This window comes from Wolbachia endosymbiont (group A) of Philonthus cognatus (assembly GCF_947251755.1).
Taxonomy (GTDB): Bacteria; Pseudomonadota; Alphaproteobacteria; order Rickettsiales; family Anaplasmataceae; genus Wolbachia; species Wolbachia pipientis.
Window position 1 is genome coordinate 922743 of the sequence record NZ_OX366388.1, and the last position, 461373, is coordinate 1384115.

Sequence of the window (461373 nt, forward strand, 5' to 3'; positions counted from 1 at the left end):
TGAACAAGGATTACAGATTTATCATAATCAACCTATTGACAAGAATGATGTTGGGTTGGTTGATTTTAGAGATAAGTCTATATTGGGTTTTGATATGGAGATTGTTGATGATAGTTTAGTGCTATCATATGGAAATAGTACCATTGCAAAAGTGGAGAATTGGAGTAATTATCAGCCTGCAAGAGAAATGATGTTCGCTTTTAATGATACAATGGTTTCTAATGCGGAATGCATATTCTCTGCTTGTAATTCAGAAGATATTATAGAGGACTTTAATAAGGAGAAAGTGACTTTATTAAAGGAGCAAATGTTTGATGCTATAGTGCGAGATAATATTAATGAAGCTAAAGATTTAATTAGAAAAATTGAAAGTATTAATATTGAAAGTAGGCATGAATTAACACCTTTGTACGTTGCTATTCAAGCAGGTAGGCTGGACATAGTAGAAATTCTTTTTGATAGGAAGCATTTTAGTGTTAAAGATAAAGACATCCATCCCCTGCACTGGGCCGCTCAGCAAGGCAATTTGAATATAGCTAAGTTTCTTGTGGATCAAGGTGCTGATATTGGAGCTAAAGATAATAATGGTAGAACTCCTCTGCGTGTAGCCGCTTATAGTGGTGACCTAGATATGGTCAAATTTTTTCTTGATAGGAACATGAATATTGAGGTTAAAAATAATGATCCATATAAGGTGATGGGAGTAGTTGAGGGCGTAAAGAACGAAATTATTAACCAAGCAGATACTGCACCTAATGTAAAAAGATGGGCAGAGTTTTTTGTAGAGAAGTTAAGATATTCAATAAAAAGTGTAGCAAAAGAGAAGCTAAAGGATGGCATGTTGCATAATAGGTATAGTTCAGTTAATGAACTTGCTAATGAAATTTATAAATCAGATGGAAAGCTGTTTGATGATATAATTAAAGAAGTTGTAGATGATGCATATGGAAGAGTAGATACGAAAAAAATATTAAGCTGTGTACATAATCATGGTGATATTGGTCAGTTGATTTCAGGTTACATAGCTGTATTTGATGCAATGCAAAAGAGTGGTGATCTAAATGATAATGCAATATTTAAGTTAGCTTCTTACATTAAAGAAGCAATGGAGATGAAGGATTATCCTAATGTTCCTTTAGAAAAAAGATCTAGCCTTGAAAAGCTAGAAAATAGATTACCAAAATCAGTAAGGAATGCAATATTTGCTTCAAAAGTATGTATTAAGAATGTTTATCAGGGTGAATATTTATATGCTGCTAACAAATGTTTCAATTATGATAATGACAGACGAATGGCATTTACTTGGACTCCAAAGAATGAAAAAAGTGATAAGTTTAGGTGGAAGATTAAACTTGATGGTGACAATTTTTATATAGTGAATGTTGCATTTAATGAAACCTTGTATGCTGCTAGTAACTATTTTAATTATGATAATGATAGACGAATGGTATTTACTTGGATTTCAGGAGGAAGAGTTGCACGAGATGTGTGGAAGCTTGGACCTGATGGTGATAACTGTTCTATAATGAATGTTAAGCTTAATGAATATTTATATGCTGCTAATTATGCTAAATATGACAATGATAGGCGTAGAGTATTTACTTGGATTCCAGGAGGTCAGGTTCCGCAAGGGATGTGGGTGATTGAAGATTGTGGGTCTAATGTAAGAAAAGTGAGAAATGCAGATGCTGGTTCTAGTTTAGATATAGTAAAGGTTTCAAGGCAAGCACAATTAGATCATGCATTGTTGAATGTAACAAAAGTTGGCAATATTAGTGAAGTAACAGGCCTTGTTAATCAAGGAGCTAATGTTAATACTGAAGACAGAGATGGTAATACCCCTGCACGCAATGCTGTATTAAAAGGTCACTTTGGTATATTTAAATACCTTGTTGAAAATGGTGTTAGTTTAGAGGGTAAAGATCATCGTTGTGGTCCCTCTATATGTGATGCTTCTTATAGTGGTAATTTGGATATACTAAAGTACCTTATTAGCAAATGTGTTGATATTAATGATACTGATAAAAATGGTTGGACACCGCTACATTTTGCTGCATGGAGAGGCTACTTAGAAGTTGCTAACTTTTTAATAGAAAAGGGTGCTGATATTAACGCTGAGAACATTTTTGGCAGGAAACCTATACATGTTGCTGCTGAAAATAATAATACAAACATTATAGAATTTTTTCTCAGCAAGGGAATGAGCATCGATGATTTTGATAGATATGGTCGAACACCACTATACTGTGCTTCTTGGAATGGTCACTTGGGTGTAGTAAAGTACCTTGTAGAAAAGGGAGCTGACGTTTATACTCAAGACAAAGGTGGTAAAACATTGCTGGATATTGCTACTGATCAAAAACACAATAATATTGTAGAGTATTTAAAACAAGTGCAATTAGATAAAGAATTATTGATTGCAGCACAATATGGAAATCTTAGCAAAGTTGAAGATCTTGTAAGTCAAGGAGCTAGCTTAAGTGCTAAGTATAGCGATGGCCGAACTCTTATGCATTGTGCTGCTTATGGGGGCGAGCTAAATGTAGTAAAATATCTTGTGGTAGGTGAAAAGAGTAGTTTAAAAATTAAAGATAATAGTGGTAGAATTCCCCTTCACTATGCTGCTTACAATGGTAAACTAGATATAGTAAAATATTTTATAGACGAAGAAAAAATTGATGTTAATATTAAAGATCATGGTGGCTGGGCGCCTCTATATTATGCTTCTTGTAGTGGTTATTCTAATGTAGTAAACTACCTTGATAAAATACATAATTTAGATTTGATAAGTAACTTACAAGAAAATTCTGCGTCTTTAGAAATCCCAAATAGTAATAACATTGAGGTTCAAGACAAACTTGGTAGAACGCCCTTACATCTTGCTGCCAAAGCAGGTGATCTGAGCAAAACAAACCTTCTTTGTGATTATGGTGCTAATATTGAAGCTCAAGACAATTTTGGTTGTACACCAATTTTTTTCGCTATTCGATCAGGAAAATTGAATGTAGTGAGTCTTGTTCTTTATTATGGTGCTAATATTAATGCTCAAGATATGTATGGTTCTACGCCTTTACACTATGCTGCTCAAGAAGGTAACTTAGGTATGATTCAGCTTCTTCTTAGTAGATGTGCTAGGATTGAGCTTCTAGATAGGAATGGTTGGACACCTATACTTTTTGCTGCTCGAGAAAGTAAATGGAATGCAGTAGAACTTCTCGTTAGTAAGGGTGCTAAATTTAATAATGAAATAACGTATCAGGGAACACCTTTACATTTTGCTGTTCGAGAGGGTAATTTGGATACGGTTAAATTTCTTATTGATAAAGGTGCTAATATTGAGTCTCAAGACGACTATAATAACAAACCTTTACATCTGGCTGTTAGGGTGAACAGATTGGATATAGTAAAATTTCTTCTTGATAAGCACGCTAACATTGAGGCTAAAGACATGGATGGTGATATACCTTTAGAATTGGCTATTCAAAGTGGTTACAAAGATATAGAGGAAGTTTTAAGGCAAGCACAATTAGATCTAGATAAAGAATTATTGAATGCTGCAAAAAGCGGAGACCTTGATAAAGTTAAAGAATGTATAAAACGGGGTGCTTATATTAATACTAAGAGTAGTAATGGAAGGACTTCTCTACACTGGGCTGCATTTGAAGGTTGCTTACCAGGAGTAGAGTATCTTATAAAGGAAGTTGCTGACATTAATGCTAAGGATAACACTAGTAGGACTCCTCTACACTATGCTGCTAGAAATGGTCATTTAGATGTAGTAAAATACTTTATAGAAGAAGGTGCTAACTTTGATGTTAAAGATAAAGATGATAAAACACCGTTGGATCTTGCCTCTTGGCAAAAACATAATGATGTTGTAAAATATTTAGAGGAAATCAAAGAAGAAAAAGACAAAACTGTTCAACGCAAACGCTGTCATCACCATGGAGATCATAGTCGTCATCATAATCACTTATCGCGTAAACCTCTTGCTATAGATTTAGGTGATCAACCTGAGATAGCAACAAGTAGTGGAGCAAGACCACCTTCATGGATAAATGATTTGTTTGGGTGGATAAAAGGTTCTGTAGGTGGTTTATTTTATTCTAGAGCTGCTTTATCTGAGGAAGCATCAAATACTGCAAGTTCAATACCACAAGTTGATGAGCAATTTGCCAAAGCTTCGGTAAGTAGTAGTAGTTCAACAAGTACCACACTACCATCTGATGGTACAGATAAAAAACAAGAAAATGGAGGTTTCTTTCGAGACAACATTGATTATGTAAATGCAAATATAAAACAAATGCGTGAAAGGCAAACACCTGTTAAATTTAAACCTAGTGGCGGAAATACAATACTAGAAATGGGAGATCACTATCTATCACAGGTTGATTTTAATGGTACAATAATGTTACTTGATTTATTAATTAGAAAAGTTACAGGTCAGAAGTATATTTCTACAGTAGATCAGTCTATATCCCCACTAGAAGCACAGGGCTATGCACTCAATATTACAAAGGGATTTGAAAGAGTAGTAGAACAAGCTGGATTAAAAAGTGATGTATCAATGCATCGATTAAATATTGATTATGTGAGAATGCAGGAAGAGATTGCTGAAAAAGTTATGAGTGGTAAATTTAATGAGATTTCAGGGATTTTAAATTCATATGTAGAGAAGGCGTGTCCTGGTAGAGAGGCGGGATGTCCTGGCAAGTTAAGTCCGAAGAAGTTTGACAAGTTTATGATTCAATTTAATAGCAGGCTAAATATTGTATTAAATCAATCAATAGAGCAGATATTACACAACAGAGATGGTAGATTAGAAGTTGATGATGCAAAAAAACAGCAGATGAGTTTAGAGCCTCAAAGTTATTTAAGTAATGCTTCAGTTCACAGCCATTCAAAAGTATCAACTTGTCTTTCTGAGATAGGAGTAACCAAGCTTAGAGGTAATCTCAATAGGTGAGTTATAATATAAGGGGTGGAGCTATAATATGCCAAGTAGTGGAAAATTTAAAGTGAGGGTGGCTTTGATATAGAAATTTGGGTAATGTTATGATAGTAATTTATATAATTCTATGTACAATCTTCATAGCTGTTTTAGACAGTTCACTAGATTCTTAATGAGGGGATATGTCTAACTTAGAGAAGGTTTTCATAAATGTTGAAGTGAATAAGTAGGGATATTATGTTTTTTCTTTGAGTTGTGAAATTTCAGAATGAGAGAGACCGGTAATTTCAGCGATAACATCAATAGATACACCGGCCTTGAGTGAGTTTTTGGCAACTTCAATTTTACCTTCAATTTTACCTTTTTCATGGCCGATTTGGATGCCTTCTTGTCTACCTTTTTGAGTGGCATCATCGAGTTTTTGTTCCAAGATAGCAGCTTCTTTCTGTAAATCCATTACTCTTTCTTCATAAGCTACAAGATCTTTCTCATTCCAATGAAATTTATCTAACTCGTCATACGCTAACTTTATTATCGGTGACTTTTCTGCTATTTTTCTTAAATCTTCATCCGTAGTTTCTTCTGCATATTGTTGTCTAAGTGAAGAAGGTCGCCCTTCCTCACTCGACTGCAAAACCGTACGTGAGACTTTGCGCCTCATACGGCTTCTCTCTAATTTGGTGCTTTTCATGCACACCTCCTGTGTAATTCATCGTGACAATGTCCATGTAACAAAGATAAGTTTGTGATCATATTGTTTCGTCTATTCCGGTCTTTGTGATGTATTTCTATTGTATCATCACTTTTAAACCATAGTCTACAATTATCGCATTTACTTTGTTGCAACCTCAATAATTTTATTACTCCTAGTGGCTTATCTGGTATTTTTCTCAGACGTTTACCCCAATATACCCAATCACCATCATATGGGGATCTGGTTTTTTGCACTTTGATATGTCGTTTAATAACATGATCGCTGTGTATAGTAAGACGTACCTTGTTACTTGTCATAAAGCGCCAGTTTTCGTTATTATACTTCTTAAAGTACTTTCTTTTTATCCAGCATCTCCCTTTGTTTGGGTGCCTAAAAACTGCCCACTTCCAGAGTTTTCTATGCATAATATTATCCAATGAGCTAAAGATTTTACATGAAACTACCGAGGAGTAATATTGACTCCATCCTCTGTTTATTGGATTGAGATCCTTTATCACCCGTTCTTGTGGTGCTCCACGCATTTCTCTGAGTTTATGTTTAATAGCTAGTGTATGCTGTTTTATAGAATTACGACTTGGTTTGATTAATAACTTGTAACCTTTCTTACTTTCTTTTATTGGATATTGTCTTATTGAAAATCCAAGAAAATCAAATCCTGGTTTTGTTTCGTCAATGGTTCTTAATGTATGAGAAACTCTTGTTTTAGAGGGCTTTAATTTTAGTCCAATGGTTTCTAACCATTCTTCAACTAAAATTTTTGCTTTAAGAATAATCTCTTCGTTTTCATGTATGATGACAAAATCATCACAGTAGAAAATTACACTAATAGACTTTTGCGCGTTTCTATGCGATATCCTACCATATTTTCTTTTCATGCATTGAAAGAGTTCGTTTGTTAATGCTTTTTTGACATGTTGCTCTAATCCGTGTAATGCAACACAAGCTAGCAACGGTGAGATCGTCCCTCCTTGAATTGTACCACGTTTTGTGGATTGAAGCTTTCCATCTTCCATAACACCAGCTCCTAACCATCCTTTTATGATTTTCTTTAATGTTGGTGTGGTATTGAGCTTTTCAAGCAATTTATTATGGTTAATATTGTCAAAGCATCCAGAAATATCAGCATCTAATACATATGCTGTTTTCTGTTTTAGCACATCAAATATGGCTTCAATTGCATCATGACATGATCTACCAGGTCTAAAACCATAAGTGTTTGGCTCAAGTTTTGCCTCCCATTCTGGTTCTAAAGCCATTTTTACAAGTGTTTGTTTTGCTCGACACGATATAGTGGGCACAATGACTTCATAATACACCTCCTTCAATTTGTTTTTGTGATTTTAATCTTGCAATTGCTATTTTAGAAGAGTTCTCAACACGCTTTTTTAACTCTAGTTCTTGTTCTGGACTGATAGATATCCAGAATTGTGGACCAATACGCCGTACATTAATAAACTTATGTTCAATCCAATAACGTACTACGTAATGACTAACATTGAATTTTTCTGCAACTTGCTTCACTGATAACTCTTCTTCAGATTTTTGATTACATAGTGCTGGAATCTTATGTTTAAATCGAATCCATTTTATACTTTTTACAGTAAATGGATTGCCTTTATTTGTTGTAAGTCCCTCTTGGTTTAATAGATTAATAATTTGCACATCAGTCATTGTTGTTGATAGCTGTCTTATCCGATTAACTATATCCTCTGAATGCCGCCATCTGTCATAAGGTTTCTTTGGTAATTGTACTTCTAAGTCCTCTGTAGCATTTGTTTGCCAACGTATATGTAGCACTGCTTTTTGTTCATTACGTAGTTTTTCAACAGTGATATCTTTGATTAGAAGTCGTAAAATACGCTTTCGATCTCTTGCACTCGTTGACTCTGCATTCCATAAGCGTGGTAAGTCTTGAGCTAGTGCCAACACTTGCTCTTTTTGTTGTTTTGTAGCTACAAGTACGTCCTTTTTCTTATATTCATCATATTGATTCTGTGCTTCTTCTAATGCTATTAGAGCTTCGTTCCAACGCCTCTCCAAAGTTGCAGCTACTAGGCGATTCGATGGATCTACTTCTTCATAACGTCTCTGTGCCAATTGTACTTCATAATCTGCTCTTTTTATTTGCATTTGCCATTGCTTGTCAAGCATGTTACCTCGTTGTTCCAGTTCTTCAAATGCTTTTACGGCAATCTCAATTTGCGCAGGTTCCATGACTTCTAATACTCTTTTTGCAATAGCTTTATCCAAAGGATTTCCATGAACAGAAAAACAGCTTTTACTATCTGCTCCCCACTTCTTTTTCCAATTACATTCATAGACAGTAAGAATACCATTTTTTCCTTTATACCTTATACTAAGGCGGCGGCCACAACAACCACAAATCAATAACCCCTGCAATAATCCCAATCCTTCTCGTACTGCTGTAGGTAGCATGTTCTCTTCTCTACTGGTTTGATTATTTGCTAAAATCTTTTTGTTTGCTATATATTCTTCCCATGTTATGTAACCTTCGTGATGGTCTTTTATCATTGTATGCCAGGCTTCCATTGGTAGGCGAACTACTGTTGTTTGGACCTGTCCAGTACTCGATAATTTTTTCTGATATCTATAACGGCCATAAACATAAACTCCAGCATAACAAGGGTTTTTTAATACTGCACATACTCTAGAATGTGTTAATGCTCCCCATATCAGCTTCCCTTTCCAAATACCACCATATGCTCGTTTTGGAAATTGTATTTTGTTTTGGCCAAAATGGTGAACCACTCCATAAGCACTGCCCTTTTCTCTAAATACCCTAAATAATAATTGAACTACACTCCTTACTTGCTCGTTATCGTCAAATCTAGTATTGCCTTCATCATCATAACAAAATCCTACTGGTAGAGGAAACCGAAGCTCTCCTTTCCTAGCCTTATTTATCTTACCTCCCAAAAGTCTAGCACGGATAAAGTGCAACTCTGCTTGTGACATCGTTCCTTTTAACCCTAGCAGCAATTGGTCGTTGAAATCATTAGGACTATAACAACCATCTTCATCGATAATTAGTGTATCGGTTAAAGCGCATAATTCCAGCAATCTGTGCCAATCGCTACAAGATCTAGATAATCGTGATGCTTCTAGTACAAATACTCCCCCTACTTTTCCCATTGACACATCTGCAACTAGCATTTTAAAGTCTTCTCTGTTATTAGCTTGGGTCCCCGACATTCCTAAATCACCGTCTAAAATTTTGATTGCTTCCTGTGACCACCCCAATTGTTGAGCTTTGTCTTGCAGTTTATATTGCCTCTCGGTACTCTCCTGATTTAATCTTACCTGTCCCATTGTCGATTGTCTCAGATAAACATAGGCTGGTTTTGATACATGATGATTCTGAATCTTGTGTGCTGTCATTACTGATATCCTCCGTTTTTATCGATTGTTGTTCTGCTATTAAATACTCGTACAACATAAAAGAGGTTAGCAATGATGAAGTATTGTCTTCATGGGTAAATAGGGTATGTGGAGGTAGTAAAGAAACCTTTCGGGAACTTTAATGCGTCTACAGGCAACTTTAAGGTTCCAGAGGTTTTTTTTACCATTATATCTGGAGCCTTAACAAAATTGAGCTATAGTAGAAAATATTATATGTATGGTTCTTTTCGTGGAAAGAAGTCTAGAGTATGAAGTAGGGCAAAAAGTAAAAAATTGGAGGTTAGAGCGAGGTTATACTCAGAAGGATTTAGCGGAGAAAGTTGGTGTAAAGCATTGGGTGATACTGCAATATGAGAAAGGGAACCGTAGAATTCCAATTGAAAGGCTGTATGCTATAGCTGAGGCACTATCAATCAGTATTACGGATCTTATTCCTGTATCAAAAAGCTGTCTTGAAGATGAGGGAGAAGAAATATTAAATTTAGTAAGAAAATATAAAACAATTAATGATCAGGAGTTACGTAGGGTGTTTTGTTTATTAACCAAATTTGTTCAAGTTAGTGAGAAAAGTAGTAGAAAATCGGAAAAAATAAAAATCGCAAAGGGTTTGGTTAAAGCAGGAATTTCTATTGATATTGTTTCACAAGCAATTGGCCTCTCTGCTGATGAATGTGTTGAAGAAAAAGTTGGTTCTATATACTGCCAAATAGGAAAAAAGATAAAAGAATGGAGACTAGTGCGGGAATATACTCAAAAGGATTTAGCAGAGAAAATGAGTACAACCCGTCACGAAATAAGCAACTATGAACAAGGAAGGACTGCTGTTCCACTTGATAAATTATATGAAATGGCAGAAGCATTATCGATTAATATTACGGATCTACTAATAGAGGAAGGGAGTAAAGTGAAAAATGAGCTACCTGATTTGATTAAAGAATACAAAGAAATTGAGAGCCAAGAACTACGTAATGCATTAAGAGAGTCTCTGTTTGAAGGTATAAGGATTTGTGAAGAAAAAGTGAGAAAAGCGGAAAGGATCAAAGTTGCAAAGGATCTAGTAAAGGGGGGAATTTCTATTGATATTATTTTGCAAGCAGTAGGTTTATCTATTGATATGGTTTTAGATGGATAGCTCGTGAAAAAATTATAGTAATAGAGTTTTTTTCTTAAATGGAGGTATATGTGTTTGTTTCTGCAAGCAATGTTAGTTATGGAATAGGACAAAAAATAGAAAATTGTAGGTTAATGCGAGGTCATACTCAAATAGGATTAGCAGGTCAAATAGGTTTAACATACCAAGAAGTGAACAGCTATGAGAATGGCTATAGCGCTATTCCAATTGAAGTACTATATGTAATAGCAAAAGCATTATCAGCTACTGTTACAGATCTGCTACCTGAATCAGTAGTAGTAAGAGAGTATAAAGATGAAGACGAAGAAATACTCTATCTAACAAAAATATACGAGAATCAAAAGTTAGGCAAAATAGTACCTTCATTAGTCAGGTTTGTTCATATTAGCGAGAAAGTCAATCAAGAGGAGGCAAGATTAGAGGTAGCAAAAAATCTAGTTAAAGAAGGAGTTTCTACTGATATTATTTCCCAAGCAACCGGCTTATCTATTTACGAATATAATAATACAAGAAAAGAAGTCTGCACTGATTCTATATACTACAGAGTAGGGCAAAGAATAAGAGAATGGAGGTTGATAAGGAGATATACTCAAAAAGATTTGGCGAATAAAGTTGATTTAACGCTCAAGGAAATACACGAATATGAAAAAGGATGTACTGCCATCTCATTTGATAAATTATATGAAATAGCAAGAGCATTATCAGTGAATATTAAAGTTTTGCTACCTGAAACGAGAGAAAGTAAAGAAGAAAATAGGCTATTGAGTTTAATAGACGAGTACAGAGAACAAGAATCATTAGATGCGTTAGTCAAATCTCTATCTGAAGATATGAAAAGCGGCAAGGAAAAAGTTAAAAAAGCAGAGAAAATCAGGGTTGCGAAAAATCTAGCAAAGGCAGGTGTTGCAATTGATATTATTGTGCGAGCAAGTGACCTAACTGCTGATGAGTTGGGTGATTGTGAAAATTGAATTGTGTTAAAGACGGTACTGAGAAACAGTATATTAAGATATAAGTAAAGATGGTTACGTATTTAATACATCTATTCTGAAAATTTGTTTAGCTGACTCAACTGAAGCATTTTCGTAAAGTTTTGCTGCTAATTTGTGTTGTTTGATAAACTTCAAATTTAATGCTTTTAAAATTGATGCTGAAAACACATATTGCTAATGCTAGCAGAGAAGCTAGTTGGTAAAATTGCCACAGTCGTCAGTACTCCCGATTACTTTTCCTGTCTTCTTGCTGCAAGTACTTTTAGTTATGGTATTATCCATATAATGTTATGGTATTCGCAAATATTATCATATATTACAAAAAAATCAGTTAGCATTTCTGTTTATTAAAATTATGCAATAAAGCTGCATTTTATATAACACTTCTCAAATTATTTCTACTAAATATTTATGAATATGGTTAAACAGTAGATAGAAGAAACCTTTTCTATTATTGATCTTTTGTACAGTAAAGTTATCTCATAAAATATTAAATTTGGAGTTTTATGGATCACAGACTAAGAGCTTATTTGCTTGGAGTTACCTGGTTTATACTCAGTTTACTTAGTAGTGTAGTTAATGATACTATATCAAAGTGTCTCGGTTTACACCTTCAAAGTTTTGAGATAATCTTTTTCCGTTTTTTATTTAGCACTATTACTCTTATACCTTTTATATTTTACTATGGAATAGGAGTTTGTAAAACAAGTCGAATATCTATTCAAATAACTAGAGGTGCATTGTTGTTTTGTGGAATGACCTTATGGACCTATGGGTTGACTATTTGCCCAATAGTAACTGCAACAATTATAGGTTTCTCAATACCATTATTTGTTATGCTTCTTGCAATTCCTTTTCTGGAAGAAAATATAATTTGGCAAAGATGGGTAGTAGCTGTCATTGGTTTTATTGGTATTGCTATTACTACTAAAGCTTATAGTGAGGATTTTAATCCTAAAATTCTTATTTTTATTGTATCCGCATTAATCTTCGCTATACTAGATGTACTTAATAAGAAGCTTGTAATGAAGGAGACAATAATAAGTATATTATTTTACTCAGCTCTAACAACAACAATTTTTTCCACTCCATCTTTGTTATTTTATTGGCATATGCCTTCCTTGTTGGAGTTAGTATTACTGCTGATTTTAGGAATAAGTTCAAACCTAATTCTGTTCTTCATGTTAAAAGCTTTTGCTCTTACTGATGCCACTGCACTTGCACCGTATAGATACATAGAGCTAATAATTTCTGCAATAGTAGCATACGTTATATTTAATGAATTACCTGATAAAAGTGCTTTATATGGTACTTTGATATTAATACCATCAACCTTGTTCATAGCTTATTCGGAAGGTAAGGCAATTAAGAAAAATAATGTAACAACAAAAGTTTATAATTGTTAATGGTATTTATTTTAGATGCTAAGCTATATTTTTAAGGTAATGCACATAACTATTATAGGAGTAGGGTATGTAGGCTTAGTATCTGGTACAATGTTATCGGAGCAGGGCCATAAAGTTGATTGCATTGACATAAATACTGAGAAGATTGAACTTTTGAAATCAGGGAAAATTCCCTTATATGAACCTGAATTAGCAGATTATTTAGAGAATAATATAAAGTCACAAAGGATAAGATTTTTTGATTCGTATTCTCAAATAAATCCCAATACAGAAGTAGTATTTGTAACTGTAGATACTCCATCAGACTCCCTAGGAAATGCAAATTTAAAGAATGTATATAATGCAGTAAGTGAAGTTTCTGAGAGAGTTAATCAAGATTGCTTAATAGTGATAAAGTCAACTGTTCCTCCTGGTACTGCAGAAAATATACATAATTATTTATCTAATAAGGGCTATAACTTTGATTTAGGAGTTAATCCAGAGTTTCTCAAGCAAGGCTCTGCAGTATCAGATTTTTTATACCCAGATAGGATAATAATAGGAGTAAAAACTAAGCTAGCTAGGGCAAAACTAGAAGTTATATATAGATCATTTATAGATAAGAATATTCCGTTAATAGTCACTGATACAGTTACTGCTGAAATGATTAAATATGCTTCTAATGCCTTTCTAGCAACAAAGGTTGCTTTTATCAATGAGATGGCAGGTTTATGTGAGCTATTAGGAGCAGACATTGACCTTTTAGCTAACAGTATGGGAATGGACCATAGAATAGGTAAGGAATTTCTCAAAGCTGGTCCAGGATTTGGAGGATCATGTTTTCCTAAAGATTTGTCAGCTTTAATAAGGCTTGCTGAAGACCACAATGTTAAGCTACAAATTTTAAATTCAGTTAAGGAATCTAACTATAATCATATAACAAACATTGCTAAAAAGGTAGAATATGTATTAAATGGAGTCCAAAATAAAAAAATAGCAATATGGGGGCTAACTTTTAAGTCTGGTACTGATGATGTAAGAAATAGCCCAGCTATAGATATTGCACAATTGTTAGTGAATAACAAGGCTAAAATTACTGCATATGACCCAATGGGGATGGATAATGCTAGGCAAGTTCTAAAGGATATAGAATACGCGGACAATGCTATAGGGGCTGCAAGGGACGCGGAAGCCTTATTATTATTAACGGAGTGGAAAGAATTTAAAAATCAAGATTTTGCAAGTTTAAAGAGTATTATGGCTGCACCTAATGTTTTTGATTTCCGTAATTTATTAGATAGCGAGCTATTACTAAGATATGGTTACCATGTTTATTCCTTGGGTAAAAAATCTATCTACAAAGTTTAACTGTTGAGAAATTTTTTTTACACCGCTTTACTTAGTTTTTTTAGATCTTTGCTTGATAGTATGGAAAAGCAAACGAGTGCAACAACAGAGCAAATGGAAAAAAATGAAAACATAATACTGTTACCACAGTGCTTAACAAGTACTCCTAAGAGCACGCATGAAAATATTGAACTTGCAATATACCCAAATAATCCTGTTAAGCTTACAATTGCACATACATTATTTTGTGGAGCAATTTCTACAGCTATAACACCTGTCAGTACTTGCACTCCAAATATAAAGAATCCTGATAAGATTGCACCAAGGTTCATAAGAATTATGTTTTGACCAAAGTTCATTGCAATAAAAGTGAGTGCTATACCCAACATATAAAGTGATGCCAGCAAGCTTCTATTTTGAAAGAAGTACATATCACTAATTCTTCCTGTGATTAAAGTTCCAAGGATTCCACCTAAATCATATACGCCTGTTATTAGTGAGGATTGTACAAGAGAAATTTGTAATTTATTCTTTAAAATTATAGGAAACCAAAAGAAGATTCCCATTTTTATAATATAAGCACAAAAAGTAGCACAACATAGAAACCATATGGAACTTGTTACCTTGATACCTATTTGAGATTTCTGCACCTTATAATAGGTAGTAAAGTTGGCACTTTCTTTGTAATATGCCTTTAATATTATATAAATTCCAAAAAGTAAGCATAAGAAACCAGAGTACAAAAATGCACTTTTTGCATCATATATTTTAATTATACTTGGTAATACAATTAAAGTAATACAAGAACCAAGTTGCTGAGATGCGCTCATAACTCCCCATGATGATGCAATTGAAGAGATGCTAGAGTTTGTAACCATAAACTTGGTAATAGCTGGCCAACCTAACCCTTGTGTCCAAGCTAATAATATTAATGTTAACAGTAATAAAGTTAGATTATTATATGATAAAGTTATACCAATGGTTAATAATCCAGTTGCAATATTGCATAGCCCAAACATAAATAATGGATTATTTTTGGAGTCCATTATTATTCCATTAACAAATTTTGATACTCCATAAAAAAAAGAAAAGCAGGCAAAAAAATAGCTTAATTTTACATGGTCAGTATCTATTAACAGTGGTAGAGCAATTGGTATACTTTGTCTTGATAAATAAAGCAGCATATATCCACAGAAGAATAGTAAATATTGAAAGAAGACAAAGTTCACACCTATTCCCAAATAGCTCTATGCAGATGCTAGCATAATACTATATTGGTATAATATTGTTTGACAAGAAGTTTGCAAACAATTAGTGCAGAAAATTACTTACTTAGTATCTTTCTTATAGCAGATACAGTAGTATTAATATCTTCATAGCTTATATCTCTATGTGTTATAGCTCTGATTTTACCTTTGATGTTAGCCATTCTAATTCCATAATTTGTCATTAGTACGTTTATTAATTCTTGAGTAGATATACAATTAGTACGTAATGAAAAATACGCTATATTAGTTTTATACAGGTCGATATCAACTATAACTTGATCTATGGAGTCTAGGCCTTCTATAAGGTGCTGCATTTTTTTATGATCTTCTTCTAAAGAATTTACATTATTACGTAGAGCATATAAACATGCAGCTGAAATAATGCCAGCTTGGTGCATACCTCCGCCAATTTGAAACTTATAGTACCAAGCTTTTTCAATAAAATCTTCACTTCCAAGCAATATTGCGCCCATTGGAGCACCTAATCCTTTACTAAAATCAATGAATACCGAATCAAAATAACTTGCATACTCCTTTGGAGATATTTTAGTATAAGCACAAGCGTTGAACAGTCTTGCTCCATCTAAATGAGTGAATACGTCATTCTCTTTGCAGAGACTTGAGATCTCTTGAATATATTCTAAAGGCCACACAGCTCCACCACCAAAATTTGTCGTTTGTTCGATAGAAACAAGCCCAACTCTCGGAATATTTCTTAAACTAGGACGAGTAATAAACTCAACAATTTGTTCTCCAGTAAATATTCCTCTCGTACCTTTGATGGGCAAAGGAGTGGCATGTGCCTGGGCTGCGATCAAGCCAGATTGTACTATGAGCGGATGTGAAGTTTCATCAAGCAGCAAGTAATCACCAGGTCTTTGAATGTGTACTTTATAAGCAATTACATTGGACATTGTTCCTGAAATCAAAAAGATTCCTGCAGGTTTACCTAATATTTTACATGCGGTTGCCACTAATTCGTTCACAGTTGGATCTTCACATGCAGCTTCGTTTCCAACTTTTGCTTTAGCCATCGCTTCCCTCATTTTAGCTGAAGGGTCAGTGTTTGAATCGCTAAAGAAATCTATTTTTATTCTCATATTAAATTTAACACAACCTCCTTTATAATTTCAGCAGCTTTCATGATGTCTGTTTCCTTTGTGCCAAGATGGGTAACTGCTCTTATATGAGACTCGAGCCAAGGAAAAAGCAATAAACCATAAGCTTGGCACTTACTCAAGAAAACCTCATTAGTTACATTTAGTGCTTTTATACTAAAGCTTACTATATTAGTTTCTGGATAAGGTAGTACCAGTTTTATGTGTGGAATTTCTTTAATCTTATCTGCAAGTAATTTAGCGAGCTTATTATCTTCTTTAAGCCTAGAGATATTATTCTGTAGTACGTATTTTGCTGCATTAGCACAATACCCTATCTGATGATAACCACTACCTAGCCAAACCTGTAGCTTTTTAGCCCTTTCAATTATCTCTCTTTTACCCATAAGCATTGAACCAAAAGGAGCGCCAAGTCCTTTAGTAAAAGAAAAGCTCATTGTATCCACATATTTAGCATAATCTGCTAAAGCAATATTTGTTTCGATATGAGCATTAAATATTCTTGCACCGTCTAAATGAAGATTTACATTGTGAGCTTTTAAAAAGTGATATAACTCGACTTGTTTTTCAAAAGGATAAATTTTACCATTAAACCCATTTATACTATTTTCTATAGAAACAAGACTCACCTGAGCAAAAATTTTATACCTCGGCTTAGAATTAATAGCATATTCTACTTCATCAACATCTAAGATTCCGCTATTATTTCTAATACAATTAAATACGATATTATTTACTTTTGCATTGCCTGCGCTATCGAAAAAATTAACGTGATAATTATAATGAGTTATTAGTTCATCACCAGGACTTGTTTGACTGGCAATGGCTAATCTATTTGCAAGCATACCGCTGGTTACAAATAATGCTTCTTCTACTTTGAATAATTGTTTGCAATATTCTGATAAGTCATTACAACTTTTGTCTTCACCATAAGCAAAATCTCCAACAGTTGCATTACTTATTGCATGTATAACCTTGGAGCTCTGCAGAGTTGTAGTGTCGCTTCTCAGATCAATAATTTTTTCCATCTTCTTTTTTGCCATTCAAACAACCAATTTGAGCATTCCAAAGTTCTTTATAAAGACCGTGTTTAGAAACTAGTTCAGCGTGTTTACCATCTTGGACAATTTTTCCTTTGTTAAATACTATAATTCGGTCCATGTGTAAAAGTGTAGAAATACGGTGTGCTATAGTAATCGTAGTTTTATTTTTCATCAATTTGAATAAACTCATTTGAATTGTTTTTTCTGTTATAGAATCTAACTGACTAGTTGGTTCATCGAGAAATAATATTGGAGCGTTTTTTAAAAATGCCCTTGCTATTATTATTCTTTGTCTTTCTCCTCCAGATAGCTTGATGCCTTTTTCTCCGACTGTAGTTCCATATTGATCTGGCAGAGTCATAATGAAATTGTGAATACCAGCCAGCTTTGCAGCTCTCATTATTTCTTCGATAGTAGATTGAAGTTTACCATATATGATGTTTGCTAAAATAGTATCATGAAATAACAATGGGTCTTGAGGTATTACAGATATTTGTTGCCTCAAAGAACTCTGTGTAACTTCTGATACTATTTGATTATCAATCTGTATATTACCTTTTTTAACATCAAATAGCCTTAGAATTAAGTTTATAAAAGTAGATTTACCACCTCCAGAATAACCAACTAGACCTACCTTTTCGCAAGGATTAATGGTAACTGAGAAATCTTGAAATAATGGCTCCTGACCTTCATAAGAAAAAGAAACATTGTTAAACGTTATTCTTCCACTTAATAAATTTAATTCTTTAGCATTTTCCTTATCTTGAATTTCTGGTACGGTAGTCAAGATTGGCAATGCATCTGAAACTTTGCCGAAATGAGTAGAAAATTGGGTAAGATTCCTAGTTAGATGGTTAAGAAACTCTATAATCGATATATTAATTCCAAGTACAAGAGCAATATCTCCTATTGCAATTTTGTTCAATTGATAGTCATAAATTAAAAAGTACAAGTTTACTGCTTGGAGTATATCAAATGAATAGCCATATATAAACCAAAGACAAAAGTATGCCCATTGTAATTTTCTCTCTGCAATAGTTCTTTTCTTGCATATTTGAAAAAATTTGTGTCTCTCATGTGCTTGCTGAGAAAATAGCCTTACTGATATAACATTTAAAATACTATCTGCTATACTAGCTATTACTTGTGAATTTTGTTTAGAGTAATTATCAGCTAGTTCAGTAAGTACACAAAAGCTGAAAATCGATACTAAAATAAAAATGCTTACCCAAGTGAATGTGGCGATTGCAAATTTTATGTTTACTAATGATAAGGTATAAATAGCTAAGACTAATGCTATGCTGTAACCGAAAAAACAATCTATAAGCAATCTTATTAACTCTATCACACTATCCATTAAGTTACTGGCCTTATGTACTAAACTTCCGGATAAATTGTTCTGATAATAGGAATGGTCTTGTTGGAGTAGCCTACAAAAAGACATATCAGCTATCTTTTGACGCATTAAGGTAAACATTTGAATGTCAACAAAATAGCCATAGAATCTAAAAGCAGTAGTGATAAGTAATGCCATACCAAGATAAGCGCTTACAGGTAATAAAAGATTTTCAATTACATTACCTTCCTGATATTTTACAGCTGTATCTAGAATATTTTTTACTAAATACTTTCTAAAAGACAAATCAACAGCTACCACCAGAGCAACTAAAGACATTATAAGTACATTAAGCTTGAATTTAGATACTATATTCAAGATGAACATCAATACACATTTGAAGCTATCAACTCTACTTCTGTTCATTTACAATGCTAGCTCCACTACGTTGACTTTTTTATTGAGAAATACAAGTAGTGAAAACCATAAATTTTTGTATATTTTTCCTGAGATGTCTCCAGCATCATGTAGTGCTGATGCTCGATTCAGAATAAGTAGCTTATATAAATCTCGCTTAGCCTCAGTAGTGTCGATCTCAGAAATATTTGTAGTTGTGTCTGTAATAAAGGCTAACCAGCTCTTGATAAGTTCTTCCATGTTTTTTACTTTTATACTTTCCTGGTAGCAAAATAATGACAAGCATTCTCTCAGTATAGATTCTGTTAACTCACCACAATTGAGTATACCAAAAACTGAAGGCTGAGGTTTTGGCACATAGGGAAGGTCTTGATCTTTTACAATCCACCTTGTTACATAAGCAAATCTATCTTTAGCATCTGTATTCTTATCACTACCATGCCATAACCGTGAATCAAAAACTATCGCATCTCCTGCTGAAATAGGTAGTGACTTAATTTTGTAATTTTCCCGATTACTTGAGTACTGATCAAAAAAATATGGGTACCAAAAATCAACTAAAGGCTGTATTTCCCATTTATGACTGTTTTCTATAATTTGCAGTGCACCTGAAGTTTCACTTACATTATTCAAAGCTAACCAAACAGAAAAGTGGTAAGGATCATTGAAACTATAGGAGATGTCTTGATGGAAGGGAACTGCATCTATTAAATCAGCAGTTTTACATATAACATTTGATTTTTTCTGCAGTATCTGACACTGAAGTGACTTTTCAAGGTAATTTTTAATAATTTTATCTAATGCTTGAGAGATAATTCTAGTTACTCGAGATGACGTGCCCCATCTGCCGGTACAGTTTAAGTAGTCAGAAGTTGAAACACTTAGTTCTTGGGATAGCTTTGATATCTTATTTGTTATATCACTTAAAGACTGAGTTATTAGCTCTAAAGGAACCAGATTTTTGATAATAAAAAAACCATTTTTTTGTAATGTTTCCATGTGATTAACACCTGACATCAATAACTGATAAGTAATCTGTTAAAGGTAAAACAGCAAAAATTTTGAATCCTTTTACTTGTTTGAGTATTTTTTCCCAATCGTTTAATGTTCTTAGTTTACCTCCTGTTTCAACCATGACATTAATATCTACAGAGCCTCCAGTTGGAGAGCGATAATCTAAAATAGTTTCTATCAATAAAATACGAGATATTCCTTTGACCAATTTTAAATAAGACAATACTTTATCATCATCATAGTGCTGTAGAAAGCGGCAAAAGACACCTAATTCATAATTTGTAACTGATAGTTCTTCCTGAGTTATAAGTTTGACTTTTAAATTTTCTACTAACTGTCTTGGTACTTTATGTTCGTTATATAGGCCTATAGAACCTTTATTGTGTATATCAGAATAAGCAAGAAATAAAGAGTGTACACCAAATAGCAATATATTCTTAGCACCATCTATATTAATCCTAGAATTAAACTCTTTAGTATCAAATCTAGAATATCCTAGCAATGCTTGGTAAAACGCTATTTTCTTATCTTCTGATGCTTCTCTTTCCTTAAAAGATTCAAATGAAGAGATTGACTCCTGTTTTAGTATATCAGCAATCTTTAACCAATTCTTTTCAGCGGCAACTCTTGCCCACATTGTTGCTGCTTTTGGCAAAAATGGTATTTCCTTAAAACACTTACCTTTTGATGATAGTTTCCATAAGTCCTCGTCCTTATCGTAATCAATAAACCCTATTTCCCACAACGCCCTTAACAGCCTTTCTAGATTTGGTACGATAATGTTTAACTTTTTAGATAAAACTGGCATAGTTGCAGGTAAAATATTTAACAAATCAAGTTCAATAGCAACGCTTGTTAGGTACGTTTTCCAAAAGGCTGAAAGTTCTGCAGAAATCCTATGCACTTGAGATTCTTTACCTAAATCAAAAATACTAAACTTTACATTTCCGGTAATATCGATTTGTTCTAACACACCTTCAAAAGTTTCAACTTTTGCCATCCCATTATAAAATGCTTCTACCATTTTAAATCTCTGCTGGTAAATAGGATCACCATTAATATCTATATGAAACCAACCATGTTGATCTTCTGCAATAGAATACCCTTTATGAAAAACATTAAGTTTTTTATACCATTTATTATGTACTAACTTTCCATGATGATTAATATGTGTAGCTTTACTATCCTTGTAGACTACAGCGATACCATCCTTAAAATCTCCAACATAATCATATTCCTCCTGATAAATTCTGTTGCCATTTAAATTAATATGAAAACATTTATCATGTCTTCTAACTACACAAGCATCTTCCTGATAATTTCCAATCCATTGATAAGACTGTTTGTATACTCTACATCCAGATGGATCAATATGGTAACACCCTGTATCATCTTCTACGGCCGCTCTATTAAAGTAGAATCCAAAAGTTTTTAGAAATCTATGATGATAAACTGCTTCTCCTCTTACATTGATATGATAAGCACCTGTCTGATCATAAACTGGTGCAAGACCGGGCTCATGAAATTTACCAGCCTTTATAAACCTATTTTCATACAAAGGATTTCCTAGTAATTCGTGAAAGCTCTCACACGGTGAAATTTTAATAGATTTAAGATTATCTTTGATTAATTGATCAAAGGTTTTCTCATGTTGCATGTTTTGCATAATTTGTAATTTAAATAATTCTTTTGTAAGCTTAGGTACTCACTACTCTGCCATATTTCCTCGAGTTTAACCTCATTAACATTACCAAAATTTCCTAATGTCTTACGGAGTTCATCTGGAGCACAGCAAGGACTAAACTTTCCTTCATTGTTTATCCATGCTTCTTTACCTAAAAATGGGCATTGACCACCTGGAGCCAAATCCTTAATACCTTCTTGAGAAAGAATTGTAAAATTTTCTAATTTTATCTTTTTACCATTTGGTAATAGCATATTATCTCTAAGCTCATATAACCTTCTCACCTCTGTATTCCATCTACTAATTGCTAACTCATCTCTTCTCATAGATAGATCCTTAATTTCCTCAAAATGTGCCCAAAGATGATGTCCTTTAACTCTATCTATGCCGTTTTTTATGGCCATCTTAACTATGTCATAGAGTTCATGTAAATTACTTTCCAAAAATGTTAATTGTAAAGTAACGGTACACCTTTCACCTGTATCGCTAAAGTATTTATCTCTAACTTCAAGGAAAGTTTTTAAATTTTCTGTCACTACTTCCCATTTTGAACCTTTCATGATTCTTTCATGAGTTTCTTTAGTTGCCCCATTCCAGGAAATCTTAACATCAGATAAAATTGGTACCAATAGTTCAGCCCATTTTCTAGCTCCTTTAATAGGAAAAGAACCATTGGTTGTGAGGTTAAGCTTAAGGCCGAACTCATGGCACAAATTGATTATTTCATCAAAGCTTTTATACATTAAAGGCTCACCCATAGTAGAAGGAATGATTTCCCTTAAAGGTGTGCCAGCTGCTTCCTTAATTACTTTTCTGATAGTTTCTATCGACAGTATCTTAGGTTTTATTCCTTTAGCTTTCTTTTCTTCTTTAACTTTGCTGTATGGTGAAAAACATTCGCACATTATACAAGCAAAATTGCAGTAATCTGGATTAGTATCAAAAGTAATTCTCCAAGGACCGGGTTTAACAGCTACTGATTTGCCTTTCTTTTCAATAGCATTACGGTAAATCTTGTTAAGTTTCTCAGTATGCTCACCTATAGAAGGTATATTTCCATTTTCAGTATAAGGATAGCCTTTTTGGGTAAGTTTATTATATAACTCCTGATCTGTAGATAGGACTTGCATTTTTTCTGACAAACTACTTGCATCTCTGTGCTTAAATAATAGTCCATCTCTTACATATTCTGCCATGCCACCATAATCGGCTGTTATAACTGGTATTCTAAGTTGCTGTGCTTCATGTATTACTAACGGTGAATTTTCACCCCAAATTGAAGGAATGACTATTGCATCGACTTTATTAAATACGTCAGTAACTATATTCTTATTATCATAACTTCCCATCCATTCTATTCTTTCTTTAACAACAGGTGAAAACTGATCGGCAATCGCTTTTAAAGCTTTAGTTTCTTCTCTTGCTGCTCCCCAAATTCTAAGTTTTGCTTTAGATGATAAGTGAGAAAAAGCTTTCAATAATAGATTAACACCTTTTTCGGGAGTATGAGTACCAATATAACCGAAAATAAACTCTTTTTCTTGTGCTCTATTTCTATTCTTAAGACGATTGAGATCAAAACCATAATCAAGATAAGAAATTTTGTTTATCGGAACATTAAAATCCTGAGTAAATTTATCCATCAAGAATTTTGATGGGGAAATAAAGTAATCTATATAGTCTATTATTTTCCTTGTGTGCTTCATTCTAGTTGCAACCCATTGTTCCCAATAATTTATGTCTAAATTCAGGAATTCTTTATCTCCTGTAAAATATCCCTTGTAACATTGGGTTGCACATTTTTGATCCTTTTGTCCATCACAAAGACGTAACAAATCTTCAGAATTGCGTTGAATAAACCTTCCTCTTGGACACATTAACCAAAAGTCATGTAGCGTAAAAATTGTAGGTATATTTTCTTTAAAAGCAATTTCTGGTAAAGTAATTGATAGATGATTAAGATGACCAAAATGTATAAGATCTGGCTGAAAGTTATCTATTACTCTTTTAAATTTTATATCTACTTCTTCATTGATAAATTTATAACGATATTTAGCTATGGGTATATTAATTAAATGCAGTAAGATTCGAGAATCACTACGATCTAGGACTGTAGTGTAATAAAAATCAGGTAAAAAGCTATTTTCATACCTAGTAAATACTTGTACCTCATTGTTATTTGCTAGTTCATGAGCAAGAGTTTGGCTGTAAACCTCTGAACCAGCGCTATAATAAGGAGGGTAACCATGAATAACTTTTAATATTTTCATATATTACCATATCTATATTGTTAGGATACTCTTGTATATTGTTTTGTAGACTTTTTATAAAATTGCTTAATCCTACTTCTAATGAATGCTTTGGAGACCAACCAAGTAGCTCTTTAGCTCTAGTAAAATCACCATGGAACTTAGTTACGTCAAAATTTCTTGGAGGATAAAAATCAATTCTAGAATCACTTTTCGTGACTTTTAATATTGTTTTTGCTAAGTTTTCTAAAGTACATGGGCTATTAGTAGTAAGATGAATAGCAGGAAGAGAAGATTTTTCACTTTGTAAATATTTAACAGTTAAGCATATACCCTCTATAACATCATCCAAGTAGGTAAAATCAAAAACACATTCTTTACCTTCTATTTTAATTGGATCACCTCTTAATGCATTAATACAGAGTGCGGGAATTACTCTACTGTTATGATCTAGTAAACCACCGTATACATTTGAAAAGCGTAATATTGCTACATTAAAATCTTTTAAACTTGTTATTTGCTTCTCAATAAATGCTTTACCTTTGGCATAATTATTTATTGGATCGATACTAGCAGATTCTGTAACCGGCAGTTCCTTCTGCTCTCCATAGACTTCCCTACTACTTGCATATATAAACCATGGTTTATTTGGAAGTGACTTACATAACCCTAAAAACTGCATTGTACCATCAACATTAATTTTTTGACACAGTGTAGGATAAAGTTCACCATGTATAACTCGAGAAATTGCAGCCAGATGAATAATTCCTGTACACTTAGCAAGTAGTGGTACTATATCTTCTGAAAAAAAACTGAGTGGATTGTTGCGAAACCTAATATCACAGCTTATTACTTCATGGCCCTGGTTTTCTAACTTTTTCACCAAGGTCGACCCTATCAAACCTGCAGCACCTGTTATTAATATCCCCATGTATACCCTCTCACTACAACTAGGAAAATTTGTCGTACCAATTATCTTACAAGTAAGAATCAAAAGGTATTATAAAACCAGTATAAAACAAATGTCAACTTAAATTAATGAATAAAAAAATGTAGTTATGAAAGAAAAGTTGGCTGCCTTCTTTCTTGAAAATAGTGTTCGGCTTTAATCAAATCCTCCTTATTATTTACTCCCATTGCTTCTCTTTCATCAGAAACTACATAACCTACACTCAAGTTATTGTTTGCTGCAATGGGCACTATATCATTAAGACAATATTCATTGGTCGAATTATTAAATTTTATTTCTTTTACTAAGGTAAAAAGATCTTTAGCATATGAAACTATTATTCCAGAGTTTGCAAGAAGCATTTTATCTCCATTTTTTAGGATTTTTTGAACATTTCCGTAATTATCAATTACTAATCTTCCATATTGTTCATCTTGACTATTGAATCCAAGAAGAACTAAATTATTATACTTTAAACAATCAGTCATTTTCATAACTGTATCACTAGATATAAAGGGAGTGTCTCCATACTGTATTAAAACTATGTCTTGGTCAGATAACCCCTCCAGGTTTTCTAGGGCAATTTTAACTGCAGTGCCAGTACCTGTAATATTTTCTTGAATTATCAATTTTATATTATATTTATCAATTATATCTTTTAAGGTACTAAATCTTTCTAACTCCTTTAGAAAAGCCTTGTTAATGACAATTGATAGACTTTTTAAACTCAGCGGTTTTGCATTGTGAATTATATGCTCTAAAAGAGTAAAATTTCCCACTTGGTGCAACGCTTTTGGATATTCAGAATTCATTCTACTGCTCTTTCCTGCTGCTAATATTATCAAAATGTTACTCATACATAACTCAGGAATTGATTAGGTAGTAAGTTAATTTATAATTAGTAAGATGTAAAGTCCACTTTGATTTTCTAGAGGAAAATAACTACCATCGAACAGACAAAATTCGTTAAATTAGCATCTGTAGTAATTCTTAGCAATTATTAAGTAAAATTTTAGAAAGAGACGCCCCATAGTTATAATTGAGCATACGCGTCAAGTTAAAGCAAATTTAGAGAAGTTAAGGTGGATAGCCTAGTTTTTCTGTACTTGTCTTTTAATGAAAATTGCGACCAAGTTATGGTAAGCTTTTTGAGAAAAATATTTAAGCCTTTAATTTTATTATTTAGTGCTAAAAATAACTCTCTAACCCGTCTTTTTAGCTCAATAAATGCCTTTGTTAAGCTAAGCTCCGTATTTTTTTTCAATTCTGTGCAACCCACTATTCCATGAAATATAAGAATTGCACACAATTTGGCATATAGCTCACATAATACTCTGTATGGCTTTCCTCTCAGCTTATCAAGCCTTATATTACTCTTATATAATTTGAACAATAATTCAATTTGCCATCTTACTCGGTAAACTACTAGTATTTGCTCAGCATTAATCTTACTTTTTGGAACGTTAGTTATGAATATCGACCAATCCAGCAATTTTTGATTCTTTTGAGAAGATGTATATCCATGTGATTTTGCTAACTTGTTAGCCCTTCTTCTTCTAATTATAGACTGTTCTTCAGTTAATTTTTGACATATAATTCTCACTTTAATTTTTGTTTCTTTTCCTAACAGCACCTCCTGTTCTAGAAAAGATCGATCTTCCAAATGTTCTAGTAAATCTATTTTTTGACCCGTCTCTATATCATATGTATTCGTATCAACGACTGATAAAGTAAGCTCCTGCTTGACTGATCTGCTCAAAAGAACTTGGCACAAAATAACCCAAATCAGATATTAGTAAATCGTTGCTCGATATATTGCTTAAATGGCTTCTATAACCCTCTTATTCCTTCAGTTATATTAAGCTGGTCTAATGTCTGGTTTAGGTAGTCAAAAACTAATTGTAACTTTATTCCAGACTTAGTATTACTTTCATAACCACTGTCCATAACCTTTATACATGTCTTCCATACTGTTAGGTAAGCTAATATAGCTGCTGTCTAATAACTTAACACCTCCAAAGTGCTTCAAGATTCTGCAATCAACTTGTAAGGTATTTTTAAGTAACGTTAAAGATTCATTATACATTCTTTTCATGAATTCCACTGCTTCCTTGGTAAATCTAAAGTCCAGACCTTGTTTTGTTATATTTATCGAGTCTTCATTCAATAATTGACACACTGTCTCTATACTACAATTATCAACCCCTATATTACCCAAGACTATGGCTTCTACGAACGACGAGCCTTTTAGCTTCCTCTTTCTTTTTATAAATCCTGTTGTAGCTGAGATTTTATCTGCTTTTTCATTAAAAAATTCTTTGAGCTTTTTTGAGATGCAAACTATTCTTTTCATTGTATAAGTTCTCCGTTTTGTTTGTTAATTTTAAGAGAACTTATATCTTCTTTTTCTTTTCTTTACACCAACTTTACCTCACTTCTTCTTAACTTGACGCGTATGGTTATAATTGAGTGTGTGCTACTTTCAAGTATGGTTTTTATTGATGAAACCTCTTAGACCACTCTGTTTGAAATAAGGTAACTACTGCTTAATTCACCAAAAAGCCTGTAATTAAGTTCTAAAGCGAGTGTGTCCAACCCAATCGATTGTATCTCTTTAGCGTCTGTAATGCCCTTTAAAATTTGAATAAAATGTACTTATACTAATTCTATTAGTATAAAATAAACTTGCACATGATTTTATCGTCATTTTTATTCATTGTAAAGAAAATTTTGTATGAAGGTTTTTTAGAAAACTCACTTGCCCCTCTTAAATGCTCTCAACATCCTGAAAATTTGAATAAAAGTAATTGCTATTTTCAGAAACTTTTTGAAAAATTACCACAAAATATCTAAATCTTTAATAGGCAAGACCGCACCATTTGCTTGTAGATAGTAATGTGTTGGCTTTATTAACTTGTGCTCTACTTTATCTCCTACTGAAACTTTAAATTCCATATCCTGCACACAAAGAAATCCATATTTAGAATTGGTCCCATATCCTGCAGCATTACGAAAGAATTTAATCTGTCCAAGAGTTGCAAGATTATTTATTCTTTCTCTAATATTGCGCTCACTGCCAAGACCCTCTTCTCCTTCAAAACGCTTTGCAAATTGTCCAGCAGTATAAATATTACCTTGATATGCGCTACTGCGAATTAAACTCAAGATAACCTCATGTTTTCTCATCCGTTCTAAATCCAACTTTTTACTATATTGATCTCTGATTATTGGTTCTGAATTTAAAACTGAATTGTCATGTACAAATGCCCCATTTTTCCAGTAAAGTGTCATTTGCCCGTTATTGCACTGCGAATAGTTAGATTTTTTGCGCGATAAAATTCTCTCATCAGGAGAAGCATTAGCTTTATCTGGTCTAGTCAAATACCAACGAGACCTTACTGTATTATTCCATGCTGTTGAACCGCCTGTGCCAGTTTTACGTATTATTCCCGCATCAGAAGGGTGGGCAAGTAATAAAACAGCTCCTTTTATTGCTTGAGCTATTCGACCACAACAACCTTGAATAAATTGTCTCACATGAGAACGGTCGTTTTCATTTCCTCCAAATAGGTCTGCTGCTGTATCTAATATCACAAGCTTCGGCTGAAACGATTCAATATCCTCAAGTAACTCTTGAAAGTACGTAGTTAATTGACCAGTATCTTTGTTATTAAAAACCATAAGTTGATTATTGTGCCCTGCTCGTGACCATAAGCCAACATTATCCTGAAAATCAGAAGATTCCATACCTGATTGATAAAATTCATTTATTGCGCATTGCCGACGCCAAAGTTCTTCTTCATCATCTTCACAGAACACACCATATGTCTTTATTTTTTCCAGATCTATTCCAAGCCAAGGTTTACCAAAAGCAGCGGCTGTCATTAATTGTTGAGCAAGGAGAGATTTTCCAACACCACCATCACCATAAAGAGCTGTAACACTTCCTACAGGGAGCCAATCCTTAATAACCCACTTTCTTTCTGGAGGGATATTGGTCCAAACTGTAGTATCAATTCTTTTTGACTTTCTTGAAGAATAAGGGCTTTTGTTGTTAAGGATAAATTCTTCAACGTTCATTCCTTCTAGCACACTATCTGCAGCATCCCAAGATTTTGGCTTATCTTGAGGAATCTTGAGAATAGAAAGTGATGCAACTCCAAAACCAGAAAGCTTTTTTGCGGCTTCTTGAGCATAATCTTTTCCAGGATCATCGTTATCTGGCCATATAATAATGTGTTTACCTTTAAGTGGAGTCCAATCAGTTTTCTCAATAGGTGCTTTTGCTCCAAACATTGCTGTTGTTGCAGTGATCCCTTGTTCTATGAGTAGCTCAGCACATTTTTCCCCTTCTACCAATATCACTCTATCAGATTTAGTGATGCCTGGAATGTTATACAGAGGCCTGATCTCAGGTGCAGTAAAGGTAGATTTTTTAGCATCAAATGGTTGATAACTTTTTCCTGAAGCAGTATCATAACGATATTTGCTGGCAATCAACTGATTATCCTGATCGAGATAGTCCCATTGAGTTATTCTCTTTTGCTCTTTAGTAGGTCGCTTGTTACATCCTATCCATTCACTTATCGAAGAAATTACTTCAACAAATTCTATTTTAGCGTTTTTCCCATGTGCAGCTGCCCAAAGATCAATAATGTCACCACCGTCCCCAGTTGCAAAATCAATCCATAATCCGACCTTGCCATACGCTAATTCAACTTTGAGGCTTTTGCCTTTATTACCTTGTACATCACCTATCTGAAATTTGTCACCATGAAAAGTTCCTCTTGGAAATAAATAAGAAAGGCATGATCTGATGTTTAATAATAGTTGTCTTTTTATTTCTTCTACATCAAATTGTTCTAATGGTTCTAAATGTGAGACAGCGTCGTTAAAATCATAATTTAAAGTATTTTTTTCTTTGACATCAGTTAAAAAATCTTGTACCATAAGTTGAAGCTCCTTTTAAAGTTAAGTGTTTGAAAGGTTTTTGAGCAAGGCTGTATTGGTTGCGGTCTTGTTCTCTTAATCATGAAGTAAAAAATGTAGTAGGTGGTTCTCTTGGCAAAGCTTGAAAATATATTAATAAGTGAAGGAAGTCAGTTCAGGTTTATAGTAAAGGTAAGATTGAAGGCTCTTAGAGTTTTCTTTCTTTTAAGACAAAATACTCTAATGTAATTCTACAATATTTTCCTCACTATGTCAACTTCCTATTAAATAATCATAATGCTTCTATTTTGTCACATTGATATATTACATATTTATAGTATGTAATATATATTATATATAAGGAAATTTGCCATTTAACATTTTGGTTAAACCTCCACATATACGCAGCTTTGGAGCCGATTGGCAATTTTGCCAAATGAAATTTTATTTGCCATTTGAAATTCTCTTAAGGTATTGATTTTCTTGTATTTCTCTTTGTAAGTTCATCTGGTTATTTGGTAGGTTTGCCAAATGATTTGCATTTTGAAGCTTACTTTAATAAGTAAATATACCTATATGGTAGAAAATTTATGACAGTTGCTTACTGCATAAACTAAGTTCACTTATTAACATAACTCAAGAGATGCTTATATTTCTGTACCATTTACTATAGTATACCGGATCCCTTATCGATCTTTCCGGAAGTGAGGGAAATTTTTCCAAAACACTTTTACTCCTTATTATAAAAACATCTAACTTTAAACTTACACTGTTCCCTTACTATATATGTTCACCAAAATTATAAAAACTGTTCACTTTTTTAAAAAATTTTGCACAACTCCGCTTTCTATTAGCTTTCATACTCCACTAAATGACTTCTTTTCTAAACGATATATACTAGAAATGCAGTCCGAAATATGAATTGCTCTAAAATTTTTTTCATTACGATTTTTCTATTAAACTTTAATAGAGCTTAACACATTTACAATATACTCAGGGGAGAGATTTTTCATCTATAGGAAGTAGCCACAAAAATGTTGTATTAGTAAAGTTATTCATAATAATTATTTGTGAATTAAGTGCTTTAGATTCGAGATTACATAGATTTTTGGCAGTTTAAGCTATTTTAGATTGGAAAATGAAATCTCCTAAAAGGAAAAAACCCAGCTATATTAAAGGGTTAAGGATAATTTAAGTTTGAAATTCAAAAAAACTTCTTAATTGCTTTGAAAGCTAGGATTATAGAGGGTTTTTGAGTGTAGCCCAGTTTCGGGTAAAACCTTATATATTATATATATAATAAATAATAATATATAATAATAGAACATATAGGATATGTACCTTTCATAATACCTACCTAAATATTATTAACGCGCTTAAATGTTTAATTTATTACTTTTTTAATTTTTAAATAACAAGTTAAGCAAAAAGACATGAACTGTAATAAGTTTTAACCGGGTACTCAACTGAAATGGTTTTCAAAAAGGCTAATATACCGTCCATTTTAATTTTTAACCGAAATATAAAAGTTATTTAAAAAATAAACTCAAGTGGCAACTAACCGGTTTTTTAAAGCCGCCTATAACCTACTCTAACTACTCAGGTGGACCAGGGGATATCTGCATTTCATGATATTAGTAGACATAAACCTAGTCATTGTAAGATAATTAAAGGTATCACTCAAAGGAAGATAAATGTGTGGCCTATTCTTCAAAGTAAGGTTTTAAGGAATAAAAAGCTGTTCTGAGTCTTGTGATTTCCAGTAAAATTGAAAAATTAGGAACAAAAACATACTATACTTAACTCACTGAATTTCTATGCTTTTAGCCACTTAGTGTATTACTTTTCTATTTCCAAAAGACTTAATGAATCAGATCGCCCTAAACAAAAATACAACACAGGGACAAAAATATGAAAAACCTACTATTGCATTTTGGATAACCTAAAAAAAGATGAAAGATAAATGTTTACAAAAGACAAGATGGCTAATAGTAGCGTTTTAAAAAGATTCTACAACTTTAGGGTACAATCGTACAACTAGGACCTAAGTTACTCATGTAAGGTAGCTCAAAACTTGATTAAGAGTAATTTTTAAATTATTTTTTACCTTAAACTTTTACTTGCTATAAAAAAACCTTACCTTAGTCTATCACGTTTTTTATTTGTTGTAAAATATTTTTTCAAAAAAGTGAACGGTCTTTTAAATCGGTGCAATAAAAGCTGGTTATTTTGGAGGTCTTATTGAAATATAACGACTTTTATCTAAAACTCTTAAGAAAATATTTCAGATAATCTCTATAAACAAATTGTAGGTGAAGATAAAGAAAAAAGTTTGAAATTGCTGCAAACATAAGCTACAAAACCGCTTAAAACAGAGACAAAGATCAAAATTTATTTATTTACGTCTCCAATTTTATCGCGTATAATAGAGACAAAATTTCCACTATATTATTGGTAGATAGAGATATAGAGCTTTCTAAAGGGTGGGTCACCCCCCTTGAAATTAAAACAAAAGCAAGATGTCAAACACAGATAACTCAACTATAAGCTGGTCTTTGTTGTAGTTATTTTCTCACCTGCTTTAATTAATTCGTCAAAATCAGATTCATACTCTGTACAGCCTTTCTTATAATAGTCCGAATGCGATAAGATATGTGTTAGCAGGCCAAATGTTGTTTTTTTACATTTTTAAGATAAGAAGTGGATAGCTGAACTTGTTTTTTATACAGCATTTCTTATATTGATCAAATCTTTCAATTGATTATTGCTAAATTCTGTAATCCAACTCTCGCCGCTACTTATAGTTAAGTTTGCTAACTCTTCCTTACTTTGAATCATCTCATCAATACGCTCTTCAAAAGTACCTGTTGAAAGTAGCCTGTACACCATAACATTACGTTCTTGCCCAATACGGTACGCTCTATCTGTTGCTTGTGCTTCCACTGCTGGATTCCACCATAAATCGTAATGTATTACATGGTTTGCTGCTGTTAAATTAAGCCCTGTTCCACCAGCTTTTAAAGATACTATGAGAATATTTGATCGAAATGAGTTTTCAAAATCATTAACCATTTTGTCTCGTGCTTTACGGGATAAACTTCCATGCAAAAATGGCACTTTTGATTCAAACTTTTCTTCAAGTAGCCTAGCTATAATCTCACCCATTTCAGTGTATTGAGTAAATATCAATGATTTTTCTGCAAGCTCACTAATTCCTATCAATATCTCTTCTAGCATCTGCATCTTTCCTGACTGTTCAATACTTGCACGCTTTTTCTTGCCAAAATGCGATGGATGGTTACAAACTTGCTTTAAAGCATTGATAAGCTTAAGAATTAGACCCTTACGCTCAATTCCTTCACTCTTTTCTATCTTTTTCATAGTTGTGTTAACTACTTCTTGATAAAGTGCTGTTTGCTCTGGAGTTAGAGAACAATAACGATTATTTTCAATTTTATCTGGTAGATCCTCTATAATGCTTTTATCACTTTTTACCCTACGTAGCATAAAGGGATGAGTAACTTTCATGAACTTCTCTAGACAAACTTTGTCTCTCGCTTTTTCAATTGGTGTTGCAAAATGAGTTTTAAATTCCTTAGAGCCTGTTCATAATCTTTTCAGAAGTAAGGCAGTGAAAGCCAGAACGACCATTTGTAGGCTAGTATTGAGTTTTCGCTCACAATTTTTCCACAATCTTCTACATTTTTCTAACCAAGCAAAAGATCGCTCCACAACCCATCTTTTGGGCAATACAACAAAGGAATGTAATTCATTTCTTTTTATCACTTCAACGGTTGCACCAATAATCGTTTTTATTTGAGTTGCAAAATTCTCTCCAGTATAGCCTGCATCAACCAGTACATTTTTAACTCCCGAGAGGTTTTCTTTTGCATTTTCGACCATTCTCACAGCACTGCTACGGTCAGTTATCTCTGCTGTTGTTATATAAATTGCATGGGGCAAACCTTGCGTATCTACTGCAATATGGCGTTTTATTCCTGAAATCTTTTTGCCTGCATCATAGCCTTTTTCTTCAGCAGTATCTGCATTTTTTACACTCTGTGCATCAATTATGCAGAAGCTGGTTTTTTCTTTCCGACCATTGTTTTGTCGGACCACGCCAACTATTTTTTTTTAACACCAGCTCCAGAACACTTTCTTTATCTGCATCTGGTTTTTCACTCCACTTCTTAAAATAGTCGTAACAATTGCGCCATTTTGGAAACTCTTTTGGTAGCATTCTCCACTGACAACCGCTTTTCAGAACGTATAACACTCCACAAAATACATCATACAAATCAAGTTTTCTTGGTTTTGTTTTTTTTCTACAGGACTCTAGATCTGGTAACATAATCTCAAATCTTTCCCGACTTATATCACTTGGGTATAAACTCCTCATATATCCTAACTTATATATATTATCTCTTAGTTTATTCCTTTCTTGAGATCATGTACAGGTTCTAAGGATATTACAGTGTATGAAAAGATTTTACCAACCGATTACAAATCGCCAGAATATGGAAGTATTGTGCCAGTTGAAGATTCAAACATTTGGCTTTACTATAATTAGATCTCAGCTACAATACCAGACTCCAGAACTCTTCAGTCTTGGCAGAATCTGGTGCAGTTTATGAGATCTGGTACTTTCTGCTAGCAAAAAAATGATGTATTTTCAATAGTTTAAGGGTTGACAGATTTCTGAGCTGCAATCTGGTTTAGGTGGCAAAAAACTTAGGAATATTGAGGGGTTTTGACCAGTTTTCAGTCTCTAAAGTTTTCTATTATTATATAATAATAAGTAGTATGAATTAACATATACTACTTTCATCTTACTACTCAGAAAACTTAACTTCTGCAAAAAGGTAAAAGCCACTACAATTAAGTTTCAAAGCGATTATACAACCCACCAACAAGATAGCTTAAAACTCAATTAAAAGGCATTTCTAAATTGTTTTTTACTTTTATGAAATTTAGCTCTAAGTTTTTACACTTTTTTGATCAAGACTTTTCTTTTCTTCCACCAATTTATCAAAGTCTGACTTATATGACTTATCCTGTGTTTTTCTAAATACCTCATATTCTTTTGTAGCTAGGGCAATTGCTACTTCATGAGAGGTTTTGCCATAATTCTGTAATATATCTTGCTCATTAAATCTTAAAAATGCATCGAGTTTCTCTTTCCAATCCTTCATATACATTACTTTACCCCTGGCAGCTTGAAACTCTGCGTAATCTATATACATATTTACTATTCTGTTTAGCTGAGCAATTTCATTTTTATCTAAATAGTTTTTTGCTACTTGCGTGTCAGAAAGAAAGATTTTTCCCTTAGGCCCCTTACGCCAATTTGTTAATCCCATATTAGGTTTACTTCTATCCACTCTGTTAGCAATAATTTCTGCTGCTGTATTTCCAGTAATAGCAAAATGCAATTTATTCTGCACTATAGCAAAGAAATTTTTTGTTTCAGTTGAACAGCTTGCATAGTCTACTGAAGTTGCATAAATGTCTGTGATTTTCTGATAAGCCATACGCTCACTTGCACGAATTTCTCTAATTTCTTCAAGCAACTCATCAAAAAACCGAGTGTCAAATCTAGAGCCATTTTTAAATCTATTGCTATCAATCACGAAACCTTTGAAAATATACTTCTTTAGCTTATCAGTTGCCCATGTGCGAAAAGCAGCACCACGCTCTGAATTGACACGATAACCAACTGATATCACAGCCTCTAAATTGTAGAAAACCACATCACGTTTTACTTCTCTTTCTCCCTCTTTTTGAACTATCGAGGATTCCTCGGTAGTTGAGTTTTTATCTAGTTCTTTACATAGATAAATGTTTTTTAGGTGCAATGAAATATTATCAGTTGAACAGCCAAATAACTCAGCCATATGTTTCTGAGTAAGCCATAGATTTTCATTTTCAAATCTAACTTCAATACATACCTTTCCATCATCTGTTTCATAGAATAAAATTTCATTATGATTCCTGTTCATACACTTCCTTTAACACCCTTTGAAAAGCAAATAAAAAGTACTACTAATGATTAGATTGATATAAATAAACTTACAAGTAAGTTTAACACCGTTTTTATTCATTGTAAAGAAAAAATTTGTATGAAGGAGAAAACTCACTTTGCAACAGCTTTCATAAGTTCCTTGTATCTCTCATCTTTTTTTATTGAGTGTTCCCAGAAAACCTTTAAATTAGCTGATAGCAAGAGAAACAAAGTGTTTGCTAAGTTGCGTAATTGAGAAGAAATAACTTAACTCAAACAAAAAAAATTTAGTGCAAATCAAATTTCCAACCTCATTTCTAGTATATATCTGTTAAGAGGTAGTTGAAAGAGCTACTATAACGTAGACAACCTTAATCCATATACTTCTTATACCAATATTCGTTATTGGGAAGACAAATGGAACACGTTATAAATTTGCTTAATTCCCCAGTTATAGGCAAAAAGAGCTCTTTTTCATTTGTTTTATTACTAACGGGACTTGGTATTAGGAGTAGCACATGATTCTCGAATTTCCGTTGTTGGCCAACAAAAAAACTATAAACCGCTTTTTGATAGTACGTTCGAGGAACCAGACGATATTTTGGAATCAGTGCTACTTATAGTTTTAAATAATGTCAATCCTAACACTGGACCTCGGTAAACAGACAGGCTGGGCAATTCTAACAGATGGAGTAATTGAAAGTGGGAGCAAAAGTTTTCATGGTAGCCGTTTTAGCGGAGGTGGCATGTGCTTCTTGAATTTTCGTAATTGGCTCAATTCTTTGAAAGACATTTCTGCAGTGTATTTTGAGGAAGTGAGAAGACATCTAGGAACTGATGCAGCGCATTGCTATGGCGGTTTTCTCGCAGTTCTGTCTGCTTGGTGTGAAGAGAACAATATTCCCTACCAAGGTGTTAATGTTAAAACTATCAAACGCTTTATAGCAGGCAAAGGCAATGCAAGTAAGAGTGAAGTTATTGAAGCGATACGTGAAAAAAGTTTTTTACCTAGAGATGATAATGAGGCCGATGCTTTGGCATTAATGTTCTATATTAGTAAAGATATTAATAAGATGAAAAATCCATAAAAAGTGGGTCCTTTCGGCCATAATGGCGGGTTTGGTGGGTCAGACCCCAGGCCTTCTTTAGCGTCAGAGATATTTTGAATATTAACTTTTTAATTATTAAGATATGAATTTAGCAATCCACTACTATCCTGTTGAAAACCTCGTCGAATATAAGCGTAATCCTCGTAAAAATGATGACGTAGTAAATAGAATGTGTGCTTCAATCAGGGAATTCGGCTTTCGTATACCAATAGTTGCAAAAAGCGATGGAACTGTGGTTGATGGTCATTTAAGACTTAAAGCAGCAAGAAAACTTGGTATGGAGAGTATTCCAGTGGTCTTAAGTGATAATTTAAATGAACCACAAACTAAAGCTTTTCGGTTACTGGCAAATCAATCAGCTAATTGGGCAAAGTGGGATGATGAGCTTTTGAAAGTAGAAATTCAAGAGTTAGAAGATTTACAGTTTGATCTTAAAATGACTGGATTTGAATTAGAAAAAGTTCAACATTTCCTTGATGATTTAGATAGTGAAAAAGAAGATCTTTCTGACTTAGCTGTTGATGACAAAAAGGTAACAAAACCAGGTGATCTTTGGATTTTAGGTGATCATAGAATCTATTGTGGTGATAGCTCTGTAGTTGAATCATTTAAAGCAGTACTGGGCGATAAAATGGCAGACATTACTATTTGTGATCCTCCATATAACGTTGATTATGGTAGCAGTCAAGAAAGAGAGGATAAAAAGATACTAAATGATAATCAAGGTGAAAAGTATGAGCTTTTTCTCTATGATATTTGTACTCATATTTTAGCATATACGAAAGGAGCAATTTACATCTGCATATCATCATCAGAGTTTTCAACGTTGCAAAAAGCATTTGAGGAGGCAGGAGGAAAATGGTCAACATTTATCATTTGGGCAAAGAATCATTTTACACTAGGCAGGTCTGATTATCAAAGACAATACGAAGCAATGCTCTATGGGTGGAAAAGGGGCAATAAACGTGAGTGGAATGGAGGTAGAAATCAAAGTGATCTATGGTTTTATGATAAGCCAACACATAACTCACTGCACCCAACAATGAAGCCAGTAGAGCTAATGGAGAAAGCAATAGTTAATAGCAGCAGACCTGGGGATACTGTACTTGATCCATTTAGCGGTTCTGGCAGCACACTGATTGCATGTGAGAGAACAGGAAGAATTTGTAGGACAATAGAGCTAGATTCAAAATTTGTAGATGTAACCATAAAACGTTGGCAAATATATACCGGAAGAGATGCCCTTTTAGCCAGTACTGGTAAAACTTTTGCAGAAATTCAAGAAGAAAATTCGTAAAAAGGAGCAAAAAGAGAGGAGGAAAAGAGTGGAAAAAATCACGCAGACGGAATGGGCAAGAGAGATAGGAGTATCAAAGCAATATGTCTGTTATTTAGTAAAAAAAGGAATAGTTGAGTTGGAGGATGGTTTGATCAATAGAGAACAAGCAAATGAAGCAGTAGCGGCAATAAGAGATCCAAGTCAGCCACTGAGGAGGAAAAATCCAGAAAACGAAAATACAAATAACCTTTCTACAATGTTGCTAAAAACTAGAATAAAAAATGAAATGGAACGAGGTAAACTTCTTGAGGCAAAGGCAAAAGCTGAGATTGGTGAACTTGTAGCGGTAGAGGAAGTAAAGCGCGAAGCATTTAATATAGCAAGAGTTGTCCGTAATAATTTACTTAATATTCCAAATAGAGTTTCAGCACTACTTGCATCACTGAGTGACACTGAAAAGATTCATATGGCGCTAACTGAAGAGATTACAAACTCACTTGAAGAATTATCTAACGCTAAATTTTAATAATGTCTGCTAACTTAAGTTTAGAATTAATAAAGTGTCTCATTAATCAACCAGGAGTGGATGTAAATGTTAGAGGATTAAATGGAAAGACACCGCTACATTATGCAGTAGAAATTAACGAGCTTAGTATGGTTGCGCTCTTACTAAATAGGAAAAATATTAATCCACTGATCACTGATGATGATGGTAAAAGTGCGCTCTCTTGTGCAAGAGAAGAGATATTACAAGCACTAATCAATCACAAATATGGATTGGAGAAAGATAGCTTACTTCATTTAGCTGCGATGTTGAATGAAGCAAATGCTGTAAGGTTTTTACTCGACAAAGGGGTTAATGTTAATGAGCAGAATGCTCTACTACATACAGCATTACACTTAGCAGCAGGAGCTGGAAATGAAGGGATAGTAGAAATTTTAATTAGAGAAGGAAATGCGGATAAGGACATTCTTGATGCGAGAAATCACGCAGCAATTCATTATGCAGTAAACAACAAGAAAATAGGAGTAGTAAAAAAACTAGTAGACCTCGATGCAAATGTAAATAGGACCGGTAGTGGAGAAAATGCAACAAAGTTATCACCTCTTCACAATGCTGTAAGCGTTAGCAATTATGATGAACGAGATTTGTGTTTGGATATTGTAAGGTGTTTAACAAATGCTCCAAACTCCAAGGTCAATTTACAAGACTATGAAAATAAAACACCATTACATTATGCTGAAAGACTTAAAACAATAGAGGTTTTACTAACGCGAGAAGATATAGATCCTTTGATTAGAGATGATAAAGGCAAAACACCATTTTGTTATGCAAGAGAAAGGAATAAACAAGATATAGTGGAAATTTTAATGAGTAGTAAATATGGAGAAGATAAAAACAGTTTACTTCATTTAGCTGCAAAAAAAGGATATGAGGAGTTCCTAGAAGAGATTTTAGAAGAGGGAGTTGAAGTAGATATTTTAAACAATAAAGGAGAATCAGCGATATATCTTGCAGCAATAAATAGACATTTTAATATAGTAAAATTACTGCTAAAGAAAAGAGCAGATGCTACAGATGTTTTTCAGTACGCAATAACAACAAATAACGTAAAACTGATAAAGTTATTAAGCAAAGAAAAAGATATAGTTTTATTTGGAAAAAATGACAACTTTCCAACATTTCATTTATTGAGCAATAAATATTTTGAAGAAAGGAAAATAGCAGACAAAAAAATAAAGAAATATATCAATATCGTCTGTGTTTCTATAACAGTATGTGCAATAGCGATAGTGGGAATTTACCCTAACATTATAGCTGCAGTAATGGTGGGAATAGTTGCACTCATAGCTGCAATAGTAATGAGTAATTTAATTCAGAAGTATATAGAAGAAGCGCTTGAAAAGAAAATGTTTATTGAACTCGAAAGTGAGAAAACAAGTAGTCCTAATTTAAGTGATGTTGAAGTATCATCTAATGATGGTGAAGAGCTAGCAATATGATATACGCCACATCATTTTCTGAAGGTTTAAGACCAGATCCAGAGCTTAAAGTATCAGAGTGGGCGAATGAGTATCGAGTTCTAGCACCAACTGCAGCATCAGAGCCAGGAAAGTGGAGAACGGAAAGAACTCCTTATTTAAAAGAAATCATGGATTCACTTTCTCCTTCTTCACCGGCTGAAAAAATAGTATTCATGAAAGGAGCGCAGATTGGGGGAACAGAAGCAGGAAATAATTGGATAGGCTATATTATCGATCAAACACCAGGTCCAATGCTGGTAGTACAGCCAACAGTTGAAATGGGAAAGCGTTGGTCAAAAGGAAGATTTGCGCCACTGATTGAAAGTACACCATGTTTAAAAAGTAAAGTAAAAGACCCAAGGTCAAGAGATTCAGGGAATACTGTACAAAGTAAGGAATTTCCAGGTGGAATAGTAGTAATAACCGGAGCAAACAGCAGTGTAGGACTTCGTTCTATGCCAGTAAAATATCTCTTTCTTGATGAAATAGACGCCTATCCAGGAGATTCGGGAGGAGAAGGAGATCCAGTACTGCTTAGTATTGCTCGAACTAATACATTTGCACGGCGAAAGATTTTTTTAGTGTCAACGCCAACGATTCATGGAATAAGTAGAATTGAAAAGGAATTTGAAGCAACGGATAAGAGATATTTTTTTGTACCATGTCCGCATTGTAATGACTATCAAGTATTAAAATGGTCACAAATAAAATGGGAAAACAATGACTCAAAAACAGCACACTATATATGTATAGAATGTGGTGAAAAGATAGAAAATCATCAAAAGACAGAGATGCTTGAGCGTGGAGAATGGAGGCCTACTAATAGAGTAAAAGGTGAGAAAAAAGGATTTCATCTTTCAAGTCTTTATAGTCCAGTTGGCTGGTATAGTTGGCAACAAGCAGTAGAAGATTTTCTCCATGCAAAGGAAAGTGAACAATTACTGAAAGTTTGGATAAATACCACACTTGGAGAAACCTGGGTAGATAAAGGAGAAGTACCAGAATGGAAGCAATTATTTAACAGAAGAGAATCTTTTCAGATTGGTACAGTACCAAAAGGCGAAGTGGTACTCACAGCAGGAGTAGATGTACAAAAAGATCGGTTAGAAGTAGAAGTTGTAGCCTGGGGAAAAAGCCGTGAAAGTTGGTCAATAGACTACCAAGTATTTGAAGGTGATACTGGAGGAGGAGAAGTATGGGGAAAACTCTCTGAGCTGTTAAATCATCATTTTATCGGTGAAAATGGTCTTGAATACATGATAAGCATGATGGCGGTTGATGCTGGGTATGCGACACAAGAAGTATACAATTGGGTAAGAGGTCATCAAGGCTCTGGAAGAGTAATGGCAGTGAAAGGTGTAAATAAAGCCCTAGTACCACTTAGCAGCCCAAGTAGAGTAGATATAACAGTTGGTGGTCAAAAGCTAAAGAGAGGAATAAAGCTCTGGCCAGTAGGAGTATCGATATTAAAGTCAGAGCTTTTTCAATTACTTAATATTTTGAAAGAAGAAGAGGGAAAAGCTCTACCTGGATATTGTCATTTTCCCGAGTATGCACCTGAATATTTTAAACAGCTAACGGCAGAGCAATTAGTCAGCAAGGTAGTAAAAGGATACACCAAACAAGAGTGGCAAAAGGTAAGAGAAAGAAATGAAGTACTTGATTGTCGAATTTACGCAAGAGCTGCATCTATTGCGCTTGGAATCGATCGTTGGCCAGAGAGTAAATGGAATAGTTTAAGTGGAAAAATGGAAAGTAAAAAGCCTAAAAAAGTAAGACAGAGTAAATGGCTGGAAAATGTATAACGAAGAGTATTTAGTTCAAGTCGAAGAAGCGATAAAGAAGCTGCAAAACGGAGAGCGAGTAGTATCAATTGCATATGGTGACCATGTAGTGAGATATGCTGAAGTTCAGATAAATGATTTACTAAACTTAAGACAACGTATTAAAGCTGAGCTAAAAGTTGCAGGTGTGAAGCCAAAGAGGAAAATTGTTTTTTCAACAAGTAATGGGATCATATAATATCGTTGAAAGGACCCATATGACAAAAATTATAGCAAAAGAATATACAGAATTTTTAGAGCATCTGAAAGAGCAGATTGCTACTAGTCGTTATAAAGCAGCACTAGCAGTAAATAGCAAGCTTATTGTGCTTTATCACCATATTGGTACAGAGATCTTGAAGCGCCAAAAAGAACATGGTTGGGGTGCTAAAATCATAGATCAGCTAAGTAAGGATTTGAGAAGCGCATTTCCAGAAATGAAGGGATTTAGTGCTAGGAATCTTACTTATATGCGTCAATTTGCTGCAGAATATCAAGATACTGAATTTACGCAGCAGGTTGCTGCACAATTGCCTTGGTTTCATATTGTAGTTATTTTAGATAAAGTAAAAGATCCAAAAGAAAGACTATTTTATTTTCAAAAAGCTATAGAGCACGGCTGGTCACGTAGTATAATGGTGATGCAAATCGAACGTGAATTGCACAAACGTCAAGGAAAAGCTGTTACTAACTTCAAAGATAAGTTACCTTCTTCCCAGTCAGATTTAGCACATTATACATTAAAAGATCCATATATTTTTGATTTTTTGAGTATAGGAGATGACGCTCATGAAAGAGAAGTAGAAAAAGGTCTTGTAGGCCATGTAGAGAAGTTTTTGCTTGAGCTAGGGGAAGGATTTGCATTTGTTGGTAGGCAATTTCACTTAGATGTTGGAAATAAAGACTTCTATATTGACTTATTGTTTTATCATTTAAAGCTACGTTGCTTTGTAGTAATTGAGCTAAAAGACAAAGATTTCAAGCCAGAGTATGCAGGTAAAATGAATTTTTATCTTTCAGCCGTTGATGATTTACTAAAGCACGAGACAGATCAACCATCTATAGGATTAATTTTATGCAAGTCAAAGGATAACGTACTAGCTAAGTATACATTGAAAGACATAAATAAACCGATAGGGTTGGCAGAATATAAAATTACTGAAAATCTACCAGAGAATGTAAAGACAGCCTTGCCAACAATAGAAGAGCTGGAAGCTGAGTTATCAAAAATTTCAGATAAAGAAAAGTAATGCTATTAAAATCGTTCAAACAACTATTTAACAAGCCAAAAATCAAAAGTTCAGCGTGGGATGCAGCAGGTTCAGGAAGAAGATTTTTTCACTTTCAACCAGAGTTAGGAAGCATAAATAATTTACTTTCTCAGAGCCTTGGGCACTTACGTAGCCGCTCTCGGGATATGGTAAGAAAAAATCCATATGCAGCAAATATCATTGATACAATAGTAAGTAACTCGATTGGAACAGGAATAAAACCACAATCAAAAGCAAGGGATGGAGAATTTCGAAAGAAGGTGCAAGAATTATGGCTAAGATGGACAGATGAAGCAGACAGTAACGGAGTAAGTGATTTTTATGGATTACAAGCTATAGTGTGCAGAAGTATGATAGAGGGAGGAGAATGTTTTGTACGTTTAAGAACGAGAAAACTGGAAGATAGATTTTCTGTACCATTACAACTGCAAGTACTTGAGTCTGAACATTTAGATAATAAAACAAATCAAACTTTAGGAAATGGTAATGTAATAAGAAACGGGATTGAGTTTAACAGGCTTGGGCAAAGAGAAGCATACTACCTATTTAAAGAACACCCTGGTGAAAGTATGTTTGGAGAATCAGTTAGAGTACCAGCAAATGATGTTTTACATATCTATAAACCTTTAAGACCTGGACAAATCAGAGGGGAGCCTTGGCTTTCTAATATACTGCTGAAGCTTTATGAGCTTGATCAATATGATGATGCAGAGCTGGTGAGAAAGAAAACTGCAGCAATGTTTGCTGGATTTATTACGAGACTCGATCCAGAAGCAAATATCATGGGAGAAGGTGAAGCAAGTGAGCAAGGAGTAGCACTATCTGGCCTGGAACCTGGAACAATGCAGCTTTTAGACCCAGGAGAGGACATAAAATTTTCAGAACCATCAGACGTAGGAGGAAGTTATGAAGCATTCATGAGACAGCAACTGAGGGCAATAGCAATAGGTACAGGGATAACATATGAGCAGCTAACAGGAGATTTAACAGGCGTTAATTATTCATCAATCAGAGCTGGATTAATAGAGTTTCGTCGTAGATGTGCTATGCTGCAACACAACATTATGGTATTTCAATTTTGCAGACCAGTATGGAATAGATGGCTAGAGTTAGCAGTACTTTGTGGAGAACTCTGTATAGATGAAAAAGTAGTAAAAGCAGCGAAAGAAGAAGTAAAATGGATACCACAGGGATTTGATTGGGTGGATCCACTGAAAGACCAGCAAGCACAGCAAATGGCAGTAAGGAATGGATTTAAGAGTCGATCGGAAGTAGTATCAGAAATGGGTTACGATGTAGAAGAAATTGACCAAGAAATAGCAGAAGATCAAAAGCGAGCTAATTCTTTTGGACTTTGTTTCGATTCTGATGTTAACCATAAAAGGGAAGGAAGGTGATGTGGATAAATAAGCCAATAATGGTAGAGAGAAGAAGCTTTGAACTACTATCATTATATAACAGCAAACAACCTATCTTTAAGAACTTAAAGCATTTTCATATAAACCCAAAAGGAATAGCAATAATACGTATTTATGGAGTTTTGACAAAAAAAACAGAAGCTTTTGATCATATTTTAGACATGACTTCGTATGAAAATATTCATGAAGAGATAGAGAGTGCTTTAGAAGATAAAAGCATAGAGACGATTCTACTTGACATAGACAGTCCAGGAGGAGAAGTAAACGGTGTCTTTGACCTAGCTGATTTTATTTATGAATCAAGAGCAAAAAAGAGAATTATTGCAATAGCAAATGATGATGCATATTCTGCTGCGTACGCTATAGCCTCTAGCGCTGAAAAGATTTTTCTCACCCGCACTTCAGGAGTTGGGAGTATAGGAGTAATAGCAAGTCATATAGATCAAAGTGGTTTTGATGAAAAACAGGGAATAAAATACACCACAATCTTTGCTGGCAGTCGAAAGAATGATTTAAATCCGCATGAGCCAATGACGTCTGAAAGTTTAGAAAGCTTACAAAAAGAAGTAGGCCGACTATATGGAATGTTTGTGCAGCTAATAGCAAGGAACAGAGGTCTTTCAATTGAAAAGATTCGATCAACAGAAGCAGGTCTATATTTTGGGGAGAAAGCAGTAGAAATAGGTCTTGCAGATGGAGTTACAACATTTTTTGAATTTATCAACAATCATAAAAGTAGGAGTGTTAGTATGACAACTATTGAGGAGAACTGTCGTAGAGAAATTTTAGAGATAATAAGATTATGTAATATATCAAAGATGCCAGAAAAGATAGGAGAATTTATAGAGCAAGGCTCAAGTGTTGAGCAAGCCAGGGAAGTTTTAATGGAGTTACTTGCAGAGCGAACGAAAAAAACAGAGATACTGAGTGCAATACCACAGAATGCAGGAGAAGAATTGATGATGCAGGTAGCGAAAAGTCGGTGCATTTGATGGTCTTAACCGTGGTATATAATCGCCGCGGTAAATAAGTGTTCAAAACGCGCCACAATTATAACCGCTGCATATAACAACTACAAATATGGCGGTAAAAAAATAAAAAAAGGAGAAAAGGAAATATGACATGTATAACCGAACAAAATAATCTAGGTGACTTATTAAAGTATGAGGCATCAAGTCTATATTCAAGAGATCAGATAACAGTAGCCAAGGGGCAAAATCTGAAGCTAGGAACAGTAGTTGGTTATGATACTAAAGATAATTTAATTAAAGCTTTAAATCCAACTGCCACAGATGGGACACAAACGGCGATAGGAGTGATAACAAGCGATGTAAACGCAAAGGAAAATAGTAAAGGAGTAATTATTGCTCGCGGTGCAATGCTAGCAGATTATGCAGTTGTGTGGCCAGTAAATATCACTGAAGAGCAAAAAACAGCAGCAATAAAACAACTAGAAACACGTGGAATTATCATTCGCAAAACAGTCTAATTTAAGGAGAAATTCAATGCAAAATCCATTTACAAATACAGCATTTAGCATGACGGCACTAACAAATGCGATGAATATATTGCCGGTAAATTATGGACGAGTTGAAAATTTAAATTTATTTCCAAGTAGGTCAGTAAGATTTAGACATATTACAATAGAAGAGCAAAACGGAGTATTAAGTTTACTACCAACGCAAGTTCCAGGGGCACCAGCAACAGTAGGAAAAAGAGGAAAAAGAAAGGTAAGAACATTTACAATTCCACATATTCCTCACGATGATGTAGTGTTACCAGAGGAAGTACAAGGAATAAGGGCATTTGGATCAGAAAGTGAACTGAAAGCGCTGGCAGATGTAATAACTGATCATTTGCAGCTAATGAGAAACAAACATGCAATAACATTAGAGCATTTGCGAATGGGAGCGCTGAAAGGAATAATTCTGGACGCAGATGGAAGTGAATTGTTAAATCTGTATAACGAATTTGAAATAACACCAAAAGTAGTAAATTTTGCACTGGGAACAGCAACAACTGATGTAAAGCGTAAGTGTATGGAAGTACTCCGGCATATAGAAGATAATCTAAGTGGTGAATATATGACAGGAATTCATGCTTTAGTAAGCCCTGAGTTTTTTGATGCACTTACTTCTCATACTAAAGTAAAAGAAGCATACGAGAGATGGCAAGAAGGAGCAGCATTAAGGAACGATATGAGATCAGGATTTACGTTCTGTGGAATAACGTTTGAGGAATATAGAGGGCAAGCAACTGATCCTGAAGGAACTGTAAGAAGATTTATAGAAAGAGATACAGGGCACTGTTTTCCACTAGGAACAGCAAGTACATTTACGACATATTTTGCACCAGCAGACTTTAATGAGACAGTAAATACTCTTGGACAGCCACTATATGCAAAACAAGAGCCAAGGAGGTTTGATAGAGGGACTGATTTGCATACACAGTCGAACCCTCTGCCAATGTGCCACCGCCCGGCCGTTTTGGTCAAGGTCGTTGCAACATAAAAATACTGATAGAGCAACAAAAAGGCAGTTAGTATTCTATCAGCATATAGCGTACTGATGAAAACTTAATGAATAAAATAGAAGAATGCAAGAGAGTATTAAGCGATTATTTAAAGATTGTCTTATCCATTTAGGGGAGTTAGCTTTATATGAGTCAAAGAATAAGTCATATATGGTACAGGTATTAAAGCAACAGCCAGATAAATTATACGAGATTGGTGAAGGACAATTTGTGGGAGAGATGCTTTTTCTTGAGGTAAGCATTTTTGATATACTGAGGCCAATTGTAGGAGATATTTTTGTTATAGGTGATTGCAAATACAAAATACACACACCACCACTTAGAGATAAATCTGGAATGGTCTGGCGAATCGAAGCGTATGGGGTGTAAAATGTCTGTGCATATAGAAGTTAATAGTAATGAGGTAATAGAAAGTGTAAATGCTAAAAGAAAAAAAATAGAATTAGCAATAGTGAGAGCGTTAAACAGAACAGCACTATGGCTAAAATTGAAGACAGCAAAAGAAATTAGTGAGGAAAAGAAGATAAAATTAAGTTTGATAAGAAAGAGATTAAGAATTTTTAAAGCAAAAACAAGCAGATTAGAAGTGTTAATTAGAGCAAATCTCTACGACATTAGAGCATCGACAATTGGTAAAATACAAAAAACAAGAAGAGGATCGAAAGTAGGAAAGCATGAGTTTATAGGAGGATTTGCAGCAGTTATGCCAAAAGGAAATAGCGGTATTTTTAAACGTGAAGGAAGGGCAGCATTACCAATAAAGGAAGTTAAGTTGCCACTCGAACCTGAGGCTTCAAGGATAATAGGGAATCTTATTAATTATGAGGTTGAAAAGGTATTTGAAAAATTCTTCCACCGCGAATTAAGTGACATTACACCTATATGAATTGGCAAGATTTACATCAAGTAATTTGTACTACGTTAAAGGAAGAAATACCGGCTATACAGATATGTGAAATTTATCCAGCAATAAGAAAAGAATTATTAGCGCCAGCGGTATTTGTAGAGCTTGTGAGTTTAGAATCGGGAAAAGATCCTGGAACAGGTGAACTAGCTCTGAGGGTAAGATTTGAGGCAAGAATAGTAGTTGATAGTACTATAGAAAATGCACCTATTATTGTCAGATCTTTAGCTGCTGAGGTTGCAAGAGTAGTGAACAAGAATACCTGGGAAAAGAATGTATCTCCGGCTGAATTTCTTTCTGCAGAGCCTGATGGATTTAGACCCGAATTAGATGCATATTTGGTGTGGATGGTTGATTGGAGTCATCAGCTTCATTTAGGTAAATCAGTATGGGAAGAGGGGAAAATTAAACCACATACAATAAACGTAGGAAATATAAATGTTGGATCATAGTTTTGCGATTTCAGAGCTGAATAGGAAGCTAGCAAACGTTATTCGTATAGGAATTGTAAAAGAAATAGATTATGAAAAAGCAAAAGTAAGAGTGAAAATAGGCGAATTTTTAACAGATTATTTACCGTGGATAACAAGTAAAGCAGGAAAAGATAGAGATTGGTCTCCACCAGATATCGGTGAACAGGTTATGATATTTTCTCCTCTTGGCGAATTATCGTTAGGAGTGGTGTTAGGAGGGATATACCAGGAAAAATACCCTGCATCAGAGAATAAAAAAGAGGTGAGTAGCTTAACATTTCAAGATGGAACAAAGTTGTCATACGATAAAGATAAACATCATTTAGAGATTGAAGTAGTAGATAAAATAACACTGAAAGCTGGAGAATCGAGTATAGAAATGACAAAAGAAAGAATAAAACTTAAGGGAAGGAGAATAGATCTAAACTAGCATATGGGTAAAGCAATCGTTTGTGTAGGGGATAATTGTACAGGAATACCGGTTCATGTTTGTATGAGTGGAAGTGAAGACGTATTTGTAAATAGTAGATCTGTGTGTCGTAGGGGTGATATCTTGACTATAGGGGAGACACTAACGCAAGGGTCAAACAGCGTATTTGTGAACGGTATGGGAGTAACAAGAACAGGAGACTTGGTATCGTGTAGTTTTAAAGTGATAGGTGTTAGCAAAAATGTATTTGCAGAATGAGAGGCATGAATGCTAGCACGGGAAAGGAATTGGAAGGAATAGAACATTTAAAACAATCAATTACTGATATTTTAACCACTCCTATTGGATCACGTATTATGAGAAGAGATTATGGTTCTCGATTATTTGAATTAGTAGATAAGCCAATAAATAGAGATTTAACTTTGGAAATCTATGCAGCAACAGCAGAAGCACTGGGGAAATTTGAGAAGAGATTTAAGTTAGAAAAAGTAAAGATTGCTGAAGCTAAAGAAGGAAAAATGACTCTTGTACTTGAAGGTATGTATCTTTCAGAAGGCAAATTCATAGGTATTAGTGGAATAGTTGTTTAGAAATGCAGACATCTAATATTATTGAAAAACTAAGCTATGAGGAAATCTTTTCCAGAATGAAGGAGGAGTTAGTGTGTAGAGATGAAACCTTTTCAGCGTTAGTAGAATCCGATCCAGCGATAAAGATTCTGGAGGTAGCAGCCTGGCGAGAACTTTTGCTCAGACAAAGGATGAACGAAGCAGTAAAGAGTAATTTACTGAAATTTGCAAGGGGAGAAGATCTTGATAATTTGGCTGAATTTTATGGAGTAGAGAGAGAAAAAGAAGAAGAGGATGAAAGATTTAGAAAGAGGGTAAAAGCAAAAATAGCAGGTTGGTCAACAGGAGGAAGTAAGGAATATTATAAATATCATGCACTGTCAGCAGATAGTAGAGTAAAAGATGCACTAGTAGAATCACCTATACCAGGAAAAGTACAAATTTCAATCTTATCAACACAAACTGGCATAGTGTCAGAAGAGCTACTAGAAATTGTAAAAAAGCAGGTTACTAGAGATGATATAAGGGTTTTAACCGATACAGTAACAGTGATAGGTTGCAATATTACGGAAATAGATATTCACAGCAGAATGAGCATAAGTCCTATAATATCAGAGGAAGAAATCAAGAAGCAATTTATTAAGAAGTTTGAAGAAAGTAGAAGGCTGGGATGGAGTGTAACAAGATCGTGGATAATAGCGAATTTATTTGTAGAGGGTGTAGAAAACGTAGAATTAATCGAGCCAAAAGAGGATGTTGTGGTGCTAGGTAACGAGTGTGCAAATTTACGAAATTTAAAGATTGAGTAATGCTATTACCCCCAAACGCAACAAAGCAAGAGCAAGCACTGGTTGATGCAACAGATTATAAGGTTGATCCGAGCTGTATCAGAGGATTTAAGTTTAGTCTTAAAGAAGAAACATTGCCTTGGATAATAGAAGAATATGGTTTAGAAGAAATACTGCGCTGGGTAAAAGATAGAAGAAAAGCCATAGTAGAAGGAGTAAAATTTCAAAGACTGAGAGGAACACCTGCATCACTTAAAATAGCGCTCAAATGGGCAAATATAGAAGATATTACAATTATTGAGGAGCCACCTGGTAAACATTTTTTCGAGTTGCAAATAGGAATAAGAGATGTTCCAAATAACTTTTTTGTAGATGCAGTAGTAGAACTTGCAAAACTATCACTACCAGCAAGATCAAGGCTAATGAGGATTTTCAATGATCACCATAACGTTGATAGGTTTATTTTAGATGAAAGTTTATTCGGCAGCTTATTGTCAGACTATTCAGGTAGAAAAGTTGAAAAAGATGGACCAGTATTATCGTTTGGAAGAGTAAATTTTTTCAGGTCTAGTGGTCCAGTTATTAGGATTATAGAAAACTATCTACGCGATCATTATGAACGAGCTTTAAGCAATGATATATATCGCCTAGATGTAGCAATCCTTGGAGAAACCGAGCCTCACACAAAGAATTATAACGGTATTTATGAAAGAAATCATGTGTGGTATAACTTCAAAGCGCTATATCCGCTACCACAGAGCTTATTACCTGAGATTAAGTTTGCGAAAGCGCAGATAGTATTATCAGATAGCTGGAACTTGGGGGAAATAAACGCATGTTTTCCAGTTGGTAGTGTGGAAGAAAAAGGAAGTAAATTTTTACTAGGAAGTAGCAAACTATCTGAACAACTGTGGAATTTAAAATACAAGCCAATTTTAGAAAGGTTTAGCGTTACTCACCACTACAAAGTAGAAGATTTTACCAACCAGAAAGTTATAAGATTTGGTGTGGCAGAACACTATGTTCATTTTGAAAACAATTTAGATTTAAAGCAAAAGGACGCAATACACGAGTTAGAAAGTTACATTTTGGTATTTTACCCAGGCGTACTAACGTGGCACGAACATCGACATTTGAACAGAAGTTGGAAAAATAGTCAAGTAATATCTATAATAAGTTAAGTACTTATATTTATATCCTCATATATTATGTTAATAATAGGTAAAAGTGTATGAAATAAAAAGAAAAAGACTTGCTTTCTCATGCTAAAACGGACATGACTTGAATAGCAGCAGGTAAACATAAGAAATTTGTCTGGCGCTAGAAAAGCTAATTTTGTGAGGTATGCAATGGGGTTCAACGAAGAAAAGAGAGAATCTTTTAGTAAGTTTTTTAAAGAAGTATCAAGTAACGGATTTAAAAATATTAATAAAAGAAATGAAGAAGGAGAGACGATATTACACCAAGCAGTAGAAATCTCTGATTACAAAACAGTAAGGTTATTAATAAATAAAGGAGCAAATGTTAATGCAAGAGATAAAAAGGGTTATACACCACTACACTGTGCAGTATTTGCGAAAAGCTTAGAAAATGTAAAAGTACTGCTAAGGGAAGGAGCAGAAGTAAATGCCACTCAATATGTCAGTGGATGTACGCCATTGCACTCTGCATGCAAAATAGGAGGAGCAGGAATTGAAATAATAAAAGAGCTAGTAAAGGCCGGAGCTGAAGTTAATCAACTGAATAAGTACGGTGCAACACCAATGTATTACATATGGGAAAGTGAAAAGTATCGTCTATGTGATAGCAAAGAGAGTGAAAAGGCAAGTAAATTCTTAAGAGAACAAGGAGGAATAACAAAAAGTAGAGAACTGACGTGCTATGGAATAGAGATGCTAGTGAGAGAAATAGCAGACATGTTGAATAGGAGCTATTTACCTGAGTTAAAAATAATAGAGATAGGAGAAATAAGGAAGAAAGATAAGTCACTAATAAAGGAAGAATGTAAAAATTTAGCAAGCAAGATAATGAGCCAAGTGAACGAAATGATAGATGAAGTGTTGAAGGCAGACTTAAGCAAGATGTGGTGAGGAGGGAGCTCAAAAAAAAGAGTTTGGTTGCGAAAATTTCAAAGGGAAAGTGAGGTATGTTATGTCAAGGAAAGAAGCAAGGAATGTTTTTGATAGGTTATTGAAAGCATTATCAGAAAACAGGTTTCAACAAATAAATGAAAAAGACGCAGCAGGTTGCACAATATTGCACCGAGCAGCACAGGTGTCAGAGCCAGAAGTAATAAAGTTATTAATAGAAAAAGGAGCAGGTACAAACGATAGAAACAATAGAGGCGAGACACCGTTGCACCTAGCAGCGTTTTTAGGAAGAAGAAAAAATGTGAAAGTGCTGATAGAAGGAGGAGCTACAGTAAATGCAAAATCAAACAATAAAGCAGTACCACTACACTTAGCCTGTTTAGCAAGAAGAATAGGAACAATAGAAGAGCTGATAAATGCAGGAGGAGATCTTGATACAGTAGATAAATTTGGATGTAGCCCACTAAACTATGCAAAAATTTACCCGAAAGTGACAAGTTATCTAGAAAAGAAGGGAGTGAATATGAGAGATGTAGAAGTGATGTATGGAGAAGCAAACAAGGCAATAGAGGAGGTAATGGAGAAACGAAACGTAAATGAATTACAACTAGAGGAGGTAGATTTAACAGATTAAGCATATAGATTTATATCTTAATATAATATGTGGAAAAAATGTGTAAATTTAGCAAAAAAAACTTGCTTTTTATGCTAAAACAGCCCTAAGTGAAAAAGTAGCTGGTAAATAAACAAGATTTGCTAAGCGCTAAAGTGAGCCAAATTGGAGCCACTTTATATTGCATTAATAGCTGAGGAAAGTTATGGTAAAATTTAGTCAGAAAGAAAGAGAAGAGTTTAATAAGGCGTGGAAAGAAGTATTAGATAACTCAATAGAAGATATTAATAAAAAAGACACAAAAGGAAGGACGATACTACATTACGCGGTGGGAATGCCAGATCCAAAAAAAGTGAAATTATTAATCAAAAAGGGAGCAGATGTAGATGCAGCAGATGCCGGGAAATATAGACCACTACACCTAGCAGTGATGGGGCAACGTCTAGAAAATATAAAAGAGCTGATAAAGGCAGGAGTCGATGTAAACGCAGTGGAACGAAGTAGCAAATTTGCTCCGTTGCATCTTGCCTGCATGGTGGCAGAGATAAAAATAGTAGAAGAGCTAGTAAAAGCGGGAGGGAATGTAGAGCAAAAGGATAAATCTGGCAAAACGCCAATGGATTATGCGAGAAATAGTAAAGAGATAAAAGAAGTGTTAGAGAACGTAAAAATGGCAAATAAGCAGAGAGAGTTTATAGAAAGAGTAAGGGTTGTATCGGAAAGCACGGCAGCAGGTGTGATAGTTGCAAAGGAGGAGCTAGAAACTGTGGATGAAAAAGTGCTATAGCGTTTTTAAAAATTCAGAAGTGCTGTGTTTGAAAAGGTGATTATATGGAAAAAAAAGTAGAAAAAGAGGTAAAATGTTTAGAGAAAAAAGCGTTGGAAGAGCTGAGGAAAATATGGAAGAAGGTATTTGAGGAAGAGGCACCTAGATACTCAAAGAAATATCTGATACCAAGATTGGCGTATAGGATACAGGAGAAAGCGTATGGAGAAATGTCAAGAAAAGGTGCCAAAAGACTGGAATACCTAGCAGATCGGCTAGAGAAGGGAAAAAGAATAAGTAGCGATAAACTGCCAGCAGTGGGAACAGAGCTGATATTAGAAAGGGGTGAAGAAACGCATGCAATAATGGTAGTGGATACAGGATTGATCTACAGAGAAGAATTTTACACGTCATTATCAGCAGTGGCAGGAAAAATAATGGGAATGAGCTACAACGGACCTTTATTATTCGGGATGCGTGATAAAAGTGGAAATTGAGGAGAGAGAATGCTAAAAGAGGTAAGGTGTGCGATATATACAAGAAAATCAAATGAGGATGGGCTAGAACAAAAGTTTAATAGTCTTGATGCGCAGCGAGTAGCATGTGAAAAGTACATAAAGAGCAGAGAAGGGTGGGTAGTATTGCCCAAAAGGTACGATGATGGCGGATTTTCAGGAAAAAATTTAGAAAGACCAGCAATAAGGGAGTTGTTTGAAGATGTAAAGGCAGGAGAAGTGGACTGTGTGGTAGTATATACGCTAGACAGGTTATCAAGGGAAACAAAGGACAGCATCGAAGTAACGTCATTTTTTAGAAGGCACCGAGTAAATTTTGTAGCAGTAACGCAGATATTTGACAATAATACGCCAATGGGAAAGTTTGTACAAACAGTGTTATCAGGAGCAGCACAACTAGAAAGAGAGATGATTGTAGAGAGAGTAAAAAATAAAATAGCAACATCAAAAGAGCAAGGATTATGGATGGGAGGAACTTTGCCATTTGGGTATGATGTAAAAGATAAAGAGTTAATAATAAATGAGAAAGAAGCAAAAACAGTAAAGCATATATTTGAAAGATATTTGGAGCTGAAGTCAATGGCAGAGTTGGCAAGAGAGTTAAACAGAGAAGGATACCGAACAAAATCAGATATCTTTAAAAAGGCAACGGTGAGGAGAATAATAACAAATCCAATATATGTGGGAAAGATAAGACATTATGAGAAAGAGTATGAAGGAAAGCATGAAGCAATAATAGAGGAAGAAAAATGGCAAAAAGCACAAGAATTAATAAGGAATCAGCCATATAGAAAAGCAAAATATGAGGAAGCGCTGCTTAGAGGAATAATTAAGTGCAAGAACTGCGGTGTAAATATGACGCTGACATACTCAAAAAAGGAGAATAAAAGGTACCGATATTATGTGTGCAATAACCATTTAAGGGGGAAGGATTGTGGATCAGTGAACCGAACAATAGTAGCAGGAGAAGTAGAAAAAGAAGTAATGAAGAGAGCGGAGCAGCTATATGAAAATTGGAAAGAAAAGACCGAAGAAAAATGGAAAAATTTAAGTTTTAGAAGACAGAAAGAAGTAGTGAAAAAGTTAATAAAGGGAGTGATGGTAAAAGAAGATGAAATAGAAGTGTGTTTAGAGGATAAGGTGGAATTTATACCAATGTGGTTAAAAAAGAAAGGAAAGAAATGCACAGTAATAGAACCAGAAGGCAAAACAAACAATGCGCTACTGAAAGGAGTGGTAAGAGCCCACCTATGGAAACGGCAACTAGAAGAAGGGAAATATGCAAGTGTAGGAGAACTGAGTGCCAAAATTAATATAGGTACAAGACGTATACAGCAAATTTTAAGGTTAAATTATTTAGCACCAAAGATTAAGGAAGACATAGTGAATGGGAGACAGCCAAGAGATTTGAAGTTGGTTGACTTGAGAGAAATACCAATGCTATGGAGTGAGCAGATGGATAAGTTTTACAAATTGGTGCCTTAATTAAGCAATTAATAAGTTATTAATGTAACTAATTTATAAAATTAAATGTTGTAGAGAAAGAAATATGATGCCAAAGTTCAAAAAGACCAAGAACGAAAAAAATATAACCTATAAGCTGGCAGGTGATCAGGATAATTTTACAAATGAAGATAAAAAAAAGCTTTTCAAGCTATTAAAGAAGATAGAAAACGGTGAAAATATTAGTGAGAAATTTAATAAATCTAATTACAACACACAGAAACTTCTTACAAAAAAAATAATTTACAAGGATGAGGAAAAGGAAGGGACTCTGACGCTACTGTGCCAATCTATGTTCTATAAAAATAATCAAGCTTTTGAGGAGCTTTTACAAGAAGCAATAAATCAAGGAATTTTACAGGATGTTCTTAGTGAGAAATTGACCCAAAAATTGCCAAATGGTCTAACAATAACTTACACGGCACTGGTATCCTGCATGGAAAATAGTAAAGCTATTAGAACAGTTCTAGAAGCTTCTAAAAAGAATGGTATTTTAGAAGAAATTCTCAACCAGAAAGTGAAAGTGGAGAAAGCAGAAAACCAAGAAATAAGCTATACACTACTTGACTATGCTAATAAACACAATTGCAAAGAAAGTGCAAAGATCCTCAAGGAATTTGAAGAAATTCTAAATATAGAAGTTAAAAATGATATGCCTGTAAGTGATAATGCTGAAACTAGATGTGAAGATGTCAATAAAGACTATGAAATACATGAATCTAGGATTGTAAGCAGTGAAGAAGCTCGAAATATTTTAATAGAAAGTGAAAATCCTCTCATGTGTGAAAGCAACAAAGAAGCTGAGAACTCTTTCGATGAGCAAGAGCTAAACGCTTCTGACAACCTATTTCCCAAACTATGTTGTGACATCGATGCTGCAGGCAAAGAGAAAGAACCATTAACGATTGCAAAACAGCAAAAAGAGGCAATTACAATTGATTTAGAATCAAAAGAGAAACTTATGCGTGACTTAGTATATGAGGAAGAATGTAAAGATAATCTGAATACATCGACTATAGAGCATAAAAGTGCTGTTGACTTTGTACCTTTAATAGGAGATTATGAAGATGACAATCAATTAATATACGAAAAAAGTACCACTGCTTCAACAGAAACTGTTGCACAAGGTCTAAATGCCTCTGATAGCCTTTCTTCTTCCAAACCATATTTTTATAGTGAATTTGGCAAAGGAAATACTGCAGATGAAAAAGAAAAACTGCTAATACAACAAAGACAGGCAATCGTGGTCGGTAGTGCTGGTGTAGTGTTACTGGTAAGCAGCATTGCATTGTATATCATGAAAATGCCTGTAGTAGTAGCAGTTGTGGGAATAGCTGGATTGGCGTGTATAGGTTTTGCGCTGTATAATGCCATAAAGCCCGGCACAAAGCTAGAAAAAGTGGAAGATATAGAACAACCAATTGTTAAGTTTTCTTTAAACCAGATATAAATTCAAAAGAGTGGTAGAATATTCATGATCACCAAGCAAAAACTTTAAAAAACGAAATAAGATAATCTATTTAGAAGAATCTCTGAATTATTATGGAATCACTGAATATTTAAGTAACATCTCTCGCTATTTTTTCTTGAACATTGCTATTTTCAAGGGAACTTGAAGGCCTGCTATGGCAATATACAATTGCAGCGGCAACCAGACAACAAGCTCCAACTGCTATTCCCACTGCTAACATTTCTAAATAAACTGCAATAGCTATTCCTGTAGCAACTCCGGTTATTGCTAACATAGAAGCAGCTATCACAGGCAACTTACTTTTTGCATCTTGTGGAGCAGGGTTGTTTTTGTTTGGATAACTAGGTTGTTTGCTGTTGCCTTGAGCATTTTTTGACACAGGTTCAGTAGGCTGAACAAGAGCTTGTTTTTTCTCATCACCCTCAACACCTGTATTGCTAGGCTTGCTGTCAACAACTAAAGTTTTTGGTTGCGTGTTTTGCATAGCAGCATCATCTTGGTGCTCTTCAGGCATGACTTTATCATGTTCACCATCATTTTGGCTGCCTTGTGTAATTACTACAGACTCTTTTCCATCACTTCTAGATGTCGAAACATCCTCACTTACAGAACTTGATACTGTAGGTACTGTTAAATTTTGCTGATCATCTTGCTCGTCATTTAGGTTATCAGGCTCGGATTTAGATTCTTCAGTGGCCATTGAAGGCATTTTTGACGCTATTGCAGTAGCTACAGACCCTATTGTTTCAATTACAGATATTCCTACTTCATTAATTTCTTCAAATGGATAATTAATACTAGAACCTGAAGAATCCCCAGCAGACTTATCACTTTCAAGCTTAGAATAACCATCATCCTCAGAATTCGGTGAATCTGATTCACTTTCTTTAAGCTCTACCACAGGGACTTCTTGGCTACCTGCAGCAGCACCAATACTTTTACTTTCTACTGTAAGAAATTCTCTGATTTCTTTAATCTTATTTTTAGACTCTTGATCTTTCTTCCCAACTTGTGTCTCATCAGCTTTCTCCAAAGCCCAATTAATGATTCGTTCTGCATTATTGCCCTCTTGCTTTATCCGTTCTACTAAACATTTTACTGCTTGAGAATCAAGACTGAAGATAGCATCAGACAACTCTTTTCTTGTATTTTGGTCACTACTATGCATTCTATCCTCCTTAAAATTATCACTTATAAGCCCCATTATTGAAACCACCATGCCATCTAGTATATCACTTTCTCCCTTTTGTGTAAGAACATCTTTTGTTATAACTGGAATTTCTAATTCATCTGCAACGTTATTACTTCTTTTTCGTATTATAAAAGTTCCAGGAGTTTGGTACATTTCATCCCACAAATCTTGACGTTCATGACAGGAACATTCTTGCACATCAATGGAAAATTGTAGAATATTTCTAATTTGCATTAAACTGAATATTAGATTAATATTCTTTTGACGTTTATTGTTTTTTGGATCTTTAGTGTATTCATCATATGCTATGTAAGCAGTCTGAGCTAATCCATTTACAATACCTGGCAAATAGCTGTAATTATATTCACGTAAAGCTTCAGATTGTAATAATTTTTTTTCCTTTTCCAGGTCTTCTATGCGCTTTTCTATGCTAGATTTAAAAATCCCACACTCCTCTTGAAAAATTACGTTAATTGCACCCTCTTCTGTGTATAAGTAACATGCTTTCTTGATTAAGGAGTAATCTTCTTGGCCTGTTGAGTAGTGTGTTGCACTTCTCAGTATATTCCGTATGGCTTGCCTGACTACTTGCTTATGTGATACGTTTTGATAGATTTTTTTAGTGTAAGAAAGTGCATTGACTATAACGTTTATGTTTTCAATATTAGACAATGCAACTAGAACCGATTCATATGTTTCATCAAATTCGTTATTTTTAAGTTTATGATCAAGATAATTAATAACATCATTGACGCTTTCAGCACATTCTTTGCATATGTACTCAATAAATGTAACATTGCCAGCATCCAATGCGGTTTTCAGAATTAAATCATAAATTTCTTTTCTGCCACGAGTTCCTATGTTTTTCAGGATCTGTTGCCTTAGTATTGTAATAACTTTATCATCTGTAAATGCTTGTTTATATACATTATAAATGGCACGATCTGCACTATTAGTGTATCGTTTACACAAGTATTCAACGACAGATATGTGTTCTTGGCTTATCGCAGTTTCTAACAAAGTAACAAAACTGTTTTTTAACAGATCTTTTTTATCCGGATTATTAATATATCCTTCAAACGCACCTAGCACTATCACGATAAATTCTTCATTTTCGATCAGAGATGCTGTTTCAAGCACACCATACAAAGGATCAGGATTACTTGTTTTTAATACTTGTTCAAGATCTTTTAAGATGAATTCAACAAAAACTGTGTCTAATAAATTTCGTTCTTTTCTTAATGCTATAGCTGAGAAGAAGCCAATCTTATTAGGTTCAATAAATTGTATGGCTTGATCTTTTAATCCTCTATAAATCCAATCGGTACCATGGAATTTTCCTATAAAAGCTTCAATATATTTTTGACCACCAACAAGTAAAGGTAAAAGACTCAAATTTCCTTCAGCAAAAAGTATGCCCTGATATTGTTCTATCAGCTTATTATTAGCTGCAATTGCCATTAATACCAATTCTTTTACTAAATAATCACACTTGAAATTCTCCTGATCAAAATTATACTGTGATAGTATATTTGAGTATATATGCTGGTGATCGCTTCTACCTCGTAAATCTAAGTTAAGTTGTTGCTCACAAAAACTCTTTAAATTTACATTATCCAGAATAATAGACCTGCCTTCATAATTTTCAATATTTTGTACAACCCTGTCTAATTCTTCACAATCATCTTCCCTTATAGCTTGATTTAAGATATTTATTATTTTAGTTAAAGTTAAATTTTTAGGAATAATGTCATATGAATCTTCATCTTTCGACTCTACAGTAAATGATCTATCACAACCATCAGGAAAGTTTGTAAGTATTGCATTCTCTAGACTCAGATCTTCAGGGAGTGTATCACATAGATTAGCTTGTATCTCTTGATTTTCGCCATCTAAAACTTCAAACTCTTCCTTTTCTTCGATGCCTGAATCTCCAGAATAGCGACGATCTTTGGTTATTTCTTGATTTTCTTCTGTGCCCAAATTAACACAACTTAAATCTAGAGAGTCAGTTTGATTAACCATATCTTATCTCCTACTAATAACCAATTAAGTATAGCGCCAAACAATAATCTTGCCAAGCAAATCATTAATTCCTTGACAAATAGGCTATCATTATCATCCATCTCTCCGCCTTCCACGATACAAGCAATATTTTTTGAATGAGCATTTTTTAGGTAAAATATTGCAATAACTAGTAGCAACAACAATTTAATTATTTACTTGTCCAAAAATCTAAAAAAGTACGTATATTTGTGAGAATAAGTTGCACAAAAACAGGGTTATGAAAATAAGAGCCTGGAATTTTTGCAACAAAGTTAGGCAAGCCAGTTCGTACGCAGATTTAGAGAAAGTGAGCCAATATAGCTAATTTTAGCGTATAATAAAATCACCATATAAAAAAGTTCGCACGAATCAAGCGGTAGACCATAAGATTCCAAAAAGAACACTTCTCACCGACCTTGGTTTTGAGCGCTGGAAATGGTTGTTTTACTGGAGATCTTAATAATATATTTTGCTAAATTAATATTAATTTATTTGTGGAAGAATAATTAAGATAAGCTCATGATGAAACAAAATTCAAAATAAATAAAATGTCATGTATTGAGCCTATTAAGAGGCTTTTGCCTAAAACTACTTTGGGTTAGAAAATTTTTCTTAAATAGTGATTGACAGGTTACAAAGGTGTAGTATGATGTTGAAATTGGTATGGGGTTTATAAATTATTGTAGCTCTGTATGCTTTTTTTATGGAGGTAAGAATTATGGATTGTGATGAACTAAGGAAAGCTGTTTTCTCTATTATTAAAGATGATGATCCTTATAAAGAATCTAAACAACTTCAATTGAAAAATTGGTGCGGTGCATTTTTGGAAATATTTGACAGTTGGGGTGAAAAAAAACTTCCGTTCTTTTTGGATATATTATCAAATGAAGAATGTTGGGAAAAAACTGACACAATACATGGTATCAGACTTAATAGAAGAATAGCGGCTAAAAAGATGATTGAACCCCAGAGTTGGAAGGGTACAAATAATCCGCTAGAGGACTTTTATCTTTACCAAATCGCATGTTGGTGTTGCTTAGAGGAGGATATAATTTCTCTATTTGAACATTTTAAACAGAAGCATAAAGCAAAAGATGGTGATTCAGATGCATTAAAGAAATTAGCTAAAAGAATGAGTGGAAGTTGGTGTACAGATGCAATGATGCAATTTTGGTCACATTTCATTAGTGGATACATTTCAGAGTTAGATCTAAAAGGTCAGCATCCCTATGTCTTTGGTCTACACCGTGCAGCAATAAGTTCAAATAGAAGACGTGTAGAAGCAGTAGAGTTCTTTTGGGATAAGGTTCAGTCATTACCTGAAAGTGAGTTAAGTGCTCGGGAGAAAGATGAAGTTTTTATGAAAATTGCAGTGCATGCAGCACACGATAATGGATATCCTGATGTGTTTGAGTTTTGTTTCAGTCAAATAAGTCCTGATAGATATCCAGAACTTTTGAAAAGAGATTTAGGAAAGAATGGTTATTATGGATCTTTAAATAGAATAAAGGACGTGCTTAGTTTTGATAAATTTCAGGAATTGTTTGATTGTTTAAAGCCAAGTGATATTACAGAAGATGATTACCGTCTCTGGTTAAAATTCATGATAAAGGACTGTCCAGAGCATTATTTAGGTGAGGGTGTGGAAGTTTTTATGCATATGTGGAGAAAAGAAGGATTTGATAATCATCGTACTTTCATATTGGACGAGGAAATGATGGAAGATTCTTCTTTTCAAGGAAAATTTTCAGTGCATTTGGTTGAAAAAGGTTTTATGAAGCCAGTGTGGGCAATGTTAGATAATGCTAATTTTAGACAAATCAAAGAGTTTATGTCTTCTGAAAAAGCAAATTATATACGTTCTATATTAGAGCAAGGAGACAATGAATCATTAAGTAAGTTTTTAGCCTATGGTAAATCTGCTGATAAAAGACTTGATCAAAAGAACAAACCTGTTCCGAGTGGTGATTTAGCTGAGGTAGAGCTCAGTAAAGTGCATGGTCAATCTTATGTGGGGTTAGGTGATCATTAAAGAGTATTATATATCTAAAAGGAGGGTTATATGCCTAAACGAAAACAAGGAGAAGTTGATAATGAAGGAGTGCAGGATTTTGAATTAATAGAGTTATTAATTAGAGAAACAGGAGCTGCTTCAAGCACTTCGACTCAACAAGGAGGTGATTTTGAATCTTTTAAGGCAAGGTTTCAATCATACATTGACCAGGTTCCATCGTATTTGCATTCAGTAGCTAAGGAAGGATTTTTCCCTCATTTCTTTTTAGGAAGCTTTTCTACTTTGGTAGACACGGAAATTGCAACAAAGCTGAGTATTGAGAAAATATATTTTAGTTTTGACAGCTCAAAGACTCTAAAAGTAGCTGTTATTAAAAAAGGAGAAATCAAAAGCCCAGAAGATGCTGCTGATAAAGTAAGGCTCTTTGTTATTGCAGAATCTGGTAGCACAAAGAAAAAGTTTAGCTACGGTGAGCTAGATAAAATATTAGGCAATACTAAAGTTGCCAGGAATGATGTTGTGAGGCTAGCTAGAGATCAAGGTAAGCTAGGTGTGAGATTGGTAGAAATTACTAAAGAAAAAGATGCCAAAGGGAAAATGGCAGGAATATCTGTTAATGTAGAAAGTAATAAATTGGACAATGATGCTTCTACAACACATGAGTTTAAGGAAATAAAAAAGGGGGTATGGAATAATCCAGAAAGTGATATAGCGAAGCTGACTAATCCTGATGTGGAAAAAGTGAAAGAGCCTATTGAAAATATTCTAAAAAAAGTTAGTAAAGTTCACTCTGAATATAAGAATTCACTTACCTATGCTCAAGGAACAAGAGAAGCGGCACATCATGGATTTGTAGCAGGAGCTTTAGTAAATTTCCGCTATAGACATAATCTCAGGGTTTACTTAGAGCAATTTGCAGGAAGAGGTTACGCTGATATTGTTCTAGTGCCTCGTGGTAGGGGTAGATCATTAAATGCTGTTCCCATTATTATTGAATTGAAAGCCGGAACGGCTGCTGGTACAACACCGGGTAGTGCATTAGAGCAAGCAAAAGATTATGCAAAAGGCTTTCAGCCAAATACAATGCGTGTTTTGACTATTTCAGATAATGTACTGTGTGTAGGGTTAAATTTGGATTCTACTGAAGGTGAAAAGTTTTCAATGTATATATCTCCACCTGCTGACAGGAAGCCTGCTCGACCTACGATACAGAAACTTCTAGAAGTAACTTCAAGTTGGAATGGTGAAGAAAGTACAATAGCTGATCTTAAAAAGGAAATAAAACAGCCACTAGAACGTATTTATCATACATTTCCTGGTACGCCGGAGAAAGGAGGTAATTACTTCAGTAGATTCATGTTAGGGCAACTTCTTCTCGCTGATAAATTTGTAGATATTGATTTAGAGAAATCCGTATTTTTATATAATGAGTACCCACTTGCTTCTTCTACAAGATCGGGTGCACAATCAACTGAAAGGCCTGTGACAACATTTATGCTGACTAAAGGAAATCAAGGACAGGATAAAGAGGTGTTTATCTTTCATATTAGAGAAGGAGGGAAAGGAGAGTTTAGTGAGAAAAAGATACCTATTAATCTACCAAAAGTTGGTAAAATAACAGAAGTATGTATAAGTTTACAAGAGGAAAGAAAACCAGATTTTTTTGATATAAAAAAGATTGATAGATATAATTCTTTGAATGAGTATAAAGGGGGAAAAGAATCTTTTAATGGAGAATGGAAAAACATTCCTTATCCTGCCGAGTTAAAGGAAAAATTTGATGCAGTACTAGAGTCTCAGCTTGCTTCTTCACAAGATCGATCTCAATCAATAGGCAAGTACAAGGAGTTATTTGGAAAATTAGGTGAAGCAGTACTACCTTTTAAAGTTCTAATAGAAAGGGAAGCACATACTCAAGCTGTATTTCACGGAGCATTTAGCCACTATAGTGATATAAAGCTAGGAGAATCACAAGAAAACAGAGCATTAGTATTAACAGAGTTTCAAACTGGAAGGGGAAAACGTATTGATATGGTCGTGCATGGTATTAAGTTTGCAGATCAAGCTAGCAGTGCTAAAGAATACGATCCAGTAGGGTTAGAGCTTAAAGGACCAAGGGAAGGTAAAACAACTGGTAAATTAGTAGAAGAGGCAAATGATCAGATAAATAAAGAATATGTAAAAGGTGTTACTTATAAAACACTTACAGATGGTGATAAAGTGGCTTGTATAGGTGTGGTTTTTGACAAAGGAGCGAGTAATGCAGATTCTCTTATTCTACCAAGCAAAAATGAGTTTACTCCTGTTAAGGTAGTTCATAGTTCTATTTTTAGTTTTAGCCAATGTGCAACAAGGAAAAAGCGTGATATAGGTATATCATGCATAGATTCACGTAATGAAGAAAAAATTACAGAGAAAGAAAAAGAACAGCGTATCAAAGAGTTATTCAATGCTGACAAGGTAGTGGAAAAAGTAAAGAATATTGAGTTTTATGATCAGCTTTTCAAGGTTTCTCAGCAGATATCTAAAGGTGAAGTTGTAAGTCAAAATATTGAAGAAGCATTTATTGCAAAGATAAAAGATATAGATCTAAATTCAATAGACCCAGAGATTAGGGATATTATAAAGGTGATGAAAGAAAATATAGAGGATAAAGAAAAGATAAAAAGCATTATTGAAAAGCCTAGTGTCGCAGAGAAGGTAGAAAATGTCGTCAGTAGGGTGGGTAAGTTTCAAAATCTAGTTAATAGGCTTAGCAATAATAAGAAAATTGTGAGTCACTTGAATAGGGCAGGAAAAATTTCTGATATAGTTACTCAAGGAGTAATCATCAAAGATACATTAGCTGATTTTATCCGAGGTGACTACAAAGATGTAGCAGTTAATTTAGGATTTATCTCAGGTGGTCATGTGTCAGGAAAATTATCAGGGGCAACATTAGTAAAAGGGGAAGAGTTAATCTTAAGTGGAAAAACAATTTTAGGTAATTCACTGAAGATGGCTTCTCCATTTCTTGCACGTGGAACTTCGGCTTTTATAGCTTATGACCTTGTACAACAAATAAAGGAGCTTAAGGCTGGTAACCCAGATGCCCTGGTAGGGGTAGTAGGTGACAGCTCTTTCATAGTAATAGATTTAGCAGAAAGTGGTGTAGAGCTTGCTGAATTGTCAGAGCTAATAGAAGGAGTTTCATCGTTTACTGGCCCTATTGGGGAAGCTGCAGGAGGAATTATAATACTAGGAACTCAAATTTATCATGCAGTTAGGCAAGTTGAAAAAATTGATGAACATATTCATTTAACAGGATGGGAAAAATTCAAAGAGGGGTCCCGTGCATTTTTGGATATGGAACCTGAAAGATATATAAAGAAGTTGCTTGAACTTAAGCAGCTCTACAATCAGTTAGTTGAACAGAATTTCCAATTTCTACGAAACAACTCACAAATTAGCAGGTACGTATTTCCTACTATGCAGTTTGATAAAGATCATAAAGTTCAAGTAGATGCAGATAGTAAGGTATTTCTTGATAAAAGAAGGAATGATATCAAATGGAGTAGAGCAAGACCAGACTCTCCTAGCAAAGGGAGTCTGTTTTGTATTCCAAGGGGAGAGTATGAACAGGTTCCAAGTAGAGGAGCCTATGCTTGTGAAAATGCAATTGGTATAGAAGATTCTGTTAATAAGCCAAGCAATCATACTCTTATTGCGTTAGGCAAAGGTGATGATGTTGCACAAGGGTTTATGGATAGTCCTAATGTATTCTTGGTGGAAGATGGAGATAAGAACTTTACTGGAGGAATTAAGGATGACACTTTTATCTTACAAGGAAGTAACATTAGTGGGTATATCAATGGGGGAGATGGTAGAGACACAATAGATCTAGATAAATTTATGTCAGAGGTACACATAAAAGTTAATTTGGGTAGAAATGGATATATAAGTCATGTAAGCAATGTTGATAAGACTTTAATAGATATGGACAATATAAATAAAGTTTTTGCTAGAGAAGGGGAAAGGGAAGTGATAAATTGTACTTGTGGTACAAAATATGTAGATGGTCGAGGTGGACGGAATAGTAATGATGTAGATATTATAAAAATATTTATGGAAAAAGATTGCTCTGATGGAATGCAAGTAGTAGTAAGGCCAAGCACTACTATAGATAATGAAGCATTGATGGGAAATTTTAGTTATGTTGTACCAACTAGTCATGGAGAAGCTTACGTTAACCTACTGAAAAACAACTCACCTGCTGTACACGCTTTTTTATTCAATTATACTATTTATGATCTTAAGAGTATTGAGATTCAAAATGTCATTAAGGAAAGGTATATAACTTTTGACACACCTATTAATTTTAGTATTTCAAGCAATGATACATCTGAAGTATTTAATACTTCTATTTCAGATATCCGTGAAAAAACCCTTTATCGGTTAAGCGATGGTTCTGAAGTTAAAGCAAGCACTGTTTGGAGAATGGGTACAACTTCACGTAATCGCGGTACTTTTGATTTAGTGGGTAGTGATATTATTCTTGATGAGAAATTTGTCAATATAACAAATGAGGAAACTTTCTATCAATTAAGAAATGGTAATAAGGTAAAAAGAGATCCTCTTAATAGTGAACATATTGCTCACCCTATTACTTTTAGTCTTTTAAACAATAATGTGCATGATAAATTTAATGTTACCATTTCAGGTGTCCACAATCAAACTTCTTATCAATTAAGTGATGGTACTGAAATTAAAATAGGTAAGAGTGACAATTTATATGCTATCCAAAGTAGTAATGCATCATTAGATACTATAATCAATAACTACCCTGAAATGGCTAATCGTTTAGGAGTGTCTTTTTTTATACACTTACCAGCAAGCAATGAGATTGTTACTATAGGACACGGAAAGCAAGAAGCTCTACATAACGATCCTCTTTACAAAACTCACTTAGTTGGAAATGGTGGTCATAATGTATATGTAATTGCTCCAAATATTGATGTTAAGTCGTGTATTCCTGAGGTTACTCTTCACCACTTTAATACAGAGGGTTTTTTAGATACTCTGGATTTGCGTCAGGTTATGAAACAGATAAAGAATGACTTTTCAGAAGAGGGAAGTCTAAAAATTAGTGAGTCCGGCAATGATCTGTTACTTACAGTTCAATCATCTATTGGTAATTTTTCGACAGTGAGGTTAAGAAATGCACTAGAAAACCTTTGGTATAGAATGTTTCATGTAGTTCTGAATAATGCACAACTGCAAATCATGCTTAGTGATGATAATACATGGATTCTAAAACCATTACCTTTAGTTTTCGATGAAAATAAAAAGATTATTGTTATTACGCCTAAGGATATAGAAAAAGAAGGCGAGTTGATTGTGCATAAAAAGGTTGGACAGTACATTTTTGCTTATCTTGAAAATATTCTTGCTATGACTAATGTTTTTGATCGTAATTCAGAAGAAAAAGATAATTATGTTATATTGTTTGATGGTTTTCATCGGGAACCTAAAATGCAAACATTGTCTATAAAATTTGATGATAAAGAAATATTATTATGGAATGAGGTGGATAAAATTAATAACGCAGATGCTCTCAAAGAGGGATTTGTAAAGATGATAGAAGAGGGTAGTGATTTTAACCTTTCCAAGTATTATTTACCAAGCCAAGAAGGTTTACAAATTTATCATAACCAGCCTAATAATGAAGGTAAGATTGGTTTAATGGATTTAAGAGACAAATCCATACTAGATTGTAATATCAAAATTGATAATGATGCTTTAATATTAGAATATAAAAATAATACTTTTGTAGAAATAGAAAATTGGAATACTTATCAGCAGGCAAGAGAGGTGATGTTCGCTTTTAACGACACAACAGTTTTTAATTTGAAATGCATAGTTTTTACTTGCAATTCAGAAGATGTCATAGCGGAATTTAATAAGGAGAAAGTAACTTTATTAAAAGAGCAAGCGTTCAATGCTATAATACAAGACAATATCAATGGAGCTAAAGACTTAACCAGAAAAATTGAAAGTATTGATACTGAAAGTAAGCATGAATTAACACTTCTATATATGGCTATTCAAGAAGGTAGACTAGACATAGTAAAACTTCTTTTTGATAGAAAATATTTTAGCGTTCAAGATCAAGACACTCATGGTTGTAGTCCTCTGCACTGGGCTGCCCAGGAAGGTGAATTAAGTATAGCTGGTTTTTTTCTTGACAAAGATGCTAACACTGAAGCTCAAGATAATAATGGTTGGACACCAATACTCTTTGCTGCTCGATCAGGTAAATGGAGTGTAGTTAAACTTCTTCTTGATTATTATGCTGAAATTAACAATGAAACAACGTACGTAGGAACGCCTTTGCATTTTGCAATTCAAGAAGGCAGTTTAGATATGGTTCAATTTCTTCTTGATAAAGGTGCTAGCACCGAGTCTCAAGATTATTATAATAGAAGACCCTTGCATGTTGCCGTTGAAGCAGGCAAATTGAATGTAATTAGGCTGCTCCTTGATAAGGGCGCTAGCACCGAGTCTAGAGATAATGATGGTGAAACATCTTTACATTTAGCTATTAAAAAAGGCAAATTGAGTGTGGTTACACTTCTTCTTGATAGGGGTGCTAACATTGAGGCTCGAGGTGATGATGATAAAACACCCTTACATTTTGCTGCTCAAGGAGGCAATGTTGATATAGTTAAACTTCTTCTTGATAGAGGTATTCAAGTTAATATTGAAGATGTGTTTTCTAGAACACCTTTACACTTTGCTGCTCAAGGAAGCAATGTTGATATAGTTAAACTTCTTCTTGATAGGGGTGCTAACATTGAGCATAAAACAAAATTTACAGGAACACCTTTACATTTTGCTGCTCGAGAAGGTAATTTAGATATAGTTCAACTTCTTCTTGATGAAGGTGCTAATATTGAGGCTCGAAGTAATTTTCTTAATAAAACATCTTTACATATAGCAGCTGAAAACAATAAATCTGAGGTAGTTAAACTTCTTCTCGATGGGGATGCTAATATTGAGGCTAAAGACGAAAACGATAATACTGCATTACTTCTTGCTGTTAACGCAGATGGATTGGATGTAATAAAACTTCTTCTTGATAAAAATGCTAACATTGAAGTTAAAGACGAATTTGGTAGAACACCCATAATTCTTGCTGCTCAGGGAAGTAGATGGAATGTAGTTAAGCTTCTTGCTAATAAGGGTGCTAATATTAATGGTGAAACAACCGAATATAAAGGAACACCTTTACATTTTGCTGCTGGAGAAGGTAATGTGGATATAGCCAAATTTCTGCTTGAGAGAGGTGCTTATATCTACTCTCAAGACAACCGTAATAGGCAACCTTTACACTATGCTGTTAAAACAGGCAAGTTGGATATAGTGAAGCTTCTTCTTGATGGAGGTGCCAATCCAAATGTTAAGGATATGGATGATCAAACACCCTTAAATCTTGCTACTCAAAAAGGTTACTTAGATATAGTAGAGATTTTAAAGCCAGCGCAACAAGGCTTAGATAAAGAATTGTTGACTGCAGTGCGAGGTAGTAATCTTAATAGAGTTAAAGATCTTATTAGCAGAGGTGCTAGTTTAGAAGCTAAAGATAAGAAAGGTAGTACGCCTCTGCATTTGGCTTCTTGGAATGGTAACTTTGAAGTAGTAAAGTACCTTATTAAAGAGGGTGCAAATTTAGAGGTTAAAAATTATTCTTTAAGGACTCCTTTATATGATGCTTCCGGGAGTGGTAATTTAGATGTAGTAAAATATCTTGTCGAACAAGGTGCTGATATTAATGCTAAGGATATTTTTGGTAAAAAATCTATACATTTTGCTGCTGAGAAGAATCATAAAAACATTATAGAATTTTTTCTAAGCAAGGGAGTAAGTGTTAACGATGCTGATATAAGTGGTTGGACACCTGTATTCTTAGCTTCTCGTGATGGTCATTTAGATGTAGTAAAGTATCTTGTAGGCAAAGGTGCTAACATTAATACTCAAGACAATCGTGGGAGAACACCATTAGATATTGCTATTGATCTAAAGCGTGCTGAAATTGTGAAATATTTAAAAGAAGAGCTCAATCAAAAAAGAGGAAGCCCTGCACAACGCAAACGCCGTCATCTTGCTATAGATTTAAGTAATCAACCTGAGGTAGTAGCAAGTAGTGGCACAAGACCATCTTCATGGATAAAAGGGTTACTTGACTGGATAAAAGAAAAAGGTGGTGGACTAATATCAAGTGTAGCAGACAAATTTGCTGCTGAAGAATCGGAAAACTCTAAATTAGGAGATACCGGTCCATGCTCTGCAGGGTTAGAAAAGATGTATAGTGCTACCATACCACAATCTAGAAAGTCACTAAGCACACCCAAAGGAAATATTCCAAATAGGAGCTGCTCTTCTAATCGGGAAAAAGTAAGATCAAATGTTACAGTTGTACCAGAAATAAACACCGCTGTGGTAGATAATGCACTAATATTAGGTGACTTAGCTGTTCGTCTTGTTAATGGGAGGAGACATAAACAACCGATTCATGAAAATCTTTTATCACCAAGAGAACGATCAATGAGGTTTATAGATGAGGATATGATTATAAGAGCTATACAGCAAGGTAAGGAAAAGTTTGGAGTTCCTGGCACTAACATGGATGAAGTAGAAATTATAGGCAATAAGAATGAAATCGGAAAATAAATGGAAGGCTGAATAGGAGGGTTAGTCATGGTAGTAATCTATGTTATTTTATGTATAATATTTATAGTTGTTTTAGACAGTTCATTAGACTCTTAATTATGGGGTATGTTTAACTTAAGAAAGGTTTTCATAAATGTTGAAGTGAATAAGTAGGAATATTATGTTTTTTCTTTGAGTTGTGAAATTTCAGAATGAGAGAGACCAGTAATTTGAGCTATAACATCTATAGAAACACCGGCCTTGAGTGAGTTTTTTGCAACTTCAATTTTACCTTCAATTTTACCTTCAATTTTACCTTCAATTTTACCTTTTTGATGGCCGATTAGAATGCCTTTTTCTTCTCCAACCCTAACACCTTCATCAAATTTTTGAGCAAAAGCAGCCACTTCATCCATTAGACGTTTTTTCCTTTGCTCGTATGCTAGTAACTCTTCTTCTGACCAATTAAACTTATTCATCTCTTCATAAGCTCGTTTTATTATTACGTCACTACCAACTATCTTATCTAGATCCTCTTCCCTTGTTTCTCCTGCATAGCGAAAAAAGTAACACCATTTTTCTACTATATTTTCTAGTTGGTCTTCTTTTGTCTTTGTAAATTTTGGTAGTTCTATGAATACGAAGTAAAAATCCTTTAAGTCATGTTCAAAGCTATTTTGATCTAAAATGACATGATTAGATTTGTACTCAGCCTTATCTGGAAAAATAATACAATCAGCAACAGCTATGAAGATAATTTCCTTGAGATTATGATAATTATCACCTTGATCAGCTTGACTTGAGTACGCTTTAGCAGCATAATATTGAGCACGCTTTTCGAAGCCTTTGGTCTTAGTGAACTGCATTTCTATAATATATCTGGAACCTTGAGAGTCTTTACAAAGAACATCGACAATACTCTGCTTTTTAGCGGCAATTTCAGGGTCCAAAATGGTAGCCAAGAATTCAACATCGTGAATAGCAGCTAAGCCAGTGAAGCCTAAAATATCGTTCAAGAAATGAATAAGGATATCTTTATTCTTTTCAGTGCCAAATATTCTTTTAAAGGCATAATCATTGCGTGCATCAAGAAACTTCGAAAGAGCCATAAGAAAGTAAGATAAAAAGCATTAATAATTATACACAATTGTGAAGAAATATTCAACCCTTTTGTTTTTCTAAGCTTTGAATGTGTTGATGAAAAAAAACATCTGTCAAAGATCACCTGAGAATTACAGTTTAGGCTTTAGATGTAGTGTTAGTCATCGTTTTATAACTGCCTTAAAACCCTAGCAAATGAACTGATAAGCTATAAAAAGTTTCAAAAACACTTTGGTGTAGGCTCCAAAAAAAATGCGAGTACAAAGACTCAAATACGATTACCTAACATCGAGAGGACGGGCTCCCTACACCTTGTATATGATAAAGATCTTGAAACTTCATGTCAACATTTTCAGTAGCAAATTTACGTTGAATCTATATCCTGTAAGTATGGGCGAAAAAAAGAAGGTTATAATATATACAGATGGAGCATGTTCTGGAAATCCGGGGCCTGGTGGATGGGCAGCCGTGGTGATGTATGAAAATAAAAGTATCTTTATCAAAAAACGCATCTCTGGAGGTGAAGAAAACACAACGAATAACAAAATGGAGTTAAAGGCTGTGATTAACGGGCTAAAGATGTTGAAAGTTTCTTGCAAAGTTGTTTTACACACTGATAGTCAGTATATTAAACAAGGTATAACAGAGTGGATCAATAAGTGGAGAACAAATGGTTGGAAGACAGCCAATAAAAAATCAGTAAAAAACATTGAGTTATGGAAGGAATTGGATGAAATTGTCTTGCAGCATGATATTAACTGGAAGTGGGTTAAGGCTCACAGTGGTAATACCTATAATGAAGAGGCAGATAGACTTGCTAGAAAGGAATCTAAAAAGCTAAAATATAGAGATTGTGAGATCAAGAAATCACAAAAAAATAGAGGGAGCTCTAAGTTTCATAGATTGGAGGGAGTGTTATGGCAATAATTCTTTTAGACACAAAAACTATAAACCGTATAGCAGCAGGAGAGGTAATAGAAAGGCCAGCGAGTGTAGTAAAGGAATTAGTAGAAAATGCAATAGATGCTGGAAGTTCAGAGATAGAGATCAAAATAGAAAGTGGTGGACGTAACCTTATAACTGTGACAGATGATGGAAATGGAATAGAAAAGAACGATCTGGAACTAGCACTTATGAGGCATGCCACTTCAAAATTAAGTGATAGTGAGTTAATAGAGATCAGACATCTTGGCTTTAGAGGAGAGGCTCTGCCTTCAATTGCAGCAGTAAGCAGAATGAAATTATCATCTAAGGCAAGTGGAGCAAAGGAAGCATGGTCTATAAGATATGAGGGAGGAGAAAAAATAAGAGAGATTATCCCTTGTTCTTTGTTGCAAGGTACATATATTGAAATTCGTGACTTATTTTTTGCCACACCAAATAGATTAAAATTTCTAAAAACCGAGAGGGCAGAAACACAAAGCATTGTTGACATTGTAAATAACTTAGCAATGATTAACTATAGTATTGGGTTTACTCTCACTTCCGGTAATAAAAAGCTCTTAAAATATGTTAAGCAAACTTCATTATTTAACAGATTATGTGAAACAGAAGAAGAATTTCAGAGCAATTCGCTGGAAGTTAAAGAGGAAGAAGACGGCATCAAACTTACGGGACACATCTGTAAACCAACTATTAGTCGTGGTAATTCAACTCAGATCTATACGTTTGTTAATGGCAGGCCAATAAAAGACAATCTACTTATTGGTGCAATTCGATATGCGTATCAGGACTTTATTCCAAGTGGGAGGTATCCTTTTGCAGTGCTGCACTTAGAGATACCATACGATCAAGTAGATGTAAATGTGCATCCAAATAAATCAGAGGTAAGGTTTCAGAACAAGAGGCTAGTATATGAAATAGTGAGAAGAGGGCTAATAAAAGCGTTGTCAATGAGAATAGGTACCTCTTCAGTGAGTGATATTGATGGATCTAGGTGTCAAGGTATTGGAGAAGAACTGGGTGGTTCGTCTTTTGATGTTAGTGAAAGTCAAAGGAATAATGAGCGTGTTAATAATGGAAAAAGCAGAGAAGTAAAGGGTCGAAAAGAATTTTACGAAAGAAGGCCAAGTCCTTTTGAGAATCAGTTAATGAAAGAATTCAACTTGCCAAATGCAGGAGAGAAAGGCTTATCAGAACGGTCAGAATCATTTGACTATACTGGTATACAGAGATTACCACTACAAGCGGAGACTATGGTTCTAGAAAGGGAGCAAATTGATTTAATAGAGGATTATCCTCTGGGATATGCACGCTGTCAGGTCTACAATACTTACATTATTGCTGAGGCTGGAGATAGGCTGATTATAGTAGATCAACATGCAGCCTATGAGAGATTGATATACGAGTGCTTAACAAGCATAAAAAGACAAAAACTTCTCAGAACCTGTACATGATCTCAAGAAAGGAATAAACTAAGAGATAATATATATAAGTTAGGATATATGAGGAGTTTATACCCAAGTGATATAAGTCGGGAAAGATTTGAGATTATGTTACCAGATCTAGAGTCCTGTAGAAAAAAAACAAAACCAAGAAAACTTGATTTGTATGATGTATTTTGTGGAGTGTTATACGTTCTGAAAAGCGGTTGTCAGTGGAGAATGCTACCAAAAGAGTTTCCAAAATGGCGCAATTGTTACGACTATTTTAAGAAGTGGAGTGAAAAACCAGATGCAGATAAAGAAAGTGTTCTGGAGCTGGTGTTAAAAAAAAATAGTTGCGACAAAACAATGGTCGGAAAGAAAAAACCAGCTTCTGCATAATTGATGCACAGAGTGTAAAAAATGCAGATACTGCTGAAGAAAAAGGCTATGATGCAGGCAAAAAGATTTCAGGAATAAAACGCCATATTGCAGTAGATACGCAAGCATGCAATTTATATAACAACAGCAGAGATAACTGACCGTAGCAGTGCTGTGAGAATGGTCGAAAATGCAAAAGAAAACCTCTCGGGAGTTAAAAATGTACTGGTTGATGCAGGCTATACTGGAGAGAATTTTGCAACTCAAATAAAAACGATTATTGGTGCAACCGTTGAAGTGATAAAAAGAAATGAATTACATTCCTTTGTTGTATTGCCCAAAAGATGGGTTGTGGAGCGATCTTTTGCTTGGTTAGAAAAATGTAGAAGATTGTGGAAAAATTGTGAGCGAAAACTCAATACTAGCCTACAAATGGTCGTTCTGGCTTTCACTGCCTTACTTCTGAAAAGATTATGAACAGGCTCTCATTCCTGAAATAGTTGAAATTAAAAACCAAGCTGGAATGGAGATGGTTAAAACTTATAAAGATAAGCTTTTTGAAATGGGTTTTGGTATTGAAATAGAATCAGAAGATAAAGTAAGGGTAAAAGAAATACCTGCAATCTTGGGAACAATAGATATAAAAGAGATGCTAGTTGATATAGTAGATAAGTTAATGGAAATAGAAGATACGCTACCAATAGAGGATAAGGTGAACAAAATATCATCCATAATCGCTTGCCACGGGGCAGGAAGAAAAATGAAATTGGAAGAGATGAATGAGATACTAAGACAAATTGAGAAAACTCCATATTCTGATCACGGAAGACCAACGTATATAGAAATGAAACTAAGTGATATAGAAAAATTGTTTGAAAGGAGATGAGTTCAGTTTGTCAAAAAGGTTGCCAATTAAGTATACGTAACAGCTCTTCTGGTTATGGAGTATAAAATGTGAAAAAAGAGAATAAATGCTCTAATTTTTTAGATTACAAAGTAATAGGACAGGAAGTAAGAAATCGTAGATTAGCAAAGGGATATAGTCAAAAAGATTTAGCAAAAAAAATCGGTGTAACGTATCAAATAGTACTACAATATGAAAAAGGAACACGTAAAATTTCGATTGAAAAGTTGTATGCTATAGCAGAGATATTGTCGATTGGTATTGTAGACCTAATTCCTGTATCAAATGAAAAAATCTGTTTTGAAGATGAGGGAGAGGAAATATTAAATCTAGTAAGAAAATATAAAACGATTAATGATCAGGAATTACGTAGAATGTTTTGTTTACTAACCAAATTTGTTCAAGTTAGTGAGAAAAATAGTAAAAAAACGGAGAGAATAAAAATTGCAAAAGGTCTGGTTAAAGCAGGAGTTTCTGTTGATACTGTTTCAAAAACAATTGGTCTATCTGCTGATGAATGTGTTGAAGAAAAAACGGGTTCTATCTACTACCAAATAGGAAAAAAGATAAAAGAATGGAGACTAGTGCGGGAATATACTCAGAAGGATTTAGCAGAAAAAATGAGTACAACACGTGATGAAATAAGCAACTATGAGCAAGGACGTGTGGCCATTCCACTGGAAAAATTATATGCAATAGCAGAAACATTATCAATTAGCATTACAGATCTGCTCATAGAAGAAGATGAGATAGTAGAAAATGAACTACCTGATTTAATAAAAGAATACAAAAAGATTGAAAGTCAAGAACTACGTAATGCATTAATAAGATCTCTATTTGAAGGCATACGGATTTGCGAAGAAAAAGTGAAAAGAGCAGAAAAGATCAAAATTGCAAAAGACTTAGTAAAAAAAGGAATTTCTATCAATATTATTTTAAAAACAGTAGGCATCTCTTTAGACAAAATTCAACAAGTTTAAAATAAAAAAATCACCATATATTAATATCTTCACCTATTCATGAAAAAATAAGTAAAAAAGATTGAAAAATTGATTTGACTTCACTCGAAAGCTATGGCTCTATGCCAATGCTGATAAAAAAACAGCAGTAAATATTTAAAAAAAGTTTGTTGTTAGTGAAAGGTAAATTATATGAATAAAAGTAAAGAAGAAATCGAATTCAGAATATTAGAAAGCAAAGGCAAAGCACTACTTGATCGTGAAATAATGGAAACATTTCTAAGTGCAGTACATGAAAGGCCGCAAGCTCAAGAAATTGCTAAAAATCTGGTGAACACTTATACGGGAGTAGGAAGGATTTTAGGTAGAGAAATGGATGACCTGAAAGTTATAGAAGGAGTGACTGATTCTGCAGTAGCAATGATTATGTGTGTTAAGGAAACACTAGAAAGGGTACTGAAAGAAAAGCTTAAGAGTGAGCCAATAATGGACTTACAAGGGCTAGTAGAGTACTTAAACGTAAGTATAGGCCACTCAGAAAGGGAATGTGTAAAAATACTGTACTTGAATAAAAGGCACCAATTAATCGGAGAAGAATCCTATATTGGTGAAATGGAAAAAGCACCAGTATACATAAAGGAGATTATAAAAAAAGCATTAATAAAGAATGCAACATTAGTAATAATGTCACATAACCATCCTGGAGGAAGCTTAGAGCCTTCAGAAGAAGATCAAGCAGTAACAAAGAGCTTAGCAGCAGCGTGTAGTACTGTAAGCGTTAGATTATTTGATCACATTATCATCACAAGTGGTGGCTATTTTAGCTTTAGAGAAAACGGATTGTTATAGCAGAAAGTATTTGCAAATCTACTCACTATAATTTATAATGAGTAATAGAGTGTATAACAACTATACACTTAGAAAAATAGCGGAGGCTAATATGAATAATAAAATAATTGTACCTTTTAGTGATAAAGGGGGAGGTGTTTACGAGTTAAACGTTGATCTTGATAAATTGTCAAAAGGTGAGATGTTAAATGCTATTGTAGGAATTGGTCATGCTAACCAGCAGTCCACTTTTGTAAGCAAAATTGATAAGGCTAAAAAACCTGGAGAAGTGCCCTTCCCTAATAGAGACGTTCAAATCAACTACGGAAAGGGACTTGATTATATATATGGTACAAAACCTGTAAGTGATCAAGAAGATAAAAATCCATTTGCCTCAGCTTTGCAAAAAATAAAGCCAAATACAGAGAAGCTGAGCTGGTTTAAGAGTTCTATAGTAGAGGCAAAAAACGTAAATGAATTGCACAAAGTTATAGACAAAGTACTAGCTTCTGGAGCAAGGATAAATGCATGTAATGATGGAGAATGGAGCTTCGCGGAATATGTGATACTGGGCACACATTTTCATAAATTTGATAAGGCTGATCGTAAAAAGCTAATACGTAAATTAATGCTAAGTGGTGCAGAGTTTCATGATACTCTACTGCAGAATAAACTGATAGGTGAAATCTATAATGAGCTACAGCCAGAAGTTCAGCCACAGATAGATAAGCAACTAGAAGAGCTAGAGGAAGCTGGCGAAAATGCTGTGCAAGAAGGAGAATTAATAGATGTTGAGATAGATAATACAACATCGTATATAGAATTTTCTGGGAATAGTAAGGTAGAGGTAGCCAAAATACTGGAAGCAAACAGAAAGTTAGGAAGTAATATCTTAAAAATTGGTAATGATGCAGTTGAAGTTAAAAGTGAGAAGGGAGGTATAAGAAACTATACCGATATTTCAGATGGCAGCTCTATCATGTTAGAATTTCCTACAAGCATTGGTAAGCTAAATATTATATTGTACCACGATGTAAAAAAATATGATCAAGTACAAGTCAGAGTAGAAAACAAGGAAATGTGGGCTGAACTACAACAAAGAGGGGAAGAATTTGGAAAAAATTGCCTTTTTGCTGGAGTAAAACTTAAAGAAGCAGTAGAAAAGGGAAGTTTTATGAGATGTGGCATATGGAATAGCAAGCAGCTTATGAAGGAGGTTGATAGCCCAGGTGAAAAGCTGTCTTCATGGGTAGATAAAGTACGTGAAAAAAGTAAAGAAACTTGTAGGAAGCTTTAATTATGGCTAACTTTGAGGTTCCAGAGTTTACTGGAGCCTTAACAAAATTGAGCTATAGTAGAAAATATTATATGTAAGGTTCTTTGCGTGGAAAAAAGTCTAGACTATGAAGTAGGGAAAAAAGTAAAAAATTGGAGGTTAGAGCGAGGGTATACTCAGAAGGATTTAGCGAGGAAAATTGGTGTAAAGTACTGGGTGATACTGCAATATGAGAAAGGGAATCGTAGAGTTCCAATTGAAAGGTTATATGCTATAGCTGAGGCACTATCAATCAGTATTACCGATCTTATTCCTATATCAAAAAGCTGTCTTGAAGATGAGGGAGAGGAAATATTAGATCTAGTAAGAGAATATAAAAAGATTAATGATCAGGAGTTGCGTAGGATGTTTTGTTTGCTAACCAAATTTGTCCAAGTTAGTGAGAAAAGTAGTAGAAAATCGGAAAAAATAAAAATTGCAAAGGATCTGGTTAAAGCAGGAATTTCTATTGATATTGTTTCACAAGCAATTGGCCTCTCTGCTGATGAATGTGTTGAAGAAAAAGTTGGTTCTATATACTACCAAATAGGAAAAAAGATAAAAGAATGGAGACTAGTGCGGGAATATACTCAAAAAGATTTAGCAGAGAAAATGAATACAACCCGTCACGAAATAAGCAACTATGAGCAAGGAAGGACTTCTGTTCCACTTGATAAATTATATGGAATAGCAAAGGTGTTATCAATTAACATCATGGACCTACTTGAACTAACAGGAGATGAGATAGAAAATGAGCTACCTGATTTGATTAAAGAATACAAAGAAATTGAGAGCCAAGAACTACGTCATGCATTAAGAGAGTCTCTGTTTGAAGGTATAAGGATTTGTGAAGAAAAAGTGAGAAAAGCGGAAAGGATCAAAGTTGCAAAGGATCTAGTAAAAGGGGGAATTTCTATTGATATTATTTTGCAAGCGGTAGGTTTATCTATTGATATGGTTTTAGATGGATAGCTCGTGAAAAAATTATAGCAATAAAGTTTTTTTCTTAAATGGAGGTATATGTGTTTGTTTCTGCAAGCAATGTTAGTTATGGAATAGGACACAAAATAGAAAATTGTAGGTTAATGCGAGGTCATACTCAAATAGGATTAGCAAGTCAAATAGGTTTAACATACCAAGAAGTAAACAGCTATGAGAATGGCTATAGCGCTATTCCAATTGAAGTACTATATGTAATAGCAAGAGTGCTGTCAGTTAATGTTGTAGATCTATTACCTAAATCAATAACAGTAAGAGAGTATGAAGATGAAGACGAGGAAATACTCTATCTAGCAAAAATATATGAGAATCAAAAGTCAGGTAAAATAGTACCTTCATTAGTCAGGTTTGTCCATATTAGTGAAAAAATTAATCAAGAAGAAGCAAGGTTGGAAATAGCAAAAAATCTAGTGAAAGAAGGAGTTTCTACTGATATTATTTCCCAGGCAACGGGCTTATCTATTTACGAGTATGATAATACAGAGAAAGAAATCTGCACTGATTCTATATATTACAGAATAGGGCAAAGAATAAGAGAATGGAGATTGATAAAAAGGTATACTCAAAAAGATTTAGCAAACAAAGTTGGTTTAACACTCAAGGAAATACACGAATATGAAAAAGGGTATACTGCCATATCATTAGATAAATTATATGAAATAGCAGGAGAATTATCAGTGAATATTAAAGTTCTGCTACCTAAAACAAGAGAAAGCAAAAAGCTATTGAGTTTAATGGATGAGTACAGAGAAGATGAGACTCAAGAATCACTAGTCAAATCTCTATCTGAAAGTATGAAAAATGGAAAGGAAAAAGTTAAAAAAGCAGAGAAAATCAGGGTTGCGAAAAATCTAGCAAAGGCAGGTGTTGCAATTGATATTATTGTGCGAGCAAGTGACCTAACTGCTGATGAGTGTGAAAATTGAATTGTGTTAAAGACGGTACTGAGAAACAGTATATTAAGATATAAGTAAAGATGGTTACGTATTTAATACATCTATTCTGAAAATTTGTTTAGCTGACTCAACTGAAGCATTTTCATAAAGTTTTGCTGCTAATTTGCTTGTTTGATAACTTTCTTTAACGTCTTCACAGCTAACACTGAAAACACATATTGCTAATGCTAGCAGAGGAGCAGTTGGTAAAATCGCCACAGCCGTCAGTACTCCCGATTACTTTTCCTGATAATGTGATAGTATCCGCAAGTATTATCATATATTACAAAAAAATCAGTTAGCATTTCTGTTTATTAAAATTATACAATAAAGCTGCATTTTATATAATACTTCTCAAATTATTTCTACTAAATATTTATGAATATGGTTAAACAGTAGATAGAGGAAACCTTTTCTATTATTGATCTTTTGTACAGTAAAGTTATCTCATAAAATATTAAATTTGGAGTTTTATGGATCACAGACTAAGAGCTTATTTGCTTGGAGTTACCTGGTTTATACTCAGTTTACTTAGTAGTGTAGTTAATGATACTATATCAAAGTGTCTCGGTTTACACCTTCAAAGTTTTGAGATAATCTTTTTCCGTTTTTTATTTAGCACTATTACTCTTATACCTTTTATATTTTACTATGGAATAGGAGTTTGTAAAACAAGTCGAATATCTATTCAAATAACTAGAGGTGCATTGTTGTTTTGTGGAATGACCTTATGGACCTATGGGTTGACTATTTGCCCAATAGTAACTGCAACAATTATAGGTTTCTCAATACCATTATTTGTTATGCTTCTTGCAATTCCTTTTCTGGAAGAAAATATAATTTGGCAAAGATGGGTAGTAGCTGTCATTGGTTTTATTGGTATTGCTATTACTACTAAAGCTTATAGTGAGGATTTTAATCCTAAAATTCTTATTTTTATTGTATCTGCATTAATCTTCGCTATACTAGATGTACTTAATAAGAAGCTTGTAATGAAGGAGACAATAATAAGTATATTATTTTACTCAGCTCTAACAACAACAATTTTTTCCACTCCATCTTTGTTATTTTATTGGCATATGCCTTCCTTGTTGGAGTTAGTATTACTGCTGATTTTAGAAATAAGTTCAAACCTAATTCTGTTCTTCATGTTAAAAGCTTTTGCTCTTACTGATGCCACTGCACTTGCACCGTATAGATACATAGAGCTAATAATTTCTGCAATAGTAGCATACGTTATATTTAATGAATTACCTGATAAAAGTGCTTTATATGGTACTTTGATATTAATACCATCAACCTTATTTATAGCTTATTCGGAAGGTAAGGCAATTAAGAAAAATAATGTAACAACAAAAGTTTATAATTGTTAATGGTATTTATTTTAGATGCTAAGCTATATTTTTAAGGTAATGCACATAACTATTATAGGAGTAGGGTATGTAGGCTTAGTATCTGGTACAATGTTATCGGAGCAGGGCCATAAAGTTGATTGCATTGACATAAATACTGAGAAGATTGAACTTTTGAAATCAGGGAAAATTCCCTTATATGAACCTGAATTAGCAGATTATTTAGAGAATAATATAAAGTCACAAAGGATAAGATTTTTTGATTCGTATTCTCAAATAAATCCCAATACAGAAGTAGTATTTGTAACTGTAGATACTCCATCAGACTCCCTAGGAAATGCAAATTTAAAGAATGTATATAATGCAGTAAGTGAAGTTTCTGAGAGAGTTAATCAAGATTGCTTAATAGTGATAAAGTCAACTGTTCCTCCTGGTACTGCAGAAAATATACATAATTATTTATCTAATAAGGGCTATAACTTTGATTTAGGAGTTAATCCAGAGTTTCTCAAGCAAGGCTCTGCAGTATCAGATTTTTTATACCCAAATAGGATAATAATAGGAGTAAAAACTAAGCTAGCTAGGGCAAAACTAGAAGTTATATATAGATCATTTATAGATAAGAATATTCCGTTAATAGTCACTGATACAGTTACTGCTGAAATGATTAAATATGCTTCTAATACTTTTCTAGCAACAAAGGTTGCTTTTATCAATGAGATGGCAGGTTTATGTGAGCTATTAGGAGCAGACATTGACCTTTTAGCTAACAGTATGGGAATGGACCATAGAATAGGTAAGGAATTTCTCAAAGCTGGTCCAGGATTTGGAGGATCATGTTTTCCTAAAGATTTGTCAGCTTTAATAAGGCTTGCTGAAGACCATAATGTTAAGCTACAAATTTTAAATTCAGTTAAGGAATCTAACTATAATCATATAACAAACATTGCTAAAAAGGTAGAATATGTATTAAATGGAGTCCAAAATAAAAAAATAGCAATATGGGGGCTAACTTTTAAGTCTGGTACTGATGATGTAAGAAATAGCCCAGCTATAGATATTGTACAATTGTTAGTGAATAACAATGCTAAAATTACTGCATATGACCCAATGGGGATGGATAATGCTAGGCAAGTTCTAAAGGATATAGAGTACGCGGACAATGCTATAGGGGCTACAAGGGACGCGGAAGCCTTGTTATTGTTAACGGAGTGGAAAGAATTTAAAAATCAAGATTTTTTAATCTTAAAGGATGCTATGGCTACACCTAATATCTTTGACTTTCGTAACTTGTTAGATAATGAATTGCTACTAGGATATGGCTATAACGTTTATTCCCTGGGTAAAAAATTATCTACAAAGTTTAACTGTTGAGAAATGTTTTCTACACCGCTTTACTTAGTTTTTTAAGGTCTTTGCTTGATAGTATGGAAAAGAAAACGAGTGCAACAACAGAGCAAATGGAAAAAAATGAAAACATAATACTGTTACCAAAGTGCTTAACAAGTACTCCTAAGAGCACGCATGAAAATATTGAACTTGCAATATACCCAAATAATCCTGTTAAGCTTACAATTGCACATACATTATTTTGTGGAGCAATTTCTACAGCTATAACACCTGTCAGTACTTGAACTCCAAATATAAAGAATCCTGATAAGATTGCACCAAGGTTCATAAGAATTATGTTTTGGCCAAAGTTCATTGCAATAAAAGTGAGTGCTATACCCAACATGTAAAGTAATGCCAGCAAGCTTCTATTTTGAAAAAAGTACATATCACTAATTCTTCCTGTGATTAAAGTTCCAAGGATTCCACCTAAATCATATACACCTGTTATTAGTGAGGATTGTACAAGAGAAATTTGTAATTTATCCTTTAAAATTATAGGAAACCAAAAGAAGATTCCCATTTTTATAATATAAGCACAAAAAGTAGCACAACATAGAAACCATATGGAACTTTTCACTTTGACACCTATCTGAGATTTCTGCACCTTATAATAGGTAGTAAAGTTGGCACTTTCTTTATAATATGCTTTTAATATTATATAAATTCCAAAAAGTAAGCATAAGAGACCAGAGTACAAAAATGCACTTTTTGCATCATATATTTTGATTATACTTGGTAATACAATTAAAGTAATACAAGAACCAAGTTGCTGAGATGCACTCATAACTCCCCATGATGATGCAATTGAAGAGATGCTAGAGTTTGTAACCATAAACTTGGTAATAGCTGGCCAACCTAACCCTTGTGTCCAAGCTAATAATATTAATGTTAACAGTAATAAAGTTAGATTATTATATGATAAAGTTATACCAATGGTTAATAATCCAGTTGCAATATTGCATAGCCCAAACATAAATAATGGATTATTTTTGGAATCCATGATTATTCCATTAACGAATTTTGATACTCCATAAAAAAAAGAAAAGCAGGCAAAAAAATAGCTTAATTTTACATGGTCAGTATCTATTAACAGTGGTAGAGCAATTGGTATACTTTGTCTTGATAAATAAAGCAGCATATATCCACAGAAGAATAGTAAATATTGAAAGAAGACAAAGTTCACACCTATTCCCAAATAGCTCTATGCAGATGCTAGCATAATACTATATTGGTATAATATTATTTGACAAGAAGTTTGCAAACAATTAGTGCAGAAAATTACTTACTTAGTATCTTTCTTATAGCAGATACAGTAGTATTAATATCTTCATAGCTTATATCTCTATGTGTTATAGCTCTGATTTTACCTCTTATGTTAGCCATTCTAATTCCATAATTTGTAACTAGTACGTTTATTAATTCTTGAGTAGATATACAATTAGTACGTAATGAAAAATACGCTATATTAGTTTTGTATAGGTCGATATCAATTATAACTTGATCTATGGAGTCTAGGCCTTCTATAAGGTGCTGCATCTTTTTATGATCTTCCTCTAAACAATTTATATTATTATGTAAAGCATATAAACATGCAGCTGAAATAATGCCAGCTTGGTGCATACCTCCGCCAATTTGAAACTTATAGTACCAAGCTTTTTCAATAAACTCTTCACTTCCAAGCAATATTGCGCCCATTGGAGCACCTAATCCTTTACTAAAATCAATGAATACCGAATCAAAATAACTTGCATACTCCTTTGGAGATATTTTAGTATGAGCACAAGCGTTGAACAGTCTTGCTCCATCTAAATGAGTGAATACGTCATTCTCTTTGCAGAGACTTGAGATCTCTTGAATATATTCTAAAGGCCACACAGCTCCACCACCAAAATTTGTCGTTTGTTCGATAGAAACAAGCCCAACTCTCGGAATATTTCTTAAGCTAGGACGAGTAATAAACTCAACAATTTGTTCTTCAGTAAATATTCCTCTCGTACCTTTGATGGGCAAAGGAGTGGCATGTGCCTGGGCTGCGATCAAGCCAGATTGTACTATGAGCGGATGTGAAGTTTCATCAAGCAGCAAGTAATCACCAGGTCTTTGAATGTGTACTTTATAAGCAATTACATTGGACATCGTTCCTGAAATCAAAAAGATTCCTGCAGGTTTACCTAATATTTTACATGCGGTTGCCACTAATTCGTTCACAGTTGGATCTTCACATGCGGCTTCGTTTCCAACTTTTGCTTTAGCCATCGCTTCCCTCATTTTAGCTGAAGGGTCAGTGTTTGAATCGCTAAAGAAATCTATTTTTATTCTCATATTAAATTTAACACAACCTCCTTTATAATTTCAGCAGCTTTCATGATGTCTGTTTCCTTTGTGCCAAGATGGGTAACTGCTCTTATATGAGACTCGAGCCAAGGAAAAAGCAATAAACCATAAGCTTGGCACTTACTCAAGAAAACCTCATTAGTTACATTTAGTGCTTTTATACTAAAGCTTACTATATTAGTTTCTGGATAAGGTAGTACCAGTTTTATGTGTGGAATTTCCTTAATCTTGTCTGCAAACAGTTTGGCGAGTTTATTGTCTTCTTTAAGCCTAGAAATATTGTTCTGTAGTACATACTTTGCTGCATTAGCACAATACCCTATCTGATGATAACCACTACCTAGCCAAACCTGTAGCTTTTTAGCCCTTTCAATTATCTCTCTTTTACCCATAAGCATTGAACCAAAAGGAGCGCCAAGTCCTTTAGTAAAAGAAAAGCTCATTGTATCCACATATTTAGCATAATCTGCTAAAGCAATATTTGTTTCGATATGAGCATTAAATATTCTTGCACCGTCTAAATGAAGATTTACATTGTGAGCTTTTAAAAAGTGATATAACTCGACTTGTTTTTCAAAAGGATAAATTTTACCATTAAACCCATTTATACTATTTTCTATAGAAATAAGACTGACCTGAGCAAAAATTTTATACCTCGGCTTAGAATTAATAGCATATTCTACTTCAGCAACATCTAAGATTCCGCTATTATTTCTAATACAATTAAATACGATATTATTTACTTTTGCATTGCCTGCACTATCGAAAAAATTAACGTGATAATTATAATGAGTTATTAGTTCATCACCAGGACTTGTTTGACTGGCAATGGCTAATCTATTTGCAAGCATACCGCTGGTTACAAATAATGCTTCTTCTACTTTGAATAATTGTTTGCAATATTCTGATAAGTCATTACAGCTTTTGTCTTCACCATAAGCAAAATCTCCAACAGTTGCATTACTTATTGCATGTATAACGTTGGAGCTCTGCAGAGTTGTAGTGTCACTTCTCAGATCAATAATTTTTTCCATCTTATTTTTTGCCATTCAAACAACCAATTTGAGCATTCCAAAGTTCCTTGTAAAGACCTTGCTTAGAAACTAATTCAGCATGTTTACCATCTTGGACAATTTTTCCTTTGTTAAATACTAGAATTCGGTCCATGTGTAAAAGTGTAGAAATACGGTGTGCTATAGTAATCGTAGTTTTATTTTGCATCAGTTTAAATAAACTCATTTGAATTGTTTTTTCTGTTATAGAATCTAACTGACTAGTTGGTTCATCAAGAAATAATATTGGAGCGTTTTTTAAAAATGCCCTTGCTATTATTATTCTTTGTCTTTCTCCTCCAGATAGCTTGATGCCTTTTTCTCCAACTGTAGTTCCATATTGATCTGGTAGAGTCATAATAAAATCGTGAATACCAGCTAGCTTTGCAGCTCTCATTATTTCTTCTATAGTAGATTGAAGTTTACCATATATGATGTTTGCTAAAATAGTATCATGAAATAACAATGGGTCTTGAGGTATTACAGATATTTGTTGCCTCAAAGAACTCTGTGTAACTTCTGATACTATTTGATTATCAATCTGTATATTACCTTTTTTAACATCAAATAGCCTTAGAATTAAGTTTATAAAAGTAGATTTACCACCTCCAGAATAACCAACTAGACCTACCTTTTCGCAAGGATTAATGGTAACTGAGAAATCTTGAAATAATGGCTCCTGACCTTCATAAGAAAAAGAAACATTATTAAACGTTATTCTTCCACTTAATAAATTTAATTCTTTAGCATTTTTCTTATCTTGAATTTCTGGTACAGTAGTCAAGATTGGCAATGCATCTGAAACTTTGCCGAAATGAGTAGAAAATTGCGTAAGATTCCTAGTTAGATGGTTAAGAAACTCTATAATCGATATATTAATTCCAAGTACAAGAGCAATATCTCCTATTGCAACTTTGTTCAATTGATAGTCATAAATTAAAAAGTATAAGTTTACTGCTTGGAGTATATCAAATGAATAGCCATATATAAACCAAAGACAAAAGTATGCCCATTGTAATTTTCTCTCTGCAATAGTTCTTTTCTTGCATATTTGAAAAAATTTGTGTCTCTCATGTGCTTGCTGAGAAAATAGCCTTACTGATATAACATTTAAAATACTATCTGCTATACTAGCTATTACTTGTGAATTTTGTTTAGAGTAATTATCAGCTAGTTCAGTAAGTACACGAAAGCTGAAAATCGATACTAAAATAAAAATGCTTACCCAAGTGAATGTAGCGATTGCAAATTTTATGTTTACTAATGATAAGGTATAAATAGCTAAGACTAATGCTATGCTGTAACCGAAAAAACAATCTATAAGCAATCTTATTAACTCTATCACACTATCCATTAAGTTACTGGCCTTATGTACTAAACTTCCGGATAAATTGTTCTGATAATAGGAATGGTCTTGTTGGAGTAGCCTACAAAAAGACATATCAGCTATTTTTTGACGCATTAAGGTAAACATTCGAATGTCAACAAAATAGCCATAGAATCTAAAAGCAGTAGTGATAAGTAATGCCATACCAAGATAAGCGCTTACAGGTAATAAAAGATTTTCAATTACATTACCTTCCTGATATTTTACAGCTGTATCTAGAATATTTTTTACTAAATACTTTCTAAAAGACAAATCAACAGCTACCACCAGAGCAACTAAAGACATTATAAGTACATTAAGCTTGAATTTAGATACTATATTCAAGATGAACATCAATACACATTTGAAGCTATCAACTCTACTTCTGTTCATTTACAATGCTAGCTCCACTACGTTGACTTTTTTATTGAGAAATACAAGTAGTGAAAACCATAAATTTTTGTATATTTTTCCTGAGATGTCTCCAGCATCATGTAGTGCTGATGCTCGATTCAGAATAAGTAGCTTATATAAATCTCGCTTAGCCTCAGTAGTGTCGATCTCAGAAATATTTGTAGTTGTATCTGTAATAAAGGCTAACCAGCTCTTGATAAGTTCTTCCATGTTTTTTGCTTTTATACTTTCCTGGTAGCCAAACAATGACAAGCATTCTCTCAGTATAGATTCTGTTAACTCACCACAATTGAGTATACCAAAAACTGAAGGCTGAGGTTTTGGCACATAGGGAAGGTCTTGATCTTTTATAATCCACCTTGTTACATAAGCAAATCTATCTTTAGCATCTGTATTCTTATCACTACCATGCCATAACCGTGAATCAAAAATTATCGCATCTCCTGCTGAAATAGGTAGTGACTTAATTTTGTAATTTTCTCGGTTGTTTGAGTACTGATCAAAAAAATATGGGTACCAAAAATCAACTAAAGGCTGTATTTCCCATTTATGACTGTTTTCTATAATTTGTAGTGCACCTGAAGTTTCACTTACATTATTCAAAGCTAACCAAACGGAAAAGTGGTAAGGATCATTGAAACTATAGGAGATGTCTTGGTGGAAGGGAACTGCATCTATTAAATCAGCAGTTTTACATATAACATTTGATTTTTTCTGCAGTATCTGACACTGAAGTGACTTTTCAAGGTAATTTTTAATAATTTTATCTAATGCTTGAGATATAATTCTAGTTACTTGAGATAACATGCCCCATCTGCCGGTACAGTTTAAGTAGTCAGAAGTTGAAACACTTATTTCTTGGGATAGCTCTGATATCTTATTTGTTATATCACTTAAAGACTGAGTTATTAGCTTTAAAGGAACCAGATTTTTGATAATAAAAAAACCATTTTTTTGTAGTATTTCCATATGATTAACACCTGACATCAATGACTGATAAGTAATCTGTTAAAGGTACAACAGAAGAAATTTTGAATCCTTTTACTTGTTTGAGTATTTTTTCCCAATCGCTTAATGTTCTTAGTTTACCTCCTGTTTCAACCATTACATTAATATCTACAGAGCCTCCAGCTGGAGAGCGGTAATCTAAAATAGTTTCTATCAATAAAATACGAGATATTCCTTTGACCAATTTTAAATAAGACAATACTTTATCATCATCATAATGCTGTAGAAAGCGGCAAAAGACACCTAATTCATAATTTGTAGCTGATAGTTCTTCCTGAGTTATAAGTTTGACTTTTAAATTTTCTACTAACTGTCTTGGCACTTTATGTTCGTTATATAGGTCTATAGAACCTTTATTGTGTATATCAGAATAAGCAAGAAATAAAGAGTGTACACCAAATAGCAATATATTCTTAGCACCATCTATATTAATCCTAGAATTAAACTCTTTAGTATCAAACCTAGAATATCCTAGCAATGCTTGGTAAAACGCTATTTTCTTATCTTCTGATGCTTCTCTTTCCTTAAAAGATTCAAATGAAGAGATTGACTCCTGTTTTAGTATATCAGCAATCTTTAACCAATTCTTTTCAGCGGCAACTCTCGCCCACATTGTTGCTGCTTTTGGCAAAAATGGTATTTCCTTAAAACACTTACCTTTTAATGATAGTTGCCACAAGTCGTTATTCTTATCATAATCAATAAACCCTATTTCCCACAACGCCCTTAACAGCCTTTCTAGGTTTGGTACGATAATGTTTAACTTTTTAGATAAAACCGGCATAGTTGCAGGTAAAATATTTAACAAATCAAGTTCAATAGCAACGCTTGTTAGGTAAGTTTTCCAAAAGGCTGAAAGTTCTGCAGAAATCCTATGCACTTGAGATTCTTTACCTAAATCAAAAATACTAAACTTTACATTTCCGGTAATATCGATTTGTCTTAACACACCTTCAAAAGTTTCAACTTTTGCCATCCCATTATAGAATGCTTCTACCATTTTAAATCTCTGCTGGTAAACAGGATCACCATTAATATCTATATGAAACCAACCATGTTGATCTTCTGCAATAGAATACCCTTTATGAAAAACATTAAGATTCTTATACCATTTATTATGTACTAACTTTCCATGATGATTAATATGTGTAGCTTTACCATCCTTATAGACTACAGCGATACCATCCTTAAAATCTCCAACATAATCATATTCCTCCTGATAAATCCTGTTGCCATTTAAATTAATATGAAAACATTTATCATGTCTTCTAACTACACAAGCATCTTCCTGATAATTTCCAATCCATTGATAAGACTGTTTGTATACTCTACATCCAGATGGATCAATATGGTAACACCCTGTATCATCTTCTACGGCTGCTCTATTGAAGTAGAATCCAAAAGTTTTTAGAAATCTATTATGATAAACTGCTTCTCCTCTTACATTGATATGATAAGCACCTGTCTGATCATAAACCGGTGCAAGACCGGGCTCATGAAATTTACCAACCTTTATAAACCTATTTTCATACAAAGGATTTCCTAGCAACTCGTGAAAACTCTCACACGGTGAAATTTTAATAGATTTAAGATTATCTTTGATTAATTGATCAAAGGTTTTCTCATGTTGCATGTTTTGCATAATTTGTAATTTAAATAATTCTTTTGTAAGCTTAGGTACTCACTACTCTGCCATATTTCCTCGAGTTTAACCTCATTAACATTACCAAAATTTCCTAATGTCTTACGGAGTTCATCTGGAGCACAGCAAGGACTAAACTTTCCTTCATTGTTTATCCATGCTTCTTTACCTAAAAATGGGCATTGACCACCTGGAGCCAAATCCTTAATACCTTCTTGAGAAAGGATTGTGAAATTTTCTAATTTTATCTTTTTACCATTTGGCAATAGCATATTATCTCTAAGTTCGTATAACCTTCTCACCTCCGTGTTCCATCTACTAATTGCTAACTCATCTCTTCTCATAGATAGATCCTTAATTTCCTCAAAATGTGCCCAAAGATGATGTCCTTTAACTCTATCTATGCCGTTTTTTATGGCCATCTTAACTATGTCATAGAGTTCATGTAAATTACTTTCCAAAAATGTTAATTGTAAAGTAACGGTACACCTTTCACCTGTATCGCTAAAGTATTTATCTCTAACTTCAAGGAAAGTTTTTAAGTTTTCTGTCACTACTTCCCATTTTGAACCTTTCATGATTCTTTCATGAGTTTCTTTAGTTGCCCCATTCCAGGAAATCTTAACATCAGATAAAATTGGTACCAATAGTTCAGCCCATTTTCTAGCTCCTTTAATAGGAAAAGAACCATTGGTTGTGAGGTTAAGCTTAAGGCTGAACTCATGGCACAAATTGATTATTTCATCAAAGCTTTTATACATTAAAGGCTCACCCATAGTAGAAGGAATGATTTCCCTTAAAGGTGTGCCAGCTGCTTCCTTAATTACTTTTCTGATAGTTTCTATCGACAGTATCTTAGGTTTTATTCCTTTAGCTTTCTTTTCTTCTTTAACTTTGCTGTATGGTGAAAAACATTCGCACATTATACAAGCAAAATTGCAGTAATCTGGATTAGTATCAAAAGTAATTCTCCAAGGACCAGGTTTAACAGCTACTGATTTGCCTTTCTTTTCAATAGCATTACGGTAAATCTTGTTAAGTTTCTCAGTATGCTCACCTATAGAAGGTATATTTCCATTTTCAGTATAAGGATAGCCTTTTTGGGTAAGTTTACTATATAACCCCTGATCTGTAGATAGGATTTGCATTTTTTCTGATAAACTACTTGCATCTCTGTGCTTAAATAATAGTCCATCTCTTACATATTCTGCCATACCACCATAATCGGCTGTTATAACTGGTATTCTAAGTTGCTGTGCTTCATGTATTACTAACGGTGAATTTTCACCCCAAATTGAAGGAACGACTATTGCATCAACTTTATTAAATACGTCAGTAACTATATTCTTGTTATCGTAACTTCCCATCCACTCTATTCTTTCTTTAACAACAGGTGAAAACTGATCGGAAATCGCCTTTAAAGCTTTAGTTTCTTCTCTTGCTACTCCCCAAATTCTAAGTTTTGCTTTAGATGATAAGTGAGAAAAAGCTTTCAATAATAGATCAACACCTTTCTCGGGAGTATGAGTACCAATATAACCGAAAATAAACTCTTTTTCTTGTATTCTATTTCTATTCTTAAGACGATTGAGATCAAAACCATAATCAAGATAAGAAATTTTGTTTATCGGAACATTAAAATCCTGAGTAAATTTATCCATCAAGAATTTCGATGGGGAAATAAAGTAATCTATATAGTCTATTATTTTCCTTGTGTGCTTCATTCTAGTTGCAACCCATTGTTCCCAATAATTTAGGTCTGAATTCAGGAATTCTTCATCTCCTGTAAAATATCCTTTGTAACATTGGGTTGCACATTTTTGATCCTTTTGTCCATCACAAAGCCGTAACAAATCTTCAGAATTGCGTTGAATAAACCTTCCTCTTGGACACATTAACCAAAAGTCATGTAGCGTAAAAATTGTAGGTATATTTTCTTTAAAAGCAATTTCTGGTAAAGTAATTGATAGATGATTAAGATGACCAAAATGTATAAGATCTGGCTGAAAGTTATCTATTACTCTTTTAAATTGTATATCTACTTCTTCATTAATAAATTTGTAACGGTATTTAGCTATGGGTATATTAATTAAATGCAGTAGGATTCTGGAATCACTACGATCTAGTACTGTAGTGTAATAAAAATCAGGTAAAAAGCTATTTTCATACCTAGTAAATACTTGTACCTCATTGTTATTTGCTAGTTCATGAGCAAGAGTTTGGCTATAAACCTCTGAACCAGCACTATAATAAGGAGGGTAACCATGAATAACTTTTAATATTTTCATATATTACCATATCTATATTGTTAGGATATTCTTGTGTATTGTTTTGTAGACTTTTTATAAATTTACTTAATCCTACTTCTAATGAATGTTTTGGAGACCAACCAAGTAGCTCTTTAGCTCTAGTAAAATCACCATGGAACTTAGTTACATCAAAATTTCTTGGAGGATAAAAATCAATTCTAGAATCACTTTTCGTGACTTTTAATATTGTTTTTGCTAAGTTTTCTAAAGTACATGGGCTATTAGTAGTAAGATGAATAGCAGGAAGAGAAGATTTTTCGCTTTGTAAATATTTAACAGTTAAGCATATACCCTCTATAACATCATCCAAATAGGTAAAATCAAAAACACATTCTTTACCTTCTATTTTAATTGGATCACCTCTTAATGCATTAATACAGAGTGCAGGAATTACTCTACTGTTATGATCTAGTAAACCACCGTATACATTTGAAAAGCGTAATATTGCTACATTAAAATCTTTTGAACTTGTTATTTGTTCCTCAATAAATGCTTTACCTTTTGCATAATTATTTATTGGATCGATACTAGCAGATTCTGTAACTGGCAGTTCCTTCTGCTCTCCATAGACTTCCCTACTACTTGCATATATAAACCATGGTTTATTTGGAAGTGACTTACATAACCCTAAAAACCGCATTGTACCATCAACATTAATTTTTTGACACAGTGTAGGATAAAGTTCACCATGTATAACTCGAGAAATTGCAGCCAGATGAATGATTCCTGTACACTGAGCAAGTAGTGGTACTATATCTTCTGAAAAAAAACTGAGTGGATTATCGCGAAACCTAATATCGCAGCTTATTACTTCATGGCCTTGGTTTTCTAACTTTTTCACCAAGGTTGACCCTATCAAACCTGCAGCACCTGTTATTAATATCCCCATGTATACCCTCTACTACAACTAGGAAAATTTGTCGTACCAATTATCTTACAAGTAAGAATTAAAAGGTATTATAAAACCAGTATAAAACAAATGTCAACTTAAATTAATGAATAAAAAAATGTAGTTATGAAATAAAAGTTGGCTGCCTTCTTTCTTGAAAATAGTGTTCGGCTTTAATCAAATCCTCCTTATTATTTACTCCCATTGCTTCTCTTTCATCAGAAACTACATAACCTACACTCAAGTTATTGTTTGCTGCAATGGGCACTATATCATTAAGACAATATTCATTGGTCGAATTATTAAATTTTATTTCTTTTACTAAGGTAAAGAGATCTTTAGCATATGAAGCCATTATTCCAGAGTTTGCAAGAAGCATTTTATCTCCATTTTTTAGGATTTTTTGAACATTTCCGTAATTATCAATTACTAATCTTCCATATTGTTCATCTTGACTATTGAATCCAAGAAGAACTAAATTATTATACTTTAAACAATCAGTCATTTTCATAACTGTATCGCTAGATATAAAAGGAGTGTCTCCATACTGTACTAAAACTATGTCTTGATCAGATAACTCCTCCAGATTTTCTAGAGCAATTTTAACTGCAGTGCCAGTACCTGTAATATCTTCTTGAATTATTAGTTTTATATTGTATTGATCGATTATACTTTTTAGGGTATCAAACCTTTCTAAATCTTTTAGAAGGGAGTTGTTAACAACAATTGATAAGCTTTTTAGACTCAGCGATTTTGCATTAGAAATTATATGTTCTAAAAGAGTAAGATTTCCCACTTGGTGCAACGCTTTTGAATATTCAGAATTCATTCTACTGCTCTTTCCTGCTGCTAATATTATCAAAATGTTACTCATACATGACTTAGGGATTGATTAGATAGTAAGTTAATTTATAATTAATAAGATGTAAAGCCCACTATAATTTTCTAAATGATCTAGATCTTGGCACCCTCATTAGAGTTTCATTTAAGAGAGCTATAACTTCAAACTCTTTACTCTATTTTCTACGCTGACATCTTGTAAACTCTGATTTGGACTTTTTAATATTTCTAATAATCTACTTGCAAGGTTTGAGTGTTTATTGATTACTGCAACCTGGACTAATGACTTGTCTTGATCATTACGAGCATTTGTTACAGCTACGCGCTCATCAGGTTTTATTGCTTTCAGCTTACTGATAATTTCAACATTACCATTTTTTGCATTCTCAAACAGCTCTTCTACTAATTTCAATAGGTTAGTAATATTTTGGTCTCGAGAAAGATCAAGTGGTGCTTTACCTTCTTTATTCTTGATGTTATAAATTGCACCATGTTTTAATAAAGATTTTACAACTTCCAAGGAGCCACCTTTAGCTGCAACATGAAGTGATGTAGTACCACTAGAAGTAGTTTTAGCATTAACAAAGTCATTTAATTTATCACGACTGATATGTTGTAACAGAACCTCAACAATTTCTTTGTAACATTTGGAAGTAGCAGTGTGTAATGGTGTATTACCTTTATTAGTAACTTGACTAACATTAGCTCCATTTGTTAGTAAGATGTTTACAATATCTATGTGTCCATTGCTAACAGCGTAATGCAACGGTGTTCTTCCATCAATATCTTTATCGTTGGCATCAGCTCCATCTTTTAACAGACGCTGAACAGTTCGTATATCACCTTTACTAGCAGCAATGTTGATATCTTTCTGCAGATGCTGGAGAACCTCTGATGCTTCGCTACCCTCAAGCTTAAATCTAAAATTAATCATCTCTATCTTTTTTAAAATATCTAAAACACTCGGATGACTTGGTCCAAAAACAGCTTTTCTTTGATCAAAACTTTCTCTGTAGACTTTAAGTGCGCTGATCCATTTCCCTTGAGCAAAAAGTACATTTGCTATGTTGTATTGAGTATTCAAGGTTTCTGGGTGATTTTGTTGTAAAGCTTTTTTCTGGATATTTAAAACCTCTTGAAAAGCTTTCAAGGCTTCATGATATTTATTTTGATTGAAGAGTACCCCAGCAATGTTATGTAACGTTCTCAAGGTATCAGCATGATTAATACCTAAAATTATTTTCTTCTTTTCAAAAACCTCTTTATAGATTTTTAAGGACTCTTCGTATTTACCTTGGTTAGCTAGTACCATTGCTATATTATTTTTGGCACTCACAGTGGCTAGATCATGTGTACCTAGTGTTTCTTTCCTCTTTTCAAAAACTGCCCTATTGATATTTAACGCTTCTTCATATTTTCCCTGTTTATCTAATACTAATGCCATGTGAAACTGAGTATTTAAGGTATCTGAATGATTTGACCCTAGTATTTCCTTTTGTCTCTGATAGACTTCTTGATAAATATTAAAAGCTTCTTCATCTTTCCCCTGTCTATGCAGCACTAAAGCGATTGTACTTCTTGTACTTAAAGTATCCTTATCGTTTAAATCCAGCATTTCTTTTTGTTTCTGAAAAATCTCTTTAAGCATATTTAAAGCTTCTTGGTAAATTCCTTGCTTATATAGCACTTTGGCTATATATGTCTGAATATCTAAAGTACCAGGATTGTCTGGTCCTAGTATTTCTTTTCTTCTTTCAAATGCGCTTCTGAAAATACTTAAGGCTTTTTGGTAATTGCCTTGATTCAAGAGCACTAAAGCTGTATCAATCTGAGCGGATACGTCACTTTGCGATATCTGCTTCAACTGCTCGACTTTTGAAAAGTTACTATGTACTGCAGCAACTACTAACGTTTTGTTCTCTCTATTACGAGCACTCATCACTGCTTTTACTTTATCAATATCCTTTATCTTATTTAGGTCATTAATAACTTGAGCATTACCATCTTTAACCTTTTTAAATGATTCACTGACTAGTTTAAATAAGCTAGTTATACTTTTATCCACAGTAAAATCTGATGGTGTTTTCCCACTGTCAGAGACAGCATTGTATACTGCACCATTAGACAATAGGGCCTTTACAACTTTTAAGTGAGAGAACTTAGCAGCATAATGCAGAGGAGTAAACCCCTTGTTACCAACCACATTAGGATTAGCTTTATTTTGTAATAGAATATTGACAACTCCATCATAGCCCTTCCATGCAGCATAATATAATGGTGTTACACTATCAGCATTTTTGGCATTAACAAACGCTCCTGCTTTAATGTAATTCTCAACCTCTGAAGAGCTATTACGTTTTACAGCCTCAAATAATTTCTCAGTTGATGCTAATAGATTGATAACGTCTTTATCGTTAGTCATTTCTAATGGTCTTCTACAAAGCTTGTCAACAGCGTTATAAACTGCACCATTTTTTAATAAAACTTCAATAACGTCTTTATAACCAAAATTAGCAGCAATATGCATAGGGGTTAAGCCATTAGTATCTTTAGCATTAACGTCAGCACCTTGTGCTATCAAATACTTTACAACTTCTAACCGACCTTTCATTGCAGCATAGTGTAGTAATGTCTGGTTAGCTGTACCAAGCTCATTAATACTCAACCCCTTGCTAAGGAAAAACTCTACGGTATCTTTATAACCTTCTCTAGCTGCAATGTGTATAGGCTTTGATCCAGAGGCATTTTTAGCATTAATATTAGACCCTTCATCTACTAGACATTTTACCATTTCCAAGTTACTTTCCTGTGAAGCAATGTGCAGTATAGTCCAATCATCATTGCCTTTAGCATTCATATCTACTTTTTTATACTGCAGTAACATTTTAACCACTTGCAAATGACCATGTGCAACTGCTAATTCTAAAGGTGTTCTGCTCTTATTGTCCTTAACATTAACTTTTGCTCCATTACTTAATAGGACTTCAATAACATTAACATGGCCGTGTCCTGCAGCTATATGTAGTGGAGCACCTTCAACATTTACAAAGTTAACGTTAGCCTTGTTTGCTATCAAAATTTCAGCAACTTCTTCATGGCCTTCTTGTGCCGCAAGATATAATGGTGTTGTACTATTAATAGTCATAGCATCAACATTGGCTCCCCTTGCTATCAGAGCATTTACTATTTCCTTGTGGCCTCTTTTAGCAGCCAAATGTAATAGTGTAGCATCTTCAGGACCTTTCATATTAGTACGGGCCTTGTTTTTTAGCAAAATCTCTACAATATCCCTATAACCAGCGAGCACTGCTAATGATAAAGGTTCACCACCTTCTGCATTAACACTAGCTCCATTTTCTACAAGAACTTCAACGATTTCCTTATGATTATGCTTAATAGCAGAAAGCAATGGTGTTAGGTTGTTACTCTTAACATTAACATTGGCTCTATTTGCTACCAAAATTCCAACGATTTCTTTATAACCTTCCTCCACAGCTACATGTAATGGTGTACTACCTGCAATACCTTCCATATTAACTTTGGCTTCATTTTTTATTAAAAGGTTCACAATATCTTTGTGACCCCCTACAATAGCTGCATGTAAAGGTGTAAGACCATAATTAGCACTAGTATTGACTTCAGCTTTACTTTTGATTAGAAAAGCAATAGCGTCTTTATGTCCACTTAGAGCAGCTACATGCAATGGCGTCATGCCATCATTAGTTCTAGCATCAACTTCAGCTTTATTTTTTATTAGAAGATCAATAATATCTTTGCTACCATTCATCGCAGCTGCATGTAATGGTGTACTACCCTTAATGTCTTGAGCTCTAACTTCAGCTTTATTTCTTATTAGGAGTTCAATAATATCTTTGTGACCTTTCAGAGCAGCTACATGTAATGGTGTTAGATTATTATTGGCTTTATCATTGATTTCTACTCCATTTTTTATTAAAAGCTCAGCAACTGCCTTATGACCACTCTCTGCTGCATAGTGTAATGGCGTAGCATTATTTTTATCTTTAGCGCGAATGTTAACCCCATGCTCGAGAAGAGCAACAACTATCTTCAAGTGGCCACTCTGCACTGCAAAATGTAGTGGGGTTATACCTTCCACAGTGGCAATACTAGCATTTGCCTTATTTGTCAGTAAAGCCTTAACAATTTTCTCATGTCCATCTTTTGCTGCGTAGTGCAAAGGTGTGTTATTATAGGTTTTGTCAACAACATTAACATTAGCTCCATGCTTCAATAAAATATTAGCTATCTTTTCATGACCGTTTTCTATTGCATAGTGTAATGGTGTACAACCATCTATAACTCTGGAGTTAACATCGGCTCCTTTGAGAATTAAAGCATTCACTACTTCTAGGTGGCCATTTAGTGCTGCTGTATGTAATGGTATTCCCTCCTTATCGTTTCTTGCATTAACATTTGCCTCATTTTTCAGTAAAAAATTAACTAGCCCTAGATAACCACTTTCTGCAGCTATATGTAGTGAAGTAAAGCCACCCATAGTTTCGTTGATGTCAACATTCGCTTCTTTTTCCAGCATAATCTTAGCAACATCAATATGATTGTTTTTTATTGCATAGTGTAAAGGTGAAAAACCAGCTATATCTTTGGTATTAGTATTAGCATTATTTTTTAGTAGAATTTCAACAGCATCTTTGTGACCATTTTTAGCTGCAATATGTAGTGATGTTTTGCCACTATTATCTAGATCATCAACATATACACCTGTTTTTCCTATAAAAAATTCCACAATATTTTTCCTTCCATATGCAGCAGCAATATGTAGTGGGCTTTGACCATTAATATCTTTAACATTAACGTCTAAATTTTGATTAAGAACAAATTTTATAATTTCAAGACTAGGTCCCTTAGCAGCAAAATGTAATGTAGTCCATGAGTTAATACTTCTAGCATTGATGTCTGCTCCTTTTTTGAGATAACTCTTTAAGTCTTCAAGATTTCCTTCTTCCAACGCAGCAAACATTTTTTCCTGATTAGTAATAGTGATAAGGTTTTGATCGTATTTATCTTTCAGCTTGGAAGGATCATCTCTTACCGACTTGCCAATTTTCTTCTTACTTTTTATTACATTTTCTGAAATAAGTTTTTTAGCGTTCAAGATAACTGCTATTGAGGGATCAGATAACAATACATCAACTAAGGTATTATCGTGTGCTAAATGATTACGCAAACATTTTCCAGTTAATAAAGGAGTGTTATCATCTAAAAAAAGTAGATTGTTTTCTAGATGCTTCTCTGATCTACCTAAAATTGACATTATATCCAGAACAAGCATTTCTACTACTGCTTGCAACTTTTTATTCCTCTTGTAGGAAGGAAGCTTTTCAGTTAACTTGCCACTTAATGCGTTATTCCTCAAAATACTTTTCAGTTCAGATAACTTCAGTTCAAGCTGGTTATTGTATTTTTCTTCTGTTATGTTGTAAGCCTTCCTTTGTTTATGTATAGGAGTGAACGAACCTTTCTCATTCAACTTGTTTCTTAATTCCTCAATCCATTTAAGGTCACCTGTTCCAAGTTCAGCAATGTAAAAAATCTCACAAGTTAATCTATTTACTTTATCAAGGTTGTCATCCTGTATTCTTGACCTAACACTATGAGAAATTTTCATTGATAGTTCGGCTATTTCTTTAAGATTGTGAGACTCTATTTGGGAAGGAATATTCTCTAGTGTTTTATTAGCAAAGAATTTTATTCCTCTAATAACATTATGGTCAATCTTATTGTCATTCAAATCAACATCTAAGCTCTTTAATGATATAAACGCCGTAACATAATCAGTTCTGATATTTTTTGATTTAGTTTTTGCAAAATTGATTATGTTATCAATTTTATTAAACAGCTCCTTTTCATAATTCGTCTTTTCAGTTATATTATTGCTTAATTCTTTTATGAGTTTTTCAAGCTTATCATGTTCCATCACTTTAAAACTCTCTGTAATCATTTCATCTAATTCAACGTTACTAAATATTCCAGCAACTTCTTTTATCTCGTCTAAGTTTTCACTACTGGTAATTTTCTTTAGCAACATTATGACTATTTTAATCTTGTTATTGTAAAGAATATCAGTAATTACATTATCGATTCTTTTAGTATCATTTTGAACACCAATAAAAAAGTTAACATCTGTATTTTCCTCAATCTCTGTTCTTTTAGAGAGCGAGTAAGCATGTGATAGTGAATTACGTAAATCTATAATGACTTCTCTTGTGTTCTTTGGTAATGATAGTAGAAGAAGCTCGCTTGTAGTGCTAGATAACTTGGGAGATTCTAGAGTGTTTTTTAAATATTCACCAATAACCTGTAAAACCCTTGTAATAATTAACTGTCCTTCCCTTTCTTTAGGATTAGCTGATAATGCCAACTTTATATAATCACTTATTTTCTCTAAAGAATGAATATCCCTAATTTGTTGATAATCGCTATACAACTCTCCAAATTGAGGATAATTGCTAACGATCTCTGCAACAACCCTCTCACGTTTTAACTTCGGGAGATCAGCAAATTTACCAATGTCCACACCTTCTATAATATCTTTTTCTTCTTTAAGTTTCTTTGCAAAATTTTCCAAGTGGTCTAGTATTTTACTTTTATTCAATGTGGCATTATAGAATAGATTCATTTCCTGTCGTTTTATGTGAGAAGAAACAAAACTGATCAAACAAAATTCCATTTCTTCCCAAGGTAGTCTATCGTAGGTTGATTTCAACTGCCGCTTTAATATATGAATATTTTGTGCAATAAATTTTGCTATGAATAAAAACTTTTCATCTACTTTTTCTGTGTTTGAATACTCTGCCTTTAACAGGCTAATATTTTGAAGTACTAACTCAATCCGCTCTCTTATGTTATTAAGATAACTCTTCACATTCTGATCTTGTCCAGAAGCACTAGAGAAAAAACGGAGGTTTATCAACTTATTTTCAACAAAAATTTCTATCTCTTCTGACAAGAATACGTTCTTTAGTTTTAATTCCCCATAAGCTCGTGAAAGAATTTCATCTAATTCCCTGAAATGAACAGCAAAATAATTACCTGGCCATTTATTAATGAGTGTATCAAGAAGTTCAACATTACCTGAACGTATAGCATAATAAAACGCATTATGGCATGTTTCATCCTCATCATCTGGTAATATAGTAGTTTCTCTGATGCCAACAGATAAATTACTGAGAATTTTACTATTATTGCCAAGTAGGTATTCTAAAATCTTTACCTTATTGTGTTTACAAGCTAAGATAACTAAGTTAGTACTCTTAACAGGGTTGTTAGCATTATCATAATAGTCTCTCAAAGTTACTTGATCTTCTGCATCACTTATGTAATCAATAAAATTGCTTAATTTTTTTAAGCTGTCGACATTACCATCTGATATTGCCTCTTCGAGTTCAGTTAAAACCAGGAGATAAAGTTCTTCAGCTTTTGCTTTTCTGCGGTAGAGCTTTTTATATTCTCTAATAAACTCCTCTTTTGATGTGTAAGAACGTGATAAAAACTGTTTATCTTCTTGATAAAAACTGGTTTGTTGTTTAGGTACATGCATAAACCCTCTCTGAGATATATTTACACCAGTATTAGAATAGCAAAGTTTACTTAATATGGCAAAATTTAAAATAGCATCTTTTGTTAATAAAATATTTTTGAGAGAATATCTACTAATCCTGCAATTTCAGGACGAAAAGCCTTCACAACATTTGATTTTGGGTGTGGGAAATGTGTTGGTTGTTTAAATTTTTAGTAACACCTACTAATAATAACCCGTTTGAAAACAACAAAGAGAAATGATGATCAACTTACATAAAAAAGCACTAAGTTTAGTGTTTTGGCATTATAGCAATCTCTTATGTATCACCTCTCTGGAACCATACGACTAATTGTTGTTCATAAAAAACTCTAGTACTGACAAAAAATGTATTTATTCTAATCTTGCACGTTTGGTATCATTACTTATAGAAGTTTCATAAAGTCTTGTACCAGGCTCGACGAGATTATTTAAGGAACTTAAAGATTGAAAAGTACGTTTATTGGAATCATCAAACGCTACTATAAAGTTTAACAAGTTATCATTAGATAGATATTCAGTTATATTATATGTAGAATCATGATCCAGAATAATTTTCTTTTCTTTGGCATCTTGATCTGCCACATCTAATTTAGTATAAAATTGTATCTTACTTAACTTATTTAACAAATCTGCTCTTTCTAAAAAAGGTTTTACCTTATCTAATATGATATCATTATATATAGGATAGCGTATGGAATAATCAATTTTTGCTAGTCTTACAGATAATTGATTATTATATAGTACATGTATGTTGAAGTTATTTGTAACAAATTCATATAGTGGAAGGCTATCTTTTATTTCATCTGTTTTCATTTGAAGAATTTCACAAACACAGTCATCTAGATAACTTGATAATTTACTGTAATTACTGCATCCTTTATAAGGAGATAAGTCAATAATTTTTCCGTAATCCTTATTGAAGTTCCTTACTAAAGTAAATTTAATCAACAATTTAGCGCATGCTAGATCACTTACAGCGTTATCTAAAGATGTGGAACAATTATCATAAAGCCGTCGTTCACGATTTCTTATATTAATATCAGCTCCATATTCTAATAGTTCTTTAACTACTTCCAGATTTTTACCACTTTTTTTTACAGCATGGTTCAGTGCAGTATTGCCTTTACGGTTTGTTGCATTTACATCAGCACCATGTTTCAGAAGTTCTCTAACTAATTCTAATTCCTTCCCCAGTGTTATAGCAGAATGTAGTGGAGTTTCACTATACATGTTTCTTGAATTGACTTCGGTACCACCTAACAAAAGCTCTTTAGTAATTTCTACACTACTAGTAGTATGAAGTAACGTATCTCTATTCCTTTCTACTCTAAGGTTAGCATTAGCACCTGCAGACAAAAGAGCTTTAACTTTTTCTAAGTTTCGTTCATAGACTGCTTTTTCTAATTCTTTGTTAATATTATTATTTAGCATATTTTTAAAATCCTCCTAAATTTCACTATTTTGTAACAAAATTTTTGTATATTTTCTAGATCTTGGCACCCTCATTAGAGTTTCATTTAAGAGAGCTATAACTTTAAACTCTTTACTCGATTTTCTACGCTGACATCTTGTAAACTCTGATCTGGACTTTTTAATATTTCTAATAATCTACTTGCAAGGTTTGAGTGTTTATTGATTACTGCAACCTGGACTAATGACTTGCCTTGATCATCACGAGCATTTGTTACAGCTACGCGCTCATCGGGTTTTATTGCTCTCAGCTTACTGATAATTTCAACATTACCATTTTTTGCATTCTCAAACAGCTCTTCTAGTAATTTCAATAGGTTAGTAATATTTTGGTCTCGAGAAAGATCAAGTGGTGCTTTACCTTCTTTATTCTTGATGTTATAAATTGCACCATGTTTTAATAAAGATTTTACAGCTTCGAAAAAGCTATTTTCAGTAGCAACATGCAACGATGTAGTGCCTTTAACTATTGTTTTAGCATTAATAAAATCACTCAATTTATTGTGGCTTACACGTTGTAACAAAGCTTCAATAATTTCTTTATGACCTTTGGAAGCAGCAGTGTGTAATGGTGTATTACCCTTGTTAGTAACTTTAGTAGCATCAGCTCCATTTGCTAGCAAGATATTTACAACTTTTATGTGCCCATTATTAACAGCATAATGTAATGGCGTTCTTCCATCCACGTTCTTCGAATCAATGATTGCTCCATCTCTAATGGAACTCTCAATTCCTAAATAATTATTATCTTCTATAGCCTTAAATAACTTCTCAGTCAATTTTAGTAATTTTATAACTTCTGGGTTTCCTTTTCTTTCTGCAAAGTGTAATGGTAAAACATATCTACCTCCTTCAGCTCTAGCATTAAAGTATGCTCCGCTCATAAGTAGAGACCTAACTATATCTAAATTACCAATTTGTGCCCCTAAGTGTAAAGGCGTAGCATTTTTATCCATTTTTGCATTAACATCCGCTCCATTTATAATAAGAGTTTTAACTACCTTAGGATGACCATATTGAGCTGCAAGATGTAGGGCTGTGCCTTTATTTTGATTTTCTTTTACATTTACATCAGCACCATGTTTCAATAGAACGGTTGCTATCTGATCATAACCTTTTTCTGCTGCAAAATGTAAAGGAGTCCAATTTGTGTGATCTAAAGCATTAATATCTGCTTCCTTTTCTAAGAGCAATTCAACCACCTCTAAATGATCATGGTCTACTGCAAAGTGTAGAGGTGTAGTACTTTTAACTGTTTTAGCATTAATGTCTGCTCCTTTATCAAGCAAAGATTTAGCAACTTCTAAATTACCATCATATGCTGCACAATGTAGAGGAGTCCAACTTCTGTTATCTAGAGCATTAATATCTGCTCCATTTTCAATCAAGAAATTCATTATTTCCAAGCGATTATGTTCTGCTGCCAAATGTAGAGCTCTTCTACCATCATCCATCTTTGCATTTATATTTGCTCCTTTTGCAATTAAGCTCTCTACTATTTTTAAAGAAAAACCATTATATGCTGCATTATGTAAAGGAGTCCAATTCTGATCATCCACGGTGTTAATGTTTGCTCCATTTTTAATTAAAAAATCACTCACCTCGAAATGACTTTGCTGAATTGCTAGATGCAAAGGTGTAAAACCTTCGTTTTTTTTAGCATTAACATTGGCTTTTTTCTCTATTAGTAGCTTCACTACTTCTAAGTGACCATTCTGAGATCCTATATGTAAAGCTGTGGAATTATCGTGGTCCTTAGCATTAACATCAATTCCCCTTACGAGAAGAAGAGACTTAACTACTCCAAAGTGATTACGTTCTGCTGCTAAATGTAGAGGTGTAATCTTATCATCTGTTTTTGCATTAACGTTTGCTCCCGCTTCAAGCAGAACTTTAACTATATCTAACCTACCAGTTTGTGTTCCCAGATGTAAGGGTGTAATGTTTGCATCAACTTTATGATTACCTATGCCTGAAGATCCAGCGTTAATATTAGACCCTTGTGAAATAAGAGCTTTAACTACTTCGAGGTTACCATTTTGTACTGCAGAATGCAAAGGTCTTGCTCGATCATTATTTACAGCATTAACATCTAATCCCTTTTCAATAAAAACATTTACTATATCTAGATGACCATTCTCTGCTGCTAGGTGTAAAGGTGTATTAAGTTTATCTGTTTTAGTACTAAGATCTGCTCCATTTGCAATCAAGGTGTTGACTATATCTAAATATCCTTGCTGGGATGCAAAACTTAAAGGTGTAAAGCCTAGAATGGTCTTATGGTTTACATCTGCTCCATGAGCAATAAGAAAGTTAACCATCTCTAAGCGATTTTTTGCAATTGAAAAATACAGTGGCGTAAAGGCATCGTACTTAATCTCTGAATTAATATCTAAACCTTCTCCTAATAAAGTGTTGACTAAATCCAACTGACCATTTCCTGCTGCTAAATGTAGTGGTGTAAGACTAAGATGTTTCTGAGTTTCATAATTTTCATTTAAAAACTCTACAAAAAATTGTAGCTGATCCAGATTATTAGATATTCTATTAGTAAACATAAAGGCCTCGCATGAAGAATTTATGTAAAATATAGTATCTACAAGTTTTTAAGCAAGATAAATCTTCTTCTTAAAAAAGATACTGTAATCCAATCTGTATGCTTATAACTTTTTCATTTGATCATGAGTAGATCAGTTGTCTCAGCTGCAATAGAGACACCTGCCTTAAGTAGCTACGTCAATTTTCTCTGTTTTTGCCCCTTTTTTTTCTGATGAAGATGTCTTCATTCTTCTCAGTAGCCAATATTCTTTTTAAAGAATAATCGTTACGTGCACCAAGGAACTTAGAAAGAACAATAGGAAATCCACTTAAAAATCATTAATAATTATACATAATTCTAATGATCTTCATGAAAGGGCTTAGAATAGAATTTAATAGACAATCTGATTTTAATTGATATTAAACTGATCAGACTGAGAGTTGAAAATATGGCAATAATTCTTTTAGACACAAAAACTATAAATCGTATAGCAGCGGGAGAGGTAATAGAAAGGCCAGCGAGTGTAGTAAAGGAATTAGTAGAAAATGCAATAGATGCTGGAAGTTCAGAGATAGAGATCAAAATAGAAAGTGGTGGACGTAACCTTATAACTGTGACAGATGATGGAAATGGAATAGAAAAGGACGACTTAGAACTAGCATTTATGAGGCATGCCACTTCAAAATTAAGCGATAGTGAGTTAATAGAAATCAAGCACCTTGGGTTTAGGGGAGAAGCTTTACCTTCAATTGCAGCAGTAAGCAGAATGAAATTATCGTCTAAGGCAAGTGGAGCAAAGGAAGCATGGTCTATAAGGTATGAGGGAGGAGAAAAAATAAGAGAGATTACCCCTTGTTCTTTGTTGCAAGGTACATATATTGAAGTTCGTGACTTATTTTTTGCTACACCAAATAGACTAAAGTTTCTAAAAACCGAAAGGGCAGAAACACAAAGTATTGTTGATATTGTGAATAACTTAGCGATGATTAATTATAGTATTGGGTTTACTCTCACTTCTGGTAATAAAAAGCTCTTAAAATATGTTAAGCAAACTTCGCTGTTCAACAGATTATGTGAAATAGAAGAAGAATTTCAAAGCAATTCACTGGAAGTTAAAGAGGAAGAAGAAGGCATCAAACTTAAGGGACACATCTGTAAACCTAATGTCAATCGTGGCAACTCAACTCAGATTTATACGTTTGTTAATGGAAGGCCAATAAAAGACAATCTACTTGTTGGTGCAATTAGATATGCGTATCACGATTTTATTCCAAACAATAGGTATCCTTTTGCAGTGTTGCATTTAGAAGTACCATATGACCAAGTAGATGTAAATGTGCATCCAAATAAATCGGAAGTAAGATTTCAGAATAAAAGGCTAATATATGAAATAGTGAGAAGAGGGATAATAAAAACACTATCAACGAGATTTGCAGCGGGTGATCAAGGTATTGAAGAGGAGCTAATTTTTAATGATAGTAAAAGCCAAGAGCAGATTGATAGTCAAGAGAAAAAAGATCAAAAAGAGTTTTATGAAAAGAGACCAAGTCTTTTAGAAAATCGTCTAATGAAAGAGTTCAATGCACCAGATGAAAGAAGGCAAAGCTTACCAGAAACTTTTAAGTATGGAGAATCCTCACCCCAAAAGGGAACGATGGTTTTAGAAAGGAAGCAAATTGATTTGGTAGAGGATCATCCCCTAGGATATGCACGTTGTCAGGTCCACAATACTTACATTATTGCTGAGGCTGGAGATAGGCTGATTATAGTAGATCAACATGCAGCCTATGAGAGGTTGATATACGAGTGCTTAAAGCAAAAATCAAGCATAAAAAGACAAAAACTTCTTCCTGAAACAGTTGAAATTAAAAACCAAGCTGGAATGGGGATGGTTAAAACTTATAAAGATGAGCTTTTTGAAATGGGTTTTGATATTGAAATACAATCAGAAGATAAAGTAACGATAAAAGAAATACCTGCAATCTTGGGAACAATAGATATAAAAGAGATGCTAGTTGATATAGTAGATAAGTTAATGGAAATGGAAGATACGTTGCCAATAGAGGATAAGGTGAATAAAATATCAGCCACAATCGCTTGCCATGGAGCAGGAAGAAAAATGAAATTGGAAGAGATGAATGAGATACTAAGACAAATTGAGAAAACTCCATATTCTGGTCATGAAAGACCAACTTATATAGAAATGAAACTAAGTGATATAGAAAAATTGTTTGAAAGGAGATGAGTTCAGTTTGTCAAAAAGGTTCCCAATTAAGTATACGTAACAGCTCTTCTGGTTATGGAGTATAAAATGTGAAAAAAGAGAATAAATGCTCTAATTTTTTAGATTACAAAGTAATAGGACAGGAAGTAAGAAATCGTAGGTTAGCAAAGGGATATACTCAAAAAGATTTAGCAAAAAAAATCGATACAACATATCAGGTAATACTGCAATATGAAAAAGGAACACGCAGAATTTCAATTAAGAAGTTATATGAATTAGCAGAAGCATTATCAACAACTGCTAGAGATCTAGCTTGCGGACAAGAAGTATCAAATGAGGAAAGGTATGAGGAAGAAGAGATATTAAATCTAGTAAGAAGACATAAAGAGATTAAGGACCAAGAATTACGTGAAACGTTTTATTTATTAACTAAATTCATCCGTATTAGTGAGGAAGAAAGTGGAAAGGCAGTAAAAGTAGAGGTGGCAAAGGGTTTAGTTAAGGAAGGAGTTTCTGCTCATATTATCTCTCAAACGACCAGTTTATCTATTGATGAATATGATAATGATGAGAAAAAAATTTCTATTCCGTATAAAGTAGGTCAAAGAATAAAAGAATGGAGGTTGAGAAGAGGATACACTCAAGAAGATTTAGCAAGTAAAGTAGGCATAATAAATCAAAGAATATATGAATATGAACAAGGACGAGCTGCTGTTTCACTTGAAATGTTAGATGAAATAGCAAAGGTACTATTAATTAATATTACAGGTCTGCTTCCAGAAACAAGAGAAAATGAGAATAGTGAAGTGGAACTATCAAGGTTAATAGAAGAATACAAAAAGATTAAAAGCCAAGAATTACGTCATGTACTAATAAAATCTCTGTTTGAAAGCATACAAGTTTGCAAAGAGAAAGTGAAGAGAGTAGAAAAGATGAAAATTGCAAAGAATTTAGTTAAGGAAGGAATTTCTATCAATATTATTTTAAAAACAGTGGGCATCTCTTTAGACGAAATTCAACAAATTTAAAATAAAAAAATCAGTATCTATTAACATTTTTACTTTTTGATGAAAAAATAAGTAAAAAAGATTTAAAAATTGATTTGACTTCACTCAAAAGCTATGGCTTTATGCCAATGCTGACAAAAAACAGCAGTAAATATATAAAAACATTTTGTTATTAGTGAAGGGTAATTTTTATGAATAATAAGAAAGATCGTAGAGAAGAAATAGAATTCAGAGCATTAGAAAGCAACGGTAAAGCTCTACTTGATCGTGAAGTAATAGAAACGTTTCTAAGTGCAGTGCATGACAGGGAAGAAGCTCGAATTATTGCTAGAAAGCTAATAGATAATTTTGGAATAGGAGGAGTTTTAGGCCAGGAAATAGATGACTTGAAAACTATAGAAGGGATAACCGACTCTACAGTAGCAGTAATTTTATGCCTAAAGGAAGCTGCAAAGAGAGTACCAAGAGAAGAGTTAAAGAAAGGACCTGTAATGGATAACTTGGAAACCATCGTAAAATATTTAAGGGTGAGTATTGGTTATTCAGAGGAGGAAAAGATGAAAATAATATATTTTGATCAAAAGTGCCGTTTAAAGGGGGAAGAAGTGTTCACTGGTACAGTGGATAAGGTACCTTTTTACATAAGAGAAGTAACAAGAAAGGCATTAATAAGAAAAGCGACGTCAATAATAATATCGCATAACCACCCAGAAGGAAGGTTAAAGCCATTGTATGACAAAGAGAGCAAGAATCTTGAAATTTCTGTAGTGGATAAATTAAATTTCAAAGTAGGAAAATCAGAGATAGAAATGACAAAAAGTGGAATAAAACTGAAAGCAGAAAGGATCGACTTAAATTGAACAAAGGAATAGTGAGGTTAGGAGACTACTGTGGAGAAGCTATACCACATTTCTGCATTAGCGGCAGTAATAATGTTTTTGTAAACGGTAAGTCAATATGTAGACAAGGAGACAGTTTTAGTGAAGGAAAAGTAATGATTCAAGGATCAAAGACAGTGTTTGCAAATGGTCTTAGTGTAGGAAGAGTAGGAGATATAGTTTCATGTGGTTTTAAAGTAATAAAAGGTAGTGGAAGCGTCTTTGCAAAATAGAAATGAAAGGAATGGATGCTAAAACAGGAAAAACGTTAGAAGGAATAGAGCACTTAAAGCAGTCGATAATTGATATACTGACCACTCCTATTAACAGTAGAATAATGAGGAGAGATTATGGGTCAAGACTATTTGAATTAGTAGATAAGCCAATAAATAGAGATTTAACTTTGGAAATCTATTCAGCAGTAGCAGAAGCTCTACAAAGGTGGGAGGAAAGATTTAAGCTAGAAAAAGTAAAAATGACAGAGGTGAAAGAAGGAAAAGTAACGCTTGACCTAGAAGGATTATACTTACCAAGCGGGAAAAACATTCATTTTGATGAAATTGTAGTTTAAAGATGCAGCAGCTAAATATTGTAGAAAAGCCAAATTTCGAGGAAATATTTTCAAGAATGAAGGAAGAGTTAGTCCGTAGAGATGAAACCTTTTCAGCATTAGTTGAAAGTGATCCAGCGATAAAGATTCTTGAGGTAGCAGCATGGCAAGAACTTTTGCTTAGAGAAAGAATAAACGAAGCAATAAAAAGTAATTTACTTAAATTTGCGACAGGAGAAGATCTTGATAATTTGGCTGAGTTTTATGGAGTAGAGAGGCAGAAAGAAGAAGAGGATGAACGATTTAGAAAAAGAATTAAAGCAAAGATAGTAGGCTCAAGCACGTGTGGAAGTAAGGAATATTATAAATATCATGCACTGTCAGCAGATAGTAGAGTAAAAGATGCACTAGTGGAATCAACTATACCAGGGAAAGTACAAATTTCAATCTTATCAACACAATTATCCACAACTGGCATAGCATTAGAAGAGCTACTAGAAATTGTAAAAAAGCAGGTTACTAGAGATGATATAAGGGTTTTAACCGATACAGTAACAGTAATTGGTTGCAATATTACGGAAATAGATATTCACAGCAGAATCAGCACGAATTATATAACATCAGAGGAAGAAATCAAGAAGCAGTTTATTAAGAAGTTTGAAGCAAGTAGAAGGCTGGGATGGAGTGTTACAAGATCGTGGATAATAGCAAATCTATTTGTAGAGGGTGTAGAAAATGTGGAATTAATAGAGCCAAAAGAGGATGTTGTAGTACTGGGGAATGAGTGTGCAGTGCTTGGCTACGTCAAGTTAGATAGGATTTAAAACGTATTTTTTTGTTTTGTGGAATCGTACCAGTGAGGGGATTGCGTGCAATAAGTGGTTTACTGGATAAAAATGACCAATGTTAGGGAGACGAAAGTATTGATTTTCTTCCAGAAGTTGTAATTTGTTTTTTAAAGTATGGATAATATGGTCAAATATTAAGGAAAGTGTTTTCGATATTAAGAACATCTTTATTTTTGATCAGTTCTGCAATGATCTCTTGCTTACTCATAAGCTACCTAAATAAAGGAAATTAAAGCAACTTGAAAGAAAAGATAAATGAAAAGTTTATTACCGCCAAACGCAACAAAGCAAGAGCAAGCACTGGTTGATGCAATAGATTATAAGGTTGATCCAAGCTGTATCAGAGGGTTTAAATTTAGATTAGAAGAGGAAACATTGCCGTGGTTGATTGAGGAATATGAATTGGGGGAAATACTACGTTGGATAAAGGATAAAAGAAAAGCCGTAGTAGAAGGAGTAAAATTTCAAAGACTGAGAGGAACTCCAGCATCACTCAAAATAGCACTAAAGTGGGCAAATATAGAAGATATTACAATCATAGAAGAACCACCTGGTAAACATTTTTTCGAGTTGCAAATAGGAATAAAAGATGTTCCAAATGACTTTTTTGTGGATGCAGTAGTAGGACTTGCAAAACTATCGTTACCAGCAAGATCGCGGCTAATGAGGATTTTCAATGATCACTATAACGTTGATAGGTTTATTTTAGATGGAAGTTTATTTGGAAGTTTGTTATCAGACTACTCTGGTATAAAAGTTGAAAAAAATGGGCCAGTGTTATCGTTTGGAAGAATAAATTTTTTCAGTTCTAGAGGTCCGTTAGTAGAGATTGTAGACAACTATTTAAGAGAGCATTATGAACAAGCATTTAGTAATGACATATATCGGTTGAATGTAGCAATCCTTGGAGAAACCGAGCCTCACACAAAGAATTATAACGGTATTTATGAAAGAAATCATTTGTGGTACAACTTAAAAGCACTATATCCATTACCACAGAGTTTATTACCATCGAATAAATTTGCAAAAGCGCAGATAGTATTATCGGATAGTTGGAATTTAGGAGAAATAAACGCATGCTTTCCAGTTAGTAGTGTAGAGGAAAGAGGGAATAAATTTGTATTGGGAAGCGATAAACTTTCAGGGCAACATTGGAATTTAAAACACAAGCTAATTTTAGAAAGATTCAGCATTATCCATCGTTACAAAGTAGAAAATTATACAGATCAGAAGGTCAGAAAATATGTTTTAGCAGAACACAACGTTTACTATAAAAATGACTCAGATTCAGAGCAAAAAGACTCAATACACGAATTAGAAAAGCACATTTTAGTATTTTATCCAGGAGTACTGAAGTGGCATGAACATCGACATTTGCACAGAAGTTGGAAAGATAGTCGAATAATATCTCTAATAAGTTAAGTACTTATATTTAGATACTCATATATTATATTAATAATAGGTAAAAGTGTATGAAATAAAAAGAAAAAGACTTGCTTTCTCATGCTAAAAAGGACATGACTTGAATAGCAGCAGGTAAATATAAGAAATTTGTCTGGCGCTAGAAAAGCTAATTTTGTGAGGTAAGTATGAAGTTTAGCAAAGAATCTTTTAGTAAGTTTTTTAAAGAAGTATCAAGTAACGATATTAATAAAAGAAATGAAGAAGGAGAGACGATATTACACCAAGCAGTAGAAATCTCCAATTACAAAACAGTGAGTTTCTTAATAAAGAAAGGAGCAGAGGTTAATGCAAGAGATAAAAATGGTTATACACCTCTGCACTGTGCAGTATTCGCAAAAAGTTTAGAAAATGTAAAAGTGCTGCTAAGAGAAGGAGCGGAAGTAAATGCTACTCAATATGTCAGCGGATGTACACCACTCCACTCTGCGTGCAAAATAGGAGGAGCAGGAGTTGAAATAATAAAAGAGCTAGTAAAAGCAGGAGCTGAGGTTAATCAACTGAATAAATATGGTGCAACACCAATGTATTACATATGGGAAAGTGAAAAGTACCGTCTATGTGATAGCAAAGAGAGTGAAAAGGCGAGTAAATTTTTGAGAGAAAAGGGTGGAATAACAAAAAGTAGAGAACTGACGTGCTATGGAATAGAGGGGCTAGTGGGAGAAATAGCAGACATGTTGAATGGGAGTTATTTACCGGAGCTAAAAATAATAGAGATAGGAGAAATAAGGAAGAAAGATAAGTCACTAATAAAGGAAGAATGTAAAAATTTAGCAAGCAAGATAATGGGCCAAGTGAACGAAATGATAGATGAGGTGGTGAGAAAGAAGGCTTAAAATTTAAAGAAAAGGTGAGGTGGATTATGTTAAAGCTTGGCAAATTTAATAAGTCAGCAAAAGAATTATTAGAGAACTCATATAAAAATATTTATGCAAGAGACGAGAAGGAAAGAACAGCTCTGCATTATGCAATAGACGCAAAAACAGTGAGGTTATTAATCGAAAAAGGAGTAGATGTGAATGCAGCAGATGTAAGAGGACATACAGCACTGCATCTAGCGATAACGGAGAAACGTCTAGAAACAGTTAGAGAATTGATAAAATCAGGAGCGAATGTAAATGCGGAAGAATATGAAAATAAATGCACTCCATTGCACCTTGCATGTATGGTGGGGAAAGTGGAAATAGTGGAGGAGCTAGTAAAAGCAGGGGCTGAAATAGAACAAGCAGATAAATTTGGAATGACAGCGATGGATTATGCGAAAAATAGTAAAGAGGTAGCTGAAGTATTGAAGAAAGAAACAGACAGAATTGAAAAGTTATTTATGAAAGGCTAAAAATATGGAGGAAGAAACAGAAAAGAAAGTAATGAATTTAGAGAAAAAAGCATTAGTAGAGTTAAGGAGAATGTGGAAGAAGGTGTTTGGGGAAGAGGCACCTAAACATTCAAAGAAATATCTGATACCAAGATTAGCTTATAGAATACAGGAGGAAGCATATGGAGAAATGTCAAGAAAAGGAGCAAAAAGACTAGAATATCTGGCAGATCGGCTAGAGAAGGGAAAAAGAATAAGTAGCGATAAATTACCAGTAGAAGGGACAGAATTAATACTAGAGAGAGGAGAAGAGACGCATGCAGTAATGGTAACAGATAAGGGTTTAATCTACAGAGAAGAATTTTATACGTCATTATCAGCAGTAGCAGGAAAAATAATGGGAATGAGCTACAACGGACCTTTATTATTCGGGATGCGTGATAAAAGTGGAAATTGAGAATGCTAAAAGAGGTAAGGTGTGCGATATATACGAGAAAATCAAATGAGGATGGACTAGAGCAGAAGTTTAACAGTCTTGATGCGCAGCGAGTAGCATGTGAAAAATATATAAAGATCAAAGAAGGCTGGGTAGCATTGGCAAAAAGGTACGATGATGGAGGCTATTCAGGGAAAAATTTAGAAAGGCCAGCAATAAAGGAGTTGTTTGAAGATGTAAAAAAAGGAGAAGTAGATTGTGTAGTGGTATATACTCTGGATAGGCTGTCAAGGGAAACAAAAGATAGCATAGAAGTGACGTCGTTTTTTAGAAGACATAGAGTAAATTTTGTAGCAGTAACGCAGATATTTGATAATAATACGCCAATGGGAAAGTTCGTACAAACAGTGTTATCAGGAGCAGCACAACTAGAAAGAGAAATGATAGTAGAGAGAGTAAAAAATAAAATAGCAACATCAAAGGAGCAAGGATTATGGATGGGTGGAACTTTACCGCTAGGGTATGATGTAAAAGATAAAGAATTAATAATAAATGAGAAAGAAGCAAAAGTGGTAAGGTATATATTTGAAAGATATGTGGAGCTGAAGTCAATGGCAGAGTTGGCAAGGGAGTTAAATAGCCAAGGTTACAGAACAAAATCAGATATCTTTAAAAAGGCAACGGTGAGAAGAATAATAACAAATCCAATATATATGGGAAAAATTAGGCATTATGAGAAAGAGTATGAAGGAAAGCATGAGGCGATAATAGAGGAAGAAAAATGGCAAAAAGCACAAGAATTGATAAGGAATCAACCATATAGAAAAGCAAAATATGAGGAAGCGCTGCTTAGGGGAATAATTAAGTGCAAGAGCTGTGGTGTAAATATGACGCTGACATACTCAAAAAAAGAAAATAAAAGGTATCGATATTATATATGCAATAATCATTTAAGAGGAAAAGGTTGCGAGTCGATGAACCGAACAGTAGTAGCGGGAGAAGTAGAAAAAGAAGTGATGAAGAGAGCTGAACGCCTATATGAAAATTTGGAAGAAAAAGCGGAAGAGTGGAAAAATTTAAGTTTTGGAAAACAGAAAGAAGCGGTGAAGAAATTAATAAAGACAGTATGGATGAGAGAGGATGGAATAGATGTCTGTTCTGAGTCAGAGGAAAAATTTATACCAATGAGTTTAAAAAAGAAAGGAAATAAATGCACGGTAATAGAACCAGAGGGGAAAACAAATAATGCGCTACTGAAGGCAGTGGTAAGGGCTCATCTGTGGAAACGTCAACTGGAGGAAGGAAAATATAGAAGTGTGAAAGAGCTGAGCATAAAAATTAAGATAAGCATGAGAAGAATACAGCAAATTTTAAGGTTAAATTATTTAGCTCCGAAGATCAAAGAAGACATAATCAATGGGAGACAACCGAGAAGCTTGAAGTTAGTGGATTTAAGGGAAATACCGATGCTGTGGAGTGAGCAGTTGAAGAAATTTTACAAATTGGCGCCGGGAACGTTCAAAAAAGTGTGTCAAACCGAGAAGTAAAGTAATAAATTGATATAAAAAATGGAGGTTTGATATGAGTCAAGCAAATAGAACTACTGGTTTGGTAGATTATAAAGAATTAGAAACAAATATCCTGTCATCTATACGAGAAGGAAGACCATTGACAGGAAGAGATGGAGCATTAACACCGTTTATAAAAAGGTTGCTAGAGGCAAGTCTGGAAGGTGAAATAGAAAGCCACATGTCAGCTAAAAGTGAAGAAAATAACCGAAGAAATGGAAGGAATGCAAAAACTTTACGTACAAGTTCAGGCTCATTTGAACTATTAACACCAAGAGACAGAGAAGGAAGCTTTGAACCGCAAATAGTCAAAAAAAGGCAAACAAGCCTACATCCAGAACTTGAAGCAAAGGTCTTAAGTACATACGCCAGTGGCATGGGATACAGAGACATAGCTTCACACGTTGAGGAAATATATGACCATAAAATATCAGCAGCAGAGATATCCAGTATTACTGATAAACTGCTACCAATAATCAATGAATGGCGCAGCCGTCCACTGCAATCAGTGTATCCAATAGTGTTCATGGATGGCATGTTTTTTAAGGTCAAGGAGGACGGACATTGCGTAAGTAAATGCATGTATAATATATTGGGTATAAATCAAAATGGCAGAAAAGAAGTATTAGGTTTTTATCTGGCTGAAAGTGAGGGAGCTAACTTCTGGTTGGGAGTTTTAAATGACCTCAAAGAAAGAGGAGTAGAAGATATTCTGATTGCATGTATAGATGGGCTAAAAAGCTTTCCTGCAGCCATCAACAGTGTATTTCCCAGTGCAGAAGTGCAGCTATGTATAGTACACCAAATAAGAAATTCTCTGAAATATGTATCCAGTAAAGATGTAAAAGTTTTCATGAATGATCTGAAAAAAATATATCGTGCTTCAAGTAAAGAAATTGCTGAGAATTATCTGCTTGAGCTGGAAGAAAAATGGGGAGAAAAGTATCCTTTAGTTATAAAATCCTGGCAGAACAATTGGGAAAACTTATCCAGTTATTTTAAGTATTCTGGGCCAGTTAGGAAGCTGATTTACACCACTAATCCAATTGAGGGGTTGCATAGACAAATCAGGAAATTTACTAAAACTAAGGGTTCATTTACTAGTACAAATGCCTTGTACAAACAGGTATATTGTGCTATAAAAAAGGTAGAGCAAAAGTGGATTATGGCTCTCCCTAATTGGGCTTTAACTATGTCTCAACTTGATATTTTCTTTCCAGATAGATTGAAAATTGAGTTGAACTAAAAATGCGGCTTGACACACTTTTTTGAACATTCCCTTGGCGCCTTAATTAAGCGATTAATAAGTTATTAATGTAACTAATTTATAAAACTAAATATCGTAGAGAAAGGAATATAATGTCAAAGTTTAAAAAGATTAAGAACGAAAAAAATATAACCTATGAGCTGGCAGGTGATCAGGATAATTTTACAAATGAAGATAAAAAAAAGCTTTTCAAGCTGTTAAAGAAGATAGAAAACGGTGAAAATATTAGTGAAAAATTTAATAAATCTAATTACAACACACAGAAACTTCTTACAAAAAAAATAATTTACAAGGATGAGAAAAAGGAGGGGACTCTGACGCTACTGTGCCAATCTATGTTCTATAAAAATAATCAAGCTTTTGAGGAGCTTTTACAAGAAGCAATGAATCAAGGAATCTTACAGGATGTTCTTAGTGAGGAATTGATCCAAAAATTGCCAAATGGCCTAACAATAACTTACACGGCACTGGTATCCTGCATATTAGAGGAAAATAGTAAAGCTATTAGAACAGTTCTAGAAGCTTCTAAAAAGAATGGTATTTTAAAAGAAATTCTCAACCAGAAAGTGAAAGTAGAGAAAGCAGAAAGCCAAGAAATAAGCTATACACTACTTGACTATGCTAATAAACACAATTGCAAAGAAAGTGCAAAGATTCTCAAGGAATTTGAAGAAATTCTAAATATAGAAGTTAAAAATGATATGCCTGTAAGTGATAATGCTGAGGATGTATCTATTAGATGTGAAGATGTCAATAAAGACTATGAAAGACATGAATCTAGGATTGTAAGCAGTGAAAAAGCTCAAAATATTTTAATAGAAAGTGAAAATCCTAAACTCATATGTGAAAGCAACAAAGAAGCTAAGAACTCTTTAGGTGAGCAAGAGATAAACGCTTCTGACAACCTATTTTCCAAACTATGTTGTGATATCGATGCTGCAGGCAAAGAGGAAGAACCATTAACAATGGTAAAACAGCAAAAAGAGGCAATTATAATTAATTTAGAATCGAAAGAGAAACTTATGCGTGACTTAGTATATGAAGAAGAATGTAAAGATAATCTGAATACATCGACTATAGAGCATAAAAGTGCTGTTGACTTTGTACCTTTAATAGGAGATTTCGAAGATGACAACCATCTGATATACGAAAAAAGTGCCACTGCTTCAATAGGAATTGCAATACAAAAACTAAGTGCTTCCAATAGTACAGATAAAAAAGACAATACTGCATTTTTTGCTAGAAATGGCAATACGAAACCTTGTTTTGATAGTAAATCTGGCAAAGAAAATATTGTTGACAAAAAAGAAAGATCAGTAATGCAACAAAGACAGGCAGTCGTGGCCGGTAGTGCTGGTGTAGTGTTACTGGTAAGCAGCATTGCATTGTATATCATGAAAATGCCTGTAGTAGTAGCAGTTGTGGGAATAGCTGGATTAGCGTGTATAGGTTTTGCGCTGTATAATGCTCTAAAGCCCGGCACAAAGCTAGAACAAGTGGAAGATATAGAACAACCTAATGTTCAGTCTTTTCTAAACCCAAGATAAACCCAAAAAGAGTGATGGAATGTTCATAAGCGTCAAGTAAACAATGAATTTCTCTAGAAAGATCTATGTAACCGTTCACGGAATATTCCCAATTAGGCAGGAATAGCGACTAAATTCTGTAGTTTCTGGACAGGATTCTGATCATTCAAACGTGCAGTCAAAAATATCGAAAGCATTCTTTCAATGAACTTTTCTCCACGTTCTGACCAAGTGAAAAAACTATTTTTACGATAAATGACGTACCGTCTAGCCTGACGTTCTGCAAGGTTATTGGTTGTCTCGATCAGATCAGGATTGCGCACGAATCTCCACATCATATCTTCAGAACGTAGTATATTGGCAGCCATTCTCGAGGCCTGAGTTCCTTTTGCAACCCTTGTTATCTCTCGCAAAAAATGTTTCACCCTTTTTCGAATCTTCCTCATTAACCGGAAAAATCTTAAATTGTCTATCAGGTTTTGTTTACGTGCTCTATCTACCACAAATACCCTGTTGCTCAGCGATTTTAATGCTGCGCCAATTCTGCTCACTTCAACATTTTTACTGTAAAAAAACCTTTCAAAGTCCCTTGCTAAATGGGCCCAGCATATCTGTCTGTTTTCACGATTAAAGTAATTATACGCAGCATACCTATCGCTTATAACTATTCCATCATACTCTGGCAATAGCCCTTTTAATATCTTCTTTCCGCGAGATCCAACTAACTTCATAAGTGTTGCTGTTTTATTCGTTACTACCCAACTCCAACCTTTCTTTCCCTGGTTCCTATGGCTTGTTTCATCTATATGTAAATACTTGCTTTTCCGTAGCTCTTCTCTTATTTTTTCGTATTCAGATATACATTTTTCTGATACTCTACCCTCGGTCTTTGATACCAAACCTAGGCTTATATTCAGATTAAATATGCTGCTCAAAATTTGCTGTACTTCCCTTTTTGAATTGATAAAAAATCCACTAAAACTGCTAATTACTGCTTTTGCATTAGCTCCTAAAAGATCCCTTGTCACACCTTCAGGCAGACTAGCTGAGATCCTTTTCTTACACGCCTTACAGTAGCCTTTTTGTAGCCTATATTCAGTCACTATCGGTTTAATTTTTGGCAATTCAACCTTTTGATGCACAGTTTCTTCTTCTAAAATAACTTGGCTTCCACACATGCAAATTGTATCAATTGAACATTTTACCACCTCATCTGCTACCATCAATTCCCGCTTGTGCGCTTCATGTCCTGGCTGCCCGCCTGGTTTTTTATCGCTCTTCTTTTTTGTCTTTTTGCGATATACATCTTGCGATGGTGGCAGCGATGAATTTTTTGAATTTAAACCCAGCTTATCCTCTAGCTCAATTATTTTTGTCCTTAACTTATCATTCTCTGCTTTCAGAGTACCAACTTCTGACTCCAATACCACAATCTTTTCTTGTAGCACCTCTATCATCAACCCCTCATCTATCTAGTTTATTGTTTTTTATACTAATTATGCAATTTTTGTAAACTACTTTCTTATACCGTGAATGGACAAAGTTGATAAGCCTAAACGCCATCATGTCTTTAGGAGAGTCTGCTAATGAAGGCTCTTAAGTTGACGCCATTGCGTGAACGGTTACAGATCTATAAATTATCAACTGAATACTTAAACCCCCTGCTATTTCTCCTTACCTTGAGCGTATGACTTTTAAACATTCCAGTCAAAAATAATTCTCCTTTAACTCAACGCATGGTTATCCCTCCTGCCCTATTTTCTCTTGAATGTTGTACTTTACCTGTCCAACTACTCTGCGAATTTTCTTCAACAATTTTTTTAGGCAAGCTAATTCTTTCAGAAGATTGACAAAGTTCTCCATATTTGGTAAAAAACCCCTGTTCTATAGCTTTATTAACTGGTAACCCTCCTAGTGAGCAATTCTTACCTATTTCTTCCTTACAATTTTTTAATTTCTTCCACTTCTCTTGATCCTGTACTTCTACTTTTATTTGATCTTTATTTTGCCTGTCAGGATATAATCTAACTTCTAGTTCTCCCCGACTAGTATAGAAAATTAATACTATATCACTACCATCTGCAAGGTCAGTGTAATTCCTTGTACCATTTGTCGTTATAATTTCTACTTCACTTTCACCAATCCTTACTACACTCCTTTCACATTTTTTGCTTCCATGAGTTAACCCTAGATTTCTTGCTCCATCTGTAACCTTCGCAACATCTATTTTGCTATCTTCCTGATATTCTAAGTAAAAAGTAGTGTTATCCATTTTTGCATTTTTTACTCTACCATTAGTTGCACTTTTAGCAATTTCCATAAATTTTAGAGTACGATTGGTACAATCTTCATAGGCTTTTACCATATTGGTTTTGTGGCCTTTAAATTCTAATTCCAGAATATCAAACACATCCTCACCATCCACGCTATACAACATTGCTCCTCTTGATAACAATTTACATACCATATCACTAGCAACCTCAATGTTACCGTCTAATTCGCTAATTTTTTCCACTACAAGATCCATAAAACTATACACTTCTTCTCCAAATTCATTATGAAATGACCTAGGAAAATTAAGCCTTACCCCAGACTGTATAGCTTGACCTACAACTTTTGCTAGTTGGTCCATATTTTGAGCTTCAGATGCTTTTTTGAACAATCCATCTAGCTCCATCTCTTGATTTGGCGTTAAATTATACCATAAACCAGATTCGGGCACATATTCTTCCATTCCATAGCCTGTTGTATAAGTTACTCCTGCTTCTGAAAAAAGCAACCTTCTTACTTCAAGAACAGTTTCAAAACCGAAAAAAGCTTCGATATCTTGAAGTGCTTTTTTCACCTCTTTACAAATATTTAAAACCACTTTTAGATCTTGATCATTTTTGTGTTTATGCAAAAACTGCTTGAGACCTTTAGTGAGGCCAAAAATGTAACCTGAATCACCTCGAGAGCGAAACTCATTAAGTAATTCTTCTTTCAATCTTTTTTGATTGTCAGTGAAAAAGCACTCTATATATTTGTTATCATTATCAATTGCAGTTTGTAGTGGTGTTTTTCCCTGTTTATCAAGTATATTGAGCTCAGCTCCGCTCTTTAGGAGAAAATTTATACTTTCTTTATCTAACTCAACTTTAGCAGCATAATGCAAAGGTGTTTTCCCTTCACAATCCTGCTGATTAGGATTAGCTCCTGCTTTTAGGAGAGAAGCTATACTGCCAGATCTAGTAGCACAATGTAAGGGTGTCTTCCCTCTATCGTTCTGTATATCAGGATCAGCTCCTGCTCTTAAGATCAAACCCACAGCATTATCGTATGCTTCATCTTTCTCAGCCATACTCGATAATGCATGCAGTACTGTAAGTCCAGACTCTCCCCTTCTAAGGTTAAGAACAGTTTTTAAATCTTGATTGCCTTTGTTATCCAATAAAAACCTCTTAAGTTTCTTAATATAATCATCTTCTTTGTAAAAAAATTCCGTTGTAGAGCTTAAAATACTTAACAATTCTTTATTCAACTTCTTCTCACTTTCACTTTTTATTGAATTAGATGTGTGAACAAACCATATATACATTAAATTATCAAACGAATCTTCAGCAATATCCATTAAAGAGCAATCACGAAGGGTGAAACTGCAACGCTCAAACGATGAGCATAAATGTTCTTTAATCAACTGATACTTGTTATTCACTTGCTCTTCCTCTAGATTTTTTAGTGACTCTTTACTTTTTTGTTTTAAAGACCTATTATCCATTTTCTTGTTATCTTTAGGTTTTATTTCTAGGACTGGTGTTTCACTTGATCGCCTTATATCCTGACCATCATTAATTCTATCTTTGTATTGATCCCAATAAGTAGAAAATGTACTAGTCAAGTAATCTGGTTTTTGTGCGCTAGAATTTTGTATTAATGTTTTCTGGATCAGAATTTCAACTACGTTTTTATGGCCCTTCTCAACAGCCCAACGTAAAGGGATCTTTCTACTGCTGTCTACTGCATTAATATTTGCTCCTCTTTCTATTAGGGCGTTTACTACATCTATCTTATCATGTATAGCAGCCAAATGTAAAGCAGTCTGGCCATCATTATTTTTTTGATTAAAATCAACCTTTTTTTTGTCTACAAGGTATTTAACTATCTCTAATTGGCCATTTTTAGCAGCCAAATGTAAAGGAGTATTGCCATAATTATTTGCTTGATTAACATCAGAGTTTTCTTCGTCTATAAAGTATTTAACTATATCTAATTGGCCATTAAAAACAGCCAAATGTAAAGTGGTGTTGCCATCTTCATATGTGTCTTGCTTTTCTTTTTCTAACTCCTCTAGCTCCTCTTTTATTTTTTTAATTACGTTACTCTCGCTTACCTGCTCTTTCTTTAGCTTTTTTGGCAACCCTTCTAATGTTTCATTTATTTCTGGATTTGTTTTCGCACTAGAAACCTGCTCAGGCTTTGAAATATCTCGAGTCATCATATTTTCCTCCAGTATACAAGGATATTATGTATAATACGTAGCACGAATAAAAACTAATGCAAGTATAATCTTTATAACTTTAGTATTTTTTGGAAATGTTCAAAAAAGCATATGCGTCAAGTTTAAGAGGAAGTGACAGAAAATTAGCGTAATATGGAGGGAAAGAAGATATATGTTCTCTTAAATTTAATAAAAGAAATGGAGAACTTATACCTTGTTATTTCTCTTTTTTCTATCAACTTTGCTTCCAACTTTTCTTAACTTGACACGTATGGCTTATTTAACACTCCCCATCGTCATAGTCAGGATATTGTGGAGGAGCTCCTCCTTGCTTTTTAGTAACTTTTGGATATCTTTTTCCAACTTCTGCTTCAATGATACCACAACATTCTACTAAGAATTCCCAATTATCACCATAATCAAAAAGAAAAATCATTTTTTTATCTGGCTCAAAAACCTTATAGATATAAGAATTTCTGACGCTTTTTTCATTAGGTATAACAGTCAGACTAGAATCAGTATCATAAAATAAAGTGTATACTTCATTACTTTTATAAATATCATTTATGTTGCTATAAAAACCAAATGAATGATCCAATTCAAAATCAAAAGCACCTATGATAGCCTCTGCAAACTTATAAAGGCTTGATGTACCTTTCAATGCTATTTCACGATAGATTTTTTTGCTCAGAGAGACTTTAAATAGGTATACTTTTTCTTTGTTATCCATCTAATTTACCTTTAACTTATATAAATTAACCGATAGCGAAAAAATAACACAAGTCAAGCTTAATGCATAAACCTCAAATAACTAGCGGCAATAACGTTATCTAAGTGGAGAAAGTTGCCTCTCTTCACTCAACTTCAGGATCTTAAAAAGCTATTTAAAAAACCATAAGTTTAGAAAAACCTCTAAAACTTAACCTCCATCCCTTCTCAACTTGGGCTATTTCAAACTTCCACAACTGCAGGATTAACACCATTTTTAACTTCAACATTACTAAGCGCTGTATTTGCCTTATACAAACAGTAACATCCTACTGCAAGAAAAGTTAACGCAGCTACAGCGAGTGAAATACATATTGCTAAATGAAACATTGTTAAACTTGCACCAACAGCAAATGCCCCAGATAACACAAAAGAAACAGAGGCGTAATTATATTGCCTTTTGCTATGAATGCTTGCTCTCAAGAATTTTTTGTTTTTACCATGTTGATTTTTTATGCCTTCAAGTTTTTCTATAGTATTTTTAAGTTGATCTTCTATGCTTTTGAGTCGATTTACTTCTTGATTTGCACTATCTAGCGCTTCCTTCTGCTTTGTAAGCTGGGTATTTAGTGTCCCTATAGTAGCGTTAAGTTGGTTTGTTTCACTAGTAGATTGAGTTACTTCAACATCTTTGTCAACCAAGCTCTTCTGTACGGTATCCAGCATTTTCTCTTTCTCTGTAAGTTGAGTTTCAAGTTCACTTTTTTTGCTATTAGGTTGACTTACTATACTAGTTAGATCATTAAGCTTTGTTCGTTGACTCTGTTCCGTTTGTGTTGCTTGCTTCGAATCCTTTTCAAGTTGAGCTTTTATTTCATCAAATTTCTCTCTAAGTTGACTGCTTTCTTCAGTAAGTTGAGTGACTTGACCATTTAAGTTGCTAATTTCTTCCACCTTCTTTGCAAGCTGAACTTTTGTTCCTTTAAGTTCTTCAGTAAGTCTAGTTAGTTCGCTAGTATTTTTACCAAAGTCTTGTGTTGCATTACTCAGCTCTTCATTCTTTATAGGTACTGTAGTTTCGAAATTACATTCATACTTAATTTCGATTTGAGTTGATTTGTCAAGAGTCCCTATTTGTTGCTGATCAGCCTCTTTTATTTCATCAAAAAGTTTTTTTTCTGTAAAATTAGGTTGTGAAGCTTTCAACCTTAATTTTTCTTCTAGTTGTTTTACCATTTCTTTTGAAATACTATTACTTAATGTTAATCGTTTATTATCTTCATTTGCTATTTTTAGCTTTTCTTCCAGCTCTACCCTATAGCCGTCACTTAACTCGGCTCTTTCTTGTAATGTATCTATGTCCTCTGTTTGTATACCCAGATCTTTTGTCTCTTCTGATCTTGAAATGTGTTTGTATTCGTTATTGAGCTCATTTCTTTCTTGTTTCAATAGCCTATTCTCTTTAACCACTTTACTTAGATCTGCCTCCGTCTTTTTCACTAAAGGTTCATATATCTCAAGTATTTCTTCTAGTTCTTTTTTTTCTGTGTTTGCTGTAACTAGCTGTGCCTTTAGTTTATCATTTCTGGTTAAAAGCTCTCTGTTCTTTTCTTCTAATTGATCTTTGTGTTCTGACAACACTTGATTTTCTCTACTTAAAGAAACATTTACCTTTTTTTTTGACTCTAATTCTCGTTTAATTTTGTCAATATCTTGATATAGGCCTTCAAGCTTATTGTTATGGCAAGTTTGGCTATCATCATTCTTAATTAGTTCTTCTGCCTTACATATAAGATCTTTAATACCTGTTTCCAATGTGCTTAAGTGTGTCACCAATAATGAGTTGTTTTCCACTTTCCTTAGCTCGTTCAATATAGTTACTATTGTTTCTATCGGACGAGCCAGTCTACTTATGCCAGCTACACCAACTCTATCACTCAGTTCAGCCTTATCAATCGAATCGCACGAGTTACTTGTGAAACTTGGGATGTGCAGACTACCCTGGTGAATCGGGGTACTCGAGAAAATCTGGTCGAACGGGTCAAATACGCCTATGTTACTTAGGCTGGTTGATTTACTTGGGGTACTCAGAGAAACAGATTCATCCAAACCAGATATGCTCTTGTCATCCATGAAAATCAGACCATCCTGCTCAGGTAGCTCATTATGATTGGAACCCTCAACGGAGCGTTATACAATTCTGAGGATAGCATATCATGCCTTAATTTTTCTATAACTCTATCATAATTTAAATAGAAAGAAAAAGGTTTTTTTGAATAAAATATTTTTGAGAGAGATATCTAATTTTAGTGTTGCAGAAAATTTGTTTATTTACTCCTTTCAAAACCACAAAAAAGTACGTACCTTTGTGAGAATAAGTTAAACAAAAATAGGGTTGTGAAAATAAAAACGCAAAATTGTTGCAACAAAGCCAAACAAATTAATTCATATCTAAATATGGCGAAAGTAAGCTAATATAGCTGATTTTGCAATGTAGTGAGATTATTATATAGAAAAGTTCGAACGGTACACGTGGTAGTCCAATCCATCCCAAAACGAACACTTCTCACCGCCCTTGGTTTTGGTTGCTGGAAATGGTTGTATTATTTGTGTTTTTAATAATATATAATACTAAATTAATACTAATTCATTTGAGAATGGCAAAGAAAAATTAAGGCAATTTTACAGTAGGAAACGAATTTAAAAGAAAGTGAATTAAGCCAATAGATGATCCTTAATCACATTGACTTGTGATCTAATCGAAAATATTAAGATATACAAGAAAAACTTGCTGCACTGATTTTTTTAACTATTATGTAATAAGTTTAATGTGAGTTCAGTATGATAAACAATAAAGGTTTTCTATGTTGAAAATGCAGTATTCAAAAGCTATCTCAGGAGCGCTTTAAATATTCAGTGTGATAACAACCTACAAGCTATTGGGATTTATCTCTCTGCTAGGGATAAGTTAAGAAGTAAGGAAAAAAGACCTTAACTGTAGCAATATTTTAGTTGCTCAGCGTAATACAGCTATAGCATTTTGCAAGAAAAATGGATATGATGAAGCTGGACACACAAAAAGTTTTATATTTATTAGAGAGGTTAAATAATGGTTCAGGCAGAAGTAAGGAACACAGATGCTTTTCTTCAGAGTAATTCAGGTGTTTTAGAAGATACGAATTCTCCACTACCTAGCGATTGTAGTCCATTAGACAAAAGTTTTAATCAACAAACTTTTAAAAGTGACGTATCAAATTTTCCATTAGGTGGTTTGGATCCAGAAAAGGACCTGGGCTATAGTTCAAGTAATAGTTCCAACTATAGCGATTTAGGATCAGAAGAGGATTCGAGCTGCAGTTCAGGTGGTTGTCTTTTCCTAAAGAGCTCATTTTTAAAAGAGCTAAGAATATCATCAACTGAAGAAAGAAGTCTGATTGATGAATTTGACAACGAGGTTAATAAGAATATGGACACAGGAGATACAATGGGAAGTGCCTTAATGCTTATTAAAAATACAGTAGATAAATACATGGAAAAAGGAATAAGGCTAAATTTGCGTTATGGCGATCATGATACAACTGTGGCAGAGTCAATATTTGACTGGTTAGTATATGTGACTGCTGATAAAGAGCTAGGTCCTGGCGGTAGAGTTTTTGCACTTAGTAGAGGTCATAATGTTTTCCAAAATGACGAAAACTGTAATGAAAACAGTAAAAAAGAAGTGTTAGAAGAGGAAAATATAATCATTATAGAATATATCATTCATAGTGTATTTTTAGCAGGTGGAAAAATACAAGTACACCAGTTAAATTCTGGTGAGATAACACATGTAACTTATCGAGAAGACTATGATGCTGAAGGTAGCATCAATGAGGAATGCAAGGAAATTGAAAGTCAGCTAAAAGGTTTAGCATATCAAAGCGTTGTAAATGAAAGTAAGCAAATTTTACAGAATGGATTAGAAGTAGAGCTGGATAATAAATGTCTTTATATAAAATACATGCAAGATAGTATTATTAAAGTTGCAAAAGTCATAAATAATCAAGAAATACAAGATCTAGGATTAAGAGTTTGTATATTGCATATTGGAGAAAGTATAGTAAGAGTTGAAAGATTAGGAGAAAAAAGAAATTATACAGATATCTCAGGTAGTATCGAGATGTCTTTTACCACTGAAGTAGGAACAATTAATATTTATCTATGTTCTGGCAAGGGAAATAATAGTAATAAAATAGAAGTAGAGTTTGCTGATGAGGAGAGCAAAGCAAAGTTTAATGAATTAGAAGATAAGTCAAATTTAGGAGCAGGCTGTCTTTTAGGGGGAAAAAATGTTGCGGAAGTCATAGGTAAGAGTTTTGAGAGAAGCAGTGTTATGTCTACAGAATCAACTGAGGATATTAAGCAATCGAATGATGCAGTAAATACTCCATCTACTTTTATAAAACAAGTTAACAGTTTAGATCAGCTGCAGAAGGAAAAAGAAAGGGTTTTTAGAAGCTAAAAGTCGATGTACATGTAGTAATTTAGACTTGATCCTACTTCCAAAAAACTTTTACACAAAATTACTCTATACCTCAAAAAAATTTTCTAAAATGTTGATTGATATGTCTTACACTGGTCTAAATCATATAATTTAAGTGCGTACCTAGCTGAGAATAATGTACCGGAAATTGTTACTGTCAAGTATATGAAAAAACTAATAGATTATTTGCATAGAACCTGACTTCTTCTTCAATTATCGTTTCATCACAAAAATTATCCTAAATAAAATTTGTTGCATTTTAAATCAGATAGCAGTATAGATCTCTTATGTATTTTGTTTTCAATAGGTTAGGAGGAATAGTGGAACAGGAAAGCTTAATTAAATCAGACGATTCGCATTACTGTAAAGAAATTTTAAGGAGAGTGATAAAACATGATGATCCTTTCAAAGAATCTAAAGCAAAGCAATTAAGAAGGTACATTGGTAGTAATAACAGGATAATCTATTATGTAAACTATGATATAGTTTCAGATATTTTCTCTAAAGATGATTGTTGGGTTGATGATAATGTTTATGGAAAAAGGTTGGATAGGCGTTTTTTCGTTCAAGAGTTAATAGATGTTTCCTCAAAAAATAACTATGATAGTCACCCATATGTTGGTGAATGTTATACATTAGCTTGTTTGAACTGTTTAGATGAACAATTAGTTCGTAATTTATTCACACTATACAAAAAGCAAGCAGAAGAAGTACATAATTTATCTGAAGATGATGTATTAGAAGAAAGATCTAGAGAATTGGAGAAATTTTGGGGTCATTTTATTACTAATAAACTAGAACGGATAAAAGAGGAATATGCTGAATATTATGATACTAACCTTGATATTTATGGGTTTAAAATAGCTTATCATGATTGTGAGCGTGAAGCTGTTGCTTTTTTCTACAAACGATTAGAAGAGCAAAATACATCAGAAGAGGTTAAGCTAAATTTATTGATAGAAGCTGCTTTGTATTCTATGAGTGGAACTAACGATGTAGACACAACGATTTTTTGCCTGCAGAAGGTAATGGATAATAAGCACTACTTGGAAAAGTTTCTTAAGCAATGCGATGTTCTCTATATATTAATGAGAGAAGGTTACTTTGATATAGCTTGTCATTTATTTCCGATACAAGCTCAGTTTTATTCTATAGGGGATTATAGTACCCTATTGTCAATTATTAGTCAGAAGTTTAGTGAGTCACGTACAAAATTTCTACATAATATTATCGAATTAGGAAAAGAAAGATTTTGGAAAGAATTGCCTTCGCTTGATTGTGGCAGTCGTAGTTATTTATTACGGGAATTTGCAGAAAATGGTTATGAAGAAGGGTTTAAAGAATTGTGGCAATCTCATAACAGTGAGCAACGTCAGCATGTTTTTTTATCTGGGAAAGGCAAGGTTATTTGCAATTTGCTTTACGCTAATGGTAATCGAAAGTTATTAAAAGAGTTTTTACTTCACTACGTTAACAACAATGAAGTAGTGTTAAAAGATATTGATAGCTTTATTGATAACTTAGATAGCGCACTTAACAGCTACGTATCTACTGGTGATGCTAGTTTAGATAAAATTAATCGCGAATGGGTAGTGCATGATGAAATTAAAAAAACTTTACCAAAATTAATAGAATTACTTGATTGCAATGTTCAAAATGTACAAGTCCAAAACACGAGTATAGAAGTAGATAGCATATCTCCAGGACAAAGTAGCAAAGAACATATACATTAAGTGAGCACTTTATTGTTAAATAGTTAAAAGAAGGTATTAGTAGGTAATCAATATGGATAACTATGAATTAATTAGAATGTTGATAGAAGGTGATACTCTAACTTTTAGGGATAGATTACAATCATTTATTGAGCAGCTCCCTGATAATAAGCGTTCTGTAAATAAAGAAGGTTTTTTTCCTTTATTTGTATTAGGTGGGTTTTTAGCTTTGCCAGATACTGAATTGGGGGAAAGTTTAGGAGTTAAGCAAGTATTTTTTCGTGTTGAAAAGTATAAAAAAAATAATAAATCTTATGTTAATGGGGTTAAATTTGCCATTTTAATAAAGGAACAAAATAAGAAAGATAAGTTACTATTTATTGTAGTTTATGAAAAGAATCCTATAGTATTTGATCGAAAGGAAGTAGAGTATATTAAATCTAAGTTAAATAGCCATGATAATGAGGAAACATGGCACTCTATTCAAATAAAGCATGAGGATAAAGTTGGTATAGTAGTATATGATAAATGTGATGATGACTTATTCCCCGACAAATCTGCTTCTCATAAAGGTGAATTATTTGTTTTAAAGAAAAGAACAGAGGAAAAAAATTTAGAAGAGTTAATTTCCAAATGTTTTCTTCTTGATGTAGATAAAGTTTCGAGTGGTATTAAAGGAGTATTTGATTATTTTGATTCACTAGTTCAAGATTACATAATTGAGGAGAGTGGAAATTTTGACCACGAGTCCGATTATCACGGGTTGTTGTCTGGTTTCTTTATAATGTTATTTAAGTATCGATATAACCTTAAGCTTTACCCTGAATTATCTTTAGGTGAAGGCTATAGTGATATTGTTGTATTAGTTCGATCACAAGAGCGGTTAAATAATGTTATTCCTATAATAGTAGAACTTAAAGCTGGTAAAGATTTAGCTATTCAAGGTGATCCTTTTGAGCAAGCAAAAAAATACGCCGAGGCATTTAAGTATGGTCCACGGAGGATGATCACAAATAATAACAATGTCATCTATGCAGTACTTAATTTTGATTTACCTCGCGATAGAATTAAAATAGGTACAACAGCTAGAGATAGTCAACATCTCAGCCCTTTTTTACAGTTACTATTAGAATCTGATGATAAAGATATCATATATGAACAATTAAAGTATCTTTACTACACCATACCAAATTTATCTGACAATTACTATATGTATACTAGTAAGATGCTATTAGGGGAATTAATGCCAGCTAAAGCAGGAAATGGAATATGGAATAAGTGTATTTTCCAACACGAGAAGGATATTTCTAACCATATTACGTCATTTGGGTTTTTAAATTCAGGCAAAAATCAGTTGGTATTACTTAATGTAATTAGAAGTGATTCAAGAAGTAAGAAAATTAATATAGATAAAATAATTGAAGAGGATGAAGAAGTTAATGTAAAGCTTAATATGGATGAGTTGATTCAGAATAGTAGAAATTTAAAAATAAAAGAGGTTAATTTATTACTAGAAACAAAAAAGGCAAATATAGGTAAATTTGAGAATTGGTGCAGAAAAGTTCAAGTGAATTCTTACAGCAATTTAGATGACTATAACGAAAAAAAGACTCAGATCTTTGATAGAAAATGTGTCAAATTGGATGTTGATGTAAATAAGTTGAATGGCCTCCTAAATAAGGTAGTAGGTAAGAAAGTGGATGGTGCACAATCTCATAATGCAGAACACCATATAGAGTTACTAAAAAAAATTAGTGAAATTTTATTTCCTTTCAAGGAGTTAATTGATAGTGAAGTAGATTTTCAAGCCATGCTACATGGTTTACTTATGTATCATCAAGAGTCCACTAGTAGTAAAAAGCTCGTAGGTGTTGTTTCAGAGGTTCAAACTGGTGGTGGGAAGCGTATTGATATCGGGGTGGTTGGAGGAGAGATATTTACTGGTATAGAATTGAAATTTGATGAAACTAAAGGCATAGTATCTGAAGGAGAAGAATTAACAACCAAAGCTAAGGAAGCTGAAAGTCAGTGAGAGCGTTATAAAAAACAACCAAATAATATAAAATCCTTAATAGATAGCGAGGAGGCAAGACTGTTTTGGGCAGTGTTTCACAAAGGTGCTAATGAGCCTAAATTATTAATTGAAGCACGCAGTGAGTTTTATGCTTTTCAGTTGGAGCATAGCTCAATATGTCTTCCGTCTGTGTCTCGAAGAAGCTTTGCTATACAAAAACAAAAAGAAGATTATTTCTTACTTGTTAAGGAAAATTGTCTACATGATATAGAAAATTTATTAAGTAAAAATATTAGTGTTGAAATTAAGGACAAGTATGGAAGAACTCCTTCTCATTATGCTGCTAAATGTGCTAGGTTAGATATAGTTAACCTTTTCCATCAAAAAGGTGCTAACTTTAAAGATAAAGATAAAAATGGTGAAACACCTTTAGATTTCGTTAGCCTTTTTCTTAAGGGCAGTGGTAAAGATATTAGCGGTAGTAATAAAAATTGGTTAAAATCTTGGAAACCTCTACATTATGCTGCCTACAATAATAATGTAGGTATAGTAGAGAAGATATTTGAATTGCTTTTAAAGGAAAGTAATAATGATATTAATGTTAGGGACGGAGAGTATGGATATGCTCCTTTAAACGTTGCCGTCTATTACGATAGGACAGAAATGGTTAAATTTCTTTTAGATAAAAATGCTGATATTGAAGCCAAGGATAAATATGGCTACACTCCTCTGCATCATGCTGTTAGGTATAGTACATTGAATATGACAAGGCTTCTTTGCGAAAAAGATGCTAATATTAAAGCTAAAAATAAGGAAGGTGAAATACCTCTATGCATAGCTGATCAATATGGTAAGGTAGATATAATTGGCTTTCTGTTAAGTAGAGGTGCTACTATTGAAGTAAGTGACTTTAATGATAATACAGTACTTAAGCTAGCCTATTGTATAAAGGGACTGATGGAGAAAACAAATAATAATCTACTACCTAGCTTTAAAGGATTAGAAAGTAAATTACCGAAATCAGTGAAGAATTTGGTATTTGCGTCAAAAGTATGTATTACGAATGTTTATTTTAATGAATACTTGTACTCTGGTTCTGATAGTGCTTCTCTTAGTTATTCAAACCAGAGGAGGGCAGCATATACCTGGGTTCCATCGAAAAAAAATAATCCTCCCGGTTCATGTGGTGGTGATGAGCAAGGTATGTGGAAGATTCAATTCTATGGCGATTATGCTTGCATCACGAATGTTTATTTTAATGAATACTTGTACCCTGGTTCTGATAGTGCTTCTCTTAGTCATTCAAACCAGAGGAGGGCAGCATATACCTGGGTTCCATCGAAAAAAAATAATCCTCCTGGTTCATGTGGTGGTGATGAGCAAGGTATGTGGAAGATTCAACCCCATGGCGATTATGTTTGCATCACAAATGTTTATTTTAATGAATACTTGTACGCTGCTGCTGGTAGTTCTGCTTTGAGTTATGTAAACCAGAGAAGGGTAGCACCTACCTGGGTTCCATCGAAAAAAAATAATCCTCCTGGTTCATGCGGTGGCGATAAGCAAGGCATGTGGAAAATTGAGGATTGTGGGTCTACTCGCAATAGGCGTGATACACGAGAATTAGGAAATGAAGCAAATTTGGATTCTAACTTTTTGGAAGTTGGAAAAGGTGAAAGTTTTAACAGAGTGAAAAATCTTGCAGTTAATCAAGGAGAACACCACTATTATCATGACCATTCATCACATCAATCTCCTATTGTAGATTCAAGTAATCAGCCTAGAATAGCAGCAAGTAGTGGTACAAGACCATCTTCATGGATAAATGATTTGTGTAGTTGGGCAAAAGAAAAAGGTGGAAAATTAGCATCAGGTTTAGTAAATGGGTTATATGGAGATACAACTAAAGAGTTAAAAGATTCTAAACCTGCAGGTATTCAAATAGACTCAAGTGATCAATTAAAATCAAAACATCCTAGCTATGATCAAGCACAAGAAGTGGAATTTCAATATATGTCAAAGTATAATGCTCGTAAAAGTAATGATAAGAATGTCGGTGCCTACAGCAAAAAATGTGGCAATGATAGGCAAGCAAAACAACAATATGGAAGCAAAATGGGCAATGAGCAGAGTGTTAATCAATCAAGAGTTGTAGGTAACGAAAGACAGCAGAAGTTAGGAGTTTTACATAATGGACCAAAACCTACTTTATCTCACCATAGCAATAAAAATCATAGTTACTTTGATGGTCAACCTAAAAAAATTAATGAAAGAAAGGAGCACATAGTAAATTATAAACAGTGTGATAACAGCTCCTATAAACATAGTAACCAACACAAACCAATGATTAGTGCAAACAATAAATGGTCTGAAAGGATTAGTAATGAGAGAATAGATAGTAGAAAAATGATAGGTGGCGCAAATCAAAAACAACAAGGTTTTCATCAAAACCAGCAAAGTTCTCATAATTCTAAACATGCGCATTTAACAAGAGCTACGGCGCAAGTTGATGTACCAAGTACATTGTTTGCATTGAACATGTTGGCCATGAAAGCGACAAATCAGAAATCTAACAATACGCCATTACCTAAGAAAATCCAAAAGGGAATGCTGCATGCTGAAAAAGTTAGAGCTGAGACTTTAGGAAGAAAAGTTGGAGGAAGAATTGAAGGTACTTTATGGTTTACCAAATAAGTAAAAAAGGATGTCATTCTGTTTAACTCTTCAATTTTATCAGAAGGGAGATCAGTAGCAAGTTTGAGGGTTATAGATAGATAAAGTAGAAATTAGAGGTACAAGATTGGGATTAGGAAATAAGTGGTAATGTACTCTCCATATTAAACTTACAGTATGTATTTTTGATATGGAAGGCTGAATAGGAGGGTTTTGTTATGATAGTAATCTATGTAATTCTATGTGTAATCTTTATAGCTATTTTAGATAGTTCACTAGACTCTTGATTAGGGGTATGTCTAACTTAGGAAAGATTTTCATAAATGTTGAAAAGTAAAGTGAATAAGTTTTAGTATTTATGTTTTTTCCCTGAGTTGTAAAATTTCAGAATGAGAAAGACCGGTAATTTGAGCTATAACATCAATAGAGACACCGGCCTTAAGTGAATTTTTTGCAACTTCAATTTTACCTTCAACTTTACCTTTTTGATGGCCGATTTGGATGCCTTCTTGTCTACCTTTTTCTTGACCTAATCTAAGACCCTCATCAAATTTTTCAGCAAAAGCAGCAATCTCATCCATTATACGTTTTTTCCTTTGCTCATATGCTAGTAACTCTTCTTCTGACCAGTTAAACTTATTCATCTCTTCATAAGCTCGTTTTATTATTACGTCACTACCAACTATCTTATCTAGATCATCTTCGTTTGTTTCTGCTGCATATCGAAAAAAGTAACACCATTTTTCTACTATATTTTCTAGTTGGTCTTCTTTTGTCTTTGTAAATTTTGGTAGTTCTATGAATACGAAGTAAAAATCCTTTAAGTCATGTTCAAAGCTATTTTGATCTAAAATGACATGATTAGATTTGTACTCAGCCTTATCTGGAAAAATAATACAATCAGCAACAGCTATGAAGATAATTTCCTTGAGATTATGATAATTATCACCTTGATCAGCTTGACTTGAGTAGGCTTTAGCAGCATAATATTGAGCACGCTTTTCGAAGCCTTTGGTCTTAGTGAACTGCATTTCTATAATATATCTGGAACCTTGAGAGTCTTTACAAAGAACATCGACAATACTCTGCTTTTTAGCGGCAATTTCAGGGTCTAAAATAGTAGCTAAAAATTCAACATCGTGAATAGCAGCTAAACCAGTAAAGCCTAAAATATCGTTCAAGAAATGAATGAGGATATCTTTATTCTTCTCAGTGCCAAATATTCTTTTAAAGGCATAATCATTGCGAGCATCAAGAAACTTAGAAAGAGCCATAGCAAGAGTACGTGAAAAGCATTAATAATTATACACAATTCTGAAGAAATATTCAACTAAAATTGAAACGTAGAAGTTTTTGTATATCTTTATTTGATAGTATTAACCTGTATAATATTTATGGCAAATATCTCGATAAGGTACCAGATAGCACAAAAAGTAAAAAGCTGGAGGTTAAAGCGAGGTTACACTCAAAAAGATTTAGCGGAGAAAATCGGTGTAACATATCAAGTAGTACTACAATATGAAAAAGGAACACGTAAAATTTCGATTGAGAAGTTGTACGCTATAGCAGAGGTATTATCAATTAATATTACGGATCTTATTCCTGTATCAAGTGAGAAAATCTGCCTTAAAAATAAGGAAGAAGAGATACTAAATTTAATAAGAGAATACAAAAAGATTAGCGGTCAGGAGTTACGTAAAATGTTTTGTTTACTAACCAAATTTATTCAAGTTAGTGAAAAAAGTAGTAAAAAAACAGAGAGAATAAAAATTGCAAAAGGTCTGGTTAAAGCAGGAGTTTCTGTTGATACTGTTTCAAAAACAATTGGTCTATCTGCTGATGAATGTGTTGAAGAAAAAACGGGTTCTATCTACTACCAAATAGGAAAAAAGATAAAAGAATGGACGGGAATATACTCAGAAGGATTTAGCAGAAAAAATGAGTACAACACGTGATGAAATAAGCAACTATGAGCAAGGACGTGTGGCCATTCCACTGGAAAAATTATATGCAATAGCAGAAACATTATCAATTAGCATTATAGATCTGCTCATAGAAGAAGATGAGATAGTAGAAAATGAACTACCTGATTTAATAAAAGAATACAAAAAGATTGAAAGTCAAGAACTACGTAATGCATTAATAAGATCTCTATTTGAAGGCATACGGATTTGCGAAGAAAAAGTGAAAAGAGCAGAAAAGATCAAAATTGCAAAAGACTTAGTAAAAAAAGGAATTTCTATCAATATTATTTTAAAAACAATAGGCATCTCTTGAGACGAAATTCAACAAATTTAAGTAAAAAAATCAGTATCTATTAACATCTTTACTTTTTGATGAAAAAATAAGTAAAAAAGATTGAAAAATTGATTTGACTTCACTCGAAAGCTATGGCTCTATGCCAATGCTGATAAAAAACAGCAGTAAATATCTAAAAAAAGTTTGTTGTTAGTGAAAGGTAAATTATATGAATAAAAGTAAAGAAGAAATCGAATTCAGAATATTAGAAAGCAAAGGCAAAGCACTACTTGATCGTGAAATAATGGAAACGTTTCTAAGTGCAGTACATGAAAGACCACAGGCTCAAGAAATTGCTAAAAATCTGGTGAATACTTATACGGGAGTAGGAAGGATTTTAGGTAGAGAAATGGATGACCTGAAAGTTATAGAAGGAGTGACTGATTCTGCAGTAGCAATGATTATGTGTGTTAAGGAAACACTAGAAAGGGTGCTCAGAGAAAAGCTTAAGAGTGAGCCAATAATGGACTTACAAGGGCTAGTAGAGTATTTGAACGTAAGTATAGGACACTCAGAGAGGGAATGTGTAAAAATATTGTATTTGAATAAAAGGCGCCAATTAATCGGAGAAGAATCCTATATTGGTGAAATGGAAAAAGCGCCAGTATACATAAAGGAAATTACAAGAAAGGCATTAATAAAAAATGCAACATTAGTAATAATGTCACATAACCATCCTGGAGGAAGCTTAGAACCTTCAGAAGAAGATCAAGCAGTAACAAAGAGCTTGGCAGCAGCGTGTAGTACTGTAAGCGTTAGATTGTTTGATCACATTATTATCACAAGTGCAGGCTATTTTAGCTTTCGAGAAAACGGATTGTTATAGCAGAAAGTATTTGCAAATCTGCTCACTATAATTTATAATGAGTAATAAGGTGTATAATAACTGTACACTTAGAAAAATAGCGGAGGCTAATATGAATAATAAAATAATTGTACCTTTTAGTGATAAAGGGGGAGGTGTTTACGAGTTAAACGTTGATCTTGATAAATTGTCAAAAGGTGAGATGTTAAATGCTATTGTAGGAATTGGTCATGCTAACCAGCAGTCCACTTTTGTAAGCAAAATTGATAAGGCTAAAAAACCTGGAGAAGTGCCCTTCCCTAATAGAGACGTTCAAATCAACTACGGAAAGGGACTTGATTACATATATGGCACAAAACCTATAAGTGATCAAGAAGATAAAAATCCATTTACTTCCGCCTTGCAAAAAATAAAGCCAAGTATAAGCGAAAGCGAAAAGTTGAGCTGGTTTAAGAGTGCTGTGGTAGAGGCAAAAAACGTAAATGAATTGCACAAAACTATAGACCAAGTACTAGCCTCAGGAGCAAGAATAAATGCATGTGATGACGGGGAATGGAGTTTTGCAGAGTATGTAGTATTAGGTACACATTTTCATAAATTTGATAAGGCTGATCGTAAAAAGCTAATACGTAAATTAATGCTAAGCGGCGCAGAGTTTCATGATACTCTACTACAGAATAAACTGATAGGTGAAATCTATAATGAGCTACAACGAGAAGTTCAGCTTCATATAGACAAGAAGCTTGAGAATTTGAGAAAAATTGGTGAAAGTGCTATTCAAGAAGGAGCATTAATAGATGTAGAGATAGACAATACAATATCGTATATAGAATTTTCCGAGGATAGTAAGATAGAAGTAGCCAAAATACTGGAAGCAAACAGAGGTTTAATTTTAAGAATGGGCAATAATGCAGTAGAGGTTAAGAGCGAGAAGGGAGGTACAAGAAATTACGTTGATGTATCAGATGGAGGCTCTATTGTATTAGAATTTCCTATGAGCATTGGTAAGCTAAATATTGTATTGTACCAGGACGTAAAAAACTGCAGTCAAGTACAAGTAAAAGTAGCGGATAAGGAAATGTGGGCTGAATTACAACAAAGAGGGGAAGAAATTGGAAAAAATTGCCTTTTTGCTGGAGTAAAACTTAAAGAAGCAGTAGAGAAAGGTAATTTCACTAGATGTGGCTTATGGAGTGAAAAGCAGAAGGAAGTAAGTGAAAAATTGTTTTCATGGGCAGACAAAGTACGTGAAAATAGTAAAGAAACTTGTAGGGCACTTTAATTTAAAGGTTCCAGAGTCTGGCTATTATATCTGAGCTATAGTATAAAATATTATATGTATGGTTCTTTTTGTGGAAAAAAGTCTAGATTATAAAGTGGGAGAAAAATTAAAAAGTTGGAGGTTAGAGCGAGGGTATACTCAGAAAGATTTAGCTGAGAAAATTGGTGTAAAGTATTGGGTGATACTGCAATATGAGAAAGGGAATCGTAGAGTTCCAATTGAAAGGTTATATGCTATAGCTGAGGCACTATCAATCAGTATTACGGATCTTATTCCTGTATCAAAAAGCTGTCTTGAAAATGAGGGAGAAGAAATATTAGATCTAGTAAGAGAATATAAAAAGATTAATGATCAGGAGCTACGTAAAATATTTTGTTTACTAACCAAATTTGTCCAAGTCAGTGAAAAAAGTAGTAGAAAATCGGAAAAAATAAAAATTGCAAAGGGTTTGGTTGAAGCAGGAGTTTCTGTTGATGTTGTTGCAAAAACAATCGGTCTGTCTTCTGATGAATGTATTGAAGAAAAAGTTGGTTCTATATACTATCAAATAGGAAAAAAGATAAAAGAATGGAGGCTAGTGAGGGAGTATACTCAAAAAGATTTAGCAGAGAAAATGAGTACAACCCGTAACGAAATAAGCAACTATGAACAAGGGCGTGTAGCTATTCCACTGGAAAAATTATATGCAATAGCAGAAACATTATCGATTAGTATTACAGATCTCCTAATAGAGGAAGATGAAGGTAGTAAAGTAGAAAATGAATTACCGAATTTAATTGAAGAATACAAAGAAATTGAGAGCCAAGAACTACGTAATGCATTAAGAGAGTCTCTGTTTGAAGGTATAAGGATTTGTGAAGAAAAAGTGAGAAAAGCGGAAAGGATCAAAGCTGCAAAGGATTTAGTAAAAGGGGGAATTCCTGTTGATATTATTTTGCAAGCGGTAGGTTTACCTGTTGATATAGTTTTAGATGGGTAGCTCGTGGAAAAATTATAGTAATAGAGTTTTTTTCTTAAATGGAGGTATATGTGTTTGTTTCTGCAAGCAATGTTAGTTATGGAATAGGGCAAAAAATAGAAAATTGTAGGTTAATGCGAGGTCATACTCAAATAGGATTAGCAGGTCAAATAGGTTTAACATACCAAGAAGTGAACAGCTATGAAAATTGTAAGTTAAAAATGTGATATAAAAGAGATAAGAGGGAAAGATAACCCTACTCACTATAGGAATAGGGCTATCACGGGCGTGTGCGACCGAATGAAAATTGGTATTACAACCGTAGCCATCAAGGTACACTAGCCCTATCCCTCGATACGTTTGAATAGTTGTGTGGGACATATATGTGCACCCGTTTACAATCTTAAATTAATTAAACTATCGAGGTTATTATGATTGCATCTTATCAAAATTTTATTGGCATTGATATTGGAAAATTCAAAAATGTTGCTGCAGTGTACAACCAAAAAAACACTATCAAGTTCAATAATAATGATGCTGGTTGGCAACAATTGTTTCAAGAATTTTCAAATATTCTACCTAATTCTTTTGTAACTTTAGAAAATACAGGAAAATATGAGCTTGGTTTAGCACGTTCTCTTGTTGATATGAATGTTGCTGTGCATCGAGCTAATACTCGTAAAGTAAAAAGTTTTATCATATCACATGGAACTTTAGCAAAAACTGATCAATCAGATGCAAAAGCCCTTGCTCAATATGGTTTTGAACGCTATAGTGCTCTATCTCTATTTGTGCCTATGTCAAAAGAACAAACTGCCTTAGTTGCACTCTGTCAACGTCGTGATGACATTACGCAAATGAGAACTCAAGAGAAATGTAGGCTTGCAGCACCTGAAAACGACTATATAAAGGAAAGTTGCCAAAAAACAATAGACTTTTTTACCAATCAGATAAATGAGTTCAACGATGCCATACAAAGAATTATTGATAAAAATCCAGAGTTACAAAAGCGTCAAAAGATCCTGAGAACAGTGCCAGGAATAGGTCTCAAGCTATCTCAAGTTTTTGTGTGTCTAATGCCAGAACTTGGCTACCTAAACAAAAAAGAAGTTGCAAGTCTTGCTGGGGTTGCTCCACATCCAAAAGAAAGCGGTAAAACTATTGGTTACCGAAGGATAACAGGTGGTAGAAGCAATGTTCGTGCAAAGCTTTTTACAGCTGCTATGGCCGCTGCAAGATCTAAATCTGCACTTGGTGCTTTTTACTCTAATCTTATTGGTAGAGGTAAAAAGAAGATGGTAGCTATAACAGCTCTAATGCGAAAAATCATAGTAATTGCCAATGCAAGACTTAAAGAAGCAATTAATATGAAATAAAAAAATCTGCATAGAAAATAGGTTAACGGATATGTGCGTCTACACACATTTAAAGCACATATTCGTTAACCATAAAATCTAAGCAGTGGTTGCTGTTTGATATAAATTTCTTTCTGTATAAACTGGGATCTTTGTTGCCAAAATACATTTTTCAATTGAATAAAAATGCAAAATTATGAACAAATGAGACTAAACTCAAAAAATTTTAAAAAACATAGTTGATGGCTATAGCGCTATTCCTGTTGAAGTATTATATATAATAGCAAAAGCATTATCAGCTACTGTTACAGATCTGCTACCTGAATCAGTAGTAGTAAGAGAGTATAAAGATGAAGACGAAGAAATACTCTATCTAACAAAAATATATGAGAATCAAAAGTTAGGCAAAATAGTACCTTCATTAGTCAGGTTTGTTCATATTAGCGAGAAAATCAATCAAGAGGAGGCAAGATTAGAAGTAGCAAAAAATCTAGTTAAAGAAGGAGTTTCAGTTGACATAATTTCCCAAGCAACCGGCTTATCTATTTACGAGTATGATAATACAGAGAAAGAAGTCTGCACTGATTCTATATACTACAGAGTAGGGCAAAGAATAAGAGAATGGAGATTGATAAGGAGATATACTCAAAAAGATTTGGCGGATAAAGTTGGTTTAACACTTAAGGAAATACACGAATATGAAAGAGGGTACACTGCTATAACATTTGATAAATTATATGAAATGGCAGGAGCATTATCAGTGAATATTAAAGTTTTGCTACCTGAAACAAATGAAGATAGTGAACTACTCAATTTACTCAGAAAAACTGAAGAGCAAGAATTAGTGAAGAAATTTTTATCTAGGGATATGAAGAATAGTAAGGAAAAAGTTAAAAAAATAGAAAAAATCAAAGTTGCGAAAAATCTAGCAGAGGCAGGTGTTGCTAGTGATGTTATTGTGCGAGCAAGTGGCCTAACTGCTGATGAGTGTGAAAATTGAATTGTGTTAAATAATATATTAAGATATAAGTAAAAATAGTTATATATTTAATATATCTAAATCCTTGTTTAGCTCTGCAGAATTTGACGTATCAAGATAAAACATCACAGAATTTCTCTATCACTTTCTGATTTTCCTCTATCATTGCATTTGCCTCCTGTTGAAGAAATTTGATATTTTTTAATGTAATGTTATCCATGTCAGCCGACGCTAGCTTCAATTGCAATTGTATACGTATATATTTATCAGCTATAACTTGATCAAGTTGGTAGTTGACTGCATCTAAACTTGAAGCAAACATCACATTCAGTAGTGGCTTGATCCAGCCTATTTTTCCAAATCTCTTTGAATTGGCATACTCTATGCTTCTGTCTGTTCTTCCAGTACCTATCGATAACAGTAGAATATTATCATTTGGAAATAACCTCTTGCCACTTGCATATGCACAAGCAGCTGGATTATTGGCAAATACCCCTCCATCCACTAATACCATTTCCTTTTGGTTGATTTTTAAATATTTAGGTGCAAAGTAAGTAGGTGCTGCAGTTGCTGCTCTTAATACATCCCTTAATTTAATAAAATTCCTATCCTCTTTCCAGCTTTTGAAGAAAAATGGGCAATTATTCTGAATGTCGTAACTGGTAAGCAGTACATTATTTAAAGTGTTTTGTAGAGTATCATCACCAAAATATTTTTCTAATATCGATTCGATGTTTTTATGTGGATATTGTGCACAGTTAAACCAAGATAATATTGATCGCCTAAAAAATGAAGATTTAAAAATATATGACCCGTACTTTTGGTAAAGTTCAACCAAATCATTGGCAGAGTATTGAGGATTTCCTTGTTGATCTTTTTTGCATAACCCTGCTACAACAATTCCACCAGTTGAAGTACCAGCCATAAGATCAAAAATCTGGGAAATAGGTTTTCTTGCTCTCTTTTCTATTTCTGCTAATATTATGGCTGGTATTATGCCCCTTATGCCTCCACCGTCAACTGAAAGGATATATTTAGTCATGTTTAGATATTTAATGATTTTATTAACTTGTTCTCTTTTATCAGGTTGTGTTTCTTGTCCAAGTACTACTGTATGTTTCACTCCTAGAGAAAATTGTACCAGTCTAATAATTGATTCTATGGATCATGCTAAAAAATCCGTGTTGGTTCAGGCATATCAATTTACTTCAAAGCCTATTGCACAATCTTTAATTAGAGCAAAAAAACGTGGTATTGATATTAGGGTTATCCTAGATGAATCACAGGTCAGCTCAAAATACAGCGTCATCAATGAATTATTTAGGCAAAAAATACCGATATACATAGACTATAAACCTGCAATTGCTCATAATAAAATAATTATTATTGATGATAGCAAAGTAATAACTGGATCTTTTAATTTTACATATGCAGCTGAATCAAGGAATACTGAAAACCTACTGATTATAATGGGAGATCCTCTGTTAGTTGAGCAATACGTGGAAAATTGGAAAAATCGTCAATCGCAATCCAAGCCTTATGAACCAGAATAACTACTTTGAGCTGGCTTTGAATTCGTCAAGTTCCTCAGAAAGATTTTTTACCCGCTCTTCCAGACGATATACCATAACGGTCAATCCGTTGTTCTGCTCTATAAATTTATCATGCATGTGAACCCGTAAATCAAGCTTAGCGAGCCACCAAATTGTTGCTATGGTTTGTATTACCATCGTTACTATTACTGTGATTGGGATTTTTTTGTTTAGCATATTTTTTACTGGTTATAAAATAATTGCAAATTACTGATAAAAGAAGAAATATGTTCAGTTTCTATATTTTGCTGTGGTAGTCACTATTTGAATTCGTATTGCTCTTCTGCAGATCCTTATGACTCCAATATATCTTTGATATTACTTGCTATTTTTGAGCGAGCCTTCTGCATTGGAAAGTAGTTTTATTACTTCTCTGTATTGCTTGTTTTTATCTTTATTACGTTCTTCTGATATTACAGCCATGCTTCTAGGTGTTCTTCCATCTTTAGCTACAGCACTAGGATCTGCTCCTTTGTCTAATAAAAATTTAACAATTTCCAAACGTCCTTGATCTGCAGCATAATGCAGCGGTGTCCATCGCTCGTATCCGTCAGCAGCACTTACATCAGCTCCTTTTTGTACTAGAAACTTCACAACTTCTAAACAATCTATCTCTGAAGCATAATGTAATGCTGTTAATTTAGGAACCTGCACATTAACATCTAATAGATTTTCTACCAAAAATTTTACAACCTCTAAGTTACAATTTTCAGAAGCAATTTGTAGTACTGTTTTATAATTACTCACAGCTTTACTCTTTGTATAGCAACATGTAACAACAACACATATAATTGTTATCATAAGCCATAGAAAATTTATCTTATTCTTTATGTTCTTACTTATTTTATTCATGTCTAACATTTTTTTAGAATTAAATAATCATTTGCTTAAGTTTCATTTAAATAGCTTTGCTCACTGCTGCCTCTACTATAGTTTGATATCCTCTATTATTCAGAATATGTTCTGCCTTGCTAATTACCCATTCACCTTCAATTTCCTGACAAAATCCTGAAAGGCTGATCTTAGCTTCTGCAAATAATTCTGGATTACCAGGAACAGTTACATTTAAATTTGATGTACTACGTTTTAGTTGTTTTAACTTGGCTGCTGCTGCACTAATTGCTGATTCTGCGGTAGAGTAAAGCGTTTGCAGGGTATAACTTGGACCCTCATTTCCCACTTTCTCTTCTATAGTTTCTCCCTTCTCATAACTGTGCCATTTTGCAATAACAGATCCATATTTGTTACGTACATTAAAATTTACCTCCCAATTTATAATATCTTTAGGTGTTAATACTGTTGTACCTAACATCTTTCCAGTCGCTGATCTTGCTTCTCCCTTCGGAATAAAAATTATATATCCTCCTGCTGGTTTTACTAGTGCATCATATTTTTTGCCTAATCCTTCCAAAAAACTCATGTCGCTTTCTTCTGCTTGGATGATATGTGGTATAAATATATTTTCAAATCTTTCAGCGACTTTACCTTCATACCCATGTTCTTGTGCTATTTCTTTAATCAAATCTCCCAAGGTAATGTCTTTCCATTCCTTTGATTTTCTTTCCTTTAATGATCCTCTTAAACTTGCAGCGTCACATTTTATTCTTAAAGTTTGTGGTGGACTTTGTATTGTAATTTGATTTGCCTTATATACCCCCATAGGTAATAAACCTGTTTCTTTATATCCTAGAAAAACCTGTAAATTACCCTTAAGTTCTAAAGCGCTAGAGCTATAATTAATACATATCTCAGCTTCGTCACTTGTAGTACCTGATCCATCAGTGACACGTAGTAATATTAAACTCTTTTTTAAAACCTCTGTTACTGGGTTATTTTTTGCTACTATATCAAAATCTGGTGTCATTCATCTAAAATATTTATAACAGATTCTTTCAGTATTTTTTGAATTTTAGGAAGCTTAATTCTTAATCCAGCGGGCAAAAAACTTCCATGTTCTGCAAGGCCTGGGTTTTCAAGCAATACTTCCTCCACTGCTCCACTACTGTATCCATAATGTTTCCAGCAAATTTGATCTAACATTTCGTTTTCTTTAGTGTAATAATAAATCACTTGCTATAACTTTTTAACTTCAAAATAAACTCAACTTTTCTCGGTTTTCCATCAGGAAAAAATAATATCTGTTTTTCTTCTACATTAGTAATAACAAAATTCCCAAGTATATTTCCTGAATTATCAACCAGAACGTGCGATTCTTGAGTATCACGTATATTTTTTAGCTGTTCTAAGCCATTACTCTGATAACGTGGATAAATCACTCCTGTCAGATCAATACATTCAATTCCTGAGCCAATGTTTTGTAGCGACGTTTTTTCAATACATTCAATTGTATACCATCTTTCTTCTTTACTGTATCTCAGGCTTGTTGGTTCAAGCTTACATTTTCCAAGCAACATTAATGCAACTCTTCAACTATATCAAAAAGTGCTCCACGTGCTTGTTCTCTAAATCTTTCTATTACTGCATCAGCAACGCTGCGGACATCTTCAGACTTAATGTTGATATTAAACGTTTGATAGAATGCTTGATTATATACTTTTGATTCCCTATTTTCATATCTACTTTTCTTAGGTGCTCTCTCAACTTCTTCTTGTTCCATATCTCTTTTTTCTTCTATAACACTTTTAACTTTAAAACTCTCAAAATTGCTTTTACTATTTTCTGAAAATTGTTTAACAGCACTATTATTTATCAATGGGTTTCCATTACTGAAAATGCTATTTTTAGAAAGCCTATTAACAACGTTTCCATTATTTTCAAATTTTCTAATCGGGCTATTCTCAGCAAATATGCTACTAAGAGGTTGTCCGGAAACTAGTAAACTTAGGCATATTCCCTCCGTAACATAACCCTACTCATAGCCAGATATATGAAACTTTCAGTAGATGTTGTAAGTAAATCGTACTCTTTTGATAGTCTTCTATTCCTATTGATCCAAGCAAAAGTCCTTTCTACCACCCACCTTCTCGGCTGTACTAAAAATCCAGGATCCCGTTGTGGCAATAGTTCTAGTGGTGTATCTTTATGCACCCAAAACCTACATGGAGGCCTTTTCACAATTTCAATATCTATGCCATATTCTTCCTCTATATGGGTTTTTAAATCTTTTCCTTGGTACCCCATATCAGCCCACATTTTTTTTACTTTAGTATATTTTGTTCTCATATTGTTTAATGCTATTTTAATACCATCTCTATCATTTTCATTAGCAGCTCCTACGTAACAACTTAGTATAAAACCCTGAGTATCTGTAATTATATGTCTTTTTCTCCCCTTTACCTTTTTCGCACCATCATAACCTTTGACCCCCCTTTTTCCGTGGTTTTTACCGACTGACTGTCCACTATGCATGCGCTCGGCTCTTCATTTCTTCCCATTTTTGACCTACTATATTTAGTGATATCATAGTTCATTTTCTCAAAAATCCTCTGTTTCTTCCATTGCCTAAACTGCTCATATACAGTCTTCCATAGCGGAAAATCATTTGGTAAATACCGCCATTGGCACCCTGTACGCAATACATAGAAAATTCCCTCTAACATTTTTCTTTTACTATATTTTGGCGGTCTTCCTCCTTTTTTGTATGATACTCTGAAGTACTTCTCTATTTGTGCCCATTCCCTTTCACTTAGATCTGTTGGATACTTTTTTCTCATCTTTACCCCATACTAAAATTTCAAATATCATAGCCTTTTACCTGTTTCCGGACAACCTCTAACTTTATTTCCCATCCATGAAAAAGCTTTTCCTATAGGTTCAATGAGTGATTTCCAAAAGCTAGAGAAAAAGTCTTTCACTTTTTGCCAGTTAGTTAGAACATAAGCTGCACCAGCAACAAGACTCGCTATTAAAAGTCCAATTGGGTTAGTCATTACAGCGAGTATTATTGCTCTTAGCCCTGTTATTACTGCAGGAAAAACTATAGCTGATAAAAATGAAAATGTTGCCAATATCGTTGCTTTAAGACCAAAAATTGTACTTCCTAATAAAGTAATTCCGTAGCCTACTCCCACTACTAAGACTTTCAAACTTATCAAAGCTGCTAAAGTACTCATGATTGCCGTAGTTAAAGTTGGATATTTTTCTGCAAAAGAAGCTATACGCTCTGTTATTGCTTTCAAACTTCCAGCTACATAATTTAAAGTAGGCAACATTACTGACCCTAGATTCATGCCAGCTTCAAATACTGCATTTTTAAGTAATTGTAATTTATTAGCTGTAGTATTTGCCCGATTGTTAAATTCGTCCTGCATTGAAGCGTTATATTTTTCTTTATCAGCTAAATGTTCAATAGCTTTCTTGTAAATGTCTAAGCTTCCTACTAAAAGAGCAATGTCATCTTGAAACCCAGCGCCAAATAGATTCATAAGAATACCGGCACGCTCTTGGTCATCTATTTTTTTTAAAGTTTCAAGAAATTGCAATATTGCCTCTTGAGGATTTTTTTTAATAGTTTGTTCGAGCTCTTCTATACTTGTTCCCATCTCATCTAATGCATCGTGAAATTCAGGACTTTGCTCTCTTGCGGTCTGTAATTTACTAAGAAAGTTATTTATAGCAGTTGCTGCTTTTTCGGGTTGTTTACCTAAACTTATGAACGCACTTGCTAAGCTACTTGCTTGATCAACTTCTAAACCAAACTGTTTAGCATTACCGCCAATTCTATTCAGTGTAAGAACCATTTCCTTTGCTTTAGCAGCAGTATTATCTGAAAGATGGTTTATTATGTTACCTACATTTTCCATGCCATCAACTTTAATTCCATAGACATTGGATATTTTTGCAATAGCATTACCAGCTTCTTCTGCCGACATATCAAACGCTGTGGTCATTTTGGCAACTACTGTTGTAAACTTAATAAGATCATTTTTGTCAATACCAAGTTGACCACCACTTGCAGCTATTTGTGCTAATTCTGCAGCTGACAAGGGTATTTCACGAGACAACTTTTTGAGCTCTTGAGCAAATTTATTAGCTTCATCTTTTTTACTATCAAACCTTACTACTTTCTTTACATCAGCCATAGCCGATTCAAAATCAACAGCAACTTTAATTGGCGCTGCAAGCGTTAGCCCTAGCCCAATAGTCTCTATAATTTGTGACTTAAAATGTGATTTGCTTGCTAAAAAACTTTGGTGATTACGTATTGCAGACCCAAGCTTACCATACTTACCTTTTAGTATTTCAATAGAAGAACCAAGTTTATATTGATCACTTACTAATGACTTAATATTTCTTCCACTTTTCCTTACTTCTTCATTAAATGAATGTAAAGCATCTCTCTTTTTTAAGTATGCTTCTTTTGCTTTTGTTGCGGAGGTTTTGGCCTTGTCAAATTCTGCTTTTAAAGTTTTGCTTGGTTTCTCTATCGCTTTCATTTGTTTAGCTAAAGATTTTACTTGATCTTCAAAGCCTTTCCACGACCTCTTGCTAGTCAAAACATCATGACCTAACTGTTTAAACTTTGATACTGACTTTAAAGATGAATCAAGCTTCCTTATATTTTCACCAAGACGAGTAAGTTGACTACTACTGCCCTTTATTACAGTATTAAAACTGCCATCTAGGACTGCTCCAATTTTTATAGATAACGTTGACATTGTACCTTCCTCGCTGCTTCATGCCATAGGATAAATTCATTCATTTCCATTTCAAGTATTTGTTCAACCCCGCCTCCTACAACAGAACTGAACATTAATACTTCTAACCTCAAGTTTTTTGGATAATCGGTGAAAAAAAATCCTTTAATACCTCTTGTACTTTTACATAATCAGCAATATCTAACTCTTCAATTGCTTCTTTTGCAACTGATGTTAGATTGGCAGTCAAAGTTACTTCCTTACTCAGATCACTACCATTAATTCTCTCAATAGCTAGATAATCTCTAACTTTTGGACGTCTAATGGTAAGCTCTGATACAGAAATACCATCAACTGGTATTGGATTATCAAGTTTTACTGTTGTCATACTTTCTCCTAAAAAATAAAATTCTAAAATCTTTTTAAAACTAAACCTAAATACCTAAGACCGCTTGTAACAAAGCCATTGTAAGTTAAAAATGTGATATAAAAGAGATAAGAGGGAAAGATAACCCTACTCACTATAGGAATAGGGCTATCACGGGCATGTGCGACCGAAGAGCCATTGGTATTACAACCGTTCAGATCAAGGTACACTAGCCCCATCTCTCGATACGTTTGAATAGTTGCATGGGACATATGTATGCACCCGTTTACAATCTTAAATTAATTAAACTATCGAGGTTATTTATTATGATTACATCTTATCAAAATTTCATTGGAATTGATATCGGAAAATTTAAAAATGTTGCCGCAACTCACAACCAAAAGAGCACTATCAAGTTTGACAATGATGCTACTGGTTGGCAACAGTTGTTTCAAAAATTTTCAGATATCCTACCTAATTCTCTAGTAACTTTGGAAAACACTGGAAAATATGAGCTTGGCTTAGCACATTTTCTTGTTGATAAGAATGTTGCTGTACATCGAGCTAATACTCGCAAAGTAAAAAGCTTTGTCATATCTCATGGAACTTTAGCAAAGTCTGATCAATCAGATGCAAGAGCTCTTGCTCAATATGGATGTGAACGCTATAGTACTCTATCTCTATTTGTGCCTATGTCAAAAGAACAAACAGCCTTAGTTGCACTTTGTCAACGACGTGATGACATTACACAAATGAGAGTTCAAGAGAAATGTAGACTGAAAGCACCTGAAAACGAGCATATAAAAGAAAGTTGCCAAAAAACCATTGACTTTTTTAACGGTCAGATAAATGAGATCAATAATGCAATACAAAAAATCATTGATGAAAATCTAGAGTTACAAAAGCGCCAAAAAATACTTAGAACAGTACCGGGAATAGGTATCAAGTTATCTCAAGATTTTGTATGCCTGATGCCAGAACTTGGCTACTTAAACAAAAAAGAAGTTGCAAGTCTTGCTGGAGTTGCCCCGCATCCAAAAGAAAGCGGTAAAACTATTGGTTACCGAAGGATAACAGGTGGTAGAAGCAATGTTCGTGCAAAGCTTTTTACTGCTGCTATGGCTGCTGCAAAGTCTAAATCTGTACTTGGTGCTTTTTATTCTGATCTCATTGGTAGAGGTAAAAAAAAGATGGTAGCTATAACAGCTCTAATGCGTAAAATTATAGTGATTGCTAATGCAAGACTTAAAGAAGCAGTCAACGTAAATTTTTAAAATCTGCATAGAAAATAGGTTGATGAATATGTGCGCCCACACAAATTTAAAGCACATATTCATCAACCATACGGTCTAAGCAGTGGTAGTTGTTTGATATAAATTTCTTTCTGTAGTAAACTAGGGTTTTTGTTACCAAAAATACATTTTTTAATTGAATAAAAATACAAAGTTATAAACAAGAGTTGTAATAAAACTAAATTCAAAAAATTTAAAAAAACATAGTTGATCTGATCAATACCATTTATCTTTCTCATCATATTTTCAGCATCGATCTCTATCAATTCATTACCACCTATCGTAAGTTTATAATAATGGGCAGCTACAGTACACTTCAGCGTTGCTTTTTCAGCAGGTTTCCAGCTACCAAAATCAAATTCTTTGAATATGCCTCTAAGGTTGATGATTACTGCTTCAATATCATTACTTCCACTTCCTTGCATTCCACCACGAAGCGTCAAAGCTACTGAATTTCCATTTATCAACCCAAATAGCCGAAAGAGCTCTGTATCGTATTCAGAAAAAGTGAAATCTGCTTCAAGCTTTTCCATGCCCATATCAATGCTAATGGGTATGTCCATGCCGCCTGCACGGTATTCTTCGGTTTTTATGGTAAGTTTTGGCAAGGTTACTTCATCTATTTTTCCTGCGTAACCTCTACCATCAACAAATACGTTAAAATTTCTCAGTATTTTTGGTAACACTTCGCTTTCTCCTAACTTATTACACTATTATTTACAAGATGAGATCTGAATATTATTTGCTCAGCCGGATATGGTGGCGTGAACTCAAAATCAAAAGACACTTTCCCGCTTGCAATATTCGCCGGTGTATTGAGTTCGGGAGTTGCATAGCATTTTCCACTGATAATCGCTCCTTGTGCTTTTAAATTTGCAAGATAAGAATTCACCCCCTCAATCACATCATCTATGTAAGTTTTGGTAATATTTCGATCAACTGCCCATAGATGAGCCCGAAGTAGACTATCATTGATTAGATCTGCAGTACGCCTTACTGATAGAAAAGCCCATTTTGAGTCATTTGAACATGTCCTATTTCCCCAAAGCCTGTAGCCATTTTGATGAATTATCGTTGTTACTTCATTTTCATTTAAATGGTTTGCTCTACAATTTGTATTACCGAGCGTAAAATCAATAGGCCTGCTTGTGCCAACAATACCGTTTATTTCTTTATTTGAAGGTGAATGCCAAAATCCTTGTTCGCTATCTACTTTTGCTATTAAACCAGCTACAAATGGGCTTGCTGGCAAGGTTCCTTCTTTTCCTTCAATAAATACCTTAACCCAAGGGTCAACTACGTAAACTCTTGAGCTGCCTACACTTTTTCTCCATTTTATTGCTTCTTCATCATTAGTATTTGGTCCATCTGCAACAATAATTGCTCTTAATTTTTCTGCTATGGAAATTAAAGCACTCACTACTGGATTTACACCATCTATTTTAGGTAACTGATGAGTAAACTGAGGTGCAATTAATATTCTTGGAGCAATATGAACTATGCTTTCACTACTGAGGAATGCCTCTATCCCTTGATACTCTCCAGTCTCTTTATCAACACCGCCAATTATATTTTGGATAGTTTCACTTTCTTTGAGCTTTGAATCGCTGTTTTCACTTTCTTTAACTCGAATAACTACTACTGTTGCACCAATCTGGGAAAATATTCCGTTTGTTGCAGAAGGTAAACTGCCACTCTTTCCAAGTCTTGCTGCTTCTTTTAAGCTTCCTGCAATTAACACTGGTTTATTTAGCGGAAACTTTTGCTCATCAGCTTCAGGTGCAGTACCAATTACACCTATCACTGATGATTTAGCTGTACGTACTGTCTTTGCTCCTGAGGTTACCTCAATAACATTTACTCCGTGTAAAAATTCTTCAGCCATTTCTTTGTATCTTTTGTTTAAAATCGTTTAGTAAGTTCTCTAGCTCATTTTTACTTTTGGCTTCTGCAATTTTCTTCTTGGTAATGTCTTCCAACTCTTCACATTTAATTATTTCTTTTACTGCTTTTTTTGCTTTTTCTTCAATTATTCTTGCCATTTCAATAACTGTAATACCACGGACTTTTGCTAATGGTTCTATAATTTCTGTATCCTTTTTACTTATAGACTCTGGTGCTGCTAGAATGCTTTTTGCGGCTTCTGCTTGAATCTCATAAGATTTAGCTTTTTGGTGAGAATTCCCTGCATATTGGTTAATATAGCTATCATAATAAAAACGCATACTATCAAATGCACAAAGCTTCGCATTATCCAGTAACTCCTTTGTATATCTTCTTTAGTACGCTGAGCAATTTCTCCTCCCTCTGTTAAACAATAACTTTTTTGCCAATCAAAATCTTCTGGTGCTTCATACCAATCATTTCCAGTTGGCTTGCTTTCAAGTGTTGTTGTTTCTACTTGTTTGTGGTTTTCAAAACGTATGTAAATGCTCACAGTTTTTTTCTCTCCCTAATTTAATTTACTGCCAAATCTCACATGTGCTAGATAACCCTGGACATTGCCAAGCTTTTAGCGTTCTCTCCACATCTACTTCAAGTCCTGTAGTTAGAACATTGCTACGTATGTTATAAATCCCCCACTGAATAAATTGACCATAGTTGTGTACATAATTTGATGCAAGCATACCTTGACTAACTTGTGTTCTGGAATACAGGTAAGATGATGTGTAAAGTAATATTGCAACTGTTTTTCTTGCTGGAATTTCTACATTCCCAGATCCGGCTAACTTGCTATCAGAACTCGTGTATTGGTAAACATTTTTCCATACTATTTTTGAAATACTTGATTTATTAGAATTAGTGTTATCAGGAGTTCCCACAAATAATCCTGCTCCCCCATACTCCGTACTCGAATACGATGATCCAACAAATTCTATTGTTTTATTTATGTTCACATTGGTTGTATTTTTTACAAATACTACTCCAAGTGCAGCATACGGGTAATAGTATATCTCATCATAACTACCCGAAAAACTTTTTGTGCATAACTCTCCGTAAATAAATGTTCCTTTACTTCCCTCTATAAAACTTAGTTGTCTTGGCCGATAAAAACTAACGTAATCTGTATTGTACGTATGGCTACCTGCTAGTAGTTGTAACATATAGTCAGTTTTTGTTATATCACTACTCCACTTTCCAAGCTCTGTCGTAAAAGTTCCGTGGCCAAAATAATTATTTTTTCTGCCAAGTACACCAAATAAGAAAGGTAATGACCCTGGTTCAACCATGTTGCGCTTTCTTATTTCATTTATAAGAGACGCTTTTAACTGTTCATCCCGAGTTTTTACCTCATTAGAGATGTTTTCAATTCGAGTTTCTATTTCTCCTATAATTGATGAGCCAGTGGTAACAGCACGAAAATCTTCTACTAAACCTTTAAGACCATCTTTATGACTATTACTAATGCTATTTATTGCTGCAATATTGGCATTCTTTCTCGTATCAAGTAGCGATAAATTTGTTGTTCCTTTTTCATCAATTCTCTTTAATAACTGCTTCTCTGATTCAGAGATCACTGCTAAAGAACTAGCTTTTTTATTATCCAGATCAGTTAAGTGTTTTTTTGCACTATCAAGAAGTTCTTTTAGCTTACCATCAGTCATCTGTACAATTTCAGAAACTGCACTTTTGTCGACTATTGATTCCAATGCTTTAGCAAGATATGCTAATTGATCTGGTGTACTGTTTTCTGCTAAATCCTTAAGCCTCTTTTGTAGTGCATCAATTATCTCTTTTACCTCAGTCATCTGCACAATGTCAGCAATAGCTTTTTTATCTGCTATCAACTCCAGCGATTTTGCGAGATATGCGAGTTGATCAGGGGTAGCATTTACAGATAGATCTTTCAGTCTCTGATGTAATGCATAAACTACTTCTTTGGCGATAGTCATCTGTTATTACTCCAAAAATTCAAAAAATTCTCAAAATTCAGTCGTTCAAATGCTTTTTGAAGATCGTTGTATTTACTTTCCCTCTCACTCATATCTTCATCTATTTTTTCTACCGCTTTGCGAATACGTACCACATCTTGCACAGCAATATTCTCTGGATGTGGTAAAGGATATCCGCGCCTCGTTTCATTATTTGGCATTTTTTTACGTTATAACAATCCGCAAATTTTTTACCTTTGGCCGATAGACAACCGTTCCACTTAAAACCAATTTTATCCTTGTCTCATTAGCATTAAAGTTTGTCAGTACATGAGTTCTCTCCACCCAGTTTTCTCCAATTGGTTTTCCTGATGTTAAATTTACTAATTGCCAATCTACATTTTTTTGCACATATGCTTTTACATCTGCAGTGCCAGGTATTAGCGCATCATATGTTATGGTAATCTTAGTGTTAGCCCCTGCTGTAATGCTTCTCGTTACATAATCTCCGGACTCTGAAAGATTACCTAGAACTAGCTGTAACCCTGGATATAGCACTGGACTTTTTTCTTTTGACCCTTTTAAATTTGCCTTTACTGTTAACTCTCCAGATAGTCTTTCACGCAGTGCAAGCGGCAAATTATCAGACAAAAAGTTTTCTTTTCCCTCTTCATCTGTTAAGATAAATTCCACATTGGTATCAAATGCTACTTTTTCGACGTTCGTCAAAACAATTAAATCTGATACATTATTTACAGTAACTTTGCCCAGATCAACAACATGAGAAACTTCACTAAATTTTGCAGCTAGTAGTCGAAACGTTAAATCTAAATTTTGATGTGGAGTCCAAGTACTTGCGTTGCTAGATGAGAGTAATACTCCTACTTGATATGGCTGACTTGTTACCCAGCGGCTATTTACTGCATCATATTTGCCAAGTTCTGCTATTTTTACTGCAGTATCTGCATCATCGGTAAGTAAAACTATCGCATATTCCTGCCCAGCATGACAAAACACTGGTGACCAAGTTATACGTGTTGCTGTGCCATCTATCTTTATATCTTTTGGCTCAATATAACTTTCAGCAATGACAGTCTGCGAGGGCATTCCCACTGCTGTTTCTCTAATTTGCACAACAACACGTTTTTTGCCGCTATTTGTGAACCATAAATCTAGACCCCCTATGTATCTGCTCTCACTTAAAGTAAATGTTTGGGCTAAAGGATCAACTCTTCTTGCTGCGATAACTCTTCTTCTTTCCTCTATGGTAATTGTTTTTTTACCAGTATAAGTTGCTTCTCCATAACTTCCTTTATCCCCGTAAAATTGCACTAATTTAGTACCGGCTGGAATATTTGCTGGGATTTTTATCTTTCCCTTTAATTTTCCCTGGTTGTTAGCTGTTAACATTTGGTTTTCCAGTTTTAAGTTATAGGTTGAATGTTTATTCCGTCAAATTTTATCTCTTTAAGCTTCTCACTTGGCTCAAAACCTTCAATTTCAAAATTCTGTACTGCTTCTCTCATAAATTCAGCTTCATATGAAGTACTTGACATCAGCTCTGTTGTTTCTTTAACATTAAATGCTCTGGTTATTGGACTTTTCCAATTCGTGGTAACCTCCGTCCAGTGGTCTATATTTTTATTTAGAGTAATTTGTGCCGGAACTGGATCAAAAGCTTGATATGGATTGATCTTTTCTCCTTTAGTCTGTAAAAGCTGCTCCAGTACCGGTTCAAGTTCATATGGCAAAAGATATCTTTCCCCACCTTTTTCAATATCTGCAACTTCTACATCTATTGGCAGAACTAGCTCTCTATTTACTATTGCTGCAAACTGCGAAATTCCTTGATCACGCATATCATCATCAAAGAATGGGTCAACAAATACTCCTTTTTTGGTAGTAGGTTCTCTTGAATTTGCATCACTGCGTAAACGTTCCTGTGCAACAAGCGCATAAAGATCATTTATTCCTTTTTTCATTGCTTCAAGCTCATTCATCGGTACAGCATGAATAGCATTATTCACTATTTTTACCCCTTCTTTTTCTCCGTTTTTCCACGTCTGATGAATGTAGCAGAGCAAAAGTTGTCCGCTAGGCGCTTTTGGCATCGATGGTCGCCAAGAATGGGAAATTCCTTTTATTCTCCTTACCACCCCTTTGCTATCGATAGTAATTAAATCAAAGCGGGGCATTTTCCAGGTATAATCTATCAAAACCAAGCTGTTATCAACTGCTCCTTTTACTTTACATCCCTCTTCACTTATATCTTCAGGGCTTACATGAGTGCGACAGCGATAGGTTATTAGGTAACTACTTCCAGGAGCTGGTTCTTTACCTGGTAATGACCAATCAACATTTCCTGCATTTAACTTATAGTCTATACTATTTTCATAAATAACATTGCCTTGTTTAACTTGAATAATCTCAAGTACTGCAGAGTCAAGTATCGGATCAATAGCCCCAGAGTATGAACCATGAGTAACAGTAATGGTTTTCTGAACAGTTATATCTACTTTTTTAATTTCACTTATTGGAAAATCATTAACTTTTAGTTCCATTACTCTTTGGCTATTTGGCTGAAAAGTATGTGGTTCTGATTCAACTGATTTTATATCCGGATCTTCATCAAAAGAAACACGAATACTGTGAGGAAGTTCAATCTCATAACCATCAACATGAGCTTTGCCCTCATTAATCACAAATATTTTTTTTCCTCCTTCTCCCTCTTCCTTTTGCAGGAACATTACTTCAAGACCATTTACGACGTAGGAACCATTTGCTTCTTTGTCATAACGAGCAAGAGCAGTAGTTACTATATTTGCTTGTGGAGGTGGTGAATGTTCTATTAATACTCCATTTTCAATGTTATAAATTGGATAAAATTCTCCATTTACAGAAAAATGGGAAGAAACACCTTCAGATTGATAACCCCAAATGGTAGAAACTTTAAGTCTTGCTGCTCCTACTTCCTGATAGTTTCTTGTACCAACAGCAGGATCACGAAGGTTTTCATCCTCAAGTTCTGTAATGGTAGATTCTAGATAATAAACACCGATACGAACCATAGTATTAAGAGGAATAACAAACTCTTCTTTTTCGACTTTTCTAACTGCACCACGCAGATAGATTTTTCCTGATTCAAGCGTAACTTTACCAGTTTCTCTATCTATAATACAATTGCTTCCTGTTATAACATCACCATCACGAAATATTGCATCGCCTATGCCTTTAAGCTTTGAAAGAGCATACTCCTGAGTCTCGTTTAATTCTGCTGACTGTAGACCTCTTCCTGCTAGAAACAAGCTTTTTTCGTATTTTTTGTCAGGATTAAAGTGGTTATAATAGCTATTTAAGGTCATCTTTTTTTCTCTTTTTCTAAAATGTCACTACAAACGAAAAAGTTTCCCGAGTTGCAGATGTTCTAATAAGTGGTACGGTATGTTCTAAAACTAATAAGATCCCTGGGTCTTCTATATCTTGTGGTTCAAAATACCTTTGTCCAGGAGGCAATTTTTCTTTTACCCTTGTACCAACCATAACTCCTAGTTCCCTGATAACTTGATTTGCAGCGTCGTTAAAATCGAAAGTAAATTTAAGGTACAAGTTATTGGTTGGTACATCAGAAGGCCTAAACCTTCCAGAAGGAGTCAAAAGCTCTCCATTCTCATCACCTATGCAGAATAGCACCTCGTCTGCAGTACGTCTGCCAAGTTCATTCAAGAGCTTTATAGAATTTATAGATTCAGGTGGTGTGCTTTCAGTATACTCTATGGTAACTGTACTACCTGCCGCAATGGAGCTATTTTCCGTAAGTTTTATTACACCAGTACTGCTATCAACTGTATAGTCAACACTTGACTGATACACTGTTTGTCCTGTAAAAACCCTTACATCTTTAATAGTATGGTGATCTAGAGCTATTTCACCCTCAACAAAAACTTTTTCGACCTGATGGCTACTTCCAGAGCTTGAATCACCACTTCCCCAAGTAAGATGTAGAGACTGCTCTTTTATACTTGCTGCTATTGCTGCTCTTCCTGACTGTGTAAGAATTGACACCTGTGATGAGTTTGAAAGGCTTATATAATATATATTCAGGATTTGGAAAATTTTTGTCCAAAAAAAATGAATTTTTGCCTAATTTTTTGTTGCAGTATTATTTAAATTTGGATGTGTATTATTCTTGAAGAAAAGTAATTGAATATCAGTAGTTTAAAAATTGCATCTGTATTATTTATTTTTGCTCCTGTCCTACAAAGTGCACCTATAGGTTCTCATCCTTAAAGCATTAATTGTTTTAGGGAAAAGTTATGAAACTAAAAACTGCCATAGTTGTTCAAAATATACGGTATCAAGCTAAGAGATTAAAACTTTTTGAATGCTTTGCTCATGAAACTCATGAAGATCTTGAGCAAGAACTTTTCTGTGAAATTTGGACTTATCTTGATAGATATGATGAAAGTAAAGGTAGCTTTAACACTTTTGTAGCAAGATTAACTGAACGTCGTGCCAACAACTTATTAGAGAAACAACTATGTATGAAGCGCAATATTAATAACTACATCAATATTGAGAAAACAGAAGCTTTTGAAGATGAAGTAGCAAAACGTACTGATGTAGATTACATGATTTCAACACTACCAAGAAAGATGCAAAAGATATGCGAGCAACTCAAGTACTTTAACTTATATGAAGTTGCTAAGATGAACAACATATCAAGAACTACTTTAAATACTATGGTAAGAAAAATACGTATAAAACTCTCTTCCATCTACTACAAGGGCAAAAAGAAAAATTGAACATAAATTCTACCTTTCCTGAATATATAACATATACCATTGAGGTGAATAAATGACTTTTAAAATTTTAAACAATAATGAAAGATTGAAAACAACTACAGGCATAAAAGTAGTAATTTTTGGTCCTTACGGTATTGGTAAAACCAGTCTCTTAAAGACTATAAGTGAACCAACACTATGTCTTGACTTTGAAGCAGGTCTGCTTGCTGTTCAAGATTGGCAGGGAGATTCAATTAGTGTTCGTACTTGGAATCAAGCTCGGGATATTGCCTGCCTAATTGGTGGTCCGAACCCTGCACTAAAATCTGATCAGGCGTATAGTCAGAAACACTATGAGCATGTCTGTAGCAAGCACAAAGATCTTCTTTCTGAAGTGTCTAAATACCGATGCATCTTTGTGGATAGTATAACCGTTGCTTCACGTTTATGTCTATTATGGGCAAGGATGCAACCTGAAGCTTTTTCCGATAGATCAGGAAAAGAAGATAAAAGAGCTGCTTATGGGTTGCTTGCTCAAGAGATGATGGCTTGGCTCAATCAGTTTCAACATATCAGAGATAAAGACATCATAATAGTTGGCACATTAGGTCAATATCTCGATGACTGCAATCGTCCAACTTGGCTACCTCAATGTGAAGGAGCTAAAACTGCTAGTGAGATTCCAGGGATAGTTGATGAGGTAATCAGCATGGTTGGAATCAAGAAAGATGATGGTACAGAGAAACGTTCATTTGTCTGTCAGACTATTAATACTTGGGGATACCCTGCTAAAGATCGAAGTGGCTGCCTTGATATGGTTGAAGAACCGCATTTAGGTAAATTACTTGCGAAAATTAAAGCCAAAACTTTGGCTCCTATTATTTAATTAAAAATTGGAGAATAATTATTATGGAACAAAGCTTTTTTAATATCGGTCAAAAAATTCCCTTTTTCAGTGTGAAAGAATACTTAGATGATCAATCACCAACACCAGAAGATATTATCCACCCTAGAATTTTAACAAAAAGAGGCTTATTGGTACTAGGTGGACCACCTAAAATCGGCAAAAGCGACTTTTTGATCTCTTGGCTTATCTACATGGCTGCCGGTAGATCATTTCTTGGTATGACACCAAATAGACCTTTGAAAATTTTCTACATGCAAACTGAAATTGAATATGAATATATGAAAGAACGTTTGCAACAACTTCAATTTGATAAAGAACTCTTGGATGTAGCTGCCAATAACTTAATTATCACGCCAAGAGTGCAATTATCTTTCAGCAGTGAAGAAATAGATGAAATTAAAAATGTTGTTAAAGAGCGTTTCAAACCTGATATTATTGCGATTGATCCTCTTCGTAACATTTTTAACTCAAGTGAATATGGCAATGAAAATGACAATAGCGCTATGTTATTCTTCTTGCAAAAAACGCTTGAAAGACTGAGAAATGTTATCAATCCAGATTCAGGCATAATACTCACTCACCATACAAAAAAACTGTCCAAAAAGATGCTGGAAGAAGATCCATTTCAAGGCCTAAGCGGTGCTGGATCTTTACGTGGATTTTATAGCACTGGCATGGTGATGTTTGCTCATGATGAAGAAAGTACTGTACGTCAGATAGTATTTGAACTGCGTAATGGTGAACGTGTGGCAAGTAAGCTTGTTGATAAGATAAATGGTCGTTGGAAGGTTGTAGACCAATGGAGTTGATTCCTTTTTTTCACTTAATTTATAGGAGACAATATGTTATCAGATTTTTTAACTGATTTTAATAACGTGAAACTGCAAAGCAGTTTAATACCGAAAGGTACAATAGTCAAGGTAAAAATGGCAATAAAGCCTGGAGGTTATGAAAATTGGTTCACTAAAAGCTATGCTACCGGCAGCATCTATTTAAACGCTGAATTTATTGTTACTGAAGGTCCATACGCAAAACGCAAGATTTTTCAAGTAATTGGTATAAAAAGTGGCAAAGCAAGCGTTGAAGGAGAAGATGTTTGGGGAGAATCTGGTCGTTCCATGCTTAGAAGTATTTTGGAGTCAGCACGAAATATTCATGCACATGACACTTCAGAGAAAGCAGTGATTGCTAGAAAAATCAACTCTATAGCTGATTTTAACGGGTTAGAGTTTACTGCAAAAGTTGGTATTGAAGCCGACAGTAGATACGGAGATAGAAACAGAATTGCTACAGTTGTTACTCCAGAACAAAACAATAGCATTGAATCTCCGTTTTGAAGTACGACGAGGAGAAGCTCTGGATTGCTGTAATTGAGAGAGCTATCAAAGATGCAGCAGGAAAAAATCTAGAGCTAAAGAAAGAAGCAATTAAATGGTTTGATTCAGAGTCTTTTGAAACTGTTTGTGAGCTAGCTAATCTCAGCTCTAAACGTATGAAAAGTATGTATGGGGGTTTTATGCAGAGAAAGGAAATAAAAGGATTATTGATTGATAATATTAAGAAGTGTGTACCTTACCTAATTCCAAACGGTAATTTTTATCGAGAGAGGACTTATGTTGGCAACTGTGACGGGGATATGATTACAGTTAAAATAGTGGGTAAAGAAGCTGGAAATTGGCGTAATTTTACTAAAGGAATTAGTGGTGATATTATTGATCTTTGGACTTTAGTTAAGGGTGATATAAATTCCGCTAAGAAGTGGTTAAATACTAAGGAAAACACAACAGAACATAAAATTACATCGTTTTCAGCAAGGCATTACTTAAATGATAAATCACCAATGCCAAAAGATATAATAGGCCCAAGAATTCTAACTCCAAGTGGTCTTTTAGTTATAGGTGGAACTCCAAAAATAGGAAAAAGTAATTTTCTACTTTCCATGTTAGTACATTTAGCTGCTGGAGTATCATTTCTTGGTATGAAGCCTGCAAAGCCACTTAAGATATTCTATCTACAGAATGAAATGGAATATGATTACATAAGAGAGCGCTTACAGAAGCTAAGAATCAGCAAGAAAACCCTTGATGTAGGGACAGAAAACTTAGTCATCACTCAAAAAATAAAACTAACCTTGAATGTGGAAGAAATAAAAGAAATTATGTACGAAAATCTCGATGTAAAAACAGTTGACGTTATAGTGATAGATTCTCTTTTTGATTATAGGAGTATGATCTCTTTTCTGAAAAATGATGTTGATAAACTACGTTCTATAACTAATCCTATGGCCGGAGTAATCTTTACACATTATACCAAAAAAGTATCCACAACTACGTTAAAAAAGAATCCATTTCAAGCATTGAGTGGTGCTAATGTTTTAAGAAGTTTATATACATCTGGAGTAATGATATTTAGGCCAGAAAGGAATACTCTGCAATTGATGTACGAACTTAAAAACGGCAAACCAATACCAACAAAATTCATAAACATGGTTAACGGACGCTGGATAGCCACAGCTTAACCAAATTTCTAAACTTTAAATATATTGGAGATTTTATGGGTATCTATTGTGATTTTAATACTGCAGCTTCACGAAAAAATGCATCGTTAGTAGAAAAAGAACAGCTTAAAGCTCAGCTTCTGTTAAATATCAGATCATGCCTTTCTTATCTATTGCCAAGAGGAACTTTTCATGGTGATAAGTTTTATGTAGGCAATATACAAGGTGATAAAGGCAAGAGTCTAGTAGTAGAATTAAGTGGCAGTGAAACTGGCCTATGGCATGATTTTGCAACAGGAGAAGGTGGTGATATCATTGATCTTTGGGCAGGAGTACATAGAAAAAGTACGAGAATAGAGTTTCCTGAAGTAATGACTTCTATAGCTCAGTGGCTTGGTCATTTCAAAAATTCAACTGCATATTGGGATTATTACGATGAAAACGGCCAAGCTATTGTTAGAGTCTATCGTTATGATGATAATAATGGAAAGCGATATCTTCCTTTTGATATAAAAAAATCTGACTTTGGTGCACCGAAGATAAGGCCACTATATAATATTCCAGGTATTTTAAAGTCCGATAAAATTCTTCTTGTAGAAGGGGAAAAGTGTGCAAATGCTCTCATAGAGCAAGGTATTACTGCCACAACTGCAATGTCTGGAGCAAATGCAGACCCAAATAAAACAGATTGGACACCACTCAAAGGTAAACATGTTATTATTTGGCCAGATAATGATGAACCAGGTAAGAAATACGCTGAAAAATCTGCTATGAAACTTACTTGTCTTGGAGTTGAAGAACTTTGCATTTTGGAAATACCTAAAGATAAACCAAAGGGTTGGGACGCTGCTGATTGCGTGAAAGAAGGTATAAATGTTGAAAAATTCTTATCTTCAATTCTTCAAGTTCCATATGTGAAAAAACTATCAACTACCGAGGAATTCTCGAAAGTTCAGAAAGCAGGACGTCGCATTTCACTTTCAGCAATTCCAGTAATAAAGTATTTAAACGATAAATCACCAATGCCGAAAGACATAATAGCTCCAAGAATTTTAACTCCAGGAGGACTATTGGTGTTTGCAGGTGCACCTAAGGTTGGAAAAAGTGATTTTCTTATTTCTTGGTTATTACACATGGCAGGAGGAATTCCATTTTTGAACATGATGCCCACAAGACCTTTGAAAATCTTTTACTTACAAACTGAAGTTGGCTATCACTATATGCGTGAACGTCTTCAGCAGATTAAACTAAATGAAGAACTTCTTGAAATTGCTGGATATAACTTAGTTATTACACCACAAGTGGAGTTACTTCTAAATGATGATAGTATAGAGATTATTGTAGATAAAATAGAAAGTTCATTTGGCTCTAATGCAGTTGATATAATAGCAATAGATCCACTACGCAATATTTTTGATGCCGGCGAGAATAGTAGTGAAAATGACAACAATGCTATGTTATTCTTTCTACAAGAAAGGGTTGGTAAATTGAGAAAGCTGGCTAATCAAGATGCAGGAGTTATTTTAGTACACCACACAAAGAAGATGCAAAAGAAATCATTGGAAGAAGACCCATTTCAAAGTTTTAGCGGTGCAAGCAGCTTAAGGGGATTTTATACTACAGGAATAATTATGCACAGACCAGATGAACAACAAAGTAAACGTCAACTAATCTTTGAGTTACGTAATGGCCACGCTATTGCATCAAAATACATTGATAAGATTAACAATAACTGGTACGTAGTTGATTATGAATCGCAAAGACTTGTGAACAAAGATTATGGCCAAAGGTTAGATGCAGAACGTTTGCGTAGGTATGATACTATTCTACAATTAATTTATGATGAAGCACGGAAGGGACGTCTATATACAATAAATTCGTTCTGTCAGGCATTTGAGAATAAAGCAGGTCTTGGTAGTCAACATTCGATCCGTGAACGTATTGATACTTTAGCTACAAAAGGCTATATAAAATTTAACAGAGAAGGTAAAAATGGAGCAAGAACTAGATATGGGGTGCTTTGTGTTGCAGGCATGGAAAAGAAAAGTAAGGTATTTGATCATCAACTGAATAAAGAAGTGACAATTTATGAAAAGGTCTTACCAACCGACTATAAATCACTGGAGAATGGTAGCATTTTACCAGTTGAAAATCCGAATACTTGGGTTCATCATAGCATCTGCAATTAATAAAATTAAAATAGAAAATATGAGTTATTTCAGTCTTCGGATTTGCTCAGTTTGTCTTCAGAATTTGCTTAGTCTATGCAGACTGAATTTAGTAAGGATGAAAGAAATGCGAGATTTTCAACAACTTAGAGGGATTGTTGAATTTTATAGCTGCAGACTGAGCAATAGGGAAAAAGTTCAGGAATATAGAGGGTTTTGTTCAACTTTCAGTTTTCAGAATAACTCCTATTATTATATAATAATAATATAGTAGTATGACTTTAAAACATACTACTCTGTTTGTTTCTCTTTTACTTACAATAATAAGTTATGTATATGTGTAAAGCTCTCTTTCAAAGTTATCTGATAAAAGAAATGAAAGAAAACGCTCAGAAAAAACAAATGGCCCGTAATTGCGGTAACCGTTCACGGAATATTCCCAATTAGGCAGGAATAGCGACTAAATTCTGTAGTTTCTGGACAGGATTCTGATCATTCAAACGTGCAGTCAAAAATATCGAAAGCATTCTTTCAATGAACTTTTCTCCACGTTCTGACCAAGTGAAAAAACTATTTTTACGATAAATGACGTACCGTCTAGCCTGACGTTCTGCAAGGTTATTGGTTGTCTCGATCAGATCAGGATTGCGCACGAATCTCCACATCATATCTTCAGAACGTAGTATATTGGCAGCCATTCTCGAGGCCTGAGTTCCTTTTGCAACCCTTGTTATCTCTCGCAAAAAATGTTTCACCCTTTTTCGAATCTTCCTCATTAACCGGAAAAATCTTAAATTGTCTATCAGGTTTTGTTTACGTGCTCTATCTACCACAAATACCCTGTTGCTCAGCGATTTTAATGCTGCGCCAATTCTGCTCACTTCAACATTTTTACTGTAAAAAAACCTTTCAAAGTCCCTTGCTAAATGGGCCCAGCATATCTGTCTGTTTTCACGATTAAAGTAATTATACGCAGCATACCTATCGCTTATAACTATTCCATCATACTCTGGCAATAGCCCTTTTAATATCTTCTTTCCGCGAGATCCAACTAACTTCATAAGTGTTGCTGTTTTATTCGTTACTACCCAACTCCAACCTTTCTTTCCCTGGTTCCTATGGCTTGTTTCATCTATATGTAAATACTTGCTTTTCCGTAGCTCTTCTCTTATTTTTTCGTATTCAGATATACATTTTTCTGATACTCTACCCTCGGTCTTTGATACCAAACCTAGGCTTATATTCAGATTAAATATGCTGCTCAAAATTTGCTGTACTTCCCTTTTTGAATTGATAAAAAATCCACTAAAACTGCTAATTACTGCTTTTGCATTAGCTCCTAAAAGATCCCTTGTCACACCTTCAGGCAGACTAGCTGAGATCCTTTTCTTACACGCCTTACAGTAGCCTTTTTGTAGCCTATATTCAGTCACTATCGGTTTAATTTTTGGCAATTCAACCTTTTGATGCACAGTTTCTTCTTCTAAAATAACTTGGCTTCCACACATGCAAATTGTATCAATTGAACATTTTACCACCTCATCTGCTACCATCAATTCCCGCTTGTGCGCTTCATGTCCTGGCTGCCCGCCTGGTTTTTTATCGCTCTTCTTTTTTGTCTTTTTGCGATATACATCTTGCGATGGTGGCAGCGATGAATTTTTTGAATTTAAACCCAGCTTATCCTCTAGCTCAATTATTTTTGTCCTTAACTTATCATTCTCTGCTTTCAGAGTACCAACTTCTGACTCCAATACCACAATCTTTTCTTGTAGCACCTCTATCATCAACCCCTCATCTATCTAGTTTATTGTTTTTTATACTAATTATGCAATTTTTGTAAACTACTTTCTTATACCGTGAATGGACAAAGTTGATAAGCCTAAACGCCATCATGTCTTTAGGAGAGTCTGCTAATGAAGGCTCTTAAGTTGACGCCATTGCGTGAACGGTTACGTAATTGCGTTTTAAAGCCATTCTACAACTTCAGGGTACAAATATAACACTAAGACCTAAATTACTTATGTAGAGTAGCTTAAAACTCGACCACGAGGCATCTCTAAATTATTTTTTACTTTAAACTTTTACTTGCTTATAAAAAAAACCTTACTTTAGCTTATCACGTTTTTTATTTGTTGTAAAATATCTTTTCAAAAAGGTGAACAGTTTTCATAATTTCGGTATAGCAAAGTATGTCAGTAGAACAGCTTTTGTTTAAAATCTCTGAGCAATTAATTGCAAAACTCTCAGTAATGAAATCAGCAAATTGTAGATGAAGCTCAAGGAAAAAAGTCTCTAGCTACTGCCATAGAAGAAGAAACAGAAGCTCGTAAAACTTGATTGCCGCTTAAAATGGAGACAAAGATCAAAATTTACGCCCCCAATTTTATCATACATAAGGGAGACAAAACTTCTACTATTTATTAGTAATAAAAAGCAACTTAGTTTATATTTGATTTTTAGAATAAACATATTTTCAATATGATTGACACTTTAACTTTAAAAGAAGGGGATATTGAGACTACTGCATTTGATAATAACAATGTAACTAGAGTATTACACAATGGAGAGTGGTGGTATGTAATAACAGAGGTAATAGCTTTTCTCACAGGTAGTAAGAACCCATCTGATTACCTAAAAAAGATGAAAAGCAGAGATATAGGGCTTTCTGAAGGATGGGGACAATTTGTCACCCCCCTTGAAATTAAAACAAAAGGTGGTAAACAGAATGCTAATTGTACAAATGTTGAGGGGTTATTGCGTATCTTACAGTCTGTTCCTTCCAAAAAGGTTGAGCAGTTTAAACGTTGGCTTGCAAAAGTCGGGTATGAAAGATTACAAGAATATGAAAATCCAGAGCTGGCATTTAAACGAGCCTATGCTGATTATGTTGCAAAAGGATACTCTAAAGAGTGGATACAGAGGAGAATGCAATCCATATCTGTAAGAAATCAACTCACAAAAGAATGGGATAACAGAAAAATATCCGACCATAATAATAAGCATCTTGAAGGCAAGGAATATGCAATATTGACAGATGTGATCTCTCAGGCAACTTTTGGTATCAGGACTAAAGAACATAAAGATCTAAAGGGTCTAAAGAAGCAACCATTAAGGGACCATATGACACCAATTGAGCTAATTTTCAACATGCTTGGCGAACAAGCAACTATTGATGAAGTAAAAATCAAAGATGCACAGGGTTATTATGAGAATTTAGAGGCGGCAAAAGATGGTGGTAAAAATGCTAGTGTAGCAAGAGAGGCATTTGAAAAAGCGCGAGGTGTAAAAGTTGTTTCTTCGGATAATTTTCTCAAGAAGATTAAAGATTGAGGTTTTCACTGTGAGAAGAAAGGAATCAAAACATTCTCTGCTAATTTTAGCCGATTCTACTACAACACTGTTCTTTAAAGCGTTTTAGAGGGTTGTTATAGCGTTATTAGTGATTTGGATAGGGGGGGGGAAGATAGCATCTTTATCAAAAACCCATGTAACCTCTTTAAAATCCCAGTAAACAGTTCTTTCCAAAATGGAAACAACTCAGGTATCTAGAAGTTCCGTTTAGCGGGTTCTTAAAGCTCTTTAATTTCTGAGCTACATTCAAATTATTTTAACTTTTTTTCAGAAAATCCCGGAAAAAGTAGTGAGAAATCCGGTATATATATTATAGAAGGGCATTGAGTGTAGATGTGCTTCAAACACAAAAGCCGGCAAACGAACAGAGTAGAAAAGATTGAAGAAAGCAAAAGAAACAAGGTAGGTTTTTGGTGAGTTACGTAATTGAGAATTTATATTTTTTTAAATAAGACAAAAACTGTATTTTAAAGCTAGATGTGACTTTAGGGTAAAATATACTACTTTTACTTCTCGTCAACACAGTTAACGAACTACCAAAGTAAAAGGGTTAATACGGTAACCATAATCTTTACGCGATGATCCAGGCCAACCAACTGTTTGAATCACATCATTACGTTCGATGTTTAGTCCTAACTTTTTGGCTAATGTAGTTTTTATTGTTCTTTGAATTGTGTTTATTGGTTTTCTAATGTAATGTTCTGGATCTGCTTCTGGATCAAGATTTAGGCGCTTTTCTATTTCAGTTATGCGAAGCAACATGTGTTTTTCAGGAGGTAATTCTTTTTTACAATCATTCAAAAATTGTTCAAATAATATGCGAAAAATCCTCATACATGCTACAGCTTTCTTATTTAGAATCTCTATATTGTTTACGTAAAGTGAGCCCTCTATCAATTGCAACTTTAGCAATTCCTTCTCTTTAGGAGCGTCGAACAAGAAAAAAATCTTGTTAAACCGGAAAGAAACTATTTCTTCACTTCCATAGCAATTTTTATATATAATTTATCAAGAAGTACTTCTGCAGTTATAACCGACTGATCAATGGTGCTTAAGTGCCCGTTTAGGAGCGTGGTTTTGGAGGAACGGTTAAACCACTGATGGAGTCTATTATGACTACCTCGATTAGAAGATTGTATAATCTAACCGTCCCAAGCTTAAGTGCTTCTCCATTATAAGTTATAGTAGGATAATTACCATGATAAAGGCAAAAAGTAAACTAGAAATAGTGAATCCTGATACAGCAGGAATTGATATCGGCTCAGCTGTACATTATGTATGTGTACCTGAAGGAAGAGATGAACAACGTGTCAAAAAATTTGGATGCTTTACAGTTGATCTTCATAACTTAGCAGGGTGGTTAAAGAAATGTAAAGTTAGAACAGTAGCTATGGAATCAACAGGAGTATATTGGATTCCTTTGTTTCAAATACTTGAGTCATATGGATTTGAGGTAAAATTGGTAAATGCACGATATATTAAGAACGTGCCTGGTAGAAAATCCGACGTTCAAGACTGTCAATGGTTACAACAATTACACAGCTATGGATTACTCCATGGGTCGTTTAGACCTGATGATCAAATGTGTGTGTTGCGTAATTACGTTAGGCAACGTAGCAACCTGATTGAAAGTGCATCCACACATATTCTACGTATGCAAAAAGCGTTAATTCAAATGAACGTTCAATTACACAAAGTCATAAGTGATATTACTGGAGTGACCGGTATGCAAATTATCAAAGCAATAATTGAAGGTGAAAGGAATCCTGAAAAATTATCAGAATTGAGAGATGTACGGATAAGAAATGATAGATCTACCATGGCAAAAGCGCTAAAAGGCGACTACAGAAAGGAACTCTTATTTGTGTTAAAGCAAGAATTTGAATTGTATAATATTTATCAGGAAAAAATAGCAGAATGCGACAAAAGCATCGAACAATATTACAAAACATTTGAAACAAAATCTGACGAGAATAAGCGATGCAGCAAAATAAAGAATAGGTTTTCAAAAAACAGACCAGACTTTCCTTTACACGAAGAACTGTATAGAGTAACCGGTATTGATTTTACTAAAGTTCCTGGGCTTGATGTGCTAACTATACAAACAATTATCTCAGAAGTTGGTTTGAACCACGATAAATGGCCATCAGAGAAGCACTTTACTTCTTGGTTGGGGCTAAGTCCTGCTAATAAAGTTACAGGGGAAAAAGTATTTGGGACGAGAACTCGCAAAGTTATTGCTCGTGCTGCAAATGCTTTTAGGATGGCTGCCCAGTGTGTGTCAAGAAGCAACAGTGGGATTGGTGCATATTGCAGAAGGTTAAAAAAACGACTAGGAGCACCGAAAGCGATTACCGCTACGGCTAGGAAATTGGCGTGCATTTTTTATAGTATGCTAAAGTATGGACAGGAATATGTAGAGAAGGGCATTGATTACTATGAAAAGTTATATAAGGAAAAAATAGTGAAGACTCTAAGCAAAAAAGCTAGTGAATTTGGTTATGTCTTGATTAAAAAAGAGCTACTAGCAGAAAGAGTTTCTTAGAAGGTTCAATTAGATTAAGTGCAGTATGTAAGATTTGCATTGAAGTATTTGGTATGAACTCTAGTACTCCTCTTTGTGCTGCTTCTTGGAATACTTCAATTAAAGTCTTATGCTGAAAGAAAAGGTCAACCATTTTTACTATGGGCAAATCAAGAGGTATGTTTGATGGATTTTTTCTCAGTATTATTAATACAGTTGGATTAGCTTTAAGCTTATCTATCGTTAAGAATGTTGGATTGGTGCAAAAATCAAGTATGATTAAACTTACAATCTTACCTTGTCCACCAACATGATAAACTCCACTTTCCACTTTTTGCCACATAAAATTTGTATCACTTAGCTGACCTTCAAACCAATTCATAAATTTCTCTGGGTTAAAATATACAGATAAGCGGTGAAATCTTTGCTTCTTGTAGGTATTAGGTAAAATATCACGGTTGCAATTTTCACAAATTATATTATCGCATGCTTCGTTAAAGTCCTCATCAATGAAAATCTCATTGTTACAGTATGGATCAACTATATTTGGCCAATCTAATTTATCTTGTCTACGAGAGCAGATAATGTAAGACCTCTCCTGCATCTTAATTAATTCAAGATCTGACAAATACCTTGCTGCTTTGATGTAATTTTGATTTGGGTTAACCCAAGAGCTGCCAGAATTAAGAAGATCAGAGATTTGCTCTTGGCAAGATTGTAAGACCATAAAATTGTTTTATGTATGCTTTAAAATCCTCTCTTTCCCTTTTATTCAGAGGATGTTCAGAGTAGTAAATTGCTATATACTCATCACTTCGCTTGAAAAATAAGCCTATCTTTTTGCCTTGAAATATTACTTTAATCGACTCTATAAGTGGCACTATGTTTCCTACAAATGGCTTTAAAACATGCAATTCCGGTGCAATAGGATCATATGGAGCGACAGTCAAAGTGATATTAGTATAGCTGTAATTGAAACGATTTGACTGAAACTTTAACTCAAAAACACGAATATTTGAATCAGATTCATTAATACAAGTTTCTATAAATTTATGCACCTGTTCCGCGAAATTTTTATCCTGCACATCTACAAAAATACATTCGCAGCCAAAGTAACAACTTGCAATGCTATTTGCTATTTCTATAGCTTGATCAATATTTCTAGCACCAAGATCTACCTGAGTGCCATTTAGTAGAAAATCCAAAATCATCCACTCTGCCTTATGGCCATGAATAACTTTGTTTGAATTTAACAACAAATCTATATCGCTAGCTTTTCGTATTAACACATATAAACGATTCTGATGATAGAAGAAACCTTGTAGTTGACTCTCGAAACTGTCATTTCTCTTAATGTTATCTTCTTTCAGTATTTGTTGTATGATTTCCTCTGAGATAAAGTCCTTAAATGGAGTATTTGGTCGTCTTGGTATTTTTTGTAAGGCAAAAGACATGAAACTCTTTCTTTGTATTTTTTCAAAGTGATAGACAGACTTTAAAAGATTGTAATCTGCATGAAACAGTAGAAACAGCAAAGACTTCTTATCATATTTATTATTATTTTTTACAAGGTAGGATTTCATGAGTTCCGTAGTTAATGCAGATCTTGCAATTTCACTGACAGTAACTTCTAGTTTTGCACGGTCAAAACAGGTAATCAAGTAGTAAGTAACGAGAGAATCGGAATAATTAGCAATAACTTTACGTTTGTATTGTACAGATGTATTATCGTAACTTTCATCATCAAAGAGTTGAGCGTTTAATTTATCTTTAAAGGAGTTTTGAAAAATAATATTTAATTGCTTACCAGAAAGTGAATCTATCCAAGACTGACGTATTTTTGTATTGTGAAAACGATCAAGCAAATGGTTAACAGGTACTTCTAAATCATCTTCCCAAAATTTACGATTTGGATAAATGTTCATAAGAAACTAACCACACCATAATAACATAATAGACTATTTAAATAGTTAAGATAGAAATCTGAAAGTCTTGACCAATAATTATGCAAGGGCTGTTTACTGATTTTTAACCAAGTTTTTTCTAAAAAGTTTGCTTAAGAAGAAGATTTTTTGGACAAAAATTTTTCAAATCCTGAATATATATTATATAGCACTCTAGCGAAACAAATTCTGAATATAAATGTCAATCCTAACACTGGACCTTGGCAAACAAACGGGCTGGGCAATTCTAACAGATGGAGTAATTGAAAGTGGGAGCAAAAGCTTTCATGGTAGCCGTTTTAGCGGAGGTGGCATGTGCTTCTTGAATTTTCGTAATTGGCTTAATTCTTTGAAAGACATTTCTGTAGTGTATTTTGAGGAGGTGAGAAGACATTTAGGAACTGATGCAGCCCATTGCTACGGTGGGTTTCTTGCAGTGCTGTCTGCTTGGTGTGAAGAACATCACGTACCATACCAAGGTGTTAATGTTAAAACTATAAAACGCTTTATAGCTGGTAATGGCAATGCAAGTAAGAGTGAAGTTATTGAAGCGATACGTGAAAAAGGGTTTTTTCCTAAAGATGATAATGAGGCAGATGCTTTGGCATTAATGTTCTACGTTATGAATTTTAGTAAAGATTTTAACACATTAAAAATACCGTAAAAGTGGGTCCTTTCGGCCATAATGGCGGGTTTGGTGGGTATGACCCCAGGCCTTCTTTAGCGTCAGAGATATTTTGAATATTAACTTTTTAATTATTAAGATATGAATTTAGCAATCCACTACTATCCTGTTGAAAATCTAGTCGAATATGAGCGTAATCCACGTAAGAATGATGACGTAGTAAATAGAATGTGTGCTTCAATCAGGGAATTCGGCTTTCGTATTCCAATAGTTGCAAAAAGCGATGGAACTGTGGTTGATGGTCATTTAAGACTTAAAGCAGCAAGAAAACTTGGTATGGAAAGTATTCCAGTAGTCCTCAGTGATAATTTAAATGAACCACAAACTAAAGCTTTTCGACTGCTTGCCAATCAATCAGCTAATTGGGCAAAGTGGGACGATGATCTTTTGAAGGTGGAAATTCAAGAGTTAGAAGATTTACAGTTTGATCTTAAAATGACTGGATTTGAATTAGAAAAAGTTCAACATTTCCTTGATGATTTAGATAGTGAAAAAGAAGATCTTTCTGACTTAGCTGTTGATGACAAAAAGGTAACAAAACCAGGTGATCTTTGGATTTTAGGTGATCATAGAATCTATTGTGGTGATAGCTCTGTAGTTGAATCATTTAAAGCAGTACTGGGCGATAAAATGGCAGACATTACTATTTGTGATCCTCCATACAACGTTGATTATGGTAATAGCCAAGACAAAAAGATATTAAACGATAATCAAGGTGAAAGGTACGAACTTTTTCTCTATGATATTTGCACTCATATTTTAGCATACACCAAAGGTGCAATTTATATCTGTACATCATCATCAGAATTTTCGACGTTACAAAAAGTATTTGAAGAAGCAGGTGGTCGTTGGTCAACATTCATCATTTGGGCAAAGAATCATTTTACACTAGGAAGATCTGATTATCAAAGACAATACGAAGCAATGCTCTATGGATGGAAAAGGGGCAATAAACGTGAGTGGCATGGGGGTAGAAATCAAAGTGATCTGTGGTTTTATGATAAGCCAACACATAACTCATTACATCCAACAATGAAGCCAGTAGAGCTAATGGAGAGAGCAATAGTAAACAGCAGCAGATCAGGAGACATAGTACTTGATCCATTTAGCGGTTCTGGAAGTACACTGATTGCATGTGAGAGAACAGGAAGAATTTGCAGGACAATAGAGCTAGATTCAAAATTTGTAGATGTAACCATAAAACGTTGGCAAATATATACCGGAAGAGATGCCCTTTTAGCCAGTACTGGTAAAACTTTTGCGGAAATTCAAGAAGAAAATTCGTAAAAAGGAGCGAAAAGAGAGGAGGAAAAGAGTGGAAAAAATCACACAAACAGAATGGGCAAGAGAGATAGGAGTATCAAAGCAATATGTCTGTTATTTAGTAAAAAAAGGAATAGTTGAGTTGGAGGATGGACTCATTGACCGAGAACAAGCAAACAGGGCTATAGAAACAATCAGAGATCCAAGTCAACCACTGAGAAGAAAAAACTATTCAGAAAGCGGAGAAAAACTTTCCACGATGTTGCTTAAAACGCGAATAAAAAATGAAATGGAGCGAGGTAAACTTCTTGAGGCGAAAGCTAAGGCTGAGATAGGAGAACTTGTAGCAGTAGAGGAAGTAAAGCGCGATGCATTTAATGTAGCAAGAGTTGTGCGTAATAATTTGCTTAATATTCCCAATAGGGTTTCAGCACTGCTTGCATCACTGAGTGACACTGAAAAGATTCATATGGCGCTAACTGAGGAGATTACAAACTCATTACAAGAATTATCTAATACTAAATTTCAAATATAAAAAAGATTTTGAATATAAAATGGCTGATAACTTAAGTTTGGAGTTAATAAAGTGTCTAATTAATCAACCTGGATTAGATGTTAATGTCAGAGGATTAAATGGAAAGACACCACTACATTGTGCTATAGAATTTGATGAATTAAGCATGGTGGATTTGTTACTCACGAAGAAGAACATTAATCCTTTTGTGGAAGATAATGAAGGTAAAACATCTCTTGATTACGCCAAAGAAGGGAAAAAAGCAGAAATATTACAAGCACTAATTAATAACAAGTACGGGTCAGAACAAGATAGCTTACTTCATTTAGCTGCAATGATAGGTGAAATTAATGCAGTGAGATATTTGATCAGAAAAGGTATTAACGTTAATGTACGAAATGCTTTGCATCATACGCCATTACATCTAGCAGCAGGGATAGGACATGCAGAAGTTGTAAAGATTTTGATAAGAGAAGGAAATGCTGAAATCGAGGTTTTTGATGCACGAAATCAGACACCGATGCACTATGCAGTTAACAACAAAAAATTGGAGATAGTAAAGTTATTACTGGAGCTAGGAGCAGATGTAAATAGCGCACGTGTAGGACAAAACTCGATGAAATTATCACCTGTTCATATAGCTGTAAGTAATACTAATTACGATGAAAGAGATTTATGTCTTGATATCCTCAAATGCTTAATAAAGGAGCCTAATGCTCAAGTGAATCTACAAGACTACGAAAATAAAACACCACTACATTACGCTGAAAGACTTAAAACAATAGAAGTTTTACTAACGCGAGAAGATATAGACCCTCTGGTAAAAGACGATAGCGGCAAGACACCATTTGATTACGCTAAACCTGAGATAAAGAAGGCTTTGGTGAGTAATAAATACGGTTCTGAAAAGAATAGTCTACTCCATTTAGCTGCACAAATGGGAGAAATTGAGCTTGTAGATACAATTTTAAAAGAAGAAATCGATATTGATATTGTAAATAATAAAGGTCTATCACCGATTTACCTTGCTGCAGAAAAAGGGCATTTACATGTAGTAAAGTTATTGCTGAAAAAAGGAGCAAATTATACACATGTTCTGCACTTAGCAATCAAGTCAAATAATTTAGAATTGCTAAAAACTTTATTTAAAGAAAAGAGCATCAAATTACCAGACGAGATAGGCAAGTCTGTACCAGTTTATTATAGGTGTATAGGACATAGAGATGCAAAAGTAAGAAAATACAATAGTGTGATCTGTGTTTTTACCTCAGTAAGTGCAGTAGCAATGGCAGCATATATAGGTTTAACAGCAACAACAATAAGCAATGCTATCATTTTTGCAACAATAACAGGAATACTTGCGCTTATTATAGCACTAATGATAAGTGAGATGAGCAAAAGATATATAGAAAACGAATTTCAGAAAAAGATGTTTATGGAATTGGAGGAGTGTGGAGGAATAAACTCTACTGTTAACAATATTGAGATAGAACCAATTATGAGTAGATGCAGACAATGATATACGCTAGAGCTTTTTCTGAAGGTTTAAGACCAGATCCAGAGCTTAAAGTATCAGAGTGGGCAAATGAGTATCGAGTTTTAGCAGCAACTGCAGCATCAGAGCCAGGTAAATGGAGAACAGAAAGAACTCCTTATTTAAAAGAAATCATGGATTCACTTTCTCCGTCCTCACCAGCAGAAAAAGTAGTATTCATGAAAGGAGCGCAGATTGGAGGAACAGAAGCTGGTAACAATTGGATAGGCTATATTATAGATCAGACTCCTGGTCCAATGTTAGTTGTGCAGCCAACAGTTGAAATGGGAAAGCGTTGGTCAAAAGGAAGATTTGCGCCGTTAATAGAGAGTACGCCATGTTTAAAGAGTAAAGTAAAAGACCCAAGGTCAAGAGACTCAGGCAATACTGTACAAAGTAAGGAATTTCCAGGTGGAATAGTAGTAATAACTGGAGCAAACAGCAGTGTAAGCCTCCGAGCTATGCCAGTAAAATATCTCTTTCTTGATGAAATAGACGCCTATCCAGGAGATTCAGGAGGTGAAGGAGATCCGGTTTTACTCAGCATAGCTCGTACCAATACATTTGCACGGCGAAAGATTTTTTTAGTATCAACGCCAACAATTCATGGAATAAGCAGAATTGAGAAGGAATTTGAAGCAACAGATAAGAGATATTTTTTTGTACCATGTCCACATTGTAATTACTATCAAGTTCTAAAATGGTCACAAATTAAATGGGAAAACAACGACTCAAGAACAGCACATTATGTCTGCACTGAATGTAGCGGCAAAATAGAAAATCATCAAAAGACAGAGATGCTTGAGCGTGGAGAATGGAGACCTACTAATAGAGTAAAAGGTGAGAAAAAAGGATTTCATCTTTCAAGTCTTTATAGTCCAGTTGGCTGGTATAGTTGGCAACAAGCAGTAGAGGACTTTCTCCATGCAAAGGAAAGCGAACAATTACTGAAAGTTTGGATAAATACAACGCTTGGAGAAACTTGGGTAGATAAAGGAGAAGTACCAGATTGGAAGCAATTATTTAACAGGAGAGAATTTTTTCCCGTAGGCACAGTACCAAAAGGCGAAGTAGTTCTCACAGCAGGTGTTGATGTCCAAAAAGATCGTTTAGAAGTAGAAGTTGTAGCATGGGGAAAAAGCCGTGAAAGTTGGTCAATAGACTACCGAGTATTTGAAGGAGATACTGGAGGAGGAGAAGTATGGGGAAAGCTTTCGGAGCTCCTCAATCATCATTTTATCGGTGAAAATGGGCTTGAATATATGATAAGCATGATGGCAGTAGATGCTGGATATGCAACGCAAGAAGTATATAACTGGGTAAGAGGTCATCAAGGATCTGGAAGAGTAATGGCAGTCAAAGGTGTAAATAAAGCCCTAGTGCCACTTAGCAGCCCAAGTAGAGTAGATGTAACAGTTGGTGGTCAAAAGCTAAAGAGAGGAATAAAGCTCTGGCCAGTTGGAGTATCAATATTAAAGTCAGAGCTTTTTCAATTACTTAATATTTTAAAAGAAGAAGGAAAAGCTCTACCTGGGTATTGTCATTTTCCAGAGTATGCACCTGAATATTTTAAGCAGCTAACGGCAGAGCAATTAGTCAGCAAGGTAGTAAAGGGATATACCAAACAAGAGTGGCAAAAGGTGAGAGAAAGAAATGAAGTGCTAGATTGCCGGATTTATGCGAGAGCAGCATCTATTGCTCTTGGTATTGATAGGTGGTCAGAGGCTAAATGGAATAGTTTGAGTGGAAAAATGGAAAGCAAAAAGCCTAAAAAATTAAGACAGAGTAAATGGCTTAGTAGTCAAAATGTACAGTGAAGAATTAAAAAAAAACATAGTTGATTTAACTCAAGTTGAGAAAGCAATTCAAAAACTGCAAAGCGGAGAAAGAGTTGTCTCAATTGCATATGGTGACCATGTTGTGCGGTACGGGGAAGTTCAAATAAAGGATTTATTGGAGCTCAGGCAACGAATAAAAGCGGGGTTAAAAGTTGCAGGTGTGAAGCCAAAGAGGAAAATTGTTTTTTCAACGAGTAATGGGATTATATAATGATAAAAATCGTTGAAAGGAACCGTATGACAAAAATTATAGCAAAAGAATATACAGAATTTTTAGATCAGCTGAAAGAGCAGATTGCTACTAGTCGTTATAAAGCAGCAAGAACAGTAAATAAAGAGCTACTACTACTTTATCATTATATTGGAACACAGATTCTAGAAAAACAAAAGAGCCAAGGTTGGGGATCCAAAGTAATTGAGCAGTTAAGTAGAGACTTAAAGGCTGAGTTTCCAGAAATGAAAGGTTTTAGCACAAGAAATCTAAAATATATGAGGCAGTTTGCAGGGGAATATCAAGATATTGAATTTGTGCAACAACTTGTTGCCCAATTGCCATGGGGACATAATGTATTTCTGATGGACTTAGTTCGAGACAAAGAAGCGAGGCTATTCTACATAAAAGAAGCTATAGAACATGGCTGGTCAAGAAACATCATGGTAATGCAGATTGAACTTGGGTTACATAAACGTCAAGGAAAGGCTATCACTAATTTTAAAGAGAAGTTACCTTCACCTCAATCAGATCTAGCGCATTACACGTTAAAAGATCCATATATTTTTGATTTTTTAAGTATAGGAAAGGATGCTCATGAAAGAGAAGTAGAAAAAGGTCTTGTAGGACATATGGAGAAGTTTTTGTTAGAACTTGGTGAAGGCTTTGCATTTGTTGGTAGACAATTTCATTTAGATGTTGGTGATGAAGACTTCTTTGTCGATCTATTATTCTACCATCTAAAATTACGTTGTTTTATAGTAATTGAATTGAAAGATAATAAGTTTAAACCAGAATACGCCGGTAAAATGAATTTCTACCTTTCAGCAGTAGATGACTTGCTAAAACACGAGACAGATCAACCATCTGTAGGATTAATTTTATGTAAATCTAAAAATGATGTACTAGCAAAATACACTCTAAAAGATATGACAAAACCAATAGGACTAGCAGAATATCGAATAACTGAAAGTCTACCAGAGAATATAAAGACAGCTTTACCAACGATAGAGGAATTAGAAGCTGAGTTATCTAAAGTTTCAGATCAGGAAAAGTAATGCTACTTAAGTCATTCAAACAACTATTCAACAAGCCAAAAATCAAAAGTTCAGCGTGGGATGGAGCAGGCTCAGGAAGAAGATTTTTTCACTTTCAACCAGAGTCAGGAAGTATAAACAATTTGCTGTCTCAAAGCCTTGAAACTTTACGTAGTAGATCACGTGATATGGTGAGAAAAAATCCATATGCAGCAAATATCATTGATACAATAGTAAGTAACTCTATTGGAACAGGAATAAAACCACAATCAAAAGCAAGAGATGGAGAATTTCGAAAGAAAGTACAAGAATTATGGCTAAAATGGACAGATGAAGCAGATAGTAACGGAGTAAGTGATTTTTATGGATTACAAGCTCTAGTGTGCAGAAGTATGATAGAGGGAGGAGAATGTTTTGTACGTTTAAGAACGAGAAAGCTGGAAGATAGATTTTCTGTACCATTACAACTGCAAGTACTTGAGTCTGAACATTTAGATAATAAAACAAATCAAACTTTAGGAAATGGTAATGTAATAAGAAACGGGATTGAGTTCAATAGACTTGGGCAAAGAGAGGCATATTACTTATTTAGAGAACATCCAGGAGAAGGCTCATTTGGAGAATCAGTGAGAGTACCAGCAAATGATGTTTTACATATTTATAGACCATTAAGACCTGGGCAAATCAGAGGGGAGCCTTGGCTTTCTAATATACTGCTGAAGCTTTATGAGCTTGATCAATATGATGATGCAGAATTAGTGAGAAAAAAGACAGCAGCAATGTTTGCTGGATTTATTACGAGACTCGATCCAGAAGCAAATATCATGGGAGAAGGTGAAGCAAGTGAGCAAGGAGTAGCATTATCTGGCCTAGAACCTGGAACTATGCAACTTTTAGACCCAGGTGAGGACATAAAATTTTCAGAACCATTGTAAGTTAAAAATGTGATATAAAAGAGATAAGAGGGAAAGATAACCCTACTCACTATAGGAATAGGGCTATCACGGGCATGTGCGACCGAAGAGCCATTGGTATTACAACCGTTCAGATCAAGGTACACTAGCCCCATCTCTCGATACGTTTGAATAGTTGCATGGGACATATGTATGCACCCGTTTACAATCTTAAATTAATTAAACTATCGAGGTTATTTATTATGATTACATCTTATCAAAATTTCATTGGAATTGATATCGGAAAATTTAAAAATGTTGCCGCAACTCACAACCAAAAGAGCACTATCAAGTTTGACAATGATGCTACTGGTTGGCAACAGTTGTTTCAAAAATTTTCAGATATCCTACCTAATTCTCTAGTAACTTTGGAAAACACTGGAAAATATGAGCTTGGCTTAGCACATTTTCTTGTTGATAAGAATGTTGCTGTACATCGAGCTAATACTCGCAAAGTAAAAAGCTTTGTCATATCTCATGGAACTTTAGCAAAGTCTGATCAATCAGATGCAAGAGCTCTTGCTCAATATGGATGTGAACGCTATAGTACTCTATCTCTATTTGTGCCTATGTCAAAAGAACAAACAGCCTTAGTTGCACTTTGTCAACGACGTGATGACATTACACAAATGAGAGTTCAAGAGAAATGTAGACTGAAAGCACCTGAAAACGAGCATATAAAAGAAAGTTGCCAAAAAACCATTGACTTTTTTAACGGTCAGATAAATGAGATCAATAATGCAATACAAAAAATCATTGATGAAAATCTAGAGTTACAAAAGCGCCAAAAAATACTTAGAACAGTACCGGGAATAGGTATCAAGTTATCTCAAGATTTTGTATGCCTGATGCCAGAACTTGGCTACTTAAACAAAAAAGAAGTTGCAAGTCTTGCTGGAGTTGCCCCGCATCCAAAAGAAAGCGGTAAAACTATTGGTTACCGAAGGATAACAGGTGGTAGAAGCAATGTTCGTGCAAAGCTTTTTACTGCTGCTATGGCTGCTGCAAAGTCTAAATCTGTACTTGGTGCTTTTTATTCTGATCTCATTGGTAGAGGTAAAAAAAAGATGGTAGCTATAACAGCTCTAATGCGTAAAATTATAGTGATTGCTAATGCAAGACTTAAAGAAGCAGTCAACGTAAATTTTTAAAATCTGCATAGAAAATAGGTTGATGAATATGTGCGCCCACACAAATTTAAAGCACATATTCATCAACCATACGGTCTAAGCAGTGGTAGTTGTTTGATATAAATTTCTTTCTGTAGTAAACTAGGGTTTTTGTTACCAAAAATACATTTTTTAATTGAATAAAAATACAAAGTTATAAACAAGAGTTGTAATAAAACTAAATTCAAAAAATTTAAAAAAACATAGTTGATCAGATGTTGGAGGAAGCTATGAAGCATTCATGAGACAGCAACTGAGGGCAATAGCGATTGGTACAGGGATAACATATGAGCAGCTAACAGGAGATTTAACAGGTGTTAATTATTCATCCATTCGAGCAGGGCTGATAGAGTTTCGCAGAAGGTGTGCAATGTTACAGCATAACGTGATAGTGTTCCAGTTTTGTAGACCTATTTGGAATAGATGGCTAGAATTAGCAGTACTTTGTGGAGAACTCTGTATAGATGAAAAAGTAGTAAAAGCAGCGAAAGAAGAAGTAAAATGGATACCACAGGGATTTGATTGGGTAGATCCACTGAAAGACCAGCAAGCACAGCAAATGGCAGTAAGGAATGGATTTAAGAGTCGATCGGAAGTAGTATCAGAAATGGGTTACGATGTTGAAGAAATTGACCAAGAAATAGCAGAAGATCAAAGACGTGCAAGCGAACTGGGCTTAAGTTTTGATTCTGAGGTTACTGCAAATCAAGAGGTGATATGAAACAACAATGGCTAAACAGATGTGTAATGGTAGAACCAAGGAGTTTTGAGTTACTGTCACTACAAACAGGAAAGCAGCCTATCTTTAAAAATATAAAACATGCAGTAAGAAATAGTGAAAGAGGAATAGTACCGATACATGGCATTTTAACTAAAAAACCTGGTGCATTTGATGAAATGCTCGGAATGACATCATATGAGCAAATAGAAGAACAAATTACACAAGCATTAGCAGATAGTAGCATAGAGACAATTATACTGGAAATAGATAGCCCCGGAGGAGAGGTAAACGGTATATTTGACCTAGCTGACTTTATTTATGAATCAAGAGCAAAAAAGAGGATAATAGCGATAGCAAATGATGATGCATATTCTGCTGCGTACGCTATAGCCTCTAGCGCTGAAAAGATTTTTCTCACCCGCACTTCAGGAATTGGGAGTATAGGAGTGATAGCAAGTCATATAGATCAAAGTGAATTTGATGAAAAACAGGGAATAAAATATACCACAATATTTGCAGGAAGGCGTAAAAATGATTTAAACCCGCATGAGCCTATTAACTCTGAAGGTTTAGAAAGTTTGAGAGAGGAGATAGATCGTTTATATGAGATGTTTGTGCAGCTAATAGCACGTAATCGAAACCTTTCCACGGAAAGAATCAAATCAACAGAAGCAGGGCTATATTTTGGCGAGAAAGCAATAGAGATAGGACTTGCTGATGGAATTACGACATTTTCAGAATTTATTGACAATTATAGGAGTAACATGACTAAAACTGAGATAAAAGAACACGCAATTGATTTTGATGATCTAATTGAACAAGGAAGATGTTTAGGGTATGAGAGCTGCCGCACGGAAGTATTAGAGGTAATAAGATTATGTAATTTATCAAAGATGCCAGAAAGGATAGAAGAATTTATAAAACAGAACATGAGTCCGAAACAAGTGCAAGAGGTATTAATGTCGATATTAGCCAAACAAGTGGAGAAGACAGAGATAATGAGTACGATACCACAGAATTCAGCAGAAGACTTGATGATACAGGTGGCGAAAAATCGAGCAGGCATTTGAGACTCTTTACCGCGGTATATCACGCTAACATAAGCCGCGGTAAAATAAAATTGATTATCTTATAACTGCGGAATATAATGCTAGCATACGTCGCGACAAATTGTATGAACGAGCCAATAATTGGTAGAGAAAAAGAAATAGCTATTTTAGAAAGTAGGCTTTGCTCACAATTTGCTGAGTTTATTGCAGTGTATGGTCGACGTCGTGTGGGAAAAACATATTTAATAAAACAATTTTTTAGCAAACGTGATGTAATCTTATTTGAGCAGACAGGCCTTAACAAAGGTAACTTAAAGGCGCAGCTTGAGATCTTTGCAGAATCATTGTCTAAATTTTTACAATTGCGTAAGGATAACTACGCCTAAAGACTGGATGGATGCGTTACATCAATTAACTCTTTCGATTGATATGTATAGGGATAAACAAGTTGTGATATTTTTTGATGAGTTACCATGGCTAGCTGCACGAAAATCAGGATTCTTAGTAGCACTGGAACACTTTTGGAATGTGTATTGGACATACCGAAAAAAGCTAAAATTGGTTGTGTGTGGTTCAGCAGCTTCTTGGATGTTAGAAAATTTAATATATAATAAAGGTGGATTACATAATCGTATTACTGCAAGAATACGATTGCAGCCTTTTAACCTATGCGAAACTAAAAAGTATTTAAGATATTTAGGAGTTAATCTAAACAATCAGCAGATATTACAGATCTATATGGCAATGGGAGGAATACCACATTACCTAAAAGAAATAAGTAAAGGACTGTCAGCAGCACAAAATATTAATGAGATCTGCTTTCAGAAGGATGGCTTGTTATTTGATGAATTTGATATGTTGTTTCACTCTTTATATGAAGAACCAGAGACATATGTAAATATTATTCGCACGATTGCAAAAAAGCCAAAAGGAATCAGCAGAAAAGAACTGATAAAAGCAATAAAAATCACTGAAGGAGGGTACTTAACTACTAAACTAAAGAGTTTAGAAGAAGCAGGGTTCATAGGAAGTTTCACACCATTGAATAAAGCAACAAAAGGAGTATATTACAGGGTAATGGACGAATATGTGTTATTTTATCTAGAGTGGATTGAACCATTCAGAGAAGTAATGAAGAAGGCAATAACAAGTGATATTCATTATTGGGAGTTAGCAATAAAAAAACCAGCGTGGCAAACATGGGTAGGACAAGCATTTGAAACAGTGTGTTTAAAACATGCGAATACAATTAGAAAAAAATTAAATATAGGTCATATATGGAGTATATGTGGAGATTGGCAATATCACCCAGAGAAAAACAGTAAAGAAAGAGGTGCTCAAATTGACTTAGTGTTTGAGCGAGAAGATGAATGTACAACGCTATGTGAAATAAAGTACAGTGACAAACCTTATATAATAACAAAAGAATATAAAGAACAATTAAGAAAAAAAGAGGCAATTTATAAAGAAAAAGCTAGATCAAGAAAGCAGATATTCTGGGTGCTTATTGCTGCAAACGGAGCAAAAGAAAACCAGTACTTGAAAGAAATAATCGACAAAGTGATTACGTTAGAAGATTTACTTTAACTTAACATCGAAATTTTAGAAAAACTTACGCAGTTTTTTTTATAACAAACATAGTTGATAGGAGAAAAAAATGACAAGCATAACTGAAGCAAATAATTTAGGAGATCTTCTGAAATATGAAGTATCCAGTCTATACTCAAGAGATCAGATAACAGTAGCAAAAGGGCAGAACCTAAAGCTTGGTACAGTAGTGGCTCTCGATAAAGATAGCATGGTTAAGATAATAAATCCAACTGCCACAGATGGCACGCAAACAGCGATAGGTGTAATAACAAGTGATGTAAACGCAACGGAAAACACCAAAGCAGTAATCATTACACGTATAGCAATGCTAGCAGATTATGAAGTTGTATGGCCAGCAAATATCACTGAAGAACAGAAAGCTGAAGCAATAAAGCAACTTGAAGTACGAGGAATCATTGTCCGCAAGGGAGCTTAAAAAAACTATTAAAAATACAAAAGGGGGAAAAGAAAGAATGCAAAATCCATTTACAAACACAGCATTTAGCATGACGGCACTAACAAATGCGATGAATATATTGCCGATAAATTATGGACGTGTTGAAAATTTAAATTTGTTTCCAAATAGGTCAGTAAGATTTAGACATATCACCATAGAAGAACATAATGGAGTTTTAAGCCTATTGCCAACACAAGTACCCGGAGCACCAGCAACAGTAGGAAAAAGAGGAAAAAGAAAGGTAAGAACATTTACGATTCCACACATTCCACATGATGATGTAGTGTTACCAGAGGAAGTACAGGGAATAAGGGCATTTGGATCAGAAAGTGAACTGAAAGCGCTGGCAGACGTAATAACTGACCATTTACAGCTAATGAGAAACAAACACGCAATAACATTAGAGCATTTACGAGTGGGAGCGCTGAAAGGAATAATTTTAGATGCTGACGGGTCAGAATTATTAAATCTGTACAACGAATTTGAAATTACACCAAAAGTAGTAAATTTTGCCCTTGGAACAGCAACAACAGATGTCAAGCGTAAGTGTCTGGAAGTACTCCGGCATATAGAAGATAATCTAAGTGGTGAATATATGACCGGAATTCATGCACTGGTAAGCCCTGAGTTTTTTGATGCACTCACTTCGCATAGTAAAGTAAAAGAAGCATATGAAAGATGGCAAGAAGGAGCAGCACTTCGGAATGATATGAGATCAGGATTTACGTTTTGTGGAATAACATTTGAGGAATATAGAGGGCAAGCAACTGACCCTGAAGGAACGGTTAGAAGATTTATTGAGAAAGATACAGGGCACTGTTTTCCACTAGGAACAGCAAGCACATTTACAACATATTTTGCACCAGCAGATTTTAATGAGACAGTAAATACTCTTGGACAGCCACTATATGCAAAACAAGAGCCAAGAAGATTTGATAGAGGAACTGATTTGCATACGCAGTCAAATCCTCTGCCAATGTGCCATAGACCAGGAACATTAATCAAAGTCACTATAGCATAACATACTGGTAGAGTAACTACAAGGTGGTGAGGCACAGAACGACTCTACCGGTATGCGCTTTCTTAGCATGTAAAGGTTAGTATATCAAAAAGAAATATGCAAGAGAATATTAAGCGATTATTGGAGGATTGTTTTAAGCATTTAGGAGTGGAAGCCACATACTGTAATAAAAATAAGGAGGGTATTCGTAAAATAAAAGTGCTAATTAAACGTCCTGACACTACGTACTCTTTAGGTGCAGATGGAGCATTAACTCAGCAAATTGCTTCTATAGAAATACGTGATCAGGACGTTACTTCCTTTAGCATAGGCGATTATATCAAGATTGAAAAAAGGTTCTACAAGATTTTTGAACCACCGTTAAAAGATTCTTCGAGTGAAATATGGAAAATTGAGGCAATAGAAAGTGTTTGATATTAAAATTAGTAACAATATTAATGAAATAATCTCCAATATTGAAAGAAAAGAGCAGAAAATAAAACTGGCAGCTATAAAAGCACTAAATAGAACAGCACTATGGTTAAAAGCGCAAGCAGCTAAGGAAATCAGTGAGGAAAAGAAGATAAAATTAAGTTTGATAAGAAAGAGATTAAGAATTTTTAAGGCGAAAACTAGCAGATTAGAAGTGTTAATTAGAGCAAATCTCTATGACATTAGAGCATCGACAATTGGCAAAATACAAAAAACAAGAAGAGGATCGAAAGTAGGAAAGCATGAGTTTATAGGAGGATTTGCAGCAGTTATGCCAAAAGGAAATAGCGGTATGTTTAAACGTGAAGGAAGAGCAGCATTGCCAATAAAGGAAGTAAAACTACCACTGGAACCTGAAGGCTCAAGAATAATAAAAGACCTTGTTGATTATGAGAGTGAGAGAGTGTTTGAGAAATACTTTAAGCATGAGCTAAACTATATTTTAAAGATATGACAAAGTTCTGGAAAGATTTACATCAAGCAATTTGTACTAAGTTAAAGGAAGAAATACCGGCTATACAGACATGTGAAATTTATCCATCGATAAGAAAAGAATTATTAGCGCCAGCGTTATTTGTAGAGCTTGTGAGTTTAGAATCGGGAAAAGATCCTGGAACAGAGGAATTAGCGCTGAAAGCAAGATTTGAAGCGAGAATTGTAGTTGATGGAACAGTCGAGTATTCCTCGTTAGTTGTAAGGTCATTAGCAGCAGAAGTAGCAAGAGTAGTAAATAAAAATACTTGGAACGTGAAAAATGTTTCACCAGGAGAATTTATCTCTGCGGAAATTGACGGATTTAGGCCAGAGTTAGATGCGTATTTAGTGTGGTTGATTGAGTGGGTGCATACAATACACGTAGGGCGATCTATTTGGGAAGAAGGAAAATTTAGGTCACACAAAATAGAAATCGGTGAAATAAATGTTAGAAAATAATTTTGCAATTTCGGAACTACAGAGGAAAATGGCCAACATTGTTCGTATCGGGATCATTAAAGAAATAGATTATGAAAAAGCAAAAGTAAGAGTGAAGATAGGAGAACTTTTAACAGATTTTCTTCCATGGATAACTTCTAGAGCAGGAGAGGAAAGAAGCTGGTTACCACCAAGCATAAATGAACAGGTAGTAATATTGTCACCATTGGGAGAGTTATCATTAGGAGTAGTACTAGCTGGAATATATCAGGAAAAATACCCTGCACCAGAGAATAAAAAAGAAATAAATAGTATAAAATTTCAAGATGGAACAAAGTTGTCATACGATAAAGATAAACATCATTTAGAGATTGAAGTAGTAGACAAAATAACACTGAAAGCTGGGGAATCAAGTATAGAAATGACAAAAAGTGGAATAAAATTGAAGGCAGATAAAATAAACCTTAATTGATGAATAAATCGGTTGTGCGAGTAGGAGATCATTGTGCAGAAGCAACACCACATTTTTGCATTAGCGGCAGTAATAATGTTTTTGTGAATGGTAAACCAGTTTGCCGAAAAGGAGATAATTTTACAGAAAGTAGAGTATTAACTGAAGGGTCAAAAACAGTGTTTACAAATGGGTATGGTATAGGAAGAGTTGGAGATTCAATATCTTGTGGTTCTAAAGTAATGAGTGGTAGTAATAATGTTTTTTCAGGATAAAAATAAACCATCTGTTATACTTACAAAAAGTAAGGTTATGAACATGGATATAACTACTAGCCTATTAGGAGCGTCGAACAAGAAAAAAATCTTGTTAAACCGGAAAGAAACTATTTCTTCACTTCCATAGCAATTTTTATATATAATTTATCAAGAAGTACTTCTGCAGTTATAACCGACTGATCAATGGTGCTTAAGTGCCCGTTTAGGAGCGTGGTTTTGGAGGAACGGTTAAACCACTGATGGAGTCTATTATGACTACCTCGATTAGAAGATTGTATAATCTAACCGTCCCAAGCTTAAGTGCTTCTCCATTATAAGTTATAGTAGGATAATTACCATGATAAAGGCAAAAAGTAAACTAGAAATAGTGAATCCTGATACAGCAGGAATTGATATCGGCTCAGCTGTACATTATGTATGTGTACCTGAAGGAAGAGATGAACAACGTGTCAAAAAATTTGGATGCTTTACAGTTGATCTTCATAACTTAGCAGGGTGGTTAAAGAAATGTAAAGTTAGAACAGTAGCTATGGAATCAACAGGAGTATATTGGATTCCTTTGTTTCAAATACTTGAGTCATATGGATTTGAGGTAAAATTGGTAAATGCACGATATATTAAGAACGTGCCTGGTAGAAAATCCGACGTTCAAGACTGTCAATGGTTACAACAATTACACAGCTATGGATTACTCCATGGGTCGTTTAGACCTGATGATCAAATGTGTGTGTTGCGTAATTACGTTAGGCAACGTAGCAACCTGATTGAAAGTGCATCCACACATATTCTACGTATGCAAAAAGCGTTAATTCAAATGAACGTTCAATTACACAAAGTCATAAGTGATATTACTGGAGTGACCGGTATGCAAATTATCAAAGCAATAATTGAAGGTGAAAGGAATCCTGAAAAATTATCAGAATTGAGAGATGTACGGATAAGAAATGATAGATCTACCATGGCAAAAGCGCTAAAAGGCGACTACAGAAAGGAACTCTTATTTGTGTTAAAGCAAGAATTTGAATTGTATAATATTTATCAGGAAAAAATAGCAGAATGCGACAAAAGCATCGAACAATATTACAAAACATTTGAAACAAAATCTGACGAGAATAAGCGATGCAGCAAAATAAAGAATAGGTTTTCAAAAAACAGACCAGACTTTCCTTTACACGAAGAACTGTATAGAGTAACCGGTATTGATTTTACTAAAGTTCCTGGGCTTGATGTGCTAACTATACAAACAATTATCTCAGAAGTTGGTTTGAACCACGATAAATGGCCATCAGAGAAGCACTTTACTTCTTGGTTGGGGCTAAGTCCTGCTAATAAAGTTACAGGGGAAAAAGTATTTGGGACGAGAACTCGCAAAGTTATTGCTCGTGCTGCAAATGCTTTTAGGATGGCTGCCCAGTGTGTGTCAAGAAGCAACAGTGGGATTGGTGCATATTGCAGAAGGTTAAAAAAACGACTAGGAGCACCGAAAGCGATTACCGCTACGGCTAGGAAATTGGCGTGCATTTTTTATAGTATGCTAAAGTATGGACAGGAATATGTAGAGAAGGGCATTGATTACTATGAAAAGTTATATAAGGAAAAAATAGTGAAGACTCTAAGCAAAAAAGCTAGTGAATTTGGTTATGTCTTGATTAAAAAAGAGCTACTAGCAGAAAGAGTTTCTTAGAAGATTGTATAATCTAACCGTCCCAAGCTTAAGTGCTTCTCCATTATAAGTTATAGTAGGATAATTACCATGATAAAGGCAAAAAGTAAACTAGAAATAGTGAATCCTGATACAGCAGGAATTGATATCGGCTCAGCTGTACATTATGTATGTGTACCTGAAGGAAGAGATGAACAACGTGTCAAAAAATTTGGATGCTTTACAGTTGATCTTCATAACTTAGCAGGGTGGTTAAAGAAATGTAAAGTTAGAACAGTAGCTATGGAATCAACAGGAGTATATTGGATTCCTTTGTTTCAAATACTTGAGTCATATGGATTTGAGGTAAAATTGGTAAATGCACGATATATTAAGAACGTGCCTGGTAGAAAATCCGACGTTCAAGACTGTCAATGGTTACAACAATTACACAGCTATGGATTACTCCATGGGTCGTTTAGACCTGATGATCAAATGTGTGTGTTGCGTAATTACGTTAGGCAACGTAGCAACCTGATTGAAAGTGCATCCACACATATTCTACGTATGCAAAAAGCGTTAATTCAAATGAACGTTCAATTACACAAAGTCATAAGTGATATTACTGGAGTGACCGGTATGCAAATTATCAAAGCAATAATTGAAGGTGAAAGGAATCCTGAAAAATTATCAGAATTGAGAGATGTACGGATAAGAAATGATAGATCTACCATGGCAAAAGCGCTAAAAGGCGACTACAGAAAGGAACTCTTATTTGTGTTAAAGCAAGAATTTGAATTGTATAATATTTATCAGGAAAAAATAGCAGAATGCGACAAAAGCATCGAACAATATTACAAAACATTTGAAACAAAATCTGACGAGAATAAGCGATGCAGCAAAATAAAGAATAGGTTTTCAAAAAACAGACCAGACTTTCCTTTACACGAAGAACTGTATAGAGTAACCGGTATTGATTTTACTAAAGTTCCTGGGCTTGATGTGCTAACTATACAAACAATTATCTCAGAAGTTGGTTTGAACCACGATAAATGGCCATCAGAGAAGCACTTTACTTCTTGGTTGGGGCTAAGTCCTGCTAATAAAGTTACAGGGGAAAAAGTATTTGGGACGAGAACTCGCAAAGTTATTGCTCGTGCTGCAAATGCTTTTAGGATGGCTGCCCAGTGTGTGTCAAGAAGCAACAGTGGGATTGGTGCATATTGCAGAAGGTTAAAAAAACGACTAGGAGCACCGAAAGCGATTACCGCTACGGCTAGGAAATTGGCGTGCATTTTTTATAGTATGCTAAAGTATGGACAGGAATATGTAGAGAAGGGCATTGATTACTATGAAAAGTTATATAAGGAAAAAATAGTGAAGACTCTAAGCAAAAAAGCTAGTGAATTTGGTTATGTCTTGATTAAAAAAGAGCTACTAGCAGAAAGAGTTTCTTAGAAGATTTAATTAAAGAAATAGCACAAAAGCATGGGTATGAAAGTAAAGTCGCTGAAAGATTTGAAAATATATTTATACCACATATCATTCAAGCAGATGAAAGCGACATGAGTTTTTTGGAAGGATTAGGGAAAAAATATGATGCACTAGTAAAACCAGCAGGAGGATATATAATTTTTATTCCAAAGGGAGAAGCAAGATCAGCAACTGGAAAGATGTTAGGCACAACAGTACTTACACCTAAAGATGTTATAAATTGGGAGGTAAATTTTAATGTGCGTAACAAATATGGATCTGTTATTGCAAAATGGCACAGTTATGAAAAGGGAGAAACTATAGAAGAGAAAGTGGGAAATGAGGGTCCAAGTTATACTCTGCAAACGCTTTACTCTACTGCAGAATCAGCAATTAGTGCAGCAGCAGCTAAGTTAAGACAATTAAAACGTAGTACATCAAACTTAAATGTAACTGTTCCTGGTAATCCAGAATTATTTGCAGAAGCTAAGATCAGCCTTTCAGGATTTTGTCAGGAAATTGAAGGTGAATGGATAATTAGCAAGGCAGAACATATTCTCAATAATAGGGGATATCAAACTATAGTAGAGGCAACAGTGAGCAAAGCTGTTTAAGTGAAACTTAAGCAAATGATTATTTAATTCTAGATGGGTATAATTATTGCAGTACTACATGAGCAGAAATGTAAGAAGGCTTTTTCATAAAAATTCAATTATACGTCAAGGAGAATTTGATGGATTAATTTTTCTTATAGTGCTAACGGTGTGTATTGTGGTTATATATTTTTCCTTGTTTAAAAAAGGAGATGAGAGTTACAGCGCCACATTAGAAATCGCAGCTAAGAACTGTGACTTAGAAACTGTGAAATCCTTGATAAAAGATAATATAAGTATTGGTGAAAAATCATTACGTTATGTTGCAGGAGAAGGATGTTTAGAAATCGTAAGGTTTTTAGTAGAAGATGGTATTGATATTAATGCTACTAATAAATTTAAATGGACAGCGCTACATTCTGCTGCAGATCAAGGCTATTTAGAAATCGTTGAGTTTCTATTAGAAAAAGGAGCGAATCCTAACATAAAGGATAGCAATGGAAAAAGCCCTAGAAGAATAGCTGTAATGGCATCAAGGCACAACAAAGATAAACCTTACAGAGAAATAATAAAGCTACTTGCAGAAGCAGAGGATCGATACAAATCAATAGAAAGAAATCACTAAAGCTGTAAGTTTTCTATAATCTGTATATAAACTTCTAAAACTATCCATAACAAGTTAATATCTTCACATGAAAAAGCAAAAAATCCCAATCACAGTAATAGTAACGATAGTAATACAGACCATAGCAACAATTTGGTGGCTCGCTAAGCTTGATTTAAAAGTACAAATTCATGATCAATTTATAGAACGAAATCACGAACTAATGGAAACAGTTTATCGCCTTGAGGAGCGGGTAAAAAACCTCATTGAAGAAGTTAATGAGCTTGAGCAAAAACACAAATAAATTTCACAGTGGTAAAATACATTTTATCCGTTGATGGAGGTGGCATTAGAGGGATAATACCTGCCATTATTCTAGCAGAAATTGAATCTAGGACAAAAAAGCCAATTTCCCAGATTTTTGATTTAATGGCAGGAACCTCAACCGGTGGGATTATTGTTGCTGGACTTTGTAAAAGCAATAAACTTCAATACTCTGCCAATGATTTGGTTGAACTTTATCAAGAGTATGGAGCATATATCTTTCAATCACCATTTTGGAGAAAATCAATTGCTTCTTGGCTGAGTGGTTCTCAGTACTCATATAGAAATATGGAATTTATTCTCAACAAATACTTTGGTGAAAGTACTATGGCCGATGTTGCGAGTAATCTACTACTCACCAGTTATGACATTCACAATAGTTGTGAATTTTTCTTCAAAAGTTGGAAAGAAAAAAACATTAAGTTGAAAGATGCACTCAGAGCTACAACAGCTGCTCCAACGTACTTCACACCAAAACGTCTGAAAATTAGCCAAACAGAGAGAGTATTGATAGATGGTGGAGTGTTTGCCAATAATCCAGCGGCTTGTGCATATGCAAGTGGTAAGAGGTTATTTCCAAATGATGAGATTATACTGCTATCAATAGGCACTGGTGGAACAGATAGAAGTATAAAGTATGCTAACTCAAGGAAATTTGGCAAAATAGGGTGGATCAAGCCACTACTGAATGTGATGTTTGCCTCTGGATTGGATTGCGTTGATTATCAACTAGAACAAGTAATAGACGATAAATATATAAGAATACAATCGCAATTGAAAGTAGCATCGACTGAGATGGACAATATTACACTCAAAAATATCAAATCTCTTCAGCAAGAGGCAAATGCAATGATAGAGGACAACCAGAAATTAATAGATAAACTTTGCGATTTCATATCTTAATTTATACCAAGCAAAATTCAACTGAGCCAAAAAAGTTGGTTAGCAAATTCTACTGGTTAAATCATTAACTAACTTTACTTATATCTTAAAGACATTCAATTTTCACACTCACCCAACTCATCAGCAGTTAGGCCACTTGCTCGCAAAACAACATCAGTAGAAACACCCGCCCTAACTAGATTTTTTGCAACCTTGATTTTCTCTGTTTTTTTAACTTTTTCTTTGCTACTTTTCATACCTTCAGTTAGAGATTTGACTAGTGATTCTTGATTTTCATCTTCTCTGATTAAATTCATTAGCTTATTATCTTCATTTGTTTTAGGCAGCAGAACTTTAATATTCACTGATAATCCTCCTGCTATTTCATATAATTTGTCAAATGATATGGCGGTGTATCCTATTTCATACTCGTGTATTTCCTTGAGTGTTACACCAACTTTATCCGCCAAATCTTTTTGAGTATATCTTCTTATTAGCCTCCATTCTCTTATTCTTTGTCCTATTCTGTAATATATAGAGTCAGTGCAGATTTCTCTCTCTTTATTATAATACTCGTAAATAGATAAGCCGGTTGCTTGGGAAATTATGTCAATTGAAACTCCTTCTTTTACTAGATTTTTTGCTATTTCCAACCTTGCTTCTTCTTGATTAATTTTTTCGCTAATATGAACAAACCTCACTAATGAAGGCACTATTTTGCCTAACTTTTGATTCTCATATATTTTTGTTAGATAGAGTATTTCTTCGTCTTCATCTTCATACTCTCTTACTGTTATTGGTTTAGGTAATAGATCTACAACATTAACTGACAGTACTCTTGCTATTACATATAGTACTTCAATCGTAATAGGAATATACCCATTTTCATAATTGGTTACTTCTTTATATGCTAATCCGATTTTACTTGCTAACTCTGCTTGAGTACACCTTTGCATTAATCTACAATCTTCTATTTTTTGCCCTATTTTATAACTTATAGAACTAATATCTCTTACAGAAACAAACATATATACCTTACTTAGAAATAAATTTTCATGCAATTTGATCAGCGGATAAACCAACTATTTGCAAAATAATATCAATAGAAATTCCCCCTTTTACTAAATCCCTTCCAACTTTAATCCTTTCTATCTCTCTCACTTTCTCCTCACAAATACGTATCCCTTCAAACAAAGATTTTATTAGTGCATTACGTAGTTCTTGGCTCTCAATTTCTTTGTATTCTTTAATCAAATTCGGTAGCTCATTTTCCACTTTACTACCTTCATCTTCCTCTGTTAGTAGATCTGTAATACTAATCGATAATGTTTCTGCTATCTCATATAATTTTCCCAGTGGAGTAGCTACGCGTCCTTGTTCATAGTTGCTTATTTCGTCACGTGTTGTACTCATTTTCTCCGCTAAATCCTTTTGAGTATACTCTCTCACTAGTCTCCATTCCTTTATCTTTTTGCCTATTTGGTAGTAGATAGAACCAACTTTTTCTTCAACACATTCATCAGCAGACAGACCAATTGTTTTTGCAACAATATCAACAGAAACTCCTGCTTTAACCAGACTCTTTGCAATTTTTATTTTTTCCGATTTTCTACTACTTTTCTCACTAACTTGGACAAATTTGGTTAGCAAATAAAACATCTTACGTAACTCCTGATCGTTAATCTTTTTATATTCTCTTACTAGATTTAATATTTCCTCTCCCTCATCTTCAAGACAGCTTTTTGATATAGGAATAAGATCCGTAATACTGATTGATAGTGCCTCAGCTATAGCATATAACCTTTCAATTGAAATTCTACGGTTCCCTTTTTCATATTGAAGTATTACCCAGTACTTTACACCAAGTTTCTCTGCTAAATCTTTCTGAGTGTACCCTCGCTCTAACCTCCAATTTTTTACTTTTTGCCCTACTTCATAGTCTAAACTTCTTTTCACAAAAAGAACCTTGCATATAATATTTTCTACTATATCTCAATTTTGTTAAGGCTCCAGATATAACGGTAAGAAAAAACCTCTGGAACCTTAAAGTTGACTGTAGACACATTAAAGTTTTCTAAAAGATACTGTCCTTCACGTCAACAAGTTATTTAACTAAATTACAATCAAACGGTTGATTATTTTTTAGAATACCAAAAAACACATGCATTAGCTTTCTCATTAATGCAACAACTATAACCATTGGAAGTTTTCCTTTATTTTTCAAACGTTGGCAAAACTTTTGAAAGTAAGAATTATAATTCTTGACTACTATAGCTGGCATATAAAGAGCTTTACGAATACGCTCTGATCCTATTTTACATATTCGACTTTTTTTATTTACGGATGAACCTGATTGGTAATGCTCAGGATTTAGACCAGCAAAAGCTGTAAATTGCCTAGCATTATCAAAATTATCAACAAGTGGCATTTCTGCAATCACAGCAATAGCAGTAAGATACCCTATACCTTTTATGGTCTTGATGTTTTCTACCATATTTTTTAGGTGTGAGTAATTATTAACATGCTCATTAATTTCTTCCTCTATAGCAGAAATTTCTGTTTCTATTGTAGCAATTACCTTAAGTACAGCTTGCTTACAACGAGAATTCATATTTTTATTTTCCAAGCGATTCATTTGTTGTAACTTGTCGTCTTTAAGTGCTTGCAAACAACGATATAGATCTCTTAAACGCCTAACTTCAGGAGGAGTAGGTTTCCAAAGATTAGGTTTATTGGCAATACAAAACCTAGCAATCTTGGCAGCATCTGATTTGTCTGTTTTGTTTCGAAGTAGCTCACTTTTGCCAAAAGCTTTGATTTGAGCTGGGTTTATCAAACTTACATTATGTCCCAGATCATACATAAAATTCACTATATCTTCACTATAACAACTTGTTGCTTCCAGACATAGATGAAAAAAATCTACTCCATGTCTATTGCACCAAGCTACAAGTTTTGCAAAACCTTCTTGATTATTATGAAAAACTTTATGTCGCTCTTTACTGCCTATCAATAAACAAACATCAAATTTTTTTTTAGCAATATCTACACCTAAAATAACATTTGTTTGCATAAACCAGCCTCCAAAACTATAAATAAAGTTGAGAGTTAGACTAACCTTGTGATACGGGATATAATTCCAAAGATACTGTTCAGTCTTTTAACTCTATATGGGAAGGGAGCAAAATCTTTTCGTCAGCCTTTTTGGCATAAGTTTCTTTTCGGCTTCACCTTCCCTGCAAGACATTTTAGCTACAATGCCTTACTCCTTGAAGATACAAGTTTCTTTACTACCTTCACGTATCCTATTTACCCAAGGAGACAATACTTCATCATTGCTAATATCTTTTATAGCATACTTTTCACTCCATATGCCACATCGAGTGAAACTACCTCTCTCTACTGCTTCTTTAAGTTTTACTCCAGCAAAAAGACAATTTTTTCCAATTTCTTCCCCTCTTTTTTGTAACTCAGCCCACATTTCCTTGTTTTCTACTCTGACTTGTACTTGATCATATTTTTTTACATCGTGGTACAATATAACATTTAGCTTACCAATGCTCGTAGGAAACTCTAACATGACAGAGCTGCCATTTGACATATCGGTATAGTTTCTTACACCTCCTTTCTCACTTTTAACCTCAACTGCATCATTACCAATTTTTAAAATATTACTTCCTAACTCTCTCAGTATTTTGGCAACCTCTACTTTACTGTCCTCAGAAAATTCTATATATAATGTTGCATTGTCTATCTCGATATCTATTAATTCTCCTTCTTGCACAGCACTTTCGCCAGCCTTCTCTAGTTCTTCTAGTCTCTTATCTATTTGTGGCTGAACTTCTGGCTGTAGCTCATTATAGATTTCACCTATCAGTTTATTCTGCAATAAAGTATCATGAAACTCTGCACCACTTAGCATTAATTTACGTATTAGCTTTTTACGATCAGCCTTATCAAATTTATGAAAATGTGTGCCCAGTATCACATATTCTGCGAAGCTCCATTCGCCATCATTACATGCATTTATTCTTGCTCCAGAGGCTAGTACTTTGTCTATAACTTTGTGCAATTCATTTACGTTTTTTGTCTCTACTACAGCACTCTTAAACCAGCTCAACTTTTCTGTATTTGGCTTTATTTTTTGCAAAGCTGAAGCAAATGGATTTAGATAATCTGCTTGATCGCTTACAGGTTTTGTGCCATATACATAATCAAGTCCTTTCCCGTAGTTGATATAGTTTTTGCGAACGTCTCTGCTAGGGAAAGGCATTGTATCTTCCGGTTTTATCTCCTTTTCCTTCTGATTATTAATTTTGCTCACAAACTTAGACTGCTTTATATCAACGCCTTCAAGAGCACCAAATATTTTCTTCAATAACTTGTCTTTACTAGTCATATAACCCCCATATCAAAAATACTTTTTAAGTATACAAACCTTAGTTTATACACTCTATTACTCATTATAAATTATAGTAAGTAGATTTGCAAATACTTTCTGCTATAACAATCCGTTTTCTCTAAAGCTAAAATAGCCTCCACCTGTGATGATAATGTGATCAAATAATCTAACGCTTACAGTACTACATGCTGCTGCTAAGCTCTTCGTTACTGCTTGATCTTCTTCTGACGGCTCTAAGCTCCCTCCAGGGTGGTTGTGTGACATTATTATTAATGCTGCATTTTTTATTAATGCTTTTCTTATAATTTCCTTTATATACACTGGTGCTTTTTCCATTTCACCGATATAGGATTCTTCTCCGATTAATTGGCGCCTTTTATTCAAGTACAGTATTTTTACACATTCCCTTTCTGAGTGGCCTATACTTACGTTTAAGTACTCTACTAGCCCTTGTAAGTCCATTATTGGCTCACTCTTGAGCTTTTCTCTCAGTACCCTTTCTAGTGTTTCCTTAACACACATAATCATTGCTACTGCAGAATCAGTCACTCCTTCTATAACTTTCAGGTCATCCATTTCTCTACCTAAAATCCTTCCTACTCCCGTATAAGTATTCACCAGATTTTTAGCAATTTCTTGAGCCTGTGGTCTTTCATGTACTGCACTTAGAAACGTTTCCATTATTTCACGATCAAGTAGTGCTTTGCCTTTGCTTTCTAATATTCTGAATTCTATTTCTTCTTTATTCTTATTATTATTCATATAATTTACCTTTCACTAACAACAAACTTTTTTTAGATATTTACTGCTGTTTTTTATCAGCATTGGCATAGAGCCATAGCTTTCGAGTGAAGTCAAATCAATTTTTCAATCTTTTTTACTTATTTTTTCATCAAGAAGTGAAGATATTAATATATGATAATTTTTTATTTTAAATTTGTTGAATTTCGTCTAAAGAGAGGCCTACCGCTTGCAAAATAATATCAATAGAAATTCCTCCTTTTACTAAATCCTTTGCAACTTTGATTCTTTCCGCTTTCCTCACTTTTTCTTCACAAATCCGTATGCCTTCAAACAAAGATTTTATTAGTGCATTACGTAGTTCTTGGCTCTCAATTTCTTTGTATTCTTTAATCAAATCAGGTAGCTCATTTTCCACTCTACTACCTTCATCTTCCTCTATTAGTAGATCTGTAATACTAATCGATAATGTTTCTGCTATTGCATATAATTTATCAAGTGGAACAGCAACTCTTCCTTGCTCATAATTGCTTATTTCGTCACGTGTTGTATCCATTTTCTCAGCCAAATCCTTTTGAGTATACTCTCTCACTAGTCTCCATTCTTTTATCTTCTTTCCTATTTGGCAGTAAATAGAACCTCCTTTTTCTTCAACACATTCATCAGCAGACAGACCAATTGTTTTTGCAACAGTATCAACAGAAACTCCTGCTTTAACCAGACCTTTTGCAATTTTTATTCTCTCCGTTTTTTTACTATTTTTCTCACTAACTTGAACAAATTTGGTTAGTAAACAAAACATCTTACGTAACTCTTGATCATTAATCTTTTTATATTCTCTTACTAGATCTAATATTTCTTCTCCCTCATCTTCAAGACAGATTTTTTCATTTGATACAGGAATAAGATCCTTAATATTAATTGATAATATCTCTGCCATAGCGTATAACTTCTCAATCGAAATTTTACGTGTTCCTTTTTCATATTGTAGTACTATTTGATACGTTACGCCGATTTTTCCCGCTAAATCTTTTTGAGTATACCCTCGCTTTAACCTCCAGCTTTTTACATTTTGTGCTATTTTGTACCCTATCGAGATATTTGCCATAAATATTATATAGGTTAATACTACCAAATAAAGATATACAAAAGGGATACTTCTTTCTATGTTTGAATTCTAGTTGAATGTTTCTTCATAATTGTGTATAATTATTAATGCTTTCTAGGTTAATTTATCATGGCTTTTTCTAAATTTCTTGATGCACGCAATGATTATGCCTTTAAAAGAATATTTGGCACCGAGAAGAATAAAGATATTCTCATTCATTTCTTGAACGATATTTTAGGTTTTACTGGTTTAGCTGCTATTCACGATGTTGAATTCCTAGCTACCATTTTGGACCCTGAAATTGCCGCTAAAAAGCAGAGTATTGTCGATGTTCTTTGTAAAGACTCTCAAGGTTCAAGATACATTATAGAGATGCAGTTCACTAAGACCAAGGGCTTCGAAAAACGTGCTCAATATTATGCTGCCAAAGCCTACTCAAATCAAGCTGATCAAGGTGATGATTATCATAACCTTAAAGAAATTATCTTTATTGCTGTTGCTGATTGTATTATTTTTCCAGATAAGGCTGAGTACAAATCTAATCACGTCATTTTAGATCAAAATAGCTTGGAACATGACTTAAAGGATTTTTACTTCGTATTCATAGAACTGCCAAAATTTACAAAGACAAAAGAAGATCAACTAGAAAATATAGTAGAAAAATGGTGTTACTTTTTTCGCTATGCAGGAGAAACAAGGGAAGAGGATCTAGATAAGATAGTTGGTAGTGACGTAATAATAAAACGAGCTTATGAAGAAATGAATAAGTTTAATTGGTCAGAAGAAGAGTTACTAGCATATGAACAAATGAAAAAACGCATAATGGATGAGGTAGCTGCTTTAGCTCAAAAATTTGATGAAGGTCTTAAAGTTGGTCAAGAACAAGGTAGACAAGAAGGCATCCAAATCGGCCATGAAAAAGGTAAAATTGAAGTTGCAAAAAACTCACTCAAGGCCGGTGTCTCTATAGATGTTATCGCTCAAATTACCGGTCTCTCTCATTCTGAAATTTTACAACTCAGGGAAAAAACATAAATACTACAACTTATTCATTTTACTTTTCAACATTTATGAAAATCTTTCCTAAGTTAGACATACCCCTTAATTAAGAGTCTAATGAACTGTCTAAAACAGCTATAAAGATTGCACATAGAATTATATAAATTACTATCATAACGTTACCCAAACTTCTATATCAAAGCTACGTGGTAACCGTTCACGCAATGGCGTCAACTTAAGAGCCTTCATTAGCAGACTCTCCTAAAGACATGATGGCGTTTAGGCTTATCAACTTTGTCCATTCACGGTATAAGAAAGTAGTTTACAAAAATTGCATAATTAGTATAAAAAACAATAAACTAGATAGATGAGGGGTTGATGATAGAGGTGCTACAAGAAAAGATTGTGGTATTGGAGTCAGAAGTTGGTACTCTGAAAGCAGAGAATGATAAGTTAAGGACAAAAATAATTGAGCTAGAGGATAAGCTGGGTTTAAATTCAAAAAATTCATCGCTGCCACCATCGCAAGATGTATATCGCAAAAAGACAAAAAAGAAGAGCGATAAAAAACCAGGCGGGCAGCCAGGACATGAAGCGCACAAGCGGGAATTGATGGTAGCAGATGAGGTGGTAAAATGTTCAATTGATACAATTTGCATGTGTGGAAGCCAAGTTATTTTAGAAGAAGAAACTGTGCATCAAAAGGTTGAATTGCCAAAAATTAAACCGATAGTGACTGAATATAGGCTACAAAAAGGCTACTGTAAGGCGTGTAAGAAAAGGATCTCAGCTAGTCTGCCTGAAGGTGTGACAAGGGATCTTTTAGGAGCTAATGCAAAAGCAGTAATTAGCAGTTTTAGTGGATTTTTTATCAATTCAAAAAGGGAAGTACAGCAAATTTTGAGCAGCATATTTAATCTGAATATAAGCCTAGGTTTGGTATCAAAGACCGAGGGTAGAGTATCAGAAAAATGTATATCTGAATACGAAAAAATAAGAGAAGAGCTACGGAAAAGCAAGTATTTACATATAGATGAAACAAGCCATAGGAACCAGGGAAAGAAAGGTTGGAGTTGGGTAGTAACGAATAAAACAGCAACACTTATGAAGTTAGTTGGATCTCGCGGAAAGAAGATATTAAAAGGGCTATTGCCAGAGTATGATGGAATAGTTATAAGCGATAGGTATGCTGCGTATAATTACTTTAATCGTGAAAACAGACAGATATGCTGGGCCCATTTAGCAAGGGACTTTGAAAGGTTTTTTTACAGTAAAAATGTTGAAGTGAGCAGAATTGGCGCAGCATTAAAATCGCTGAGCAACAGGGTATTTGTGGTAGATAGAGCACGTAAACAAAACCTGATAGACAATTTAAGATTTTTCCGGTTAATGAGGAAGATTCGAAAAAGGGTGAAACATTTTTTGCGAGAGATAACAAGGGTTGCAAAAGGAACTCAGGCCTCGAGAATGGCTGCCAATATACTACGTTCTGAAGATATGATGTGGAGATTCGTGCGCAATCCTGATCTGATCGAGACAACCAATAACCTTGCAGAACGTCAGGCTAGACGGTACGTCATTTATCGTAAAAATAGTTTTTTCACTTGGTCAGAACGTGGAGAAAAGTTCATTGAAAGAATGCTTTCGATATTTTTGACTGCACGTTTGAATGATCAGAATCCTGTCCAGAAACTACAGAATTTAGTCGCTATTCCTGCCTAATTGGGAATATTCCGTGAACGGTTACAGCTACGTGCTGTAAGTTCAATATGGAAAATATATTGATCACTTAGCAGTTAATGTCTACTTCATCCATTTTAGTATTAAGACCATCAAACTTGATACTGGTTTCCCTAATTATTTTGGCTACCCTCACTTTAAATTTTCCACTACTTGACATATTATATCTCCATCTCTCATATTTTAATCTACCTACTGAGGTTATTCACAAGCTTAGTTACTCCTATATCAGAAAGACAAGTTGATACTTTTGAATGGCCTTGAACGGAAGCATTACTTAAATAACTTTGAGGCTCTAAACTCATTTGCTTCGCATCATCAACTTTCAATCTACCATCTCCGTTGTGTAATATCTGCTCTATTGATTGATTTAGCAGCCCGCTATTAAACTCTACCATAAACTTGTCAAACTTCTTCGAACTTAACTTACCAGGACATCCTGCTTCTCTACTAGGACATGCTTTCTCTAAATACGAGCTTAAAACTCCTGAGATCTCATTAAATTGACCTCTTATGACTTTTCTAACAATCTCTTTCTGCATTCCCATATAATCAATATTTAACCGGTGCATTGATACACCACTTTTTAATCCAGCTTGCTCTACTACTTTCTCAAATCCCTTTGTAATGTTGAGTGCATATCCCTGTGCTTCTAGTTGAGATATAGACTGATCTGCTGTAGAAACATACTTTTGACCTGTAACTTTTCTAATGAGTATGTCAAATAACATTATCGTACCATTTACATCCACTCTTGCATCTACTTGTGAGATAGAACTTGGAGTGCTCTCAGGTTTAGAACTTAACAATCCACTCACAGAGCTTTTTACCCAGCCAAACAAATCATTTATCCACCCAGTTGGTCTTGTGCTGCTACTTTTTGTACTCCTACGATGACGAGCTTGCTCTCTATGTCTACTATGCCTATGTCTGTGCGTTACAGGTTGATCAGATAACATAATAACTTCTGGACTGCTTTTTGTATGATTAAACACATCGTTGTAAACTTGATCTTTATGTTCTTTCTTCACAACGTCTATGTCCCTTGCAGCACTTATTTCTTCCTGATGATCTGTTAAGATCATTTCTTTATCATTAAATTTTATATCTAATGTCTGCATTTCTGCTTCTTGGTAGAATCCCTTCAGAGAAATAGTACAGAGTTTGTTATCCGTTAAATTACGATCAAAAGCATTAGTGATCATCAAGTCATTCCCTGAACGAGCAAAAGTGTAGTTACCTATTTCTTTTGACACTATTATCTTGTTTCCCTCTTCTATATCCTGAGGCCCTATAACGATAATGTTTTTATCACTTTCACTAAACACTAAAGGTAATGGCTTCAATTCAAATTCTTCAATCTTCATAGGTATATTATCTATAACCACATGCAATCTTTCATGCCAGTTGGTGATTAGTGCGTCCTTTAACCTTAATTGCACTATAATTTGATTTTCTTCAGCACAAAGTAATTCAATTATTATATCTGTATTGCTTATAAAAGTTTTAGCTTTTACTTCCTTACCTAAATCTTTCACTATTTGTTGCTTTATTTGGCGTAAATCCAAAGTATCTATTAAATTCTCTTTATCAAGATCGTAAATTACTACTTCAGGAATAGGCAGCTTGCTCTCGTCCATAACCTCGTAACCGGAAGTGATGATGAAAATGTTTTCACCACCATTACCAACCAAATGACTCTTGTAGTATGGATCATTATGAAGTACATCGTGATTGCCATGACCTATAGCAACTGTTTCATTATTTAATAGCGATTGTACAAAAATCGACATCTTTAAGTTGTTTGCTATAGTAGGATAATCATTAACGATTTCATCAACTGGTTTTTCAGTACTTTGAATTGAATATATATTCCTTTCTCCTACTTTTACTTCAGTGTTATCACTTAGTTTATATAAAGCATTGTTTGCAGCATTGTTAGTGATACTAAACTCATAGTCCGTTGTATATCTAGTATCATCAGTATTTATTGGTTTTGGTGCAAACCTTAGGTTACCAACATTTTGTATAAAGCTAAAGCTTACGGTATTGTTAATTTTTTTAATATTATTAATATCATAAAGCGTGTAACTAAACACAAATCTATGATTACTTTGTGGATCAGTGTGTGTTGTTAAGCTGATAGATGCTTCGCCTCTGTTTGTCACAGGTACAATATAAGTAAAATTACCATTGATAGCATAATTCTTAATATTAGTGTAAGGTCTAACTACAAGTTTTATTTCATAAGAGCAATTACTATCATGTGGTATTATAATATTATCCGTATTATTGTTATCTTCTCCACCTCTACCATCTACATATCTAGTGTCACAAGCAGTATATACAGTATCTTGTTTATCTCTTCGTAATAGAACATCATTTATTCCATGAATTCCTAATATATCAGAAATCTCATCCCCTTTTTCATAGTACACATATCCAAATGCCCTTGATAACCCAACCTGTACAGACTTCTCCTTTTGAGCAAAATGTTCTAAGTCTAAAGTATTAGTACCATTACCTCCATATATAGCACCTTTAATATTGTTACCTTCTAATAGAAGAGTATCATCACCATTCCCCAACATAACATTTTTATGTCCTTCACCTAAAACAACGATGTGATTACCCTGTGGAAATCCTACCATATCATCATTTCCACTACCTAGGGAAATTAGTGTATCACCTCCCGTCCTGTTATTTGTGTACTCTACGCCAATTGCATTCTTACACAGATAAGCCCCACTTCTTGGTACAGATGCATAATTACCTTGTGGTAAGCATAGAAACTTTCCTGCACCAGAATCACTTGGCCTTGCTCTACTCCATTTTATATCAGTTCTTTTTCTATCGAGTAGTACTTTATTATCCAAATCTATCTGTAATCTATCAGAATTTGTAACTGACCTTCCAGTAGGAAAAACATATCTTTGAATATCACTATGTTGTTTTAAGTACTCAAGTGCTTGCGTAACTAATTGGTTATTAACTTGCTTTTCTTCCATTAACTCTTTTATGTATTGTTCTGGCTGTATTCCTAAAAACCCACGCCACCCTTCTTTAAATTTCTCCCACCCTGTTAAATGAATTATTTCATCAATTTTATCCACTTTCTTGACTGCTAAATAAACATCAGTGCCAACAAAAACTACAGCACCGATTGCTGCTCCGATAGGTCCAGTAACACTTGACACTCCTTCAAACACCGCAAAGGCCTCAGCAATCTCTATTCCAATTTCTGCGCTATCTACTCCAAGATAGATACTATCACCTACTATCCCTACTAAAGCATCCTTATTACCTTTTTTATATTCCTTAATTTGATTTACTAAATCATATGCAACAAAAGCTGAAGTTCCACGAGCAAGGAAAGGTGATGCAGCTTTTAAGGATCTACCAAGAAATAGCTTTCCATCTGATACTAGACCTGCTCCTTTAACAGATGCAGCTTGGGCTACTCTTGCAAATCCTTGACCACCTGCAATAAATCCTAAGTTAATAGCTACACCTTGATAATCACCATTTAAAAAATCAGCAACTACGTTTTTAGCCATCATTCCATGCATCACCATACCAGAAACTCTTCCTACCTTAGCTAGGTGATTGATAGCTTTTTGGTTATTGATAAGCTTGCTAACCAAATCTTGAGATTCACCTGTAACTTTTACCTTATCAGCCAATTGAATTAATTGAGCAAGCTTAGCTTCAGACATTGATTCACTTTTCATGTAATCAATAAACTTATCACTATTAATCCTGATCTTATTAAAATCCCTTGATTCCTCTTTCTCCTCATTAAATTCATCCACATCCTCCCATAATAATTCGCACTCTTTCACTTCTCTTTTCTTTCTATCACGGCTTGTGCTTGGCAGGCATTCTCCTAATTCTGAAGGACGATACTTATTCCTTACCTGTAAAGTGTATGGATGATTATTTCCATAACACTTTTCAAAAATAGGTAAAGCTAATTTAAGCAACTCCTTTTGTTTTTCAGAATTACCTAAAGCACTATAAGCGTTACCTAGATTTACTAGTGCTATAGCAACTTCAGAAGAATCAGGTCCATAATGTTTTTCAAAAACAGGTAAGGCTCGTTCAAGCAATTCCTTTTGCTTTTGATGATTACCTAAAGCACTATAAGCGTTACCTAGATTTACTAGTATTCTTGCAACTTCAAAATGACTACTGTCATGATATTTCTCTTGAATTGTTAAAGCTCGTTCAAGCAATTCCTTTTGCTTTTGATGATTACCTAAATCTCCATACGCTACACCTAGATTCTCTAGTGTTCTAGCCACTTCAAAATGCTCAGGGCCGTAATATTTTTCTTGAATTGTTAAAGCCTGTTCAAGCAATTCCTTTTGTTTCTTAGTATTACCTAAATTCCCATAAGCTACACCTAGGTTTGCTATTGCTCTAGCAGTTTCAAAATTATTGGGTCCATAATGTTTTTCAAAAATAGGTAAGGCTCGTTCAAGCAATTTCTTTTGCTTTTGATGATTACCTAAATCTCCATAAGCGTTACCTAGATTTACTAGTATTCTTGCAACTTCAAAATGATAAGACCCATAATGTCTTTCTTTAATCGTTAAAGCCTGTTCAAACAACTCTTTTTTTTTCTCATGGTCACCTAAAGCCGAATAAACATTACCTAGATTTGTTAGTACTCTTGCAATTTCAAAGTGATCAGGCCCATAATGTTTTTCATCTATAGATAAAGCACGTTTAAGCAACTCCTTTTGTTTTTCATAATCATCTAAACCCCCATAAGCATTACTTAGATTTAGTAGTACTTTAGCAACTTCAAAATGATCAGGCCCATAATGTTTTTCATCTATAGATAAAGCACGTTCAAGCAATTCCTTTTGCTTATGGTGATCACCTAAATCCCCATAAGCTACACCTAGATTTATCAGTGTTTTTGCAACTTCAAAATGATCAGGGCTATAATGTTTCTCTAAAATAGGTAAAGCCTGTCCAAGCAACTCCTTTTGTTTCTGCGGATTACCTAAAGCCCCATAAGCGTTGCCTAAGTTTACCAGAATTTTAGCAACTTCAAAATGATCAGGCCCATAATGTTTTTTATCTATAGACAAAGCACGTTCAAGCAACTCCTTTTTTTTCTGAGGATCACCTAAAGCTGAATAAGCATTACCTAGGTTTACTAGGATTGTAGTAACTTCAAAATGATCAGGTCCATAACGTTCTTCATCCATAGATAAAGCACGTTCAAGCAACTCTTTTTGTCTCTCAGGATTACCTAAGCCTCCATACCCTTCAGACATCCATTTCGACATATCTGTAATGTAACTTTCCCCTATTGTCTTTCTTTTTTCATAATTTTCCTTTAGCCAATTATCTATGTTTGATAATAATGCTTCATAGTGTGGCAATAACTGTTTTTTTCTATCATAGTCTTTAAGTTCATCACTATTATAAGGAAAACTTTTTTGTGATAACTGAAAAGCTTTCTTTATCACTTTTTCTTCCTTATTTTGAACTTTCAACTCTAACCTTGTTACCTGTTGTACTAGCCTATGTATGTTTAACTTTCCACTATCTAAATTAGCCATGGAGTATTGATCAAGTAATTCAACAGCGCTATGCCTTACCTCTTCATCGTTTATTAGTTTCGAAAATATTTCATCTACTGGAATTTTATCAGGAGCAAGATAAGCTATAACGTCTAATATTTCTAAAGCCTGCACCCCTCCACGTGATTTTCTTTGCTTTATTTTATCAATTGTAATTTGCCAAGTTGTAAGTACGGTTCCAGTGTAACGGTCATATGTTTCACCTGATGCTTTACTCAATAATTCACTTGCCTTTTCTTTATACAATTCTAAGTAATTGCTTATTGTAAACTCTCCCTCACTCCATTTATTTAGCCCCTGATTTTCCTTGTTAATATATCCTACTGCTTGTTGTAATGCTAAAGGAAAATACTGCAATTCTTGTGCCAGATTTTTGATTTCACTTTCTTGTGATCCATCTTCTATCCCAAGTGCTTTTCTAATAAATTCTACTGCCTCTTCTTCAGTGAATACATCCAATTGTAGTTTTGCGATACTTGTTCCCCATTCTTGATCACGTGAAGTTATGAGAACAGTAGGTTTGTTAGAACCAGATGGTAAAAACTTATCTATACCATCATCTTCTCCTCCGTAAGCTTTATGTTTTTCAGCATTATCAAAAACAAAAAGACTCTTTCTATGCCTTTTAGCAAAAAAATTATACACATCTCCAACAATAAGTTTTATTTCTTTTTCCTTGCCGTTTTCGTCCGTGGTGCTAATTCCTAGTTTATCTTGAGCCAATCTACGAAAAGACTCTACAATAGTTAAGTAGTTATCAGCATTTATCCAGATAACGTTACCATCATAGTCTTTGTTGTGTGTACTAATATATTTTCTTGCTAACTCACTTTTACCTACACCACCAAGACCAGTTACAGAAGCCATCTGTGATATTACTAGCTGACCTCCATTTTGCAGTGCTCCATGTAATTCTTGTAATTTTCCCTGTCTTCCAGTAAATAGGGGTACAGGATCTCTTACATCAAACTTAATTGACACTCTTGCTGCATCCTGAAAAAACCTATTACCTTCTGTTAAGTATTGTTTCCCTGTCTGCCACCACATTCTTACTTTATATTCAGCATCAGAAAAAACAGAATCTATATCCTGCTCTGCTACTCCATATATTGTTTTAATCTTACGTTTTATGATTTCACTTAATTTACTTTCATTAGGCTGGTCAACAAATAGCTTTACCTTACTTAAAAACTCTTTAATATCACCCTCACTAACAAGATCACCAGGTAATGACTCTGGATACTTAACTTTTTTAGCATTCATTCTGCCAAAATTTCTAGGCAATTTTATGCTTATACTTTTCAATTCTGACTTCAATTCATCTTCTGATTTTTCAGTAAACTCACTTCTCTTGCATACTTCCTCAAAAAATGCACTTCTAAATGGATTGTCTTCATCACCCAAAAAACTATCTCTAAGCTCACCTTCTTCTGATCCTTCTTTTCTTTGAATGACTTTTTCTGCTAGAGGAATATGATAATTTCTTAAAATACCTTCATTCATATCTAGCTCTTTGTCTGAAAAAATAGAATTAACTAGTTCTCTTGCTAATTTTTTGCAATCTGATGTATACTGCAGAATATCTATTCTTTCTTTATCAACTTCTCCATCTAATCTTAGCTTATAGTAATGACCACTTTCTTCTAAGTTCAAGATCTCCCCTTGGCCTACAGCTATCTTTTCAATACTTTTATCATTTTCACCAAAATTAGGTAGAGCATTAGTATAAATAACAAAATCAGAGTCTTCAAACTTACTTCCAAATATTGGATCTTCTTTCTCTTCTGAAAATTGCTGCTTAATCTTACGATAAGAATTAAAATACTTCTTTAGATTGAAATCTCCTTTTTCCGACTCTGAAAATAATTTTGCAAGAGTAATCTTCTCACCATCTTTCTCTGGATTTTCTCTATGCTTGGCCTGCAAAAAAACAACTTCTGATTTTTCTTGATCTTTATATTTAAAAACTACGTCATCAAAATCCCCTGCTTCTTTCACGTTGGTTGCTAAATGAAAACCATTAGTTTTTTCTGGCCCTTTCATCAGGAATAACATTAATAGTTGTATCTCATAAAGTTGACCACTAATACCAGATGTTCCTGGTCTTCTATTAAACGTTTGTTGCCTAATGTAGTCTTTAACTTCTAAATTGTCCCTTTTAATTGCTAAGTCTGACGCTTTCTTTCCTTCTTCATTCTCAACATCAATAATGTCTGTATTTCTTGTGATTAATTCCTCAACGACCTTCACATGGTCATTTTCTGCAGCTAAATGTAGTGGTGTGTTACCTTTAGTAGTTTGAGCATCAACACGAGCACCCTTGTCTATAAGAAGCTTAACTATGCCAGAGTGGCCATTTAGCGCAGCCAAGTGTAACGGTGTAAAATTGCCCGTATCCTGAGCATTAACACTAGCACCTTTTTTCAGTAAAGCCTCAACAACTTCTAAGTAACCGTTTTTTGCAGCTAAGTGTAACGGTGTAAGCTTACGTTCAGTTTCAGCATCGATATTTACTTTATCATTCTTTAACAATTCACTGACAACTCCAAAATGGCCATTTTCTGCAGCAAGGTGTAAAGGCGTATATTTATACTTAGTTTCAGCATGAACCTCAGCTCCTTTATCTAGCAAAGCATTGACAATTTCTAAATGACCATTTCGTGCAGCAAAGTGTAATGGTGTAAATTTATACTTAGGACTAGTTTTAGCATTAACATTAACTTTGTTAGTATCCAATAAAACTTTGACAATTCCTAAGTAACCATTCTTTGCAGCTATATGCAAAGGCCTATTACCAACTCTATCACGTGTATCTACATTAGCTTTTTTTTCTATTAAAAGCTTCACTACCTGTTCATTACCACTTTGAGCTGCATAATGTAAAGGTGTCTTTTTATCATCACTTCTTGTATTAATAACTTTATTAAGTTTTCTAGAATCTTCTATCTTGCTTAATATTGTGTCGACAACTTCACGATTACTACTTTCAGCAATTAAGTGAAAATATGAAACATGAGCAGGCTTATCAACAATATCATCAACAATAAAAGTCTCTATTAACTTGTCATACTTGCTTGCATAATTCCACGCTGATGTGATATGAGGTATATAGTTTTCTACAGTCACCATATGTTCTTTTAGCAGCCTTAGAGCTTTTTCTAAAATCTCTTCTTGCTGCTGCTTTTCTTCTGATTCTAGTCTTACTACCTGTTGTACTAGTCCACGTACAGTCAGCATACCTTGTTCCAAGCCCACTATTGAATGTTTTTTTAACAAACGAGTAATAGATACCAGTTTTTCCTGATCACTACTTGCTAACTCATCTAAAAATATCTTCTCAGGAATATTATTTTGTGCAAAGTAGGACATGATATTTAACATATCTAAAGCTTGTTGCCCATATTCTTTGTTTTCCTTTACTTTATCGATTGTAGTTTCTAGAGTTTTAAAAATTGTTTTTGTGTGCTCATCAGCAACTGATTCGGTGTTAAGCATTCTTCTCGGTGCTTGTTCATATTTTTCTAAGTAATCACTAATTCCAAATTCTAAACCCCTTGCTTTAAATTCCTCATTCATATCTTTAATGTAGTCAACTGCCTGCTGCAAGGCTAATGGAACATTGTGCAGTTTTCTTACTAGGTTTGTTATGTCTACGTTTTTTGAATCATCTTTTATTTCTAGAGCAGTTTTAACAAATTCTATCGCTTCACTATTAGTAAAATCTCCCAGTGGAACTGTTTCTATATTTACTCTTGCACTCTTCCATTCGTTGTTAAGAGAATTGACTAAAACATTAGGTTTATTAGGCAAACCTAATGGTAAAAATTTCTCAATTGTAGTATACTTTTCAGCATTATCAAAAATGAAAAGGCTTCCTCCATTAGCAAAATATTCATATATATCTCCGACTATTATTTCTATGCTCTTTTCTTCTTCATCTTTATCTTTGATTTTAAATCCTAATTTTTTATATAGCCTATGAAATGATTCTTTTATAGTTTGGTGTGTTTCAGCATTTATCCATACAACACTATCTTCCTGGCCATATTGATTACGAGCATACTTTATAGCCAATTCACTTTTACCTACCCCGCCTAAACCACTAATCACAACTATTCCTTTTTGTATATTATTGGTTATTTGATCTAACTTTTCTTGTCTTCCAGGAGTAAGTGCAGTAAAGAATGTAACTGAATTTCTTACATCAAACCAAACCGCCTTTTTTTCTTGCTTACTATCTTGTCCTACAACAACCACACTATGTATTTCACCAAGCTTTTGATGCAACTGATCAAAATTTTCCCTATTTTCTTCTCTTCCTTTATCAACAGCCTCTGCTATTTCTTGACGCTCCTGCTTAGCTTCTTCACAATGCTGTTCAAACTCTTTTAGGTACTCATCTACCTTTAAGTTTTTTAGGTTGGTCTCTATACTAACTAGTATTTTACGGTCATCTGCGTATCCATGGCTTTGTCTTTTTAAAACATTGACTACCTCTATGATATTACCTCTAGCTTCCTCTAGTATTTTCTTTATTCTTTCTTCTCCCAAATCTTTATCATCTAAGTTAATTTTTTCTAATATATCATTTGACTGTTGCTTTAAATTGTTTGAACTTAAAACATACTGATAGTCTGTAAACTGCCCACTTTTACTTCCCACAATACTAGCAGGTTTATATTTTTCTTTTAATTTATCCCAACTCTCCGATATGAAAAGACGACGATAGCCATATTTCTCAGCTCTACTTTTTCCATCCTTCCTTTCATGATAACTAGAAGTTCTTCTGGAAGTTTTTTCTTCCATTACCAACCCTACCTTCTCATATAGACTCGCAGTATACCATTTTTCACTAGATGACTTATATTCATAATTTATTTCAAATCCAGGTGTTTTAATCCTGGAGGTAGGAATAGGCACTCCAAGAACTGGTTCTATTTTAGATTCACCTAGAATAACGCCTTCTGTTATTAAGCCCTCTTTCTTTTTTTCTAAATAACTTATTGCTCTATTTGTAGCATCTTCTGCTAATTTTCTCATTGCCCCTTCATGTCCTTGGTCTGTAGTAACTCTCATGAATTGCATTTCAAAGCTTTGAAAAATATCAAATCCAGCTTCAATCAATATTTTTCTTACATCAGCTTTATTCTCCTTCTTCTGAGAATAATATATCAGACTTGGAAAGTTAATAACTTTGTTTCTATGATAACTCTCACCTAATTTGTTTCCTAACGCTTTTGCTCCTTCTTCTCCCAATGCAGCACCTCCTGTTACTCCTACTCTTAATGCTGCTGGTCCAACGAAAGGTGTAAGCAATAACCCCAATCCTCCTCCTATCGCTCCTCCTATTCCTTTCCCTGTTTTCCCTGAAAATGTATCTGAAAATTTCCCTGCTTTTTTTACTTCCCCTTCTAGCACCATATGATAGGCGTGTAGTTTAGCCTCGAATTCCTTAACGAAATAGTTAACAAATTCCTCTAACCTATCATTCACTTCACTGTAACCGGTTGCACTTCGCTGTTTCGTATTAAGTCTGCCTACCTGAGATAAAAGTCTTGATTGTGAGTTGGATTGGTCAGAAATTCCTGATTTCCCTGCTTCTGTTTCTTTATCCTCTCCAGCACCAGAGACTTTTTGTTGAGATTGAGAAGTAGGTTGTTTTAATATCTGAACAATATTTTGCCTATTAAGACGTTCGGCAATATCTAATGGTTTCTGATTTTGACTATTCGCAATTTCAATATCAGCCCTTTTATCTATAAGAAGTTTAACAATATCTTCATGCCCTTTGCTCACAGCAACATGTAATGGGGTATTACTATTATCATTAAGATCAACATCATTTATATTTCCTATCAGATCAAGTAATCCTATAATTTCACTAATTTTATTTATCTTAGGATTACCTGTTTTGTGCTCACGTATTGCAAGAAACAATTTTGCAATATTAGTATCATCAGGATTATATTGCCGCCGTACTCTAGATTTAGGCTGAAAAGATTTACTATTTTGTTGCTTTTCTGGTAAACCGGTAACTTCTCCTTCTTTTTTTAGATAATCTGTTGGATGTTGTGTTTTTAGCATATAGATACCATATATTATTCAAACCCACTATACTAAGCTTGGCTATATAGTAATTAGATAAATCAGAAAAGCAAGTAACTTTAATGTATATTTTGGTACTTTATTTTTAGTCTGTTTTTTTACGTTTTTTAGCTGGGAATCAGTGTTAATCTTTTACCTTTGAATTCTGTTTTTGTTATAAATTACCTCAGTTTTTCTTTTTGTTATCAAATGAATTGGTATTAATCTAGTAATATATTATACTAAAAATTTAAATAAAACAACCATTTCCAGCACTCAAAACCAACCAGCGTGAGAAGTGTTTTTCTTGGAATGCGTTGGTCTACCACACAATACGTTCGAACTTTTTTATATGGTGATTTTATTATACGCTAAAATCATTCATATTGGCTCACTTTCGCTAAATCTACATACGAACTAATTTACCTAGCTTCGGTGCAAGAATTTTAAGCTTCTATTTTTATAACCCTATTTTTACGCAACTCGTTCTCACAAATATACGACCTTTTTTGAAAGAGTAAACAATTGAATTCTTTATAACACTAACTAGCATGGTACTTTTACTAAAGTATTTTTTGAAAAAGTTAGTTGACTTATAAATAATTCTCTACTAATACTGGCATGTGTTTGTTTATTCTGCTGAAGTAGCTCCGCAGGTTACTGTATAAGCTTCAGCAGTTTTTGCACTCCTTTAAAGCATCATATTCCTATATATTAAATATAGCTGGTGTTCTCAATTTTGTTGATTTATAGTAAAATTGGCTAAAACTTCCAGTAATAAACAACTTTTAACCTACTAGTAGTACTCACCATAAAAACTCAACAAAAATATGAGTAGTAAAAAGATTATGTTGAAATTAGCTTGACCAATATTATATATTGTACATAATATATTCTATATCTAGGCTAGGAGGTAGTATGGGTACAGAGTCAGTAAAATATGTTGTAGAATCTATCAGTGAACAAAAGCTAGGAGAGGAATTAAATACTGAGCCATGGCATTCAAAAATTGAGCGTAATAGCAATGAGGGAACAACGCCTGAAGATGACATAACAGATTTAGATGATTATAGTTTGTTTGTTCAAGGAATAAGTAATCGTTCGGAATGTTATGACCTTGATCAGAGACATGAAACTAGGGAGGCTGTTGACACATGTGTAAAACATACATTGTCGTATCAGAGTGAAACTGATGATAGTGATTTATATTGGAAAAATTACCCTATTAGTCCAAGAGACTCTGCTTTAATTAAGCTAGATCTACCACTGACTGAAAGTGAGAGAAGTCTAATTGATGAATTTTGTAAAGAGTTAAAAGATGTAGTAGCAAAAAATGATCAAGGTTATAGGGATAAGCATGAAAATTTTACAAACACTGCTTTAGAGCGTATAGAGTGCATAACAAATAAATATTTGCAAAAAGGGATAAGACTCAATTCAAAATATAACGATGATAAGTATACTATAACAAGTTTAATTTTTAAGGAAATAAGAAATATCCCTGATAGAATACGACAGCATAAGGGATTACCACCTTATGAGAGTTTATCAGACGATAGTGAGACTATAACAAGTTTAGTTTCTAAGGGAATAAGAGATATTCCTGCCTACGAGGGTGTATCAGATGACAAAAATATAGGTATTATACGCAATATCATGAGTAATTTACTATTAAAAGGTGGAAGAGTAAAATGCAGTTCCTTTTATGATGATAAGTTATTGTATGCAACTTATGGGTTCAGTTATGAGATTTTTGCAGAACGTGAAGAAATCGATAACAAGCTAAAAAGTGTAGCAGATGAAGGTATTATAAACAGTAGTGCCCAAGGCAAAGCTTTACACGTAGAAATGGATAATGGATATTTTTATGTAAAATATTCGCAAGATAGCACTGTTGAGGTTGCAAAAGTTATAAATAATCCAAAAGTGAAAGATTTAAGTTTTAGACATCATATATTTCATGTTGGAAAGAGTATAGTAAGAGTTGAAAATGTAGGAGGAAAAAGAAATTATACAGACGTTTTAGAAGGTGGCATTGAAATGTCTTTTACTACTGAAGTAGGAAAGATTAGTATTCATCTACGTTCTAGTGATAAAGACAACAATACAATTGAAGTAAAGATAAGTGACGATGATAAGAAGAAACTTGATCAATTAAAAGATAAGGAAGAAATAGGAGAAAATTGCTTACTTGGTGGATATTCAGTACATGATGCGATTAAACGAGGATATTTTGAAAAACATGAAACACTACGTCAATCTTCTGAAAAAATTACCTTATCTAATGAAAAGAAAAAAAATAGTTGGTGTGAGATAGTAACAAATTCAAAACAGACAACAAGCCGTACTGTAGGGTAAATGCTACACTGCTTGATTGTCTAAAGATCTTATATTACTTACCATAAAAGCTTAATCATATGAGTAGTAAAAAGATTATGGTTATTGACTTAATGTTACATATCGCATATAATGTACTATGTATCTTAGAGGGGTAAGTATGGGTGAGTCTACTGGAATGATAAAATTTATCACCAATCTACTAAAACCAAAATCCAAACCAGAACTATCTGATATTGAATATGAATCAATTATAGAACATCTATCATCTAAAGAACATTTATTAAATGAGCTGATGAATGATATGTGGTACTCAGGAGATTTACCATCAGTTAGAAATCATAATGAACCATCATCTTTGATAGATAGCAAACTTGGATTAAGTGAACAGATTTGTGTTTGGTTTGCTCTAGATTATGATCTTACGCCAAGTCAAAAAAATTTAAACAAGAAGTTACTTAGTGCTCTAAAATGTTTAGCTTCTAACTGTGGTTCATTTGATAATACTGAACCTCTTGAAGAATTTTTATATGACAATAAAAACAATAAAGATTTAAAAATAATTCTTAACCTCAAAAGAGGAGAATCTCAATCAACAGTATTGCATGCGATTGCAGGAGCAAATATTGGTGGATTTCGTCGCACAGGAAATCAGGCTATAGATTTACTCTTAGAAGCAGGCGCAGATCCTAACATACAAGATAATAAAGGAAAAACACCATTATACCTTGCTGCTGCCAAAGGTCACCACGATAATGCAAACTCTCTTCTTTTGAAAGGAGCTAAACCTAATATAACAAGTAGAAAGGGCAAAACTCCACAACAAATAGCAACTAATAAACTCTGCTATAATATAGAAGAATTATTTTTAACTGATAAACAGAAAAAGATGAATAAGGAATTGTATGACTTACTTGTGTGTGATTCAGACTGCACTAAAAATTTAAAGGAGTTTTTAAGTAAGCATAAAAGAGATTCAGACCTAAAAGTGGTGCTAAATATTCGGCAAGGAATGGGTGAATCAAAAGTGTTTTCGTATGTTGATCGTTTTGCTTGGGATAATGAAGATCTTGCTCAAGAGTTAAGAAAAATATTTCTAGAAGCAGGAGCATTAGATTATGATAAAAATATTATTTATCGTCAGCAAAAGAAAGGACAGGTCAGTAAATTACTCGTTAATTTAACCTCAAATCAAAAGGAAAAGTTAAATGAGTTTTCTGATAAGGTGTTTCAGGCTCAAAATATGGCTGAACTTGAAAAGATTGTAAACGATGCTATAAAGTCTGGTGTACGATTAAACTATTCTCTTTCACAAGATTTCTTTTCAGGTAATGAGTACACTTTTACCGATTATGTGATGAAAAAAATCAGTGAATTAGAAAAAAATCCTAAAGTTGCTAGTAATATAATATGTCAATTAGTATCAAAAGGGGCAGTGTTTGGTAATACAGTTGATGCTAACACACTGACATCAGAATTTAAAGAGCATAAAACTAACCTAAAAAAAGCTTATAGAGATTATATTAGCAATTCTCATAAGTTTATTGAAATCGCAAAAAGTGCAACCAATAGCGAGCTAAAAGATGCAAGAGTAGACAACTCCGTTTTTTACTTAGAATATTCTAAAGATAGTAAAATAGACATTATAAAGATAACAGATGGGGCAAGGGATTTAGGTCTAACCGATGGAGATGTAAAGTGTGGAAGAAATATAGTAAAGATCGGTAGTAGTGAAGTAGAAATTCAAACCGAAGGTGGAATAAGGTATTACACAGATCTTACAGAAGGCAGCGATATAGTATTAACCTTCTATACTAGTTTGGGAAATGTAGATGTTAGACTGTATCCTGACATACAGGATAAAAGCAAAATTATAGTAAAAGTGAGTAATAGAGAGGAAATATTAGAAAAATTCAAAGATCGAAAAGAAGAATTAGGTAATGATTGCGCACTTGGTGAAGATTGGGTTTATGATGCTATTGAAAATGGGTACTTTGAAAGATCTGGTGGATTAATGCGTCCTGAAGTAATAAGCGAGTCTAACAACAAAAAGGTTTCATGGGCAGAACGTGAAGAATTAAGAAGGGTTTCTAATTCGAGGGAAGAAATTGCTAGGTAGAAGGTATTAAATATTAACTAAGATAATTAGCAATCTAAGAAACGAATTATCTTAAGCTCTACACAAATCACTCGCTCTTTTTTACAATTAATTTGGTTTATAGAACTACTCGTAGTAATCAAAATAAGATTTTTTCTTATAGTCAAGTTATAGTAAAATGAAATGCGATAAAGTTGCATTATTCTTTCTACAGCTAAATTTTTGCCTTAGCGTATTTATTATACAGGTAGTACAAAGCCATCGTTACACTTATATATCGTCAATAATCTATTAACAATTCCTATAGTATAATTAATTTTGAAGGCTTTAGTAAGGGGGAAGTATGACAGAAGCAAATCCAATAGTTACATTAAAGGCTAAAATTAAAGAATTTGGTTTTAATAAATTAAGAGCTAAAGATAATAAAAGCGCAAATTCTGGTGAGCAAGCATATAAAGACATTAATAGAATGGATTTCATCATTAACGGAGAGAATATAGATAGGGATTTTGTTGACCGATTATATAAAAAACATATTAGCTTGGTTAAAAATAATAAAGATGGAGAAAAGAATTATCGTTCATTTGCAAAAGAGGTTTTTAAGGAGATGTTTCAACATTCTAGAGCAGAAGCTCCAAATGATCATATTCTAGAAGAGTTAGCTACTAATTGCAATCAAGCAGGATATGAACATATATATGGACCATTTATGATGGAACTTTACGAGAAACATAAATTATTTATGAATGTCAATAGTGGTGTTGAGAGAAAAGTGTACATTGACTGCAAAAATCCAAATTCTGTAAAAGTTGAGTGTAAAATCCCCAAAGCACCTGTAAAGCTTCTAGATTTTTCTGAGAAAAAAATATGTGATATATCATTTTCAATGGAATTTACACTTGAATCTCAGAATGGTAAAGAGGGTCTAATATATAGAGACGGTAAGTTATTACTTGATGTTCCTGAGGAGTTAAAAAACTACCAAGATGGCGATAAGAGTTTATTTGATATTATAAGAGAATATTTCGAAAAATTTTGCAAAATATTAGGATTTACGTTTGCAACAAAAATAGAGCACAACTTAGGAAATGAATTGAAAGTAGACAGTCATGGCTATCTGGAAAATGTGGAACCTCCTGTCCGGAGCAATAATCATGCTCATGGTTAAAAAAGTATGCTCTATAAGCTCAAATGAGAAGAAATTACCTAATTTAAAAGTTTTACTTGATGATTATGGATTTTCTCAACTGCGCAGGATTCAAAGAAGGCTGGATAATAGACCTACTCAAGTTTAGTATTCGGCTTTGTAGCATTATACAACGCAAAATCCATACACCACATCTACTGCCACTGCGAAATAAAACATAAAACGCAACACAGCTCACCAATAATAACGCACCAACAACACCAGCCGCAATTGGTTGATTTGATGATTTTTCGTATATAGGGATTTCCTTCACTATAAAAACATGGTTCTATTTCAGCAGAAAAGGGTTGTTATGTGAGTTTGACTCTTGCTCAATAGTTTGCTCTGGTTTCATATGTAAATTGAAAATCTTTACTATTTATATTAATATACTCATATAATTTAATGTCAGTTTTTGTCACACTGGTTTACATCAAGACTATTTTTAACCTCTTCAACATCTGCTGGTGCATTAGAAGTCCTTCATATTTTGCAATAGTGGTTTCCTTATAAATCCTTGAGTTTTTTTTGCAACAGCTTTTCCTATTATTTTCGATGTTTTCATCTCCTCTTGTTAAACAATGCAATCAAGACCATAAAATTTCTCCAATTGCTCACTCCACAGCATCGGTATTTCTCTCAAATCAACTAATTTCAAATCTCTTGGCTGTCTCCCATTTACTATATCTTCTTTAATCTTCGGAGCTAAATAATTTAACCTTAAAATTTGTTGTACCCTTCTTGTACCTATATTAATTTTAACGCTCAGTTCCTTCACACTTGCATATTTTCCTGCCTCCAGTTGACGTTTCCACAGATGAGCCCTTACCACTGCTTTCAGTAGTGCATTGTTTGTTTTACCTTCTGGCTCAATTACTGTGCATTTCTTTCCTTTCTTTTTTATTGGTATAAATTCCACCTTATCCTCTAAACTCACCTCTATTCCATCTTCTTTTATCATTACTCCTTTTATTAACTTTTTCACTACTTCTTTCTGCTTTCCAAAATTTAAATTTTCCCATTTTTCTTCGGTCTTTTCTCTCCAATTTTCATATATCTGCTCCGCTTTTCTCATCACTTCTTTTTCTACTTCTCCTGCTACTATTGTTCGATTTACTGATTCACAATTCTTTCCCCTTAAGTGGTTATTACATACGTAGTATCGATATCTCTTATTCTCTTTTTTTGCATATGTCAGTGTCATATTTACACCACAGCTCTTGCACTTAATTATTCCCTTTAGCAGAGCTTCTTCATATTTTGCTTTTCTATATGGCTGATTCTTTATCAATTCTTGTGCTTTTTGCCATTTTTCCTCTTTTATTATTGCTTCATGCTTTCCCTCATACTCTTTCTCATAATGTCTTATCTTTCCCATATATATTGGATTTGTTACTATCCTCCTTACCGTGGCCTTTTTAAAGATATCTGATTTCGTACGGTACCCTTGGCTATTTAACTCTCTTGCCAACTCTGCCATTGACTTCAGCTCTATATACCTCTCAAATATATGTTTTACCAACTTTGCTTCTTTCTCATTTATTATTAATTCTTTATCTTTTACATCATACCCAAGCGGCAAAGTTCCACCCATCCATAGTCCTTGTTCTTTTGATGTTGCTATTTTATTTTTTACTCTCTCTACAATCATCTCTCTTTCTAGTTGTGCTGCTCCTGATAACACTGTTTGTACAAACTTTCCCATTGGCGTATTATTGTCAAATATCTGCGTTACTGCTACAAAATTTACTCGGTGCCTTCTAAAAAATGACGTTACTTCGATGCTGTCCTTTGTTTCCCTTGATAACCTGTCTAGCGTATATACTACCACACAGTCCACTTCTCCTGCCTTTACATCTTCAAACAACTCCCTTATTGCTGGTCTTTCTAAATTTTTTCCTGAAAATCCGCCATCATCGTACCTTTTGGGCAATACTACCCACCCTTCTCTGCTCTTTATGTACTTTTCACATGCTACTCGCTGCGCATCAAGACTATTAAACTTTTGTTCTAGCCCATCCTCATTTGATTTTCTTGTATATATCGCACACCTTACCTCTTTTAGCATTCTCTCTCCTCAATTTCCACTTTTATCACGCATCCCGAATAATAAAGGTCCGTTGTAGCTCATTCCCATTATTTTTCCTGCCACTGCTGATAATGACGTGTAAAATTCTTCTCTGTAGATCAATCCTGTATCCACTACCATTATTGCATGCGTTTCTTCACCCCTTTCTAATATCAGCTCTGTTCCCACTGCTGGCAGTTTATCGCTACTTATTCTTTTTCCCTTCTCTAGCCGATCTGCTAGGTATTCCAGTCTTTTGGCACCTTTTCTTGACATTTCTCCATACGCTTTCTCCTGTATCCTATACGCCAATCTTGGTATCAGATATTTCTTTGAGTATCTAGGTGCCTCTTCCTCAAATACCTTCTTCCATATTTTCCTCAGCTCTTCCAACGCTTTTTTCTCTAAACATTTTACCTCTTTTTCTACTTTTTTTTCCATATAATCACCTTTTCAAACACAGCACTTCTGAATTTTTAAAAACGCTATAGCACTTTTTCATCCACAGTTTCTAGCTCCTCCTTTGCAACTATCACACCTGCTGCCGTGCTTTCCGATACAACCCTTACTCTTTCTATAAACTCTCTCTGCTTATTTGCCATTTTTACGTTCTCTAACACTTCTTTTATCTCTTTACTATTTCTCGCATAATCCATTGGCGTTTTGCCAGATTTATCCTTTTGCTCTACATTCCCTCCCGCTTTTACTAGCTCTTCTACTATTTTTATCTCTGCCACCATGCAGGCAAGATGCAACGGAGCAAATTTGCTACTTCGTTCCACTGCGTTTACATCGACTCCTGCCTTTATCAGCTCTTTTATATTTTCTAGACGTTGCCCCATCACTGCTAGGTGTAGTGGTCTATATTTCCCGGCATCTGCTGCATCTACATCTGCTCCCTTTTTGATTAATAATTTCACTTTTTTTGGATCTGGCATTCCCACCGCGTAATGTAGTATCGTCCTTCCTTTTGTGTCTTTTTTATTAATATCTTCTATTGAGTTATCTAATACTTCTTTCCACGCCTTATTAAACTCTTCTCTTTCTTTCTGACTAAATTTTACCATAACTTTCCTCAGCTATTAATGCAATATAAAGTGGCTCCAATTTGGCTCACTTTAGCGCTTAGCAAATCTTGTTTATTTACCAGCTACTTTTTCACTTAGGGCTGTTTTAGCATAAAAAGCAAGTTTTTTTTGCTAAATTTACACATTTTTTCCACATATTATATTAAGATATAAATCTATATGCTTAATCTGTTAAATCTACCTCCTCTAGTTGTAATTCATTTACGTTTCGTTTCTCCATTACCTCCTCTATTGCCTTGTTTGCTTCTCCATACATCACTTCTACATCTCTCATATTCACTCCCTTCTTTTCTAGATAACTTGTCACTTTCGGGTAAATTTTTGCATAGTTTAGTGGGCTACATCCAAATTTATCTACTGTATCAAGATCTCCTCCTGCATTTATCAGCTCTTCTATTGTTCCTATTCTTCTTGCTAAACAGGCTAAGTGTAGTGGTACTGCTTTATTGTTTGATTTTGCATTTACTGTAGCTCCTCCTTCTATCAGCACTTTCACATTTTTTCTTCTTCCTAAAAACGCTGCTAGGTGCAACGGTGTCTCGCCTCTATTGTTTCTATCGTTTGTACCTGCTCCTTTTTCTATTAATAACTTTATTACTTCTGGCTCTGACACCTGTGCTGCTCGGTGCAATATTGTGCAACCTGCTGCGTCTTTTTCATTTATTTGTTGAAACCTGTTTTCTGATAATGCTTTCAATAACCTATCAAAAACATTCCTTGCTTCTTTCCTTGACATAACATACCTCACTTTCCCTTTGAAATTTTCGCAACCAAACTCTTTTTTTTGAGCTCCCTCCTCACCACATCTTGCTTAAGTCTGCCTTCAACACTTCATCTATCATTTCGTTCACTTGGCTCATTATCTTGCTTGCTAAATTTTTACATTCTTCCTTTATTAGTGACTTATCTTTCTTCCTTATTTCTCCTATCTCTATTATTTTTAACTCAGGTAAATAGCTCCTATTCAACATGTCTGCTATTTCTCTCACTAGCATCTCTATTCCATAGCACGTCAGTTCTCTACTTTTTGTTATTCCTCCTTGTTCTCTTAAGAATTTACTTGCCTTTTCACTCTCTTTGCTATCACATAGACGATACTTTTCACTTTCCCATATGTAATACATTGGTGTTGCACCGTACTTATTCAGTTGATTAACTTCAGCTCCGGCCTTTACTAGCTCTTTTATTATTTCAATTCCTGCTCCTCCTATTTTGCATGCAGAGTGCAATGGCGTACATCCACTGACATATTGAGTGGCATTTACTTCTGCTCCTTCCCTTAGCAGTACTTTTACATTTTCTAAGCTTTTCGCAAATACTGCACAGTGTAGTGGTGTATAACCCTTTTTATCTCTTGCATTAACATTTGCTCCTTTATTTATTAATAACCTTACTGTTTTGTAATCAGAGATTTCTACTGCTTGGTGTAATATCGTCTCTCCTTCTTCATTTCTTTTATTAATATTTTTAAATCCGTTACTTGATACTTCTTTAAAAAACTTACTAAAAGATTCTCTCTTTTCTTCGTTGAACCCCATTGCATACCTCACAAAATTAGCTTTTCTAGCGCCAGACAAATTTCTTATGTTTACCTGCTGCTATTCAAGTCATGTCCGTTTTAGCATGAGAAAGCAAGTCTTTTTCTTTTTATTTCATACACTTTTACCTATTATTAACATAATATATGAGGATATAAATATAAGTACTTAACTTATTATAGATATTACTTGACTATTTTTCCAACTTCTGTTCAAATGTCGATGTTCGTGCCACGTTAGTACGCCTGGGTAAAATACCAAAATGTAACTTTCTAACTCGTGTATTGCGTCCTTTTGCTTTAAATCTAAATTGTTTTCAAAATGAACATAGTGTTCTGCCACACCAAATCTTATAACTTTCTGGTTGGTAAAATCTTCTACTTTGTAGTGGTGAGTAACGCTAAACCTTTCTAAAATTGGCTTGTATTTTAAATTCCACAGTTGTTCAGATAGTTTGCTACTTCCTAGTAAAAATTTACTTCCTTTTTCTTCCACACTACCAACTGGAAAACATGCGTTTATTTCCCCCAAGTTCCAGCTATCTGATAATACTATCTGCGCTTTCGCAAACTTAATCTCAGGTAATAAGCTCTGTGGTAGCGGATATAGCGCTTTGAAGTTATACCACACATGATTTCTTTCATAAATACCGTTATAATTCTTTGTGTGAGGCTCGGTTTCTCCAAGGATTGCTACATCTAGGCGATATATATCATTGCTTAAAGCTCGTTCATAATGATCGCGTAGATAGTTTTCTATAATCCTAATAACTGGACCACTAGACCTGAAAAAATTTACTCTTCCAAACGATAATACTGGTCCATCTTTTTCAACTTTTCTACCTGAATAGTCTGACAATAAGCTGCCGAATAAACTTTCATCTAAAATAAACCTATCAACGTTATGGTGATCATTGAAAATCCTCATTAGCCTTGATCTTGCTGGTAGTGATAGTTTTGCAAGTTCTACTACTGCATCTACAAAAAAGTTATTTGGAACATCTCTTATTCCTATTTGCAACTCGAAAAAATGTTTACCAGGTGGCTCCTCAATAATTGTAATATCTTCTATATTTGCCCATTTGAGCGCTATTTTAAGTGATGCAGGTGTTCCTCTCAGTCTTTGAAATTTTACTCCTTCTACTATGGCTTTTCTTCTATCTTTTACCCAGCGCAGTATTTCTTCTAAACCATATTCTTCTATTATCCAAGGCAATGTTTCTTCTTTAAGACTAAACTTAAATCCTCTGATACAGCTCGGATCAACCTTATAATCTGTTGCATCAACCAGTGCTTGCTCTTGCTTTGTTGCGTTTGGGGGTAATAGCATTACTCAATCTTTAAATTTCGTAAATTTGCACACTCGTTACCTAGCACCACAACATCCTCTTTTGGCTCGATTAATTCTACGTTTTCTACACCCTCTACAAATAAATTCGCTATTATCCACGATCTTGTTACACTCCATCCCAGCCTTCTACTTTCTTCAAACTTCTTAATAAATTGCTTCTTGATTTCTTCCTCTGATATTATAGGACTTATGCTCATTCTGCTGTGAATATCTATTTCCGTAATATTGCAACCTATCACTGTTACTGTATCGGTTAAAACCCTTATATCATCTCTAGTAACCTGCTTTTTTACAATTTCTAGTAGCTCTTCTGACACTATGCCAGTTTGTGTTGATAAGATTGAAATTTGTACTTTTCCTGGTATAGGTGATTCTACTAGTGCATCTTTTACTCTACTATCTGCTGACAGTGCATGATATTTATAATATTCCTTACTTCCTCCTGTTGACCAACCTGCTATTTTTGCTTTTACCCTCTTTCTAAATCTTTCATCCTCTTCTTCTTTTTCTCTCTCTACTCCATAAAATTCAGCCAAATTATCAAGATCTTCTCCCCTTGCAAATTTCAGTAAATTACTCTTTACTGCTTCGTTCATCCTTTGTCTGAGCAAAAGTTCTCGCCAGGCTGCTACCTCCAGAATCTTTATCGCTGGATCGGATTCTACTAACGCTGAAAAGGTTTCATCTCTACACACTAACTCCTCCTTCATTCTGGAAAAGATTTCCTCATAGCTTAGTTTTTCAATAATATTAGATGTCTGCATTTCTAAACAACTATTCCACTAATACCTATGAATTTGCCTTCTGAAAGATACATACCTTCAAGTACAAGAGTCATTTTTCCTTCTTTAGCTTCAGCAATCTTTACTTTTTCTAACTTAAATCTCTTCTCAAATTTCCCCAGTGCTTCTGCTGTTGCTGCATAGATTTCCAAAGTTAAATCTCTATTTATTGGCTTATCTACTAATTCAAATAATCGAGAACCATAATCTCTTCTCATAATACGTGATCCAATAGGAGTGGTTAAAATATCAGTAATTGATTGTTTTAAATGTTCTATTCCTTCCAATTCCTTTCCCGTGCTAGCATTCATGCCTCTCATTCTGCAAATACATTTTTGCTAACACCTATCACTTTAAAACTACACGATACCAAGTCTCCTGTTCTTGTTACTCCCATACCGTTCACAAATACGCTGTTTGACCCTTGCGTTAGTGTCTCCCCTATAGTCAAGATATCACCCCTACGACACACAGATCTACTATTTACAAATACGTCTTCACTTCCACTCATACAAACATGAACCGGTATTCCTGTACAATTATCCCCTACACAAACGATTGCTTTACCCATATGCTAGTTTAGATCTATTCTCCTTCCCTTAAGTTTTATTCTTTCTTTTGTCATTTCTATACTCGATTCTCCAGCTTTCAGTGTTATTTTATCTACTACTTCAATCTCTAAATGATGTTTATCTTTATCGTATGACAACTTTGTTCCATCTTGAAATGTTAAGCTACTCACCTCTTTTTTATTCTCTGATGCAGGGTATTTTTCCTGGTATATCCCTCCTAACACCACTCCTAACGATAATTCGCCAAGAGGAGAAAATATCATAACCTGTTCACCGATATCTGGTGGAGACCAATCTCTATCTTTTCCTGCTTTACTTGTTATCCACGGTAAATAATCTGTTAAAAATTCGCCTATTTTCACTCTTACTTTTGCTTTTTCATAATCTATTTCTTTTACAATTCCTATACGAATAACGTTTGCTAGCTTCCTATTCAGCTCTGAAATCGCAAAACTATGATCCAACATTTATATTTCCTACGTTTATTGTATGTGGTTTAATTTTCCCCTCTTCCCATACTGATTTACCTAAATGAAGCTGATGACTCCAATCAACCATCCACACCAAATATGCATCTAATTCGGGTCTAAATCCATCAGGCTCTGCAGAAAGAAATTCAGCCGGAGATACATTCTTTTCCCAGGTATTCTTGTTCACTACTCTTGCAACCTCAGCAGCTAAAGATCTGACAATAATAGGTGCATTTTCTATAGTACTATCAACTACTATTCTTGCCTCAAATCTTACCCTCAGAGCTAGTTCACCTGTTCCAGGATCTTTTCCCGATTCTAAACTCACAAGCTCTACAAATACCGCTGGCGCTAATAATTCTTTTCTTATTGCTGGATAAATTTCACATATCTGTATAGCCGGTATTTCTTCCTTTAACGTAGTACAAATTACTTGATGTAAATCTTGCCAATTCATATAGGTGTAATGTCACTTAATTCGCGGTGGAAGAATTTTTCAAATACCTTTTCAACCTCATAATTAATAAGATTCCCTATTATCCTTGAAGCCTCAGGTTCGAGTGGCAACTTAACTTCCTTTATTGGTAATGCTGCCCTTCCTTCACGTTTAAAAATACCGCTATTTCCTTTTGGCATAACTGCTGCAAATCCTCCTATAAACTCATGCTTTCCTACTTTCGATCCTCTTCTTGTTTTTTGTATTTTACCAATTGTCGATGCTCTAATGTCGTAGAGATTTGCTCTAATTAACACTTCTAATCTGCTTGTTTTTGCTTTAAAAATTCTTAATCTCTTTCTTATCAAACTTAATTTTATCTTCTTTTCCTCACTAATTTCTTTTGCTGTCTTCAATTTTAGCCATAGTGCTGTTCTGTTTAACGCTCTCACTATTGCTAATTCTATTTTTTTTCTTTTAGCATTTACACTTTCTATTACCTCATTACTATTAACTTCTATATGCACAGACATTTTACACCCCATACGCTTCGATTCGCCAGACCATTCCAGATTTATCTCTAAGTGGTGGTGTGTGTATTTTGTATTTGCAATCACCTATAACAAAAATATCTCCTACAATTGGCCTCAGTATATCAAAAATGCTTACCTCAAGAAAAAGCATCTCTCCCACAAATTGTCCTTCACCAATCTCGTATAATTTATCTGGCTGTTGCTTTAATACCTGTACCATATATGACTTATTCTTTGACTCATATAAAGCTAACTCCCCTAAATGGATAAGACAATCTTTAAATAATCGCTTAATACTCTCTTGCATTCTTCTATTTTATTCATTAAGTTTTCATCAGTACGCTATATGCTGATAGAATACTAACTGCCTTTTTGTTGCTCTATCAGTATTTTTATGTTGCAACGACCTTGACCAAAACGGCCGGGCGGTGGCACATTGGCAGAGGGTTCGACTGTGTATGCAAATCAGTCCCTCTATCAAACCTCCTTGGCTCTTGTTTTGCATATAGTGGCTGTCCAAGAGTATTTACTGTCTCATTAAAGTCTGCTGGTGCAAAATATGTCGTAAATGTACTTGCTGTTCCTAGTGGAAAACAGTGCCCTGTATCTCTTTCTATAAATCTTCTTACAGTTCCTTCAGGATCAGTTGCTTGCCCTCTATATTCCTCAAACGTTATTCCACAGAACGTAAATCCTGATCTCATATCGTTCCTTAATGCTGCTCCTTCTTGCCATCTCTCGTATGCTTCTTTTACTTTAGTATGAGAAGTAAGTGCATCAAAAAACTCAGGGCTTACTAAAGCATGAATTCCTGTCATATATTCACCACTTAGATTATCTTCTATATGCCGGAGTACTTCCATACACTTACGCTTTACATCAGTTGTTGCTGTTCCCAGTGCAAAATTTACTACTTTTGGTGTTATTTCAAATTCGTTATACAGATTTAACAATTCACTTCCATCTGCGTCCAGAATTATTCCTTTCAGCGCTCCCATTCGCAAATGCTCTAATGTTATTGCATGTTTGTTTCTCATTAGCTGCAAATGATCAGTTATTACATCTGCCAGCGCTTTCAGTTCACTTTCTGATCCAAATGCCCTTATTCCTTGTACTTCCTCTGGTAACACTACATCATCGTGAGGAATATGTGGAATTGTAAATGTTCTTACCTTTCTTTTTCCTCTTTTTCCTACTGTTGCTGGTGCCCCTGGAACTTGCGTTGGTAGTAAACTTAATACTCCGTTTTGCTCTTCTATTGTAATATGTCTAAATCTTACTGACCTACTTGGAAATAAATTTAAATTTTCAACTCGTCCATAATTTACCGGCAATATATTCATCGCATTTGTTAGTGCCGTCATGCTAAATGCTGTATTTGTAAATGGATTTTGCATTGAATTTCTCCTTAAATTAGACTGTTTTGCGAATGATAATTCCACGTGTTTCTAGTTGTTTTATTGCTGCTGTTTTTTGCTCTTCAGTGATATTTACTGGCCACACAACTGCATAATCTGCTAGCATTGCACCGCGAGCAATAATTACTCCTTTACTATTTTCCTTTGCGTTTACATCGCTTGTTATCACTCCTATCGCCGTTTGTGTCCCATCTGTGGCAGTTGGATTTAAAGCTTTAATTAAATTATCTTTAGTATCATAACCAACTACTGTTCCTAGCTTCAGATTTTGCCCCTTGGCTACTGTTATCTGATCTCTTGAATATAGACTTGATGCCTCATACTTTAATAAGTCACCTAGATTATTTTGTTCGGTTATACATGTCATATTTCCTTTTCTCCTTTTTTTATTTTTTTACCGCCATATTTGTAGTTGTTATATGCAGCGGTTATAATTGTGGCGCGTTTTGAACACTTATTTACCGCGGCGATTATATACCACGGTTAAGACCATCAAATGCACCGACTTTTCGCTACCTGCATCATCAATTCTTCTCCTGCATTCTGTGGTATTGCACTCAGTATCTCTGTTTTTTTCGTTCGCTCTGCAAGTAACTCCATTAAAACTTCCCTGGCTTGCTCAACACTTGAGCCTTGCTCTATAAATTCTCCTATCTTTTCTGGCATCTTTGATATATTACATAATCTTATTATCTCTAAAATTTCTCTACGACAGTTCTCCTCAATAGTTGTCATACTAACACTCCTACTTTTATGATTGTTGATAAATTCAAAAAATGTTGTAACTCCATCTGCAAGACCTATTTCTACTGCTTTCTCCCCAAAATATAGACCTGCTTCTGTTGATCGAATCTTTTCAATTGAAAGACCTCTGTTCCTTGCTATTAGCTGCACAAACATTCCATATAGTCGGCCTACTTCTTTTTGTAAGCTTTCTAAACTTTCAGACGTCATTGGCTCATGCGGATTTAAATCATTCTTTCGACTGCCAGCAAAGATTGTGGTGTATTTTATTCCCTGTTTTTCATCAAAACCACTTTGATCTATATGACTTGCTATTACTCCTATACTCCCAACTCCTGAAGTGCGGGTGAGAAAAATCTTTTCAGCGCTAGAGGCTATAGCGTACGCAGCAGAATATGCATCATCATTTGCTATTGCAATAATTCTCTTTTTTGCTCTTGATTCATAAATAAAATCAGCTAGGTCAAAGACACCGTTTACTTCTCCTCCTGGACTGTCTATGTCAAGTAGAATCGTCTCTATGCTTTTATCTTCTAAAGCACTCTCTATCTCTTCATGAATATTTTCATACGAAGTCATGTCTAAAATATGATCAAAAGCTTCTGTTTTTTTTGTCAAAACTCCATAAATACGTATTATTGCTATTCCTTTTGGGTTTATATGAAAATGCTTTAAGTTCTTAAAGATAGGTTGTTTGCTGTTATATAATGATAGTAGTTCAAAGCTTCTTCTCTCTACCATTATTGGCTTATTTATCCACATCACCTTCCTTCCCTTTTATGGTTAACATCAGAATCGAAACAAAGTCCAAAAGAATTAGCTCGCTTTTGATCTTCTGCTATTTCTTGGTCAATTTCTTCTACATCGTAACCCATTTCTGATACTACTTCCGATCGACTCTTAAATCCATTCCTTACTGCCATTTGCTGTGCTTGCTGGTCTTTCAGTGGATCCACCCAATCAAATCCCTGTGGTATCCATTTTACTTCTTCTTTCGCTGCTTTTACTACTTTTTCATCTATACAGAGTTCTCCACAAAGTACTGCTAACTCTAGCCATCTATTCCATACTGGTCTGCAAAATTGAAATACCATAATGTTGTGTTGCAGCATAGCACATCTACGACGAAACTCTATTAATCCAGCTCTGATTGATGAATAATTAACGCCTGTTAAATCTCCTGTTAGCTGCTCATATGTTATCCCTGTACCTATTGCTATTGCCCTCAGTTGCTGTCTCATGAATGCTTCATAACTTCCTCCTACGTCTGATGGTTCTGAAAATTTTATGTCCTCTCCTGGGTCTAAAAGCTGCATTGTTCCAGGTTCCAGGCCAGATAGTGCTACTCCTTGCTCACTTGCTTCACCTTCTCCCATGATATTTGCTTCTGGATCGAGTCTCGTAATAAATCCAGCAAACATTGCTGCAGTTTTCTTTCTCACCAGCTCTGCATCATCATATTGATCAAGCTCATAAAGCTTCAGCAGTATATTAGAAAGCCAAGGCTCCCCTCTGATTTGTCCAGGTCTTAAAGGTTTATAGATATGTAAAACATCATTTGCTGGTACTCTAACTGATTCTCCAAACATACTTTCACCAGGGTGTTCTTTAAATAGGTAGTATGCTTCTCTTTGCCCAAGCCTGTTAAACTCAATCCCGTTTCTTATTACATTACCATTTCCTAAAGTTTGATTTGTTTTATTATCTAAATGTTCAGACTCAAGTACTTGCAGTTGTAATGGTACAGAAAATCTATCTTCCAGTTTTCTCGTTCTTAAACGTACAAAACATTCTCCTCCCTCTATCATACTTCTGCACACTATAGCTTGTAATCCATAAAAATCACTTACTCCGTTACTGTCTGCTTCATCTGTCCATCTTAGCCATAATTCTTGCACCTTCTTTCGAAATTCTCCATCCCTTGCTTTTGATTGTGGTTTTATTCCTGTTCCAATCGAGTTACTTACTATTGTATCAATGATATTTGCTGCATATGGATTTTTTCTTACCATATCCCGAGAGCGGCTACGTAAGTGCCCAAGGCTCTGAGAAAGTAAATTATTTATGCTTCCTAACTCTGGTTGAAAGTGAAAAAATCTTCTTCCTGAACCTGCTGCATCCCACGCTGAACTTTTGATTTTTGGCTTGTTAAATAGTTGTTTGAACGATTTTAATAGCATTACTTTTCTTTATCTGAAATTTTTGATAACTCAGCTTCCAGCTCTTCTATTGTTGGCAAGGCTGTCTTTACATTCTCTGGTAGATTTTCAGTAATTTTATATTCTGCCAACCCTATCGGTTTATTTATGTCTTTCAATGTATACTTAGCTAGTACGTTATCCTTTGACTTGCATAAAATTAATCCTATAGATGGTTGATCTGTCTCGTGCTTTAGTAAATCATCAACGGCTGAAAGATAAAAATTCATTTTACCTGCATACTCTGGCTTGAAATCTTTGTCTTTTAGCTCAATTACTACAAAGCAACGTAGCTTTAAATGATAAAACAATAAGTCAATATAGAAGTCTTTATTTCCAACATCTAAGTGAAATTGCCTACCAACAAATGCAAATCCTTCCCCTAGCTCAAGCAAAAACTTCTCTACATGGCCTACAAGACCTTTTTCTACTTCTCTTTCATGAGCGTCATCTCCTATACTCAAAAAATCAAAAATATATGGATCTTTTAATGTATAATGTGCTAAATCTGACTGGGAAGAAGGTAACTTATCTTTGAAGTTAGTAACAGCTTTTCCTTGACGTTTGTGCAATTCACGTTCGATTTGCATCACCATTATACTACGTGACCAGCCGTGCTCTATAGCTTTTTGAAAATAAAATAGTCTTTCTTTTGGATCTTTTACTTTATCTAAAATAACTACAATATGAAACCAAGGCAATTGTGCAGCAACCTGCTGCGTAAATTCAGTATCTTGATATTCTGCAGCAAATTGACGCATATAAGTAAGATTCCTAGCACTAAATCCCTTCATTTCTGGAAATGCGCTTCTCAAATCCTTACTTAGCTGATCTATGATTTTAGCACCCCAACCATGTTCTTTTTGGCGCTTCAAGATCTCTGTACCAATATGGTGATAAAGCACAATAAGCTTGCTATTTACTGCTAGTGCTGCTTTATAACGACTAGTAGCAATCTGCTCTTTCAGATGCTCTAAAAATTCTGTATATTCTTTTGCTATAATTTTTGTCATATGGGTCCTTTCAACGATATTATATGATCCCATTACTTGTTGAAAAAACAATTTTCCTCTTTGGCTTCACACCTGCAACTTTTAGCTCAGCTTTAATACGTTGTCTTAAGTTTAGTAAATCATTTATCTGAACTTCAGCATATCTCACTACATGGTCACCATATGCAATTGATACTACTCGCTCTCCGTTTTGCAGCTTCTTTATCGCTTCTTCGACTTGAACTAAATACTCTTCGTTATACATTTTCCAGCCATTTACTCTGTCTTACTTTTTTAGGCTTTTTACTTTCCATTTTTCCACTTAAACTATTCCATTTACTCTCTGGCCAACGATCGATTCCAAGCGCAATAGATGCAGCTCTTGCGTAAATTCGACAATCAAGTACTTCATTTCTTTCTCTTACCTTTTGCCACTCTTGTTTGGTGTATCCTTTTACTACCTTGCTGACTAATTGCTCTGCCGTTAGCTGTTTAAAATATTCAGGTGCATACTCGGGAAAATGACAATATCCAGGTAGAGCTTTTCCCTCTTCTTCTTTCAAAATATTAAGTAATTGAAAAAGCTCTGACTTTAATATCGATACTCCTACTGGCCAGAGCTTTATTCCTCTCTTTAGCTTTTGACCACCAACTGTTATATCTACTCTACTTGGGCTGCTAAGTGGTACTAGGGCTTTATTTACACCTTTCACTGCCATTACTCTTCCAGAGCCTTGATGACCTCTTACCCAATTGTATACTTCTTGTGTCGCATACCCAGCATCAACCGCCATCATGCTTATCATGTATTCAAGACCATTTTCACCGATAAAATGATGATTTAACAGCTCAGAGAGTTTTCCCCATACTTCTCCTCCTCCAGTATCACCTTCAAATACTTGGTAGTCTATTGACCAACTTTCACGGCTTTTTCCCCAGGCTACAACTTCTACTTCTAACCGATCTTTTTGTACATCTACTCCTGCTGTGAGTACCACTTCGCCTTTTGGTACTGTACCAATCTGAAAAGATTCTCTTCTGTTAAATAATTGCTTCCATTCTGGTACTTCTCCTTTATCTACCCAGGTTTCTCCAAGTGTGGTATTTATCCAAACTTTCAGTAATTGTTCACTTTCCTTTGCATGGAGAAAATCTTCTACTGCTTGTTGCCAACTATACCAGCCAACTGGACTATAAAGACTTGAAAGATGAAATCCTTTTTTCTCACCTTTTACTCTATTAGTAGGCCTCCATTCTCCACGCTCAAGCATCTCTGTCTTTTGATGATTTTCTATCTTTTCACCACATTCTATACATATATAGTGTGCTGTTTTTGAGTCATTGTTTTCCCATTTTATTTGTGACCATTTTAATACTTGATAGTCATTACAATGCGGACATGGTACAAAAAAATATCTCTTATCCGTTGCTTCAAATTCCTTTTCAATTCTACTTATTCCATGAATCGTTGGCGTTGACACTAAAAAAATCTTTCGCCGTGCAAATGTATTAGTTCGAGCAATACTAAGCAGTACTGGATCTCCTTCTCCTCCCGAATCTCCTGGATAGGCGTCTATTTCATCAAGAAAGAGATATTTTACTGGCATAGAACGAAGTCCTACACTGCTGTTTGCTCCGGTTATTACTACTATTCCACCTGGAAATTCCTTACTTTGTACAGTATTCCCTGAATCTCTTGACCTTGGGTCTTTTACTTTACTTTTTAAACATGGTGTACTTTCAATCAGTGGCGCAAATCTTCCTTTTGACCAACGCTTTCCCATTTCAACTGTTGGCTGTACTACCAGCATTGGACCTGGTGTTTGATCGATAATATAGCCTATCCAATTATTTCCTGCTTCTGTTCCCCCAATCTGCGCTCCTTTCATGAATACTATTTTTTCAGCCGGTGAAGAAGGAGAAAGTGAATCCATGATTTCTTTTAAATAAGGAGTTCTTTCCGTTCTCCACTTTCCTGGCTCTGATGCTGCAGTTGGTGCTAGAACTCGATACTCATTCGCCCACTCTGATACTTTAAGCTCTGGATCTGGTCTTAAACCTTCAGAAAATGATGTGGCGTATATCATATTGCTAGCTCTTCACCATCATTAGATGATACTTCAACATCACTTAAATTAGGACTACTTGTTTTCTCACTTTCGAGTTCAATAAACATTTTCTTTTCAAGCGCTTCTTCTATATACTTCTGAATTAAATTACTCATTACTATTGCAGCTATGAGTGCAACTATTCCCACCATTACTGCAGCTATAATGTTAGGGTAAATTCCCACTATCGCTATTGCACATACTGTTATAGAAACACAGACGATATTGATATATTTCTTTATTTTTTTGTCTGCTATTTTCCTTTCTTCAAAATATTTATTGCTCAATAAATGAAATGTTGGAAAGTTGTCATTTTTTCCAAATAAAACTATATCTTTTTCTTTGCTTAATAACTTTATCAGTTTTACGTTATTTGTTGTTATTGCGTACTGAAAAACATCTGTAGCATCTGCTCTTTTCTTTAGCAGTAATTTTACTATATTAAAATGTCTATTTATTGCTGCAAGATATATCGCTGATTCTCCTTTATTGTTTAAAATATCTACTTCAACTCCCTCTTCTAAAATCTCTTCTAGGAACTCCTCATATCCTTTTTTTGCAGCTAAATGAAGTAAACTGTTTTTATCTTCTCCATATTTACTACTCATTAAAATTTCCACTATATCTTGTTTATTCCTTTCTCTTGCATAACAAAATGGTGTTTTGCCTTTATCATCTCTAATCAAAGGATCTATATCTTCTCGCGTTAGTAAAACCTCTATTGTTTTAAGTCTTTCAGCATAATGTAATGGTGTTTTATTTTCATAGTCTTGTAAATTGACCTTGGAGTTTGGAGCATTTGTTAAACACCTTACAATATCCAAACACAAATCTCGTTCATCATAATTGCTAACGCTTACAGCATTGTGAAGAGGTGATAACTTTGTTGCATTTTCTCCACTACCGGTCCTATTTACATTTGCATCGAGGTCTACTAGTTTTTTTACTACTCCTATTTTCTTGTTGTTTACTGCATAATGAATTGCTGCGTGATTTCTCGCATCAAGAATGTCCTTATCCGCATTTCCTTCTCTAATTAAAATTTCTACTATCCCTTCATTTCCAGCTCCTGCTGCTAAGTGTAATGCTGTATGTAGTAGAGCATTCTGCTCATTAACATTAACCCCTTTGTCGAGTAAAAACCTTACAGCATTTGCTTCATTCAACATCGCAGCTAAATGAAGTAAGCTATCTTTCTCCAATCCATATTTGTGATTGATTAGTGCTTGTAATATCTCTTCTCTTGCACAAGAGAGCGCACTTTTACCATCATCATCAGTGATCAGTGGATTAATATTTTTCCTATTTAGTAAGAGCGCAACCATACTAAGCTCGTTAATTTCTACTGCATAATGTAGCGGTGTCTTTCCATTTAATCCTCTAACATTTACATCCACTCCTGGTTGATTAATGAGACACTTTATTAATTCTAAACTTAAGTTAGCAGACATTATTAAAATTTAGCGTTAGATAATTCTTCAAGTGAGTTTGTAATCTCTTCAGTTAGCGCCATATGAATCTTTTCAGTGTCACTCAGTGATGCAAGTAGTGCTGAAACTCTATTTGGAATATTAAGTAAATTATTACGGACAACTCTTGCTATATTAAATGCTTCGCGCTTTACTTCCTCTACCGCTACAAGTTCACCAATCTCAGCTTTTGCCTTTGCCTCAAGAAGTTTACCTCGTTCCATTTCATTTTTTATTCTAGTTTTTAGCAACATTGTAGAAAGGTTATTTGTATTTTCGTTTTCTGGATTTTTCCTCCTCAGTGGCTGACTTGGATCTCTTATTGCCGCTACTGCTTCATTTGCTTGTTCTCTATTGATCAAACCATCCTCCAACTCAACTATTCCTTTTTTTACTAAATAACAGACATATTGCTTTGATACTCCTATCTCTCTTGCCCATTCCGTCTGCGTGATTTTTTCCACTCTTTTCCTCCTCTCTTTTTGCTCCTTTTTACGAATTTTCTTCTTGAATTTCTGCAAAAGTTTTACCAGTACTGGCTAAAAGGGCATCTCTTCCGGTATATATTTGCCAACGTTTTATGGTTACATCTACAAATTTTGAATCTAGCTCTATTGTCCTACAAATTCTTCCTGTTCTCTCACATGCAATCAGTGTGCTGCCAGAACCGCTAAATGGATCAAGTACAGTATCCCCAGGTCTGCTGCTATTAACTATTGCTTTCTCCATTAGCTCTACTGGCTTCATTGTTGGGTGCAGTGAGTTATGTGTTGGCTTATCATAAAACCATAGATCACTTTGATTTCTACCTCCATTCCACTCACGTTTATTGCCCCTTTTCCACCCATAGAGCATTGCTTCGTATTGTCTTTGATAATCAGACCTGCCTAGTGTAAAATGATTCTTTGCCCAAATGATAAATGTTGACCATTTTCCTCCTGCCTCCTCAAATGCTTTTTGCAACGTTGAAAACTCTGATGATGATATGCAGATGTAAATTGCTCCTTTCGTATATGCTAAAATATGAGTACAAATATCATAGAGAAAAAGCTCATACTTTTCACCTTGATTATCATTTAGTATCTTTTTATCCTCTCTTTCTTGACTGCTACCATAATCAACGTTATATGGAGGATCACAAATAGTAATGTCTGCCATTTTATCGCCCAGTACTGCTTTAAATGATTCAACTACAGAGCTATCACCACAATAGATTCTATGATCACCTAAAATCCAAAGATCACCTGGTTTTGTTACCTTTTTGTCATCAACAGCTAAGTCAGAAAGATCTTCTTTTTCACTATCTAAATCATCAAGGAAATGTTGAACTTTTTCTAATTCAAATCCAGTCATTTTAAGATCAAACTGTAAATCTTCTAACTCTTGAATTTCTACTTTCAAAAGCTCATCATCCCACTTTGCCCAATTAGCTGATTGATTTGCCAGTAACCGAAAAGCTTTAGTTTGTGGTTCATTTAAATTATCACTTAAGACCACTGGAATACTCTCCATACCAAGTTTTCTTGCTGCTTTAAGTCTTAAATGACCATCAACCACAGTTCCATCGCTTTTTGCAACTATTGGTATACGAAAGCCGAATTCCCTGATTGAAGCACACATTCTATTTACTACGTCATCATTTTTACGAGGATTACGCTTATATTCGACGAGGTTTTCAACAGGATAGTAGTGGATTGCTAAATTCATATCTTAATAATTAAAAAGTTAATATTCAAAATATCTCTGACGCTAAAGAAGGCCTGGGGTCTGACCCACCAAACCCGCCATTATGGCCGAAAGGACCCACTTTTTATGGATTTTTCATCTTATTAATATCTTTACTAATATAGAACATTAATGCCAAAGCATCGGCCTCATTATCATCTCTAGGTAAAAAACTTTTTTCACGTATCGCTTCAATAACTTCACTCTTACTTGCATTGCCTTTGCCTGCTATAAAGCGTTTGATAGTTTTAACATTAACACCTTGGTAGGGAATATTGTTCTCTTCACACCAAGCAGACAGAACTGCGAGAAAACCGCCATAGCAATGCGCTGCATCAGTTCCTAGATGTCTTCTCACTTCCTCAAAATACACTGCAGAAATGTCTTTCAAAGAATTGAGCCAATTACGAAAATTCAAGAAGCACATGCCACCTCCGCTAAAACGGCTACCATGAAAACTTTTGCTCCCACTTTCAATTACTCCATCTGTTAGAATTGCCCAGCCTGTCTGTTTACCGAGGTCCAGTGTTAGGATTGACATTATTTAAAACTATAAGTAGCACTGATTCCAAAATATCGTCTGGTTCCTCGAACGTACTATCAAAAAGCGGTTTATAGTTTTTTTGTTGGCCAACAACGGAAATTCGAGAATCATGTGCTACTCCTAATACCAAGTCCCGTTAGTAATAAAACAAATGAAAAAGAGCTCTTTTTGCCTATAACTGGGGAATTAAGCAAATTTATAACGTGTTCCATTTGTCTTCCCAATAACGAATATTGGTATAAGAAGTATATGGATTAAGGTTGTCTACGTTATAGTAGCTCTTTCAACTACCTCTTAACAGATATATACTAGAAATGAGGTTGGAAATTTGATTTGCACTAAATTTTTTTTGTTTGAGTTAAGTTATTTCTTCTCAATTACGCAACTTAGCAAACACTTTGTTTCTCTTGCTATCAGCTAATTTAAAGGTTTTCTGGGAACACTCAATAAAAAAAGATGAGAGATACAAGGAACTTATGAAAGCTGTTGCAAAGTGAGTTTTCTCCTTCATACAAATTTTTTCTTTACAATGAATAAAAACGGTGTTAAACTTACTTGTAAGTTTATTTATATCAATCTAATCATTAGTAGTACTTTTTATTTGCTTTTCAAAGGGTGTTAAAGGAAGTGTATGAACAGGAATCATAATGAAATTTTATTCTATGAAACAGATGATGGAAAGGTATGTATTGAAGTTAGATTTGAAAATGAAAATCTATGGCTTACTCAGAAACATATGGCTGAGTTATTTGGCTGTTCAACTGATAATATTTCATTGCACCTAAAAAACATTTATCTATGTAAAGAACTAGATAAAAACTCAACTACCGAGGAATCCTCGATAGTTCAAAAAGAGGGAGAAAGAGAAGTAAAACGTGATGTGGTTTTCTACAATTTAGAGGCTGTGATATCAGTTGGTTATCGTGTCAATTCAGAGCGTGGTGCTGCTTTTCGCACATGGGCAACTGATAAGCTAAAGAAGTATATTTTCAAAGGTTTCGTGATTGATAGCAATAGATTTAAAAATGGCTCTAGATTTGACACTCGGTTTTTTGATGAGTTGCTTGAAGAAATTAGAGAAATTCGTGCAAGTGAGCGTATGGCTTATCAGAAAATCACAGACATTTATGCAACTTCAGTAGACTATGCAAGCTGTTCAACTGAAACAAAAAATTTCTTTGCTATAGTGCAGAATAAATTGCATTTTGCTATTACTGGAAATACAGCAGCAGAAATTATTGCTAACAGAGTGGATAGAAGTAAACCTAATATGGGATTAACAAATTGGCGTAAGGGGCCTAAGGGAAAAATCTTTCTTTCTGACACGCAAGTAGCAAAAAACTATTTAGATAAAAATGAAATTGCTCAGCTAAACAGAATAGTAAATATGTATATAGATTACGCAGAGTTTCAAGCTGCCAGGGGTAAAGTAATGTATATGAAGGATTGGAAAGAGAAACTCGATGCATTTTTAAGATTTAATGAGCAAGATATATTACAGAATTATGGCAAAACCTCTCATGAAGTAGCAATTGCCCTAGCTACAAAAGAATATGAGGTATTTAGAAAAACACAGGATAAGTCATATAAGTCAGACTTTGATAAATTGGTGGAAGAAAAGAAAAGTCTTGATCAAAAAAGTGTAAAAACTTAGAGCTAAATTTCATAAAAGTAAAAAACAATTTAGAAATGCCTTTTAATTGAGTTTTAAGCTATCTTGTTGGTGGGTTGTATAATCGCTTTGAAACTTAATTGTAGTGGCTTTTACCTTTTTGCAGAAGTTAAGTTTTCTGAGTAGTAAGATGAAAGTAGTATATGTTAATTCATACTACTTATTATTATATAATAATAGAAAACTTTAGAGACTGAAAACTGGTCAAAACCCCTCAATATTCCTAAGTTTTTTGCCACCTAAACCAGATTGCAGCTCAGAAATCTGTCAACCCTTAAACTATTGAAAATACATCATTTTTTTGCTAGCAGAAAGTACCAGATCTCATAAACTGCACCAGATTCTGCCAAGACTGAAGAGTTCTGGAGTCTGGTATTGTAGCTGAGATCTAATTATAGTAAAGCCAAATGTTTGAATCTTCAACTGGCACAATACTTCCATATTCTGGCGATTTGTAATCGGTTGGTAAAATCTTTTCATACACTGTAATATCCTTAGAACCTGTACATGATCTCAAGAAAGGAATAAACTAAGAGATAATATATATAAGTTAGGATATATGAGGAGTTTATACCCAAGTGATATAAGTCGGGAAAGATTTGAGATTATGTTACCAGATCTAGAGTCCTGTAGAAAAAAAACAAAACCAAGAAAACTTGATTTGTATGATGTATTTTGTGGAGTGTTATACGTTCTGAAAAGCGGTTGTCAGTGGAGAATGCTACCAAAAGAGTTTCCAAAATGGCGCAATTGTTACGACTATTTTAAGAAGTGGAGTGAAAAACCAGATGCAGATAAAGAAAGTGTTCTGGAGCTGGTGTTAAAAAAAAATAGTTGGCGTGGTCCGACAAAACAATGGTCGGAAAGAAAAAACCAGCTTCTGCATAATTGATGCACAGAGTGTAAAAAATGCAGATACTGCTGAAGAAAAAGGCTATGATGCAGGCAAAAAGATTTCAGGAATAAAACGCCATATTGCAGTAGATACGCAAGGTTTGCCCCATGCAATTTATATAACAACAGCAGAGATAACTGACCGTAGCAGTGCTGTGAGAATGGTCGAAAATGCAAAAGAAAACCTCTCGGGAGTTAAAAATGTACTGGTTGATGCAGGCTATACTGGAGAGAATTTTGCAACTCAAATAAAAACGATTATTGGTGCAACCGTTGAAGTGATAAAAAGAAATGAATTACATTCCTTTGTTGTATTGCCCAAAAGATGGGTTGTGGAGCGATCTTTTGCTTGGTTAGAAAAATGTAGAAGATTGTGGAAAAATTGTGAGCGAAAACTCAATACTAGCCTACAAATGGTCGTTCTGGCTTTCACTGCCTTACTTCTGAAAAGATTATGAACAGGCTCTAAGGAATTTAAAACTCATTTTGCAACACCAATTGAAAAAGCGAGAGACAAAGTTTGTCTAGAGAAGTTCATGAAAGTTACTCATCCCTTTATGCTACGTAGGGTAAAAAGTGATAAAAGCATTATAGAGGATCTACCAGATAAAATTGAAAATAATCGTTATTGTTCTCTAACTCCAGAGCAAACAGCACTTTATCAAGAAGTAGTTAACACAACTATGAAAAAGATAGAAAAGAGTGAAGGAATTGAGCGTAAGGGTCTAATTCTTAAGCTTATCAATGCTTTAAAGCAAGTTTGTAACCATCCATCGCATTTTGGCAAGAAAAAGCGTGCAAGTATTGAACAGTCAGGAAAGATGCAGATGCTAGAAGAGATATTGATAGGAATTAGTGAGCTTGCAGAAAAATCATTGATATTTACTCAATACACTGAAATGGGTGAGATTATAGCTAGGCTACTTGAAGAAAAGTTTGAATCAAAAGTGCCATTTTTGCATGGAAGTTTATCCCGTAAAGCACGAGACAAAATGGTTAATGATTTTGAAAACTCATTTCGATCAAATATTCTCATAGTATCTTTAAAAGCTGGTGGAACAGGGCTTAATTTAACAGCAGCAAACCATGTAATACATTACGATTTATGGTGGAATCCAGCAGTGGAAGCACAAGCAACAGATAGAGCGTACCGTATTGGGCAAGAACGTAATGTTATGGTGTACAGGCTACTTTCAACAGGTACTTTTGAAGAGCGTATTGATGAGATGATTCAAAGTAAGGAAGAGTTAGCAAACTTAACTATAAGTAGCGGCGAGAGTTGGATTACAGAATTTAGCAATAATCAATTGAAAGATTTGATCAATATAAGAAATGCTGTATAAAAAACAAGTTCAGCTATCCACTTCTTATCTTAAAAATGTAAAAAAACAACATTTGGCCTGCTAACACATATCTTATCGCATTCGGACTATTATAAGAAAGGCTGTACAGAGTATGAATCTGATTTTGACGAATTAATTAAAGCAGGTGAGAAAATAACTACAACAAAGACCAGCTTATAGTTGAGTTATCTGTGTTTGACATCTTGCTTTTGTTTTAATTTCAAGGGGGGTGACCCACCCTTTAGAAAGCTCTATATCTCTATCTACCAATAATATAGTGGAAATTTTGTCTCTATTATACGCGATAAAATTGGAGACGTAAATAAATAAATTTTGATCTTTGTCTCTGTTTTAAGCGGTTTTGTAGCTTATGTTTGCAGCAATTTCAAACTTTTTTCTTTATCTTCACCTACAATTTGTTTATAGAGATTATCTGAAATATTTTCTTAAGAGTTTTAGATAAAAGTCGTTATATTTCAATAAGACCTCCAAAATAACCAGCTTTTATTGCACCGATTTAAAAGACCGTTCACTTTTTTGAAAAAATATTTTACAACAAATAAAAAACGTGATAGACTAAGGTAAGGTTTTTTTATAGCAAGTAAAAGTTTAAGGTAAAAAATAATTTAAAAATTACTCTTAATCAAGTTTTGAGCTACCTTACATGAGTAACTTAGGTCCTAGTTGTACGATTGTACCCTAAAGTTGTAGAATCTTTTTAAAACGCTACTATTAGCCATCTTGTCTTTTGTAAACATTTATCTTTCATCTTTTTTTAGGTTATCCAAAATGCAATAGTAGGTTTTTCATATTTTTGTCCCTGTGTTGTATTTTTGTTTAGGGCGATCTGATTCATTAAGTCTTTTGGAAATAGAAAAGTAATACACTAAGTGGCTAAAAGCATAGAAATTCAGTGAGTTAAGTATAGTATGTTTTTGTTCCTAATTTTTCAATTTTACTGGAAATCACAAGACTCAGAACAGCTTTTTATTCCTTAAAACCTTACTTTGAAGAATAGGCCACACATTTATCTTCCTTTGAGTGATACCTTTAATTATCTTACAATGACTAGGTTTATGTCTACTAATATCATGAAATGCAGATATCCCCTGGTCCACCTGAGTAGTTAGAGTAGGTTATAGGCGGCTTTAAAAAACCGGTTAGTTGCCACTTGAGTTTATTTTTTAAATAACTTTTATATTTCGGTTAAAAATTAAAATGGACGGTATATTAGCCTTTTTGAAAACCATTTCAGTTGAGTACCCGGTTAAAACTTATTACAGTTCATGTCTTTTTGCTTAACTTGTTATTTAAAAATTAAAAAAGTAATAAATTAAACATTTAAGCGCGTTAATAATATTTAGGTAGGTATTATGAAAGGTACATATCCTATATGTTCTATTATTATATATTATTATTTATTATATATATAATATATAAGGTTTTACCCGAAACTGGGCTACACTCAAAAACCCTCTATAATCCTAGCTTTCAAAGCAATTAAGAAGTTTTTTTGAATTTCAAACTTAAATTATCCTTAACCCTTTAATATAGCTGGGTTTTTTCCTTTTAGGAGATTTCATTTTCCAATCTAAAATAGCTTAAACTGCCAAAAATCTATGTAATCTCGAATCTAAAGCACTTAATTCACAAATAATTATTATGAATAACTTTACTAATACAACATTTTTGTGGCTACTTCCTATAGATGAAAAATCTCTCCCCTGAGTATATTGTAAATGTGTTAAGCTCTATTAAAGTTTAATAGAAAAATCGTAATGAAAAAAATTTTAGAGCAATTCATATTTCGGACTGCATTTCTAGTATATATCGTTTAGAAAAGAAGTCATTTAGTGGAGTATGAAAGCTAATAGAAAGCGGAGTTGTGCAAAATTTTTTAAAAAAGTGAACAGTTTTTATAATTTTGGTGAACATATATAGTAAGGGAACAGTGTAAGTTTAAAGTTAGATGTTTTTATAATAAGGAGTAAAAGTGTTTTGGAAAAATTTCCCTCACTTCCGGAAAGATCGATAAGGGATCCGGTATACTATAGTAAATGGTACAGAAATATAAGCATCTCTTGAGTTATGTTAATAAGTGAACTTAGTTTATGCAGTAAGCAACTGTCATAAATTTTCTACCATATAGGTATATTTACTTATTAAAGTAAGCTTCAAAATGCAAATCATTTGGCAAACCTACCAAATAACCAGATGAACTTACAAAGAGAAATACAAGAAAATCAATACCTTAAGAGAATTTCAAATGGCAAATAAAATTTCATTTGGCAAAATTGCCAATCGGCTCCAAAGCTGCGTATATGTGGAGGTTTAACCAAAATGTTAAATGGCAAATTTCCTTATATATAATATATATTACATACTATAAATATGTAATATATCAATGTGACAAAATAGAAGCATTATGATTATTTAATAGGAAGTTGACATAGTGAGGAAAATATTGTAGAATTACATTAGAGTATTTTGTCTTAAAAGAAAGAAAACTCTAAGAGCCTTCAATCTTACCTTTACTATAAACCTGAACTGACTTCCTTCACTTATTAATATATTTTCAAGCTTTGCCAAGAGAACCACCTACTACATTTTTTACTTCATGATTAAGAGAACAAGACCGCAACCAATACAGCCTTGCTCAAAAACCTTTCAAACACTTAACTTTAAAAGGAGCTTCAACTTATGGTACAAGATTTTTTAACTGATGTCAAAGAAAAAAATACTTTAAATTATGATTTTAACGACGCTGTCTCACATTTAGAACCATTAGAACAATTTGATGTAGAAGAAATAAAAAGACAACTATTATTAAACATCAGATCATGCCTTTCTTATTTATTTCCAAGAGGAACTTTTCATGGTGACAAATTTCAGATAGGTGATGTACAAGGTAATAAAGGCAAAAGCCTCAAAGTTGAATTAGCGTATGGCAAGGTCGGATTATGGATTGATTTTGCAACTGGGGACGGTGGTGACATTATTGATCTTTGGGCAGCTGCACATGGGAAAAACGCTAAAATAGAATTTGTTGAAGTAATTTCTTCGATAAGTGAATGGATAGGATGTAACAAGCGACCTACTAAAGAGCAAAAGAGAATAACTCAATGGGACTATCTCGATCAGGATAATCAGTTGATTGCCAGCAAATATCGTTATGATACTGCTTCAGGAAAAAGTTATCAACCATTTGATGCTAAAAAATCTACCTTTACTGCACCTGAGATCAGGCCTCTGTATAACATTCCAGGCATCACTAAATCTGATAGAGTGATATTGGTAGAAGGGGAAAAATGTGCTGAGCTACTCATAGAACAAGGGATCACTGCAACAACAGCAATGTTTGGAGCAAAAGCACCTATTGAGAAAACTGATTGGACTCCACTTAAAGGTAAACACATTATTATATGGCCAGATAACGATGATCCTGGAAAAGATTATGCTCAAGAAGCCGCAAAAAAGCTTTCTGGTTTTGGAGTTGCATCACTTTCTATTCTCAAGATTCCTCAAGATAAGCCAAAATCTTGGGATGCTGCAGATAGTGTGCTAGAAGGAATGAACGTTGAAGAATTTATCCTTAACAACAAAAGCCCTTATTCTTCAAGAAAGTCAAAAAGAATTGATACTACAGTTTGGACCAATATCCCTCCAGAAAGAAAGTGGGTTATTAAGGATTGGCTCCCTGTAGGAAGTGTTACAGCTCTTTATGGTGATGGTGGTGTTGGAAAATCTCTCCTTGCTCAACAATTAATGACAGCCGCTGCTTTTGGTAAACCTTGGCTTGGAATAGATCTGGAAAAAATAAAGACATATGGTGTGTTCTGTGAAGATGATGAAGAAGAACTTTGGCGTCGGCAATGCGCAATAAATGAATTTTATCAATCAGGTATGGAATCTTCTGATTTTCAGGATAATGTTGGCTTATGGTCACGAGCAGGGCACAATAATCAACTTATGGTTTTTAATAACAAAGATACTGGTCAATTAACTACGTACTTTCAAGAGTTACTTGAGGATATTGAATCGTTTCAGCCGAAGCTTGTGATATTAGATACAGCAGCAGACCTATTTGGAGGAAATGAAAACGACCGTTCTCATGTGAGACAATTTATTCAAGGTTGTTGTGGTCGAATAGCTCAAGCAATAAAAGGAGCTGTTTTATTACTTGCCCACCCTTCTGATGCGGGAATAATACGTAAAACTGGCACAGGCGGTTCAACAGCATGGAATAATACAGTAAGGTCTCGTTGGTATTTGACTAGACCAGATAAAGCTAATGCTTCTCCTGATGAGAGAATTTTATCGCGCAAAAAATCTAACTATTCGCAGTGCAATAACGGGCAAATGACACTTTACTGGAAAAATGGGGCATTTGTACATGACAATTCAGTTTTAAATTCAGAACCAATAATCAGAGATCAATATAGTAAAAAGTTGGATTTAGAACGGATGAGAAAACATGAGGTTATCTTGAGTTTAATTCGCAGTAGCGCATATCAAGGTAATATTTATACTGCTGGACAATTTGCAAAGCGTTTTGAAGGAGAAGAGGGTCTTGGCAGTGAGCGCAATATTAGAGAAAGAATAAATAATCTTGCAACTCTTGGACAGATTAAATTCTTTCGTAATGCTGCAGGATATGGGACCAATTCTAAATATGGATTTCTTTGTGTGCAGGATATGGAATTTAAAGTTTCAGTAGGAGATAAAGTAGAGCACAAGTTAATAAAGCCAACACATTACTATCTACAAGCAAATGGTGCGGTCTTGCCTATTAAAGATTTAGATATTTTGTGGTAATTTTTCAAAAAGTTTCTGAAAATAGCAATTACTTTTATTCAAATTTTCAGGATGTTGAGAGCATTTAAGAGGGGCAAGTGAGTTTTCTAAAAAACCTTCATACAAAATTTTCTTTACAATGAATAAAAATGACGATAAAATCATGTGCAAGTTTATTTTATACTAATAGAATTAGTATAAGTACATTTTATTCAAATTTTAAAGGGCATTACAGACGCTAAAGAGATACAATCGATTGGGTTGGACACACTCGCTTTAGAACTTAATTACAGGCTTTTTGGTGAATTAAGCAGTAGTTACCTTATTTCAAACAGAGTGGTCTAAGAGGTTTCATCAATAAAAACCATACTTGAAAGTAGCACACACTCAATTATAACCATACGCGTCAAGTTAAGAAGAAGTGAGGTAAAGTTGGTGTAAAGAAAAGAAAAAGAAGATATAAGTTCTCTTAAAATTAACAAACAAAACGGAGAACTTATACAATGAAAAGAATAGTTTGCATCTCAAAAAAGCTCAAAGAATTTTTTAATGAAAAAGCAGATAAAATCTCAGCTACAACAGGATTTATAAAAAGAAAGAGGAAGCTAAAAGGCTCGTCGTTCGTAGAAGCCATAGTCTTGGGTAATATAGGGGTTGATAATTGTAGTATAGAGACAGTGTGTCAATTATTGAATGAAGACTCGATAAATATAACAAAACAAGGTCTGGACTTTAGATTTACCAAGGAAGCAGTGGAATTCATGAAAAGAATGTATAATGAATCTTTAACGTTACTTAAAAATACCTTACAAGTTGATTGCAGAATCTTGAAGCACTTTGGAGGTGTTAAGTTATTAGACAGCAGCTATATTAGCTTACCTAACAGTATGGAAGACATGTATAAAGGTTATGGACAGTGGTTATGAAAGTAATACTAAGTCTGGAATAAAGTTACAATTAGTTTTTGACTACCTAAACCAGACATTAGACCAGCTTAATATAACTGAAGGAATAAGAGGGTTATAGAAGCCATTTAAGCAATATATCGAGCAACGATTTACTAATATCTGATTTGGGTTATTTTGTGCCAAGTTCTTTTGAGCAGATCAGTCAAGCAGGAGCTTACTTTATCAGTCGTTGATACGAATACATATGATATAGAGACGGGTCAAAAAATAGATTTACTAGAACATTTGGAAGATCGATCTTTTCTAGAACAGGAGGTGCTGTTAGGAAAAGAAACAAAAATTAAAGTGAGAATTATATGTCAAAAATTAACTGAAGAACAGTCTATAATTAGAAGAAGAAGGGCTAACAAGTTAGCAAAATCACATGGATATACATCTTCTCAAAAGAATCAAAAATTGCTGGATTGGTCGATATTCATAACTAACGTTCCAAAAAGTAAGATTAATGCTGAGCAAATACTAGTAGTTTACCGAGTAAGATGGCAAATTGAATTATTGTTCAAATTATATAAGAGTAATATAAGGCTTGATAAGCTGAGAGGAAAGCCATACAGAGTATTATGTGAGCTATATGCCAAATTGTGTGCAATTCTTATATTTCATGGAATAGTGGGTTGCACAGAATTGAAAAAAAATACGGAGCTTAGCTTAACAAAGGCATTTATTGAGCTAAAAAGACGGGTTAGAGAGTTATTTTTAGCACTAAATAATAAAATTAAAGGCTTAAATATTTTTCTCAAAAAGCTTACCATAACTTGGTCGCAATTTTCATTAAAAGACAAGTACAGAAAAACTAGGCTATCCACCTTAACTTCTCTAAATTTGCTTTAACTTGACGCGTATGCTCAATTATAACTATGGGGCGTCTCTTTCTAAAATTTTACTTAATAATTGCTAAGAATTACTACAGATGCTAATTTAACGAATTTTGTCTGTTCGATGGTAGTTATTTTCCTCTAGAAAATCAAAGTGGACTTTACATCTTACTAATTATAAATTAACTTACTACCTAATCAATTCCTGAGTTATGTATGAGTAACATTTTGATAATATTAGCAGCAGGAAAGAGCAGTAGAATGAATTCTGAATATCCAAAAGCGTTGCACCAAGTGGGAAATTTTACTCTTTTAGAGCATATAATTCACAATGCAAAACCGCTGAGTTTAAAAAGTCTATCAATTGTCATTAACAAGGCTTTTCTAAAGGAGTTAGAAAGATTTAGTACCTTAAAAGATATAATTGATAAATATAATATAAAATTGATAATTCAAGAAAATATTACAGGTACTGGCACTGCAGTTAAAATTGCCCTAGAAAACCTGGAGGGGTTATCTGACCAAGACATAGTTTTAATACAGTATGGAGACACTCCCTTTATATCTAGTGATACAGTTATGAAAATGACTGATTGTTTAAAGTATAATAATTTAGTTCTTCTTGGATTCAATAGTCAAGATGAACAATATGGAAGATTAGTAATTGATAATTACGGAAATGTTCAAAAAATCCTAAAAAATGGAGATAAAATGCTTCTTGCAAACTCTGGAATAATAGTTTCATATGCTAAAGATCTTTTTACCTTAGTAAAAGAAATAAAATTTAATAATTCGACCAATGAATATTGTCTTAATGATATAGTGCCCATTGCAGCAAACAATAACTTGAGTGTAGGTTATGTAGTTTCTGATGAAAGAGAAGCAATGGGAGTAAATAATAAGGAGGATTTGATTAAAGCCGAACACTATTTTCAAGAAAGAAGGCAGCCAACTTTTCTTTCATAACTACATTTTTTTATTCATTAATTTAAGTTGACATTTGTTTTATACTGGTTTTATAATACCTTTTGATTCTTACTTGTAAGATAATTGGTACGACAAATTTTCCTAGTTGTAGTGAGAGGGTATACATGGGGATATTAATAACAGGTGCTGCAGGTTTGATAGGGTCGACCTTGGTGAAAAAGTTAGAAAACCAGGGCCATGAAGTAATAAGCTGTGATATTAGGTTTCGCAACAATCCACTCAGTTTTTTTTCAGAAGATATAGTACCACTACTTGCTAAGTGTACAGGAATTATTCATCTGGCTGCAATTTCTCGAGTTATACATGGTGAACTTTATCCTACACTGTGTCAAAAAATTAATGTTGATGGTACAATGCAGTTTTTAGGGTTATGTAAGTCACTTCCAAATAAACCATGGTTTATATATGCAAGTAGTAGGGAAGTCTATGGAGAGCAGAAGGAACTGCCGGTTACAGAATCTGCTAGTATCGATCCAATAAATAATTATGCCAAAGGTAAAGCATTTATTGAGAAGCAAATAACAAGTTTAAAAGATTTTAATGTAGCAATATTACGCTTTTCAAATGTATACGGTGGTTTACTAGATCATAACAGTAGAGTAATTCCCGCACTCTGTATTAATGCATTAAGAGGTGATCCAATTAAAATAGAAGGTAAAGAATGTGTTTTTGATTTTACCTACTTGGATGATGTTATAGAGGGTATATGCTTAACTGTTAAATATTTACAAAGTGAAAAATCTTCTCTTCCTGCTATTCATCTTACTACTAATAGCCCATGTACTTTAGAAAACTTAGCAAAAACAATATTAAAAGTCACGAAAAGTGATTCTAGAATTGATTTTTATCCTCCAAGAAATTTTGACGTAACTAAGTTCCATGGTGATTTTACTAGAGCTAAAGAGCTACTTGGTTGGTCTCCAAAGCATTCATTAGAAGTAGGATTAAGCAATTTTATAAAAAGTCTACAAAACAATATACAAGAGTATCCTAACAATATAGATATGGTAATATATGAAAATATTAAAAGTTATTCATGGTTACCCTCCTTATTATAGCGCTGGTTCAGAGGTTTACAGCCAAACTCTTGCTCATGAACTAGCAAATAACAATGAGGTACAAGTATTTACTAGGTATGAAAATAGCTTTTTACCTGATTTTTATTACACTACAGTCCTAGATCGTAGTGATTCTCGAATCTTACTGCATTTAATTAATATACCCATAGCTAAATATCGTTATAAATTTATCAATGAAGAAGTAGATATAAAATTTAAAAGAGTAATAGATAACTTTCAGCCAGATCTTATACATTTTGGTCATCTTAATCATCTATCAATTACTTTACCAGAAATTGCTTTTAAAGAAAATATACCTACAATTTTTACGCTACATGACTTTTGGTTAATGTGTCCAAGAGGAAGGTTTATTCAACGCAATTCTGAAGATTTGTTACGTCTTTGTGATGGACAAAAGGATCAAAAATGTGCAACCCAATGTTACAAGGGATATTTTACAGGAGATAAAGAATTCCTGAATTTAGACATAAATTATTGGGAACAATGGGTTGCAACTAGAATGAAGCACACAAGGAAAATAATAGACTATATAGATTACTTTATTTCCCCATCAAAATTCTTGATGGATAAATTTACTCAGGATTTTAATGTTCCGATAAACAAAATTTCTTATCTTGATTATGGTTTTGATCTCAATCGTCTTAAGAATAGAAATAGAGCACAAGAAAAAGAGTTTATTTTCGGTTATATTGGTACTCATACTCCCGAAAAAGGTGTTAATCTATTATTGAAAGCTTTTTCTCACTTATCATCTAAAGCAAAACTTAGAATTTGGGGAGCAGCAAGAGAAGAAACTAAAGCTTTAAAAGCGATTGCCGATCAGTTTTCACCTGTTGTTAAAGAAAGAATAGAATGGATGGGAAGTTATGATAATAAGAATATAGTTACTGACGTATTTAATAAAGTCGATGCAATAGTCATTCCTTCAATTTGGGGTGAAAATTCACCGTTAGTAATACATGAAGCACAGCAACTTAGAATACCAGTTATAACAGCCGATTATGGTGGCATGGCAGAATATGTAAGAGATGGACTATTATTTAAGCACAGAGATGCAAGTAGTTTGTCAGAAAAAATGCAAGTCCTATCTACAGATCAGGAGTTATATAATAAACTTACCCAAAAAGGCTATCCTTATACTGAAAATGGAAATATACCTTCTATAGGTGAGCATACTGAGAAACTTAACAAGATTTACCGTAATGCTATTGAAAAGAAAGGCAAATCAGTAGCTGTTAAACCCGGTCCTTGGAGAATTACTTTTGATACTAATCCAGATTACTGCAATTTTGCTTGTATAATGTGCGAATGTTTTTCACCATACAGCAAAGTTAAAGAAGAAAAGAAAGCTAAAGGAATAAAACCTAAGATACTGTCGATAGAAACTATCAGAAAAGTAATTAAGGAAGCAGCTGGCACACCTTTAAGGGAAATCATTCCTTCTACTATGGGTGAGCCTTTAATGTATAAAAGCTTTGATGAAATAATCAATTTGTGCCATGAGTTCGGCCTTAAGCTTAACCTCACAACCAATGGTTCTTTTCCTATTAAAGGAGCTAGAAAATGGGCTGAACTATTGGTACCAATTTTATCTGATGTTAAGATTTCCTGGAATGGGGCAACTAAAGAAACTCATGAAAGAATCATGAAAGGTTCAAAATGGGAAGTAGTGACAGAAAATTTAAAAACTTTCCTTGAAGTTAGAGATAAATACTTTAGCGATACAGGTGAAAGGTGTACCGTTACTTTACAATTAACATTTTTGGAAAGTAATTTACATGAACTCTATGACATAGTTAAGATGGCCATAAAAAACGGCATAGATAGAGTTAAAGGACATCATCTTTGGGCACATTTTGAGGAAATTAAGGATCTATCTATGAGAAGAGATGAGTTAGCAATTAGTAGATGGAATACAGAGGTGAGAAGGTTATATGAGCTTAGAGATAATATGCTATTACCAAATGGTAAAAAGATAAAATTAGAAAATTTTACAATTCTTTCTCAAGAAGGTATTAAGGATTTGGCTCCAGGTGGTCAATGCCCATTTTTAGGTAAAGAAGCATGGATAAACAATGAAGGAAAGTTTAGTCCTTGCTGTGCTCCAGATGAACTCCGTAAGACATTAGGAAATTTTGGTAATGTTAATGAGGTTAAACTCGAGGAAATATGGCAGAGTAGTGAGTACCTAAGCTTACAAAAGAATTATTTAAATTACAAATTATGCAAAACATGCAACATGAGAAAACCTTTGATCAATTAATCAAAGATAATCTTAAATCTATTAAAATTTCACCGTGTGAGAGCTTTCACGAATTACTAGGAAATCCTTTGTATGAAAATAGGTTTATAAAGGCTGGTAAATTTCATGAGCCCGGTCTTGCACCAGTTTATGATCAGACAGGTGCTTATCATATCAATGTAAGAGGAGAAGCAGTTTATCATCATAGATTTCTAAAAACTTTTGGATTCTACTTTAATAGAGCGGCCGTAGAAGATGATACAGGGTGTTACCATATTGATCCATCTGGATGTAGAGTATACAAACAGTCTTATCAATGGATTGGAAATTATCAGGAAGATGCTTGTGTAGTTAGAAGACATGATAAATGTTTTCATATTAATTTAAATGGCAACAGAATTTATCAGGAGGAATATGATTATGTTGGAGATTTTAAGGATGGTATCGCTGTAGTCTACAAGGATAGTAAAGCTACACATATTAATCATCATGGAAAGTTAGTACATAATAAATGGTATAAAAAACTTAATGTTTTTCATAAAGGGTATTCTATTGCAGAAGATCAACATGGTTGGTTTCATATAGATATTAATGGTGATCCTATTTACCAGCAGAGATTTAAAATGGTAGAAGCATTTTATAATGGGATGGCAAAAGTTGAAACTTTTGAAGGTGTGTTAGAACAAATCGATATTACCGGAAATGTAAAGTTTAGTATTTTTGATTTAGGTAAAGAATCTCAAGTGCATAGGATTTCTGCAGAACTTTCAGCCTTTTGGAAAACGTACCTAACAAGCGTTGCTATTGAACTTGATTTGTTAAATATTTTACCTGCAACTATGCCAGTTTTATCTAAAAAGTTAAACATTATCGTACCAAATCTAGAAAGGCTGTTAAGGGCGTTGTGGGAAATAGGGTTTATTGATTACGATAAGGACGAGGACTTATGGAAACTATCATCAAAAGGTAAGTGTTTTAAGGAAATACCATTTTTGCCAAAAGCAGCAACAATGTGGGCAAGAGTTGCCGCTGAAAAGAATTGGTTAAAGATTGCTGATATACTAAAACAGGAGTCAATCTCTTCATTTGAATCTTTTAAGGAAAGAGAAGCATCAGAAGATAAGAAAATAGCGTTTTACCAAGCATTGCTAGGATATTCTAGATTTGATACTAAAGAGTTTAATTCTAGGATTAATATAGATGGTGCTAAGAATATATTGCTATTTGGTGTACACTCTTTATTTCTTGCTTATTCTGATATACACAATAAAGGTTCTATAGGCCTATATAACGAACATAAAGTACCAAGACAGTTAGTAGAAAATTTAAAAGTCAAACTTATAACTCAGGAAGAACTATCAGTTACAAATTATGAATTAGGTGTCTTTTGCCGCTTTCTACAGCACTATGATGATGATAAAGTATTGTCTTATTTAAAATTGGTCAAAGGAATATCTCGTATTTTATTGATAGAAACTATTTTAGATTATCGCTCTCCAACTGGAGGCTCTGTAGATATTAATGTCATGGTTGAAACAGGAGGTAAACTAAGAACATTAAACGATTGGGAAAAAATACTCAAACAAGTAAAAGGATTCAAAATTTTTGCTGTTTTACCTTTAACAGATTACTTATCAGTTATTGATGTCAGGTGTTAATCACATGGAAACATTACAAAAAAATGGTTTTTTTATTATCAAAAATCTGGTTCCTTTAGAGCTAATAACTCAGTCTTTAAGTGATATAACAAATAAGATATCAAAGCTATCCCAAGAACTAAGTGTTTCAACTTCTGACTACTTAAACTGTACCGGCAGATGGGGCACGTCATCTCGAGTAACTAGAATTATCTCTCAAGCATTAGATAAAATTATTAAAAATTACCTTGAAAAGTCACTTCAGTGTCAGATACTGCAGAAAAAATCAAATGTTATATGTAAAACTGCTGATTTAATAGATGCAGTTCCCTTCCATCAAGACATCTCCTATAGTTTCAATGATCCTTACCACTTTTCTGTTTGGTTAGCTTTGAATAATGTAAGTGAAACTTCAGGTGCACTGCAAATTATAGAAAACAGTCATAAATGGGAAATACAGCCTTTAGTTGATTTTTGGTACCCATATTTTTTTGATCAGTACTCAAGTAATCGGGAAAATTACAAAATTAAGTCACTACCTATTTCAGCAGGAGATGCGATAGTTTTTGATTCACGGTTATGGCATGGTAGTGATAAGAATACAGATGCTAAAGATAGATTTGCTTATGTAACAAGGTGGATTGTAAAAGATCAAGACCTTCCCTATGTGCCAAAACCTCAGCCTTCAGTTTTTGGTATACTCAATTGTGGTGAGTTAACAGAATCTATACTGAGAGAATGCTTGTCATTATTTTGCTACCAGGAAAGTATAAAAGTAAAAAACATGGAAGAACTTATCAAGAGCTGGTTAGCCTTTATTACAGACACAACTACAAATATTTCTGAGATCGACACTACTGAGGCTAAGCGAGATTTATATAAGCTACTTATTCTGAATCGAGCATCAGCACTACATGATGCTGGAGACATCTCAGGAAAAATATACAAAAATTTATGGTTTTCACTACTTGTATTTCTCAATAAAAAAGTCAACGTAGTGGAGCTAGCATTGTAAATGAACAGAAGTAGAGTTGATAGCTTCAAATGTGTATTGATGTTCATCTTGAATATAGTATCTAAATTCAAGCTTAATGTACTTATAATGTCTTTAGTTGCTCTGGTGGTAGCTGTTGATTTGTCTTTTAGAAAGTATTTAGTAAAAAATATTCTAGATACAGCTGTAAAATATCAGGAAGGTAATGTAATTGAAAATCTTTTATTACCTGTAAGCGCTTATCTTGGTATGGCATTACTTATCACTACTGCTTTTAGATTCTATGGCTATTTTGTTGACATTCAAATGTTTACCTTAATGCGTCAAAAGATAGCTGATATGTCTTTTTGTAGGCTACTCCAACAAGACCATTCCTATTATCAGAACAATTTATCCGGAAGTTTAGTACATAAGGCCAGTAACTTAATGGATAGTGTGATAGAGTTAATAAGATTGCTTATAGATTGTTTTTTCGGTTACAGCATAGCATTAGTCTTAGCTATTTATACCTTATCATTAGTAAACATAAAATTTGCAATCGCCACATTCACTTGGGTAAGCATTTTTATTTTAGTATCGATTTTCAGCTTTTGTGTACTTACTGAACTAGCTGATAATTACTCTAAACAAAATTCACAAGTAATAGCTAGTATAGCAGATAGTATTTTAAATGTTATATCAGTAAGGCTATTTTCTCAGCAAGCACATGAGAGACACAAATTTTTTCAAATATGCAAGAAAAGAACTATTGCAGAGAGAAAATTACAATGGGCATACTTTTGTCTTTGGTTTATATATGGCTATTCATTTGATATACTCCAAGCAGTAAACTTGTACTTTTTAATTTATGACTATCAATTGAACAAAATTGCAATAGGAGATATTGCTCTTGTACTTGGAATTAATATATCGATTATAGAGTTTCTTAACCATCTAACTAGGAATCTTACCCAATTTTCTACTCATTTCGGCAAAGTTTCAGATGCATTGCCAATCTTGACTACCGTACCAGAAATTCAAGATAAGGAAAATGCTAAAGAATTAAATTTATTAAGTGGAAGAATAACGTTTAACAATGTTTCTTTTTCTTATGAAGGTCAGGAGCCATTATTTCAAGATTTCTCAGTTACCATTAATCCTTGCGAAAAGGTAGGTCTAGTTGGTTATTCTGGAGGTGGTAAATCTACTTTTATAAACTTAATTCTAAGGCTATTTGATGTTAAAAAAGGTAATATACAGATTGATAATCAAATAGTATCAGAAGTTACACAGAGTTCTTTGAGGCAACAAATATCTGTAATACCTCAAGACCCATTGTTATTTCATGATACTATTTTAGCAAACATCATATATGGTAAACTTCAATCTACTATCGAAGAAATAATGAGAGCTGCAAAGCTGGCTGGTATTCACAATTTCATTATGACTCTGCCAGATCAATATGGAACTACAGTCGGAGAAAAAGGCATCAAGCTATCTGGAGGAGAAAGACAAAGAATAATAATAGCAAGGGCATTTTTAAAAAACGCTCCAATATTATTTCTCGATGAACCAACTAGTCAGTTAGATTCTATAACAGAAAAAACAATTCAAATGAGTTTATTCAAATTGATGAAAAATAAAACTACGATTACTATAGCACACCGTATTTCTACACTTTTACACATGGACCGAATTATAGTATTTAACAAAGGAAAAATTGTCCAAGATGGTAAACACGCTGAACTAGTTTCTAAACACGGTCTTTATAAAGAACTTTGGAATGCTCAAATTGGTTGTTTGAATGGCAAAAAAGAAGATGGAAAAAATTATTGATCTGAGAAGCGACACTACAACTCTGCAGAGCTCCAAGGTTATACATGCAATAAGTAATGCAACTGTTGGAGATTTTGCTTATGGTGAAGACAAAAGTTGTAATGACTTATCAGAATATTGCAAACAATTATTCAAAGTAGAAGAAGCATTATTTGTAACCAGCGGTATGCTTGCAAATAGATTAGCCATTGCCAGTCAAACAAGTCCTGGTGATGAACTAATAACTCATTATAATTATCACGTTAATTTTTTCGATAGCGCAGGCAATGCAAAAGTAAATAATATCGTATTTAATTGTATTAGAAATAATAGCGGAATCTTAGATGTTGATGAAGTAGAATATGCTATTAATTCTAAGCCGAGGTATAAAATTTTTGCTCAGGTGAGTCTTGTTTCTATAGAAAATAGTATAAATGGGTTTAATGGTAAAATTTATCCTTTTGAAAAACAAGTCGAGTTATATCACTTTTTAAAAGCTCACAATGTAAATCTTCATTTAGACGGTGCAAGAATATTTAATGCTCATATCGAAACAAATATTGCTTTAGCAGATTATGCTAAATATGTGGATACAATGAGCTTTTCTTTTACTAAAGGACTTGGCGCTCCTTTTGGTTCAATGCTTATGGGTAAAAGAGAGATAATTGAAAGGGCTAAAAAGCTACAGGTTTGGCTAGGTAGTGGTTATCATCAGATAGGGTATTGTGCTAATGCAGCAAAATACGTACTACAGAATAATATCTCTAGGCTTAAAGAAGATAATAAGCTCGCTAAATTACTTGCAGATAAGATTAAAGAAATTCCACACATAAAACTGGTACTACCTTATCCAGAAACTAATATAGTAAGCTTTAGTATAAAAGCACTAAATGTAACTAATGAGGTTTTCTTGAGTAAGTGCCAAGCTTATGGTTTATTGCTTTTTCCTTGGCTCGAGTCTCATATAAGAGCAGTTACCCATCTTGGCACAAAGGAAACAGACATCATGAAAGCTGCTGAAATTATAAAGGAGGTTGTGTTAAATTTAATATGAGAATAAAAATAGATTTCTTTAGCGATTCAAACACTGACCCTTCAGCTAAAATGAGGGAAGCGATGGCTAAAGCAAAAGTTGGAAACGAAGCTGCATGTGAAGATCCAACTGTGAACGAATTAGTGGCAACCGCATGTAAAATATTAGGTAAACCTGCAGGAATCTTTTTGATTTCAGGAACAATGTCCAATGTAATTGCTTATAAAGTACACATTCAAAGACCTGGTGATTACTTGCTGCTTGATGAAACTTCACATCCGCTCATAGTACAATCTGGCTTGATCGCAGCCCAGGCACATGCCACTCCTTTGCCCATCAAAGGTACGAGAGGAATATTTACTGGAGAACAAATTGTTGAGTTTATTACTCGTCCTAGTTTAAGAAATATTCCGAGAGTTGGGCTTGTTTCTATCGAACAAACGACAAATTTTGGTGGTGGAGCTGTGTGGCCTTTAGAATATATTCAAGAGATCTCAAGTCTCTGCAAAGAGAATGACGTATTCACTCATTTAGATGGAGCAAGACTGTTCAACGCTTGTGCTTATACTAAAATATCTCCAAAGGAGTATGCAAGTTATTTTGATTCGGTATTCATTGATTTTAGTAAAGGATTAGGTGCTCCAATGGGCGCAATATTGCTTGGAAGTGAAGATTTTATTGAAAAAGCTTGGTACTATAAGTTTCAAATTGGCGGAGGTATGCACCAAGCTGGCATTATTTCAGCTGCATGTTTATATGCTCTACGTAATAATGTAAATTCTTTAGAAGAAGATCATAAAAAAATGCAGCACCTTATAGAAGGCCTAGACTCCATAGATCAAGTTATAGTTGATATCGACCTGTATAAAACTAATATAGCGTATTTTTCATTACGTACTAATTGTATATCTACTCAAGAATTAATAAACGTACTAATGACAAATTATGGAATTAGAATGGCTAACATCAAAGGTAAAATCAGAGCTATAACACATAGAGATATAAGCTATGAAGATATTAATACTACTGTATCTGCTATAAGAAAGATACTAAGTAAGTAATTTTCTGCACTAATTGTTTGCAAACTTCTTGTCAAACAATATTATACCAATATAGTATTATGCTAGCATCTGCATAGAGCTATTTGGGAATAGGTGTGAACTTTGTCTTCTTTCAATATTTACTATTCTTCTGTGGATATATGCTGCTTTATTTATCAAGACAAAGTATACCAATTGCTCTACCACTGTTAATAGATACTGACCATGTAAAATTAAGCTATTTTTTTGCCTGCTTTTCTTTTTTTTATGGAGTATCAAAATTTGTTAATGGAATAATAATGGACTCCAAAAATAATCCATTATTTATGTTTGGGCTATGCAATATTGCAACTGGATTATTAACCATTGGTATAACTTTATCATATAATAATCTAACTTTATTACTGTTAACATTAATATTATTAGCTTGGACACAAGGGTTAGGTTGGCCAGCTATTACCAAGTTTATGGTTACAAACTCTAGCATCTCTTCAATTGCATCATCATGGGGAGTTATGAGCGCATCTCAGCAACTTGGTTCTTGTATTACTTTAATTGTATTACCAAGTATAATTAAAATATATGATGCAAAAAGTGCATTTTTGTACTCTGGTTTCTTATGCTTACTTTTTGGAATTTATATAATATTAAAGGCATATTACAAAGAAAGTGCCAACTTTACTACCTATTATAAGGTGCAGAAATCTCAAATAGGTATCAAGGTAACAAGTTCCATATGGTTTCTATGTTGTGCTACTTTTTGTGCTTATATTATAAAAATGGGAATCTTCTTTTGGTTTCCTATAATTTTAAAGAATAAATTACAAATTTCTCTTGTACAATCCTCACTAATAACAGGCGTATATGATTTAGGTGGAATCCTTGGAACTTTAATCACAGGAAGAATTAGTGATATGTACTTCTTTCAAAATAGAAGCTTGCTGGCATCACTTTATATGTTGGGTATAGCACTCACTTTTATTGCAATGAACTTTGGTCAAAACATAATTCTTATGAACCTTGGTGCAATCTTATCAGGATTCTTTATATTTGGAGTGCAAGTACTGACAGGTGTTATAGCTGTAGAAATTGCTCCACAAAATAATGTATGTGCAATTGTAAGCTTAACAGGATTATTTGGGTATATTGCAAGTTCAATATTTTCATGCGTGCTCTTAGGAGTACTTGTTAAGCACTGTGGTAACAGTATTATGTTTTCATTTTTTTCCATTTGCTCTGTTGTTGCACTCGTTTGCTTTTCCATACTATCAAGCAAAGATCTAAAAAAACTAAGTAAAGCGGTGTAAAAAAAATTTCTCAACAGTTAAACTTTGTAGATAGATTTTTTACCCAAGGAATAAACATGGTAACCATATCTTAGTAATAGCTCGCTATCTAATAAATTACGGAAATCAAAAACATTAGGTGCAGCCATAATACTCTTTAAACTTGCAAAATCTTGATTTTTAAATTCTTTCCACTCCGTTAATAATAATAAGGCTTCCGCGTCCCTTGCAGCCCCTATAGCATTGTCCGCGTATTCTATATCCTTTAGAACTTGCCTAGCATTATCCATCCCCATTGGGTCATATGCAGTAATTTTAGCCTTGTTATTCACTAACAATTGTGCAATATCTATAGCTGGGCTATTTCTTACATCATCAGTACCAGACTTAAAAGTTAGCCCCCATATTGCTATTTTTTTATTTTGGACTCCATTTAATACATATTCTACCTTTTTAGCAATGTTTGTTATATGATTATAGTTAGATTCCTTAACTGAATTTAAAATTTGTAGCTTAACATTGTGGTCTTCAGCAAGCCTTATTAAAGCTGACAAATCTTTAGGAAAACATGATCCTCCAAATCCTGGACCAGCTTTGAGAAATTCCTTACCTATTCTATGGTCCATTCCCATACTGTTAGCTAAAAGGTCAATGTCTGCTCCTAATAGCTCACATAAACCTGCCATCTCATTGATAAAAGCAACCTTTGTTGCTAGAAAGGCATTAGAAGCATATTTAATCATTTCAGCAGTAACTGTATCAGTGACTATTAACGGAATATTCTTATCTATAAATGATCTATATATAACTTCTAGTTTTGCCCTAGCTAGCTTAGTTTTTACTCCTATTATTATCCTATCTGGGTATAAAAAATCTGATACTGCAGAGCCTTGCTTGAGAAACTCTGGATTAACTCCTAAATCAAAGTTATAGCCCTTATTAGATAAATAATTATGTATATTTTCTGCAGTACCAGGAGGAACAGTTGACTTTATCACTATTAAGCAATCTTGATTAACTCTCTCAGAAACTTCACTTACTGCATTATATACATTCTTTAAATTTGCATTTCCTAGGGAGTCTGATGGAGTATCTACAGTTACAAATACTACTTCTGTATTGGGATTTATTTGAGAATACGAATCAAAAAATCTTATCCTTTGTGACTTTATATTATTCTCTAAATAATCTGCTAATTCAGGTTCATATAAGGGAATTTTCCCTGATTTCAAAAGTTCAATCTTCTCAGTATTTATGTCAATGCAATCAACTTTATGGCCCTGCTCCGATAACATTGTACCAGATACTAAGCCTACATACCCTACTCCTATAATAGTTATGTGCATTACCTTAAAAATATAGCTTAGCATCTAAAATAAATACCATTAACAATTATAAACTTTTGTTGTTACATTATTTTTCTTAATTGCCTTACCTTCCGAATAAGCTATGAACAAGGTTGATGGTATTAATATCAAAGTACCATATAAAGCACTTTTATCAGGTAATTCATTAAATATAACGTATGCTACTATTGCAGAAATTATTAGCTCTATGTATCTATACGGTGCAAGTGCAGTGGCATCAGTAAGAGCAAAAGCTTTTAACATGAAGAACAGAATTAGGTTTGAACTTATTCCTAAAATCAGCAGTAATACTAACTCCAACAAGGAAGGCATATGCCAATAAAATAACAAAGATGGAGTGGAAAAAATTGTTGTTGTTAGAGCTGAGTAAAATAATATACTTATTATTGTCTCCTTCATTACAAGCTTCTTATTAAGTACATCTAGTATAGCGAAGATTAATGCGGATACAATAAAAATAAGAATTTTAGGATTAAAATCCTCACTATAAGCTTTAGTAGTAATAGCAATACCAATAAAACCAATGACAGCTACTACCCATCTTTGCCAAATTATATTTTCTTCCAGAAAAGGAATTGCAAGAAGCATAACAAATAATGGTATTGAGAAACCTATAATTGTTGCAGTTACTATTGGGCAAATAGTCAACCCATAGGTCCATAAGGTCATTCCACAAAACAACAATGCACCTCTAGTTATTTGAATAGATATTCGACTTGTTTTACAAACTCCTATTCCATAGTAAAATATAAAAGGTATAAGAGTAATAGTGCTAAATAAAAAACGGAAAAAGATTATCTCAAAACTTTGAAGGTGTAAACCGAGACACTTTGATATAGTATCATTAACTACACTACTAAGTAAACTGAGTATAAACCAGGTAACTCCAAGCAAATAAGCTCTTAGTCTGTGATCCATAAAACTCCAAATTTAATATTTTATGAGATAACTTTACTGTACAAAAGATCAATAATAGAAAAGGTTTCTTCTATCTACTGTTTAACCATATTCATAAATATTTAGTAGAAATAATTTGAGAAGTGTTATATAAAATGCAGCTTTATTGCATAATTTTAATAAACAGAAATGCTAACTGATTTTTTTGTAATATATGATAATATTTGCGAATACCATAACATTATATGGATAATACCATAACTAAAAGTACTTGCAGCAAGAAGACAGGAAAAGTAATCGGGAGTACTGACGACTGTGGCAATTTTACCAACTAGCTTCTCTGCTAGCATTAGCAATATGTGTTTTCAGCATCAATTTTAAAAGCATTAAATTTGAAGTTTATCAAACAACACAAATTAGCAGCAAAACTTTACGAAAATGCTTCAGTTGAGTCAGCTAAACAAATTTTCAGAATAGATGTATTAAATACGTAACCATCTTTACTTATATCTTAATATACTGTTTCTCAGTACCGTCTTTAACACAATTCAATTTTCACAATCACCCAACTCATCAGCAGTTAGGTCACTTGCTCGCACAATAATATCAATTGCAACACCTGCCTTTGCTAGATTTTTCGCAACCCTGATTTTCTCTGCTTTTTTAACTTTTTCCTTGCCGCTTTTCATATCTTCAGATAGAGATTTGACTAACGCATCTAATGATTCTTGTTCTCTGTACTCGTCTATTAAACTCAATAGCCTATTTTCTTCTTTACTTTCTCTCGTTTCAGGTAGCAAAACTTTAATATTCACTGATAATGCTCTTGCTATTTCATATAATTTATCAAATGAGATGGCAGTACATCCTTTTTCATATTCGTGTATTTCCTTGAGCGTTAAATCAACTTTATTCGCCAAATCTTTTTGAGTATATCTCCTTATCAACCTCCATTCTCTTATTCTTTGCCCTACTCTGTAGTATATAGAATCAGTGCAGACTTCTTTTCTTGTATTATTATATTCGTAAATAGATAAGCCGGTTGCTTGGGAAATAATATCAGTAGAAACTCCTTCTTTAACTAGATTTTTTGCTACCTCTAATCTTGCCTCCTCTTGATTGACTTTCTCGCTAATATGAACAAACCTGACTAATGAAGGTACTATTTTGCCTAACTTTTGATTCTCGTATATTTTTGTTAGATAGAGTATTTCTTCGTCTTCATCTTTATACTCTCTTACTACTACTGATTCAGGTAGCAGATCTGTAACAGTAGCTGATAATGCTTTTGCTATTACATATAGTACTTCAATTGGAATAGCGCTATAGCCATTCTCATAGCTGTTCACTTCTTGGTATGTTAAACCTATTTGACCTGCTAATCCTATTTGAGTATGACCTCGCATTAACCTACAATTTTCTATTTTTTGTCCTATTCCATAACTAACATTGCTTGCAGAAACAAACACATATACCTCCATTTAAGAAAAAAACTCTATTACTATAATTTTTTCACGAGCTATCCATCTAAAACCATATCAATAGATAAACCTACTGCTTGCAAAATAATATCAATAGAAATTCCCCCCTTTACTAGATCCTTTGCAACTTTGATCCTTTCCGCTTTTCTCACTTTTTCTTCACAAATCCTTATACCTTCAAACAGAGACTCTCTTAATGCATTACGTAGTTCTTGGCTCTCAATTTCTTTGTATTCTTTAATCAAATCAGGTAGCTCATTTTTCACTTTACTCCCTTCCTCTATTAGTAGATCCGTAATATTAATCGATAATGCTTCTGCCATTTCATATAATTTATCAAGTGGAACAGCAGTCCTTCCTTGTTCATAGTTGCTTATTTCGTGACGGGTTGTACTCATTTTCTCTGCTAAATCCTTTTGAGTATATTCCCGCACTAGTCTCCATTCTTTTATCTTTTTTCCTATTTGGCAGTATATAGAACCAACTTTTTCTTCAACACATTCATCAGCAGAGAGGCCAATTGCTTGTGAAACAATATCAATAGAAATTCCTGCTTTAACCAAACCCTTTGCGATTTTTATTTTTTCCGATTTTCTACTACTTTTCTCACTAACTTGAACAAATTTGGTTAATAAACAAAACACCCTACGTAACTCCTGATCATTAATTGTTTTATATTTTCTTACTAAATTTAATATTTCTTCTCCCTCATCTTCAAGACAGCTTTTTGATACAGGAATAAGATCCGTAATACTGATTGATAGTGCCTCAGCTATAGCATACAGCCTTTCAATTGGAATTCTACGGTTCCCTTTCTCATATTGCAGTATCACCCAATGCTTTACACCAACTTTCTCCGCTAAATCCTTCTGAGTATAACCTCGCTCTAACCTCCAATTTTTTACTTTTTGCCCTACTTCATACTCTAGACTTCTTTCCACGAAAAGAACCATACATATAATATTTTCTACTATAGCTCAATTTTGTTAAGGCTCCAGATATAATGGTAAAAAAAACCTCTGGAACCTTAAAGTTGCCTGTAGACGCATTAAAGTTCCCGAAAGGTTTCTTTACTACCTCCACATACCCTATTTACCCATGAAGACAATACTTCATCATTGCTAACCTCTTTTATGTTGTACGAGTATTTAATAGCAGAACAACAATCGATAAAAACGGAGGATATCAGTAATGACAGCACACAAGATTCAGAATCATCATGTATCAAAACCAGCCTATGTTTATCTGAGACAATCGACAATGGGACAGGTAAGATTAAATCAGGAGAGTACCGAGAGGCAATATAAACTGCAAGACAAAGCTCAACAATTGGGGTGGTCACAGGAAGCAATCAAAATTTTAGACGGTGATTTAGGAATGTCGGGGACCCAAGCTAATAACAGAGAAGACTTTAAAATGCTAGTTGCAGATGTGTCAATGGGAAAAGTAGGGGGAGTATTTGTACTAGAAGCATCACGATTATCTAGATCTTGTAGCGATTGGCACAGATTGCTGGAATTATGCGCTTTAACCGATACACTAATTATCGATGAAGATGGTTGTTATAGTCCTAATGATTTCAACGACCAATTGCTGCTAGGGTTAAAAGGAACGATGTCACAAGCAGAGTTGCACTTTATCCGTGCTAGACTTTTGGGAGGTAAGATAAATAAGGCTAGGAAAGGAGAGCTTCGGTTTCCTCTACCAGTAGGATTTTGTTATGATGATGAAGGCAATACTAGATTTGACGATAACGAGCAAGTAAGGAGTGTAGTTCAATTATTATTTAGGGTATTTAGAGAAAAGGGCAGTGCTTATGGAGTGGTTCACCATTTTGGCCAAAACAAAATACAATTTCCAAAACGAGCATATGGTGGTATTTGGAAAGGGAAGCTGATATGGGGAGCATTAACACATTCTAGAGTATGTGCAGTATTAAAAAACCCTTGTTATGCTGGAGTTTATGTTTATGGCCGTTATAGATATCAGAAAAAATTATCGAGTACTGGACAGGTCCAAACAACAGTAGTTCGCCTACCAATGGAAGCCTGGCATACAATGATAAAAGACCATCACGAAGGTTACATAACATGGGAAGAATATATAGCAAACAAAAAGATTTTAGCAAATAATCAAACCAGTAGAGAAGAGAACATGCTACCTACAGCAGTACGAGAAGGATTGGGATTATTGCAGGGGTTATTGATTTGTGGTTGTTGTGGCCGCCGCCTTAGTATAAGGTATAAAGGAAAAAATGGTATTCTTACTGTCTATGAATGTAATTGGAAAAAGAAGTGGGGAGCAGATAGTAAAAGCTGTTTTTCTGTTCATGGAAATCCTTTGGATAAAGCTATTGCAAAAAGAGTATTAGAAGTCATGGAACCTGCGCAAATTGAGATTGCCGTAAAAGCATTTGAAGAACTGGAACAACGAGGTAACATGCTTGACAAGCAATGGCAAATGCAAATAAAAAGAGCAGATTATGAAGTACAATTGGCACAGAGACGTTATGAAGAAGTAGATCCATCGAATCGCCTAGTAGCTGCAACTTTGGAGAGGCGTTGGAACGAAGCTCTAATAGCATTAGAAGAAGCACAGAATCAATATGATGAATATAAGAAAAAGGACGTACTTGTAGCTACAAAACAACAAAAAGAGCAAGTGTTGGCACTAGCTCAAGACTTACCACGCTTATGGAATGCAGAGTCAACGAGTGCAAGAGATCGAAAGCGTATTTTACGACTTCTAATCAAAGATATCACTGTTGAAAAACTACGTAATGAACAAAAAGCAGTGCTACATATACGTTGGCAAACAAATGCTACAGAGGACTTAGAAGTACAATTACCAAAGAAACCTTATGACAGATGGCGGCATTCAGAGGATATAGTTAATCGGATAAGACAGCTATCAACAACAATGACTGATGTGCAAATTATTAATCTATTAAACCAAGAGGGACTTACAACAAATAAAGGCAATCCATTTACTGTAAAAAGTATAAAATGGATTCGATTTAAACATAAGATTCCAGCACTATGTAATCAAAAATCTGAAGAAGAGTTATCAGTGAAGCAAGTTGCAGAAAAATTCAATGTTAGTCATTACGTAGTACGTTATTGGATTGAACATAAGTTTATTAATGTACGGCGTATTGGTCCACAATTCTGGATATCTATCAGTCCAGAACAAGAACTAGAGTTAAAAAAGCGTGTTGAGAACTCTTCTAAAATAGCAATTGCAAGATTAAAATCACAAAAACAAATTGAAGGAGGTGTATTATGAAGTCATTGTGCCCACTATATCGTGTCGAGCAAAACAAACACTTGTAAAAATGGCTTTAGAACCAGAATGGGAGGCAAAACTTGAGCCAAACACTTATGGTTTTAGACCTGGTAGATCATGTCATGATGCAATTGAAGCCATATTTGATGTGCTAAAACAGAAAACAGCATATGTATTAGATGCTGATATTTCTGGATGCTTTGACAATATTAACCATAATAAATTGCTTGAAAAGCTCAATACCACACCAACATTAAAGAAAATCATAAAAGGATGGTTAGGAGCTGGTGTTATGGAAGATGGAAAGCTTCAATCCACAAAACGTGGTACAATTCAAGGAGGGACGATCTCACCGTTGCTAGCTTGTGTTGCATTACACGGATTAGAGCAACATGTCAAAAAAGCATTAACAAACGAACTCTTTCAATGCATGAAAAGAAAATATGGTAGGATATCGCATAGAAACGCGCAAAAGTCTATTAGTGTAATTTTCTACTGTGATGATTTTGTCATCATACATGAAAACGAAGAGATTATTCTTAAAGCAAAAATTTTAGTTGAAGAATGGTTAGAAACCATTGGACTAAAATTAAAGCCCTCTAAAACAAGAGTTTCTCATACATTAAGAACCATTGACGAAACAAAACCAGGATTTGATTTTCTTGGATTTTCAATAAGACAATATCCAATAAAAGAAAGTAAGAAAGGTTACAAGTTATTAATCAAACCAAGTCGTAATTCTATAAAACAGCATACACTAGCTATTAAACATAAACTCAGAGAAATGCGTGGAGCACCACAAGAACGGGTGATAAAGGATCTCAATCCAATAAACAGAGGATGGAGTCAATATTACTCCTCGGTAGTTTCATGTAAAATCTTTAGCTCATTGGATAATATTATGCATAGAAAACTCTGGAAGTGGGCAGTTTTTAGGCACCCAAACAAAGGGAGATGCTGGATAAAAAGAAAGTACTTTAAGAAGTATAATAACGAAAACTGGCGCTTTATGACAAGTAACAAGGTACGTCTTACTATACACAGCGATCATGTTATTAAACGACATATCAAAGTGCAAAAAACCAGATCCCCATATGATGGTGATTGGGTATATTGGGGTAAACGTCTGAGAAAAATACCAGATAAGCCACTAGGAGTAATAAAATTATTGAGGTTGCAACAAAGTAAATGCGATAATTGTAGACTATGGTTTAAAAGTGATGATACAATAGAAATACATCACAAAGACCGGAATAGACGAAACAATATGATCACAAACTTATCTTTGTTACATGGACATTGTCACGATGAATTACACAGGAGGTGTGCATGAAAAGCACCAAATTAGAGAGAAGCCGTATGAGGCGCAAAGTCTCACGTACGGTTTTGCAGTCGAGTGAGGAAGGGCGACCTTCTTCACTTAGACAACAATATGCAGAAGAAACTACGGATGAAGATTTAAGAAAAATAGCAGAAAAGTCACCGATAATAAAGTTAGCGTATGACGAGTTAGATAAATTTCATTGGAATGAGAAAGATCTTGTAGCTTATGAAGAAAGAGTAATGGATTTACAGAAAGAAGCTGCTATCTTGGAACAAAAACTCGATGATGCCACTCAAAAAGGTAGACAAGAAGGCATCCAAATCGGCCATGAAAAAGGTAAAATTGAAGGTAAAATTGAAGTTGCCAAAAACTCACTCAAGGCCGGTGTATCTATTGATGTTATCGCTGAAATTACCGGTCTCTCTCATTCTGAAATTTCACAACTCAAAGAAAAAACATAATATCCCTACTTATTCACTTCAACATTTATGAAAACCTTCTCTAAGTTAGACATATCCCCTCATTAAGAATCTAGTGAACTGTCTAAAACAGCTATGAAGATTGTACATAGAATTATATAAATTACTATCATAACATTACCCAAATTTCTATATCAAAGCCACCCTCACTTTAAATTTTCCACTACTTGGCATATTATAGCTCCACCCCTTATATTATAACTCACCTATTGAGATTACCTCTAAGCTTGGTTACTCCTATCTCAGAAAGACAAGTTGATACTTTTGAATGGCTGTGAACTGAAGCATTACTTAAATAACTTTGAGGCTCTAAACTCATCTGCTGTTTTTTTGCATCATCAACTTCTAATCTACCATCTCTGTTGTGTAATATCTGCTCTATTGATTGATTTAATACAATATTTAGCCTGCTATTAAATTGAATCATAAACTTGTCAAACTTCTTCGGACTTAACTTGCCAGGACATCCCGCCTCTCTACCAGGACACGCCTTCTCTACATATGAATTTAAAATCCCTGAAATCTCATTAAATTTACCACTCATAACTTTTTCAGCAATCTCTTCCTGCATTCTCACATAATCAATATTTAATCGATGCATTGATACATCACTTTTTAATCCAGCTTGTTCTACTACTCTTTCAAATCCCTTTGTAATATTGAGTGCATAGCCCTGTGCTTCTAGTGGGGATATAGACTGATCTACTGTAGAAATATACTTCTGACCTGTAACTTTTCTAATTAATAAATCAAGTAACATTATTGTACCATTAAAATCAACCTGTGATAGATAGTGATCTCCCATTTCTAGTATTGTATTTCCGCCACTAGGTTTAAATTTAACAGGTGTTTGCCTTTCACGCATTTGTTTTATATTTGCATTTACATAATCAATGTTGTCTCGAAAGAAACCTCCATTTTCTTGTTTTTTATCTGTACCATCAGATGGTAGTGTGGTACTTGTTGAACTACTACTACTTACCGAAGCTTTGGCAAATTGCTCATCAACTTGTGGTATTGAACTTGCAGTATTTGATGCTTCCTCAGATAAAGCAGCTCTAGAATAAAATAAACCACCTACAGAACCTTTTATCCACCCAAACAAATCATTTATCCATGAAGGTGGTCTTGCTCCACTACTTGTTGCTATCTCAGGTTGATCACCTAAATCTATAGCAAGAGGTTTACGCGATAAGTGATTATGATGACGACTATGATCTCCATGGTGATGACAGCGTTTGCGTTGAACAGTTTTGTCTTTTTCTTCTTTGATTTCCTCTAAATATTTTACAACATCATTATGTTTTTGCCAAGAGGCAAGATCCAACGGTGTTTTATCATCTTTATCTTTAACATCAAAGTTAGCACCTTCTTCTATAAAGTATTTTACTACATCTAAATGACCATTTCTAGCAGCATAGTGTAGAGGAGTCCTACTAGTGTTATCCTTAGCATTAATGTCAGCAACTTCCTTTATAAGATACTCTACTCCTGGTAAGCAACCTTCAAATGCAGCCCAGTGTAGAGAAGTCCTTCCATTACTACTCTTAGTATTAATATAAGCACCCCGTTTTATACATTCTTTAACTTTATCAAGGTCTCCGCTTTTTGCAGCATTCAATAATTCTTTATCTAGATCTAATTGTGCTTGCCTTAAAACTTCCTCTATATCTTTGTAACCACTTTGAATAGCCAATTCTAAAGGTATATCACCATCCATGTCTTTAGCCTCAATGTTAGCGTGCTTATCAAGAAGAAATTTTACTATATCCAATCTGTTCACCCTAACAGCCAGATGTAAAGGTTTGTTATTATAGTCGTCTTGAGACTCAATATTAGCACCTTTATCAATAAGAAATTTAACCGTATCCAAATTACCCTCTCGAACAGCAAAATGTAAAGGTGTTCCCTGATACGTTATTTCATTATTAAATTTAGCACCCTTACTAACGAGAAGTTCTACTGCATTCCATTTACTTTCTCGAGCAGCAAAAAGTATAGGTGTCCAACCATTCCTATCTAGAAGCTCAATCCTAGCACATCTACTAAGAAGAAGCTGAATCATACCTAAGTTACCTTCTTGAGCAGCATAGTGTAAAGGCGTAGAACCATACATATCTTGAGCATTAATATTAGCACCATAATAAAGAACAAGACTCACTACATTCAATTTTCCTGATCGAATAGCGAAAAAAATTGGTGTACAACCAAAATTGTCTTGAGCTTCAATATTAGCACCATAATCACAAAGAAGGTTTGTTTTGCTCAGATCACCTGCTTTGGCAGCAAGATGTAAGGGCGTTCTACCAAGTTTGTCTTGAACCTCAATGTTATTACTATTTGGGATTTCTAAAGACGCAGAATTTTCTTGTAAGTTACTTATCAAATCTAAATTATGTATTTTATCAAGGTAGTTTACTACATTAGAATAACCACTACAAGAAGCATAATATAGAGGCGCCCAGCCACCATGATCTTTAATATTAACATCAATTTTTTCTTCGTCTATAAAATATTTTACTATATCTAGTTTACCATTGTAAGCAGCATAGTGAAGGGGAATTCTACCACTATTATCTTTAATTTTTAAACTACTCTTTTCACCTACCACAAGATATTTTACTACATTTAGCTCGCCCCCATAAGCAGCACAATGCATAAGAGTTCGGCCATCGCTATACTTAGCACTTAAGCTAGCTCCTTGACTTACAAGATCTTCAACTTTGCTAAGATTTCCATATTGTGCTGCAATCAATAATTCTTTATCTAATTGCACTTGTTTTAAATACTCTACAATATTATTGTGTTTTTGATCAGTAGCAATATCCAGCAATGTTTTACCACCTTTGTCTTGAGTATAAACGTCAGCTCCCTTTTCTACAAGGTACTTTACTACACCCAAGTGACCATTCCAAGAAGCACAGTATAGTGGTGTTCGACCATATCTATCAAAATCATCGATGCTCATTCCCTTGCTGAGAAAAAATTCTATAATGTTTGTATTATTATTTTCAGCAGCAACATGTATAGGTTTCCTGCCAAAAATGTTCTCAGCGTTAATATCAGCACCCTTTTCTATTAAAAAGTTAGCAACTTCTAAGTAGCCTCTCCATGCAGCAAAATGTAGCGGTGTCCAACCATTTTTATCAGTATCATTAATATCAACACATTTGCTAATAAGGTACTTTAGTATATCCAAATTACCACTATAAGAAGCATCACATATAGAGGGACCACAACGATGATCTTTACCCTCTAAACTAACACCATTTTCAACAAGGTATTTAAATATACCAAAGTGACCTTTTAATACAGCATTGCGTGCAGGGGTATTACCATCTCTGTCTTCAGTATTAACATTAGCTCCTTGATTAACAAGGCCTGTTACTTCACTAATATTGCCAACTTTTGTTACATTCAACAATGCATGATCTAATTGTGCTTGCCTTGAAACCTTTACTATATCTAAACTAGAACCAGCATCTGCATTTCTCACTTTTCTTACATTAGACCCACAATCTTCAATCACCCACATCCCTTGCGGAACCTGACCTCCTGGAATCCAAGTAAATACTCTACGCCTATCATTGTCATATTTAGCATAATTAGCAGCATATAAATATTCATTAAGCTTAACATTCATTATAGAACAGTTATCACCATCAGGTCCAAGCTTCCACACATCTCGTGCAACTCTTCCTCCTGAAATCCAAGTAAATACCATTCGTCTATCATTATCATAATTAAAATAGTTACTAGCAGCATACAAGGTTTCATTAAATGCAACATTCACTATATAAAAATTGTCACCATCAAGTTTAATCTTCCACCTAAACTTATCACTTTTTTCATTCTTTGGAGTCCAAGTAAATGCCATTCGTCTGTCATTATCATAATTGAAACATTTGTTAGCAGCATATAAATATTCACCCTGATAAACATTCTTAATACATACTTTTGAAGCAAATATTGCATTCCTTACTGATTTTGGTAATCTATTTTCTAGCTTTTCAAGGCTAGATCTTTTTTCTAAAGGAACATTAGGATAATCCTTCATCTCCATTGCTTCTTTAATGTAAGAAGCTAACTTAAATATTGCATTATCATTTAGATCACCACTCTTTTGCATTGCATCAAATACAGCTATGTAACCTGAAATCAACTGACCAATATCACCATGATTATGTACACAGCTTAATATTTTTTTCGTATCTACTCTTCCATATGCATCATCTACAACTTCTTTAATTATATCATCAAACAGCTTTCCATCTGATTTATAAATTTCATTAGCAAGTTCATTAACTGAACTATACCTATTATGCAACATGCCATCCTTTAGCTTCTCTTTTGCTACACTTTTTATTGAATATCTTAACTTCTCTACAAAAAACTCTGCCCATCTTTTTACATTAGGTGCAGTATCTGCTTGGTTAATAATTTCGTTCTTTACGCCCTCAACTACTCCCATCACCTTATATGGATCATTATTTTTAACCTCAATATTCATGTTCCTATCAAGAAAAAATTTGACCATATCTAGGTCACCACTATAAGCGGCTACACGCAGAGGAGTTCTACCATTATTATCTTTAGCTCCAATATCAGCACCTTGATCCACAAGAAACTTAGCTATATTCAAATTGCCTTGCTGAGCGGCCCAGTGCAGGGGATGGATGTCTTTATCTTTAACACTAAAATGCTTCCTATCAAAAAGAATTTCTACTATGTCCAGCCTACCTGCTTGAATAGCAACGTACAAAGGTGTTAATTCATGCCTACTTTCAATATTAATACTTTCAATTTTTCTAATTAAATCTTTAGCTTCATTAATATTATCTCGCACTATAGCATCAAACATTTGCTCCTTTAATAAAGTCACTTTCTCCTTATTAAAGTCCTCTATAATATCTTCTGAATTACAAGCAGAGAATATGCATTCCGCATTAGAAACCATTGTATCATTAAAAGCGAACATCATTTCTCTTGCAGGCTGATAATTACTCCAATTCTCCACTTTTGCAATGGTACTATTTCCATATGATAGCACTAAACTATCATCAACAATCTCCATATCAAAACCCAATATAGACTTATCTCTAAAATCAACCAACCCAACATCATTCTTGTCAATAGGTTGATTATGATAAATCTGTAATCCTTGTTCATCTGGCTGATAGTATCTGAAAGAGTTAGGATCCATCTCTACATGCTCAAGCTTTAAATTTGTACTGTCAATTTTATAAAGCTTATTGTTCATTTGTAATACAATTTGCTGATGCTCTGGACTTTTAAAGTAATCAACTAAACCAATAGACAAAGACCACTTAGTACCTTTGCTATCAAGTACTGTAATATCTTTTATCTCTAAACTGTCCTCTGTAAGGTCAGAGATTGATTTGTTATAACATTCATTTATATAACTCCTTTCACCTTCTTCTATACCTATACTATCAATATCTGTTACATTCAATCCAGCAAAATCAATAATATTGTAAGGTACGTTCTGATAAGGCACTGCTTTGCTTTTTATTTTTAAATTAAGTCTTATGGGGAATAACGAGATTTCGTGATTTAATGTATCTGGTAGTCTGATAACATACTGATGTTGCCCTTTTTCTCCTTCTACCGTCACATCTTGATAGTGATTACATGCTACCATATAGCGATCATAATTAAGGCTTCCTCCATTATTATGATATTTCTGATAACTACTTGTAACATCAGAATTATTATAGCTAAAATCAACAACTACCTGACCTGAGTACATATCAGCAATTATCACTTTTTCACTAGGTATTCCCATGTGATTTTTGGTGACTTCTATTTGAGATATTGGTATGTCCAAATTACTCTTACTAGCAATATCTTTTGCAACTTGGTAAGTGCTAGGCAATTCTTGACCTAGAATACTTGCTTGTATAAATGCTTTTAACTTCTTTTCACTATCCTGTATAACTTCTCCACTAATGTCATTGCCTGAATTTTTCAACTTTTGATACCTAATATCCTCCGCCGTATCAAACAAAGACTTGTCTTGTATTGCAACAGATTCTGTTACTCCACTACAGTTTACTTGAATTATTAGATTTTTAAAATCATCGATTTTAGTACTTGAAACAATACTTTGTGTATCATTAGCTAAAAGATCTAAGCTATAGCCGACCTTTTCTATATCTTCACTTATTCCCCACTGTGTGATATTAGCAACTTGAACACTTATTACGTCAATATTCCCCTTTATTTTTCCTGTACTGCCTAAATCACTTACTATCCTAGCACTATCACTGTTTTCATTAATAATAAACACTGTTTGCTTCAATCCTCTGTGATGTACATTTTCTTTGTTGACCACTCTAACTTCATAATCTTTATCTGTGCAGTTAGATGAATTTTGCCAAACTTCCGCGTTTTTTACATTAATTAATCTCGTTTCACAGTGAGTAGTAATATTTTGCTTGTTGTCAGAGTTAGATACATAGTTATATGTGTTAACCAATCTTATGTTATTACTATTACCATAACGTATAGTTCCACTATGCAAATTTGCAGCGATATTATTAGCTTTAACATTCATTACTAGAGTATTTTCTTTTCCTGCTCCACCTTTGAGGGTACCAGACATAGAATTATTAATAATAAAAATAGTTTCATTGTTTTTAGAGCCAATATAACGTATATTACTACCCTCTGGAATATGCATTACTGCTGGATAATTTGCAGCTGCTGTCAATGTTTTCGGTCCTGAAATGTATAATACTGATCCTTTAGGAAAGGTTTGCTTTTTTGTATTACTAGGATCTTTTATTGTTGGACTAGTAAAAATAAAAGGTTCACCTGAGAGAGTAAAGCTCTCTTGACAGTTTCTATAGGTTTTGCCAGTATTGCAAGGCATATATACCTTATCCAAAGCGTAGGGCCGGAATATACGTTGTTCATTAATTATGCCACTACATTGATGTTGTGGTATTAAATGTCCTGATGGGGCCATTACGACTCTTAGCCCGCTATTGTACTCGTCTTGAGTTATATGGGGAAGGTACTTTGCCTCTTTACTAATCAAATAAACTTTTTTCTTTTCTTGTTTTGCAAGAAACTCTTCATATTTTTTAGTACTCTTAAATCTTGTAGCGCCTATGTCATCCAGCTGATAAAATTCTAAGTAGAGAGGTCTAGATATATTTAATGAAGATAAATCATCTTTTACATTAGAAGTCGTATTAACCTTATTGAAAGAGATACTCTCATATCTTTTTTCTAATTCACATGTCCACTGATCTGAACAACCGAGTCCACTTCCAGCACATACATGTTTTTTCTCAATGGTTCTAATGATCTCACTATATTTTTCTTCAATACTAGTAACATACTGCACAACTGCAGCTATATTAGGATCAGAATTAAGGTAATTTATGGCATTGCTTTTCACAGTATTTAAATAACCCTTTATCCTTATATAGTCTTCGTATATTGCTTTTTCGGAATTTGAAAAAAATATTTTAGTACGATCGATATTAGATATGGGAATTTGTGCTGCTATTGCTTGCGCTTCCATTGTTCTACTGTATAAGGATTGATGCAATGAAAACACAATATCAGGAACCATAGTAAATACTGACATCCTACCTAAAACTTTGCCTGCAGCAGATAACCCTCTTAAAATCTTAGTAATAGCACTTACACTTTTTACTGTAAAACTAACTCCTGCACTTATAGGCCTTATACTCATGCTTGCTAATTTTACACCACTACTAGCTGTCCAATAATAATTTAATGGATGATGATTACCTTGAACTATTTCATTTACACTATATCCAAATTGATAAGCGATAGTCGCAAATGTAATACTTTGAACTACAGGATTATCGATAATCTTAACAAAAGCTTGGCGTATAGGTTGTGGTATTTTGTTAATCAATCTTCCTACTTTACTATTAGGAGAAATACTTACACTCGTCCTAACATCATCCATAGCATCTAGTATACCATTGATACCAAATACTTGCTTTAAAGCATCATTATCATGCCGTCCAAGTGTTGCTGTATCACCTATACTATCAAGCAAGTCATATATAGCCATCATGGAAAAAAACTTTCCACCTTTTACTCCTTTTATTTTTGCTGAATCAAATTTATTATGATCAAATGCAATTCTTTTTTCTTTAAGGCTGCTTTCTACATTACTAATATAATCTGCAAAAACTTTTTCACCAAGATCATCAAAATGACTTTTAAACCTATCGAAAGTATCTTCTCTAACTCCTTTTGCTAATAAGCTCTGTTTAATTTCCTCTACAATATTGTTGTAATCTTGATTAGTTTGAACATCACCTATATCTTCAATATATTTTTTATTTTCTAATAACTGCTTATCATTTGATAGTTGATGTAATTTATCAAAGATTACTTCTTTTCCATCTTGAAATATACTATCTAATTTTATTCTATAATCATCAATTCTTAAATAATATTCGCTACCTTGCTCTTTAATTGCTTCTATTATAGCATACTCTTTATCGCTGCTTACTTTTAACTTGATTTCAAGATTTTTCTTATCCAGTACATAATTTTCTATACTCTTAATATTTGCAGCATTATCTATTATTAATTCTTTATCATTACCGTTATTGTCTTTGAATTTTACATTCACTTTACCACTATCAATACTCACTTGAGGAGAATCTATGGTTATAATTTTTTCGTCATAAGATTCAATGCCAAATAACTCTTTAACACGTTTCCTCTTTTCTTCGTTTGTAATCTTTTCTTCATCGAATGAATCTATACAAGGTATTCCTATACTACGTGTTCTCCTTCCTTTAGAACATTGATGCTGACTAATACTAAAGATAGAACTATGAACTACTTTAACAGGAGTAAACGCATCTTTGCTTGCTAGAATAAGTGAGCCTGCACTACTTGCTCCTCTGTCAAAAACCACACCTATACAAGCCACTTTATCACCATCTGTAAGTGTTTTATAAGTAACACCTTTTACATATTCTTTATTTATCTGATCATTTGCCTCTTCTACTAATTTACCAGTTGTTTTACCTTCCCTTGGTCCTTTAAGCTCTAACCCTACTGGATCGTATTCTTTAGCACTGCTAGCTTGATCTGCAAACTTAATACCATGCACGACCATATCAATACGTTTTCCCCTTCCAGTTTGAAACTCAGTTAATACTAATGCTCTGTTTTCTTGTGACTCTCCTAGCTTTATATCACTATAGTGGCTAAATGCCCCATGAAATACAGCTTGGGTATGTGCTTCTTTTTCTATTAAACCTTTAAAAGGTAACATTGCCTTACCTACTTTTCCAAATAATTCCTTATACTTATCTATTGATGAAGATTGATCTTGTGGAGAAGCAAGCTGAGACTCTAGTACTGCATCAAATGTTTCCTTTAACTCAGCAGGATAAGGAACATTCTTAAAATCACCTTCAAACTTATTATCTTTTTTACCACTATACTGTTCCAGGGAAACAGGTTCACTGACTTCTATACTAAAATATTTTTCAAAATTTGACTTTTCCTTAATGTTGAAACTGAGGTTTAGTTCAACTATTTTTCTATTTCCTATTTCTTGCTCAAGTTCATTAAGAGGAATTCCTTTTTGTAATATTTCAGCTCTTCCATCTGCTTCAACAATATTCATTACATAAACTAATTTTTTATCATTTTCTGGAACAAATACCATTGTTACAACTGCATGACTTTCATCAAGCTTAGTTGATTCAGCTAATTTTTTATCGGCCTTTTTAGCTGCTGTACGTTGAGGAATACCTCTACCTTTACCTTCGGAACGAGCTTCAGTAAGTATATTTTCATTGTAAATAAAAATGTATTTTTCAAAGTTAATATCTAAAGCTTCATTTAACAATACCGATTGCCCTAATAAAAACCTACTGAAATAATGATTATCTCCCTTCTCTCCTGTACCAGGAAATGTATGATAGATACGTTTTATATTCTCTTGAATTCGTGTTTTTAACTGTTCTTGTGTAATTTCATTATTATTTTGTTTATCAATAGATTCTAGTATATCATTAAAAAGAGGAGTAACTTCTTGATTACGTTGCTTGGCTTCAATACTGGAAATAGGAGATGGATGATCAAGATTTACACCAACACATAAAATATCATTTGCAGTAGTTAAAACTCTCATTACATTCGGTTGAAAACCTTTCGTGTAATCCTCAGCTTGCTTTAAAGCAGCAGTTGGCGCAGTTTTACTATTTTCTTTTATCTTACCTCCTTTCTTTAACTCTCTTAACTCTTCTTTAGTAGCAGCTTTCAGTTCTATAATAATAGGAATGGCATCTAATACTCGTTTTTCACCACGAGGCACTAAAACAATATCAGCATAACCTCTTCCTGCAAACTGCTCCAGATAAACTCTAAGATTATGTCTATAGCGGAAATTCATAAGAGCGCCTGCTATAAACCCATGATGTGCTGCTTCACGTACCTCTTTACCATAGATAAGTGAATCCCTATATTCAGAGTGGATTTTACTAACTTTCTCAAGAATTTTCTTCAAAGGTTTTTTAACTTCTTCTTTGTCAGGATTAGTCAACTTAGCTATATCACTTTCTGGGTTACTCCATAATCCTTTTTTTATTTCCTTAAATTCACGTGCAGCAAAAGCATTGTTGTCCAATTTGTTATCTTTTACCTCAACAAGTATTCCTTTTTTATCAGCAGTACCTTTAGTAATCTCTACTAATTTAACTTTAAGTTTATCTTTAGCATCCCTCACATATTGAGCCTGTGCAGGTAAATTTAACTGAACAAGTATCTTTTCTAGTTCACCATAACTAAACTTCTTACTTTTACTACCGGGCTCTGAAATTACAAAAAGACTTACCTTATCAATCGCATTTTGCTGATTTTTAATGTCACCTTTTTTTATAATAGCTACCTTCAAAGTTTTTGAAGTGTCAAAGCTAAAATAAATTTTTTTGATATTTAACTCTTTTGCAATTTCTGTATCCATCAAAGTAGAAAAACTTCCTAAAAAGAAATTAGGGAAAAAACCTTCTTTACCTACCGAATGTAAATACGATGGAATCTGGTCGATATATGACTGAAACCTTGCTTTGAAAGATTCAAAATCACTTTTCTGTTGAGTTGAAGTACTTGGATTAGCTCCTACATTTGAACCTGCTTCTCGAATTAATAACTCTATTAATTCAAAATCTTGTAGTTTCTCTTGATTTAGCATAGAATCCCCCAATAATATATAATGTTTTTTTATTTACCCAATCTTATATGGGACTGACTATGTGTTTTTCTAACTTCCACTTCAGCCAAATCACCACTTGGACCAGGTATACTTTTTTGATTAGGATTCTTATTAATAGACTTACCATAGGACAAAAACTTATTTAATGAATTATTATCTACTTGCTCTAATATAGAACGTATATAATCCGCTTGTTTATAGGTCATAAATTCCTTTATTTGATTAGAATCTAGTTTATCTAGTACTGCCCATACTGGTTTCATACAACCCCTCTCCACCCAAGGTACTAAGAGTTTTCTATGAAGATAGGAAGATGAATCCATTACTTCTTCATCTATTACAAGAGCACGATGACTGTCAAACCCTTCTTTTGTCCATATATGCAAAAAAAGCTTTTCAGCTGCATCTGCATAACGTCCCGAATACTTTTGTATTTCTATAGAGTCCAAGCGGGCATTATAATAATCTTCTGAAATGTCACTTGGTTTTAAACAATCAAATAGTTCCTGATACTTATCAAAGCTGAGCATCTCCTTCATTCTGTTTAAAGAACCATAACAACCATTTTTCTCTAAATCTCTCCTTAAAAGCTCTGGATATCTATCAGGATTTATCTGATCAAAGAAAAACTCAAATATATCGGAACAGACTCCAAAATTACCTCCTGCTGTGTAAACTGCATTTTTCATGAAAATTTCATCTTTCTTTTGTGCACTTAATTCATCTTCAGGTAATGATTTTATCTTATTCCAAAAAAACTCCACTGCTTCTGCTTGTTTCCTATCTACAGCACAGTCAAGCCCATACTCATATGGATGACGACCTTTCAAATTCAACTTAGATATATAACCGCCAATAAGGTGTGACCAGAAAGTTTTCAGGGGATCACCATAGCTTAAATTACTTACTAACCTCTTTAACGAATCCTCATTTTCTACATTACGCTCCTGCTTACGATTCTCAAACATTTTGATGATATCCTCTTCCAAGCAACACCTGCAAGCAATTTTGTATCTATCAGTGCCAAATGGATTTGGGTTACTATCTGAACCCGGCGCAATTAATTTTTTACCTACCATTTGTCTATTGAGCTTCACTCCATGTAAATTATTAACTTTCTCCCAGCAATCCTCACTAGATAACACTTGCGCAAGAAAATTATTTCTGATATGACCATATCCTTCATGTATCTTCCAATGCGCATAGCACCAACGTTCAATTTGAAGAAGTTTAGATGACCTATAAGGATCGTCCTCTTTAATAGATGAAAATAAAACTTCTGAAATATCCTGACGTAACATATTACCCTCCTCTAAAACGTATAAAAATACTGCAACATTTAGTAGAAATCATAACTTTTTCTTTCTATCAGACTGTACTTGTTTGTATACTGCTTCAACGTAGCACTTATTACCTCTACTATTTGATCGAACTTGTCTTGCATCATATTCTAACTTCTGTTATGCTACTATAGTAATCCATAAGCAGAAACTCAAAAATCTCCCAAGTTTACTTAAAACTCACTTCAATACACAACACGATTCCATGCTGCCTTCTACCATATAAAAAATGTTGATCTTTGCATCTTCAGGAATTTCAGTCCTCTCCGTTGTTATGTTCTGTGTTGTCCACCCGCTAACTTTATTGCACTTATTATCTATCTTGTAACAATCTATTCTTAGGTACCTTCTAGCTTTTTCTCTTTGCATATTCACTACTTCTCGACCTATAAGTAACTGAATCCATTTTAGGCATATTACTCCACCTTTAAAATTTGTCAACCCCTAATTGAAATTTTTTTTAGTTTGGAGTAATTTTTGATAAAAGGCTCTCAACAGGCTCAATATAGGATCTTTTGTTTGCTTTTAAATTCTGTTCTTGTTATAAATTTGCCTTAATTGTTCTTAAATAAATTAATATTAATTTAGTATTATATCTTATTAATAACCTAAATAATACAACCATTTCCCTCACCAAAAAACAAGGGCGGTGAGAACATTTCGTTTTGGGATCGTGTGGTCTACCGCTAGATCTGTTCGAACTTTTCTTTATAATAATTCTACTATATCACAAAATCAGCTATATTAGCCTATTTTTGCCACATTTAGGTACGAACTAATTTGCTTGGCTTTGTTGCAGAAATTTCAAGTTTTTATTTTCACAACACCGCTTTTGTTTAAATTGTTCTCACAAAGGTAGGTACTTTTTTGTGCTTTTTGAAAAAGTAAATAATTAGATTTTTTGTGATGCTAATTGACTTACATTTTTATTGAAAATATTTTTTGAAAAAGTGGTTGACTTATAGTTTGGATATCTTAATGATAGCGTTATTATGTACGCTTGTATGTTACATGATAGCATTAATATAGAGGGTAAAATGAACTTTTCTCAATATGTCAAAGATGACGCTTTAGTATTATCTCGCACCACAATAAATATAAGCGAATTGGTAGGCTTTTTACGAAGTAAAATACACATTACAATGGCTCTGAAAATTTTATGTCCTCTCCTGGGTCTAAAAGCTGCATTGTTCCTGGCTCTAAACCTGATAGTGCTACTCCTTGCTCATTACTTTCACCTTCTCCCATGATATTTGCTTCTGGATCGAGTCTCGTAATAAATCCAGCAAACATTGCTGCAGTTTTCTTTCTCACCAGCTCTGCATCATCATATTGATCAAGCTCATAAAGTTTCAGAAGTATACTCGAAAGCCATGGCTCTCCTCGAATCTGACCAGGTCTTAGTGGTCTATAAATATGTAAAACATCATTTGCTGGCACTCTCACTGATTCACCAAACGAACCTTCACCAGGGTGTTCTCTAAATAAGTAATATGCCTCTCTTTGTCCAAGCCTGTTAAACTCAATGCCGTTTCTTATTACATTACCATTGGCTAGTGTTTTATTGCTCTTATTGTCCAAATGCTCTGATTCTAGTACTTGCAGTTGTAATGGCACAGAAAATCCATCTTCCAGCTTTCTCGTTCTTAAACGTACAAAACATTCTCCTCCCTCTATCATACTTCTGCACACTATAGCTTGTAATCCATAAAAATCACTTACTCCGTTACTGTCTGCTTCATCTGTCCATTTTAGCCATAATTCTTGCACCTTCTTTCGAAATTCTCCATCCCTTGCTTTTGATTGTGGTTTTATTCCTGTTCCAATAGAGTTACTTACTATTGTATCAATGATATTTGCTGCATATGGGTTTTTTCTCACCATATCACGTGATCTACTACGTAAAGTTTCAAGGTTTTGAGACAGCAAATTGTTTATACTTCCTAACTCTGGTTGAAAGTGAAAAAATCTTCTTCCTGAGCCTGCTGCATCCCACGCTGAGCTTTTTATCTTTGGTTTGTTAAATAATTGCTTGAACGATTTTAATAGCATTACTTTTCCTTATCTGAAACTTTGGATAACTCAGCCTCTAGCTCTTCTATTGTTGGCAAGGCTGTCTTTACATTCTCTGGTAGATTTTCAGTAATTTTATATTCTGCCAACCCTATCGGTTTATTTATGTCTTTCAGTGTATACTTAGCTAGCACGTTATCCTTTGACTTGCATAAAATTAATCCTATAGATGGTTGATCTGTCTCGTGCTTTAGTAAATCATCAACGGCTGAAAGATAAAAATTCATTTTACCTGCATATTCTGGCTTGAAATCTTTGTCTTTTAGCTCAATTACTACAAAGCAACGTAACTTTAAATGGTAAAACAATAAATCAATATAGAAGTCTTTATTTCCAACATCTAAGTGAAATTGCCTACCTACAAATGCAAATCCTTCCCCTAGCTCTAGCAGAAATTTTTCCACATGGCCTACAAGACCTTTTTCTACTTCTCTTTCATGAGCATCATCTCCTATACTCAAAAAATCAAAAATATATGGATCTTTTAATGTATAATGTGCTAAATCTGACTGGGGAGAAGGTAACTTATCTTTGAAGTTAGTAACAGCTTTTCCTTGACGTTTGTGCAATTCACGTTCGATTTGCATCACCATTATACTACGTGACCAGCCGTGCTCTATAGCTTTTTGAAAATAAAATAGTCTTTCTTTTGGATCTTTTACTTTATCTAAAATAACTACAATATGAAACCAAGGCAATTGTGCAGCAACCTGCTGCGTAAATTCAGTATCTTGATATTCTGCAGCAAATTGACGCATATAAGTAAGATTCCTAGCACTAAATCCCTTCATTTCTGGAAATGCGCTTCTCAAATCCTTACTTAGCTGATCTATGATTTTAGCACCCCAGCCATGCTCTTTTTGGCGTTTTAAGATCTCTGTACCAATATGGTGGTAAAGCACAATAAGCTTGCTATTTACTGCTAGTGCTGCTTTATAACGACTAGTAGCAATCTGTTCTTTGAGCTGCTCTAAAAATTCTGTATATTCTTTTGCTATAACTTTTGTCATAAAGTTCCTTTCAACAACTTTTATTATTATATGATCCCCTTACTCGTTGAAAAAACAATTTTCCTCTTTGGCTTCATACCTGCAATTTTCAATTCAGCCTTAATTCGTTGTCTTAAGCTTAGTAAATCATTTATATCTACTTCAGCATATCTTACAACATGGTCACCATATGCAATTGATACTACTCTCTCTCCATTTTGCAGTTTCTTTATCGCTTCTTCGACTTGAATTAAATACTCTTCGTTGTACATCTTACTTCTCATTCAACCATTTGCTTTGTCTCACTTTCTTAGGTTTTTTGCTTTCTGGCTTTTCACTTAAACTATTCCATTTACTCTCTGGCCAACGATCGATTCCAAGCGCAATAGATGCTGCTCTCGCATAAATTCGGCAATCCAGTACTTCATTTCTTTCTCTTACCTTTTGCCACTCTTGTTTGGTGTATCCTTTTACTACCTTGCTGACTAATTGCTCTGCCGTTAGCTGCTTAAAATATTCAGGTGCATACTCAGGAAAATGACAATATCCTGCTGGCACTTTCTCTTCTTCTTTCAAAATATTAAGTAATTGAAAAAGCTCTGACTTTAATATCGACACTCCTACTGGCCAGAGCTTTATTCCTCTCTTTAGCTTTTGACCACCAACTGTTATATCTACTCTACTTGGGCTGCTAAGTGGTACTAGCGCTTTATTTACCCCGCCAACAATGTTGCAAAAAACGTAAAATTAGAGAAAAGCATTTCTCGAAAACTTCTATGTCCAAAAACAAGAGTGCCATTTATTTATAGTGCCAACAATCAATTAACCATCAGTTTCAATGAATGATATGAACATATTATTTCAAGGAAAGTTCATGGGAAATAAGAGATTAGCTATACGGATTAGCTGTAGCTATGAAACTAACCGGTTGGCAGAAAAGTATTTGTTAGATGCTTATGAAAAAGCCGTGTCAAAGCAAGTAAGCCAAAAAAATTTAAAACATAAAAATGGGATTCAAGGAGGATCAAATGGTAACAGTGAGTTTATATGCAAGAGTTTCTTCGGGGAAACAAGCACAAGAAAATACAATAGCAAGTCAAGTTGCAGCTTTAGAGAAGCAAATTAGTACGGATGGATACAAATTATTAAGTGAGTATAAATTTATTGATAATGGCTACAGTGGATCTAATCTAGTCCGTCCTGATCTAGAAAAGTTACGTGATAAAGTAACAGAAGGTAAAATTGATAGAATTTACATTCATTCACCTGATCGCTTATCTAGAAAATATGCATATCAAATGGTATTACTTGAAGAATTTGAGAAAGCAGGAGCAGAAACGGTTTTCTTAAATTATGAGATTAACGATAATCCAGAATCTCAATTGCTGTTACAAATGCAAGGTATGATAGCAGAATATGAACGAGCGAAAATTATGGAACGAAGTCGTCGCGGAAAGATTTATGCAGCTAATAAAGGTTGTGTAAGCGTAATGGGAGGAGCTCCTTATGGTTATCGTTATATAGATAAATATATGGGAGGAGGACAAGCTTTATTTGAAATAAACGAAGAAGAAGCTAATGTTGTTAGGAAAGTATTTTTGTGGATAGGAAGAGAAAGGACAAGTATTGGGGAAGTGTGTCGTCGGCTAAACACTATGTCTATTATAACACGAACAGGAAAAAAGTGCTGGGATAGAAGTGTGATTTGGGGTATGTTAAAAAATCCTGCTTACAAAGGACAAGCGGCTTTTGGTAAAACAAAAGTAGGTATAAAGTTACAACATATCAGACCACAGAAACATTCTTGTGAACAACCGAAAGATAATTACTCTACCTATTCTGTTGAAAAAGCAAATTGGATTTATGTTAAAGTGCCAAATATAGTGGACGAAGATGTATTTGATATAGTTCAAGAACAATTAGCTGAGAATAGAAAAATAGCAAGGACAAGAGAAAGAGGAGCAAAACATTTACTACAAGGTTTAATCGTATGTAAGCGTTGTCGTTATGCATATTACGGAAGTCCTGTAAGAAATAAGCGAGGAGAAAAAATTGATCATTATGCTTATTATCGTTGTATTGGTAGAGATTCTTACCGTTTTGGTGGTAATAAAATTTGTGATAATAAACACATTCGTACAGATGCATTAGAAACAGCCGTGTGGGAAGAGGTTAAGCATTTATTGAAAAATCCAAATAGGGTTTTAGAAGAATACAGGCGTAGACTTTCAGAGCTTAAAAAATCATCATGGGATCAAAAAAGCGATTTACTAGAGAAACAAGAAAATAAATTAAAACGTGGTATTGCTAGACTTATTGATAGTTATGCTCAAGAATATATTAATCAAGAAGAATTTGAACCACGAATTAAAGCAATGAAACAAAGTTTAAAAACAATTGAAGAGGAGAAGAAAAGGATATTCGATCAAAAGAAATTAAAACAGGAATTAACTTTGGTTGTAACCAATTTAGAAGACTTTTCTTCCAATATTACATCAAACCTTGATAACGCAGACTGGCTAACTAAACGTGATATTATTAGAACGTTAGTCAAGAGAATTGAAATTAACCTTGAGGACGTAAATGTGGTATTTCGTGTAAAAGAGCTACCAAACTCTCCTGGAAATAATCGAGAAGAAAAGAAAAATTTGCAACATTGTTGGCGGGGTATTTACACCTTTTACTGCCATTACTCTTCCCGACCCTTGATGACCTCTTACCCAGTTGTAAACTTCCTGTGTTGCATATCCTGCATCAACTGCCATCATACTTATCATATATTCAAGCCCATTTTCACCGATAAAATGATGATTGAGGAGCTCTGAAAGCTTTTTCCATACTTCTCCACTTCCTGTGTCTCCTTCAAATACTCGGTAGTCTATTGACCAACTTTCACGGCTTTTTCCCCATGCTACAACTTCTACTTCTAACCGATCTTTTTGAACATCAACACCTGCAGTAAGTACCACTTCTCTCTTAGGTACTGTGCCTACGGGAAAAAATTCTCTTCTGTTGAATAATTGCTTCCAGTCTGGTACTTCTCCCTTATCTACCCAGGTTTCTCCAAGCGTTGTGTTGATCCAAACTTTCAGTAATTGTTCACTTTCCTTTGCATGCAGAAAATCCTCTACTGCTTGTTGCCAACTATACCACCCAACTGGGCTATAAAGACTTGAAAGGTGAAATCCTATTACTTTGCTATTGTGTACTTGATTTGTAGCTCTCCATTCTCCACGGTCTAGCATCTCTGTCTTTTGATGATTTTCTATTTTGCCGCTACATTCAGTGCAGACATAATGTGCTGTTCTTGAGTCGTTGTTTTCCCATTTAATTTGTGACCATTTTAGAACTTGATAGTAATTACAATACGGACATGGTACAAAAAAGTACTGCTTATCTGTTGCTTCAAATTCTTTCTCAATTCTGCTTATTCCATGAATCGTTGGTGTTGATACTAAAAAAATCTTTCGCCGTGCAAATGTATTAGTTCGTGCAATACTGAGCAGTACTGGATCTCCTTCTCCTCCTGAATCTCCTGGATAGGCATCTATTTCATCAAGAAAGAGATACTTTACTGGCATAGAGCGAAGTCCTACACTGCTGTTTGCTCCGGTTATTACTACTATTCCACCTGGAAATTCCTTACTTTGTACAGTATTGCCTGAATCTCTTGATCTTGGGTCTTTTACTTTACTTTTTAAACATGGTGTACTTTCAATCAGTGGCGCAAATCTTCCTTTTGACCAACGCTTTCCCATTTCAACTGTTGGCTGTACTACTAGCATTGGTCCTGGTGTTTGATCGATGATATAGCCAATCCAATTGTTGCCAGCTTCTGTTCCTCCAATCTGCGCTCCCTTCATAAATACTACTTTTTCTGCTGGTGAGGACGGAGAAAGTGAATCCATGATTTCTTTTAAATAAGGAGTTCTTTCCGTTCTCCACTTTCCTGGCTCTGATGCTGCAGTTGGTGCTAGAACTCGATACTCATTCGCCCACTCTGATACTTTAAGCTCTGGATCTGGTTTTAAACCTTCAGAAAATGATGTGGCGTATATCATATTGCTAGCTCTTCACCATCATTAGATGATACTTCAACATCACTTAAATTAGGACTTACGCTCTCACTTGTTTTCTCACTTTCGAGTTCAATAAACATTTTCTTTTCAAGCGCTTCTTCTATATACTTCTGAATTAAATTACTCATTACTATTGCAGCTATGAGTGCAACTATTCCCACCATTACTGCAGCTATAATGTTAGGGTAAATTCCCACTATCGCTATTGCACATACTGTTATAGAAACACAGATGATATTGATATATTTCTTTATTTTTTTGTCTGCTATTTTCCTTTCTTCAAAATATTTATTGCTCAATAAATGAAACGTTGGAAAGTTGTCATTTTTTCCAAATAAAACTATATCTTTTTCTTTGCTTAATAACTTTATCAGTTTTACGTTATTTGTTGTTATTGCGTACTGAAAAACATCTGTAGCATCTGCTCTTTTCTTTAGCAGTAATTTTACTATATTAAAATGTCTATTTATTGCTGCAAGATATATCGCTGATTCTCCTTTATTGTTTAAAATATCTACTTCAACTCCCTCTTCTAAAATCTCTTCTAGGAACTCCTCATATCCTTTTTTTGCAGCTAAATGAAGTAAACTGTTTTTATCTTCTCCATATTTACTACTCATTAAAATTTCCACTATATCTTGTTTATTCCTTTCTCTTGCATAACAAAATGGTGTTTTGCCTTTATCATCTCTAATCAAAGGATCTATATCTTCTCGCGTTAGTAAAACCTCTATTGTTTTAAGTCTTTCAGCATAATGTAATGGTGTTTTATTTTCATAGTCTTGTAAATTGACCTTGGAGTTTGGAGCATTTGTTAAACACCTTACAATATCCAAACACAAATCTCGTTCATCATAATTGCTAACGCTTACAGCATTGTGAAGAGGTGATAACTTTGTTGCATTTTCTCCACTACCGGTCCTATTTACATTTGCATCGAGGTCTACTAGTTTTTTTACTACTCCTATTTTCTTGTTGTTTACTGCATAATGAATTGCTGCGTGATTTCTCGCATCAAGAATGTCCTTATCCGCATTTCCTTCTCTAATTAAAATTTCTACTATTTCTTCATTTCCAGCTCCTGCTGCTAAGTGTAATGCTGTATGTAGTAGAGCATTCTGCTCATTAACATTAACCCCTTTGTCGAGTAAAAACCTTACAGCATTTGCTTCATTCAACATCGCAGCTAAGTGGAGTAAGCTATCTTGCTCTGATCCGTATTTGTTATTAATTAGCGCCTGTAATATTTCTTCTCTTGCACAAGAGAGCGCACTTTTACCATCATCAGTGATCAGTGGATTAATATTTTTCCTGTTCAGTAAGAGTGCAACCATACCACACTCGTTAATTTCTACTGCATAATGCAGCGGTGTCTTTCCATTTAATCCTCTAACATTTACATCCACTCCTGGTTGATTAATGAGACACTTTATTAATTCTAAACTTAAGTTAGCAGACATTATTTAAAACTTAATATTAGATAATTCTTGTAATGAGTTTGTAATCTCTTCGGTTAGCGCCATATGAATCTTTTCAGTGTCACTCAGTGATGCAAGCAGTGCTGAAACTCTATTTGGAATATTAAGCAAATTATTACGGACAACTCTTGCTACATTAAATGCATCGCGCTTTACTTCCTCTACTGCTACAAGTTCTCCTATCTCAGCCTTAGCTTTCGCCTCAAGTAGTTTACCTCGTTCCATTTCATTTTTTATTCGAGTTTTAAGCAACATTGTGGAAAGGTTACTTGTATTTTCGTTTTCTGGATTTTTCCTCCTCAGTGGCTGACTTGGATCTCTTATTGCTGCTACCGCTTCATTTGCTTGCTCTCTATTGATCAAACCATCCTCCAACTCAACTATTCCTTTTTTTACTAAATAACAGACATATTGCTTTGAAACTCCTAGTTCTTTTGCCCATTCCGTTTGTGTGATCTTTTCCACTTTTTTTGCCCCTTTATTGCTGTTTTTCTTCTTGAATTTGTGCAAAAGTTTTGTCAGTACCAGAAAGAATTGCCTTCCTACCTGTGTATATTTGCCAACGTTTTATGGTTACATCTACAAATTTTGAATCTAGCTCTATTGTTCTGCAAATTCTTCCTGTTCTCTCACATGCAATCAGTGTACTTCCAGAGCCACTAAATGGATCAAGTACTATATCTCCTGGTCTACTGCTATTAACTATTGCTCTTTCCATTAATTCTACTGGCTTCATTGTTGGATGTAGTGAGTTATGTGTTGGCTTATCATAAAACCATAGATCATTTTGATTTCTACCGCCATGCCACTCACGTTTATTGCCGCTTTTCCATCCATAGAGCATTGCTTCATATTGTCTCTGATAATCAGATCTGCCTAGTGTAAAATGATTCTTTGCCCAAATGATAAATGTTGACCATTTTCCTCCTGCCTCCTCAAATGCTTTTTCCAATGTTGAAAACTCTGATGATGATATGCAGATGTAAATTGCTCCTTTCGTATATGCTAAAATATGGGAACAGATGTCATAGAGAAAAATCTCATACTTTTCACCTTGATTATCATTTAATATCTTTTTGTCTTGGCTATTACCATAATCAACGTTATATGGAGGATCACAAACAGTAATGTCTGCCATTTTATCATCTAACAGCGCTTTATATGATTCAACTACAGAGCTATCACCACAATAGATTCTATGATCACCTAAAATCCAAAGATCACCTGGTTTTGTTACTTTTTTGTCATCAATAGCTAAGTCAGAAAAATCTTCTTTTTCACCATTAAAATCATCGAGAAATCGTTGAACTTTTTCTAATTCAAATCCAGTCATTTTAAGGTCAAACTGCAAATCTTCTAGCTCTTGAATTTCTACCTTTAAAAGATCATCATCCCACTTTGCCCAATTAGCTGATTGATTGGCAAGTAGTCGAAAAGCTTTAGTTTGTGGTTCATTTAAATTATCACTGAGGACTACTGGAATACTTTCCATACCAAGTTTTCTTGCTGCTTTAAGTCTTAAATGACCATCAACCACAGTTCCATCGCTTTTTGCAACTATTGGTATACGAAAGCCAAATTCCCTGATTGAAGCACACATTCTGTTGACCACATCGTCATTCTTGCGAGGGTTGCGATCATATTCGACAAGATTTTCAACAGGATAGTAGTGGATTGCTAAATTCATATAATTTAAATTCTTAATAATTAAAAAGTTAATATTTAAAATATCTCTGACGCTAAAGAAGGCCTGGGGTCTGACCCACCAAACCCGCCAATATGGCCGAAAGGACCCACTTTTACGGTATTTTTTATGTGTTAAAATCTTTACCAAGATTCATAGCGTAAAACATTAATGCCAAAGCATCCGCCTCATTATCATCTTTAGGCAAAAACCCTTTTTCCTTTACAGCTTCAATAACTTCACTCTTACTTGCATTGCCTTTGCCTGCTATAAAGCGTTTTATAGTTTTAACATTAACACCTTTGTATGGCACATGATGTTCTTCACACCAAGCAGAGAGAACAGCCAAAAACCCACCGTAGCAATGAGCTGCATCAGTTCCTAGATGTCTTCTTACTTCCTCAAAATACACTGCAGTGAACTTATGCTTCAAGGAATTGAGCCAATTACGAAAGTTTAAGAACACCTCCACTGAAACGACTACCATGAAAACTTTTGCTTCCACTTTCAATTACTCCATCTGTAAGAATTGCCCAGCCTGTTTGCTTGCCGAGGTCGAGTGTTAAAATTGACATATTCATTATTTAAAACTATGAGTGGCACCGATTCCCAAAATATCGTTTGGTTCCTGCAAAGTACACCAGCAATTCATAGGTTTTTGTAGTCCAACAATGAGAATTATGTGCTACTGCAGAAAGTTGTTTTCTTGTTATATATATATTCACCAAAATTACAAAAACTGTTCAATTTTTTTATTTGCAAAGTACAAAAATCGTGTTAGACTTATATACAGGTTTGTTCTATAGTAGTAAGGTTGCTGATAATGCCATTTAATTAAGTTTTAAAGGGTGTTATATGCGTTCTTTGGTGCAGTGCTGTTGTATAAACCCATAAAGTCACATCTAGCTTTAAAACGAAGTTTTTATCTCATCTAAAAAAATATAAATTCTCAAGCTCACCAAATTTCCTTTCTACTAAATGTTTGTTTGTTAGTGGTAGGATTGACATTTTCTTGAAGCTCTCGTACTTAAAGTGCATCTACCTCGTTGAAACAATGCCCTTCTATTATATATATACCGGATTTCTTACTACTTTTTCCGGAGATTTTTCAAAAAAGTTTAAATAAATTTCAAAATTGTCAAAACCAGTTAATTAAATTCATTAAAATAGTTGTTATAATAATAAAAGTTCTTTATATTTTAACTTTAAATAGAGATAAGCAAAAGAATTGAGAAAGGAAGGAGAAGAAACCTGCTAGAATATCTTTACAAGGACAGGTAGCCTCCTATTGCTTTAACTACAAACAACTCTATAAATAGCATTTAAACTCATTTAAAGGGTAGTGCTTTTTTGTCCCCTCCCTTTTTTTGTATCTTTTTAAGTAGCTCTTAATTTCTACGAACACCAACAGCACTCCTACCACATGAAAAAAATCTTTGCAATAAATAAAAGATATGATAAAATTAAATGTGTATTTTTGCTAAGAAGAGATTTATTGTGGTAGGAGATACTTAGTAATGCTATTTATTTCAATTTTAAGCTATGTTACAAGCGTTCTTTGACTAAGGGGGTAATTCTCTTCATCTAGGTCATGAGTAGCTTTAAAAACGCGGTTAAAACGACTTTTATATTTCGGTTAAAAATTTAAATGGACGGTATATTAGCCTTTTTGAAAACCATTTCAGTTGAGCAGATGGCCACCGCGGAACTTCGCTTAAGGTTTATATTATAATAAACTTATTACAGTTCATGTTTTTTTGCTTAACTTGTTATTAAAAAAGTAACAAATTAAACATTTAAGCGCGTTAATAATATTTAGGTAGGTATTATGAAAGGTACATATCCTATATGTTCTATTATTATATATTATTATTTATTATATATATAATATATAAGGTTTTACCTGAAACTGGGCTACACTCAAAAACCCTCTATAATCCTAGCTTTTAAAGCAATTAAGAAGTTTTTGTAACCGTTCACGGAATATTCCCAATTAGGCAGGAATAGCGACTAAATTCTGTAGTTTCTGGACAGGATTCTGATCATTCAAACGTGCAGTCAAAAATATCGAAAGCATTCTTTCAATGAACTTTTCTCCACGTTCTGACCAAGTGAAAAAACTATTTTTACGATAAATGACGTACCGTCTAGCCTGACGTTCTGCAAGGTTATTGGTTGTCTCGATCAGATCAGGATTGCGCACGAATCTCCACATCATATCTTCAGAACGTAGTATATTGGCAGCCATTCTCGAGGCCTGAGTTCCTTTTGCAACCCTTGTTATCTCTCGCAAAAAATGTTTCACCCTTTTTCGAATCTTCCTCATTAACCGGAAAAATCTTAAATTGTCTATCAGGTTTTGTTTACGTGCTCTATCTACCACAAATACCCTGTTGCTCAGCGATTTTAATGCTGCGCCAATTCTGCTCACTTCAACATTTTTACTGTAAAAAAACCTTTCAAAGTCCCTTGCTAAATGGGCCCAGCATATCTGTCTGTTTTCACGATTAAAGTAATTATACGCAGCATACCTATCGCTTATAACTATTCCATCATACTCTGGCAATAGCCCTTTTAATATCTTCTTTCCGCGAGATCCAACTAACTTCATAAGTGTTGCTGTTTTATTCGTTACTACCCAACTCCAACCTTTCTTTCCCTGGTTCCTATGGCTTGTTTCATCTATATGTAAATACTTGCTTTTCCGTAGCTCTTCTCTTATTTTTTCGTATTCAGATATACATTTTTCTGATACTCTACCCTCGGTCTTTGATACCAAACCTAGGCTTATATTCAGATTAAATATGCTGCTCAAAATTTGCTGTACTTCCCTTTTTGAATTGATAAAAAATCCACTAAAACTGCTAATTACTGCTTTTGCATTAGCTCCTAAAAGATCCCTTGTCACACCTTCAGGCAGACTAGCTGAGATCCTTTTCTTACACGCCTTACAGTAGCCTTTTTGTAGCCTATATTCAGTCACTATCGGTTTAATTTTTGGCAATTCAACCTTTTGATGCACAGTTTCTTCTTCTAAAATAACTTGGCTTCCACACATGCAAATTGTATCAATTGAACATTTTACCACCTCATCTGCTACCATCAATTCCCGCTTGTGCGCTTCATGTCCTGGCTGCCCGCCTGGTTTTTTATCGCTCTTCTTTTTTGTCTTTTTGCGATATACATCTTGCGATGGTGGCAGCGATGAATTTTTTGAATTTAAACCCAGCTTATCCTCTAGCTCAATTATTTTTGTCCTTAACTTATCATTCTCTGCTTTCAGAGTACCAACTTCTGACTCCAATACCACAATCTTTTCTTGTAGCACCTCTATCATCAACCCCTCATCTATCTAGTTTATTGTTTTTTATACTAATTATGCAATTTTTGTAAACTACTTTCTTATACCGTGAATGGACAAAGTTGATAAGCCTAAACGCCATCATGTCTTTAGGAGAGTCTGCTAATGAAGGCTCTTAAGTTGACGCCATTGCGTGAACGGTTACAGTTTTTTTGAATTTCAAACTTAAATTACTCTTAACCCTTTAATATAGCCGGGTTTTTTCCTTTTTGGAGATTTCATTTTTCAATCTAAAATGGCTTAAACTGCCAAAAATCTATGTAATCTCGAATCTAAAGCACTTAATTCACAAATAATTATTATGAATAACTTTACTAATATAGCATTTTGTGGCTACTTCTTATAGACGGAAAATCTCTTCCCTGAGTATATTGTAAATGTGTTAAGCTCTATTAAAGTTTAATAGAAAAATCGTAATGAAAAAAATTTTAGAGCAATTCATATTTCGGACTGCATTTCTAGTATATATCGTTTAGAAAAGAAGTCATTTAGTGGAGTATGAAAGCTAATAGAAAGCGGAGTTGTGCAAAATTTTTTAAAAAAGTGAACAGTTTTTATAATTTTGGTGAACATATATAGTAAGGGAACAGTGTAAGTTTAAAGTTAGATGTTTTTATAATAAGGAGTAAAAGTGTTTTGGAAAAATTTCCCTCACTTCCGGAAAGATCGATAAGGGATCCGGTATACTATAGTAAATGGTACAGAAATATAAGCATCTCTTGAGTTATGTTAATAAGTGAACTTAGTTTATGCAGTAAGCAACTGTTATAAATTTTCTAGCATATAGGTATATTTACTTATTAAAGTAAGCTTCAAAATGCAAATCATTTGGCAAACCTACCAAATAACCAGATGAACTTACAAAGAGAAATACAAGAAAATCAATACCTTAAGAGAATTTCAAATGGCAAATAAAATTTCATTTGGCAAAATTGCCAATCGGCTCCAAAGCTGCGTATATGTGGAGGTTTAACCAAAATGTTAAATGGCAAATTTCCTTATATATAATATATATTACATACTATAAATATGTAATATATCAATGTGACAAAATAGAAGCATTATGATTATTTAATAGGAAGTTGACATAGTGAGGAAAATATTGTAGAATTACATTAGAGTATTTTGTCTTAAAAGAAAGAAAACTCTAAGAGCCTTCAATCTTACCTTTACTATAAACCTGAACTGACTTCCTTCACTTATTAATATATTTTCAAGCTTTGCCAAGAGAACCACCTACTACATTTTTTACTTCATGATTAAGAGAACAAGACCGCAACCAATACAGCCTTGCTCAAAAACCTTTCAAACACTTAACTTTAAAAGGAGCTTCAACCTATGGTACAAGATTTTTTAACTGATGTCAAAGAAAAAAATACTTTAAATTATGATTTTAACGACGCTGTCTCACATTTAGAACCATTTGATGTAGAAGAAATAAAAAGACAACTATTATTAAACATCAGATCATGCCTCTCTTATTTATTTCCAAGAGGAACTTTTCATGGTGACAAATTTCAGATAGGTGATGTACAAGGTAATAAAGGCAAAAGCCTCAAAGTTGAATTAGCGTATGGCAAGGTCGGATTATGGATTGATTTTGCAACTGGGGACGGTGGTGACATTATTGATCTTTGGGCAGCTGCACATGGGAAAAACGCTAAAATAGAATTTGTTGAAGTAATTTCTTCGATAAGTGAATGGATAGGATGTAACAAGCGACCTACTAAAGAGCAAAAGAGAATAACTCAATGGGACTATCTCGACCAGGATAATCAGTTGATTGCCAGCAAATATCGTTATGATACTGCTTCAGGAAAAAGTTATCAACCATTTGATGCTAAAAAATCTACCTTTACTGCACCTGAGATCAGGCCTCTGTATAACATTCCAGGCATCACTAAATCTGATAGAGTGATATTGGTAGAAGGGGAAAAATGTGCTGAGCTACTCATAGAACAAGGGATCACTGCAACAACAGCAATGTTTGGAGCAAAAGCACCTATTGAGAAAACTGATTGGACTCCACTTAAAGGTAAACACATTATTATATGGCCAGATAACGATGATCCTGGAAAAGATTATGCTCAAGAAGCCACAAAAAAGCTTTCTGGTTTTGGAGTTGCATCACTTTCTATTCTCAAGATTCCTCAAGATAAGCCAAAATCTTGGGATGCTGCAGATAGTGTGCTAGAAGGAATGAACGTTGAAGAATTTATCCTTAACAACAAAAGCCCTTATTCTTCAAGAAAGTCAAAAAGAATTGATACTACAGTTTGGACCAATATCCCTCCAGAAAGAAAGTGGGTTATTAAGGATTGGCTCCCTGTAGGAAGTGTTACAGCTCTTTATGGTGATGGTGGTGTTGGAAAATCTCTCCTTGCTCAACAATTAATGACAGCCGCTGCTTTTGGTAAACCTTGGCTTGGAATAGATCTGGAAAAAATAAAGACATATGGTGTGTTCTGTGAAGATGATGAAGAAGAACTTTGGCGTCGGCAATGCGCAATAAATGAATTTTATCAATCAGGTATGGAATCTTCTGATTTTCAGGATAATGTTGGCTTATGGTCACGAGCAGGGCACAATAATCAACTTATGGTTTTTAATAACAAAGATACTGGTCAATTAACTACGTACTTTCAAGAGTTACTTGAGGATATTGAATCGTTTCAGCCGAAGCTTGTGATATTAGATACAGCAGCAGACCTATTTGGAGGAAATGAAAACGACCGTTCTCATGTGAGACAATTTATTCAAGGTTGTTGTGGTCGAATAGCTCAAGCAATAAAAGGAGCTGTTTTATTACTTGCCCACCCTTCTGATGCGGGAATAATACGTAAAACTGGCACAGGCGGTTCAACAGCATGGAATAATACAGTAAGGTCTCGTTGGTATTTGACTAGACCAGATAAAGCTAATGCTTCTCCTGATGAGAGAATTTTATCGCGCAAAAAATCTAACTATTCGCAGTGCAATAACGGGCAAATGACACTTTACTGGAAAAATGGGGCATTTGTACATGACAATTCAGTTTTAAATTCAGAACCAATAATCAGAGATCAATATAGTAAAAAGTTGGATTTAGAACGGATGAGAAAACATGAGGTTATCTTGAGTTTAATTCGCAGTAGCGCATATCAAGGTAATATTTATACTGCTGGACAATTTGCAAAGCGTTTTGAAGGAGAAGAGGGTCTTGGCAGTGAGCGCAATATTAGAGAAAGAATAAATAATCTTGCAACTCTTGGACAGATTAAATTCTTTCGTAATGCTGCAGGATATGGGACCAATTCTAAATATGGATTTCTTTGTGTGCAGGATATGGAATTTAAAGTTTCAGTAGGAGATAAAGTAGAGCACAAGTTAATAAAGCCAACACATTACTATCTACAAGCAAATGGTGCGGTCTTGCCTATTAAAGATTTAGATGTTTTGTGGTAATTTTTCAAAAAGTTTCTGAAAATAGCAATTACTTTTTTGTTTACAAACAGCCTATGTTTTCACTTATTCAAATTTTCAGAATGTTCAGAACATTTAAGAGGGGTAAGTGAGTTTTCTAAAAAACTTTCATACAAAATTTTCTTTACAATGAATAAAAATGACGACAAAATCATGCACAAGTTTATTTTATACTAATAGAATTAACAAAAGTACCTTTTATTCAAATTTTAAAGGGCATTACAGACGCTAAAGAGGTACAATCGATTTGTGTGTTTTGGGCAAACTCGCTTTAAAACTTAATTACAGGCTTTTTGGTGAATTAAGCAGTAGTTACCTTATTTCAAACAGAGTGGTCTAAGAGGTTTCATCAATAAAAACCATACTTGAAAGTAGCACACACTCAATTATAACTATGGGGCGTCTCTTTCTAAAATTTTACTTAAGAATTACTACAGATGCTAATTTAACGAATTTTGTCTGTTCGATGGTAGTTATCTTCGTCTAGAAAATCAAAGTGGACTTTACATCTTACTAATTATAAATTAACTTACTACCTAATCAATTCCTGAATTATGTATGAGTAAAATTTTGATAATATTAGCAGCAGGAAAGAGCAGTAGAATGAATTCTGAATATTCAAAAGCGTTGCACCAAGTGGGAAATCTTACTCTTTTAGAACATATAATTTCTAATGCAAAATCGCTGAGTCTAAAAAGCTTATCAATTGTTGTTAACAACTCCCTTCTAAAAGATTTAGAAAGGTTTGATACCCTAAAAAGTATAATCGATCAATACAATATAAAACTAATAATTCAAGAAGATATTACAGGTACTGGCACTGCAGTTAAAATTGCTCTAGAAAATCTGGAGGAGTTATCTGATCAAGACATAGTTTTAGTACAGTATGGAGACACTCCTTTTATATCTAGCGATACAGTTATGAAAATGACTGATTGTTTAAAGTATAATAATTTAGTTCTTCTTGGATTCAATAGTCAAGATGAACAATATGGAAGATTAGTAATTGATAATTACGGAAATGTTCAAAAAATCCTAAAAAATGGAGATAAAATGCTTCTTGCAAACTCTGGAATAATGGCTTCATATGCTAAAGATCTCTTTACCTTAGTAAAAGAAATAAAATTTAATAATTCGACCAATGAATATTGTCTTAATGATATAGTGCCCATTGCAGCAAACAATAACTTGAGTGTAGGTTATGTAGTTTCTGATGAAAGAGAAGCAATGGGAGTAAATAATAAGGAGGATTTGATTAAAGCCGAACACTATTTTCAAGAAAGAAGGCAGCCAACTTTTATTTCATAACTACATTTTTTTATTCATTAATTTAAGTTGACATTTGTTTTATACTGGTTTTATAATACCTTTTAATTCTTACTTGTAAGATAATTGGTACGACAAATTTTCCTAGTTGTAGTAGAGGGTATACATGGGGATATTAATAACAGGTGCTGCAGGTTTGATAGGGTCAACCTTGGTGAAAAAGTTAGAAAACCAAGGCCATGAAGTAATAAGCTGCGATATTAGGTTTCGCGATAATCCACTCAGTTTTTTTTCAGAAGATATAGTACCACTACTTGCTCAGTGTACAGGAATCATTCATCTGGCTGCAATTTCTCGAGTTATACATGGTGAACTTTATCCTACACTGTGTCAAAAAATTAATGTTGATGGTACAATGCGGTTTTTAGGGTTATGTAAGTCACTTCCAAATAAACCATGGTTTATATATGCAAGTAGTAGGGAAGTCTATGGAGAGCAGAAGGAACTGCCAGTTACAGAATCTGCTAGTATCGATCCAATAAATAATTATGCAAAAGGTAAAGCATTTATTGAGGAACAAATAACAAGTTCAAAAGATTTTAATGTAGCAATATTACGCTTTTCAAATGTATACGGTGGTTTACTAGATCATAACAGTAGAGTAATTCCTGCACTCTGTATTAATGCATTAAGAGGTGATCCAATTAAAATAGAAGGTAAAGAATGTGTTTTTGATTTTACCTATTTGGATGATGTTATAGAGGGTATATGCTTAACTGTTAAATATTTACAAAGCGAAAAATCTTCTCTTCCTGCTATTCATCTTACTACTAATAGCCCATGTACTTTAGAAAACTTAGCAAAAACAATATTAAAAGTCACGAAAAGTGATTCTAGAATTGATTTTTATCCTCCAAGAAATTTTGATGTAACTAAGTTCCATGGTGATTTTACTAGAGCTAAAGAGCTACTTGGTTGGTCTCCAAAACATTCATTAGAAGTAGGATTAAGTAAATTTATAAAAAGTCTACAAAACAATACACAAGAATATCCTAACAATATAGATATGGTAATATATGAAAATATTAAAAGTTATTCATGGTTACCCTCCTTATTATAGTGCTGGTTCAGAGGTTTATAGCCAAACTCTTGCTCATGAACTAGCAAATAACAATGAGGTACAAGTATTTACTAGGTATGAAAATAGCTTTTTACCTGATTTTTATTACACTACAGTACTAGATCGTAGTGATTCCAGAATCCTACTGCATTTAATTAATATACCCATAGCTAAATACCGTTACAAATTTATTAATGAAGAAGTAGATATACAATTTAAAAGAGTAATAGATAACTTTCAGCCAGATCTTATACATTTTGGTCATCTTAATCATCTATCAATTACTTTACCAGAAATTGCTTTTAAAGAAAATATACCTACAATTTTTACGCTACATGACTTTTGGTTAATGTGTCCAAGAGGAAGGTTTATTCAACGCAATTCTGAAGATTTGTTACGGCTTTGTGATGGACAAAAGGATCAAAAATGTGCAACCCAATGTTACAAAGGATATTTTACAGGAGATGAAGAATTCCTGAATTCAGACCTAAATTATTGGGAACAATGGGTTGCAACTAGAATGAAGCACACAAGGAAAATAATAGACTATATAGATTACTTTATTTCCCCATCGAAATTCTTGATGGATAAATTTACTCAGGATTTTAATGTTCCGATAAACAAAATTTCTTATCTTGATTATGGTTTTGATCTCAATCGTCTTAAGAATAGAAATAGAATACAAGAAAAAGAGTTTATTTTCGGTTATATTGGTACTCATACTCCCGAGAAAGGTGTTGATCTATTATTGAAAGCTTTTTCTCACTTATCATCTAAAGCAAAACTTAGAATTTGGGGAGTAGCAAGAGAAGAAACTAAAGCTTTAAAGGCGATTTCCGATCAGTTTTCACCTGTTGTTAAAGAAAGAATAGAGTGGATGGGAAGTTACGATAACAAGAATATAGTTACTGACGTATTTAATAAAGTTGATGCAATAGTCGTTCCTTCAATTTGGGGTGAAAATTCACCGTTAGTAATACATGAAGCACAGCAACTTAGAATACCAGTTATAACAGCCGATTATGGTGGTATGGCAGAATATGTAAGAGATGGACTATTATTTAAGCACAGAGATGCAAGTAGTTTATCAGAAAAAATGCAAATCCTATCTACAGATCAGGGGTTATATAGTAAACTTACCCAAAAAGGCTATCCTTATACTGAAAATGGAAATATACCTTCTATAGGTGAGCATACTGAGAAACTTAACAAGATTTACCGTAATGCTATTGAAAAGAAAGGCAAATCAGTAGCTGTTAAACCTGGTCCTTGGAGAATTACTTTTGATACTAATCCAGATTACTGCAATTTTGCTTGTATAATGTGCGAATGTTTTTCACCATACAGCAAAGTTAAAGAAGAAAAGAAAGCTAAAGGAATAAAACCTAAGATACTGTCGATAGAAACTATCAGAAAAGTAATTAAGGAAGCAGCTGGCACACCTTTAAGGGAAATCATTCCTTCTACTATGGGTGAGCCTTTAATGTATAAAAGCTTTGATGAAATAATCAATTTGTGCCATGAGTTCAGCCTTAAGCTTAACCTCACAACCAATGGTTCTTTTCCTATTAAAGGAGCTAGAAAATGGGCTGAACTATTGGTACCAATTTTATCTGATGTTAAGATTTCCTGGAATGGGGCAACTAAAGAAACTCATGAAAGAATCATGAAAGGTTCAAAATGGGAAGTAGTGACAGAAAACTTAAAAACTTTCCTTGAAGTTAGAGATAAATACTTTAGCGATACAGGTGAAAGGTGTACCGTTACTTTACAATTAACATTTTTGGAAAGTAATTTACATGAACTCTATGACATAGTTAAGATGGCCATAAAAAACGGCATAGATAGAGTTAAAGGACATCATCTTTGGGCACATTTTGAGGAAATTAAGGATCTATCTATGAGAAGAGATGAGTTAGCAATTAGTAGATGGAACACGGAGGTGAGAAGGTTATACGAACTTAGAGATAATATGCTATTGCCAAATGGTAAAAAGATAAAATTAGAAAATTTCACAATCCTTTCTCAAGAAGGTATTAAGGATTTGGCTCCAGGTGGTCAATGCCCATTTTTAGGTAAAGAAGCATGGATAAACAATGAAGGAAAGTTTAGTCCTTGCTGTGCTCCAGATGAACTCCGTAAGACATTAGGAAATTTTGGTAATGTTAATGAGGTTAAACTCGAGGAAATATGGCAGAGTAGTGAGTACCTAAGCTTACAAAAGAATTATTTAAATTACAAATTATGCAAAACATGCAACATGAGAAAACCTTTGATCAATTAATCAAAGATAATCTTAAATCTATTAAAATTTCACCGTGTGAGAGTTTTCACGAGTTGCTAGGAAATCCTTTGTATGAAAATAGGTTTATAAAGGTTGGTAAATTTCATGAGCCCGGTCTTGCACCGGTTTATGATCAGACAGGTGCTTATCATATCAATGTAAGAGGAGAAGCAGTTTATCATAATAGATTTCTAAAAACTTTTGGATTCTACTTCAATAGAGCAGCCGTAGAAGATGATACAGGGTGTTACCATATTGATCCATCTGGATGTAGAGTATACAAACAGTCTTATCAATGGATTGGAAATTATCAGGAAGATGCTTGTGTAGTTAGAAGACATGATAAATGTTTTCATATTAATTTAAATGGCAACAGGATTTATCAGGAGGAATATGATTATGTTGGAGATTTTAAGGATGGTATCGCTGTAGTCTATAAGGATGGTAAAGCTACACATATTAATCATCATGGAAAGTTAGTACATAATAAATGGTATAAGAATCTTAATGTTTTTCATAAAGGGTATTCTATTGCAGAAGATCAACATGGTTGGTTTCATATAGATATTAATGGTGATCCTGTTTACCAGCAGAGATTTAAAATGGTAGAAGCATTCTATAATGGGATGGCAAAAGTTGAAACTTTTGAAGGTGTGTTAAGACAAATCGATATTACCGGAAATGTAAAGTTTAGTATTTTTGATTTAGGTAAAGAATCTCAAGTGCATAGGATTTCTGCAGAACTTTCAGCCTTTTGGAAAACTTACCTAACAAGCGTTGCTATTGAACTTGATTTGTTAAATATTTTACCTGCAACTATGCCGGTTTTATCTAAAAAGTTAAACATTATCGTACCAAACCTAGAAAGGCTGTTAAGGGCGTTGTGGGAAATAGGGTTTATTGATTATGATAAGAATAACGACTTGTGGCAACTATCATTAAAAGGTAAGTGTTTTAAGGAAATACCATTTTTGCCAAAAGCAGCAACAATGTGGGCGAGAGTTGCCGCTGAAAAGAATTGGTTAAAGATTGCTGATATACTAAAACAGGAGTCAATCTCTTCATTTGAATCTTTTAAGGAAAGAGAAGCATCAGAAGATAAGAAAATAGCGTTTTACCAAGCATTGCTAGGATATTCTAGGTTTGATACTAAAGAGTTTAATTCTAGGATTAATATAGATGGTGCTAAGAATATATTGCTATTTGGTGTACACTCTTTATTTCTTGCTTATTCTGATATACACAATAAAGGTTCTATAGACCTATATAACGAACATAAAGTGCCAAGACAGTTAGTAGAAAATTTAAAAGTCAAACTTATAACTCAGGAAGAACTATCAGCTACAAATTATGAATTAGGTGTCTTTTGCCGCTTTCTACAGCATTATGATGATGATAAAGTATTGTCTTATTTAAAATTGGTCAAAGGAATATCTCGTATTTTATTGATAGAAACTATTTTAGATTACCGCTCTCCAGCTGGAGGCTCTGTAGATATTAATGTAATGGTTGAAACAGGAGGTAAACTAAGAACATTAAGCGATTGGGAAAAAATACTCAAACAAGTAAAAGGATTCAAAATTTCTTCTGTTGTACCTTTAACAGATTACTTATCAGTCATTGATGTCAGGTGTTAATCATATGGAAATACTACAAAAAAATGGTTTTTTTATTATCAAAAATCTGGTTCCTTTAAAGCTAATAACTCAGTCTTTAAGTGATATAACAAATAAGATATCAGAGCTATCCCAAGAAATAAGTGTTTCAACTTCTGACTACTTAAACTGTACCGGCAGATGGGGCATGTTATCTCAAGTAACTAGAATTATATCTCAAGCATTAGATAAAATTATTAAAAATTACCTTGAAAAGTCACTTCAGTGTCAGATACTGCAGAAAAAATCAAATGTTATATGTAAAACTGCTGATTTAATAGATGCAGTTCCCTTCCACCAAGACATCTCCTATAGTTTCAATGATCCTTACCACTTTTCCGTTTGGTTAGCTTTGAATAATGTAAGTGAAACTTCAGGTGCACTACAAATTATAGAAAACAGTCATAAATGGGAAATACAGCCTTTAGTTGATTTTTGGTACCCATATTTTTTTGATCAGTACTCAAACAACCGAGAAAATTACAAAATTAAGTCACTACCTATTTCAGCAGGAGATGCGATAATTTTTGATTCACGGTTATGGCATGGTAGTGATAAGAATACAGATGCTAAAGATAGATTTGCTTATGTAACAAGGTGGATTATAAAAGATCAAGACCTTCCCTATGTGCCAAAACCTCAGCCTTCAGTTTTTGGTATACTCAATTGTGGTGAGTTAACAGAATCTATACTGAGAGAATGCTTGTCATTGTTTGGCTACCAGGAAAGTATAAAAGCAAAAAACATGGAAGAACTTATCAAGAGCTGGTTAGCCTTTATTACAGATACAACTACAAATATTTCTGAGATCGACACTACTGAGGCTAAGCGAGATTTATATAAGCTACTTATTCTGAATCGAGCATCAGCACTACATGATGCTGGAGACATCTCAGGAAAAATATACAAAAATTTATGGTTTTCACTACTTGTATTTCTCAATAAAAAAGTCAACGTAGTGGAGCTAGCATTGTAAATGAACAGAAGTAGAGTTGATAGCTTCAAATGTGTATTGATGTTCATCTTGAATATAGTATCTAAATTCAAGCTTAATGTACTTATAATGTCTTTAGTTGCTCTGGTGGTAGCTGTTGATTTGTCTTTTAGAAAGTATTTAGTAAAAAATATTCTAGATACAGCTGTAAAATATCAGGAAGGTAATGTAATTGAAAATCTTTTATTACCTGTAAGCGCTTATCTTGGTATGGCATTACTTATCACTACTGCTTTTAGATTCTATGGCTATTTTGTTGACATTCGAATGTTTACCTTAATGCGTCAAAAAATAGCTGATATGTCTTTTTGTAGGCTACTCCAACAAGACCATTCCTATTATCAGAACAATTTATCCGGAAGTTTAGTACATAAGGCCAGTAACTTAATGGATAGTGTGATAGAGTTAATAAGATTGCTTATAGATTGTTTTTTCGGTTACAGCATAGCATTAGTCTTAGCTATTTATACCTTATCATTAGTAAACATAAAATTTGCAATCGCTACATTCACTTGGGTAAGCATTTTTATTTTAGTATCGATTTTCAGCTTTCGTGTACTTACTGAACTAGCTGATAATTACTCTAAACAAAATTCACAAGTAATAGCTAGTATAGCAGATAGTATTTTAAATGTTATATCAGTAAGGCTATTTTCTCAGCAAGCACATGAGAGACACAAATTTTTTCAAATATGCAAGAAAAGAACTATTGCAGAGAGAAAATTACAATGGGCATACTTTTGTCTTTGGTTTATATATGGCTATTCATTTGATATACTCCAAGCAGTAAACTTATACTTTTTAATTTATGACTATCAATTGAACAAAGTTGCAATAGGAGATATTGCTCTTGTACTTGGAATTAATATATCGATTATAGAGTTTCTTAACCATCTAACTAGGAATCTTACGCAATTTTCTACTCATTTCGGCAAAGTTTCAGATGCATTGCCAATCTTGACTACTGTACCAGAAATTCAAGATAAGAAAAATGCTAAAGAATTAAATTTATTAAGTGGAAGAATAACGTTTAATAATGTTTCTTTTTCTTATGAAGGTCAGGAGCCATTATTTCAAGATTTCTCAGTTACCATTAATCCTTGCGAAAAGGTAGGTCTAGTTGGTTATTCTGGAGGTGGTAAATCTACTTTTATAAACTTAATTCTAAGGCTATTTGATGTTAAAAAAGGTAATATACAGATTGATAATCAAATAGTATCAGAAGTTACACAGAGTTCTTTGAGGCAACAAATATCTGTAATACCTCAAGACCCATTGTTATTTCATGATACTATTTTAGCAAACATCATATATGGTAAACTTCAATCTACTATAGAAGAAATAATGAGAGCTGCAAAGCTAGCTGGTATTCACGATTTTATTATGACTCTACCAGATCAATATGGAACTACAGTTGGAGAAAAAGGCATCAAGCTATCTGGAGGAGAAAGACAAAGAATAATAATAGCAAGGGCATTTTTAAAAAACGCTCCAATATTATTTCTTGATGAACCAACTAGTCAGTTAGATTCTATAACAGAAAAAACAATTCAAATGAGTTTATTTAAACTGATGCAAAATAAAACTACGATTACTATAGCACACCGTATTTCTACACTTTTACACATGGACCGAATTCTAGTATTTAACAAAGGAAAAATTGTCCAAGATGGTAAACATGCTGAATTAGTTTCTAAGCAAGGTCTTTACAAGGAACTTTGGAATGCTCAAATTGGTTGTTTGAATGGCAAAAAATAAGATGGAAAAAATTATTGATCTGAGAAGTGACACTACAACTCTGCAGAGCTCCAACGTTATACATGCAATAAGTAATGCAACTGTTGGAGATTTTGCTTATGGTGAAGACAAAAGCTGTAATGACTTATCAGAATATTGCAAACAATTATTCAAAGTAGAAGAAGCATTATTTGTAACCAGCGGTATGCTTGCAAATAGATTAGCCATTGCCAGTCAAACAAGTCCTGGTGATGAACTAATAACTCATTATAATTATCACGTTAATTTTTTCGATAGTGCAGGCAATGCAAAAGTAAATAATATCGTATTTAATTGTATTAGAAATAATAGCGGAATCTTAGATGTTGCTGAAGTAGAATATGCTATTAATTCTAAGCCGAGGTATAAAATTTTTGCTCAGGTCAGTCTTATTTCTATAGAAAATAGTATAAATGGGTTTAATGGTAAAATTTATCCTTTTGAAAAACAAGTCGAGTTATATCACTTTTTAAAAGCTCACAATGTAAATCTTCATTTAGACGGTGCAAGAATATTTAATGCTCATATCGAAACAAATATTGCTTTAGCAGATTATGCTAAATATGTGGATACAATGAGCTTTTCTTTTACTAAAGGACTTGGCGCTCCTTTTGGTTCAATGCTTATGGGTAAAAGAGAGATAATTGAAAGGGCTAAAAAGCTACAGGTTTGGCTAGGTAGTGGTTATCATCAGATAGGGTATTGTGCTAATGCAGCAAAGTATGTACTACAGAACAATATTTCTAGGCTTAAAGAAGACAATAAACTCGCCAAACTGTTTGCAGACAAGATTAAGGAAATTCCACACATAAAACTGGTACTACCTTATCCAGAAACTAATATAGTAAGCTTTAGTATAAAAGCACTAAATGTAACTAATGAGGTTTTCTTGAGTAAGTGCCAAGCTTATGGTTTATTGCTTTTTCCTTGGCTCGAGTCTCATATAAGAGCAGTTACCCATCTTGGCACAAAGGAAACAGACATCATGAAAGCTGCTGAAATTATAAAGGAGGTTGTGTTAAATTTAATATGAGAATAAAAATAGATTTCTTTAGCGATTCAAACACTGACCCTTCAGCTAAAATGAGGGAAGCGATGGCTAAAGCAAAAGTTGGAAACGAAGCCGCATGTGAAGATCCAACTGTGAACGAATTAGTGGCAACCGCATGTAAAATATTAGGTAAACCTGCAGGAATCTTTTTGATTTCAGGAACGATGTCCAATGTAATTGCTTATAAAGTACACATTCAAAGACCTGGTGATTACTTGCTGCTTGATGAAACTTCACATCCGCTCATAGTACAATCTGGCTTGATCGCAGCCCAGGCACATGCCACTCCTTTGCCCATCAAAGGTACGAGAGGAATATTTACTGAAGAACAAATTGTTGAGTTTATTACTCGTCCTAGCTTAAGAAATATTCCGAGAGTTGGGCTTGTTTCTATCGAACAAACGACAAATTTTGGTGGTGGAGCTGTGTGGCCTTTAGAATATATTCAAGAGATCTCAAGTCTCTGCAAAGAGAATGACGTATTCACTCATTTAGATGGAGCAAGACTGTTCAACGCTTGTGCTCATACTAAAATATCTCCAAAGGAGTATGCAAGTTATTTTGATTCGGTATTCATTGATTTTAGTAAAGGATTAGGTGCTCCAATGGGCGCAATATTGCTTGGAAGTGAAGAGTTTATTGAAAAAGCTTGGTACTATAAGTTTCAAATTGGCGGAGGTATGCACCAAGCTGGCATTATTTCAGCTGCATGTTTATATGCTTTACATAATAATATAAATTGTTTAGAGGAAGATCATAAAAAGATGCAGCACCTTATAGAAGGCCTAGACTCCATAGATCAAGTTATAATTGATATCGACCTATACAAAACTAATATAGCGTATTTTTCATTACGTACTAATTGTATATCTACTCAAGAATTAATAAACGTACTAGTTACAAATTATGGAATTAGAATGGCTAACATAAGAGGTAAAATCAGAGCTATAACACATAGAGATATAAGCTATGAAGATATTAATACTACTGTATCTGCTATAAGAAAGATACTAAGTAAGTAATTTTCTGCACTAATTGTTTGCAAACTTCTTGTCAAATAATATTATACCAATATAGTATTATGCTAGCATCTGCATAGAGCTATTTGGGAATAGGTGTGAACTTTGTCTTCTTTCAATATTTACTATTCTTCTGTGGATATATGCTGCTTTATTTATCAAGACAAAGTATACCAATTGCTCTACCACTGTTAATAGATACTGACCATGTAAAATTAAGCTATTTTTTTGCCTGCTTTTCTTTTTTTTATGGAGTATCAAAATTCGTTAATGGAATAATCATGGATTCCAAAAATAATCCATTATTTATGTTTGGGCTATGCAATATTGCAACTGGATTATTAACCATTGGTATAACTTTATCATATAATAATCTAACTTTATTACTGTTAACATTAATATTATTAGCTTGGACACAAGGGTTAGGTTGGCCAGCTATTACCAAGTTTATGGTTACAAACTCTAGCATCTCTTCAATTGCATCATCATGGGGAGTTATGAGTGCATCTCAGCAACTTGGTTCTTGTATTACTTTAATTGTATTACCAAGTATAATCAAAATATATGATGCAAAAAGTGCATTTTTGTACTCTGGTCTCTTATGCTTACTTTTTGGAATTTATATAATATTAAAAGCATATTATAAAGAAAGTGCCAACTTTACTACCTATTATAAGGTGCAGAAATCTCAGATAGGTGTCAAAGTGAAAAGTTCCATATGGTTTCTATGTTGTGCTACTTTTTGTGCTTATATTATAAAAATGGGAATCTTCTTTTGGTTTCCTATAATTTTAAAGGATAAATTACAAATTTCTCTTGTACAATCCTCACTAATAACAGGTGTATATGATTTAGGTGGAATCCTTGGAACTTTAATCACAGGAAGAATTAGTGATATGTACTTTTTTCAAAATAGAAGCTTGCTGGCATTACTTTACATGTTGGGTATAGCACTCACTTTTATTGCAATGAACTTTGGCCAAAACATAATTCTTATGAACCTTGGTGCAATCTTATCAGGATTCTTTATATTTGGAGTTCAAGTACTGACAGGTGTTATAGCTGTAGAAATTGCTCCACAAAATAATGTATGTGCAATTGTAAGCTTAACAGGATTATTTGGGTATATTGCAAGTTCAATATTTTCATGCGTGCTCTTAGGAGTACTTGTTAAGCACTTTGGTAACAGTATTATGTTTTCATTTTTTTCCATTTGCTCTGTTGTTGCACTCGTTTTCTTTTCCATACTATCAAGCAAAGACCTTAAAAAACTAAGTAAAGCGGTGTAGAAAACATTTCTCAACAGTTAAACTTTGTAGATAATTTTTTACCCAGGGAATAAACGTTATAGCCATATCCTAGTAGCAATTCATTATCTAACAAGTTACGAAAGTCAAAGATATTAGGTGTAGCCATAGCATCCTTTAAGATTAAAAAATCTTGATTTTTAAATTCTTTCCACTCCGTTAACAATAACAAGGCTTCCGCGTCCCTTGTAGCCCCTATAGCATTGTCCGCGTACTCTATATCCTTTAGAACTTGCCTAGCATTATCCATCCCCATTGGGTCATATGCAGTAATTTTAGCATTGTTATTCACTAACAATTGTACAATATCTATAGCTGGGCTATTTCTTACATCATCAGTACCAGACTTAAAAGTTAGCCCCCATATTGCTATTTTTTTATTTTGGACTCCATTTAATACATATTCTACCTTTTTAGCAATGTTTGTTATATGATTATAGTTAGATTCCTTAACTGAATTTAAAATTTGTAGCTTAACATTATGGTCTTCAGCAAGCCTTATTAAAGCTGACAAATCTTTAGGAAAACATGATCCTCCAAATCCTGGACCAGCTTTGAGAAATTCCTTACCTATTCTATGGTCCATTCCCATACTGTTAGCTAAAAGGTCAATGTCTGCTCCTAATAGCTCACATAAACCTGCCATCTCATTGATAAAAGCAACCTTTGTTGCTAGAAAAGTATTAGAAGCATATTTAATCATTTCAGCAGTAACTGTATCAGTGACTATTAACGGAATATTCTTATCTATAAATGATCTATATATAACTTCTAGTTTTGCCCTAGCTAGCTTAGTTTTTACTCCTATTATTATCCTATTTGGGTATAAAAAATCTGATACTGCAGAGCCTTGCTTGAGAAACTCTGGATTAACTCCTAAATCAAAGTTATAGCCCTTATTAGATAAATAATTATGTATATTTTCTGCAGTACCAGGAGGAACAGTTGACTTTATCACTATTAAGCAATCTTGATTAACTCTCTCAGAAACTTCACTTACTGCATTATATACATTCTTTAAATTTGCATTTCCTAGGGAGTCTGATGGAGTATCTACAGTTACAAATACTACTTCTGTATTGGGATTTATTTGAGAATACGAATCAAAAAATCTTATCCTTTGTGACTTTATATTATTCTCTAAATAATCTGCTAATTCAGGTTCATATAAGGGAATTTTCCCTGATTTCAAAAGTTCAATCTTCTCAGTATTTATGTCAATGCAATCAACTTTATGGCCCTGCTCCGATAACATTGTACCAGATACTAAGCCTACATACCCTACTCCTATAATAGTTATGTGCATTACCTTAAAAATATAGCTTAGCATCTAAAATAAATACCATTAACAATTATAAACTTTTGTTGTTACATTATTTTTCTTAATTGCCTTACCTTCCGAATAAGCTATAAATAAGGTTGATGGTATTAATATCAAAGTACCATATAAAGCACTTTTATCAGGTAATTCATTAAATATAACGTATGCTACTATTGCAGAAATTATTAGCTCTATGTATCTATACGGTGCAAGTGCAGTGGCATCAGTAAGAGCAAAAGCTTTTAACATGAAGAACAGAATTAGGTTTGAACTTATTCCTAAAATCAGCAGTAATACTAACTCCAACAAGGAAGGCATATGCCAATAAAATAACAAAGGTGGAGTAGAAAAAATAGTTGTCGTTAGAGCTGAATAAAATAACATACTTATTACTGACTCTTTTATTACAAGTTTCTTGTTAAGTATATCCAATATAGCAAAGATCAATGCAGATACAATAAAAATAAGAATTTTAGGATTAAAATCTTCACTATGAGCTTTGGTAGTAATAGCAATACCAACAAAGCCAATAACAGTTACTATCCATCTTTGCCAAATTATATTTTCGTTTAGCAAAGGGATTGCAAGAAGTATAACAAATAATGGTATAGAAAAACTTATAATCGTTGCAGTTACTATGGGGAAAACAGTCAACCCGTAAGTCCATAAGGTCATTCCACAAAACAACAACCCACCCCTGGTTATTTGAGTAGATATTTGACTTGTTTTAAAAGTTTCTATTCCATAGTAAAACATAAAAGGTACAAGGGTAATAGTGGTAAACAGAAAGCGGAAAAAAATTATTTCAAAACTCTGAAGATGTAAACTTAGATATTTTGATATAGTATCATTAGCTGCACTACTAAGTAAGCTAAGTATAAACCAGATAACCCCAAACAAATAAGCTCTCAATCTGTAATCCATAAAGCTTCTGATTTAATAGATACGATGTACTCATATAATTTTACTACAAAACTAATAATATAAAAGTTTTCTGATGTACGTCCCCAGAATGTGATCGTAAGGGTCCATTATAAATAATTCGGGAAATTTCGTCTCTGTAGACATATTAAGAGCTATGTAACGAACGTTTGTATTTGTGAGTAATAGTAAGGCTCAAGGTAAGGAAAATGCTAGTGAGGTAAAGTAGAATAACGTTAATTTGATAATTTAAGCTCATTCCCTCTTGCTACATCTCTCTTTAATATCTCCTCTTTTGCAGCAGGTCTATAATTACTGCTTAAATTTAGGTGCACACTAATTTTTCGATTTATATATTATTCTAATGCTTGTATAATACCTTCATTGAATATTTGATTTTGAGGTAATTAGATGCCAAAAAGTAAAACTAAACGTGGAACGGAAGATTTGAAGGGTAATGCAGGCCCAAGCAAAAGATCTCGTCTCAGTTCTGATCCTAAAAAAAATAAAGAGATTATCTCTAGCAAAGTAATAAGTAAGCTGAAGGATGTTGTTAAAGGTGATAGAACTTCAGCTATTGAGGAATGGGTCAAGTCTCACCCTGTAACAGTAGAGGGTCTAACCGTTGAGCAATCGGACCTCTTATGTAATGCGTTTCGTGATGAATCTTGTTGGTCAGGTGCGACACTAGATGTTGCTAAATTGGTAGGAGAATTAGCTAAATCAGGTGTGTTGAATCCATTTGCTATATATAAAATAGCATGTATTGAGTGTGTAGAGAGTGAAATTAAGCAATTATTTGACAAGGCGTTAGAGTCTTTTAGATCTGACTTATCTCATAAAGGTGCATGTGAGGAAGATAGGAATTTAGCTTGCAGTGATAAGCTTGCAAGAGTTGAATTGTTAAGTTCCATGGGAAGACGTGATCCTGTTTTCAATTTCTGGATTGATCAAGAATCAGGTAACCTTAGAGAAAATATAGAAGCAGAAGATGGATTTAATAAGGCTGTAGATTTCAAGTGGAGTAAGGGAGTGGAACACTTCTATAATCGTCTGTGTTCTGAAGAAAAATTAGTGAAAGAAGAGAGAGAAAAATTGCTAGTTTCTGCTATTGCAAAATTATCTCCATTGCAATCTAGCTATAAACTTGCTTCTACCTTAAATTCCCTTCTAGGTAAAGTCATAAGCGCAAAAGTAGATCATAAGTCACTACTTGGGCTACCGAATAAGAAAGATAGGGGTGTGATCTATCGTCCTCTTAGTTACTTAGTAGAGCACGGTTTTCTTTGCACAACTAAGTATGTTATCCAGTACTTGAGCGAGGGATGTTCAAGATCTGAAGTAGAGAAAATGCTTTCACCTAGAGGATATGCACATCTTCTCTCATCGCTTTCATTTGTTGTAGTTTCTAAAGATTATGACTTGGATAACAGGAATGAAGCAAGGTCAGCTATTAGCAGTCTTTGGGAATCTAGTGTATTTAACCAAAATAAAATAAATGTTGTCGATCCTTTTAAAGATAGGATTGCTTTTGTTGCAATGGAAAATGCAATTTCAAATTTGATTGTAGATCATGAGAACAGCAAGGATACTCAAAGTGCTGGCGATGGTGAAAAAGTTGATTTGGTCTTGAGTATTTTAAAGTTTGCTAAAGATTGTTGTTCAGACAAAAGCTTTAAATCATTAAAAGAGAGGATAGCAAATAGTTTAGATAAAACAAGGAATTCTAAGATGATAGATGCAACTAGCTCCTGCAATTTAATAGAAGAGTTGTGTAAGTCAGCGAGAAATTTGAATTTATTCTCTGCTAGCACTGAAGGTCCTCAATCTACGTTAGTGGGTACTAATGTTAGTATTTCGCCTGCTGCAGTTGTTAACAAATAGGAGTATTTATGCATGGTAATAATGAAGATCGTGAATTAGTTAGGGCTTTATTAAGTGGAGGTTGTGATGAGTTTAGTAGACAATTTGTAGGTTTTTTAAACAACTGTCCATCTTTTTTGCATTCGGCTAATAAGCCTGGCTTTTTTCCTACATTCTTTTTTGGTATGTTTTCTACTGCACATGATGCAGGTATATTAGTTGAAGATGAAAGAGTCTATTTTCGTTTTGACAATTATGGAAATCTAAAAGTTGCTGTTCTCACTAATAAAGAAAATAGAAGAATAGTCAGGTGTTATACTGTTGCTGATAATGAGAACAGCCCTGGGTCAAGGTTTAGTGCAGAAGAGAAGCAGCAGGTAGAAGAGAATCTTCCACAAGAATTACAGGAAGATGAGGATCTGGATTGGGAAGAGTATAAAATATTTCGGTTTGGAGAAGAATGTAGGTTTATTCATGAAATAGATAGATTTCCTCAACGTGATGAACCTGGAGCTCCAATTTTTCATGAAATTAACCCAATCAGAGAACAAGGTGAATTGTTAGACCTGATGAGTGAGTTGGCAAATGACGATACAGGAGAAGTGCGTACTAATGTTAAAAGAATTTTGGAATATGTTATTGATATCCATGATGAACATGAAGATAGCTTAGTGTTTCGTGCAGAGTCTGATTACCACGGTTTTCTGTGTGGGTTTTTAGTAAATTTTAGATACCGAGCTGTGGCTGATTTCTACCCAGAGCTACTTATAGGAAAAGGTTATGCAGATGTTGTTTTGCTTGTTCGTGGTGTTGATCAGACAAATGATTCGGTTCCAATTATAATTGAGTTGAAGGTTGGTGATGAGGAAGGATTAGAGCAAGCTAAAGATTATGCTAAAAGTTGTTCTGTTTCGTCTTTGCCTATTCATACCTCATCACCAAGTGCTGTTTGTGTAGCGTTAAATTTTCAATTACGTGGAAGTGCTGGTCTCCGAACTTCTGTGCAGGCCTTTTCAGAAGGTGGTCTTTCCTTAATACCGGGTTTACTACATCCTCATGGAAATGGAGTTAGGGGAAATGTAAAACGTTTTTTACAACCCATAGCATCAGAGTTCACTCAATCGCCTCATTGTAACACTTTTTCCTGTACGTCATCGTTTGTTTTTGGAAATGTTTTATCTACAAGGAGGGACTTAGAAACAAATGATGGGCGGGAGGTAAGGGTTACCAAGTATCTATTTAACCACTCTCAGGGAGAGAAAATGAAACGTACAGGTGGTAGGGGAGATGCAGCAGATATTGTAAGCCATGCGTTAACTTTAGCTCTATTTTTATCAAATATTGGTTTTTTTGTGCTTCACATTTTTCGTCGTTTAAAGTGGCAGACTTTACCAGACAAGGCATTGAACCTGTCGTTACTGCCTCAAGCCACAGATGATGCTAAGGTGCGTCAAGTACTTTGTGAAGTAGATGTCCAGGGTCATCTGGAAGTGGCTTCTGCAAAGAAATTCGAATCACTACGTGCTTACTCACGTTCTCATAGTGAAGGTTATTTCGAGGGAAGGTTTTCAGAACAAATGGGTAATGTTAGGAATTTACATCAACTTGCAGATCAGTTGATGAGTGCTGAGCCTAATTTTGGTAATGATGGTAATGTTAATGGTGAGTACAGGGCTAGGTATGAAGTTTTATTTAATGAGATTTCTCGTCTGTTGTCTCCGTTATTAAATGGAAACCGTCTACTCGTGAACAATGAAGCTAAATTTCAGGCTTTGTTGCGTGGGATATTTCAAAGTTGCGATAATCCTGCCAAGGTAATTATTGAGTTCCAGCTACAGAGAGGAAGGAAAATAGACCTAGTATTATCAAAATCTGCGGAAAATGATGATACTCATCCAATTGGAATAGAGTTGAAGTATGCTAACACCGCAGAACAAGTTGAACGAAAAAGGGTGGAGGCAAATCGACAATTAAGTGAATACGAATTTTGTGGAGGATGCAAGCGTATTACTGGGGGAGATGCGATGGTTTTGTTATACGCTATATTAAATGCTGTAGGACAAGAGCAGGATCTGATATTGATTGGTGGGCTTCGTAGAGCATCTGGGTTTTCTAGATGACTTGTAACTAATAAAAGTACCAAAGATAAGGTTGTTTATGGGTAAAATTATGCATTAAGCTAGAGTGCGTTTGAGTAAGGTTGGAGAAAAAGCAAGGTCTTTGAGCAAGAAAATTTGATTTATGTTTTCTTAAGTTAAAGTTAACCTGATGAAGTTTGTATAATTTATTGTTGGAGTTTTTTTGTTCTATTTTTACTGTAAGTTCAATCTGCTCTATCTTTGGTCTTTTTTTCTTAGTTTTGCGGCAAGTCTAATATTTTTACTACTTAATGGAATAACTTGCAGAAAGTGGAGATATAATGCTAAGGCAGAGGAGCTCAGACAGTTATCTTAAACAATAAAGAAATACTAAAGGCAAAAGATACGCTTGCGTAGTTCGAAAGCTTTCTATAGGATAAGCCTCACCTGATTTACAAATAGAATTGTTATGTTAGATGTTTGCTATTTATTCTTAAGCTCATTTTAACAGCATTTTGCTTCTTTTAGTATGTAGGGGTTTTCTAGGAATTATCCTACTGAATTCTATGATATTATTTTTTGTAACATTGTTATACATATCATGATAGTGAAGCTATTGTATTTGCTTTCGCCAATCTGCAGATTAAAAGGTAAGGATTACTTAATGTATCGGCGTCTTATGTTCAATTTTTTGCAGTATATAGATACTGTATGTCTTTACAAAACTTCATCTACATCTAGATTTTTATCTAAATAAGCTGAACGCGCTTATAAAGCGTTACAAGACATCAAAAAATGCCAATACTCGACAGAGATAGTAAAAGACTAGCTAACTCGGGGATTCTTTGTCTTTTTTTCTGCTTGGTAAATTTCTTAAACATTTGCAGCGTAAGTTATACCAATTCTCATTGTTGTCCAGTCAAATAGGAAACATTGCAGAGTTGTTTAATTGTGGAGCTGGCAAGAGAAGTAATAAATTTGCACAAAGCACCCTCAAGTAGAGCAATTGTATCGTATATTTTATTGCGCAAAATGTTCTGTTTTATATATAACCAAAGCCTCTCAACAGGATTTAGCTCAGGTGAGTATGGAGGTAGGTATATAATGTCGATATTTTTAGGTACCTTTAAATTTTTTGACCTATGCCAACTAGCACAGTCCATAACGAGAAAAGCCTCTCGTGTTTCTAGATATTGCGAAATTTGCTCAAGAAATATGTTCATGCAATCAGTGTTGACATTTGGTGCAAATAAGCTAGAACTCTCTCCATTTCTAGGATTAACTGCACTATAGAGATAGAAATTTTGCCTACCTAATTTTGTTTTAACCTGTGTTCTAATCCCCTTTTTAAACCACCCATGTCCAACTTTTGAATGTGTGCCAAACCGTGATTCATCAAAGAAAAATAGCTCTTTTTCTGGATACTTGCTAATAGCTCCATTGAGATTTTTTTTTGAATTCCTCTTGTTTGCTTTTATCTTGTCCATTATGAACTGGTCTTGGTGTAATATATGAGAATTTCATCTTTTGCATATGGCGGTGTACTGTAGATTTGCTGATATTTAATCCGAACTTTTCCTGGATTCTTATTCTCATTTCTTTAATGGTGATATTAGGATTTTCTTCTATCCACTCTTCAATTTGCTGTAGTTGAGCCTGATTTAATTTAGTTTTTCTACGACGTTGTGAAGGAGCAAACAGTTTTTCTTCTCTGCCAATTTTCAAGAGTTTTACCCACGAAGTTAGTGCGCTTCTTGAAATGCAATATATTTTTGCTACAGCCGTTATACTGTACTTTTTTGCTGCAATTACAGCATTTAGTTTTTTTGAAACATATGCATTATTCCTTACTTTCTTCAGCATTTCTTTTGCTGATTCTACTACTTTTTCATCCAATAATTTTGATCTTAATGCCATTTAAACCTCGCTATTTTACTTACTTCAGTATGGCTTTTCTTCCATCATTGTCCATCTGTTTGCCCTGTAATGGGAATTGGTATTAGTTGCAATTAAAAGCGGCTGAATCTCGCTTGTCAAGCGTTTAAAACATAAAAAACGCCAATATTTTAAAGCGGATAATAACCCCAGGGCTTCTTTTGCCTTTTTTTTCATTTGGTAAATTTCTTAATGTTTGTGGCTAACATGAACAAACATTTGAGAGTAACTTCCGCTAGTAGGGTGTCATCCCAGTGTCTGGGCACTGGGATGACAAAAAAAGGAGGCTACTCGGATGACAGCTAGCCTGACAACCGTCATCCCGCTGCTTGTTAGCGGGATCTCTTGTTAGCGCCGCGGCGGTATGACGTAGAATTTTACACTCACCAATTCAGTGTCCAATCTGGATTCCAGACTGGAATGACACCCTTTTGGATGGAAACCAGTGTCAGGACACTGGGATGACAAGAAAGAGGCTACTTGGATGATACCTATAGCCCTGTCATTCCAGCGCGTGACGCTGGAATCTAGTTCTTATTATATATCCAGAGATTTACTATATTAGTAATATCAAACTAGATCAATTCTTGCTACTTCAATTTTTCTTTCAGTTAATTCCTGCCTGGCACGTTAAGTCTAGCCTTTTATAAATGAACCAGAATTATAATTTATCTTTTAAAAATCTCAAATGTAATAAATTTATGTTTTAAAGGATTTGATATATCAAATTTTATTGTATTTACTTTCTCATCAAAAACTATAGTATTCTCATCTATGTGATATCTGTCTATTTGATATGCTAGTGAAAATGCGTCAAGCTTATCAGAAGTTGGAGGAGATTTATATACCACTACATTTAAAGTTTCTAAGTCTAAGTTCACTCTAACAGTCACAACACCTTGTTCAAACGAACTTTCAAACAAACCTTGAATAGATTCACCATGCATACATGGCGGGTCCATTCTTACAGCAGATATACATCGATTATATATTGCATCCCCTGAACCGTTGTGCATGCACATCATAAAATCTTTACTTCCTTGAAAAAGGTCTATAAAATCTACCATAACACTTCACCACTACATAACAAACACTTTATAATATTATAAGTAACTAGCAAGCTCCATTACTAATTTCGTAGTGACTCTAATTGCAAAATTTAATATAAGTAGTAAAATAGAACCACTGAATAAAAAACATATGTTAATTAATACAACGTCGGAGCTGGAGGACATATGTGAGGGGTTGATAGCAAAAAAGCCAAAATTTATAGCAGTTGACACGGAGTTCATTAGAAATAATTTAATCTACTACCCAAAATTATCGTTAATTCAAATTTCTTACGGAGAGAAGAGTTTTATTGTAGACGCATTAGTGCCAGAAATTGATTTATCATTCATTAAGAAAATAATGCTAAATCAGGGGATAACCAAAGTGTTTCATAGCTGCCGGCAGGATATAGAATCCTTACTCACTGTGTTTAAATGTATTCCCACTCCCATTTTTGATACCCAAGTTGCTGCTATGTTTTGTCATTATTATCATGACTTTATTGGTTACTCAAAAGTAGTGGAGCAATATCAAGGAATAGCACTGGATAAAATTAAAGCTAAAAATTCAGATTGGTTAAGGCGTCCGTTGTCCGAAGATCAGTTAGATTATGCAGTAAACGACGTGGTACACCTATATGACCTATACCAAATATTGTGCAATAAACTTGAAGAAAATAATAGGATGGGTTGGTTTCAAGAAGAGATGGAATCAATAGTTGATATAAATAAGTATTTACATAGCCCAAAAGATGCATGGAAGAGGATTAAATTTAATTATGAAGTAAATCCAAGATTGATACTAACTGTTAAAGCAGTTAGTGAGTGGCAAGAAACCTTAGCACAGCGCTATAATATGAACCGTAATAAAATAATCAATAATGCTGTAATAGCTGATTTTATTGAAAAAAATGTAGAGCATGTTGATGAGATTTTAGATGATCTCAAGAGGAATACAAAAAATATAAAAGATGCGGATTTACTAGAGTTTGTGAATATTTTTAATGAAAATGAGAGAAATTGGATGCAGCAAAACAACACCTTATCGAGTAATTATGACAAATCTGTACTTGATATACTCTCAATTATTTTAGATAGTAAATGTAAAGAAAGTAACATATCAAGGAAATTAGTTTCTTCAAAAGATGAGTTAACCTGGTCAATATCTGGACAGACAGATAAATTATTCAAGGGATGGAGATATGATTTTTTTGGCAGGTCAGTTGAATCATTTTTGAACACAAGCTCAAAATTTGAGATTTCAGCAGTGAAATCCGCAAATAATATAACCAAAATTCAGAGTAATTTAGTGGAGAATAACTGTTGCTAAAGTAACTTAGATTTATCGACAATCGTCATCCCACTACGTGTTAGTGGCTAAGGGATACCGCGGCGGTATGACGGTTAAGTAGGGTGTCATCCAAGTAGCCCAGACTACTTCGATCCAGGAAAATTGATTGTAAACGAGCAAACATTTTCGATAAAATTACCAAAAAGCTAGATCCCAGACTGGGATGACACCACCTACAAATTGCAATGTTCGTATAGTTATGTGCTTGACACTGGGATGGCTTTGTTGCATCGCTACTTATGAAAGGCTAACTATAGTTAGGATTATAAGCAACCTATTGAAAATCTTGTTTTTTTGCAATCAATCTGATCAAATTTAAGAATAGTAATTTGTTATTTATATTAATAAATTTAATTCCATTGAAAATAGCTAAAGCATTGAAATTCTTGAATTTTAGCCGGATTGGTAAATGGTAGTGAAATTTCTTTTACTCAAATTTAGGTATTCATTGACCGTTCTTGTTATAAATACCAGAATAATAAGCTACTGATATTCCCTATCTTTTTTATCTTTAATCCATCATAGCTAGCGATGCAACAAAGCCCACTGGGATCTAGAAAATCTAGTTAATATATATAGAGAAACCTTAGCTATAGTTTCAAAAGAAGTCGAATGTATTTTGTTATATGATTATAAGTCTAACAGGCGGAATTGGGGTAGGAAAGAGCTTTGTAGCTAATTGCTTTCAAGAGTTTGGTGCTGTTGTATTTGATGCTGATTCTGTTGTACACCAACTTTATAAAGTGGATAAAAGCATAATAAGTTATGCAGAGAAAAATTTTCCTGGAGTGGTAGTAAATGGTGAAATAGATAGAACAGTACTGTCTAAATATTTCTTAGCCTACGATGAAAATTGGAAACAATTTCAATCTTTGGTTCACTCTGCTGTGCTGCGTGAATTAGAATTTTTTATTGCCAAGGAAAAAAAGATCGATAGAAAACTTTTAGTTTTAGATGTGCCACTTCTATTAGAAACAAAATTTTATTTATATTGCGACCTTATTGTTTTTGTTCATGCAGATAGCGTTGTGCAAGCTCAAAGACTTAACGAACGCAACATAGATAAAGAAAAGCTTAATCTAATCTCCGATGTTCAGTTATCTATTGAGGAGAAAAGGAAGATGAGTGACTTTATTATCGATACCAGTGTAAGCAAAGAGTATGTTTTTTCTCAAGTAAAAGATATAGTGGATTCATTAAACCTAAACACGTAGCTCTACGTCATACCGCCGCGGTATCTCTAGATCCCGCTAACAAGCAGCGGGATGACGGTTGTCAGGATCCCAGCAGCCTCCCTCCCCTGTCATCCAAGTAGCCCCCTATGGTGTCATCCCAGTGCCCAGACACTGGGATCCAGGAAAATTGATTGTGCACTATAGCAACATTTTTGATCAAAAACTGGATTCCAGTGGGCTTTGTTGCATCGCTACTTATGAAAGGCTAACTATAGTTAGGATTATAAGCAACCTATTGAAAATCTTGTTTTTTTGCAATCAATCTGATCAAATTTAAGAATAGTAATTTGTTATTTATATTAATAAATTTAATTCTATTGAAAATAGCTAAAGCATTGAAATTCTTGAATTTTAGCCAGATTAGTGAGTGGTAGTGAAATTTCTTTTACTCAAATTTAGGTATTCACTGACCGTTCTTGTTATAAATACCAGAATAATAAGCTACTGATATTCCCTATCTTTTTTATCTTTAATCCATCATAGCTAGCGATGCAACAAAGCCATTCCAGTGTCAAGCACTGGAATGACACCCTTCCGGTGGGAACTGCTCTCAAACTACAACAGCATGAGTAGCTACAGAAGCTTTAATGATACAAGAAAAAATAAACAGCTATCATTTTTTTAGTAATTAAGTAAAATAGAGTGAAAGATTGCGAGGAAGTTTTGAAAAATAAGATAAAAAAGATAGTAATTTCAGGAAAGGAAGTGTGGCCAATCATCGAGGGCGGCAAAGGCATTGCAGTTAGTGATGGAAGATCAAGCGGAGCATTTGCTGCAGCAGATGCTGTGGGTACATTTTCTGGTGCAAATGCTAAGCTTATTGATGATAATGGCGAGTTAGTGCCACTAATTTATAAAGGCAAAACAAGAAATGAAAAGCATAGTGAATTGATTGAGTATAGTATTGAAGCTGGAATTAGTCAGGCAAGAATAGCAAATGAAATATCAAAAGGTCATGGAAGAATACACATGAATGTACTTTGGGAGATGGGAGCAGCAGAACGCGTGCTTCATGGCATATTAGAAGGAGCGAAAGGTTTGATTCATGGTATTACCTGCGGTGCTGGTATGCCTTATAGGCTTGGAGAAATTGCAGCTAAATATCAGGTTTATTATTACCCTATTATCTCATCGGTGCGTGCTTTTAAAGCATTATGGAAGCGTGCTTACCAAAGAATATCTTCCTATTTGCTTGGTGGAGTAGTGTATGAAGATCCATGGCTTGCTGGAGGGCACAATGGACTGAGTAACAGTGAAGACCCAGAGCTACCACAGGCTCCATTTGAAAGAGTTGCAGAGCTTAGATCTTTCATGAACGAGATCGGTCTTTCAGAAACACCAATTGTTATGGCAGGAGGAGTGTGGCATTTGAAAGATTGGGAACATTGGTTTGACAATCTGCAAATTGGACCAATAGCTTTTCAGTTTGGCACTCGTCCACTTTTGACGAAAGAAAGCCCAATTTCTGCAGAGTGGAAAAAGAAGCTACTCACTTTAGAAGAAGGTGATGTATTTTTAAATAAATTCAGTCCAACAGGGTTTTACTCATCTGCAGTAAAAAATAACTTCATACGTGAGTTGCAGGAACGGAATTCACGTCAAATAAAGTTTTCAGAAAATGCTAGCGAAGAATTTAATAATGAATTTGCAATGGGTAGCAGAGGTAGAAAGATCTACCTTACTGCAAAAGACAAAGAACTGGCAAATACATGGACTAAAGCAGGGTATACAGAAGCAATGAAAACTCCAGATACAACTGTTATTTTTGTGACGCCAGGCAGGTTTGCAGAGATAAGACAAGATCAAATCAATTGTATGGGATGCTTAAGTCATTGTTTGTTTAGCAATTGGAAAGATCATGGTGACCATTCAACAGGACGAAAGCCAGATCCGCGTAGTTTTTGCATACAAAAAACACTGCAAAACGTTATACACGATGGTGATATTGAGAACGAACTCATGTTTTCCGGGCACAATGTGTACAAATTTAAGCAAGATCCATTTTATGAGAATGGCTACGTACCGGCAGTAAAAGAACTGGTGGAAAGGATATTGACTGGGTATTGAGTCAGCAGTGGCCTGAAAAGTCCATTTTTCACTTTATAAAATGTTTATATTTTACTACCTACTTTATTTGAATAAGTTCTTCTGCCACACTTGAACGAATATCAAAAAAGATTGAATATTTGTATAGAATAGTGTATAATTATTAATCTTTTCTCAGTATTTTTACTATGGCTTTATCTAAGTTTCTCGACCCTAAGCTGGATTTAACTGACCTTACCCAGAAAAAGTAACCGTTCACGGAATATTCCCAATTAGGCAGGAATAGCGACTAAATTCTGTAGTTTCTGGACAGGATTCTGATCATTCAAACGTGCAGTCAAAAATATCGAAAGCATTCTTTCAATGAACTTTTCTCCACGTTCTGACCAAGTGAAAAAACTATTTTTACGATAAATGACGTACCGTCTAGCCTGACGTTCTGCAAGGTTATTGGTTGTCTCGATCAGATCAGGATTGCGCACGAATCTCCACATCATATCTTCAGAACGTAGTATATTGGCAGCCATTCTCGAGGCCTGAGTTCCTTTTGCAACCCTTGTTATCTCTCGCAAAAAATGTTTCACCCTTTTTCGAATCTTCCTCATTAACCGGAAAAATCTTAAATTGTCTATCAGGTTTTGTTTACGTGCTCTATCTACCACAAATACCCTGTTGCTCAGCGATTTTAATGCTGCGCCAATTCTGCTCACTTCAACATTTTTACTGTAAAAAAACCTTTCAAAGTCCCTTGCTAAATGGGCCCAGCATATCTGTCTGTTTTCACGATTAAAGTAATTATACGCAGCATACCTATCGCTTATAACTATTCCATCATACTCTGGCAATAGCCCTTTTAATATCTTCTTTCCGCGAGATCCAACTAACTTCATAAGTGTTGCTGTTTTATTCGTTACTACCCAACTCCAACCTTTCTTTCCCTGGTTCCTATGGCTTGTTTCATCTATATGTAAATACTTGCTTTTCCGTAGCTCTTCTCTTATTTTTTCGTATTCAGATATACATTTTTCTGATACTCTACCCTCGGTCTTTGATACCAAACCTAGGCTTATATTCAGATTAAATATGCTGCTCAAAATTTGCTGTACTTCCCTTTTTGAATTGATAAAAAATCCACTAAAACTGCTAATTACTGCTTTTGCATTAGCTCCTAAAAGATCCCTTGTCACACCTTCAGGCAGACTAGCTGAGATCCTTTTCTTACACGCCTTACAGTAGCCTTTTTGTAGCCTATATTCAGTCACTATCGGTTTAATTTTTGGCAATTCAACCTTTTGATGCACAGTTTCTTCTTCTAAAATAACTTGGCTTCCACACATGCAAATTGTATCAATTGAACATTTTACCACCTCATCTGCTACCATCAATTCCCGCTTGTGCGCTTCATGTCCTGGCTGCCCGCCTGGTTTTTTATCGCTCTTCTTTTTTGTCTTTTTGCGATATACATCTTGCGATGGTGGCAGCGATGAATTTTTTGAATTTAAACCCAGCTTATCCTCTAGCTCAATTATTTTTGTCCTTAACTTATCATTCTCTGCTTTCAGAGTACCAACTTCTGACTCCAATACCACAATCTTTTCTTGTAGCACCTCTATCATCAACCCCTCATCTATCTAGTTTATTGTTTTTTATACTAATTATGCAATTTTTGTAAACTACTTTCTTATACCGTGAATGGACAAAGTTGATAAGCCTAAACGCCATCATGTCTTTAGGAGAGTCTGCTAATGAAGGCTCTTAAGTTGACGCCATTGCGTGAACGGTTACACTTTTTCTGGGTAAGGTCAGTTGGATTTTCACCAATTGTATTCTAAACGCTTACTTGGCGCACCCATAACAAAAATGCCTGAAAAACGTTAATAATTATATACTATTATTAATAATTATTCAACCATATTTTAAGCTTACAATTTTGAGCTTAACTGACGCTTATGGATAGGGGCAACTCTATCACCCTGTGTTATGTTTATTTTCTAACGGACGCTGATTTTTGTATCGTAATTTCTTGCTATAAATTGGTTATATAAGAGCTGGCTTCTAAAATTTTATAACCCTAATTTGAATTAACAGACAGTAGAATCGAAAGATTATTACAAGGAGAAATCTACACAGATCGACCCTTTTGTGAATCTGCGTTTCTGCTTTCTTCAACTTGTTTTGCAAAAGATGTTTCCGGTTTCTGAAGTGGCTTAGCAATTTCACGCACAACGGCAATAACTGCTGTTAAAAACGTTTTTAACAATGCACCTAAAGCTCCACCAACTGCTTCCCTGCCATATATATGAGCTTGCTTTTCGTTACCGTCAGCAGTTTCCCCTGCCCTCCTTCTTGGATCCATCCTATGAGCAATCACCGAAAACAACACTCCCCTGATTGAAGACTTCACTTTTTCCTTTGCTTCGTGGACATCCCCATCTTTTGCTGTTTCATGTCCATGACTTAAGTGTTTAGCGTTCATTAGCTCCTTTTGTTGCTGGGCAAACATGCTACTTAATACTTCTTCTATCACTTGCTTTCTTCTCTTCTCTCTAACTCTTTTCATAGATTCTGATTTATCGCGAGTGTGTTTGGTAGTTTCAAATTCTGCATCAATATCTTCGGACGCAGCCTGACTATATAAAGTCTCTATGAGCCTGTCTATGCTTCGCTTTATTTGCATAGTCCTTTCGTAACTATCTAAATTATCAATTCCTTCGTCGATCTGATTTAGAATATCCTCAAAAACTTTCAAATAGTCTTGAATATATTGTATTATGTATTGCTTATCTTCCTCTTTGTGTTGTTCTTCTTGATTTTGCTGATTTTCATTTTCTAAACTTTTCTCTCTTTTATCATCGTTATTTTCTTCAATATCATCACCGTCTTCCTCGAAAAGGTCTTTGTCGTTCATGATTTTTTTTAATTTAGTTAAAATTCTCACCAGTTACTATTGTATATGAAAAAATTAAATTAACATTAATGAAAAGCGTTTACAACTTCAGCACTGACTAAAACGACAGTAAAGCTGTCAAAAGTAACAGGATCATAACACCTCTCATACAATTCAACTGAACACCTAAGCCTTATCTTTTCCTTAGCATTAAAACTAATTTCATAATCATTATTAGAGTTTAGCATAGCAGAATTACGTAATAATTCATCAGCTAATACAGAGTCTAAAATTCCATTAATTTTTATCGTAATGTGTCTGCTTCCAGCAGAATCCAATACTTTTCTCCAGCCAAAAGAAGAAATATCTTTCACCTCTTCTCTGTTATTACGCAAAGTAAACCTTAGGTTTCGTATATTATTTAACACAATAAAATTATTGTCATGATCTTTAATTTTTAGCTGTAATTTGCTCATTATCACCTCCTTTTATTAAAATATCAAAATTAATTGTTGAATGTAAAATTTCATCGTGTTGATCCATAGCACAATTACTTTCTAAAATGGCCTCATTATTAAAACCTTCAATGCTCTTAAGTATCAAGTTAATATGCCTTATAATGGCAAACATACTGCCTATATGATGGGTATATATGTCGCATGAAAATCTTGCCTTTGTAGCAAAATTGGACAGCATATGCAGGTTATTATAATTCACTACGCGCAATCTTAGGTAAGGAATGGTGACCTGTTTAGGTAAGTAGTCATAAATGTTAGTAACATATTTTCTTAAATCAGAATTTGCCTTTAGTGCTGCATAAATGCTATTGTACAACTCATTTATAGCTTGAATTTTTTCCATAATTAACCCTCACAGACACGGCTATTGCAATTTGCAGGTGGCAGATGGTGTCATTCCAGTGCTTGACACTGGAATGGCTTTGTTGCATCGCTAGCTATGATGGATTAAAGATAAAAAAGGTGGAGAATATCAGTAGCTTATTATTCTGGTATTTATAACAAGAACGGTCAGTGAATACCTAAATTTGAGTAAAAGAAATTTCACTACCACTCACTAATCCGGCTAAAATTCAAGAATTTCAATGCTTTAGCTATTTTCAATAGAATTAAATTTATTAATATAAATAACAAGTTACTATTCTTAAATTTGATCAGATTGATTGCAAAAAAAACAAGATTTTCAATAAGTTGCTTATAATCCTAATTATAGTTAGCCTTTCATAAGTAGCGATGCAACAAAGCCCACTGGAATCCAGGAATTTTATTAAGTTGGTAAGCATAAAAGTAGCCGTTTTATGTTAAAACACAACGTTCTTGATGAGATTACGGCAAGGCTGGATTCCAGTGGGCTTTGTTGCATCGCTAGCTATGATGGATTAAAGATAAAAAAGATAGGGAATATCAGTAGCTTATTATTCTGGTATTTATAACAAGAACGGTCAGTGAATACCTAAATTTGAGTAAAAGAAATTTCACTACCACTCACTAATCTGGCTAAAATTCAAGAATTTCAATGCTTTAGCTATTTTCAATAGAATTAAATTTATTAATATAAATAACAAATTACTATTCTTAAATTTGATCAGATTGATTGCAAAAAAACAAGATTTTCAATAGGTTGCTTATAATCCTAACTATAGTTAGCCTTTCATAAGTAGCGATGCAACAAAGCCATTCCAGTGTCAAGCACTGGAATGACATCATCCTTTTTTGGGATTCCAGTGCAGCTACTTGCATCTGCAAATTGCAATGTTCGTACAACTGTGGGTGCTAAGTTTTACAAACACCGTTGTGCTGAACCTTGAATATCCACTTCTTTCAATTCAGTGTCAGGAGCGATGGGTTTTGATATTGTGTATGTAATGCCACCAGCTATCAATGCAGATACCACAGAAGCTGCAACTATTAATAGAGCAGACAATCCGGAAGCAATACTAAGAGCAGCACCTACTGCTAACATAGCTGCAAGGCTCGCGTAGGCAACTTTTGGGGAAAATTGTCTTTTTCCTACTTTTTCTAGTGACACTTCATTTGTTTTAGTTTTGCCCAGTTCACCCTCAAGTGGTGTGTTTTCATTCTCCAGACTTCTTATTTTTTGTGTTAGTGATTCATTCTCTTTATTGAATTGTTTCAACTTAGTCTCATGTCTAGCTATACAACTTTTTGATTCTGCTAGTTCCTTTTGCGCTTTTTCTAACAACACTTTTGTTTTAGAATGCTTATTTTCGTTTTCTTCTAATTCGCTATTAAGCGTTGTATTTTTACTTTCTAGATCTTGTATTTTTTGTTCTAGTGATTCATTCTCTTCATTGAGTTTCTCCAGTACTTCCAATTTAGTCTCATGTTCAGTGACACAATTTCTCAATTCTGTTAGTTCCTTTTGCGCTTTTCCTAGTCCACCCTCAAGTGTTGTGTTTTTACTTTCTAGATCTTGTATTTTTTGTTTTAGCAATTCATTCTTTTTCTGCTCATCCTTTAGCTGAGTACGTAATTCTTTTAACTTAGCTTTACGTTTTTCAACCTTTTCTGCTTTTTCTGGAGTTTCCGTTGCGTTGTGTGTTTTGGAATGAGAAAAGGTACTAGGTACAACCTCAGATCAACTATGTTTTTTTAAATTTTTTGAATTTAGTTTTATTACAACTCTTGTTTATAACTTTGTATTTTTATTCAATTAAAAAATGTATTTTTGGTAACAAAAACCCTAGTTTACTACAGAAAGAAATTTATATCAAACAACTACCACTGCTTAGACCGTATGGTTGATGAATATGTGCTTTAAATTTGTGTGGGCGCACATATTCATCAACCTATTTTCTATGCAGATTTTAAAAATTTACGTTGACTGCTTCTTTAAGTCTTGCATTAGCAATCACTATAATTTTACGCATTAGAGCTGTTATAGCTACCATCTTTTTTTTACCTCTACCAATGAGATCAGAATAAAAAGCACCAAGTACAGATTTAGACTTTGCAGCAGCCATAGCAGCAGTAAAAAGCTTTGCACGAACATTGCTTCTACCACCTGTTATCCTTCGGTAACCAATAGTTTTACCGCTTTCTTTTGGATGCGGGGCAACTCCAGCAAGACTTGCAACTTCTTTTTTGTTTAAGTAGCCAAGTTCTGGCATCAGGCATACAAAATCTTGAGATAACTTGATACCTATTCCCGGTACTGTTCTAAGTATTTTTTGGCGCTTTTGTAACTCTAGATTTTCATCAATGATTTTTTGTATTGCATTATTGATCTCATTTATCTGACCGTTAAAAAAGTCAATGGTTTTTTGGCAACTTTCTTTTATATGCTCGTTTTCAGGTGCTTTCAGTCTACATTTCTCTTGAACTCTCATTTGTGTAATGTCATCACGTCGTTGACAAAGTGCAACTAAGGCTGTTTGTTCTTTTGACATAGGCACAAATAGAGATAGAGTACTATAGCGTTCACATCCATATTGAGCAAGAGCTCTTGCATCTGATTGATCAGACTTTGCTAAAGTTCCATGAGATATGACAAAGCTTTTTACTTTGCGAGTATTAGCTCGATGTACAGCAACATTCTTATCAACAAGAAAATGTGCTAAGCCAAGCTCATATTTTCCAGTGTTTTCCAAAGTTACTAGAGAATTAGGTAGGATATCTGAAAATTTTTGAAACAACTGTTGCCAACCAGTAGCATCATTGTCAAACTTGATAGTGCTCTTTTGGTTGTGAGTTGCGGCAACATTTTTAAATTTTCCGATATCAATTCCAATGAAATTTTGATAAGATGTAATCATAATAAATAACCTCGATAGTTTAATTAATTTAAGATTGTAAACGGGTGCATACATATGTCCCATGCAACTATTCAAACGTATCGAGAGATGGGGCTAGTGTACCTTGATCTGAACGGTTGTAATACCAATGGCTCTTCGGTCGCACATGCCCGTGATAGCCCTATTCCTATAGTGAGTAGGGTTATCTTTCCCTCTTATCTCTTTTATATCACATTTTTAACTTACAATGGCTGATCACACATACTGTTTAGTCTATCTATTAGGTCTTCATCCTTTATCAATGAGCGATCTGCTCCATATTTTATCAAAAGTTTTGCTAATTCTTTATTGTCATTTGCAACAGCAAAATATAAAGGGGTATGTCCATCTTTATCTTGTGCATTAATATTTGCTTTACGTTTTATCAAAAGTTTTACTGATTCTTTAGCGCTTTTTGCAGCAGCATAGTGTAAAGGGGTCACGCCATCTTTATCTTGTGCATCAACATCTACTCCATTATCTATTAGATATTCTGCAATCTCTACATAACCATATGTAGCAGCATAATGTAAATGGGTCACGCCATCTTTATCTTGTGCATTAATGTCTTCTCCATCTTCTAATATAGATTGGTCTAAAGCTTCAGATTCATCTGCATCAAAATATATTCCACTATCGCCACTATTACTTTTATTTAAAAAGATCTGTTCCCCATTATATGTAGTATACTGCTCTGGATGTTGACTGTGCAAGTCATTATGTTCTATGCGCTTCTGATTATTGGCAAGTCTTTGTTCTGCCTCTTGCAACTTTTGCGCCATAGCATCTCTTTCTCTTATAGCCTGTTCTTTTTCTAATGTATCATCTACTTTGTCTGTATTGTTTTCATTAACGATTGAGTTTGAAGAAGTCTGTTCATCCTCATCTTGTACATAGATTTTTCTGTTGTTTGGTGTAGTTCCGTTGTTCTCTTCCTGATCTCTTGCATTACATGCTTGCACTGCAGCAGTTGCGTTATTTCCGTTCACAGCTAAATTTCCTGGAGTTTTATTATTAGGCTGCGGTAAAGTGCCTTGTCTATTTTGTCTTCTCGTAGCTCCTGCCTCAGCATAACGTTGTTCTCCTTCCTCTAACATTTCTATTATAGCCTTTTTACCTTTTACATCACCGACAATATCCCTTGGAGTTCGGCCTTGACTATCTTTTAGTAAAGGATTTGCGTCATTATTCAATAAAAGCTGAACTATCTCTTGATGACCATGCAAAGCAGCAATGTGCAAAGCAGTTAGCTTAGACTTAGCTTCATCAAGTTCATATATTGGTTCATTAACTTTTGCTTCCTTTGCTAGTAGGAGTTTTACTATTGGTACACTGTTACATTCCACAGCAAGGTGTACCAACATATAATTTACAATTTTGTCTGAATCTAATATACTGAACATCTTATCTATCTTCAAATTGTTATAAGTGCTATATACTATTGAGTCTGCATCTTTTAGCTCACTTCCTATTCTTTCAAGTAAATTATTCTCATTTAAACCTTCACTCTTGCTTACCTCATTTATTATTTCAAAAAACTTTTCCTTTTTTATTGCCATAACCTTTCCTCTCAATTTATTTATTATTGCTGAACAGTCTCACAAAAAAGTTAAGTTTGTCGAAATTCCATGTTTGATCTAAAAATTAGTCATAAACATTTTCTTGTCTGTCATCCAAGTAGCTGACACTGGTTCACTCTATAATGGTGTCACAGCAGTCCTACATCATGCCACCGCGAACCGTCATACCGCGATTCATTCGCGGTATCTCAGCCGCTAACTGTTCTCCCTCATCATACCGTCACGGTATCTCCAGATCCCGCTAACAAGTAGCGGGATGACGGTTGTCGTTTAGCTATAAACATTAAGGAATTTACCAAACGAAAAAAAAGGCAAAAGAAGCCTCGTGGTTGGCTAATTACTTACATTATACTTTCAAGTATGGCGTTTTTTTATTCTAAACGCTTAATAACCGCGATTTAGTTGCTTTTAAGCCGCAACTAATCTAAATTATAAACATTAAGAAATTTACTAAACAGAAAAAAAGGCAAAAGAAACCCTAGGGTAGCTAGTTATTCACTATCCATTTTTTAAATCGGCGTTTTTTGATGTTTTAAATGCTTTATAAGCGCATTTCAGCTTATATTAGGTAAAAACCTAGAATTTTATAAAGACATAAGGTGCACATAGTGCAAAAAATTAAACATGGGACGCCAGATACGTGAGTTTTTTTGTCATTTAATCTGTACAGAGAAGATAAATAAATAGCTTCAGTTTCATGATAAGGGCGCTGGCGGAGTTTGTCAAGTAAGTTTTTTGTTTCTGCGGACTACCTGGATTAATATTATATAGAAGGTTTGCTGCCAATAAAGCCTAAACTTACCAAATACATTTCTGTAGATTCAGATCTACTTGACTTTGGTTTAAAGTATTTTACTGTTTTAAACATTTTTTTTAGCTCGTTACAAAAATCTTTATCAGATTCTCCTTGGAAAATTTTTACTACAAACGTGCCACCATGACTCAAGAAATGCTTTGCAAAATTGAGCGCTGCTTCGCATAAAAGCATAATTCTGATATGATCCAACGATTTTAAACCACAAGATTCGGGGGCCATATCAGATAAAATTACATCAAATTTTTGATCCTTGAATTTTTCTCTTAAAATTTCAAGCTCATTGATAATATCGCATTGTATAAACTCTACTCCATTAATTGCATTCATTGGTTTTACGTCAAGAGCAACTACATTTGCATCTTTCTGAGATGCAACTTGTGACCATCCACCAGGAGAAGCACCAAGATCAATAATTTTTTGCCCTTCTTGGAATAATTTAAATTTGTTATCCATTTCTACCAGCTTATATGCTGAGCGTGACCTATAACCATCCTTGCTAGTTTTTTGCACATACTGATCATTCAAATGACGATGTAGCCACCTTGTTGAAGATAGTTTTTTGCCTCTAGCCGTCTTTACTCTAGTTTTTATTGCTAATACCCTACTTATTATTGATTATATCTTTAAGCTCTTTTTCAACTACTTCTTTTACCAGTGCATGTAGATATTTATTCAGCCATTCTGAGAGCTGAGGTTTTAAAAGAGATGTAACTAATTCTTCAACAGTAAGGTTCGCTTTTTTTTGTTGTTTATGCTGTAATTCGTTTTGCATTTTTCCAAGCAACGCTTTGATCTCTTCCATATTCTCTTTTAAAATTAGATGATCGTTATTTTGCGCTTGTAAGCCGCTATTACTCGCTTTGTTATTACTCATTTGGATATTATCGTACAAATAAATATCTTTTTTTTCTTCTGAATTGTAGCTATGGCCATTAAATTGGTTATTGTTGCAAGCCATTTCCTCACTTTGGTCATCATTATCAATGTCCTCTTTTTCATTATTTTCTTTTTTGCCATCTTCTTCTATTTCTTCTGGATACTCTTCCTCAAGGTATAGCACATCATCATTTTCATCCTTTATTTCTGCTTTATCGTTACTCGCGTTTTTACCCGATATAGCTTTTTTTATATCTTCTAGGATATCTTTTACAGATTGATTGCCTTGTTCATCATGCATAGTGCTAATACCATTAAATTTAGAGGTCTATACTATTTATCATAAAAAGCAAGTTGTAAACACTAATCACATAATTGCTTTTTGCTTCAACTAAGTCTGAACGTGCTTTAAATAATGCATCTTCAGTGTCCAAAAGGTCAGATGTACTCTTTAAATTTAAGTTTACTTCTTGCTCAACTCCTTCCAATGCTAGAGCTGCTGCTTTTTCCGCTTCTTGACTTGCTTTGATAATGGCCTTTGCTGTCAACACATTATTCCAAGCATTTACAACTGCTTGTTCTATATTTTTTACCGTTTCATAATAATCGTAGGTAGATTTTTTTGCATCCATTTTAGCTTTACTGACACCAAAAGCATTAACTCCTCTCTTAAAGATCGGAACATCAAGAGTAAAAACTACATGAACATTTTCTAATAGTTTGTCTACCTTCATACCATCCTCCCCAAAATTTTTGCTTGCACTTAGATTTAAAGAAGGAAGCCACTTGGAGCTTTCAGCAATCACTTCCATTCCGGCTGCTCTTTTTTGATAAACTGCTGCTTTTAGAGATAAATTATTGGTTTTTGCTAACTGTAAACATTCATTTAGCTCTGGAACAGAAGGTAGTTTATCATTAGCTTCAGAAAGGTCATCAGCATCTTCGCCAATCAAATGATAATAAGCAATATTTACCAACTTTAATTTACCTTCAGCATCAACTCTTTCGGATATAGAAGACGAAAATTTTGCTTTTGCTAACAAAACTTCAGCATTGGTTACCTCTCCAAGGGAAAAGCGTTTTTTCATAGCTGACAAATGTTCCAAAGAAACGCGTTCTTTATGTTCTCTGAGCTTTAATATTTCTGTCTTTTGTAAAACATTAACATATGCTTTCACAGCATTAAGTGCAAGCTCTTGTTTTAATTGCTGAAATCGCATCTTTTCTGCTTTGAGAAGATGGCTTGATCGACTGAATGTGGCAAAGGTACCACCGCCATCGATTAATTTCTGGCGCAATGTAAGTTTTTTTTCAGATGTATCAAGATTAAAGTTACTATCGAAATTGTATTGCAAATTAATGTCAGGTAAAAATCCAGCTAACCCAGAAGATTTATAGTGTTTTTCTGCGCTTTTATATTGGTAAAATTGAGACTTTATTTTTGAGCTATTTTTGATGGCTTTGCTTATCACTTCTCCCACATCGGTTGCATAGCAACTTATAGTATTAAAAATGATCGCAAGTGTGATAATCAATCGAAACATTCTAATTCCTATGCATATTGGTTGCGCAGCTCAATTACTAACATAAATTACTTTAATAATCAATAACTAATATTGTTGACACTATTGAGAAATTAAGTATATCATAGCTTACTATTGTTGGATCAAATAATGAAGACTTTTTTCTTAAAGGAGAAACAAATCAATAAAAAGTGGTTTGTCATAGATGCAGAAGGATTAGTGGTAGGGAGGCTTGCAGCATTTGTAGCGACACTATTACGTGGAAAGCATAAACCTGAGTATACACCTCATATGGATTGTGGCGATAATGTAATTATTATCAACGCAGAAAAGGTGCATTTCACCGGAAAGAAGCTTAAAGATAAAATTTACTATAAGCATACAGGTTATTCTGGTGGTTTGAAGAAAACTACTCCAGATAATATTTTAAATGGCAAATTTCCTGAGCGTGTAATAGAAATGGCAGTGAAAAGGATGCTTGATGATGGGCCTATGGCACGTAGACGCTTTGAAAATTTGTATGTTTATTCTGGTTCAGAGCATAAGCATCAAGGACAGCAACCTGAAAAGATAGATTTTGCCTCTTTGAATCGTAAAAATAAAAAGTAATGGAGTAAAAATGAAGAGTTCTACAATAAATAACAATGATTGGTCAGAAAAGACAATTAAATCAGCAGTTGATTCGCTTGGTCGTTTATATGCTACAGGCCGAAGAAAAGAATCTGTAGCAAGAGTATGGATAAAGCCGGGGAGTGGAAAATTTAGTGTTAACAAAAAAGGCGATCTAATTTCTTATTTTAAAAGAGAGTCAGTGTGCCAAATAGTAAAAATGCCATTTGTTGCAACTTCCACATTGGATAAATACGATGTATTTGCAACTGTAAAAGGTGGAGGGCTATCTGGTCAAGCAGGTGCTCTAGCTCATGGAATAAGCAGAGCTTTAAGTAGTGTAAGCCAAGATTTGCATTCTATGCTACGTAATGGCGAGTTCTTAACTAGAGATTCACGTGTTGTTGAACGTAAGAAATATGGTCAACATAAAGCTCGGAAAAAGTGTCAATTTTCTAAGAGATAGTTATTTTATAGGGGTGTTTTTTTGTAAGTATTATACAAATATTTGCAAAAATGTATGATATCCTCTATTTTTGTGATGAATTTAGTTGACTATCGGTGTCAACATAATATGCTATTTATGTGATTTTTTCAATATTAAGGTAATTTATGAGTAAAGAAGATATAATAAAACAATTAAAGGAAGATTGTTCTAGTCAGAATATAGATATAACAAAATCTGATTTGAGCAAGATTCATGATGCGTTTATTAAAATAATAAAGAATGAGCTGCATGGGAAAGGTGAAATACGTTTGCATGGAATAGGAACATTTTCTACTGCTATCAGTCAGGAAAAACAATGTCGTAACCCCCAAAGTGGTGAGATCATGACTGTTCCTAAAAAGACAAGGGTAAAATTTAAAGCAAGCCAAACTCTTTTAAGTATTTTAAATGAGAAGGAAAAAGCAGCAGTTAGTTAGACATTGTCATTTTCATTGTTTTTACTACGCTGTGTAAGCCGTAAAATACAGCTTCGCTAATTAAATAGTGGCCTATGTTAAGAGCTGAGATGTGAGGTATTCTTGTCATCTTCTTAGCGTGTTTATAAGTTATGCCATGTCCTGCGTGGCATTCTATTCCTAATTTATTGACGTACTCTGCAGCATTAGTAATTAACTGTAACTTTTTTTCTGATGGATTATCACAGTAATCCCCTGTGTGAATTTCTATTATGTCAGGTTTTGTCCCTAGCTTTTCAAGATATTTTAGTTGATCAATATTTGGATCGATAAACAGTGAGACTTTTATGCTAGAGCTATGCATTTCCTCTATTATACTAGAAAGTTTACTGTGCATATTCACGATATCCAGGCCACCTTCGGTTGTTAATTCTTCTCTTTTTTCTGGTACTATACTAATCGAATAGGGTTTTACCTTTTTTGCTATTTCAAGCATTTCTTCCGTGGCTGCAATTTCAAGATTTAGCTCAGTGCTAATGCTTTTTTTTAGGTTAAATACGTCTTCATCTCTAATATGCCTTCTATCTTCTCGTAAGTGTACAGTAATAAAGTCTGCTCCAGCGTCAATGGCTATTTCTGCTGCTTTCAATGGATCTGGATAAGAAGTTCCGCGTGCGTTGCGGAGGGTTGCAACGTGATCGATATTAACACCTAGTTTCACAATCTACCTCAGAAATTATTTATAGATTATACATGTTATTAGGTTTTTTGCATAGTCATTGTTTGACCTTATCCAGAAAAAGTGGAGAGAAAGAAAAGAGTTTTTTTGGGTAAAATAAAATTTTGGAGGATTAGAAATGGTAAGAGAATATACAGCAGAATTCAAATTGGAAGCTGTTAAACTGGCAAATGAACAAAGAAAGGCAGGTCAAACAATTACAAAAATAGCAAAGGATTTAGGAATAAAGGGTGGTTTATTAGGAAAATGGATAAAGAAACACAACGAAAAAAAGTCGGCAGCAGATGCATTTCCAGGTAGAGGTAACATGGCTCCTTACGACAAAGAGAGGTTTGATTTACAAAGAGAGTTAGCAAGAGTAACAAGGGAAAGAGACATTTAAGAAAAAGCCCTGGCCAGTCAAAAAGAGTAAAATATTTTTTTATAAAAGAGCATAGTAACTGCTATAAAGTACAGGAATTATGTAGGATTTTCTGCTAGTGGCTACTATAAGTGGACCACAAGAAAAATAAGCAGTAGAGAATCAGCAAATAAAGAGCTACTCGAAGCTATTCAAAAAATATATCAAGTTTCTAAATGTAGATATGGAGCTCCTAAAATTCATGCTGAATTGAAGGCTTTGGGTAAAAGTTGCAATTTGAAAACGGTGCAAAGTATTATGCAGAAAAATGACATCAGGGCTATACTGAGAAGAAAGTTTAAAATTAAAAAACAACAAACAGATAATAGAGCTGTAGCTCCCAATATACTAGATCAAAACTTTATTGTTGATCAACCAAATAAAGTATGGGATTACTTACATCAAAACCAAGGAGGGATGGCTATATTTGGCAGCAATAATTCTCACGTATGGTAGTTAATGAGTAGTGCAATAAATAAACAATTGGTTATGAACTCTTTATTAATGGCCATTAATAGGCGTAAACCTGTTAAAAATCTACTGCTGCACAGTGACCAAGGTTCACAATATACTGCGCAAGGGTATCAATATCTCTTAGCTGTAAAGAATATAGATGAGTAATAAAGGCTGTTGTTACGACAATTCTGTTGCAGAAAGCTTCTTTAGCTCATTGAAAAGAGAAATACTTATTGATACTTCACAACACTCTGCTCAACAAACTAGAACTGCAATATTTGAATACATAGAAATTTTTTATAACAAACAACGTCACTATTAGAGGTTGTCCACAAACCAAGGAATACGTAGTATATAAAGAAAGAATATTGAGGTAAGAGATGAGGAAAAAATATCCAACAGATTTAAGTAAAAGGGAATGGGCAAGAATAGAAAAACACTTCAGAGTATCGTACAAGAAAGGAGGAAGGCCACCAAAATACAGTAAGTGTGAGATAGTAAATGCAATTCTTTATATACTGCGCACAGGATGTCAATGGCGCTATTTACCACACGATTTTCCGCCGTGGAAGGCTGTGCATGAACAGTTTAGAAGATGGAAAAAGCAGGGAATTTTTGAGAAAATGAACTATGATATCACTAAATATAGTAGGTCAAAAATGGGAAGCCGAGCGCATGCATAGTGGACAGTCAATCGGTAAAAACCACGGAAAAAGGGGGGGCAAAGGTTATGATGGTGCGAAAAAGGTAAAGGGGAGAAAAAGACATATAATCACAGATACTCAAGGATTTGTGCTTGGTTGCTATGTAGGAGCTGCAAGCGAAAATGACAGAGATGGGGTGAAGATGGCATTGGACAATATGAAGGAAAAATACAGCAATATTAAGAAAATGTGGGCTGATATGGGATACCAAGGAAAAGATTTAAAGGATTACGTAAAGAGAGAATATGGGATAGATATTGAAATTGTCAAAAGGCCTCCATGTAGGTTTTGGGTGCATAAAGATACACCACCAGAACTATTGCCACAACGGGATGGCTTTGTTGCATCGCTACTTATGAAAGGCTAACTATAGTTAGGATTATAAGTAACCTATTGAAAATCTTGTTTTTTTGCAATCAATCTGATCAAATTTAAGAATAGTAATTTATTATTTACATTAATAAATTTAATTCTATTGAAAATAGCTAAAGCATTGAAATTCTTGAATTTTAGCCGGATTAGTGAGTGGTAGTGAAATTTCTTTTACTCAAATTTAGGTATTCACTGACCGTTCTTGTTATAAATACCAGAATAATAAGCTACTGATATTCTCCATCTTTTTTATCTTTATCCATCATAGCTAGCGATGCAACAAAGCCCAACGGGATCCTGGATTTTCAGTACAGCCGAGAAGGTGGGTGGTAGAGAGGACTTTTGCTTGGATCAATAGAAATAGAAGGCTATCAAAGGAGTACGATTTACTTACAACATCTACTGAAAGTTTCATATATCTGGCTATGAGTAAAGTTATGTTAAGTAGGGAATATGCTTGATTTACTGGTTTGTGGACAACCTCTAAGTAGAAAGAGTGGGGTACAATTATACTGAATATTACAAGCAATAGAGACCCAATAGCACCCACGCTCGTACCAGAAATTACACACTTTATTGCTCCAAGTTTCTGCAAGATTTTGCCAGCAAATAGACTGATGAGTGAGAAGCACCCAACTATTGCACCTTGATGTAGTGCATAAATAGTGCTAGATAAACCAAAAGTCTTCATATACAGAAAAGGTCCACAAGTAATGAATGACATATACGCAGCAGAAAAGAGGCTTGACATCAAAGACAACGTAACAAACCTCGGACTAGATAGTAGTTTTCTGTAATCTTTCATCATTTTTTTCAAACTGAAAATATCGCGGTCCTTTTTTGTTTCTGGTAACGCTAAAAGCAGCAAAACCCAAGAGATTAAACAAAGTATTGCAACAGTTGCATAATTACCACGCCATCCTACAATTTCATTGATGAAACTGCCTAACACTGGCGCAATTGCCATGACAACTGTAAGAACAGAATTCATGATTCCAATAAATTTCACCGCTTCGTCGCCTTTGTAGCTGTCTGCAACGATTGCAAACACAACTACAGATGTGCTAACACCAATGCCCTGAACAAAGCGAGAGATTAAAAGCCAAAAAATCGACGGTGCAAAAACACAACCAACAGCGCCGATTAATAACAAAGTGTTACCTATGATCATAATTCTCCTTCTGCCATAGCATTCAGACAATGGACCAAAAAACAACCCTCCTATGCAAAAGCCTAGGAAATTATAAGCAATAGTTAATTGAATTATGCCTTCCGGTACGTTAAAATAGTGCACCATATAAGGAAAACTAGGTACGGAAATGTCAATTTCAATGAACTTGGCAATGAGAGACAGGATTAACAGAAATGGTAGTAACATTTGAGATTTTTAATTAATGAATAAAAATATCACATTTAAAGCGTTGAAAGAAAACATTTTTTACTGTTATTAAAATGGTTAGAAACACCTCATGTGAAGGAATGGTGGATAAATTGGACACTAGGGTTAATTAAAGAAAAATATGACAACTATGTTAAAGCTCTTACTCTCTGTCCTAACTTTACTTATTTCCTCTTACTTTTTCAACAGTCCGTCTAAATTACTACAAGCAGTTTAATTTTTAGTAAATATGTCATTATTCAAAAATATGCAAGAAGCTTTACAGAAACTTAACATAATTTTATCATACAAATGTCATTCTTAAGTCCTATGTAAAAACAAATTTTGGCACTAATTTAATTAACTATGAGCTGGATAAATTGGAAAATAAATTTTGTTTACTTTTACAACACCTTAAGATCTAATGTCACTTTATCAATCAAAAATATTACAATAGGCTAGTATGTTCCTTACTCTTTTTCTCAAAATATTACCTATTTATATTACAATATTTATTGGTTACTTAGCAGGAAAATATCTTAAAATTGATAGAAACACTATATCTCAAATACTTTTTTATATAGCTAATCCAATAGTGATTTTATATGGAGTCTCTCATACAGAAGTTAACTTAAAAGTAATTTCTCTGCCGATTTTGATATGGTTTATAGGTAGCACTATGTCCTTATCAGTGTATTATCTTTCTTCTTTTTTATTTAAGGATAACACAAGAAACATATTAGCATTTAGCTCGGGCAGCACAAGTATGGGTTATTTTGGCCTGCCGATTGCCATGGCTTTATTTGATGAAGATTCAGTATCTGTATATGTTGTTTGTTATATAGGAATGGCGCTATTTGAAAACAGCTTAGGATTTTACATAGCTGCAAATGGTATTTATACCGCAAAAGAATGCATATTAAAGTTGTTCAAACTTCCTTCGCTTTATGCGATGGTTCTGGGCTTCTTTTTAAGTATATACGATATACAAATACCTACTTTTTTAACAGATGTTATGATGAATATTAGAAGTACATTTGTCACATTAGGAATGGTGCTACTTGGAGTGAGCATTGCGAATATTGCAAGCTTTAAAATAGATTGGAAGCTTGCTTTGATCACTATTACAGCAAAGTACGTATTCTGGCCACTGTTTGTTTTAGGAATTGTCCTTTTAGACAAGCATGTTATAGGTATATACGATGAGAGCATATATAAAGCACTGATGTTGCTAGCTATTATTCCAGTTTCTGGGTCCAGTATAATACTTGCTAATATTTTGAATTATCAACCAGATAAAGCTACTCTATTGCTTCTAATCAGTACTGCAGTGGGACTGTTTTATGTTCCACTAATAATATCATTATTTTTTACTAAACTTGTTCCTTTTTGATCAAAAAATTAAGCGCTTGCACAACCATTATTTGGGTAACAACACAAGACATTGATAAAACTTGAATTTATAGCTAAAGCAACTTCTACAATTTGGTAACCCGTCATCCCGCTACTAGTTAACGCCGCGGCGGTAAATTGACCTTACCCAGAAAAAGTAGAGAGAAAGTTAAGACGTTTTTGGAGTAAAATAAAACGTTTTTTCAAAATATGACAAATAGAAGAGAATATACAGCAGAATTCAAATTAGAAGCTGTTAAGCTGGTTAAAGAAACAGGTCAAGCAAGTACAAAAATAGCAAAAGATCTAGGTATAGATGGCAGTATGTTAAGTAAGAAAATATGATGGAAAAATGTCTGGAGCATACGCATTTCCAGGCAAAGGCTCCTTATGACAAAGAAAGATTTGATCTAAAAAAAGAGCTAATAAGAGAAAGAGACATCTTAAAAAAAGCCCTGGGCAAAGAAAAAGAGTAAAGTATTCTTTTATATAGAAATTGCTATAAAACACAGGAACTATGTAGGGTTTTGTACTGGTGGTATGGGTTGCTAAGGAAAAAAGCAGTAAAGAATTAGCAAAAGAAGGGCTTCTAGCAGATATTCAAAAAATACATCAAGCATTCTAAATGCAGATATGGAGCCCCTAAAATTCACGCTGAATTAAAAGCTTTAGGCAAAAATTAAAACAGTACAAAGTGTTATGCAAGAAAATGGCATTAAAACCAAGCTTAGACGAAGGTTCAAAAATAAAAAACAGCAAATAAGCAACCGAGTTGTGGCTCCGAACACATTGGATCAAAATTTTACTACTGATCAGCCAAATAAAGTTTGGGATTACCTACATAAAAACTAAAGAAGGTTGTTGGCGGCAATAATTGACCTATATTCACGCATGGTGGTTAATGAGTAACATGATAATTAGTTATAGATTCTTTATTGATGGCCGTTGATAAACGCAAACCCGATAAAAATCTGCTGTTACATAGCGATCAAGGGTCACAGTATACCTCTCAAAATTACCAATTTCTATTGAATACAAAAAACATCATTTCCAGCATGAGCCATAAGGGCTGTTGTTACGATAACTCTGTTGCAGAAAAGTTCACTTAAAAGGGAGCTGCTTATTGATACTTCTCGCTCAACAAACCAGAACTGCCATATTTGAATACATAGAAATCTTTTATAACAAATAACGTAGACATTCTACTATTAACTATTGCATTCCTGCACAATTTATTCTCATGATAAAAACGTCTTAACTTTCTCTCTACTTTTTCTGGGTAAGGTCAAATAGAGAATTTTACAAAAATCTATTTTTAACTTACAATCAATTATTACAATTTTAAACCTACAACTTATGTACAACAGACTTATAGTCAAATCTTTTTCAGTATTATGCATCTGTTTATTTGCTTTATACATAACACTGCCAAATTTCTTTGATAATAAGCTTTTTATTTCGAAAAAAAGAATAAACTTAGGCCTTGACCTGAAAGGAGGGGCATCTTTGCTTTTAAACATAGACTTAGACTTCTATTTTAAGGAAAAGCTAAGCATGCTAGCTAACGAAATAAAAGAGACATTGCTAACAAAAGATATTGAATCTAACGTACAAAATAGCGTTATAACTTTAAATAATATTGATGATTATAAAAAAGCATCTGTGTTGATTAATGCGATAAATCCAAATTTAGAGCTAAATAGAAAAGATTCTTCAATTCTCATTTCGTATAAACCCCATTATAAAAATTCTTTGATCAGTGAAGTAGCTGCAGAATCAATAAACAATGTCCAGCGCCGTTTGGACAAACTTGGCACAAAGGAAGTCAGCGTTCAAAAACAAGGGCAGAATAAAATATTAGTGCAGGTGCCTGGAGTAGAAGATACCAAGCAGATAAAATCTCTGCTTGGCAAAACTGCTAAGCTAGCTTTTCATTTGGCAAACACTAACATAGCCAAGGTGCAGGATATAGACCATGAAACCACTGTCATGCTCAAGGATTCTTTAGGTAATTCTTATCCAATATTCCGCAAAACTGAAATAGGTGGTGATTCGCTGGTTAACGCATCAGTTAGATTTGGTCACTTAGGTAAACCAACAGTGCATTTTAAATTTGACAGCATAGCGAGTAAAAGATTCGCAAAAATCACTAAAGAAAATGTGGGAAAACCTTTTGCAATTGTTCTGGATAACACAGTCTTAACAGTACCTACAATACGTGAGCCAATTTTAAATGGAGAGGGAGAAATTAGCGGTAATTTCACTGAAAAACAAGCAAGCGAACTTGCAATACTTTTAAAATCTGGAGCACTGCCAGCACCACTTAAAATAATTGAAGAAAAAAACATTGGCCCAAGTCTTGGAGAAGAGTCAATAAAGGCAGGGGAAATGGCAGCAACAATCTCTATTATAGCCGTGGCTTTATTTATAATCATCACTTACGGCAAATTAGGTGTATTGGCCTCTGTTGCACTTTTTTCTAATGTAGTTCTTATATTATCAATTCTCACTCTGCTTGAAGCAACTCTAACTTTACCTGGAATTGCCGGTATTGCACTCACTGTCGGTATGGCGGTGGATGCAAATGTTTTAATATTTGAGCGAATTCGTGAGGAAATCAAATCTGGCAAGAGAGTGGAACGTGCTATTGAAGAAGGGTTTAAAAACGCTATAAAGACAATACTGGATTCAAATATCACTACATTAATTGCTGCAGGAATAATGTTCATTATTGGCAGTGGAGCAATAAGAGGCTTTTCTGTCACTCTATCAATAGGAATTTTATGTTCGATGTTTTCTGCAATCACAGTCACAAAACTCCTGATAGAGTTGTGTATGAACCCGAAGGAACTAGCGCTTTGAATTAAGGATTTAGATCTCAGTCAACCACCTTCATTCCCACAACGTTATATCCTGAATCAACGTGCAAAATTTCTCCAGTAGTGCCACTACTTAAGTCGCTTAATAAGTATAACGCTGCCTTGCCAACATCCTCTATTGTAACATTGCGTCTGAGCGGAGAGTTATTTCTATTCCATTCTGATATGGAGTGAAAATCGCTTATTCCAGAAGATGCTAAAGTTCTGATTGGACCAGCGGAAATTGCATTTACTCTGATATTTTGTGGCCCGAGATCACATGCTATATATTTTACACTTGCTTCAAGTGCCGCTTTACATAAACCCATAACGTTATAATTTGGCATAACTTTTTCAGCGCCATAATAAGATAAAGTAAGTAAACTACCACCATTTGACATCATTTTTTCAGCCCTTTGCGCTAAAGCAGTAAAAGAATAGCACGATATATGCATTGCATTGAGGAAGTTATCCAGTGAAGTATTGACATATTTACCATCTAACTCATTTTTATCGGAGAATGCTATTGCATGCACCAAAAAGTCAAGAGTACCCCATTTTTTCTCTATTATTTCGAAAGCGTTATCTATGATTTTTTCATTTGAAACGTCGCAGTGTAATATTAGCTCCACATTTAGTTCATCTGCTATTGGTGATAGTTTTTCTTTTATTATTTCATTCTGGTAGGTGATTGCAAGTTCTGCTCCGTGCTCTGAGAGAGTTTTTGCTATACCGTATGCTATTGATCTCTTATTTATTATTCCGGTTATTAATCCCTTTTTGCCTTGTAATAGACTTGTCGTCATAGAACTATCTGTTTTTTTATAATTTGGAATATTAACTAGGTAAAGTCAAGATATCACTATGTTTTAAAATATTTTTTGCAGTAACTTGAAGTCTATAAACAGTAATCTTGATTCTTCTACAACAAAGCCATCCCGTATGACATTTTGTCTATACCTAATTAAGCATATCAATAAGTAAGTAAATCTTAATATAATCTTATTATACTTATAAATACGCTGTATAGAATGAAAGTATGGATGATTTCATAACTGCAAGAAGAAAAGATGATGCTGTGGTATCTGTTTGTCAGGATAATAAGAAAAAAAACGTGTTAATTTTAGGGCTCAATCAAGTTGCAAGGGATTTGTTAAAATATGAAGAGGAGAATTTGCTTAATAAGCCATTAATTAATATCTTAAGCACAAGAGCAGCTGACAACGTGAAGAATTATTTAGAGTATACCGAAAATGGGCACGATTTACTTGATATATTACCTAAAGTGATAGATTTTTCCTTAACTGATGCTAAAGGAGAAGATATCAGGACAAAAGTAAAAGTTTTCCGCACTGCACAATTTGCCAGTAATAAAATAAATTATGAGCTGTTAATACGTGATATCAGTTTGTCCCATAAATTAGGAATCTTTAGAGATGAATATCTAATGGGTAAAAAATATAAAAACCATGACTTATTCGATATACCGGGCAATGAGTCCACTATTCTAGAGTTATACGTTATATTGAATTTCGCCTTTCAACATCAAATTAATGCAGCTATAGGAATAATTGGCTTAAATAGTAGCTGTAGCGAGACAAATGATGCACTGAAAGTTGTCATAGAACATTTTTATAAAAATTGCCGTAGTGATGATTTTCTAGGGTATATTGATGAGAATAAAGTGCTTTTTGTTTTGATTAACTGCGATGTAAAAAGTACATCTAAAATAATTAATCGTATACATTCTGCCATTAATAAGCAGTTATTAATGCAAAAATTACCAAGTGTATCAATAATTTATGGGAATATAGCTCAAAAACAGGCAGCAAAATCTACCAGCGGTGCCTTCTGAAAAGTTGTTTTTTATTTATATTGAGTTTAAACTTAAATTTTTATAAAGATTTAAGTTTATTTATGAAGTTAAAGTACTACCTGGTAGCACTGCTTTCATCATTGTTTTTGCAGAATAGTGCTAGCTCTAAAACAATTTTGGATAAGGAAATATTTTATGCAGAACTAGACGGAAAAATAGATTTGAGATTCGGCTACGCCTTCAACAGAGATTCTTTCAATGCTAAGCCTAAGGATAAAACTTCAAGTTATTCATACTTGCGCTTTCTTTATTTACAGCAAGTTTATCCAAATACTCAAATGGGGGTTAATGTTAAGGCAGGGGTTTCTGGTATTGCAAACCTAAAAGCGTTAGACATAGAAAAGTTAGACATGGAGGAATGGTATTTTATCATAAAAAACCAGGAACTTGGATCAATTGAATATGGTAAAAGAAGTTTAGTTGGTCAGAGCATGTTAATTAACACTTCAAAAATTTATGCAGCTGCTGGAGGAGTAAATGGTCATTGGACAAACTATGCAAATTTGCGCGGTGATCATAAAAAAGATGGTGACCCTGGATATGATCAAGACAAGGTGTTCTGGGTCAAGCCCAATATTTATAGCGATTATAATGAACTCGAACTAGGGTTAAAACAATCATCAATTAACTACATCTCCCCTGAAATCTATAACTTTCAACTCGGATTCAGTTATGTTCCAGGAAAAAATAACTTACAGTACAGCAATTTAATTGCTGCTGGCCTTTCCTATAAAAACAGCTTGTCAGATGATATAGGTTTTACTACTGCCTTAACTGGTGAATTTGCAAGAGAAAATTTAACTGATTGCTCAGATGGGACTTCTAAAAATTATGAATGCCGCAATCAATTACTACACTGGAATTTTGGTTTGAAGCTAAAATTGTTCGATCTTGATTACATTTTTTCGTATGGTAATGGTGGTAAATCTGGTGAGAAGCGTAATCCTGAAACAAATAATACGTATTATATGAATGCAGGTATCGCTTACCGTTCTGATTCTTACAAATCGAGCTTAACATATTTTAGTAGTGGTAGGGATATTGCAGGCGAAGGTACAAACGAGTTAACATCATATGCTTTAAGTCTTGAAAATTCTCTTTTTTTAGGTACTTCATACTATTTCGATATTGTAAAGTTTAGTACAAAAGAGCCTAAAATAGAAAATAACAACTCTGGTTATGTGTTCTTGGCTGGACTGAAATTAAGTTTTTAATATTGCCTCCTTCCAACACTCTTTTCTGTCATCCAAGGTAACCGTTCACAGATTTCCACTTAATTTTTCAATCTCACTCATGGAGAGGCCAGTAAACTGACCTTACCCAGAAAAAGTGGAGAGAAAGAAAAGAGTTTTTTTGGGTAAAATAGAATTTTGGAGGATTAGAAATGGTAAGAGAATATACGGCAGAATTCAAATTGGAAGCTGTTAAGCTGGCAAATGAACAAAGAAAGGTAGGTCAACCAGTTGCAAAAGTAGCAAGAGATCTAGGAATAAGGGATAGTGTATTAGGAAAATGGATGAAGAAATATAACGAAAAAAAGTCAGCGGCAAATGCATTTCCAGGTAGAGGTAACATGGCTCCTTACGACAAAGAGAGGTTTGATTTACAAAGAGAGTTAGCAAGAGTAACAAGGGAAAGAGACATTTAAAAAAAAGCCCTGGCCAGTCAAAAAGAGTAAAATATTTTTTTATAAAAGAGCATAGTAATACCAATTCCCATTACAGGGCAAACAGATGGACAATGATGGAAGAAAAGCCATACTGAAGTAAGTAAAATAGCGAGGTTTAAATGGCATTAAGATCAAAATTATTGGATGAAAAAGTAGTAGAATCAGCAAAAGAAATGCTGAAGAAAGTAAGGAATAATGCATATGTTTCAAAAAAACTAAATGCTGTAATTGCAGCAAAAAAGTACAGTATAACGGCTGTAGCAAAAATATATTGCATTTCAAGAAGCGCACTAACTTCGTGGGTAAAACTCTTGAAAATTGGCAGAGAAGAAAAACTGTTTGCTCCTTCACAACGTCGTAGAAAAACTAAATTAAATCAGGCTCAACTACAGCAAATTGAAGAGTGGATAGAAGAAAATCCTAATATCACCATTAAAGAAATGAGAATAAGAATCCAGGAAAAGTTCGGATTAAATATCAGCAAATCTACAGTACACCGCCATATGCAAAAGATGAAATTCTCATATATTACACCAAGACCAGTTCATAATGGACAAGATAAAAGCAAACAAGAGGAATTCAAAAAAAAATCTCAATGGAGCTATTAGCAAGTATCCAGAAAAAGAGCTATTTTTCTTTGATGAATCACGGTTTGGCACACATTCAAAAGTTGGACATGGGTGGTTTAAAAAGGGGATTAGAACACAGGTTAAAACAAAATTAGGTAGGCAAAATTTCTATCTCTATAGTGCAGTTAATCCTAGAAATGGAGAGAGTTCTAGCTTATTTGCACCAAATGTCAACACTGATTGCATGAACATATTTCTTGAGCAAATTTCGCAATATCTAGAAACACGAGAGGCTTTTCTCGTTATGGACTGTGCTAGTTGGCATAGGTCAAAAAATTTAAAGGTACCTAAAAATATCGACATTATATACCTACCTCCATACTCACCTGAGCTAAATCCTGTTGAGAGGCTTTGGTTATATATAAAACAGAACATTTTGCGCAATAAAATATACGATACAATTGCTCTACTTGAGGGTGCTTTGTGCAAATTTATTACTTCTCTTGCCAGCTCCACAATTAAACAACTCTGCAATGTTTCCTATTTGACTGGACAACAATGAGAATTGGTATTAGAGGTTGTCCGGAAACAAGTAAAAGGCTATAATATCTGAAATTTTAGTACGGGGTAAAGATGAGAAAAAAGTATCCAACAGATCTAAGCGAAAGGGAATGGGCAAGAATAGAAAAACACTTCAGAGTATCATACAAGAAAGGAGGAAGGCCGCCAAAGTATAGCAAAAGAGAAATATTAGAAGCAATTTTCTATGTATTGCGTACAGGGTGTCAATGGCGGTATTTACCAAATGATTTTCCGCTATGGAAGACTGTGTATGAGCAGTTCAGGCAATGGAAGAAGCAGGGAATTTTTGAGAAAATGAATTATGAAATTACAAAATATAGTAGAAGAAAAATAGGAAGGAATGAGCAGCCGAGTGCCTGTATAGTAGATAGTCAATCTGTAAAGACTACAGAAAAGGGGGGATCAAAGGCTATGATGGAAGTAAAAAAGTAAAGGGTAGAAAAAGGCATATAATTACAGACACTCAGGGTTTTATACTAGGTTGTTACGTAGGCGCTGCTAACGAAAATGATAGAGATGGTATTAAAATAGCATTAAACAATATGAGAACAAAATATACTAAAGTTAAAAAAATGTGGGCTGACATGGGATACCAAGGAAGAAATTTAAAGAATCACATAAAGGAAGAATATGACATAGATATTGAAATTGTTACAAGGCCTCCATGTAGATTTTGGGTGCACAAAGATACGCCACCTGAGCTACTACCAACAAGAGAACAAGGGTTTAAAGTACAGCCAAGAAGATGGGTTGTAGAAAGGACTTTTGCTTGGGTTAATAGGAATAGAAGGCTATCGAAGGAGTATGATTTACTCACAACATCCACTGAGAATTTCATATACCTAGCTATGAGTAGGGTTATGTTAAAGAGGGAATATGCTTGAATTTACTAGTTTCCGGACAACCTCTAACTGCTATAAAGTACAGGAATTATGTAGGATTTTCTGCTAGTGGCTACTATAAGTGGACCACAAGAAAAATAAGCAGTAGAGAATCAGCAAATAAAGAGCTACTCGAAGCTATTCAAAAAATATATCAAGTTTCTAAATGTAGATATGGAGCTCCTAAAATTCATGCTGAATTGAAGGCTTTGGGTAAAAGTTGCAATTTGAAAACGGTGCAAAGTATTATGCAGAAAAATGACATCAGGGCTATACTGAGAAGAAAGTTTAAAATTAAAAAACAACAAACAGATAATAGAGCTGTAGCTCCCAATATACTAGATCAAAACTTTATTGTTGATCAACCAAATAAAGTATGGGATTACTTACATCAAAACCAAGGAGGGATGGCTATATTTGGCAGCAATAATTCTCACGTATGGTAGTTAATGAGTAGTGCAATAAATAAACAATTGGTTATGAACTCTTTATTAATGGCCATTAATAGGCGTAAACCTGTTAAAAATCTACTGCTGCACAGTGACCAAGGTTCACAATATACTGCGCAAGGGTATCAATATCTCTTAGCTGTAAAGAATATAGATGAGTAATAAAGGCTGTTGTTACGACAATTCTGTTGCAGAAAGCTTCTTTAGCTCATTGAAAAGAGAAATACTTATTGATACTTCACAACACTCTGCTCAACAAACTAGAACTGCAATATTTGAATACATAGAAATTTTTTATAACAAACAACGTCACTATTAACTATTGCATTCCAGAACAATTTGATGCATCATTCTTTTTGTAAAAAACATTCCACACTTTCTCTCCACTTTTTCTGGTAACCGTTCACGCAATGGCGTCAACTTAAGAGCCTTCATTAGCAGACTCTCCTAAAGACATGATGGCGTTTAGGCTTATCAACTTTGTCCATTCACGGTATAAGAAAGTAGTTTACAAAAATTGCATAATTAGTATAAAAAACAATAAACTAGATAGATGAGGGGTTGATGATAGAGGTGCTACAAGAAAAGATTGTGGTATTGGAGTCAGAAGTTGGTACTCTGAAAGCAGAGAATGATAAGTTAAGGACAAAAATAATTGAGCTAGAGGATAAGCTGGGTTTAAATTCAAAAAATTCATCGCTGCCACCATCGCAAGATGTATATCGCAAAAAGACAAAAAAGAAGAGCGATAAAAAACCAGGCGGGCAGCCAGGACATGAAGCGCACAAGCGGGAATTGATGGTAGCAGATGAGGTGGTAAAATGTTCAATTGATACAATTTGCATGTGTGGAAGCCAAGTTATTTTAGAAGAAGAAACTGTGCATCAAAAGGTTGAATTGCCAAAAATTAAACCGATAGTGACTGAATATAGGCTACAAAAAGGCTACTGTAAGGCGTGTAAGAAAAGGATCTCAGCTAGTCTGCCTGAAGGTGTGACAAGGGATCTTTTAGGAGCTAATGCAAAAGCAGTAATTAGCAGTTTTAGTGGATTTTTTATCAATTCAAAAAGGGAAGTACAGCAAATTTTGAGCAGCATATTTAATCTGAATATAAGCCTAGGTTTGGTATCAAAGACCGAGGGTAGAGTATCAGAAAAATGTATATCTGAATACGAAAAAATAAGAGAAGAGCTACGGAAAAGCAAGTATTTACATATAGATGAAACAAGCCATAGGAACCAGGGAAAGAAAGGTTGGAGTTGGGTAGTAACGAATAAAACAGCAACACTTATGAAGTTAGTTGGATCTCGCGGAAAGAAGATATTAAAAGGGCTATTGCCAGAGTATGATGGAATAGTTATAAGCGATAGGTATGCTGCGTATAATTACTTTAATCGTGAAAACAGACAGATATGCTGGGCCCATTTAGCAAGGGACTTTGAAAGGTTTTTTTACAGTAAAAATGTTGAAGTGAGCAGAATTGGCGCAGCATTAAAATCGCTGAGCAACAGGGTATTTGTGGTAGATAGAGCACGTAAACAAAACCTGATAGACAATTTAAGATTTTTCCGGTTAATGAGGAAGATTCGAAAAAGGGTGAAACATTTTTTGCGAGAGATAACAAGGGTTGCAAAAGGAACTCAGGCCTCGAGAATGGCTGCCAATATACTACGTTCTGAAGATATGATGTGGAGATTCGTGCGCAATCCTGATCTGATCGAGACAACCAATAACCTTGCAGAACGTCAGGCTAGACGGTACGTCATTTATCGTAAAAATAGTTTTTTCACTTGGTCAGAACGTGGAGAAAAGTTCATTGAAAGAATGCTTTCGATATTTTTGACTGCACGTTTGAATGATCAGAATCCTGTCCAGAAACTACAGAATTTAGTCGCTATTCCTGCCTAATTGGGAATATTCCGTGAACGGTTACGAAAAAGTGGAGAGAAAGTGTGGAATGTTTTTTACAAAAAGAATGATGCATCAAATTGTTCTGGAATGCAATAGTTAATAGTGACGTTGTTTGTTATAAAAAATTTCTATGTATTCAAATATTGCAGTTCTAGTTTGTTGAGCAGAGTGTTGTGAAGTATCAATAAGTATTTCTCTTTTCAATGAGTTAAAGAAGCTTTCTGCAACAGAATTGTCGTAACAACAGCCTTTATTACTCATCTATATTCTTTACAGCTAAGAGATATTGATACCCTTGCGCAGTATATTGTGAACCTTGGTCACTGTGCAGCAGTAGATTTTTAACAGGTTTACGCCTATTAATGGCCATTAATAAAGAGTTCATAACCAATTGTTTATTTATTGCACTACTCATTAACTACCATACGTGAGAATTATTGCTGCCAAATATAGCCATCCCTCCTTGGTTTTGATGTAAGTAATCCCATACTTTATTTGGTTGATCAACAATAAAGTTTTGATCTAGTATATTGGGAGCTACAGCTCTATTATCTGTTTGTTGTTTTTTAATTTTAAACTTTCTTCTCAGTATAGCCCTGATGTCATTTTTCTGCATAATACTTTGCACCGTTTTCAAATTGCAACTTTTACCCAAAGCCTTCAATTCAGCATGAATTTTAGGAGCTCCATATCTACATTTAGAAACTTGATATATTTTTTGAATAGCTTCGAGTAGCTCTTTATTTGCTGATTCTCTACTGCTTATTTTTCTTGTGGTCCACTTATAGTAGCCACTAGCAGAAAATCCTACATAATTCCTGTACTTTATAGCAGTTACTATGCTCTTTTATAAAAAAATATTTTACTCTTTTTGACTGGCCAGGGCTTTTTTTTAAATGTCTCTTTCCCTTGTTACTTTTGCTAACTCTTTCTGTAAATCAAATCTCTCTTTGTCGTAAGGAGCCATGTTACCTCTACCTGGAAATGCATCTGCTGCCGACTTTTTTTCGTTGTGTTTCTTTATCCATTTTCCTAATAAACCACCCTTTATTCCTAAATCCTTTGCTGTTTTTGTAATTGTTTGACCTACCTTTCTTTGTTCATTTGCCAGCTTAACAGCTTCCAATTTGAATTCTGCCGTATATTCTCTTGCCATTTCTAATCCTCCAAAATTTTATTTTACCCAAAAAAACTCTTTTCTTTCTCTCCACTTTTTCTGGGTAAGGTCAGTCTTTAGGCACCCAAACAAAGGGAAATGCTGGATAAAAAGAAAATACTTTAAAAAGTATAATAACGATAACTGGCGTTTTATGACAAGTAACAAGATACATCTTATTATACACAGCGATCATGATATTAAACGACATATCAAAGTGCAAAAAACCAGATCTCCATATGATGGTGATTGGGTATATTGGGGTAAACGTCTGAGAAAAATACCAGATAAGCCATTAAGAGTAATAAAACTATTGAAGTTACAACAAAGTAAATGTGATAATTGTAGACTATGGTTTAAAAGTGATGATACAATAGAAATACATCACAAAGACCGGAATAGACGAAACAACATGATCAAAAACTTATCTTTGTTACATGGACATTGTCACGATGAATTACACAGGAGGTGTGCATGAAAAGCACCAAATTGGAGAGAAGCCGTATGAGGCGCAAAGTCTCACGTACGGTTTTGAAGTCGAGTGAGGAGGGGCGACCTTCTTCACTTAGACAACAATATGCAGATGAAACTACGGAAGAAGACTTAAGGAAAATAGCAGAAAAAGCACCAATAATAAAGTTAGCCTACGATGAATTAGACAGGTTTAGCTGGAATGAAAAAGATTTAGTAGCATATGAAGAAAGAATAATGGATCTGCGGAAAGAAGAAGGCATCCTCGCTAAAAAACTTGATGAGGGAAAGATTGAAGTAGCAAAAAACCTACTTAAGGCTGACATCTCTATTGATATTATCTCTCAGACAACCGGCCTTCCTCAAGCTGAGATTAAACGACTTCAGGAAGAAATCACCTAAAAGGCTAATGATCAACGAAAAAATTGTAAGAGAGAACTTAAAAAAAGTCATAGAGCAAAAAAGCGGTAAAGATGTGACCGCTCTTGGCATAATATCCTCAATTATTATTAAAGGTCAAGATGTTGGTTTTGTGCTTGAAGTTGCCGGTAACACGCAAGCAAATGAAGAATTAAGAAAAAATTGTGAGCAAGCTGTTAAAGCTATACCGGGGGTGACAAAAGTGACCGTGGTTGCTACTGGTCAAAAACAAACTGGGCAACAAAAAGCTAAATTACATATCGAAGGAGTGAAAAATATAATCGTTGTAGCCTCTGGTAAAGGCGGTGTGGGCAAGTCCACAGTTGCGCTAAATCTTGCTCTCTCATTAGCAAAGTTGAAACATAAAGTTGCGCTGGTTGATGCAGATATATATGGTCCTTCAATTCCTAAAATGCTTGGCGCTGAAAAATTAAAGCCAGAAATACAGGATAGTAAAGCAATGCCTATAGAAAAGTATGGACTGCATACTATTTCAATTGGCTATTTTATCGATAAAGATCGTGCAGCAATATGGCGCGGACCTATGATTACAAAAGCACTTTATAGTCTGCTAATGGGAACAAAATGGTCCGATATAGAGTATTTGATAATTGATACACCACCTGGAACTGGCGATGTGCATTTAAGTCTTATGGAAAATTTTAACTTAACTGGGGCGATAATAGTTTCAACTCCACAGGAGCTCTCTTTAATCGATGCTCGCAAAATTTATGATATGTTTACAAAGCTCAGCGTACCGGTTATTGGCATTGTAGAAAATATGAGTTATTTCATTCAAAGCGGCTCAAAAATATACATATTTGGAAAAGACGGTGCAAAAAAAATGTCTGAGGAGCTGGGCATCAAACTTCTAGGCAGAGTTCCTCTAGATCCACAAATATGCCATGCTTCTGATTGCGGAAATCCTTTAATGCTAAGTGAGGATTTGGCAGAGATTTATGAAGACATTGCTCAAAGTATAGTTAAACAATAGAATAAGCGTGAGAAACATGCGAATCAAAGTCCTCTTTTGTTAGTTACAAAATAGACTGCTTGCATAACCATTATTTACATGAAAAATTAGCAGCTTTTGTCATTCCAGCGCGTGACGCTGGAATCCAGAAAAAAAGAAGAATGGATCCCAGTGGGCTTTGTTGCATCGCTACTTATGAAAGGCTAACTATAATTAGGATTATAAGCAACTTATTGAAAATCTTGTTTTTTTGCAATCAATCTGATCAAATTTAAGAATAGTAATTTGTTATTTATATTAATAAATTTAATTCTATTGAAAATAGCTAAAGCATTGAAATTCTTGAATTTTAGCCGGATTAGTGAGTGGTAGTGAAATTTCTTTTACTCAAATTTAGGTATTCACTGACCGTTCTTGTTGTAAATACCAGAATAATAAGCTACTGATATTCTCCACCTTTTTTATCTTTAATCCATCATAGCTAGCGATGCAACAAAGCCATCCCAGTGTCAAGCACTGGGATGACACCTTTATGTTTGAGGCAAAACCGGCCATAGCATTTAACACACTGCCTTCGCAAAATGTTCGTACAGTTGTTCGTTACGTGCTGGAATGACAAGGTGGAGTGTCTTTAGATGTCATCCAAGTAGCTGACACTGGGATCTAAAAAATTTAATTTATATATAAAGTTTGTTTAAACTATTTTCAAAACAGATAAAATATAATTTTACAATTAGCGTAAATAAAATGAATTATGATGTAATCATTTCAGGTGGTGGGTTACTTGGTCTTATTACTGCCATTGGCCTCAGTTGTGACTCTGTGTCTGTAGCTGTGATTGAAAAAAATAGTCTACCACGTGTAGTAGATGATAATCGAGCATTTGCTATTTCTCAAGGCTCGAAAAAAATATTGGAAAAGTTAGGGATTTGGCAGTTTGTGGAAAGTGAAGCTGAGCCAATACTTGATATATGCATATTAGATGCGGTTACTGTGCATTACAATCATAAAATGGTTAGCGAAGAGCCAATGGGTTATGTTATCAACAATGCTACTATATGGAATGCAATCAACAATAATTTTCTAAATAAACTGAATATATACTCTCCACATTCCTATAAAACAATTGCTTGTGATTCAGGATATGTGGAAGTGATTCTTGATAATAACCAGGAATTAATATCATCGCTACTTATCTGCGCTGAAGGCAAAAACTCTAAATTACCAGAGTTATTTTCTATACCGACAGTGAAATTTGACTATAAACAAAGTAGCATAGTATTTAATGTAAAGCATGAACTGCATCACCAAAACTTAGCTGTAGAGCGTTTTTTTCCTGGCGGTCCATTTGCAATTCTACCGATAAAGGATGGCTATACTTCTTCGATAGTTTGGACAGAAAAATCTGGAATTTCAAAAATGCTAATGGATCTGTCTGAAGAAGAATTTATTATAGAGCTTAAAAAAAGATTTGGTTCTTATTTAGGAAAGATAAAACTAGAGGGTGAAAGAAAACTTTATCCTTTAAGTTTTGTTTTCGCAAAAAAGTTATATAAGGGTAGAGTTTTGCTTATCGGCGATGCAGCACATTCAATTCATCCAGTTGCAGGTCAAGGGCTTAATCTTGGAATTAGAGATGTAGAAAGTATTATAAAGCACGTAGTTGCCGCAAAAGCATCTGGTATTGATGTTGGCAGTAGTTATTTATTAAAGAAAATTTCACGTAACAGATACTTTGATAATTTTACAATGGCGCTTGCAACTGATGGATTAAATAGGATGTTTTCCAACAGAATATTCTGCGCTAAAGCACTAAGAAATCTTGGCTTGATTGCAGTTGAAAATTCAAATTTCCTCAAAAAACGCTTCATTCGGCATGCTATGGGATTTATATAAATCACTATTTTATAGTTAATGCAAGTCAGGTTTCCCACGTCATACCGCCGCGGTATCTTGGCCGCTAACACGTAGCGGGATGACGAATGTATCTGTTTAGCAGTTGTGTTAAAAGTCAATAGAAAAATTGATGTAGCTGTGGATAAGTACTTTTATCTGTATAAACGTGCTTATCCACAGCTATACTGGCTCTTAGATAGAAACAGACAGAGAGTTATATTCCTCAGTAAAAACCCTGTCATCTCTGACTAAAGAGTTAGCAAGAATAAGCAATTTCCTCATGGCAGCAGTGGAAGCAATTTTATATGGCTTTTTATATTGACTATATAATCTAGTAAAGAAAGGTTTGATATAGGAATTAGGGGGGGAGGGGGGGATGTATGGTCCCAGAGTGTGATGGTATGATAAAATATGAGAAAACAATACCATCAAAGGAGGAATTATGGGACAAATATTACATGGGTGCGCCAAAACAACAGAGACAATTCGTAGAGCAATACAAAATAGTAAAGAGAGCATAGCAAAACTCTCCAGGTACTATAACCTTAATCCAAAAACTATCATTAAATGGAGAAAACGGTCTTTTGCCAAAGACGCTGATATGGGTCCGAAGCATGCAAGATCAACTGTTTTAACTTTAGAAGAGGAGGCTGTAATTGTTGCATTTCGTAAGCATACTCTATTGCCATTAGATGATTGTCTCTACGCTTTGCAAACCTCAATCCCACACTTGACTCGCTCTAGTCTACATCGTTGCTTACAGAGGCACAGCATTAGCAGACTACCAGATGTTGATGGCGAAGTTAAACCAAAAAAGAAATTCAAACAATATCCTATAGGCTATTTCCATATTGATATTGCAGAAGTCAGAACAGAAGAAGGAAAGTTATATTTGTTTGTTGCAATAGATAGAACATCCAAATTTACGTATGTTGAGTTGCATAAAAGTGCTACAAAACCTATAGCTGCTGAGTTTCTACGTAATTTGATTAAAATTTTACCATATAAAATCCACACTATTTTGACAGATAACAGTGTACAATTTACCAACCAAAAACGCCATAAATACGCTTTTCAACATATATTTGATAGAGCTTGTGAAGAAAATGACATTGAACACCGTCTAACAAAAGTTAGCCATCCTTGGACAAATGGGCAAGTTGAGCGTATGAACAAAACTTTAAAGAATGCCACTGTTAAGAAGTATTACTATCAGTCTCACCAGCAACTCAAAGAGCATCTTTATGACTTTGTTATGGCCTACAATTATGCTAAAAGACTCAAAACTCTTAAGGGTCTTACACCTTTTGAGTTTATATCTTTACAGTGGACAAAATCTCCTGAATTGTTCATACTAAATCCACACCATCACACTCTGGGACCATACACTTCCTGTGTTTCGTAATATTATACAATCAAATTGATAAAAGCTGTATTATCTCCTTGCAGCATTAAGTGTATATTTTTTGCTATTTTTTCCACTAAGGGAGTAACATTATCAAAATTTGAAAATTTTGATAACACATAATCTGCTAAGCTTCTTTGATCTTCAGGTCTACCCACTCCAAATCTCAAGCGCCAATAATCGTTGCCAATAAAACTATCTATGGATTTAAGTCCATTATGTCCAGCAGAGCTACCACCTTTCTTTATTTTTATTCTTCCAAGTTCCAAATCAGCGTCATCGTGTATGACAACGATATTATCTAGCGATAATTTGTAAAAGTTTCGTATTTTTGCAACAGGGATGCCTGAATTATTCATAAATGAATAAGGCTTTATTAACATGATTTTATTATCATTAATTATGCCAGAGGTTATCAGATAATCGGCTTTTTTAGAGAACAACTGAAAACCCCAATATTTGCAGATTGCATCAACGGTGATGAAGCCGATATTATGATGAGTTAACTCATATTGACTACCAGGGTTACCAAGCCCAACTATCAGGTGCACTATTCCTCTGTTTCTGCTTGAGGTTCTTCAACGTCACTATCGGCAGCAGAAATTGTAACAATGGTAAAATTTTCTTCTTCATGGGCTACAAACTTAACACCTTCTGGTAATTTTACATCATTAATATGTATAGACTGGCCAATCATTTTACCGGATAAATCAACTTCAATAACCTGAGGTATTTTATCAGGAGAGCATTTAACAGCAATAGAACGACACAAAACATTAAGCACTCCACCTAACTTGATCCCTGGGGCTTTACTTTCATTCACAAATGATAGAGGTATGTCTATTTTAATTTCACTGCCTTTATCAACAAATTGAAAATCAACATGTTGCACAGTATCCTTTACTACATGCAATTGGATATCGCGAACAAGAGCATATTCCTTTTTGCCCGAAATATTCAGCTCTATCAAATGTGCAGAAAGAGAACCTGATTTATATTGCTTCGTGAATTCCTTTGCAGACAATGTCAAATTTACATTATCATGGCCCTTTCCATATATTATTCCAGGGATGTTTCCTTTCTTCCTTAGAGAATGCACCGCTTTTGTTTTTGTCACGTTACGTAACTCTGCATTAATTGTTACTATTTCCTGTTGCGTCATCGATTACTCCTATTCAGCTAATCCTTTTAATATAATTTAATAATAATATAACATAAAAATATTTATTTCAAACTTCATTCTTTCATACTAATTGTTTGTGAAAGGATTTATTTAGATATATATTTAAACTTATTTAACAAGAACTATGGGCATTGACGATAAAGTAGTTTTTAGGATTTATAAACCAACAAGAACTGCAACACAATCTGGTTTAGGTAATACAAATTTCTGGCACCTAAAAATTGAATCTGGCTCCTACTACATTGAACCTTTGATGGGGTGGGTTGGCTCAAAAGATCCCAAAAAACAGATTGTATTAAAGTTTGATTCTCTTGAAAAAGCAGTATTCTACGCAAAAAAATGCAACGTTAAATACATAATTGAAATGCCAAAAAATGTTAAGAGGCTGCCAAAATCTTACGCAAGCAATTTCATACTAAAGTAAGGTTTATTGTGGTGTGCTTATCTGTAAAAGATAAAGCTTAGTATAACCAATTTAACTCTGGGTTTTAAGTTGTGCTAACACACTGCGGCCATTTAAAGAGTCAAGATTTTTAACCTGGCTAGCCAGTATTAAAGAGTTATTTTTCAGGTATTTCTTTACAAGGCTTGCAAGTCTTTTTGGATTATTCAAATAGCTCCATTCTGCTTGTAAAACTTTTATATCACTTTGCACTAAATTAATTTCACTTTTTATTTTTATTAGCTCTCTATTTAACGACTGAACATGTAATTTTACCTTAAATAATCCTACAATGCTAAGAAAAAACACAGCTATTGAGATGATGCAGAAAGTTCTCACGACAACCTCTGTATAGCTCTTAGTTTTGCTGAGCGTGAACGCGGATTTGCACTTACTTCTTCTATACTTGCTTCGATCACTTTTTTATTTAGCAGAGAGAATGTCTTGCAATCAGTAGCACATAAATCTTTAAAAAAAGTTTTGACTATACGATCTTCTAAGGAATGAAAGGTGACGACAATTAATTTGCCATTCTCACTTAAAATCTCAGATGCAGCTTTAATACCCTTTTCAAGTTCTCCCAGCTCATCGTTTACCCATATTCTGATTGCCTGAAATGTTCTGGTTGCAGGATCAATTTTGCTTTTTCCACGAAATACCACGGAACGTACAATATCCGCAAGCTCAAATGTAGTTTTGATAGTTTTCTTCTTCCGTGCATTTATTATTGCTCTTGCAATTTTGCGAGAATGACGTTCGCCTCCGTAGTTATATATAGTATTTGCGATTTCTTCTTCGCGTAAAGCGTTAACAAACGTTGAAGCGTTTATATAAGAAGAGTTATCCATGCTCATATCGAGTGGACCATCATGTAAAAATGAGAACCCTCTATCTCCGTTATCAAGCTGCATAGATGAAACTCCGATGTCAAAGACCACTCCATCCACCCCGTTTGATGTCATTCCAGCGCGTGACCAGTTATTTTTTCCAGTATCAAGTACTGGGATGACAGGAGATGGCTCAACGCTGCTTAGTATACTTTTAATATTACTAAACTTCTCAATGAATAGTTTTATTCTATCTGGATATCTAACGCTTAAATCATCATAAAACTTAGTTACCGTTTCATCTCTATCAATTGCATATACTTTGCAATCAGCTGACTCCAATATTGCTTTGCTATACCCTCCAGCTCCAAATGTGGCGTCCACGTATATGCCACCATCCTGCGGTGATAGTAGTGATAGCATCTCTTTTAACAAAACTGGAGTGTGTGTCATAGTGCTCCATCAAGAGACTCTGTGCATACAAATAAAAATAGCTTCCCACTAAAACATATGGAAATATATAGGCAATAATATAAAAATACTTGAATATAGTCAATGATATAAAAATATTAAGATTTAATAAGATACCATTATTAGTATAATGTTCAAATTTTTCTATTATATAAAAAAAAGTAATGTATATTACTAAATACTAAACAAACTATAGAAGATTATGCAGCAAATAACAAAAGCAATATTCTCGAGTTTGATTTGTAACACTTTATTGTGGTATGACCACATGCTTTTTGGCCACTTAATAAACATAATAGGTGGTGTGTTTTTTCCATCAGATGATCAACTAACCAGCGTATTGAAAGCTTTTGGAGTGTTTGCAGTGGGTTTCTTAATGAGACCAATCGGCGCTGCTATATTTGGTCACATTGGTGATAAGCATGGCAGAAGAGTTGCCTTATTGCTCTCGATTATATTAATGACTTTATCAACCGTATTAATTGCTTTTGTTCCAGGTTATCAAAGCATTGGAATACTAGCGTCAATGCTGGTAGTGTGTTTAAGATTATTGCAGGGTATATCTCTTGGAGGAGAAGCAGGAAATGCACCATTTTTAATAGAACATGCTCCTAAAAACAAAAAAGGATTTTTTGGCAGCATTGAAGTATTAAGCGCAATTTTTGGTTCAGTATTAAGCCTGATAGCGGTACTCATATGCAAAAAAGTATCTGATTTTGAATCTTGGGGGTGGAGATTACCTTTCATTTTCAGTTTAGCAATGGGATTAATTAGCATATATATGAGATATATACTTGATGAAAGCCCAGAGTATAAAAGACAAAAAAATCCGTCTAAATTGCCACTAAAAGAGTTATTAAACAATTACAAAAAGCCTGTTCTAATATCAATAGGTATTGACTTGGTTGAAAATGCGTCTCTCTATATATATTTGGTATTTTTCAATGTGCTTACGAATAAAATATTAACAGTAAATACTCATTTTAATCATATAGTGGAAATACTGAGTCAAATTGCGCTCGGAGGATTGACAATATTGTTTGCAATACTTTCTGATAAGGTAGGAAGAGAAAAAGTTATGAAATTTGCATTTATAGCTTTTGTAATAGTGAGTTATCCAGTTTTTTCAATGTTATGTAGTGGCAATTACTTGCTGGCACACATTCTTTTTATAATTCCAATAGCTGCATCGCTTGGTCCTGTCAGTGCACTTATGTGCGAATTATTTCCAACAAAGGTTCGGTACAGTGGATTTGGTTTATCAAGAAATATAGCTGCTGGATTTTTTGGCGGCCTTGCACCATTTATATGCACAACAATTATCAAGGTTACAGGACAAGAGACTTCAGCTAGTTTTTACATGATTTTCTGTGCATTAATTGGGCTAGTTGCTACATCGCAAATTAAGGGTGAGCTTTCTTCAAAATTACCCAAAGTAAACCAAGTATAGTTGCAGTATAGCAGAATTTAAAAAAATCTAATTATAAGGCGGGAAGTGCCAATTTTTAGGTGATAATGTGAATATTTCAGCACCATCTTTTGTTACTCCGAGCGTATGTTCAAATTGAGCAGAAAGTGAAAGATCACGTGTTGTCACTGTCCAATCATCGAGTTTACTGAGCAGAGTCTCATGTTTTCCAGCATTAATCATTGGCTCTATTGTAAAGAACATACCTTCCTTCAAGACGAGATTTTCATCTTGATCATAGAAATGCACTACATTTGGTGGAGCATGAAAGACTTTTCCTATACCATGTCCGCAGTAGCTGCGTACGATAGAATATCCAAAATCTCTAATATATTTCTCTATAGCAAGCCCTATTTCATTTAACTTATTGCCGGGCTTAACTTGTTTGATTGCTTCCATCAATGCATGATAAGTAGCGTCACACAAGCGTTTTGCTTTTATTGATGGCTTGCCAACCCAAAACATGCGACTTGTATCACCATGCCAGCCATTTAAAATCACCGTGACATCAATATTTAAAATATCTCCATCTTTAAGTGGTTTATTATCGGGAACACCATGGCACACAACTGCATTTTTTGAAGTGCAAATCGATTTTGGATACCCCCTATAGTTTAGTGGTGCTGGAATTGCACCTGCATTAATTATAAAATCATGACATAGATCATTTAACTCATTAGTTGTCACCCCTACCTTTACGTACGGTGCAATGAAATCAAGAGTTTCAGCAGCAAGCCTGCCAGCCTTGCGCATAAATTCAAAATCTTCTTGTGAGTGTATAGTTATGTTCATATTTTCCATGTCTTATTGTAATTGGTACGCTTACTCGCAAGTACATAAACATAATAATTTTACATATTATAAAAATAAGTCCTATGGATCCTAGTGTCAAGTCATTTGTATGAAAGGTGGTAAAACAGAAATCTAGACTGTAACTTTTGATTTAACCCAATTATACAATTTACTCATTTTACCATCCTGACCTAAAATACCAGAATTATTTTTATAAAAAGTGTCAACTATTAGCTTTATAGAGCCTATAGCAGCAGAAAATACAGGATTTTTATCATATTCGCCATCAAGACCGCTACAAGACTCAGGGCACCCAATTCGAACTTGCTTATTGAATATATAGCCTGCAATTTCCTTCATGCTTGTGAGTTGACTAGTTCCACCTGTGATCACTACTTTATTAATTGGATCTTTCTGCTCTTGAAATTGCTCTCTTACCATTTCAAGTATTTCTTCAACTCTTGGTCTTATGATGTTAATAAGCTCAGATTTGAATACTTGAGTAGGTTCATCATTTTCGTTGTTTTGCATTGTAATGTACTCATTCTCATCTATTGAAGTTACGATAGTGCTGCCATACAGTATTTTTATATACTCTGCACGTTCTATGCTTGTGCATAGCCCGTAAGCAATATCTCGAGTGATATGAACACCACCAATTGGAACGCTGCTTGCATACACAAGTTTCCCTCTTTTGAAAATTCCAATTGCAGTGCACCCACCGCCTATATCAACAATAGCAGTCCCGAGCTCTTTTTCATCTCCACTCAGACAGGCAAGACCTGCAGAATATGCAGAAGCAATACAACCTGCCATATTTAATCCACCATTATTGGTAATACAGTTTTCAATATTGGTAAGCGCTGGACGCGAAGCAGTGACAACATTAACATCAGCAGATAGTCTTTTTCCGTACAATCCACCAACTTCTTTTATGTCAGTCATGTCATCTAAGTGATATTTTAGTGGTATATTGTGAATGATAACATTGTCTTCAATATATTTCTCAAATGTTTGAAAAACTACACGTCTTATATCACGCTCAGAAATCTCATGGTTAGCTGCAATAATTTCATTATGTACATTGAAAGATGAGATGCCACATCCAGCAATGTTCACATATATCTGATCTATGGTTTCTTCTGATACTTGTTCAGCTAAACCTATAGTTGATGAGATGGAGTAATTTGCGTGTTTTACATTAGTTATTGATCCACCGTTTACACCTTCTGCAATCTTATAACCCGTTCCTGTTACTTTATAGCTGAAGTTGCTATTTATCTTAACGATTAGACAAATAATCTTTGTTGTACCTATGTCTAAAACAGCAAAAACGTTTCTCTTTGGTTTTGCTATTACTGCAGAGTACATTAGTTAACCTTATTACGCAATTTCATTTAAATTGTAGCTTTCTTTAATAATTTATATTTCTATTATAGATATAGCAACATTTTAATATACACTAAATTCTGGACAAAAGGAAAAGCAAAACATAGAATTATAATTTTTATGTCCATATTACCAATTGTAATTGCCCCTGATGAAAGACTAATCACACGTGCCAGTGAAGTAACAGATATAAACGATAAAATTAAAGAATTAGTAAACGACATGTTCGAAACTATGTATGATGCAGAAGGTCTTGGCCTTGCTGCAGTGCAAGTTGGAGTGTTAAAGAGAATTTTTGTTGTGGATGTTCAGCTAGAAACAATTGAAAATGAGCCAGCAGGATATGAATCAATTGGCAAATTTTGCATGATTAATCCAGAAATTACGGAATTATCTGATGAACAAGTGACTCTCAAGGAAGGGTGCCTTTCAATTCCAGAGCAAAGCTATGAAATTAAGCGTCCAAAGTATTTAACTGTGAAATACAGAGACTTAAATAACGAAGAACAGACGCTAAAAGCTAGTGGTTGGCTTGCAAGGTGTATTCAGCATGAATTAGATCACTTAAACGGCATATTATATATTAGACATTTATCTAAATTAAAGTATGATATGGCCATGAAAAAAGCACAAAAGGTTAAAAAGCATTATGAGCAATAAAGACCTAGAATTATTAAAATTTTACCATGAAGTGGGCGTTGATTGCACACTAATGGAGGGTGAAGAGGAAAAAAAGCTGGAGAGCAAAGAGAGTGTACAACCCTCTGTTATCCAAACTGGGACCAAGAAGAAAGATGCAGATATGCGCTGGGATGACACTAAAGATGGAAAAGACATGTTTCCAAGTGACTGGATAATCGAAGCAAGGAAACTTGCAAGCAAATGTAATAGTGTGGATGAACTAAGAAGTGTAGTGAAGTCATTTGAAGGTTGTGAAATAAAAAAAACTGCAACTAATACTGTCTTTTCCGATGGTAATCCAAACGCAAAAGTTATGCTCGTTGGTGAAGCTCCAGGAGCAAATGAAGACCTTCAAGGCATACCATTTTGTGGTGCAAGTGGAATGTTGCTCGATAAAATGTTAAATGCAATCAATCTTGATCGCACTAAGGTATACATAAGCAATACTGTATTTTGGCGTCCACCTGGCAATAGAAAGCCAACCGACCTAGAGCTTGATATGTGCAGACCATTTGTCGAAAAACACGTTGCACTAGTTTCACCACAAATTTTAATTTTGGTCGGGGGAATCGCATGTTATAGCCTTCTTGACAGCACAAAAACTATATCGAATTTGCGTGGCAGATTTCATACGTACACTAACCAATATTTGTCCAATTCAATCACCACAGCCGCTATATTTCATCCAGCTTACCTACTTCGCCAACCGGCACAAAAACGTTTAGCCTGGGAGGACTTGAAGAAGATTAGGGAGTATCTTGATAACACCAATAACTGCACAAATACCTAATAAAGTGGTAGACCTCTTGCATAGTTTTTTGCAGCATGTTAACAATCGTTAGAAACGAAAAAACTTACTTGACACCCTTCGCCAGCGCCCTTATCATGATAGTGAAGCTATTGTATTTGCTTTCGCCAATCTGCAGATTAAAAGGTAAGGATTACTTAATGTATCGGCGTCTTATGTTCAATTTTTTGCAGTATATAGATACTGTATGTCTTTACAAAACTTCATCTACATCTAGATTTTTATCTAAATAAGCTGAACGCGCTTATAAAGCGTTACAAGACATCAAAAAATGCCAATACTCGACAGAGATAGTAAAAGACTAGCTAACTCGGGGATTCTTTGTCTTTTTTTCTGCTTAGTAAATTTCTTAAACATTTGCAGCGTAAGTTAGTTGCAATTAAAAGCAGCTGAATTTCGCTTGTCAAGCGTTTAAAACATAAAAAACGCCAATATTTTAAAGCGGATAATAACCCCAGGGCTTCTTTTGCCTTTTTTTCCGTTTGGTAAATTTCTTAATGTTTATAGCTAAACGACAATCGTCATCCCGCTGCTTGTTAGCGGGATCTATGCTTTGAGATACCGCGAATAAATTGCGGTATGACGTAGAGCTCGCGTTAGCTATACTTTTATGCTTACCAACTCAGTATCCAATCAAAATCCTGGATTTCAGTGTCAAGCACTGAAATGACACCAAAAGAGCTACTGCTGTTTTGGATGGAAACCAGTGTCAGCTACTTGAATCTGCCACGCAAATTGCCTGCAAATTGCAATGTTCGTACAGCTGTGCGTCATGCGCTGGAATGGCATCAAGGGGTAACTTTTTATTTAAACAATGATTGTAAAATGATTATAATAAGAGATCTATTGAAATTTTAAAGTTATTAAATATTGACGCTATATACTTAAGTGTTAAAATAGAATGAAAAGTTTTTAGGAGTTTATATGGCAGCAGGTGGGAAAGCAAAGACAGCTAGTAAAAATAACCCTACTCAGCGTAAGAAAGCTGAGCAAAAAATGTATAAAGATAAACCGGTAAAACCTGTTAGATATATAGATCGTGATTCGCGCATGAATTATATGTCTGCTCAATATGACAACGGCAATCTGGTTGAAGATGAGGTAAGCGGCAATCCTATAAAGTGGGAAGCTGTATAATAGTTGTGGTTAAAGTTACTATTAATTCTAAGGAATGTGAAGTAGAGCATGGGCTCACTATAATTCAAGCTTGTGAAGTCGTGGGCGTTGAAATTCCACGTTTTTGTTATCATGAGCGTTTAGCAATTGCTGGTAATTGCAGAATGTGTTTGGTTGAAGTGGAGGGTGGACCTCCAAAACCAGTAGCCTCTTGTGCAATGCCAGTTGCAGAAGGGATGGTTATTCACACTGATACCCCTAAGGTTAAAAAAGCACGTGAAGGTGTGCTTGAGTTTTTGCTAATTAACCACCCGCTTGATTGCCCAATTTGCGATCAAGGTGGTGAATGCGATTTGCAAGATATCACGATGGCTTATGGGAAAGGAACCAGCAGACTTGATGAGCATAAGAGGGCTGTGCCAAAAAAACACTTCGGACCACTGATTGAGACTGCGATGAATCGATGCATTCATTGCACTCGGTGTGTTAGATTTTTGTCTGATGTTGCAGGTACAAATGAACTTGGAGGAATCGGAAGGGGAGAAAATGTAGAGATTAGCACTTACATAAAAAGGCATATTAGTTCTGAATTATCTGGAAATATCATAGATCTCTGCCCGGTAGGGGCTTTAACTTCAAAGCCTTACTCCTTTACAGCGCGTCCATGGGAGCTATCACATTGTGAGACTATAGATGTGCTAGATGCTGTGGGCAGCGCAATTAGAGTTGATTATCGTGGCCCGGAGGTTATGAGGATATTACCAAGGCTGAGCGAAGAGGTAAATGAAGAATGGATATCAGATAAAACCCGCTTTGCCTATGATGGACTAAAAGTTCAGCGTCTTGATCGACCTTATATAAAAAAAGATGGTAAATTAGCCCCAGTTGATTGGAATGAAGCATTAACTGTTGCTGCAAAGAAATTAAAGAATACAAAATCAAATAAAATAGCTGCAATTGCAGGTGATTTAGCAGATTGTGAGTCTATGCTTCTACTCAAAGAAGTGATGCAGAAGCTCGGCTCGGGGAATATAGACTGTAGGCAAGATGGTGCAAAGCTTATACCAAGTAATCGTGGATCGTATGTGTTCAATACCACTATTGAAGGTATAGAAAATGCAGATTTATGTCTGCTTATAAATACAAATCCAAGGATAGAAGCACCGATTATTAACGTAAGATTGAGAAAGAGATATTTACAGGGCAACTTTCCTGTTGCAAGTGTTGGTCCTAACATTGAATATTTGTATCATGTTGAGAAATTGGGCGATAATCCTGATATTTTGAGTGAAATAGCAAATGGAAATCATAAGTTCTGTGAGCTGCTGAGTGCTGCTCAGAGCCCTATGCTGATTATCGGTCAAGATGCATTAGTAAGAGACGATTCTGAATCAGTTCTAGTTCTAGCTGGCAAAATTGCAGAAAAATTTAACATGGTCAGAGATGACTGGAATGGCTTTAATATGCTGCATAAAGCTGCAGCAAGAGTTGGTGGGCTAGATACTGGGTTTGTTCCTAAAAAAGGCGAAAGGGATATTAATCAAATATTGGAACATGCAGAAAGTGGTGAAATAGAAGTGGTTTATCTTCTTGGTGCAGATGAAATTGATACATCAAAATTAGAAAATACATTTGTAATTTATCAAGGTCATCACGGTGATAAGGGTGCACATGTGGCAGATGTTATCTTGCCTGGTGCTGCATATACAGAAAAATATGCAACTTATGTAAACACTGAAGGTCGAGTGCAAAGAACAAATTTAGCTGTATTTCCTCCAGGTGAAGCAAAGGAGGATTGGTTAATTATTAAAAATCTCTCGCAATATTTGGATCTTTCCTTACCATATGATAGTTTATTTGACGTGAGAAAAAAATTAGATACTATCGGTCCACAGTTTAGAAATGCTGATCAAGTGGTAAAAAACACATGGGTACCAATCAGCAGCGGTGAAATAAGCTTAAGTAATACACCTTTTACTTTAAAGGAGTGTAATTTTTATATGACGGATTCAATAAGTCGCGCTTCAAAAATAATGGCAGATTGTACTAAAGCTTTTTATGAACACGCTAGTTAATATTTTATTTATTTTAGTACCGCTACTACTTTCAGTTGCATATTTGACATACTTTGAGCGTAAGGTCCTTGCTGCAATTCAACTGAGGCACGGCCCAAGTGTAGTTGGACCTTTTGGGCTATTGCAGCCATTTGCAGATGCTATTAAGCTCCTGATTAAGGAGCCGATAATACCATTTAGAGCGAGCACCATACTGTTCATTATGGCTCCAATGCTTACCTTTATCTTGGCATTAATTGCCTGGGCAGTTATACCGTTTGGTGCTGAAGTAATTGTAAAAAATGGCCAGCAAGTAGTGATTCCTAAGGTTATAGCAAATATTAATGTTGGAGTGCTTTATGTGCTAGCTATATCGTCGCTGGGAGTATACGGCGTAATTATTGCAGGCTGGTCAAGCAATTCTAATTATGCATTTCTTGGCGCTATACGGTCGGCTGCTCAGATGATTTCATATGAAGTTTCAATAGGCTTAATAGTTGCTACAGTCGTTATTACCACTGGAACATTGAATCTTGGAGAAATGGTAGTGGCAAAACATAATATGCCATTTTGGGTTGATTTACTACTAATGCCTATAGGAATAATATTTTTTATTTCTTTGCTTGCAGAAACTAATCGTCACCCATTTGATTTACCAGAAGCTGAAGCAGAGCTTGTCTCTGGATATAACGTTGAATATTCATCCATGCCTTTTGCCCTCTTTTTTCTTGGAGAATATGCAAATATGATTTTAGCAAGTGCTATGATGACAATATTCTTTCTGGGGGGATGGTATCCTCCGTTAGAGCTTGGTTTGCTTTATAAAATTCCAGGTTTGATTTGGTTCGTTTTGAAGATAGTTATACTTTTATTCGTATTTATTTGGATTAGAGCAACAATACCTCGTTATCGATATGATCAGCTAATGCGCCTTGGTTGGAAAGTATTTTTACCAATATCAGTGTTTTGGGTGATACTCATTTCAGGGGTGTTGCTCTTTACTGGGAATTTGCCTGGATCCAATGTTTAATTTCCCAAATACAAGATTAAGACGCAGGCGCTCGAGCAAATGGGTTCGCAATTTAACAAGTGAAAATAGTTTATCAGTAAATGATCTGGTTCTTCCTCTGTTTGTTCATGACAGAGAAGAAACAACTGAACCAATTTCTGGCTTACCAGGCGTAAAGTGTTATTCAATAGATGGATTAGTGTCTATAGTTAAGGAAGCTAAAGATTTAGGGATTAATGCTGTTGCAATTTTTCCTGTAGTTGATAGTAAACTAAAATCTGAAAACGCTGAGGAAGCATATAATTCTGACAACTTAATCTGCAGAGCAATTTGTGCTGTAAAATTAAAGGTACCTGAAATTGGTATTATTGCAGACGTTGCATTGGATCCATACACTATTCACGGCCATGACGGCATTTTAAAAGATAATCAGATGGATGTAGAAAACGATGAAACTATATCAGTGCTGTGTAAGCAAGCGTTTGCTTTAGCGAAAGCAGGATGTGATATAGTTGCTCCTTCTGATATGATGGATGGTAGAATAGGAAGAATCAGAAAATCATTAGATGATAACAACTTTCAAGACGTATTAATATTATCTTATGCAGTGAAATACTGCTCTAGCTTCTATGCTCCATTCAGGCAAGTCGTTGGTTCATGTGGGCTATCACATTCTATAGACAAAAGTGGTTATCAAATGGATTATAAAAATGCGCGCGAAGCAATGTGCGAAATTGAAATGGATATAAATGAAGGTGCAGATTTTATTATGGTTAAACCGGGTATGCCATATTTGGATATTATCAAAACAGCAAGTGATAAGTTTAATTTTCCGATTTTTGCTTACCAAGTAAGCGGTGAGTACGCAATGATAAAAGCTGCTGCAAATAATGGCTGGCTAGATTATGACAAGGTGATTTATGAATCTTTGATTGGTTTCAAACGTGCGAGTGCAAGTGCAATATTCACTTACGCTGCACTTGATATTGCAAAAAATTTAAGTGCATAAGCCCTATAAAATTATTAAATTTTTGGCGCACGTTCTTCTACTGTTGCTGCATATTACTTAAAGTTTTCCAATACATGTTTTAAGTTGTTGATAAGTCCGTTACAATACAGTATTATAAATAATATAAACCAAGTGTTACTTAGAACATGGGGATTTTTTTTAAATTTTTGGGAAAGATGCTAGGTAAGGTTTTTCCTGCCAAAACAGTAAGCTCTCTTTTAGGAATAGGATATTTACCAAGTTGGCAGAACTATTGGTCTTCTTTTTTAATATTATTTATTGTCGATGTTATATTAATTCTTACATATGGAGGCGAATACTTACTATATAAAATGCCAGACTCAGGAATAGTTGTAGCTGCTGTTTTTACAAAATTGGCAATAGTTATGTTAGTAATGCAATTAATTGGAATATTTATTTTTCATGCTCAAGACCCTTCAGCAAACAGTGGTGAAGAAATAGTAATACAAATAGCGTCAGGGCAAGTACTGACTGTAGCACTTTCAATGCCAGCAATAATGTCAATTTATTATGCTGTAAGTAAACTCTATGGGAATATATGTAAGCAGATGTTTCAATGCCCATTTTGGTTTAATGATTTTATGCACTTTTTCTTTTTTCTTATGATACCTTACGTATTTTTTAATGTCGTAGAAGTGATAAAACCATGGCCAATAAGTTCAATACAGCTCAGCTATAATAATGCAATGTCAATTACATTTGAGGGGATTTTTCACACATTTTATGCGGTGATTTTACTGTATTTAACAGCATTTATATTCTGCGATTTAACTATGCGTGATGCAATTGTCCTAAATAAAAGCATAATTCAGTATGTGAGGGAAAGTTCAGCAGTTTTAGGTGATTATTTACATAGTGCTGCAAAAAAAATAAATATTGAATAGTACTTATTTATTTATATATTTAGTATAAAAAGTGTACAATTTGTGTGAACTTACAAAGTATAATAAAAGAGTTACAAGATTTTTGGGCTGGTGAAGGGTGCGTTATACTTCACCCATACACATCTGAAGTTGGTGCTGGTACATTACATCCTGCAACAATTATGTCTGCAATTGATACAAAACCGACAAAAATTGCATATCTACAACCAGTAATTAGGCCATCAGATGGGCGCTATAGTGATAATCCTAATCGCTTGTATCAACATCACCAATATCAAGTTATAATAAAGCCATCTGGTAATAATTTACAAGACGTCTATTTAGATAGCTTAAAAGCTCTTGGCATATCTACAGAAAAATATGATATTAAGTTTGTTGAAGATGATTGGGAAAACCCAAGTGTTGGTGCATCAGGACTTGGATGGGAAGTTACATGCAATGGAATGGAAGTAACACAGCTTACTTATATACAGCAAGTTGGAGGGATTGACTGCAAGATGATTCCTGGTGAGGTGGCATATGGGTTGGAACGTTTAGCAATGTGCATACAAGGTGTAGATAATGTTTACGATATAATTTGGAACGATAACGGTGTAACTTACGGAGATATTTTTAAACAAAGAGAATATGAATTTTCTTATCTAGCGTTAGATTATTATGATACTAAAGTGGTACAGCAGCAATTCGAAGATACGGAAAAATTGTGTAAGTTCCTTATTGAAAAGGAGCTACCAATGGCAGCTTATGACCAATGTATTAAAACTAGTCACCTACTTAATCTGCTTGATGCAAGAGGTGTGCTTGGTGTGAATGAACGTACAGCTTATATTGGTAAAGTTAGAGAGCTAACAAAAAAATGTTGTGAATTGTACATGAGTAAATAGCGTATGTCGTTGCAGTTGTTATTTGAGTGCCTTTCAGAAGAAATACCACCGAGAATGCAGAATTCAGCTACAGTTCAAGTTAAGAGCTGTATTGCCAATGTTTTTAACAAAAATAATGTAAAATTTACATCAATGGAGGTTTTTATAACGGCACGTCGCATTACCCTATTTGTCGACAACACAAATGCTTTGGAGCTAAAGGATTCCAATAACGAAGTTAAGGGACCAAACATTAACGCACCAAAAAGTGCTATCGAAGGTTTTTTAAGAAAATATCAGAAAAATGAAGAAGATTTGCTCGTTCGAAAAGTAAATAATGAGGATTTTTACTTCATTAAAAGAGAAAGCTGCTCATTTAACATTCAAGAGTTTCTTAAAAATCAACTAGGAGAAATATTAAAAAATTTCTCTTGGCCAAAAAGTATGAGATGGGGCAAAGGAAAAGAAAGGTGGGTTAGGCCAATTAAAAACATTTTATGCATTTTAAATGATGAAATAATACCTGTATCTTTTGCAGGGATTACAGCGTCTAACACAACATATGGCCATCGATTTCTCTCAAGTGGTACGGCGCTTACTGTTAAAACACCTAAAGACTATTTTGAATTGCTAGAAAAAAACAGTGTAATTCTCCAAATGGACAAAAGAAAGCAATTTATACTAGATCAGATTAATAAATTCACAAAAGAGCAGAATTTACAACTTGAGAAAAATGATTATTTACTAAATGAATTGACAGGGCTTATAGAGTGGCCAATCGTACTGTTTGGTGAAGTGAATCAAGAAAAGTCATTTGGATTACCGAAGGAAGTAATACTTAGTATAGTTAATACACAACAAAAATACCTTGCTTTAAGTAATGGAAAGAGAATTTCACACTTTGTCACTGTTGTCAACGTCAACAATGGTGAAGTTGTTAAAGGACACGAAAGAATATTAGAAGCACGTCTTGCTGATGCCCAATTTTTAATATCTCAAGATAAAAAGGAAAATCTAGATTATTATGTCAAAAGATTAGGTTCAATATTATTTCATGCTTCACTTGGCAGCGTGGGGGAAAAGGTGAAGCGTATTACGGCTTTGTCAAAGTATATAGCTATATTTATTCCACATGCTTCGCTGATAAAAGTTGAACGTGCTGCATATTTGGCAAAAGCTGATTTGGCAACATCGATAGTAAGAGAGTTTCCAGAATTACAAGGAGTAATGGGTGGATATTATGCTTCTTATTTTCAAGAAGATAGAGAAATAGTGGAAGCTATAACTGAGCATTATAAGCCAATCGGGCCAGAGCAGGAGTGTCCTAAATCTCCTTCTGCAATTGCTGTGTCAATTGCAGACAAAGTGGATAGCTTAGTTGGTTTAATTGCAGCAGGTGAGAAAATCTCTGGTTCGTATGATCAATTTGGTTTGCGGAGAATGACAATTGGTATAATTAGGACAATACTTGAAAATAATTTGCATGTTCCAATTAGGCTAATGATAGACAAGTCAGTATCTTTATATTCAAGGCTTCTATTTAATAAAAATACAGCGTCAGTTGATAAGCCGAATAGAAAACAAATTTCAGAACTAGTATTTAGATTTTGCTTAGAAAGATTCAAGGTTATTTTAAAAAATAGAGATATAAGGCAAGATGTTGTAGATTCAATACTATATAAAATCGATATTAATGATCTGCTGACAGCAGAAAAGCAAACTGTTATATTGGATCGTTATCTTAGTACTCCAGAAGGTGAACAAATTCTAAGCACTTACAAAAGAGTCAGTAACATGATGAGCAAAGCAAGGAAAAGTGATGGCACTACTTATAGTGCATCTTACGGTAAGAGGTTTTTGATTGAAAGTGAAGAAATTGCGCTATCAAATTGTGCTATAACTGCTTGTAAAAACATAAAACAAGCGATAAAAAATAACCACTTTAATGTAGCACTTGATGAACTTGCTGGTTTTGCTCCGTTTATCAATCAGTTTATGGACAGTATAAAGATTAACTGTGATTCTGATAAGCTGAGAAGAAACAGATTATCTTTGCTTGAAAATGTAGTTTCCATCTTTCATTTAGTAGCAGATTTTAACCTCATACAGGTTAAGCAATGGATAAATGCTCAGGCAATATAAAGAACAAATCAAATCATCTCCACAGTCCTGTGGCGTGTATAAGATGGTCGGAGATAAGAATAAAGTTTTATATGTTGGAAAAGCAAAAAACTTAAAGTCGAGATTATCCGACTACCTTCAATTCGAAAACCTTTCTGAACGAATTAGAGTTATGCTCTTACAGGTTATTAAGGTTGAAATATTCATCACTGAGAATGAAATCGAAGCACTGCTTCTTGAAGCACAGCTAATAAAATCATTGAAACCACTTTATAATATTGTGCTCAAGGATGGAAAATTTTATCCTTATATAACAATTTCCAAGCACGATTATCCAAGAATAGCAAAATATAGAGGCAAATTTAAGAAAAATGAGTTTCATTATTATGGTCCCTTTACATCTGCCGCTGCTGTTAAGCAAACTATATTGTCATTGCAAAAAGCTTTTCTCCTAAGAGTATGTTCAGATCAATACTTTTCCTCAACAAAAAGACCATGTATTGAATATCAAATTAAGCGCTGCTCAGCACCATGCATAAACAAAATCACAAAAGACGACTACTGCCAATCAGTAAAACAGGCACGAAATACATTGCTTGGAAGAAATAAGGAAGTGAAAGAACAGTTACTTTTCACAATGAGAAAGTGCAGCAGTGAAGAAAACTATGAGCTTGCTGCTATATATAGAGATCGGGTAAAGTTTCTTGAGCAAATTCAAATACAGCACACGGATTTTTCTTTTGAAAAAGATGCAGATTTCTTCAGTATTGTACGTGAAGAGGATCTAGCATGTATTAGTGTGTTATCGTTCAGAAATAAAGACAACTACGGCAGCACTCCTTACTTTGCCGAGAACTGTGGTGATCACTCAAATGATGAAATTTTATCCACCTTTTTGGTCAATTTTTATAATTCAGCTAACATACCTCCAATACAAATTTACGTTCCAGATTCTATTGTGGATAAGGAAATTATAGAACAAGCACTATATAAGGTTGCTCAAAAGCCAGTAAAAGTTCTGCATGCAAAGAATAAAAAAGAGCGTGATTTATTGAAATTTGTTTATGATAACTCTCAGCATAGCTTAGAGCAGAAGCTTATCGATTATAGGAATAACCTAGAAAAGCTTGAGGAGCTTAGCAAAATCTTCTTGTTACCAAATATTCCAAAGCGTATTGAGGTTTATGACAATAGCCATATATTTGGAAACCAACAAATTGGTGTAATGGTTGTTGCAGGGCAGGAGGGTTTTTTAAAAAGTGAGTACAGAAAATTTACTATAAAGGAAAAATTTTCAGGCGATGACTATAAAATGATGAGGGAAGTGCTAACCAGACGTTTCTCCGGCAATATAAAAGGCATAATACCTGATTTTTTACTGATTGATGGTGGACCAGGACATGTTTCCATAGTACAGAATGTACTGGAAGTATTGAATATAAACGTTCCTTTTGCTTGTATGGCAAAAGGTCCTGATCGTAACGCAGGAAATGAAAGATTTTATATGCTGGGCAGGGAAGAATTCAGTCTGGCAAATGACAGCAAAGTCATGCTTTACTTACAATCGCTGCGTAATGAAGCCCACCGTTTTGCGATAACTTCACATAGAAAAAAACGCGATAAACAGTTTATAGTTTCACAATTAAGCAAAATACCCGGCATTGGCAACAAAAGAAAAAAAGCGTTGATGTCTTATTTTGGTTCAGTGAAAAATATAAGCAAAGCTTCTCTGGCTGAAATTCAAAACGTACCTGGAATTAGTAAAGGTTTAGCAGAAGTCATTCTTAAATACGTGAATTATAAGAGAGGAGTACTGGAATGACACAAAACCCGTTTTATTATTAGGGAATTTATATCTTAAAACCGCAAAAAAAGGTGTGCGTATTTGTGAAAAAAAATCTCCATAAAATTTGTGAAGCAATGTGGTGGGACTAGTGCGATTCGAACGCACGACCTTCGGATTAGGAGTCCAACGCTCTATCCTGCTGAGCTATAGTCCCGTGTTTCCTACCATTCATGTAAAGTTATAGCAAAAAATCCTTTCTTTTCTAGATTTCTTGCATAACCAATTTATGACGACAAAAAACATTTCTGTACTTCTTGAGTATAATGCTATTATATTTAATAACATGGTTTAAGTAAGATTAATGCTAGTTAACAATATTGGTTATTTCTATAACAATCAAAACGACTTTGCTTTAAGCAATATAAACATTAAAGTAAAGAAAGGAAATGTTGCATGTTTATTGGGGCATTCTGGCTGTGGCAAGTCAACAATTTTGAAATTAATTGCGGGGATAGAAAATCCAAAATCTGGAACTATTTTTATAAATGATAGGTTAGTTGCAAGTAATAAGGCATCAGTCGCTATAGAGCATAGAAATATCGGATTGATTTTTCAGCATTCTGCATTATTTCCTCATAAAACAGTAGTAGAAAATATAACCTTTGCTATCCGCAGCTCTTCCAAGAGAGAAAAGCACCTAATTGCATTGGAAATCTTGAAGTTACTCAATATAGAAAAATATGAAAATATGTACCCTAACGCCTTATCTGGAGGACAGCAACAATTAGTTGCAATAGCAAGAGTGATGGCACAAAACCCTGATGTTGTGTTGTTAGATGAACCATTTTCTAATTTAGATATACTGCTCAAGTGCCGAATAAGACAACATATATTGTCCCTTTTTAGAAGTAAAAATATCCCTGTGCTAATGGTAACTCATGACCCGCAAGAAGCATTGAAAGTTGCAGATTTTATCTACGTAATGAAAAATGGTAAAATTATTCAATCAGGAGTTTCTAGCGATATATACCATAAGCCTAAAGATGATACGCTAGCAAAGTTTTTTAGTGAGCTCTCTTCTACTCTACAGTTAAGCGAAAAGTTTCCACTTATTCGCTGCAAGAAAATAATCTAGTTTGGGATTGTTATAAAATAATTAAAAAACCTTGATTTATAATTAAATAAAGGTGATATAATCTATGTGTTACTTGACTTCAGTCAAGTTTTAATATTTAAAGGTCAATATTTTAAATGGAGGTGAAAATGAGTTTAGGACCATGGCAATTGTTTCTAGTCTTAATAATAATTTTAGTTCTGTTTGGTGCAGGCAGATTACCGCAAGTTATGGGTGATTTAGGAAAAGGCATCAAAAACCTTAAACAGGAGCTTAAGGACTCAGAAAAATTATCGTCTAATGAACCAGATCGTTAGCGTCCTCATACTTCGTGACATGCACCTTAGTGCATGTCATCTGTTTAAAAACTTAGTCAGGTTAAAGAATGAAAGAGATGAAGTGTTGGTATGAAATAAATAACAAATATTGAAATACAGCAACAACTATGTTAGCTTAAGAGGAATATTTTATTAAAGGATAATTGTGCAAAAAAGTGAGAAACTAACTAAAGATAAAAAACTAGCTTCTGATATTCTAAAAGAGGTTGCAGATACCAATAACAATGATAGCAATAAAGTAACTTTGTTTGACATTAAAACAGCTTTGCATGAGCGCGGTTTTGGTATTTTAATAATCATCTTCTCCTTGCCGCTATCGGTGCCTATACCGGTTCCACCTGGTTATACAACTATTCTTTCTATACCTTTAATCTTATTCTCACTGCAGCTTCTATTTGGATTTGATTCTCCTTGGATGCCCAGTGGCTTTGTTGCATAGCAACTGAAAAATCTGGTGGCTACTGACAAAATTCATTATAAAATAGCCATTTAACCTTGAAAGAAAAAATATGCCACAAAAAATGAGGGTCAGTAACCATAGCGAATATAACAAATTTCTAGAAAAAAGAGGAAATATTTTTCATTATATCAACGAAGCCATAGAAAAGTGGTACGAGAATGGTCCAAAAATACCAGGTGGCAACAATATTTATAGCGATAAAGTTGTAATTTTGGTGCACATAATAACTTGTTTATTTAGAATAGGCCTGAGGCAAACAGTTGGGTTTATAGCAGGATACCTTGAGCAAATTGGGAAAAATTTGCAAGTTATCAGCTATTCACAATCATCAAGAAGGTTTAAGAAACTCAATATTAAGATCAATGATTGCAGAATTGATAAAAATAATATGGAAGATATCGAAATTGCTATAGACAGTACAGGAATTAGTATATACAACAACACTCCTGGCCATAGCAAAGAAAATAGCGAAGATAGAAAGTATCGCAGCTATGAACAGACAAGAAAATTGCATGTAATGTTGAATACAAACAGCAAAAAAGCCATAGCTGTAAAATACAGTAACGGTGTCTACTCTGATCACTATGGAGCTTGTGATTTGCTAAAAGAAGTCGATTTTCAGTATGTCATAAAAGTACTATATGCAGATAGGGCATATGACAGAGAAAAGCTCTATAAGCTGTGTAATCAATATGGTATAAAAACGAAAATTCCTCCGAAAAACAACGCAGCAGAGCATCCAAAATTGGATTATATGCTTGATAGAAATGCCGCTATTCAGTTAATGAAATTACATGGTGAGAATGGTATAAAAAGATGGAAAGAAGAAGTAAATTACGGAAAAAGATCGTATATTGAAGGATTTTTCTCAAGGTTGAAGCGAATATTTGGGTTTAGTTTTAGGAGCAAATCTGAAATTAATCGTGAGAAGGAACTGCTACTCAAGTGTTATTTGCTTAACAAATTTACTGAAATAGGCATGGCTAAGTTTGAGATAGCTTCATGAATTTATTGTACGTTACCTACTATCCGAAGAGCGATGCAACAAAGCCATGCCCAGTTGGCTAGAAAGAAGATCTTTTCAGCGTTCAACACTAGCTCTTGTGGTAGAGAAAACTTCCCCTGTATTAGAAAAAATAGAAAAATTCATGAAGCCAAGACTGTCTTTCATTTTCTATGGGCCTGGTGAGAAGATTCTGGCTTTTATGATGTTGCTTTGTGCAATAATAATAGCTCTTCCATTACCTTTTACTCACTTCCTTCCTGCAATTGGCACAACTCTTATTTCACTTAGCATTATGAGTAAAGACGGGTTTCTATCCATATTGGGAGTTTTAGTATCATTGTGCGCGTTGTTGCTTACTCTTGTTGTAATAGTCAAAGGACCACAACTTATAACCGGAGCACTTTCTCTTCTTAAAAGCTTTACAACACTTTAACAAAAGAACGAATTACTAGCGCAAAATGAATAATGCATATTGAAATAAAACAATAATTGTGTTAAGAATTATTTTTATCAAAGGTTTTTCGTGTCAAAAAATGATAAGTTGACTAAAAGTGATAAATTAGCTTCTGATATTCTAAAAGAAGTTGCAGATACCAATAACAATGATAGCGATAAAGTAACTTTGTTTGACATTAAAACAGCTTTGCATGAGCGTGGTTTTGGTATTTTAATAATCATCTTCTCCTTGCCGCTATCGGTGCCTATACCGGTTCCACCTGGTTATACAACTATTCTTTCTATACCTTTAATCTTATTCTCACTGCAGCTTCTATTTGGATTTGATTCTCCTTGGATGCCGCATTGGTTGGAAAGAAGGTCTTTTCAGCGTTCAACACTAGCTTTTGTGGTAGAGAAAACTTCTCCAGCATTAAAAAAAATAGAAAAGTTCATGAGACCAAGAATGTCTTTTATTTTCTATGGGCCCGGTGAAAAAATTTTAGCTTTTATAATGCTGCTTTGTGCGTTATCAATAGCTCTTCCACTACCTCTTACTAACTTCATTCCTGCAATTGGTACGACTCTTATTTCGCTTGGTATCATGAGTAAAGATGGGTTTCTATCCATATTGGGAGTTCTAATATCATTGTGTGGGTTATTGCTTACTCTTGTTGTAGTAGTCAAAGGGCCACAACTTATAATTGGGGCATTTTCTTTTCTCAAAAGCTTTGTATATGGTTAGGCTTTACAACACCTTAACAAAAAAAAAGGAACTTTTTACACCAACCGATAAAGATCATGTGAAAATGTATGTTTGCGGACCAACAGTATATGACACAGCACATATAGGCAATGCACGATCTGTTGTTGTGTATGATGTGTTATTTCAGCTACTCAAGTTTTGTTATGGCAAAGTTACCTATGTGCGTAACATAACCGACATTGATGATAAGATAATTAATGCAGCAAGCGAGAAAAATAGCAACATAGAAAGTATAACCACATATTACATTAAAGCTTTTCATGATGATATGGAAAGCATAAATTGTAAAGAGCCAACACACGAGCCAAAAGCAACGGAAAACGTAGATTATATTATAAAATTAATTGAACATTTACTGCAATCAGGCCACGCTTACGAATCTGACAAACACGTGTATTTTAATATAGAATCTTACCATGAATATGGTGCTTTATCAGGAAAAAAAACTGATGAATTGGTTCCAGGTAGCAGAGTTGAAGTTAATGAAAATAAAAAGCACCCTGGAGATTTTGTGCTGTGGAAGCCTGCAAATGATATTGACTACAAACTTTCAAGTTATTGGAATAGCCCATGGGGAGAGGGCAGGCCTGGATGGCATATAGAATGCTCAGCAATGTCATATGCTTACCTTGGCAAAGATTTTGATATTCATGGTGGCGGCATAGATTTACAATTTCCTCACCATGAAAATGAAATTGCACAGAGTAAGTCCGCATTTGCTGGATCAATGTTTGCAAAATACTGGATACATAACGGCTTTCTTACAGTAAATGAAGAAAAAATGAGCAAGTCCTTATTTAATATAGTCAAAGTAAGGGATTTGCTAGATAGTGGAATAAAGGGTGAAGTAATACGCTATGCACTGCTCAAAACTCACTACAGAAAACCACTTGATTGGACAGAAAACGTTATTTCTGATGCACAGGAAACCTTAAACAAATTTTATCGGTTATTACGTGGTTTAGATATAACGAATATTGATGAAAGTAACGCAGAGATTTCTAAAGATTTTATAGACGCTTTAAAAAACGACTTAAACATCCCTGAAGCTCTAGCTATATTACATGAAATGGCTGCAAAAATCAACAAAATGAGTAATGAAAGTGAAAAGCTTAAATTAACTGAGAGTTTTGTTAAGAGTGCCAGATTTATTGGTCTTCTTGAGTCAAGTTATGAAAAGTGGTTTGCTGTGGATGTAAATCATCAAGAAATAGAAAGGTTGATAGACTTAAGAAAAATTGCAAAAAAAAATAAAAATTACGATACTGCAGACAAAATAAGAAATCAGTTGAAACAAATGGGGATTACAATTTCTGACAATGAAGATGGTACAACAACCTGGTAAATTCATATGGAAAACTACTTCCTGTTATTCACAGATAGTCTAGTATCATCATTAGTCTTACCCATACATCAAGGTTTTGTGTTCAATACCATGCTTTATTTCAGGTCGTATCACACTCCACTACTTATGTTATTTTTTGGAGTACTAGGATCAAGCCTTGGTGGAATAGTTAACTGGTACTTAGGTAGAATAACAATCTCTATACGAAAATCATACCACAAACTAGAGAACGAGCATAAAACACCAAAAATCGTAAGAAATCTACTGATTTGTGCAGTTGCATTACTTTCGTGGGTGCCAGCACTTGGAAGTGTGATTCAAATTTTATCAGGTTATTTTAAGTTAAACCTTTATATCCTTGCCCCTTTAATCATTCTATCTAATTTCTTCTATTTGTTATATCTAATACTTACTTTTGGCGTATAACAGCTATAGTACTACAGCTATTAAAGCCCACTTCTGTCATCCTATGCCCTGATAGAAGCGGAGCTATAAATTAAATGCAAAATTTCAATAGTTATAAGGATGCACCATGAGCTAAAAGTAACTTTATTTGAAAAAATTTCTCTTATACAAATATCATCAGGAGCAAGGTAGGACATTTGTAATTTTCCAAATTACAAATGTTGTTTTAGTATAACAGTCACTTTTATATTTGGATTCAAAGTCAAGCAGTTTTTCTGCTTCTTCTTCATATTCTTTCAGGTAGTCACTAACACTAATTTTTTTCTTACTTCTACGACTTAGTACAATATTGCTTTCGTTTATATATTTTACTGCTTGCCCCAAAGCTAATGGAAAATACTGCAATTCTTTTGTTAGTTTTTTTATTTCTTCATCTTGTAAATTATTTCTTATATTCAAAGCCTTCTTCACAAACCTCAAAGCTTCTGTTTCAGTAAACTCATCTAATTGTATTACTTGTATCTTACCTTCCTCTTCTCCTACTTTCCAATCTTTACTACGAGAAGTAATTAATACGCAAGGCTTGTTATAGTCCTGGCCTAAAGAGAATGGCAAAAACTTACTAATATCCTCATATCCCTCAGCATTATCAAAAATGAACAGGCTTTTCCTTCCCCTTCTTGCAAAGAAAGCATATATTTCTTTAACAATAGTTTCTATCGTCTTGTCATTTCCGTACTTATCCTGGGGAGGAATACCTAGTTTATCATCCTCAGCTAACTTCAGAAAAGAATTCTTCATAATTCCAAAGTTTTCAGCGTTTACCCATACAACATTGCCATCATAATCTTTTCTATATTCATAAGCGTATTTCCTAGCTAACTCACTTTTTCCTATTCCTCCAAGACCACCGATAACAACCATTTGTGATATTGCCGTTAGTTTGCCAGTACTTTCATGCAATTTACCATATATTTCTTGCAATTCGCTGTCCCTCCCAACAAACATCTCAACTGGATATACCATATTAAACTGAATAGGCTTCTCTATCTGCTTGTTATTCTGTGTTGTTGCAACTGCATGTATTTTATGCAGTGTTTTACTATCCTTACGCTGTTGTTTTGCTATTTTACCTATTTCTTTATTCCCTTTCTCTACTTCTTGTCTTATCTCACTTAAAGTACTAGCACACATCTCTACTTTTCGGAAAAGCTCTTCGCCTTCTTTATGTGAAAGGAAACGTCCTTCTCTATCCTTCATCCAACTCCACATTTTCATAAAAAGCGCGTTGTAAGCAGTTTCGTCATTACCAAAGTAGTTGAACTTTTCGATCAATTTGTTACTTATCTCATTTTTGATTAATCCTTCCAGTTCAGCATGGTTAGGTAAATTAACTGCAAACACCAATTTATCTGGAAATTCCTCTATTTTCTTATTTATTTCTCCATCGCTAACTTGTCCACCTACCTCACCCTTTATAAAATCCATATTCTCTTGCAAGTGTGAGATAATACTATTATCAAATTTATATCTTACACTACTGCCTATATTCAGAAACTCATCTTCTGTGTTCATTCTTGTAAATGAAATTCCCTTATCTGCTAGACTTTCAAAGTCAAAACCGACATTTGTGGCAATAAAAAAATCCTTTATTTTATCCTTGAATTCTTCATTACCTTGAATTTCTAAAAAGGCAGCAAAATGTTTTACTAAGTTAAGTTCACCACTTTTTGTCAATAAGTCGCCTACACAGATCTTCTTGCTGCCATCTTGTTTATGTTTAACTTGTATAAGCATACATACTGTTGTCCCATTTTGCTCATACCGGAAAACAATATCGTCAAAACCTGCAGCCGAACTCATTTCCGTGGCTAAGCGGAAAAAGTACTTTCTATTCACTGCACGTCTAAAAAACAGCATTAGCCACAATTTTTGATAGTCAATACCATGAATAAAGTTTTTCGCCCCTCCAGTAGGATAAGTTTCAGGCATCCTCAACCTCACATAATTTTAAAGATGGTGCCGACAAATGGTAAAAAAATAATAAAATTATATGTCATGAGATTAAAGATATCGTAGCGTAAATCTGAGAATATCTACGAGATGTGCTGTTATGTAAATAAAAAAATGTAACTAATTACTTAATCTCTCACTCAAAATTGAATTCACGACATCGGGGCTGGCTTTTCCCTTAGTGGATTTCATAACTTCACCAACAAAGAATCCGTATAACTTTGTTTTACCGCTTTTATATTCTTGAACTTTATCTTGGTTGTTATTGACGATTGTGTCGATAACTTCTGATATTTGACCTCTATCGGTTATTTGCTTTAGGTCCTGCTCTTCTATAATTAAAGATGCAGGTTTGCCAGTTTCAAACATAATATCAAAAATTTGTTTGCCAAGTTTAGCAGAGATCGTTCCATCAACGATAAAATCTAAGAGCTCGGACAAGGCATTGGCTTTGATTGGGGAGCTTATAATATCAATACCTGCTTTATTTAAACGACCAAAAAGCTCTACGGTTAACCAGGTGACCGCAAGCTTTGAATCATGTTTTTTTATCAATTCCTCAAAGTAATCAGCAATTGCCTTATCGGAAGTAATGACGTTTGCATCGTATTCGTTGATACCCAATTCCTCAATGTATCGCAGCTTTTTTTGATCTGGTAACTCGGGCAAAGATGATTTAATAGAATCGATTTTATCCTGGCTTACCTCAACTGGCAACAAGTCAGGCTCAGGGAAGTATCTATAGTCGCTTGCATCCTCTTTGTTTCGCATCACTTTTGTTTTTCCCGAAGCAACATCAAACAATAAAGTATCTTGACTTATTTCTTCCCCACTTTCTATAATTTCAATTTGTCTTTGTATTTCATAGTCTATAGCTTGCACAATATAACGTATCGAGTTCAGATTTTTTATCTCACAACGAGTGCCAAATGTGCTACTGCCTTTTAGGCGGACAGAAACATTTGCATCACAACGAAGTGATCCCTTTTCCATATCACCATCACACGAACCAATGTAACGCAAAATCTGCCTCAATTTTTTCATGCATTCTGCAGCTTCCGCAGATGAACGGAGATCTGGTTCTGAAACAATTTCCATTAAAGCAACCCCTGCACGATTTAAATCCACATAAGTTTTGCTTTCCTCATGAACGCTCTTTCCTGCATCTTGCTCTAAATGAATTCTCGCAATTCTTATTTCTTTTTCATTGTCGTTGATAAATACTCTACCGTTTTTAACTATTGGCTCAAAAAACTGAGTTATCTGGTAACCTTGTGGTAAATCAGGATAAAAATAATTTTTCCGATCAAAGTAAGAACACTTATTAATTTCTGCAGAAAGTGCAAGACCGGTGCGTATTGCTTGCTCTATGCAGTAATAATTTAGTATTGGCAGCGTACCTGGCATTGCCGCATCAACTAGAGAAACTTGAGTGTTATGCTCAGCACCAAATTCCGTTGATGAGCTAGAAAATAGCTTCGTATTAGAAGAAACTTGAGCGTGTACCTCAAGCCCAATTACCGCTTCCCAATCCTCTTTCGTCATGTATTTTATTTAAATGATAATCTTAATATTCTGCAAAATTAGCACAAAAAGTCAAAACAAAACTCATGTTAGCTAAGTGGTATGCAGATTGTTTTACCCATAGAAACGGGTTAAATGCAAAAGATTACTTGACAAGCTTCGCCAGCCCTCTTATCATAAAATTGAAGCTATTTATTTATCTTCTCTGTACAGATTAAATGACAAAAAAACTCACGTATCTGGCGTCTCATGTTTAATTTTTTGCACTATGTGCACCTTATGTCTTTATAAAACTTCTACCTACATAAGCTGAAACGCGCTTATAAAGCGTTTAAAACATAAAAAAACGCCAACTTAAAAAATGGATAGTGAATAACTAGCTACCCTAGGGTTTCTTTTGCCTTTTTTTCTGTTTAGTAAATTTCTTAACGTTTATAATTTAGATTAGTTGCGGTTTAAAAGCAACTGAATCGCGGTTATTAAGTGTTTAGAATAAAAAAACGCCATACTTGAAAGTATAATGTAAGTAATTAGCCAACCACGGGGCTTCTTTTGCCTTTTTTTTCGTTTGGTAAATTTCTTAAATATTTATAGCTAAACGATAACCGTCATCCCGCTACTTGTTAGCGGCCGAGATACCGCGAATGAATTGCGGTATGACGTAGGATTGCTGTCATTCCAGTGCCAAGCACTGGGATCCAGCCTTTATTATTTGGTTGAAATTAAGTCTTCTGGATCCCAGTGGGCTTTGTTGCATCGCTAGCTATGATGGATTAAAGATAAAAAAGATAGGGAATATCAGTAGCTTATTATTCTGGTATTTATAACAAGAACGGTCAGTGAATACCTAAATTTGAGTAAAAGAAATTTCACTACCACTCACTAATCTGGCTAAAATTCAAGAATTTCAATGCTTTAGCTATTTTCAATAGAATTAAATTTATTAATATAAATAACAAATTACTATTCTTAAATTTGATCAGATTGATTGCAAAAAAACAAGATTTTCAATAGGTTGCTTATAATCCTAACTATAGTTAGCCTTTCATAAGTAGCGATGCAACAAAGCCATCCCAGTGTCAGCTACTTGGATGACACCATTCTTTTTCCTGGATTCCAGTGTCTGGGCACTGGAATGACATCCTCCCTTGTGGAGATTGCTCTCAAATCACAATGTTCGTACAGCTATGCAAACACAAAGGTGTCATTCCAGCGCGTGACGCTGGAATGGCTTTGTTGCATCGCTACTTATGAAAGGCTAACTATAATTAGGATTATAAGCAACCTATTGAAAATCTTGTTTTTTTGCAATCAATCTGATCAAATTTAAGAATAGTAATTTGTTATTTATATTAATAAATTTAATTCTATTGAAAATAGCTAAAGCATTGAAATTCTTGAATTTTAGCCGGATTAGTGAGTGGTAGTGAAATTTCTTTTACTCAAATTTAGGTATTCACTGACCGTTCTTGTTGTAAATACCAGAATAATAAGCTACTGATATTCTCCACCTTTTTTATCTTTAATCCATCATAGCTAGCGATGCAACAAAGCCCGCTGGAATCCAGTTGAGCTATTTCAACAAAAATACTGCATTTTGAGATGAACGTCTATTCTCACCAGACTTATTTACAAGTATAACAATTAAAGTCTGGATTCCAGTGGGCTTTGTTGCATAGCAACTGAAAAATCTGGTGGCTACTGACAAAATTCATTATAAAATAGCCATTTAACCTTGAAAGAAAAAATATGCCACAAAAAATGAGGGTCAGTAACCATAGCGAATATAACAAATTTCTAGAAAAAAGAGGAAATATTTTTCATTATATCAACGAAGCCATAGAAAAGTGGTACGAGAATGGTCCAAAAATACCAGGTGGCAACAATATTTATAGCGATAAAGTTGTAATTTTGGTGCACATAATAACTTGTTTATTTAGAATAGGCCTGAGGCAAACAGTTGGGTTTATAGCAGGATACCTTGAGCAAATTGGGAAAAATTTGCAAGTTATCAGCTATTCACAATCATCAAGAAGGTTTAAGAAACTCAATATTAAGATCAATGATTGCAGAATTGATAAAAATAATATGGAAGATATCGAAATTGCTATAGACAGTACAGGAATTAGTATATACAACAACACTCCTGGTCATAGCAAAGAAAATAGCGAAGATAGAAAGTATCGCAGCTATGAACAGACAAGAAAATTGCATGTAATGTTGAATACAAACAGCAAAAAAGCCATAGCTGTAAAATACAGTAACGGTGTCTACTCTGATCACTATGGAGCTTGTGATTTGCTAAAAGAAGTCGATTTTCAGTATGTCATAAAAGTACTATATGCAGATAGGGCATATGACAGAGAAAAGCTCTATAAGCTGTGTAATCAATATGGTATAAAAACGAAAATTCCTCCGAAAAACAACGCAGCAGAGCATCCAAAATTGGATTATATGCTTGATAGAAATGCCGCTATTCAGTTAATGAAATTACATGGTGAGAATGGTATAAAAAGATGGAAAGAAGAAGTAAATTACGGAAAAAGATCGTATATTGAAGGATTTTTCTCAAGGTTGAAGCGAATATTTGGGTTTAGTTTTAGGAGCAAATCTGAAATTAATCGTGAGAAGGAACTGCTACTCAAGTGTTATTTGCTTAACAAATTTACTGAAATAGGCATGGCTAAGTTTGAGATAGCTTCATGAATTTATTGTACGTTACCTACTATCCGAAGAGCGATGCAACAAAGCCATTCCAGTGTCAAGCACTGGAATGACATCATAGGGGCACTGCCCTTTTGGATGGAAACCAGTGTCAGCTACTTAGATGATACCTTTTTTCTACTTAGTTTGGGTTATGCAAGAAGTCTATTGCATTCCTGAGCAATTTGATTCATTATTCTTTTTGTAAAAAATTTTCTTAACTTTCTCTCCACTTTTTTGGTAAGGTCACTTTAAAGGAAGTCTAATAGATGCTACATAGAAATCCAGATGAGTTTCTAAAGTCTATTCCAAAAGATAAGCGCATAATGTGCCTTGACATGGGAGAAAAGCAAATAGGCATAGCATTTAGCGATAAAACACAGCTCATAGCCACAGCTCATAGCATATATCACAGAAAAAATATGAGCAAAGATTTAGGTTATCTGCATAGAATATTCAAAGAAAATGAATCTGGATCAATGGTAATAGGACTACCATTAAAAATGGACGAGCAAGAAACTAAATGGTGTAAAACTATAATCCAATTCGCAAATAAAATAATAAAAAAATATAAAGTAAATATATACTTACAAGACGAAAGCTTCTCAACATCTATCGCAACTCATACACTAAAAATTACTGGAATATCAATCACAAAATCGAAAAAAATAGATGATAAAATCTCCGCATGTATTATTTTGCAACGAACGTTAGACAAGATAAATACAATCAAATAGTTTTTCCAGATCTGGAAATCTTCAAACTGAATCCCATATAAAAGTTACTCAACAAAACAAGAACCTTTCGTATAAGCATGACAAATTGCTACAGCAAGAGCGTCAGCAGCATGGTGGCATTTTATACTCAAATTTTTAACTATTTGCTTCACCATAAATATAATCTGATCCTTATCAGCATGGCCATTTCCGGTAATGCTTTTTTTTACATAGTTTGCATCATATTCATTCATAGTTAGCTTTGTTATTTTTAACGCTAAAATTACAACCCCTCTTGCATATCCTAAAGTTAGTGAAGATTTAGGATTTTTATTAACAAAAATTTTCTCCACCGCAGCTTCATTCGGAGAGTATAGGGAAATTACTTTCTTTAATTGTTCAAAAATTGTATGTAGGCGTTCACCTGTACCCAATTTACCATCAGTTGATATGGTACCGCCGCCCAAAAATTCAATATTATTTTTTTCGTTCAGGCTGATAATGGCCCACCCAGTCTTGCTTATTCCTGGATCTAGACCTATTATTTTAACCACTTAATAAACGCTTAACCAATAGACAAACAAAAATAAAAATATCCAGACTACATCTACAAAGTGCCAATACCAGGAGGCAAACTCAAAGCACAAATGGTCCTGAAGTGTAAATTGGCCTTTCCGTGCTCTAAATAAACACACTGATAAAAATATTATTCCTATTATAACGTGTGCGCAGTGAAAACCGGTAATCATATAAAAATTGGATGTATAAATAAGCTTTTCTCCTGTTTCTTGTAGAGAAAAACTCGCTTCATGATACTCTATTGCTTGCACTATTATAAAAAAAACTCCAAGCAATATAGTTATGGACAGCATTTTAATCATGCTCTTTTTATCATTTTTAAGTAAAGAGTGATTTGCCCAAGTAATTGTTGTACCAGAAAGCAATAATATTAATGTATTCATGAATGGTAGTGACCACGGATCAGGTGGCAAAATTCCCTCAGGGGGCCATTCAACTTTTTTTGCAGGAGAAAACGCCTCAAATAAAAAAACTGGATCAAGCCAGGCTTTAAAGAATGAACAAAAGAACACTATAAAAAATACGACCTCCGAGAGAATAAATAAGTACATTGCAAATTTGAGTCCATGTTTTACAATGGCAGTGTGACATTTGTCATAAATGGCCTCCCTTATTACATCTCTCCACCAATAAAACAGCACCCCTGATACTGCGGAGATTCCCAAAACTAAACAAAACATTCCGACAATTTGTTTATGAAGCGCGCCAACTAATCCAAGTGCAAGAATAAGAATTGCTGCTGATACAGCAATTGGCCAAGGGCTTGGATCCACTAAATGAAAATCATGTTCTTTACTTTTCATAGCATTTTAAAAAATACTTATTAAGGATACAAATTAGCTTAAAATTGTCAATGTTCCTTAGGAAATTGATTGAATCTTGAAAAATTATATGCACCGTTCAAAAAATCTAACACAAATTGTGCAGTTATTCTAAACAACTCAAGCATTCTGCTCTTTTCGTTTTCTCTTGCTCTGCTGCAATATCCATCAACAATATTTTCCAAAATAATGCATCCAGACTTTACTGAATCACTGTAACAAAAATTAAACCAATCCCTATATCTATTATTTTTCTTGAATCTATTTTTCATGCTATCAACGACAGTCTCGTATATAAACATGCAAGAATACAAAACCGTCATAGCCTCATAGGTATTACTATGCGAGATGGATAAAAGAAAATTAGTGAAATTAAAACACTCAAGAGATTTCTTTTCGCGACTTATACCGTACATAGTAAAGTAGTAGTCATATAGCATTCTATTAACAGTCACTACTCTTTGGGCTACTTCAGCAAGCGAGATAATACTACTATAATCTTCCATTTTGGATGCAGTAATTAAGGTGGTACGAATATAATCACCTAAGAACAACGTCTTTTGTTGAGCATAGAATTTGAAGTTCTCTATATTTAGGGTGTTATTCGCTAACTCAACATTAAAAGGATGCTCAATTATATCCTTTAAAAGATTTGACCCGTAACAGCTCCTAATTATGCCACTGAACACTGTAGTTACCGATAAAAGATCAAGTTAACGTAAATAATCCGCTGCTAATATTCTTTGCTAGATATATTAGAGTAATATGCCTCATCCCAAAACATTATTTCTAATTCCAGCCCTTTCTTAAAAAACTCATACATCCTCTTTTTTTCACAGTCACTAGCTTTTTTATATAGCTTATTTGTAATATCACTAACCTCTTCAACCACCGCGTCCATTCCTTTGCTATTACAGATATCAATCCACTTTTTGTATTTGTTACTTTTAATCCCCTTAGTTGTTATCTCATTTGCCATATGGCATATAACAATTTGGTATACATTAAAGAGAGAATAAGACAACACTAAGGTCTCAGTAACAGAATTGTGATACGCAGTACTCATGAAAAGGTCAGCATAGGCAGAACAAGCTCTTGACTTTTTATTATTATCAGATAGATCACAATCCTAGAAATATTTTTTATATTGTTCTCGAAAATCAAATGCTCCTTTTGTTATATCAATTAACCTACTCATTGTCTCAACATCATTAACTTTAGCTGCAACAACTAAATGAGCACGAGCGCAATCTACAGAACATAGAAAATCCTGCTGAAGGTAAAATTTAAATCTTTTATAATCTAAAGTACCATTCACCAATTCAACATAAAAAGGATGTTCTTCTATTCTATCAACAAGATCAGATGATTCTTTTATAGCTACGCTACAGAATTCTTCTTTTATGTCATTATACATTACACGAACCTCACAATAAAAACTGAATATAATAATTATCACTAATATAGTATAATTATTATGAAAAAGCAATTATACTTCAACAATAAGCTAGTATATAAATATGAGGCTATAAATCAAAAATTTTAGCAATCTAAAGAAATTTTACTATTACCTTCTATATTGAATTCTCTACAAAGATCAGCAGATAAGTCCATGTTTTCCCAAGAAAATCCACCGTCACTTTCTGACTCTTTACCAAAATGTCCATAACAGGCTGTACGTTTATATATAGGGCAATTAAGCGATAAATGCTTGATTATGCCTTTTGTTGATAAATCTATATTATTCTCGATAAACTTTTTAATTACTCTTTCCTCTACCTTATTCGCACCAAATGTATCAATATAGAATGAAGTAGGTTTTGATACACCAATTGCATAAGAAAGCTGCACAAGACAACGTTCAGCCAAACCTGCAAAGACAATATTTTTAGCAAGGTATCTTGCCATATAAGCCGCAGATCTATCAACTTTAGTTGCATCTTTTCCGGAAAATGCCCCTCCACCGTGTGGAATATAACCTCCATAAGTATCAACCATAATTTTTCGTCCGGTTAATCCACAGTCACCAACTGGTCCACCAATAACAAATCTACCAGTTGGATTGACTAAGAGATTTTCCTCAGAACACATCCATCCTTCAGGTAAAGATGAAACTATGTAAGGGTAAATTATTTCTTTTACTTTTGATTGATCCAAATCCTCAGGGTGCTGTATTGAGACAATAATACTTTCAGCACGTACTGGAAGGTTATTCTCATATGCCAAAGTGATTTGTGACTTTGCATCTGGACCAAGTTTTGCTTCTTTAACTGCATTCATGATATTTTTCAGAATCGAGTGTGCATAAAAAATGGGTGCCGGCATAAGGTTTTCTGTCTCTGTTGTTGCATAGCCATACATTATGCCCTGATCTCCAGCACCTTGATCCAACCCTATTGCAATGTCATTTGATTGCTCATGCAGCAATATATTTACTTTCACTTTTCTCCAGTGGAACCCATCGTGCTTGTAACCAATATCTTTTATTGTATTCCGTACAATACTTTCAATCCTGCTATTCTCAATGTTAGGCCCAAACACTTCCCCAGCTATAATAACGTTATCTTTGGTGACTAAAGTCTCTATTGCAGCTCGCGCAAAAGGATCAGTAAAAAGGTACTCATCAAGTATTGCATCTGAAATTTGATCTGCTACTTTATCTGGATGACCAGCCGCCACTGATTCACTGGTTACTAAATTTTTATATAAACTCATGTTTTTGCTTATACAATATCAAAACCGCTATAGAAAACACAGTTAGTAACTACTAAATGGTGGGTCTGGGAAGAGTTGAACCTCCGACCTCACGCTTATCAGGCGTGCGCTCTAACCACCTGAGCTACAGACCCATGATTTATTCAAGCTGAAGCTTTCATATTATCTGTAGGCACGATATCAATAAAAGTCTTTTTATTTGCTGACCTTCTAAAGCTGACCCAGCCTTCTATTTTAGCAAAAATCGTATGATCTTTACCTATACCAACATTCTTCCCAGGATGGAATTTTGTGCCTCTTTGGCGCACAATTATGTTACCAGGAATAACCTTCCCATTCTTCTTTATTCCTAACCTACGACCCGCTGAATCTCTACCATTACAGGAACTACCACCTGATTTTTTAGTTGCCATATCTTACCTCTTACTTTTGAAGACTAATTTCATTTATACGAAGAACAGTTATATACTGCCTATGACCAGTTTTCCTACGGTAATTTTTTCTTCTTTTCTTCTTAAAGATTATAATTTTTTCCCCCCTGCACTGCTCCAACACTTCAGCTTTAACAGTAGCATTAGATGAATAAGATAAGCCATTATTTGAAATACAAATCACCTTATTGATTTCCACCTCTTTTTTTTCTTCAGCTTCTAACTTCTCTACCTTTATTATACTACCTTCTTTTACTAAATATTGCTTTCCACCAGTCTCAATTACTGCAAACATGATAAATATAAATTATTGTTATTAACTTTAATCGTAAACGATGTCATATACGCTGTCAATATAAATAAAAAGCATGACTTAACGTTCTTTTTGAGCTACTAAAATACTTCTATCTGTTTTCATCTTTTATCTACCTTTTCTCAGACAGTAGACTTCTTGCATAACCTAAGCAGAAAAAAGGCAAATAGTTATTATAGCTCTAAGTTTACCGACACCGTCATGCAAGTAGCCCCTTCTCCTGTCATCCGAGTAGCTGACACTGGTTTACCTTATGATGATGTCATGAAAGTAGCTGACACTGGAATGGCTTTGTTGCATCGCTACTTATGAAAGGCTAACTATAGTTAGGATTATAAGCAACCTATTGAAAATCTTGTTTTTTTGCAATCAATCTGATCAAATTTAAGAATAGTAATTTGTTATTTATATTAATAAATTTAATTCTATTGAAAATAGCTAAAGCATTGAAATTCTTGAATTTTAGCCGGATTGGTAAATGGTAGTGAAATTTCTTTTACTCAAATTTAGGTATTCATTGACCGTTCTTGTTATAAATACCAGAATAATAAGCTACTGATATTCCCTATCTTTTTTATCTTTAATCCATCATAGCTAGCGATGCAACAAAGCCCACTGGAATCCAGCCTTTTCATCCAAGACGGCAGCGCCTCCTTCTTCTGTCATCCCAGTGCCCAGACACTGGGATCCAGGAAAGTTTGCTTGTGAGCAAGCAAACTAGCATAGAAAGTGGTTACAACATTTTCGATGAGATTATATGGAAAACTGGATCCCAGTGGGCTTTGTTGCATCGCTAGCTATGATGGATTAAAGATAAAAAAGATAGGGAATATCAGTAGCTTATTATTCTGGTATTTATAACAAGAACGGTCAGTGAATACCTAAATTTGAGTAAAAGAAATTTCACTACCACTCACTAATCTGGCTAAAATTCAAGAATTTCAATGCTTTAGCTATTTTCAATAGAATTAAATTTATTAATATAAATAACAAATTACTATTCTTAAATTTGATCAGATTGATTGCAAAAAAACAAGATTTTCAATAGGTTGCTTATAATCCTAACTATAGTTAGCCTTTCATAAGTAGCGATGCAACAAAGCCATCCCAGTGTCAAGCACTGGAATGACATCATAGGGGCTCGGGTGACAAAAAAAGGAGCACTGGAATGACACCTTCCTGCCCAATTCATGTTGCTATAAATATTAAGAAATTTACCAAGCGAAAAAAAAGGCAAAAGAAGCCCCGTGGTTATTGTCCGCTTTAAAATATTGGCGTTTTTTATGTTTTAAACGCTTGACAAGCGAAATTCAGCTGCTTTTAATTGCAACTAACCTACGCTGCAAATGTTTAAGAAATTTACTAAGCAGAAAAAAAGACAAAGGACCCCCGAGTTAGCTAGTCTTTTACTATCTCTGTCGAGTATTGGCATTTTTTGATGTCTTGTAACGCTTTATAAGCGCGTTCAGCTTATTTAGATAAAAATCTAGATGTAGATGAAGTTTTGTAAAGACATACAGTATCTATATACTGCAAAAAATTAAACATAAGACGCCGATACATTAAGTAATCCTTACCTTTTAATCTGCAGATTGGCGAAAGCAAATACAATAGCTTCACTGTTATGATAAGGGGGCTGGCGGAGTTTGTCAAGGAAGTTTTTTTGTTTCTATTCCCAATAAAAGTTTGTTATATGGTTATGCAAGAAGTCTAATATTAAAAATGACACAACAACATAATTAAATTAGACTACTTTATTCTCTTAGTTACTTGCTTTTCTCTTGCTATTGCAAGGCTTTTTTCTGGTACATCCTCAACTATAACACTACCTGCTGCAATTACAGATTCATCATGAATATTAAGCGGCGCAATTAGTGAGCTATTGGCGCCAACAAAGCAATTGCTCCCTATATTCGTTTCATGTTTATTTTTCCCATCATAATTACAAACAATAGTGCCTGCTCCTATATTACTCTCCTGCCCTACTTTAGCATTTCCTATATAACTTAAGTGTTTTATTCTAGTGTTTTGACCAACTTCACTTGTTTTCACTTCCACAAAATTTCCTATTTTTGCCTTATTACCAATTGTTGTGTTTCCGCGTATTCTGGTAAATGGACCGACCTCAGCATTACTTTTAATTAAGCAATTTTCTAAATGCGAAAATGGCAGTATTTTCGCACCAGACTCTATTTGCACTCCAGGGCCGAAAAAAACATATGGGTAAATAACTGAGTCTCTGGCAATTTGCGTATCAAGAGAACAGAAAACAGTTTCCGGCGCAACAAGCGTTACTCCGGCGTCGGTAAAAATTTTTCTTTTATTTTCTTGAAAGTAAAATTCAGCTTTTATAAGGTCATTTCTGTTATTTATTCCCGTTGCTTCTTCTCCACCGGTAATAACGTAACCGACATTTAAATTACTCTTCACTGCAATGGAAACTATATCGGTCAAGTAATATTCATGAGTTGAGCTATTGCACTCTATTTTCTCCACCAATTCACGTAAATTCTTTGCACATGCAACCATTATTCCAGCATTTGCAAGAAATTCTTCATGATTATTTTTATCACTCTTTGCTTCTACGATTTCTCTTAAGGAACCATTCTCAATAATTAACCTACCGTATTCTTTATTGTTTGTCCTAAAACCTAGGCAAACTAGAGCCTTGCCTTCTAAATAACTAATCATTTTAGTTATTGTGCTGCTTTTTATGAGCGGAGTATCCCCATACTGCACAACAACTATGCTTGAATCTGGCAATTCTCTTAGGTTTCTCATCGCAGTTTTGACCGCATCTCCCGTGCCAAGTGTTAATTCTTGTGTAATTAACTGTATATCCTTAAAACACTTTAGTCTTTCAATTAAAGGCTGATCAACTACAACAGCAATATTTTCAGGATTTAACTGTTTTGCATTGTAAATGACATGCTGAAGCATGGAAAAATTGCCTATTTCGTGCAGAACCTTAGGCAAATCTGAATTCATCCGCCTGCCATGCCCGGCAGCAAGTATGATAAAAGTATGAGCTTTATTTATCACTTATCTTAAAGATGAAAAATGAAAACCATAATGATCAAGCCAACTGATTTTGTTATCGTAAAAGCTTCTTAGGTCGCTGATTTGATATTTTAGCATCGCAAGCCTTTCTATACCAATGCCAAACGCAAAACCGTTGTATTTAGTATGGTCTATTCCAACATTTTGAAAGACATTTGGATGCACCATACCACATCCAAGCACTTCTATCCATTTACTACCTTTATAACTTATGTCCACTTCCGCAGAGGGTTCAGTAAAAGGAAAAAAACTATTACGAAAACGTATCTTCAGCCCTTTATCTCCAAAAAACTTATTAAGGAAGTGATGAATAGTAAATTTTAACTGGCCCATATTGACGTTTTCATCGACATATAACCCTTCTATCTGGTGAAACATAGGAGTGTGAGTTGCATCAAAGTCATTTCTGTATACTCTACCTGCAGCTACTATTTTAATTGGGAACTTTTTTGTTTTTTCCATGGTTCTAATCTGTACAGATGAGGTGTGAGTGCGCAGTACCATTCTTTTATCATCTATTTTGTTCTTTAAGTAGAAGGTATCTTGCTCCTCTCGCGCAGGATGATGACTTGGAGTATTCAGTGCATCAAATACATGAAATTCATCTTCAATATCAGGGCCATCAACTGCTTTAAAACCCATATGTGCAAAAATAAGCTTTACTTCATTTATAACCTTACTGAGTGGATGGACCTTGCCCATTTTTTCTGGTCTAACGGGCAACGTGATATCAACCGCCTCGTTCTGCAATTTAAAGCTAACTTCTTCGGCTTTTAGTATATTTTCCTTATTCATTATAAGCTGATCTAGCTTATTACGTAAAACGTTGATAACTTCGCCTAAATCACGCTTTTTCTCTGCATTTTCTATCTTTTTTAAGTTATCAAAATACGCTCTAACTACACCCTTTTTTCCCAAATATAATAGTCTAACTTTTTCTAAATCTTGCAAAAAAGAAGCATTCTCAATTTCGGAAACTGCTTTATCTTCAAGTGAAAGTATGTCATCTAATAACTCTTTATTCATCTTAAAAACGCTGGCTTAAACTTTCATTATAGTGAAATTTTAAATATCATCAACAATTCGAAAAATTGCCCTATTCTGATTATTAATTTATTGACTGATTAATCTTTTTTATTTACCTTTGCGTTGATGAATTCACTGTATCAACTATGCACAACAGTAACACTGAAACTAAGAATAAGTATAAAATAGAGGATTTACCTAAGCTCTTTAAGGAAAAATCCAAAAACATAAGTAAAGCATTTTCTAGCGGAACAATTAAGATCAGTGCTATTCGCTCGAGAAGTATTGAAAGCAATATACAAAAATTTTCATTTGAGCTAACAGCAACAGATAAAGACACCTTTAATATAAGATTATTTCGAATAAACCCTTTAATTGATTTTTTCAAAATCTGTCTTCCTCAGGAAAAAAATTTTACAGTCAACATGAAAGTGCCGAAAGAAAGCAGTGAATTATATAATAACCACTGTAAAACTAACAGTTACAAAACTGTAGAAGAATTCATAAATAATGCTCCATCTCAAATTCTCTTACAAGGAGTAACAATAACACTACAAACAGATGTTAAAGACATTAACTTAGATAATTTGCACCAAATAGGGTCATTTTTAAATGAAAAGCTAAAACATGCAGAAAAAACTGAAAATGAGGAACGGAGTCAAGTTACACTACAAGTAAAAGAAGCAGAAAATAAAAACAGACAAGAACAGAGTGAAACTGAGCAAAAAAACGCACAAAATAGACAAATTGTACTATTTACAGGCTCGTTTGGCTTTAACGTAGCAAGCAAAGTAAATTGTAAAGCTCCAGTGGTTACTGCTGCAATAAAAGCTAATATACCAAAATATAGAATCTTCCTTCCCTTATCTAATTTTTTTAATGATGTAATAAGGTTATCCCTTTTAAGAACACCAAAACTTTCTATACAGAGCAACAATATACCATTTGGTGTCATTCCAGCGCTTGACGCTGGAATGGCTTTGTTGCATCGCTAGCTATGATGGATTAAAGATAAAAAAGGTGGAGAATATCAGTAGCTTATTATTCTGGTATTTATAACAAGAACGGTCAGTGAATACCTAAATTTGAGTAAAAGAAATTTCACTACCACTCACTAATCCGGCTAAAATTCAAGAATTTCAATGCTTTAGCTATTTTCAATAGAATTAAATTTATTAATATAAATAATAAATTACTATTCTTAAATTTGATCAGATTGATTGCAAAAAAACAAGATTTTCAATAGGTTGCTTATAATCCTAATTATAGTTAGCCTTTCATAAGTAGCGATGCAACAAAGCCCGCTGGAATCCAGAAAAAAAAAGAAAAATGGACCCCAGTGTCAGCTACTTGGATGACAAGTAGTATAGGAAATCCAATACCTCAAGAAGCAGAACAGAATGTAGGTCAAACCACTTCGCACACAGAGTATTTTAAGGCTAACAGAAAAAAGAAGTCAAAAAAGCAGACCAAAGAACTATCAGAGAAAGAAAAACCATTAGCCATAAAACAAGCACAAAATGATGCTAGAGTAGCTATGATAGATAACCAAATTGAGCACAGGGGGAAAAAACTCGATAAAATATTTATTGAAGTGATGAGTGGATACAAAAATCAAGATCCAGAAACATTTTGCAATATTTTCAGCTCAGTATTTAATATTGTTTACTTTCAAGATAAACAATTACATGCAATATTAGAGCCAGGCGAAATATCAGAAGTATTACAGATACTCGAAAGGCCACAACCTCTTAGTAACTCACTTTTAGGTAAAGAATATTTACAAAAACAAGTATATAGAAAAAAAGAGCAATTGCTTAAATTAGTTTCAGGTGTTTATATACAACAACCTTCTCCACAACATGAAAATACTCCTCATAAATCTACAAACCCTTTACCAATTAAAGATCTTTCACCAGCAACAAATGAAGCTAAAACTCTACCACCTACTAACATTACACTCAAATCATCATTAAAAACTGTATTTTCCTCAAAAAAGGCTTATTTTTGTCTATTTATAATAGTAGCATCTGCATCAACACTTTGCTTATGGCATTTTCCATTAGGAGAAGTGTCAATGTTAAAAGGATTAGTGCCACCAGAAAAAAGAGAAAGTATTGGGCTAGCATTGAACATAGGGTTACCAATATTAACTGCATTATGTGTTCTGAGTTTAGCTTACTTTATATATTCTGAGTATTCTATAGAATCTGTTAAGCAAGTAAGTAAAAACGATCCCCTTTCTCGCGCCTATAGCTAGTGCAGACTCAGTTTTCCTGCGTCATACCGCGATTCATTCGCGGTATCTCTAGATCCCGCTAACACGTAGCGGGATGACGAATTTGTCGTTTTTTAAATTGTCGGTAAACCAGAATTACTTTAACTATAACAAAATAGAAATAAGTTGTTGTAAAAAATTTTTCATGGTAAAATTATTTATTTTCACCATATGTTTAAAGGAATTATCACGGATATCGGGACTATAACTGATACTACCACTCACTCCAACTCTGATCAAATTTTCCATATCAAGACACAAAATTTATCCTCTATAAATAAAGGAGATTCAATAGCTTGCTCTGGTGTGTGTTTAACTGTTGTTGATATAATGAGCGATACATTTACAGTCCAAGCATCTCAAGAAACTATGAAGGTTGCTAACTTAAATACGTGGAGAATAGGAAAAAAAATAAATCTCGAACAAGCAATGAGATTAAGCGATAAGATCGATGGCCACCTGGTTCAGGGTCATGTTGATGGGATAGTAAAATTTTTAACAATTAATCAAAATTTAGATTCTCATGAAATCAAACTATCGTGCCCACAAGAATTAATTAAATTTGTTGCAAAAAAAAGCTCCGTTACACTAGATGGGGTTTCCCTCACAGTGAATTCAGTTATTAATCAGGAATTTACAGTAAATATCACTCCCTATACATGGGAAAATACAACTTTTCAGTACAACAAAGTAAATGATTATTTGAATTTAGAAATTGACATGATCGCTAGGTATTTAGATCAATTGATGCAGCATAAATACAATTAATTTTACAACCTTGTTATTTACAACTATTATATCTTGAAAACCATATAGATATAAAACATGCTTTTCGATAGCCTAATTATCTTCATTGTTGTTCTATGCGTAATAATCTCGGTAACTAGAGGCTTTATAAAAGAGCTATGCGCACTAATGTTTCTATTTTTATCGGTCTTTCTGACAGCTAATCACTATGATTTTTTCGCTCCAAATTATAGTAAATATTTTGATTCTAAAGTTACACTAAACATACTTTCTACAATCTCTGTATTTATTATACTTAATCTTATATTCATGATAATAAATAACTGGCTAATGTACATATTATCACCCATAAGGTTGGGGTTTATCGATAGAGTTACTGGAATCTTTCTCGGAGTGCTTAAAGGAATATTGCTCTCTTATGTATTATTTTTTGCTGTGCACTCATATTGCTACACAGTATATGACAAAAAAGAGGGAGAGTATAAAATAGAAGCAGAAGACATATTGCCTAATTGGATAATAAATTCACACTCTTATCAGGCTTTATTTGTGACAGCAGAAGAAGTAATTGACATGTATGTACCAGAGTCGTTGATACTAAAAATAAAAGAGATCGGTGGAGAAATGGTTGATCAAGAAAAACCTAAAAACAATAAAAAAGAAGAGTAAATATTTATTTATAAATATTTTCATTGGGAGTATTCAAAAAGCCATATGTGTCAGGTTAAGAGCACAGAATTTTTTACTGGAAATATTAATTTTGTTTTAGCAATAAATCAACTTAAGGTCATAATATCTTGACATTTATTTAATGTTGCTATATAATAGCTATGTACATTTTGTGTACTATAGCAATAAAATTACCTTGTAATAGGTGTATTGGACCCGAGGGCAGTACTCGGCGCCTCCACCATGTTTTTTAATTATACGGGGGCGATTAAGGATCGACATGCATAGTAAAGATGGTAGCTTTGCTCGGTTAGACACCACCGCTAAGAGTTCATAATTTAAATGCAAACGATAATTTTGCTGCTGAAGAATATCGTGTTGCTGCTTAATTTAGCACAACCGGTTTATTACTAAAGCACGGTTTAGGGAACGCCGGGTAACAGAAGTTCCCCCAAAATTTACGTATGTGAAAGTTATATGGAGCAAACAGATTACAAAAAACTGCTTAATTCTGCTAAGTTTCAAGTTATCAAAAAGACTTTAGATGTTATATCAGGTAATGGTTTTATCCCTCACTTAGAAATATTATTTTTCACATATTTTAATGGTGTGACCATGCCAGATCGTTTGAAAAAGTCATACCCTACTCAAATGCTTATTATATTACAGCATCAATTCTATGATTTAAAAGTTTCTGAGGATAAATTTAGCGTCAGTTTGAGTTTTCAAGGAAAACAAGAGCGAATTACTATACCGTTTTTTGCTATTAGTGAGTTTCGTGATAAAATTTCAGGAGATGTTTTAATATTTGACAAAATCAGTATCGACTCTGATAAAGAATACAAAAGTGAAAAATGTACTGAAAAACTATCAAACGGTAGTATTATATCCATAGATCAACTGCGTGATGAGTAACTGCTCATCTTTATAAACAAAAAATATTAATAGAAAAAAGTGGTCTAACTTCAGTAATAGAATAGAGGGTAGATAAATATGCTAAATCTTTAATTATTTATTAACGCAGGTGGCAAAATTTTTCTTACATATCATCAACTTCCTTTATTGAAAAATTCAGAAAAATGTTGTATAATTATTAGTAGACTTTGGTAAAACATATGACAGATTCAGGAATTAGTATAACTTTTGACCCAAAAACTTCACATAACCTTACTAAGTTAGCTGAAATCACCAAGGAATCCGTTCAAGAACTAGCAAAAAGGTTAGTCATCGAAGGAATCGAGTGCGAAGTAGAAGATATTGCGTTATATAAAACTATTAAGGAATGTGAGGATGTAGACTGGAACACAGTACTATCTGAAAGGGAGAGGACATAAACTGAAATACGATATTGTCTACTCAAAAAACTTTACTGAAAGAGATTTTCTAAATCTTCCAAAAACAATAAGATCAAGGATTACAAAAGCGATAAACGAGCGGCTTACAACTGATCCAATTAAATTTGGTAAACCATTACGTGGCAGGCTAAAAGGGTATAGAAGAATAAGGGTTAGTGATTATCGAATTATTTATACTGTAAATATTGCAAAACATAAGGTATTTGTTGCTACAGCAGGACATAGAGACACCATTTATGAGAAGGCTACTTGATAAACATTAAATATATTTTTATACAGCCCTCCTTCCTTCCTTTCTTTATTGAAAAATTAAAAAAAATGTTGTATAATTATTAGTGGACTTTGGTAAAACATATGGCAAATTCAGGCATTAACATAGCTCTTAGCGAAGAAACTTTAAAGCATCTTGCTGAATTATCTGAATTTACTAAACAGCCCGTTCAAGAATTAGCAGGAAAACTATTTAGAGAAGCAGTTGAGCTTGAAATGGAGGATTTTTTAGTATCTAAAATTTCTGATGAGCGTGATGTTGAAGGTGCAGAAACAGTTGATTTTGAAGATATTAAGTGGGATTAGAGCGTTACAAGGTTAAGTCTCTAAAGAGTGTTGTTGAAAAAGATTTACCAAACCTTCCAAAGACAATAAGGCTAAGAGTTCAAAAGGCTATAAAAGAACGTCTTACAGTTGACCCAATAAATTTTGGTGAACCACTACATCATAACTTAAAAGGATGTAGAAGGCTAAGAGTTGGTGACTATCGTGTAATTTACAGAGTAAATCAATTAGATCATATAGTAACTATCACAGAGATAGGACATAGAGATGATATTTATAAGAAATAAATACCAACATTAATATATATTATACACCCCTCCTTCCTTGTCCATTCTCTACTTTAGGTGGCTTTGCCCAGCTCAAAAAATGAAGTTTTTTTTGGTTCAGCAAAAACAACATTTTGAGTTTGAAAAGGCTAAATACTTGTCTTTTATATAACTTTCGTGTAATAGATATGTATGCATCCAATCATATATCTACTCAATACGTTACTTGATCTTTATAGCTTCATTCTAATATGTTGGGTTGTCCTAAACTGGCTGGTTAAACTTAATATGGTGAACATATATAATGAAACTGTCAGTAGCATAATGCACATCTTGAACCAATTGACATATCCACCACTAAAGATTATTAGAAGATATATACCACCGTTCAACGGATTAGATTTATCTATAATGATATTGCTAATAACAATTCACTTTGTAAAATATACAGTAGCTTACTACTTTAGGTAGATGTTAAAAAAATATCTAAAATCAGCAATATATCTATCCCTTTTAATATATATATATATATCAGTTTTTAGCTATAACTATAAAGATCCTTCCTTAAACACGGCTACAAATGAGGAAGTGACAAATTTAGGTGGAATAGTAGGTTCATATTTAGCTGATATATTGGTTCAATTTCTTGGATTAACTAGTGTTACAATAGCTACAACCATAGTTTACTTGTTGATCTTCAGGCCAGCAAAAATACTGCTGAAAATTCTCTATTTAATATTAATCAATTTAGGGGTATGTGCTATATTACCACAACTTTCGCTAGGCATCACAGCAAGGTACAGACACAGTGGAATAATAGGGAATGCACTCGTTAATAACTGCCCGTTTTATGTATTTGTGATAGTAACATTAATAGGTCTTGTAGGATCTGTTGGTTGGAAGAGAACAATTTACTCTCTATTCTTCTTATGTAAAAAAATAGCTTGCTTATTTGTAAATGTTCCATTCTTCAGATCACATAAAACTGCTGAATATTCAGTTGCACCATTAGTAGTAGAAGAAAAACATAAAACTAAAATCACTACTAAACAACAACCAAAAGAAAGACAGAAAAAAGCTACCGAAGAAATTTTTAAACCTTCCAGTGAGTTCGAATTTCCAAGCATTCATTTACTTTCCAAAGCAGAGGAGTCTTTGCAGAGAAAACAGCTGAATGAAATGGAGAGCAATAAAAATTTATCTCTGCTGGAACAAGTCCTGAGTGATTTTGGCGTGCAAGGAAAAATTATCAGTGTATGCTATGGGCCGGTTGTGACTTTATACAAACTTGAACCACAAGCTGGTACGAAATCTGCAAGAGTAATTGGCCTTGCAGATGACATTGCACGTTCGATGAGTGCACTCTCTGCACGTATTTCAATAATTCGTGGGCAAAATGCTATGGGAATAGAGTTGCCGAACAAGGAACGGGAAATTGTAATGCTGCGTGATTTGCTTGAATCACCAGAATACCAAAATGCAAACTTAAATCTTCCAATTGCGCTTGGCAAAGAAATAAGTGGAAAACCAGTTATTGCAGATCTAACTAAAATGCCTCACTTGCTCGTTGCTGGAACCACAGGGTCTGGTAAATCAGTTGCGATTAACACTATGATTCTTTCACTCGTTTATCGATTAAGTCCTGACGAATGCAAGATGATAATGATCGACCCCAAAATGCTTGAGCTTTCAATATATGATGCAATACCACATCTAATAACGCCAGTAGTAACAGAGCCAAAAAAGGCTGTAGTCGCTCTTAAGTGGATAGTGAAAGAAATGGAAAACCGCTATCGCATGATGTCGTATTTGAATGTACGCAATGTTATAAACTATAATCAAAAAATCACAGAAGCGATGAATAGTGGAATAGAATTGGAGCGCGTTGTGCAGATTGGCTTTAACTCAACAACAGGCAAACCTCTGTTTGAAAAAATACCAATCAAGATGGAAACATTTCCATATATTGTAGTGATCGTGGATGAAATGGCAGATTTGATGCTTGTTGCCGGCAAAGAAATAGAGTGCTCTATTCAACGCTTAGCTCAGATGGCTCGTGCTGCAGGAATACACATCATAATGGCAACACAACGCCCATCTGTGGATGTGATCACAGGTGTGATAAAGGCGAACTTTCCAACGAGAATCAGTTTTGCTGTTACTTCTAAGATAGATAGCCGTACAATACTTGGCGAACAAGGGGCTGAACAATTGCTCGGCATGGGTGACATGCTCTATATGGCCTCTGGTGGTAAGATCATTCGAGTTCACGGCCCATTTGTAAGTGATAATGAGGTGCAAGATATAGTTGATCATCTGAAAATGCAAGGTGAGCCAAACTACATGGAGGAAATCACTAAAGAAGATGAAAATTCTTCTACAGAGTCACACGATGAAACGGAGGATGAAGAAAATGACCTCTATAACCAAGCAGTGGCCATCATTCAAAGAGATCAAAAAGTTTCAACCAGTTACATTCAAAGGCAGCTTAGAATAGGCTATAACAGAGCAGCAAACATCGTTGAAAGAATGGAAAAGGAAGGTATTGTCAGCGCTCCAAATTACTCAGGGAAAAGAGAGATATTGGTTGAATAACAATCTTGTAATACCTTAATTTAAGTTTCCGCACTTTCAAAAAGCAAGTCAAACAAAATTATTAAAAGGTCAATACATAATGACAGTTAATTTAATAATAATTTAAACATTGGGAATGTAAAATTATAATATATTAATTAACTAGGGGGTTAAAATGGTAAAAGGAATTTTGTGCAATTGGTTAGGTGTAACAGAATTGCAAGAAAGTCAAAAAATCGATGCTGAGCAGTTTGAAAAAGTTTTTGGTGCATTAAAAGAATGGCAAGAAGCTCAAAAGATAGATGCTAAACAGTTTGAAGAGGTATTTAGTGCATTAAAAGAATGGCAAGAAGCTCAAAAGATAGATGCTGAGCAGTTTGAAAAAGTTTTTAGTGCATTAGAAGACAAGATTGGTACTGAGCAGTTTCAAGCTATGCAAGAGCACTTAAACGGCCTGCAAGAAAAAGTGGAAACACTTGCAGAGGCAGTAGCAGATCAAGAAAAAACACTACTAATTTGTACCATAGCCACTGCTGTTGCCGTAATAGCGATAACTAGTTTTGTTGCATTCTGTATCTATCAGGGAGTTAAGTGTGAAAGGGAGAAAGAAAAGAACTTGTCTAAAGATACACCAGACGCAAAACTTAATAATGTAGATGCTACCGATGGTACTAAAAAACTACGGAATGACTTAAAAGTTGACAAACATATAGCTGCATAACACTTTTCTTGAAAAGGTGTTACGCAACTTGTAACACCTTCCTCTTCTCTTAGCCTATGTAGATTTTTTGATAGTAAACATATCACTTTTTAGAAAAATATTTGTATTGTAAAGTTAGTAAAGATTCTGGTTTACTTAAAGTTTGTTAATTGCTATCTTTTAAAACACGATATTTACTATAGCACCATATGCTTAGGATTTTTTCTAAAGTTTTGTTTATATTAATGTTTTTGGTTTCTAGCTTTTTTACTGTGCATAGTGCTGGAGCTAAATCTAAGCTCAGTAAGAGATACATACCTCCTGGTAACCCTGGTGGTGCAAACTTTCATACAGATGAGGATTTTGCTGAGTCATATAAACTGTATGAGAAGCGTAGGGAATTGCTCAAGAAAAAAAAGTCACAAGATCGAGCTATAAATAAAGAAGATCTAATAAAAAAATTAAAAGAGAAAAAAATTGCTAGTCTTGATAATGAGCCAAATGACATGGAAGCGTGCATAGTCGACGATGAAGAGAGCGCTATGATAAATCAGCATGGTATTAATATCGCACGTTTAAAGGGTGCTGTATTTATAGATCAAGAGCCAGTTTCTCAGTATGAAAGTAAGCAGCATGAAAGTGAACAACAAGAAGGGAAGAAAGTTACTTCAACACGAGAAAAGAAAGTTTCTCCTATAAATATCACTATAAAAGAAACTCCTTCAAGAAGAACGTGCTCACATGATTCTATTGCTAATTTGGATAACGTAGATGCTTATAGTTTGAATGGTTCAAGTTCGTTTGGCAGCGTAGCTGACACAGTAAAATAGTATCACAATTAATAATATGCTAGATACAGACCTGATATTGAATGACGATGCATGTGAATTATCGCCAATTTCCAGGCACAAAACTCATGTTGTAGAAGTTGGAAAAGTAAAGATAGGCGGAAATAATCCTGTAGTTGTACAATCTATGGCGCTTGGTGTGCATATAGATTCTGATAATATAAAAAGTAGCGCAAAACATTATGCAAAAGAGATAACAGAACTAGCGCGTACAGGTTCAGAATTGGTGCGAATTGCCTTGAACTCAGAGGAGGTAGCAAGAGCAATACCTTATATAGTAGAAGAGATAAATAAAGAAGGTTTTGACGGTAAAATATTGGTAGGCTGCGGTCAATATGAGCTAGATAAATTAGTTCAAGATTATCCAGACAACATCAAAATGCTGGGTAAAATTAGAATCAATCCAGGCAATATAGGCTTTGGCGACAAACGTGATGAGAAGTTTGAAAGGGTGATAGAGTATGCAATAATGCACGATCTTCCGGTTAGAATTGGGGTAAATTGGGGTAGTCTTGATAAATACCTTTTGCAAAAATTGATGGATGAAAACTCTTCGCTTAGTAATTCAAGGCCTTCTGATGTTATACTGCGCAAAGCACTTGTAATGTCTGCTCTTGATAGTGCAAAAAAAGCTGAAGGAATTGGTCTAAATTCAAACAAAATAATCATTTCATGTAAAGTTAGCAAAGTGCAAGATTTAATTTTAGTTTATATGGCACTTGCAAAATCTTCCAATTATGCGCTGCATTTGGGTTTAACTGAGGCTGGTATGGGCAATAAAGGTGTGGTAAATACCGCAGCAGGGCTTACTTATTTATTGCAAAATGGCATTGGAGATACAATACGGGCTTCTTTGACTCAACGTCCTGGTGAATCGCGTACTAATGAAGTGGTGGTGTGTCAGGAAATATTGCAGTCTATAGGCTTGCGATACTTTAACCCTCAGGTTAATTCATGTCCTGGTTGTGGGCGCACGAGCAGCGATCGTTTTCGTATATTAACTGAAGAAGTGAATGGCTATATAAAAACTCATATGCCGATGTGGAAGAAAAAAAATCCAGGTGTAGAGCATATGAACATTGCTGTTATGGGATGCATAGTAAATGGTCCTGGAGAAAGCAAACACGCAAATTTGGGAATCAGCTTACCTGGATATGGAGAAAAACCTGTTTCAGCAGTCTACAAAAACGGCAAATATTTCAAAACTTTACAAGGTGATAATGTCTCTGAAGAATTTAAGGCAATTATTGATAATTATGTGAAGAAACATTACACGTAACCTTTCACGGTTAATTATGACCTTACCCATAAATGGAAGAAGATCTGATAGGCTTTCATATACTTAACTTCAATATTAGCTTTTCTTGATCTCTGGTTTCCACCTTTAGTAACTTCTAGAGAAATTTTCTTTTTTACTGGCAGTTGAGTGATGCGTGTTTGCAAATCTGTTTTTCCGACTTCAGTACAGATAAATCTTCTATTAGCTCGATTGCGGATTACATAAAAACTACCTAACGTCTCAGCCACCCATAAAAATTTGAAGATGTCTGCTTCCCTATCACCAAGGGTAACAAGTTGTACATTTGGAGGAAGGTTGTTTATAGTTTCTTTGAGAGCTGTTATCCACTTATAACTTTCTTTTTCTTCTATGGAGGTACGGTATTTTCTGTTTGCTTTTTCTTGTGCCGTTTCTTCTTCCCTAATAGAACGCGCCCAACATTGTTGGGAAGATAGACCTAAAGGTAATCCGTCTTTGCTAGGCACTATGCAACAGTAAACCCATTTTATGCTTTGTATAAGCTTTAGAAATACTGCCTAGTCTCTTGGTCTTTATATGAGAGTCAAAATCCAAATAACTGGATTCCAGTGGGCTTTGTTGCATCGCTCTTCGGATAGTAGGTAACGTACAATAAATTCATGAAGCTATCTCAAACTTAGCCATGCCTATTTCAGTAAATTTGTTAAGCAAATAACATTTGAGTAGCAGTTCCCTCTCACGATTCATTTCAGATTTGTTCCTAAAACTAAATCCAAATGTCTTTTTTAATCGCGAGAAAAAACCTTCTATATAAGATCTTTTTCCATAACTCATCTCTTTTTTCCACTTCTTTATACCATCTTCATCATATGACTTTATGAGCTTGACTGCAGAATTTCTCTCAGCCATATAGTCTAACTTTGGATGCTCTGCTGCGTTGTTTTTCGGAGGAATTTTCGTTTTTATACCATATTGATTACACAGCTTATAGAGCTTTTCTCTGTCATATGCCCTATCTGCATATAGTACTTTTATGACATACTGAAAATCGACTTCTTTTAGCAAATCACAAGCTCCATAGTGATCAGAGTAGATACCGTTACTGTATTTTACAGCTATGGCTTTTTTGCTGTTTGTATTCAACATTACATGCAATTTTCTTGTCTGTTCATAGCTGCGATACTTTCTATCTTCGCTATTTTCTTTGCTATGACCAGGAGTGTTGTTGTATATACTAATTCCTGTACTGTCTATAGCAATTTCGATATCTTCCATATTATTTTTATCAATTCTGCAATCATTGATCTTAATATTGAGTTTCTTAAACCTTCTTGATGATTGTGAATAGCTGATAACTTGCAAATTTTTCCCAATTTGCTCAAGGTATCCTGCTATAAACCCAACTGTTTGCCTCAGGCCTATTCTAAATAAACAAGTTATTATGTGCACCAAAATTACAACTTTATCGCTATAAATATTGTTGCCACCTGGTATTTTTGGACCATTCTCGTACCACTTTTCTATGGCTTCGTTGATATAATGAAAAATATTTCCTCTTTTTTCTAGAAATTTGTTATATTCGCTATGGTTACTGACCCTCATTTTTTGTGGCATATTTTTTCTTCAACAGTTAAATCGCTATTTATAATGAATTTTGTCAGTAACTGCCAGTTCTTTTCACTTGAGCGATGCAACAAAGCCATTCCAGTGTCAAGCACTGGAATGACACCGTTATAAAGAAACCAGTGTCAGCTACTTGAATGACACAGTCTTTGCTTAAACCCGTAACGTTCGTACATTTTGCTAAAAGTTCAAATATCAACATCATGCACGTTGAGTGCATTGCTATTAATAAAATCACGGCGTGGTTCAACTATATCACCCATTAGTATTGAAAATATGGAATCAGCTTCTTCACAATCTTTTATTTCAACCTTTAGTAAAGTTCTAGCCTCAGGATTTAACGTAGTATCCCATAGCTGATCAGCATTCATTTCACCAAGACCTTTAAATCTCTGCAGAGTTAAACCTTTTTTACCATAGTCCATTATTATTTTTGCAAGCGTACTTGGAGAAGTGATTCTTATTTCAGTTTCTTGTGACTTTAAAAATGAATCACCATTAAATAAATTACTTATACCATCAAGCAAACTTAATATGTTTTGCATATCTTTGCCTTCAAGCATACTAAGTGCAAATATATATTTGTCTGCCAATCCTTGAAACAATTTAGAGATATGAATTTCTTTTTCTTCATCTTTTCTTTCCACTTCCCAAGTGTATTCGCTGTACATTAACTTCAAATACTTTAATATCTCATCAGCCGATGATAGAGCATTCTTTTTACTTAAAATTAGCAATGACTCTAAGAGATTTTGTGGTATTTCTCTATCATAATTTTTGCTAATATTAGAAATGCTAACGCATTTATTCAAAATAAGGCGCAAATCGTTAAATTCTGTAGCTGTACTACTTAGTGTTAATCTTTTAACTGCTGAGTTTATTATATACTCTTCAAAAGTTTCGTCATCTTTAATATAAGTGTCTTTAGCATTCTTTGTAACTTTATAGAGGGGTGGCTGTGCTATGTATAAGTAGCCTTTTTCAATAACTTCACGCATGTGTCTAAAAAAGAAAGTCAGAATCAAAGTTCTTATATGTGAACCATCAACATCTGCATCTGTCATGATGATAATTTTATGATATCTAGCTTTTTCAATATCGAAGTGTTCACTCCCTATTCCAGCACCAATTGCAGTAATTAAAGAGCCTATTTCTGCAGATGAAAAAATACGATCTAAACTTACACGTTCTACGTTTAGAATTTTTCCTCTTAAGGCAAGCACTGCTTGTGTTTTACGATTACGCCCCTGCTTTGCAGTACCACCTGCTGAATTACCCTCTACTATAAATAATTCCGATAACTCAGGGGCTTTTTCCTGGCAATCAGCAAGCTTTCCTGGCAGAGTTGCAATATCAATATTGTTTTTGCTTTTAACTAGCTCTCGTGCTTTTCTTGCGGCTTCTCTTCCTTTTGCTGACCTAATTGCTCTTTCTACTATGCTTGCCGCCAATTTGGGATCAGTTTCAAGGATTGTGCTCAATTTATCAGAAACTATACTTTCTACAACTGCACGTGCTTCAGAACTAACTAGTTTATCTTTTGTTTGTGAAGAAAACTTAGGGTCAGGCATCTTGAGAGATAAAACACAAGTTAAACCTTCTCTAACGTCCTCTCCAGTTAAATTTACTTTTGCTTTCTTTAAAAACCCTTCATTAGTTGCATAGTTATTGATACATCTAGTTAGTGCAGATCTAAATCCTGCCAAATGCGTACCACCATCTCGTTGCCGTATATTATTAGTGAAACACAACATATTCTCATAGTAGGAATCATTCCATTCCATCGATATTTCCAAGCTGATGCCAAGATCTTCTGCATCTCCTTTCATACTGGCAATTTTAGTTACATGTGTCTTATTCTTATCTAAATACTGCACAAAATTTGCTGTACCAAAATTGTCTTTAGATTGATTGCTCTGATTGAAATGAGATTCTGTATATGGTTCATTGCGCAGATCACGTAAAGTAATGTCGATATTTGAATTTAAAAATGCTAATTCTCTTATACGACTTTCAAGCGTTGAGTAACTGAAATTAATGCCATTAAAAGTCTCTGTTGATGGCATGAACGTGACTTTAGTTCCTCTTTTGTTTGTATTTTCGTTGACTACCTTTAAAGGTTCAATAGACTCACCATCTTCAAAACGCATAAAGTGTTCTTTCTTATTGCGCCAAATAGTTAATTCCAACCAGCTTGATAATGCATTCACAACTGAGATTCCAACACCATGTAATCCCCCAGAAACCTTATAGGTATTGCTGTCAAATTTACCACCAGCATGGAGTTGAGTCATTATTACCTCTGCTGCTGATATTCCTTCTTCTTCATGAATGTCAGTTGGAATGCCACGACCATTATCAGTTACAGATACTGAACCATCTGCATTTATACTAACTTCAATTTTATCACAATATCCAGCTAAAGACTCATCTATTGCGTTGTCAACAACCTCATATACCATGTGGTGCAAGCCAGATCCATCGTCAGTGTCACCAATGTACATACCTGGACGTTTCCTTACAGCATCAAGACCCCTTAAGATTTTTATTGCATCGGCATTATAACTATTTTCCATGGTATTGCTTCGTTTATGAATGTTAATTAATATTACATTCATATATGCTGATTAGCAACATTTTTAAACTGATAACCCATATTAAAAGCACAATTTTACGAATGTTTATTTTTGAAGACAGCAAATAGTGTCATTCCAATGTGTCTTCCAGGTGGAGATTAAATTATAACGCTCATGCAGTTGCGTAATTAACAGAAGAATCTATAATTCAGTTTACGTATTTTCTGATCTCAGCCAAAATCTTATCAGATTGACTTTCGTCTGAATTTAAATCGGCTGCAAAGTGTGTAACATATTTTCCTCCAGGGCCAATAAGATATATTATCGAAGAATGGTTGATTTCTTCTTCTCCACCAACTTTGCTTGCATATACTTTGTATTTCGCAACTACTTCGTCTATTTTTTCTCTTTCACCAGTTAACATTTGTATTCTGTGGTCAAATTGCTGCTGAAATTCTTTAAGTCTTTCCGTGCTATCGCGCTCAGGATCAACTGTGATAAAAAATGTTTGTAGCTTGTTGTTAGTTTTCTCATCTAACTTTGCAAGTGTTTCTGAAATTATTCCAAGGTTCATAGGGCAAGTTCTTTTGCATGAGGAAAACCCAAAGAAAATCATCATGTATTTATCTTTAAAATCACTACTGCGCAGGATCTGTCCGTCCTGATTAATTAAAGAAAAATCTCCGCCTATCTTAACTTCTGCGTTGTGAATCGCTACTGGGGCAAATATGCCTTTTTTAGTGAAATAACAATAACCTAAAAAAACAACTGCTAATGCTGCTAGCACATTAGATAACAATCTTACAAACCTTACCATTAGAATGCTCTCAGTAAAATTAAATTGTATCTTTATTGGTTGATCTATTCAATACATTTATTCCAAAGTGTATTGTTAATTTTGTCTAACAGTTTCTTATGTTCATCAATTTCTTCACTATTTGGTGAATGTTCTCTGGGAGTTAGATTACGCACTTTATGCTGAACGAATGTAGAGTTACTGTCCTGATTGCATTCATTATCAAACAGAAAGGTTTGTAACCCTCCTGTAAGTTCAACATATACCTTTGCAAGCAATTGAGCATCAACTAGTGCTCCGTGCAATTCTCTATTCTCTAGCGATATATCAAAACGCTTACATAATGCATTCAAAGAAGCAGGTGATCCTGCGAATTTTTTCCTCGCAAGAGGTAATGTATCTAGCACTCTATCTGAGGAAATTAACCCAGCATTCAGCTTGCTTAACTCCATGTTAAGGAACTTAACATCGAATTCAGCGTTGTGAATTACCAAAATATCATTAGATATAAAGTCAAGAAATTCAAGTGCAACATCTGAAAATAATGGTTTATCTTCTAAAAATTCTTCACTAATACCGTGAATCTTAAATGAGTGATAAGGTATATCTCTTTCTGGGTTAAGGTACCGATGGAATACTTTACCTGTTGGAATGCGGTTAATTAATTCCACACACCCTATTTCAATAATTCGATGACCAGATCCAGTGTCAAGACCTGTCGTTTCAGTGTCAAGTACTATTTCGCGTAGCTTGCTTTCCATTTCAAAAAAAACTCATCTTACTTGTCATTTGTCTTATCGTTACTTGTCTTTTTATAGTGAATAGAAACAAGCAACCAGCTTGGGTCTGATGAATTAACATTTTTTTTGAATTGCCATACATCCTCAACTTTATTAATGGTGGATGTACTACCTGATATGATATCCCCTTTATTATTCTTAACGAAGTTAATTTGCTCTGAAAGGAAATATACTGCAATAAACACTGCGTTTTTTACTAGCTTTATTTCTAAAATCTTTTGTGAAACAATAGAAACAATTATAGACTCGTGCACCTCTTTACGATGTTTAATCTTCTCTGCAAAATTATCATATAAGTCTTTATCGAGAAGTGGTTTTAACTGAGACAAATTTCCTTGATTGAAACATTTTATTATTAATTCAAAAGCTATGCTTGAACCTTCTATAAAGTGGGAAATAGAAAAATCTTTGTTTTTTTTTAATATTTGTTTATAAGTAACTTTTATTGAATTTTCATCATTGCTATCAATGTAACCCTCAATGTTTTCTACTACATCTTCTCTACTTCGGCTTACATCCAATACATTAGTTAGCTTTTTTAGGTTGAGGTTGGCTGACCTTCCTAAAGAATTATACAAACGTGAAAAAATGAACGCCGCTAATAAAGCATATATTACAAGCTCTATCATAGTAACTCAACTCCTTGGCATATAAAGTATCCGAACATTATTAATTATTAATGAAAATATGTTTTTCATATCAACTTATAATCAGGTTTGCTATTCGTTTGTAAATGAATATATTATATAAGAAAGTATTAAATATCTCAACTTAATTAAAGGAGACGTAAGAAATGCCACAACAAAAAATGAGAATTCACGGTCAATATGTTAAAGATCTATCATTTGAGAATCCGAATTCGCCATTCCTTTCTTCTAGTAAAGCTCCAGATATTAATGTAATGGTTAATATCAATTCAGCAAAATTAGAAGGGACGAAAAACAAAGAAGAAGTGAATGAAGAAAAATCTTTCCATGAAATTACTTTGCATATAGAAGTCAAAGCAACGGTAAAAGATGAAGGCATAAAAGATGGCGTAGCTTTCATTTGTGAGACGAAATATTGTGGTATTTTTTCAATAGAAAATTTAAAAGAGTTGAGTGAGGAAGAGGTAAGACAAGCTTTGTTTATTGGCGGACCTACTTTTCTTTTCCCTTTTGCAAGAGAAATAATTGCAAGAGTTACAAGTAGTGGTGGATTTCCCCCACTGATGCTAGATCCTATAGATTTTGAAACTATGTATGAGCAGCAAGGTCAACAACAAAAAAGTAACGGTAGTAATTCCAATTTTAACTAATATGATGTAACTTGATGAATAATTCTTTAAACGCAAAAACGACTTTAAACATTGACGGGAAGTCATACAACTATTTTAGCCTAAGTAGTGTTAGTGAATTTTTAGGAATAGATGTGACTAAATTGCCCTGCTCACTTAAGGTTCTGCTTGAAAATTTATTGCGCAATGAAGATGGAGTAAACGTAAAGCTGGATGACATAAGAGTGCTAGCAGACTGCGTTAATAAACACACTAATCACGAAATTAGCTATAAACCAGCAAGGGTGTTGATGCAAGATTTTACAGGGGTTCCTGCTGTTGTTGATCTAGCTTCAATGCGGAGCTATGTTAAGAAAAATGGAGGAAACCCGAGCAACATAAATCCGTCTGTACCGGTTGATCTTGTGATTGACCATTCTGTTCAAGTAGATAGTTATGGAAGTGTTTCCGCATTCAGTAAGAATGTTGAGCTAGAAGTAAAAAGAAATTTGGAGAGATATCAATTTTTAAAGTGGGGGGAATCGTCCTTCACAAATTTTAGAGTAGTGCCGCCTGGCACAGGGATTTGCCACCAAGTGAATCTTGAATATTTAGCGCAAGTTGTGTGTAATAATGATGGAGTCATATATCCTGACACTTTAGTTGGTACTGACAGCCATACTACAATGGTTAACGGATTATCAGTTCTTGGTTGGGGTGTTGGAGGCATAGAAGCTGAGTCTGTGATGCTTGGTCAACCAATTAGTATGGTGATTCCAGAAGTAGTTGGATTTAAATTAATTGGCAGATTGCCGGAAGGAGTAACTGCGACTGATTTAGTGCTGACGGTTACCAATATCCTAAGAACAAAAGGCGTTGTTGGTAAGTTTGTAGAATTTTATGGTGATGGTTTAGATTATTTATCTTTGGCAGATAGAGCCACTATAGCAAACATGGCCCCAGAGTATGGTGCAACTTGTGGGTTTTTTCCAATTGATCAGAAAACACTCGATTATTTACATTTAACAGGGCGACCAGAAAAGCTGATTAAGTTAGTTGAGGCTTATGCGAAAGAGCAAGGATTGTGGCGTGGCAATAATAAGTTAGCATTTTTTGACGCACTAGAACTTGATTTATCGAGCGTGAAGCCAGTAATGGCTGGTCCTAAAAGACCACAAGATAAGGTTTTTCTTTCACAAGTGGCAGAGTCTTTTTCTAAATCATTTTCAGTTAATGAGTCAAAGGAAAGCGATAAACTCCAAGATGGAAGTGTAGTTATTGCAGCAATAACAAGCTGCACTAATACCTCAAATCCAAGTGTGATGATTGCTGCAGGTCTTGTAGCTCGTAATGCAATTAAACTTGGATTAAAATCAAAGCCTTGGGTTAAAACTTCTCTTGCTCCAGGGTCACAAGTTGTAACAGAATATTTAGAAAAGTCTGGATTGCAGGTAGATCTAAATGCTTTGGGTTTTAATCTAGTTGGATATGGTTGCACAACTTGCATTGGGAATTCTGGTCCACTTAATAAAGATATAGAAAATGGCATTAAAAACAAAAACTTAACCGTTGCTGCAGTTTTATCTGGCAATCGTAACTTTGAAGGAAGAATTCATCCGTTAGTCAAAGCTAATTACTTGGCATCTCCGCCACTTGTTGTTGCATATGCACTTGCTGGTACTGTGCAAATTGATCTGACAAAAGATTCAATATGCAAAGATAAGAATGGAAATGATGTCTATCTCAAAGATATATGGCCAACAAACAATGAAATCGAAGATTGTGTTAAAAGTGTGGTAACACGTGAGATGTTCATACAAAAGTATAAGGATGTTTTTTCTGGTGATGAACATTGGCGAAAGATAAAGTGTGAAAAAAGTGAAATCTATAATTGGGATGCAAACAGCACTTACATACAAAATCCGCCTTATTTTGATAACTTATCACCTAAAAATAATAAAATCGATATAAAGGGTGCACAAATATTAGCAATGTTTGGCGATAGCATAACTACTGATCATATTTCCCCTGCGGGAAATATTGCCTCGAGTAGTCCTGCCGGTCTATATTTAAAAGGGCTTGGAATTGAACCACAGGATTTCAATTCATATGGATCTCGTCGTGGTAATCACAATGTAATGATGCGTGGGACTTTTGCTAACATTAGAATAAAAAATGAAATGGTTAGCACCGAAGGTGGATATACAAAATATATTCCTTCTCAAGAAACTATGCCAATTTTTGATGCGGCGATGCGCTACAAGGAAGCTCTCATCATTGTGGCAGGAAAGGAGTATGGCACAGGTTCAAGTAGGGATTGGGCAGCAAAGGGTACTTTATTGTTGGGGATTAAAGTTGTAATTGCAGAAAGCTTTGAGCGTATACATAGGTCCAACTTAGTTGGTATGGGTGTTCTTCCACTTATATTCCAAAATGGAATAACCAGAAAGATATTTGATGGTAGCGAGGTAATGAGCATAAAAGGTGAAATAGTGCCGAGTGGAAATCTAGAATGTATCATCAAAAGAAAGGATAATTCAAGGCAATCAATTCAACTCAAATGCTGTGTACAAACCGCAACTGAGACTAAATACTTGATGTGTGGTGGAGTGTTGAGCTACATACTTGCACAATCTTTTTGATTTAGTGAAGTTATTGCATGGACTTCTTTTAGCCAGCCCTGATCCCTTTGTAAATAGCAATTTGCTCTGCGCAAAGTTATGATATAATTTCACCATACATATGGTGTCGGAGTATTTTTTGGAGATAATTATATATGATAAGCTCTATACAAGAACCTAATGAACTCAGAAAACGTTTACAAGGATTTTATCGTACTGATGAAAAGAGTTATATACGTTATCTTGTAGAAAAAGCAGAGCTTTCGGCTGATTCAAAAAATAGAATTTATAATATAGCAAAACAAGTTATTGAAAAAATCAAACACAATAAATTAAGTATTGTAGATTCCTTTATGCAGCAATACTCGCTTTCCAATGATGAAGGAATAGCGCTTATGTGTCTTGCTGAGTCACTACTTAGAATACCAGATGATTATACAATAGACGAGCTAATCAAAGATAAAATTGCCAATCAGGAATGGAATAAATATTTAGGGCACTCTTCTTCGTTGTTTGTTAATGCTTCCACATGGAGCTTGATGATAGGTAGCAGTATATTGAGAGATAATGAAGGCGATTCGAAGTTCTATTACGCAATTTCTAAGTTACTTAAGAATTTAGGAGAACCGATCATTCGCAAAGCAGTAAAACAAGCAATGTCTATGCTTGGTAATCATTTTGTTGTTGGAGAAACCATAGAAGAAGCTTTAAGGTACGCAAAACTAGATGACAATAGTAAGTTTTTATACTCTTTTGATATGCTTGGCGAAGCTGCTCACACAACTGAGGATGCAGAAGAGTATTTTAATTCATACATGCACTCAATAAAAGCTATAGGTGAATCCACTGAAATAAATGATTGTTTTAAATCCCATGGAATTTCAATCAAACTTTCTGCTTTACACCCACGTTATGAATTTAGTCAATTTGGCCGAATTGCTGGTGAGATATTCACTAAGGTTTTAGAGCTCTGCCGCGAGGCAAAAAAATACAACATTTCACTATGCATAGACGCAGAAGAAACAGAAAGGCTTGAAATTTCCTTAATCTTGTTTGAACAATTACGGCTTGATGAATCACTTTCTGAGTGGGAAGGGCTCGGCTTGGCTGTACAAGCATATCAAAAACGTGCTTTATCTGTTCTTGACTTTGTAGAGGATGTTGCTATTCGATCAAATCATAAAATTATGGTGAGGCTTGTAAAAGGTGCATATTGGGATTCAGAAATCAAGTGTACGCAAGAATTGGGATTAAATGATTACTCAGTATTTACAAGAAAAAGCTATACTGACGTATCTTACCTCGTGTGCGCACAGAAACTTTTGAGTAAACCAAACAGCTTTTACCCATGCTTTGGAACTCATAACGTCTATACTTTTGCTTCTATCATGGAACTTGCTGATAAAAACCACCCTGGATTTGAATTTCAACGCTTACATGGAATGGCAAAAGACTTATATGATTATGCAATGTCAGAGCTTGCAACAAATGTTAGCTGTCGTGTCTACGCACCCGTTGGGGAACATAGTGACTTGTTGCCTTATCTTATAAGACGCCTTCTTGAAAATGGAGCTAATAGTTCGTTTGTTAATCAAATAAGTGATCCTAACGTTAAAATCGATGAGTTAATTTCAGATCCACTGGAAAAAGCTATAAATTTTAATTATGAACCTCATCCAGGCATTCCATTACCACAAGATATTTTGGGACCAGAAAGAAAAAATTCCTTGGGGATGGATATTAGTGATTCTGTGATAGTCTCACAATTTGCAGATGATATAAAGGGTTTTAGTGAAAAAAAGTGGCAAGTTGGACCAATAATTGATGGAAAAGCACTATTTGATAATGCTGAATTTATCGAAGTAGTGAATCCTGCACATTTGGAAAATGTAATTGGAGAAGTGTCAAGTGCAACAAGCGATCAAGCTTTAAACGCTCTTGAAATAGCACATAGTGCTTTTGCTAAGTGGCAGAATGTTTCAGCAGAAGAGCGCGCTAAATGCCTTGAAAAAGCTGCAGATTTGCTTGAGGAAAGGATGAAAGAGTTAATTTACATTCTGATTGTGGAAGCAGGAAAAATTTTATCCGATGCAATAGCAGAAGTAAGAGAGGCAATCGACTTTCTGCGTTATTATGCAATGATAGCAAAAAATGAACTGAGCGACTGGAAAAAATTGCCGGGCCCAACAGGTGAAGATAACTTCATCTTTTTTGAAGGCAGAGGAGTTTTCTTATGCATATCACCGTGGAATTTTCCGCTCGCTATCTTCATTGGGCAGGTCTCAGCTGCACTTGCAGCAGGTAATGCAGTGCTGGCAAAACCGGCAGAGCAAACGCCGATTATTGCCTACGAAGCTGTTAAGATACTACATGAAGCTGGGATACCAAAGAATGTGTTACACCTCATTCCTGGGGATGGTGGATATTTAGGCAAAATATTAGTTCCAGACAATAGAATTGCCGGAGTAGCTTTTACTGGCTCAACACAAACTGCTCAAATAATCAATAAAATGCTTGCAAATAGGGATGGTCCTATTGTGCCACTTATTGCTGAAACAGGAGGGCTCAATGCTATGATAGTTGATAGCTCTGCTCTTTTAGAGCAAGTGGCTATGGATGCTTTGCTTTCTGCGTTTCGTAGCAGTGGTCAACGCTGTTCTGCGCTTAGAGTGCTGTTTATTCAAGAGGACATAGCAGAGAAGCAGATAAAAATGATATGCGGTGCAGCGCAAGAACTCAAGATTGGTGACCCAATACAACTTAGTACTGATATTGGTCCAATAATTGATAAAGCATCTATCGATATGCTCACTCAACATACGCAAAAAATGTCAGAGGATGAAGATTCAAATCTGTTATTTAAAGTACCCATGGATACAAATTCTCATAATGGTTATTTCTTTCCTCCATATATTTATGAGATACAAAAAATTTCGCAATTAAAGCAAGAGGTATTTGGTCCTATTTTACATATCATACGTTTTAACAAGTCACAATTAAATGAAGTTATAAGTGATATAAATAGTACTGGATATGGGCTTACGTTTTCTTTGCAGAGTCGTATACAAAGTCAAATTGACACTATAAGTAAAAAAATATCAGTTGGAAATGTCTACATCAACCGTAACCAGATAGGTGCAGCAGTTGGGATACAACCATTTGGTGGTAGAGGACTATCTGGCACTGGGCCAAAAGCTGGTGGTCCTCATTATTTACAGCGTTTTTCTACAGAAAAAGTTGTAAGTGTTAACACTACAGCATTTGGTGGTAACACTACACTTATGTGTTTGGATTAATTTGCAGGCCCTAATTTTTCTTACCCCTAAACTAGACGTTCGTGCAGTTATGTACACAGCGCTAAAATCCGAAAAGGACCAGCTCATGCACTGAAATAAATCGTATCCGTTCAGCCAATGGCGTCAACTTAAGAACTTTCATTAGCAAACTCTCCTAAAGACATGATGGCGTTTAGGCTTATCTACTTTATTGCGGCTGTCCCGGTCGGATTTTAACTTTAGCGCGTATACTTAAAAAGGGCTTGAAAGTTTTTTGGCGCAATAAGTACCTGATAGAGTTTCTGTCTCATTACACTAAATAAAACTGAAAAATTTAAACGATACTCAGTAATTTGATCTGGGTTCCAAGGCCCTTGTGCATCACATATATGAAGCGATAATATATTGCACATGACCAAGTTTGCCCAAAATTCTTGTAATACAGCCTCTCCAGAAAAATTCTCTAACTCTGCTCCTACTTTGAGTCGTTTCCTCTATGTGCCACCTTAACACATAAGCTTTGCTCCAAAGTCTCAGTCAAAAACTCTGTTTCTCAGTTGGCTAATGTCAGCACTATAACTCTTACTTTCTGTCCTTTCATTTTATTTTTTAGCTTTTCATTTTCTAATATAAAATCAAAATCTAATTCGCCAGCGTTCCCATAGCTTACTATAATTTCTTTTTTGCAAGCGAAAAATAAAATCTACTTCCAAATCATAATGCTGCTGAATGAATTTTACTGAAGACGATCATAGATAAATAATAATTTCTCTTGATTTAATAAACGCATTTGAGTGATAACTTCGGGTAATTGCTCTGCCGCCAACGTTTGTTCACCTATATTCCAAGCTGCAAGACGAGCACTACAAATCAGCGAAGTACACAAATCAACAAACAAATTGCCAATGGTGCCTGTTGTTCCATTTGGTTCAAACTCGGATACAATTTCCCCAGAGCTGGGTAATCTCATACCAGAACCATCTGCTGCAATAATACCAATTCTCATTGTTGTCCAGTCAAATAGGAAACATTGCAGAGTTGTTTAATTGTGGAGCTGGCAAGAGAAGTAATAAATTTGCACAAAGCACCCTCAAGTAGAGCAATTGTATCGTATATTTTATTGCGCAAAATGTTCTGTTTTATATATAACCAAAGCCTCTCAACAGGATTTAGCTCAGGTGAGTATGGAGGTAGGTATATAATGTCGATATTTTTAGGTACCTTTAAATTTTTTGACCTATGCCAACTAGCACAGTCCATAACGAGAAAAGCCTCTCGTGTTTCTAGATATTGCGAAATTTGCTCAAGAAATATGTTCATGCAATCAGTGTTGACATTTGGTGCAAATAAGCTAGAACTCTCTCCATTTCTAGGATTAACTGCACTATAGAGATAGAAATTTTGCCTACCTAATTTTGTTTTAACCTGTGTTCTAATCCCCTTTTTAAACCACCCATGTCCAACTTTTGAATGTGTGCCAAACCGTGATTCATCAAAGAAAAATAGCTCTTTTTCTGGATACTTGCTAATAGCTCCATTGAGATTTTTTTTTGAATTCCTCTTGTTTGCTTTTATCTTGTCCATTATGAACTGGTCTTGGTGTAATATATGAGAATTTCATCTTTTGCATATGGCGGTGTACTGTAGATTTGCTGATATTTAATCCGAACTTTTCCTGGATTCTTATTCTCATTTCTTTAATGGTGATATTAGGATTTTCTTCTATCCACTCTTCAATTTGCTGTAGTTGAGCCTGATTTAATTTAGTTTTTCTACGACGTTGTGAAGGAGCAAACAGTTTTTCTTCTCTGCCAATTTTCAAGAGTTTTACCCACGAAGTTAGTGCGCTTCTTGAAATGCAATATATTTTTGCTACAGCCGTTATACTGTACTTTTTTGCTGCAATTACAGCATTTAGTTTTTTTGAAACATATGCATTATTCCTTACTTTCTTCAGCATTTCTTTTGCTGATTCTACTACTTTTTCATCCAATAATTTTGATCTTAATGCCATTTAAACCTCGCTATTTTACTTACTTCAGTATGGCTTTTCTTCCATCATTGTCCATCTGTTTGCCCTGTAATGGGAATTGGTATTAGAGGTTGTCCGGAAACTAGTAAATTCAAGCATATTCCCTCTTTAACATAACCCTACTCATAGCTAGGTATATGAAATTCTCAGTGGATGTTGTGAGTAAATCATACTCCTTCGATAGCCTTCTATTCCTATTAACCCAAGCAAAAGTCCTTTCTACAACCCATCTTCTTGGCTGTACTTTAAACCCTTGTTCTCTTGTTGGTAGTAGCTCAGGTGGCGTATCTTTGTGCACCCAAAATCTACATGGAGGCCTTGTAACAATTTCAATATCTATGTCATATTCTTCCTTTATGTGATTCTTTAAATTTCTTCCTTGGTATCCCATGTCAGCCCACATTTTTTTAACTTTAGTATATTTTGTTCTCATATTGTTTAATGCTATTTTAATACCATCTCTATCATTTTCGTTAGCAGCGCCTACGTAACAACCTAGTATAAAACCCTGAGTGTCTGTAATTATATGCCTTTTTCTACCCTTTACTTTTTTACTTCCATCATAGCCTTTGATCCCCCCTTTTCTGTAGTCTTTACAGATTGACTATCTACTATACAGGCACTCGGCTGCTCATTCCTTCCTATTTTTCTTCTACTATATTTTGTAATTTCATAATTCATTTTCTCAAAAATTCCCTGCTTCTTCCATTGCCTGAACTGCTCATACACAGTCTTCCATAGCGGAAAATCATTTGGTAAATACCGCCATTGACACCCTGTACGCAATACATAGAAAATTGCTTCTAATATTTCTCTTTTGCTATACTTTGGCGGCCTTCCTCCTTTCTTGTATGATACTCTGAAGTGTTTTTCTATTCTTGCCCATTCCCTTTCGCTTAGATCTGTTGGATACTTTTTTCTCATCTTTACCCCGTACTAAAATTTCAGATATTATAGCCTTTTACTTGTTTCCGGACAACCTCTTAGTCTATAGCCTCTCCAACTCAGGTTCATCCTGATAGGCTGTTTGGATGCTTAAATTCTTGAAAGCCTGTATGGCAAATCTTATACCTTGCTTTAGAAAAAGCTTGCTTTGAGGGTACATGTCAATGGCTCCATAAGTTCACATTCTATTCCCAAACTTTTTTTAACTAACTTTAAAATCATAGAAAATACTGTCGAAAAAGGAAGTTTTCTTGTTCGTGTAAAACTCAACACAATGGATTTTCTGAAAAGTTTTCGAGTATATTGCATTTTTAATTTGTAAGATAAGATCTTTTCCTTTTTGCATGCCTCACCTAAAAAAGACACATTTTAAACTTTTTTGTTGCAATAAAATAGAAACAAAAGTGCTGTCCCTTGCACTCTTTGGATAATTTAATGATAAAAAATTTGGAGAGAAATTTTATACACAATCTCTGACATTTTTCCTTAAGTTGACGCCATTGTGTGAACGGTTACGGTTTCCCGTCTTCACCATACTATATAGAAAAAAGTCTGGATTCCAATTTGCATGACAATATGGAGTATCTGCTTCTTTCATCCCAGTGGGATCTTTTATTCCATTTTATCAACAGTTTGTTTTGCAGTATCAAACAATTTTAATCCTATAATCCCGAATGTAACTAAAATAAAGCATATTACTTCGAATAAATTAACTGGTTCATTAAATAGATAAACTCCAAGTATCGAAGCTCCTATAGCGCCCACTCCAGTCCAAATTGCATAGCATACTCCGATAGGTATAGAACGTGTAGCGAGCGAAAGTAAATACGTACTAAGAGCCATGGAGAATATGCTAATTATTGATGGTACGAGATGAGTAAATCCATAACTATGCTTAAGTGTTATGACCCAGAACACTTCAATTAGTGACGATAAGAGTAAATATATCCAATTCATGCATAAATTTTTAGGTTTAAATAGAGAGCTTTAGCCCTATGCTTCCTATTACAATTAAAACGATACATAAAACTTGAGATAAATTAATATTCTCTGTGAAAGTGGTTGCACCAATTATAGTTATTCCAATTGTGCATATTCCAGAGGAAACTGCATAGCATACTCTAATAGGTAGAAAGCATGCTGCAAGAGATAAAAAATAAATGCTAATGATCATAATTACCAATGTTGCAATCGAAGGCACAACTTTAGTAAAACTGTTACTAAACTTTAGCGTTACAGCCCACAGTATCTCTAGGATACTAGACAGCAACAAATATAACCAGCACATTTTCGTAACATTTCAATCTTGTATTGTAACAGAAATTGTTAGTTAAAACTACACTAAAGTGCAATAAATCTCTCTTTCGAAATTGCTTTAATATCAAACTTAAAATAACATCCTAAAAAACTTTTCTACGAAATTCAATTCCTGCACGTCATTTGCTGCATAAAGTGGTGTAGTTTGTTGCTCAATGCCTGGTATTTCTACAAAAACTTTGCCCACTTCTTGACCTTTTTTAATTGGTGCAGGTATCATATCTTTATATTCGATACGCACCTTAATTTGGTCATGCAATTTGCGGTTGTAAGTTATGGTAACATCGTTTGCAACTGTAATAGGCACTTTTTTATCTTTTCCATAGAGAACATTTACTTTCTCAACTACACTGCCTCTAGCGAATATTTTCTTGGTGTTAAAATGATTTAAGGAATATTGTATCAGTCTTTTTGCTTCTTCTATTCGCTCTTTCTCAGTGTTTAAACCATTTACAACAGCAAAAATTCTCCTATCATTTCGTTTTGCAGATGCTACAATGCCGTAACCACCAGCATTTGTATAACCGGTTTTTAAACCGTCAACCCCAATATCGTGAAAAAGTAGAAGATTTTTATTCTTTTGTACAATTTCATTATATGTCAAATATTGTTCAGAAAATAAATCATAATATTCAGGAAAATCGGTGAAAATCCTTTTTGCCAGCATTACCAAGTCTTTTGCGCTCATGAAATGATCTTCGTCTGGCCACCCACTTGAGTTGACAAAATGACTGTCATTCAGATTCAAATTTTGTGCAACTTCATTCATTTCAGCCACAAAATTCTCTTCTGATCCTGCAATACCCTCGGCTAGTGTTATGCAGGCATCATTACCTGAGACTATTGTAATTCCTTCAAGTAATTCCCTCACCGTAACAAATTGACCTTCTTTCAAAAACATAGAAGAGCCTTTTCTTTCCCACGCTTTTCTACTCACTCGAAATCTATCCTCCATATTTATTATTCCAGCTTTTAGATAATCGAAGGCTATATATAAAGTCATTAGCTTGCTCATTGAAGATGGGGCCATTTTTTCATCGGAATTATGGTCAAAAATGAACGAGTCTGAAGCTAAATCTAAGACTACTGCTTGCTTTGCTTTGGTTCTAAACTGGTATGAGTATGAAGAAAAAGGAAGTATAAAAACTAATAGCAAAATTACCAATCTGCTTAACATATCTATAATTTTAAATTTATAGTGCACTAATTAATAGTATAATTTTACAGGGGCATTTCAATAGATCTCTTGCATAAAAATTCCTTGACAAACCTCGCCAGCCCCCTTATCATGAAACTGAAGCTATTTATTTATCTTCTCTGTACAGATTAAATGACAAAAAAACTCACGTATCTGGCGTCTCATGTTTAATTTTTTGCACTATGTGCACCTTATGTCTTTATAAAATTTCTAGGTTTTTACCTAATATAAGCTAAAATGCGCTTATAAAGCATTTAAAACATAAAAAAACGCCAACTTAAAAAATGGATAGTGAATAACTAGCTACCCTAGGGTTTCTTTTGCCTTTTTTTCTGTTTAGTAAATTTCTTAAACATTTATGACTAAAGGTTAGTTGCATTAAAAAGCAGCTAAATCGCGGTTATTAAGCGTTTAGAATAAAAAAACGCCATACTTGAAAGTATAATGTAAGTAATTAGCCAACCACGGGGCTTCTTTTGCCTTTTTTTTCGTTTGGTAAATTTCTTAAATATTTATAGCTAAACGACAACCGTCATCCCGCTACGTGTTAGCGGGATCTCTTGTTAGCGGCTGAGATACCGCGAATGAATCGCGGTATGACGGTTCGCGGTGACATGACGATAACCTCGTCATCCCGCTACGTGTTAGCGGGATCTATGTTAAGGTATGGCGGTTAAATAAGGGATCTATGTTAAGAGATACCGCGAATGAATCGCGGTATGACGGTTCGCGGCGGGATTCCAGTGTCTGGGCACTGGGATGACAGGAAAAGGGGCTACTTGGATTACAGCAGATCACCTCTTCACAAAAATTTTATCAGTAATACGCATATCAATAATACTCCAATCGCTGAAAGTAAAATCAGTTGTATTTTGCAAGTGGTTTAAATATTCCCATGCACTATAAGGGTTATCTTCAGGCAGTTTTACTGTGGAATCGTTATCAAGTATGATATTCCATCTTCTATTCCCTATATAAGCAAAAGAAGAAATGTGGTCACTTAATTGAGTTTTACTCTCTAACACATCTCTAACAAATTCTAGGTTTGATAACGAGTTTTGTCCTGTAATTACAACAAGATCATCTACTGGATAGTCATCTACGATCACTTTGCCTTCGAAATCAATTACCGAGGTTTTGTTATTATCTTTCCAGAGAGCAAACGGTTTATGCTCATCTATATTAATGCGTAGAGTATTGGGCAAAATTCTGTGAACTCTTACGTGTTTTATCCACCTGCTTACGGATTGTATGTTACCGGCAAGTTTTGAAAGTGATATATACAGGATAGGTTGCGTTCTATCTGTCAAACTTAGAATATCCTTTTTGTTTGTAAATTTATTGCCGCTCACGACTACTTCGTCGATTGAAAATCCACTACTGAGTAATAAACTAGATAGGCAGTCATTATACCAAGTAAAGTAGTAATTAAATCGATTTATTATTTTATCAAGTGAGCTGTAAAGTATTAGCGTAAGAAAAAGTGCTGTGATAATAACCAAGGCACACTTACGCAAAAAACTCCTTTGGCTTCTAGTAATACTGCTCAACATGACTTAAATCCCTAATATTTTTGTGCTGCAAACTATCTTCAATAATAATTTTAACTAATTCATTAAAATTGATTCCTTTTGCCAATTTTGCAATTTCTGGCACTAACGATAACTCAGTAAAGCCAGGATGTGTATTAATCTCAAGCATTTTTAAAGTGTTATTCTTGGGATTATAACGAAAGTCTGAGCGGGAAATAGTTTTGCATCCTAAAAATTGATGAACTTTCAGTGCGTGTTCCAAGGTCATTTTATATATATTGTCAGGAATTTCAGCAGGAAATATATGTTCTGCAAATCCATCTGTATACTTTGCTTCATAATCATAGAATTTATTTTTTGGTCGTATTTCCATAGTGCCAATTGCTTCATCCAGCAATACAGCAGTATGTAACTCTATGCCCGGTATGTATTCTTCTACGATCATCAAATCTCTTGTCATAGAAGTAGCTCCTTCCTTGTCATCCAAGTAGCCAGATACTGTTTTTTTTTCCTGGTCACGCGCTGGAATGACATCAAATTTCAGTTTTAAATAATCCTCATGTGAGGAAACAATATGTACTCCGATGCTAGAGCCTTCATTAATTGGTTTTAAGACGTACGGATAATCAATTTTAATATTATTTTTTAGTAGATCTTCTCGGCTAATTACATAACCTTTTGGAGTATCAATACTAAGGGACCAAAATATATGCTTTGACATTGCCTTGTTCATAGCAACAGCAGAAGCCATAACTCCTGAGTGTGTATATTTTATACCTAAGATTTCCAATAAACCTTGAATGCAGCCATCTTCACCATAAGGTCCATGCAGAGCGATAAAAGCAAGGCCCGGATTAATTTTTTTAAGCTTTTCAGCAATGTTGCTGTCAACATCTATTTCTATTGCATTACATGAAAGGCTATCAAGTGCCTTCTTTACTGCTCTTCCACTCATAAGTGATATTTCTCTCTCACAAGAAAATCCACCACTTAAAATTGCTATAGTTGGAACCATGGGCACTCTTAGAAGAACCTTATTAATTATAACTACATATATGAACCTTGTAAACAGAAGGGAAAGTTAGCTTGGAGGTTTATAATCTACTGCCACTGTCTTTGCAATTTTATCATGAAGAAACTGCTTGCGTTGGTCAAATATTGCACATATGAAAATTAGTATTGTGGTCATAAAGATTAAGCCTAATAAAGGATCAAACCACCATTCAGAGGTATACTTATCAAAAAATTTCCTTCTCGTGATGAATATGGGGAAGCAAATAACTTCAAATGAAATATGCCTAACTATTGCTTGCACTAGAGTAACATTTTCAAGTGTATTTGCATCTTTGATATTAATACCGCATAACAATTGTCCTGGAGTACCACCAAATCTTCTTATCATGAATACTCCGAATACTATCGATAGCAAAAAAGATAAGCAAATACGTATAATTAATAATTTAGGTCTAGCAATGTGAAAAACCACTCTTACAAGAATCAAACAGAATAAAGGAATTCCCTTAATAATAAGACTGTCAATAATATGCGCTAACACACGCCTAGTTATTCCCACATATACATAGTTTAATTTTGGGTAGCATGCTTCAGACCTATAATCCATTACTACTGTTTTTGTAATTTTGTCGTAGAAAAGCTGCTTGCGCTTATCAAATATTGCAAACATTAGAACCAATATTGGTAAAATAAAAAACCACTCAGAAATGTAGGTGGGTACCCACAAAAGTGCCTTGAGAGTGCTTCTCATCACTACTTGCATTAAAGCAGCGTTTTTAAGTGTGTTTGCATCTTTTATGTATATACCAAGTAGCAACTTTCCTGGAGTCCAACCAAGTCTTGTTATCATTAATACTTCCAATGCTATATATACTAAATCTTTCAATAATATATCTAAGTCTTCTAATATTTCATATCGCTCTGATATAAGGTCACTATTAGTGTCAATATCAGGAAAGACATAATTAAAAACATCGGCAAGGGGCTCTCCTGATAATATGAATAAAATTAATAAATAAAATAATGAATAACAGACTAGGAATATAATTTGGTCAACTATATAAGCTGCAGCACGCTTAGTTATTCCCGCATATTTTACTTTAATATCCATTTTATACCCCATATGATCCGTCTAATGTACCTATTAACAGTTAAATAGCAGTAAAATTGCTGTATTACTATTTGTATTCTCAAGTAAACTAGTTATGCTATCAAGGACATAAACAATACAGCCACTTTCAGCAATGCAAAACAATAATTGTGAGATACAAGAGAAATTTTCTTTTTCCTTCAGTAGCATTATTCTAAATTTTCGTCAAAATAAGCTGTTTTATCCTTTTTTTCCTTATACTCTTCTGCAGTATAGAGAGGTTGCTTCTTAGCTGTGATATTTGGCCATTTTTGTGAGTATTCTACGTTTATGTTGTAAAATGATTTGAAGATTTTTTGTTCACTGTTCAGTAACTCTTCATCTAGTTCTAAAATATCTTTTATGGAATCATCAGTTACAATTGCATCTACTGGACACTCAGGTATGCACACTCCGCAATCAATACATTCATCTGGGTTAATCACGAGCATGTTTTTACCTTCATAGAAGCAGTCAACGGGACATACTTCCACACAGTCCGTATATTTACATTTTATGCATTTATCTGTAACAAAATGCGTCATAAAACACTGTATATTTGCATTATCTTGGGTACACTAAATTGATAAGAAATTCAAGCCTTTTATGAAGATAAATAAATTGAACAACAAAGAATTAGAAGTATGGTTAAGCTTGGCTAGAACTATAGGACCAACAAAGTTTTTTAGTATACTAAGAACACATGGATCGCTAGATGAGGTGCTAAAATATCTCAATAGGGTGGCTAATAATAAGGTGTATGGCATTCAAGATGCACGAGAAGAAATCAATAATGCAGAAAGAATTGGAGCTAAAATTATACCCGCATGTGACCCAGATTACCCTGATCTTTTAAGAAATATCTCTAGTTGTCCTCCTGTAATAACTGCGCTTGGTGATATATCATTATTAAGCCGTGAGATAATTGCAATAATCGGTGGGCGTAACTCTTCAATGAATGGAAGAAATTTTGCCAATAAGTTGGCACTTGATTTAAGCGAAGCTGGTTTTGTTATCGTTTCTGGACTTGCAAAAGGAATCGATACTGCAGCAAACAGTGTAATATACAAAAATCATCCCACTATTGCTGTTACAGCAAGCGGAATTGATGTGGTGTACCCAAAAGAAAATTTTGATCTATACAAAAAAATCACCGAGAATGGTGGATTAGTAGTTACTGAGCTTCCATTTGCTACTAAACCAAAGCCTCAGTATTTTCCTCAAAGGAATCGAATTATATCTGGTCTATCGCTGGGTGTTGCAGTGATTGAAGCATCGAAACGTTCTGGCTCTCTAATAACAGCAGATTTTGCTTTAAATCAAGGGAGAGAGGTGTTTGCAGTTTCTGGTTTCCCTTTAGATTCACGCTGTAGTGGTAGTAATTATTTAATTAAAAACGGTGCTAAGCTTATCGAATCCGCTGATGACATAATAGAGAGTATTAGGTTTAGTTTACCTCCGCAGCAAAAAAACCTATTTGATGTTGAGCACCATTTTGTTAACCAAAAACAAGAAAAATTACAACAGGCAAAATCTGTTATAGTTGATCATATTAACTCTGTACCTGTTGATATAGATGAACTTATATTAGCAAGCGGACTTTCTACCAACATAGCTCTAATGGCTCTTTTGGAACTAGAGGTAACCGTTCACGCAATGGCGTCAACTTAAGAGCCTTCATTAGCAGACTCTCCTAAAGACATGATGGCGTTTAGGCTTATCAACTTTGTCCATTCACGGTATAAGAAAGTAGTTTACAAAAATTGCATAATTAGTATAAAAAACAATAAACTAGATAGATGAGGGGTTGATGATAGAGGTGCTACAAGAAAAGATTGTGGTATTGGAGTCAGAAGTTGGTACTCTGAAAGCAGAGAATGATAAGTTAAGGACAAAAATAATTGAGCTAGAGGATAAGCTGGGTTTAAATTCAAAAAATTCATCGCTGCCACCATCGCAAGATGTATATCGCAAAAAGACAAAAAAGAAGAGCGATAAAAAACCAGGCGGGCAGCCAGGACATGAAGCGCACAAGCGGGAATTGATGGTAGCAGATGAGGTGGTAAAATGTTCAATTGATACAATTTGCATGTGTGGAAGCCAAGTTATTTTAGAAGAAGAAACTGTGCATCAAAAGGTTGAATTGCCAAAAATTAAACCGATAGTGACTGAATATAGGCTACAAAAAGGCTACTGTAAGGCGTGTAAGAAAAGGATCTCAGCTAGTCTGCCTGAAGGTGTGACAAGGGATCTTTTAGGAGCTAATGCAAAAGCAGTAATTAGCAGTTTTAGTGGATTTTTTATCAATTCAAAAAGGGAAGTACAGCAAATTTTGAGCAGCATATTTAATCTGAATATAAGCCTAGGTTTGGTATCAAAGACCGAGGGTAGAGTATCAGAAAAATGTATATCTGAATACGAAAAAATAAGAGAAGAGCTACGGAAAAGCAAGTATTTACATATAGATGAAACAAGCCATAGGAACCAGGGAAAGAAAGGTTGGAGTTGGGTAGTAACGAATAAAACAGCAACACTTATGAAGTTAGTTGGATCTCGCGGAAAGAAGATATTAAAAGGGCTATTGCCAGAGTATGATGGAATAGTTATAAGCGATAGGTATGCTGCGTATAATTACTTTAATCGTGAAAACAGACAGATATGCTGGGCCCATTTAGCAAGGGACTTTGAAAGGTTTTTTTACAGTAAAAATGTTGAAGTGAGCAGAATTGGCGCAGCATTAAAATCGCTGAGCAACAGGGTATTTGTGGTAGATAGAGCACGTAAACAAAACCTGATAGACAATTTAAGATTTTTCCGGTTAATGAGGAAGATTCGAAAAAGGGTGAAACATTTTTTGCGAGAGATAACAAGGGTTGCAAAAGGAACTCAGGCCTCGAGAATGGCTGCCAATATACTACGTTCTGAAGATATGATGTGGAGATTCGTGCGCAATCCTGATCTGATCGAGACAACCAATAACCTTGCAGAACGTCAGGCTAGACGGTACGTCATTTATCGTAAAAATAGTTTTTTCACTTGGTCAGAACGTGGAGAAAAGTTCATTGAAAGAATGCTTTCGATATTTTTGACTGCACGTTTGAATGATCAGAATCCTGTCCAGAAACTACAGAATTTAGTCGCTATTCCTGCCTAATTGGGAATATTCCGTGAACGGTTACGAACTAGAGTTGGAAAACAAAATAGAGCGTTCACCGGGGAATAAAATATCGTTAATTTTCTAGATTACTTTAGCTATACTAGATGCTCGTACAGACATATGCTTGACACTGGAATGATGCCATTTGTTATAGGATTCTTAGTTGCTGATTTTAGAATTGATAAGAGAAAACTTTTTTTCAACTTGTTGTATAATTTTATAAAAGTGATCGAAATCTAAGCTTGCACTGCCAATTAAAACTCCTGATAAATTTGAAATATTTAACAAATTTTCTATATTTTCTGAACTGACTGAACCACCATATATAATGTGTTTTTTACTAGTACACAATTTTATTACCTCTATCACCTCAGCAATTGCATCATTATTTGGCACATGACCTGTGCCTATTGCCCATATTGGCTCATATGCTACGGTATATTCACCGTGTATTGGCAAGCGGTTTTTGCATTGATATTCTATTACTTCTTTCTTATAATCTTCTGAATTTTCACCCACACAGATAATTGGGTGTAAGCCTGATTCTATTGCTATTTCCGACTTAAGTTTTATTTCACTATCTTTTTCATTAGCCCTTTCAGAATGCCCAAGTATTACGTAAGTACACCCTAGTTCTTTTAACATTTCTGCACTAATTTCACCTGTGTAAGAACCGAACTTTTTATGATGGCAATTCTGTGCTCCTATATTAATATTATTGTTCAACTCTATACTGCTTGGAAATGACGTAAAAGGAGGGCAAATCACTAGCTTAGAGGTAATTTCGTTGCTCTTGTTGTTAAGTTTGCCTATAAAGTCAACAAATGAAGAACGCATTCCATTCATTTTCCAATTTGCTACTATTAAAAAGGACATCAACTTTACTTATATGGGCGAGAGTGCCGGCTGTCGGACTTGAACTGACAACCTACTGATTACAAGTCAGTTGCTCTACCAATTGAGCTAAGCCGGCGTTAAACACATTAATAATATACAATTATCAATGAATTTTCGTCAACTAATTTTTATAAAATACTGTATAATGAAAATAATATGAGAAAATTTTTACTGAAGCCAAAAAAGAGTCTAGGGCAAAATTTTATTTTATCGAGTGAGATAACAAAAAAAATAGTCGCTTTAGCTGGTAGTCTGGAAAATTTTAATGTCATTGAAATTGGTCCTGGATATGGTGCATTAACAAGAGAAATATTGGTGCATAATCCAAAGTCTCTACTTTCTATAGAAAAAGATAGAGATTTAGTAAAACACCATGATCAACTGCTAAATGAGCATCAAGGAAAGTATAAAATTATAGAAGCAGATGCACTGCACGTTATAGAAGAAGAGCTGATAGAACGTCCAGTTAAAGTTATTGCTAACTTGCCTTACAATATCTCGGTAGTGTTATTTTTAAAGTGGTTAAATAATATAAAATTTTTTACGAACTTGACATTAATGTTTCAAAAAGAGGTAGCAGATCGCATTACGGCAAGACCCAATTCTAAAGATTATGGTTCCTTATCAGTGCTAAGCCAGTTACTATGTGATATAAAAAAGGAATTTGATATTGAACCTAAAGAGTTTTTTCCAAGACCAAAAATACATTCTTCAGTAATTACAGTAAATCCTTTGCCTATCCCAAAATTTGCAGTAAATTTGGAAACCTTAACAAGATTAACACGTGCTGTTTTTTCTCAAAGAAGAAAGATGCTGAGAAATAGCTTGCAAAATATAACGAACCACGCTGAAACTGTCCTTGAAAACGCTAAATTGAGTGGAAATGAACGTCCAGAAAACTTAACTATTGAGCAGTTCTGTTTGCTGGCAAATAATGTAGAATGCTTATTGTGCAATAAAATATATTAGCAGCTATATATTCTGGTATCTCTTCTATCCCCTAAAAACAGTGAGAGCTATACGACAGAGCCACACCGGCTTCTATAGCTCCGCTTCTGTCATCCTATGGCTTACTGTACGAACATTGCAATATGGCACATAGTAAACGATGTCATTCCAGTCTGGAATCCAGCTTTTTCATAATCATTAAAACGTTGTATTTTAACATAAAACGGCTACTTTTATACTTAATAAAATTCCTGGATCCCAGTGTCTGTACGACTAGTACAACATTGCATGATTCTATTATGGCTATTTTGATCAAAATTTGCAAGACTTTTTATTCGAAATACTATATACAAGTGGTTATGGTTGATTTCAATTTGATGAATTAACATTCTAATAATATTTTGCTTAGTCTGCCAATCTACTTGATCAAGCTTTGATTCAACACTTGAGGAAAAGTTTTTCAAGCTATCTGTAACAAGGCTCAATTCTTGTTGTAATTTCTCTTGATCAAGTACTTTTTCTTTTTCCTCCTCAATTTCTTTCAAATGCTGTTTCATTGTTGTAATTCTTGGCTCAAATTCTTCTTGGCTTATAAACCCTTTGGCATAGCTATCGATAAATTTTTTGATACTTAATCTTAGCTTACTTTCTTGCTTTTCACGTGTTTGATTATGTAAAGGTTTTTTGTTCTCTGACAATCTACGTTGATATTCATTTGCAATCCTATCTGGCTCTTTTAATATACTCTTAACTTCTTCCCATATAACTGTATCGAGTACATCAGTACGTATTGATTTGTTGTCACATACTCTGTTGCCATTAGACCTGGAGCCAGAACAACGGTAGTAAGAATAACGTTGATTTCTACTATATGCACCACAATAAGTATATTGGCAGCGCTGACATACTGTTAAACTACGCAACAAAAACGTTTCTTTTCTTTCCCGTACTCTTGCTCTTTGTCTATTTTCAGTTAGCTGTACTTGCACTGAATCAAATAAATTATCACTGATTATTTTTGGCACTGAAACATAAATCCAGTTCTCTTTATCATTACTAAAATGACCATTTTTGAGTCTACCACAAGTTCTTTTTTTTGACTTTCTTACTTGTGGTTTCGAGCATGCCTTAGTTTTACCATAAGCTGCTCGTCCTATATAAGCAGGATTTTTTAACATTTTCCAGATAGTACTTCTTTTCCAACGTTCTTTTCCTGTTTGTGTTATTACCGGTATCTCGCTAAGTCTACGTATAACTTCATTGATGCTTACTCTTTCTTGGCCAATCCAATTAAATATTTTGCACACTACATCCGCTTCTTCTTGATTAATTTCAAACTGAGCACTTCCTTCACCTACATGTTTTGCTATGTAGCGATAACCATAAGGTGCATTACTCATTACGCTTATGCGACCAGTTTTAGCTGCATGAAGTTTTCCCCTGCGATTACGTTCCATAATTTTTGCACGCTCATACTCTGCTACTAATCCTTGAATTCCTAAAAACATATTAGATTCTGGGTTATCCTCAAATTTGTGGTTTAGAAAAATAACCTCTGATCCTGCTTTTCTAAATTCTTCGAGTAAGAGCGCTTGGTATGCAGATTTCCGTGATAGCCGATCAGGTGAATGAATGTATATCTTATCAATCTTACCTTCTGCTACTCTATCACGTAAACTCTCTAAGCCAGGACGTTCTAAATTTGATCCACTATAACCATTATCGACAAACCTGTGCTCATCTAATAACTCATGTCCATTACTACTAATGCGACGCTCCAACTCTACAATCTGACTCTCTATCGTATTCTCCTGTGCCTGTTGTCTTGATGAAACTCTTGCATACAAGCTTACCGTTACCATTTTCTTCTACCTCCTTTATTTTATATTTCAACAATTGTTCATAAGCATTTGCCAAATATGTACTCGCCAATCTGTGAGGTTCATAACGGCAATAAATAGTTAAATCCCCTTTTTGCATGTTTTTCTTCCTGTGAATTTTCTAATAGGTTGGGAGAATTCTTATCACCAGCTAAAAGAAAACTTTTACCATTTTAAACTAAACCAATGGATACCTTATTCAAGGTAGCTGTCTAGTTCACACAAATTCTCCCTAATAAATATACAAGATTTGAAAAAATTATGTCCAAAAAATCTTTGCTTAAATTATCATATTATGTATGATATAGCTTATTTAAAGTATCATGAATGTTTATCCAAGTAATGAATTCTGGGAGAGTGATTTAGAAGTTCCTGTTAACCTTTTACTAGAACGCTTTCAGGATTCTAATGTACGTCAATCTTGGTTAGATTCCCTTTCTGGTAAACAACTGAGCATTATTTTTCAGCATTGCTTTAAAAATCATTTAAATGGACAACTTTTTCAAGACGGAGACTACGATGATAGATCCACTCAACAAAAACGTAAGATACTTGCCAGTTACTCTGACTCTCTTTTTAACTATTATCTCATTAGCCACTTTGATCGTACAAAACTTGAGGCTACAGTCAGTGAAGTAGCAAGATTTGCTCTGACTGAGAAGTTAATGAGATCGTATCTGATAAAAAATAATACCAAGTATGATAAAAGATCCTTGTTGTTTTTACTATTTCACATAAATTGTGAATTTCTAAAATCTGTCTATCACTTTGATAAAGTACAAAAGAAAGGTTTCGTATCATTTGCTCTACAGAAATCACCAAGACAAATAAATACTTCATTTAAGGAATTTATGTCACAAGAAGCCGTAGAGCAGATACTTAAGGATGATGACCAGTTGCAGGGTTTTTTCCATCATCAAGATCGAATATATATGTTTGTACGTCGAGGAAGTGACATGGATTTACTGCTTAATTCAAACAAAGTTGTTCATGGTCATAAACCTGAGTGGATGATTTTAGATTTTTCGCTTGATGGTACAAAGGTTAATCTCTGTGCTAAAAATACTAATAAAGCTGTGGAAATCGCAAATAGAATTGTAAGTTGCTATTTTGACTGCGAATGTACTTTTGTAAATATACAAGATAAGAACTTTCCACTACAAGTGCACAAATTTCTTCAAGCATGTATAGATGGTTCTGACTCTGACATTTGTATATTTGAGTTAAATTTTAAGTCAGATTATTTTAAAAATAGTAATACATATCTTACTTTAAGTGTAAAACCGTATGATCCTATTGCACCAGAGTTACATATTTTAAAGCCAGCTATTGGCAACATACTACAATCTATTCAATCAGCTAAAGTAATGTTCCAAAACAAAAAGGTAACATTTTCTTTCAAAATAAGTGGGGAAGTTTATTATTCAGAGCATCCACTCAATAAAAAAGAAAGAGAGGACCTGAAGAAACATATGGAACAATCTTATGGTCTTAAAATTCTTTCACGAGCAAATTGCTGATCTTTTAAGTTCAAATGGTTCCTGGATTAATCCAAGCCAAAATCATATTAAAGCAGCAAGATACTTATTCGATCTTGGATTGATAAAAATGCAAGAAAGGTATTATATTGTTTGCTCTCGTGAAGAAGATCATCTTGATTGGCCAAATGTAATTGATTCAAGTTGTAGCAATGAGATTTTTATCGATTCAGACTTTGATGAAGCATGTGATGACGCTATTTGTGAAAACTGTTCTCGTCATATTCTGCCTAATACTTATCAAAAACAGAGATTTCATCTCTTATCCATATACTTAAATACAGAAAAGGTCATAGACTGGTTTGAAACAAAGTTGAATGATTCAAAACTTATGTGGGAAAAAGTGGAAAAAGGAGTTTATTATATTTGTAATCAAGGTCGTATTGTAAATCTAATAATCCTTGATTTTTGTACTGATGCGATATTTTTAACTATAGATAAACTTAGAGTTCACCCTACAGTTCTCATCACTCTAAAAAAAGATATACCAAATCTATTACTGAATCTATATGTAGTGCCAATGGTGAAACTGTTTTGTCAGCTTAAGACTGTAACTGAGATATTCCGAGAGGCAGCTAAAAGAGGAGTAGCAAAGGTAGTAGAAAATACTTCTTTGCAAGTTTTACCAGCTTCATATATTTCGCTTAAACGTGTTGAACCAATTATACCAACAAAGCTTTTGGAGTTACAGGTAGTTAAAGGTATGGTATATGTTAATAGTATTGAAGTTATAAATAAAAAAGCTGCATCATGTCTTAATATTTTTCGAATATTATTTAGGCAATTTTTACATGACTGTGAGAAAGAATTACCACCTGAAAAACATACACTTCTCAATATTAATCAGTTAGAAAAACTCTTGGGACTTAGTTTAGAAGCAGATTTAGAACAACAAATCAGAAAGCCATTAAATAAGATGCAAAGAACAATCAAATCTACACTTGCTGAGAAATTAGGATTAAGTATTGAACGTGATGATGTAATACAAACACTTGGTTGGCAAAGATTATCACATGGTTATCGAATTAACCCTTTTACTTTGACTATAAAAAAATAGAGTTTTTTGTTATCAAAAATAGTTTTTTTCAGCTCCATGAATAAATTTTCCCACCCCACGTGCAAATGGTCCTGTTTTTACATCAAGCCATTTATCTTCTTTTGAACCATTAGCCATTCCTTTAACTATTTGCTTTGCTTGTAAAAGCTCTTGCACTATACGCTCTAGTCTATCCCTTCCCATACTATGAAAAACTTCAGGCAATCTATGTCGTTGTTTATGTATTCCTGCACTTCCTGTATGAGTAAATGGATGTCCTGAAATAGCAGCTCGCGCAATTGAATCAATAAGATATATTTTAAGATCTTTATCGCTAATATTTTGAGCTTTTAATTGTTCAGTAATGTCTTCCAATAGCCCTGTTTCTTCATTTCTTAGGTAAGTGCGTATGGTACGATCAGCCAGGCCATTTGCCTTAACAACAGCTCCATAAAATAGTGCATTTTGTCTTGGGATTTTTCCAATTGACCTAAAAATCATTGGTTTAGTCATATCTTCAACAGGCCAAAAAGCAAAAGAACACCTGACTCCATTTACGAGAGCAGAAGTACCTCGAATAGCATCTCGTGCTTGCTCTACTGTTGATATAGGCTTTTCTCCCTTCAGCTTTCTCATATGATGTGCAGTAATTATTGAAGCTCCAGTGCTACATGCTAAATCAGATAATAAACACATGAGATAATCCCCTACTGCTGGGTCAGCATTTAAATCTGCATGAATGAAAGAAGCAAGGGGATCAAATATAATGAGCTTTAAATCCTTTATTCTGCTCAGCTGCTTCATTACCAACTCAAATTCTGGAGATATTTCTACAACTTTACCGCGAACATTCTTAAGTATGGTAAATGATCCTCCTATATTTGGCAATGGTACAATAAATAGCCTATCTTTATATTTTAATCTCTCGCATTTTGGATCAAGTCGTTCTAAGCGACGATGTATTTCATTTGTATCATCCTCTGCGGAAAATACCACCACAGACCCATGTTCAGTAACAGGTGGGCCAAATCCACACACCTGGTCTATGCTACTTGCAACCTTGAGGGCTAGGTCAAGAAGAAGCATACCTTTGCCTGTATCACCCATTGCAGCCAAAATGGAGGTTACACCCAAAGGAAATAATCCTTCAACCAAGAATCTTTGCTTTGGTACTGGACCTACAAAACGCTCTACACTCCAGCTGAAAATATCAAGTGGTGGTTTAATAATTATTTTTCTTGAGTTTTTTTCAATAAATTCCGAAACATTTATTCCCTCTAACAGACAATCAGCAGCATCCCAACTCCTTGGTTTATTCGGTGGAATCTTAAGCGTAGCAAGTGATGCAACACCAAGTTCTAAAAGCTTCTTTTCAGCGTTTTTAGCATATTTATTACCTGCTTCATCATTGTCCGGCCAAATGATAATATGTTTACCTTTTAGCGGAGTCCAATCTGTTTTATCAAGGGTAGCATTTGCTCCAAACATTGCTGTTGTTGCAGTTATTCCTTTCTCTATAAGTGCTTCTGCGCATTTTTCTCCTTCTACAAGAACAACTTTATCGGACCTTAAAATACCCGGAACGTTGTAGAGTGGCCTTATCTCTGGCTCTTTGAATCTTTGTTTTTTAACATCAAATGGTTTAAACTGTTTTTTCTCTAAAGGAGGATCATAACGATAGACTATTACAATCAATTGGTTATTTTCATCGTAGTAATTCCAACTACAAGTCAGATATTGTTCTAGATTTCTGATATTGTTTTGTTTCTTAAGACCAAGCCATTCACTTATTGAAGCCATTACTTCAGGAAATTCTATTTTGGCATTCTTCCCATGTACCGTTGCCCAAAGGTCAATAATGTCACCGCCTTCTCCTGTTGCAAAATCTTTCCATAATCCAGCTCTTTCGCCTGTTAATTCTATTACAGTACTTTTGCCTTTGTTACCCTGTACATCACCTACATAAAACTTATCACCACGAAATGTCCCTCCTGGTAGTAGGTAAAAAAGACAAGATCTGATGTTTTGCAAAAGCTGAGTTTTTAGCTCTAGCATAGTGTCGGTTTTTGTGGATAAATTAAGCCGTAGCTATAACTTTAGAGTTCTGCCAACGCCCATTTACTCTGCTAATGAATTTTGCTGGTATTGATTTACCGTTTCTTAGCTCATATACTACCTGCAAGACATTTGCGCGTTTACTTGGTTGAAACATTACCATACCAGACGTGTAAAAACTTCTTAAAGCATTAGCACCAATTAAAGCTTGAAAAGGACTTTTTGCTAGTGTAGCTGTGGATACTTTTCTGGTATGACGTGTAATAATGATTCCAGCCGTAGGATTAATTACAGAACGTAGTTTTTCTATTCTGCTTTGCAGGCCAGAAAATATATTTTCATAGTCAAGGGAATCCAAAACGATAAGGTCTATCATTTTGATATCAAACTTTTCTTTTATAATATCTTTTATTTTCTCTATACCTTCATCATTTAAAGTTAATCTCATCTTTGTAGTAACAATCAAGTTTTCTTCTGCTAGATTTGGCAGCCTTTGATTAGTTATGATTTGTTGTATGCGTTCCCTGATATAATTGTACTCCATCTCATTTTGCAGATAGACTATTTTTAGCGGTCTTGCTGACTTCATCTTAAGAAACGACACTCCTGCTGCAAGATGTGCAAGCAAAGAGAGAAGAAAATAACTTTTGCCAACCTTTGGCGTACCACCAATGACTAAAAGACCACCTGGAGTGAGAATTCGTGGAGCTATTATATCTTCTGGTATTGGTGATTGATCACTTAAGTACTGCTTTACAGAAAATATTTTTTCTTCTCTTTTCCCCCCTTTTTTTTCTCCACTCTTTGATTTTTTATTGAGCCACTTTCTAGCAGAATATATATCACCCTTAATTAAAATCCAAAGATCAATAATATCACCACCAGTTCCTTCAGTAAAATTACGCCAATCACCAGCTTCCTTACCTACTATTTTAACTGTAATTGTATTTCCATTTAAGTCTCCAATATAAGTTTTTTCTCGGTAAAACTCACCATTTGGAAGTAGGTAAGAAACACACTCCTTGATATTATCAATCAATAACATCTTTAACTCTTTTTGCTTTTTAGACATAAAATTCCCATACATATTTTTCATACGTGTAAAGTTGAGATTAGCTAGCTCACAAACAGTTTCAAAAGATTTTGAATTCAGCCAATTAATTGCTTCTTCTCTTAGCTTTGGGTTTTTTCCTACTGCGTCCTGAATACCTCTAGTAACGACAGCAGACCAAAGCTTTTCCTCGTCGTACTTCAAAATGGTACTCTGTCAATTTCATAATTTTTGCGGTATTCTGGAGTAACTACTGAGGCAATTTTGTTCTTCTCTCCATATTCATCAGTTATAACACCTACCTTTACTGTAAACTTCAACCCATTTAATTCTGCAATTGAATTTAGCTTACGAGCAAGGATTGCACTTTCTGAGTTATCATGTGGATGAATGTCACGTGCTGATTCCAAGATACTGCGAAGCATAGAGCGACCCATTTCTCCCCAAGTATCTTCTGCTTTACTACTTTTAATACCAATTATTTGGTAAATCTTGTGCTTTTCATATAGACCTTCAATAACGGTAAATTCTGTATTTAAATAAATGCTACCGGTAGTGGGGCTTTTAGTAAACCAATGCTCATAACCTCCAGGCTTGATTGTCATTTTTACCTTTACTATTGTACCTTTTGGTATCAGTCTACTTTGCGGTTTTACAGTGTTAAAATCAGTTAATAGGTTTTGTAACATATATCACTCTCCATGTTTAAATTTTAAAACTTGCTTTTAATCTTTGTAAGCAGCTTGCCTAAATGCGGTTCTTCAACCATACTCAGGCGTCCACTGCGGTCTTTAGCCGGGTATCCCCAAGGATTTAAAGTGTGGCAAACAAAAGAGCGCTTCTCCGTTCCATCATCTTTCTTGATTCCAACCATACTGATTACTTCGTCAACTATCCCAGGAATTTCACTAGCAGTTTTAGTTCCTTCGCATTGAGGTAGCCAAATTGGACGATTGAAGTCATCGAGATATTGACCTAAAGTGCCAACTATGATGATGTCTTTGTCTCTGATGTGTTGAAATTGATTGAGCCAAGCCATCATCTCCTGAGCAAGTAATCCATAGGCAGCTCTCATGTCCTGTTTTCCCGATCTCTCAGAAAAAGCTTCAGGTTGCATTTTTGCCCATAATAGACATAAACGTGAAGCAACGGTTATACTATCTACAAAGATGCATCGGTATTTAGAAAACTCAGAGAAAAGATCTTTGTACTTACCAGATACATGTTCATGGTGTCTTTGGCTATATGCTTGATCAGACTTCAGCGCAGGATTAGGCCCCCCTATAAGACAAGCAATATCTCTAGCTTCATTCCAAGTACGAAGACTAATTGAATCTCCTTGCCAATCTTGAACAGCAAGAAGCCCTGCTTCAAAATCAAGGCAAAGTGTTGGTTCATCTACGGTCTTTAGGAGACTTGTTTTACCAATACCATAAGGACCAAAGATGACCATTTTTACAGTTGATATTGTTTGCAATCTTTCATTATTATTCAAAATTTTAAGAACCATTATTTATCCATGCTACGATGTGTATATATACAAGAAAGGCAAAAATTTTGTTCAATTTTTCTTTTTGCCTGCGTAGTAAATAGGAAAAAGTTTGGCACGTATCTTCTTGATAATGTTGTTTAAAGTGGTTCTTGAAACGTTGTTCATTTTGGCAACTTCATGTAAGTTGAAAAACTTAAGTTGCTCACATATATTTTGCCATTCCTTTGGTAAAACCGAGATCATATAGTCTACATCAATGCGTTTTGTTATTTCACTCTCAAGTAGCTCTGTTACATCGATACTAATATAGTTATTGATATCGCGTTTTGCACATCGCTGTTTCTTTAGCAAGTTAATAGCTTTGTTTTCAGTTAGTCTTGCTACAAAAGTGTTAAAGCTACTTTTATCTTCATTATACTGATCAAGACATGGCCAAATTTCACAGAAGAGTTCTTGCTCAAGGTCTTCGTTATTCTCATCAACAAAGCACTTGGCAAGTTTTAGTCTATAGGCTTGGTATTTTACGTTTTTAACAATTATAGCTATATTTTTTGATTTCATGGTTTTCCCTAAAACAAATTAATGCTTTAAGGATGGGAGTTATTAATGCCCTTATGTAGGACAGGAGCAAAAATAAATAATACTGATGCGATTTTTAATCTATTGATATTCTGTTATTTTTTTTTGAGAATAATACCGGTGCAATTTAAAATAATACAGTTCAGGTTTTTGGAACCTATTTTGAATGGATTTCAAAGAATGGGTAGCTCAGGCTTCCTAAAGTTATATTAAAAATATATAAGAATTTCATATTTTGAAATTCAATACTACCAATTTTAAAGAGGGAAAAATGTGCTCTCTATGACCGTAAGTTCCGTTCCTAATTACTGGCTTCCTAAATCAGGAATTAGGAATCAGGAATCTAGAATTAGCCTGTATGGAGGGTTTTCACCATGCGTTCCTAAAACCGTTCCTAGGAACGACATATCTGAAGTCCGCCAATATGGAGGGTTCTAGCTTCCTAAAACCCTTATATATAATATATATATAATACATATATAAAAATATACACATATATAAAAACATATAAAATATAAAAGTAGAATAATAAAAAAACCTCTAAAAGTAGAAAAATCATGTTTAGGGTAAGTAAGGTTTTTAAATAAACATCTTCAAGAAAGAGTTAATTATAAAAAATTTTTCAAAAATTGAAGATTTTTTGGACGAAAATTTTCCAAATCTTGTATATATATGTACTCAGCAATTGAAAGGAAATGCTCGCACTAGATCTTGGCAAACAAACTGGCTGTAGAAGAGTTTTCATGTTAGTTGTTAAATTTCGAAAATTAAAGATTTTTTGGACGAAAATTTTCCAAATCTTGTATATATATGTACTCAGCAATTGAAAGGAAATGCTCACCCTAGATCTTGGTAAACAAACTGGTTGGACTATTTTACATGATGGAATAGTACAAAGTGGAAGTAAGAGTTTTCATGTTAGCAGGTTTAGTGGTGGTGGAATACAGTTTTTAAATTTTCGTAATTGGCTTAATTCACTTAAGTATAAATTTCCAGGTATTGAAGTTGTGTACTTTGAAGAAGTGAGAAGACACTTAGGAACTGATGCTGCACATATCTATGGAGGGTTTTTAGCACACCTTTCTGCTTGGTGTGAAGAACATCATGTGCCATACAAAGGTGTATCTGTGAAAACTATCAAACGCTTTATAACAGGCAAAGGCAATGCAAGTAAAGCTGATGTCATTGAGGCAGTACAGGAAAAGGGTTTTTGTCCAATGGATGATAATGAAGCGGACTCTTTAGCTTTAATGTTCTATGTTATGAATATTAGTAAAGATCTTAACAGTCTAAAAATCCCATAGAAAATGGGTCCTTTTGGCCAGGCTGGCGGGTTTGGTGGTCCTGACCTCAGGCCTTCTTTAGCGTTAGACATATTTCAAATGTTAACTACTTACAAAGTTATAGCTGATCAGTGTCAAAAAAGGAGAAAAAGGTGAAAATTACGCAAGCAGAGTGGGCAAGGGAAAAAGGGTTTTCGAGGCAATATGTCTGTTCTTTGGTAAAGAAAGGAATCGTTGAACTCAAAGATGGACTCATTGACCAAGAACAAGCAAATGAAGCAGTAGCAGCAATAAGAGATCCAAGTCAACCACTGAGGAGAAAAGGCAATTCAGAGACAAGTAACCTTTCCACGATGTTGCTAAAAACTAGAATAAAAAATGAAACGGAGCGTGGTAAACTTTTGGAAGCTAAAGTGAAAGCTGAAGTAGGCAAATTTGTGTCAATTGAAGAGGTAAAAACTGAAGCATTTAACGTCGCTAGAGTTGTTCGTAATAATTTGCTTAATATTCCAAATAGGGTTTCGGCGCTGCTTGCATCACTCAGTGACACTGAAAAGATTCATATGGCGCTAACTGAAGAGATTACAAACTCATTACAAGAATTATCTAATACTAAATTTCAAATATAAAAAAGATTTTGAATATAAAATGGCTGATAACTTAAGTTTGGAGTTAATAAAGTGTCTCATCAATCAACCTGGATTAGATGTTAATGTTAGAGGATTAAATGGAAAGACACCACTACATTGTGCTATAGAATTTGATGAATTAAGCATGGTGGATTTGTTACTCACGAAGAAGAATATTAATCCTTTTGTGGAAGATAATGAAGGTAAAACATCTCTTGATTACGCCAAAGAAGGGAAAAAAGCAGAAATATTACAAGCGCTAATTAATAACAAATACGGATCAGAACAAGATAGTTTACTTCATTTAGCTGCAATGATAGGTGAAGTTAATGCAGTTAGGTATTTGATAGGAAAAGGTATTGACGTTAATGTACGAAATACTTTGCATCATACTCCATTACATCTAGCAGCAGGAATAGGACATGCAGAAGTTGTAAAGATCTTGATAAGAGAAGGAAAAGCTGAAATAGATGTCTTTGATGCACGAAATCAAACACCAATGCATTACGCAGTTAATAATAAAAAACTGGAAATAGTAAAGTTATTACTCGAGCTCGGAGTAGATGTAAATAGCACGCGCATAGGACAAAACTCAATGAAATTGTCACCTGTTCATATAGCTGTAAGTAATACTAATTACGATGAAAGAGACTTATGTCTTGATATCCTCAAATGCTTAATAAAGGAGCCTAATGCTCAAGTCAATTTGCAAGACTACGAAAGTAAAACACCACTACATTACGCTGAAAGACTTAAAACAATAGAAGTTTTACTAACGCGAGAAGATATAGATCCATTGGTAAAAGACGATAGCGGCAAGACACCATTTGATTACGCTAAACCTGAGATAAAAAAGGCTTTGATGAGTAATAAATACGGTTCTGAAAAGAATAGTCTACTCCATTTAGCTGTACAAACGGGAGAAATTGAGCTTGTAGAGTCTATCTTAAAAGAAGAAATTGATATTGATATTTCAAATAATAAAAATCTACCGCCGGTTTACCTTGCTGCAGAAAAAGGGCATTTACATGTAGTAAAGTTATTGCTGAAAAAAGGAGCAAATTATAAACCTGTTTTGCATTTAGCAATCAAGTCAAATAATTTAGAATTACTTAAAGTTTTATTTAATGAAAAAAATGGAGCGTTACTCTGCAGAGATACCGTTGTTAATTTTCCAACCCTTCATAATAAATATATAGCACAGAGAGAAATAGCAGATAAAAGGGTGAAAAAACATAATAATATTATCTGCATCTGTATTACAGTTAGCGCAGTAGCAATGGCAGCATATATAGGTTTAACAGCAGCAACAATAAGCAGTGCAATCATTTTTGCAACAATAACAGGGGTATTTGCGCTTGTTATAGCAATAATGATAAGTGAGATGAGCAAAAGATATATAGAAAACGAATTTCAGAAAAAGATGTTTATGGAATTGGAAGAGTGTAGTTCTACTGTTAATGATGTTGAGATAGAACCAGTTATGAGTAGATGCAGACAATGATATACGCTAGAGCTTTTTCTGAAGGTTTAAAACCAGATCCAGAGCTTAAAGTATCAGAGTGGGCAAATGAGTATCGAGTTTTAGCAGCAACTGCAGCATCAGAGCCAGGTAAATGGAGAACGGAAAGAACTCCTTATTTAAAAGAAATCATGGATTCACTATCACCATCTTCACCTGCAGAAAAAGTAGTGTTCATGAAAGGAGCGCAGATTGGGGGAACAGAAGCAGGAAATAATTGGATTGGCTATATCATCGATCAAACGCCAGGGCCAATGCTAGTAGTACAGCCGACAGTTGAAATGGGAAAACGTTGGTCAAAGGGAAGATTTGCACCGTTAATAGAGAGTACGCCATGTTTAAAAAGTAAAGTAAAAGACCCAAGGTCAAGAGATTCAGGAAATACTGTACAAAGTAAGGAATTTCCAGGTGGAATAGTAGTAATAACCGGAGCAAACAGCAGTGTAAGCCTCCGATCTATGCCAGTAAAATATCTCTTTCTTGATGAAATAGATGCCTATCCAGGAGATTCAGGAGGAGAAGGAGATCCAGTACTGCTTAGTATTGCTCGAACTAATACCTTTGCAAGGCGAAAGATTTTTTTAGTGTCAACGCCAACGATTTATGGAATAAGTAGAATTGAAAAGGAATTTGAAGCAACGGATAAGAGATATTTTTTTGTACCATGTCCGCATTGTAATTACTATCAAGTTCTAAAATGGTCACAAATAAAATGGGAAAATAACAACTCAAGAACAGCACATTATGTCTGCACTGAATGTAGCGGCAAAATAGAAAATCATCAAAAAACAGAGATGCTAGAACATGGAGAATGGAGACCTACTAATAGAGTAAAAGGTGAGAAAAAAGGATTTCACCTTTCAAGTCTTTATAGCCCAGTTGGCTGGTATAGTTGGCAACAAGCAGTAGAGGACTTTCTCCATGCCAAAGAAAGTGAACAATTACTAAAAGTTTGGATAAATACCACTTTAGGAGAAACTTGGGTAGATAAAGGAGAAGTACCAGACTGGAAGCAATTATTCAACAGAAGAGAATTTTTTCCCGTAGGCACAGTACCTAGGAGAGAAGTGGTACTTACTGCAGGAGTAGATGTCCAAAAAGATCGGTTAGAAGTAGAAGTTGTAGCCTGGGGAAAAAGCCGTGAAAGTTGGTCAATAGACTACCGAGTGTTTGAAGGAGATACAGGAGGTGGAGAAGTATGGGGAAAGCTTTCAGAGTTACTCAATCATCATTTTATCGGTGAAAATGATCTTGAATATATGATAAGTATGATGGCAGTTGATGCAGGATATGCAACACAAGAAGTATACAACTGGGTAAGAGGTCATCAGGGCTCTGGAAGAGTAATGGCAGTCAAAGGTGTAAACAAAGCGCTAGTACCACTTAGCAGCCCAAGTAGAGTAGATATAACAGTTGGTGGTCAAAAGCTAAAGAGAGGAATAAAGCTCTGGCCAGTGGGAGTATCGATATTAAAGTCAGAGCTTTTTCAATTACTTAATATTTTAAAAGAAGGTGAAGAAACACCGCCAGGGTATTGTCATTTTCCCGAGTATGCACCTGAATATTTTAAGCAGCTAACGGCAGAGCAATTAGTCAGCAAGGTAGTGAAAGGATACACCAAACAAGAGTGGCAAAAGGTAAGAGAAAGAAATGAGGTGCTAGATTGCCGAATTTATGCGAGAGCAGCATCGATAGCACTGGGGATAGACAGATGGCCAGAGAGTAAATGGAATAGTTTAAGTGGAAAAATGGAAAGTAAAAAGCCTAAAAGAGTAAGACAGAGTAAGTGGTTGGAAAATGTATAACAAAGAGTATTTAGTTCAAGTCGAAGAAGCGATAAAGAAGCTGCAAAACGGAGAACGAGTAGTATCAATTGCATATGGTGATCATGTTGTGAGATATGCTGAAGTTCAGATAAAGGATCTACTAAGCTTAAGACAACGTATTAAAGCTGAACTGAAAACCGTAGCCAAAAGAAAGATTATTTTTTCAACGAGTAAAGGAGTTTTATAAATGCTACTAAAAACCTTCAAACAATTATTCAACAAGCCAAAAATTAAAAGTTCAGCCTGGGATGCAGCAGGCTCAGGAAGAAGATTTTTTCACTTTCAACCAGAGTTAGGAAGTATAAACAATTTGCTGTCTCAAAGCCTTGAAACTTTACGTAGTAGATCACGTGACATGGTGAGAAAAAACCCATATGCAGCAAATATTATTGATACCATAGTGAGTAACTCTATTGGAACAGGAATAAAACCACAATCAAAAGCAAGAGATGGAGAATTTCGAAAGAAGGTGCAAGAATTATGGCTAAGATGGACAGATGAAGCAGACAGTAGCGGAGTAAGTGATTTTTATGGATTACAAGCTTTAGTATGCAGAAGTATGATAGAAGGAGGAGAATGTTTTGTACGTTTAAGAACGAGAAAGCTGGAAGATAGATTTTCTGTGCCATTACAACTGCAAGTACTTGAGTCTGAACATTTAGACAATAAAACAAATCAAACTTTAGGAAATGGTAATGTAATAAGAAACGGGATTGAGTTTAATAGACTTGGGCAAAGAGAGGCATACTACCTATTTAAAGAACACCCTGGTGAAGGTTCGTTTGGCGAATCAGTGAGAGTGCCAGCAAATGATGTTTTACATATTTATAGACCATTAAGACCTGGGCAAATCAGAGGGGAGCCTTGGCTTTCTAATATACTGCTGAAGCTTTATGAGCTTGATCAATATGATGATGCAGAGCTGGTGAGAAAGAAAACTGCAGCAATGTTTGCTGGATTTATTACGAGACTCGATCCAGAAGCAAATATCATGGGAGAAAGTGAAAGTAATGAGCAAGGAGTGGCACTATCAGGTTTAGAGCCAGGAACAATGCAGCTTTTAGACCCAGGAGAGGACATAAAATTTTCAGAGCCATCAGATGTAGGAGGAAGCTATGAAGCATTCATAAGACAGCAACTGAGGGCAATAGCAATAGGCACAGGAATAACATATGAGCAACTAACAGGAGATTTAACCGGTGTTAATTATTCATCAATCAGAGCTGGATTAATAGAGT

The 461373-nt window shown here is 34.3% G+C and carries 352 protein-coding genes, 3 tRNA genes, 1 other RNA gene and 37 pseudogenes (2 of these 393 running past the window's edge); 220 read left to right on the forward strand and 173 right to left on the reverse strand.

Annotated features, from left to right (window positions below):
- Positions 1–4966, forward strand: partial view of an ankyrin repeat domain-containing protein gene (locus OPR21_RS04445; protein WP_265029625.1) — the 3' end only. It extends 6236 nt beyond the left edge of the window; only the last 4966 of its 11202 coding nucleotides appear in the window; its start codon lies beyond the left edge, outside the window; the stop codon is at positions 4964–4966.
- A gap of 220 nt (positions 4967–5186) precedes the next feature.
- Here OPR21_RS04445 and OPR21_RS04450 read toward each other — a convergent pair.
- From OPR21_RS04450 to OPR21_RS04465, 4 genes and pseudogenes are all read right to left on the reverse strand, one after another.
- Positions 5187–5543, reverse strand: a pseudogene (locus OPR21_RS04450) (Rpn family recombination-promoting nuclease/putative transposase); the annotation flags it as partial.
- 95 nt (positions 5544–5638) lie between these two features.
- The gene (locus OPR21_RS04455; protein WP_265030305.1) at positions 5639–6982 is read right to left on the reverse strand and encodes a reverse transcriptase domain-containing protein; all 1344 of its coding nucleotides are present in this window, start codon (positions 6980–6982) and stop codon (positions 5639–5641) included.
- On the reverse strand, positions 6972–8996 hold the full coding sequence (locus OPR21_RS04460; RefSeq protein ID WP_265029627.1) for a recombinase family protein: 2025 nt from the start codon (positions 8994–8996) through the stop codon (positions 6972–6974). The genes OPR21_RS04455 and OPR21_RS04460 overlap by 11 nt, the downstream gene beginning before the upstream one ends.
- On the reverse strand, positions 8950–9123 hold the full coding sequence (locus OPR21_RS04465) for a hypothetical protein (protein WP_265029628.1): 174 nt from the start codon (positions 9121–9123) through the stop codon (positions 8950–8952). The genes OPR21_RS04460 and OPR21_RS04465 overlap by 47 nt, the downstream gene beginning before the upstream one ends.
- Positions 9124–9303: 180 nt before the next feature.
- Here OPR21_RS04465 and wmk (OPR21_RS04470) point away from each other — a divergent pair, with 180 nt between their 5' ends.
- The 4 genes from wmk (OPR21_RS04470) to OPR21_RS04485 all read left to right on the forward strand — a co-directional run bounded on the left by wmk (OPR21_RS04470) (position 9304) and on the right by OPR21_RS04485 (position 13963).
- The gene (wmk, locus tag OPR21_RS04470; protein ID WP_265029629.1) at positions 9304–10218 is read left to right on the forward strand and encodes a WO male-killing family protein Wmk; all 915 of its coding nucleotides are present in this window, start codon (positions 9304–9306) and stop codon (positions 10216–10218) included.
- Positions 10219–10256: 38 nt separating this feature from the next.
- Positions 10257–11189, forward strand: coding sequence for a WO male-killing family protein Wmk (gene wmk, locus OPR21_RS04475; RefSeq protein WP_406829248.1), 933 nt, complete (start codon positions 10257–10259; stop codon positions 11187–11189).
- 527 nt (positions 11190–11716) lie between these two features.
- Positions 11717–12616, forward strand: coding sequence for a DMT family transporter (locus OPR21_RS04480; protein WP_250120254.1), 900 nt, complete (start codon positions 11717–11719; stop codon positions 12614–12616).
- Between the two features lie 39 nt (positions 12617–12655).
- Positions 12656–13963, forward strand: a complete 1308-nt coding sequence (locus OPR21_RS04485) for a UDP-glucose dehydrogenase family protein (protein WP_265029631.1) — start codon at positions 12656–12658, stop codon at positions 13961–13963.
- 17 nt (positions 13964–13980) lie between these two features.
- Here the strand turns inward: OPR21_RS04485 and OPR21_RS04490 are convergent, their stop codons facing one another.
- The 14 genes and pseudogenes from OPR21_RS04490 to OPR21_RS04555 all read right to left on the reverse strand — a co-directional run bounded on the left by OPR21_RS04490 (position 13981) and on the right by OPR21_RS04555 (position 35948).
- Positions 13981–15126: an MFS transporter gene (locus OPR21_RS04490; protein WP_010405355.1), complete on the reverse strand. Its 1146-nt coding sequence runs from the start codon at positions 15124–15126 to the stop codon at positions 13981–13983.
- Between the two features lie 140 nt (positions 15127–15266).
- Positions 15267–16310, reverse strand: coding sequence for a threonine aldolase family protein (locus tag OPR21_RS04495; RefSeq protein WP_265029632.1), 1044 nt, complete (start codon positions 16308–16310; stop codon positions 15267–15269).
- Positions 16307–17356 (reverse strand): threonine aldolase family protein, encoded by a 1050-nt coding sequence (locus tag OPR21_RS04500; protein WP_265030306.1) that lies wholly within the window; start codon positions 17354–17356, stop codon positions 16307–16309. Before OPR21_RS04500 ends, OPR21_RS04495 begins: the two co-directional genes overlap by 4 nt.
- Complete coding sequence (locus OPR21_RS04505; protein ID WP_265029633.1) at positions 17340–19133, reverse strand: ABC transporter ATP-binding protein; 1794 nt, start codon at positions 19131–19133, stop codon at positions 17340–17342. The genes OPR21_RS04500 and OPR21_RS04505 overlap by 17 nt, the downstream gene beginning before the upstream one ends.
- Positions 19134–20123, reverse strand: coding sequence for a phytanoyl-CoA dioxygenase family protein (locus OPR21_RS04510; protein WP_265029634.1), 990 nt, complete (start codon positions 20121–20123; stop codon positions 19134–19136).
- A 4-nt stretch (positions 20124–20127) separates the two neighbouring features.
- Positions 20128–21804, reverse strand: a complete 1677-nt coding sequence (locus OPR21_RS04515) for a WG repeat-containing protein (RefSeq protein WP_265029635.1) — start codon at positions 21802–21804, stop codon at positions 20128–20130.
- Positions 21765–24092, reverse strand: a complete 2328-nt coding sequence (locus OPR21_RS04520) for a glycosyltransferase (protein ID WP_265029636.1) — start codon at positions 24090–24092, stop codon at positions 21765–21767. The genes OPR21_RS04515 and OPR21_RS04520 overlap by 40 nt, the downstream gene beginning before the upstream one ends.
- Positions 24049–25002, reverse strand: a complete 954-nt coding sequence (locus OPR21_RS04525; RefSeq protein WP_265029637.1) for an NAD-dependent epimerase/dehydratase family protein — start codon at positions 25000–25002, stop codon at positions 24049–24051. Before OPR21_RS04525 ends, OPR21_RS04520 begins: the two co-directional genes overlap by 44 nt.
- A 125-nt stretch (positions 25003–25127) precedes the next feature.
- On the reverse strand, positions 25128–25877 hold the full coding sequence (locus OPR21_RS04530; protein WP_265029638.1) for an NTP transferase domain-containing protein: 750 nt from the start codon (positions 25875–25877) through the stop codon (positions 25128–25130).
- A 200-nt stretch (positions 25878–26077) separates the two neighbouring features.
- Positions 26078–27373: pseudogene (locus tag OPR21_RS04535) on the reverse strand (IS4 family transposase).
- A gap of 482 nt (positions 27374–27855) precedes the next feature.
- The gene (locus OPR21_RS04540; protein WP_265029639.1) at positions 27856–29970 is read right to left on the reverse strand and encodes an AAA family ATPase; all 2115 of its coding nucleotides are present in this window, start codon (positions 29968–29970) and stop codon (positions 27856–27858) included.
- 2700 nt (positions 29971–32670) lie between these two features.
- Complete coding sequence (locus OPR21_RS04545; RefSeq protein WP_265030307.1) at positions 32671–33516, reverse strand: DEAD/DEAH box helicase; 846 nt, start codon at positions 33514–33516, stop codon at positions 32671–32673.
- A gap of 39 nt (positions 33517–33555) precedes the next feature.
- A protein-coding gene (locus OPR21_RS04550) for an IS5 family transposase (RefSeq protein ID WP_265023453.1) occupies positions 33556–34348 on the reverse strand; the annotation gives its coding sequence in 2 pieces (ribosomal slippage) (positions 33556–34083 and positions 34085–34348; 792 coding nt in all).
- Between the two features lie 577 nt (positions 34349–34925).
- A complete protein-coding gene (locus OPR21_RS04555; RefSeq protein ID WP_172758862.1) occupies positions 34926–35948 on the reverse strand; it encodes a virulence RhuM family protein in 1023 nt (340 codons plus the stop codon).
- Positions 35949–36582: 634 nt separating this feature from the next.
- On the opposite strand from OPR21_RS04555, the gene OPR21_RS04560 reads away from it, so the two are divergent.
- From OPR21_RS04560 to OPR21_RS04680, 25 genes are all read left to right on the forward strand, one after another.
- Entirely contained in the window at positions 36583–37038 is a 456-nt protein-coding gene (locus tag OPR21_RS04560; RefSeq protein ID WP_253303080.1) for a crossover junction endodeoxyribonuclease RuvC, read from the forward strand.
- A 103-nt stretch (positions 37039–37141) separates the two neighbouring features.
- Entirely contained in the window at positions 37142–38356 is a 1215-nt protein-coding gene (locus OPR21_RS04565) for a DNA modification methylase (protein WP_265029640.1), read from the forward strand.
- A 28-nt stretch (positions 38357–38384) separates the two neighbouring features.
- A complete protein-coding gene (locus tag OPR21_RS04570) occupies positions 38385–38864 on the forward strand; it encodes a hypothetical protein (protein WP_265029641.1) in 480 nt (159 codons plus the stop codon).
- A 2-nt stretch (positions 38865–38866) separates the two neighbouring features.
- Positions 38867–40342 (forward strand): ankyrin repeat domain-containing protein, encoded by a 1476-nt coding sequence (locus tag OPR21_RS04575; RefSeq protein ID WP_265029642.1) that lies wholly within the window; start codon positions 38867–38869, stop codon positions 40340–40342.
- On the forward strand, positions 40339–42168 hold the full coding sequence (locus OPR21_RS04580; RefSeq protein WP_265029643.1) for a phage terminase large subunit family protein: 1830 nt from the start codon (positions 40339–40341) through the stop codon (positions 42166–42168). The genes OPR21_RS04575 and OPR21_RS04580 overlap by 4 nt, the downstream gene beginning before the upstream one ends.
- The gene (locus OPR21_RS04585) at positions 42161–42385 is read left to right on the forward strand and encodes a gpW family protein (protein WP_265029644.1); all 225 of its coding nucleotides are present in this window, start codon (positions 42161–42163) and stop codon (positions 42383–42385) included. Before OPR21_RS04580 ends, OPR21_RS04585 begins: the two co-directional genes overlap by 8 nt.
- Positions 42386–42404: 19 nt before the next feature.
- Positions 42405–43436, forward strand: coding sequence for a PDDEXK nuclease domain-containing protein (locus tag OPR21_RS04590; protein WP_265029645.1), 1032 nt, complete (start codon positions 42405–42407; stop codon positions 43434–43436).
- Positions 43436–44854: a phage portal protein gene (locus tag OPR21_RS04595; protein WP_265029646.1), complete on the forward strand. Its 1419-nt coding sequence runs from the start codon at positions 43436–43438 to the stop codon at positions 44852–44854. The genes OPR21_RS04590 and OPR21_RS04595 overlap by 1 nt, the downstream gene beginning before the upstream one ends.
- Positions 44854–45867 carry a S49 family peptidase gene (locus tag OPR21_RS04600; protein WP_265029647.1) on the forward strand — a complete coding sequence of 338 codons (1014 nt, stop codon included), beginning with the start codon at positions 44854–44856 and terminating at the stop codon, positions 45865–45867. The genes OPR21_RS04595 and OPR21_RS04600 overlap by 1 nt, the downstream gene beginning before the upstream one ends.
- Before the next feature lie 125 nt (positions 45868–45992).
- Positions 45993–46364: a head decoration protein gene (locus OPR21_RS04605; RefSeq protein ID WP_226080686.1), complete on the forward strand. Its 372-nt coding sequence runs from the start codon at positions 45993–45995 to the stop codon at positions 46362–46364.
- Positions 46365–46380: 16 nt separating this feature from the next.
- Positions 46381–47385 (forward strand): major capsid protein, encoded by a 1005-nt coding sequence (locus OPR21_RS04610; RefSeq protein WP_265029648.1) that lies wholly within the window; start codon positions 46381–46383, stop codon positions 47383–47385.
- 85 nt (positions 47386–47470) lie between these two features.
- Positions 47471–47776: a head-tail joining protein gene (locus OPR21_RS04615; protein ID WP_143688821.1), complete on the forward strand. Its 306-nt coding sequence runs from the start codon at positions 47471–47473 to the stop codon at positions 47774–47776.
- A 1-nt stretch (position 47777) separates the two neighbouring features.
- Positions 47778–48293, forward strand: a complete 516-nt coding sequence (locus OPR21_RS04620; protein WP_265029649.1) for a phage tail protein — start codon at positions 47778–47780, stop codon at positions 48291–48293.
- Positions 48290–48763, forward strand: a complete 474-nt coding sequence (locus OPR21_RS04625) for a hypothetical protein (RefSeq protein ID WP_265029650.1) — start codon at positions 48290–48292, stop codon at positions 48761–48763. The genes OPR21_RS04620 and OPR21_RS04625 overlap by 4 nt, the downstream gene beginning before the upstream one ends.
- Positions 48750–49214, forward strand: coding sequence for a phage baseplate assembly protein V (locus OPR21_RS04630; protein WP_264377717.1), 465 nt, complete (start codon positions 48750–48752; stop codon positions 49212–49214). The genes OPR21_RS04625 and OPR21_RS04630 overlap by 14 nt, the downstream gene beginning before the upstream one ends.
- 3 nt (positions 49215–49217) lie before the next feature.
- A complete protein-coding gene (locus OPR21_RS04635) occupies positions 49218–49472 on the forward strand; it encodes a PAAR domain-containing protein (RefSeq protein ID WP_015587734.1) in 255 nt (84 codons plus the stop codon).
- Positions 49469–49804 carry a GPW/gp25 family protein gene (locus tag OPR21_RS04640; RefSeq protein ID WP_265029651.1) on the forward strand — a complete coding sequence of 112 codons (336 nt, stop codon included), beginning with the start codon at positions 49469–49471 and terminating at the stop codon, positions 49802–49804. Before OPR21_RS04635 ends, OPR21_RS04640 begins: the two co-directional genes overlap by 4 nt.
- Positions 49805–49806: 2 nt before the next feature.
- Positions 49807–50592, forward strand: coding sequence for a baseplate assembly protein (locus OPR21_RS04645; protein WP_265029652.1), 786 nt, complete (start codon positions 49807–49809; stop codon positions 50590–50592).
- Complete coding sequence (locus OPR21_RS04650) at positions 50592–51752, forward strand: phage tail protein (protein WP_265029653.1); 1161 nt, start codon at positions 50592–50594, stop codon at positions 51750–51752. Before OPR21_RS04645 ends, OPR21_RS04650 begins: the two co-directional genes overlap by 1 nt.
- A 168-nt stretch (positions 51753–51920) precedes the next feature.
- Complete coding sequence (locus OPR21_RS04655; protein ID WP_265029654.1) at positions 51921–52661, forward strand: ankyrin repeat domain-containing protein; 741 nt, start codon at positions 51921–51923, stop codon at positions 52659–52661.
- A gap of 61 nt (positions 52662–52722) precedes the next feature.
- A complete protein-coding gene (locus tag OPR21_RS04660; RefSeq protein WP_264377815.1) occupies positions 52723–53295 on the forward strand; it encodes an ankyrin repeat domain-containing protein in 573 nt (190 codons plus the stop codon).
- A 184-nt stretch (positions 53296–53479) separates the two neighbouring features.
- Positions 53480–54061: an ankyrin repeat domain-containing protein gene (locus tag OPR21_RS04665; RefSeq protein ID WP_320157055.1), complete on the forward strand. Its 582-nt coding sequence runs from the start codon at positions 53480–53482 to the stop codon at positions 54059–54061.
- Positions 54062–54105: 44 nt separating this feature from the next.
- Entirely contained in the window at positions 54106–54537 is a 432-nt protein-coding gene (locus OPR21_RS04670; RefSeq protein ID WP_264377818.1) for a DUF2924 domain-containing protein, read from the forward strand.
- A gap of 9 nt (positions 54538–54546) precedes the next feature.
- Positions 54547–56040, forward strand: a complete 1494-nt coding sequence (locus OPR21_RS04675; RefSeq protein WP_264377819.1) for a recombinase family protein — start codon at positions 54547–54549, stop codon at positions 56038–56040.
- Between the two features lie 67 nt (positions 56041–56107).
- Entirely contained in the window at positions 56108–57508 is a 1401-nt protein-coding gene (locus OPR21_RS04680) for a WD_0033/WD_0034 family tandem repeat-containing protein (RefSeq protein ID WP_265029655.1), read from the forward strand.
- A 109-nt stretch (positions 57509–57617) separates the two neighbouring features.
- Here the strand turns inward: OPR21_RS04680 and OPR21_RS04685 are convergent, their stop codons facing one another.
- On the reverse strand, positions 57618–60746 hold the full coding sequence (locus OPR21_RS04685) for a host RNA manipulator TomO (protein WP_265029656.1): 3129 nt from the start codon (positions 60744–60746) through the stop codon (positions 57618–57620).
- Positions 60747–61485: 739 nt separating this feature from the next.
- On the opposite strand from OPR21_RS04685, the gene OPR21_RS04690 reads away from it, so the two are divergent.
- Entirely contained in the window at positions 61486–62799 is a 1314-nt protein-coding gene (locus OPR21_RS04690) for a hypothetical protein (RefSeq protein ID WP_265029657.1), read from the forward strand.
- Positions 62800–62829: 30 nt separating this feature from the next.
- Positions 62830–71490: an ankyrin repeat domain-containing protein gene (locus OPR21_RS04695; protein ID WP_265029658.1), complete on the forward strand. Its 8661-nt coding sequence runs from the start codon at positions 62830–62832 to the stop codon at positions 71488–71490.
- Between the two features lie 158 nt (positions 71491–71648).
- Here the strand turns inward: OPR21_RS04695 and OPR21_RS04700 are convergent, their stop codons facing one another.
- On the reverse strand, positions 71649–72578 hold the full coding sequence (locus OPR21_RS04700; RefSeq protein WP_265029659.1) for an Rpn family recombination-promoting nuclease/putative transposase: 930 nt from the start codon (positions 72576–72578) through the stop codon (positions 71649–71651).
- 382 nt (positions 72579–72960) lie between these two features.
- On the opposite strand from OPR21_RS04700, the pseudogene rnhA reads away from it, so the two are divergent.
- The 9 genes and pseudogenes from rnhA to wmk (OPR21_RS04745) all read left to right on the forward strand — a co-directional run.
- Positions 72961–73395, forward strand: a pseudogene (gene rnhA / locus OPR21_RS04705) (ribonuclease HI); the annotation flags it as partial.
- 92 nt (positions 73396–73487) lie between these two features.
- Positions 73488–74951, forward strand: a pseudogene (gene mutL / locus OPR21_RS04710) (DNA mismatch repair endonuclease MutL); the annotation flags it as partial.
- Positions 74952–75014: 63 nt separating this feature from the next.
- Positions 75015–75791, forward strand: a pseudogene (locus OPR21_RS04715) (IS5 family transposase).
- Positions 75790–76200, forward strand: a pseudogene (locus OPR21_RS04720) (DNA mismatch repair endonuclease MutL); the annotation flags it as partial. The pseudogenes OPR21_RS04715 and OPR21_RS04720, both read left to right, overlap by 2 nt.
- Positions 76201–76268: 68 nt before the next feature.
- Positions 76269–77198 carry a WO male-killing family protein Wmk gene (wmk, locus tag OPR21_RS04725; protein WP_265029660.1) on the forward strand — a complete coding sequence of 310 codons (930 nt, stop codon included), beginning with the start codon at positions 76269–76271 and terminating at the stop codon, positions 77196–77198.
- Between the two features lie 171 nt (positions 77199–77369).
- On the forward strand, positions 77370–78026 hold the full coding sequence (locus OPR21_RS04730) for a JAB domain-containing protein (RefSeq protein ID WP_265029661.1): 657 nt from the start codon (positions 77370–77372) through the stop codon (positions 78024–78026).
- A 91-nt stretch (positions 78027–78117) separates the two neighbouring features.
- On the forward strand, positions 78118–79302 hold the full coding sequence (locus tag OPR21_RS04735) for a hypothetical protein (protein ID WP_265029662.1): 1185 nt from the start codon (positions 78118–78120) through the stop codon (positions 79300–79302).
- 87 nt (positions 79303–79389) lie between these two features.
- Entirely contained in the window at positions 79390–80292 is a 903-nt protein-coding gene (gene wmk / locus OPR21_RS04740) for a WO male-killing family protein Wmk (protein ID WP_265029663.1), read from the forward strand.
- A gap of 38 nt (positions 80293–80330) precedes the next feature.
- The gene (gene wmk, locus OPR21_RS04745; RefSeq protein WP_406829249.1) at positions 80331–81245 is read left to right on the forward strand and encodes a WO male-killing family protein Wmk; all 915 of its coding nucleotides are present in this window, start codon (positions 80331–80333) and stop codon (positions 81243–81245) included.
- A 54-nt stretch (positions 81246–81299) separates the two neighbouring features.
- On the opposite strand, the gene OPR21_RS04750 is transcribed toward wmk (OPR21_RS04745), so the two are convergent.
- A complete protein-coding gene (locus tag OPR21_RS04750) occupies positions 81300–81473 on the reverse strand; it encodes a hypothetical protein (RefSeq protein WP_265029665.1) in 174 nt (57 codons plus the stop codon).
- 254 nt (positions 81474–81727) lie between these two features.
- Between OPR21_RS04750 and OPR21_RS04755 the strand changes: the two genes are divergently transcribed.
- Positions 81728–82627, forward strand: coding sequence for a DMT family transporter (locus OPR21_RS04755; RefSeq protein WP_265029666.1), 900 nt, complete (start codon positions 81728–81730; stop codon positions 82625–82627).
- Positions 82628–82666: 39 nt separating this feature from the next.
- A complete protein-coding gene (locus OPR21_RS04760; RefSeq protein ID WP_265029667.1) occupies positions 82667–83980 on the forward strand; it encodes a UDP-glucose dehydrogenase family protein in 1314 nt (437 codons plus the stop codon).
- A gap of 10 nt (positions 83981–83990) precedes the next feature.
- On the opposite strand, the gene OPR21_RS04765 is transcribed toward OPR21_RS04760, so the two are convergent.
- The 12 genes from OPR21_RS04765 to OPR21_RS04820 all read right to left on the reverse strand — a co-directional run bounded on the left by OPR21_RS04765 (position 83991) and on the right by OPR21_RS04820 (position 107480).
- Positions 83991–85136 carry an MFS transporter gene (locus tag OPR21_RS04765; RefSeq protein WP_265029668.1) on the reverse strand — a complete coding sequence of 382 codons (1146 nt, stop codon included), beginning with the start codon at positions 85134–85136 and terminating at the stop codon, positions 83991–83993.
- Positions 85137–85276: 140 nt separating this feature from the next.
- Positions 85277–86320: a threonine aldolase family protein gene (locus tag OPR21_RS04770; protein WP_265029669.1), complete on the reverse strand. Its 1044-nt coding sequence runs from the start codon at positions 86318–86320 to the stop codon at positions 85277–85279.
- Positions 86317–87366 (reverse strand): threonine aldolase family protein, encoded by a 1050-nt coding sequence (locus tag OPR21_RS04775; protein ID WP_265030308.1) that lies wholly within the window; start codon positions 87364–87366, stop codon positions 86317–86319. The genes OPR21_RS04770 and OPR21_RS04775 overlap by 4 nt, the downstream gene beginning before the upstream one ends.
- A 1-nt stretch (position 87367) precedes the next feature.
- On the reverse strand, positions 87368–89143 hold the full coding sequence (locus tag OPR21_RS04780) for an ABC transporter ATP-binding protein (RefSeq protein ID WP_265029670.1): 1776 nt from the start codon (positions 89141–89143) through the stop codon (positions 87368–87370).
- Entirely contained in the window at positions 89144–90133 is a 990-nt protein-coding gene (locus tag OPR21_RS04785; protein ID WP_320157063.1) for a phytanoyl-CoA dioxygenase family protein, read from the reverse strand.
- Positions 90134–90137: 4 nt separating this feature from the next.
- Positions 90138–91814 carry a WG repeat-containing protein gene (locus tag OPR21_RS04790; RefSeq protein WP_265029672.1) on the reverse strand — a complete coding sequence of 559 codons (1677 nt, stop codon included), beginning with the start codon at positions 91812–91814 and terminating at the stop codon, positions 90138–90140.
- Positions 91775–94102 carry a glycosyltransferase gene (locus OPR21_RS04795; RefSeq protein WP_265029673.1) on the reverse strand — a complete coding sequence of 776 codons (2328 nt, stop codon included), beginning with the start codon at positions 94100–94102 and terminating at the stop codon, positions 91775–91777. Before OPR21_RS04795 ends, OPR21_RS04790 begins: the two co-directional genes overlap by 40 nt.
- On the reverse strand, positions 94059–95012 hold the full coding sequence (locus OPR21_RS04800; RefSeq protein WP_211908264.1) for an NAD-dependent epimerase/dehydratase family protein: 954 nt from the start codon (positions 95010–95012) through the stop codon (positions 94059–94061). The genes OPR21_RS04795 and OPR21_RS04800 overlap by 44 nt, the downstream gene beginning before the upstream one ends.
- Positions 95013–95136: 124 nt before the next feature.
- Positions 95137–95886 (reverse strand): NTP transferase domain-containing protein, encoded by a 750-nt coding sequence (locus OPR21_RS04805; protein ID WP_265029674.1) that lies wholly within the window; start codon positions 95884–95886, stop codon positions 95137–95139.
- Positions 95887–96006: 120 nt separating this feature from the next.
- On the reverse strand, positions 96007–103431 hold the full coding sequence (locus tag OPR21_RS04810) for an ankyrin repeat domain-containing protein (RefSeq protein WP_265029675.1): 7425 nt from the start codon (positions 103429–103431) through the stop codon (positions 96007–96009).
- A 372-nt stretch (positions 103432–103803) separates the two neighbouring features.
- Entirely contained in the window at positions 103804–104883 is a 1080-nt protein-coding gene (locus OPR21_RS04815; protein ID WP_208571648.1) for an ankyrin repeat domain-containing protein, read from the reverse strand.
- A 95-nt stretch (positions 104884–104978) separates the two neighbouring features.
- Positions 104979–107480 carry an ankyrin repeat domain-containing protein gene (locus tag OPR21_RS04820; protein ID WP_265029676.1) on the reverse strand — a complete coding sequence of 834 codons (2502 nt, stop codon included), beginning with the start codon at positions 107478–107480 and terminating at the stop codon, positions 104979–104981.
- 429 nt (positions 107481–107909) lie between these two features.
- On the opposite strand from OPR21_RS04820, the gene mutL (OPR21_RS04825) reads away from it, so the two are divergent.
- From mutL (OPR21_RS04825) to OPR21_RS04885, 14 genes and pseudogenes are all read left to right on the forward strand, one after another.
- On the forward strand, positions 107910–109706 hold the full coding sequence (gene mutL / locus OPR21_RS04825; protein ID WP_265029677.1) for a DNA mismatch repair endonuclease MutL: 1797 nt from the start codon (positions 107910–107912) through the stop codon (positions 109704–109706).
- 68 nt (positions 109707–109774) lie between these two features.
- Positions 109775–110713, forward strand: a complete 939-nt coding sequence (wmk, locus tag OPR21_RS04830) for a WO male-killing family protein Wmk (RefSeq protein ID WP_265029678.1) — start codon at positions 109775–109777, stop codon at positions 110711–110713.
- A 470-nt stretch (positions 110714–111183) separates the two neighbouring features.
- Positions 111184–111360 (forward strand): annotated as a pseudogene (locus OPR21_RS08590) (JAB domain-containing protein); the annotation flags it as partial.
- A 60-nt stretch (positions 111361–111420) separates the two neighbouring features.
- Positions 111421–111552, forward strand: a pseudogene (locus OPR21_RS08595) (phage baseplate assembly protein V); the annotation flags it as partial.
- Positions 111549–111803 carry a PAAR domain-containing protein gene (locus OPR21_RS04840; RefSeq protein WP_265029680.1) on the forward strand — a complete coding sequence of 85 codons (255 nt, stop codon included), beginning with the start codon at positions 111549–111551 and terminating at the stop codon, positions 111801–111803. The pseudogene OPR21_RS08595 and the gene OPR21_RS04840, both read left to right, overlap by 4 nt.
- 2 nt (positions 111804–111805) lie before the next feature.
- On the forward strand, positions 111806–112141 hold the full coding sequence (locus OPR21_RS04845) for a GPW/gp25 family protein (RefSeq protein WP_264376986.1): 336 nt from the start codon (positions 111806–111808) through the stop codon (positions 112139–112141).
- Positions 112142–112143: 2 nt separating this feature from the next.
- Complete coding sequence (locus tag OPR21_RS04850; RefSeq protein WP_265029681.1) at positions 112144–112944, forward strand: baseplate assembly protein; 801 nt, start codon at positions 112144–112146, stop codon at positions 112942–112944.
- A 279-nt stretch (positions 112945–113223) separates the two neighbouring features.
- Positions 113224–114390, forward strand: coding sequence for a phage tail protein (locus tag OPR21_RS04855; protein ID WP_265029682.1), 1167 nt, complete (start codon positions 113224–113226; stop codon positions 114388–114390).
- Positions 114391–114557: 167 nt separating this feature from the next.
- Entirely contained in the window at positions 114558–115268 is a 711-nt protein-coding gene (locus tag OPR21_RS04860) for an ankyrin repeat domain-containing protein (RefSeq protein WP_265029683.1), read from the forward strand.
- A gap of 26 nt (positions 115269–115294) precedes the next feature.
- Positions 115295–115768, forward strand: a complete 474-nt coding sequence (locus OPR21_RS04865; RefSeq protein ID WP_265029684.1) for an ankyrin repeat domain-containing protein — start codon at positions 115295–115297, stop codon at positions 115766–115768.
- A gap of 4 nt (positions 115769–115772) precedes the next feature.
- Positions 115773–116204 carry a DUF2924 domain-containing protein gene (locus OPR21_RS04870; RefSeq protein WP_265029685.1) on the forward strand — a complete coding sequence of 144 codons (432 nt, stop codon included), beginning with the start codon at positions 115773–115775 and terminating at the stop codon, positions 116202–116204.
- A gap of 2 nt (positions 116205–116206) precedes the next feature.
- Complete coding sequence (locus tag OPR21_RS04875) at positions 116207–117730, forward strand: recombinase family protein (protein ID WP_265029686.1); 1524 nt, start codon at positions 116207–116209, stop codon at positions 117728–117730.
- 34 nt (positions 117731–117764) lie between these two features.
- Entirely contained in the window at positions 117765–118997 is a 1233-nt protein-coding gene (locus OPR21_RS04880) for an IS256 family transposase (protein ID WP_265029687.1), read from the forward strand.
- A gap of 113 nt (positions 118998–119110) precedes the next feature.
- Positions 119111–120565 (forward strand): WD_0033/WD_0034 family tandem repeat-containing protein, encoded by a 1455-nt coding sequence (locus OPR21_RS04885; protein WP_265029688.1) that lies wholly within the window; start codon positions 119111–119113, stop codon positions 120563–120565.
- Positions 120566–120657: 92 nt separating this feature from the next.
- Here OPR21_RS04885 and tnpC (OPR21_RS04890) read toward each other — a convergent pair whose 3' ends face one another.
- From tnpC (OPR21_RS04890) to OPR21_RS04905, 4 genes are all read right to left on the reverse strand, one after another.
- Positions 120658–122001 carry an IS66 family transposase gene (gene tnpC, locus OPR21_RS04890; RefSeq protein ID WP_265022247.1) on the reverse strand — a complete coding sequence of 448 codons (1344 nt, stop codon included), beginning with the start codon at positions 121999–122001 and terminating at the stop codon, positions 120658–120660.
- Positions 122002–122273: 272 nt separating this feature from the next.
- On the reverse strand, positions 122274–125018 hold the full coding sequence (locus tag OPR21_RS04895; RefSeq protein ID WP_265029689.1) for an ankyrin repeat domain-containing protein: 2745 nt from the start codon (positions 125016–125018) through the stop codon (positions 122274–122276).
- Between the two features lie 283 nt (positions 125019–125301).
- Positions 125302–125751 carry a plasmid pRiA4b ORF-3 family protein gene (locus tag OPR21_RS04900; protein ID WP_265029690.1) on the reverse strand — a complete coding sequence of 150 codons (450 nt, stop codon included), beginning with the start codon at positions 125749–125751 and terminating at the stop codon, positions 125302–125304.
- Between the two features lie 221 nt (positions 125752–125972).
- A complete protein-coding gene (locus OPR21_RS04905; RefSeq protein ID WP_265029691.1) occupies positions 125973–127862 on the reverse strand; it encodes a TomO hydrophobic C-terminal domain-containing protein in 1890 nt (629 codons plus the stop codon).
- 976 nt (positions 127863–128838) lie between these two features.
- On the opposite strand from OPR21_RS04905, the gene OPR21_RS04910 reads away from it, so the two are divergent.
- From OPR21_RS04910 to OPR21_RS04925, 4 genes are all read left to right on the forward strand, one after another.
- Positions 128839–130230: a hypothetical protein gene (locus tag OPR21_RS04910; RefSeq protein ID WP_265029692.1), complete on the forward strand. Its 1392-nt coding sequence runs from the start codon at positions 128839–128841 to the stop codon at positions 130228–130230.
- A 308-nt stretch (positions 130231–130538) separates the two neighbouring features.
- A complete protein-coding gene (locus OPR21_RS04915) occupies positions 130539–131984 on the forward strand; it encodes a hypothetical protein (protein WP_265029693.1) in 1446 nt (481 codons plus the stop codon).
- A 52-nt stretch (positions 131985–132036) separates the two neighbouring features.
- Positions 132037–133995 (forward strand): hypothetical protein, encoded by a 1959-nt coding sequence (locus OPR21_RS04920; protein ID WP_265029694.1) that lies wholly within the window; start codon positions 132037–132039, stop codon positions 133993–133995.
- Positions 133996–134067: 72 nt separating this feature from the next.
- Positions 134068–136671, forward strand: coding sequence for an ankyrin repeat domain-containing protein (locus OPR21_RS04925; RefSeq protein ID WP_265029695.1), 2604 nt, complete (start codon positions 134068–134070; stop codon positions 136669–136671).
- A 335-nt stretch (positions 136672–137006) separates the two neighbouring features.
- Here OPR21_RS04925 and OPR21_RS04930 read toward each other — a convergent pair whose 3' ends face one another.
- Positions 137007–137924 carry an Rpn family recombination-promoting nuclease/putative transposase gene (locus tag OPR21_RS04930; RefSeq protein ID WP_265029696.1) on the reverse strand — a complete coding sequence of 306 codons (918 nt, stop codon included), beginning with the start codon at positions 137922–137924 and terminating at the stop codon, positions 137007–137009.
- Positions 137925–138044: 120 nt separating this feature from the next.
- On the opposite strand from OPR21_RS04930, the pseudogene wmk (OPR21_RS04935) reads away from it, so the two are divergent.
- The 7 genes and pseudogenes from wmk (OPR21_RS04935) to wmk (OPR21_RS04965) all read left to right on the forward strand — a co-directional run.
- Positions 138045–138927, forward strand: a pseudogene (gene wmk, locus OPR21_RS04935) (WO male-killing family protein Wmk).
- 190 nt (positions 138928–139117) lie between these two features.
- A complete protein-coding gene (locus OPR21_RS04940; RefSeq protein ID WP_187297203.1) occupies positions 139118–139774 on the forward strand; it encodes a JAB domain-containing protein in 657 nt (218 codons plus the stop codon).
- A gap of 91 nt (positions 139775–139865) precedes the next feature.
- A complete protein-coding gene (locus tag OPR21_RS04945) occupies positions 139866–141035 on the forward strand; it encodes a hypothetical protein (protein ID WP_265029697.1) in 1170 nt (389 codons plus the stop codon).
- A gap of 58 nt (positions 141036–141093) precedes the next feature.
- A complete protein-coding gene (gene wmk, locus OPR21_RS04950; RefSeq protein WP_265029698.1) occupies positions 141094–142014 on the forward strand; it encodes a WO male-killing family protein Wmk in 921 nt (306 codons plus the stop codon).
- Between the two features lie 50 nt (positions 142015–142064).
- Positions 142065–142220, forward strand: coding sequence for a helix-turn-helix domain-containing protein (locus OPR21_RS04955; RefSeq protein WP_265029699.1), 156 nt, complete (start codon positions 142065–142067; stop codon positions 142218–142220).
- Between the two features lie 204 nt (positions 142221–142424).
- Positions 142425–143369, forward strand: a complete 945-nt coding sequence (locus tag OPR21_RS04960; protein ID WP_264377456.1) for an IS110 family RNA-guided transposase — start codon at positions 142425–142427, stop codon at positions 143367–143369.
- A 223-nt stretch (positions 143370–143592) separates the two neighbouring features.
- Positions 143593–144348: pseudogene (wmk, locus tag OPR21_RS04965) on the forward strand (WO male-killing family protein Wmk); the annotation flags it as partial.
- A 91-nt stretch (positions 144349–144439) separates the two neighbouring features.
- On the opposite strand, the gene OPR21_RS04970 reads toward wmk (OPR21_RS04965), so the two are convergent.
- Positions 144440–145369, reverse strand: coding sequence for a patatin-like phospholipase family protein (locus OPR21_RS04970; RefSeq protein WP_265029700.1), 930 nt, complete (start codon positions 145367–145369; stop codon positions 144440–144442).
- Here OPR21_RS04970 and OPR21_RS04975 point away from each other — a divergent pair.
- Complete coding sequence (locus OPR21_RS04975; RefSeq protein ID WP_265029701.1) at positions 145368–145880, forward strand: phospholipase D family nuclease; 513 nt, start codon at positions 145368–145370, stop codon at positions 145878–145880. The two genes, OPR21_RS04970 and OPR21_RS04975, sit on opposite strands and share 2 nt — an antisense overlap.
- Here the strand turns inward: OPR21_RS04975 and OPR21_RS04980 are convergent, their stop codons facing one another.
- From OPR21_RS04980 to OPR21_RS05020, 9 genes and pseudogenes are all read right to left on the reverse strand, one after another.
- Positions 145881–146096 carry a hypothetical protein gene (locus tag OPR21_RS04980; protein WP_265029702.1) on the reverse strand — a complete coding sequence of 72 codons (216 nt, stop codon included), beginning with the start codon at positions 146094–146096 and terminating at the stop codon, positions 145881–145883.
- 141 nt (positions 146097–146237) lie between these two features.
- Positions 146238–146666: an ankyrin repeat domain-containing protein gene (locus tag OPR21_RS04985; protein ID WP_320157056.1), complete on the reverse strand. Its 429-nt coding sequence runs from the start codon at positions 146664–146666 to the stop codon at positions 146238–146240.
- Positions 146667–146817: 151 nt separating this feature from the next.
- A complete protein-coding gene (locus OPR21_RS04990; RefSeq protein ID WP_265029704.1) occupies positions 146818–147783 on the reverse strand; it encodes a phage late control D family protein in 966 nt (321 codons plus the stop codon).
- Positions 147780–147959 carry a tail protein X gene (locus OPR21_RS04995; RefSeq protein ID WP_265029705.1) on the reverse strand — a complete coding sequence of 60 codons (180 nt, stop codon included), beginning with the start codon at positions 147957–147959 and terminating at the stop codon, positions 147780–147782. The genes OPR21_RS04990 and OPR21_RS04995 overlap by 4 nt, the downstream gene beginning before the upstream one ends.
- Positions 147960–147985: 26 nt before the next feature.
- Positions 147986–148333 (reverse strand): phage tail protein, encoded by a 348-nt coding sequence (locus OPR21_RS05000; protein WP_265029706.1) that lies wholly within the window; start codon positions 148331–148333, stop codon positions 147986–147988.
- A complete protein-coding gene (locus tag OPR21_RS05005; RefSeq protein ID WP_265029707.1) occupies positions 148333–148632 on the reverse strand; it encodes a hypothetical protein in 300 nt (99 codons plus the stop codon). Before OPR21_RS05005 ends, OPR21_RS05000 begins: the two co-directional genes overlap by 1 nt.
- A gap of 128 nt (positions 148633–148760) precedes the next feature.
- A protein-coding gene (locus OPR21_RS05010; RefSeq protein ID WP_265029708.1) for an IS5 family transposase occupies positions 148761–149593 on the reverse strand; the annotation gives its coding sequence in 2 pieces (ribosomal slippage) (positions 148761–149227 and positions 149227–149593; 834 coding nt in all).
- Positions 149594–149647: 54 nt separating this feature from the next.
- Positions 149648–151537 (reverse strand): annotated as a pseudogene (locus OPR21_RS05015) (phage tail tape measure protein); the annotation flags it as partial.
- Between the two features lie 109 nt (positions 151538–151646).
- On the reverse strand, positions 151647–151904 hold the full coding sequence (locus OPR21_RS05020; RefSeq protein WP_265029710.1) for a phage tail assembly protein: 258 nt from the start codon (positions 151902–151904) through the stop codon (positions 151647–151649).
- A gap of 305 nt (positions 151905–152209) precedes the next feature.
- On the opposite strand from OPR21_RS05020, the gene OPR21_RS05025 reads away from it, so the two are divergent.
- Positions 152210–153157, forward strand: coding sequence for an IS110 family RNA-guided transposase (locus OPR21_RS05025; RefSeq protein ID WP_265029711.1), 948 nt, complete (start codon positions 152210–152212; stop codon positions 153155–153157).
- 227 nt (positions 153158–153384) lie between these two features.
- On the opposite strand, the pseudogene OPR21_RS05030 reads toward OPR21_RS05025, so the two are convergent.
- From OPR21_RS05030 to OPR21_RS05065, 8 genes and pseudogenes are all read right to left on the reverse strand, one after another.
- Positions 153385–153861, reverse strand: a pseudogene (locus tag OPR21_RS05030) (phage major tail tube protein); the annotation flags it as partial.
- Between the two features lie 11 nt (positions 153862–153872).
- Positions 153873–155060, reverse strand: coding sequence for a phage tail sheath subtilisin-like domain-containing protein (locus tag OPR21_RS05035; RefSeq protein WP_265029713.1), 1188 nt, complete (start codon positions 155058–155060; stop codon positions 153873–153875).
- A pseudogene (locus OPR21_RS05040) lies at positions 155053–155612 on the reverse strand (hypothetical protein). Before OPR21_RS05040 ends, OPR21_RS05035 begins: the two are co-directional and overlap by 8 nt.
- Before the next feature lie 25 nt (positions 155613–155637).
- Entirely contained in the window at positions 155638–157068 is a 1431-nt protein-coding gene (locus tag OPR21_RS05045) for a hypothetical protein (protein ID WP_265029714.1), read from the reverse strand.
- Positions 157065–157268, reverse strand: coding sequence for a hypothetical protein (locus OPR21_RS05050; RefSeq protein WP_149168981.1), 204 nt, complete (start codon positions 157266–157268; stop codon positions 157065–157067). Before OPR21_RS05050 ends, OPR21_RS05045 begins: the two co-directional genes overlap by 4 nt.
- A gap of 4 nt (positions 157269–157272) precedes the next feature.
- Positions 157273–158457: a hypothetical protein gene (locus OPR21_RS05055; protein ID WP_265029715.1), complete on the reverse strand. Its 1185-nt coding sequence runs from the start codon at positions 158455–158457 to the stop codon at positions 157273–157275.
- Between the two features lie 14 nt (positions 158458–158471).
- Positions 158472–160409 (reverse strand): DUF4815 domain-containing protein, encoded by a 1938-nt coding sequence (locus OPR21_RS05060; RefSeq protein ID WP_265029716.1) that lies wholly within the window; start codon positions 160407–160409, stop codon positions 158472–158474.
- A 16-nt stretch (positions 160410–160425) separates the two neighbouring features.
- Positions 160426–161109, reverse strand: a complete 684-nt coding sequence (locus OPR21_RS05065; RefSeq protein WP_265029717.1) for a hypothetical protein — start codon at positions 161107–161109, stop codon at positions 160426–160428.
- Between the two features lie 251 nt (positions 161110–161360).
- On the opposite strand from OPR21_RS05065, the gene OPR21_RS05070 reads away from it, so the two are divergent.
- From OPR21_RS05070 to OPR21_RS05095, 6 genes are read left to right on the forward strand one after another with little or no spacing between them, the layout of a single operon-like run.
- Positions 161361–161849 (forward strand): sigma-70 family RNA polymerase sigma factor, encoded by a 489-nt coding sequence (locus tag OPR21_RS05070; RefSeq protein WP_265029718.1) that lies wholly within the window; start codon positions 161361–161363, stop codon positions 161847–161849.
- A 52-nt stretch (positions 161850–161901) separates the two neighbouring features.
- On the forward strand, positions 161902–162714 hold the full coding sequence (locus tag OPR21_RS05075; protein WP_265029719.1) for an ATP-binding protein: 813 nt from the start codon (positions 161902–161904) through the stop codon (positions 162712–162714).
- A gap of 23 nt (positions 162715–162737) precedes the next feature.
- Positions 162738–163544, forward strand: coding sequence for a helicase RepA family protein (locus tag OPR21_RS05080; protein ID WP_265029720.1), 807 nt, complete (start codon positions 162738–162740; stop codon positions 163542–163544).
- A gap of 33 nt (positions 163545–163577) precedes the next feature.
- On the forward strand, positions 163578–164072 hold the full coding sequence (locus OPR21_RS05085; RefSeq protein ID WP_265029721.1) for a hypothetical protein: 495 nt from the start codon (positions 163578–163580) through the stop codon (positions 164070–164072).
- Positions 164069–165253: a helicase RepA family protein gene (locus tag OPR21_RS05090; RefSeq protein ID WP_265029722.1), complete on the forward strand. Its 1185-nt coding sequence runs from the start codon at positions 164069–164071 to the stop codon at positions 165251–165253. The genes OPR21_RS05085 and OPR21_RS05090 overlap by 4 nt, the downstream gene beginning before the upstream one ends.
- Before the next feature lie 35 nt (positions 165254–165288).
- Positions 165289–167421, forward strand: a complete 2133-nt coding sequence (locus OPR21_RS05095) for an AAA family ATPase (RefSeq protein ID WP_265029723.1) — start codon at positions 165289–165291, stop codon at positions 167419–167421.
- A gap of 422 nt (positions 167422–167843) precedes the next feature.
- On the opposite strand, the gene tnpC (OPR21_RS05100) is transcribed toward OPR21_RS05095, so the two are convergent.
- A complete protein-coding gene (gene tnpC, locus OPR21_RS05100; RefSeq protein ID WP_265022247.1) occupies positions 167844–169187 on the reverse strand; it encodes an IS66 family transposase in 1344 nt (447 codons plus the stop codon).
- A gap of 694 nt (positions 169188–169881) precedes the next feature.
- Here tnpC (OPR21_RS05100) and OPR21_RS05105 point away from each other — a divergent pair.
- Positions 169882–170733, forward strand: coding sequence for a BRO-N domain-containing protein (locus tag OPR21_RS05105; RefSeq protein ID WP_264686500.1), 852 nt, complete (start codon positions 169882–169884; stop codon positions 170731–170733).
- Between the two features lie 546 nt (positions 170734–171279).
- On the opposite strand, the gene OPR21_RS05110 is transcribed toward OPR21_RS05105, so the two are convergent.
- Positions 171280–171693, reverse strand: a complete 414-nt coding sequence (locus OPR21_RS05110) for a hypothetical protein (protein ID WP_265029724.1) — start codon at positions 171691–171693, stop codon at positions 171280–171282.
- 259 nt (positions 171694–171952) lie between these two features.
- Here OPR21_RS05110 and OPR21_RS05115 point away from each other — a divergent pair, with 259 nt between their 5' ends.
- A complete protein-coding gene (locus tag OPR21_RS05115; protein WP_174515809.1) occupies positions 171953–173299 on the forward strand; it encodes an IS110 family RNA-guided transposase in 1347 nt (448 codons plus the stop codon).
- Here OPR21_RS05115 and OPR21_RS05120 read toward each other — a convergent pair.
- Positions 173265–174005 carry a hypothetical protein gene (locus OPR21_RS05120; protein WP_265029725.1) on the reverse strand — a complete coding sequence of 247 codons (741 nt, stop codon included), beginning with the start codon at positions 174003–174005 and terminating at the stop codon, positions 173265–173267. The two genes, OPR21_RS05115 and OPR21_RS05120, sit on opposite strands and share 35 nt — an antisense overlap.
- Positions 173971–175203: a hypothetical protein gene (locus tag OPR21_RS05125; protein WP_265029726.1), complete on the reverse strand. Its 1233-nt coding sequence runs from the start codon at positions 175201–175203 to the stop codon at positions 173971–173973. The genes OPR21_RS05120 and OPR21_RS05125 overlap by 35 nt, the downstream gene beginning before the upstream one ends.
- Positions 175204–175420: 217 nt before the next feature.
- Here OPR21_RS05125 and OPR21_RS05130 point away from each other — a divergent pair, with 217 nt between their 5' ends.
- The 26 genes and pseudogenes from OPR21_RS05130 (at position 175421) to OPR21_RS05255 (ending at position 196914) form a co-directional block, all read left to right on the forward strand.
- Positions 175421–175885, forward strand: coding sequence for a crossover junction endodeoxyribonuclease RuvC (locus OPR21_RS05130; RefSeq protein ID WP_265029727.1), 465 nt, complete (start codon positions 175421–175423; stop codon positions 175883–175885).
- Positions 175886–175987: 102 nt separating this feature from the next.
- A complete protein-coding gene (locus OPR21_RS05135; protein WP_265029728.1) occupies positions 175988–177193 on the forward strand; it encodes a DNA modification methylase in 1206 nt (401 codons plus the stop codon).
- A gap of 28 nt (positions 177194–177221) precedes the next feature.
- Positions 177222–177704: a hypothetical protein gene (locus OPR21_RS05140; protein ID WP_265018064.1), complete on the forward strand. Its 483-nt coding sequence runs from the start codon at positions 177222–177224 to the stop codon at positions 177702–177704.
- Positions 177705–177723: 19 nt separating this feature from the next.
- Positions 177724–179202: an ankyrin repeat domain-containing protein gene (locus OPR21_RS05145; protein ID WP_265029729.1), complete on the forward strand. Its 1479-nt coding sequence runs from the start codon at positions 177724–177726 to the stop codon at positions 179200–179202.
- Entirely contained in the window at positions 179199–181034 is a 1836-nt protein-coding gene (locus OPR21_RS05150; protein WP_265029730.1) for a phage terminase large subunit family protein, read from the forward strand. Before OPR21_RS05145 ends, OPR21_RS05150 begins: the two co-directional genes overlap by 4 nt.
- Positions 181024–181266, forward strand: a complete 243-nt coding sequence (locus OPR21_RS05155; protein ID WP_265029731.1) for a gpW family head-tail joining protein — start codon at positions 181024–181026, stop codon at positions 181264–181266. Before OPR21_RS05150 ends, OPR21_RS05155 begins: the two co-directional genes overlap by 11 nt.
- 26 nt (positions 181267–181292) lie before the next feature.
- On the forward strand, positions 181293–182324 hold the full coding sequence (locus OPR21_RS05160) for a PDDEXK nuclease domain-containing protein (RefSeq protein WP_265030309.1): 1032 nt from the start codon (positions 181293–181295) through the stop codon (positions 182322–182324).
- Positions 182324–183232: pseudogene (locus tag OPR21_RS05165) on the forward strand (phage portal protein); the annotation flags it as partial. The gene OPR21_RS05160 and the pseudogene OPR21_RS05165, both read left to right, overlap by 1 nt.
- Before the next feature lie 227 nt (positions 183233–183459).
- A complete protein-coding gene (locus OPR21_RS05170; protein ID WP_265029711.1) occupies positions 183460–184407 on the forward strand; it encodes an IS110 family RNA-guided transposase in 948 nt (315 codons plus the stop codon).
- A gap of 229 nt (positions 184408–184636) precedes the next feature.
- Positions 184637–185146, forward strand: a pseudogene (locus OPR21_RS05175) (phage portal protein); the annotation flags it as partial.
- On the forward strand, positions 185143–186216 hold the full coding sequence (locus tag OPR21_RS05180; RefSeq protein WP_265029732.1) for a S49 family peptidase: 1074 nt from the start codon (positions 185143–185145) through the stop codon (positions 186214–186216). The pseudogene OPR21_RS05175 and the gene OPR21_RS05180, both read left to right, overlap by 4 nt.
- Before the next feature lie 104 nt (positions 186217–186320).
- On the forward strand, positions 186321–186581 hold the full coding sequence (locus tag OPR21_RS05185; RefSeq protein WP_265029733.1) for an ATP-binding protein: 261 nt from the start codon (positions 186321–186323) through the stop codon (positions 186579–186581).
- 7 nt (positions 186582–186588) lie between these two features.
- Positions 186589–187782 carry an AAA family ATPase gene (locus tag OPR21_RS05190; protein ID WP_265029735.1) on the forward strand — a complete coding sequence of 398 codons (1194 nt, stop codon included), beginning with the start codon at positions 186589–186591 and terminating at the stop codon, positions 187780–187782.
- A gap of 70 nt (positions 187783–187852) precedes the next feature.
- The gene (locus tag OPR21_RS05195; RefSeq protein ID WP_265029736.1) at positions 187853–188221 is read left to right on the forward strand and encodes a head decoration protein; all 369 of its coding nucleotides are present in this window, start codon (positions 187853–187855) and stop codon (positions 188219–188221) included.
- A 37-nt stretch (positions 188222–188258) separates the two neighbouring features.
- Positions 188259–189263, forward strand: a complete 1005-nt coding sequence (locus tag OPR21_RS05200; protein ID WP_265029737.1) for a major capsid protein — start codon at positions 188259–188261, stop codon at positions 189261–189263.
- A 96-nt stretch (positions 189264–189359) separates the two neighbouring features.
- Positions 189360–189677, forward strand: a complete 318-nt coding sequence (locus tag OPR21_RS05205; RefSeq protein WP_265029738.1) for a head-tail joining protein — start codon at positions 189360–189362, stop codon at positions 189675–189677.
- On the forward strand, positions 189670–190188 hold the full coding sequence (locus OPR21_RS05210) for a phage tail protein (protein ID WP_265029739.1): 519 nt from the start codon (positions 189670–189672) through the stop codon (positions 190186–190188). The genes OPR21_RS05205 and OPR21_RS05210 overlap by 8 nt, the downstream gene beginning before the upstream one ends.
- Positions 190185–190667 (forward strand): hypothetical protein, encoded by a 483-nt coding sequence (locus OPR21_RS05215; protein WP_265029740.1) that lies wholly within the window; start codon positions 190185–190187, stop codon positions 190665–190667. The genes OPR21_RS05210 and OPR21_RS05215 overlap by 4 nt, the downstream gene beginning before the upstream one ends.
- On the forward strand, positions 190654–191118 hold the full coding sequence (locus OPR21_RS05220; RefSeq protein ID WP_265029741.1) for a phage baseplate assembly protein V: 465 nt from the start codon (positions 190654–190656) through the stop codon (positions 191116–191118). The genes OPR21_RS05215 and OPR21_RS05220 overlap by 14 nt, the downstream gene beginning before the upstream one ends.
- The gene (locus OPR21_RS05225) at positions 191118–191372 is read left to right on the forward strand and encodes a PAAR domain-containing protein (protein ID WP_063630987.1); all 255 of its coding nucleotides are present in this window, start codon (positions 191118–191120) and stop codon (positions 191370–191372) included. The genes OPR21_RS05220 and OPR21_RS05225 overlap by 1 nt, the downstream gene beginning before the upstream one ends.
- A 340-nt stretch (positions 191373–191712) precedes the next feature.
- On the forward strand, positions 191713–193059 hold the full coding sequence (locus tag OPR21_RS05230; protein ID WP_174515809.1) for an IS110 family RNA-guided transposase: 1347 nt from the start codon (positions 191713–191715) through the stop codon (positions 193057–193059).
- Positions 193060–193128: 69 nt separating this feature from the next.
- On the forward strand, positions 193129–194475 hold the full coding sequence (locus OPR21_RS05235; protein WP_174515809.1) for an IS110 family RNA-guided transposase: 1347 nt from the start codon (positions 193129–193131) through the stop codon (positions 194473–194475).
- Positions 194476–194582: 107 nt separating this feature from the next.
- Positions 194583–195104, forward strand: coding sequence for a phage late control D family protein (locus OPR21_RS05240; RefSeq protein ID WP_406829250.1), 522 nt, complete (start codon positions 194583–194585; stop codon positions 195102–195104).
- 58 nt (positions 195105–195162) lie between these two features.
- Positions 195163–195708 carry an ankyrin repeat domain-containing protein gene (locus OPR21_RS05245; RefSeq protein WP_214303457.1) on the forward strand — a complete coding sequence of 182 codons (546 nt, stop codon included), beginning with the start codon at positions 195163–195165 and terminating at the stop codon, positions 195706–195708.
- 67 nt (positions 195709–195775) lie between these two features.
- Complete coding sequence (locus tag OPR21_RS05250; RefSeq protein ID WP_006015629.1) at positions 195776–195991, forward strand: hypothetical protein; 216 nt, start codon at positions 195776–195778, stop codon at positions 195989–195991.
- Positions 195992–195999: 8 nt separating this feature from the next.
- Positions 196000–196914, forward strand: coding sequence for a patatin-like phospholipase family protein (locus tag OPR21_RS05255; RefSeq protein WP_265029742.1), 915 nt, complete (start codon positions 196000–196002; stop codon positions 196912–196914).
- 95 nt (positions 196915–197009) lie between these two features.
- Here the strand turns inward: OPR21_RS05255 and wmk (OPR21_RS05260) are convergent, their stop codons facing one another.
- From wmk (OPR21_RS05260) to wmk (OPR21_RS05285), 6 genes are all read right to left on the reverse strand, one after another.
- Positions 197010–197921 carry a WO male-killing family protein Wmk gene (wmk, locus tag OPR21_RS05260; RefSeq protein ID WP_265029743.1) on the reverse strand — a complete coding sequence of 304 codons (912 nt, stop codon included), beginning with the start codon at positions 197919–197921 and terminating at the stop codon, positions 197010–197012.
- A 25-nt stretch (positions 197922–197946) separates the two neighbouring features.
- Positions 197947–198849: a WO male-killing family protein Wmk gene (wmk, locus tag OPR21_RS05265; RefSeq protein WP_265029744.1), complete on the reverse strand. Its 903-nt coding sequence runs from the start codon at positions 198847–198849 to the stop codon at positions 197947–197949.
- A 148-nt stretch (positions 198850–198997) separates the two neighbouring features.
- Positions 198998–199966, reverse strand: coding sequence for a transposase (locus tag OPR21_RS05270; protein ID WP_265029745.1), 969 nt, complete (start codon positions 199964–199966; stop codon positions 198998–199000).
- Positions 199967–200155: 189 nt separating this feature from the next.
- Entirely contained in the window at positions 200156–201292 is a 1137-nt protein-coding gene (locus OPR21_RS05275; protein ID WP_265029746.1) for a hypothetical protein, read from the reverse strand.
- A 102-nt stretch (positions 201293–201394) separates the two neighbouring features.
- Positions 201395–202057 (reverse strand): JAB domain-containing protein, encoded by a 663-nt coding sequence (locus tag OPR21_RS05280; RefSeq protein ID WP_265029747.1) that lies wholly within the window; start codon positions 202055–202057, stop codon positions 201395–201397.
- Between the two features lie 169 nt (positions 202058–202226).
- Entirely contained in the window at positions 202227–203144 is a 918-nt protein-coding gene (gene wmk / locus OPR21_RS05285) for a WO male-killing family protein Wmk (protein WP_265029748.1), read from the reverse strand.
- Positions 203145–203273: 129 nt separating this feature from the next.
- Between wmk (OPR21_RS05285) and OPR21_RS05290 the strand changes: the two genes are divergently transcribed.
- Together OPR21_RS05290 and tnpC (OPR21_RS05295) are read left to right on the forward strand one after the other, a co-directional pair.
- Positions 203274–204179: an Rpn family recombination-promoting nuclease/putative transposase gene (locus OPR21_RS05290; RefSeq protein WP_265029749.1), complete on the forward strand. Its 906-nt coding sequence runs from the start codon at positions 203274–203276 to the stop codon at positions 204177–204179.
- Positions 204180–204521: 342 nt separating this feature from the next.
- Positions 204522–205865, forward strand: coding sequence for an IS66 family transposase (gene tnpC / locus OPR21_RS05295; protein WP_265022247.1), 1344 nt, complete (start codon positions 204522–204524; stop codon positions 205863–205865).
- A gap of 206 nt (positions 205866–206071) precedes the next feature.
- On the opposite strand, the gene OPR21_RS05300 is transcribed toward tnpC (OPR21_RS05295), so the two are convergent.
- Complete coding sequence (locus OPR21_RS05300; RefSeq protein ID WP_265029750.1) at positions 206072–217567, reverse strand: ankyrin repeat domain-containing protein; 11496 nt, start codon at positions 217565–217567, stop codon at positions 206072–206074.
- A 918-nt stretch (positions 217568–218485) separates the two neighbouring features.
- On the opposite strand from OPR21_RS05300, the gene OPR21_RS05305 reads away from it, so the two are divergent.
- The 4 genes from OPR21_RS05305 (at position 218486) to OPR21_RS05320 (ending at position 223297) form a co-directional block, all read left to right on the forward strand.
- Positions 218486–219925, forward strand: a complete 1440-nt coding sequence (locus tag OPR21_RS05305; protein ID WP_264702618.1) for a hypothetical protein — start codon at positions 218486–218488, stop codon at positions 219923–219925.
- Between the two features lie 139 nt (positions 219926–220064).
- Positions 220065–222023: an ankyrin repeat domain-containing protein gene (locus OPR21_RS05310; RefSeq protein ID WP_265029751.1), complete on the forward strand. Its 1959-nt coding sequence runs from the start codon at positions 220065–220067 to the stop codon at positions 222021–222023.
- 322 nt (positions 222024–222345) lie between these two features.
- Positions 222346–223170: a hypothetical protein gene (locus OPR21_RS05315; RefSeq protein ID WP_264711326.1), complete on the forward strand. Its 825-nt coding sequence runs from the start codon at positions 222346–222348 to the stop codon at positions 223168–223170.
- Positions 223163–223297 (forward strand): hypothetical protein, encoded by a 135-nt coding sequence (locus tag OPR21_RS05320; protein ID WP_264378252.1) that lies wholly within the window; start codon positions 223163–223165, stop codon positions 223295–223297. Before OPR21_RS05315 ends, OPR21_RS05320 begins: the two co-directional genes overlap by 8 nt.
- Before the next feature lie 465 nt (positions 223298–223762).
- Here OPR21_RS05320 and OPR21_RS05325 read toward each other — a convergent pair whose 3' ends face one another.
- The 24 genes from OPR21_RS05325 to OPR21_RS05440 form a co-directional block, all read right to left on the reverse strand.
- Positions 223763–225256 carry a recombinase family protein gene (locus tag OPR21_RS05325; RefSeq protein ID WP_265029752.1) on the reverse strand — a complete coding sequence of 498 codons (1494 nt, stop codon included), beginning with the start codon at positions 225254–225256 and terminating at the stop codon, positions 223763–223765.
- 9 nt (positions 225257–225265) lie between these two features.
- Positions 225266–225697 (reverse strand): DUF2924 domain-containing protein, encoded by a 432-nt coding sequence (locus OPR21_RS05330; protein WP_264377818.1) that lies wholly within the window; start codon positions 225695–225697, stop codon positions 225266–225268.
- A 44-nt stretch (positions 225698–225741) separates the two neighbouring features.
- The gene (locus OPR21_RS05335) at positions 225742–226323 is read right to left on the reverse strand and encodes an ankyrin repeat domain-containing protein (protein ID WP_320157055.1); all 582 of its coding nucleotides are present in this window, start codon (positions 226321–226323) and stop codon (positions 225742–225744) included.
- Positions 226324–226507: 184 nt separating this feature from the next.
- Positions 226508–227080 (reverse strand): ankyrin repeat domain-containing protein, encoded by a 573-nt coding sequence (locus OPR21_RS05340; protein WP_264377815.1) that lies wholly within the window; start codon positions 227078–227080, stop codon positions 226508–226510.
- A gap of 61 nt (positions 227081–227141) precedes the next feature.
- Positions 227142–227882: an ankyrin repeat domain-containing protein gene (locus tag OPR21_RS05345; RefSeq protein WP_265029654.1), complete on the reverse strand. Its 741-nt coding sequence runs from the start codon at positions 227880–227882 to the stop codon at positions 227142–227144.
- 168 nt (positions 227883–228050) lie between these two features.
- Entirely contained in the window at positions 228051–229211 is a 1161-nt protein-coding gene (locus OPR21_RS05350; RefSeq protein ID WP_265029653.1) for a phage tail protein, read from the reverse strand.
- Complete coding sequence (locus tag OPR21_RS05355; RefSeq protein WP_265029652.1) at positions 229211–229996, reverse strand: baseplate assembly protein; 786 nt, start codon at positions 229994–229996, stop codon at positions 229211–229213. The genes OPR21_RS05350 and OPR21_RS05355 overlap by 1 nt, the downstream gene beginning before the upstream one ends.
- A gap of 2 nt (positions 229997–229998) precedes the next feature.
- Positions 229999–230334 carry a GPW/gp25 family protein gene (locus OPR21_RS05360; RefSeq protein WP_265029651.1) on the reverse strand — a complete coding sequence of 112 codons (336 nt, stop codon included), beginning with the start codon at positions 230332–230334 and terminating at the stop codon, positions 229999–230001.
- Positions 230331–230585: a PAAR domain-containing protein gene (locus tag OPR21_RS05365; RefSeq protein ID WP_015587734.1), complete on the reverse strand. Its 255-nt coding sequence runs from the start codon at positions 230583–230585 to the stop codon at positions 230331–230333. The genes OPR21_RS05360 and OPR21_RS05365 overlap by 4 nt, the downstream gene beginning before the upstream one ends.
- A 3-nt stretch (positions 230586–230588) precedes the next feature.
- Positions 230589–231053, reverse strand: coding sequence for a phage baseplate assembly protein V (locus tag OPR21_RS05370; RefSeq protein ID WP_264377717.1), 465 nt, complete (start codon positions 231051–231053; stop codon positions 230589–230591).
- A complete protein-coding gene (locus OPR21_RS05375) occupies positions 231040–231513 on the reverse strand; it encodes a hypothetical protein (protein ID WP_265029650.1) in 474 nt (157 codons plus the stop codon). Before OPR21_RS05375 ends, OPR21_RS05370 begins: the two co-directional genes overlap by 14 nt.
- Positions 231510–232025, reverse strand: coding sequence for a phage tail protein (locus OPR21_RS05380; RefSeq protein ID WP_265029649.1), 516 nt, complete (start codon positions 232023–232025; stop codon positions 231510–231512). The genes OPR21_RS05375 and OPR21_RS05380 overlap by 4 nt, the downstream gene beginning before the upstream one ends.
- A 1-nt stretch (position 232026) precedes the next feature.
- Positions 232027–232332, reverse strand: coding sequence for a head-tail joining protein (locus OPR21_RS05385; RefSeq protein WP_143688821.1), 306 nt, complete (start codon positions 232330–232332; stop codon positions 232027–232029).
- 85 nt (positions 232333–232417) lie between these two features.
- The gene (locus OPR21_RS05390) at positions 232418–233422 is read right to left on the reverse strand and encodes a major capsid protein (RefSeq protein WP_265029648.1); all 1005 of its coding nucleotides are present in this window, start codon (positions 233420–233422) and stop codon (positions 232418–232420) included.
- 16 nt (positions 233423–233438) lie between these two features.
- Positions 233439–233810, reverse strand: coding sequence for a head decoration protein (locus OPR21_RS05395; protein ID WP_226080686.1), 372 nt, complete (start codon positions 233808–233810; stop codon positions 233439–233441).
- Between the two features lie 125 nt (positions 233811–233935).
- Positions 233936–234949 carry a S49 family peptidase gene (locus tag OPR21_RS05400; protein ID WP_265029647.1) on the reverse strand — a complete coding sequence of 338 codons (1014 nt, stop codon included), beginning with the start codon at positions 234947–234949 and terminating at the stop codon, positions 233936–233938.
- Positions 234949–236367: a phage portal protein gene (locus tag OPR21_RS05405; protein ID WP_265029646.1), complete on the reverse strand. Its 1419-nt coding sequence runs from the start codon at positions 236365–236367 to the stop codon at positions 234949–234951. Before OPR21_RS05405 ends, OPR21_RS05400 begins: the two co-directional genes overlap by 1 nt.
- On the reverse strand, positions 236367–237398 hold the full coding sequence (locus OPR21_RS05410; RefSeq protein ID WP_265029645.1) for a PDDEXK nuclease domain-containing protein: 1032 nt from the start codon (positions 237396–237398) through the stop codon (positions 236367–236369). Before OPR21_RS05410 ends, OPR21_RS05405 begins: the two co-directional genes overlap by 1 nt.
- A gap of 19 nt (positions 237399–237417) precedes the next feature.
- Positions 237418–237642, reverse strand: coding sequence for a gpW family protein (locus OPR21_RS05415; protein ID WP_265029644.1), 225 nt, complete (start codon positions 237640–237642; stop codon positions 237418–237420).
- Positions 237635–239464: a phage terminase large subunit family protein gene (locus OPR21_RS05420; RefSeq protein WP_265029643.1), complete on the reverse strand. Its 1830-nt coding sequence runs from the start codon at positions 239462–239464 to the stop codon at positions 237635–237637. Before OPR21_RS05420 ends, OPR21_RS05415 begins: the two co-directional genes overlap by 8 nt.
- Positions 239461–240936 carry an ankyrin repeat domain-containing protein gene (locus tag OPR21_RS05425; protein WP_265029642.1) on the reverse strand — a complete coding sequence of 492 codons (1476 nt, stop codon included), beginning with the start codon at positions 240934–240936 and terminating at the stop codon, positions 239461–239463. The genes OPR21_RS05420 and OPR21_RS05425 overlap by 4 nt, the downstream gene beginning before the upstream one ends.
- Positions 240937–240938: 2 nt before the next feature.
- Positions 240939–241418, reverse strand: a complete 480-nt coding sequence (locus tag OPR21_RS05430; RefSeq protein ID WP_265029641.1) for a hypothetical protein — start codon at positions 241416–241418, stop codon at positions 240939–240941.
- 28 nt (positions 241419–241446) lie between these two features.
- Positions 241447–242661, reverse strand: a complete 1215-nt coding sequence (locus OPR21_RS05435; RefSeq protein ID WP_265029640.1) for a DNA modification methylase — start codon at positions 242659–242661, stop codon at positions 241447–241449.
- Between the two features lie 103 nt (positions 242662–242764).
- Entirely contained in the window at positions 242765–243220 is a 456-nt protein-coding gene (locus OPR21_RS05440; protein ID WP_253303080.1) for a crossover junction endodeoxyribonuclease RuvC, read from the reverse strand.
- A 634-nt stretch (positions 243221–243854) separates the two neighbouring features.
- On the opposite strand from OPR21_RS05440, the gene OPR21_RS05445 reads away from it, so the two are divergent.
- From OPR21_RS05445 to OPR21_RS05510, 14 genes and pseudogenes are all read left to right on the forward strand, one after another.
- Positions 243855–244877: a virulence RhuM family protein gene (locus OPR21_RS05445; RefSeq protein WP_172758862.1), complete on the forward strand. Its 1023-nt coding sequence runs from the start codon at positions 243855–243857 to the stop codon at positions 244875–244877.
- Positions 244878–245454: 577 nt separating this feature from the next.
- Positions 245455–246247 (forward strand): IS5 family transposase gene (locus OPR21_RS05450; RefSeq protein ID WP_265023453.1). Its coding sequence is split into 2 segments (ribosomal slippage): positions 245455–245718 and positions 245720–246247, totalling 792 coding nucleotides; the frame shifts between segments, so codons are not numbered across the junction.
- Between the two features lie 39 nt (positions 246248–246286).
- Positions 246287–247132 (forward strand): DEAD/DEAH box helicase, encoded by an 846-nt coding sequence (locus OPR21_RS05455; RefSeq protein ID WP_265030307.1) that lies wholly within the window; start codon positions 246287–246289, stop codon positions 247130–247132.
- Between the two features lie 2700 nt (positions 247133–249832).
- Positions 249833–251947 (forward strand): AAA family ATPase, encoded by a 2115-nt coding sequence (locus OPR21_RS05460; protein WP_265029639.1) that lies wholly within the window; start codon positions 249833–249835, stop codon positions 251945–251947.
- Positions 251948–252429: 482 nt separating this feature from the next.
- A pseudogene (locus OPR21_RS05465) lies at positions 252430–253725 on the forward strand (IS4 family transposase).
- A 200-nt stretch (positions 253726–253925) separates the two neighbouring features.
- On the forward strand, positions 253926–254675 hold the full coding sequence (locus OPR21_RS05470; protein ID WP_265029638.1) for an NTP transferase domain-containing protein: 750 nt from the start codon (positions 253926–253928) through the stop codon (positions 254673–254675).
- A 125-nt stretch (positions 254676–254800) separates the two neighbouring features.
- A complete protein-coding gene (locus OPR21_RS05475) occupies positions 254801–255754 on the forward strand; it encodes an NAD-dependent epimerase/dehydratase family protein (RefSeq protein ID WP_265029637.1) in 954 nt (317 codons plus the stop codon).
- Positions 255711–258038, forward strand: coding sequence for a glycosyltransferase (locus OPR21_RS05480; protein WP_265029636.1), 2328 nt, complete (start codon positions 255711–255713; stop codon positions 258036–258038). Before OPR21_RS05475 ends, OPR21_RS05480 begins: the two co-directional genes overlap by 44 nt.
- Entirely contained in the window at positions 257999–259675 is a 1677-nt protein-coding gene (locus OPR21_RS05485; RefSeq protein ID WP_265029635.1) for a WG repeat-containing protein, read from the forward strand. Before OPR21_RS05480 ends, OPR21_RS05485 begins: the two co-directional genes overlap by 40 nt.
- Positions 259676–259679: 4 nt before the next feature.
- On the forward strand, positions 259680–260669 hold the full coding sequence (locus OPR21_RS05490; protein WP_265029634.1) for a phytanoyl-CoA dioxygenase family protein: 990 nt from the start codon (positions 259680–259682) through the stop codon (positions 260667–260669).
- Complete coding sequence (locus tag OPR21_RS05495; RefSeq protein ID WP_265029633.1) at positions 260670–262463, forward strand: ABC transporter ATP-binding protein; 1794 nt, start codon at positions 260670–260672, stop codon at positions 262461–262463.
- Positions 262447–263496 (forward strand): threonine aldolase family protein, encoded by a 1050-nt coding sequence (locus tag OPR21_RS05500; RefSeq protein ID WP_265030306.1) that lies wholly within the window; start codon positions 262447–262449, stop codon positions 263494–263496. Before OPR21_RS05495 ends, OPR21_RS05500 begins: the two co-directional genes overlap by 17 nt.
- Positions 263493–264536: a threonine aldolase family protein gene (locus OPR21_RS05505; RefSeq protein ID WP_265029632.1), complete on the forward strand. Its 1044-nt coding sequence runs from the start codon at positions 263493–263495 to the stop codon at positions 264534–264536. Before OPR21_RS05500 ends, OPR21_RS05505 begins: the two co-directional genes overlap by 4 nt.
- Before the next feature lie 140 nt (positions 264537–264676).
- A complete protein-coding gene (locus OPR21_RS05510) occupies positions 264677–265822 on the forward strand; it encodes an MFS transporter (protein ID WP_010405355.1) in 1146 nt (381 codons plus the stop codon).
- A gap of 17 nt (positions 265823–265839) precedes the next feature.
- Here OPR21_RS05510 and OPR21_RS05515 read toward each other — a convergent pair whose 3' ends face one another.
- The 4 genes from OPR21_RS05515 to wmk (OPR21_RS05530) form a co-directional block, all read right to left on the reverse strand.
- Positions 265840–267147: a UDP-glucose dehydrogenase family protein gene (locus tag OPR21_RS05515; protein ID WP_265029631.1), complete on the reverse strand. Its 1308-nt coding sequence runs from the start codon at positions 267145–267147 to the stop codon at positions 265840–265842.
- 39 nt (positions 267148–267186) lie between these two features.
- Positions 267187–268086 carry a DMT family transporter gene (locus tag OPR21_RS05520; protein WP_250120254.1) on the reverse strand — a complete coding sequence of 300 codons (900 nt, stop codon included), beginning with the start codon at positions 268084–268086 and terminating at the stop codon, positions 267187–267189.
- 527 nt (positions 268087–268613) lie between these two features.
- Complete coding sequence (gene wmk, locus OPR21_RS05525) at positions 268614–269546, reverse strand: WO male-killing family protein Wmk (protein ID WP_406829248.1); 933 nt, start codon at positions 269544–269546, stop codon at positions 268614–268616.
- Positions 269547–269584: 38 nt separating this feature from the next.
- Entirely contained in the window at positions 269585–270499 is a 915-nt protein-coding gene (gene wmk / locus OPR21_RS05530) for a WO male-killing family protein Wmk (RefSeq protein ID WP_265029629.1), read from the reverse strand.
- 180 nt (positions 270500–270679) lie between these two features.
- Between wmk (OPR21_RS05530) and OPR21_RS05535 the strand changes: the two genes are divergently transcribed.
- From OPR21_RS05535 to OPR21_RS05550, 4 genes and pseudogenes are all read left to right on the forward strand, one after another.
- Entirely contained in the window at positions 270680–270853 is a 174-nt protein-coding gene (locus tag OPR21_RS05535) for a hypothetical protein (RefSeq protein WP_265029628.1), read from the forward strand.
- Positions 270807–272831 (forward strand): recombinase family protein, encoded by a 2025-nt coding sequence (locus OPR21_RS05540; protein WP_265029627.1) that lies wholly within the window; start codon positions 270807–270809, stop codon positions 272829–272831. The genes OPR21_RS05535 and OPR21_RS05540 overlap by 47 nt, the downstream gene beginning before the upstream one ends.
- Positions 272821–274164 (forward strand): reverse transcriptase domain-containing protein, encoded by a 1344-nt coding sequence (locus OPR21_RS05545; protein ID WP_265030305.1) that lies wholly within the window; start codon positions 272821–272823, stop codon positions 274162–274164. Before OPR21_RS05540 ends, OPR21_RS05545 begins: the two co-directional genes overlap by 11 nt.
- A 95-nt stretch (positions 274165–274259) precedes the next feature.
- Positions 274260–274616, forward strand: a pseudogene (locus OPR21_RS05550) (Rpn family recombination-promoting nuclease/putative transposase); the annotation flags it as partial.
- A gap of 220 nt (positions 274617–274836) precedes the next feature.
- On the opposite strand, the gene OPR21_RS05555 reads toward OPR21_RS05550, so the two are convergent.
- The 7 genes and pseudogenes from OPR21_RS05555 to OPR21_RS05585 form a co-directional block, all read right to left on the reverse strand.
- The gene (locus OPR21_RS05555; RefSeq protein ID WP_265029753.1) at positions 274837–285864 is read right to left on the reverse strand and encodes an ankyrin repeat domain-containing protein; all 11028 of its coding nucleotides are present in this window, start codon (positions 285862–285864) and stop codon (positions 274837–274839) included.
- A gap of 29 nt (positions 285865–285893) precedes the next feature.
- Positions 285894–287186 (reverse strand): hypothetical protein, encoded by a 1293-nt coding sequence (locus OPR21_RS05560; RefSeq protein ID WP_265029754.1) that lies wholly within the window; start codon positions 287184–287186, stop codon positions 285894–285896.
- A gap of 219 nt (positions 287187–287405) precedes the next feature.
- Positions 287406–287666 carry a hypothetical protein gene (locus tag OPR21_RS05565; RefSeq protein ID WP_265029755.1) on the reverse strand — a complete coding sequence of 87 codons (261 nt, stop codon included), beginning with the start codon at positions 287664–287666 and terminating at the stop codon, positions 287406–287408.
- A gap of 702 nt (positions 287667–288368) precedes the next feature.
- Positions 288369–289277, reverse strand: a pseudogene (locus OPR21_RS05570) (phage portal protein); the annotation flags it as partial.
- Positions 289277–290308 (reverse strand): PDDEXK nuclease domain-containing protein, encoded by a 1032-nt coding sequence (locus tag OPR21_RS05575; RefSeq protein ID WP_265029756.1) that lies wholly within the window; start codon positions 290306–290308, stop codon positions 289277–289279. The pseudogene OPR21_RS05570 and the gene OPR21_RS05575, both read right to left, overlap by 1 nt.
- Positions 290309–290334: 26 nt before the next feature.
- The gene (locus OPR21_RS05580; protein WP_265030311.1) at positions 290335–290559 is read right to left on the reverse strand and encodes a gpW family protein; all 225 of its coding nucleotides are present in this window, start codon (positions 290557–290559) and stop codon (positions 290335–290337) included.
- A 1-nt stretch (position 290560) separates the two neighbouring features.
- Positions 290561–291013: pseudogene (locus OPR21_RS05585) on the reverse strand (terminase gpA endonuclease subunit); the annotation flags it as partial.
- 302 nt (positions 291014–291315) lie between these two features.
- Between OPR21_RS05585 and OPR21_RS05590 the strand changes: the two are divergent.
- A pseudogene (locus OPR21_RS05590) lies at positions 291316–292404 on the forward strand (recombinase family protein); the annotation flags it as partial.
- 552 nt (positions 292405–292956) lie between these two features.
- On the opposite strand, the pseudogene OPR21_RS05595 reads toward OPR21_RS05590, so the two are convergent.
- The 6 genes and pseudogenes from OPR21_RS05595 to tnpC (OPR21_RS05620) all read right to left on the reverse strand — a co-directional run.
- Positions 292957–294348, reverse strand: a pseudogene (locus OPR21_RS05595) (phage terminase large subunit family protein); the annotation flags it as partial.
- Complete coding sequence (locus OPR21_RS05600) at positions 294345–295826, reverse strand: ankyrin repeat domain-containing protein (protein ID WP_265029757.1); 1482 nt, start codon at positions 295824–295826, stop codon at positions 294345–294347. The gene OPR21_RS05600 and the pseudogene OPR21_RS05595, both read right to left, overlap by 4 nt.
- Before the next feature lie 3 nt (positions 295827–295829).
- Positions 295830–296309, reverse strand: a complete 480-nt coding sequence (locus OPR21_RS05605; RefSeq protein WP_114517343.1) for a hypothetical protein — start codon at positions 296307–296309, stop codon at positions 295830–295832.
- Between the two features lie 13 nt (positions 296310–296322).
- Entirely contained in the window at positions 296323–297531 is a 1209-nt protein-coding gene (locus OPR21_RS05610) for a DNA modification methylase (protein WP_265029758.1), read from the reverse strand.
- A gap of 124 nt (positions 297532–297655) precedes the next feature.
- A pseudogene (locus OPR21_RS05615) lies at positions 297656–298103 on the reverse strand (crossover junction endodeoxyribonuclease RuvC).
- A gap of 1418 nt (positions 298104–299521) precedes the next feature.
- On the reverse strand, positions 299522–300865 hold the full coding sequence (gene tnpC / locus OPR21_RS05620; RefSeq protein WP_265022247.1) for an IS66 family transposase: 1344 nt from the start codon (positions 300863–300865) through the stop codon (positions 299522–299524).
- A gap of 1362 nt (positions 300866–302227) precedes the next feature.
- On the opposite strand from tnpC (OPR21_RS05620), the gene OPR21_RS05625 reads away from it, so the two are divergent.
- From OPR21_RS05625 to OPR21_RS05670, 10 genes are all read left to right on the forward strand, one after another.
- Positions 302228–304333 (forward strand): AAA family ATPase, encoded by a 2106-nt coding sequence (locus tag OPR21_RS05625; protein ID WP_265029760.1) that lies wholly within the window; start codon positions 302228–302230, stop codon positions 304331–304333.
- Between the two features lie 576 nt (positions 304334–304909).
- The gene (locus tag OPR21_RS05630) at positions 304910–305659 is read left to right on the forward strand and encodes an NTP transferase domain-containing protein (protein WP_265029762.1); all 750 of its coding nucleotides are present in this window, start codon (positions 304910–304912) and stop codon (positions 305657–305659) included.
- 124 nt (positions 305660–305783) lie between these two features.
- Positions 305784–306737 carry an NAD-dependent epimerase/dehydratase family protein gene (locus OPR21_RS05635; protein WP_211908264.1) on the forward strand — a complete coding sequence of 318 codons (954 nt, stop codon included), beginning with the start codon at positions 305784–305786 and terminating at the stop codon, positions 306735–306737.
- Complete coding sequence (locus tag OPR21_RS05640; RefSeq protein ID WP_265029673.1) at positions 306694–309021, forward strand: glycosyltransferase; 2328 nt, start codon at positions 306694–306696, stop codon at positions 309019–309021. Before OPR21_RS05635 ends, OPR21_RS05640 begins: the two co-directional genes overlap by 44 nt.
- Positions 308982–310658 (forward strand): WG repeat-containing protein, encoded by a 1677-nt coding sequence (locus OPR21_RS05645; RefSeq protein WP_265029672.1) that lies wholly within the window; start codon positions 308982–308984, stop codon positions 310656–310658. The genes OPR21_RS05640 and OPR21_RS05645 overlap by 40 nt, the downstream gene beginning before the upstream one ends.
- 4 nt (positions 310659–310662) lie before the next feature.
- Positions 310663–311652 (forward strand): phytanoyl-CoA dioxygenase family protein, encoded by a 990-nt coding sequence (locus tag OPR21_RS05650; RefSeq protein WP_320157063.1) that lies wholly within the window; start codon positions 310663–310665, stop codon positions 311650–311652.
- Positions 311653–313428, forward strand: a complete 1776-nt coding sequence (locus OPR21_RS05655; RefSeq protein WP_265029670.1) for an ABC transporter ATP-binding protein — start codon at positions 311653–311655, stop codon at positions 313426–313428.
- Position 313429: 1 nt separating this feature from the next.
- Complete coding sequence (locus OPR21_RS05660) at positions 313430–314479, forward strand: threonine aldolase family protein (protein ID WP_265030308.1); 1050 nt, start codon at positions 313430–313432, stop codon at positions 314477–314479.
- A complete protein-coding gene (locus OPR21_RS05665) occupies positions 314476–315519 on the forward strand; it encodes a threonine aldolase family protein (protein ID WP_265029669.1) in 1044 nt (347 codons plus the stop codon). Before OPR21_RS05660 ends, OPR21_RS05665 begins: the two co-directional genes overlap by 4 nt.
- Positions 315520–315659: 140 nt before the next feature.
- A complete protein-coding gene (locus tag OPR21_RS05670) occupies positions 315660–316805 on the forward strand; it encodes an MFS transporter (RefSeq protein ID WP_265029668.1) in 1146 nt (381 codons plus the stop codon).
- Between the two features lie 10 nt (positions 316806–316815).
- Here the strand turns inward: OPR21_RS05670 and OPR21_RS05675 are convergent, their stop codons facing one another.
- Together OPR21_RS05675 and OPR21_RS05680 are read right to left on the reverse strand one after the other, a co-directional pair.
- Positions 316816–318129: a UDP-glucose dehydrogenase family protein gene (locus OPR21_RS05675; RefSeq protein ID WP_265029667.1), complete on the reverse strand. Its 1314-nt coding sequence runs from the start codon at positions 318127–318129 to the stop codon at positions 316816–316818.
- A 39-nt stretch (positions 318130–318168) separates the two neighbouring features.
- Positions 318169–319068 (reverse strand): DMT family transporter, encoded by a 900-nt coding sequence (locus OPR21_RS05680; protein WP_265029763.1) that lies wholly within the window; start codon positions 319066–319068, stop codon positions 318169–318171.
- 408 nt (positions 319069–319476) lie between these two features.
- On the opposite strand from OPR21_RS05680, the gene OPR21_RS05685 reads away from it, so the two are divergent.
- Entirely contained in the window at positions 319477–320949 is a 1473-nt protein-coding gene (locus OPR21_RS05685) for a hypothetical protein (protein ID WP_265029764.1), read from the forward strand.
- 8 nt (positions 320950–320957) lie between these two features.
- Positions 320958–323048 carry a PD-(D/E)XK nuclease domain-containing protein gene (locus OPR21_RS05690; protein ID WP_265029766.1) on the forward strand — a complete coding sequence of 697 codons (2091 nt, stop codon included), beginning with the start codon at positions 320958–320960 and terminating at the stop codon, positions 323046–323048.
- An 863-nt stretch (positions 323049–323911) separates the two neighbouring features.
- Here OPR21_RS05690 and OPR21_RS05695 read toward each other — a convergent pair.
- Positions 323912–324923, reverse strand: a protein-coding gene (locus OPR21_RS05695; RefSeq protein WP_265029767.1) for an IS630 family transposase whose coding sequence is annotated in 2 segments (ribosomal slippage) — positions 323912–324460 and positions 324462–324923 — 1011 coding nt in all. Because the reading frame shifts where the segments join, the coding sequence is not laid out codon by codon here.
- A gap of 686 nt (positions 324924–325609) precedes the next feature.
- A complete protein-coding gene (locus tag OPR21_RS05700; protein ID WP_265029768.1) occupies positions 325610–326008 on the reverse strand; it encodes a hypothetical protein in 399 nt (132 codons plus the stop codon).
- 133 nt (positions 326009–326141) lie between these two features.
- On the opposite strand from OPR21_RS05700, the gene OPR21_RS05705 reads away from it, so the two are divergent.
- The 4 genes from OPR21_RS05705 (at position 326142) to OPR21_RS05720 (ending at position 330643) form a co-directional block, all read left to right on the forward strand.
- Positions 326142–327320 (forward strand): ribonuclease D, encoded by a 1179-nt coding sequence (locus OPR21_RS05705; protein ID WP_265030312.1) that lies wholly within the window; start codon positions 326142–326144, stop codon positions 327318–327320.
- A 647-nt stretch (positions 327321–327967) separates the two neighbouring features.
- Positions 327968–328555 (forward strand): dephospho-CoA kinase, encoded by a 588-nt coding sequence (gene coaE, locus OPR21_RS05710; RefSeq protein WP_006280338.1) that lies wholly within the window; start codon positions 327968–327970, stop codon positions 328553–328555.
- Positions 328556–328613: 58 nt separating this feature from the next.
- Positions 328614–328853, forward strand: coding sequence for a hypothetical protein (locus OPR21_RS05715; RefSeq protein WP_265029770.1), 240 nt, complete (start codon positions 328614–328616; stop codon positions 328851–328853).
- Between the two features lie 386 nt (positions 328854–329239).
- Positions 329240–330643 (forward strand): NAD(P)H-dependent flavin oxidoreductase, encoded by a 1404-nt coding sequence (locus OPR21_RS05720; protein WP_182365528.1) that lies wholly within the window; start codon positions 329240–329242, stop codon positions 330641–330643.
- A 251-nt stretch (positions 330644–330894) separates the two neighbouring features.
- Here OPR21_RS05720 and tnpC (OPR21_RS05725) read toward each other — a convergent pair whose 3' ends face one another.
- The 4 genes from tnpC (OPR21_RS05725) to gp17 all read right to left on the reverse strand — a co-directional run bounded on the left by tnpC (OPR21_RS05725) (position 330895) and on the right by gp17 (position 334370).
- Entirely contained in the window at positions 330895–332238 is a 1344-nt protein-coding gene (gene tnpC / locus OPR21_RS05725; protein ID WP_265022247.1) for an IS66 family transposase, read from the reverse strand.
- Between the two features lie 506 nt (positions 332239–332744).
- Positions 332745–333530: a hypothetical protein gene (locus OPR21_RS05730; RefSeq protein ID WP_077188485.1), complete on the reverse strand. Its 786-nt coding sequence runs from the start codon at positions 333528–333530 to the stop codon at positions 332745–332747.
- Between the two features lie 65 nt (positions 333531–333595).
- Positions 333596–333985, reverse strand: a complete 390-nt coding sequence (locus OPR21_RS05735) for a phage tail tube protein (RefSeq protein WP_006279869.1) — start codon at positions 333983–333985, stop codon at positions 333596–333598.
- Positions 333960–334370, reverse strand: coding sequence for a tail completion protein gp17 (gp17, locus tag OPR21_RS05740; RefSeq protein WP_006279870.1), 411 nt, complete (start codon positions 334368–334370; stop codon positions 333960–333962). The genes OPR21_RS05735 and gp17 overlap by 26 nt, the downstream gene beginning before the upstream one ends.
- Positions 334371–334824: 454 nt before the next feature.
- Here gp17 and OPR21_RS05745 point away from each other — a divergent pair, with 454 nt between their 5' ends.
- A complete protein-coding gene (locus OPR21_RS05745; protein ID WP_265029776.1) occupies positions 334825–334959 on the forward strand; it encodes a hypothetical protein in 135 nt (44 codons plus the stop codon).
- A 347-nt stretch (positions 334960–335306) separates the two neighbouring features.
- Here OPR21_RS05745 and OPR21_RS05750 read toward each other — a convergent pair whose 3' ends face one another.
- From OPR21_RS05750 to OPR21_RS05775, 6 genes are all read right to left on the reverse strand, one after another.
- Complete coding sequence (locus OPR21_RS05750; RefSeq protein ID WP_265029777.1) at positions 335307–335981, reverse strand: hypothetical protein; 675 nt, start codon at positions 335979–335981, stop codon at positions 335307–335309.
- A 373-nt stretch (positions 335982–336354) separates the two neighbouring features.
- The gene (locus OPR21_RS05755) at positions 336355–337302 is read right to left on the reverse strand and encodes an IS110 family RNA-guided transposase (protein ID WP_265029711.1); all 948 of its coding nucleotides are present in this window, start codon (positions 337300–337302) and stop codon (positions 336355–336357) included.
- Between the two features lie 221 nt (positions 337303–337523).
- A complete protein-coding gene (locus OPR21_RS05760) occupies positions 337524–338879 on the reverse strand; it encodes an ankyrin repeat domain-containing protein (RefSeq protein WP_265029780.1) in 1356 nt (451 codons plus the stop codon).
- Positions 338880–339663: 784 nt separating this feature from the next.
- On the reverse strand, positions 339664–340242 hold the full coding sequence (locus tag OPR21_RS05765; RefSeq protein WP_006279871.1) for an RlmE family RNA methyltransferase: 579 nt from the start codon (positions 340240–340242) through the stop codon (positions 339664–339666).
- A gap of 76 nt (positions 340243–340318) precedes the next feature.
- A complete protein-coding gene (locus tag OPR21_RS05770; RefSeq protein ID WP_010082598.1) occupies positions 340319–340894 on the reverse strand; it encodes a PopZ family protein in 576 nt (191 codons plus the stop codon).
- A 19-nt stretch (positions 340895–340913) separates the two neighbouring features.
- Positions 340914–342137 (reverse strand): TolC family protein, encoded by a 1224-nt coding sequence (locus OPR21_RS05775; RefSeq protein WP_006279873.1) that lies wholly within the window; start codon positions 342135–342137, stop codon positions 340914–340916.
- Between the two features lie 129 nt (positions 342138–342266).
- Between OPR21_RS05775 and rplM the strand changes: the two genes are divergently transcribed.
- From rplM to OPR21_RS05790, 3 genes are all read left to right on the forward strand, one after another.
- On the forward strand, positions 342267–342725 hold the full coding sequence (gene rplM, locus OPR21_RS05780; protein ID WP_010082596.1) for a 50S ribosomal protein L13: 459 nt from the start codon (positions 342267–342269) through the stop codon (positions 342723–342725).
- Between the two features lie 10 nt (positions 342726–342735).
- The gene (gene rpsI, locus OPR21_RS05785) at positions 342736–343191 is read left to right on the forward strand and encodes a 30S ribosomal protein S9 (protein ID WP_265029782.1); all 456 of its coding nucleotides are present in this window, start codon (positions 342736–342738) and stop codon (positions 343189–343191) included.
- 146 nt (positions 343192–343337) lie between these two features.
- Positions 343338–343649 (forward strand): HU family DNA-binding protein, encoded by a 312-nt coding sequence (locus tag OPR21_RS05790; RefSeq protein ID WP_006279876.1) that lies wholly within the window; start codon positions 343338–343340, stop codon positions 343647–343649.
- On the opposite strand, the gene OPR21_RS05795 is transcribed toward OPR21_RS05790, so the two are convergent.
- Entirely contained in the window at positions 343642–344349 is a 708-nt protein-coding gene (locus OPR21_RS05795; protein ID WP_006279877.1) for a pyridoxine 5'-phosphate synthase, read from the reverse strand. The genes OPR21_RS05790 and OPR21_RS05795 overlap by 8 nt on opposite strands.
- Positions 344350–344485: 136 nt before the next feature.
- On the opposite strand from OPR21_RS05795, the pseudogene OPR21_RS08770 reads away from it, so the two are divergent.
- Positions 344486–345545 (forward strand): annotated as a pseudogene (locus OPR21_RS08770) (IS3 family transposase).
- A 58-nt stretch (positions 345546–345603) separates the two neighbouring features.
- Positions 345604–346261, forward strand: a pseudogene (locus tag OPR21_RS05820) (IS5 family transposase); the annotation flags it as partial.
- A 522-nt stretch (positions 346262–346783) separates the two neighbouring features.
- Here OPR21_RS05820 and OPR21_RS05830 read toward each other — a convergent pair.
- Positions 346784–347677, reverse strand: a pseudogene (locus tag OPR21_RS05830) (MFS transporter); the annotation flags it as partial.
- A gap of 16 nt (positions 347678–347693) precedes the next feature.
- On the opposite strand from OPR21_RS05830, the pseudogene OPR21_RS08775 reads away from it, so the two are divergent.
- The 3 genes and pseudogenes from OPR21_RS08775 to OPR21_RS08780 all read left to right on the forward strand — a co-directional run.
- Positions 347694–347836 (forward strand): annotated as a pseudogene (locus OPR21_RS08775) (N-acetyltransferase); the annotation flags it as partial.
- Between the two features lie 304 nt (positions 347837–348140).
- Positions 348141–349070 carry an AEC family transporter gene (locus OPR21_RS05835; RefSeq protein ID WP_006279391.1) on the forward strand — a complete coding sequence of 310 codons (930 nt, stop codon included), beginning with the start codon at positions 348141–348143 and terminating at the stop codon, positions 349068–349070.
- A 209-nt stretch (positions 349071–349279) separates the two neighbouring features.
- A pseudogene (locus OPR21_RS08780) lies at positions 349280–350261 on the forward strand (IS3 family transposase).
- Positions 350262–350307: 46 nt separating this feature from the next.
- On the opposite strand, the gene OPR21_RS05850 reads toward OPR21_RS08780, so the two are convergent.
- Positions 350308–350589, reverse strand: a complete 282-nt coding sequence (locus tag OPR21_RS05850; RefSeq protein ID WP_039964338.1) for a hypothetical protein — start codon at positions 350587–350589, stop codon at positions 350308–350310.
- On the opposite strand from OPR21_RS05850, the gene secD reads away from it, so the two are divergent.
- Positions 350489–351931, forward strand: a complete 1443-nt coding sequence (gene secD / locus OPR21_RS05855) for a protein translocase subunit SecD (RefSeq protein ID WP_425383751.1) — start codon at positions 350489–350491, stop codon at positions 351929–351931. The two genes, OPR21_RS05850 and secD, sit on opposite strands and share 101 nt — an antisense overlap.
- A 16-nt stretch (positions 351932–351947) precedes the next feature.
- Here the strand turns inward: secD and OPR21_RS05860 are convergent, their stop codons facing one another.
- Positions 351948–352733, reverse strand: coding sequence for an enoyl-ACP reductase FabI (locus tag OPR21_RS05860; RefSeq protein ID WP_006280349.1), 786 nt, complete (start codon positions 352731–352733; stop codon positions 351948–351950).
- A gap of 233 nt (positions 352734–352966) precedes the next feature.
- Here OPR21_RS05860 and OPR21_RS05865 point away from each other — a divergent pair, with 233 nt between their 5' ends.
- The 7 genes and pseudogenes from OPR21_RS05865 (at position 352967) to tnpC (OPR21_RS05905) (ending at position 359861) form a co-directional block, all read left to right on the forward strand.
- Positions 352967–353782: a PAS domain-containing protein gene (locus OPR21_RS05865; protein WP_077188505.1), complete on the forward strand. Its 816-nt coding sequence runs from the start codon at positions 352967–352969 to the stop codon at positions 353780–353782.
- 62 nt (positions 353783–353844) lie between these two features.
- A complete protein-coding gene (locus OPR21_RS05870) occupies positions 353845–355017 on the forward strand; it encodes a porin (RefSeq protein WP_236514339.1) in 1173 nt (390 codons plus the stop codon).
- 170 nt (positions 355018–355187) lie between these two features.
- Positions 355188–355504: pseudogene (locus OPR21_RS05875) on the forward strand (transposase); the annotation flags it as partial.
- Between the two features lie 87 nt (positions 355505–355591).
- A protein-coding gene (locus tag OPR21_RS05880) for an IS630 family transposase (protein ID WP_265029767.1) occupies positions 355592–356603 on the forward strand; the annotation gives its coding sequence in 2 pieces (ribosomal slippage) (positions 355592–356053 and positions 356055–356603; 1011 coding nt in all).
- A gap of 71 nt (positions 356604–356674) precedes the next feature.
- Positions 356675–357507, forward strand: a pseudogene (locus tag OPR21_RS05885) (IS5 family transposase).
- 25 nt (positions 357508–357532) lie between these two features.
- Positions 357533–358315 (forward strand): annotated as a pseudogene (locus tag OPR21_RS08785) (IS3 family transposase); the annotation flags it as partial.
- Between the two features lie 202 nt (positions 358316–358517).
- Entirely contained in the window at positions 358518–359861 is a 1344-nt protein-coding gene (tnpC, locus tag OPR21_RS05905; RefSeq protein WP_265022247.1) for an IS66 family transposase, read from the forward strand.
- 56 nt (positions 359862–359917) lie between these two features.
- On the opposite strand, the pseudogene OPR21_RS08790 reads toward tnpC (OPR21_RS05905), so the two are convergent.
- Positions 359918–361020 (reverse strand): annotated as a pseudogene (locus OPR21_RS08790) (IS3 family transposase).
- Positions 361021–361174: 154 nt separating this feature from the next.
- On the opposite strand from OPR21_RS08790, the gene OPR21_RS05930 reads away from it, so the two are divergent.
- The 3 genes and pseudogenes from OPR21_RS05930 (at position 361175) to OPR21_RS05940 (ending at position 362905) form a co-directional block, all read left to right on the forward strand.
- Entirely contained in the window at positions 361175–361498 is a 324-nt protein-coding gene (locus tag OPR21_RS05930; protein ID WP_065095496.1) for an HNH endonuclease, read from the forward strand.
- A gap of 95 nt (positions 361499–361593) precedes the next feature.
- A pseudogene (locus OPR21_RS05935) lies at positions 361594–361893 on the forward strand (hypothetical protein); the annotation flags it as partial.
- 7 nt (positions 361894–361900) lie between these two features.
- Positions 361901–362905: an Mrp/NBP35 family ATP-binding protein gene (locus OPR21_RS05940; protein WP_236515147.1), complete on the forward strand. Its 1005-nt coding sequence runs from the start codon at positions 361901–361903 to the stop codon at positions 362903–362905.
- 372 nt (positions 362906–363277) lie between these two features.
- Here the strand turns inward: OPR21_RS05940 and OPR21_RS05945 are convergent, their stop codons facing one another.
- Positions 363278–363451, reverse strand: a complete 174-nt coding sequence (locus OPR21_RS05945; protein ID WP_265029789.1) for a hypothetical protein — start codon at positions 363449–363451, stop codon at positions 363278–363280.
- 180 nt (positions 363452–363631) lie between these two features.
- On the opposite strand from OPR21_RS05945, the gene ubiH reads away from it, so the two are divergent.
- Both ubiH and OPR21_RS05955 read left to right on the forward strand, forming a co-directional pair.
- Complete coding sequence (ubiH, locus tag OPR21_RS05950; protein ID WP_077188488.1) at positions 363632–364780, forward strand: 2-octaprenyl-6-methoxyphenyl hydroxylase; 1149 nt, start codon at positions 363632–363634, stop codon at positions 364778–364780.
- A gap of 442 nt (positions 364781–365222) precedes the next feature.
- Positions 365223–366185, forward strand: a complete 963-nt coding sequence (locus OPR21_RS05955; RefSeq protein ID WP_006279689.1) for an IS481-like element ISWpi4 family transposase — start codon at positions 365223–365225, stop codon at positions 366183–366185.
- Positions 366186–366187: 2 nt separating this feature from the next.
- Here OPR21_RS05955 and pth read toward each other — a convergent pair whose 3' ends face one another.
- The gene (gene pth, locus OPR21_RS05960; RefSeq protein WP_006279688.1) at positions 366188–366736 is read right to left on the reverse strand and encodes an aminoacyl-tRNA hydrolase; all 549 of its coding nucleotides are present in this window, start codon (positions 366734–366736) and stop codon (positions 366188–366190) included.
- The gene (locus OPR21_RS05965; RefSeq protein ID WP_006279687.1) at positions 366736–367347 is read right to left on the reverse strand and encodes a 50S ribosomal protein L25/general stress protein Ctc; all 612 of its coding nucleotides are present in this window, start codon (positions 367345–367347) and stop codon (positions 366736–366738) included. Before OPR21_RS05965 ends, pth begins: the two co-directional genes overlap by 1 nt.
- Before the next feature lie 145 nt (positions 367348–367492).
- On the opposite strand from OPR21_RS05965, the gene OPR21_RS05970 reads away from it, so the two are divergent.
- A complete protein-coding gene (locus tag OPR21_RS05970) occupies positions 367493–367792 on the forward strand; it encodes an NADH dehydrogenase ubiquinone Fe-S protein 4 (protein ID WP_006279686.1) in 300 nt (99 codons plus the stop codon).
- A gap of 51 nt (positions 367793–367843) precedes the next feature.
- On the opposite strand, the gene ftsL is transcribed toward OPR21_RS05970, so the two are convergent.
- Both ftsL and rsmH read right to left on the reverse strand, forming a co-directional pair.
- Complete coding sequence (gene ftsL, locus OPR21_RS05975; RefSeq protein WP_006279685.1) at positions 367844–368149, reverse strand: cell division protein FtsL; 306 nt, start codon at positions 368147–368149, stop codon at positions 367844–367846.
- Complete coding sequence (gene rsmH / locus OPR21_RS05980; RefSeq protein WP_006279684.1) at positions 368146–369090, reverse strand: 16S rRNA (cytosine(1402)-N(4))-methyltransferase RsmH; 945 nt, start codon at positions 369088–369090, stop codon at positions 368146–368148. The genes ftsL and rsmH overlap by 4 nt, the downstream gene beginning before the upstream one ends.
- 220 nt (positions 369091–369310) lie before the next feature.
- On the opposite strand from rsmH, the gene OPR21_RS05985 reads away from it, so the two are divergent.
- Entirely contained in the window at positions 369311–370558 is a 1248-nt protein-coding gene (locus OPR21_RS05985) for an MFS transporter (protein ID WP_265029799.1), read from the forward strand.
- Between the two features lie 27 nt (positions 370559–370585).
- On the opposite strand, the gene map is transcribed toward OPR21_RS05985, so the two are convergent.
- Positions 370586–371368, reverse strand: a complete 783-nt coding sequence (map, locus tag OPR21_RS05990; RefSeq protein WP_006279681.1) for a type I methionyl aminopeptidase — start codon at positions 371366–371368, stop codon at positions 370586–370588.
- Positions 371369–371500: 132 nt separating this feature from the next.
- Entirely contained in the window at positions 371501–372739 is a 1239-nt protein-coding gene (gene ftsA, locus OPR21_RS05995; protein ID WP_006279680.1) for a cell division protein FtsA, read from the reverse strand.
- A 138-nt stretch (positions 372740–372877) separates the two neighbouring features.
- Between ftsA and def the strand changes: the two genes are divergently transcribed.
- From def to uvrC, 11 genes are all read left to right on the forward strand, one after another.
- Positions 372878–373417, forward strand: coding sequence for a peptide deformylase (gene def, locus OPR21_RS06000; protein ID WP_006279678.1), 540 nt, complete (start codon positions 372878–372880; stop codon positions 373415–373417).
- A complete protein-coding gene (locus OPR21_RS06005) occupies positions 373407–374228 on the forward strand; it encodes a uracil-DNA glycosylase (protein WP_236515138.1) in 822 nt (273 codons plus the stop codon). Before def ends, OPR21_RS06005 begins: the two co-directional genes overlap by 11 nt.
- A gap of 684 nt (positions 374229–374912) precedes the next feature.
- Positions 374913–375104 (forward strand): hypothetical protein, encoded by a 192-nt coding sequence (locus tag OPR21_RS06010; protein ID WP_236515137.1) that lies wholly within the window; start codon positions 374913–374915, stop codon positions 375102–375104.
- Between the two features lie 66 nt (positions 375105–375170).
- On the forward strand, positions 375171–375383 hold the full coding sequence (locus OPR21_RS06015; protein WP_006279675.1) for a hypothetical protein: 213 nt from the start codon (positions 375171–375173) through the stop codon (positions 375381–375383).
- Between the two features lie 5 nt (positions 375384–375388).
- Positions 375389–377437 (forward strand): NADH-quinone oxidoreductase subunit NuoG, encoded by a 2049-nt coding sequence (gene nuoG, locus OPR21_RS06020; protein ID WP_213863144.1) that lies wholly within the window; start codon positions 375389–375391, stop codon positions 377435–377437.
- The gene (gene nuoH, locus OPR21_RS06025) at positions 377421–378446 is read left to right on the forward strand and encodes an NADH-quinone oxidoreductase subunit NuoH (protein ID WP_236515135.1); all 1026 of its coding nucleotides are present in this window, start codon (positions 377421–377423) and stop codon (positions 378444–378446) included. Before nuoG ends, nuoH begins: the two co-directional genes overlap by 17 nt.
- Positions 378439–379434, forward strand: a complete 996-nt coding sequence (gene hemB / locus OPR21_RS06030; RefSeq protein ID WP_265029806.1) for a porphobilinogen synthase — start codon at positions 378439–378441, stop codon at positions 379432–379434. The genes nuoH and hemB overlap by 8 nt, the downstream gene beginning before the upstream one ends.
- Positions 379435–379580: 146 nt before the next feature.
- Positions 379581–380339 carry a hypothetical protein gene (locus OPR21_RS06035; RefSeq protein ID WP_006279670.1) on the forward strand — a complete coding sequence of 253 codons (759 nt, stop codon included), beginning with the start codon at positions 379581–379583 and terminating at the stop codon, positions 380337–380339.
- Between the two features lie 44 nt (positions 380340–380383).
- Entirely contained in the window at positions 380384–381223 is an 840-nt protein-coding gene (locus tag OPR21_RS06040) for a glycine--tRNA ligase subunit alpha (protein ID WP_077188493.1), read from the forward strand.
- Positions 381224–381226: 3 nt separating this feature from the next.
- Entirely contained in the window at positions 381227–383344 is a 2118-nt protein-coding gene (glyS, locus tag OPR21_RS06045; protein WP_265029810.1) for a glycine--tRNA ligase subunit beta, read from the forward strand.
- Positions 383328–385145 (forward strand): excinuclease ABC subunit UvrC, encoded by a 1818-nt coding sequence (gene uvrC / locus OPR21_RS06050; protein WP_182318997.1) that lies wholly within the window; start codon positions 383328–383330, stop codon positions 385143–385145. Before glyS ends, uvrC begins: the two co-directional genes overlap by 17 nt.
- A 101-nt stretch (positions 385146–385246) precedes the next feature.
- Here the strand turns inward: uvrC and OPR21_RS06055 are convergent.
- A tRNA-Arg gene (locus tag OPR21_RS06055) sits at positions 385247–385323 on the reverse strand.
- A 147-nt stretch (positions 385324–385470) separates the two neighbouring features.
- Between OPR21_RS06055 and OPR21_RS06060 the strand changes: the two genes are divergently transcribed.
- The 8 genes and pseudogenes from OPR21_RS06060 (at position 385471) to OPR21_RS06095 (ending at position 390999) form a co-directional block, all read left to right on the forward strand.
- The gene (locus OPR21_RS06060; protein WP_006280146.1) at positions 385471–386244 is read left to right on the forward strand and encodes an ABC transporter ATP-binding protein; all 774 of its coding nucleotides are present in this window, start codon (positions 385471–385473) and stop codon (positions 386242–386244) included.
- 128 nt (positions 386245–386372) lie between these two features.
- Complete coding sequence (gene tatA / locus OPR21_RS06065) at positions 386373–386540, forward strand: twin-arginine translocase TatA (RefSeq protein ID WP_006013840.1); 168 nt, start codon at positions 386373–386375, stop codon at positions 386538–386540.
- Between the two features lie 166 nt (positions 386541–386706).
- Positions 386707–386985: pseudogene (locus OPR21_RS06070) on the forward strand (exopolysaccharide biosynthesis protein); the annotation flags it as partial.
- Between the two features lie 85 nt (positions 386986–387070).
- Complete coding sequence (locus OPR21_RS06075) at positions 387071–388027, forward strand: IS5 family transposase (protein ID WP_265029812.1); 957 nt, start codon at positions 387071–387073, stop codon at positions 388025–388027.
- 46 nt (positions 388028–388073) lie between these two features.
- A pseudogene (locus OPR21_RS06080) lies at positions 388074–388460 on the forward strand (exopolysaccharide biosynthesis protein); the annotation flags it as partial.
- A gap of 90 nt (positions 388461–388550) precedes the next feature.
- On the forward strand, positions 388551–389207 hold the full coding sequence (locus OPR21_RS06085; RefSeq protein WP_015588796.1) for an exopolysaccharide biosynthesis protein: 657 nt from the start codon (positions 388551–388553) through the stop codon (positions 389205–389207).
- Positions 389200–390573 (forward strand): cysteine--tRNA ligase, encoded by a 1374-nt coding sequence (gene cysS, locus OPR21_RS06090; protein ID WP_236515131.1) that lies wholly within the window; start codon positions 389200–389202, stop codon positions 390571–390573. The genes OPR21_RS06085 and cysS overlap by 8 nt, the downstream gene beginning before the upstream one ends.
- A 6-nt stretch (positions 390574–390579) precedes the next feature.
- Positions 390580–390999: a YqaA family protein gene (locus tag OPR21_RS06095; protein ID WP_077188498.1), complete on the forward strand. Its 420-nt coding sequence runs from the start codon at positions 390580–390582 to the stop codon at positions 390997–390999.
- Positions 391000–391155: 156 nt separating this feature from the next.
- Here the strand turns inward: OPR21_RS06095 and OPR21_RS06100 are convergent, their stop codons facing one another.
- The gene (locus OPR21_RS06100) at positions 391156–392970 is read right to left on the reverse strand and encodes an NB-ARC domain-containing protein (protein WP_265029818.1); all 1815 of its coding nucleotides are present in this window, start codon (positions 392968–392970) and stop codon (positions 391156–391158) included.
- Between the two features lie 141 nt (positions 392971–393111).
- The gene (gene gatB / locus OPR21_RS06105; protein WP_265029820.1) at positions 393112–394536 is read right to left on the reverse strand and encodes an Asp-tRNA(Asn)/Glu-tRNA(Gln) amidotransferase subunit GatB; all 1425 of its coding nucleotides are present in this window, start codon (positions 394534–394536) and stop codon (positions 393112–393114) included.
- A 1036-nt stretch (positions 394537–395572) separates the two neighbouring features.
- Between gatB and OPR21_RS06110 the strand changes: the two genes are divergently transcribed.
- The 3 genes from OPR21_RS06110 to ruvX all read left to right on the forward strand — a co-directional run bounded on the left by OPR21_RS06110 (position 395573) and on the right by ruvX (position 397955).
- The gene (locus OPR21_RS06110; protein ID WP_265029821.1) at positions 395573–395845 is read left to right on the forward strand and encodes a hypothetical protein; all 273 of its coding nucleotides are present in this window, start codon (positions 395573–395575) and stop codon (positions 395843–395845) included.
- Positions 395846–396264: 419 nt separating this feature from the next.
- Entirely contained in the window at positions 396265–397221 is a 957-nt protein-coding gene (locus OPR21_RS06115) for an IS5 family transposase (protein ID WP_265029812.1), read from the forward strand.
- Between the two features lie 266 nt (positions 397222–397487).
- Positions 397488–397955 carry a Holliday junction resolvase RuvX gene (gene ruvX / locus OPR21_RS06120; RefSeq protein WP_010082183.1) on the forward strand — a complete coding sequence of 156 codons (468 nt, stop codon included), beginning with the start codon at positions 397488–397490 and terminating at the stop codon, positions 397953–397955.
- A gap of 44 nt (positions 397956–397999) precedes the next feature.
- On the opposite strand, the gene ruvC is transcribed toward ruvX, so the two are convergent.
- The 11 genes and pseudogenes from ruvC to pheS form a co-directional block, all read right to left on the reverse strand.
- Entirely contained in the window at positions 398000–398488 is a 489-nt protein-coding gene (gene ruvC / locus OPR21_RS06125) for a crossover junction endodeoxyribonuclease RuvC (protein ID WP_209473140.1), read from the reverse strand.
- Entirely contained in the window at positions 398489–399316 is an 828-nt protein-coding gene (locus tag OPR21_RS06130; RefSeq protein WP_006279354.1) for a cytochrome c oxidase subunit 3, read from the reverse strand.
- A gap of 47 nt (positions 399317–399363) precedes the next feature.
- Entirely contained in the window at positions 399364–400023 is a 660-nt protein-coding gene (locus OPR21_RS06135; protein WP_010962391.1) for a TenA family protein, read from the reverse strand.
- 44 nt (positions 400024–400067) lie between these two features.
- Positions 400068–400751, reverse strand: a pseudogene (locus OPR21_RS06140) (thiaminase II/PqqC family protein).
- A gap of 125 nt (positions 400752–400876) precedes the next feature.
- On the reverse strand, positions 400877–402049 hold the full coding sequence (gene metK / locus OPR21_RS06145) for a methionine adenosyltransferase (RefSeq protein ID WP_265029825.1): 1173 nt from the start codon (positions 402047–402049) through the stop codon (positions 400877–400879).
- A gap of 57 nt (positions 402050–402106) precedes the next feature.
- Positions 402107–402183: transfer RNA gene (locus tag OPR21_RS06150), tRNA-Ile, on the reverse strand.
- Between the two features lie 9 nt (positions 402184–402192).
- Positions 402193–402462, reverse strand: a complete 270-nt coding sequence (gene rpmA, locus OPR21_RS06155; protein ID WP_006279564.1) for a 50S ribosomal protein L27 — start codon at positions 402460–402462, stop codon at positions 402193–402195.
- A gap of 10 nt (positions 402463–402472) precedes the next feature.
- The gene (rplU, locus tag OPR21_RS06160; protein ID WP_006279565.1) at positions 402473–402775 is read right to left on the reverse strand and encodes a 50S ribosomal protein L21; all 303 of its coding nucleotides are present in this window, start codon (positions 402773–402775) and stop codon (positions 402473–402475) included.
- Positions 402776–403796: 1021 nt separating this feature from the next.
- Positions 403797–404030 (reverse strand): hypothetical protein, encoded by a 234-nt coding sequence (locus OPR21_RS06165; protein WP_265029827.1) that lies wholly within the window; start codon positions 404028–404030, stop codon positions 403797–403799.
- Positions 404031–404542: 512 nt separating this feature from the next.
- Positions 404543–405835 (reverse strand): bifunctional UDP-N-acetylglucosamine diphosphorylase/glucosamine-1-phosphate N-acetyltransferase GlmU, encoded by a 1293-nt coding sequence (gene glmU, locus OPR21_RS06170; protein ID WP_265029829.1) that lies wholly within the window; start codon positions 405833–405835, stop codon positions 404543–404545.
- Entirely contained in the window at positions 405836–406879 is a 1044-nt protein-coding gene (gene pheS / locus OPR21_RS06175; RefSeq protein ID WP_265029830.1) for a phenylalanine--tRNA ligase subunit alpha, read from the reverse strand.
- 146 nt (positions 406880–407025) lie between these two features.
- On the opposite strand from pheS, the gene OPR21_RS06180 reads away from it, so the two are divergent.
- From OPR21_RS06180 to ispG, 15 genes are all read left to right on the forward strand, one after another.
- Entirely contained in the window at positions 407026–407874 is an 849-nt protein-coding gene (locus tag OPR21_RS06180; RefSeq protein WP_265029831.1) for a hypothetical protein, read from the forward strand.
- A gap of 344 nt (positions 407875–408218) precedes the next feature.
- Complete coding sequence (locus OPR21_RS06185; protein ID WP_406829251.1) at positions 408219–409139, forward strand: hypothetical protein; 921 nt, start codon at positions 408219–408221, stop codon at positions 409137–409139.
- Positions 409140–409328: 189 nt separating this feature from the next.
- Positions 409329–409925 carry a riboflavin synthase gene (locus OPR21_RS06190; RefSeq protein WP_010082169.1) on the forward strand — a complete coding sequence of 199 codons (597 nt, stop codon included), beginning with the start codon at positions 409329–409331 and terminating at the stop codon, positions 409923–409925.
- A gap of 57 nt (positions 409926–409982) precedes the next feature.
- A complete protein-coding gene (locus OPR21_RS06195; protein ID WP_265029832.1) occupies positions 409983–410573 on the forward strand; it encodes a CvpA family protein in 591 nt (196 codons plus the stop codon).
- A 124-nt stretch (positions 410574–410697) separates the two neighbouring features.
- Positions 410698–411027, forward strand: a transfer-messenger RNA (tmRNA) gene (ssrA, locus tag OPR21_RS06200).
- Between the two features lie 23 nt (positions 411028–411050).
- Positions 411051–411488: a ClpXP protease specificity-enhancing factor SspB gene (locus OPR21_RS06205; protein WP_006279412.1), complete on the forward strand. Its 438-nt coding sequence runs from the start codon at positions 411051–411053 to the stop codon at positions 411486–411488.
- Between the two features lie 200 nt (positions 411489–411688).
- On the forward strand, positions 411689–411907 hold the full coding sequence (locus OPR21_RS06210; RefSeq protein ID WP_006279413.1) for a hypothetical protein: 219 nt from the start codon (positions 411689–411691) through the stop codon (positions 411905–411907).
- Between the two features lie 67 nt (positions 411908–411974).
- Positions 411975–412181 (forward strand): type II toxin-antitoxin system RelE family toxin, encoded by a 207-nt coding sequence (locus OPR21_RS06215; RefSeq protein ID WP_231115925.1) that lies wholly within the window; start codon positions 411975–411977, stop codon positions 412179–412181.
- A 101-nt stretch (positions 412182–412282) separates the two neighbouring features.
- On the forward strand, positions 412283–412504 hold the full coding sequence (locus OPR21_RS06220; protein WP_006279415.1) for a hypothetical protein: 222 nt from the start codon (positions 412283–412285) through the stop codon (positions 412502–412504).
- The gene (locus OPR21_RS06225) at positions 412495–412770 is read left to right on the forward strand and encodes a type II toxin-antitoxin system RelE family toxin (protein WP_015588829.1); all 276 of its coding nucleotides are present in this window, start codon (positions 412495–412497) and stop codon (positions 412768–412770) included. The genes OPR21_RS06220 and OPR21_RS06225 overlap by 10 nt, the downstream gene beginning before the upstream one ends.
- Positions 412771–412941: 171 nt before the next feature.
- Positions 412942–413220, forward strand: coding sequence for a YggT family protein (locus tag OPR21_RS06230; protein ID WP_006279515.1), 279 nt, complete (start codon positions 412942–412944; stop codon positions 413218–413220).
- Complete coding sequence (locus OPR21_RS06235; protein WP_077188517.1) at positions 413221–415344, forward strand: FtsK/SpoIIIE family DNA translocase; 2124 nt, start codon at positions 413221–413223, stop codon at positions 415342–415344. It begins immediately after the preceding gene.
- A gap of 154 nt (positions 415345–415498) precedes the next feature.
- Positions 415499–416044: a hypothetical protein gene (locus OPR21_RS06240; protein WP_065094680.1), complete on the forward strand. Its 546-nt coding sequence runs from the start codon at positions 415499–415501 to the stop codon at positions 416042–416044.
- 188 nt (positions 416045–416232) lie between these two features.
- Complete coding sequence (locus OPR21_RS06245; protein WP_065094679.1) at positions 416233–416853, forward strand: TRP75-related protein; 621 nt, start codon at positions 416233–416235, stop codon at positions 416851–416853.
- Between the two features lie 16 nt (positions 416854–416869).
- Complete coding sequence (gene ispG, locus OPR21_RS06250) at positions 416870–418150, forward strand: flavodoxin-dependent (E)-4-hydroxy-3-methylbut-2-enyl-diphosphate synthase (protein ID WP_077188516.1); 1281 nt, start codon at positions 416870–416872, stop codon at positions 418148–418150.
- A 14-nt stretch (positions 418151–418164) separates the two neighbouring features.
- Here the strand turns inward: ispG and OPR21_RS06255 are convergent, their stop codons facing one another.
- The 6 genes from OPR21_RS06255 to OPR21_RS06280 all read right to left on the reverse strand — a co-directional run bounded on the left by OPR21_RS06255 (position 418165) and on the right by OPR21_RS06280 (position 424553).
- The gene (locus tag OPR21_RS06255; protein WP_077188515.1) at positions 418165–418635 is read right to left on the reverse strand and encodes a hypothetical protein; all 471 of its coding nucleotides are present in this window, start codon (positions 418633–418635) and stop codon (positions 418165–418167) included.
- 151 nt (positions 418636–418786) lie between these two features.
- Positions 418787–419743, reverse strand: a complete 957-nt coding sequence (locus tag OPR21_RS06260) for an IS5 family transposase (RefSeq protein ID WP_265029833.1) — start codon at positions 419741–419743, stop codon at positions 418787–418789.
- Positions 419744–419940: 197 nt separating this feature from the next.
- Positions 419941–422328: a DNA topoisomerase (ATP-hydrolyzing) subunit B gene (gene gyrB, locus OPR21_RS06265; protein ID WP_265029834.1), complete on the reverse strand. Its 2388-nt coding sequence runs from the start codon at positions 422326–422328 to the stop codon at positions 419941–419943.
- 208 nt (positions 422329–422536) lie between these two features.
- Positions 422537–423145, reverse strand: a complete 609-nt coding sequence (locus OPR21_RS06270; protein WP_236514420.1) for an SCO family protein — start codon at positions 423143–423145, stop codon at positions 422537–422539.
- A gap of 44 nt (positions 423146–423189) precedes the next feature.
- Positions 423190–423885 (reverse strand): DNA polymerase III subunit epsilon, encoded by a 696-nt coding sequence (gene dnaQ, locus OPR21_RS06275; protein WP_006279763.1) that lies wholly within the window; start codon positions 423883–423885, stop codon positions 423190–423192.
- Positions 423886–423902: 17 nt separating this feature from the next.
- Positions 423903–424553, reverse strand: a complete 651-nt coding sequence (locus tag OPR21_RS06280) for a Tim44/TimA family putative adaptor protein (protein WP_006279762.1) — start codon at positions 424551–424553, stop codon at positions 423903–423905.
- Between the two features lie 164 nt (positions 424554–424717).
- On the opposite strand from OPR21_RS06280, the gene secB reads away from it, so the two are divergent.
- From secB to putA, 3 genes are all read left to right on the forward strand, one after another.
- Positions 424718–425221: a protein-export chaperone SecB gene (gene secB / locus OPR21_RS06285; RefSeq protein ID WP_006279761.1), complete on the forward strand. Its 504-nt coding sequence runs from the start codon at positions 424718–424720 to the stop codon at positions 425219–425221.
- 14 nt (positions 425222–425235) lie between these two features.
- Positions 425236–427821 (forward strand): aconitate hydratase AcnA, encoded by a 2586-nt coding sequence (gene acnA, locus OPR21_RS06290; RefSeq protein ID WP_265029835.1) that lies wholly within the window; start codon positions 425236–425238, stop codon positions 427819–427821.
- A gap of 134 nt (positions 427822–427955) precedes the next feature.
- The gene (putA, locus tag OPR21_RS06295; protein ID WP_236514422.1) at positions 427956–431096 is read left to right on the forward strand and encodes a bifunctional proline dehydrogenase/L-glutamate gamma-semialdehyde dehydrogenase PutA; all 3141 of its coding nucleotides are present in this window, start codon (positions 427956–427958) and stop codon (positions 431094–431096) included.
- A gap of 141 nt (positions 431097–431237) precedes the next feature.
- Here the strand turns inward: putA and OPR21_RS06300 are convergent.
- The 11 genes and pseudogenes from OPR21_RS06300 to OPR21_RS06350 form a co-directional block, all read right to left on the reverse strand.
- Positions 431238–432069: pseudogene (locus tag OPR21_RS06300) on the reverse strand (transposase); the annotation flags it as partial.
- Between the two features lie 8 nt (positions 432070–432077).
- Positions 432078–433089 (reverse strand): IS630 family transposase gene (locus OPR21_RS06305; RefSeq protein ID WP_265029767.1). Its coding sequence is split into 2 segments (ribosomal slippage): positions 432078–432626 and positions 432628–433089, totalling 1011 coding nucleotides; the frame shifts between segments, so codons are not numbered across the junction.
- Positions 433090–433198: 109 nt separating this feature from the next.
- Positions 433199–434031 (reverse strand): IS5-like element ISWpi1 family transposase gene (locus OPR21_RS06310; RefSeq protein WP_236514306.1). Its coding sequence is split into 2 segments (ribosomal slippage): positions 433199–433662 and positions 433662–434031, totalling 834 coding nucleotides; the frame shifts between segments, so codons are not numbered across the junction.
- Between the two features lie 30 nt (positions 434032–434061).
- A pseudogene (locus OPR21_RS06315) lies at positions 434062–434398 on the reverse strand (IS4-like element ISWosp8 family transposase); the annotation flags it as partial.
- A 266-nt stretch (positions 434399–434664) separates the two neighbouring features.
- Positions 434665–435009, reverse strand: a complete 345-nt coding sequence (locus tag OPR21_RS06320) for a DMT family transporter (RefSeq protein ID WP_265025536.1) — start codon at positions 435007–435009, stop codon at positions 434665–434667.
- 16 nt (positions 435010–435025) lie between these two features.
- The gene (locus tag OPR21_RS06325; RefSeq protein WP_244662759.1) at positions 435026–435325 is read right to left on the reverse strand and encodes a DMT family transporter; all 300 of its coding nucleotides are present in this window, start codon (positions 435323–435325) and stop codon (positions 435026–435028) included.
- Between the two features lie 114 nt (positions 435326–435439).
- Positions 435440–436546 (reverse strand): D-alanyl-D-alanine carboxypeptidase family protein, encoded by a 1107-nt coding sequence (locus OPR21_RS06330; protein ID WP_265029836.1) that lies wholly within the window; start codon positions 436544–436546, stop codon positions 435440–435442.
- 815 nt (positions 436547–437361) lie between these two features.
- The gene (locus OPR21_RS06335; protein WP_265029837.1) at positions 437362–438120 is read right to left on the reverse strand and encodes a cell division protein FtsQ/DivIB; all 759 of its coding nucleotides are present in this window, start codon (positions 438118–438120) and stop codon (positions 437362–437364) included.
- Positions 438101–439120 carry a D-alanine--D-alanine ligase gene (locus OPR21_RS06340; RefSeq protein WP_265029838.1) on the reverse strand — a complete coding sequence of 340 codons (1020 nt, stop codon included), beginning with the start codon at positions 439118–439120 and terminating at the stop codon, positions 438101–438103. Before OPR21_RS06340 ends, OPR21_RS06335 begins: the two co-directional genes overlap by 20 nt.
- Before the next feature lie 60 nt (positions 439121–439180).
- Positions 439181–440224 (reverse strand): RDD family protein, encoded by a 1044-nt coding sequence (locus OPR21_RS06345; RefSeq protein WP_049973617.1) that lies wholly within the window; start codon positions 440222–440224, stop codon positions 439181–439183.
- A gap of 188 nt (positions 440225–440412) precedes the next feature.
- The gene (locus tag OPR21_RS06350; protein WP_077188509.1) at positions 440413–440787 is read right to left on the reverse strand and encodes a ferredoxin family protein; all 375 of its coding nucleotides are present in this window, start codon (positions 440785–440787) and stop codon (positions 440413–440415) included.
- Between the two features lie 61 nt (positions 440788–440848).
- Between OPR21_RS06350 and dprA the strand changes: the two genes are divergently transcribed.
- Entirely contained in the window at positions 440849–441913 is a 1065-nt protein-coding gene (gene dprA / locus OPR21_RS06355; protein WP_265029839.1) for a DNA-processing protein DprA, read from the forward strand.
- Positions 441914–442052: 139 nt separating this feature from the next.
- Positions 442053–443396, forward strand: a complete 1344-nt coding sequence (gene tnpC / locus OPR21_RS06360) for an IS66 family transposase (protein WP_265022247.1) — start codon at positions 442053–442055, stop codon at positions 443394–443396.
- Positions 443397–443558: 162 nt separating this feature from the next.
- On the opposite strand, the gene OPR21_RS06365 is transcribed toward tnpC (OPR21_RS06360), so the two are convergent.
- Entirely contained in the window at positions 443559–444275 is a 717-nt protein-coding gene (locus OPR21_RS06365; protein WP_006279748.1) for a triosephosphate isomerase, read from the reverse strand.
- 24 nt (positions 444276–444299) lie between these two features.
- Positions 444300–444372 (reverse strand) — tRNA-Thr (locus OPR21_RS06370).
- An 80-nt stretch (positions 444373–444452) separates the two neighbouring features.
- Here OPR21_RS06370 and rsmA point away from each other — a divergent pair.
- Positions 444453–445265: a 16S rRNA (adenine(1518)-N(6)/adenine(1519)-N(6))-dimethyltransferase RsmA gene (gene rsmA, locus OPR21_RS06375; protein WP_077188507.1), complete on the forward strand. Its 813-nt coding sequence runs from the start codon at positions 444453–444455 to the stop codon at positions 445263–445265.
- Between the two features lie 218 nt (positions 445266–445483).
- On the opposite strand, the gene OPR21_RS06380 is transcribed toward rsmA, so the two are convergent.
- On the reverse strand, positions 445484–447106 hold the full coding sequence (locus tag OPR21_RS06380; RefSeq protein WP_265029840.1) for a recombinase family protein: 1623 nt from the start codon (positions 447104–447106) through the stop codon (positions 445484–445486).
- Positions 447107–447447: 341 nt separating this feature from the next.
- On the opposite strand from OPR21_RS06380, the gene OPR21_RS06385 reads away from it, so the two are divergent.
- Positions 447448–448644 carry a hypothetical protein gene (locus OPR21_RS06385; RefSeq protein ID WP_265029841.1) on the forward strand — a complete coding sequence of 399 codons (1197 nt, stop codon included), beginning with the start codon at positions 447448–447450 and terminating at the stop codon, positions 448642–448644.
- Complete coding sequence (locus OPR21_RS06390) at positions 448610–449719, forward strand: hypothetical protein (RefSeq protein WP_265029842.1); 1110 nt, start codon at positions 448610–448612, stop codon at positions 449717–449719. Before OPR21_RS06385 ends, OPR21_RS06390 begins: the two co-directional genes overlap by 35 nt.
- Positions 449720–449731: 12 nt before the next feature.
- On the opposite strand, the gene OPR21_RS06395 is transcribed toward OPR21_RS06390, so the two are convergent.
- From OPR21_RS06395 to OPR21_RS06415, 5 genes are read right to left on the reverse strand one after another with little or no spacing between them, the layout of a single operon-like run.
- Positions 449732–451753, reverse strand: coding sequence for an AAA family ATPase (locus OPR21_RS06395; protein WP_265029843.1), 2022 nt, complete (start codon positions 451751–451753; stop codon positions 449732–449734).
- Positions 451754–451775: 22 nt separating this feature from the next.
- On the reverse strand, positions 451776–453008 hold the full coding sequence (locus OPR21_RS06400; RefSeq protein WP_265029844.1) for an AAA family ATPase: 1233 nt from the start codon (positions 453006–453008) through the stop codon (positions 451776–451778).
- Positions 453005–453493 (reverse strand): hypothetical protein, encoded by a 489-nt coding sequence (locus OPR21_RS06405; protein ID WP_265029845.1) that lies wholly within the window; start codon positions 453491–453493, stop codon positions 453005–453007. The genes OPR21_RS06400 and OPR21_RS06405 overlap by 4 nt, the downstream gene beginning before the upstream one ends.
- Before the next feature lie 23 nt (positions 453494–453516).
- Positions 453517–454314: an ATP-binding protein gene (locus tag OPR21_RS06410; RefSeq protein WP_264711410.1), complete on the reverse strand. Its 798-nt coding sequence runs from the start codon at positions 454312–454314 to the stop codon at positions 453517–453519.
- Between the two features lie 51 nt (positions 454315–454365).
- The gene (locus tag OPR21_RS06415; protein WP_265029846.1) at positions 454366–454857 is read right to left on the reverse strand and encodes a sigma-70 family RNA polymerase sigma factor; all 492 of its coding nucleotides are present in this window, start codon (positions 454855–454857) and stop codon (positions 454366–454368) included.
- A gap of 851 nt (positions 454858–455708) precedes the next feature.
- Here OPR21_RS06415 and OPR21_RS06420 point away from each other — a divergent pair.
- The 6 genes from OPR21_RS06420 to OPR21_RS06445 form a co-directional block, all read left to right on the forward strand.
- A complete protein-coding gene (locus tag OPR21_RS06420; RefSeq protein ID WP_265029847.1) occupies positions 455709–456179 on the forward strand; it encodes a Holliday junction resolvase in 471 nt (156 codons plus the stop codon).
- Between the two features lie 131 nt (positions 456180–456310).
- On the forward strand, positions 456311–456787 hold the full coding sequence (locus OPR21_RS06425; RefSeq protein ID WP_265030313.1) for a hypothetical protein: 477 nt from the start codon (positions 456311–456313) through the stop codon (positions 456785–456787).
- 19 nt (positions 456788–456806) lie between these two features.
- Complete coding sequence (locus OPR21_RS06430) at positions 456807–458291, forward strand: ankyrin repeat domain-containing protein (RefSeq protein WP_265029848.1); 1485 nt, start codon at positions 456807–456809, stop codon at positions 458289–458291.
- Entirely contained in the window at positions 458288–460114 is a 1827-nt protein-coding gene (locus tag OPR21_RS06435; RefSeq protein ID WP_265029849.1) for a phage terminase large subunit family protein, read from the forward strand. Before OPR21_RS06430 ends, OPR21_RS06435 begins: the two co-directional genes overlap by 4 nt.
- On the forward strand, positions 460107–460322 hold the full coding sequence (locus OPR21_RS06440) for a gpW family protein (RefSeq protein ID WP_265029850.1): 216 nt from the start codon (positions 460107–460109) through the stop codon (positions 460320–460322). The genes OPR21_RS06435 and OPR21_RS06440 overlap by 8 nt, the downstream gene beginning before the upstream one ends.
- On the forward strand, positions 460323–461373 hold the 5' portion of the coding sequence (locus OPR21_RS06445) for a phage portal protein (protein WP_265029851.1). It continues 377 nt past the right edge of the window; the window shows 1051 of its 1428 coding nt (coding positions 1–1051); it begins with the start codon at positions 460323–460325; its stop codon lies off the right edge, out of view. It begins immediately after the preceding gene.

Bases quoted from the DNA above. Each gene is read 5' to 3' on its own strand.
- OPR21_RS05105 (WP_264686500.1), top strand. From the start codon at position 169,882: ATGATTGACACTTTAACTTTAAAAGAAGGGGATATTGAGACTACTGCA.
- OPR21_RS04595 (WP_265029646.1), top strand. From the start codon at position 43,436: ATGCTATTAAAATCGTTCAAACAACTATTTAACAAGCCAAAAATCAAA.
- OPR21_RS05380 (WP_265029649.1), bottom strand. From the start codon at position 232,025: ATGTCTGTGCATATAGAAGTTAATAGTAATGAGGTAATAGAAAGTGTA.
- wmk (WP_265029748.1), bottom strand. From the start codon at position 203,144: ATGGCAAATATCTCGATAGGGTACAAAATAGCACAAAATGTAAAAAGC.
- OPR21_RS04515 (WP_265029635.1), bottom strand. From the start codon at position 21,804: ATGCAAAACATGCAACATGAGAAAACCTTTGATCAATTAATCAAAGAT.
- OPR21_RS05405 (WP_265029646.1), bottom strand. From the start codon at position 236,367: ATGCTATTAAAATCGTTCAAACAACTATTTAACAAGCCAAAAATCAAA.
- OPR21_RS06280 (WP_006279762.1), bottom strand. From the start codon at position 424,553: ATGATAGAGCTTGTAATATATGCTTTATTAGCGGCGTTCATTTTTTCA.
- secB (WP_006279761.1), top strand. From the start codon at position 424,718: ATGCCACAACAAAAAATGAGAATTCACGGTCAATATGTTAAAGATCTA.
- tnpC (WP_265022247.1), top strand. From the start codon at position 358,518: ATGATAGAGGTGCTACAAGAAAAGATTGTGGTATTGGAGTCAGAAGTT.
- OPR21_RS05500 (WP_265030306.1), top strand. From the start codon at position 262,447: ATGGAAAAAATTATTGATCTGAGAAGCGACACTACAACTCTGCAGAGC.
- OPR21_RS06005 (WP_236515138.1), top strand. From the start codon at position 373,407: ATGAGCAATAAAGACCTAGAATTATTAAAATTTTACCATGAAGTGGGC.
- OPR21_RS04810 (WP_265029675.1), bottom strand. From the start codon at position 103,431: ATGCATGTACCTAAACAACAAACCAGTTTTTATCAAGAAGATAAACAG.
- OPR21_RS04960 (WP_264377456.1), top strand. From the start codon at position 142,425: ATGATTGCATCTTATCAAAATTTTATTGGCATTGATATTGGAAAATTC.
- OPR21_RS05495 (WP_265029633.1), top strand. From the start codon at position 260,670: ATGAACAGAAGTAGAGTTGATAGCTTCAAATGTGTATTGATGTTCATC.
- OPR21_RS04530 (WP_265029638.1), bottom strand. From the start codon at position 25,877: ATGAGTAACATTTTGATAATATTAGCAGCAGGAAAGAGCAGTAGAATG.
- rsmH (WP_006279684.1), bottom strand. From the start codon at position 369,090: ATGACACACACTCCAGTTTTGTTAAAAGAGATGCTATCACTACTATCA.
- OPR21_RS05360 (WP_265029651.1), bottom strand. From the start codon at position 230,334: ATGAGAGGCATGAATGCTAGCACGGGAAAGGAATTGGAAGGAATAGAA.
- rpsI (WP_265029782.1), top strand. From the start codon at position 342,736: ATGAAGAGTTCTACAATAAATAACAATGATTGGTCAGAAAAGACAATT.
- OPR21_RS05970 (WP_006279686.1), top strand. From the start codon at position 367,493: ATGGGCATTGACGATAAAGTAGTTTTTAGGATTTATAAACCAACAAGA.
- OPR21_RS05790 (WP_006279876.1), top strand. From the start codon at position 343,338: ATGAGTAAAGAAGATATAATAAAACAATTAAAGGAAGATTGTTCTAGT.
- OPR21_RS06435 (WP_265029849.1), top strand. From the start codon at position 458,288: ATGATATACGCTAGAGCTTTTTCTGAAGGTTTAAAACCAGATCCAGAG.
- OPR21_RS04845 (WP_264376986.1), top strand. From the start codon at position 111,806: ATGAAAGGAATGGATGCTAAAACAGGAAAAACGTTAGAAGGAATAGAG.
- OPR21_RS05320 (WP_264378252.1), top strand. From the start codon at position 223,163: ATGGTTAAAAAAGTATGCTCTATAAGCTCAAATGAGAAGAAATTACCT.
- OPR21_RS05085 (WP_265029721.1), top strand. From the start codon at position 163,578: ATGTTATCAGATTTTTTAACTGATTTTAATAACGTGAAACTGCAAAGC.
- OPR21_RS05940 (WP_236515147.1), top strand. From the start codon at position 361,901: ATGATCAACGAAAAAATTGTAAGAGAGAACTTAAAAAAAGTCATAGAG.
- OPR21_RS04765 (WP_265029668.1), bottom strand. From the start codon at position 85,136: ATGCTGCTTTATTTATCAAGACAAAGTATACCAATTGCTCTACCACTG.
- OPR21_RS05410 (WP_265029645.1), bottom strand. From the start codon at position 237,398: ATGACAAAAATTATAGCAAAAGAATATACAGAATTTTTAGAGCATCTG.
- OPR21_RS05200 (WP_265029737.1), top strand. From the start codon at position 188,259: ATGCAAAATCCATTTACAAACACAGCATTTAGCATGACGGCACTAACA.
- dprA (WP_265029839.1), top strand. From the start codon at position 440,849: ATGAAGATAAATAAATTGAACAACAAAGAATTAGAAGTATGGTTAAGC.
- OPR21_RS05640 (WP_265029673.1), top strand. From the start codon at position 306,694: ATGAAAATATTAAAAGTTATTCATGGTTACCCTCCTTATTATAGTGCT.
- OPR21_RS04600 (WP_265029647.1), top strand. From the start codon at position 44,854: ATGTGGATAAATAAGCCAATAATGGTAGAGAGAAGAAGCTTTGAACTA.
- OPR21_RS05385 (WP_143688821.1), bottom strand. From the start codon at position 232,332: ATGCAAGAGAGTATTAAGCGATTATTTAAAGATTGTCTTATCCATTTA.
- OPR21_RS04980 (WP_265029702.1), bottom strand. From the start codon at position 146,096: ATGCTAAACAAAAAAATCCCAATCACAGTAATAGTAACGATGGTAATA.
- OPR21_RS04685 (WP_265029656.1), bottom strand. From the start codon at position 60,746: ATGGTTAATCAAACTGACTCTCTAGATTTAAGTTGTGTTAATTTGGGC.
- OPR21_RS05965 (WP_006279687.1), bottom strand. From the start codon at position 367,347: ATGACGCAACAGGAAATAGTAACAATTAATGCAGAGTTACGTAACGTG.
- OPR21_RS04580 (WP_265029643.1), top strand. From the start codon at position 40,339: ATGATATACGCCACATCATTTTCTGAAGGTTTAAGACCAGATCCAGAG.
- rsmA (WP_077188507.1), top strand. From the start codon at position 444,453: ATGAGAAAATTTTTACTGAAGCCAAAAAAGAGTCTAGGGCAAAATTTT.
- OPR21_RS05630 (WP_265029762.1), top strand. From the start codon at position 304,910: ATGAGTAAAATTTTGATAATATTAGCAGCAGGAAAGAGCAGTAGAATG.
- OPR21_RS05170 (WP_265029711.1), top strand. From the start codon at position 183,460: ATGATTACATCTTATCAAAATTTCATTGGAATTGATATCGGAAAATTT.
- OPR21_RS05055 (WP_265029715.1), bottom strand. From the start codon at position 158,457: ATGTTAACAGCTAACAACCAGGGAAAATTAAAGGGAAAGATAAAAATC.
- OPR21_RS04865 (WP_265029684.1), top strand. From the start codon at position 115,295: ATGTTAAAGCTTGGCAAATTTAATAAGTCAGCAAAAGAATTATTAGAG.
- tatA (WP_006013840.1), top strand. From the start codon at position 386,373: ATGAGTTTAGGACCATGGCAATTGTTTCTAGTCTTAATAATAATTTTA.
- OPR21_RS06330 (WP_265029836.1), bottom strand. From the start codon at position 436,546: ATGTTAAGCAGATTGGTAATTTTGCTATTAGTTTTTATACTTCCTTTT.
- OPR21_RS06245 (WP_065094679.1), top strand. From the start codon at position 416,233: ATGCTTAGGATTTTTTCTAAAGTTTTGTTTATATTAATGTTTTTGGTT.
- OPR21_RS05515 (WP_265029631.1), bottom strand. From the start codon at position 267,147: ATGCACATAACTATTATAGGAGTAGGGTATGTAGGCTTAGTATCTGGT.
- OPR21_RS04565 (WP_265029640.1), top strand. From the start codon at position 37,142: ATGAATTTAGCAATCCACTACTATCCTGTTGAAAACCTCGTCGAATAT.
- OPR21_RS06115 (WP_265029812.1), top strand. From the start codon at position 396,265: ATGCCACAAAAAATGAGGGTCAGTAACCATAGCGAATATAACAAATTT.
- acnA (WP_265029835.1), top strand. From the start codon at position 425,236: ATGAATAATTCTTTAAACGCAAAAACGACTTTAAACATTGACGGGAAG.
- OPR21_RS05505 (WP_265029632.1), top strand. From the start codon at position 263,493: ATGAGAATAAAAATAGATTTCTTTAGCGATTCAAACACTGACCCTTCA.
- OPR21_RS05510 (WP_010405355.1), top strand. From the start codon at position 264,677: ATGCTGCTTTATTTATCAAGACAAAGTATACCAATTGCTCTACCACTG.
- OPR21_RS05145 (WP_265029729.1), top strand. From the start codon at position 177,724: ATGGCTGATAACTTAAGTTTGGAGTTAATAAAGTGTCTAATTAATCAA.
- wmk (WP_406829248.1), bottom strand. From the start codon at position 269,546: ATGGAGGTATATGTGTTTGTTTCTGCAAGCAATGTTAGTTATGGAATA.
- OPR21_RS05685 (WP_265029764.1), top strand. From the start codon at position 319,477: ATGCCAAAAAGTAAAACTAAACGTGGAACGGAAGATTTGAAGGGTAAT.
- OPR21_RS06345 (WP_049973617.1), bottom strand. From the start codon at position 440,224: ATGGATATTAAAGTAAAATATGCGGGAATAACTAAGCGTGCTGCAGCT.
- OPR21_RS06415 (WP_265029846.1), bottom strand. From the start codon at position 454,857: ATGAAATCAAAAAATATAGCTATAATTGTTAAAAACGTAAAATACCAA.
- OPR21_RS05435 (WP_265029640.1), bottom strand. From the start codon at position 242,661: ATGAATTTAGCAATCCACTACTATCCTGTTGAAAACCTCGTCGAATAT.
- OPR21_RS05445 (WP_172758862.1), top strand. From the start codon at position 243,855: ATGAACAGGAATCATAATGAAATTTTATTCTATGAAACAGATGATGGA.
- OPR21_RS05575 (WP_265029756.1), bottom strand. From the start codon at position 290,308: ATGACAAAAGTTATAGCAAAAGAATATACAGAATTTTTAGAGCAGCTC.
- OPR21_RS06100 (WP_265029818.1), bottom strand. From the start codon at position 392,970: ATGCCTGAAACTTATCCTACTGGAGGGGCGAAAAACTTTATTCATGGT.
- OPR21_RS04970 (WP_265029700.1), bottom strand. From the start codon at position 145,369: ATGACTAAATATATCCTTTCAGTTGACGGTGGAGGCATAAGGGGCATA.
- OPR21_RS05745 (WP_265029776.1), top strand. From the start codon at position 334,825: ATGTTAAAACACAACGTTCTTGATGAGATTACGGCAAGGCTGGATTCC.
- OPR21_RS06430 (WP_265029848.1), top strand. From the start codon at position 456,807: ATGGCTGATAACTTAAGTTTGGAGTTAATAAAGTGTCTCATCAATCAA.
- OPR21_RS04500 (WP_265030306.1), bottom strand. From the start codon at position 17,356: ATGGAAAAAATTATTGATCTGAGAAGCGACACTACAACTCTGCAGAGC.
- OPR21_RS04795 (WP_265029673.1), bottom strand. From the start codon at position 94,102: ATGAAAATATTAAAAGTTATTCATGGTTACCCTCCTTATTATAGTGCT.
- OPR21_RS05095 (WP_265029723.1), top strand. From the start codon at position 165,289: ATGGGTATCTATTGTGATTTTAATACTGCAGCTTCACGAAAAAATGCA.
- OPR21_RS05835 (WP_006279391.1), top strand. From the start codon at position 348,141: ATGTTCCTTACTCTTTTTCTCAAAATATTACCTATTTATATTACAATA.
- map (WP_006279681.1), bottom strand. From the start codon at position 371,368: ATGAACATAACTATACACTCACAAGAAGATTTTGAATTTATGCGCAAG.
- OPR21_RS04485 (WP_265029631.1), top strand. From the start codon at position 12,656: ATGCACATAACTATTATAGGAGTAGGGTATGTAGGCTTAGTATCTGGT.
- OPR21_RS04560 (WP_253303080.1), top strand. From the start codon at position 36,583: ATGTCAATCCTAACACTGGACCTCGGTAAACAGACAGGCTGGGCAATT.
- gp17 (WP_006279870.1), bottom strand. From the start codon at position 334,370: ATGGAAAAAATTCAAGCTATAAATGAGTTGTACAATAGCATTTATGCA.
- OPR21_RS04590 (WP_265029645.1), top strand. From the start codon at position 42,405: ATGACAAAAATTATAGCAAAAGAATATACAGAATTTTTAGAGCATCTG.
- OPR21_RS06240 (WP_065094680.1), top strand. From the start codon at position 415,499: ATGGTAAAAGGAATTTTGTGCAATTGGTTAGGTGTAACAGAATTGCAA.
- OPR21_RS05580 (WP_265030311.1), bottom strand. From the start codon at position 290,559: ATGTACAACGAAGAGTATTTAATTCAAGTCGAAGAAGCGATAAAGAAA.
- OPR21_RS05520 (WP_250120254.1), bottom strand. From the start codon at position 268,086: ATGGATCACAGACTAAGAGCTTATTTGCTTGGAGTTACCTGGTTTATA.
- OPR21_RS04660 (WP_264377815.1), top strand. From the start codon at position 52,723: ATGTCAAGGAAAGAAGCAAGGAATGTTTTTGATAGGTTATTGAAAGCA.
- OPR21_RS06270 (WP_236514420.1), bottom strand. From the start codon at position 423,145: ATGGTAAGGTTTGTAAGATTGTTATCTAATGTGCTAGCAGCATTAGCA.
- OPR21_RS06130 (WP_006279354.1), bottom strand. From the start codon at position 399,316: ATGAAAAGTAAAGAACATGATTTTCATTTAGTGGATCCAAGCCCTTGG.
- OPR21_RS06190 (WP_010082169.1), top strand. From the start codon at position 409,329: ATGTTTAAAGGAATTATCACGGATATCGGGACTATAACTGATACTACC.
- OPR21_RS05345 (WP_265029654.1), bottom strand. From the start codon at position 227,882: ATGGGGTTCAACGAAGAAAAGAGAGAATCTTTTAGTAAGTTTTTTAAA.
- OPR21_RS04945 (WP_265029697.1), top strand. From the start codon at position 139,866: ATGAATAATAAAATAATTGTACCTTTTAGTGATAAAGGGGGAGGTGTT.
- mutL (WP_265029677.1), top strand. From the start codon at position 107,910: ATGGCAATAATTCTTTTAGACACAAAAACTATAAATCGTATAGCAGCG.
- OPR21_RS05675 (WP_265029667.1), bottom strand. From the start codon at position 318,129: ATGCACATAACTATTATAGGAGTAGGGTATGTAGGCTTAGTATCTGGT.
- OPR21_RS05650 (WP_320157063.1), top strand. From the start codon at position 310,663: ATGGAAATACTACAAAAAAATGGTTTTTTTATTATCAAAAATCTGGTT.
- OPR21_RS05195 (WP_265029736.1), top strand. From the start codon at position 187,853: ATGACAAGCATAACTGAAGCAAATAATTTAGGAGATCTTCTGAAATAT.
- tnpC (WP_265022247.1), bottom strand. From the start codon at position 300,865: ATGATAGAGGTGCTACAAGAAAAGATTGTGGTATTGGAGTCAGAAGTT.
- OPR21_RS05440 (WP_253303080.1), bottom strand. From the start codon at position 243,220: ATGTCAATCCTAACACTGGACCTCGGTAAACAGACAGGCTGGGCAATT.
- OPR21_RS05000 (WP_265029706.1), bottom strand. From the start codon at position 148,333: ATGTTGCTTGGAAAATGTAAGCTTGAACCAACAAGCCTGAGATACAGT.
- rpmA (WP_006279564.1), bottom strand. From the start codon at position 402,462: ATGGCAACTAAAAAATCAGGTGGTAGTTCCTGTAATGGTAGAGATTCA.
- OPR21_RS05420 (WP_265029643.1), bottom strand. From the start codon at position 239,464: ATGATATACGCCACATCATTTTCTGAAGGTTTAAGACCAGATCCAGAG.
- OPR21_RS06385 (WP_265029841.1), top strand. From the start codon at position 447,448: ATGAATGTTTATCCAAGTAATGAATTCTGGGAGAGTGATTTAGAAGTT.
- OPR21_RS04790 (WP_265029672.1), bottom strand. From the start codon at position 91,814: ATGCAAAACATGCAACATGAGAAAACCTTTGATCAATTAATCAAAGAT.
- OPR21_RS06365 (WP_006279748.1), bottom strand. From the start codon at position 444,275: ATGTCCTTTTTAATAGTAGCAAATTGGAAAATGAATGGAATGCGTTCT.
- OPR21_RS05770 (WP_010082598.1), bottom strand. From the start codon at position 340,894: ATGCATGATGAACAAGGCAATCAATCTGTAAAAGATATCCTAGAAGAT.
- OPR21_RS04910 (WP_265029692.1), top strand. From the start codon at position 128,839: ATGGTTCAGGCAGAAGTAAGGAACACAGATGCTTTTCTTCAGAGTAAT.
- OPR21_RS04900 (WP_265029690.1), bottom strand. From the start codon at position 125,751: ATGGATAACAAAGAAAAAGTATACCTATTTAAAGTCTCTCTGAGCAAA.
- OPR21_RS04940 (WP_187297203.1), top strand. From the start codon at position 139,118: ATGAATAAAAGTAAAGAAGAAATCGAATTCAGAATATTAGAAAGCAAA.
- OPR21_RS04880 (WP_265029687.1), top strand. From the start codon at position 117,765: ATGAGTCAAGCAAATAGAACTACTGGTTTGGTAGATTATAAAGAATTA.
- OPR21_RS04755 (WP_265029666.1), top strand. From the start codon at position 81,728: ATGGATCACAGACTAAGAGCTTATTTGCTTGGAGTTACCTGGTTTATA.
- OPR21_RS05120 (WP_265029725.1), bottom strand. From the start codon at position 174,005: ATGGTCTTACAATCTTGCCAAGAGCAAATCTCTGATCTTCTTAATTCT.
- OPR21_RS04875 (WP_265029686.1), top strand. From the start codon at position 116,207: ATGCTAAAAGAGGTAAGGTGTGCGATATATACGAGAAAATCAAATGAG.
- OPR21_RS06395 (WP_265029843.1), bottom strand. From the start codon at position 451,753: ATGCTAGAGCTAAAAACTCAGCTTTTGCAAAACATCAGATCTTGTCTT.
- OPR21_RS05665 (WP_265029669.1), top strand. From the start codon at position 314,476: ATGAGAATAAAAATAGATTTCTTTAGCGATTCAAACACTGACCCTTCA.
- OPR21_RS05190 (WP_265029735.1), top strand. From the start codon at position 186,589: ATGGATGCGTTACATCAATTAACTCTTTCGATTGATATGTATAGGGAT.
- OPR21_RS04630 (WP_264377717.1), top strand. From the start codon at position 48,750: ATGTTGGATCATAGTTTTGCGATTTCAGAGCTGAATAGGAAGCTAGCA.
- OPR21_RS05280 (WP_265029747.1), bottom strand. From the start codon at position 202,057: ATGAATAATAATAAGAATAAAGAAGAAATAGAATTCAGAATATTAGAA.
- OPR21_RS06210 (WP_006279413.1), top strand. From the start codon at position 411,689: ATGACAGATTCAGGAATTAGTATAACTTTTGACCCAAAAACTTCACAT.
- OPR21_RS04605 (WP_226080686.1), top strand. From the start codon at position 45,993: ATGACATGTATAACCGAACAAAATAATCTAGGTGACTTATTAAAGTAT.
- OPR21_RS05130 (WP_265029727.1), top strand. From the start codon at position 175,421: ATGTCAATCCTAACACTGGACCTTGGCAAACAAACGGGCTGGGCAATT.
- OPR21_RS04480 (WP_250120254.1), top strand. From the start codon at position 11,717: ATGGATCACAGACTAAGAGCTTATTTGCTTGGAGTTACCTGGTTTATA.
- OPR21_RS05215 (WP_265029740.1), top strand. From the start codon at position 190,185: ATGACAAAGTTCTGGAAAGATTTACATCAAGCAATTTGTACTAAGTTA.
- OPR21_RS06405 (WP_265029845.1), bottom strand. From the start codon at position 453,493: ATGTTACAAAACCTATTAACTGATTTTAACACTGTAAAACCGCAAAGT.
- OPR21_RS05310 (WP_265029751.1), top strand. From the start codon at position 220,065: ATGGGTGAGTCTACTGGAATGATAAAATTTATCACCAATCTACTAAAA.
- OPR21_RS04620 (WP_265029649.1), top strand. From the start codon at position 47,778: ATGTCTGTGCATATAGAAGTTAATAGTAATGAGGTAATAGAAAGTGTA.
- OPR21_RS05300 (WP_265029750.1), bottom strand. From the start codon at position 217,567: ATGCTAAAAACACAACATCCAACAGATTATCTAAAAAAAGAAGGAGAA.
- OPR21_RS05600 (WP_265029757.1), bottom strand. From the start codon at position 295,826: ATGTCTGCTAACTTAAGTTTAGAATTAATAAAGTGTCTCATTAATCAA.
- OPR21_RS05390 (WP_265029648.1), bottom strand. From the start codon at position 233,422: ATGCAAAATCCATTTACAAATACAGCATTTAGCATGACGGCACTAACA.
- OPR21_RS04920 (WP_265029694.1), top strand. From the start codon at position 132,037: ATGGATAACTATGAATTAATTAGAATGTTGATAGAAGGTGATACTCTA.
- OPR21_RS05205 (WP_265029738.1), top strand. From the start codon at position 189,360: ATGCAAGAGAATATTAAGCGATTATTGGAGGATTGTTTTAAGCATTTA.
- OPR21_RS05460 (WP_265029639.1), top strand. From the start codon at position 249,833: ATGGTACAAGATTTTTTAACTGATGTCAAAGAAAAAAATACTTTAAAT.
- OPR21_RS05035 (WP_265029713.1), bottom strand. From the start codon at position 155,060: ATGGCTGAAGAATTTTTACACGGAGTAAATGTTATTGAGGTAACCTCA.
- OPR21_RS05075 (WP_265029719.1), top strand. From the start codon at position 161,902: ATGACTTTTAAAATTTTAAACAATAATGAAAGATTGAAAACAACTACA.
- OPR21_RS05335 (WP_320157055.1), bottom strand. From the start codon at position 226,323: ATGGTAAAATTTAGTCAGAAAGAAAGAGAAGAGTTTAATAAGGCGTGG.
- OPR21_RS05330 (WP_264377818.1), bottom strand. From the start codon at position 225,697: ATGGAAAAAAAAGTAGAAAAAGAGGTAAAATGTTTAGAGAAAAAAGCG.
- OPR21_RS05555 (WP_265029753.1), bottom strand. From the start codon at position 285,864: ATGCTAAATCAAGAGAAACTACAAGATTTTGAATTAATAGAGTTATTA.
- OPR21_RS04465 (WP_265029628.1), bottom strand. From the start codon at position 9,123: ATGTTGTACGAGTATTTAATAGCAGAACAACAATCGATAAAAACGGAG.
- putA (WP_236514422.1), top strand. From the start codon at position 427,956: ATGATAAGCTCTATACAAGAACCTAATGAACTCAGAAAACGTTTACAA.
- tnpC (WP_265022247.1), top strand. From the start codon at position 204,522: ATGATAGAGGTGCTACAAGAAAAGATTGTGGTATTGGAGTCAGAAGTT.
- OPR21_RS05485 (WP_265029635.1), top strand. From the start codon at position 257,999: ATGCAAAACATGCAACATGAGAAAACCTTTGATCAATTAATCAAAGAT.
- OPR21_RS05680 (WP_265029763.1), bottom strand. From the start codon at position 319,068: ATGGATTACAGATTGAGAGCTTATTTGTTTGGGGTTATCTGGTTTATA.
- glyS (WP_265029810.1), top strand. From the start codon at position 381,227: ATGTCGTTGCAGTTGTTATTTGAGTGCCTTTCAGAAGAAATACCACCG.
- OPR21_RS05560 (WP_265029754.1), bottom strand. From the start codon at position 287,186: ATGTTACGTCAGGATATTTCAGAAGTTTTATTTTCATCTATTAAAGAG.
- wmk (WP_406829248.1), top strand. From the start codon at position 10,257: ATGGAGGTATATGTGTTTGTTTCTGCAAGCAATGTTAGTTATGGAATA.
- wmk (WP_265029698.1), top strand. From the start codon at position 141,094: ATGGTTCTTTTTGTGGAAAAAAGTCTAGATTATAAAGTGGGAGAAAAA.
- metK (WP_265029825.1), bottom strand. From the start codon at position 402,049: ATGAGTTTATATAAAAATTTAGTAACCAGTGAATCAGTGGCGGCTGGT.
- OPR21_RS04665 (WP_320157055.1), top strand. From the start codon at position 53,480: ATGGTAAAATTTAGTCAGAAAGAAAGAGAAGAGTTTAATAAGGCGTGG.
- OPR21_RS05655 (WP_265029670.1), top strand. From the start codon at position 311,653: ATGAACAGAAGTAGAGTTGATAGCTTCAAATGTGTATTGATGTTCATC.
- ispG (WP_077188516.1), top strand. From the start codon at position 416,870: ATGCTAGATACAGACCTGATATTGAATGACGATGCATGTGAATTATCG.
- nuoH (WP_236515135.1), top strand. From the start codon at position 377,421: ATGAACACGCTAGTTAATATTTTATTTATTTTAGTACCGCTACTACTT.
- OPR21_RS04730 (WP_265029661.1), top strand. From the start codon at position 77,370: ATGAATAAAAGTAAAGAAGAAATCGAATTCAGAATATTAGAAAGCAAA.
- OPR21_RS04610 (WP_265029648.1), top strand. From the start codon at position 46,381: ATGCAAAATCCATTTACAAATACAGCATTTAGCATGACGGCACTAACA.
- OPR21_RS04495 (WP_265029632.1), bottom strand. From the start codon at position 16,310: ATGAGAATAAAAATAGATTTCTTTAGCGATTCAAACACTGACCCTTCA.
- OPR21_RS04780 (WP_265029670.1), bottom strand. From the start codon at position 89,143: ATGAACAGAAGTAGAGTTGATAGCTTCAAATGTGTATTGATGTTCATC.
- OPR21_RS05290 (WP_265029749.1), top strand. From the start codon at position 203,274: ATGGCTTTTTCTAAATTTCTTGATGCACGCAATGATTATGCCTTTAAA.
- OPR21_RS05080 (WP_265029720.1), top strand. From the start codon at position 162,738: ATGGAACAAAGCTTTTTTAATATCGGTCAAAAAATTCCCTTTTTCAGT.
- tnpC (WP_265022247.1), bottom strand. From the start codon at position 122,001: ATGATAGAGGTGCTACAAGAAAAGATTGTGGTATTGGAGTCAGAAGTT.
- OPR21_RS05150 (WP_265029730.1), top strand. From the start codon at position 179,199: ATGATATACGCTAGAGCTTTTTCTGAAGGTTTAAGACCAGATCCAGAG.
- OPR21_RS04675 (WP_264377819.1), top strand. From the start codon at position 54,547: ATGCTAAAAGAGGTAAGGTGTGCGATATATACAAGAAAATCAAATGAG.
- OPR21_RS05220 (WP_265029741.1), top strand. From the start codon at position 190,654: ATGTTAGAAAATAATTTTGCAATTTCGGAACTACAGAGGAAAATGGCC.
- OPR21_RS05305 (WP_264702618.1), top strand. From the start codon at position 218,486: ATGGGTACAGAGTCAGTAAAATATGTTGTAGAATCTATCAGTGAACAA.
- wmk (WP_265029629.1), top strand. From the start codon at position 9,304: ATGGTTCTTTTCGTGGAAAGAAGTCTAGAGTATGAAGTAGGGCAAAAA.
- OPR21_RS05400 (WP_265029647.1), bottom strand. From the start codon at position 234,949: ATGTGGATAAATAAGCCAATAATGGTAGAGAGAAGAAGCTTTGAACTA.
- OPR21_RS06110 (WP_265029821.1), top strand. From the start codon at position 395,573: ATGCAACAAAGCCATCCCAGTGTCAGCTACTTGGATGACACCATTCTT.
- OPR21_RS05270 (WP_265029745.1), bottom strand. From the start codon at position 199,966: ATGCAAACAAATGTTATTTTAGGTGTAGATATTGCTAAAAAAAAATTT.
- OPR21_RS05115 (WP_174515809.1), top strand. From the start codon at position 171,953: ATGATAAAGGCAAAAAGTAAACTAGAAATAGTGAATCCTGATACAGCA.
- cysS (WP_236515131.1), top strand. From the start codon at position 389,200: ATGGTTAGGCTTTACAACACCTTAACAAAAAAAAAGGAACTTTTTACA.
- OPR21_RS04930 (WP_265029696.1), bottom strand. From the start codon at position 137,924: ATGGCTCTTTCTAAGTTTCTTGATGCTCGCAATGATTATGCCTTTAAA.
- OPR21_RS04525 (WP_265029637.1), bottom strand. From the start codon at position 25,002: ATGGGGATATTAATAACAGGTGCTGCAGGTTTGATAGGGTCGACCTTG.
- OPR21_RS05370 (WP_264377717.1), bottom strand. From the start codon at position 231,053: ATGTTGGATCATAGTTTTGCGATTTCAGAGCTGAATAGGAAGCTAGCA.
- OPR21_RS05275 (WP_265029746.1), bottom strand. From the start codon at position 201,292: ATGACTAGTAAAGACAAGTTATTGAAGAAAATATTTGGTGCTCTTGAA.
- OPR21_RS05355 (WP_265029652.1), bottom strand. From the start codon at position 229,996: ATGCAGACATCTAATATTATTGAAAAACTAAGCTATGAGGAAATCTTT.
- OPR21_RS05415 (WP_265029644.1), bottom strand. From the start codon at position 237,642: ATGTATAACGAAGAGTATTTAGTTCAAGTCGAAGAAGCGATAAAGAAG.
- OPR21_RS05735 (WP_006279869.1), bottom strand. From the start codon at position 333,985: ATGAGCAAATTACAGCTAAAAATTAAAGATCATGACAATAATTTTATT.
- OPR21_RS05070 (WP_265029718.1), top strand. From the start codon at position 161,361: ATGAAACTAAAAACTGCCATAGTTGTTCAAAATATACGGTATCAAGCT.
- wmk (WP_265029629.1), bottom strand. From the start codon at position 270,499: ATGGTTCTTTTCGTGGAAAGAAGTCTAGAGTATGAAGTAGGGCAAAAA.
- OPR21_RS04785 (WP_320157063.1), bottom strand. From the start codon at position 90,133: ATGGAAATACTACAAAAAAATGGTTTTTTTATTATCAAAAATCTGGTT.
- OPR21_RS05610 (WP_265029758.1), bottom strand. From the start codon at position 297,531: ATGAATTTAGCAATCCACTACTATCCTGTTGAAAATCTTGTCGAATAT.
- OPR21_RS05850 (WP_039964338.1), bottom strand. From the start codon at position 350,589: ATGTTTAAAAGCAAAGATGCCCCTCCTTTCAGGTCAAGGCCTAAGTTT.
- OPR21_RS06205 (WP_006279412.1), top strand. From the start codon at position 411,051: ATGGAGCAAACAGATTACAAAAAACTGCTTAATTCTGCTAAGTTTCAA.
- OPR21_RS05315 (WP_264711326.1), top strand. From the start codon at position 222,346: ATGACAGAAGCAAATCCAATAGTTACATTAAAGGCTAAAATTAAAGAA.
- OPR21_RS06440 (WP_265029850.1), top strand. From the start codon at position 460,107: ATGTATAACAAAGAGTATTTAGTTCAAGTCGAAGAAGCGATAAAGAAG.
- gatB (WP_265029820.1), bottom strand. From the start codon at position 394,536: ATGACGAAAGAGGATTGGGAAGCGGTAATTGGGCTTGAGGTACACGCT.
- wmk (WP_406829249.1), top strand. From the start codon at position 80,331: ATGGAGGTATATGTGTTTGTTTCTGCAAGCAATGTTAGTTATGGAATA.
- OPR21_RS04975 (WP_265029701.1), top strand. From the start codon at position 145,368: ATGTTTAGATATTTAATGATTTTATTAACTTGTTCTCTTTTATCAGGT.
- OPR21_RS04520 (WP_265029636.1), bottom strand. From the start codon at position 24,092: ATGAAAATATTAAAAGTTATTCATGGTTACCCTCCTTATTATAGCGCT.
- OPR21_RS04555 (WP_172758862.1), bottom strand. From the start codon at position 35,948: ATGAACAGGAATCATAATGAAATTTTATTCTATGAAACAGATGATGGA.
- OPR21_RS05660 (WP_265030308.1), top strand. From the start codon at position 313,430: ATGGAAAAAATTATTGATCTGAGAAGTGACACTACAACTCTGCAGAGC.
- OPR21_RS06095 (WP_077188498.1), top strand. From the start codon at position 390,580: ATGGAAAACTACTTCCTGTTATTCACAGATAGTCTAGTATCATCATTA.
- OPR21_RS04915 (WP_265029693.1), top strand. From the start codon at position 130,539: ATGTATTTTGTTTTCAATAGGTTAGGAGGAATAGTGGAACAGGAAAGC.
- OPR21_RS05670 (WP_265029668.1), top strand. From the start codon at position 315,660: ATGCTGCTTTATTTATCAAGACAAAGTATACCAATTGCTCTACCACTG.
- OPR21_RS05135 (WP_265029728.1), top strand. From the start codon at position 175,988: ATGAATTTAGCAATCCACTACTATCCTGTTGAAAATCTAGTCGAATAT.
- OPR21_RS06220 (WP_006279415.1), top strand. From the start codon at position 412,283: ATGGCAAATTCAGGCATTAACATAGCTCTTAGCGAAGAAACTTTAAAG.
- OPR21_RS05250 (WP_006015629.1), top strand. From the start codon at position 195,776: ATGAAAAAGCAAAAAATCCCAATCACAGTAATAGTAACGATAGTAATA.
- OPR21_RS04650 (WP_265029653.1), top strand. From the start codon at position 50,592: ATGCTATTACCCCCAAACGCAACAAAGCAAGAGCAAGCACTGGTTGAT.
- OPR21_RS04895 (WP_265029689.1), bottom strand. From the start codon at position 125,018: ATGACTCGAGATATTTCAAAGCCTGAGCAGGTTTCTAGTGCGAAAACA.
- OPR21_RS04655 (WP_265029654.1), top strand. From the start codon at position 51,921: ATGGGGTTCAACGAAGAAAAGAGAGAATCTTTTAGTAAGTTTTTTAAA.
- OPR21_RS04770 (WP_265029669.1), bottom strand. From the start codon at position 86,320: ATGAGAATAAAAATAGATTTCTTTAGCGATTCAAACACTGACCCTTCA.
- wmk (WP_265029743.1), bottom strand. From the start codon at position 197,921: ATGTTTGTTTCTGTAAGAGATATTAGTTCTATAAGTTATAAAATAGGG.
- OPR21_RS04680 (WP_265029655.1), top strand. From the start codon at position 56,108: ATGCCAAAGTTCAAAAAGACCAAGAACGAAAAAAATATAACCTATAAG.
- OPR21_RS05180 (WP_265029732.1), top strand. From the start codon at position 185,143: ATGAAACAACAATGGCTAAACAGATGTGTAATGGTAGAACCAAGGAGT.
- OPR21_RS06230 (WP_006279515.1), top strand. From the start codon at position 412,942: ATGCATCCAATCATATATCTACTCAATACGTTACTTGATCTTTATAGC.
- OPR21_RS05700 (WP_265029768.1), bottom strand. From the start codon at position 326,008: ATGGTAGATTTTATAGACCTTTTTCAAGGAAGTAAAGATTTTATGATG.
- OPR21_RS05060 (WP_265029716.1), bottom strand. From the start codon at position 160,409: ATGACCTTAAATAGCTATTATAACCACTTTAATCCTGACAAAAAATAC.
- OPR21_RS06320 (WP_265025536.1), bottom strand. From the start codon at position 435,009: ATGAATTGGATATATTTACTCTTATCGTCACTAATTGAAGTGTTCTGG.
- pheS (WP_265029830.1), bottom strand. From the start codon at position 406,879: ATGAATAAAGAGTTATTAGATGACATACTTTCACTTGAAGATAAAGCA.
- OPR21_RS05930 (WP_065095496.1), top strand. From the start codon at position 361,175: ATGACAAGTAACAAGATACATCTTATTATACACAGCGATCATGATATT.
- OPR21_RS04885 (WP_265029688.1), top strand. From the start codon at position 119,111: ATGTCAAAGTTTAAAAAGATTAAGAACGAAAAAAATATAACCTATGAG.
- OPR21_RS05635 (WP_211908264.1), top strand. From the start codon at position 305,784: ATGGGGATATTAATAACAGGTGCTGCAGGTTTGATAGGGTCAACCTTG.
- OPR21_RS05235 (WP_174515809.1), top strand. From the start codon at position 193,129: ATGATAAAGGCAAAAAGTAAACTAGAAATAGTGAATCCTGATACAGCA.
- OPR21_RS04735 (WP_265029662.1), top strand. From the start codon at position 78,118: ATGAATAATAAAATAATTGTACCTTTTAGTGATAAAGGGGGAGGTGTT.
- OPR21_RS05225 (WP_063630987.1), top strand. From the start codon at position 191,118: ATGAATAAATCGGTTGTGCGAGTAGGAGATCATTGTGCAGAAGCAACA.
- OPR21_RS04775 (WP_265030308.1), bottom strand. From the start codon at position 87,366: ATGGAAAAAATTATTGATCTGAGAAGTGACACTACAACTCTGCAGAGC.
- tnpC (WP_265022247.1), top strand. From the start codon at position 442,053: ATGATAGAGGTGCTACAAGAAAAGATTGTGGTATTGGAGTCAGAAGTT.
- OPR21_RS05245 (WP_214303457.1), top strand. From the start codon at position 195,163: ATGAGCAGAAATGTAAGAAGGCTTTTTCATAAAAATTCAATTATACGT.
- OPR21_RS05025 (WP_265029711.1), top strand. From the start codon at position 152,210: ATGATTACATCTTATCAAAATTTCATTGGAATTGATATCGGAAAATTT.
- OPR21_RS05535 (WP_265029628.1), top strand. From the start codon at position 270,680: ATGTTGTACGAGTATTTAATAGCAGAACAACAATCGATAAAAACGGAG.
- OPR21_RS05625 (WP_265029760.1), top strand. From the start codon at position 302,228: ATGGTACAAGATTTTTTAACTGATGTCAAAGAAAAAAATACTTTAAAT.
- tnpC (WP_265022247.1), bottom strand. From the start codon at position 169,187: ATGATAGAGGTGCTACAAGAAAAGATTGTGGTATTGGAGTCAGAAGTT.
- OPR21_RS04505 (WP_265029633.1), bottom strand. From the start codon at position 19,133: ATGAACAGAAGTAGAGTTGATAGCTTCAAATGTGTATTGATGTTCATC.
- OPR21_RS06390 (WP_265029842.1), top strand. From the start codon at position 448,610: ATGGTCTTAAAATTCTTTCACGAGCAAATTGCTGATCTTTTAAGTTCA.
- rplU (WP_006279565.1), bottom strand. From the start codon at position 402,775: ATGTTTGCAGTAATTGAGACTGGTGGAAAGCAATATTTAGTAAAAGAA.
- OPR21_RS04460 (WP_265029627.1), bottom strand. From the start codon at position 8,996: ATGGGACAGGTAAGATTAAATCAGGAGAGTACCGAGAGGCAATATAAA.
- OPR21_RS05185 (WP_265029733.1), top strand. From the start codon at position 186,321: ATGAACGAGCCAATAATTGGTAGAGAAAAAGAAATAGCTATTTTAGAA.
- OPR21_RS05490 (WP_265029634.1), top strand. From the start codon at position 259,680: ATGGAAACATTACAAAAAAATGGTTTTTTTATTATCAAAAATCTGGTT.
- OPR21_RS05760 (WP_265029780.1), bottom strand. From the start codon at position 338,879: ATGGCAATAAAAAAGGAAAAGTTTTTTGAAATAATAAATGAGGTAAGC.
- OPR21_RS05985 (WP_265029799.1), top strand. From the start codon at position 369,311: ATGCAGCAAATAACAAAAGCAATATTCTCGAGTTTGATTTGTAACACT.
- OPR21_RS06195 (WP_265029832.1), top strand. From the start codon at position 409,983: ATGCTTTTCGATAGCCTAATTATCTTCATTGTTGTTCTATGCGTAATA.
- OPR21_RS05395 (WP_226080686.1), bottom strand. From the start codon at position 233,810: ATGACATGTATAACCGAACAAAATAATCTAGGTGACTTATTAAAGTAT.
- OPR21_RS05050 (WP_149168981.1), bottom strand. From the start codon at position 157,268: ATGCCAAATAATGAAACGAGGCGCGGATATCCTTTACCACATCCAGAG.
- OPR21_RS04490 (WP_010405355.1), bottom strand. From the start codon at position 15,126: ATGCTGCTTTATTTATCAAGACAAAGTATACCAATTGCTCTACCACTG.
- OPR21_RS04760 (WP_265029667.1), top strand. From the start codon at position 82,667: ATGCACATAACTATTATAGGAGTAGGGTATGTAGGCTTAGTATCTGGT.
- OPR21_RS05045 (WP_265029714.1), bottom strand. From the start codon at position 157,068: ATGACTATCGCCAAAGAAGTAGTTTATGCATTACATCAGAGACTGAAA.
- OPR21_RS05730 (WP_077188485.1), bottom strand. From the start codon at position 333,530: ATGAACGACAAAGACCTTTTCGAGGAAGACGGTGATGATATTGAAGAA.
- OPR21_RS05955 (WP_006279689.1), top strand. From the start codon at position 365,223: ATGGGACAAATATTACATGGGTGCGCCAAAACAACAGAGACAATTCGT.
- OPR21_RS05365 (WP_015587734.1), bottom strand. From the start codon at position 230,585: ATGGGTAAAGCAATCGTTTGTGTAGGGGATAATTGTACAGGAATACCG.
- OPR21_RS05645 (WP_265029672.1), top strand. From the start codon at position 308,982: ATGCAAAACATGCAACATGAGAAAACCTTTGATCAATTAATCAAAGAT.
- OPR21_RS06235 (WP_077188517.1), top strand. From the start codon at position 413,221: ATGTTAAAAAAATATCTAAAATCAGCAATATATCTATCCCTTTTAATA.
- OPR21_RS04625 (WP_265029650.1), top strand. From the start codon at position 48,290: ATGAATTGGCAAGATTTACATCAAGTAATTTGTACTACGTTAAAGGAA.
- OPR21_RS06180 (WP_265029831.1), top strand. From the start codon at position 407,026: ATGCACAACAGTAACACTGAAACTAAGAATAAGTATAAAATAGAGGAT.
- OPR21_RS06015 (WP_006279675.1), top strand. From the start codon at position 375,171: ATGGCAGCAGGTGGGAAAGCAAAGACAGCTAGTAAAAATAACCCTACT.
- OPR21_RS04860 (WP_265029683.1), top strand. From the start codon at position 114,558: ATGAAGTTTAGCAAAGAATCTTTTAGTAAGTTTTTTAAAGAAGTATCA.
- uvrC (WP_182318997.1), top strand. From the start codon at position 383,328: ATGCTCAGGCAATATAAAGAACAAATCAAATCATCTCCACAGTCCTGT.
- OPR21_RS06380 (WP_265029840.1), bottom strand. From the start codon at position 447,106: ATGGTAACGGTAAGCTTGTATGCAAGAGTTTCATCAAGACAACAGGCA.
- OPR21_RS04800 (WP_211908264.1), bottom strand. From the start codon at position 95,012: ATGGGGATATTAATAACAGGTGCTGCAGGTTTGATAGGGTCAACCTTG.
- coaE (WP_006280338.1), top strand. From the start codon at position 327,968: ATGATTATAAGTCTAACAGGCGGAATTGGGGTAGGAAAGAGCTTTGTA.
- OPR21_RS05155 (WP_265029731.1), top strand. From the start codon at position 181,024: ATGTACAGTGAAGAATTAAAAAAAAACATAGTTGATTTAACTCAAGTT.
- ruvX (WP_010082183.1), top strand. From the start codon at position 397,488: ATGCTACATAGAAATCCAGATGAGTTTCTAAAGTCTATTCCAAAAGAT.
- OPR21_RS05475 (WP_265029637.1), top strand. From the start codon at position 254,801: ATGGGGATATTAATAACAGGTGCTGCAGGTTTGATAGGGTCGACCTTG.
- OPR21_RS05775 (WP_006279873.1), bottom strand. From the start codon at position 342,137: ATGTTTCGATTGATTATCACACTTGCGATCATTTTTAATACTATAAGT.
- OPR21_RS05240 (WP_406829250.1), top strand. From the start codon at position 194,583: ATGAGTTTTTTGGAAGGATTAGGGAAAAAATATGATGCACTAGTAAAA.
- OPR21_RS04995 (WP_265029705.1), bottom strand. From the start codon at position 147,959: ATGTTAGATCAAATTTGCTGGAAACATTATGGATACAGTAGTGGAGCA.
- OPR21_RS04635 (WP_015587734.1), top strand. From the start codon at position 49,218: ATGGGTAAAGCAATCGTTTGTGTAGGGGATAATTGTACAGGAATACCG.
- OPR21_RS05325 (WP_265029752.1), bottom strand. From the start codon at position 225,256: ATGCTAAAAGAGGTAAGGTGTGCGATATATACAAGAAAATCAAATGAG.
- OPR21_RS04870 (WP_265029685.1), top strand. From the start codon at position 115,773: ATGGAGGAAGAAACAGAAAAGAAAGTAATGAATTTAGAGAAAAAAGCA.
- OPR21_RS04575 (WP_265029642.1), top strand. From the start codon at position 38,867: ATGTCTGCTAACTTAAGTTTAGAATTAATAAAGTGTCTCATTAATCAA.
- OPR21_RS04805 (WP_265029674.1), bottom strand. From the start codon at position 95,886: ATGAGTAACATTTTGATAATATTAGCAGCAGGAAAGAGCAGTAGAATG.
- OPR21_RS06420 (WP_265029847.1), top strand. From the start codon at position 455,709: ATGCTCACCCTAGATCTTGGTAAACAAACTGGTTGGACTATTTTACAT.
- OPR21_RS04905 (WP_265029691.1), bottom strand. From the start codon at position 127,862: ATGGATGACAAGAGCATATCTGGTTTGGATGAATCTGTTTCTCTGAGT.
- ubiH (WP_077188488.1), top strand. From the start codon at position 363,632: ATGAATTATGATGTAATCATTTCAGGTGGTGGGTTACTTGGTCTTATT.
- def (WP_006279678.1), top strand. From the start codon at position 372,878: ATGTCCATATTACCAATTGTAATTGCCCCTGATGAAAGACTAATCACA.
- OPR21_RS04700 (WP_265029659.1), bottom strand. From the start codon at position 72,578: ATGGCTCTTTCGAAGTTTCTTGATGCACGCAATGATTATGCCTTTAAA.
- OPR21_RS05230 (WP_174515809.1), top strand. From the start codon at position 191,713: ATGATAAAGGCAAAAAGTAAACTAGAAATAGTGAATCCTGATACAGCA.
- OPR21_RS04855 (WP_265029682.1), top strand. From the start codon at position 113,224: ATGAAAAGTTTATTACCGCCAAACGCAACAAAGCAAGAGCAAGCACTG.
- OPR21_RS05870 (WP_236514339.1), top strand. From the start codon at position 353,845: ATGAAGTTAAAGTACTACCTGGTAGCACTGCTTTCATCATTGTTTTTG.
- OPR21_RS05375 (WP_265029650.1), bottom strand. From the start codon at position 231,513: ATGAATTGGCAAGATTTACATCAAGTAATTTGTACTACGTTAAAGGAA.
- OPR21_RS06075 (WP_265029812.1), top strand. From the start codon at position 387,071: ATGCCACAAAAAATGAGGGTCAGTAACCATAGCGAATATAACAAATTT.
- ftsA (WP_006279680.1), bottom strand. From the start codon at position 372,739: ATGTACTCTGCAGTAATAGCAAAACCAAAGAGAAACGTTTTTGCTGTT.
- OPR21_RS05470 (WP_265029638.1), top strand. From the start codon at position 253,926: ATGAGTAACATTTTGATAATATTAGCAGCAGGAAAGAGCAGTAGAATG.
- OPR21_RS05690 (WP_265029766.1), top strand. From the start codon at position 320,958: ATGCATGGTAATAATGAAGATCGTGAATTAGTTAGGGCTTTATTAAGT.
- OPR21_RS04640 (WP_265029651.1), top strand. From the start codon at position 49,469: ATGAGAGGCATGAATGCTAGCACGGGAAAGGAATTGGAAGGAATAGAA.
- OPR21_RS06260 (WP_265029833.1), bottom strand. From the start codon at position 419,743: ATGCCACAAAAAATGAGGGTCAGTAACCATAGCGAATATAACAAATTT.
- OPR21_RS06410 (WP_264711410.1), bottom strand. From the start codon at position 454,314: ATGGTTCTTAAAATTTTGAATAATAATGAAAGATTGCAAACAATATCA.
- OPR21_RS04615 (WP_143688821.1), top strand. From the start codon at position 47,471: ATGCAAGAGAGTATTAAGCGATTATTTAAAGATTGTCTTATCCATTTA.
- OPR21_RS05480 (WP_265029636.1), top strand. From the start codon at position 255,711: ATGAAAATATTAAAAGTTATTCATGGTTACCCTCCTTATTATAGCGCT.
- tnpC (WP_265022247.1), bottom strand. From the start codon at position 332,238: ATGATAGAGGTGCTACAAGAAAAGATTGTGGTATTGGAGTCAGAAGTT.
- OPR21_RS04815 (WP_208571648.1), bottom strand. From the start codon at position 104,883: ATGCTAAATAATAATATTAACAAAGAATTAGAAAAAGCAGTCTATGAA.
- OPR21_RS05860 (WP_006280349.1), bottom strand. From the start codon at position 352,733: ATGACGACAAGTCTATTACAAGGCAAAAAGGGATTAATAACCGGAATA.
- OPR21_RS06060 (WP_006280146.1), top strand. From the start codon at position 385,471: ATGCTAGTTAACAATATTGGTTATTTCTATAACAATCAAAACGACTTT.
- OPR21_RS04670 (WP_264377818.1), top strand. From the start codon at position 54,106: ATGGAAAAAAAAGTAGAAAAAGAGGTAAAATGTTTAGAGAAAAAAGCG.
- OPR21_RS05160 (WP_265030309.1), top strand. From the start codon at position 181,293: ATGACAAAAATTATAGCAAAAGAATATACAGAATTTTTAGATCAGCTG.
- OPR21_RS06035 (WP_006279670.1), top strand. From the start codon at position 379,581: ATGGGGATTTTTTTTAAATTTTTGGGAAAGATGCTAGGTAAGGTTTTT.
- OPR21_RS05340 (WP_264377815.1), bottom strand. From the start codon at position 227,080: ATGTCAAGGAAAGAAGCAAGGAATGTTTTTGATAGGTTATTGAAAGCA.
- OPR21_RS05350 (WP_265029653.1), bottom strand. From the start codon at position 229,211: ATGCTATTACCCCCAAACGCAACAAAGCAAGAGCAAGCACTGGTTGAT.
- OPR21_RS05020 (WP_265029710.1), bottom strand. From the start codon at position 151,904: ATGACAACAGTAAAACTTGATAATCCAATACCAGTTGATGGTATTTCT.
- OPR21_RS05755 (WP_265029711.1), bottom strand. From the start codon at position 337,302: ATGATTACATCTTATCAAAATTTCATTGGAATTGATATCGGAAAATTT.
- OPR21_RS04585 (WP_265029644.1), top strand. From the start codon at position 42,161: ATGTATAACGAAGAGTATTTAGTTCAAGTCGAAGAAGCGATAAAGAAG.
- OPR21_RS04820 (WP_265029676.1), bottom strand. From the start codon at position 107,480: ATGTTTACTAATAGAATATCTAATAATCTGGATCAGCTACAATTTTTT.
- OPR21_RS04990 (WP_265029704.1), bottom strand. From the start codon at position 147,783: ATGACACCAGATTTTGATATAGTAGCAAAAAATAACCCAGTAACAGAG.
- OPR21_RS06335 (WP_265029837.1), bottom strand. From the start codon at position 438,120: ATGTTGAGCAGTATTACTAGAAGCCAAAGGAGTTTTTTGCGTAAGTGT.
- OPR21_RS05865 (WP_077188505.1), top strand. From the start codon at position 352,967: ATGGATGATTTCATAACTGCAAGAAGAAAAGATGATGCTGTGGTATCT.
- OPR21_RS06010 (WP_236515137.1), top strand. From the start codon at position 374,913: ATGACACCAAAAGAGCTACTGCTGTTTTGGATGGAAACCAGTGTCAGC.
- gyrB (WP_265029834.1), bottom strand. From the start codon at position 422,328: ATGGAAAATAGTTATAATGCCGATGCAATAAAAATCTTAAGGGGTCTT.
- OPR21_RS05125 (WP_265029726.1), bottom strand. From the start codon at position 175,203: ATGAACATTTATCCAAATCGTAAATTTTGGGAAGATGATTTAGAAGTA.
- dnaQ (WP_006279763.1), bottom strand. From the start codon at position 423,885: ATGGAAAGCAAGCTACGCGAAATAGTACTTGACACTGAAACGACAGGT.
- OPR21_RS05540 (WP_265029627.1), top strand. From the start codon at position 270,807: ATGGGACAGGTAAGATTAAATCAGGAGAGTACCGAGAGGCAATATAAA.
- OPR21_RS04645 (WP_265029652.1), top strand. From the start codon at position 49,807: ATGCAGACATCTAATATTATTGAAAAACTAAGCTATGAGGAAATCTTT.
- OPR21_RS06350 (WP_077188509.1), bottom strand. From the start codon at position 440,787: ATGACGCATTTTGTTACAGATAAATGCATAAAATGTAAATATACGGAC.
- OPR21_RS04540 (WP_265029639.1), bottom strand. From the start codon at position 29,970: ATGGTACAAGATTTTTTAACTGATGTCAAAGAAAAAAATACTTTAAAT.
- OPR21_RS04695 (WP_265029658.1), top strand. From the start codon at position 62,830: ATGCCTAAACGAAAACAAGGAGAAGTTGATAATGAAGGAGTGCAGGAT.
- OPR21_RS05705 (WP_265030312.1), top strand. From the start codon at position 326,142: ATGTTAATTAATACAACGTCGGAGCTGGAGGACATATGTGAGGGGTTG.
- OPR21_RS04690 (WP_265029657.1), top strand. From the start codon at position 61,486: ATGGATTGTGATGAACTAAGGAAAGCTGTTTTCTCTATTATTAAAGAT.
- OPR21_RS05425 (WP_265029642.1), bottom strand. From the start codon at position 240,936: ATGTCTGCTAACTTAAGTTTAGAATTAATAAAGTGTCTCATTAATCAA.
- rplM (WP_010082596.1), top strand. From the start codon at position 342,267: ATGAAGACTTTTTTCTTAAAGGAGAAACAAATCAATAAAAAGTGGTTT.
- hemB (WP_265029806.1), top strand. From the start codon at position 378,439: ATGTTTAATTTCCCAAATACAAGATTAAGACGCAGGCGCTCGAGCAAA.
- OPR21_RS04850 (WP_265029681.1), top strand. From the start codon at position 112,144: ATGCAGCAGCTAAATATTGTAGAAAAGCCAAATTTCGAGGAAATATTT.
- OPR21_RS04510 (WP_265029634.1), bottom strand. From the start codon at position 20,123: ATGGAAACATTACAAAAAAATGGTTTTTTTATTATCAAAAATCTGGTT.